The organism is Arsenicibacter rosenii (assembly GCF_001870735.1).
Classification (GTDB): domain Bacteria; phylum Bacteroidota; class Bacteroidia; order Cytophagales; family Spirosomataceae; genus Arsenicibacter; species Arsenicibacter rosenii.
Genome location: NZ_MORL01000001.1, coordinates 1 through 461,373 on the forward strand (window position 1 = coordinate 1; position 461,373 = coordinate 461,373).

A 461,373-nucleotide genomic window follows, 5' to 3' on the forward strand; every position below is an offset into this window, starting at 1 on the left:
AAAACTCTATATCACGCAACTTGAATTAAACATATAGAACCAGAACAGCCTCCGCCAACTGTGTTGTCAGGGCTTAAATAAAAAATATTGTTAAGTAGGAGAGGAACCGACTCATTATTGACTCGGTGGTTTGGAAAAGAAAAATTAGGTGAAATAGTGAGTTCCGGTATGTAAAAAGGCGGCTTCAGATGAAAGCCGCCTTTTTTGATGTGGATATAAAAAGGTAATCCGGTCAGATACCCGACATACCTCCCAGCGTAGCATCCTGACTGCGACGATACGTCGGGTCGAGCATACCACCATCGGTTGTTATGTCGTCATCATTGTCGTTTCGGTATGGTGTGGTCCGGTCGCTTTCACCGGCGGCCCGCTGGTTAATAAATGATTCAGCCAGTTGAGTCAGCTTTTTATCCGCGTTCTTTTCTTCCTGTAACGTCTGGTCGAGCAACTGCGTTGCTTCTGTATAGCCAAGTACACGGGCCAGCGTTACGAGTGATCCATAGACCGCAATTTCGTGATGTTCGGTTTTTTGTCCGCAGATGATCAATGCCGCATCGCGGGTTAGCGAGCCTGATTCCGTATCTGAAATAATGGTACGCGCATCGGAGATCAGTCCGTCAACGGCGTCGCAGGTCATGTCATCAACATGCAGGTTCAGGCTACGGAACACGCGCTCAAGCCGTTCCACCTGACCACGGGTTTCCTGCTGGTGTTGCAGAAAGCCGTTTCTGACTTCATCCGTGGTAGATGCGTCGGCTAATTCAGCCAGTGCATCCACTAATTGTGTTTCCGTATAATAAATTCCGCGTAGTTCATGAATGAATAAACCATGCAGACCTTCTGTATCGGTATCGTTACCACTGAAGAAGTTTGAAATTTTGTCCATTAGAGAAGCCATAGCATTGAGTATTTAAAAGATGTAACAAGTTCATTTACAGTCAATAACTGTGCCATGTGCTGATGGTCAGCATCCTAACGAAGGGGTAGGGAGGGAGATTGAGGCAAGAAGTCTACAGTCACTGTAGCGTAAAATTCCGGTTGGGAAGCCAGCCTGTAACGGAAGGCCGCTGAAACGCTTTGGTTGGTTTACCCGTATCAGAGAAAAAATGGTCACTTGGTGTACAAAACCCGTTTTTTATGATGTTTCAGGCTATTTATGCCTGGCAGCACCGAACGATAAAGCCTTGAAAAATGTTTAAAAAGTATAGCCAACTCCCAAACAATCGCACCGAAAAACGATTATTTGAAGACCCCATCTTCCTGCTTTCTGGCTGGCAACTTCGTTCATATTTTGTTTGCAATACTAATTTTGCTCCTATCTTTGGCGCAAAAGATAGGTTTTTGGGAAGAAAGCGACCCGGACTATGCGTATGTAAATGGTAGATTGGTCGTGGTGAAAACAACCTGCAACCTGTATTATGACAAAAAACTTAGTCATTGTTGAATCGCCGGCGAAGGCGAAGACGATTGAAGGATATTTAGGAAAAGACTTTACGGTTAAATCGAGCTTCGGGCACGTCCGTGACCTGCCGAAAGACGGTATGGCTGTAGATGTACAGAATGGCTTCCGGCCTTCCTATGAAATTTCACCGGATAAACGGCAGTTGGTAAGTGAGCTGAAAAAACTGGCTAAAGATGCCGAGGAGGTCTGGCTTGCTACGGACGACGACCGCGAAGGAGAGGCCATTTCCTGGCACCTGAAAGAAGCACTGGGGCTGCGCGACAACACCAAGCGGATCGTTTTCCGCGAGATCACAAAAAACGCTATCCTGAATTCGATCCAGGCGCCGCGCACCATTGATCTGGATCTGGTAAATGCCCAGCAGGCCCGCCGTGTGCTTGACCGCCTGGTTGGCTATGAGCTTTCTCCGGTGTTATGGCGCAAAATTAAAGGAGGCAGTACCGGCCTGTCGGCGGGCCGTGTGCAGTCGGTAGCTCTGCGGCTGGTGGTTGAGCGGGAACGCGAAATTGAAAAGCACCAGTCTAAATCCAGCTTTAAGGTTACCGCCCGGTTTATCGTCGACGGTAATAAGGTGCTGAATGCTGAACTGCCGAAAAACTTTGCAACGCAGGCCGAAGCCCGTACCTTCCTGGAACGCTGTGTGGCTGCCGTGTTCAGCATTAAAAATCTGGAAACAAAACCGGCGAAAAAATCACCGGCTCCTCCGTTTACCACCTCGACCCTGCAACAGGAAGCCTCCCGGAAACTGAGCTTCTCGGTTGACCGGACCATGCGCCTTGCCCAGGCACTCTACGAGGCCGGTAAGATCTCGTATATGCGTACCGACTCAACCAATCTGTCACAGGAAGCGATTGATAAGGCTAAGGCAGAGATCGAAACCGAGTTTGGTGACCGCTACGTGCATACCCGGCAGTACCGGACGAAAAATGAATCGGCGCAGGAAGCCCACGAAGCCATCCGGCCGACTAATTTCAGCGACCGCTCGGCCGGTGCCAATAAAGATGAAAAGCGCCTTTACGAACTGATCTGGAAACGGTCGATTGCCTCGCAGATGGCCGATGCCCAGCTGGAACGGACAACGGCAACCATTTCCATTTCGACTACGCCTGAAGAGCTGATTGCTCAGGGGGAGGTGATCAAATTCGACGGCTTCCTGAAAGTTTATCTGGAATCGAAAGACGACGAGGACGAAGAAGCCAAAGGCATGCTGCCTCCGTTGCTGATCGGTCAGAACCTGAATCTGGGCGAGATGAAGGCGACCGAAAAATTTACCCGTCCTCAGCCGCGCTACGCGGAAGCCAGCCTTGTCAAGAAACTTGAAGAAATGGGCATCGGCCGTCCGTCGACCTATGCACCGACCATTTCAACGATCATAAACCGGGGGTATGTCATTAAGGAAGATCGTCCGGGACAGCAGCGCGAGTTTAAGGAAATGACCCTGCAACGCGGGCAAATTCAGGAAACCGTAGGCAAGGAGACTTTCGGCTCCGAAAAATCCAAACTCTTCCCGACCAATACGGGCGTTGTGGTAAATGATTTTCTGGTAGAATATTTCCCCGACATCGTCGACTTTAAATTTACGGCATCCGTCGAGAAGGAGTTTGACGAAATTGCGGAAGGCAAGCTCGACTGGCAGAAAATGCTTGAATCGTTCTACGGGGATTTCCACCAGAACGTTGAAACGATTCAGGGCACATCCGTGGCTTCGTTTAAAACCGGTGCCCGAGAGTTGGGTCTTGATCCGCGTACGGGCAAAAAAGTCTCGGCTCGCCTGGGTCGGTACGGGGCGTATGTGCAGATCGGAGAAGCGACGGATGACGAAAAACCACAGTTTGCCAACCTGCGCAAGGATCAGCTGATTGAGACCATTTCGTTGCAGGAAGCGCTTGAACTCTTTGCCCTGCCCCGCGAAGTCGGATTTTTTGAAGATAAACCGATGGTGATCGGTGTCGGTAAATTCGGCCCCTATGTCAAACACGACGATAAATATGTGTCGCTGGCCAAAGACGACGACCCGTATACGGTTTCGGCGGAGCGGGCGATTGAACTGATTCAGCAGAAACGCGCCGAGTCGGCGAGTGATACGCTGGGTGAATACGAGGGTAAGCCTGTGTCGACCGGGAAAGGCCGATTTGGCCCGTATGTGAAATTCGAAGATAAATACATCTCGCTGCCTAAAGGGGATACACTTGCCGGCATCACACTGGATCGCGCCATTGAACTGATTCTGCAGAAACGGCAGGCCGAGAGCAATAAATACATCAAGGAGTTTGCCGGGAACCCATCAGTAAAAGTCGTGAACGGGATGTATGGACCGTATATCGCGGTGGGGAAGCGGAACATAAAAATTCCGAAAGATACAGACCCTGCCTCTCTGACGCTTGACGATTGTCTGGCGCTGGCCGGCGAACCGGCAGCTGCGGAAAAAGGGAAGGCCAAAGCCGATAAATCAGCTGATGCTCCGAAAAAAGCAGCCGCAAAGTCAACCACGAAGGTTGGTACGGCAGCAAAGAAGACGAAAAAGTGACCTTCAGGGTCAACTTACAAATCTATCAGTTAAGAATTTACGTTATTAATTCAGCTATGGGTCTTCCATAGTGTGGATTAGGGACAAATCCCGGCGGGCGTTTGCTTGCCGGGATTTTCTGTTGGTAAAGACCCCGGTTTTAGCCCCTTCCCGGATTTCGTTTTTGGCCAAATTGCAGAATCCGTCGTACTTTCGTGCTGATTTTTGACACTTAGCGGTTCCGATCGATTATTCAGAGATAGTATGCAGTTATTAGACGGGAAGTTTCTTTCAGCACAGATCAAGCAGGAAATTGCGGCAGAGGTCGCAGCAATCAGAGAGGCCGGCGGTAAAATCCCGCATTTAGTGGCCATTCTGGTGGGTACACTGGGTCGGAGCGAGACCTACGTAGCCAGTAAAATGAAGAGTTGCGAAGAGGTTGGCATGAAGTCAACGCTGATTCGCTTCGATGATTCCGTGACGGAAGACGAGCTTCTGGATGCTGTGCGGAAAGTAAACGACGATCCGGATATGGATGGCCTGATCGTTCAACTGCCGCTTCCTGATCATATTTCGGCCGATAAGGTCATGGAAACCATTGCGCCTGCCAAAGACGTGGACGGGTTCCATCCGATCAATATCGGGCGGATGGCAAAGGGCCTGCCGGCGTATATCTCAGCGACGCCGCAGGGTATTCTGGAAATGCTGAAGCGGTATAATATCGAAACCGCCGGCAAGCATTGTGTGGTCGTAGGCCGTAGCCAGATTGTGGGCCTGCCGATGAGCATTCTGATGCAGCGCAACACCTATCCGGGCAACAGTACCGTAACCATTACCCACAGCCGGACGCAGAATCTGGCCGAAATCTGCCGGTCGGCCGACATTCTGGTGGCCGCGCTGGGGCGTCCGGAGTTTGTGACTGCCGATATGGTGAAAGAAGGCGCGGTTGTCATTGACGTGGGGCTGGAGCGCGTGCCGGATGCCACCAAAAAAAGTGGCTTTGCCCTGAAAGGCGACGTGAAGTTTGATGAAGTTGCCCCCAAAGCCAGCTTCATTACGCCGGTTCCGGGCGGGGTAGGGCTGATGACTATCTGCTCGCTGATGCAAAACACATTGAAATCCGCCAAGCGGGAGATTTATCCGTAAGATATTAACATAAACAGGTTTTGAAAAGCTGTGGAAACGCAGCTTTTTTACGTTCTACTCCGCATATAGATGAAGCACATAACGTTTATCACTCTTCTTTTCCTTACTGTTTTCCATACCTATGCCCAGCCCAAACGGGAGTTCCGGGGGGCCTGGATTGCGACCGTCGGCAACATTGACTGGCCCTCACGCAAAGGATTGCCGGCCGACCAGCAGCAGCAACAGTTTATCAATATCCTGAATCAGCACCAGCAGGCAGGAATCAACGCCGTAGTAGTCCAGATCCGCAGCGTTTGCGACGCCACCTACCCGAGTACGCTGGAGCCGTGGGCCGAAGTGCTGTCCGGAAAACAGGGACAGGCCCCGCAGCCCTATTACGACCCGCTTCAGTTCATGATTACCGAATGCCGGAAACGCGGCATTGAATTCCACGCCTGGATGAACCCCTACCGGGCCGTTTCCAACATCAACACGGCGCAGCTAGACCCTGCGCATGTGGTCAGAACGCATCCGGAATGGCTGCTGGCCCAGGGCAATCTGCGTATCCTGAACCCCGGCCTGCCGGACGTACGGAATTATGTGACAAAAGTGGTGATGGATGTGGTGCGGCGCTATGACATTGACGGTATCCACTTCGACGATTACTTTTACCCATACCCCCAGACCGGTCTGACTTTTTCCGACGATTCAACCTATGCCATACATAACCGTGGCATTACAAAACGCGACGACTGGCGGCGGGATAACATCGATCTGCTCGTAAAGCAGGTATCTGACAGCATCAAAGCCCTAAAGCCCTATGTTAAATTCGGCATTTCGCCGTTTGGGATCTGGCAAAACCGGTCAACGGCCCAGCCGCTCGGGTCAGCCACCAGCGGGTTGCAGGGATACAACGAGATTTATGCCGACTCACGGAAATGGATTCAGCAGGGCTGGCTCGACTACATTGCGCCGCAGGTCTACTGGCACATGGGCTTTGCGGCGGCCGATTACTCCGTGCTGGTCCCGTGGTGGGATAACGTGATGAAGGCCTCGCCGGGCCGCCACCTGTACATCGGGCAGGCGGCTTACCGGGTCAATAACGACAGCAACGTAAACTGGCTGACACCCACCCAGATTCCGAACCAGATTCAGTTTAACCGGCAGATGGCCAACGTGCAGGGCAATATTCTGTATAATACCACCTCCGTAATCAGCAATCCGCTGGGGTTGCGGGATTCCCTGCGGAACCGGTTGTTTGCCCGACCGGCCCTCATGCCTGCCATGACCTGGAAAGATGCGGTGGCGCCACCCGCCCCGACGCTGCTCGTAACGAGTAGTGAGGTGAGTGCCACCCTGCGCTGGAACCGGCCAGAGACCGGAACCGGCCCGATGGACAGAATCCGGCAGTTTGCCGTGTATCGTTTCCCGAAAAATGCAGCGGTGGATATTAGTCAGGCAGATGCGTTGCTGGCCGTAACGCCAATGGATACAACGCTTTTTGTGGATGCTACCCTGAAAAAAGGCGAGCCGTATACGTATGTTGTAACGGCGCTCGACCGGCTCCATAACGAAAGTGCACCCTCTAATCCGGTTTCTGTAGCGCTGATTCTGGGCGGCGAAGCCGGTTTGACGGCCGATGCCCTGGTAAACGCCCCAAACCCGTTCAGCGGAGAAACGATGATTTCGTATACCTTGCTGCGGGCGGGTGATGTGCGGCTGACAGTACAGGACCTGACGGGTCGTGAACTGGCTGAACTAATAAACGAACGGCAGGCTGCCGGTCCGCATCAGGTGATGTATCGGGCCGGCAACCTGCCGTCGGGCATGTATTTGCTCACCTTGTCGGTGAACCAGATCCGGTTAAGCCGCCGGATGATTGTGCAGCCTTAGAAACCGATATCGAGTACGAGTGGCTCGTACGTCATCAGGCCGGTGTTGACATTATAGATCGCCCGGGCACCCACACTGAACGGTTGCCGGAAGCGCAAGACGTTAAAGGTAAACAACAGGTCGGCTCCCACCGACTGGAATTGCTCCTGAAATGCCTGGCGCTGGCCTGATGCGGTCGGATACATGCTCTTGCCGCTACCGGCGTCTATAAACCCGGCCGCTACGACTCGCTGAATGTAAAGCAAGCGGCCGATTGTCCAGTGCGGACTGGCCAGGGGCAGGCGATACTCCGCACTGCCGACCAATAGCTGGTCGTGGCTGGTATAGGCGTGGCCGCGCGGGAAAAAGATCGTGCTGGAGAACCGGTACGTATTGGCTTCCAGCTGATTCTGTTGCTGGAAACCACCCCGCAGCCGGATCGAGTGGTGTTTGCCGATGCCGGGCAGGAATAAATTGCCCTGAACGCCGAACTGCTGCCCCGATAAGGAACCACCAAACGGCGTATGCCGCATAATACCTGAGAGCGTGATGCCGAGGCGGGGAGCAACGTCACGTTTGCTTTGTTTCAGCAGCAACGAATAACTGAGGCCGTAGGTCATGGCATAGAGACCACCCGCGTTGCCGACTTCGGAGTAGTACCGCCCCGGCAGAGTATACCCTTTAACGGTGAACAGATTGTAGTAGGCCGACAAGGTCAGGTTTTGGCGGAACTTTGACTGTGTCAGGACAAACGGCAGGCGTACCCCGGCCGATAGCTGGTTGTATTGCCACGAATCCGAGCGCAGACTGTCCAGCGGGGTCCGGCGGTCGATATAGATCGATGTTGTCCGGTTGCCGCTCTGGAACGTCAGGTCGAAAACCGGGAACAGGCCCTGATAACTAACGGCCCCGAAAACAGTACCCGTTTTTTCTGACTGGTTGAAGCTGTAGCCAACGGAAGCTTGCGTCGTAGCCAGCAAATCCTGCGATTCGAGAGAGGCGGTGAAGTTCTGCCCGTCTGAAGCGGCGGCGGGGCCGAAGCCAATCAGATTGAGGGCGTGTGGCAACCGGCGGTACCGCCTGACCGGAAACGTATCTTTCGGGTAAGGGTTGTCGAGGGCCGAGAGGGTTGCCTGAGTACCCGTCTCTTTATTGAGTGAAGGCCCGAAATAACGGATATGCTGGTCTTTGACCTGGCTGGCGGGCACCCATTCGGCCGGATTCAGCCCCATTTCGGCAATCCGGAAGCCGGTGCCTTTGCGGCGGTCGGCGGTAAAATCCTGAAATGCCATGCGCTTCTGATCCGGCGAAATAGCCGCCTGGTAAGCGCCAAAGGGCCGCGAGGTTACCTGAAACGTCTGACCATTCCGGGTATCAACCGCATAAATATTGTCGATGCCCGACTGCGGTGAGTTATACAGCACATAATCGCCCCAGGGCTGCGGGTGGCTGATGTTTTCCTGCGTAAGTGGCAGTACATCCGTTCTGGCCCCTGATTCAGCGTTTATTACCTGAATGGTTTTGCCGGCCGGAGCGGACTTGCCGCGGTGTTGCTGGGCAACCACCACAATACTTTTGTTGTCGGCTTTCCAGCGCGGATGCAGGTAAATATCGTTGGCCGGGTTCTCAATTACGGTAACGACCCCACCCGCTTCGGCCTCTATGACAACGAGTTTATTGATTCCTTCAGGGGTGTTTTCAACCGCAACAATTTTGGTGCCGTCGGGCGAGAGCGAGACGGCGGTATACCGGCTTTTGTCAGAAAAACGCTGGCCGAAGGGGCCGAATAATTTTCCGGTTTTCAGGTCGAGCACCCGGATTTCCGACCAGACCTTCATGTTCCAGCGGGGCTGATACCGGTACTCTACCCAGCAGGCTTTGTTGCCACCCACCGAAAAATACTCGGGATCATTGAACAGACCGGGCACAAACAGTTTATGTTCTTTGCCCGAGGGGGAGAGGGAGACCAGCTGCGTAATATCGCCCAAGCCGTTTTTAACGGCGATAACGGTGCTGTCGGAGGTATACTGCGGATATTGGTAGTTCGTATATACAACGTTGCCATCCAGCCCTTTTTCCGGTTGGGTTGCAAACGGACGGGCAGGGGTCAGGCGGAGGTTTTCCTGCTGTTTGCGCAGGGTTTCGTCAAGATCAGCCATCGTGCGCCGGTATAGTTCTTCGACGCGGTATTTGGTGACTGATTTCAGGCTGTTTGAAAACGAAAACGGATAGAGCGGAAACGCGTAATAGCGGTTCAGGACCTTGCTCCAGGCATTGATTCCGTAATTGTTCTTGAGGTTAGTGCTCAGGAAATAACCGAGTACATAATGGTCGGGTACGTTGTCGCGGTACGAGCCCGCAACGGCTTTGGCATAGTTGAAGTCTTGGCCAGACAGGCGGTTGGCGCGCATACCCAGATCAAAGTTCGGAATCCGGCCCCGGCCGCTCCGCGTCAGCAGGGTTTCTGTTCCGACCGCGTCGCCTTCGGCAAACCAGTCCGGTACGCCCAGCATCATCCCCGCCTGTGCATAATTGCCGAACAGGGTGTGGACCAGACCGGTAAGCCCCTGAAGAGCCTTTTCGTTCTGTACCACGTGGCGGTATTCATGAACGGCCAGCAGATCGAGCCATTCGTTGGTACCGGTCAGCGACGGTGCCTGCGGGGTGGCCGTGAAAAACTCAGATTTACGCGGGAAGAGGGTTACATACCCGTTATTGATCGTTGTCTGGTTTTGCAGCAGAATCGAAATGGGGCGGGGTTTGCGGTCCAGTGAGGCACTCACCGGCTCATAAACCTGTTCCAGACGTTGGGCGGTTTGCTGCGCCCGCTGTGCAAAGCCTTCGGGATACAGCACCCTGAAATGGGGCGTTTTCAGCTGGTACCAGGGCAAACTGCCGGGTGTTTGCTGCAGTACAGGAAAGGTTTGGGCCAGAGCACTCAGGGTAGTGAGCAGGCAGCCTGCCAGAGTAAGTCGTGTTCTCGTCGTCATCAGCTACGAAATAACGAAATATCCCTAATTACCCAAATTCCGGGCCGCCTGCAGTTAACCTTTCTTGACAAGGAATGAGATCAGCTTTTCGACAAAGCCGGTATAGGGCGGAAAAACAATGGACGAGGTCCCGTATTCGCGCCGGACAACGCCGCGCAGGTTCGAGAATTCCTGAAAGCCGTAAATCCCGTTCGACTTACCGATTCCGCTGTTGTTTACCCCGCCAAACGGGAGGGAGGTCTGGGCAATCTGACTCATCAGGTCATTGATGACCGTATCGCCGGCCGTTGTCCGGGCCATAATGTAGTCGATGTTGCGCTGGCTGCGGCTCTGAATGTAAAGTGCCAGCGGTTTTTCCCGATTCCGGATGCGGAGCAGTGCTTCGTCGAGGTGGGTAAAAGTCAGTACCGGCAGCACCGGCCCGAAAATTTCCTCCTGCATAATGGCCATGTCGTCGGTAAGGTTGTCGAGGACAGTGGGTTCCAGAAAGCGGTCGGCGGCATCGGTCTGCCCCCCGATCCGGATGCGGGCACCCCGCGTTACCGCCTCACTGATTAGCCCGGTCACCCGCTGAAAATGCCGGTGGTTAATGATCCGGTTATAGCTGCCGGACTCCTTAATTGGTTTGCCATCGGGCGAATACATGGCTCTGACGGCATCCTGAAAGGCACTCAGAAAAGCCTCTTTTTTCGACTCATGAATCAGCACATAATCCGGTGCGATGCAGGTTTGCCCGTTATTGAAGCATTTCGCCCAGGCAACCTGTCGGGCCGCTGTTTTCGGATTTACGGTATCATCGATAATCACGGGCGATTTGCCGCCGAGTTCGAGCGTAACCGACGTGAGGTGACGGGCTGCTGCCGCCATAACGATCTTGCCGATGGCCGGACTGCCGGTAAAGAAAATATGGTTAAACGGCAGGTCGAGTAATGCCTGAGAAACTTCAGCCCCTCCGTCGAACAGTGCTACCTCCTCGCGCGGAAAGAGCTCGCGGATCATGCGCTGCAGTAAGGTTGTGGTATGCGGCGTCATCTCAGACGGCTTCAGAATGGCCACATTGCCGGCCGCGATGGCCGAAACCAGGGGTTTAAGCACCAGACCGAACGGATAATTCCACGGAGCGATGATCAGCACGTTGCCTTTAGGTTCATGATGCACATGGCTGCGCGTACCGATGAGCGGCAGGGGGGTGGCTACGCGCTGCGGACGCATCCACTGACGGAGGTGTTTCCGGATATAGCTGATTTCGTGCAGCAGAATGCCCAGATCGCCAAGTAATACTTCTGCCGGTGGTTTCCGGAAGTCGTCGTACAGGGCTTTAAAAATAGCCTGCTCATGGTCATGTACCCAGGTTTCGATTCGGTTAAGGCGTTCAATCCGATCGGCAGCGGTGGTTAGTGCCATTTGCGGGGCATACTGGCGCTGTTTATCAAAAACGAGCTGGATCTCCTGGCTCAGATCAAATTCAATGGGAAGTGTATTCATGGCAGAAACATATTATGTTGTATAAAAGTACAAAAAAAGCGTCTGCCTCCTACTGAGTACAGACGCTTCGGTATAATTTATCGGTTTTGATCAGTGACTGAGTCCGTCAATCAGCACCCTCGCAAGCATGGCCGCCTGTTGCTTTTGTTTCGCCTGCGTTTCACCCGCCATGATCTGCACATTTATAATGTGATTATTATAGAGTACATGTATGGTGTTGCGGCCCGGTTCCCAGAGTGCTTTATCGCCGATTCCCTTCATGGCCACGAACGCACCCTGACTTTCTGCTTTTTCGGTAGGCATGCTGGCCCGGGGCGTAATGTGGGCAGGGGTACGGGACGTGTCATTTGCCATGGTAGAGTCCCGTTTGTTGCCCGGAATCTGAGCCGGCGTACCTACCGATCCTGCCGTACCTGCCGGATTCGGACCCGAGGCGGCTTCGGCCGGACCGTCGGCACCGCCTAACCCTGACGTTACACCGGCCTGTTTGGGCTGGTATCGCTTATCGAACGCATATTCAGCATGATAGACAGAGGCATACGGCTTATGACCGCCAAAGGCAATCCGTACTACGCGGCCGTCCCACTCAAAGGTGCAGCCGTTGGCCTGTGTGTTTTCAATAAGTTCGGCATCATGGTCTATACCGAATGTTTGCTTAATAAGTCCTTCTGTCACATAATGACAAGGCTCACGATAATCGGTATCGGCAGAAAGCATGTGTATACCAACCACTTCACGCGCCAGAACCGGACTGGCAGAGCCGGCCGCATTGCCCAGCGTATCCGTAAAGCCTCCCTGCTTGCCACAGGACAGTAACAGAAGGGGAAGCATACTGATCAAAATCATCCGTTGAGTCATGATTTTTTTGTTTACGTTTCCATAAATAGACTTCAGGTTAAAAAATCTTGTTTTGAAATATTAGCGTATGTATAAAATAGATATTAAAAGGGATTTTTAAGATATTTTCTTGATTTCTGCGTTACTTATTGACTTTGAGTGGTATTATCTTCTAAAAACGGAGATGTCATGTTGGCATAGTGTTTGTGTTAGTAACAGGAAGTATTTCAGGTAGAGGTACATTCTTATACAGCCCCAGCGTACCACAGTATGAAGTATGCAAAAACTATATGGTTCATTTTACTAGTTATTGCCGGTAGATGTGGTTTACATGCGGCCTACGCGCAAGTTGCCTGTGGTACATCATCGCCTTCCCGATTGCAGGAAAGCGAGTACCAGCAATGGATTGTGCGCCTTAAACAGGCGAAGACCAACAAAGCGGCATCATCTTTGCAATACATCCCGATCCGGTTTCATGTCCTGAGGCGTGATGACGGAACCGGCGGTCCTGATATTACCACTATTAATCAGGGGCTTGTGCTTCTGAATCAGTTGTATAAGCAGGCCGGCATTTCTTTTTACATGTGTGGTTCTGCGCCGAATTACATCAATAGTTCGCTTTGGTTCGACATGGATACCAGTGAAGAGGATGACCTGGTAGCGGCGCATTATGTGAACAACGCGGTAAACGTGTATCTGCTTAACAGCATCACTAATGGTGGGGCTGCGGTGGGGGGGTATGCCTATTTCCCTGATCCGAGTGCGATTACTAACCGGGTTTTTTCACTTGGTTCACGTCTTACTAACAATTATACACTCGCCCACGAACTCGGCCATTATTTTAACCTCTATCATACGTTTGAAAACAATAACAATACATTCGATCCGTCGCGGAAAGAGCTGGTGATCCGTCCGGGAGATCCGCAAAACGGCCGGCCATTTACAGCAAACTGTTCAACTGCAGGTGATTATGTCTGCGATACACCGGCTGATCCTTACGGGTTATCAGGTGCCACTACATCGGGTTGTACCTATACGGGTACTGCCAGAGATGCCAACAATGACCTGTTTGCCCCCGATATGACCAATATCATGTCGTATTATACGCTTTGCGTCAACAGGTTTTCGGCAGGGCAGTATACACGGATGGCAGACGGGCTTCTGTTGCGTACGGATTCCGGAAACGAGTATACCCTTGATTGTGCCACTCCCAATCTGGCCGCTCCCTCGAACCTGGTGGTGACTATGACAGCACAGGGGGCCTTGATTCAGTTTACCTTTACCGGCAATAATGCTGCCGGCTTTATCATTGAAAGGGCTACCAGCGCCACAGGAGATTTTACGCCCCTGGCCGGTATTGCGCCAACCTCACTGTCGTACGTCGACGCCACGTTAGCGCCGTATACTACTTACTATTACCGGGTCAAGGCATCCAACGCGTCAACTCAGTATTCAACGACCCAACAGGTAACGTCGACGCTGTTCTACTGCGCCCCGACCTACAGCCAGCCGGTAGCCAACTTTGTGCCGGAAATTTCGGATTTCATCATTCAGGGCACTACCCTGAGTAAGATTAATTCGGGAAACCCGAATCCGTCGCGCTACTCGGATTTTAGCCAGACACAGTATACGGTCAATGCGGGTCAAACCTATACGTTTATTGCACGGGCCGTAACGGGCGGGTTTGGTACGTATGTCAACCAGCATGCGACGATCTGGATCGACAAAAACCGTGACGGCGTGCTGGCCCCAACCGAAATTCTGTTTCAGAGTTCGGCCAGCCAGCTCATGAACCCAACCCTGACGGGGAGCATTACCATTCCGTCGGATATGACACCCGGCCCGGCCCGGCTCCGCATCCGAAGCCAGTATAGTACTGACGGGCTTGTAACGGATCCTTGTAACACGCTCCGGTTCGGGGAAGCAGAAGATTATACGCTGAACATTCAGGGAACGCCGTCGTGCTTTACGGCCAATTCATCCGTAACAAACATTGCCTGTTTCGGCGCGACAACCGGGCAGGTAACGCTTTCGGCTACGGGAGCTACCGGTACGCTGTCTTATACCCTGAACGGTTCGGTAAACAGTACCGGTGTTTTCAATGGCCTCGCCGCCGGGCAGTATACCAGTACGATCCGCGATGCCACAACGGGCTGCTCAGTGATCCGTTCGGTAACGATTACGCAGCCAACGCAGATTGTTTCTTCTCTGTCGGGCTCAACGGCGGTTTGTGGTGCGCAGGCCGTTAATCTGTCTGCCAGCGTTACGGGTGGTGTGCCGCCATACCGGATTACCATCAACGGCAATCAGACGGCAAATTACGTAAGCGGGAACGCTATCCCGGTTTCGCCCGGACAGACCACGATGTATACGTTGTCGTCTGTTCAGGATGCCAATAACTGCATCGTTAACCCGAATAGTACGGCGACCGTTACGATCAATACGCCTGCCCAGGCAAGCATCTCCCTCTCGAATCCACAGCTATGTGCGGGGCAAACGATGACGCTGTCATCGAGTCCGGGCGTGTCGTATGCCTGGAGTACCGGCGGCAACGGACAAACGATTGTGATCAACGCTACCGGTACCTACTCGGTAACGGTCACCGACGGTAATAGTTGCCGGAGTGTTGCATCGGCAACTATTACGCAGGCCCCGGCTGTTAACGCAAGCATTACCGGGAATCTGACGATCTGTAACGGCACCAACGCTACCCTGACGGCAAGCGGAGGGACGTCATTTTTGTGGAATACAGGGTCCAATACGCAAACAATTAATGTGGGAACGGCCAGTATTTATTCGGTAACGGTGACCAGTGCGGCCGGATGCCGGGCAACGGCCACCGTCACGGTCATACAGTGCTCAAATATTCCGACATTCACATTTAAGGCAAAGTTTTTGCTAGAGGGGTTTCTTAATACCCAAACAGGTTTACTTTCTACGGATTTAGCTACAAATAATATCCTGCCGAAGCAGCAACCGTTTAATACCTCCCCGTGGAATTATACAGGTAGTGAGCAAGTTAACACATATCCGGCCAATGTTTCTGACTGGGTTTTAATAGTTGCAAGAACGAATGATGGTACGGTTATTGATAGACGTGCAGGTATGGTACGCAACGATGGCACGTTGATAAACCTGGATGGTTCTGAAGGTATTGGCTTTACCAATCTTCCGGTTACGGTTTATTTCTCGATTCATCATAAAAGTCACCTGGCGGTCATGACTAATAATCCCGTAACGAGCGGAGTGGTGGTTGATTTTACAACGGCTGCGACCGTTGCGAGGGGTAATCAGCAAGAGAAGTTGATAGGAACCAAGTATGTCTTTTATGTAGGGGATTACGATGGAAGCGGAATTATAAATGCTGCCGATTTTAACAAATGGTCAGCCAACAGGGCCGCTGTCGGTATGTATTTGTCAATTGATGCAGATGGAAATACGATAGTAAATGCTGCAGATTTTAATAGGTGGGTATCAAATCGATCCATGATCGGTATAACCGAAATTCAACCTTAATGAAGTTTTGTTTGATAAGAATTTATACATACTGAATCATGAACATATTCTTTGAGTGGGCATATAAGTGTTTGTTTACAATACTTATAGTAATGTGTACCATAGTTGGTTCACAAGCACAGCAGGCAGACATCAGGCTTGTCGGAGATGTTAATTGCTCTTTAGGCACTTACACAGTACGACTACAGATTAAAGCGGCAGACTCAAATACCTTTGCTATCGGAACTTCCTCGATTCTGGTGGATTATAATCCACAGTCTCTCTCATTTGTGTCTTATCAGCAACAAAACTTTTCTCCTGTCAATCCATGTACTCCTGCTGGATTTCCAAGTGCATGGAGTGATCAGGCATTTAATGGCACAACAATACCCGGAAAGTTTAATGTTACCTTGCAGGCTGATATTCCAACTTTCAGCTGTCCGGTACTAACAAGTACGGGATGGGTTGATATAGGGATTATTACATATAAAGTTATAAACGGTGCTTTAAACCCGAATTTAGCTATAAACAATACTGCAAATTCAACTACTATTAATAAAGCGCCTGAAAATAACGGTACTTTAATACCACTAGGCACCCTCACCGGCATCAACCAACCCGCAGGCCTTTACAGTACGGTTGCTTTAACGGCGGGGGCGTCAGCCTGTAATCCGGCCACGAACAGTTATGTGCTGAGTGGTACAGCAACGGTGTCTAACCCCGGTGCGGCCGGTACGCTGACACTGGTGACCGGTGCATTGAGTCAGACGGTGGCAATTGGCAGCGGAAGCACAACCGTCCCGTATTCGATCTCGGGTCTGCCATCCGTAGGGGGAACGCAGACAGTGACCGTCTTTGCCCCGAATTGTGGTTCGGCCGTAACAAGCTATGCGGTCCCGACCAGCTGTACAGTGGCTGATCCGTTAAACTGCTCCGTTAGCCTGGCAGCAACGCCGGGGGCCTGTAATCCGGCGACCAATCAATATACATTAAGTGGTGTGCTTAGTCTGACCAACGCCACGCAGGCTCAGTCGATCACGATCACCAATGGCGTGCAGAGCGCCACGGCAGCTCTTGCGGCTAACACCAGTACCTACAGCTTCTCGCTGAACGGCCTGCCGTCGGACGGCGTCGCCCGTACGCTGACGGTCTTATTCGCAGGCACTGCCTGTAGTTCGGTCTCACAGCAGTATACTGCGCCTGCCTCGTGTTCAGTGGCTCCGCCGGCACCCTGTGCGGTTAGTGTGGCCGTAACGCCGGGTGCCTGTAATTCGGCGACCAATCAATATACACTGAGTGGCGTGCTGAGTTTAACAAACGCCACGCAGGCTCAGTCGGTAACGATCACTAACGGTGTGCAGAGCGTAACGGCAGCATTAGCGGCCAACACCAGTTCTTACAGCTTTACGATGAACGGCTTGCCGTCGGACGGGGCTACCCGTACTGTCACGGTATTGTTCTCGGGCACAGCCTGTAGTTCGGTTTCGCGGCAGTACACAGCCCCCGCTTCGTGTTCCTGCGCCCCGGCGGTACTCTCCAACGTGATTGTTACGCGGGCTACCTGTAGCGGCACCGCCGTCAATAACGACGCCGGCATCCAGATTTCGGCGGCCAACGCGTCGTCGTACCTGGTAACGGGCCCCGGTATTTCGATGACTAACCCGGCACCACTGATCAACGGTCAGGCAACGGTGTCGAACCTGCCGAACCCGTTGGCGACGGCTTCCTATACAGTAACGGTGTTTGCCACCAATGCAAACTGTGCGAGTGCGCAGCAGACGGTCAATCTACCGGTAACGAACTGTAACTGTCCGCCAGCGGTTTGTGTGCCGGTTGTTGCGGAGCGGATCCGGTAAAGAGAGAGCAAACAACATACAAAAAGCGGCGGATGGACATACTCATCCGCCGCTTCTGTTTTTAAGGTGCGTCATATTGCTGCAAGCCGTACCTTTGTGGCCGAGAACCTGTACAATGTCCCACGTAGAGACTATTGCGTTGCCTCCGGGCCGTAACGTTTATTTCGCTTCTGATTTTCATTTAGGCACGCCTTCCCACGAGCAAAGCCTCGCCCGCGAAAGGGCCGTCATTACCTGGCTCGATCAGATCAAGGGCGATGCCGCCGCCATCTTTCTGGTCGGCGATGTGTTTGATTTCTGGTTTGAGTATAAACATGCCATCCCCAAAGGATTTGCCCGGTTGCAGGGTAAACTGGCCGAACTTACAGACGCCGGTCTGCCCGTGATTCTGTTTACCGGCAACCATGACATGTGGATGGCCGATTATTTCACCAAAGAGCTGAACATCCCGGTCCATCGGGAGCCCCGCAGCTATCAGATCGGCGATAAGCGCCTGTATGTCGGGCATGGCGATGGCCTGGGCCCCGGTGATTATACCTATAAGCAACTCAAAAAAGTCTTTGAAAACCGCCTCGCGCGGCTGCTGTTCCGCTGGGTACACCCCGACGTCGGGATCGGGCTGGCGCATGCCTGGTCGCGCCATAGCCGGTTGACGAACAACGAAAAAGGGGAGGATAAATTCCTGGGCGAAGAGCGGGAGTGGCTGTATCAGTACTGCCTTGAAGTGGAGCGGGTGCAGCACCACGATGCCTATATTTTCGGCCACCGGCACTTGCCGCTTGACCTGGCCGTACCACCGTCGAGCCGCTACATCAATCTGGGCGAATGGGTGTTTGCCAAAACCTACGCCGTTTTCGACGGGCAGTCGGTGCAGCTCAGGACGTTTGGAAACCAGGGTTTGTAAGCGAGCGGTGGCACGACTCGCAGTCGTGCCACCGCTTGGCGGGCTGTAAGCAAGCAGAATTAGATTTAGCCAGCGAGCAAAGGGCTGTATGTCAATGGTTTATTTACTCAATCGCACATTCACTAATTCGCTCAATAACGTAGTGTGCTTACGGCAGCGGCTTAATCATAATGTCCTTATAGTAGACTTTGCTTTTCGGATCGTGGCCTTGAAGCGCAACGGTGCCGCTGCTTAATTTTTTCTGTGCATCACCGCCTTTCCGCTCCACATTATCGGGCTCGGTATATTCGTTGATGACTTTATCGTTGATTTTGACCGTTACTTTTTTGCCCTGTACAATGATGTGCTCGGTATACCACTCGTTGTCTTTCACAAAGACCTCTTTCACATCCTGAACGCCATAGACACTGCCGGTTTTCCGCCAGTCGGTGTGGGTCTGGTTTACCTGGATTTCGTAGCCTTTGGATGGCCATCCGTCTTCCTGATAAACCGTGTGGATGAACATGCCGGAGTTGGAGCCGGGTAAGGTCATCACTTTGGCCTTAAACTCAAAGTTTTTGAAATCGTGGTTCTGCAGCGGGCCTTCGTAGAACAGGTGGGCGCGCGGGCCGTTAACGACAATGGCACCATCCTCGATTTTAAACGTAGAGGCGTTAGCACCTACTTTCCAGCCGGTAAAGGTTTTGCCGTCGAAGACCGTTACCCAGCCTCCTTTTGAGTTAGTCGGTTTAGATCCCGCGCAGCCCATAAACAGCATGGCGCAGGCCGCATAAGTAAGTAGTTTTTTCATGAGTGAATTTTGTACCCGGTTTGTGTATACAAGTGCGGAATTGATCGGTTTCTACTCGTTTTGGGTTTAAACCCCTGGGGTGTTTTGGCTCATTTATACAACGAGGTCAGATAACTCCGGAACTCATCAGTATCGTAATTGGCCATACCTTCGATGCGCTGGGCTACCTGACCGTCCGGTTTCAGGATAATGGTCGTAGGGATTGAACTGGTTTCAAATGCCTGCGGCATCGGGCCGGCCAGTCCGAAAACCGGCATTGTATACTGCCTGGTTTTAGCAAAGTCGCGGGCGGTAGCAAATTCATCATCCAGCGACAACATCACGAAAGCTACCTTGTTTTTATCCAGTGATTGATACAGTCGTTCGATAGCCGGCATTTCGGCTTTGCAGGGCGGGCACCAGGTGGCCCACTGGTTCAGAAAAACAACTTTACCCTTAAATCGGGACAGCGAAATGGCATTGCCGCCAGCATCGACCAGGTTCAGGGCAGGGTATCCGTCTGTTGCGGTTTCGGCCGGAGCCGCATCGGTGGTCGGGGCATTTTTAACCCCGGTTTTCAGCACCAGCTGCTGCACGCCGGTCCGGATGCTGGATCCTAAATCAGTAAAAAATAAAATCAGTATGACACCGGCCATCAGGACATACTGCAGCCAGGTTGTTGGTTTTTTCGGGGAAGTCTCCATATGCAGGGTTTATTATATGGCTGGATAACAGGAAGTAATGATCATTGGTTGCAATACGGGATGCATTCACAAGAAAGTATGTAAACAGCCATCCGGGGGAAGGGGTACTACGCTTTTCGCCTGAAAGCGTAGTGTACTATCATCACCTGAGAGCATTATAAGGCTTCGGAGGAAACGCTATCCATCGCTCGGGGTGTATTGCTTAGTAAGCCGCGGGCGATGGAGGATGAGCGTCAGAGCATGGGCATCTGCTCGTTAAGGTTAATTAATTGCCAGGTCAGGCGCCAGTCGAGCTGCAGCGCTGTTTCCGGACAATAATAGCTGATCAGCCGTTCCAGTTCATTCAGCGAATATTTGGTCATACCCTTCGTTTCGGCCATAATCAACATGGCCTGGGAGGCTGGCGGAAACCAGGTCGATTTCTCGTCCAGAAAACGGATCGGAATAAAGCAGGACTTCAGGAGCTTGTGCGTCAGAATCGGTACTTCATACGCGTTGTATGCAACTTTCCAGGTGTCAACCGCCGGGTACTGAAGACAATCTATGTAGCGCTGCACGTTTGTCGGGTTTGTCATACACAATAAAATATTAAAAAACTAAATTAAGCAGCGAATCCCTGAAATTACTGAGAAAGACCCGGAAAGCATAATTTTCCTGAGGTCGCTTGTTCCTTTCCCGGTATAAAGCTGGATTCTACCTTGAAACAATTCAGTAAAACGTATACGTGTTCGTGTGCTTTATGGTGTCTAATTGAGAAAAAAGTATGTTTTAGCAGGGTGAGAGGAATGGAGGGAAAGAGTCTTTTTGTACAAAAATGGAGACAAAAGGAGAGAAAATCAAGGGGAATTACTCTTTTTTTCATGTGGATTAGTGTCTTTTACCGAACCGTCTGATAGGGTTAGAAACGCTCCGGACAATGCCGATAGTCGTATTGTCCGGAGTCGTTCCGGAATAAAAAGTTAACCGAGCATTTCGCGCGCGAGACGTACAACATGATCAACCGTAAAGCCAAAGTAAGCCATCACCTCATCGGCAGGCCCTGACAGCCCGAAGTGCGTCATGCCCAGTATCCGCCCTTCATCGGTTACGTATTTGTGCCAGCCGATGGGCGAGGCCATTTCGACCGCCAGCCGCTTCCGGCAGTCCGGTGGCAACACCTCATCCCGATACGCCTGCTCCTGTTTATCGAATAGCTCCCACGATGGCATACTGACTACCCGTGTCGGGATCCCGTTTTGCGCCAGATGCGTCTGTGCTTCCAGCACCAGCGAAACTTCCGAGCCGGTGGCAATCAGAATGAGCTGAGGGGTTGTGCCGGCTTCGCTCAGGATGTAGGCGCCTTTGTGTAATCCCCTGGCGGACGCGTATTTTTCCTGATCCAGAACCGGAAGCTTCTGCCGCGACAGCAGCAAGGCAACTGGCCCGCTTCGGTGCGTGATCGCAAACCGCCACGCCTCTACCGCTTCGTTGGCATCGGCCGGCCGGATGACAATTGAATTCGGGACTGCCCGCAGGCCAACGTATTGCTCAATAGGCTGATGGGTGGGTCCGTCTTCGCCGAGGCCGATGCTGTCGTGGGTAAAGACAAACGTAGCGGCCGACTCGGCCAGAGCGGTAAGCCGGAACGCCCCGCGCATATAGTCGGAAAAGTTCAGGAATGTGCCACCGTAGGGATGCACCCCGCCATGCCGGGCCATGCCGTTGAGGGCAGCCCCCATGGCATGTTCCCGTACGCCGAACCAGATGTTGCTGTTTTCGTAATGCCTCGGCTGAAAGCTGACATCGCCTTCGGTAGGCATGTCGTTGGATGAGGCGAGATCGGCCGAACCGCCGAAAACGAAAGGCACCCGTTTCTTAATGGCCATAAGGGCTTTGCCGGAAGCCTGCCGGGTAGCCAGCTTGCCGTCGGCAGGGGTGAAAACCGGCAGCTCTTCATCCCAGTTATCGGGTAGCTCATAGTGAAACGAGCGCGTGAAGAGGTCGGCCTGTTGCGGAAAATCAGCCTGCCAGGCGTCGAACCGCTTTTGCCACTCCTCCTGTAGCGAAGCGCCGCGATGGCCTATGGCAGCCATGTGTTTGCCCGCCTCTTCGGGTACAACAAACGACTGTTCCGGGTCGAAACCCAGAAACTCCTTTACCTTTTTCAGGCCTTCTTCGCCCAGCGGATTGCCATGGGCTTTGTTGGTTCCCTGCTGCGGACTGCCATAGCCGATAATGGTCCGGACCGCAATGATCGACGGGCGGTCCGTTTCGGCCTGAGCCGCCCGGATAGCCTGGTCAATGGCTTCCGGATCATTGCCGTCTCCGACCTGCTGCGTGTGCCAGCCGTATGCGGCAAAACGGGCCATGCGGTCTTCGGTAAAGGCCAGATTGGTGTCTCCGTCAAGCGAAATCAGGTTGTCGTCATACAGAAAGATCAGCTTGCCGAGTTTGAGGTGACCAGCCAGGGAGGCGGCTTCAGACGCAATACCTTCCATCAGATCCCCGTCGGAGACAATAGAATAGGTATAATGATCCATGACGGTATGGCCGTCGTGGTTGTAGGTGGCCGCCAGAAAGGCTTCGGTCATGGCCATGCCGACGGCATTGGCAAAGCCTTGCCCGAGTGGCCCCGTCGTTACCTCGACACCGGGCGTCAGGTTGGACTCCGGGTGACCGGGGGTTTTGGAATGCAGTTGCCGGAACTGTTTCAGGTCATCAAGCGACAGGTCATAGCCGAAGAGGTGGAGCAGGCTATACAGCAGGGCCGAACCGTGGCCGGCTGACAAGACAAACCGGTCACGGTCGGGCCAGTTCGGGTCTTTCGGATTGAACCGCAGGAAACGCGACCATAACACATACGCCATAGGAGCCGCGCCGAGCGGGAGGCCGGGGTGACCGGAATTTGCTTTCTGGACAGCATCGACAGACAGGAGCCGGATGGTGTCAATACAAAGCTGATCGAGGTCAGTCTGAGTGTTTTTCATACGTTTTAAAAGCATTAACGCCGGTAATCAGACAGGATTTCGGGAAATAAATCCTGAGTAGCCCGCAAGCCTGCCGGAAAACCAGTTAAGCATGTGCTTATAAAACGTAACAACTCAGCGGGTAAGTTGATTACTAAAAATGAGGGATTACGCCAGAATATCGCGGATTACCTGCCCGTGAACATCCGTCAGCCGGAAGTTCCGGCCCTGAAACGGAAACACCAGCTTTTCGTGGTCAAAGCCCAGTACATGCAGGATCGTTGCCTGTAAGTCATGAATGTGGGTACGCCCTTTGACGCCATAATAACCGATTTCGTCGGTCTCGCCGTGGCTGTACCCTGCCTTCAGGCCCCCGCCTGCCATCCACATGGTAAAGGCATCAATGTGGTGGTCGCGGCCTTTAAACGGCGAATCGTTATCACCGGCGCGGTTTTCCATCATCGGGGTCCGGCCAAACTCGCCGCCCCAGACCACCAGCGTGTCTTCGAGTAACCCGCGCTGCTTGAGGTCTTCCAGCAGGGCTGCAATCGGCTTGTCAATGGTACGGACATTATTCCGGAGTCCTTCCCCGACACCGCTGCCTGCATCCGTACCGTGGGAGTCCCAGCGGCGGTCGAACAGCTGTACAAACCGTACCCCTTTTTCGAGCAGCTTGCGGGCCAGCAGGCAGTTATTGGCAAACGACGATTTGCCGGGCTTCGCTCCGTACCAGTCCTGCACCCACTGTGGTTCATCGGCAATGTCCATTGTTTCGGGCACTTCCGACTGCATGCGATAAGCCAGTTCGTATTGCGAAATGCGGCTCAGAATCTCCGGATCGCCGATTTCTTCGTGTTCCAGTTCGTTGATCCGGTTGATGACATCGATGGATTTTTTGCGGAGGCTGTCGCTGACACCCGACGGATTTTTGATATAAAGCACCGGCTCGCCCATGGAGCGGCACTGCACGCCCTGATAGACCGTTGGCAGGAAACCACTGCCCCACACCGACTTACCGGCGCTCGGATCGGAGCCGGAAACGAGCACGACATAACCCGGCAGGTTCTGGTTTTCGGAACCAAGCCCGTAGGTGACCCACGCCCCCAGACTTGGGCGTCCGAGCCGGGGGCTGCCCGTATGCATAAACAACTGGGCAGGTGCGTGATTGAACTCATCGGTATGCATGGCCTTCAGAAACGTCAGGTCATCGACTACTTTGGGCAGGTACTCAAAATAGTCAGACAGGTAGGTGCCCGACTGCCCGTATTGGCAGAATTGGGCCTGTGGTCCCAGCATTTTCGGAACCCCTTTGATGAACGCGAACCGTTTCCCTTCCAGCAGCGAGGGCGGGCAGAGCTGACCGTCGAGTTTGGCCAGTTCGGGTTTGTAGTCGAACAGTTCCAGCTGCGACGGAGCGCCTTCCATGTGCATAAACAGCACCCGTTTGGCTTTCGGCGCAAAAGGCGGACTGACCGGCTTCAGCGGGTTCCCGGCGAGCTCCGCTTTGGGTTGCCCTAACCCGCAACTGTCCAGCAGCGACAGCAGGGCGAGCGATCCCAGCCCCGACGTACATTGCTTCAGGAAATGGCGTCTTGTATTAAACGTGGCTTCCGAAAACAGGGCTTCGTCAGCGTGGGAGATCCGTTTCATTTGGTCAGGGTTTCATCGAGGTTTAACAGGGCATTGGCTACCAGTGCCAGGGCATTGGGGTCGGGTGCGGGCGATGGTTTCCGTCGTGGGGGCAACGCATCGGCATACAGTTTTTCGAGCAGCACAAGCTTGGCCGGGGCCGGTTGCCGGAACATGATCCGGCGGTAACCGGCGGCGATTTTATCAGGGATCGTCCGGCCGGATTTGTTCATCAGCTGCGCCAGGTGCCGGGCTGCTTCCGTGTAAACCGTATCGTTGAGCGTCGTCAGGGCCTGCAGCGGGGTGTTTGTCCGGACGCGGCGCGAGACACAGACGTTTCGCTGCGGACTGTCGAAGGTCACCATCGACGGGAACGGATTGGTCCGTTGCCAGAACGTGTACAGGGCGCGCCGGTGCCGGTTCTCAGGTTTCTCGTTTTCCCAGCCCCGATCCGCCGGGTTAAACGGGCGGACACTCGGGCCGTAGAGTTCGGTGTTTAGTAAGCCGCTGACAGCCAGCGCCTGATCACGGATTTGCTCGGCACTCAGCCGGACCCGTGGCCCACGGGCCAACAGCAGGTTACGCGGATCTTTTTCCAGCAGCTCCGGCGTTGTTTTGGCCGACTGCCGGTAGGTCTCCGACAACACCATCGACCGCAGTAGTTTCTTCACACTCCATTTGTACTCATCCTGAAACTGAACCGCCAGCCAGTCGAGGAGTTCGGGGTGGCTGGGTTTGGCCCCCATCGTCCCGAAGTCTTCAAGTGTTTCAACCAGGCCGATGCCGAACAGCTGCTCCCAGAACCGGTTGACCATCACGCGGGCGGTCAGCGGGTTCTGTGGACTCACCAGCCAGCGGGCCATGTCGAGGCGGTTGGTCTGGCCGGTACTGTTTTGAACCAGAAACCCCGGGATTGCCGGCGTAACCACAGAGCCCTTGGTGAGCCAGTTGCCGCGGATGAAGACATGCGCCGTACGTTTCCGGCTGGCAGGGCGTTCCAGCATAACGGGTGTCGAAATGGCCGGAATCTGTGCCAGTTGCAGGACCGAATCCCGCAGGGCCTTGTCGCGCTGAATCGGGGCATTGGCCACCCCAAGTTCGATCCAGTCGAGGTGTACGAGGTCGCTGCGGAACTCCTTGTCTTTCCGGAACACGACCACAATCGTGTGCAGACCGGTTGCCGGTTTGACAGGCGTCGTCATGGTCCGGAACGTTTTCCAGCTGCCCCACGATGCCGGATCGCCCTCCTGAGCGGGCAGGATTTTCAGGCGGCTGAGCAGCGGGCCATCGGGCCGGTCGAGATGCAGTTCCAGAAATGAGGTAAAAGAGGTGGTATAGTTGTACGAAATCTGCGTAACGCCGGTCATGTCCACGTTTTCGTAGGCGACAAAAGCACCTTCGGTGGTTTGCATGATGGTGGTCTGGTTGTTGAACAACTCAATGTGGCGGCTGGTGCTGTCGAAATCTTCGGCTTCAATCCGCCGGTAGCCCAGGGCCGACAGCAGGGCCTGACGCTGTTGCCCCAATCCGCCTTGTTGAGAATGGCTCAGATACGGTTTTGTGGCCGGTTGTGCCTTAATCCAGGCCATCAGCTTGTTTACGCGCTGCTCATGCTCCGGCCTGAATGTATACAGTTTAGGCTTTTCATTGTACAGGTCTTTGTCGCGCGTGTTGTTGAAATATGCCATAAACCTGTAGAAGTCGGCATGGCGGATGGGATCGTAGGGGTGGCTGTGGCACTGCACACAGGCCATGGTTGTCCCTTGCCAGACCTCCCAGGTCGTGCTGACGCGGTCGATCAGAGCCATGTTCCGGAATTCTTCGTCGTTGGTGCCGCCCTCGTCGTTCGACATGGTATTGCGGTGAAAGGCGGTAGCAATCAGCAGCTCATCGGCGGTTTTCGGGTCGGGGGCGGGCAGCAGGTCACCGGCCAGCTGTTTCACCGTAAATTCGTCAAAGGGCATGTCGCGGTTCAGGGCCTTAATTACCCAGTCGCGGTAGAGCCAGATGCTGCGTTCGAGGTCTTTTTCATACCCTTTCGAGTCGGCATAACGGGCCAGATCGAGCCAGAGTGAGGCCCAGCGTTCCCCAAACTGCGGCGACCGCATCAGCTGATCAACCAGTTTCGGATAGGCATCCGGCGAATTGTCGGCCAGAAAACCGGCGGCTTGTTCCGGGGTTGGCGGCAGGCCGGTCAGGTCGAGGCTGACCCGCCGGAGCAGGGTGGCTTTGTCGGCTTCGGGCGAAGGGTTCAGCCCTTCCTTGTTCAGCCGGTCACGGACGAAAGCGTCAATTCCCGCCGCATCGTCAACGTCGGGCGGTTGCAGGTGGCGGTCGGGGCGGATATAGGCCCAGTGGTCTTCCCAGTCGGCCCCCTGATTGATCCACGTTTTAATCAGCTTGATTTCATCGGCCGACAACGGCGGGTGTTCCTGCGGCATCCGGAGCTCAGGATCATCGGTCAGCAACCGTTTGACCAGCCCGGAGTTATCGGCATCGCCCGGAATGATGGCATACTTACCGGATTTGGCCTTTGCCAGCGCTTCTTCCCGGAAGAGCAGACTAAACTTCCCGCTTTGTTTGATGCCGCCGTGGCAGGTAATGCATTTCGTGTTAAAAATAGGCCGTATGTGCTGATTATAGCTGATTTTCTCATCGGTAAACAAAGAGCTGAGCGTGCAGGCCGTCACTGTACACAGCAAAAGCAAACCGCTAAACCAGTAAATTCTCATACGCGGGCCGGGAGTTTAGGCATTCAGAAAACGAACATGTCAAGCTGTGAATAAAACGTAGAAATCCTGGCATTCTACCGTTTAGCAGGCCTATTTTCCGGTAAAAAAAGTAGGTGGTTCCGTTTCGCCGCTTATGCCCATAAAAACATTCCTGACCTTATGTTCCGTTATGTGCTGCTGGCCGCAGGCTGTTTGCTGACGGCCGCTTTTTACGCTCCGTCGTCCGACGAAAAAGACACTGACTGGCCGGAGTACCTTGGCGGGCCCGACCGGAATCACTACTCGCCGCTTACCGGAATTAATCCGGAGAATGTGGGCCGGCTAACGGTCGCCTGGACGTATGCCGCGCCGGACTCAGGGCAGATGCAGACCAGTCCGATTATGGTCGACGGGCTGGTTTATGGCGTGACCAGTACCGTGCAGGCGTTTGCGCTTGATGCGAAAACCGGCAAAGAAGTGTGGCGTTTCGGTGACCCGCTGAAGAGCTGGGCCAGTACGAGCCGCGGGGTTACCTACTGGCAGGACGGCACTGACCGGCGCATTCTCTATACCGTCGGACCAAACCTGTGGGCCCTCGACGCAAAAACGGGTAAGCCGGTCCAAAACTTCGGCGACGGCGGCAAGGTGGACCTGCATACGGGGCTGCCGGCCATTGCCAAAGACAAATTCATTATCTCAAATACGCCGGGTACGCTGTTCGGCGATCTGATCATCATGCCGCTGCGGTTATCGGAAGAAGCAGATGCCGCCCCCGGCGATATCCGGGCGTTCAACGTCCGGACCGGCAAACTCGCCTGGTCGTTTCATACCATCCCGTATCCGGGCGAACCCGGTTATGAAACCTGGCCGAAAGAAGCGTACAAAAATACCGATGTCGGCGCGGCCAATAACTGGTCGGGCATGGCCGTTGACCGCAAACGGGGGATTGTTTTTGTACCGACCGGCTCGGCTTCGTATGATTTCTACGGCGGCAACCGGAGGGGGCAGAACCTGTATGCAAACTGTTTGCTGGCGCTGGACGCCCAAACGGGTAAACGACTCTGGCATTATCAGTTTATCCACCACGATGTCTGGGACCGTGATATACCGGCTCCGCCGAATCTGGTGACGCTGAACCACAACGGTCAGCTGGTCGATGCGGTGGCGCAGGTCACCAAGCAGGGGTATGTGTTTGTCTTTGACCGTGTAACCGGCAAACCGTTGTTCCCGATCAACGAAGTGCCTGCTCCGAAATCGGCCATTCCGGGTGAAGTAACGTGGCCAACCCAGCCTGTACCGTCGAAACCGGCTCCGTATGCGCGGCAGGTGAATACCCTGACCGAAAAAGACATCAGCCCCTATGCCGAAAACCGTGACTCCCTGGTAGCCCGTTTCCGGAAATACCGCAAAGAGCTGTTTGCCGCCCCGAGCCGCGAAGGAACCATTATTTACCCTGGCTTCGACGGAGGGGCGGAGTGGGGCGGAGCAGCGGCCGACCCTGAGGGAATTCTGTATGTCAACAGCAACGAAATGGCCTGGATTCTGACCATGGTCGATACGCCGAAGCAGGACGCCCTGGCCCATCTGCCGACCGGAGAACGGATCTATACCACCACCTGTACGCCTTGCCACGGAGCCGACCGGAAGGGCAACGCCAAAAGCGGTTACCCGTCGCTGGTCGATATTGGCCGTCGCCGCGACCGCGCTGCCGTGACGCAGGTGATCAGCAACGGCAAAGGCATGATGCCGGGTTTTACGACCCTGACCGCCGACGAAAAACAGGCGCTGGTAGCGTTCCTGTTCGGCGAGGAAAAAAAAGAAGTGGCTTCGTCAACGGCCTCAAAAAAGCCGTGGTTGCCGTACCGGAGCACGGGGTACAACAAGTTTCTGGACAGTCAGGGGTTGCCGGCCATTGCCCCGCCCTGGGGGACGCTGAACGCCATTAACCTGAATACGGGCGACTATGTCTGGAAAATTCCGTTTGGCGAGGTGCAGGCGCTGAAAGACAAGGGCATCCCGACGACCGGTACCGAAAACTACGGCGGGCCGGTCATTACGGCGAGCGGGCTGCTGTTTATCGGCGCTACCAAAGACGGCAAGTTCCGGGCATTTGACAAAAAGACGGGGCGGCTGCTTTGGGAAACCAAACTGCCGGCGGCCGCTTTTGCCACGCCGATAACCTATCAGATTGGCGGGAAACAATACGTCGTGATTGCCTGCGGGGGCCAGAAACTGGGCACCCCCAAAGGCAATCAGTATGTCGCATTTGCCTTACCGTAAGGGTTAGCCCGGCGGAATCCGGATGGTGACGCGGGTGCCTGCCGCGCTGCCATCCGGAAACACCAGGTCTTCGAACTGAACCATCGGCTGGCCGGTGTTGGTCTGGTCCAGCAGTTTCAGCCGTTCTTCGGTGGCTGATACCGAAAATGAAACATGCCGCGATGGTCCCTGCTGCTGATTTATTTCGGCCGAACGGGCCCGCCCGATGCCGTTATCTTCCACCGTGCAGAGAATAAACGCTTCATCTTCTGACAGGGAAAAGGCGATGCTGAGCTCCTTCGGCCCCTGCTTGTGCAGCAGACCGTGCTTCATGCTGTTTTCAACAAACGGCTGTACCAGCATCGGGGGGAGCTGGTGGTAATCTTCGTCGAGGTCATCGCTTAGGGTAATGCGGTAGGCAAAATCCTGCGGGAACCGCATTTTTTCGAGTTCCAGGTATTTCGTCAGGATGTCGGTTTCGGTGGACAGACTGATTTTTTTCTTGCCCGACACCTGTAAAATCTGGCGGGTAAGCGCGGTGAAGTTCCCCATCTGCTCGTTGGCTACCTGCTTATCCCCGTACATAAACTGTTCCTGAATGCTGTTGAGTGCATTAAACATAAAATGCGGGTTCATCTGGCTTTTCAGCGCTTTCAGTTCACTGTCCCGGGCTTGCTGCTCAATGGTAATGCGGCGCTCGGCCTCCTGCAACTGTGTCGTCAGCAGTTCGCGCTGCTTGCGGTTCCGGAAGCGGGCAAAAAGGCCATAGGCAACTACCGACAGCGCAACGGCAAGGGCCAGAATAGTGTAAATCAACCCCGTTTTCCGCCCCGATTCCAGTTCAGTAATTTGCTTCTGCTGGGCCAGTGTCCGGATCGCGTGGTCTTTCTTTTCGGTCTCGTATTTGGTGTTGAGCTCCTGAATGGTTTTGTCTTTCTGAATTGTAAACAGGCTGTCTTTGAGGGATATGTATTGGTTAAGGGCGAGGTAGGCTGCCTTGAAATCATTACTCTTCCGGTAACTCTGCTGTAATTCAAAATAAATATCCATCAGCCCTTCATTATCACCGGTTTGTTGGGCAATGGTCTCTGCCTGCCGGAAATAGCGCAGGCTTTGCGGAATGTCTCCCAGGCGGGCATACGTCTGACCAAGGTTTCTCAGATTTTTGGTCCGTACAAAATCTACGTGATGCCGTTCAATTTCGGCTTTGGCTTCCTGCAGGTAAGGCAGCGCTTTGTTTGGCTGGCCGGCATTGAAATAGGTCTTGCCGATGTTGTCGAGCGTCAGCGCGATACCGAAGCCGATCTGCTGGCTACGGCAGATGTGCAGTACCTGCTCGTATACCTGGATGGTTTTGACGTATGCTTTCTGTTGGGCGTAGGCATTGGCCAGGTTGGTCAGAATGGCCGCACGGTTCTGGCTTACTGTGTCATGGTGCTGTACCAGCAATTGGTCCGCTTCGGTCAGCAGGCGGATGGAGCGGGCATTGTCGCTGTTGTGGTAAAAGACATTAGCCAGATTACTTTTGCCGATCACGATGTTGCGGTAATCACCGCGTTTTTCGGCCAGCCGCAGCGCCTGTACGTAGTATTGGGTGGCCTTGTCGTTGAGGGAGCGGCTGAAATAATAATTGCCCAGGCAGTTTAGTGACCGGATCTGCCCGAGCTCGTAGCCAAGTGTATTGGCAATGCGGTTGGCTTCGGTGGCCATGTTCAGCACCGCCGTATCGGACCGGAACGTGGCAGCTACACAGGCATCAATCAGGAGCTCAGCGCGCACCGTATCGGCCTTCGGGTGTTTTTTCAGCTGTTGTAACAGTGTTTCGTACGATTGTTGGGCCAGGGCAGGTCGGACCACGCCAGGCCATGCAAACAGCATAACCGCCAGCCAGATGAGCTGTTTCATAATCAGGGTTTAGTCGGGTGGGTTGGAAATTGGTTACACGCGGATACCGGCAATGAACTCGTCGAAGTCCTTTACTTTTTCACGGGCAATGGGAGTGCTGAGGCCATTGTCAAACTCGACCGTGGCGCCATCCTTTTTGTTGTACCGCCGGATCTGATGCGTGTTGATCAGATAGGAGCGGTGAATGCGGTAGAAACGCTCGTCATCGGCCAGAAGCTCGTCAAACTCCTTGATTTTTTTGCTGACCAGTGTTTTTCCCTGACGGGTAATGACATTGGTATACGAGCCGTCGGCTTCAAAGAAAAAAATATCGTCCAGCTGCACGAACAGCAGGCTGTCGGCCATCGGCAGGGCAATCTTCTGTAGTTTGGTCACGTTCAGATTTTCCCGCAGCACGGAGGCCCGCTGGCTGATCTGGCCCTGTCCGATGAGTTTACGGGCCTTTTCTACGCCGGCGATCAGTTTGGAAATACTAACCGGCTTCAGCAGGTAATCAACCGCCGAAACCTCAAAGGCCCTGAGCGCATATTCGGAATAAGCCGTACAAAAGATTACCTCAAACGAGGGTTGCCGGAAATAGTCAAACAAGGCAAAACCATTCTCTTCCGGCATCTCAATGTCCAGAAAAACCAGATCGACCGGTTGGTTATTGATCATTTTAACCGCACTGCGGATGTCTCCCGCTTCGCTGATGCTCCGGATAGCCGGACAATGGTCGGCAAGGAGCTGGCGCAGCAGCGACCGGGCGGCGGGCTCGTCATCAACAATAAGTACACGTATAGGCATAGGTTGAACCAGGTGGCGGTCAGACAATTGATAACTGTTCCGAATAATACGATAAAAATACGTACCGGGATTTATGGAATCAAAGATGCACTTCGTGAACGGCAGGCTGCATTTCGTGAAACCGGGCAGATACAAACTGACGTGTTGTACTAGTTTCGGGGCATCAACGGTTGGTAAACAACAGGTTACTGCCGGCCGGAGAATCTAACCTTTCTGATAAGTCAGATTTACACTATGAAAAAAGTATTTACGACAATTGTTGGGATGCTGCTGGCCTGGAACGCACAGGGGCAGTCGGCTATTGACCTTTCGGAGGACAAGCCTACGGTAAGCAACGGAATAGAGTTCAGCTACATGGTCAGAAACGAGCGCAATGAGGAGTCGTATTCGCGCTACGAAGTGTCGGTGACGGCCCAGAATAAGAGCGGCTGTATGCTGATCTATTTCAAAAAGGCAGGCGAAGAACTCAACAGCATTTTTGAAGGCGATCCGTCGGCCATTGCCCGGTTCGAATGCGTGAATGCCACCGGCAAACGGCTGACCTCCAAAGGGGCAAACGTAAAGGCAAAACCGTTTTTTGTGCCCTATACCAACAACGGCACCACGACGAAAGTAGAGGGTGGCTATCTCCTGAAAAATGGCTCCCGTGTCTCGGCTGACCTGATTGTCATTGTGCCGAAGGGCGAACGACCGAAGTTTAAAGTACGCCCGCAGGACTTTGTTGATGTTGTTGAATAACCCCTTAAATCGTCTCTGAAATGATGAAAACACTGCTTTTTATTGCTCTCTTCTCCGGTTCACTGTTTCCGGTAGCTCAATCTGAAACAGCCACAAAGCAGGTACAGGAAAAGTACGTAACCGTAACGCTGCTGCGCCCGAAAGACCGCTCAACGGCCGCGCACGTGACCAAAGCCCTCGTCAGCTACTTCGGCATACATCAGCGGCAGGCAATGGAAATTGTCGCGGCGGCTCCTGTTATAATTGCCAAAGAAGTAGTCAAGGAAGAAGCAGCATCGATAAAAAGTGCGCTTGAAGCGGCCGGTGCTGAAGTTGAAGTGAAATAAACGGTTCTGAAAAACACTCAGGTATGAAAACGTATTCTCCTGTTCAATTTATTGCCGGTACGCTGCTGATCATCAGTGCTCTGGTGCAGCCTGCGGGGGCACAGACCTGTCCGGGCGTTACCGTTGCCGGAACAACCAGCACCATCGGCACAACTCCCGCCTTACTGAATTTGCCGGTCGGGGTTGCCGTGGATGCGGCCGGCTTTATCTATGTCGCCGATTCGGAGAATCACCGGATCGTGAAATTTGCCCCGAATGCAACGTCCGGGAGCGCCGGTACGGTTGTCGCCGGCACAGGATCGGCCGGCAGCGGACCGCAGGAACTGAATAAACCGACCGGTGTTGCCCTGGATGGGAGTAACAATATCTATATTGCTGACTATGAGAATCACCGCATTCAGAAGTTTGCCCCTAACTCGGTAGGTGGCGATAACGGAATCACGGTGGCCGGTACCGGTACGAGCGGGTATAGTCCTGAAAAGTTAAATAGACCATATGGACTTACCGTTGATGGCGGCGGTTATCTCTACATTGCCGATGCGCAGAACCACCGCATCCAGAAATTTAACCCGAACTCGGTTGGCGGCGACAACGGGGTCACGATTGCCGGCATGACAATTAGCGGCTTACCCAGCTTTGGCTCAGCGCCCGACCGGCTTTATTATCCGCTCGGCGTGGCTGTAGATGGCTCAGGAAACGTTTACATTGCTGACGCCAACAACTACCGGATTCAGAAATTTCCGCCGAATTCGGTTGGGGGCGACAATGGGGCAACCGTAGCCGGCATAACGATAAGTGCCGGACCGGCCAGTAATCAGTTGGATACGCCCCTGGGTGTGTTCGTTGACGGAGCGGGTTTCATTTATGTATCAGACTGGTATAATCACCGGATACAGAAATTTCCCCCGAATTCAACGGAGGGGACTCCCGGCATAACCGTAGGCGGGACATCCGGTGTATCGGGGTCATCAGCAAACCAGCTGGACAGGCCATCCGGCCTTGCCGTCGATGCGATGGGCTCGGTTTATGTGGCCGATCAGAATAATCACCGCGTCCAGAAGTTTGTTCCGGGCGGGCAAACCGCAACGGTAAGCGGGCTGACGGCCGATGAGTCGGCGTGTCCGGTCCGGTTACGGGGTACTGGCAATGGCCAAACGTTTGTCTTCTCCGGACCCAACGGCTATGTATTCAGCGAAGTGCACCGGACCGCCGGTACCTATCAGCCGGTAGCGTTTGATGTCCGTGTGCCAGGCACGTACACCCTTCAGGCCGGTACTGCCGGTGGGTGCGGATCGTCCGTTCCGGCGCAGATGACCGTGACGGTAGCCCGCAGCTGTCCGTAGGTTATTGGCTGGTAAACGTGTATTGAACAATAAGCAATAATACAGAAGGTTAGTGATATTGGGCCGGGCTATTGCCTGGCCCAATGCCGTTTTACAAACTGTATCCAGTCTTTTTCGGCTGCCGGTATCCGGACATCCGGCGCAAAGCCAATGTTGTCGATCCGGTATTGGCGGGTCCAGCCGTTACGGCCCCAGGGCAGCGCAAGGCTAAAACTCCCGTCGCAGAGGTTAAAGTTCTGGTCGAGGCCATAGTCCATCACCCCGTGGGTATTAGTACCGAACAGCGTCACTTTTTTACTTTGTTTACACTCAAAAACAAAAAACTCAGTGCTGCTGCCGCAACCTTTATCAATCAGCAAGGCGATGCGTTTCGGGTTGGCGTCGGGACTGACATCGGCGGGGCGGGTGAGGTCTTCGCCGTCACTGACCATACCGCCCGGATTAGCCAGTAAGCCGGTAAGCAGAAAACGTTGCCGCTTGATGAAAAAGGCATTGTTGACCGAATCCTTCATCATCGAAGCAATATTGTCGCGGGTCGATTCGATGAGCTCCGGGCTGGAGCGGTAATCCCATGACGGATACTGGATCGGGTTGGTATAAATCAGCTTAACCATCTCGTCGGAGGTCGACGTATTGCCACCCCCGTTCCCGCGTACATCGAAAATCAGGTCCGGCGTCCGGCTGATAAGTTGGGCATTGGCCCGCAGCAGGCTGTCGAGCCGGTCAACCTCCCGCTGGTTAAAGACGGCGAGCCGGATATACAGCGTTTTCGGATCGAGCTGCCGGAACTGAACCAGGTCGGTGCGGTCTTTGATCACGTCTGCATAAAGCACCGGCGCGGCTCCGGCCTGTTGCCGGATAACAAACACATGGCTGTCTTTGAAAAACGACGTGTATGTTTTGAGTACAGCATGGCAGTCATCAGCGGTCTTTGCGCTGCGGGCGAGTTGTTTTGTTTTAGTAACCAGCTGATTATAGCTTTTTTGTGTGGCCGGCGTAACCTTGTCGGTAAATCCGGCGTAAATGCGGGTTGTTTTATCAATGGCCTCGTTGAGCGCGGCCGGACATCTACAGCCGGTAGCCGGTCGGGAAGATTGTCCGAATGCAGTTACGCTAAAAAAGAACAGGCAGAACAGCAGAATGTGGATTGTTTTCATACGTTTTCAGATGTGCTTACCCTGAAAATACAAACCGGCCGCTGATCTACCTGCCTGATCAGCGCGGCCGGAAATGCTTGTCGGCAAACCGGAGATACTGCTCCCAGTCATAATCGGTTACGTCGTGGCCGCCGGGCCGGATGTGGTAACTGATCTGCCCCTGTACGGATTGATTCAGCGGGGGCAGAGTGGAAACCGGCAAGCCATTGGTTTTAAACAGCCGGTAAACCGGTGTTGCGGCCACCGCCGACGCAAACTCACCCGCCGGATCAGCGCCCTTGTCGTCCTGTGCACTGCCGATGTAGACCGGCCGTGGCGCAATCAGCCCGATGACCATGTGCTGGTCGAAAGGGAGCAGTGTGTCTTTATCCATGTATTGCCGGAAGCTTTTGGCGTACCAGTGCGGGAACACCGTACACAGACGACGGATGTTTTCCCCAACGCCCCGATGAAACAGTTTGGCACCGCCCGCGCCGGATTCGTGGCTGATCACCAGCGCAAACCGCGGGTCTGAAGCCCCCGCCCAGAGTGCGGCCTTACCGAGTCTCGACCATCCGAAAACGGCTACCTGTTTCCGGTCAATGGCCTTATCGGTTTCCAGGTAGTCCATGATCCGGCTGAGGGCCCATGCCCATGCACCGATGGTGCCGAAATTATCGGGCCGCTGCTGGTAAGCCGGAAACAACTGATGTACCCCCGTCGTCAACGTTGATCCGGCCTCGTCCGACGCTACATCTTCGCGGTAGGCGGTTACGAGGGCATAACCCGCTTTCAGGATTTTTTCGACGGGCCACTGCCGCGCATTGGTGCCCCGACAGGCTTCCGTCGCGCGGTTATGCTGTACGCAGCTCAGGTCGATATACGGATTGTTTTTACCAGACTCGACAAACGATTTTGCCAGCCGGATGCCCGGATCGGGGTGGATGGTGTGATTCCCCCAGAAATTCAGCCCGACAATCGCCGGTGCGGGGCCTTTCATCTGATTGGGAATATAGAGCAGCACGTCGGTTTTGGGCCCCTGCGGTGTGCCGTCGTAGTAGATCACCACCTGCTTCCGTGTGGCCAGACCGCCGAGGGCCTGCCGGTCTTCGTCAACCACGGCAAACCGCATGCGTTCGGGGCGCGGAGGGGCCTGCCCGTACATCTCCGACGCAAATAGCTTCAGCAACTCAGGGCGGCGTTCTTCCGTCCACTGGCGGGCGGTCTGCACGCGCTTGCCAGTGGTCAGTACCAGCGGATTCGGAAGCGTCTGCGCTACTGAACCGGTTGTACAGACCAAAAGAAAACAAAGGAAAAGGTTGGATAATGAAAACAGTAACGGTCTCATGAGCGATCAGCGATTAGGTTCAATCACGACGGCCTGCCCGCCCCTGGCCGCCAGCTGAACAGGGAACGCATCGCCCTTTTTAACGGTGACAGTACGTTTGCGGATGCTATCGGCCCCGTCATCTTCGTAAACCGTGGCGGTATAGGTTTTGCCTTTGTCCAGAAAGTTCAGGGTAAGCGTTCCGGACCAGTCGTTGAGGCCCGCGGCGGTCCCAAGATACCATAATTTACCTTGCCGCCGTGCAACGGCAATGTGCTGACCAATTTCGCCGGAGAGGTAGTGTGATTCGTTCCAGACGGTCGGCACACGGCTGAAAAACTCAATTTCGCCCTCGTTTGTATAGTCATTCGGGTTACCGTACCAGAACATGGCCTGTAACGGACTGAAATAAACCACCGTCAGCGCCAGTTGCTGCCCTTTGCTGACCTGTAATTTGGTTTTGCGCAGGTTGTCGCTGAAGGCTTTGTTGGCGTTCGGATAGCAGAATGTATAATCGGCCGCACCGGCCAGAAACCGCGTAAAGGGCAGCACCGTGTTATGAAACGCATCCGGATTGTTTTCGTTGCCGCGAATGCCTTCCTGCGTCAGCAGGTTGGGATAGGTGCGGCTCAGCCCCGTAGGCTTGTAGTTGTCGTGAATGTCAAGGATGAAGCCGTGTGCCTGCACCTTTGGCAATGCCTGCGCCAGCCACTGAATACCTTCCTGACTCAGGCCGTCGACAAATCCGAACTTCAATCCGGCCACTCCCCATTTCTGATACAGGGGCAGAATGGTATCCAGTTTAGCCCGTAATGCCACGCGGTTGACGTACAGAATTACCCCGATGCCTTTTTGCTTGCCATATTGAATCACCTTCGGCATGTCGATAGCCTCAATCACGTTGGTGGGGTCGGAAGAACCACGGAATTCGGCCCCGTACCAGCCCGCGTCGAACATGATGTATTGCAGATTGTGTTTGTGCGCAAAATCAATGCAGTCGAGGCCGTTTTGGGTCGTGAGGTACGAGCGGATCAGCTTGCCGGGCTTCACCCATGCCGGTATACCGCTGGCCGGGGGCGGCGACAACCGGAAGGCTAAGTCGCTGAAGGCATGGAGGCCAATGGCTGAGGCGCTGACGCTGATCGTACGCCACGGACTGCTAAACGGCTGGCCGATGCGGACAGAGTCGTGTTTGGCCGGATCGCGGTAGTCTTTTTTGAAGCTGACCGCCAGCGTGTTGGGGGTAGTGCCTTTTTCCAGTACGGCTTTGGTATAGCCCGCATTGGCCGCTTCACCAACCGAAATAAACAGTTTACCGTTGGTCAGGGTAGTCGGGAAATCGCTGGTTTTGGTAAAGCTGTCAACGGCAGTGGGCGCAAATACGCTTTCCTCGTTGTATTGATAAAGCGTAAACGGGCTTGCAAACCGGAAGGTGGTCAGCTCGCGGGTAATGACGCCTGCCCGAATGGCCGCTTTGTCTGTCAGGGTATAGCGGAACGCCAGACTCTGGTTATAAAGCCGGAATGTTACCTGAAAGGGGGTTGACCCCGACCGGCAGCTAACGGTTGTTTCGTTGAACCGGTTGGGTATCCGGTCGTTTTCGCCCAGCGGCCAGGTAATGGTTTCGTTTACGGTTCGGGTGGCCGATGAGACAATGGCCGCATCAGCGCCGATGGTTCCGGAGCGAAGCTCAAGGCCCAGTACCGACCAGTCGACAACCACGCTTTGGTTGACCAACATCCGGTAAACCAAAGCGTGGTCAGGGTTTACCATAACGTCGATACGGGTTTTGCCATCGGGGGAGACCAGTTTAACGGCCTGAGCGTGTAGCCTGCTCAGGCTGAAAAGAAAAAGCAGGACAACCGGAAAAACATGGCGATTGAGCATGTGCATCAGGTAGGGTTACGTTGAAAAACGGGTTACAGGAAAGCCTGCTGCGCAAACAGCAGGCCTGTCTTTCAGAAATAGCAAAAGAGGGAACGTAAATACCTGTCTGGTGCGAAAAAAATTAAAAACCGCCGCCCTGCCGTTGCCGGAAACCCCCGCCGCCCTGACCGCCTTCGCCGCCATTCCGGCGGAAGTTGCCGCCCTCGCCCTGTTGCCGGTTGCCGTTGGGGTTACCCTGCCGGTTGCCGTTTCCGCCCCGGTTACCGCCGTTAAACTGGCGCAGCGTATAGGTAAAGGTGCAGAGGAAATACCGCTGTAGCACCTGCGACTGCGTATCCTGCAGGTAGGTGTCCGACACCGAGCGGCTGATGCTGGCATTTTGTTTCAGCAGGTCAAATACAACGATTTTGAGCTCGCCGCGCTGGTTTTTCAGGAACTTCTTGCCCAGGGCTGCATTCCAGAGCGTGTAATGCTGGTTGAGTCCGCCCGCGAGACCACGGTACTGCTGATTGGTCAGATCACTTTGGAAGACCATACCTTTCCAGAAAATCCAGTTGACGCGCGCGTTCAGGGTACGGTAGAAATAGCTGTTGTCGAGTTTCGACTGAATGGTGTTTTGTACCTGATTGTAATTCAGGGCATATGAAATGGTAAAGTCGATCTTCTCGCTGATGTTGCTGCTGATGGTAGCGCCCTGCGAATAGGTCGAACTGCGCGAATAGTTGGTCTGGCGGTTAATCAGACTCGGGGAGTTGTTGTAGGTATACCCCGCATTGAGGTTAAAATTGGTTTTAAGCGGCTTCACCAGAAAACCGTACGTGACCGACGAGCGCAGGCTCCACAACCCGTCGAGGTTAACCGGCTGGGTGAGCTGTACGCCCTGGCCAACGAGTTGTCCGTTGGGCAGGCGGATGGTTCCGTCGCTGATTTGGGTCGAGTTGGCAATGTAATCTTTCGTCATATCGGCCCCCATCGAGATAAAGAAGCTTTTTGAGGTAGCCGGTTTGTTGAGCGTATACCGGCCTGAGAACGAGTGGTTATACGATTGCTTCAGGTTCGGATTACCGGCGGTCAGAAACAGCGGGTTGGTGTTGTTGATCACGTTCTGTAACTGCGAAATCGACGGTGCATTGGTGTTGGTGTTATACACGAACCGGATGCGGTTTTCGCGGTTAGGCCGCAGGTCGACGGTTACGGCTGGCAGCAGGTTATCAAATGTAGCCCGGACGTGGTTCAGACGCGGGAAACTCTGCTGACTGATCAGGTCGGCCCGCTGGTACGACAGTTCCGTAATGATTCCCACCTTTTCGGTGTGGTAGTTGTAATTGGCCGCTGCCTGATTGGTCAGGTAATCATTGGCAAACGAGTTCGACAGCAGCGAGTCGATGAGGGTGTATCGCTGGGTCAGCGTATCCAGCTTACGGGTGCGGCGGTCAGAGTCGGTATTGCGGTAGGAGCCCCGATAGCTGATCTGCAGCAAACTTTTCGGCGTAATGGGTTCGGTATAGCTGATGTTGGCCGACAACTGGTAATTCGGCGAATTATTGGTTGTCTGCTGGTCGATGCGCTGTAAATGATAGCCTTTGTTGAAATATTCGTTCCGGGACTGCTGGTTGTTGACCGATTCCGACGTCGACACATCGGTCCCCAGGTTAAACGAAACCGACCGGCCTTTCTTCCCGAATTTGTGGCGATAGACCAGATTCTGGCCAAAGGAAAGGCTCTGGCTGGTGGTGTAATACTTGCTGCCCGTCTGGTTCAGCAGCGTACTGTCGGCAATTGATGTCACACCGGCCACCGTCCGGTTGGAGGTGTTGTTTTGGGTGCGGAAGCGCGGGGTGAAAATAAACGAGTTGTTGTCGTTCATGTTGTATTCCAGCCGCAGGTCTACCCGGTGGTTTCCGTTGTTGGTACGGCTCATCGAGTTTTCGCGGTAAAACTGGTTGGCATTTTCGGTAAGGAAATACTGCCGCACAATCGACCGGTCGTTGTGGTTCTGTGTGTTGTTGTAAAAATAGCTGCCCCGGATAGCCAGTTTTTTATTAATCTGATCGGTGAAGTTCAGGCCGATCGAGTTGGTTGTGTTAATACCGGCCTGCTGCCCGACGCTCGGTTGCCCGCCTCGTCCGCCACCACCGCTGGCCAGATCCTGTCCCGAAAAATTCTGTTGGTTGACATTGTTGGACAGCCCCAGAATCGTAATCCGGCGTTCGCCGTTAAAGATGTTGACGTTGGCCCCTGCCGAGTAGTTATCGTTGGTGCCATAGCCGGCCGATAGTCTGCCGAAAACCCCTTTCCGCCGGTTTTTCCGTGTAACAATGTTGATGGTTTTTGTGGTCCGGCCGTCATTGAAGCCCGTTAGCTGTGCCTGATCGCTGAGCCGGTCGAGTACCTCAATCTTGTCGACGACCTCAGCCGGCAGGTTCCGGATGGCAATCGACGGATCATCGCCGAAGAAAGGCTTACCGTCCACCAGAATCTGCTGCACATTTTCGCCCTGTGCTTTTACCTGTCCGTTCTCCACGGTGATCCCCGGCATTTTTTTCATCAGGTCTTCGGTGGTGGCGTCGGGGTTTACTTTAAAGGCATCCGCGTTGTATTGCAGCGTATCGCCCTTCATCTGCGACGGCGGAATCTGTCCTTTCACTACCACCTCCTGCAGGCTTTTGGCGTTTTCGTTCATGATGAGCGTCCCGAGCGGCAAGGTCTCGCCGGTCAGGTCGATTACCTGTTCCACGTTATCAAATCCGATATACGAAGCCTGTAGGCGGTAAGGCTGCTGATTCAGGCCCGAAAACCGGAACGCTCCTGTGGTGTCGGTGGTTATAAACTTTTTCTGCGTTGTGTCTTTCTGCGCCGTCAGGATAACGGCGACACCAACAAGCGGGCTGTTTTTCTGATCGGTAAAGCGGCCGGTAAGGGTGCCGGTTTGAGCCGTGGCGTGCAGTGAGAAAAACGTAGCCGTAAAAAGAAAAAGCAGCGTCAGGTATCGTTGGCGCATAGAGATAGGGAACCAGCAACCAGGGATTTCAAGGCCGCAGTTGTGCTGATGCAGGATGTTAAGTGAATGAAAAACTGTTTTATGTAACGTAATATGTATAAAAGTAGTCAAAAGCCTGAATTTTAATGTACGGTCTGAAAAAAAGGTGAGTGTAACTAGCCGATTTACAGCTGGTTTAAGGGTGCGTATTATATTTGTAGCTTGAAAATATATAATATTGTAAAAACTGGCACACTTTTGGGTGTAGCGTAGGTAAGTAAGACCTTATACCCATGAATACGCCTAATACGTTTATGCAGAAAAGCCATATGAGCAGGCTCATAATGAGGGGATTATTATTGTTTTGGCTTGTGTCTGTAAGCATGACAGTACGGGCACAGGCGACAAATCCGCCGGATTGTGTTACATCCTGTATGCCGATCACCGTAAAAAGATTATCGAACAAATCTGCAAATAATCCTAATTCGGATAATCCGGCCCAGGCAACGTTACCAGCCCCTGCTTTTAATCGGCAAAGTGGTAATGTACCTTATGCTGCCACCGTACAGTTTTCGGCACTTGATGTACCGGCAGGAGCAGTTGTTGAGTATTCAGCGGATGGCGGAACAAATTGGGCAACGGGGCAAGCGGTAACCGTACTGAGTGAAACAACGATATTAGCCAGGACGCGCCTGAACAACCAGGTTTCAGCCACGGCTAGTGCGCAGTATGCTCCCTATTTCCGCCGTGTGTTTATTCTGGGGAATAGTATTACCGGTATTAGTCCGGTTCCGGAAATCGGCTGGACGGGGAATTGGGGAATGGCTGCTTCATCGGCGGATAAGGATTACGTGCATCTGCTCACGGCTCAGCTCAAAAACCGGTATGCCGACATACAGGTGAAGCCGATTGCCGGCAGCAGTTTTGAACGGACATGGTGGACCTATGATATGTCCTCATCACTGGATGAACACCTGCCTTTTGACGGAAACGGGCCTGATCTGGTTATTGTCAGAATAGGCGAAAATATGGATGATACGCAGGTAGAACCGCAGAATCTGGAACGTTATTACCGGCAGTTGCTTGACTACCTGATTAAATATTCCAAAGGGCCGGTAAAGGTTGTCTGTACGACAACGTTTTATGCCGGACAGGAAAAAGCCAACGCGGTTATCCGGAAAGTAGCTGCCGAAAAAGGGTATCCGGTAGCCGATATTCAATCACTTGCGGGTGATGCAACCTTGCGGGCTACACAATATTCGAATGCCGGGCTGGCACAACACCCGAATGATGCCGGGATGCAGAAAATTGCTGACCTGATCTGGCAAGTTGTAAAGTGAAGCATGGTGTGTTAACTGATCATAAAAAAAAGCCCCTGTGACATACATTGTCACAGGGGCTTTTTTTTATGATTCGGTCACGAGTAAGCCTGTACGTATGTTTTGTATTCTGCGCCGGGAAACACTGAGTTCCAGGCCGTTGCTAAGCTGAACAGTAAACGGCTTGTACTTTTCATTAAAGTTTGCCAGATGATTAGGGTTAATCAGCATCGATTTATGAATCCGGATAAAGGGAATCAATCGATCCTCAAACCATTTCAGGGTTTGCGAAACTAAAAATGATTTACCGTCTGTATAGTGAATGCGTGAGTAGTTACCGTCTCCCTGAATCCAGATTATACCGTCAGTCTGTAGGGGCTTATCGTAGCCCGGAACTTTAAATGTTGCCATGAGAATAGCTTGTCTGTTTGCCTAAAGACGGACAAAGACGGGAGAGGTCACGTCATTTTTTTATAAATTCAGAAATGTTACTTGAAATGGTAAATTATATGATCATAATTAAACTTTTGAATGTTAACTTATAAACATCATTTTTTCATTGATTAGGAAATAGAAATAAAAATTTAAATAAATGGCGTATTTGAAGACTTGTACACTATTGATCAGTTTATCTAGGGAATTAGAGACCAAAAGGTTAAAATTGTATTAATTAAACGGAAATGATGCTTTACTTAAATATTATTTAGATTTTCGCTTAAAAACATTTAGTGACTTTAAAGAGATGATACGTCTAACTCTAAATAACTGAGTGTTCGGGTAAGTAGCCTGGGCTACTGTTGATGATTAAACCAAACCTATGCGACTACAATCTCTGGCGTTTGCTATCCACTCAACCTATTCAGCGTCGAGCTATAATGAGCATTTGAAGGCATATTACGAATTGCAGAAGCGAATCGAAAAGCTTACGGATGACGATTATAACCGGTTATATGCCGAGGCGGAACACTTTATGCCACTTTCTGAATTCAAAAAAGTTGAATGGGCTGTCGAAATTCAGAATCCATACCGGCGGGGGCAGGTCGAGGAAAAAGTATGGGAAAATGCGTATATAACCATTGTCGGCTTAGAAACGGATTTGTTTGATCTGAGAGCATTAGGGATGGTATACAATACGACCCACCGCTACGTTTCGCTGACCGAAACCAGCATACGTGACCGCTTTAAAAACGGGAAGAACCAGCTGATCAGCGAACGGATTACCCGGTTTTATTCCGGAAACGTACGGCTTCAGACGGAGAATATTAAAGCTTACTTTACCGAAGTCCGCCGGAAACTGATTTCAGTACAGGCCGTTGAAACCCTGGCTGTTGTTCCGCCGAATACATTGCTGTCAATCATTCAGGGGGATTGCTGTCTGCCGGAAGATTATCTGATCAAAATAATTGATGTGCTCCAGATTGTCGGGTACGATCCCGCCTTTGATTATGCCCTGCAACGTGCTGCCTAGCCGGTTAATACCACAAAGGTAAATAGTGCACCTGTTGGCTTATTCTTCAGGAGGCTATCTTCCTTTGTGGTCCGATGGGGTTCATTGCCGTATTCAGTCAGCCGGCCTTATAAGCCGCCGGCCGCCAATCAGGCCACGCCTATGGTAAAGCCAGCCTCGAAAGTGCCGCCGGCTTCTACGTGCTGAATACCTTCTTTTTCGTCAATGGACACGGGCGTTCCTTCGCTGTCGGCGCAGCCCAGCCATGGCTCAATACACACAAAATCGGCGCCGGGTTTTGCCCAGATGCCTAACATCGGGAAGGCGGTAAAAGAAACAACCACCTTGTGGTTGTGACGGGTGCTGGAAATGGTCACCGCCCGGCTTTCGAGCGTTTTAAACACCAGCGCGTCCTGGTTGAATAACTCTTTGGTCAGGGGTAACTGATTGCCAACCGTCAGTACCGGTTCGGTTTGTCCGGTGAAGTAGCCCTTCGGCGACAGCAGGTGGCGGGTGAGGGGTTCTTCTTTCTGAAAATCAAGTAGATAGTCTTCATACTGCTCGCCCGGCAGGAACGGCACAGTAAAGGCCGGATGAGCGCCCACGGAGAAAAACATAGTCTTGTTATCCTTGTTTTCTACGCGGTAAACAATACTCAGAACCGCCTCATCCAGACTATAAATGATCTGAAAAACAAACTGATAGGGATATACGGCCAGTGTTTGTTCATTCGCTGCGAGTTCAAACGTAGCGCTGGTTGGGGATTCATCGACCAGGGCAAATCCGGACTGGCGGGCGAATCCGTGACGACCCATCGGAAAGTGCTGTTCGCCAACGCGTAACTGATCATCCTGTAACCCGCCGACTACCGGAAACAGGTTGGGAGCATGCCAGCCCCAGACCGCCGGATCGGCCTGCCAGAGGTGTTCAATATTGGTTTGTTTATTGAAAATAGATGTCAGTTCGGCGCCTTGTGGCCGGATTGAGACGCGTAGAATGCTGTTTTCAATGGTTGCCATGAGAGTGTTTATGAAAATGAATGTTATAGGCTGAAAAATGAATAACAAAACCGCCGGGCCGATCGCCCGTTGTCACCTTAAACATCAGGGAGCGGGTCGGTTGTTTGGTTTATGTTGGCTGCGTTTCCGGTCAAGCTGTTTGTAAACCACGCCGAATGATTCGCCGGCGTCCAGGTTCGCCATCAGGGTTGGCAGTCCGTCGGGACCGGAAAAGGCCAGCCAGCGGGCCACTTCCGTTGCAGAGGTCAGATAGGCCAGCAACACCCGGTACGGACTGCCGCTGAAAAATTGTTCCATAGTCTCAATTTCCTGCAAATCAGTTGATTCCTGACTACTTTGGCCCCGGAATAACCACTCGTCATGCAGTTTTTCGTAGCGCAGGCGCGGGTTATGGGTGGCGGGTGAAAAGCGATAATCGACCATAAGCGCCAGCCCTTCGTTGAACCATTGCGGGATTTGTCGCTGTACCGTCCACCAGCCTAAACGCGCCAGCAGTTCGTCGTGGCACCGTTCGTGCGCAATCACATCTACATTATTACCATCCGGTCCCAGGATCAGGTAGGCTTCCCCCCACGGAGCACCAAGGCTACACCCTGCGGATGACTCTGCTTTTTGGCCACAATACCGGTTGTAGGTTTCCGGATCAGCACAGAAAATAATTGTCGCGTTTCCGGCGAGGCGGGATCCTTTTTTTACGTTCCAGAACGCATGTAGCCTTGTGGTTGAGGCTGTAATATGCTGAATAAGTTTTTTCTGAAGGGAATCAGGGGTGTTTCGCTGGATATAAACCGGCATGGGCGTTTGGGCCAATGGCCGGAAATCGGCCGAGAAACGCACGGTCTGGCAACGAAACAGTTCCGGAAAAAGAAACAGATAACTGATTGGTAAGGCAATTAACAGGCCTGATAACCAGTTACGTAGTGAAATTGCACGCATGAAAAGTCAACAAAGCAGCGGCTTTGATGGTTGTCAATAAAAGTTTAAATGTAACAACTCACCTTCACTTTACGAACGAATGCCTTCAACGATTATCATCGGGGCCGGTATGGCTGGCCTGACTGCGGCACACGAACTCATCAAAAATAACCACGAGGTAACCGTACTGGACAAAGGCCGCGGCGTTGGCGGGCGGCTGGCCACACGTCGTCTGGGCGATGGCCGGGCCGATCACGGGGCGCAGTTTTTCTCGGCGCGGACCCCCGATTTTCAGGCGCACGTGCAGCAGCTCATGGAGGCGGGCGTGGTTAACGAATGGAATCTGCAGGAAGCCGAGATCGTAGACACAACGTTTCGTCACCCCCGTTACATCGGCGCAGAGGGAATGAATGCCATTGCCAAGTACATGGCGAAGTCGGTTCCGGTGCAGACCGGCGAGCGGGCTGTGCGGATCAATCCCATAGCCGGTGGCTGCCAGGTGGTGACGGAATCGGGCCATACCTACGAAGCCGCACAATTATTGATTACCATTCCGGTGCCACAGGCAGAAGCCTTACTGAAAGACAGTGGCCTGGAACCCGGTTCGCTTGAAATCCGTGCGTTTTCCAACATCAGCTATCAGCCTTGTATTGCCGTTATGGCCGTTCTGAACGGCACGGCTACCATCCCGACCCCCGGCATCCTCCGATTCGATGAAAACGCCGACCACGGGGTGGCCTGGGTGGCCGATAACCGGCAGAAGGGTATTTCGCCGAACCAGACAACGATCACGGTCCATGCAACCCATGCATTCAGTCAGCTGCATCTGGAAGATGATCTGAATGCGGTCGGCAAAAAACTGCTCGATCAACTGACCGAATGGATTCCTGCCTGCTCCGTAGCCAGCTATCAGGTTCACCGGTGGCGGTATAGTCTGGCCAATCAACGGCATGACGAAGCCTTTGTGGTGGGTAAAGCACCGTTTATGCTCTTGTTCGGCGGCGATGGCTTCGGTATGGGGAACGTCGAAGGCGCTTTCCAGTCGGGGCTGCAAATGGCCCGCTTCCTGCTGGGAACGGGTAGGGCGTAGAGCAGAGGGCGTAGAGCTGAGAGTATAGGCGTAGGGGAGGGGTGTAGGGCAAAACCCTGTGCTCCCCGCCCTCTGTGCTACGCTCTCCTTACAAATACTCTTTCGAAATCTGTTCGGCTACTACCCGGCCTGACCGTATGGCGGCGTTCAGCGATGGATAGGCTGTCTGATCGCCGCATTGGTACAGGCTACGGCTGATTTTGAGCGGTTCGTGGGTCGCATCCGGTCCGTAGGCAGGCAGGGCATGCGGGATATGATAGGTCCGCAGATGACGCCACTCTTTCACCGGCTCGCCAAACCAGCCGGTTAGTTCACGCTGAATCTGAGCGGCCAGGGCGGGTTTATCCACGTGCGTAAGCCCCTGCGTACTGACCGAAATCAACGCTTGTCCGTCCGGGGCCGTTGTCGGGTCGATATCTGAAACAACGGCCAGGTTATGGACCGCCGACGACCGGCGGGTGTTCAGCAGCAACAGTTTTTCGCCGGGGCGCGGTGAGGCCGGCGCGGCAAAATACGTACAGGTTGTATGCGTAAAGGCCGTTTCGGCCGGAGCGGGCTTACCCAGCAGCGCAGCGGCCCGGGCGCGGTCAACCGCCAGCACAATGTGGGATGAGGTCAGTATTTCGCCGTTTTCCAGATGTACCTGCCCGCCGGAAATGGCTTTGACCGGGGTATTGAGCCGGATCTGCTCCGGTAATAACCGGCCCGCCACCTGCGCCGGAATCTGCTCCATGCCGCTGGCCGGAATGGCCGCTTCACCCGAATAAAACATGCTGAAACAGAACTCAAAGAAGTTGCTGGAGGTGTGCAGCGCATCTTCCAGAAAAATACCACCGAAAAATGGCCGGAAAAAACGCGCAATCATCTGATCGGAAAAGCCGAAACCAGTCAGAAAGTCGTAGGTTGTTGTCGCTTCCTGGCAGAAAAAGTCCTCAGACTGCATGCCCTGCACACGGCGTACAAGTTCCAGAATCCGGAGTTTATCGCCGAAGGTACCGACTGATGAAAACAACGTTTGAAAAAGAGACGCCGGCTCATTGAGCGGATTCAGCAACGTAAGCCACGGATTGGTGTTGCCCGGCTCATCGCAGCGAATCAGCGCCCCCGACCGGAAGGTTTTCAGGTTAAGGGCTGCATAATCGAGTAAACGCTGCGCTTCAGGATAGGCTGTTAAAAGAATCTGAAAACCGCGGTCGAGCCGGAAACCGTCGACTACATCCGTACGGATCCGGCCGCCCACTCCGTCAGAGGCTTCCAGAATCAGGGCATTGATCCCCGCTTTTTTTAGATAGGCGGCACAAGTCAGGCCAGCCATGCCGGCGCCAACAATGATTACGGAGGCTTGGGTTGTCATTCGCTGGGTAGTTTGGAACAAAAAGATAGTGATGCAAAAATAAAATTGATCTTTGTGGTTAATATGCAATAAGTAACACAACGACCATATTGTTTCAACGTTCGTTCATGAATTACGAAAATAGCCTGGATTTTGCCCGCAAACTGGATCAGGAGGATCCGTTACGCGCCTACCGGACACGGTTTTACATACCTGAACACAACGGGAAGCCTATTATTTATTTCTGCGGCAATTCGCTGGGGTTGCAGCCAAAGGCCGCTAAGGCGGTATTGGAGCATGATTTATCGGTCTGGCAGCAAATGGGTGTGGAAGGGTGGTTTGCCGTCAACCCGTTACACGATGAGGCCTGGATCGGGTACCATCGGGCCTGCAAGGAGCCGCTGGCAAAGGTGGTTGGGGCTATGCCCGCAGAGGTGTGTCCGATGAATTCGCTGACGGTAAATCTGCACCTGCTGCTCTCCACCTTTTATCAGCCGACGGCCGGTAAGCCAAAGATTCTGACCATTGCCGGTGATTTTCCGTCGGACCAGTACGCCCTCGAAACCCACATCAAGTCCCGTGGGTTTGATCCCGACGAGGTACTGATTGAAATCAGACCGGAAGCCGACGGCCTGATCCGGCTGGAAGCGATTCAGGACGGCATTGCCGCCCATGCCGGAACCCTTGCTCTGGTACTGATGAGCGGGCTGAACTACTACACGGGGCAGGTATACGACATGAAAGCCATTGCCCAAACTGCTCGGGAGCACGGGATTACGGTTGGCTTTGACCTGGCCCATGCCATCGGCAACGTACCGGTTTATCTGCACGACTGGGGAGTTGATTTTGCTACGTGGTGTTCATACAAGTACCTGAATTCGGGGCCTGGGGGCATTTCAGGGATTTTTGTGCATGAAAAACACCATGCCGCCGGATTGCCAAGGCTGGCCGGCTGGTGGGGGTACGACGAACCGCGCCGGTTTGAGATGACCAAAGGGTTTGTGCCGATGCCGGGGGCGGATGGCTGGCAGGTCAGTACGCCGAATATTCCGGCTATGTCGCTCCACAAAACCGCGCTCGACATTACGGCCGAAGCAGGCATGGAAAAACTCCGGCAAAAAAGCGGGCAGCTGACCGGTTACCTGTACTACCTGCTCCGTGAAGCCGGTATCCACGTGCTGACGCCTGACGACCCGGCGCAGCGTGGGGCCCAGCTGTCACTGCTGGTGCCGGACGGAGGGAAAGCCTTATTTAACCGGCTTGTGGAAGCCGGTATCATCGGCGACTGGCGCGAACCGGATTGCATTCGCCTGGCACCTGCCCCGCTTTACAACACCTTTGAAGAGGTTTGGCGGGTTGCCGATGTCATCAGCAGGTTCTGATTGTTGGCGTGCGTTTCGTTGGCCGCCAGTGCCAGCCCGTAAAAGATCCGGCGAACGGCTTGCTCAATCTGGGCCCAGCCTTCGTCGGTTCCTAAATCAATGCCCATCAGGGTGCGTTTATCCTGACTCATGAACGTCAGCAACCGGAGGGCCGAGATCATGATTGCCGATACCGAACGCCCGTATTCACTGCTGACCATACCTGACATGGTTTCGACAATGTCATGCGTTTCCTGTTCCAGCTTATCGGCCATTGGGTTAGTATGCTTTTCTGAATGGGCCAGCAAATCAGCCCGCAGGTACTCCAGTGTCTGTATGTTCTGGCGCAATAGCCTGAAATCCAGAAGCATGTATTCGCAGGAGGCTTCCATGATTTCTTCAATGGTCGCACCTTTGAATTGCTCCGGATCAATCCGGGGCAGTTGAACGACCGGCGGATTTTGCTTATAATAAGCCTTCATTAAGCCGTCTAATCCGCCGAAATAGCGGTAAATCAATATCTTGTTAATGCCTGATGCGGCCGATATCCGGTTAATGCCTAGCTGGTCAAACCCCTCCTCTGCTATTATTTTACCGACGGCATCAATAAGCCGTTGCTCAGTATGTGCTCTTCCTCTTGGCATGTCTACTAGTACGTTGTTGTCAACTTAAATCGATGTATGAACGATTTTGCACCTAAACTAAATGTATAGTTCTATGGTTTGCAACTTTGTTCCGTTATTTATGGCAATTTAATCTAAATCAAGATTAGCCGCCTGACTTGTTTGCTGAACAAAGGCAATATTCCGCTGAAGTCCTTCGAGTTTGGTGCGTTTCACGGCCGACCGCCTGAAAACCTCGCGGAAGACGTCTTCCGTAATATCCTGCCAGTCGGTTTTGGTCAGCTGGCGCAGCGTCGGGTGCGGATCGAAGGCGGGCGTTTGATGTGGTTTCGCGAAGCGGTTCCACGGACAGACATCCTGACAGATGTCACAGCCGAAAATCCAGTTGTCGAACTGTCCGCTGACGGTGGCCGGAATGGCTTCCTTGAGTTCGATGGTAAAATAGGAGATGCAGCGGCTCCCGTCGACCACATAGGGCTCAACGATTGCGCCCGTCGGGCAGGCGTCGATACAGCGGGTGCAGGTGCCGCAATAGTCACCGATGGGGCCGTCGGGCGTCAGTTCCAGGTCAAGGATCAGCTCTCCGATAAAGAAAAAGCTGCCCATTTTCCGGTTGATGATGTTCGTATGTTTGCCCATCCAGCCCGCCCCGCTCCGTTGGGCCCAGGCCTTGTCCATAACCGGTGCTGAATCGACAAAGGCGCGGCCGCCAACCTCACCAACGTTTTCCTGAATGAACGTCAGTAACGACTTCAGTTTGTCTTTCAGCACAAAGTGATAGTCTTCGCCATAGGCATATTTCGAGATTTTCAGGTCATCGGCACCCTCGGCAAGCGGTGCTTCGGGAAAGTAATTCAGCAAAACCGTAATGACCGATTTTGCCCCGTCGACCAGCAGGCGCGGGTCAAGGCGTTTGTCAAAATGATTGGCCATGTAGCCCATCTGCCCGTGGCGTTCCTGCTTCAGCCAGTTTTCCAGACGCGGCGCCTCGTCGTCCAGAAAACCGGCTGCTGAAATGCCGCAGAAATCAAAGCCAAGGGCAACTGCCTGTTGTTTGATCAGGGCTGTGTGGCGGGCGGTTGCGTTAAGGTGTTGTTGCATAATCCGATGTCAGAGAAACAGCATATCCGGCCGAAAAAATTCAGATTCAGGCTAAAAGTATGGCCGGTCGCTAATCTTTTCGGGCGGTTTTGTGTTAGCAGATGAGTGACCGGACCAGAGCGGCAGATGTGTGTCAAGTTGTCAGATTGAATGGATTTGGCCTTGTTATTGTGCATATTTGCAGAAAGAATTCAGGTAGAGAAAGCGATAGTTAGCATGGAAAATAAAGACATTATTGACGAAGAAGCGCCATCTGTAAACGAGAATACTGACAATCAGTCTGCCGAAGCGGCAGAGCAGCCTGCTGCCGAAACGTCATCGGCGTCGCAGGAAGTTGCCGAGCTGAAAGACAAATACCTTCGGTTATACGCCGATTTTGAGAACTTCCGCCGCCGTACGGCTAAGGAAAAATTAGACCTGATCAGCACCGCCAATGAAGGCCTGCTGGTATCGCTGCTGCCGGTTGTTGACGACTTTGAGCGGGCGATGCAATCCATCGAAAATGCCAGTGACATTGCGGCCCTGAAAGAAGGCGTGTCGCTGATTTATCATAAATTGTTCCGGACCTTAGAAGCCAAAGGCGTGAAGCCGATGATGTCGAAAGGGGAGGTATTTAACGCCGATATCCACGAATCCGTCACCCAGTTCCCTGCCCCGAGCGACGACCTGAAAGGCAAGGTCATCGACGAGGTAGAAAAAGGGTATTTCCTGAACGACAAAGTAATCCGGTTTGCAAAGGTTATTGTAGGAAGCTAATTTATTGAGTGAATGAGTGATTGAGTGAATTAGCGGGACTACTCACTCAATCACTCATTCACCCACTCACTCATTGATTTCATGGCAACGAAGCGAGATTATTACGAGGTACTGGGTATCGACAAAAACGCCTCTGCGGACGATATTAAAAAAGCCTATCGGAAGATGGCGATTAAGTATCACCCGGACAAAAATCCGGATGATCCATCGGCAGAAGAAAAGTTTAAGGAGGCGGCTGAAGCCTATGATGTGCTGAGCGATGCGCAGAAAAAAGCGCGGTATGACCAGTTTGGTCATCAGGGTCTTGGCGGCAACGGCGGTTTTGGCGGTTATGGCGGTGGCCCGTCGATGGAAGATATTTTCAGCCAATTCGGCGATATTTTCGGCGACGAATCGCCGTTTGGCAGTTTCTTTGGCCGGAGCACGGGCGGTCAGCGGCAGCGCGTACGCCGTGGCTCTGACCTGCGGATTAAGCTGAAGCTGAACCTGCAGGAGGTGGCCAACGGGGTAGAGAAAAAAATCAAGGTAAAACGTCACGTCACCTGTACGACCTGCGGCGGAAACGGATCGAAAAACGGCACTGCTGTCACGACCTGCCAAACCTGTAACGGAACCGGTCAGGTGCGCAAGGTGGTGAATACGATGCTTGGGCAGATGGTGTCGACCAACACCTGTCCGACCTGTAACGGCGAAGGCAAGCAGGTAACGGATCGTTGCGATACCTGCTTTGGCGAAGGCCGTTTGTTGCAGGAAGACGTGATTCCGATCAAGATTCCGGCGGGGGTAGCCGAGGGCGTGCAGCTGTCGGTATCGGGTAAAGGAAACGTGCCGCCGCGCGGAGGCGTGGCCGGTGATCTGCTGATCCTGATCGAAGAGGAGGAAGACGAAGAACTGAAACGCGATGGTACCAACATTGTATTCGACCTGTACGTTAACTTCGCCGACGCCGCTTTGGGGACGAGTGTAGAAGTGCCAACCATCGATGGCCGGGCACGGATTACGCTGGAGCCGGGCACGCAGAGCGGCAAAATCCTGCGCCTGAAGGGCAAAGGTATCAAAGAACTGAACGGCTACGGTCGCGGCGATCAGCTGGTACACGTCAACGTCTGGACACCGCGTACGCTCTCGTCCGACGAGCGCGCCCTGCTGGAGCGGTTACGCAGCGCCCCGAATTTCCTGCCGAAACCGAATAAAAACGAAAAGGGCTTTTTCGAGAAGATGAAAGACTTTTTTCACGGTTGAGCCTTCCTGAGCATACCAAAGCCCCGTTCGAGAGAGCGGGGCTTTTTTTGTGCGATATGGAACTGATTGATCTATAATAAATTATGATAGAAATGGCATTTATATGAAAATTTGTTTATTACAATCAATAATCATAAAATTGCTGTCAATCATCTTAATGTTTTATTCTGTACAGTAATTATTACATATACAGTTGACTGTAAAGAAGAACTAAACCAGACCCTTAATGAATCAATAACGTTTACCTGACACCTTTATGGACTTTAAAGACCACCTCAAACAACTTGTTGACAGGGTTGCCCGCCTTAAAGATTCTATCCATACTGAGGAAGCGACAAAGACGGCCTTTATCCTTCCGTTCCTGCAATGCCTTGGCTACGATGTATTTAACCCCCTTGAGGTGGTGCCTGAATTTATCAGCGATATAGGCACGAAAAAGGGCGAAAAGGTTGATTACGCCATCATGCGGGATAGCGGAGAGCCGTGTATGCTGATTGAATGCAAGCATTGGGCGCAAAGCCTGACTTTACACGACAACCAGCTATTACGCTACTTCCATGTTACCAAGGCCCGCTTTGGTGTCTTGACCAATGGGATCATTTACCGGTTTTATACTGACCTGGAGGAGCCGAACAAGATGGACCAAAAGCCGTTTCTTGAAATCAACATGCTCGATTTGAGGGACAATCAGGTAGAGGAGCTAAAGAAGTTCCACAAATCCTATTTCGACGTAAACGCTATCATTACCTCTGCCAGCGAACTGAAATATACCGGTGAGCTGAAATTGCTGATACAGCAGGAGATGAATAGCCCAAGTGACCCGTTAGTCAGGCATTTGGCAAAGCAGGTTTATCCCGGCCAGTTAAACGCCAAAATGATGGATTACTTTACCGGACTGGTTAAGAAATCCTTTCAGCATAGCTTTTCAGACCAGATCACGGACAGGCTGAAAACGGCGTTGGTTCAGGAAGAAAAGACCATTGTGGTAACTGAACCCGTAGCAGCGCCAGCGGCTGAAGAAAAGGAAAAACCAACGATTGTCACCACACAGGAGGAGTTAGAGGCTTTCTACATTGTGCGTTCTATCCTTCGGGGAACGGTTGAGCTAAAACGGATTGCTTACCGTGATGCACAAACGTACTTTGCTATTTTATTGGATGACAACAACCGAAAGACGATTTGCCGCCTGTATTTCAATGGCTCTAAAAAATACTTAGCGTTGCTTGATGAAGCCAAGAAAGAAACTAAGTATGAGATTGCGGGAATAGACGATTTATACGAATACTCGCAACAGCTTGTTGAGGGAGCGGAGCGGTTGATTAGTAATAAAAACTCTATATAATGTAAAATATTACTTGATTGATAAATTACATATACGGACTATAACATGATAAAAGTTAAAATAGATAATTGTAAAAAAAACAGAATGATATCATCATTTTATGCATCATAAGCGATGTCAATAATGAAAAATATAAAATTGTTTAAATATTTAGGCTTGTAATGATAAATCGTGTTTGACCATATAAATGCCATTAACAAATATGAATACAAATGAATTGGAAGAGTACTGTAAAGAGAAAGAACACCAACTGTCTATTGTGAAAAATACTCGGGTTGATGCCATGTATACAGGTGTTATAAACTATTTCCGTGATGACGCTGATATAGATTATTCCAGAGTCTTATACTCATCTTCATGCCGGAGGTTGCAAGGGAAGATGCAACTATTAGTGCCTAAAAGCCAAGTGTTTTATAGAAACCGCCTAACTCATAGCTTGGAAGTTGCTCAGTTTGCCAAAACAATAGCCAAAAGACTTAAATTAGATGATATTATTACAGTTCAAACATGTTCATTGGCTCATGATATAGGTAATCCTCCATTTGGGCATGCGGGCGAAATATTTTTAAGCAATGTGAGTAAAAATAGCCTTTATGAGGGTAATGCACAGACATTTAGAATTCTCAATAGGCTCGAGAAAAGGCACTATGATTTTAATGGGTTAAATCTGACAATACGTTCAATGCTTGGAGTTGTTAAATACTTTAAGCCTGAGTTTGAAAATGATATTGAGAGTAATTCACTGAAAAAAAATAAGAAGTTTTTGTATGATGAGGATTATAGTTTAGTGAAAGAATGGCTTGAGACGTATAATATATCACACAAAACAATTGATTGTGAAATAATGGATTTGTGTGATGAAATAGCTTATGCTATTCATGACTTAGAAGATACATTAAGGCTGAACTATTTTACTATCGACGAATTGCTATATGAATTCTCTATACGTAAAGAATATAAATCTGTCCTAGGTATTTTTAAGAAATACGTTGTACGAGCTCGCCAGTTTGCAGAAAAAGCTCATGAGTACAAAACCTCAGAAGAATATGCAATATTATTTAGAAAAGAATTAACTTCAGTTCTTGCAAATGAATTTGTTCTTGATATTCATTTAGTTGATGGAAGACTAGGATATAAAACATTAGGCTCATTAGTAGCGGGACTTAAAATGATGACTTTTGAATGTATAAAAAGACAGCCTGAAATAATTGAATATGAGCAGTTAGGTAGTCATGTTTTAACAAGGCTCTATGAGCTATATACAGATAAAGACTATAATAAAGATATGGTACTATTGCCCGCAAACTACCGTATACAACATTTGTGGGAGAGAAAAGTTCAAGATTATATTGGTGGTATGATGGATATATACGCAATCCAGCAATATGAAAAATACTTTGGCAAGTTAGATGGGAAGGGTATATATTTAAAGTAAATAAAATGCATGAAAATATAGCTTAATATTATTTAAGTCTTTAGTTATAGTTAAATGTAATTGTAGTATAATTTCTTTTTTGAGTAAAAAAAACTTTTGAAATGAGATTAAATAATGACGTATTATACGAATTTCTAAAAAGAAAAGAGATTCACTATTTATATCATGCAAATACAGTTTCGACCTCAATAACATATTTAGAACAATATGGCTTATTGTCCCGAGGGGCGGTCGAGGAGCTGGGATTATTTCAGACTGAGCAGTCTTCTGATAAAATCGACAGAGATTTTGATATATGGTACGATATATTCTTAGATACAATAGATTTACATGGCTATTTCCCAAGACAAAATTTATATGGTCCTATTGTATTTAAGTTTTCTGTGGATCTAGTATTAAATCCTGATTATGAGATTTGGATAACGAAAGATAATCCAATATATTGGACTTCAAGAAATTCTAACGATGAAAAGTATTTTATTGATGTTGAAGAGCTATCTCAGAAATGGGATGTTATTCAACGCCAGCGTATGATGATAACAATAAGAAATAATAAAACAGCTATATTATTTGATTATCTAAATAAGATTATAGTTGATAATCCAAAAGTTGAAATAACAGATGGTAATATTAATTTATTTAATGAGGCTATAAGTGCTATTAGAAAATCAATTAAGAATAATCCGCATTTGCATGATAAGCTAACTGTTAGAGAATGCAACAACTGTTATTGCCATGATAATTATTTAAATGGCGTCGGGGTCGCTGATTTGAAACGCTTATTTTTGCCTAAATATTTAATAGATAATTAAGCAGATTGTTTGCCAATCTTGCAAAAATGATTCGGGTATTATTAAGAAAAACCTTTTTTTATAGTGAGAAGAAAATTGAGAATACTTATTTATTGGTAATAATTTACGAGAGCTTAACTGATAGGTAGTTTTTATTAAAACTCTTCAGAGATATAAATTGAACAAAAAAATAAAAAAAGAATGTACTTATCCTATGCCTTAAGTATGTGCAAGGTTGAAGGCATCTTGTGTAGACAGGATACAGGATATATGTCCTCAAGTAAAACATGCGAAAGTGTCGAAAGTGCTAAATATGATACTCCAAAAACAATCTTTTTCCTTGGCTATCGACATTAAGAGACGTTAGCAGTATGTTCGCAGACGCATCTTAAAAGCATCTGATAATTAATAGCTTTTATGTGATTTTTTCTTAGCTATGGAAGAATCAAAATGGATTGACAAAGTTTTGACAGATGCACGGCAGGGAGTTGTTGTGCGTATCAGAGCAAATACAAGAGAATACGAAGCGGCTATTGACAAAGCTATTGCCTTTAATCTGATTTCAGGCACTAATTACCGCTTAACTGAAAAAGGCTACAAAGCTATAGAAGTAGGCGGATTTGATAATTGGATACAATATATGGAGCAGAGAGAAGTCGAACGGAGAGGTATTTTAGTTAACGGCAACGCTGTTATCGGCAATAACAATTTTGGTGTGTTACAAGGACAGGATGGCACATTAATTAACACAGGTAACAACGCACACATTGACAGCTCCATAGAATTTAATAGAGGAAACTTTGAAGAGTTAGCGCAAAAACTTAGAGCTAATCATGTTGGGCAACAGGATATTGAAGAGTTAAAAAGTATCCTGGAATCTGATAGTCTAAACAAGGAAAAGGGAGTTTTTGGCGATAAAACGAATGGCTGGATATCAAAAATGATTTCAAAAAGCCTTGATGGTACGTGGCAAATCGGTGTTGGAGCAGCGGGCGGGTTGTTAGTAGAAGTGATAAAAAAATATTACGGCTGGCATTAATATGCTCAGTTCTCGCTCGCATATTGCGAATGAGGATTATCCGTAAGGGCTACGGCCCGTAAGTTGGCTTATACCAAAACTGTTTACGGGCCGGAGGCCCTTCCGAATAATGCTTACTCGTTATAAACGAGCAACAACGGGGGCGACAATCAAGCTATACGAAAAATGCACGACCAACCGCTTCAGCCCATCCCTCGGACTTGATGGGTGAAAGCGGACAGTCAAGACGAACGCCGAGCCGGTCAACCATCGTTAGATGATTCGCCAAGCAGAAAAGGCGTGTTTGTCAACGTTAGGGACAGGGGTCACGGCTCAACAGGCCAGATCGTTGGCGTGCAATTCGGGCTTACCTGCGACACGAAAAATGCTCCGTTTATGTATGTTTAGGCTTCCATTTCCAAGTTTTGGCTGACAAGGGAAACGCTTGAGTTAGTATTATTTTGATTGAGAGAAGTAGATCATCTGCTATGCCCGCCGTTTATATCTATCTGGACTGGAATGTGTTTGATGGGCTGCAAAAGATTCAGCAGTTAAATGATTCTGATAAAGAAGCATTCACATTCATTAATAATTTAATAGCGCAGCAAAATGTCTTTGTACCTTATTCAAACGCTCACATCAATGATCTTATAAGGGGCTACAAGAAAAATCCAACCTACACACAGGGAGATTTAAGTTTCATTGCTCAAATTACTGGTAATTTGGCCGTTGTTCAGTATTGGGGTCACGATCAAGTCACTTGGCATCAACGAGATGTGTTTCAATTTTTTGAGGATGCTCTTGAAGAAAAAAGTAACGATTTTGATTCACTTGAAAAACTATGTGAAGGTGATGAGTTTGGTATGATGAAGACTATGATGGACTTATTTAAAAGCGTGCCTTTACCTGATAACTTTTCTAAATTGTTTGAGCTTGACCCAGTGTTTGATAAAATTTTTGCTACATCGAGAGAAAAACTGACCATATATTCTTTGATGGATGATCTGATGAAGATGTCAAGTCTACTCAAAACGGATTATTCGATATACAAGTCTCTGAGAGGGTTTACAAGTAAAATCATAAAGAAATATAAAAATGACCCGAGCCTCAAGGCCCAACTTCAAATACTTGATAATCAGGAGGCGCCTAATTTTCTGAAAGCGTCTTCGGACGAAATGTATGAATGGGCAAAAAATAAGTCATCTTCAAAAACATCTGGTAACAGTGATTATAGCAAGGTAATTGATACTTATCTTAAGATTGACTGGAGAGGATACAAATCTGATGAAAGATTCGACAATATGATTGACGACGCTTTACACACGTTTTATGCTGCTCACTGCCATTTTTTCGTGACTGAGGACGATAGATGTCATTACAAAGCAACAGAGACATTCAAAGAGCTTGGTATTTTGACGCGAGTGTTCAAACCCAAAGAATTTCTAAGTTTCGTCAAACAAACTCTCAAAGATGGCGATTCTGGGCAGATTTTAAGAGAAGGCTAACTTTCATTTCACAGTTCTAGCTCGCATATTGCGAATGAAGATTATCCGTAAGAGCCTCTGGTCCGTAGACTGCATGGCACAAGCCAGCTTACGTGCCAGACGGGGCTGCTATCGCAGAATCTTCCGGATATTGGGTACTTGTTATAAACGAGCAACAACGGAAAACACAAACCCATGATACTATTCTGCCACCTGTTATCGCTGTTGGTACTGAGTCAGCCTGTTAGGAAGCCTGTATACGTTGTCGTAACGAATGAGATTGCCGTATCTAATCGTATTGTGCCGTCAACGATAGATCGGGATAATAAAACGGTCGTGGCGTATGATACGATGACGGTTTATACGCTGCCATGCAAAAACGACAGGAGTGCTATCCGGCTTGTTCGTGTAGGGAAGAAAAAAATAATAAAGTCAGCATCATTCTTTGAGGGTATCAAACCCACGGACTGTACCTGGATAAGTCGTCACATCGGCTTGATCGCTTCTACGGCCGAACGTTCGCCATTGATCGGACCTGTTTACATGGTTGAAAAAAAAGAAAAACAAATCATTCTTACACAAGTCGTCTTCGATATTGCACAAGAGGAAAGAATAAAGGATTGGTAAACCGGTCGTCCTCCTCACCAGGCTGTTCATACACCGGCCGACCATCACCCCCATAGGTAACAAAACCGGCTGTCAACGGGTTAGGTTTTCACGCATCAACACAACGAAACGGTATGAGAAAGGTTATTTATTACGTCGCCAGCTCCATTGACGGGTATATTTCAGGGCCGGATGATGACGTAAGCGGCTACGTACAGACCGGAAACGGCGTGGAAAAATACCTCGGCGACCTGGCGGGATTTGATACCGTCATTATGGGCAGAAAGACCTACGAATATGGCTATGCGTTCGGCATTGAACCTGGTCAGCCGGCATACCCGAACATGACCCACTATATCTTTTCCGACACCCTTACGTTTGATCATCCGCACGAAAGCGTACACGTAAAGCCGCTGAACCTCGACGCAATCGACGCCATCAAACAGCAGCCCGGCACGGACATTTATCTGTGTGGCGGCGGGCAGCTGGCCGGATGGCTGCTCGACCATCAGCGGATTGATCTATTGCGCATCAAACTGAGTCCGGTAGTGTTAGGGCAGGGCATACGCCTCTTCGGCGACTCAACAAAAGCGTACAAGGCCGGATTAATTGATACTGAAGCGTATGAACACGGGTTACAGATGATGACGTTTGCCATTACCTATTGACCGGTTCCGTTGTCGTATTACCTTTACGGGTAAAAAACTGCCCCATGTTCCTTATCCTTGCCATTCTCTTCTTCGTGCTTACGTGGCTGTTTCGTGGCCTTGTCTTTGATATTCAGCTGGCCGATACGTATTATGTGATACCCACGTTTCAGATTTTTCTCGCTCTCGGTATTAGCTGCTGCCTGATTGAAGCCGCGTATTTTGTACGCCGCAAACAGGTCAGCAGACTTCGCCCTAAACGGGATTATCAGTGGCATGTGGTGGCAACAACGCTCTGCGGGCTCGTGTTTGTCTACAGCCAAATGCAGAACCTGGTGTTGTCGGGTATCGACCGGCGCTATGTGTCCATTCCGGATATAGAGGCCATGAGGACCGCTTCGTATCTGGGCGGACTGGCGCTGCTGGCCTTTCTGGTGGTACAGGCTGCGTACCTGATCCGGTTTTCAGTGGTGGCCGTTATGCGGAGAGGCTGAGAAGCCGGCAGACTGATTGAGCAGTAAGTCGCTCATCGGCTGAAAGATAGCAATTTGTCTATGTTTTTGTCTACGCTGCTTTTTTGCCTTTGAAGACCCGTTACGGTTATTTTCGTTCGTGTTGTATACTAAAACGAATGAAAATATGGCCCGAATTTTACAAAAAAACGTCCTATGGCTGGTAATAATGCTGCTGGCAGCTGGCAATGTAATGGCATCAGATAAGCATAAGGCTCCGGGAAACAGCCGGAAACCAGCGCCACCGACAGTTATCATCACGGCGTATCCGGGTACCAGTGTTACCTGGCCGGAGTTAGTGACGCTGGTTGCCAGCGGGGCCGACAGCTACCTTTGGTCAGAAAACGCGGGTAGTTCAACCTCCGCAACGGTAGTAGTTAACTTTACCGGTGATTACTCGGTAACCGGAACGACCAATGGTGAAAGCGCTTCGGCGGATATACATATAGACGTTAATACAGGTCAGGTCTATAGTTCAGCTGGTTTTGACCAGAATAACCCTTGTGTGGGCACGTCATTGACGTTAGCTGGTGGTGCGACGGGTGGTTTGGTTTCTTATACGGTAAGCTTCAGGGGGCCTGTTCCTATTCCTAACCCTGATGTAAATGCGCCGGGTATAATGCAGTTTACAGCCACTAAACCCGGATACTACAGTGCCGGTACTATAGGGACTTATGTAATGAGTGCAACCGAAACGGCAGCTACTGCTACCGGTGTCTTGTCAGCGATGAGTACTGTAGAGATCCGGCCTGTCTTATCATTGACCGCTACGGAGCTGATTGTAGACAAGGGAACATCGGTAACACTGAATGCGGACAGCGATAATCGGGACAATGACTTTACAAATTACAGATGGGATGGCGGACAGATCGGGAAAACAATTGTGATTACTCCCACAGAATCGATGATTTATTCCGTAACAGCTGTTGATATATACAATGGCTGTACGTATGCCGAATCAATCCGGATTCTGGCCTGTGATCCATTGCTGGCGGCTCAGATAGGATCGGTTAGCTTTGCTCCGCCAATCGGTAATGAGCGGAGTTTACAGATTACAGGGGTGGGAACGACCTATGTTGTGACGGGGCCGGGGGGATATGTGTTTAGCCAGGTATTCCGCGGGCAAGCCAGCCGTACGGTAACCATTCCCGCGGGTAATCTTGCCGGTAGGTATACGGTTACAGTAAGCAACCGGGATGCCTGTGGCCGGTCTGACACCATAACCCGAACGATTGAATTACCTGGTATTTAAATAAGCAAGTGGAAAGTTAATTCTCAAAAGGTGAGTCTGCCCCGACAGACTCACCTTTTTTGTTGACGCCCCGGCTGCTTAGGACCGTGCCGGAGCCGGTTCTAGAAAAATACGCGGGTCGCGCAGGAACGCCGCTATCCAGATCAGCGCCATCGGCAGAACAGCGTTGAACGGCGTACCGTGCGATAACTCCGTGGCCAGGGCACCGGCAAAGTAACAGCAGAGCAGGATAAAACCGATGCGCATCGTTTTCGGGTAGAGAAACAGCAGCGCAAAGCCGATTTCCATCAGCCCCAGCATCGGCAGGTATGCGCCTACGCCGACTTTGCTCAGTGTACTGACAATTTCCGGCGAGCCGATCAGCTTCATCACGCCGCTCATGATAGACATACCGGCGGCCAGGACCGTAAACGTAATGGTCAGAATGCGTTTGATTTTCGGATTCATAGTTCGGGAGTTTCAGATGATTAATATTGGTGCAAACCTACGCGTTCCGGTGATGCATGATGGGGCACTATCCTGAAGTATACTGCTATCCTTCAGGATACGGGGTTATGAATCAGATACTGTCTTGTATCTTTATAAGCAGAACAACGTGCACACAATATGGACGTACTATTGGATGAACCGGAAATCAGCATACGGCGGCAGAGGCGCCTGTCGGAGAAGGAATGTACACAGCACCTGATGCCGATACAGGATGCGTTGTATGTGCTGAGCGGGAAATGGAAACTGCCGATTATCATTGCCCTGCGGGATAACAACCGCCGGTTTGGGGAGATTCAGCGGGCCGTTACCGGCATTACGGCGCGGGTATTGAGCAAGGAGCTGAAAGAGCTGGAAATGAATGAGTTTGTGGTCAGGAAGGTATACCCGACCACACCCGTCACCATCGAATATGCACTGACCGGCTACAGCGATACGCTGGATGCGGTAATAATCGCCCTGCACGATTGGGGTGTTCAGCACCGCGACCGCATCCTGAAGCGCACGGAAAGGGCATGAGGGGGATGCTGGATGAATCAGAAACGAAAAATGGACAACGGCCTGAAGCCATTGTCCATTTTTCATGATCCGTTATTCCTTCTTACAAAGCAGGTTTAGTCGATTTTCAACAGGCGGATGGCCCGTGCACGGCTGTTGGAAACGGCCCGCAACAAGAGCGTACCACCCGGCTGACGGCTGACGTCGAAGCGGAAGCGCTCTTCGGCTTGTGCCCGTTCACGGCGCTGTACGCTGATGACTTCACCATTCATATTCGTCACCTGTACCTGAATCGGTTCGCCTTCGGCTCCGCGGATGGCTACTTCGATGATACCGTTCTGAATCGGGTTACCACCAATCGCTACCACATCAATCGGAGGCAGTGACTCGGCGGCGGCAATCCGTCCGCTACCGGTCGCTGAGGCGCTGATGGTAATGCTCATCACCGCACTGGCCGATAACCCGCCGGTGTTCGTAGCCCGTAGGGTAACGGTGCTGCTGCCTGCCGTGGTCGGTGTGCCCGAAATAGCACCGGTTGTCGTATTAATGCTCAAGCCGGCCGGCAAACCGGTAGCCGCATACGTCAGTGTCTGGCTGTTCGGATCCGTGAAGGAACCGGTTGGCAGCGTATAGCTGAAGGCCCGGCCTACTACACCCGTTGCCGACACCAGCGTACCGCTGAAGACCGGCGCTGTGCCGACTGTTCCGGTGCCGCTGGTGGCCGATGCGCTGATCGTAATCCCAACCGATGCACTGGCCGATTGACCGGCTGCGTTGGTCGCCCGTAGGGTTACGGTGGTGCTGCCCGCCGTGGTCGGTGTTCCGGAGATCGTACCGGTTGCGGTATTGATCGTCAGACCGGCCGGCAAATTAACGGTTGTATACGTCAGCGTTTGTGAGGCACCGCCTGTAAATGCTCCGGCTGGCAGGGTATAGCTGAAGGCCTGACCTACCACACCCGTTGCCGAGGCTAAGGTGCCGCTGAAGACCGGTGCCGTACCGGTGCCGCTGGTCGCCGATGTGCTGATCGTGATGCCGACTGTTCCGCTGGCCGACTGCCCGCTGGTGTTAGTCGCCCGCAGAGTAACCGTATTGCTGCCCGCCGCTGTCGGTGTGCCCGAAATCGTACCGGTTGTTGTGTTGATCGTCAGACCGGCTGGTAATCCGGTAGCGGCATACGTCAGCGTCTGATTGGTACCGCCCGTAAACGTGCCGGTCGGCAGGGTATAGCTGAATGCCTGCCCAACCACACCCGTCGCCGAGGCTAAGGTGCCGCTGAAGACCGGTGCTGTGCCGGTACCGCTGGTGGCCGATGTGCTGATGGTGATGCCAAACGTTGTGCTGGCCGACATGCCGCCGGTATTGGTAGCCCGCAGGGTAACGGTGTTGCTGCCCGCTGCTGTCGGTGTTCCCGAGATGGCCCCGGTTGTTGTGTTGATCGTCAGACCGGCTGGCAGCCCCGTAGCGGCATAAGCCAGCGTTTGTCCGGAAGGATCCGTAAACGATCCGGTCGGCAGGGTATAGCTGAACGCCTGACCTACCGTACCGGTTGCCGACACCAGCGTACCGGTGAAGGTTGGCGAAGGCATCGGGCTGATGGTAATCCCAACTGTACCGCTGGCCGACTGAGCGCCCGTGTTGGTAGCCCGCAGGGTAACGGTGCTGCTGCCCGCTGTGGTTGGCGTTCCTGAGATCGTACCGGTAGTTGTATTCAGGGTCAGACCAGCGGGTAAACCGGTGGCTGCATACGACAGCGACTGGCCACCGGCCGTGGTAAAGGTGCCGGTTGGCAGGGTATAGCTGAACGCCTGGCCTACGGTGCCGGTCGCCGAAGCCAGCGAGCCGCTGAAGACCGGAGTCGGCGCGGAGCCGATGCTGATGCTGAGTACGCCGCTTGCCGTAGCACGGGCAGGGTCGGTGGCCGTAATGGTTACCGAACTAACCCCCGATACCGACGGTGCTCCCGTGATGGCGCCCGATCCGCTGTTGATGCTGAATCCTGACGGCAGCCCGGTAGCCGCATACGTCAGGGACTGTCCCGGATTCGGATCGGTGAAGGCACCCGTTGGCAGGGTATAGCTGAACGCAGAGCCGACCAGACCGGTTGCCGAAGCCAGCGTACCGCTGAAGACAGGGGCCTGATTTGGCGCAACGGAGATGCTTACCGTACCGGATGCCGAAGCACCCGCCGGATCGGTAGCCGTAATCGTTACCGATGAAACCCCCGTTGCCGATGGCATCCCTGTAATCGCGCCTGATCCGCTGTTAACACTCAGGCCGGCCGGTAGTCCGGTAACGGTATAGGTCAGCGTCTGTCCGGCGTTAGGGTCGGTAAACGTACCGGTTGGCAACGTATAGCTAAGCATCGAACCAACAGTACCGGTGGCCGAAAGCGCCGAGCCACTGAAGACCGGGGCCTGATTCGGGGCTACATTCACCGAAACCACGCCCGATGTGGATAAGCCGCCCGTATCCCGTGCCGTCAGCGTAACCGAGCTGGTGCCGGTGGCAGAAGGCGTACCGGTGATTGCGCCCGTGCCTGCATTGATGCTTAGTCCGGCCGGTAGTCCGGTTGCCGAATAGGCTAACGCCTGACCGGTGTTGGCATCGGTAAAGGTACCGGTTGGCAGCGTAACGTTCAGGGGCGTGCCTACCGTAGCCGAAACAGAGGCAAGCGAGCCACTGAATACCGGAGCCACATTGGGCACTACTGTGATACCCAGCGTTGAACTGGCCGATAGCCCGCCGGTATCGGTGGCCGTAAACACAACGGAGTTAGAACCGGTAGTGGAGGCCGTGCCGGTCAGTGCGCCCGTACCTGAATTGATGCTTAGTCCGGCCGGTAGTCCGGTTGCCGTATACGTCAGTGTCTGACCGGTATTCGGGTCCGTAAACGAGCCGGTTGGCAGCGTGTAGCTGAACGGTGCCCCTGCAATGGCGGTTACGGATGTCAGCGTACCACTGAAAACCGGTGTCAGGTTTGCATTGAATGTAATACCAACTGTTGTTGAGGCCGATAGTCCGCCCGGGTCAGTTGCCCGGATGGTGATGTTGTTCGCACCCGTTGCCGATGTTGTACCGGTAATGGCACCCGTCCCGGCATTGATGCTCAGGCCGGTTGGCAACCCTACGGCCGTATAGGTCAGCGTTTGTCCGGCGTCCGGGTCGGTAAACGATCCGGTTGGCAGGGTATAGCTGAACGGAACACCGGCAATACCCGAAACGGCCGTTAGTGTGCCGCTGAAGACAGGCGCCTGATTGGTTGGCGTCGGATTGTTGCCGCAGAAGGCTGCCAGATCAAACGTATAGCTGACCATGACACCGTTTTGCATCGCAGTAATGACGATTGGTTTCGGATCGGCCCGTAAGCCTGGTTCAACGGTACCGCTGGCACTCCCTGCATTGGCGCGGGTGATCCCCGGGGCCGTAAAGGTAACAGGAGAGCCATCGCCACCGGTTGTGTTGAACGTAATGGCACCGGTTGAGCAATTATACGTTGGCTGGGTAACGGCAAAGTTGCCCGGGCAAGCGGTAGCTAAATTAAATGTATAGGTAGTTGATACGCCATCCTGAGTTGCTGTGATAACAATTGGTTTGGGGTCAGCCCGCAAACCGGCTTCCAGGGTTCCGCTGCTGCTGGATGCGCCGGCGCGCGTAATACCGGCCGCCGAATAGGTAATGGCCGAACCATTACCGCCTGTTGTATTAAAGGTGATCGCTCCCGTAGAACAGTTATAGGTCGGTTGCGTAAGGGTAAGGGCTGATTGGGCAAAGGCCTGGTGTTGATAGGAGCACGTGATACACAATGCCCAGACAAACAACCACAGTGACGTGGTCGCCGGCTTAAAATTTGTATGCATACTGGTTGAGTAAAAAGTTGGAAATACGATTTATGGATTAAGTGTGTACATTCGGCCGGAACCGATCATGCGGCAAGTACCGCATCGTAACGTGTCAGACAACGTCCGGTGCGAAGGATTTCGTCACCGGGGCAAGGTTCATTTTCATACATGTAGAATCCCCTGGGGTGAGGATGCAGTAGCGCGGCCAATCATATGCTCAGACTAAATTATATTGGTTTAGCCTATAGGATTACAAGGTATAAACAGGAAGCCTTAAGAGGAGCAGAATGTTATAAAGAAGCAGGGAAACTGTGTGAGCGGGCCTGAAAACGAGGCAGGATCATAGGAGAGCTGATAAACCTGCGGCTTTCAGGTGGCTGAAAACCAGCCGCCAGGCGTGTTAACAAAAAATAAATATGCCGAAATAGTCTTTTGCCCGGCAAGTGCAGTATCATTAGCAGATTTTAAACCAATCGAACCATGTTACGGTCCCGCGCCGAATACCTCGTTAATCGTCTCATCGAAAACCAGCTGACTTCCTCCGAACTGGATGAGTTGCTGCGGAGCATGGGGAACGAGCGGGCACTTGACGATTTTTCGGACGTACTGGAAGCTTACTTTAATTCACTCGTTGAGGAAAGCGAAACCACAGATTTACCCCGGCAGGAGCCCCCTGCGACGGATTCGGTACCTTCCGGATCGCAGCGGCCGGCCTTGTTCGGAATTTCGCGGGGAAGCTACACACGGATGGCCGCTTTACTTGCCCTTGCCCTCGGGTTTCTGGGCATTCTATATCTGATTCCTTACCGTGCTCAACAGCAGAAATTAAGTGATTCCGGAAAGCAGACTCCTTTGGCGGCTCACCATGAGGAGGTAGTTCCGAGAGGCAGCCGGAAGAGCTTACGGCTGGCCGACGGAACCTATGTAAAGCTCAATGCAGAAAGCAAAATGACATTTCCGGTTGCTTTCGACAACAAAAACCGGCCGGTCAGTTTGCAGGGGGAAGCCTACTTTGATGTGGCCAAAGACAAAAACCGGCCCTTTTCCATCAGTCTTGATGAGTTGAAGGTATGTGTGCTTGGCACGTCATTCAACATTAAATCGTACGATGCCGACGAGGAAGTGGCTGTTTCCGTCCGTTCGGGACGCGTCAGTGTGTCGATCAATTCCACCTCGTTACCGGCTGTTATTCTGACGCGTAACGAAAAGCTGATTTTCAATAAACGAACAGAGAAGTACCGGATTGTCCGGCAGGATGTAACGCCTGATTATGCCTGGGCAGACGGCGTGCTGCTGTTTGATCATACGCCCTTCAGTACGGTGGTTCAGACCCTGGAACGATGCTATGACGTTGAGATTCAGGTAAAAGATAAATCGCTGCTGGAAACTTCGCTGACCGGCAGACACATCAATGAAAACCTGGTATCCGCCCTTGAATCCATCTGCTTCGCGATCAGCGCTAAATATGAAATAAAAGGCCGGATTGTCGTGATCCGTAAGTAAGTACCTTCTAAATACCTGAAAACTATGAAACACAGATCTACCTTTCAATGGCTTCTGCGTCCGCTGCTGATGGCAGTAATCGTGCTTGCGGCCGGGTGCCTGACGACCGCCATGGCACAAGTCCGTACTGTCACGGGAAAAATTACATCGAAGGATGATGGCCTTGCGATGCCGGGGGTAAACGTGCTGATTAAAGAGACCCAGCGTGGGACGAGCACCAATGCCGACGGGAAGTTTACAATCGATGTCAGCGGAAGTAATGCCGTACTGGTATTCTCATTCGTCGGCTATTCAAAAATTGAAGTGCCGGTGGGCAACCGGAGCGTGGTGGATGTGGTCATGACCTCAGACGCCAGCCAGTTACAGGAGGTTGTCGTGACGGCCCTCGGGATCAGCCGCGAAAAGAAATCACTGGCCTACTCGGTCAGCGAAGTAAAATCCGAAGACCTGGTAAAAGCGGCCAACCCGAACGTGCTGAAAGCACTGGACGGTAAGGTGAGCGGGGTTAACCTGACCAACCTGAGCAGCGACCCGACATCGTCGGTACTGGTAAACATCCGTGGTACAACGGCCATGCCGACAACCAGCGCCGGCGGTTCCGATGTATCCATCAAAGGGCAGCCCCTGTATGTAATTGACGGTGTGCCGGTTGGTACACAGACGTTTACGTCAAAAGACGGGGTCGACTTCGGAAACATTCTCTCGCAGCTTAACCCGAACGATATCGCTAACATTACCATCCTGAAAGGGGGGAGTGCCGGTGCGCTCTACGGTGCCGAAGGGGGGAACGGGGTGGTTATGATCACAACAAAATCCGGCAAAGGTGCCAAAAAAGGCCTTGGCGTTTCGTTCTCGACGGCCTATACGGCGGATAAACCATATATGTTCTTCCCCGAACAAACGCTTTACGGCCAGGGCGAACGCGCGTATGAATGGCAGTACGACAACACCGATACCTGGGGGCCGCGGCTCGATGGTACATTCAAATCGGACTACTGGGACGTTAAACTGAAGAAGTGGAACAACGGCCCGATGGTGTCGGCCAACGAAGACCGCGTGAAAGCATACCTGCAAACGGGGGGGACGTTCACCAACAACATCGGTGTAACCGGCAATTATGACAAAGGGGCTTTCCGGTTGTCGATGTCGAACATGGACAACAAGGGGGTAATGCCGAACACCAAAACGCAGCAGAAATCCATCTCCCTCAATACCGAATACAACATTACGAATAAGCTGAAAGTATCGGTCAGCTCCAGCTATATCCATACCTATTCGCCGAACAAGGCCAACAGCGTCGGGTCGAACAGTGTATTGAATGACCTGTTGTTCAATATCCCGACCAACCTGCAGCCACTGGCCGACATGCGCGACTACTGGATGCCGGGTTTTGCAGGCATCCGTCAGAACGGTGCAATCATGAAAGACAACGGCATTGATGTTGCCCAGAATAACCCGTGGTGGATTACCTATGAAAAACTGCACCGCTTCACCCGTGACAACTTCTTCGGCAAGCTCCAGCTCAACTGGCAACTGAATGATAATTTCTCGGTGTTGCTGCGTACGGGTATGGAAAATGTGAAGGAGAATTACGAACTGCGTCAGTCATGGGGAGCCAAAGGCGATGCGTACGGTCAGTATGTATCGGGTAACAACAGTTCGCTGGAAGCCAACTCGGATGCGATCCTGACGTATAACAAGACGTTCGGCAAATTGTCGGTGAGTGTGTCGGGTGGCGGTAACTACCGGTTCAATAACCTGAACAGCATGGAAATCACGGGCGGTGACCTGAACTCGCCGTCGCTCTTTACGCTGGCAAACATCAAGGCCGGTACCATGACCGTAAACGGTATTCCGTTCCAGAACACCAAATCGCTGAGCGCCTATGCATACGCTAACCTTGGCTATGACAATAAGCTGTTTCTTGACCTGACCGGCCGCAACGACTGGAAAGGTATTCTGCCTGAAGAAAAAATCAGCTACTTCTACCCCTCAGCCTCTCTGAGCTGGGTGGCTACCGAAACAATGAAACTGCCGGCGATCTTTGACCTCGTGAAAACACGGCTGGCCCTCGCCGACGTGGGGAACGGACTGACCCGCCGCCGGTCAATCGATACGTATACGTATGACGCCAGCCCGTGGGGAGCGATCAATACCGTCAGCCTGAACGCAACGATCGTTGATCCGAACATCAAGGCACAGCACTCCCTGACGAAAGAAGCCGGCGTTGATATCTGGATGTTCCGGAACCGGTTGAAATTCGACTTTACTTACTTTATTAAAGACCAGAAAAATCAGATCGACAACATTCCGCTGGTTAAGGGAACGGGTTACTCCGGCCTGTTGACCAACATCGGTGATGTCCGGAATAAGGGCTTCGAGTGGGGCCTGAACTTTACCCCGGTGAAAACGGGCGATTTCGCCTGGGATGTGTCGGCCAGCTTTACCCATTACAAAGCAACCATCACCCGTTTGTCTGATAAATTTGCCCCTAACGGGTATGTGTTTGCCAGCTACGATGGTAAAACAAAAGTGAAAATCGCTCAGGGTGAGACCATTGGCAATATTTACGAAGAAAACCCGATTCTGCGCGTAAAAACCGGAAAATATGCCGGTATGCCGCTGCTGACATCCGACGAAGGTAAAATCCAGAAGTCGAGCGATGAGCGTGACCGCGGACGGCTGGGTAACTTCAACCCGGATTATATCCTTGGCCTGAATACGGGTGTCCGTTATAAAAATTTCTCGCTGAACGTTGTGGGTAGCCTGCGCATGGGTGGCAAGTATGTGTCGGTAAACCAGCAGTATGCCGAGTCGAACGGCCGTGCCTTAACAACACTAGGTTCGGGCGATAACAACCCATGGTGGGTGGGTGGCCGCGATGCCGCTAACGGTGGTCTGGTATGGCCGGCCGCCGGGTCGAGCGAGTACGCTGCCATTAATGCCAACAACGACGGCAAACGGTCGGATTTCCAGGACGCCAGCTATGTAAAAGGCGTGTTCCTGAATCCGAATTACAAGGGTGATCCTTCGCAGGCAACAGACGCCGATTACATCGTAAACGGGGCCAATCCGAAAAATACGTTCTATGATTTCCCGTATAACGGGTACGGTGATATCATCTGGAACTTTACCGCCACCCGGACCTACGATGCGACCAACTTCAAGCTGCGCGAAATTTCTCTTTCATATGCTGTACCAAGAGCATTAACGACCAGATACAACCTGAACAACGTAACCTTCTCGCTGATCGGTCGTAACCTGTTCCAGTGGAATAAGTCGGGGCGTAACGAAGATCCGGAATCGGCGTTCACAGGGGTGGGAACCAACCAGGGGATTCTCCGGGCAACACTGCCAAGCATCCGTTCCTATGGCTTTAAGCTGTCACTTGACTTTTAACGGCATTCTCCTAAAACAGAAAAGACATGAAATCATTGATAAAAATTGCGTCTATTGCGGCTGTGATCACCGGCCTGGCTTCGTGTAGTCAGGATGAACTCCGCAGCTTCGACGCCCTGCAGCAGAAAAATGCGATTGAATCCGTAAACGATCCGTATCTGCTGGCTTCGATCATTAAACAAACGTCGCTTTTCTACCAGAAAATGGGGTATGACAACCGTCGTTTGCCGGGCGCCGTACAGCACATCGAAAGTAATTACCAGAGTGGCGATAACTTCTATAACGGATTCAAATCGCCGGTTGATGACATGTATACGGCAATGGATATCCTGAAACTGGTAGACGGATCCATTGGGCTGGCCGATCAGCGCGGATCGAAGGTGCACAAGGGTATTTTTACGACCTTCCGGGTGCTGCTGTTTTCGTACATGACTGATTTTTACGGAGACGTATACTACACAGAGGCACTGAAAGCCCGTCAGGGAATTCTGTATCCGAAGTACGACCACCAGGCCGATATCTATACGGGTCTGCTGAAGGAACTGGATGAGGCGACGACATTGATCAATGCCGGTTCGGAACCGATCTCGAATACCTATGACCTGATGTTTGCCGGTGATAAAACAAAATGGCTCAAGTTTGCCAACTCGCTGAAACTGCGTCTGTTGCTGCGGGCATCGGGTAAACTGGCCGATGCCGGTGCCCGGATGACAGCCCTGCTGACCCAGCCGATGCTGACCGAAGCGACCGAGAATGCGTCGATTGCCTATGTGGGTACAACCGCTGACAACTCCTGGACCGGCGGCCCGCTGAACTGGGGAACCATCGACAACTTCGATACCCGCCGGCCATGTAAGACACTGGTCGACAAGCTGATTGACCTGAAAGACCCGCGCCTGCCGGTATGGTTTGCGCCGGTAGAACGGCCGTGGACCAGTGATAAGACTAAACATGGCGTGACGTTCACCACAACCGATCCGAATGGCTACAGCTATTCGTCAACCTGGGAATACATCGACCGGACAAACAAGGAAATTGCCGCCTATGCTACGCCCGACGTCCTGCTTGATTCCAATAAAGTATATGTTGGTTTTGTGGCCGGGATGCAGAGTGACTGGAAAAACGGTAACGGCCATTACAACACCGCAGCCGGTGGGGTGGTGGGTAACTTCAAAGTATCGAAATTTTCGAAACTGTTCCGTGAAAATAAGCACAACCTGCTGAAAGCCATGATTATGAACAGCGATGAAGTGCAGTTTATTCTGGCTGAAGCCGCGGCCAAAGGGCTCATTACCGGCAATGCCGATACCTATTACCGGAAGGGAATTGCCAACTCGCTGCTGCGCTGGGGAGTAAAACAGGCGGATGTAGATACCTATCTGGCCCAGGCATCCATTGCGCTGCCATCGGATAAAGCCGGTCAGCTGGCAAAAATCGCGGATCAGAAATGGATTTCCCTGTTCCTTGTCGGGTCAGAAGGCTATCTGGATCTGCGCCGGACAAAACTGCCGAATATCTTCAGCAATGGCCGTCTGAGCGGTTATGCCTTCCCGCTTCGTTACCGCTATCCGGGCAACGAACTGGGTCAGAACAAAACGGCCTACGATCTGGGTGTTGGTGCCCTGAGTCCGACCGTAGATGATCAGCAATCAAAAGTCTGGCTGCTTCAGTAATTCATTTTAAGGCTGTTTCCCGCAATCTCTCACTCCTGCGCTTATACGGGAGTGGGAGATTTGTTTACAAAAAAATAAAGTACCGTTGATCAGAGTTTTGTCTACTTTATTGATTTTAGTGCATCCGTTACGAAACAATGACCAGCCGAGCGTGTCGATATGTCCTCTGTATCTGGATAATGGCTTTTACGGTCCTTATCCCGGGCTGTACATGGGCAGCGGTGTTGTCGGTTGAGTCGGATCTCGAAAAGGTAAAGCTGGCCCTGGCCCATGAGGAGGGGCGCGTGCTGGATATCATCAATAAAATTACAAAGCAGTCGGGTTACGTTTTTTTGTTTGAAGACAACCTGAAGCCTGAGCTGAATAAACTGATCCGGATTGAGAACGGCCGGAACCTGCGGGATGTACTGGTCATGATTTCCCGGCAAACGTCGCTCGAATTTAAGGCGGTGAACAAAAACATCATCATCCGTAAAAAGGTAAGCGAGGCAGCCGTCCATTCTATCGGTGAGCAACGGTTTAAGCTTTCGGGCAGGGTAGTGGCCAGGCAGGATGGCATCGGTATTCCGGGGGTTACGATCCGGATTAAGGATACGAATCTGGGAACAACAACGGATGCATCGGGTACCTACAAACTCGATGTTGTCAATCCGGATGATGTACTGGTGTTCTCATCGGTTGGTTTTCTGACGGAAGAGGTATTGGTTGACCAGAAAAACGTCATTGAAGTAACGCTTTCCGAAAACGTTGAGGTCCTTTCCGAAGCCGTGGTGACGGCCTTGGGCATTCAGCGGGGCAAACGGTCACTGGGGTATTCCGTTGCTGATCTGAAGGGAGAGGTGCTGACCCAGGTGCCGCAGGAAAATGTCGTGAATTCACTGGCTGGCCGCGTGGCCGGGCTGACCCTGAATCAAACCAGCGGAATCGGTTCGTCAGTGAGTATCATCATTCGGGGTGCCCGGTCGCTGACCGGCGATAACCAGCCGCTGTTTGTGATTGATGGGGTGCCGGTGGCCAATACCCTCAATAACCTGAAGACCATGGGCGACCGGAATAACGTTGATTACGGTAATACGATTTCGGATCTCAACCCGGAAGATATTGACCAGATTACGGTACTCAAAGGCCCCGGAGCCGCGGCTCTTTACGGCTCCCGCGCAGGCAACGGGGTGATCCTGATTACAACCAAAAAAGGGAAAAAAGGCAAAGGACTCGGTATTACCTTTTCGACCAGCAATGTGTTCGAAAAACCATACCGATATCTGGATTTGCACTACCGGTACGCATCCGGCGACCGGAGTAACCGCTTAGACGAAAGTTCAATGTATTGGGGCGGACCGGCCCTGGATGCCGGTAACCTGGCCGTTCAGTGGAACAGTCCGGTTGGTGCCGACGGGCAACCCGTTCCAACGCCCCTGGTGTCATACCGTGACAACATGAAGCACTTTCTTGAAACCGGGATTACCTCAACCAATACGGTAGCCCTGTCGGGGTCGGGGGATAAAATGTCGTACCGGATTTCGTACAGCAACATGATCAATAAAGGCATGATCCCGAATTCGGATCTGTTGCGGAATTCCCTTAACTCCAGTGTAAGCTATACGCTAAACCGGCAATTTACGCTGAATTCGGCCTTTACACTGGTCCGGACGAATTCGGATAACCGGCCGGTGACCGCAAACCGGGGCGCAAACCCGCTTGAAGCCGTGTATATGTGGCCCCATGTGGATGTCCGTCAGTTAACGGATTACTGGGTGAAAGGCAGTGAAAACATCCAGCAGCTCACCCCTTCGGCAACGGCCGATAATCCCTATTTTCTGGCCTATGGTATCAACAACGGCTTTAACCGTGACCGGATTTTCGGAAACATAAAACTGGACTGGAAACCATCGTCATGGCTGACTGGCTTTGTCCGGCTGGCACTGGACCAGTACGGTGAAAACCGCGAAACCAAAATTCCCTGGAGCTATTCGCGGGCGAAAAAAGGAGGGTATTACCTACAGGATCTGTCGCGGCGCGAACTGAATGCCGATTTTCTGGTCACGCGCCACGAAAAACGGGGAGATCTGGATATCAGTGCATCCGTCGGGGGAAACTACATGACGCAGCGGTATCTGGATAATTTTATGGGCGGTGCGCAGTTGACCGTGCCGGGGCTGTACCGGATTACGAACGTGCCGGTTTCGGCCCTGACCGTTACGAATTCGACAACCCGAAAGGCGATTTACAGCCTGTATGCCATGGCATCGGTAGGCTATAAGGATCAGGTGTATGTTGATCTGACCGCCCGCAGCGACTGGTCGAGTACGTTGCCGGTGCATAAGCGGTCGTATTTCTATCCGTCGGTATCGGGCAGCTGGCTGCTGAATTATACGGTTACCCTGCCGCATTATGTGTCCCTGCTGAAAGCCAGGGCAAGCTGGGCTCAGGTGGGGAACGACGCCGCACCCTATCAGCTGGAACAGGCGCTGGCTACCGGTACATGGGGTAATCTGGTAACTACCAATGTGCCGGGCACCCTGTATAATGCCCGGCTGAAGCCCGAAATCGCCACGTCGACGGAGGGAGGGATTGATCTGAAGCTCTTTAAAGACCGGCTCCGGTTTGAGGCAACCTATTACTATTCAGAAAATAAAAACCAGATCCTGAATGTAACAACGCCCAATTCATCCGGCTACGGCAATAAACTGATCAATGCCGGTTTGCTGGCCAGCCGTGGCTGGGAAATCAACCTCGGAGGCACACCGGTTCAGCAGAAAGATGGCTGGCAGGTAGATGCCAGCGTAAATTTCAGCCGGAACCGGACCTATATCAAGGCACTGGCGCCGGGGGTAGACTACTACCAGCTATGGGACGACAACAACGGCGGGGCGTTTACCTATGTCGGGGAAGAAATCGGGAACCTCTACAGCCGGGGCTATGCCTACGTAACGGACCCGAAATCACCCTATTACCGGTGGCCGGTTCTGGATAACAACGGCGACTGGATTCCGGTCAATGACCGCAACGCACGGGTGAAGGTCGGGAATTTTAATCCACGGTTTATCATGGGTGGCCAACTGGCGATCCGGTATAAGCGATTCAGCCTGAACGCGAGCTTTGACTGGCGCAGCGGAGGCAATTTTCAATCGTATACCTACCGCTACTTTGAGTCAGACTGGCGGTCGGCACGGCAGCTGGATCAGCTGATTCCGGGAGGATTGTACACGCCCGATCAGCTGATTGCTCTCCTGAAGTCGGACCCTGCCCGCTACATCATCCCGCAAAACGGGAATTTTCCGCGGATCGGGGGGCATACCAAAGAAACCGGCGGTATGCCGCTGGACTCCGACGGCGACGGTATCCCGGAATATGACGGGGCGTTTGCGCCGGGCGTTATTCAGAATCCGGACGGCACATACCGCGAAAATCTGGGCGGTCCCGGCACGAAGGTCTATCCGATTACCGATACATACCCCTGGGGCTATAATCAGCAGATTACGTTTGATGCCTCGTTTGTCAAGCTTCGGGAGATTTCGGTGGGTGTTGACCTGCCGCAGCGCCGGGGCTTCCGGAATATAAACGTGTCGGTCTTCAGCCGGAATATCATGCTGTGGACAGCCGCCAGGGTGGGCATTGATCCCGAGCGTGCTTTTCTGGCCGATAACGGTAAGTTCCGGCAGGGGGTAGAGTTGCAGAATGTCTTGCCGTGGACAATCCCGGTCGGATTCAAAATTGGTTTTTCACTTTAATCAGAACCATCATGTACAGACTCGTTGCTGCCAAATGGATGATCCTGGTGATGCTGCTGCTCATGATCAGCGGCTGTGGTGACCAATTGTCAAAAATCAACGAAAATCCGAATGTGGTCAGCCCGTCGACGGCCAACCCCAACCTGATGCTGCCGACGGTAATGACTGGGCTGGCAATGAACTACGTAACGCTGGGGTACGGCGATGTAGCCGGTGTGGTGCAGCATACGCAGAAAGATGGCTGGTTCAGTGAACACAATCACTACGACTGGAGTCCCAAAGACTGGAGTACCTATTATGACCTGCTCCGTAACAACGATTTCCTGCTACAGCGGTCAAAAGAGCTGGGCTATACGTTTCATCAGGGGGTGGCATTGACGCTGAAGGCCTTCCTCTTCGGGCTGATCACCGATTTGTGGGGCGATGCACCGTATACAGATGCCCTGAAGGGCGCCAGTTCAGCAGACCTGCTGTTACCCGGCTTTGATCGGCAACAAACCATTTACCTCGGTATCATCGACGATCTGAAACAGGCTTCGGCTTTATTTGCGATCGGTAAAACGACCGGATACCTCACCGGCTACGATGTATATTACAACGGCGATACCGTGAAGTGGCAAAAATTTGCGAACTCACTGCTGCTACGGTATTACATGCGGATTTCGGCCAAACTGCCTCAGGTAGCCAAAGCCGGTATCGAAGGCGTGTATCAGACGGGTATCTACATGAACGATGCGACGGATGATGCAACGATGGAGTACATCGGTGCGACGGCCGCCAATTCATGGCCCGGGGCGATTGCTTTCGAGACAGACCCTTCCGAGTTTCGCCGCCGCAAACCCTGCCAGACCCTGCTGGATAAATTAACAACGTATAAGGACCCACGTTTGAAAGTCTGGTTTGCCCCGGTATATGTCCGGTGGGTCGCCGACTCAACGCTGACGCAGCCGGTCGATGCCTTTATCCGGAAAAACGGGGTGATACAACAAGGGGTTGCTGCCCTGACGGATGCCCGGTTTCTGGCTGAGGTCAAGGCCGGTGCCCGGTATACCCGCCGGTTTAACCCGAAAACGTTTAAAGTGGCTCTGGATACAAACTCCTATGTCGGGTTGCCGCCGGGGCTGATTGACCCGAGTGCCTATAATTACAACCCGACAACAGGTCAGGTGGTGCAGAATCAGCATGTTTCACAGCTGGCCGAGGTATACCGGAACAGCAATGGCGGGATTCTGAAAGCACGGTTGTGTTCGTCGGCCGAGGTGTCGTTTATCCTGGCCGAAGCGGCGCTGAAAGGCTGGGCAGCGGGCAACGCCGGCATGCACTACCGGCAGGGTATCCGTAACTCGCTCACTGTGTGGGGTGTTGACGGAGCACTTACGGAGTATATGCAGCAGCCGGGGGTGGTGTTCAATAATACCCTTGAACAGGTTATGCTTCAGAAATGGATTGCAGGCTGGACAGCTGCCACCGAAGCCTGGTTCGATTACCGCCGGACGGGGTTGCCGGTGCTCAAAGCGGGGCCTGCGGCGGCCGAAAATGTGTTGCCGGTCCGGTTTATATACGGAGATAACGAAACAAACTATAATTACTCAAACGCGATGAACGCCCTGCAAAGCCTTGAAGAAAACACCCATACCAAGGTGCGGGGGAAAAACAGTCAATGGTCTAAACCCTGGCTAATTCAAGGAACAAGCCTGCCCTGGTAAAGCCTCAGTAACGTGATCAGTCAGTCAGGCAGATGCGGCCTGTCTAATGGTGTTCTGTATACGCACTTAACGTAAAGTCAATTCATTCCTAAACTTAATACTGCACTTATGGAGTGTATGTTTACCGCCCAACAAAAACAGATTGGGATGCTGGTGGTGGCTCTGCTTACCGGTACCCTGTCCATTGAACCCGCTTTTGCTGCCAGAAACAAAGCGCATCCGGACATAAGCATCCGGGCCGCCGTTGCCCGGAAAATTACCGGAAAAGTGACTACAGGAGCCGATGGCACACCGATGCCCGGCGTAAACGTGGTGATCAAAGGGACCCAGACCGGTACGACTACGGATGGCAACGGCCGGTTTTCACTCGACGTCAACGGAGAAAATACCGTGCTGATTTTCTCGTATATCGGCTACAAAACCGAGGAAATCGCCGTGGGCAACCGTTCGGTGATTGAACTGACGATGACCGAAAGCGCCGAGACCTTACAGGAGGCGGTCGTGACAGCTCTTGGGATTAAGCGGGAAGAACGCTCCCTTGGCTATTCCGTCGGCAAGGTTGACGGCAAGGAGTTCTCCCGCGTTGTTCAGGAAAACGTCCTGAACGGCATGGCCGGTAAAGTGGCCGGTGTGCAGATCAGCCAGACCGGGGGGACCGGTTCGTCGGTAAGTATGGTGATCCGCGGGGCCACGTCGCTGAGCAGCGATAACCAGCCGTTGTTTGTGATCGACGGTGTCCCGATTGCCAATACCCTGAATAACATCAGCCAGGTCGGGACCGACAACCGCGCCGATTTCGGAAACGCGATCTCTAACCTGAACCCGGACGACATCGAGAATGTGTCCATTCTGAAGGGGCCGAGCGCGGCGGCGCTCTATGGCTCGCGGGCCGGTAACGGGGTGGTACTGATCACCACCAAGAGCGGGGCCAAGGCCAAAAAGCCGACCGTTACCATTACGTCAAGTACCGTATTTGACCAGCCGTACCGGTTCCTGAAGTGGCAGACCAAATTCGGGCCGGGGCAATTCTCCGGAATCCCGCCGGCGATCAGCGGCACGCCGCTGTCGAACCCGTTTGGTAAACTCATCGACGAAAGTGTAGGCGCAACCTATGGGGCCGAACTCGATAAAGGCTATTCCGAAGTACAGTGGAACAGCCCGCTCGACGCCAACGGAAAAGCCGTTGCGATGCCGCTTGTTTCGCATAAGGACAACGTGAAAAACTTTGTGCAGACCGGCGTAACCACCACCAACGGGGTGTCGGTGGCCAATAATACCGACCTGTTTACGTACCGCCTGTCGTACTCGAACATGCGGAACAAAGGGATTATTCCGAACTCCGATCTGTTCCGGAATACGTTCAATGTGAATGCCAGCTTCAAAGCCAGCAACAAGCTGCGGCTGAGCACGAATCTGGACGTGAGCCGCAATAATTCGAACAACCGGCCGGCCAGCAACCGGGGCACCAACCCGCTGCAATGGGCGTATGCTGTTTCTCCCCACATCGATATCCTGAACATGCAGAATTACTGGCAACCGGGGCAGGAGGGGATTCAGCAGCGGTCGCAGTCGAAGGGCATTTATAACAACCCGTATTTTCTGGCCTATGAGGTGAATAACAGCTTCGTGCGTGACCGGATTTTCGGTAACCTGAAAGCCGACTGGCAGATATCGCCGGCGTTCAGTTTTATGGCCCGCTACGCACTCGATACCTACAAGGAGCAGCGTGAAATGAAAATCGCCAACAGCTATACCGGCGATCCGCGCGGTGCATACGGGATTATCAACCTCGATAACTTCGAAAGCAATGCCGACTTCCTGGCCACCTACAAGAAAAGTATCAGGCAGTTTAACGTCTCGGTTTCGGCCGGCGGAAATGCCCGTTATCAGAATGGGGGCAACGTATCAACGGCAACTAAGGCAGGGACCGGTCTGATTGTCCCGGGTGTTTTCACGATCCAGAATATTCTGCCCGAAAACCTCGATTACGCCAGTACCAAGTTCCAGCGGGCCATTTATAGCCTGTATGGGCTGGCCAACATCGGGTATAAAGACATGATTTACCTCGACCTGACGGCCCGTAACGACTGGTCGAGTACCTTGCCGGCGGCCAACCGGTCGTATTTCTACCCGTCGGCTTCCCTGAGCCTGCTGATGAATGAAATGCTGTTCCCGACCTCCACCCAGGTTAGTTTGCTGAAACTACGCGGTGGGGTGGCGCAGGTGGGGAATGATGCCAATCCGTACATGCTCCTCAGTACGTTGACCAATGCGGGTACATGGGCAGGGGTGCCTCGGCTGTCGGTGCCGGGTAACCTGCTGATTTCGAATCTGAAACCGGAGATTGCAACGTCGTATGAGGCTGGTCTTGACCTGAACCTGTTCCGCGACCGCCTGCGCTTTACCGGTACCTATTACCGCGTCGAAAAGGAAAATCAGATCCTGAGCACCAAACTGCCGCCATCGTCGGGGTATACCACGAAAAACATCAATGCCGGTCTGCTGGCCAGCCGCGGCTTTGAACTGACCTTGGGCGGCACCCCGATCCAGTCGGCTTCGGGCTGGCGCGTCGACCTGAATGCCAACCTGACCCGGAACCGGACGCGCATCCTGAAACTATCGGACGACCTGCCGTATTACACACTCTGGACCGACGCTAAAGGCGGGGCATGGACGTATGTGGGCGAAGACATCGGCGATATTTACGACGCCCAGCTGGTAACCGTGAAAGATAAATCGTCACCGTATTATGGCTACCCGATTCTGGATCAGACCGGCAAATGGCAGTCCATAGATGCGATTAATACCAAAAATAAGATCGGAAACTTCAACGCGAAGTTTATCATGGGGGTACAGGCGTCGGTTTCCTACAAGCGTTTCAGTGTGAACATGACGTTCGACTGGCGTAACGGCGGGGACTTTGTATCGCAGACCTACCGGTATGGCGAAGAAAACGGACAGTCGCAGCTCTTCCTTGACAAGCTCATTAATCCAAACGGCCTGACAGGGGACGCCCTGCGGAACTACCTGGTTGCCAATCAGGATGAGCTGATCCGGCAGCATGGCAACTATTTCCCGCTGGTGGGTGGCCCGACGCCGGAATACGGTAGTTTTCCGTTCAAATACGGCCCGTACACACTGCCTTATGGCGGTACCTTCATTCCGGGGGTAATCGCTACCGGGTATGATACCAACGGCAACCCGACCGGGTACAAGGAAAACCTGGGCAACACCGGTACGTTGTATTTGCCGTTTGCGGGCAGTACGGCCTGGGGTTTTACGAAAGCCTTCCTCTACGATGCGTCGTACCTGAAACTGCGTGAAATCTCCTTCTCGTACGATCTGCCACAGAACATCATCAAAAAGGTTGGTCTGCAGAACGCGTCCTTGTCGGTTTACAGCCGGAACATCATTCTCTGGACAGCGGCTAAAATCAACATTGATCCCGAAATGGCGTTCCAGCAGGAAGCCGGTCTGCAAGGGTCCGGTATCCAGTTCAAGCAGGGGATTGAACGCTACAACGTAATGCCGTGGGTGATTCCGGTTGGCTTCAAAGTAAACCTGACGTTTTAATGAATAATGTACAATGGAGCATGTATAATGGCCCGACTGTGAGGAACAGTGGCGCATTATGCCTTATTCATTATCCATTTTACCTGTAATTAAAAGCCATGAAAATCGTAAACTACAAACATATACTGACTACGGTTCTGCTGTCGCTGTCTGTCTTTTCGTGTAAGGACCTGACCGAGCTGAACCAAAACCCGAACGGGGTTGATCCGACAAAGGCAAACCCGAACCTCGTGCTGTCGACCGTGCTGACGGAGACCGGTAAAGCCTTCGTCAACCTTGGTTACCAGGATATGGCGGGGGTCATGCAGCACACCCAGAAAGACGGCTGGTCGGGCGGCCACAACGAATACGACTGGGGCGGGAGCCAGAGCTGGAGCCCGTATTACGACATCCTGCGGAATAACCAGTATGTCTATGACCGGTCGGTACAGCTGGGCTTCGAGCTCCAGCAGGGCGTGGCGCTGGTCATGAAATCGATGGTATTCGGCCTGATTACGGACCTGTGGGGAGATGCTCCCTACTCAAGTGCGCTGAAAGGGGAACTGGGTGGTGCCGAAAATACCTTTCCGGCCTACGATACGCAGGAGGCCATTTATACCGGCATCCTGGCCGATCTGGAAAAGGCCAATACCCTGCTGTCGAAAACCAAAGCCGAATACACCAGTACGATGGATGCGGCCGATGTCTATTACGCCGGTGATCCGGCCAAATGGCGGAAACTGGCCAATTCGCTGGCTCTCCGGTATTTCATGCGTATTTCCGGCAAAAAACCGGACGTAGCCAAGGCTGGTATCGAAAAAATCGTGGCCAACCCGACACAGTACCCGATCATTCTGGCGGCGACCGATGATGCGGCCATGCCTTTTGCCGGAAACAGCGACAGCGATTCATGGCCGGCCAACACGGTCTATGATGCCAGTGCGAGCAACTACCGGCGCCTGAAAATGTGCGATACCTTTGTAAAGGCGTTGCTGGCGCTGAATGACCCGCGTATCGGTGTATGGGCCAACAAAGTGCAGATTCCGCTGGTAGTAGATGCCAGTCTGCCCGCAGGGACCGATAAAATTGAAAACGGCAAACGCTACCTGTCGCCCGACAAAGTGGCTGGTAAGGAGTATAATACCGATCCGAACTATGTGGGTTTACCGGTCGCCATCGTAGGCGGTGCCTCGTATAATTTGAGTCCGACCGCCGAGCAGGCCGCCAATAACCCGCACGTTTCGTGGCTGAACGACATTTATAAGCAAGCGAAGGGCCCGCTGCTGAAAGCACGGCTGGTATCGGCGGCTGAAGTCCGGTTTATTCTGGCCGAGGCCGCGCTGAAAGGCTGGGCGGCCGGTGATGCCAAAACGCACTACGACGCCGGCGTCAAAGCCTCGCTCGATGCGTGGGGGCTGACCAGTTCGTATGCGGCTTACATCGCGCAGAAAACCGTTGCCTATAACGCCACGCAAAAGCAAATCATCGAGCAGAAGTGGATTGCCAGCTGGACCGCCGCTACCGAAGCCTGGTTCGATTACCGCCGGACGGGCTATCCGGAGCTGAAAGCCGGTCCGCAAGCCAAACGCAAGGTGCTGCCGGTCCGTTTCTACTACATGCTCGACGAACGGAATCTGAACAAAACCAATACCGAAGCCGCTATGGGCAAGCTGGAGCAGACAACCTACTCCGAAGCCGACGGCCGGAATAGTCCGTGGTCGAAACCGTGGGTTGTTCAGGGAACCGGTAAGCCGTGGTAAAACGCATGTAACGATTTTACGCTGCTGCGACGGATTTTTAAATCCGTCGCAGCCTAACCGCGGATTTGTCATCCGCCTGCACTGATTCGGATGACAAATCCGATATTAATTCGTTCCGGATTTTCAAATCCGGAACAGCAAACAAGTACTCAAAACAGACCCCGTAGGGGTCAAACGTCTCTATGAGGTTGCTCTTTTTTCTGATGTGTCTGCATGGACTGAGCCTACAGGCCCAGTCGTTTAAGGCAGGGGCTGCCTTGCGGAAAATCACGCCCGATCCGCTGTTGCCGGTGTCCGGTGGTATCGGAACGCCTAAGCCGGCGCAACAAAAACAAGGCGATCTGTATATCCGGGCGCTGGTGCTCGAACGCGGCAACACGCGGGTGGCTATCGTCAGCGTGGATAACCTTGGGTGGCCATCGGTGCTGGGGAATAAGTCGCGGGCACTGATCAAGGGAATACCGCCCGAAAACGTGCTGATCGGTGCCACACACACGCATAGCGGACCTGATGCGTACGGATTTCCGGATGCCTCCGGCAAGGCCTATGCCGATCTGGCCTATCTCGACCGCTGTGTAAAAGACATGGCCGATGCGGTCAATGAAGCCGTCCGGAACCTGAAACCGGCCACGCTGAAAATTGCCGTGGGCGAAGCGAAGGGGAAAATTGCCTATAACTACTATGCCGATCAGTTGTATGATCCCCGTTGCGGGGTCATTCAGGCCATCGGGCAGGACGGCAAGCCGATTGCGACGCTGGTAAATTATGCCATCCATCCCGAAATCATCGGGTCGGGCAGGGGCATTCTGAGTCCTGATCTGTGCGGGCCGCTCTACGACCGGATCGAGGCCAAAGCCGGTGGCATGGCCATCTTTATCAACAGCGCCCAGGGCGGGATGGTCACGGCCGACAACCGGCGCGAGGGCGGCAAGGAAGCCAATGACTGGGCCGAATGTGCCCGGATCGGTGAGCTGCTGGCCGACGAAGCGCTCCGGATAGTGGCGGATGCTCCCGTGCAGACGAGCCCTGCGTTATACTGTGCCATGCGGAAAGTCAGCTTCCCCGTTGAGTCGGAGATCATGCAGTACATCATCAGGAACTCGCCGCTGGGGTATGAAATGACGAATAAGCAGGTATCCGCCCAGGTCAATCTGCTGAACATCGGTTCTGCGCAGGTGCTGACGATTCCCGGCGAGGCGCTGCCCAATATCGGTTTTTACCTCAAACGCAACATGCGGACCCGGCATCCGTTTTTATTCGGTCTGACCAACGATGCCTTCGGGTACATGCTCACGAAAGTTGACTTTAGTAGTTTTAAACGGTACGAATACATCAGCCGGACGAGTCTGGGCGAGCAAACGGCCGAAATTTACATGAACGAAGTCCTTAAATGGATATCGGAAAGTCCTGAACCAATTAGCTTAAAGTAAATTAACCTCATTATGAAGAATCGTTTTGTTGTCCTGACCGCCCTGATGCTCGCGCTGACGATGGCGGGATTTATCACCACAAAAAAAGCGATCACCCCGGAAAATGCGCTGGAGAGTTACCTCCATAACGGCGATAAGACCTACCAGTGGGAGCTTAAGGATACCATGAACCTCGGCGAGGTAACGGCCTATAACCTGTTACTGACATCACAGAAGTGGCGGGAGTTTACCTGGCGTCACCAACTGACCATACTGGTGCCGAAAGCCAATCAACACGACGGGGCTCTGCTCTTTATTACGGGTGGGTCCAACAAAAATGAGCAGCCGAACTGGGGTAAAAACCAGGGAGATGCCCTGGCGTTCGGGGCCATTGCGCAGAAGAACAACGCCATTGTGGCCGTCTTGCGTCAGACACCGAACCAGCCGTTTTTCGGCAATCTGACCGAAGATGCCCTGATCTCGCATACGCTTCATAACTTTCAGAAAGATGGCGACTATTCGTGGCCGCTGCTGTTTCCGATGACCAAGAGCGCCATCAGAGGGATGGACGCCGTGCAGGAATTTGCCCGCAAAAACCTCAGACATGAGGTTAAACGGTTTGTGGTGTCGGGGGCTTCGAAACGGGGCTGGACAACCTGGCTGACAGGCGCGATGGATAGCCGCGCGGTAGCCATTGCACCGATGGTGATCGACATCCTGAACATGCCTAAAAACCTGCAGTACCAGATCGACTCGTGGAATAAGTACAGCGAGCAGATCAACGATTATGTGAAGCTGGGCCTGACCAACACCATGACCTCTCCGGAAGGCCGCGCCATTAACCAGATGATCGACCCGTATTCGTACCGCAAAAAACTGACCCAGCCGAAAATGATTTTTATGGGTACCAACGACGAGTACTGGACTGTCGACGCTATCAAAAACTACTACGACGATATTCCCGGCCAGAACCTGATCAGCTATGTACCGAATGCGGGTCACGGGCTGGGCGACAAGCGGCAGGCCCTCGAAAGTCTGAGCGCGTTCTTTGGCGAGACCTTGCTGAAACAAAAGTATCCGCTCTGCAAATGGGAGGTATCGACCACCAGAGAGGGCGTAAACGTGACGGTGAAAACCACACCGGAGCTGCTCGAAGATGCCATTGTCTGGTCAGCCGATTCGGACGACAAGATTTTTCAGGATGAAAAGTGGGAAAGCCGCAGCCTGGGCATCAGCAATCAGGCAAAGGTCAACGTAACGGAGGCCTATCCGAAAACCGGCTACAAGGCGTTTTACGTTTCCCTCAAGTATAAAAGCCCGGGCGGAGGGTCCTATATCCAGAGTACCCGTATGTTCCTGACAGATAACGATGAGGTGTTTTTGAAATAATGATTAATGAACAATGGATAATGAAGCGATCGGCTCCGTATTATTTATTGTTCATCAGCCAGTATCCGGATAGCCCTGCCGGGTAGTTAATGCGTACTTATAATGGACAGTGGATGTGGCTTCAGCGGCCATGATTCATTGTCCATTATTCATTTTAGATTCATGTGATGACGTATTTTCAGAAGTTCTCCTGTGGTTTATTGCTTCTGACAGCGGGTACGGCAACCGCGTTCGGGCAGGTCAGTAGCGGGCCGCAGACGGTTAAGTCCGTAACAGACAGGGCGGTAACGCGTCTCTATGAGCAGCTTTCTCCCCAACAGCTGGATACCATCCGGGAATCCTTTATCCTGAACATGCTGAGTCCTGCTGATAAAAACGTGCTGGCAACCCGCTACCTGACATTTGACGTAAACGTACCGGCGGTGGTTTCGGTCATGCGCGACCAGGCGCAGAAAACGGTGCCGTTCTGGCTGCTCCCCGGCGGGTTTGTTAAAACCGGTATGGTGGTCAAAAATGAAGAATACACTTACGAAGTCTGGCAGAAGCGGGTAAACGCCGGCCGGGTTGAGCTGGGCATCAATGGGTTCGACAAGCACCGGCCCGTGTATTTTGTCAGTGTCGGACCGCAGAAGGCAGGGAGCAGGCTGCAGGTGACCAACTGCCTGCCCGCGCAGACGCAAACCGTCATGCAGAAAGGGGCTTTTACCTATCACGACTGGGATGATCTGGTGCTCGACGAAGTACCCGAAGCGCTGAGAGGGCAGCTATTGCTGCAAACGATCCGTGGCCGGGCGCGGGAAGCCCATCTGGTCGGGGCCTTCCGGAAAACCACCACCCCATCAACGGCAACGCCCGACCAGCTGCTGCTGACGTGGCGTGGTGACCCCGCTACGACGATGAATATCCAGTGGCGGACCAGCCCGGCGGTGAACGAAGGACTGGTTCAGTACTGGGTGGCTGGCCGGCACGATACCCTGACGCAGCCCGCCAGCCGGTTTGTGATGGAGGACCGGCTCCTGCAGAATGACCGGTACGTCCATCGGTTTACGGGCACGTTAAGCGGGTTGGCGCCCGGCACAACCTATACCTGTCGGGTAGGCAGCCGGGGCGGAAGCTGGTCGCCGCCAACAACCTTTTCCACAAGCGCTGCCGCCCCGGACGGATTTTCCTACATCTGGTTCGGCGACACGCACAAATCGCCTGAATGGGGGCAGATAGCGCAGAAAGCCGCCGCCCGTCACCCCGAAGTGGCTTTTTACAGCATTGCCGGTGATCTGGTAAGTACCGGCCTCCACCGCGACGAATGGGATGAACTCTGGCAGCATTCGGGAGGCATCTTTGCCCGCAAACCGCTGATGCCGATTCCGGGCAATCACGATAGTCAGGATGGGCTCGGGGCATGGATGTATCAGGCCATGTTCAGCCTGCCCGAAAATGGTCCGGCAGCCGCCCCGGCAGAGCAGACTTATGCCTTTACGTATCAGAACGCACTCTTTCTGATGATCGACGGCACCTCGCCGGTAGAGCAGCAGACGGCGTGGATCAAAGATCAGCTGGCCTCCTCAAAAGCCGACTGGAAATTTGCCTTTTTCCACTTCCCGCCCTATAACTACGAAGAAGATTATGCCCTGATCCGGAGAGAATGGTGCTCGCTGTTTGACCAGTACCATGTCGATATGGTGATGAGCGGGCACGTCCACTATTACATGCGTTCGAAACCGATGTATGCCGGAAAACCGGTTGACTCCCCGGCCAAAGGGACGATTTATACGATTTCGGTGGGTATCCCGGGCAATCACAACAACATGCCCGCCGAAGACTATGCCGTCAGCCGGTACCCGAAAGGGAATTACTACCAGCACATTACCATCAAAGGCAAAAAAATGATATACACCTGCTACGACCCCGACGGGCAGGTGAAAGACCAGCTAAGCATCCGGAAAGAATGAACCTGAAATACACTACATGGGCATCTGCTGCTCTGATGGCCTTAGAGATACTCTTGATGACTGGCCGGCAAATGCAGGCACAACCCATGGCAACACGACAGGTTCCCGGCGTGTCGGCTCATCGCGGGGCCATGCCCGGGCTGCCTGAGAATACACTAGCCTCTTTTAAGGCTGCTCTGGCAATGGGCGTCGACTATATCGAGATCGATGTCCGGACGAGTCAGGACGGTAAGCTGTTTATCCTGCATGACGGGAATCTGGACCGGACAACCACCGGCAGCGGCCCGTTAAAGGCAAAAACGGCGGCTGAACTGCGTCTGCTTTCGGCCGGCAAAGGGGCTGATGAAGCCTATAGACAGGAAAAAATTCCGACCCTTGATGAGGTATGCCGACTGCTTAGCGACTGGAATAAAACGCACCGGAAGAAAGCGTCCCTGTATGTCGATTGCAAAGAAGTGGCTCCGGCACCGCTTCTGGCAACGTTAGAAAAATATGCATTAGCCGGCACATCCGTTTTTTACGGATCGGATGATTACCTGGCGGCCCTCAGAGAGCAGAGGCCGGTTGCCCGGATTATGCCCGGCTTGACGAGTGAAGCCGACATTGAGGCAAAGGTAGCCCGCTTGAAGCCATATGCTTTTGATGTAAAATGGCAGGCGCTTACGCCCTCCTTAATCAAACGCTTGCATGACCAGCACATCCGCGTCTTTTCGGATGCGCTTGACTACTTTGAAACCGGCGAACAGTACCGGTCGGCGGCCCGCAATGGCATCGATGTCATTCAGACCGACTATGTCCAACGGGTAAAGGAGGCACTGAAGGAGCAGTAGGCCGGACTATCTTAGCGAAATTAACGGACTGAAACGGACTCCCGTTTTGCGCTTTGCTTTTTACCAAACCATTTGCTGAAGGTAAGCACGTAGTACTTTTTGTGGCAGGACCAGCATTCGAAGCGGCTCAGCGGAAGAAAGAATAAGAGCTGCCGGACCAGAAGCGGCCTTCTTATCCGGTCGGAAGACTCTTTCCCGCAGCTCGGACAAACCGGTTTTAAACGTACATTCAGGGCTAGAAAAAGGATCAGAAGAACTACAGGAACAATCCAGACATAGGGGAGCAGGGGAGTCATAGCGTAGTTGAGTTGATTGTATACCTAAATGTAACCCTATAAAAAATACCAATCAATTAATTTACATAATTATACAAGTTAATCATTAAATATTTAAAAAGTTAATTTAATTTAATGAAATGGTTGACAGAACTTTGATATAGTTTTTTAATTTACAAATTAGTAACATTTGTTGAGCAATAGCTACAACAAATAAATAAGATTTTAGTTATTGAGTAGATAAAGGATGATAGGCGACGGTAAGTTCTAAAAATGCATTATCTTTACTTATCTTATAGAGTATAGGCTTCGCTAATGAGTTATCCATTTTGATACGAAGTCAATCGTTATTTTAAAGCACTTGTATCATGGATGCGATGGTCGGTCAACAGGCAACATTTCCTATTTTATTGATTGACGACGATGCTGACGTACTTGAAATTGTAAAAAGAGCATCGCGGAAAACCTTTCCACAGGCAGCGTTTCTGGGATTTCAGAATCCATATGACGCATTGGCCTATCTGGAAAAGGATGAAGAAGATTTACCGAAGCTGGTTTTGCTGGATATCGATCTGGGCCCGGGAGTGATGGACGGATTATCCTTTCTGCCACAACTGAGAAAGCATCCTAAAGGAAGCCAGATGCCCACGGTCATTTTATCGTCCCTGGCAGATGAGGAGCGGATTCAACGCGCCTACGAAACCGGAGCCACTTCTTTTCTGGAAAAACCAATGAATTTCGGGGGCTGGAAACAACATATGAATGCACTGCGCCAGTATTGGAGTGAAGTCGTTAGTCTGCCACAAAAGCCAACAGATGGGTCAACCCCGTCTCCTTTTAACCAGCTTGATGCCTGACGGTTTATTCGAATCGTTTATTAACGCCGGCCAGTTCTTCATGGGAATTGATCGCAATCAGAGCAATTAAAGCGATAAAGACCAGCACCACCACAAACGCCATAGCCCAGCGGCTCCATTGAAAAAGCGACTCCGAAAAAATCGGTTTTGTTCGCTTTATAAAGAAACCAATCAGGATCAGATTTCCGATATAAAGAAACTGCTCAGGCCGGTAGGTACTGATGACAGAACCGGTAATCAGAAAACTCAGCAGGATATACAGGGAAAGGTGTACCAGAAAAAACTGCTGTACATCCGTAAAGCTTAGCCGCAGGTAACTGCCTGATGCGTCCGGCTGAAAACGGTAAAGCCAGTAGGTGGCTGTCCCTAAAATCATTACCAGAGCGGTAATCTGTGTAAGGCGCGTCGGTGTAAAGGTGTCTCCGCTGATTAAATTCCGGTACATGCCCTGTAGCCTTTCCGTTTCAAAGGACTGCTCCCAGACTACAAACGGAATAAAAGCGACCACGATAAAAAGCGGCAGGAAAACCGGATGGGCTCCCTGCCGTTCGACCACGGTATCCCATTGCGAGGTAAAGGCACCATAAGCCATACCAACACCACCGAAGAAGCCGATGGAGTATTCCATGACATTCCAGAAGTTGAACGAAAGATCCGTTGAACTGCCCATTACCTGCAGGAAATTGCCGAACGCAAAACCGAAACCGGCACCCAGGCTGCTGAAAACACCTACCCGCAGGGCTGCCCGCTGCTGATGCCGGCTAACAAAGGCCAGCAGGGCCAGGGCCATGCCCAGACAGGCTGCCCAGAGTTCGGACCGTGGAGGGGTCATAAGCCAGCCCCATTGCTCGATCAGAAAAAAATAGGTTAGCAAGGCCCCGACAGTCATCTCAATCATCAGCAAATGCCATTTTACCGGTTTGATCGATGAATCGGATAACGCAAGTCCGAACAAGCCGCCGCCCAGGAAACCCTGAATGCCACCGATTACCAGCAGCATCACCAGGCCGTAATATACGTTGCCGAAATCGACTCCCCGGCCGAACCCAACCACTTTCCCGTAGCTCATGATGCCGCCGATACCCCAGCCAAGGCCGGCCGCCAGAGCGGCTTTTAAGGCTTTGTTGTACCAATCCGTACGTTTGGCGATCAGAATAACCGCCAGGGCGCCGATGGTACCGGCCCAGGCCGCGCCTTGCTCATGTCCGAATTGACCGCGAATTGCCCAGGCTGTGCCGAGCGACATACCCGCCAGTAATAAGGCGGTGATAAACTGCTTGTTGGTTAGCATGATGTGAGTAGCCGTGGAGTATGCTTGAGAACGAACTGTTTATAGTACGCTGCCGGATAAAAAACAGACTACCGGCAGAGAAAAAAGCGGTAAAAAGTAGTACGTCAATCAGGCTTTCACGTATTACACCCAGAAAACTCTCCGGAACATGAATCCATCTATAACCGAACGGCTGGCCTTCGACGGTGGTCAGCCGACTGTGACCAAAACGTTTCCGTGGCCGGTATTTGACGAGCGGGAAGTGCAGGCCGTTGCCGGGGTCGTACGGTCGGGCAAGTGGGGTAATCCTGACTGCCTGGATGAGGTCGAAGCGTTCGAAAACGCCTTTGCCCGCTACTGTGGCAGCAAATACGCCATCACCTGCGTCAACGGTTCGGTATCGCTGCGGCTCGCCCTGATCGCCTGCGGTGTCAGGCCCGGCGATGAGGTGATTGTGCCCCCCTATACGTTTATCGCAACGGCATCGACGGTGGTCGAAGCCAACTGCGTACCGGTTTTTGCGGACATCGATCCGGATACCTACAACATCGACCCCAAAGCCATTGAAGCCGCCATAACCGACCGGACCAAAGCCATCATTCCGGTACATTTTGCCGGTCAGGCCTGCGACATGGATGCGATCATGGACATTGCCCGGCGGCATAACCTGCGTGTGATCGAGGATGCGGCTCATGCGCACGGGGCTGCCTATAAGGGACGGAAACTCGGCTCCATCGGGGATGTGGGCAGCTTTAGCTTTCAGTCGTCCAAAAACCTGACCAGCGGTGAAGGCGGCATTGTGGTGACAGACGATGACGAACTTTACCACCTGATGCATTCCCTGCGGAACGTCGGTCGTATCGAAGGCGGGCAATGGTATGATCATTACAATCCGGGCTGTAATTACCGCATTACACAGATGCAGGCCGTTCTGCTGACCGAACAACTGAAACGCCTGGAGGAACAGACGCAGACCCGTAACGAAAATGGCCTGTACCTGAATGAGTTGTTGGCCGATGTTGACGGGATTACACCACTGACTCGCGGCCACGGCGAAACGCTGCACTGCTATCACCTCTATATTTTCCGGTATGATGCGGCAGCTTTCGGCGGCAACCTGTCCAAAGCCGGCTTTGTGGAGCGGCTGGCGGCCGAAGGCGTGCCCTGTTTCCGGGGCTATCCGCATCCGCTTTACCGGCAACCGCTGTTTCAGAACAAGACCTTTATGTGCTATGCCTTGCCGGATACGGTAGACTATAGCCAGGTCTATTGTGAGGTTGCCGAACGGGCCTGTAAAGAAGAAGGCGTCTGGATTCTGCAGCATGCCATGCTGGGTACCAAAGCCGATATGGACCTGTTTGCCGAAGCCATCCGGAAAATTCAACGGGCTGTCCGCGCGGCCTGATCAACGTAGCAAAACAACGATGAAGAAAGTATTGATTAGTGCGTTTGGGGTGGTTCTGTGCGCCCTTCAGTCGCTGGTAGCGCAACCGGTTAACCTCCGTAAGGCAGTGCTGCTTGTGTCACCGTCCATCCCGATGCCAATGCGGGAAACGGCTCCGCGCATGCTCCGTGAAGAAATCGCGAAACGCACCGCAATTACCCTTAAACAGGCTGAAGACCGGACCAGGGCGGGCGGGGTTTCTATCGCTCTGGCTTTGTCGGGCGACGCCAGTCTGTTCGGTGTCAGTGTACCGGCCCGGACAGGCGACGATGTGGCCGAACGAAAGCCGGAGGGGTTCCGGGTTGTAACGGAACAGCAGGGCAGCAACACCACTGTCTGGATTATCGGTGACGATGCACGGGGCATTTTGTTTGGTACAGGCTGGTTATTGCGCCATCTGCAGATGGATGCCACACAGCTACAGCTGCCCGGTGCCGTGGATGTGGCACGTTCACCGGCCTATCCGATACGCGGACACCAGCTCGGCTACCGGACAACGGCGAACTCCTACGATGCCTGGACGGTTGCACAGTTCGAGCAGTATACCCGTGAGCTGGCAATCTTCGGATCCAATTCCGTGGAAGGGATACCGTTTCATGAGGACGAAACCCCGAGCGTGCACTTTAAGCTACCGGCGGCAGAAATGCGTATCAGAATGAGCGCCATCTGTCAGCAGTACGACATGGACTACTGGCTCTGGACACCAGTGACCTTTGAATTGCACGATGCGGCCAAACGAAAGGCTGAACTGGAGATGCACGAGGCCTTTTACCGGCAGTGTCCGCGTCTTGACCATATTTTTGTGCCGGGCGGTGATCCCGGCGATAACCATCCGCGGGAAGTCATGCCGTTCCTGAAAGACCTGCATGACCGGCTGGTCAAATACCATCCGAAAGCCAAAGTCTGGCTGTCGCTGCAAGGATTCAGTGTGGAGCAGGTCGACTATTTTTACCGTTATCTTGACCAGAACAAGCCAGACTGGTTCGCCGGGGTTGTATCAGGCCCCGGAAGCCCCCCTACGGCCGAAACACGGTACCGGTTACCCAAACAGTATGGGCACCGGCAGTATCCGGACATTACCCATACCGTTCGCTGTGAATTTCCGGTCGAACACTGGGACCAGGCCTATGCGCTGACCTTAGGGCGTGAACCGGCCAATCCGCGTCCGTTTGCATCGGCACGGATTCAGGGGACATTTGCCCCGTTTACCGATGGCTTTGTCGCGTACTCGGATGGTTGCCACGACGATGTGAACAAGGTGATCTGGAGCATGCGGGCCTTTGAACCAGCCAAAGACATTACCGGAATTCTGACCGAATACAGCCGCTTTTTCTTTAATCCGGCGGTGGCCGATCAGGCGGCGGGCGGAATTGCCGCCCTGGAGCAGAACTGGAAGGGGCCGCTGGCTGAAAACGGCGGGGTCGAGGCGACGTATCAGTTCTGGAAAACACTCGAAGCCAGTCAGCCGAAGCTGGCGGGTAACTGGCGGTGGCAGTTATGTTTGTTGCGGGCCAATTACGATGTCTATATCCGGCGGCGGCAACTCTACGAACAGGGACTGGAGCGGGACGCCAATACGATTCTTGCCCGGGCGACGGAATCAACGATGGATGAGGCGGTAACGAAAGCGCTGGATGTGATCAACCGGGCGGATAAAGCGCCGGTTTCGGCCGATGTGCGGGCGAAAATAGAAGCCCTCTGCGCGGACTTGTATGCCTCTATCGGTCTCCAGACGAGTGTGCCGAAGTATAAGGCCAAAGGTTATGAGCGGGGCGCGCTGCTCGATTTTGTCGACTACCCGCTGAATAACCGCTGGTGGCTGACTGACGAGTGCGCTAAGCTGAAAAGTCTGCCCGCCAAAGCGGCTCAGCTGGAACGCATTAAGGTACTGGCAGCCTGGGAAACCCCTGGTCCCGGTAGTTATTACGATGATGTGTCAAACGTCAGCAAGGGGCCCCGCGTGACGACGGTATCGGATGATGCGACCGACGTAGCCTGGTGGGACAATGGCAGCAGCCGGGCGCGGTTGTCGTCGCAGCTATTTCAGCGGGCACCGGCGCTGACCTACACGAATCTGGAGCCGGGGGCGCGCTACGTCATCCGTGTGGCCGGATACGGCGAGGCCCTGTTGCGGGTCGACGGTAAGCGGCTGGAGCCTGTTGTGTACAACCGCGAAGACGGGACGTTCAAGGAGTGGATTGTCCCGCTCAGCCTGACGATGGACGGCCAGTTATCGGTCACGTTCGATGAACCGGAAGAATCGCATCTCAACTGGCGGAAGCAATCCCGCATATCAGATGTCTGGCTGCTGAAACGATAAAGGAAAAGCCTCGGAAATCAACGCGGTTTTCGGGGCAGACCAGCAGCTATGTACCTGAAACGCTATCCGCTTTTCTGAAAACGGGCGGCCAGCTTCTCCCAATTCATCATGGCCAGCACAATCACTGGTTCATCTGTAGTGAAATTTCCTGAATTCAAAAAAGGCTCCTGCACTCACTCCCGTTTTTCTCCGGTTGGTCAGGCAAAGTCTGCAACTGACGCTGAATGGCTGGTGTTGCGCGGCAATACGGCTTAGTTTTGAGGCATAGCGTATCCTTAACTAAACGTAATGATGTGTTCAATGACAGCTATTCTGTTGCCTTTGTTTGTGTTGAATCTGGCGATGGCTTTCGGGGCCGGCCTCTACGAAACCCGGATTGTGTTGCCAAGGTGGTTTCCTGAATCCGGTGGCCGGTACGCGGTAGACCGGGAGGCAATGATGGATCTGGAATCAGGCCGGCACTTCTGGGGATTCGTCACAACGGGGCCGCTAACGATGCTGACGCTGGCTAACCTTGCCCTTGCCTGGCAGTCGCTGCCACCGGTACATGACTGGTGGATGGCGGCCAGCCTCGCGGCCCTGGCCGAACGGGTGGGCACATTCACCTTTTTTATACCGGCCGCCATGCGCCTGCAACGCGGAAACAAGCTGAAAAACGAAGTGTTACATCCCGTCATCCGTCGCTGGATACAGGCCAATTACCTGCGTAATCTGCTGACCCTGGCCGCCTGTCTGCTGGCTCTGAAAGCCCTGATGCTTGTCTGAAAACCGGTCAGTAAAGGCAGGGGAATGAGGTTGATAAACAGCTGGTTGGTTAAGTGAGGTCTGTTACTGCATAAAACGCTTGATTTTACCGGACGAATGGTCGAGAATGTACAATTCGCCGGCTGCATCCTCGCCGAAAGCGGAGATCGACCCGCCGTCACCGGAAATAAGAGCATGGCTGGTTTTCCGGTTATTGTCAAAGCTGAGTGCCCAGAGTTTTCCGTTGCTGTAATCACCGAAAATGTACTTGCCGCGCAACGACGGTAGTTGCGAACCCCGGTAAACAAAGCCACCCGTCACCGAGACGCCATCGGTGCGCGGGTAGGTATGAACCGGATCAATCAATTGCCCGTTATCACAATCGTGGCGGGGATTGTAGCAACGGCCTCCTTCTTTCAGCCGCCAGCCGTAATTGCCACCTTTGGTGATAAGGTCGATTTCTTCAAATTCATTCTGTCCTACATCACCCGCCCAGAGCTGCCCCGTCTGGCGGTCGAAGCTAAACCGCCACGGATTACGAAGCCCGTAGGCATAAATTTCCTCACGAAAGCCTTCCTGATTGCCGGCATACGGATTATCTGCCGGGATACCGTACAGACCTTTTGTTGTATTATCGACATCAATGCGCAGGATTTTGCCCAGCAGTGAGCTCCGGTTCTGGGCATAGTTATGCTGGTCGCCCCAGGCCCCGCCATCGCCGGTAGCGATATAAAGGTAGCCGTCCGGACCAAAGGCAAGTTTACCGCCGTTGTGATTATCATAGGGCTGCGGGAAGCGTAGCATTACCGTTTCTGTCGAAGGATCGATCCGGTTGGGATCTGAAGCGGAGACTTTGAAGCGGGCGATGATGGTTTCCAGCGGCTTACGTTTGGTGTAATTGACATACAGATAGCCGTTCTGCCTGAAATCCGGATGAAAAGCCAGTCCCAGCAACCCCATTTCGCCTTCTGAGGACACCCGGTCTGTGATATCGAGATAGACACCAGCCGACTGCACCGACGGATCGTTGCGGAAAACCCGGATCCGGCCCGGCTGTTCGTTGACAAATACCCGGTTGCTGCCATCGCCGGCATGCGTAAACTCCACAGGACGCTCAAAGGTCAGTCCGGGAAAGGCGTTTTCCAGCCGGACCGCCTGTGCTGCCGGACTGGATGTGCTGCTTTTGGATCCTGACATCATGATGGTCAGCAACATACCGATTGCCGGCAAAAACAGGGAAGACGTATTCCGTTTCATGCGCATGGTTATTGGGGAAAGCACGTGCCTGAAAAAGGCACTTAGCCAAAAATGCTACTAAAATCTGCGGTAAGGTTTGCGACTTTTCGTCTTTTGCGGTAAATAGGCGAGCAACGCAAAATTCTTCCGTACATGAAAGCAAAATACATCCTGATGGCGATGCTATGCCTCCTGGCAGGTCAGCAGGCCTGGTCGCAGTCGGGCAAAAAGGGAAAAATGCTGAAGGCATTGATTATCGACGGGCAAAATAACCATACGCAATGGCCCAAAATCACGTATATGATGAAGAAGTACCTGGAGGAAACCGGGAAATTCAGCGTCGATGTACAGCGTACGTACTTTACCTGGAACGGTGATGATATTGATAAATACAAAATTGAGGGAGTGCCGGCCACAAAGGCTTTGCCGAAAGCCCGCATGGATTCAAGCTTTCACCCTAAGTTTTCGGACTATGATGTAGTCATCAGCAATTTCGGCTGGAATGCCGCGCCCTGGTCAGACGAAACCCAGGCCGATTTTGAGAAGTTTATCAAAGGAGGCGGTGGTCTGGTGGTTGTTCACGCGGCTGATAACTCGTTCCCGACCTGGCCGGCTTACAATAAAATGATCGGCCTTGGCGGCTGGGGCGACCGCACCGAAAAAGACGGGCCTTATGTCTATTACAATCAGGAGGGTAAGCTCGTACGCGACATGCAGCCGGGCAACGCTGGTTCGCATGGGGCGCAAAAAGAATTTCTGATTACCGTCCGTGAACCGAATCACCCGATTACGAAGGGAATGCCGCTGAACTGGATGCATACCAAGGACGAGATGTATGACCGCCTGCGCGGACCGGCCGAAAAAATGACGGTGCTGGCCACGGCTTTCTCGCCGAAAGACAATCGGGGGACGGATCGTAACGAGCCGATGCTGATGGTGATTGATTATGGCAAGGGTCGTATTTTTCATACGCCGCTGGGCCACGTCGATTATTCGGTAGAATGCGTTGGCTTCATCACCAGCCTGCAACGGGGGGCACAGTGGGCTGCCACCGGCAAAGTTGATATCCCGATTCCTGCCGACTTCCCGACCGAAAAAGCGGTCAGCGCCCGGCCGTTTAAATAGTTGTTACTGTATATTTTTGTCATCCCGACGGAGGAGGGATCTCTGGCCTCTGAGCGTTAAGAGATCCCTCCTCCGTCGGGATGACAAAAAATGAAAAAAAGTCATTTCCCCGCCAGGTGTTTCTGCCGGTATTCGAGCGGCGTGCAGCCTTTGACCTGACGGAACTGGCGGGCAATGTTTTTGGTGTCATTCAGGCCCATGTCGAGGGCAATTTCGAAGACGGTCATGTCGGTTTCGAGCAGCTTCTTCGAAAACTTTTCGATGCGCAGGTTCGCGATGTATTTGTAAATCGGGTAGCCGGTAATCTCCAGAAACCGTTTTTCGAGCGCGCGGCGTGACAACGGCACCTGTTTTACCACATCATCGACCTGCAGGTTTTTGTCGATGTTCTGGTGGATAAACTTCAGCGATGAGGCAATGTAATCGTCATGGGTTGCGTAAATGTCCGTCGACTGCCGGGTAACCACCTGCATGGGCTTAATGACAATGTCGTAATAGTGCTTTGTGCCGTGCTGAATCATCTGCTCAAGGAGGCGGGCGGCGTCGTAGCCGCCTTTTTCGGCATCAAGGGCAATGCTCGACAGGGGCGGGTCTGACAGGTCGCAGATCATCTCGTCATTATCAACGCCGATTACGGCAACTTCTTCCGGGATCCGGATGCCGGCATGGCGGCAGGCTTCGGTGATGTGCTGACCCTGCCGGTCGTCGCAGGCCATGATTGCAATGGGCTTGGGCAGCGACATGAGCCACTCACTCAGCGAACTCGGCAGGTAATACCATAAATCGCTGGCTCGTTTCTGGTTTTGCTTAAACGTATGGACCGTAAACCCCGATTCCTGAACCCGTTCCTCAAATCCTTCAAGCCGTTCCCGCGACCAGACAATTTCCTTAAAGCCATAAAACGCAAAGTTTTTAAAGCCCTTCGCCAGAAAATAGTCGGCCGCCAGCCTGCCGGTTTCGTGGTAAGCGCCCGTAATATTCGGAATGTCGGTAAAGCGTTCGTCAAAATCCTGGGCAATCACCGGTAGCCCCGATTCGATCAGTTTACTGACGTTTTTATCTTTCTCCTTATACAACTGACCGATGATGCCGTCGGCACCCCATTCACGGGCCCAGTTCAGAATGCCCTCAATACCGATGGTTTCACGGTAATAAAGCGGCATGCGGCAGAAAACCCACGGCCCGTGCTCGCGGGAATATTTCACAATCCCCTGCAACAACCGCTTGCTGAAGTCCTCCGAAAAGTCGATAAGCAGAATAATCTTATACATGGGTGAAAGAGCGAAAGAGCGGAAGAGCGAACGAGTGAAAGCATGAGTCGCTCTTTCACTCTCTCACTCTTTCGCTCTTTAAACGGATCCTGGCGTTGGTGACCAGCGGGCGGGCCCAGATGCCAATGCTGAAAATATAACCTAAGGTAAGGAATAAAAACAGCATGGCGGTGCGCAGTTCGGTTAGTTCGGCGAGCCCGCCGATGACGAGCGGCACAATAGCGCCTCCGGCAATGCCGGTGCAGAGAATGCCCGAAAAGGTGCCGTGGTGATGCGGAACCGAATTAAGCCCCAGCGATACCACAATCGACCACATCACCGACGCAAAGAACCCAACCGCCGGAAAGGCATACAGCGCTACCTCCCGCGACCCGAACAGACCGGCCCCCAGAGAGAGGATAGCGCCCACAGTGAAGAGACTCAGCACCAGCCGGCTGTCGAGGAATTTGAGCAGCAGCAGCCCGAGCAGACAGCCTACGGTCAATAACCCCCAGAAATACGAAATTACGGTTGCCCCCGTGGTCGCCGGGTCGACGTTATGGTAGGTCTGCAAAAATTTGGAAATCCAGTTAGCAACGCCCTGCTCGGTGCCGACGTAGGCAAAGATGCCGAAAAAAAACAGCCAGACGGTGCGGTTGCCCAGGAGGTCGCTGAAGGCTTTGCCGGTATCGATGCGCTCATCGTCGTTCAGCGCCACTTCAGGGAAACGGACCAGCCAGATTATCACCACCATCAGCAGAGCCGTTACGGCAAAGACCCAGTACAGCGACACCCATTTCAGGTCGGCCGGTACGAGTTGGTTAAACAGCGCAATGAGGCCGGAATCAGTAGTGCCGCTGTGCACGTGCTGTACCAGATAACTGTATAACAACGGGCTTAGAAAAGACGCCCCGCCGAAAAAAAGCTGGGCCAGTACCGAATTAAAGGCAAAATTGGCTTCCCCGCCCGCTACGCGCAGAAGCGGGTTGATCACGACCTGCAACATGGCCATGCCAATCCCGATCAGAAAAAGCGACAACAGAGACACACGGAAGCCGGGCACCAGTGCAAACAGCAGTGCCCCCGCAAAAGCGAGCAGAAACGCCCAGATCAGCACGCGCTTTTCGCGGTATTTTTCCACCAGAATCCCCGACGGGATCGACATCACCCCGTAGGCAACAAAAAACGCAAACGGCAGAAAACCCGCCAGCCCGATGCTCAGGTGAAAGCTCTGGATAATATCCGGAATAATTGGCCCCAGAATATTCGTCAGAAACGAAATGACAAAGAAAATAAGCAGAATCAGGACAACAATCAGGGTATTGGACTTCATGTCAAAGAGTGAAAGGGCGAAAGAGTGAACGAGCGGCGGTGGCTTAGTTGACTTCGGCGGTACGGCTGGAACGGTTGGCGAGATCGAAGCTTTTGAGCTTAACCGTACCCGATACCTTTACCGGACCGGTATAGGCCGTTGCCTGCGGAGTCGGCTCCGAACCGTCGGTGGTATACCGGATCGTCAGGCCCGGATACTCAACGTTGGCTTTGAGCAGGCCGTTTTCGATCACCGCGCCTGGTAAGGGCAGCCGGTAGGTGTAGCCGCCGTTGAGGCGGGACAGCCGGGGCAGATCCTTCCGGGCAATGGTATTGGCAAACACATTCCAGCCCTCTGCCATCGAGCGTTCACGGGCCGTTGGATTGTCGATGGTTTCCCACGGGCGGGCAGGGGCCCAGGCGCTTTCGGCAAAACCCAGCAGCTTCGGCAACGAGTAGTATTCAATCATGTCGCGGCCTTTGATGGTTTCGCTCCAGAGCTGGGCTTCCACGCCGATAATATTTTTCCGGGCTTCGGGCTTGAGCCGCACCTTGCCGGTAAACTCTTTGTCCAGTTTTTTGCCCATGCTGTTTTTAAACGTCGTCTTAAACATATCGTAAGGAGCAAACGTCCAGTTGCTGCGGGTATCGACAAAGCCGGCCCAGTACAGCCCCGGCTCTTTCGGATCGTTGTTGTAGGCAAGGTCAAAGTAGAAGTTCGAGACATTACACAGTACCACAGGATAACCGCCGTTGGCCAGCCGGTAGCCCAGATCATAGTCGAACAGGTTATTCCAGATGTAAGGAACCACACGACCGCCCGCAAATTCCGGATTAGCCATGTACTCGCCGTTCGGGGCTTTCAGCAGGGCAACTTCTTCCCAGCCATGAATCGTAAGGTTACGTTTTTTCAGCCGTTTTACCAATTCACGGAAAAAGTAAGCCTGTAAATTTTTGGGGTCGCCGATCTCCGGATGGTCGCGCAGGACCTTTGCCGCCTCGGGCGATTTAGTCCATGCGCCGCTGGCCACTTCGTCGCCGCCGGCATGCATGACGTCCATCGGTACACCGGCTTCCTTGTACATGTTCGTGATCTCATCCACCACTTTTTCGTAAAAGCGATAGGTCGATTCGCGGCCCACGCTGACCACATTGTCTTTATAGCCCTGGGCCGACTGATAGACCGATTTGTCGTCGGGGTCAATGAGGCGGTATTCGTTGGCTGCGGCGTCCTTCCCCTCCTTCATCAGCCGCTGGTACCGTGCTTCCATGGCTTTGATGGCCGCGCGGGCATGGCCGGGGAAGTTGAGTTCGGGAATGACTTTGATGTGCCGCGCTTTGGCATATTTCAGTATCTCAATAAAATCGGCTTTGGTGTAGAAACCACTGCCAAATTTGCCTTTGTCGTAGGCTTTCGGGCCCGAGCCATAGGCCGGATGCAGGGCCGCGGCCTCCATGCCCGACGTATGCTCCCGTTGCGCCCCCACCTGCGTCAGCTCGGGAAGCCCGTCGATTTCCAGCCGCCAGCCTTCGTCTTCGGTCGTGTAAAACAGGAAGTGATTCACCTTGTAAAAGGCCAGCAGGTCCAGAAAGCGCAGTATGGTTTCTTTGGTCTGAAAATTCCGGCTGACGTCCATGTGCAGTCCGCGGAAGCCAAACCGGGGCGCATCATCGACGCGGACAAAGCCGAGCGGAATCTGCCGGCTGTTGTTCAGATAGGCTTCTGCCGGCATCATCGCCAGCAGGCTCTGAACGCCGTAAAATGCACCCGCCGCATCGCCGCCGGTAATGGTGACGCCCCGTTGGTCGATGGTCAGGTTATAGGCCTCGTGCGTTTTGCCGTCGACGGTCACGGCACCGGTTTTAAGAAAAATTCCCGATGGTGCGTTGCCGGATGGTTGTATCGTGAAGTCTGCACCGGTAATGGCTTTTAATTTGTCGCGGAGGTAAGCGGCCTCGTTTTCAAGGCCCTTGGCTGCATAGATGGGCGTTTGCGGCGTAAGGGTAAACTGCCCGTTTTGTGGCGTAAGCCGGAAAGGGGAGGGAATAATCCGGAGCTGTTTGCCGGCCGGAATCAGGCTCGCCGACAGGTTATCGGCGTAGCGCGTCTGCGGTGTAATGATGGCCTCCAGTTCGTCGGTACCGCGCCGCAGCTGCTCATCGCGGACAAACGGTTTAACGGTGTAGTCGCCCACCTGCGCGATTTGCTTTTCCTTTCCGGTCTCATCATAAAAGACGACGTATAACCCCATTGGTGCATCCGTTTCCTTAATTACCGCTTCGGTCCCCGAATAGTTGATGTCAATGCTGGCACCGGGCTTGAGTGAAAACCCTTTTTCAGGGACGAGCTTGTACCAGTCGCCGTTGATATGCTGCACCGTTGCGGGTTGCGGGGTTTTGTTTGCCAGAACCGGCCGGGGCGCCATGTTAAAGAACAGCTTCCAGTTGGTATCGGTAAGGGTTTCGCCGGTGTTGTTGGTCAGCGTGAACCGGGCATTAAAGCCGGTGGGTACGTCGGTGAAATTCGTAAGCAGTTCCCACGAAACGGCGATCTTTGCCTCACCTTCTGAATTTTTCTGGTCTGATTGACAGCTTATTACGAAAAAGCTGGTTAACAGGAGCAACGCAGCAAAAAAAGTCCTCATCGATACGACGGTTAAGTAGTCCTAATAATACGGGAATGCGTACTAAAAATACCATTGTTGGCCAGGACTTTTCACCGTTTGCCATGCTTGCTAAACCCGCTGCCGGAACCGGCGAACTGCTTTCTTCATCAACCGCGCCGCACCGGCTGATCTCGCTCGATGCGATGCGCGGGTTTACCATAGCGGCCATGCTGCTGGTTAATTTTCCCGGCGACGGCGAGCAAGTGTACCATACGCTGCACCACACCATCTGGAACGGCCTGTCGTTTACCGATCTGGTCGCGCCGTTTTTCCTGTTTATCATTGGCGTGTCTATTGTGTTGGCCTACGCCGGACGGCTGGAATCCGGGGCGCCGAAAGGAGAAATGTACCGGAAGATCATTATCCGGTCGCTGAAGATTTTTGCGGTAGGAATGTTTCTGAACCTGCAACCCGACTTTGATTTCAGCACCATCCGCTGGACGGGGACGCTGCACCGGATTGCCATTGTCTTTATGCTGTGTGCGTTCATCTTCCTGAATACCAGCTGGAAACAGCAAGCCGGGCTGGCTGCCATCTTGCTGGTGGGATACTGGCTGGCGCTCACCCGGATCCCGACGCCGGGTGTCGGGAAAGTAATGCTGGAACCCGGCGTCAATCTGGTGGCGTGGTTCGACCGGCTGTATTTGCCCGGTAAAATGTGGCAGGGTACGTGGGACCCCGAGAGTATATTGAGTACGATCCCGTCGGTTGTTTCGGGGCTTACCGGTATGCTGGCCGGCCGGTTGATGCTAACCCCACTGAATCCGCACGTAAAGGTGAATTACCTCATGACGGCCGGGCTGCTGTCTGCCGCCACCGGCTATTTCTGGGGACTGATTTTTCCGGTCAATGAAAACCTGTGGACGAGTTCCTTTGTGATGGTGACGTCGGGATTTGCGGCCCTGGTGCTGGGGGCTACCTATTTCAGCGTCGACCTCATGGGGTATGTACGTGGTACAAAGCCCGGCATTATTTTCGGGGCCAATGCCATTGCCGTTTATGTGACCGGCGATTTGCTGGGCGTGATTTTTTACCGGCTGCCGGTGGGCGGTCTGGCCCTGAATCAGCAGTTTCAGCTAACCATGACCACGGCCGGTCTGGAACCAAAGTTTGTCAGTATGCTTTATGCCCTGCTCTTTGTGTGCCTCAATTTTATACCGGCCTGGTGGCTGTATAAGAAGAAGATTTTTGTTAAGCTGTAGAGGCTCATGCCAAAAGAGAACCTATGCTGTATGGATTGGATTTTGAGGCGAATGCCGCGTTGTTCAGTCATGAAGCATGACTTTTTTTTAAATAAGTTAACTGTTGATAGACTTATTTAGATCGTTTAATTAGCTTATTACTAGTTTATTATATCTGTAAGTATTAAAAAACCTATCTGATGTATATATTAATATAGTGTAATGTCTGGCATGATTTTGGTAACTATTTGGTTCAAAAAATCCATTATAGTTATCTTATGAGGATATTTTATTTAAATTCTCTCTCAAAAGGAGAAAACTTGCTTATTCAAAACAAAGGATCAAGGGGAATTTACATTAATAAGTTACTTATTCCGCTTGTGGTATTACTGGTCTTTGGTGCGGAGCAGGCGTTTTCTCAGGTATCGGGCCGTGTTTACCGTGAATTTAACATGAACGGGAAAGCAGATGCTGCAGTTTCGAATACGTTTTCAGACAAGGCAGGCAACAACGCCACGTCGATTCAGACACGGTATGCCGAAGTCGGGATACCCGGAGTAACCATTACCGTTTACGGGGACAATGAACAAATCCTTGGTACGGCTACCACAAACGCAACAGGTAGCTGGACGGTTACGGTCCCCGGATCGTATACGGCAACCAATGTGATTGTGGAATGTCAGCCACCGGCCAGTCTTGCTTTTTTGCAGACAGGGCCATTTGGTAATGATAACTCTACGACAGTCGCCAGGGTTGCTAAAACGGCAACGAATGTAAACTTTACGTTCGGACTTGGATCCGAACATGCACAGGACAATCCGGATCTGGCTATGGCCTGTTTTGCTTTACCAAACCCATCTGTTGCATCAGGAAGTCCGGGCACGGCCGAACCCATGGTCATCCGGTTCCCGTATAACAGTGGCGGCCCGCTAACGAACGGCACACGGGCGTCAACGACAGCAGGAAGTACCGGGCTGAATTATTATTCTGCCACAGAATACCCGGGGTCACCGTCAAAACAAGTGTTAACAACATTCGGGCAGACGGGAACGGTATATGGTGTTACGTATGATAAGCGGCGCAACCGCTTGTTTACCAGTGCCTTTGAGCGGGCTTATACGGGTATTGGGGCGGCCGGAGCCGGTGGTGAGGGCAGAATTTATGTGACGACCCTGGCTGCCAGCGGGTCGGCCGTATCAACGACTACCTGGCTGGATCTGGAAAGTGCCCTGTCGGCAAATGTCGCCGGCATTGATCCGGCCATTACAGGGGGGCTAAACTTTGTGTCCTCAAACGTTACGGTATCGTATTTTGAACACAATAAAATAGGTCATATCAGTCTCGGAGACCTTGAAATGTCGCCGGACGGGAAAACGGTTTATGTTGTCAATCTCTATTCTAAAGAGATTTATGGTATCCCGCTCAATGCCGACGGGACACCTAATACGGCGGGAATCAAAACATTTACCCCACCGAGTCCGTGTGCGTCGGGGAGTTTTAGTACTGATCCGGCCAGCCCGGCCGGTACACGGCCGTATAATGCCCTGCTCGGACTGGGCGTTCATCCGGAAACGGGCAGGGTATACTGTACAGTAACCTGTACAGGCCCAAGTTCGGCCAGTATGTCCGGAACTGTGTATTCATTTGATCCGGGGGCGGCAACACCTGCCTTTACGAACGAGCTACAGATTCCGCTGAATTTTACCTTTCAGACGGGTGACGACGGAACGGAGGGCAGTTACGCGAATGCGACAAATGACGCATGGACCACAATGGGGAACAACACCGTTGTGACAAATAACTATTCAGACCATACCTGGATGGCCGATATTGCGTTCGATATTGAACCCGACGGCACCACTTTTATGATTGTCGGTGGCCGGAACCGGTTTATGGATGCTACATCCGGAAGCCGCATTACGCATGGGCAAGGTCTCTGGCTGGCGGCACAGGACGGCAGCAGCTGGGTATTGGAAAATAATGGTGTTGCCGGTGACCGGACAACGGCAAATACCTTAACGCTTCCGTGGTTTTCTGTTCGAAACGGAAACGGCGTATTTTTTAACACAAATGGTTCGGAAGGTGCTGATGGCACAGGAAATATAGCGGCCATTCCCGGATTTACGGAAGTAGCGCTTGCCGGGGTAGATAATATAAAATCAGCCGGGAACAGTGGTATTACCTTTATGAAGCGGAGCGATGGTACCCGTACGCGTGATATCCTGCTCTTAGGAAGCCTCACGAACGGTGGTACAGCGCCAAGAGGCGAGGTGTACAAAGCAAACCTTTGGGGCGAAGTAGAAGCCCTGCTGGAACCGGCACCGCTTGAAATCGGAAATTACGTATTTGAAGACGTAAACAAAAACGGCATTCAGGATCCATCCGATCTGCCATTGGCCGGCGTAACCGTGAGCCTGATCAAAGATACCAATAACGATGGTTTGCCGAATGAGACCGCCATTGCGTCGACCACTACCAATGCCAGCGGGCAGTATTATTTTGACCGGACAGATGGCCTTGATTTCGAGACACAATACATTGTTGTTGTTAACAAAACAACTGACTTTTCGACGGGGGTTCTGAAAAACAAGCAGGCAACAACGGCCGATGTAAGCAGTAATTCGAAAGACTCACGAGACTCTGATGGCAAGGTAATCAGCGGAGGAACGGGGGTTTATGCCGTTGTGGTCACCGGTATTCCGGGCGAAAACAACCACAAGATCGACTTTGGCTTTATTACCGATATTGCGGCCATCACCGTAACGTCGACAAATGTATGTTCCGGTGGAACCGCGTTGCTGAATGCCACGGGTTGTTCCGGAACCGTAACCTGGTCTGACGGTACCACGGGCAATACCCTGACGACACCGGCCCTGACGCAACTGACAACCTATACCGCGACCTGTACAACCGCAGGCGGTTCAACAACGTATGCTGTCGGAGCCGTCAGCGTTTCGCCGTTACCGGTTATTACCATTCAGGCGAGCGCTACCAACGTAAACGTAAACACACCGGTAAGCCTGACCGCTTCGGGATGCGCCGGCGGTACGCTGCAATGGTCGACCGGCTCTTCGTTATCCGTTATCAGTGTAACACCCACAAATCCGTCCAATGTGTATTCGGCAACCTGTATTACGGGTCAGGGATGTAAGGGGTCTGTATCTGTCACTATCACTACCGGTCCTCCGGCAGTGATTGGGGTTAACGCGGCTACAATTTGCTACGGTACTACGGCTACGTTGAGCAGTACCGGTTGTTTAGGGGCGATAATATGGTCAACGGGCGCAACAACGTCATCCATAACGACACCGGCGCTGACGCAGACGACCAGTTATACCGCTACGTGTACAACCTCAACCTCGTCAACCTCGGTAGTGGCGACCGTAACGGTGATGCCGCAGCCGGTGCTGAGCCTGCAGGCGAGTTCAACGAATGTGACGGTGGGTACGCCGGTGAGCCTGTCGGCGATTGGTTGTGTGGGCACGGTGGCCTGGTCAACGGGTGGCAGCGGTAGCACAATCAGTGTGACGCCGACGCAGCCGATGCAGACGTATTCGGCGACCTGTACGACAGGGCCGGGCTGTACGACCACGGCGTCAATCATCGTGAATTCTATGACACCGGACGTTGTTCCTGACCTATTGACGGTGTGCTCCGGCAGCAGTGCGACGCTGACGGCTTCGGGCTGCAACAACGGGACGGTAACGTGGTCGAACGGTACGACGGGTAACAGCCTGATCACGCCGAACCTGACGCAGACAACGAGCTACACGGCGACCTGTACGACTCAGGCGGGTTCGGCTACGTTGTCGGTCAGCACGGTAGCGGTGTTGCCGCCGGTGAGTTTAACCGTTAGCCGTACGTCCTTATCAGGCGCAACATCCGTTACGGTGTCAGCGCGTGGATGTTCAAACGGAACATTAACGTGGTCAACCGGATCGGCAGATAATGGAAAAACAAGTATTATCGTTCCGGCCAACGTAAATAGCCCATACACCGTTACCTGTGTCAGCGGTCCCGGGTGTGTGGCAACCGGACGGATTTTTGTCGGTAGCGGCAGTGGCGGGACAAACGAATTTACCGTAAACGATGCCTTGATTTGTTCCGGTCAGAGTGCCACTCTGATTACCACGGCATGCGCCGGTACCGTCAGCTGGTTAGGAAGTGGCATCGCCGGGCAGACTACAAGCAGTGTGATCGTAAATCCAGCGCAGACAACAGCCTATACGGCCATTTGTACGAATGGCAGTACTGCACTCGAAGCCGAAGCGCTGGTTACTGTAACATCGGCGCCAGGCCTGACCTTAGCGGCATCCTCATTAACCGTACTAACAGGCCAGTCCGTTACGCTGACTGTAGCAGGCTGTCAGAGCGGAACCCTGAACTGGTCGACCGGTTCAGTTGATGACGGTAAAACCAGTATTGTTATCAGTCCGACAGCGACAACCGCTTATTCCGTAACCTGTATTGCCGGGCCACAGTGTGTGGGCACCGCACCGATTACGATAACAGTAGGTCAGCAACTGGTACCGCAGCTGAACCTGAAAAAGCTGGTGAGTAAGAGCAAAGGGCAAATCGGTGATGTGGTGAGCTATACCGTAATTCTGTACAATACCGGTAGTGGTCAGGCAACAAATACGGTTGTACGTGACTCAATATCAACGGGAGCAGTGATTATACCATCATCCGTTAGTGCCACTGTCGGAACGTTCGGATTGGGCACACCGGTGAGCAGCTGGTCAGTTGCCACTTTACCGGCGAATGCTACGGCAACACTGACATTCTCGGCCAGTCTGACAACGGAAGGAATTGCCTACAATACGGCTAAGATTCCGGGCATCACGGAAACGGTCTGTACCAGCGTTCCGTATAAAGTCTGCAAAGGCAGTACTTTTTCATTCGAGCTGGAAGCTCCGGCGGGCTTTACGAGCTATCAATGGCTGAAAAACGGTATTCAGGTGTATTCGGGTCCGCTGAACAGCTTTACGGCTACCGAAACCGGGGAATATGCCGTTACGGTCGACAATGTTCCGGGGTTATGTCCGGGTGGTTCATGCTGCCCGGTGATTATCGAAGCCGATAGCATTCCGGTATATACGGCTCAGGCAAAAGCACCAACCTGTATCGCCAATCAGCCGAATAGCGATGGCACGATTACGTTGTTTGGGCTTGGCTCAAATCCGGCCTCATACAGTTTTGCCATTTCGCAAGGTACGAGTTTTACCGCAACGAACCCGGTGGTTCAGGCTGTACCGGCCAATGGTGTCATTGCCACGAATCTGGCCGGTGACCGGCCATATGTCGTACGGGTATATAATGCACCTGGTTGTTTCAGGGATGTACGGGTAGACCTGGTGAATAATTGCCAGTGTCCGGCAGAGATTTGTGTACCGGTAACCATCCGGAAAACAAAGAGCCGGTTATAAGGAAAATAAGATAGCAAGTATACGTTTACACCCCGGATTAAATTAGTCCGGGGTGTTTTTGTTGGTCTGATTTCACTTTTCCAGAAACTCCTTCAGCAAATCCAGCTGGTCGGTGTTCAGTAAATCCACACCGGCCTCGCGCAGCTTAACCCACACGGCAGGGTTTTCCGGAGTGGCCCAGAGCCGGAGTTTTTTGCCTTCCTTGTGGGTTTGGTCTGCCAGTTGTTTCAGCTTCATGAACTCGTCGGCAGGCATATCGCCCTGGCCCCGCCACCGGACCTGATTCGGGTACGAGTCACTGATCACCGGCATCAGCGCCGGTTTAAATCCTTTGCCCAGATCACCGGGACGGCCGTCGATGGTCAGAAACTGATTCCGCGCCTTTTTCATGGTCTCAACCGGCCGGTTGCCCGACAGGATTACCGTGGTATGACTTTGCTGCAACAGCGTTTTATAGGGTTTCAGCGCTTTTTCGATTGCCTGGTACGTGGCTTCTGCTTCGGTTTTTGCATCGATCCATAGGTAGAAAGGGCCGCTGTAGCCCGCGAAAACCTGGCCCTGTACTTGCTTAATCCGGTCGGAGAGGGGTTTTAGATACAGGTTGTCCAGCGTTCTGGCCGGGTTGGTAAATGCGGGGCGGTCGTGGGCTACATAGAGCGTATCATGGATCAGATATACATCGGCTTCAACGCTGGTAAAGCCGTGCTCCAGCGCATCAAACAACGGCCGGTATTGCTCATAATCGTTATGCGAATGTGCTTGCGGCAGTGGTTTCACACCGGCAACCGGCTTCGGATAAACGGGCCGGAATACCGGTTGGGTCCAGGCCGTTTCGACGTCACCCGGGGCATACGGGTTAAACTTCGGCGTATCGGAGCTGATTTTGGCCCGGACAAACCAGACATCATCGGGCAGGGTATAGGCCGCCGTTGTGTCGGTCACTTCCCGCAGGATTTCCACCTGCTCTTTGCCTTTCCGGAGGCCAATAAACTGAATGGTATAGCTGGTTTTCGGGTTTGCCTTCACCCGTACGAACAGCGCTTGCCCTTGCTGCGGCAGTTGCTTTAGTTCGACGCCGGTTGTAGCATAAAACCGGCCGGCCTCCATGGCTTCGATCAGGGCTTTGGGCGATAAATCCGGCGCGTTGACCATCACCCAGCCACGGCCGGAATTACTGTACGCCGGACCAAACAGCGAATAATTATGGCTGTCGTCGGTGGCCAGACCAAACATGGGCGGCTGGCCGTTCAGGAGGAACCGCGCGTTGATTTTGTCCCACATCGTTTCGGTTCCTTCGCGGGTAGCATCGCCGTAATTGTTGACCAGCGGATGCCCGTTGAACACCTCAAAAAAGCGTTCGTGTTTGAGCTGCATCAGGTCATTGGCCGTAATGGCATAGTAAAAATTCGGGTGGTTGATGTGGGTAAACATCGGCTGACCGGTGAGGCGGCGCTGGGCCACAACGAGGTCAATGTTGTTCTGCATCACCTCCGCCACACTGTTGCCCGGCAGTGGCCGGATCAGGTTCTGTATGTTGGTTACGTTGATATGAATCGGTTTGCCCTGATAGCCCGTCGACATCTCCTCACTTTTCAGGATCAGAAATTTGCCGGATTCCTCGAAGTGCCCCCGATAGTCGCTGAGGTTTTTGAGGCGGACTTTCAGCGTATCGTTCGCGCCTTTGCGGTAGGTAACCCAATCGGGGCCGAATGTCTGTAGGTAGCGCTCAAACACCAGCCGGCGGTCTTTCTGGTGCGGGACGGTAACCCACTTTTCACCTTCCTGAATGGTGTTATGATCCGACAGCCCGACAAACTGATAGCCGTTGGCTTTGTACCAGTTCATGATCATTTCGGGGTATTCGTCGCCGTCGCTCCAGAGCGAGTGCGTGTGCAAATTTCCTTTGTACCAGTGTTGGGCCAGCAGGGCGGGGGAGGCGCCAAGCAGGCACAGTAAAGTCAGGATCTGTTTCATATGCGTCTGTTCATGGTCAAAAGCGGGGGGCTTCCCCTCTTTACTGACCATACGACGGCCATAAAAAAAGGGACCTCTTTCGAAGTCCCTTTTAACTATTTGATAAAACCGGCAGCTTACTGCGGGTTTTGTGTAACTAACCCGTTTGTATTCCGGATTTCGTCGTTCGGCAGCAGGAATTGCCAGCGCTTATCACCGGCAGGTACATCCATGACGCCGTTAGTAAACGTAGCGCTGTGGTTACCGCCATTCCGGTTCAGGGCGCTGTTGGTACGCTTCAGGTCATAGAACCGGAAGCCTTCACCCCAAAGTTCTACCCGGCGCTGGATCATGATCTCGTCGATCAGGGCCTGACCTGTGTTGGCCGACTTTTTGTACTGCGGATCGCGGTTAGCAGCCAACGTGTACAGAGCATCCTGCGCACCGGCGTTATTGCCTGAACGCGCTAAGGCTTCCGCTTCGATCAGGTACATTTCAGCTGCACGCATGTACGGTACATCCCCGATTGACAGGTTCACGTCGGCCACCCGGAATTTCTTCGGATGGTACGGATAACGCTGGAACGTTGAGGCCGGCAGCGGGAATTCAGCGGTATTCTTTCCGGTCGGATCCCACAGTTTCTTACGGACGTCAGTCGTTGAAATCTGGTTGTATAGCACCGAGTACATCACCTTCGGCGTCGAACGGATCGCTGTTGAGCTATAGTTGTTCGACATGTAGGCGAAGAACGAATAGAAGTAGTTGGTCTGATCGGCCACAATGCGCGACGACCACATCCATTCCTTATTCGTGTAGTTGTTGAAACCGCCGAGGTATTCATCATTGGTCATCAGGGTATAGCCGGTACGGGCTTCTTTCGCCAGTGTTGCTGCCGTTGCGTAATCCTGTTGGGTCAGGGCTACACGAGCCTTGATGCCTTTGGCAACGCTGATATCAAAGTGCGATTTGTCCAGACGGGTATAACCTGTAAAGAAAGAAATCGCGTCTGTCAGGTCTTTGTTGATCTGCGTATAGACTTCAGCAACCGTGTTCCGTGCTTTGGCATTGGTTGTCGGTTCCAGAATAAGCGGAACGGCTAAACCGCTGTTAGCAGCTCCGGCCGCAAAACGCTCTCCGTATAACTGAACCATCTGGAAGTACGCCCAGCCACGGTACGTCAACGCTTCGGCCTTGATGGCTTTTTTGTCAGCCTCCGGACCGGCAGCGTTATCGATGTTCGCAAGGATCATGTTGGCATTGCCAATGATCATGTAATAGAACGTGTAATTATAGTACGCGCTGGAACTGTTCGGGTCGCGGTGAGCAATCCACTGGTAATCATTGCGTAGCCATGTGTTCGATACGTTCGGGAAAACAAGGTCTTCACCGAGTATATCCATGTACAGCATGTTCCCTGACTGGCCACCCTGTGCCTGTACCGAGAAAATCTGTGAGTACATGATCCGGTGGATACCGTTCAGGGCTGCCCAGGCATTCTTCGTAGTACTGAAGGCATCCGCTGTCGCAACCTGATCCGTTGGTTTTGTTTCCAGGTAATCCTTTTCACAGGCGGTCAGGGACATGACAGCCAACAGGCCGACAACCCCTTTCTTTAATATATTTTTCATTGTGATTTTCTTACCGTTCAGTTTGTTTGATTAGAAACGAATACGTGCACCTAATGAAAGGACACGGTTAAAGTTGTACGTGTTATCGGTTGTACCGTTAAACGTACCGCTTACGTTCATACCGCGACGTGCCGAGAACAGCGCCAGGTTATCGCCGGTAAAGAATACACTGGCTTCTTTAGCGTTGATTGCCCCCAGAACAGAAGCCGGTAATTTATACGTCAGGCTTACGTTGGTGAACTGCAGGTATGACGCATCGGTCAGCCAGCGGGTGCTGCCACCAGCCAGGTTCGCCACGTTACCGGCGTCAAGACGAGGTACGGTTACGTCATCACCTTGTTTCTGCCAGCGGTTCTGAGCATCTACGTGCAGGGCGGTGCCGTATGAGCCACCGTGCATCAGCGACGCATACACACCGTCGTATACTTTACCACCTACCTGGTACGTAAACTGGAAGCCCAGCGTTACGTTCTTATACGTCAGGTTGTGGTTCATTGAGCCGTAGAATTTCGGAATCGATGAGAAGCCGGTGTACCGGTAGTTTGCTTCTGATACAACCGTAGTAACGGTATCCGAACCGATTACTTTAGCGTTTGTTGTCATTGCGTTTGTCCGATACAGCGCCGCACCTGTTTCTTTATCTACGCCATAAAACTCGCGCAGGTAGAAGTCATAGATAGAGTGGCCAACGCTATAGGCTTTTGTGCCTGATTGAATCAGTTGCTGGCTGTCCGGCATTTTCGTGATCTGGTTTTTGAACGATGTCCAGTTCAGGGTTGCCGAGTACGTGAAATCACCGCGGCGAACGATATCACCGGTAATCTGCAGCTCGATACCACGGTTGTAGAGGTTACCGATGTTTTTGTTCACCGAGAAACCACCAGAGAGTGTTCCTCCGCTTGACAGCGGTAGCGGCACGCTGAAGATCAGACCGGTTGTGGCGCGGTTGAAGTATTCTAAGCTACCATTGATACGGCCTTTGTACAGGCTGAAATCGATGCCGAGATCAAAGTTTTTCGATGTTTCCCAGGTCAGACCATCGTTGGCAATTGTTGCCTGTGTGAAACCCGGCTCCGCATTATTGTTACGACCTAAGTTGTACAGGGCCTGATAAGGATAGTAGTTCTGACCACCACCGCTGTTCAGAATACCGTCGCTACCTACGACACCGTAAGAGGCGCGTACTTTCAGAAGGTCTACCGCAGGCACGTTGAAGAAATCTTCGCGCTCGATGTTATACGCCCCACCAATTGACCAGAAGTTAGCCCAGCGAACGCCCGGCGCGAAACGTGAGTTACCGTCGCGGCGCAAAGAGGCATTCAGGATATATTTCTTGTCGTAGTCATAGCTGGCACGGCTGAAGAAGCTTTCGATCCGGTAGTTATCTTCGTACGAAGACACGTTCAGCACGGTAGCGAAGTTGGGCAGTTCGGTGATCCCGTCAACGATAATGCCTGAACGGGCACCTACTTCGTAGTTATACGTATAATAGTAGTTCTCGTGGCCACCCAGCACATTGAAGTGGTGCTTGTTGATGGTTTTGTCGTACTCTAACAACTGGTTGAATGTCGAGCTGGTTGTGCGGTACAGATAATGGTATGCACGGCCGGCCGGCGCACCGTCACCGATTGTCGGGTTGTCGTATGTCCGGTAGTGCGTATCCTGTAAGTCAAAGCTCAGGTTCGTCGTAGCTTTCAGACCAGGCAGGATGTTTACGGTTGCATACGTACGGGCACCTACTGTACCACGGATTTGCTTACGGGCATTCAGCTCGTTTTCCCACACTGCATGACGGCCGCTTGAGTAAGGGCGTGTATCCCCCTGATCGTAAATCTTGTTGCCATTGGCATCCAGAACATACGCACCGGTTGTCGGATCATGCTTGTAAATCGGGTAAATCGGGCCGGCGTAACGCGAGAAATAGAACGGGTTGATGAATGATGTACCACCATCAGAACCGGCATCTACATTCGCACGGCTATAGCTACCACTCAGGTTGATACCTGCTTTCAGCCACTTTGTCGCCTGCTGATCGATGCTCACACGGCCGGTAAAACGCTCCAGATCCGATTTCAACAGGTAACCCTGCTCTTTCGTATAGCCAAATGAAGCAAAGTGAGCTGTTTTAGACGTACCGCCATCATAGTTGATCGAGTAGTTCTGACGGTTCTGACCACCGCGCTGAATAGCTTTTGCCCAGTTCAGGTCGTCTGCATATAATAGTTGTGCGTTCGGGTTCAGAACACCATTCGCATCAACGATCTGGTTTTTAGCCACGTTAAACGGATTGTAGATCAGCAGATCCGCAATGCCTGTATACGTTTTGCCACCGTATGACGTAGTCAGACCCGAAGCAATGCCACCCGCATCCGCCAGTGGAATTTTAGACGCACCGTATACCAGGTTATTCCGGTAAGCTTCCCACATCAATGGGTAGTACTGCTGTGCATTTACCGTTTCGTATTCCGGCAAGCCGCGTGAAATAGCACCGGCTGATGCGTTTACGGTAAAGTTGCTGCGACCTTCTTTGCCTTTTTTAGTCGTGATCATAACCACACCGTTGGCACCACGTGAACCGTAGATAGCCGTTGTAGACGCATCCTTCAGCACTGAAATAGTCTCAATATCATCCGGGTTAAGCGTAACAGTTGAGGCATCAAACGGAACGCCGTCTACTACGTACAACGCACTGTTTGACGAAGAGATCGATCCGAAACCGCGGATACGGATTGCCGGCGCAGAGCCCGGCGCACCACCGGCCATCGTTGTCTGAACGCCCGGAGCCGCACCTACCAGCGCGTTGAGCGGGTTGGCCTGTGCGCGTTTCGAGATATCCAGTGACGTAATCTGTGCTGACGAGCCCACGTGCGTGGCCTTGTTGACAGTACCGTAACCAACAACCATTACTTCACCCAGTAACTGGGCGTCTGATTCGAGGGTGATGTTTACCGTTGATTTGCCGTTGACAGGTACTTCTGTTTTGACAAAACCAATTGAGCTGATCACCAGAACCGCCGAATTGTTGTTTACTGAAATTGAGTATTTACCGTCCTTGTCCGTAACCGTACCGACAGTAGTTCCTTTCACCAGAATGCTGACGCCTGGCAACGTTGTCCCATCTTCTTTTGACGTGATGGTCCCTTTGACAACACTCTGACCAAAAACCAGGTTGCTGGTCCAGAGTAGCGCAAACAGTACGATAAAACTTCGTAAAAACTTAGACATAAGTTTGCTTTTAGCTAATCGACAAAGTTTGATTAAACAATTATTAACGAACGAAGTTCTTAAAAATCTACCATTTTTCACAATAAATACATTAGAAAAAAATTAGAGTATACTTTTTCGGGCTTATTTGGCGATTCTGGCTATTTGGCCAGATTTGATCCATGATATTGGAATAGCGTCAAAATAATATATGGTAAGTATTAGCTAGACAAAAGCGGAAAATATATAAGTATCCCGTTTAGGTATATTTATATGCCATTCAATAAATATTAAAGGAACGGTAAAAGGCCTATAAATATTGTTTTTGTCCAAAAAACCAATAGCCGGTGTCCCCCAATTTGGGGGAGAAGACGGGTAGTACATTAAGGGATAGTTAACGAAAGAGAGGCTTAAGAAGGGGTAGTATTATTGTAACCTAAAGAGGGAAAGCATTGATTATTAATAAATCTGTAACGGCGGTAAGCCATTAAAAAGGCGACCATACACAGGTCGCCTTTTTAATTATGCCGGCCAGTACCGGGCTATTTTTTTCCGGAGAAAGGCGACGCTTCGTGCCAGCTGCTCCATGCCGTCGACTCCGTCTTCGATGCTGATCCAACTGTCGAAGCCTACCCGTTTGAGTTCGGTAAAGATGGCGTCATAGTCATTCAGCCCCTTGCCGATTTCGCCGTGGCTGAGCCGTTTGGCATAACCGGCTACGCCGCCTTCTTCGCGCCGCAGGTCTTCGATCGTGCCCTCAAGCAGGTAGCGGTCACTGGCGTGCATGGTTACCACACGGTCTGATACCCGTTTGAGTAGTTCGAGGGGCTCTTCACCCGCCAGAAAGGTGTTGCTCGGGTCATAATTCACGCCGAAGTTCGGATGATGAATCCGGTCGACGAGCTGACAGAATACATCCATTTTCTGGGCAAATTCCGGATATTCCCAGAAATCATCCTTGTAATGGTTTTCAATGATCAGGGTGATCCCGCGCTCCTGTGCGTAAGGCAGGCAGGCTTCGATGCATTCTGCTGCCAGCCGGATTCCTTCTTCGATTGACAGTTCGGGCCGCCGCTGTCCCGACAGAACGCGGCAATACGAACCGCCCAGCACCTGTGTCATGTCGATCCACCGCTTTTGCTTAGCGATCTCATTCGCACGGAAAGCTGGGTCGGGATGCGTAAAATCGGGCGAGCAGCAAAGCATCGGAATGACCTTACCGTGCGCTTCGACCTGCTGACGGAATTTGGGCCAGTTGGCTTCGTCGGCCATTTCGAGGAAGCCGGCGTACCACTCAAGTCCGTCAATATCCAGTTGTACGGCGAGGTCAATCCATTCGGAAACGGTCATGGTCCCGTCTTTACACAAGGCGTGCATAAAGGCTTTGGGGAAGGCGGCTAGTTTAGGCATTTGTTTTTTGGGGTTACTGGATGTTTGATGCTGGATGTTTGCTGCTGGATACTGGATGTTTGAATACCGGATACTGGATGTTTGCTGCTGGATGTTGGATGTTCTGGGTTGTTTTGATAGTTGCCGTATCACTCTTTCGCTCTTTTGCCGCAAAGCGGCCGCTCTTTCACTCTTTAAGCGCCGGCAGGGCGTCGGCATCTTTGGGTGGGTTGCGGCCGATGAGCGGGTATTGCTCCAGGTCGACTACCTGACCGCTGATGGGCCCGCTTTCGTCGGCAAGCCAGTAGATGGCGGCGGCGGCAATCTCTTCGGGTCGCAGAATCCGGCCGGCGGGGGCGAGTGTACGCGGAAGCTCCTGGTGCCAGCCATCGGCCAGACCCTGTCCGCGTTTCTGAGCCAGTTCTTTCTCAGTTAGCACCCACCCCGGATTTACCTGATTGACGCGTACGCGGTTCTCGCGGTGCAGGGTGTCACCCAGATTACGGGTCAGGGTCATCAATGCCCCTTTTGAGGCACTATACGGCACCAGATCGGGTTCGCCGCACCAGGCATTGGCTGAGCCGATGTTCAGCACTGCTCCCCGCGTCTGTGTCAGATGGGGAAGGGCGGCCTGAATCAACGCAAACGGCGCCAGCGTATTCACTTCCAGAACCGTTCTGAAAAACGCCAGAGAGGTCGTATGAATGTTGCTCGTTGCAATCATCGCCGCGTTGTTGACGATACCGTCGAGCTGACCGAACGCATTCAGGGCCTGGTTGACCAGCCGTTGCGGCGCCCCGTCGGCAGTGATATCCTCCAGATGCAGTACCGCCTTGTCGGCTCCCAGTTCGGTAACCAGTGCTTCTCCGGCCTCCTGCTGATCGAGCCCGTGAATGACTACGCGTGCTCCTTCGGCCACACACCGGCGGGCAATAGCCTTTCCGATTCCCGTACAGCTGCCGGTAACGATAATGACTTTATTGATTAAACGCATGTTTTGCTGGATGCTATTTTTTGTCATCCCGACGGCGGCCCGGTCCTTTGCCGGGATGACAAAAGCAAAAAAAATTAAACCCCCGGCCGGAGAACACTTTTAACAACTTCCCCGTGGTGCATTTTGTCGAACGCTTCGTGCCAGTCGGTGGTTGACCAGACGCCGCCGATGATGGGTTTGACATTGAGCTGGCCGCTTGCCAGCAGCGCAATTACCCGCTCCCAGATCGGCCAGTTATGGCTGAAACTACCTTGCAGGGTTACGTTTTTCTGCACCAGCGGATCAAGTGAAAAGTTAAGGGGTTGCGGGCCCCAGCCGACTTTGGTGATGTGGCCGTTCGGGCGAACCAGCTGCATGGCAATACGCAAAGTTGCACTGGCACCGGCTGCGTCGATGATGCAGTCGGCTCCGAGGCCGTCGCGGGCAAGTGCCCAGGCTGTTGCATCGCCGATGATACCGGTACAGCCGTACTGTTTTTCCGCAATGGCAAGCCGCTGCCGGTCGTTTTCAAGACCGACAATCGCCACTTCGGCCCCGCAAAGGCGTGCGACGGCCGCGCAGAGGATGCCGATTGTTCCCGGACCGAGCACAATCACACGGTCGCCCGGGCGGATGCGGCTGTTGCCGACCACGGCATTATACGCCACGCAGCAAGGTTCGGTCAGGCAGGCTTCCTCAAAGGGGAGTTGCGCCGGAACGGCATGGAGGCAGCGGGCCGGGACGCGGACAAACTCAGTCATGGCTCCGTTGACTCCGTAGCCGAAGCCTTTACGGGTGGGGTCAAGGTTGTACATGCCCTGGCGGGTCATGGGGTTGTTGAGGTCAACAATCGCTGCGGTTTCACTCACGACACGGTCGCCTTCCTGCCAGCCCGTTACGCGGCTGCCGATTTCGACAATGTGGCCGCCGAACTCATGACCCAGCACCACCGGATAGTTAACCGGCCAGCTATGATCGGCTGTCCACTGGTGCAGGTCACTGCCGCAGACACCGACGTTAGCTACCTGTAACAATACGTCATCGTCGCCGATGGTTGGTTTCGGAATATCCCGGATCTCAACACTGCCGCGCTCCGGCGCATAATTTACAACTGCAAGCATATATGTTAAAGGGTGAAAGAGTGGCCGCTGTGCGGCAAAGAGTGAAAGAGCGAAAGAATGAAAGAGTGACCGCTATGCGGCAAAGAGTGAAAGAGCGAAAGAATGAAAGAGTGACCGCTGTGCGGCAAAGAGCGAAAGAGTGAAAGCGAAATCGCTCTTTCACTCTTTATCACTTTCGCTCTTTAATTCCCGTAGGCATGAACGGCATCGCAGATCAGGCGGAGGGAGTGTTCGAGGTCGCCGTCGGCGGTCTTAAAGGCATCGGCATCGATGGTCAGGGGAGCACCCAGTACCACCAGCGGGGCACCGTATTCCGGGCAGCGGATTGCCTGTTCGAGCGACAGACCACCCACGGCCTGTACCGGAATGCTGACCGCTTCCACTACTTCCCGGAGCTGATCCATCGGGCTGGGCATCCGGAGGCCCTGTGCGGCAATGCCGCGGCGTTCGTCGTAGCCGATGTGGTGTACAATGTAGTCGCAGCCAAGGTCTTCGAGCCACCTGGCCCCGGCTACCATATCCGGGCATACCATGTTGTCGCCCATGACCTTTACCCCGAAATCACGGCCGGCCTGTACGACACATTTAACGGTTTCGGCGTGGGCGCGGGCCATGACCACCACATGGGTAGCGCCGGCTTTGGCCATCATTTCGGCTTCCAGATAACCGCCATCCATCGTTTTCAGGTCGGCGACAATCGGAATACCCGGAAAGGCTTCCCGCAGTTTCCGGACGCCATGCAGGCCTTCCGCCAGAATCAGCGGGGTACCGGCTTCGAGCCAGTCGACCCCGGCCCGCAGAGCCATGGCGGCGGTTTCCAGGGCTTCATCAATGTTGGTTAAATCAAGCGAGATCTGAACAATCGGACGCATGTATATAAAGAGCGAATGAGTGATAGAGCAATAAAGTGAATGAGCGGCCGCCGCGCGGTAAATGAGCGCGCCGCGTAGTCTGGCCCCGTAGGACCTTTGGTTATGATGAATGTTTCGTGATCGGTTCAGCCAAATCCCCTTCCCTGCACGGAGTAGGGTAGGATCAGTGCACTTCTTCGACGGCACCGGCCGTTTTTCCGGCTTTCAGTCTGGTCAACAGAATACCCGCCAGAAAAATGGTCAGTGTACCGACCACCATGATCATGTTCTGGTGCAGCGGATTCCGCAGGGCTGCATACTCGTCGGGAAGCTGTGTCGAGAACGTCATCCAGATAATCACCAGAATGCCAATGAGCGTAGCCGTCAGGGCTTCGGTATTACGGGTGTTTTTCGAGATCATTCCCAGCAGGAATAAGCCAAGCATCCCCCCCGCAAAAATGCCCGACAGCATCCACCAGACGTCGAGTACGCTTTTAACGCCGATCATGGCGATGCCGGTAACCATTCCCAGTAGCCCGAAGCCGGTGGTAGCGATATACAGCAACCGGAGCGATTTTTTCTCCGACATGGCCGGGTCAATATACCGCTGATAGATATCGAGCGAAAAGACGGTGGCCGATGCATTCATTCCCGAGCTGATGGTACTCATGGCTGCCGACATAATGGCTGCTACAATCAGCCCGACCATGCCCGCCGGTACTTTGTTGACCATAAAATGCGGCATTACCTTATCGCCGTAGTCGCCTGGTTTCAGCGTGGCTGCCAGCTGGCGGATAGCGTCGGGTGTACCGTTCGGCAGTTTTTCGCCCGCCACCTGCATCCGGACCGCATCCATCAGCTCCGGATTGCTCTGGTAGTAGGCATACAGCGCGGAGCCAATCACGAAAAACATCAGCGAGGCCGGAATATAGAGGTAGACACACAGCCAGACCGAACCGGCGGCTTCTTGCCGCGATGTGGTCGTATGGTAGCGCTGGATGTAGTTCTGGTCCATCCCGAAGTTGTTGAGGTTCATGAAGAAACCATACAACAGCACCACCCAGAAGGTGGCCTGCGTGAAATCAGGGGAGAAGCTGCCGAGGCTGAATTTGTCTTCTGCCTTGCCAATGGCAATGATTTTGCTGACGCCGCCATCCAGTCCGTCGACGACCAGCCAGAGAATCAGCAGGGCACCGGCGGTTTTAATGACACCCTGGACAACTTCCGTCCAGATGACGGCTTCCATGCCGCCCATGACCGTGTAGAGGATGATACAAAGCCCGACTACGACCATGATGGTGGCCATCGGATAGCCCGTCAGTGCCTGTAAACTCAGGGCAATGCCGAAAAAAATCGACCCCATCCGCGCCAGCTGGGTCAGCAGAAAGCAAACCACGGCATAGGTACGCGCCCAGGCCCCGAAGCGGTGTTCGAGGTGGGTATAGGCCGATACTTCGCCTGTGCTGCGGTAAAACGGAATAAAATACCGCGTGGCTACCCAGGCTGCCAGAGGCATCGACAGACTGAATACAAACGAGTTCCAGTTGCCGCCAAAGGCCTTGCCAGGGACACCCAGAAAGGTGTTGCTGCTCAGAAACGTAGCATAAATCGACAGGCCAATTGCCCAGCCCGGAATTTTTCCCGATGCCGTCGTAAACTGATCGGCATTTTTATTCTTACGGGAAAAATACGCGCCAACGGCAACCATGGCAACCAGATAGACAAGAATTACCAGCAGGTCTATGATCGGAAGGGTTTTCAAGGATCCAGGGGGTTAATGTGTATGTTATATTCCTAAAAGGCCGTTGACCGGTCTGACTTAACCAATGGTTTACCAAAAAGGCACTAAGAACCCGGGAAACACAAAGACGTTCACTACAGGATCAACTAACAGTCTTTGTGGGTCTTCGTCTCTTCCCGTCTTCGTGGTTTGAAACAGAAATGCCTTCGTGGTATTACGATATACGCCGCAAATCTTTTTTCAGACTATTAAAATCCACCGATAATTCACTTTTCACAGTAGCCTATCGCAAACGGCCTGCCGTACTATTAGCGAAATTAAAAACGGCAGTCCGGTAGCGGCCGGCTGATACTCAACCACGTTAAACGAGGTATACACATGAAAAATGACCATAACATGTCGTTACTGGAAAAAATAAAATCGGGGCGGCCAGTGTATGGAACCTGTATTACCTCACCGGCACCCATGTGGCCGGCTGTGGCCCGGCGGGCAGGACTGGATTTTGTCTTTCTGGACACAGAACACATCCCGTTAGGACGGGTGGAGCTGACTCAGTTAAGTCAGGCGTTTAAAGCGATGGGGATCACGCCCATTGTGCGCATTCCCGAGCCAAACCCCTTTCTGGCGTGTCAGGCCATTGACGGAGGAGCGGTGGGAGTCGTTGCCCCATACCTCGAAACGGTTGATCAGGTGATGGAACTGGTGGGGGCCACCAAATACCGGCCGCTCAAAGGGGAGCTGCTGACGCGGTACCTGTATAATCAGGAACCCATGCCTGCCGGACTGGCAGACTATGTCGCTGCTTACAACGCCGGTCAGCTGTGCATCGCCAATATCGAAAGTGTACCGGCTCTCGAACGCCTTGATGACCTGTTAAGCGTGAACGGCCTGGACGGGGTGTTTATCGGACCCCATGATTTGTCGATCAGCCTTGGCTTGCCGGAACAATACGATCACCCGGTTTTTGAGGACGCCGTCCGGCTCATCATTCAGAAATCGAAGCAGTACGGGCTTGCCGTGGGAATCCATTTCTCCCTGGCCCCCGAACGGCAGATCCGGTGGATGGAGGAAGGAGTCAATCTGGTGATACACAGCTCCGATATAGCCTTGTTAGGTCAGCGTTTACAGAATGATATGCGGATCATCAAGGCCGCACAGGGTGAGTCTGTCATGGCAGACAACCCGTCGTTCCCGGTGGTCTGACGGGTAATACGGACTACCATTTACTTCCTCTTTTCTATAACGTTTAGGTCATGAATGTATCGGAGTTTACTGCCCGGGTCTCGCCGGCTACGTCGCGACAGCCTGCCTGGCGGTGGAGTACCCTGCTGCTGGTGGGGGTATCTTTATCCGTTGGCTGGGGAATCCGCGGGGATTTCGGTCATGAATACGGGGCCATGTTTGCCGGCTGCCTCGCCGCATTGACCGTTTGTCTGGCATCCGGCCGGCCCGATTGGCGGGAACGGGTCTTGTTCTTTGGTTTTTTCGGGGCCATTGGCTGGGGGTTCGGCGGGTCGATCTCCTACATGCAGGTCATCTCCTTTACCGAAAGCGGGCACCTGGCCTCGCAGTGGTACGGGTATCTGGCTTTGTTTTACATTGGATTCCTGTGGGCGGCATTGGGGGGCGCCGGTACGGCTATACCGGCCGTACTGCGTCGCGACGACCTGACCCGCCTGATTAAACCGGTCCTGTTTGTGTTTGCCGCCTGGTTTGTCCAGGACCGGATCGAAGACCCGGTTGCCGCCGCTATGCAGGAACATATAGCGTTCGACCATACCTGGGGGCGGCACAAAAGCCCGCTATACTGGTTCGATGCCGATTATCTGGCTGCGTTCTTTGCTTTGCTGGGTGTGGGCCTGTATGATCTGTGGGAACGCCGGGAGCGAAACCGCCTGTATCTGCCGGTGATGATGGCCTGTGGAGCGGTGTCGGGTTATGGTGCACAGAGGTTGTTGGAGCAGGCCGGGTTGATGGATGCCCTTACTTCGTCGCTGACGTATTCATTAGGCGATCCGGCTTACATTGATCCGGAGACGGGTGGTCTGAAATTCACGCCCGATAACTTTCTGAATAACTGGCCGCAGTGGTTCGGCGATTACCCGCAGCATGTCGGCTGGGTAATCGGTATGGTTGCCGGCATAACGGCCTATTTCGTCTGGTTTGGCCGGTTCCGCAACGGAGCCTCCCTCATTGTGTGCATGGCTTCAGGCTGGCTGGTCAGCTTTCTGCTGTTGCCGGTGCTGGGCAGTATCTTTTTCACAGAGATCGGCGGATTGCGGATGACACCACCCCGCGGCGATGACTGGGCCGGGATCACGGGCGTATTCGGCGGGTTGCTGGTCTGGATGTACCGGCACAACTATCCGGCTGTTAGTAAGGCAGCCCTGCTCAGCGGAACAATCGGCGGTCTTGGTTTTTCGGGTGTACAGTGGGTAAAACAACTGATGATGGCGCCCGGCAACCCACGGATTCTGGCGGCTCAGGGCCTGATGCCGGAAAGTAAGGTCTATCAGGAGTCGGTCGCTTACTGGGCACACTGGCAGGACCAGAACTGGCATAGCTTTCTGGAACAAACCTACGGCTTTGTGAACGGCCTTGCCATTGCCGTTGCGCTTGGCGTACTGGCGGTGAAATTGCCTGTCTGGCCAGACAACGAAGCGGCGGGAAGCCGCAACCGGACCTGGACACTGGCGGTGGCCGCTTTTTTTGTGCTGTTTACCGTACCATACCTGAATGTGGTGAAAAACGTAAAAGAGTGGGGAGATCAGCTGAAGTCCGGAGTCTGGACCGAAACGATTACCCGCGCAGACGGGTCGGCCGAAACGGTCCCGGCCCATTGGGACATGCCGTATGCGGGCCGTTTACCGGGTGTTACGGGGTTATCGTTCACGCCCGAAACCTGGTACAATATAAGCTGGATGATCCTGGCAGCTGTGTTTGTGCTGGTTGTCCGGCGGCACCGCCAAGAACCGGTCGCCCTGATACCGGCGACCTGGCTCGGCAGGGGGCAGCTTGTTTTTCTGATCCTGCTCTGGGTGATGGTCATCGGCGATTTTGAACGGTCGCTGGTGGGCTGGCATCCCTCCCGGTTACTGACTGAGTGGGTCATTTTTGTGAACGCGGCCTTCGCTACGGCCCTTGTGCTGATTGCTCCGCGGGAGAACGATAACAATTTATTAATCAGTACGGGGAGCCGCATAGAGGCTTTGTATCGTATAAACTGGAAAGTGATTGTTGGCATAGCGGGGCTGGCAGGGACACTGTTTATGGTCACTAACCGGCTGATATACCGGTACCCGCCTTACGAACAGTTAGATACTAAACACGATCATACCCGCTTCGGGCCGGAGGCCAGCTGGCGGGCCAAACCAAACCTGAAGAATGCGCCGCACAAATAGCGGGCCTCAGGATTAAATTACATACTATGTCAGTTAAAGGTATTTTTACTCAGCTTATTGCCGCTTTTCTTCTTCCGGCGGGCGTGTGGGCGCAGACACACAAACCGTATGTGCCTACCGCTTACCCGGACCGGCTGATCCTCGGCTGGCAGGATAATCCGGCCACTACACAGTCGGTCAACTGGCGTACCGATTCTACCGTTACGAAAGCCGTCGGGGCCATTGCCGAAGCGGATCCGTCGCCGGACTTTGTGGGTAAGGCAACGCTGGTGCCCGGCACTACCGAACGGGTGACAATCGACGGGAAAACGGTGCTGTATCATTCCGTACATTTCCGGAATCTGAAACCGCTGACGCAATACACCTACCGCGTCGGCGACGGCACGATCTGGAGCGAGTGGTTTCCGTTCACGACGGCGGCCGACGGGCAGGCTCCGTTTTCATTCTACTATTTCGGGGATGCCCAGAACGACATTCGTTCGCTGTGGTCACGGGCGATCCGGGGGGCGTATTCGACCCTGCCTAAGGCAAACCTCATGGTGCATGCCGGTGACCTGATTACTACCTCCAACGCCGACTGGCAGTGGGGCGAGTGGTTCGAAGCCGGTGGCTGGATCAACGGCATGGTGCCGACGCTGGCCACGCCCGGCAACCACGAGTATTTTCAGGCTCCTGACGGCAAGCGGCGGGTATCGTATCACTGGCGGCCATCGTTTGTGCTGCCCCAAAACGGCCCCGAACGCCTGAAAGAAACGGCGTATTTCTTCGATTATCAGGGTACGCGCTTTATTTCACTCGACTCACAGGGCGCACTGCTCGACTCAACGGTGCTGGATGAACAGGCAAAATGGGTAACCAATGTCCTGACCAATAATCCGAACCGCTGGACAATCGTGGTTCATCACCATCCGGTTTATTCGACAAAAAGCGGCCGCGACAACGATGAATGGCGGGCACGCATGGAACCGCTTTATAAGCAGTTTCATGTCGATCTGGTGTTGCAGGGGCATGATCATACCTATGGCCGCGGGCTGAATATGCCGCTGGGCACGAGCCGCAAACATCCCGACGGACCGATCTATGTCGTTTCGGTCAGCGGGCCGAAAATGTATGATATTGGCTTGCAGGACTGGATGGACCGCGCGGCTTCGAACACGCAGCTGTACCAGATTATCTCGGTCGATGCCGGAACGCTGGCCTATCGCTCGTATACGGTTACCGGTCAGCTGTATGACTCGTTTGACCTGAAGAAAAATGCTAAAGGGCAGAACACGCTGGTCGATCAGGCACCGTCCCTGGCTCCCGAGCGCCTGGAACTGCCCGCCGACTACAAAAAGCGGTTCAATGAGCAGCAGATGGACGAATACAACCGCCGGTTTAAGGAATATAAAGCCCGGAAAAAGTAATTATTACGGTTGTATTTACTTTGTTTACCACATAGCCACATAAGTAAACATAGTTTTTTTCTCATGTGTACTATGAGGCTATGTGGTGAATAAATACTCTTTTATTGATATGCAGCGGTTTATATACGCAATCTGTTTTCTTGTTCAAAGTAGCACCTTGTTACTGGCGCAGCCGTTGCCGAAGCGGGCCAATGGCGTTAATGCAACCCTCCAGCGGCCTAAACTCGTCGTTGGGATCGTGGTCGATCAGATGCGGTACGACTACTTTTACCGTTTTTACGACAAATACAGCGTCGGGGGCTTCAAGCGCATGCTGAATGAGGGCTTCAACTGCCGCAATAACCATTATCCCTATGCCCTGACGGTGACCGCTGCCGGGCACGCTGCCGTGTATACCGGATCGATTCCGGCCATCAACGGCATTGTCGGCAACGAGTGGTATGACCCGATTGCCCGGAAAGGCGTTTATTGCGTCGAAGACAGTACGGTTAAAACCGTGGGGAGCACCAACGGCGGCGTGGGTAAAATGTCGCCCAAAAACCTGCTGACCAGCACCATCACTGACCAGCTACAGATTGCGAACAGCTTCCGGTCGAAGACAGTCGGCGTCGCCATTAAAGACCGTGGCTCAATCCTGCCGGCCGGTCATACGGCAACCGGCGCCTACTGGTTTGATTCTAAAACCGGAAACTGGGTAACGAGTACCTTTTACATGAACGACCTGCCGCAATGGGCCAAAGACCTGAATGCGCAGAAACTGCCGTCGACCTACGCCAAGCGGGGCTGGCAAACCCTGCTGCCGGTTGACCAGTATACCGAAAGTACGCCCGATGACCAGCCCTACGAAAGCAAACTGCCCGGCGCGACCAAACCCGTATTCCCGTACGACCTGGCCGGGATTGCGGGAGATGCCTATGGTACCGTGTTGTCGACGCCCTGGGGTAACACCATGACCAAAGACATGGCCATTGCCGCCATCAAAGGCGAGAATATGGGTAAAGGACCGTTTACCGATTTTATGGCCATCAGCTTTTCGACGCCCGACCGCATCGGGCATGCCTTCGGGCCGAACTCGGTAGAACAGGAAGATATTTACCTGCGGCTGGACCTCGAATTTGCCGATCTGCTGAGCTTCCTCGACGGTTGGGTGGGCAAAGGCAACTATACCGTTTTCCTGACCGCCGACCATGGGGTGATGGATGTGCCGGGGTTCTGGCAACAGCATAAGCTGCCCGCCGGTCTGCTCAACGAACGGCAGATTGCTGCCACCGTTAAAAAAGCCATGACGGATGCATTCGGACCAAACGATTTTATGCTCGCAAGTGAAAACTTTCAAATATATTTAGATCAGAAAGCCTTGCGGGCAAAGAATGTATCGGTAGACGCCGTACATACCGTAGTTCGTGAAGCGCTGCTGCCGTTGCCGGGCATTGCCGATGTGATCAACCTGCGGAGTATGGCTACGTCGACCTTGCCGGATTATTTACAGTCGCTGTACAAAAATAATCTGAACCCCAAACGCAGCGGCGATCTCCAGCTGGTGACGCAACCGGGCTGGTTTCCGGGCAGTGCGACCGGTACAAACCATGGTTCGCCCTATAACTACGATACACAGGTACCATTTCTGCTGTATGGCTGGGGCGTAAACAAGGGAGAAACCCTGCGGCGGACTACCATTTCGGACATTGCGCCGACGATTGCGGCCCTGCTTCACCTGCTGCCACCAAGCGGTAACGTAGGAAATGCGGTGGAAGAAGCCTTGAAAAAGTAAACTTAACCTACATATGCACTCAACAACTACCGTACAGGCCCCGGAAGCATCCGTGGCTCAGCCGGCACCGGTCAAACGGCTATTATCACTCGATACCCTGCGCGGATTCGACATGTTCTGGATTATGGGGGGCGAGGAAATTTTCCATGTGCTGGCCAAAACAACCGGCGCTGCCTGGGCTATTTTTCTGGCCGAACAATTCCATCATCCCGACTGGAACGGCTTTGCGCCTTACGACCTGATTTTCCCGCTGTTCATCTTTATGGCCGGGGTGTCGACGCCTTTTTCAATCGGTAGCCGCCTGGAAAAAGGCGCGTCCAGGGGTGAACTGGCGCGCAAGGTTATCACACGGGGCCTGTTACTGGTGTTGTTAGGCATTATTTACAACAACGGCATCCTGGCCAAATCACTGGCCGACACCCGTTTTCCGAGCGTACTGGGGCGGATTGGTCTGGCAGGCATGTTTGCCCAGCTGATTTACATTTATTCAGGCCAAAAGGCGCAGTATGGCTGGTTTGGCGGTCTGCTGGTCGGTTACTGGCTCCTGATGTCGTTTGTGCCGGTGCCGGGCTGCGGGGCGGGTGTGCTGACGATGGAGTGCAGCTTTGCCGGGTATGTCGACCGCTTGCTGGTGCCCGGACATCTCTACAAAGACGTACATGATCCGGAAGGGTTAATGTCGACGATGCCGGCCATCTGCAATGCCTTGCTGGGCATTTTTGCCGGTAACCTGCTGCGCACCGACGGCCGGACGCTGAGTCAGCAGCAAAAGACCGTACAACTGATTTTTGCGGGGTTTATCTGTCTGCTCATCGGAATGATCTGGGGCGTGTTTTTCCCGATCAACAAAAACCTCTGGACCAGCTCATTCATGCTCGTTACCGGTGGACTGAGCCTGCTGCTGCTGGCCATTTTCTACTGGATTATCGACGTAAAAGGCGTTACCGGCTGGACATTTTTCTTTACCGTCATCGGCATGAACTCGATCATGATCTACATGTCGGAGAGCTTTATCGATTTTGGGTACACCGCCCGTGAGTTGTTCGGCGGCATTCTCGGGTTTATCAGCAACGAGCCGGTGAAGGCGGTGGCCGGTGTGTTTGCATTCCTGGCCGTAAAATGGGCCTTCCTGTATTTTATGTTTAAGAAAAAGGTGTTCCTGCGGGTGTAGGGATTTACGAATTACAATTTTGTTAAAAGGGGTGGCACGATTACAATTCGTACCACCCCTTTTTGGCTACTTAACCGGCTTGAACCGCAGGGTCCGTTCCGAGATTTCGGGTTTGATATAGGCCTTGTCGGTTTCGGGGTAGTGGAGGTCCCAGGGCGAGGGCCCGACCCATTCGGTCTTTTTGCCCGCAATATGAATGGTTCCTGCCGTCGAAATCTCTACGACGGTGAAGAGCGGTTCCTTGTACGGCGCCGTGTACTTAATCCACTTGTATTCCTTATCGACCTCAGGGCTGTAGCGGACATGCCCGTATGCCTCACCCATCCATTTATACGACATAGAGTTGATGCAGACATACCAGATGCCGTTGATGTTGTCGGCGCGGTCGTAATGAATGTGGCCGTAGAAATTCACCAGAATCTTCGCCCGTTTGGCTTGCTTGTTGTGCGCTTCCAGGATCGCGCGGATGTCGTCCGCATTGTCAACGCCGTCCTTGCCCAGTCCCTGATGGGAGAAAATAACGATGGGGTCGACTGCTTTGGCGAGTTCGGCTTTCAGCCAGTCGAGTTGCGGCGTGCCGATGTGTTCCTGATAGCCTTTTAGTTCCGGCGATTTTTTGTCGTTGCCATCCAGAACGATAAACTGGAAGCCGTTACGCCGGAACGAGTAATAGGACGACGGCATGTTGCGGTAGGCCAGGGCTTGTTGCAGACTGAATCCACCGTCCATTTCGTGATTGCCGATGACGTGGTATTTCGGACCGGGATAGCTGTTCCAGATGGCAAAGTAAGGTGCATATTTCGGGGCCGGGGTACCAAAATCGCCCAGATCAAGCAGGAAATCGGGTTTCGCTACCTGCATGCTGTCGATAAACGTCCGGATGCGGTATTCGGCATCGTGCATCGTCGGCAGGTGAACGTCCGCGCATAGGCCGATCCGTACGGTACTGCCGTTTTTCTGTGCCGGAGCCGTAAACGGAGCCAGACAAAGGGCCAGGAGGTAAAGGGCTTTTTTCATTTTTAAAAGTCTGCGTATTTGATATTAATTCGCTGGTTATCCTGCATCGGCAGTCAGATCCGGAGGGATAGGGAAGGCGCTCATGTTGCCTCTGAGAAATGCAGAAAGAGTATTTAGCCGACAAAGGTGTTGCTCCTGAAACACTTGCTTTCTCTTGCGGCAATGCGGTATAAAAATGCCTCATTGTTCACGGATAAGCCAGAGTTCGGTGACCTGCGCCCCGCGTTCGCCTTCACCACACGTCCACGTAAACCGGATTTTACCGTCTGTATGAATCGCTTTCGGTAACCGGAATTCGTAGACGGGTTGATCACCGGTCTGAATAAAGTCGTGGATAAGCTGGTTATCGGCCATAAGCTTCATTTTTGACCGGAAGGCCCCCGTATAGGCCACCCTGAGCCGGTACGTTGCCGCAGGGTCCAGATCGCTGTAATCGATCCGGAGCGGCTGATCGTACAGCGTATTCACCTGACTCATCCAAGCCATGGGCGTAGCCTGTCCTTCGAAGCCGGTCGCCCGGATTTCGTGTACCCATTCGTCGCCATGCAGCCCCACCCCAAACCCGAGCCCTGGCGTTATCAGGCCGCCCGGGTCATCGGCCCACCGTTTAGCGGATACCACCCGTTTCCGGCCTTCAACAGACCCGAAATGATCATAAAAGCCGCCCGGCCCGGGATCGGTCCGGTGAATAACCGCCTGAATTGCCGCCAGCCGTTCCGGTTCGATGTTCAGTTTATCGATACGGGAGAGCTGATCAAGTAGCCAGGGGGCGTCGTTCAGGGGTATGTCGATGTTGTCCAGAAAATTACCCCGTCCGTCGGAGGCGTGGTGTTTTTTCATGGTCAGCTGGGCCCCGATGCTGGAAAACAGCGAGTCGGCCAGTGCAAGGCAACGGGTGCGCAGATCGGGGCTTGTGAACTCTTTTTGCGGGGTCAGCAACCACTGCCGGGCGGCCCGGACCGCTTCCGCAGCCTGTCCCCCGGTAGCGGCTTCCAGCAACCGGTACGCCTGTGCTTCGGCCTCCGTTTCCCGGATCAGCCGCCGCCGGACATAGGCGTCGTAACAGGCACGCAGCAGCGGCATCTGAAACCGGAAGTTTTGCCTTACCGAAACCGGCGCACCAGTTTCAAGCGCCTGCCACTGCAACAGCGTGCGTTCGACATGCGGATTGACCGCCAGCGGGCCCTGCCAGTTGCGTTCGAGGGCCATCAGCCCCTGCGCAACGCCTTCGGTATAGTCGGGGCCGATAAACAGCCGGGCATAATCGCGCAGGGTTTCGATGACGGGCGTGTCGGGATTCCAGTCCTGATCACTCCAGATAAATTTATTCACATCGTCGTTGGTCCCTTCGGAGTAACTGATGCTGCCCGCGCCAAACTGGTCAAACGCATTGTGAATCAGTTTCTGGTCGGTTGGTCGCGGGTTTATGCATTCGCGGCCGAGGGTCATGGCGTAGGCAAGATCCCAGTCCGGTACGGGATACTGGCTGCTGAGACTATGGGTAATGTCGGGGTAATGCCGGATCGGGATGCCGGGTTTGACGCGCTTCCGGACTTCCTCAACGGGCGTTTTTACCCAGGGGCCGAAGACCACACCACCCAGCCACGGGTAGCCCTTGTTGATGTGCGCATAAAAGGCGTCGAACCACTGCTGACGGGGCTTAAAGACCTGGGGTGAGACCCAGATCTTAGCCTTCGGATGGTGTTTGCGTAACACCGCCGCTACCTGCCCCAGCCAGCGGAACAATACGTCGGGCTCCAGATCGCCGGGATCACCGCCAGGCACGAACAGGGCGTCGAGTTTTGGCACGGCGGCAAATACTTTGTCGCGCTCGGCCAGTTCGCGGCGGACGGAGTCGGGGTGCGTATAGTTGAGGCCCATGTTGGGGTACCACATCCAGACATCCAGCCCGTACTCCTGACAAATCCGGGATTGTTCACCAATCATCCGGATAGCCGGCAGCTGCATGTGCACACTATGGGCATCGTCGTCGGTGCGGGGCGGAACGATCTCAACACTGTTGGCGCCGAAAAGGGCCATGTCGCGGATGTACTGGTCGAACCGGGCAACCGAAAAGGCGTCGTAGGCATTGGTTTTGGGGCGATACCCCAGCTGGTGTCCGCGAATGGGGTATCGCGGCGAACCGGCCAGCGCAAGGGGTTCGGTTAACTGAATCCGGCCGGGGCGCATCTCCAGTTTGCGCAGGAGGCGGCCAACACCATACAGCAGTCCACGGGCATCATGTCCGGCAATCAGCACCAGGCGCTGATCCGGCAGGCTAATCAGCCGGAAGCCTTCTGCCCGGGTGGCCGGTAGTTTCCGGATGGCAGCCCGCACCGGTTCGGGGAGTTGCGGTAGCACCGCGTCTGTTGCTAAAACGATTGCCGGTTGCCGGTTGGGGGTGTACCGGCTGGTGACTGGCAACCGGATGCCGCTTCGCTTGTCGATTTCTTCCTGCAAAACGACCAGGGTGCGGCGAAGTACGGCCTTGTCTTCCACCAGACAGGTAAGCTGCGCCTGACTCAGGTCCAGTATCTGGCTTTTGGCTATGATTGGCAGCAGCAGGAAGCCAATCAGGATCAGCTTTGACAACGAATGTACGGTCTGCATAGACGGCTATTTTTTGGGTCCGCTGATGACGCCCAGAAACCGGCCCATCCAGTAGGGCAGCAAAAACGAATCCCCCGCGCTGAGCTCACTAACGCCGTTTTCGTTCCGGTCGAGTTTGAACTGGTTGCGGTTGTGTTTCAGTTCCGGCCGCTCGTCGGGGGGAAGCACCACGGTGGTGGTCTGTCCCCGGAAGTTGGGCGGGATAAGGGTGATGTCTTTCCGGTGACTGTTTTTAACCTGCCATTCGACCATATCCAGCGGGAATTCTTTCAGGTACCACACCGTTTCGGGCAGGTCAAAAGCCCTGGCACCGGTCGCGGCATAGCACAGGTTCCAGAGCCCGTCGCGTTCCGGCCGCTCAATGTTCCAGTGATCTCTGATTGCCTCGATGAATGTAGCCTTCAGTTTGGCGTCGAATGCATACTGGTACAGGCTGTTGTAAGCCAGAAAGTACATTTCGTCGTCGGAGTGGTTCCATTCTTCGGAAAGCGATCTGGCCAGTTCTCCGGCATTGGCCGGTGCCTGTCCGATGGTGTTCATCGGCCGCATCAGGTTGTCGAGATAGCCGTATTGCTGCATCATCTCCAGCGCTTTTTCTTTGTATACGGGTTTCTTCGTGAAATGATACGCCGCCTGCAGGAACGCAATCAGGTTCGACGACATAATCTTCCGGTCACCCACAATGATGTCGAAGCTATTGACGTACGCAGGATTCCACTTGCCCCAGAGCGTAGGTTTGCCGTCGAAATCAAGGAGATACCAGTCGTTGTTGATGATGTTAGTCATCAGTTTGTCTATCAGGGTAATGGCCCGTTGCCGCACCGCACCGTCCATGTGTTCGGCGAGCTGGGTGAGGGCAAAAAACTGACCGACGGTCTGGTCGCTGCTGGTGGTGCCGCGCCAGTTCCATTCGGGGTCTCCGGCCATTGTCCAGCCGTTGGTGAGGCCACCGTCCCATGCCTGCGCCTTAAATTTGTGATAGCCTTTCCGTTCAAATCCACGGGCAAAATAACCCGGCATGCCGGTGATGGTAAAGAGGCGCTCCATGGCGTCGAACGATTCCATGCAGTTTTGCAGGGCATCGGCATCCCCCGTGACTTTGTAGCGGTAGAGCTGGCTGACCAGGTACATGGCCGTCCAGAGGTTATCGCTGTCGCGCTGTCCCATTTCGGCGGTTGACAGGTCGCCGTGTTTCAGGGTAACCACATCACAGTTAAACCCGTACCGGATGTGACGCTGGCGCACCTGTTGTTCGTAGACCAGCGCCTTATCCTGTAGGGTCATGGCCTTGAACTGAATGTCGCCCAGCCCCTTCGTGGTCAGAACCAGCACATTGCGTCCTTCGCCCGCAGAGAGGTGTACCACCTGATTGCCCGGCAGCCATCGCTCCCCGAAATAATAGTTAAACGTACCGTCGGAACGGCGCATGAACGCACCCATCGGGGAGCCAAACCACAGGTTGCCATGCACAACCGCAATGGCCGTAAGATCGGGGCAGGGGAGTTTTTCATTGAGGATGCCGGTTTGTTTCCCCTGAACCGCATCAACGGTCAGGTAGCCGTTGCGGGTGCCCAGGTAAAGGGTATTATCGGCCAGATCGAAGCAGGTCAGGTCCGGCATCCGCAGTACGGTTTTCAGTTGCTTGTCTGCCAGCGACAGGTAGCTCAGCGTTTGGGTGCCCAGCAGCCAGAACCGGTTGCGGACAGGGTCGTAGCGGATGGCTTTGACCTCGTCCTGCGGTAGCCTGCCCGTCCATTCCGTTTGGGTCTCTTTCAGCACTTTGATCGTGTTGCCGTCGGAAACCAGCCATGTACCGGCCGGTCCGCCGGCAAACAGGTGCGCCCGGGGCAGGTCATGTGGCAGGTACAGTTTACCGGCCCACGCGTTGCTCAGCACGGCCTGGTTATCCAGGTAAACGAACTGGTTGTGCGCGACCGTCATCGCTGATAGCTGACGGTCGCGCATCGGAAGATAACCCAGGTCAGGCCGGAGCGTGCCGGGGTACTGAAATTGTCCGCCCACGGGGCGCAGCAACCCTTTTTCTGACAATACCTGTATGACGCCGTTCCGGTCTCTGTAAACCGCCCGCAGGCGGTTGGTTGTGTCGGGCAGATAGTGCTTTACACTAAAATCCTGCCAGTACGGCACATCCTGGTAAACCGGTTGCTGCGCGGACAGGGGCAGGGCGGAAAGGAGGAGGAAGAGGCAAAGAAGTTGTTTCATACAAGCCTGAGAAAAAGCAATAATATCCGTTGTCCCGTCGGGACAACACAGCACAGCGTCGGTAGTAAAAACGATTGACATCCATCCATTCTGCCCTGTATGGGCAATACAAGCCAACGCTTGTTTCGTACCTACGGCACGATGAATAATATGGTTTATCCTACCGACGCTGCGCTGTTGTGTCCCTGACACAAAATCATTTGCCGTTATTTCTTGCTGATCGGGCTGGGGGGGCCGGAAACCGGCGCACTGATCACCCCCAGATAACGACCCATCCAGTAGGGCAGCAGCCAGATATCGCCCGCACTGTGCTCTGAGTTGCCGTTGCGGGTGCGGTCAAGGCTGAACATGTTGGCGTTGTGGCGTTGCACAGGACGCTCGTCGGGCGGCAGAACTTCTTTGGTGCTTTGGTCACGGAAATTTTCCGGCAGCCGGTCAATGTCTTTCCGGTGGCTGTTGGTAATCGCCCAGTCAATCAGGTCGAGCGGGTGCTCTTTCAGGTACCAGACCGCTTCCGGCAAATCAAAATCTTTGGTGCCGGTCAGGGCGGTGAAAATATTCCAGGCGCCTTCCTTTTCCGGCCGTTCGGCCTGCCAGTGATCCAGAATCGCCTGTTTGTATTTTGCCTTCAGCTCGTCGGTAAACGCATAGCGATACAGGCCCCAGTAGCCCACGAAATACATCTCATCATCCGAGTGATTCCAGCTCTCCGACATGTTTTTGGCGTGTGCATCGGCATTGTCCGGAGCCTGGCCAATCGCGCGCATCGGCCGCATCAGGTTTTCGAGGTAGCCATATTTAGTCATCAACTCAAGGGCTTTTTGCTTGTATTTCTCCTTCTTCGTGAAGTGATAGGCCGTTTGCAGCATGGCCACAATGTTCGATGAATTCAGCTTACGGTCACCCACATTGGTCGGGAAATTATTCACGTAAGCCGGGTTCCATTTACCCCACATCGTTGGTTTTCCGTCGAAGTCGATGAGGTACATGTCGTTCTTTACAATGTGGCTCATCAGGGTATCAATCAGGGCGATAGATTGCTTTTTCAGGGCTTTGTCGTCGACAATGTCGGCAATGACCCCGAACGCAAAAATATGGCCGATAACCTCGTCGCTGCTGGTGGTTGATTTCCAGTCCCATTCCGGATCGGGGGCGTGTTGCCAGCGTTCCGGGTCCGACAGGTGTTTACCGAAGCCGCTCCGTTCGAAGGAGCGTGAGGGGAAGCCCGGTACGGGATTGATGGTATACAGCCGGTCCATGGCGTCGAGCGATTCGCGGACGTTTTGCAGGGCTTCCTTGTCTTTGGTGGCGGCATAGCGGAACGCTTCACCGGCCAGATACATGGATGTCCATAGCCCGTCGTTGTCCGAATCGCTCATGTAGCCGGTGCTGATGTTTCCCTTTTCCATGCCGTCGAGGGAGGCGTTGAAGCCGTTGCGGATGTGGCGGCTGCGTACCTGTTCTTCGTAAAAATCAGCTTTGTCCTGCAAGGTCATCGGCTTAAAGCAAATCTGTCCCAGACCGGCCTTTGTGAGCACCAACACCGAGTGTTTCGGGCCATGGGCGAGGGAAATAACATGGTCACCCGGCAGCCAGCGTTCGCCGTTGTAGTAATCGTACCTGCCGTCGGGGCGCAGGGCGAAGGCGCCTTTGGTACTACCGAACCACAGTCGTCCGTCAACCTCTTCGACGGCCGTAATCTGCGTCACCGGTACGCGGCGCTGGATAGTGCCAACCTGTTTTCCGGTAGCAAGATCGACGGTCAGGTACCCGTCCGTGGTGCCGATAATGGCCTGGTTTCCCTTACTGGTCAGCGCGAAGGCAGTGAAGTCGGTACCGGAAACGGCTTTTGCCAGGGAATTGCCGGCCGGATTGAACGAATACAGCCCGCTTTTGCCCAGAATCCAGAAGCTGTTTGCTGACTCCTGAAAACGGATGGCTACCACCTCGTCGCCGGGGAGTTGTCCTTTCCAAAGCGTTTTCGAGTCCCTGACCAGATGCAGGGCCTTTCCGTCAGTAATTAAAAAAGCAAAGTCACGGCCCCCAACGGCTTTGTTGGCGCCCGGCAATTCATGTTTGCAGTAAAGACTACCGGCCCAGGCATTACTCAGCACGGCTTTATCATCGAGGTAAACGATCTGCTGGTCGTACAGGGACAGCGCGCTGATTTTTTTGTTTTTCAGTGTCCGGTATGACGCGTCAGCCGATAATTTGCCGGGATACAGAAACTGCCCGTCATAGGGGTGCAGCATGCCATCGGCCGACATGATTTTGATGTTGCCGTTGCGGTCTGTAAAAACCTGCTCAAGCCCCTGTTTGTCACTGTAATATTTTACACTAAAATCCTGTAAATAAGGTTTGTCCTGATAAACCGGTTGTTGAGCAAAAGCGGCCATGTGCGTACTCAGAAAAAGCAGTGAGCCGGCTACCAGCGCTGGATAATGGGTTGTATGCATCGTATGAGAGGGTATTATTTAATCAGTTTTGCCGGATCGACGACCACGTAATTAATTGACTTTTGCTGGTCGCCTTCGTGGTGTGAGTAGGTCATGTGTAGCAGGCCGTCGGCGGTCTGGATGAGGCAGGGGTAGGAGTACCCGCCTTTGCCGGGCGGCGTATCTTCCAGTCTGGTCTTCCATTTCCAGGTCCGGCCTTCGTCGTCGGAGAGGAACAGGCTGAGCCGGTACCGGCCATCCTCAAGGTCATTGCCCAGAAAAGCCCATTTGCCGTCGTTCAGCGCGAGCAGCTCCACACTGGCCGTATTCGGGATGTCCGTTTTCCGGGTTGCCGTCCAGCTCTCTCCGTTATCCGTTGACTCACTGATATGTACGCGTGGCGGCTCATCGCCGCTGTCGCGCATCAGGGCCACCAGCGTTCCGTCTTTGCGGCGGGCCAGCGCAGGTTGAATGGGGCCACGGCCAACGACCGGCAGCCCGGGTCGCCAGGTCGTGCCGTCGTCATCCGAAATGGCCATCAGCGAGAAATTATAGCCGTCGGAATAGAGCGGCAGCACCAGGCGGTTGCCGGGGAGCAGCAGCGGTTTGATGCGGGTCATCCAGCCGATGCTGCGTTTATTCGGATCCTTACTGGCGTCAATAATCATGTCGTCGTATTTGGGGGCGTAGCCTGCCCAGCCATGATGCTGTTCCGGAAGCTCCCTGAACCGTTTTTCAACCTCCTGCGCAAACCGCTTATCGGGTTTCAGCAGTATGTTGTCCTGCCAGTTCCAGACCGGAGCTCCCGGATTACTGAAGTCAGTGGAAGTGCGTACGCGCAGAATGGATTGCTCCCACTGATTGGCCTGTACCGCAATCCAGACCAGAAACAGTTTGCCCTGATGATTCAGAAACAGCACCGGATTGCAGTCGGGCAGGTGGGGCGTATCGGCCATCAGAAACGGCGTACTCCAGCTTGTTGAGCCCTTCCGCAGCCGGGCACCCATGATCCTGACATCGTCGGCGGTGCGTTCGCCGCTGCCCTGAAACCAGCAGGCCAGCATATCGCCGTTCGGCAGCGCCACCAGGCTGCTGCCGTGTACATGCTGCGATTGCCCCGGGAAAATAAGCTGCTCCCTGACAACGGATTGTGCCTGCAACCGGGTAAGTACAATGAAGAAGAGAAATGTAATTTTTTTCATATCATGTAGGGGCGACCCCACGTGGTCGCCCAGAATTACAGCCATTCAGACCCATGTTCCACCGCCACGTGGTCGCCCAGAATTACAGCCATTCAGACCCATGTTCCACCGCCACGTGGTCGCCCGGAATTACAGCCATTCAGACCCATGTTCCACCGCCACGTGGTCGCCCGGAATTACAGCCATTTGGGCCATCATTTCACCTTTGACCGGCGTTCCATCAGCTCGCGCCAGGTTGTGAGGATAATGCCTTCCTTTTTGATATACGCCTTGAGTTCGGGATCCATCATCGACAGCATATCGGCGTAACGGGTACCGCCCGACGAACTGATGTATGTAAAGGTGTCGTTCTGGTCGTTGCAGTGAACAATGAACATGGTGACGCCGGGTTCCATGCGCCTGAACGCGTCTTTGAACTGCTGTACCTTGTATTTGCTCCATGCCTCGGGCGTGACTTCACCACCGGTTTCGGGTTTCCAGTCGCCGCTGATCGTGTGCAGATCGTCGAGAACCGGCAGACCGGCTTGCCAGATCGTTTCGCCGACCGATTTTGCCTGCTGTACAATGGCTGGTGTCGGCAGGGTCATGCCGTCCTTCCATTTTCCTTCGGCTTTGAGTTTTTTGATGATCGGGTAATTCTGGCATTCAATAAGCAGTTTGTTGTTGCCGCCGGGAAACATGACCGGAATCCGGTACCCGGCACCCACCTTGATGTAGCGCTCCAGAAAGCCCGGGCTGGCAAACAAGGTACCCATGTGCGAATCCATGTGGGTAGGTTTGAGGCCCATCCGGATTGCCCGGTCCAGCTGGGCTCTGATCTCGCGCTCTACTTCATCCGGGCTGGCGTGTTTGACCACATCGGCTACTTCCGGCCACATCGCCCCCTCGGGGTCGGTGAGGCCGGGCACCTGCTTCGCCCCTGATAACGGCGACCAGCGGTAGTCTTTCCACTCCGAGGTCAGGGTCAGGTGGATCCCCACATCCAGCGCCGGGTGGTTGATGGCGTATTTGGTAAAGCTGGCTGCCCACGCGCAGGGCATCATGATGCTGCACGACGAGGCAGTACCCTGCTCCATGGCCTTCAGCGTGCCCTGGTTGGCAGAGAAAAACATACCGGCATCGTCAACATGGAGGATAATGACTTTTGCCCCTTTGGGCCAGCCGAGTTTTTCGGCATACGTCGGTGCCGGTTGAGCCAGTACCGGAGCCATCAGCCCCATCCAAAGGGAGAAAAGAAGAAGCAAGGGTTTCATACTAAGGAATGAATAATGTGTAATGAACAATGAGTAATGTGTAATGTATAATGAGCAATGAGCAATGAGCAATAGCTAGTAGGAGCAGGGAATGGCTGTTAGCAGATGGATAGTTTTAATATCCATTATCCATTATCCATTATCCATTAATGCTGCCCAGATACCGTCCCATCCAGTAGGGCAGGAGCCAGAACACCGGTTCCCGCTCGCGGTGCGGGTCGCCGCCGGTGGCTGTCCACGGGTTTTTATCCCAGCGGATGGCCAGACGCACGGCCGGAGGCTGCAGCTCGCTTACCTGGCTGTCGTCGAGCACGGGTTTACGGACAATCCGGATGTCTTCGCGCTTTGTATGATCAATCGGCCAGTCGACCAGGTCGAGGGGGGTATTTTCGAAAAAACGTACCGAGTTTTCCAGTTCGCCCGGCTGATCACTGGCATAGCTGTACAGAAAGTTAATGAGCGGGTTGTGGTCATTGCGGCGACGGTCGAACCAGGCGCTCATGTGATTCCGGTAGAAAGCGAGCAGGGTCGGGTCTTTTTCACATTTCAGCAGGATCGGGTAGCAATACGCCTGTAACATCACATCGAAGTAGATAAACCACGCCGGGTTCTGATTCGGTATGTTGGCCATGTTGTCGAGATAGCCTTCTTCCCGGATCAGGCGGAGGTACTGCTGCTGGTACTTTGCGTCGTTGGTGACGTAGTAGGCCAGCTTCAGAAATGTCAGCAGTTCCATGGAGTTCTGGCTGCGGTCGGGTGCCCATTCCGGATCGTGATTCAGTTGTTGGGGCGACCAGACACCCCAGCGGGTGGGTTTTCCGTCGATATCGGTCAGGTTGAAGTTGTGTTTGATCAGGTGGTCGACAAGGTGGCGGATGTGCGTGCGGACCAGTTGTTTTTCCGGTTCATCGGCCACCAGTTCGTAGTAGAAAAAGTACCCGAACATATGGCCGCACATTTCGTCACTGCTGGTATCTCCTTTCCACAGCCATTTGCCGTCTTCCGAGCGGTGCCAGCGTACGTGAACCGGTTTGAAACGCGGCTCCTTAGCCAGTTCACCGGCCAGCTCCCGGGCGGTATAGGTCCGGTTCCCGTCATGAAGGCGGGCGGTATCCCAGCCGGCAGGCACAATCGTACGGGCGAAAAAACCGTCGGTGCCCGTTACCTCCTGCAATAACCGCAGAAACCGGAAGGCTTTGGCCGCTTTGGCTTTGGCATCGGGGCTTTTGGTGGCGGCGTAGCGAAACGCTTCCATAGCCAGGTAGTTGCCGGTGTATTCGCCGTCATTGTCGTCATCTTCGGGTTCCCAGACCGAGACATTGCCCGCTACCGGCAGCCGGCACTGACCGGCAATCCAGGGTGCGCGGATGTGCCGTTTCATCAGCATGTCGTAGAAGTAACCGGCTTTCTGCGCCAGCGTCATCGACCGCTTCCGGATCGCGCTGACGCCTTTCGGCGTAGCGATCCATGCGGTTCCGGCCTGATCGAAGGCAATCGCCACAATACGGTCGTCGAGCAGCCAGCGCTGACTGAACAGCAGGGACCGGCTGCCGTCGGGGCGGTAACGGACCACCCCCTGTTCGGTGCCTACCCACATGGTACTGTCGGGCGCCCGTTCGACGCAGGTTGCGTAGATGGCAGGCAGTCCTTCTTCCGGTGTCAGCACTCCGGTTTTCCGGTGGTTAGCCAACTGCGAGACGCCCCCCAGACCCGCCGCCCAGAGTTGCTGCCGGCTGTCATAGGCCAACCCCTTCACGTAGGCGCTCAGCAAATGTTTTGTCGACTGGTATACATCAACCCCTTTGGGCGTGCAGTGATACAGGCCCACGTCACTGGCAATCCAGAGGCCACCCTGACCGTCGGAAAGGGAGTGGCGGACAGAACGCGGAAGGGTATATCCTTTTTTCACAACCTGCCCGTTGCTGACCAGCCAGATGCCCTGAGGCCCGATAGCGTACGTGCCTTCAGCGGCGGGGCAGACCGAAGTGATCGGCCCGTTGGTACCGGCAATGGTTTCCAGACGGTTTTGCTGATACCGGAACAACCCTTGCCACGTGCCCAGCCATACTGTACCCGCCTTGTCGATGCCTACCGAGAAGGCGGGGCCTTTGTGGTCAGCAGGTAGTACCGGCTCCCAGACGGAAGTACTCTGCGGTTTGCGGAAAATGCCGGTAGCCGTAGCAATCCAGACCGTTTGGTCGGGCGCAACCGCAATGCTCCGGACATCATTGTCGGCAGGGTCGGTACTGACCGGATAAGGTTTATGGTCTTCCTGCCAGAACGCCTTATCGACATAAGGTTGTTCCTGCGGTTTCTGAGAGTGGCATCCCTGTAAAAGCAGGATTGCGCAAAAGGCTGTTAGCCAGTTGCCGGAATTGCGCCATATATTATAAGGTATAACCATGCCGTAGCCAATCATCAAAAATCAACTAGTATACGGCATTCGTTTACCGGAAGGCTATCGGGTTGGTCAGGAACCCCCGGAATTTTCGGCTGCCGGTAATGAGTTCTCATGACACAATCCTGCATTTTAACCATTGAACGTTAATGTTTTGATAAAATCAGACAGGTAAACATGACCAGATTATGAACTTTTGCGTGTTTGCGTAAATTGAGGGTATAATTACGCAATTTGCGGCATTCTAATTGACCATTTTACCGTAGTTTAGCTACACAAGTTCACATCAGGCGGGGATAATTTCTACGGAAAGGATTGTTTAGGGAATCCCGCTTCTATTCTTCAATATCCGGAATTAAGTAATCATTTTCAGTAACCAATTAACAAACTAATTGATCATAACCAGATTGCGGATTAAAGACAGGGTTTATTAAATAGCATTTTGACGGTAATTTTTTATATATAATCGAGCGTTACATAACTTTCTTTGCAATGGCCTTACTACATGAACAAATTTTACGCGACGTTATCCAGGGAGATCAGGTAGCCTTCGCCAGGTTATACAATCACTACCGGACACCGGCCCTGAAGTTTTGCACATCCATTCTGAAAGACGAAGAAGAAGCGGAAAATATGGTGCATGAAGTGTTCATTAAATTATGGGAACGACGGGCTCAGATCAATCCGGAGCTGAACTTTAATTCGTACCTGTTTACCTGCATGCGGAACATGGCCTTCGACTATCTCAAAAAGATGGAGAAAAACGAATGGCTGAAGCAGCAGTATATGGAGCGCATGGCCAATGCCCGTGAGGAAGATGCTGAAGTGCTTGAAACACAGCTGCAGCAATTACAGACCGCGGTCGGGTCTCTGTCTGTGAAGCGCCGGCAGATCCTGAAGATGACGGTAGAAGAAGGGATGTCGTACCAGGAAATTGCTGAAATGCTCAACATTTCGAAAAACACGGTAAAAAACCAGCTCGTTAAAGCCAAACAGTTTCTGCGGGAGAAGATGGATGTGGCTACGGTTGCCTCTATGATGATTGCCTGGCTGATCGGCTGACAACATGTCTGTGTGGTAAACTTTACTATAAAAAAAGTTAAGCCGCCAACATAGAAGCAGCATCCGGCGTTTTTGGGTTAACTTTGCGCCGATGAAGATTCTGATTAGTACCAATACACTACGCTCACTCATACCCACGATCCGTACGTCTGTAAGGCCGCGTACGCTGTCGTGGGTATTCCTATATCTTCTGATTGCTGTATATAGCCATACCCACGCCCAGATAACGGGAGGGCGGATCGGCAACGGCAACGGGTTTCCCGGGTTCACCGGAACACAGTCACAAACCGGCGTGTCCGGCTCAGGGTCCGGCGGCCGCGGTGGCATCGATGATTCTACCAAAGTGATTTACGGGCCTAAAACGACCCGCTACTTTCTGGAGACCGACATCTTCAACAACCGGAAAACGCTCTACCTGATCGATACGTCGCTGGCCGGTCATCATCAGTATAATTTTGTAAACCGCAACCAGAATCTGTATCAGGATTTAGGGAACCTCGGCACGGCCATGCGTCCGGTTTTTTATGAAGAACCGCAGCAGATCGGCGCCCAGAACGGTTTTTATGCGTATGCACCCTATGCGTTTCAGACGATGCAGGTAAAGTATTACGACACCAAATCGCCGTTTACGCGGATGTACTTTGTGTTAGGGGGCCGCAACCAGAACGTCCTGAATTTCGATTTCAGTCAGAACATTAATCCGCGCTGGAATGCCGGGTTTCAGGTCCAGCGGGTTACGTCCCGCAAACAGTTCGGGGTGAACCAGACCGTCGATCCGTCGAGCTTTCTGGCCCAGGGCTGGGCCTTTATCGGGCAGACGAGCTACCGGTCGAAAAACGACAAATACACCCTGCTGGCCCATTTCAACCACCTGAATCACGAGATTGAAGAACAGGGCGGCGTCCTGCCGCTCCGGAGCAGCGGGGGCGAATTGCTGGGATATACGTTCGACGGAGCCGCCAAACTCAAAAGCGCCAAGGGGTTTGATCGCCGGAATATGTGGCATATATACCAACAGTATATCATGGCACCGGGATTTCAGGTATATCACCGGCTGGATTACCAGCGCCATATCAACACGTTTTACGACACGGCACTGGCGAGCGATTCGACCCTGACTTCGTATTATCCGGCGGTGGTCCCTGCCTTATTCCCGGCGGCCCGCCGCGCGCAGCTCGACAGCGCCACGACGCATCAGGACATATTCTACCGGTTGCTGGAAAATAATTTTGGCCTGAAAGGCATTTATCAGGTTGGCAAATCGGCCTTTAATTACCGTGCCTACATGCGCCACCGGATTTACTCGCAGACGGGTGAATACAATCGCCTGGCCGTAAAAGGCGATTCGGTGTTTACCGGTACGTACCGCAACCCCACCCGCCTGATCGACCGGAATGAACTGTTTCTGGGTCTTTGGCTGGGTTATTATTTTCCGGACAGCCTGTCGCGTCTGACCGTCGAAGGCGAGTACCTGATTGGCCGCGACATCCGGTTGGAGGGGCAACTGGAAACCAAACTCTTTACGGCCGGCTACCGGAGCGTGTTTGCGTCGCCGACGTTATTGCAGCAACGCTTCGAAAGCAACAACCTGACCTGGTCGAATAATTTTGGTCTGCGCGGTACCCAGCACGCCTACGGGAAACTCAACCTGGCCTACCGGAAAATCCGCTTTCAGCCGGGGCTGGATTATTACCTGCTGAACAATTACATCTATTTCGACGAAAATGCCTTACCACGGCAGTTGAGCAGTGCGTTCAGTATCCTGCGCGCCGGTGTGGGGGCACAGGTCAGCGTCGGGAAATTCCAGGCATCGACGCAGGGGTATTACACCCTGGTTTCGCGAAACGATATTCTGCGCGCACCAAAACTGTTTGTTAACCTGCGGGCTAGTTATGACCTGCTGTTTGCCAAGGTGTTATATATTCAGACGGGCGTAGAGCTGCACTATAAATCAGGGTATTTCGCCGATACCTATATGCCGCTCACCCAGCAGTTTTACCTGCAGAACAAACGGCGGGTGGAGGGCTACGTCCTGGCCGATGTGTTTGCCAACTTCCGGATCAACCGGACACGGTTATTCGTGAAAATGTCGCACGTGAATCAGGACTTGCTGCAACCGGCCTATTTTGTCGGTGCCGACTACCTGGGCATGCGCCGCACTTTCGCCTTCGGCGTCGACTGGTATTTGTTTGATTAACAGGAGTGAATAATGTAAAATGAATAATGTAAAATGAATAATGTAAAATGAATAATGTAAAATGAATAATAATTAATGAAGTAGTTGCAGAACTGAACGATTAAAAATTAAGCATCGTCTGCTATTCATTCCATCAGACAGTACAGGATGTCATGGTGTGGTAGCCATTATACATTTTCCATTACTCATTATACATTAAAAAGAATGACAACGCTGGGCTTAGAACTGCCGACTGACCCGCGCTGGGTTAACATTGCCGGAATGAATATCGGCGAAATCCTGATTGATCATGCCTATTGTGAGCAGAAAGCTGCCTCGTCCTGTATTTCGCTCATCGTGCAGTATCCCGAAAAGGTGGAACTGGTAGAAGTGCTGACACCGGTAGTTGCCGAAGAATGGGGGCACTTCCAGCGGGTACTGAAGGAACTCAAAAAGCGGAATATTCCGTTAGGTCGTCAGCGGAAAGACCTGTACGTAAATGCTTTGCAGGCGCAGATGCGGTCGTCGAGCAACTACGACGAAAACCTGATGGAAAAGCTGCTGCTCAATGCGCTGATCGAAGCGCGGAGCTGCGAACGCTTTAAATTGCTGTCGGAGCAGATTGCCGATGACAGCCTGCGCAAATTTTACTATGACCTGATGGTGTCGGAAGCCGGTCATTATCGTAACTTTATTGAACTGGCCGAGGCGTATATGCCCGCCGGGGTAGTACGAAAGCGCTGGAAAGAAATCCTCGAACTCGAAGCCGGCATTATGGCAACGCTGGAGGTTCGGGGCGACCGGATGCACTAACCTTATTGCATGAATTTTCTTGAACAAACTGCCCGCACGATCTACGCGAACCACGGGCCGCGGCTGGATGACGTGTGGGTTATATTGCCGACCCGACGGGCGGTTACGGTTTTTTTAGAGTACCTGGCCACGCAAAGTGAACGCCCGTTTCTGGCGCCCCATACCCTGGCCATCGACGATTTTATTATGCAGGCGGCCGGCGTGCAGCTTATCGACCCGGTCAGTCTTTTGTTTGAACTGTACGAGGTGTTCCGCGAGATTGATGAACACCTCGATTTTGAACCTTTCATTGGCTGGGCGTCAGTACTGCTCGCCGACTTTGACCGGATCGATCAGTATCTGGTAAAACCGTCTTACCTGTTTGATTACCTGACGGCGGCCAAAGCGCTCGAACGCTGGCAGGCCAGTATTCCGGAAGGAGCCACCATTACCGAAACAACCGGAACGGCCCGCTACTTTCAGCTTTTTGAAAACCTGCATGCGGCCTACCAATCCCTGCACGCCCGGCTGGATACACAGGGGCTGGTGTATCGGGGCATGGGCTACCGGCGGCTGGCCGAACAGGTTGAAACGCTGGTGCGTGACAATATGGCTTATGAGAAGCTGTATTTCGTCGGGTTCAATGCCCTGAGCCGTGCGGAGGAACAGATAATAAAAGTACTCCTCGAAGCCAAAAAAGCGGAGTTGTTCTGGGATGCCGATGTGTATTACATGAACGACTGGGGGCAGGAAGCCGGTGAGTTTCTGCGACGCTACCGCGAAAGCGGCTGGCTCTTTAACCGCGACAACCGCGAGCAGATCGGGAATGACCTGCTCGGAACCCCCAAAAACATACAGATTATCGGCGTCCCGACGGCCAGTATGCAGGCTAAGGTAGCCGGTGAGCTGTGTAAGGGCGGAGGGCAGGGGGGAGACGATGTCGCTCCGGACTCTGTGCTCTCCGCTCCGGGCTCTCCGCCTTCCCGCGCCAAAACTGCCATTGTACTGGCTGACGAGACCTTGCTGGTACCGGTGTTGTATGCGCTCGACGAGTCTGTGACGGACCTGAACGTGACCATGGGATTGTCGCTCCGGAATTCTCTGTTATTTACGCTCATCGACGGATTGTTTGAGATGCAGCGGACGGTGCATGAGTTCCGGACGCGCGACGGGCGTGACCTGCGTATTCCGAAATTTCACCACAAGCATGTCATCAAGATTCTGAATCACCCGTTTGTACGGCAATATGAACGCATTCGGGGGCTGATGTCGCCCGACGAGGTGAATGAACTGCCTAAGCCCTTGTTTTCGTGGCTCGTTGAGAAAATCGTGAACGAACAGCGGGCGTATCTGACCGAAGCCGAAATGCGCGAGCTCGGGCAGCACGATCCGTTGGTCAGTGTGTTGTTTACGCGCTGGCCAAACGAACATCCCCGTCGGGTCATTGAACTGCTCTACGACCTGATCGATCAGTTGCGGGCAGTTTACCGCGAAACGCAGGACGCTATTGAGATTGAATACCTGTATCTGTTCTACACCCTGTTGAAACAGCTGGAAACCACGCTGGAGCGCGAGCAGGGGAAAGAAGGCGCCATGCAGGTAACCTTGCGCAGTTTCCGGCAATTCCTCTACGAGCTGATCCGGCAGACGACCATTCCGTTTACGAGTGAGGGAAACAGCCATATTCAGGTCATGGGTATGCTTGAGACACGGGGCCTTGATTTCGACCGGGTAATTATTCTGTCGGCCAACGAAGGGATTCTGCCGCAGACACGTAAACTGAACTCGTTGATTCCGTTTGATATCAGTACGGCACCGGATATCAGGCTGCCGACCTATCGGGAGCAGGAAGCCGTGATGGCCTACCACTTTTACCGGTTGCTGCAGCGGGCCAAAGACATTACCCTGCTCTACACTACCTCGCCCGACGCCTACGGTATGGGCAAAGGGGAGAAAAGCCGTTACATCCGGCAGCTGGAATATGAGCTGATTCCGAAGTCGGGTCAGATCAACTTGAGTTATCCGGTTGTCCGGATCGGGAAGTCTTACGACCGGCCGCCGATCAATACAGACTGGCAGATTGCTAAAACCGGCAAGGTGATGGAGTCACTGCTCCGGAATCTGACCGAAAAAGGACTTTATCCAACGGCCCTGAACCAGTTTGTCGACTGTACGCTGAAATACTATTTTGCCCGGGTGGTGGGCGTCGGTGAAGAAGACGATCTGGAGGAAAAAATGGGGGTAGCCGAATTTGGCAGCTGGCTGCACCTTGCCCTCGAAACCCTGGATAAGGATTTCCGGATGCTGAACAAGCCGGTCAACGAAGACATTGTGCAGGAGGTGCTCGAAACAACCTTTAAAGAGGTGATGCAGGGGCGGGTGATGGAATCGGGCCTGAACCTGCTGATGTACCAGACAGCGCAGGAACTGATGCTGAATTTCCAACGCCGGCAGGCCGGGCTGACCGGACTGGAGGTCTTGGGTACTGAACAGAAACTGGAGACCACGATTGAGGTGCCGCTACCGGCCGGTCCGATCCGGGTGAAAATTGCCGGTAAGATTGACCGGATCGAAAAGTATAACGGCCAGATCCGGATTGTGGATTACAAGACGGGGACCGTTAAGCTGCCGGGAGACCGGGCAATGGATCAGGCGGCCGAAAAACTACCCGTTGAGACCGGCTCTGACTGGGGCAAGGCGAGGCAGCTCTGGCTGTACAAATACCTGTATCTGAAGAGCGACCTGAACCGGGACAATTTACCGGTAACCGCCGGTTTTTATTCGTTCCGGGACAAAGACGGGGCCTTAAAAACCAACACCGTCCGGTTTTCGGAGGAAGATACACCGGAAGCCTACGTACAGGCATCGGAAGCCGTACTGGCTGGTCTGATTCAGAAAATCCTGGATCCGGAACAACCTTTTGTCCGGACCAGCGACCTGAAGACCTGCGCTTTCTGTTCATACAAACGCATTTGCGGCCGTGAATAAAAGCTGTTCCGGATGTTATCATCCGGAACAACCTGACTGCGGATTTGTAATCCGCAACCCTCATCGCAAACTTTTAATAAACCCTGCAATCGCCGGGACTAATCCCGTTGTCAGCGGCAAAGACGGGTCTTTATAGGTTTTCATGTTTGCCGCCTGATCGTCGCTTTCCGTGTCTTTGAGCATATGAGTCATGCGGTCGAAATAAGCGGTAGCGGCATTCGGGCGTGCTGTAGTAAGGGTTTCTGCGTCAAGCATCTGCACCTGTAAATCCCGTTTACCCAGGATAACCAGTACCGGAGCCTTGATTTTATTAATTTCAACGGCAGGGTCATATTTCATCCACGACATCATGTAAGGCTGCACACTCGGGCGGAACAAACTCATCAGCATAATGGGTGGTTTTTTAACAAACTGCCCGTTCCGGAGCGAGTCTAAGTCTTTGTACGCCGTTTGCCGCATCTCATCGGGCAATGTTTTCAACTGCTCCTTCAGTGTCTCGGCAATATTGCGGCCCAGACCCGCAATCGAAATAAACCCGTCGGCATTGGTCTGATGAGCTGCTATCATACCTACCAGGGAACCTTCGCTGTGTCCGGCAATGATGATCTTCGAAAAGCGGTTGTCGGCTTTCAACTGCTTCACCCACCCTTCGGCATCATGGATCGCATCGTCAAACGTCCAGTTTTCTTCCTTAAACTTGCTCATATCGGCGGGGAAACTTTTACCAGCCCCCCGCTTGTCGTAGCGAAGAACGGCCACGCCACGGTTATTCAGGCTGTCGGCCAGCAGTTTATAGGTGTCGCCGCTAACGCCGAGTTTGCTGTTTCCGTCACGGTCAGTCGGGCCCGAACCGGCAATAATCAGGACAACCGGTACTTTCTGCGTTACGTTGGCGGGGAGGCTCAGGGTGCCTTCCATCGTTACATCGGCCCGGGTTTGCTGTACGGTTTGGCTAATAGCAGTCTGTGCGAAAACACGGCTGACAGACAGTACGATAGCAAGGGCGGTAATGGCGAGTGAGTTCATGTTATTGCTGGTTAGTTGATTGCTGACGATAAAGAACGAACGAGTACAGGGCTGAACCAAACGCAAGGCCCAACGTGATTGTGAGCAGAACGGCTGTTTTCCATACGGTTGGTACCAGAAAGACCAGAAGCACACAAAGCAACCCGCCCGCAACCCAGTAAGGAGCTGATTTCTGATGCGTTTTGCGCCAGACAAATTCGCTGTTGAGCGTCCACGGCGTACGGATACCGACAAAGTAATTTGGCCGGACACTGTACATGAAGTTGCCGATGCTGGCAATCATCAGCCCAACCGAAGCCAGTAAGAAGCTCAGAAACGTATCCGACTGAGCACCGTGTGCGGTATTGTACCACAGCAGAAACAGAAGTAAGCTCCAGCAAGCGGCAATGGCCACCCGCAGTTTCCGGTAGTTAGAGGTGTTGAGCTGCTGTTTCGGGTCAATGTCGGGGATATACCGGAACAGGAAATACAGGAAGGCGGTGATGCCGCCGAAAAGCAGAACGAGGCCGTATTTCGGGCCGTAATCATCGGGGATTCCTTCGGCATTGTAATGGAACGGCACGCGCTCCGGCAGGTTGTTGTAGAGCGTACCGAGATAAATAAACGGGGCGACCATGAGAATCAGGATCAGCCATTCGTGTGAGCGGGTAATTGTTTTCATGGTATTGTTGGTTACTTGTTTGGCGTTGACTTAAAACCGATGAGCCAGCCGAGCAGCTCATCCAGCACGGTTGTGTTGAGGGTATAGCGAATGAACTGTCCTTCTTTGGTGGCTTCCACCAGACCTGCCTGTTTGAGCAGATCGAGGTGATGGGAGATGCTGGGTTTCGTCATGTCGAACCGGTCAGCAATGTCGCCCGCCGTCAGATCCCCTTCGCGCAACAGGTCGAGAATCTGCCTGCGGGTCGGGTCGTTAAGGGCTTTGAAGAGCGCATTCATATAGATTTGTTAGATATTTAGACAAATGTCTAAATGATTAAGGGCTTCTCCAAACTCCCTGCCGTAAAACGTGATGAATGGATGATCGGCAGGATGAGGGGAAATTTTGGTTCTGGTGGTTGCTGTGTTACAGCCAGCCATCCGGAATCCAGCAACCCGGAACTCAGAACCCGGAATCCAGATAAAAAACTAAAGCCGGTCCATCAGCGCCTGTTGCTGTTGTTTCATTTCTTCGAGCAGCTGGCTCATGGCTTCCAGTTTTTCGTTCAGGGTACGCACTTCAATCTCGGCTTTGAGGTTGACTAAGTAGTCGTTCTGGGCGCGTTGCCGGTCTTTGGTTTCCTGCCGGTTCTGGCTCATCATAATGACGGGAGCTTGCAGCGCGGCCAGGCAGGAAAGCATCAGATTCAGTAAAATATACGGATACGGGTCAAAGGCCTGTTTGTATAAAATGAAGGAATTCAGGGCAATCCACCCGAAAATGATGAGGGCAAACGTGATAATAAAGGTCCAGCTGCCGCCAAAGTCGGCCACTTTGTCGGCTAATCGCTCACCAAAGGTCAACGGGGTGTTATCGTCTTCAATCGAAACAGATATGAGGGTTGACTCTTCAATAGAGGCCCGGACTTTGGGGTGTATGGACTGTTGATGCTTTTTCATTGGCTATGCTTAAAATCGGCTACAAATTAGAATTTTGTCGGATGTTTTCGGCGGGAGAACCGGATGAACGAGGCAATTTGCGAATTTTACAGCCTAATTCGGAATGATTGTATGCGTAACAGGATAGAAAACCCGCAGCTATTGGCGTGGGTACATCAGCAATTGAAAAACCGGAAGGGGCAGGCCGGCTGGATTGATGAACTGGTATCGGCTTTAACTGATCTGACCCGCCAAAAGGAGTTGATGGCCGGGCCGGTCGCTAATGCCCATGTGCTCGTGTTTGCCGGGGACCATGGCTGGAAACAGGAAACGGACCCGACAACAAGCTATCGGTTGATTCAACAACTGATAGGTGACGACAACCATGTTTTTGACCAGTATCGCCGGAACGGCCTGACATTGCTGCTGTGTGATGTGGGCGTGCAGGGGACATTTGCCGAAAATACGCCCGTATTTGTGAAATTTAAAGTCCGGCCGGCTACAAACGACATCCGCGAGGCGGCGGCAATGGAATTATTCGAGTGCGAGGCCGCCATGGATGCAGGCCGGACGCTGGTAAACGGAGTCGCCTACCGCGACTGCAATACCGTTGGCTTCGGCACCCTCGGGGCCGGTAGCGGGTTGCCCGCGGGTTTATTGATCCATCAGCTGACCGGAATTCCATTGGCTGCGTGTTTGCCGGAGGAGATCACGCCTGCCGAAGCGGAGGCAATTCTGTCGCGGGCTGAAGCCGGCACGGCCGACGAACTACTGGCCCAAACCGGTGGTCTGGAAATTGCCGCTGTAGCGGGTGGTTTGTTACAGGCCGCTGAAAACGAAATGCACGTACTCCTGACCGGAAATACGTGCATCGTGGCAGCCTTTCTGCTGGCCTGTGCTACCAACCCTGCGGTTGCAGAGCGGTATCTTTTATGAGCTAAAAAGGCAGTTTGCCAAGATCGACGTTACCGCCGGTCAGGATAATGCCTACTTTCTGTCCGGTAAACTGGTCTGCGTGCTTCATCACGGCCGCAAACGGAACGGCGCATGACGGTTCAATCACAATCTTCATGCGCTCCCAGATCAGCCGCATTGCCCCGATGATTTCAGGATCCGAAACCGTCAGGATATCGGATACGTGCTGGCGGATGATGGCCAAAGTCCGTGGGCTGAGCGTGGTCATTAACCCGTCGGCAATGGTATTGATGTAGGGTGCTTTTTCAACCACCCCCGACCGGAACGACAGGATGGCATCGGCCGCACCTTCGGGCTCTCCGGCCATAACGCGGGTTTGGGGCGAAAAATAATGAGCCGACAGGGCTGTACCACTCAGTAACCCCCCGCCACCGACCGGCGCCAGAATCACGTCAAAGGGCTTATCCTGGCCATAATCTTCCATCAGTTCTTTAGCAGACGTAGCCTGGCCGGCAATAACCCGGTCATCGTCGAACGGATGAATCATGGCCGCGCCGGTACGTTCGATGACCTCCTGCACGCCGGCCTCCCGGGCGTCGAGCGTTGGCTCACATTCGATCACATCGGCACCGTATCCGCGAACGGCGTCCTTTTTGACCTGCGGTGCTGTGCGGGGCATCACAATGTAGGCTTTCGTACCGACCTGACGTGCGGCATAGGCAATGGCCTGGGCGTGGTTGCCTGAGGAGTGGGTCGTAACACCGTTCGCCAGTTCGTCCGGCGAGAGTTGCAGCACCGCATTCAGGCCACCGCGTGCCTTGAAGGCCCCGATTTTCTGGAAGTTCTCACACTTGAAATACAGCGCTGCCCCGATCCGCTGATTAATCGTCTGATTGGTCAGTACCGGTGTCCGGTGAATATGCGGCCGGATCCGGTCGTGTGCTTCCTCAATGGTCGACTGGAAAATCATAGGCTAAAAATTATAGCGAAGCCCAACCCCCGACTGCACGTTCAGAAAAAGCGGTGCGGGCAGCACCTCGACGTACAGGCCGGTTTCGATAAAGACCGAATAAGGTTTGTTGGGCACAAAATACTCAGCACCGGCAACGGCAGAACCGCCGAGCGAGAAGCCGCTTTCGTATTCGTTAATGGCTTGTAAGCGTTGCGGGTAATAGCGCCGTGAATTGATCTGACCCCCGATGCCGTAGTAGCCGCGTAATTCGTCCTTGCCAAACAGGCGGTTATGCCATATGTAGTTACCCTGAACGGTCAGGCCGACGCTCCGGTACACGCCACGGCGATAGTCGCGCTTGTTGCCGTACAGGCCGCCATAGGTACCGATGTTCAGGTCAAATGCCTTATTATCACCAAAGTATTTGCGGATATTTACGCCCGCCGGTTCTCCGATCCGGAAGCCTGCTGCCCAGTTGTTGTATTGGGCTTGTGCCCGCTGCGAAAAGGCGGTGCCGAGGATCACGAGGGCACCCAAAGCCAATTTTCTAAACATATGTGTAGTTGCTGACGGTAATTAACGTTTAAAACGTAGTGGCCATTGAGACACGGTACTGTTTCAACGTATCAATTAATCGGTTATTTTCCTCCGCCGTACCAACGGTGATGCGCAGACAGTCATCGCACAGGATGACGCGGGACCGGTCACGGACAATTACCTGATGATCAATCAGATAATCGAACACGGCCTTTGCCTCATCAAACCTTACCAGCAGAAAGTTAGCATCGGATGGATAAATCCGGCGGACGATTGGCAAAGTAAGAAGTTTTTCGTGTAAGTCCGTCCGTTCGTGCAGAATCTTCGCCACCATCCGGTCCTTGGCGGGTTCCAGCTGCAGGGCGTCGAGGGCCAGCTGCTGGGTCGGGGCGGCAATGTTGTACGGTGGCTTAATCTTGTTCAGCACACGGATAATTTCTTCGGACGCAAAGCACATGCCCAGCCGGAGCGCTGCCAGTCCCCAGGCCTTCGAAAAGGTTTGCAGTACGACCAGATTCGGGTACTGATCCAGGCGAGATACCCATGAGGTGCCGGCTTCAGCAAAGTCAATATAAGCTTCATCGACCACCACCAGGCAATCCGCTGCCGTCTCCAGCACGGTCCGGATCGCCTCCTGACTCAGCAAATTACCCGACGGATTGTTCGGCGAGCAGAACCAGATAATTTTCGGCTTTTTGGCTGCAATAGCGGCCAGAACCGCCGGTGTGTCTACCTGGAAATCCGGCGTAAGCGGGACTTTGGTTAAGGCAATATCATTGATGGCGGCAGATACTTCGTACATGCCGTAGGTGGGCGGCATCGTCAGCATGGTGTCAACACCGGGGCGGCAGGTGGCGCGGACCAGCAGATCAATAGGTTCATCGGAGCCATTGCCCAGAAAAATCTGTGTGGGCCGGACCTGTTTAATCGGAGCCAGCCGCTCTTTAATCGCCGATTGATAGGGATCGGGGTAGCGGTTGAACGTAGTGAGGGCGTTGTTGCCGCTCAGGACCGGCCCGAACGGGTTTTCGTTGGCATCCAGAAATACGCCTTCCTTTCCCGTATATTCGTCACGGGCTGAGGAGTAGGGTGTTATGTTCAGGATGTGTGGACGAAGAATATCAGCAAGATTAAAAGGACGCATATTGTTACTGGTTAATCATTCAGTTATTGGAAAGGATCGGCCGGCTCAGGACCAGCATACCCCGTAATTCAGGTTTCATGACAGCAAAGGTCAGTCGTTCAGCACCGACGACGGTGAAGCCATTCTGCCGGTAAAAGTGCAGGGCGGCTTCGCTGCTATCCATGGCTTTGAGCCAGACACAGGCTTTGTTCAGTTCCTGCGCCAGCCGTACCACAAAATCAACGGCAAAGCGGCCGAGACCCTTGCCGGTAGCCGAGGCCAGAAAATAAATCCGTTCGAGTTCCAGCGCCGACAAATCCGGGGCGGTTGGCAGGGTTTTGTCAAGGTTGATTTTCAGGAATCCGACCGGCTGACCGGCATCCCTGATAAAGTAGAAGCGGCTGTTTGGATCGGCAAGCTCAGCCGCCAGCTGACCCGTGTTAAAACAACGGTTCATATACCACTCACCGCCGTCCAGCCACAGATGCAGGTAATGATCCTGATAGGCCCGCAGCGCCAGGCCGGCCAGTGCTTCGGTGTCTGCCAGACCGAGCAGATCGATGGTCAGTTCATTTTTCAAAAGATTGGTAGCGCTCATAATCGAATGCCAGGTCTTTTTCTGCAATTGGTTTATTACGTATGGGCCGGAAAAACATGGTAAACCTGCTGCATCCGCTCGATAATCTGCCGGGCTTTTCCGGTTGCCTGCCGGGCATCGGTCGTCAGGCAAACGTGCGCGAGCAACGCAATCAATAATCGTTTTTTCATGTCTGTATCGGAGTGGGAAAATGAAAACGCCCCGCCTGAGAATTTAGACGGGGCGTTGGCAATTATAGCTCGTCTAAGGCTTTTAATCGGATGCTGACGGCCCGTTTATGGGCATCCAGCGACTCGGCTTCGGCCATCGCTTCGACCACCGGCCCCAGCCTGCGCAGGCCTTCCGGGGTAATTGACTGAACGGTGATTTTCTTCACAAAACTATCCAGCGATACGCCGCTGTAAGCGCGGGCAAAGCCGTTGGTTGGCAGGGTATGGTTGGTGCCCGATGCATAATCACCGGCTGATTCCGGTGTATAGTTCCCAAGGAAAATAGAACCCGCATTGATGATTTTTTCAGCAATAGCTTCAGCATCGGCCACGCTCAGAATCAGGTGTTCTGCCGCATACTGGTTCAGCAGGTCAATGGCTTCGTCCTGCGTCTCTACCAGAATGGCCTTGCTGTTCTGGATTGCCTGAGCGGCCAGGTCACGGCGTGGCAACCGGTCGAGTTGAGTCGACAGTGCCAGGTTGACGCTGCTCAGCAGTTTTTTCGAGGTGGTCACCAGCAGCACCTGGCTGTCGGCGCCGTGTTCGGCCTGCGACAGTAAGTCGGCGACGACAAAAGCCGGGATGGCGGTGTCGTCGGCGTAAACGGCTACTTCCGACGGGCCCGCCGGCATATCGATGGCCATGCCCTCTTTGGCTACCAGCATTTTGGCCGCCGTCACGTATTGGTTACCCGGTCCGAAAATCTTATATACCTGCGGGATCGTTTTCGTGCCGTAGGCCATGGCTGCAATTGCCTGAGCGCCTCCGACGCGGAAGACTTTGGTAATGCCAACCAGTTGGGCGGCAAAATAGATTGCCGGGTGATTACCGGGCGTACACAGGACCACTTCGCGGCAACCCGCCAGCTGCGCCGGTACCCCCAGCATCAGTACGGTGCTGAACAGGGGCGCTGTGCCGCCGGGGATATATAACCCGACTTTTTCGATACCGACGCTCCGGCGCCAGCACGTTACGCCCGGCATCGTTTCAATTTTTTCGACGGATTGTTTCTGGGCCGCGTGAAAGGTCCGGATGTTGGCATAGGCCTGCCGGATCGCTGCTTTCAGTTCATCGCTCAGCTGCGCTTCGGCCGCTGCCAGTTCTTCGGCCGTGACCTGAATACCGGTTGCGGTCAGATCGACCCGATCAAACCGTTTGGCGAGCTCAATCAGGGCTGCATCGCCTCCGGCTTTCACCTGCGCCAGAATCGGAGCCACGGCGGTTTCGATCTGCGCCGACGACTGCACCGGACGCGCCAGTAAAGCAGGCCATTCGCTCCGGTCCGGAAAAGGAATAAGTTGCATAACGGCTGCGTTTAGTAAATCATTTTTTCAATCGGGATCACGAGAATGCCCTGTGCACCGGCTGCCCGGATGGCCTCGATGTTTTCCCAGAAATCATTTTCGTTCAGGACCGAGTGCACCGAACTCCAGCCTTCGGTCGCCAGAGGGGTCACCGTCGGACTTTTCATACCCGGCAGGAGCGAGGTGATTTTATCGAGTGAATCATTCGGCGCATTCAGCACAATGTACTTGTTGTTCTTGGCCGCCTGAACAGCCTTGATCCGGAACAACAGCTTGTCGATCAGTGCCTGTTTTTCGTCGCTGATGGTTTGCGCGCCGACCAGAATGGCTTCTGACCGGAAAATGACTTCGACTTCTTTCAGGCCGTTGCTCAGTAGCGTACTGCCCGAACTGACAATGTCGCAAACCGCTTCGGCGAGGCCGATACTTGGGGCAATTTCAACCGAGCCGCTGATTTCGTGGATATTCGCCTGAACACCTTCACCGGCCAGGTAATTACCCAGCAGGCGGGGATACGAGGTGGCGATATTTTTGTGTTGCAGTTGCTGAATACCCGACCAGGTTTCGCCGCGCGGGATGGCAATCGACAACCGGCACTTCGAGAAACCCATTTTATGGATTGTCCGTACATTGCGGGCGGTTTCAACCGCGACGTTTTCACCGACGATGCCGAGGTCAGCCACACCATCTTCTACATAACCAGGAATATCGTCGTCGCGGAGAAAGAGAAACTCAGCCGGAAAATTCGAGGAAACAGATTTGAGTTTGCCCGTACCATAATCGAAGCGGATACCGCATTCTTTAAATAGCTGGTACGAGTCTTCGCTTAGCCTGCCAGATTTTTGCAGAGCAATTCGAATCACGGAGTTCATTAAAATTGAGATTTTAAGACAATTGAATGGTCCGGTTACGAGCGCCCGGACAGTTGAAAACAGGCAGAGGGGCGGCCATTATTGACCGTTAATATGTCGATGGAGATGAAGAATAAGCGCCTGTTCCGTTTTCATGGCGCAAAGGTAGGGGGAGGCATCAAGAAAACAAAGCGTTTTCAGGAGCTATGCCGGATTTAACGCACAGCATAGCTCCTGCATGCCTGTTTACAGGGTCGCATAATAGGCAAATACGCTGGCTAAGCCCGAATCCGACTTCAGATCCGGTTTTTTCTCTTTCAGGAAGGCTTCAACCTGCGGCTGTTTATCGGCCATGAGATCCAGAATGGCTTTTTTACCGGGAGCGAATTTTCCGGCCTTTTTCTCTTTTACTACGTACCAGGCTGCTTTTTTGATCAGCTCATCGTCTTTTGAGCCGACATTCAGCGCGGGATTGTAGTTGCCTTTTTTGACGGTAATAAAATGATGCCGCAGCAACTGAACCGGACCGTTGGCAATGACTTCGAAAAAGCCGGGCAGGTTATCCGCCTCACCCCTGAACTCCCGGACATTGATGAATTCGCTGACGCCGCCCGCGTTGTTATTGACCAGAAAATAGCGGATCATGGGAGCCTTCGCTACTTTCACCGACCTGTCATTAGAGCGTACTTCCACCTCCTGCTGCTGTAAATTGAGGCGGATGGGCACGCCGGCCAGGGAGTCTGTTTTCGGAGCAATTTTACCATAGAACCGGACAAAACCGGCCTGCCAGACCGAGTCGAGATAGACGGTGCCGAGCAGTTTGCCGGGATTGCCGTCAAACCCGTACAGAACACTGCCACCATTAGTCGGGACACTTAATCCGCTGAAATTGATGCGGTCACGCGTACTTTGGTACATAGCGGTTTGCCCGAAAGTGAATGAAAAAGAGCCCAGGCTCAGCAAGGTTACGGCAAAGTGTTTTTTCATGATAAGCCGATGGTTAGTTGACGCGGCAATACAGACTACATAGATACGGCGGGGTATGTTGAATGTCAATGGGTTGATGAAAAAAACAGCAGTGGCCCATTGTCCTGTCGGGAACATAAACGCACCGCGTTGGCAGCTATCTACAGCCCAATTCGTGGCGTAGTATAAAACCAGAAAAAAAAGAGCTGTTGGTTTTACCAACAGCTCCGGATAAATCCTGTGTTTAACTACTAGCCGCCGTTAACACCTGTTTCGCGGATGATCTCCACCCAGCCCCGGATAATAACCGGTGGTGAGTTCGGATCGAGGGTCGCAAACCGGACCGTCACGATGTAATAGTAGATGCCCGACGGCAGTTGCTGGCCGGCATTGGTGTTGCCATCCCAGTTGATATTCGGGTCCCTGGTCTCGTATACTTTGGCGCCCCAGCGATTGTAGGCCTGGAAGTCAACGGTCGACACGAAGGCCGGGCATGGCATCGGTGTCAGCAGGTCGTTTTTCCCGTCGTTGTTCGGCGTAAAGACGTTTGGCATCTGGAACGCCGGACACACGTCCTTGCAGACCTTGTTGCTTGGCGTGCTCTCAAAACCAGCGCGGTTAACGGCGGTCACGTAATAGCAGCCTGCCACCGTCGTCAGGTTCATGTGCTGGTAAGTCGTCGTCGGAGCAATGACATTGGCAATCTTCTGCAGCGGCTGACTATCGTTGAACCGGCTGTAATAAATGTTGTACGACGCAATACGCGGATCACAAGTGCCCCGGCTATCCCGCTCCGGATTGGTCCAGGAGAGGTTGTTGGTAAACGTAGTCTGATTACAGAACGCTTTCGCATCGAGTGTGGCACAATCGAGCAGATCCAGCGTCAGGTTCGGGGCACACGGACGGGTGGTATCGCCGGCACTGGCACAGACGCCTTGCGAAAAGTTATTGAGTAAGCCAACCTTGATTGACGTCGTGGCCGCATAGGTACCGACTGTTTCCACACGGTAGCAATAACTGCTATCGGGGCTCAACGCCGACAGGCTGGTATTGCCATCGGCCAGAATATTGTCGGCGCCACGGTCGATGTAGGTATACGTCGAAGCACCCTGCACCGGCACATCGGCAATCCGGTTGAATGGACCGTTCGGGCCGGTCCGGCTGCGGTAAACGCGGTGCGTCTGGTTGTCGTTGGTCCACGGCGTAGCGGCCTGCCAGGTCAATGTCATCTGGCGGTTGCCGGGGGTTGCCGTCAGGCGAACACTGCTGGCCGGATCCGAAATGTCGGAGCGAACCAGCTGGCCCGATGCATCCGTGAAATAAAACTCCAGCTGATACCGGTACGTATTCTGCACCGTATTCAGGTTCCGATCCCGGAAAACCGTATCGGCTGCCGTTGGCGACAGATTAGTTGTGATGGCGGCCACCTGCGAGAAGCTGCTGCCGTTCTGTCCGGTTGCCCGGAACAAGCGATACTGGAACGGAGCCCCGCCATCGGCCGGATTCAGGCCCAGCGGCCGTGTCCAGCGAACGGTAATGACGCCTTTTGTGTCGTAGGTAGAATCGACCGTTACGTTGGTCAGGACCGGCGACAGGAGGGGTAGATCCAGACAGAATTCGTTAGAAGCCACACTATATCCACCCGTCGGCAGCGGATACTGGGCTACCACGCGGTAGCTGTATTTTACCCCGCGCTGAATGCTGGTCGTGTCTGTAAAGGTTGAGATCGTTGACGGCACCCGGCCGATTTCAACATACCCTTCATTGGCCGGAATACCGGTCGTACAGGCCGGAATCGGGCCTGACGGACATCCCACTTTGCGGTAAACAATGATTTTGGTATCAGTCTGAACGCTACCCGACGGGAAGCAGACATAGGGGTTCCAGGTCAGCTGGATAGCACGTCTGGAGCCGAATGTCGTTGGCCGGCCGGTCAGGTTTTGCGGGCGCGGACCGATTACCTGAATGTTGAAAGTTGCCAGCGTAGCTAACTGGGTTGCGTTTCGGCCCGGAAAATCGATTACCCGAACCAACACCTGATAAGGTTCATCACGGATATGCGCGCAGGCCGGTGTCCAGGAAAGGGTGCCGGTGGCCGTGCCGCTCTGCGGTTGTGTCGGTGTAGTAAATCTGGCGTATGGCGTTGCAATAATCGGCGGATTGTACTGAGAACCGTCCGGTTGCCGGTTGAACATACCACCGAAAACAGAGATCTCAACACGGTTGTTGTCCGGATCCCAGGCACGGATAACCTGATTAACCGCCTGACCGGCTTCGACGCAGAGGTCATTGGGTGTGATGAGCTGAGGCCGCTTATTCGGGTTATCGACTACAATAATCTGCATATCCCTGACAATTTCCCCTATCTGAACACCATCGCGCCATTCCTCAATAATAAAAGCAATGTTATACTGACCGGCGACAGCCGGAGCATCCCAGCACAAACTACCGGTATACGGGTCAATAGATAAGGTAGCCGGACCGTTTTTCAGCTCATTCTGCGCGTTCGGATCAATTCCCCGGGCAGGATCACGATAGGCCGTAACGTCGATACCACGGCAGTGGTTGTTGCGCGGGCCTTGCTGCGGAATGGCCATTTTGTACGCCAGGCTATCACCATCCTGATCAAAGGCTGCCGGGTTATGGCAGAATTTCTGACCGACACGGGCAGAGTCAAGCGGTGGGTTCAGCAACACAGGCGAACTATTCAGGCCGAGGCCGGCAATGATATTCAGAGACGTTCTGATCCAGAACGTAATGTTATCAGAATTTCCGTTATTAATATTGATAGTCTGGGCATTCCGGTTTTCGATATAGGCAGAAATCTGATATAAACCCGGACCGGAGTAGGTATAGGTTGTCCGGTAAATATTGATGGATGAGGTACCGCCGTTGATCTTTACCTGAGAGATACGTCCCACCATCCGGGAGTTACCGTCTCCGAAACAGATTTCCACCTCGGTGGTCTGACGGCTGGCTTCGGCGCCCCGGACTTCGTCAAAGTAGGTGATCAGGGTGATTTCGTACGTAAGGGGGTTGGTGCCGACACGCCGGGTTGTAATTTCACCGGCCCGTACGTGGGTAGCGTGGGATAGCGTCGGCCACAAGGCACCCAGCAGAAGCAGGGTAACGACCAACCATGAGGTATATTTCGATTTCATATAAATGTACGTCAGTAACCTATCAACGTGGAACAGGCAGAAAACTGTATTTCAATCTCTCTCAAACTTTATAAAATCCCTTTCGGTTTAATAAAGTTTCGGGCAGGAACCGCAGAAAGACACCCACCTGGCTGGCAAATTCTTTCTGGTTGTCCAGCCCCGACAATAAGGAATCCCTATTTCGCAGATTTACGGTGATTTTCCAAATAAAAACCACCGGTACCATCAACATGTAGTGCAGAATCAGGAAAAGATAGGCACCGATACCGTACTGTTTGCGTATCCAGAGCAGATTTGATACCTGAGCCTGTGTTTTGAAGCGGTTGATATGCGTGACTAAGTGCTGCCGGTACTCCTCGCTGCTGCCAAACTCAAGGTGAACCACGAAGGCATCGCGTAACATCAGTAAACGGCCTTGCTTGCCCAGCCGGTATCCCCATTCGACATCTTCGCCGTACATGAAAAAGCTCTCATCCAGTTTGCCGGCTTTAGCAACCGTCGACGGGCGGGTCATGATGCAGGCACCAGACAGCCAGTCGACCTGATTGGGGTCGGCATAAACCGTATCGGGGACAAATTTATAGAGCAGCTTCTGGAAAAACGGATGCTGCGGGATGATGTAGAAGTACCGGCGGATTTTTCCGAACGTGTCAAAAATATCGTAGTGAACCTGTCCGTCCCGGTTGATTTGCATGGCTCCGACGGCGGCTACGTCGGCTTGCTGATCCAGCACATTAACAAAGCGGGCCAGCAGATTTTCGACCATCAGCGTATCTGAATTTAACAGCATCAGATAACGGCCTTTGGCGTGATCCATGCCCAGATTATTGGCTCGGGAGAAACCTGCATTATAGCCCATGTCAATCCAGTTAACATCCGGAAAATGAGCGCATACCATCTCACGGCTTTGGTCCTGTGAGTTATTGTCGACAATAATAACCTCAAAGGTAACACCTTTGGTGTAGGTGTAGACAGACTGTAAGCAGTTGTTAATTAGTTGAGGTGTTTTGTAGTTGACAATAATAATGCTGACGTCGATCAAAATGCAATCAATTTTGTAAGAATAGGAGGCAAAGATAGGAAGAAGGCTTTACAGGATAGCAGAATACGGCCCCAAGTCCGGCCACTTTTATCCTGTGTTACGGATTTCAGAAAAAAGCCGACCCTCTCTTTTCAGGAAAAGAGAGGGTCGGCGAATGGTAACAATTAAGGTAGCAGATAGGTATAAGGGTAACAGAAAATCCGGTTTTTAGTAAAGGACCCACGTATCTTTGCCGCCGCCGCCCTGCGAGGAGTTCACCACCAGGGATCCCTTGCGGAGCGCCACACGGGTCAGCCCGCCGGGAATCACGTTGATGTCATCGCCATACAGGATGTACGGGCGCAAATCAACGTGGCGGCCTTCGGCATGTTCACCCACCAGGCACGGCACACGCGACAGGGAGATGGTGGGCTGGGCAATATAGTTGCGCGGGTTTTCCTTTATTTTCTGGCGGAACAGCTCATGATCTTCCTTCGACGCTTTCGGGCCAATCAGCATGCCGTAGCCACCGGCTTCGTTGGCTTCCTTAACCACGAGCTGCTCGATGTTGTCGAGCACATACTGGCAGTCTTCCTCTTCTCCGCAGATGTAGGTTCTGACGTTCTGGATGATGGGTTCTTCGCCCAGGTAATATTTAATAATCCGTGGCACATAGGCATAGATTACCTTATCGTCGGCTACACCGGTACCCGGGGCGTTGGCAAGTGCCACACGTCCTTTCCTGAATACATCAAAGATGCCTGGGACGCCCAGGAGCGAATCCGGATTGAAAACCTGCGGATCGAGGAACGTATCATCAAGGCGGCGGTAAATAACGTCGACGATCTGAAAGCCTTTCGTCGTCCGCATTCTTACGTAGCCACCCGACACCACCAGGTCGCGGGCGTCGACCAGTTCGACACCCATTTGCTGGGCCAGATAGGAGTGCTCGAAATAAGCCGAGTTATAGATCCCCGGCGTAAGGACCACCACCGTCGGGTTGGGCCGGTCGGCAATGTGGGTGAGCATCTGCAGCAGCCGCGTCGGGTAATCGGATACCGGCCGCACACCTGTCCGGGCCAGTGACTCGGGGAAGGTTTGCTTGCTTAATTCTCTGTTTTCCAGCATATACGATACGCCGGACGGACAGCGAAGGTTATCTTCGAGTACCATCCACTGCCCGTCGTCGCCCCGGATAAGGTCCGTTCCGGTAATGTGGCACCAGATATCTTTGGGTGGTTTGAGGCCAATACAAGGTTTCAGGAAACACTTACTCGACTCGATCAGATCGCGGGGAACAACGCCGTCGTTCAGGATATTCTGCGCGTTATAAACATCGTGGATAAACAGGTTCAGCGCCTTAATGCGCTGAATAAGCCCACGCTCCAGCTGATTCCATTCCATGGCATCGACAATGCGGGGAATGATATCAATCGGCATAATGCGTTCGGTGCCTTCGCCTTCCGAGTAAACATTGAACGTAATCCCCATGGCCATCAGTGCCCGTTCGGCGGCTTGCTGCCGGCGGAGCAGTTCTTCAGGCGTTAACGTTTCACACCGCTGACGGAATACTTCATACCCTGCACGAACTTGCCCGTTTGCGTCAAACATCTCGTCATAGAAGCCTTCTGTTAAATAGTCCGAGAAGGAAAAGTTCTTGTTGGTCTGGCCCTGGTTTTGCATGGTAAAACCGCTGCCCTGCGATTGAAACTGTATCATACGGTCGGTTTTTTCGGAACAATATATGGAGAAAAATGAATTTTGTGAAATTTTCTTTAAAACGATTTTTCCGCCGCAGCTCCGTCGGCTACCTTACCCGCTGGCAATGAAGCAGTAAAAGCTGTTGAAAATTTTCGGCTACCCGGGGCATGTAGCACTATTTCAGGATACAACCTACAGCTTTATACCAAACCGGTCGCCCAGTTCTTCCAGACTTCTGATAACCGGATCGAGTACGGGAATTCCGTTGGCAAGACGCTCTGCTTCCATTTCACGCTCCGGATCGCCGGGAATCAGTACCCGATGCCCGTCAACGGCTTTGGCGCTGCGGAACCGCTGAATCCAGGTATCCATGTGCTGTTTGAAGGCATCGGCCGGCCGGAAGGCATCAATACGCATGGCACCAAAAAAATGACCGGTGCCAATGCCGACTCCTTCGCTGGCCGACATAAAACCGGCAGTGGCAAACGGCGGCACCCACGGCCCGTAATTGGCTCCCGACAGCACACCGGAGAAAATGTCTACAATCGCCCCGAGTCCGTATCCCTTGTGACTGCCGTGTTCGCGGTCGGAGCCGAGGGGCAGCAGCGCACCGCCGTTACGGACCGCGTTGGCATCGGTGGTCGGCTGCCCTTCGGCATCCTGGGCCCAGCCCGACGGGGCCGATTGCCCTTTGCGCTGTAAAATCTCCAGCTTACCATAAGCAACGGCCGTTGAGGCGAAATCGGCCAGGAACGGCGGTTCGGTCATGGCCGGAATGGCCACGGCGATAGGATTCGTCCCCAGCAGTTTATCGAGTGAAAACGTAGGCGCCACCAGCGGGGCTGCATGGGTCATGGCCTGCCCGATCATATCGTGCTCAACGGCCAGCATGGCATGGTAGCCCGCAATGCCGAAGTGATTGGAGTTGCGGACCGCCACCCAGCCGGTACCGGCCACACGGGCTTTTTCAATGGCCACCTGCATGGCCCACGGCCCAACCACAAGGCCCAGCCCGCGGTCGCCGTCGATAACGGCCGTTGACGGAGATTCGTGCACGATGCGGATGTCCGGTGTCGGATTTAAGCGGCCGTGGTCGTATAACCGCACATAACCCGGTAGCCGGGCTACGCCGTGGGAATCCACCCCACGGAGGTCGGCACTGACCAGTACATCGGCTGCCAGCCGTGCATCGGCATCCGGACAGCCAATCGACAGGAAAACCTGTTCGGTAAAATTTCGGAGTGTATTTGCCTGAATCATGGCGGCAAAATACCACAAAAATGAATTTTAGTTGTCAGTTTGAGGTTATGTTTACTGCTGATCATTCATTCACTTGCCGCCATTATGAGTCGGTTTCTTACCTATTTTGGCCGGGGCCTCCTGGCTGTTGCCCCCATTGGCCTGACCATCTGGGTTCTCTACAGTATTTTTATCTGGGTTGACGGATTAGTGCCCACACAGATTCCAGGCATTGGCTTACTGATTGTTTTCGGGATTATTCTGGGGGTGGGCGTGCTGGTATCAACCGTTATCCCCAACTCTGTACTGACCCTGTTCGAGGGGTCTATCAAGCATCTGCCCCTGGTCCGGCTGATTTATTTTTCGCTGAAAGACCTGATCTCAGCCTTTGTCGGGGATAAAAAGAAATTTAATCAGCCGGTGCTGGTGGTTGTAAACCGGCAGTCGGAGCTGAAAAAGCTGGGATTTATTACGCAGGCTGACCTGAACCACCTCGGCATTAAAGGGCACGTTGCGGTTTATTTCCCGCACTCCTACGCTTTTTCAGGCGAATTGTTTATCGTGCCCGCCGAAAACGTTTCCCTGTTATCGATGTCGAGCGCTGATGCCATGAAGCTGATTGTATCGGGCGGGGTCGCAGCGTAAAAAAAGGACGTCAGCCAGGATGGCTGACGTCCGGGGTATTTTCCGGCACCTATCCGAAATACCGGATAGTCAGTGCCGTAATGTCGTCAAACTGAGCGGCTTCACCGATAAAGGTTTGCAGACTCTCAAGAACCATGGTATTGATTTGCTGCGGCGAGGCGGTATCTGCAACCGGCCTGAGCAGTTCGCGGACCCGCTGAATACCGTAACGCTCACCGGTGAGGTTGTTGGCGTCAGGTACGCCGTCGGTATAGAGGAAGAGGGCATCCCCCGGCTCCAGCCTAAACGTGCCTGAAACGTAGGAAAAGCTGCCATCAATACAGAGTGCCAGGCCCCCTTTCTTTTTGAGGATCTCACTGTCTTTCCCCTTGCGGAGAATGAGCGGTGGCTCATGACCGGCATCGATGTATTCGACTTCGCCCGTGGTCAGGTTCAGAATCCCGACAAAAGCGGTGACAAACATCATGGCGTCATTTTCGCGGCTCAGGAACGCATTAATCCGGTTTACCTCGTCGCAGATCGTTCCGCAGTTCGGATTGGTAAAGTGACTGTTAAACAGGGCTTTGGTAATGGCCATAAACAGCGATGCCGGGACACCTTTATCCGATACATCGCCGATGATGAAAAACAGCTGGTTTTCGTCGATCAGGAAGTAATCGAACAAATCCCCGCCGACGAGTTTGGCCGCTTTCAGGAAGCCATGCAGATCGAAATCCGTGCGATGGGGGAAGGGCGGGAAAATCTTCGGCAGCATCGACTGTTGTATGTCCTGGGCAATGGTCAGGTCATTCTGAATTGAAACCAGCTGATCGTGTTCCTTCTGGGTCCGGATCAGCATCTCGATATGGTCGACGGTCTTGTTGATGGTAATTTCGAGGTCTTTAAAATTGATCGGCTTGGTCACAAAGTCGAACGCACCGCGGTTCATGGCCGTCCGGATATTGTCCATGTCGCCGTGGGCCGATACCATCACCGTTTTCAGGCTCGGGACGGTGCGGGTATTCAGTTCGCTCAGAAACGTAAGTCCGTCCATTTCCGGCATGTTAATATCCGACAGCACCAGTTGAATGTCTTTGTGCGAATCGAGCATGTCGAGTGCTTCCAGTCCGTTGCGGGCATAAATGAACTGAAATTTCTTGTCACGGATCTGTTTCCAGAATCGCTGCTCAATCAGCATTTCCATATCCTCTTCATCATCTACACTAAGGATCTTGATAGCCATGATGGTTAATTATTTTTTTGTTAGAGACTGATCAGTTCAGGTAAGTTTCTGTTTATTTCGGTTGGCAGGGAAGTTGAATAACAAATTCAGTATACTCCCCGGGTACGGTTTCGAGGGTCAGATCGCCGTGGTGAATCTGCCGGATAATATCACGGCTGAGGGTCAGCCCGAGTCCCGTTCCCTTACCGACTGGTTTGGTAGTGAAAAAGGGCGTAAACAGTTTGGCTTTAACCTCTTCCGGAATGCCATCGCCGTTATCGCGTATCGTCACAGACACGGAGTCAGACTGGCGTGCGGTGGAGATGGTCAGCGTTGGTTTATACGCTTTCCCTTCACGCTTCCGGCGCTCATTCAGGGCGTAGCAGGCGTTTAAAACCAGATTCAGGATAACGCGGTTGAACTCATACGGGGCAATATGGACCATGCCTACCTCCGGATCGAGCCGGAAGACAAAGGACAGGTTAAAGTCTGTATCACCCGCGCGGACACCCTGATAGGCTAGCTTGGAAAACTCTTCGACCAGCGTGTTCAGATTCGTGGCTTCAAAGTGAATCTCATCAACGCGGACCTGTGCCAGCATTCCCTGAATAATCCGCTGGGCCCGTGCTCCGTTTTCTTCGATCCGTGAGACGTTGGAATGCAGCCGGCCAACGAGCATCGTAAGCTCATCCTTTTCATCGGGGTTCGGGCTTTCCGGCAGTCCGTTGACAATCCGTTCGGCTTCCTCGGCGAGTTCAACAGAAATCTGAGCGTAATTATTGATAAAATTCAGGGGGTTTTTAATCTCATGCAGAATCCCGGCCGTCAGCTGGCCGATAGACGCCAGCCGGTCGAGTTCACGCACCCGATCCTGCAACATGTCAATTTCCGATTGGGACGCGGTCAGGATGGGTGTGGAAACAGCGGCACCGTCGTTTCCGGTATTTGTGTTTTGTTTAGGGGGTTCCATAGCGATAACGTTAAAAGTCCGGATATTGCTTTACCAGCCTGTTGTCAGGAAACGATGGGCAATGCCATATAAATTTCCGTGAACTCACCTTCTTTAGATTGGATATTGATTTTGCCTTTGTGAATCTGAATGATATCTTTTGTCATAAACAGGCCGAGCCCCGTGCCTTTCGACGTTGGTTTTGTGGTGAAAAACGGGCTGAATAAACGTTCTAAATCGCGCGGTGGAATGCCTTTCCCATTATCCCGGATCGATACAAAAACAAACTGATCCTCTACGCGGGTTGAGATAGTTATTTCAGGCGCAAAGCCTTTTGCTGTCTTGTTTTTTTCGGAAAGTGTATAAAATGCATTATTAATTACATTGCTGATTGCCTGCGAAAGTTCAAACGGCAGAATATGGACTTTGGTCTGTTTCTGTACTGTATTTAAGACAAGGTTAACCGGTAGTCCGGCGTATTCGCTTTTGAGTTCTGTATAGGTAGTTTTTATCCGGTTTTCGATAAAACTGTTAAACTCGGCCTCGATAAAATCATTTGACTTTTCTTTCAGCAGTTTCTGCATGTCTTTCAGGATCCGCGTAGTACTGTTCCCGTGCTCAATAATTTTCTTTGAATTGTTTTTAAGCATATTCAATTCAAAGAGTAAATCTTCAAGTTGTTCTTCAGATAAACCGGTTGAATTGGTTTCTACATTACTGATCATTTCATCCAGAACGGCGTCGGATGATTCAGAAAAGTTGGTAACGTAATTGATCGGATTCAGGATGCGGTCGACAATGCCTTTGGTGAGTTGGCCGACGGAAGCGAGTTTCTCTTGTCTGATTAATTCGTCCTGGGTGTTTTTCAGATTTTTCAGCGTGATCTCAAGGTTCTCCAGCAGGCGGGTCTTGATATAAGCCGCAATTAAGTGCTCCTTCAGGTGTCTGATCATCGAAAGATCGCGCTGATCAAAGGCATTAGGCCGGATGTTGTTTTCGAGAGTAATATATCCTTCAATCCGGTCTTCGTTGACAATGGCAATGACTAACAGTGATTTAGGCGTAAAGAGGTCGTCGATGGCATTGCCCAGCGGTTCAAATTCGGGGTTGTTTTTGACGTAAATGTCTTCGAAAACTTCTTCGGCCCCGTCAATGTAGCGTTTGCGGGCCTGCTCCGGTGTCAGTTGTACCGATGCCACATAGGCGAGTTCACGGCTGCCCCGTAACGCCTTGAAACGAAACGCTTCGGATTCCTGATCGAAAACCAGGACGGTGGCACTATCCATGTTCCGGATCACGGTGAACCGGCTGAGAATGGTCTGGAACAGGTTGGCCGAATCCAGTTCGGTATTGATCGCCTGAACAATCACATCAATCTTTTCTAGCTGATCGTTTTTATTGGCAAGTTCTTCCGATTGCCGCTCCAGTACTTCTTTTTGCTCAACAACTTCTTCGGTCCGCTCATTTACGATATTTTCCAGTAACCGCCGTTCTTTTTCGGCCCGTTTCAGCCGCCGACGGATTAGAAATGAAAGTAAAAATAAGGCGGCAATAATGTAGATTAAATAAGCCCACCATGTTAAATAAAACGGTGTTTTTATGGTAAATGTAAAGGTGCTTTCCTGCCCTTCGTTGCCATAAATGTCTCTGGCTTTTACATGAAAAACATACGAGCCATACGGCAGTTTGCTGTAATCTTTGCTCGTCTGAGATGTCCAGTCCGACGGCCGGTCGTCCAGGCCTTCGAGAAAATACTGGTACTGAATTTCGCCAAACGGCGAATATACCGGCGCAGAAAACCGGATTGTCAGCCCGTTGAAATTTGACTTAAATGTCGCTGCATTAACGGACGCCGCCGTACTGTCCGGTCTTCCGTTATAGATACTCTTTGTACTGTCTTCAGTGACCGAAATACCCCGGATAAGTGTCGTAAATAACAGGGTGTCATGTTGCGTCCGGGTTTTGTCAAAATGAACGAGCCCGCCAATCCCGCCAAACCAGACAGAGGCCTGCCCGTCGGGATAAACGGACCGGATATTCAGATCATTTAACGGGGAGAATGGCTTTCGGAGAACGGTGTAGGTATTGCCCGTTTTTTTGAATAAACTAATCTGCTTTTCATCACCGCTGACTGTCCACAGATCACCGTTTGTCTGTTCGTCAATGTGGCTAAACCATTTTTCGTCTGCCGAACCAAACAAACCGACAGAAAATGGCCCGAAGCTATCGGTTTTGGCGTCATACCGGAAAATTCCTTTGGCATTATACACCAGTAATCCGAACCGGCTTTGCCAGAGTTGATTGCCGATATCGGTCTGTAAGCCTTTGCTGATTCCATAACTGGTTAGTGCCCGCGTGGCAGGCGAATAACTATAAAGGCCATGACGGAGGGTCTGTATCCATAAACGGCCGGAAGCTTCTTCCAGCAGCGATACTACATTATCGGGAACCGGTACCTTTACTGATGTAGCTGGTTTGGAGCGAATGAGCTGCAGGCTGTTTTCTGCGCCCACATACAGCAGTCCCGGTGTAACGGCAGAGGCTCTTACCGCGAATGAATAATCGGTACTAAGCCGGCTGACCGCCGTTCCGTTGATGCTGTATACACCGGTGGCTGTTGCGACATAGAGCATATTGCCGGAGGCCTGCAAAGACCAGCATCCGCTCAGCAATACCGGTTTTAACGCCGCGTTTCCGGCTACATAAAGTCCTTTTGTGGTGGCAACAAAAAGCCGTCCGTTAAACCGGAGCATATCATTGACAATACCTTTCTGAGAAACATCGATAACGCTCAGGGGCGACGCGGTGTTGACCAGCGCAAGACCATTATCCATGGCCAGCCACATATTGCCTGCACGGTCGCGGAAAAAGTCATTTACAGACTCATTCTGTAATTGCGGGCCGGTTTCTGCCTGTGCTATGATGCTGCCGAACCGGTTTATGGTTAGCATACCGTTGTCCGTTGACCAGAGCATGAACTCGTTATTACCGGCGTCGGCAGCTTTGCTTAATCCGGTAAATAGCTTCTGCTGAATGTAAGGAATAACAGACGCCCCCGTGATCTTATACAACCCTGAATTCCGCGTAATCAGCAAGTGTTCCTGCTGGCCTGAGGGAAACATGGCTATAACCTTGTCCGGAATTTTACTGCTGCCTGACAACGGTATAGTCAAACCGTTGTCATACTGTAACAGAATATTGTCGGTAGTTTGTACAAAAATATGGCGGTTCGACAGAAAGGCATTCTGAATGGTAAACGCGATAGACCGGCGGCTGAGTTTTTTGTTTTTTAGATTATAACTGTAAATGGTGTTTTCTGTAAAAAAATAAACACTACCGTTCAATTCCAGAAATTTGCTTAACCGTTGTGTCGTTGACGCAGGTAATTCAGTTAGGCTATTGAAAAAAAGCTCACCTTGCTTGTTCATATCAAGATAGCCGAATTCAGAACTGGTACCGACAAATATTTTTCCGGTGCTATCTGTATGCAAGGCCGTAACCCGTGAATTTGTCGGGATAAGCTGCCAGTTTTGGCCGTCATATTCCAGTACACCGGCAAAATTTCCGAAATACATTAAGCCCCGTTTATCCTGTGTGATGGCAAAGTTCTGCGTATGTGCTTTGTAATCAAGAGACGAATATATTTTGATAAAAGGTAATCCCCGCTCCGTTTGACTGAATGAGGTAAGAGGAAAAGATACTATACTCAAAAACAGGATAACCGTGTCTAGCCAGCCATGAATATACACGGTTGTAAACGGCTCCTTTTTATGTATAATTCGGTTAATCATGGCTAACACTATCAGGTTAAACAGCATCTTCTGTTTCACTTACTGAATCATATATTGTGGCCGGACTTTGCCTGTCCGAACGGCTGATATAATATAATGCACAATCTTCGATTGCTTTCATTTCTTTCAGGCCGTTACTATAGAAATAATAATTCGGGGCGTCCATAAAAAACAAGTCATCGTTGGGTGGCGTAATGACTAGTTTTCCGCTGGTGAGAATAATACCGGAAAAGCCAGATACAGTACTGATTATATCAGAAAAATTTAAATGCCCTCCGGCTTTTAAGGTGCCTGGGTGCAGGTCCGCTGAGATTCGATGAATGTCATCAAGGTCTTTAAATGGTAGCAGTTCTGTTCTGAACAACGACTCGATTTTACATATTTCCAGTTTATTGGTTTGAGTATCTGCCAAAATTTCATGACAAATATTTATGTAAAATGTCTCGTTATGTTCAATAAAATAGGTAAAATATAAATTAAAATGTTCATTATAAAAAGTATATAAACTATACAGGCATAACTGCGCAATTAGTTTGTGTTTTGATCGGGCATAGGTAGCATATAGCAAAAGTGATTTGTCGCTATCGAAATGATTCAATAATTTAATGGCTAATGCTTTTGTGATAATGTGTATATCCTGTTCGCTTCTGTTGATCAGGTCAAACAGGCAATCCGTTAAAGTCTGGTCTCGTTGCGGGAAATATTTGTTTGTTTTGATCAGTATTTCTTCGTTAGAAATGTCCTCAAAAACGGGAAGTAATTTTAGTTTCAACTCCTGTGCTATAAGGGTATTCAGGATTTCATTTAAATAGCCACGGCTTTGTTTATTTTTGTTTTTTATTAAATCTTTCAGGTATAAAAATTTGTCGTTGTTGTGGTATAACGAGAGCAGAACAAGCAGCGTATCTATGGCACTTTCCTGTTCATATCGGAGCGATTTAATTAACAGATCAATACCGTATGCTTGCTCCTTCTTTAAATTTACGTCAACGGCAAGTGACCATAGATAGCGATTCGCCGTATGGTCAATATCGGTAGATAATAAGGATTTTTCGCGGATATTGACCTCGTAACCCAGCTGTAATAACGCTCGGAAGATATAAAACCGAATTGCCGGATTCTGTCCGTCTATGTGTTTTCTTAAGCTATGTACAGCCTGTGGTCCCCCGATGGCGGTGATCACATCGATAAGTTTTTTCAGGTCGTTGAGCCCGAGGTTTTTATCGTAAAAGTATCGGTTGAGTAAAGGCAAAACCGGTTCGTCTAACCGGCATAATGCTTTGTAGGTAATCTGATAAAAGGTATCAATGAAAAGATTTTGACTAATGTGTTCCCAGACTTCAGGATTTGAACTGGCCGAGCCCGCCCAAATAGCTGCACTTCTGACAGTTATTGACTTGTCGTTGAGGAGCTTAATTATGAGTTTGTCTGTTTTGAGCAACCGGCTATACTGGAGTATGTTTATGGCTTTAAGCCGATCGTTCTCATCCGCAGCGTCTGCGAGTTTTTCCAGGGTACGAAGATCTGCCTGTGTACCGGAGGGCTTTACGGGTCTGACCATGTTGGCAACCGGGAGGGTGGCCGGTGTGCTCAACAGAAGCGGGGTCCGGTTGGCAAGAAAATCAATGAGTTTCGTTTTGTATTCTTCCCGCATCAGGTAAGCAATTGCCGCCCAGATAACCAGATAAATCAGCAGCAGCGAATAGACATCAGTGCTGTTGGTAAAGCCCGAAGACGTCAGAAAAATAAGGCTGCCCCCGGCAATGATATAGCCGAGTGGTTTTACATAAATTTCTACCAGATTTTGCAGGTGGATACTTTCTGATGCCGGTAAAGGCTGGTATAATAGCTGAAACGATGTGTCGCTGAAGGACCGCCTGATCGAGGTAATAAAAAAGCGGCTCATCAGAACCAGAAAGAAAATATTGACATCAATAGTGTAGAGGAGCAGAATTGCGACCGAGATAAAAAGTAAGGCGGCCGGCAAGAGAATAAGACTGGAAGATAGTCCGAATGTATCAGTAACAAACCGGTATAAAAAAGATTTGATAACCAGTTCGATAAGCGAACATGTAAACAGAAATTGCCCGATAAAGGCGGCTAGCTGTTCTTTGTCACGGTATTGTGCTTTGGTATCAACAGAAAATATATATTCAATCAGATACAGGCAGATAATGGGTAATGATGCCAGCAAATAAACAAATAATTCATATTGATCTTTTTTGTAGAAAAAAAACGGTTTACGGGTCGTTTCTGTACTAATCGGGGGGGCTTTCCGGAATGACAGGGTACTTTTGTATTCGCGCTGTATCAACGAATAGAAAAATATAGATGCAGCAATACAGCCAACCGCTATGATAAGGAACCCGTCGACCGATACAAGTTTATTGCTAACCAGAAAACTAACCAGAAAATTGGCTACAATAGATGCAATTACTTCTCCGGTGCCGAGCAAGCCAAATAACCGCTTGGCTTGCTCGAGATTAAAGATTTTTGAAGCAGTAATCCAGAAGGTAAAACTAAAGACAAAAAGGTTAGCACGGATTAATAAAAATAATAGAAAAACAATCCAGGTATAATGCGTCAAAAAATAAAGATATAGCAGGATACCTGATACAATAGTAAGCCCAATAAGAAGCCACCTGGATAGTGTAGCATATAATACCTTTGATTGGATAAACAGGTTGCCTTTCCCGATCAAAAAAACAAACACCCCGCCGGCAATATACGCAACCGGTAAGTCCTTGTTCTTGAAGTTGCTGAGAAATAACGTTGTTGCGGCCGTATAATACATGTAAAGTCCCAGACTGATAACGAAAGAATAACCAACCAGAAGCCGCACGCTTCCTGCTTCTTCCGGTTTTATACTTAATATGCCCTGTATGTACTTTCTGGTTATCATCAAGCCGGTGTTTAGTTTTAATAAATTAAATGCTGTTCTAAAAAAACAACTGTAAGGTATATAGTAAATATACGATGAAAAACTATGCCTTACTGTATATACTTGTGTTACTGTCGCTATTAAATATTATATTTATCGTATTGATAATTTGCATAAACTATCTAAAGCAGTATGGAAATCATGACTGATGTTTACTTAACATTTGACTTCTGTCAGGATGAAACCTTTCAGACGAATGCCGAACTGAAAAACCGGTTATACGATCTGATTAGTCAGAGTTATATAAACGTGAAAGAACTGATCGACCGGATTTATATTGTAAATGATATTGCGTTTGTGGCGCGTCATCAGGAAACCATTGTCGGTATCTTATTTTATAGTTTCGGACATCGGAATACGTTTTACATTAATGATGAAAAAATCACGGCAATTTATAATGGGTATGCCGTTACAGATCTGTCATATCGTAATAATGGGGTGTTACAGAAACTGATACAGTTTTCGACCACCTATTTCTGTGACCGGATCAAAACCGATCATGCCCGGTTGTTGCTTTATGCGATCACATCAAATCCGTTTGCGCTGCGGGCCTATCGTAAAGTATGCCCGTATCTGGAACCCTTTGAAAACGGATCGTTTACGGATAACGGTCGTCAGATTGCCCGACAGCTTAAGCAGGTGCTGGGTATCAACCGGCAGGATGGCAAGCATCCGTTTACCTTTAATACCACACTGCCACAACGCTATAGCGATTTCGAACAACAGAATCTGCGACAGGCCCCCGAAAAAGAACGGTCGTTTCTACAGGCACTCGGGGTTGATGAGCAGGCCGGTGACCGGATTATCTTTTTCTGGCTGACAAATCCGTTGCCGGCCGGGTTATAAACTGACCATCAGTCTAAGCATCGCATTCCGTGTTTTTTGCGGAGTGCGGTAAGCTTGTGTGGTGCCGTTTGCCGACCGTGTTCCCGGATCGGCATAAACTTCGTTCAGGGCATTGTTCAGAATCAGCTGTAGCTGCGCAAATGAAAAAATCCGGTACGTAATGGCGGCATTCACCAGCGTATAGGCCGGAAAATAACCACCTGGCTGCTTTGTGTTTCCCGGAACGGACGTGCCCGGGCCAACCGGCCGGTTTCCCACATAGTTGAACCGCAGGTTTATATTCAGCTTATTGCTGAAAAACTTTCCGTTTGCGCCCGCATTAACATGGTGTCGGGCAATATCACCAACCTGAAGCTGCGTCTTTACAAATTCCCCCGCTGCGTTGGTTGTCGTAACTCCCCTGAACGCATTGGTGTAGCTGTAATTCGCATAAAACTGAAACCGCTCAGAATACTGATAATCTGCAACTGCCTGAATACCATAAATATCGGCGGTTCCGGTATTCTGTTTTTGCAGCGTCCGTCCGGTCAGATAGGGGACAGACACTTCTTCAACGATATTCCGGCAGTTGGCATAATACGCCGTAACGCCTAGCTGATAGCGGTTAGGTGAGTTGTAATTGACTGCCAGTTCAAGGTTGTCAATGCGGTCGGGGCGCAGGGTCGGGTTGTTTTTCAGACGGGTAGAACTGATCGCATACCGGTCACGACTGGAGGCATCCTGAAACGCTTTGGAATAAATTGCCTTGAACGCAAACCGGCCGGGCGTGTAGGTCAGCGCCAGACGCGGGTTTAGTTCTTTCCCGTATCCGCCGCTTGCCCGGATGCGGGCAAAATCGTAGCGGCCTCCCAGCGTAAACTGCCATTGCGGGTTGATGGTATAGGTTCCCTGGAAAAAAGCGCCGAGGTTAAAATATTCGAACGAGTTGCCGCCCGCGGTATTATCCAGCGTACTCCGGCCGTAGTCTTTGGCGCTGGTATCAATCGGGGTCGTCAGCGTGTAGTTGATCGTAATCTGCTTATAATCACCCTGAATCATGCTGCTCCGTGTCTCCAGACCAGCCACCAGGTCCAGCTGACGGACCGGTGACGCAATGAGCCGTAACTCGTTTCGGAACTGGTTTGAGTGCTGATAGAAATACTGGGTTTCCCAGTAAGGGTCTGTTTTGCGGGCCAGATTGTAGCCGAGACGGACAAGCACCGGAACCGTATCCGCGTTGATTCCCGGATTGGCCTGGGCAAACGGATACAGCAAACTGCCGTTACTGTAATTTTTCAGCGTGACCGCCCTGGACTGTTCGTTTATTTCATCCACCCGGTATTGCGCCGTGTTAATCAGCGTAAGCTTGTCCTTGATAATTTCCTTGTTATACACGGCATAGACCAGACTCTGCATGGGTTTCCAGACATTGCCGTTTTTGGCACCGGCCCTTGAATTATCGTTGGCCGAGTTCAGGGTCCCTTCTTCCAGGTTCCAAAGCTGAAAGCCCAGTGTCACATCGTTGAATGTCAGGCTTGAACGGATGTAGAATGCTTTCAGCCGGTTCGAATACGCAATCGGGTTGCCGCCGACAGTCTGTTGAAGGGCTTTCTTATCGAGCTCCTGTGCCGCTGCTACGCCTGCGGGCGTTAATTCAAGCGCATTACCATTCAGAAAATAGTAAGGGGCGTGGGTGGTACCGTCGGTAAGTCCGTACTTATTCGCGTAATAGGCTCCTTTCGAGGCAATGCGGAGCTGTCCGGCGTAATTTACCAGATCGTAGTCGGATGGATTGTAGTCGTATTCCGGATAGTTTGACAGGTCCTGAAGGTTCGAAAAATAGCCGCGGCCGGTGATGGTAAACGCGGCACTGCCAATCCTGGTGGCGGCCGTTATATCGGCATAGCGGGTGTTGTAGGAACCATAACCCAGATCTGCCAGGACAGCCACTTTCTTCGTACCCGACAACAAGTCTTTGGGCCCTTTTGTAATGACGTTGATCACCCCGAGAAAGGCGTTGGCACCGTAAATCGTCGACGACGGGCCGTAGACGATTTCAACCCGCTTGACGTTCGACACCGGAATCTGCATTGACCAGTAGACAATGTTGCTCCAGAAGTCGTTTTCCTCGATGCCATTAATCATAAACAGGGTACGCTCCGTATTATCGGAGCGATAGCCACGCTGGTAGATGTTTGAATAGGTCAGGCCGTAGCTGCGCGAGACATCAAAACCCGGCAGATCACTGAACAGGGCTTCGAGGTCGGTATAGCCGCGCTGGCGGATATCGTCTTCACTAATGACCAATGCTGTTGCCGGGGCCTTGTAAAGGTCTTCCGGTTTTTTGGACACCGACGTTACCTGAACCACCCTTGCCTGATTTTGCCGGATACCATTGACAAGGCTAATGAAGCGATAGGGCAGCAACAGCTCATTTTCCGGCTCGTAGGACGGGTTATAGACCAGCATTTGCTCAATAGCCTGGCTTGCCCGCATGGTTGAGTCCATGGCCAGCCAGGTAAGCGATAGTAATTTATACGCCAGTGCTTTCTGCGAATTATCAAAGCCGTTAATCTCCAGACAAGGGTTTAGCTGGGCAAACACGCGGTTAAAATTGCCTTTGTTGTAATAATCCTGCGCTTCCTTGATTTTGTATTCTCCGCAACCCTGCCCCATGGCCTGTATTGCCGGAAAAATCATTGATCCGATCAGGATTAAACGTAGTATTTGTATCGTTCGCCACATACGTTTCGCTCCTTTTAATTTGAATTGGCCGGTAAAGCCGGTACCGTTGGCCGGATGCCGTCGCTGCCTACATACTTGGCCCGTTCATCGGGCGTAAGCTGCCGCTTGACGGACTTAGATACCGTGTCGACCAGCTGATTAATATTGGTATTCAGACCCCAGATCGTTTTGTCGGCTCCCGCAAACAAAACCGTGTTGCCGTCGCCTGCGTAGCCCAGGTTCATGATCCAGTTGCCGTAATCGGTGATATTAATAGGCTGCGGAGCCTGCCGGCGCTGTGCATCCTGCATGTTCCACATCTTGAGCGACCCATCATAACTGGTCGTTACAATCAGTTTATTATCAGGTGAAAAGGCGGCGCCGGTTACCGTTGAGGCATGGCTGCCCGGCAAGCGATAACCGGATGAAGCGGGTTTATTGCCGGCGTAGCCCAGCAGGAGTACCGTTCCGTCGCTGTTGCCAAGGACCAGGTTTTTGCCGTCCGGACTAAAGGCCATAGCCGTAATCCGGCCTGGTAGATCGGGTTGTTTGATATAGACAGTTTCCTCTTTCAGGTCTGCCATATTGATCAGTGCCAGGGTGCCGTTCGCCGATCCGCAAAGCAGGTGCCGGCCGTCGGGCGTCAGGCGTACAGACAGAATCGGTATCCCTGCCGAGATGCTGCTCAGGGAGTCAAGTCCGGCCGGCGTCTGTTTCCAGAGCCGGATCAGGCCGTTTGTACTGACCGAAAGTAATTCGGTGTTGTTCCGGAAGGGGATAAGCGATAAAACCGGCGCCGTATGGGCCTTGTAGACGGTTACCCCCTTGGGTTTACTCAGGTCCCACGCATAGAGTTGCCCTTCCTGGCTACCGGCAAACACAAATTTGTCGTCTTTCGAAAAGACCACTGCCCGGAAACCACCGGTTGTCCGGCGGGCAGGTTGCAGCATCCGGGTTGTTTTGCGGGTTGCCAGATCCCAGATGCGTACCGTACCATCATCGCTTCCCGACGCAATGACCGGTTTGGCCGGATCAATGGCGACAGCACGGATATTGTCTTTATGTCCTTCCAGCACAAACCGCTCTTCGGCGGCTTTCAGCAGGGCTGAAAAAATACCGGGCGAGTTGTTCGGGCCATGATTCTCCTGATTCAGCCGGTAGGCCTCCAGGGCCAGCAGCTTAGGCAGATCGTCCTGCGTAGACTCGGGCAATTGCAGCGACTGGATCGCCAGCGACTGGGCGACGGTCAGCATGCGGAGCCGGTTGGCTTCTTTGGCGTTGGAGAGGGCCGACTGCTCCGAGGTTTTAGCCTGCTGTTCGGCGCTGCGGGCAAGTGCCGCCGCTTTTTTAGCCGCATCCGCATTGTCCCGGGCGAGCTTTTCGGCATTCTGGGCAATCTCCCGCAGACGGTCAGACGCATTGCGGGCTCTTTCCGCGTCTAGTTGGGCCAGAACGGCCTTTTGGCTTTGCCGTTTTGCCAGCTCTGACTGTGCGTTTGCCCGCCGGGTCTGCTGATCTTTCAGGTCTTTTTCCTGATTGGCGATTTCCCAGAGCTGCTGCGCAATCCGGCTCTGGGTCGTGGCTTCTTTCCGCTGGTCATCAGCGAGTTGTTTCTGCTCCAAGGCAAGGGCGCGCTGATCATTAGCTTGCTTTTCGGCACTTTTTGCGGTGGCCGTAATCATAATGAGATAGATCGAAGCAATAATGGCGATAAAAGCCAGTCCGATCCCGAGGGCGGCCAGAATGCGGCTGCGGGTAATCTCCTGCCGCTGCCGCTTTTCTCGGTTTTCTACTTCAAAATCGTATTTCTGGCGGCTGAACTCCAGATAATTCAGGGCGCGCTCAAAGAAGAAATCATGCCGGCGTGCCCATTCTTCCGTTGGCTTTTGTTCGCGTAGCCATTTCAGGGCCAGCTGCAACTCCGGATTCACCAGCGGGCCGGTCAGCCCGGCTTCATACTGGGCAGCAGACCGCGAGAGTTCCTTGTAGAGCTTGGCCGAATCAATTTCCTGCTGACACCATTCCCGTAACCGGTCCCACAGCCGCGTAATCCGCTCCATGGACATGCCGATGGTGGTCTGCATGTCAACAGAAAGGCCGGATAAAGGCGTCAAAAAAGCCACATCGCGGGCACGGAACCGATCGACAACGTCGAAGAGCAGAAAGTCGGGCAAACCGGTAATGATTTTAATGGTGGCCAGCGATGTCGGGTTCACCACAATCCGGTCGTCGGTGCCGACCGAAATCAGGGATTTAAAAAACGCTTCGGTGGCCAGCTTGCTTTTATCGGTAGGCAGGCTGCCGTAGATTTCTTCCGCGTGGAGGGAAATCGCCTGATTCATCGTACCAATCGCCTCGTAATGGCTGATATCAATGGCCTGACTGGCGGTGGCGGTCCGGTGCCAGTAGGCCCAGGTCCGCATCAGAGCATGTTGCAGTACCGGCAGCAGATCGGGATTGTTGCCCGTGTCGTTAAGCAGCCGTTCGGTTAGCTGTTCGGTAATGGCAGACCGTTGTGCCTCAATGGGTTTGGTGATGACCTGCCGGATTTCGTCCTGATTCATTTTCGGCAGCACATAATACCCGTGATTAATGGCTTCGGTCAGCCCTTCGTAGTTGGTACAGTGATCGACATAGTCAGACCGCATCGTAATGACCACGTAGGCTGAGCAGACAGACTGCCGGCTGAAGGCCAGAATCATGTCGATGAAACCGGCTGTTTTCTGATGGGCCTCGCTGGTGTTGGCCTGATAGCGGAACAGTTCTTCAAACTGATCGATGACAATCAGCAGGCTGTGATCGCGACACAGGGAAATAATGACGTCCAGATCGGTTTCCAGCAGGTGTTCGATGGTCTCCGGCGACGAACCGGCAACAAAGGGGTGGTTTCGCCGGCTGAATGACTGGAACAAGGCAATCGCCAGGCTCCGGATCGGGTTTGCTTCAGGATTAAAGAAAACAATCTGCCAGTCGCCGGTATGGCTGCCGGCCTGGTGACCGGCGATGAGCCCGGGGAGAAGACCCGCTTTGACAAGGGAGGATTTGCCACTGCCGGAAGAACCGATAATAGCCAGAAAACGGGAACCGGTGAGTTTATCACGCAATTCCCGAATCTGATTATCCCGGCCATAGAACAAGTGGGCGTCTTCGAATTCGAAGCTCCTGAGTCCGGGAAACGGATTAGAGACCGCACTTGTATTACTGACTTGTACCATCGTTCACTTTACAGCTGCTTGTTCAGTACGCGAGCGACTGGTCATGTGCATTAACTCATGTACTGACTGGCGAATCATGCCTCTGTGGCCGGCACGTTCATAATAAAAATGTTCCGGTTCCGGTTATGGGTATATTCATACCGGAATTCATCAACACCATTGATCGTCAGAAAAATACCCATGCCACCGATGGGGCGCTCTTCAAGCGGTTTACTGAAATCGTCTTCGTCGGGGAGGTCCCGCTGAAGCGGGTCAAACGGCGCGGCATCGTCTTCAACAACGATGGTCAGTTGCCGGTCCGACAGGTCAGTTATAACATCCAGTACCCCTTCTTTACCGGCCTGTTCATAACCATACAGGATGATGTTGGTCGCAATTTCGTCGAGGGCCAGCATCAGGTTGTAGGTCTTTTTCTTATCGAGATGCGCGAGCAGCGCTTTTTCCCGAACCAGGTCCCTGAGGTCGTCAAGGGAGTCGAGTGTCGCCGGAAAGGTTTTGTTTTCCATAAAGCATAAATGAAAACGGTGAGGCACTACGACCGGAAAGGCCCGACACAGCGGTTACATGTATTTGTCGACAATGTTAACGCTGTGTTGCAGGCCGGTTTTTTCCAGTGTATCCACAATGTTTTCCTGCGGCTGGACGATGTAAATAGCTAAGTTGGTACCAATTTTTTGCTTGGCGAAGATCAGGACACGTAACCCTGCTGATGAGATAAAGGTCAGGTTCTCAACAAAGAGTACGAGTTCATCGGGGCCTTCGGCAGCCACTTTTTCGATTTCACGCTGAAACTCTCTGGCCGACAGCGAATCCAGTTCTCCGGCAAGGGTAATTTTGGCAATTTTTTTGGCTTCAGCTAGTATGTGAAAACTCATTGTGTTACACAGTTTATTGGTTAATGGAATTGATCTCAGATAGCGTCGGGATAGTACCTGGTGCATGACTTAATGCGGTTTTCAGGTGGTATCACGGTCAATGCGTGCGCTAAACGGGCTTGCCGACAAGGACAACCACACTGCGGGCCCCCACCAGAAAATTCTGCTGATCTTCGAGCTGCGGTTCGCGGCCCGGGTCGAAAATGTCTTCCGGAGTTGGCATGTCCGTGTTGGCAAACAGGTGCCATTTCAGGTTGTCGGGTAGTTCCGGCAGCTGAAAGTGCAGTGTTTCCCAGTACATATTCATGGCGACATACACCATGTTGTCGGTGACGGCGCCCTGCTTGGCATGATAGCCGCAGAGCATAAAGGCAAACGCACGGCTGGATGTCGACCAGTCGCAGCGCCAGGCTTTGGTGCCGTGGAAGCTGATATCCGGGAATCCGCTGCCCACATAGTCCCAGTGCTGGAAGTGCTTCGGACTACGCAGTACCGGATGCAGGTGCCGGAAGCGGATAATCCGCTGCGAATAGGTGTACAGGTCTGCATTCTTGTCGAGCAATGACCAGTCGAGCCAGTTCAGTTCGTTATCCTGACAATAGGTGTTGTTGTTGCCTTTCTGCGTACGGCCGACTTCATCACCCATTAAAATCATCGGAATTCCCTGACTTACCATCAGGATTGTGAGCGCATTTTTTACCTGTTTGTGCCGCAGCCAGTTTATGTTAGGGTCGTCGGTTTCGCCCTCCCAGCCACAGTTCCAGGAGTTGTTATCGTTGGCACCGTCGTTGTTATTTTCCCCGTTGGCTTCGTTGTGTTTTTCATTGTAGGCGAACATATCATATAGCGTAAACCCGTCGTGGCAGCAGATAAAGTTGATGCTGGCGGCCGGTCCCCGGTGATAGTAGAGGTCCGGTGAGCCCATGATCCGCTGAGCCATGGGCCCTACTTCACCGGCATCACTTTTAAGGAATTTTCGTACGTTATCCCGGTATTTCCCGTTCCATTCTGCCCAACGCCCATACGCCGGAAATGACCCTACCTGATACAAACCACCCGCGTCCCAGGCTTCGGCAATGAGCTTACACTTGGCCAGAATCGGGTCAAACGCCAGCGATTCGAGCAGGGGCGGGTTGCTCAGCGGCCTGCCGTCCATGTCCCGTCCCAGAATCGCGGCTAAGTCGAAGCGGAAGCCGTCGATATGGTATTCTGAAGCCCAGTACCGCAGACAGTCAAGCACCATGTTCCGGACAACAGGGTGGTTACAGTTCAGGGTGTTGCCCGTACCCGAGAAGTTAAAATAATACCCCTCCGGCGTGAGCATGTAATACGTTTTGTTGTCGATCCCCCGGAAGGAGATCGTATGGCCCCGGTGATCGCCCTCGGCCGTGTGGTTGAAGACCACGTCGAGGATCACTTCGATGCCGTTTTTGTGTAATTCCTTAATCAGCGTTTTCAGCTCATCGACCTGCATCCCGAATTTACCCGTGGCGGCATAACCGGCTTTGGGCGAGAAGAAGTTGACGGTACTGTACCCCCAGTAGTTGACTAGCGTTTCGCCCGTGACGGGGCTTTCGCGGCTGTGTTCCCACTCGTCGAACTCGTAAACCGGCAGCAGTTCAATGCAGTTGATGCCCAGCCCTTTCAGGTACGAAATTTTGCTCTTGATGGCACTGAACGTTCCCGGGTTCTTGACACCCGACGACGGGTGCCGGGTGAAGCCGCGCACGTGCATTTCGTAGATGATCAGGTCTTCGGCCGGGGTTTCGAGCGGATGGTCGCCTTCCCAGTCAAAGTCTTCGAAGGCCAGCCGGGAGCGGTAGGGATAAATGTCATCCCAGTTGGGTTTGGCCAGCCACGTATCCCGGCCGCCGATCACTTTGGCATAGGGATCGCTGAGGATTTTGGTTTTGTCGAAGCGGTAACCGGCTGCGGGGTTAAACGGCCCATCCATACGGTAGCCATACTCCAGCCGTTCATAGTCCAGATCAAAAACAATCATGGCATACACGTTACCGATCCGGAATTCGTCGGGAAACGGAATTTCGGCAAACGGCCTGGCTTCGCCCCGGTCAAATAAAACCAGTGTACACGAGGTGGCTGCGCTGGAGTACACACTGAAATTAACGCCGTTTGATACCATCGACGCCCCGAACGGCAGTACGTGTCCTCGTCTGAACTTAATCCCGTTCAGCTCATGGGTGGGGTAATAATCTATCCGGCTATCTTCCATGCGTATTACGGTTTAAGGGCGGCGATGCCTTCGTCCAGGGTGTCGACTAAAATGAAAAAGGAAAGGAAACCCGTGTTGGCCATGATGTCCTGAATTTCTTCGGACGCTCCCAGAAGGACGACTTTCCCGTTACGTGACTTGATTTGCCGGTAGATCATCAGCAGTACCCGCAGGCCCGCGCTCGACAGGAAATCTACCTTGGAAATATCCAGAATAACAGCGGTCTGCCCCTGAATGGGGCCCATGGCCCCGCGTTCAAACTCGCCGGCCGTTTTGCTGTCGATACTGCCCTCTGCTTCAATAACCGTGATATTACCGACCGTTTTGGATGTAACGTTCATACTCGTTTGGTTTTGGTGTATTGCGCAACAGCATGGTGCCCGGAAACCTCCGGACACCATCGCGACGTAACGCAGTACTTGTTTTTTCTCGTGTTAGACCGGAGTGATCAACACCTTCACTCTTACTTGCTTGTCGGTTTCCGGTAAATTGACGGTCAGCGCATCGGCATCAAAGTCGGTATAAGGCGCATCGTCGATGAATACTTCTCCGATCTTAATACTGCCTTTAGGCAGAATATCCGGCGACACGTGCAGGACATTGTTCTTAAACGAGTTCGGATAAGGCTTGAAGTAGAAATAGGTTGGCTGCTTGGTAATGAGCAGGTTGATGTAAACGGCCGACAGGTAGCAAAGCTCGGTTGAGTGATAGGCACTCATGGAGTGGCTGCCCTTGAAGCGTTCGTGACCCAGAAGATAAGGCATCCCGTTGGCAAAGACGTTGAAGTAAACACCGCCATCGTCGGTATCGAGGAAGAAGGCGTTGTAGAACGAGGCCGCTTCGCGGGCCTGTTTCTGATAGTCTTCTTCGCCGAGGATGCCGTACAGGATCAGGTAGGCCAGAATGGCCTGTTCCTGCTGCCACCACGCCTTGCGGTCGTGCCATACATACTGATGGTGCTTACCGCCGATGAGCGTTTCGCGTTCAACCACGTCATACCAGCCGCCGCGCTGCTGATCAGAACCGGCCGCCGGCATCAGTTCGGCGATCTTTTTCGCAAAATCGAGGTATTCGTCCTTGCTCTTAAGCGACTGCATCCGCATGAGGTTCCAGGCAATTTTGAGGTTGTGGCCTACTACCGCGCGGTTTTGCTGCCAGCCCCAGGTCTGGTCTTTGCTCCAGTCTTCGAAGAATTTCTCCTGCACAAACGGGCTCTTGTCGTAGTCAGGAAAATATTTGGTAATGGTATCGAAGGTATATTCCAGGAAATCAGCGTATTTCTGTTCGCCGGTTGCCAGATAGAGGTTAATCAGGTAGGCCGGGGCATGGTCACCGACCGAGTTCCAGTTTTTGCGGGCGCGGTTGTGGGCCAGCGACTGGTCGCGCGGGTCGAGCCCGATCGGGTCGATGTGGGAGAAATACCCTTCCTGCTCGTTGTCTTTGAAGTACTTCTCGAACAGGTCGATGGTTTTTTCAATATCCGCCATGATGCGGGTATCGCCGGTGATGCGGTACGTCTGGGTCGGACCGGCAAGGGCATAAATCTGCTCATACATCGGGATAGAGTAGTAGTCATCCCCGAATTCAGACGTGAGCAGCTTGGTTTCTTTGGCGCCGTCTACCTTGATACCATGGTACCAGTAGATGAGGTCGGCGTCCTGGTCGTAGAACCGCATGTGGTCGCGGAGGTAGTTGGTGCCCAGCTCGGCTCCTTCCAGAAAGGCATCATTCCCCGTCAGCATGTAGGCTGAGGCAAAGCCGTAAATCATCCGCGAGATCGTATCGGTTTCCTGAAGGTAATCGCCTCGTTTTGAGCCGGCCAGGTTCAGCACCGTACGGTAGTTATGGTAGTCGATCGGTGATTCAGGATAGTTAAACTGCCATTTGAGGTAACTTTTGGCAATCGATTCGATTTGTTTAATCCACCAGTCCTGGCCTTCGTGGCGGTATTCTTCGGGCGTTTTACCGGGGAAGATCAGTTGCTGGGCCTCAAAAATCATGTCGCCCTCGTCGGCGCCGGGGTAGAACGTACCGTAGGCAAACACATACTGTCCCTGCTTCGACAGAAACTCGAACATGAGGCCGGTAGCATCCTGGTAGCCTTCGTCGAGGTTGCGTACGCTGCGGGCGTAGGTCGATGGAATCAGGTTTAATTTAAACTGCCGTTTGTCGGAGGTTTCGACAACAAACGAACGCTCGGCGGGCGTAAAGCTGACGATATAACCAGCAATGGTATCGGAAAATGTAAAGTTGAGTTTCATGGGAGATTAATTGACTACCGCAGGCAGTACTCCGATAGAAGTTTGGTCTAAATGAGGATTTACGAAAACAGGGTAAGCCGGTGCAATGATGAAAGCGATCAGCCTTGCCGCTCCGCCAGCATATCGATGATCCGGCGGGCAAACAGGTGCGCATGGCCGCCGGACCGTCCGGTGACCAGCGTACCATCAACAACCACATCCTCGTTGGTATAAATGGCGCCGTACGCTTTGGCGTCGCCGATCAGGTTGTTATGGCAGACAAGTTTCTTTCCGCTGACAAGCTCAGTAGCGGGCGCCACCAGCCACAGGCCATGACAGATAATACCTTTCAGGATGCTGTCTTCTGCAAATACGCGTTTCAGAAATTCAGTGGCAGGCGGTATTTTCTCAACGTCTTCGGTATACCGTAACCGATCTGAAACCATACCGGAAGGGACAATAATGGCAGAATAACTGCGGAGTTCTTCATCACTCATGCCTTCGAACGTTTCCCAACAATCCATAGGAGCGCGGTGTTCGTGGCCGTAGAACGTGATTTTGGGCTGGCCCCACAAGCGGGTCAGAAAGTGCACCTCGGCACCTTCTTCCGGAAACCGGTACTTGTAGTAAAAAATTTCGTTTTCGAAATAATCGCTCTCAAACAGTATGCCGATTTTCGCGCCTTTTAATTTCATGGGGTTTACACAGATACAAGGTTAATGAGAGGAAGGTTAATCAGACCGGCGAAAACCACTGACTGCCGAGAGTCAGGGGCCCCGCCGGCCTGGTTGCGGATTAGCGGATCAGACGGTCGAGAAGGCTCTGATCAAGGCCTACGTTCTGGTAATGCTTACGGGCCAGCTCCAGCAGGGTGAAACCATCGTCATACGCTACGATCTTGCCGTTATCAACGGTGTCGAGGTAGATCAGACCACCGGATACGTGGAAAAACGTAATCATCGGTTCTTTGGCATCCGCCGGTACGACCAGTGTGTGGGCTTCTCCCGGTGGCTCGTAGATAAACGTGCCCGGTGTGGCCACCCAGTCATGCTCCAGATAATGCCATGAGCCGCGAAGCGTATACCCATATACCGTACTGATGTGGTAATGCGGGTTCAGCATGGCGCCCGGCGCGATTTTCAGGACATTGGTAAAACCACCGGTGCTTACGTTAAAGCTACAGGCCTGAAACCAGGCTCCCTCAACGTAAGGAATCCACAGCCGGTCATCATCCAGGTTTGTGTCGGTTGTGTATTCGGTGTGCGTACGCTGCTCGGCTAACAGGCCGTCGTTGAACGTGCGAAACGTGTTAATTGGCATTTTTTTACCCTCCGAATTTTAGTTTTAAGATTTGTTTAACCGGTAAAGTAACAAGTATTGATCTGCTTGATTGAGTCGTAATTAAGCCGATTCCCTGAGGCGCTCGCGGAGCTTGTCGGCCATGTGGTGATAGCCGAAGGCAACGGCCAGATCAAGCGGCGTACGGCCATCCTGACCTTTCAGATCAAGGCGGACGTTGGCACCTGGGTCGGCGTTCATCAGCACCTCAAACGCCTCAGTGTGGCCGTGCCAGATCGAATCGTGCAGGGCGGTATAGCCGTTATAGGGCCCCTGGGCATTTACTTCAACCAGCCCTTGTTCGAGGAGCAGCTTCAGCGGACCCGGATGGCCTGAGAAGGCTGCCTTGTGCAAAGGCGTAGCTTTCAGGAGATAATCGACGATTTTCGGGTTGGCACCTGCGTTGATGAGCTCGGCCGCGATATCGGTAAGGCCACTGAAACAAGCCACCAGCAATGGCGTTTGCCCATCGTTGCCGCTGCCGATTACCGGCGATTTTTCGTTTACATCGACCCCTTCGGCGATGAGTTTCCGCACGGCGTCAATATCATTGCGTAATACGGCCTGCATCAGCGGCTGTTGCTGGTTTGCCTCGTCGGCGGCCTGTTTGGCCTCCAGCAGCTCGCGGATGGTTTTACCCCAGCTTTCTTCTTCGGGGGTAGTACCACCGGCCGTCCAGCGGGGTTCCTTGCCGATAAAGTCGAAAACCGAAGCACCGTGGTGACCACGAATGGTGATCGAAGCCCCCTGATCGAGCAGGAATTTAACCATGGCCGGTTTTTTTGACCAGACGGCATCAATCAGCGGCGTATGGCCTACCGTTGCCGATTGCAGGTTGATAAAGGCACCGGCATTCAGTAAGAGCTGTGCAATGTCTACGACACCGCTCTGGGCGGCTTTGTGCAGGGGTGAAGCGCCAAGGCTGCTGTCAACGGCATGGACATCGGCACCGGCTGCCAGCAGTTTATCGGTCATCTGAACGTAGCCTAAGCCGGCAGCAACCATCAAAACGGTGTAGGGAGTAGGGCCGCGGCGGTTTACATCGGCACCAGCCTTGATGAGTTCGGTGGCCGCAGTAAGGTCGTTGGCTTCAACGGCTGCCAGCAGGGCAAGTTCGAGAGAACCGGTTTTGTCGATCGTCTTCATTCGTCAATGGGTATGTATTGTAAGCAGTTAAAGGCAGTTTGGTTGTGGGGCCGGTCAATACGGTTTGGCGCATTTCCAACGGTTTTTCCGGCTACCAGTCGTCAATAGTGTGTTGTTGCGGTTTTTGGATTTAACCAGGTTTGTAAACCGGGTAATAAAAAAAAAGAGAACCTTTTCCGTGGTCAGCTTTTTGGCGCTAAACCGTGGAAAACGTTCTCTAAACTAACTAAAGTGGCCGTGAGCCGTGGGTATTTGGCCGTAAACGACAGGGGTTGGGGCGTCAACGACTACCTTTTGGGCGTGAACCGAAACGGACCGGCTCAGCGGAAGCGGAAATGCTGTAAGAACTCTTCTTTATACGCCCTGCCTAATGGTAAAACCTGACTTTTGATCTGTACTTCGTAGTCATTAAAGGATTCGATCTGGGTCAGGTTTACCGCATAAGATCGATGTACCCGTACAAGTGCCTGATCCGAAAGCCGTTGCAGCAAGACACCCATCGAGAGCCGTAACACAAACTTCCGGTCGGAGGTAACAAGCGTTGTGTATTTATCGTCGGCTTCCACATAAAGCACATCACTCTGCCGCACGCGGACAAACTGGTAATTTTGCTTGATAAAGATATGATCGCCCACCTGCAGAATCATTTCGCTGTCCTTGGCCGGAGCAATCGAAATCGCCGGGCGAGGTTTGGGCGGCACCGCCTGTTCGTTGCCCGGCGGTACCAGATAGGCAAAATTGCTCATGGCAATTTCGATGGCAATCCGGAGGCAGTCGGTCGTAATGGGTTTGGTCAGGTAAGCCGCCGGCTTCGTCGACTTTGCCATTTCGACGGTTTCACGATCCGTCAGGGCCGACAGATAGATAATCGGGAGGGGTTTAACCGCCAGTAGCTGCTGCACTGTTTCGACACCGTTCCAGTCGCCTGAAAGGTTTATGTCACAAATAACAATGTCGGTCTGATGTTGCTGATAGAGATGAAGTGCCTGGCGGCCGGTGGCAGCGGTTCCCGTAACCTGATATCCTTCGGCTTCGAGCCGGGCACACAGGTCCATAGCCAGAATGGCCTCGTCTTCAACAATTAAAATGGATACTGGCAAAGAGGAATTCATGGAAAAGAGGTTATGTGATAATAGTCGTTAGGCTGCTTTCGGGATACTGAGACGGAAACAGGTTCCGTTGTCGGTATTGATGTTCAGATTGGCGCCAATCTGATTTCCCAGTGCTTTGACAAGCTGCTTGCCGAATGAACCGGCTGGTTTCTGCCATTGATTGATGTCAAAGCCGGTACCGTTATCGGCAATCTCCAGCACCAGTGCCGGATCGGTATGCAGGGCGATCCGCAGGGATGGGCGTTGTGTTTGCTGGTATGCGTATTTCAGCGAATTCGTGATGAGCTCGTTGGCAATCAAGCCCAGCGGAATCATAAGGTCAACGTCAAGCCATTCGTCCGAAATATCAATTTGCAGATCAAAATCATTGGGCGAATACCCGTGTACCCGTAATAAACTTTCAATGAGATTCAGTAAATAGTCACGAACATTAATCTGTGTTAGCTTATCGGTTTGGTAGAGTTTTTGGTGAATTAAAGACATCGCTTCTATACGTTGCTGTCCGCGGCGAATAGCTTCGACCGCTTCTTTGTCCTGCATCTGATACGACTGAAGGTTCAACAGTCCCGACACAATGGCCAGGTTATTCTTTACGCGGTGGTGAAGCTCCTTCATCAGCAGTTCGAGCTGGACGGATTGCTGTTGCAGCTTTGCTTTCGTCCGCCGGATCCGCTGGTACTGCCAGCCGAGTCCGCCCAGGGCCATAATCAGTAAAAAAGCCCCGCCGCCCAGATAAGCCAGCTGCCGGGTCCGCGAGTCATTTTCCTGATCCAGTTTCTGAATCTGTTCTTCTTTCTGCCGGGTCTCATACTGCACCTGTAATTCGGCGAGCTGCCGGGCTCTGTCGGCCGAGAAAATCGAATCCTGTAGATGGGTGTACCGTTTATGATAAGCCAGCGCTTTCGGGAGTTCGCCCGCCTTTTCATAGCTTTCACTCATTGTACTGTAAATCTCCTGAATCCGGTTCATGGCTTTTTGCTGATAAGCCAGTGTCAGTGCCAGATCAAACGAAGCGGCGGCTTCTGTCAGCTTGTGCTGGTAGGCATAAATCCGTCCGGCATTTTCATAACTGTAGGTGAGTGACCGCTTGTTGTCGTATTTTTTGTTGAGAGCAATGGCTTTCTGTACCCACATCAGCGCTTCGGCCGGTTTACTTTGATCGAGCGCGATTTTAGACAGGTTATTGTAAAAAGCTGTCAGCTCGTACTCTTTCGCTTTATAGCGTTGTTTTCCCAGCTCAACGGCCTTCAGGAAATGATATCTGGCGACATCGAGCTTACCGAGCCGCTTATAAACCAGCCCGATTTGATTGTGGCTGTCGGGCAGGTAATCCAGCATACCGGCTTTGATGGCAATATCGCGGGCTTTTTCGTAATACTTCAGAGCCAGTGGTAAATTCGACTCACCTTCGAAGATGATATACCCCAGGTTGTTATAGCCCTGATACAAACCTTTCGGTAGGCCAATCTGCTCCCTGATCTTTAGTGATTTAAGGGTATATTCCTTCGCCTTAATAAAATTGCCTTCCTGTCGGTAGGTGACCCCGATCAGGTTGTATGCGTCACTTTCTGCCTTCACCATATGCAACTCCCTGGCTAACTCCAGGGCCTGCTGTGCGTAACTTCTCGAAATCTGGAAGTTGGTCAGTTTGTGTGCATTCCCTAACTCATACAGGTACTCAAACCGCAATGAGTCGGGTGACGAATGAGCAAGGCGATCCTTCAGACTGTCGATCTTTGCCGCCGGAATTTGTGCCGGAAGCACCGATACAGTCCATCCATACATGACCCCAATAGCCAGTACTATTTTCAGGGAAGCGTGCATGTTTTTATTTATGGGGTAGGGATTACGGTCTAATAATCGTTGAGTAAGTTAGCGATGCATTCAGTTATGTACAACTGTCAGTTCAGGTAGTTTCGCCGCCGTAAGTTATTGTGAAATAAGCTATTTAATAAATCAATAAAGAAAAGAGGCGTCATTCTTAAAGTGTAAACGACTGACTATTAGCTATTTTTATTTGTAACTAATTATGTATATTGGTAAGTTGTAATATTTTATTGGATACGTTCAATGTTAGCTTGTTTGTATTAAACTTATTTAATAGCTAAAAAATCATGAATAATGTTGGAATGGTACCAGGAAAAAAGACCGGCAATTTATTGTGAACAAAAAAGTTAGTATATATATAGTAATCAAAAATGTAGACTTAGTAGTTAACTAAGCTTTAGGGTGCGCCTGATCATAGGCTTTTTTTAATTGTTCGAGGCTGTTATGCGTATATACCTGTGTAGCGGCCAGGCTGCTATGGCCCAGCAGATCTTTAATGGCATTGAGGTCGGCTCCGCGATTGAGCAAGTGGGTAGCGAAGGTATGCCGTAACACGTGCGGGCTTTTTTTCTCCAGAGTTGTTACAATTTCCAGATGCCGTTTCACGATCCGCTGGATCAGCATGGGGTAGGCCGGATTCCCCTGCTCGCTGACAATAAAGGCTTCCTGATCGGCTTTGTCGCCCAGCTCGCTTTTTTTGAGCTGCAGATACTTGTCGATTACGGCGGCGAGATTAGGCGTAAGGGGCACAATGCGGTGTTTGTTTCGTTTCCCGAGCACGATAATGGTTTTTTCGTACAGATTGACGTCGGTGTGCTTCAGCCCGATCAGTTCACTGAGGCGGATGCCGGTGCCATAGAGTAGTTCGAGCACCAGTTTGTCGCGTGTACCGTCAAAGTCATCGGTAAACGAAAATTCATCCAGCAGGGTCTCCATTGGTTTTTCTTCAACGTAGACCGGCAGTTTCTTGCTGGTTTTGAGCGCCTGGATTTTCAGCATAGGATCGCTTGTAATCACCTTGCGCCGGATCAGGAAACCATAGTAACTCCGGAGCGTCGCGATTTTCCGGTTGATGGAGGTCTTATCCAGACCGGCATCAACCAGCGTAACAATCCAGGCCCGGATCTGGCGGAAATCGGCCTGCTCAGGGTGTGCCAGCGAGAACTCACCGGCCAGAAATACCTGAAACTGTTCCAGATCTTTGCCATAGGCGGTCAGGGTATGATGGCTGAGCCGTTTTTCAAACCGGATATAATCCAGGAAGTCGTCGATACTGATCTGCGGAGCTGTTGACATAAGGGCGAAAATAGGGGATTAAGCACAACGGATTGCTTATCCATATAACAAAAAAAAGCAGCGAACTTCACAGCTCACTGCTTCTTTTAAGATCTGCACCTGACGATAACAAACGGTCGGAATTGCGCGCTAATTCGTGGGTTTGTCAGTGCATCAGTAATCAGAGACTATTGCTCTGTGTGCTTGCCGTACATTCTTTCTTTGTACGTAGCTTTGATGACCTGAGTCCGACGTTTTACTGAAGGCTTCGTGAAAGCTGTCCGTGAACGCAGTTCACGCAATACGCCCGTCTTCTCAAATTTCTTCTTGAAGCGTTTCAGGGCTTTGTCAATTGATTCGTTTTCTTTTACGTTTACAATAAGCATATCCGGATATTAAAATTTCGCTAAAAAACGGACAGCAAAGATAGTATGTTTGCAGGAATGAAGCAAGCAGTGATTGATTTAGGCACAAACACCTTCCATTTAATGGTCGTTGAGAGGGCGGCCGATGGAACGGAAAAGGTCCTGTTCCGGGAAAGCCGACCGGCAAAAATCGGGAAAGCAGGCATTAATCAGGGCATGATTACCGAAGAAGCGATCGGGCGGGCCCTCGGGGTACTCGGTTATTTCCGTGAGCAGCTTGACCGGCTGGAGGTACCGGTAGCGCAGGTGGTGGCCATCGGTACGAGCGCTATCCGTGTGGCGAAAAATCAGGCTGAGTTTATTGAGCGCGTCCGGGAGGCAACCGGAATCCGGATTCAGGTGATTTCGGGCGATCAGGAGGCCGGCTATATTTATCATGGTGTGAAGGCATCCGGCGCCCTGAACTATCCGGACGAAACCTGCCTGATTGTTGACATCGGCGGGGGGAGTGTTGAGTTCATCATCAGTGCCCGGGACCGGATTCTGTGGAAGCAAAGTTTTGAAATCGGCGGACAGCGGCTGATGGAGCGGTTTATGCCGGATCCGCAACAGGCAATCAGTGGTGTGGCCGTCCGCCGCCTGCGGGATTATCTGCAGGAGCAGCTGCTGCCGCTCGTGAATGCACTCCATCAGTATAGCCCGCGTTCAGGCGCACCGCTCCGGCTGGTGGGTTCATCGGGTACGTTCGATACACTGGTCGATATGTGGTTTATGCACAGCCAGGGCATCTGGCCCCCTGCCAGTCAGGCGGCCTTTGAACTACCCGTCGAGGAGTTTTACCGGTCATTTGAGCAGTTAATGACCCGCAATCATGATGAACGCATGCAACTGCCGGGGATGATTGAGCTCCGCGTTGATATGATTGTGGTCGCTGTCTGTCTGATCGATTACCTGATCCGGACGTTTGGTATCCGGCAAATCAGCACCTCTACCTACTCATTGAAGGAAGGCGTTCTGGCAACCATGCAAACGTCCCCGAATGGATGGGTGTAAACCGGTAAAAGTCTGCTGGTAATGTCTTTACTGAGCAGCTCCTAACAAAACCCTTATGAAATCGGAAACCAACGAAAAATCATCGCTCAGCAATCTGCTGTATACCCTGCTTATTTTAATTGCGGTCATTCTGGCCTTGTCTTTTCCGGGCCTGTTCACGAGTGTAGGCGGGTTTCCGCTGAAAAAGCTGATCATTCCGTTGCTGCAGATTATTATGCTGGGGATGGGCACAACCATGGCCCTGAAAGACTTTGAAGGTGTTATAAAGCAGCCCCGGGCGGTCCTGATCGGCGTTGTGTTTCATTTTATTATCATGCCGGCACTGGGTTTTTCGCTGGCGAATATCTTTAATTTCCCGCCTGAGATTGCGGCAGGGGTGATTCTGATCGGTTGTTCACCCAGCGGGCTGGCCTCCAACGTGATGTGTTTCATTGCCAAAGCCAACGTGCCGCTGTCGATCACCGTAACCTCAATCTCAACCCTGCTGGCCCCGCTGATGACCCCGTTGCTGATGAAGTTGCTGGCGGGTCAGTTTGTATCTATTGACTTCTGGAAAATGGTGGTCGAGATTATGCAAATCATTATTCTGCCGGTGATTCTGGGCCTTATCCTGAACCGGATTTTCCATAAATCGGCCGTGATCCTGAATAAGATCATGCCGCTGATCTCGATGGGCGGGATCGTGCTGATTGTGGCCATTATCACGGCGGCGGGCCGGGATAGTCTGCTGACCGTTGGCTGGACACTGGCCCTTTGTGTGCTGATTCATAACCTGAGCGGCTTTATATTCGGATACTGGACAGCGCGCCTCTTCAGGCTCGATGAGCAAAGCAGCCGCACTGTAGCCATCGAAGTGGGTCTGCAAAACGGCGGGCTGGCATCAGGGATCGCCCTGCAGATGGGTAAGGTCGCTACGGTAGGTCTGGCGCCTGCCTTGTTCGGGCCAATCATGAACATGACCGGTTCGCTACTGGCTACCTACTGGAGCCAGCGGCCACCCAAAAATCAACCCGTTGAGTTGACCCCCGAAGTCGCATAAATCATCGGATAATACAATAATTCCGGAACCGGTTGGGTAAAGCTTTCGTCAAAGTTTTACCCAACCGGTTTTTAATTGCAGGATTTTAAGAAGTTACAAACTTTATATTTTATTATTTGGTTGATATATCAACAGTATTTACTTTTGCCTCATGTCAACAACAACAGCACAGGATATAAAGGAACGGGTTGCATCAAGATTGGGCCGGCTGGTTGGTTTTAATATCAATCATGTGGCTCATCTGATGGCTAAACACGTAAACCGTGAGCTTTTGAAGACAGGCTACACCCTGCAAATGGAGCAGCTGCCTGTTCTGTTTATGATTTATTTTTCAACAGAACTGATGTCACAGCAGGAAATAGCTAATCTGTTACAGAAAGATAAATCAGGCGTGCAGCGGACCATCAAGACCCTGGAACGGGACGGCTACCTGCGGGTTCAGCAGGACGATGTGGACCGGCGTAAAAACAACGTGCAACTGACGGCAGCAGGCCGGAACATTATTGACCGGGTGGTTCAGTCGGCCCATACCTTTGATCAGGAATTAACCAGTAAGCTGACAACCGAGGAGGTAGATACATTGCTTGGTATCCTGAACAAGATTGCGCGTAATCTGGAGAATTAAACTTTTTTTTAGTCTTATTGTTGATATGTCAACTGTAGACATGTCAACGGAGTTTGTACCTACAAATCATGAAAACCAGGATCATACTTAGCGGACTATTTGCCCTGGGCATCTCGCTGAGTGCAAAAAGCCAGTCGACCACATCAGGGCAGCCGACTGCACAGGTTCAGCCGGCTGGATGGTCGCTGAAAGATTGTATTAACTACGGTTTAAAGAATTACGGTACCGTTCGCGTGGCCCAGTATCAGACACAGATTGCTGATCAGCAGGCGCGGGAAGCCATTGCAGGCTATCTGCCCCAGGTGAACGCATCCGGTAACGTCACCGACAACATTAAGCTGCAGACAACGGTCCTGCCGGCCGGTATTTTTGGTCCGGAGCCAACGCGGGTTGCCTTCGGGCAGAAGTACCAGACCACCGCCAGCGCATCGGTCGATCAGGTGATTTACGATAAATCGCTGCTGGTCGGTATCAAAGCGGCTAAGCCAAATACCGAAAAAGCACAGCTGAATGCCCGTCAGACGCAGGAAGATGTGGTCTATGCCATTGCCAGTAACTACTATCAGGTGTTTGTCGTACAGCAGCAGATTGCGCTCCTGAAAGACAACCTGAAACGGACGGAGCAGGTGCTGAACATCCTGAAGCTGCAACGCGATAACGGGGTTATCCAGCCGGTCGACTATACCCGCACAGAGGTTACGTATAACAGTACCAAGTCACAGCTGACGCTGGCAGAAAGCAACCTGAAACTGGCCCTCAACCGGTTAAAATTCCAGATGGGTATGTCGCAGCAGCAGGACCTGACGCTGTCGGATTCGACCTTGACCACGAAAATGCCGGTTGTTGAAAACACGGGTTTTGATGCCCGCAACCTGACCAACTTCCGGATTCTCGAAGCCAACCTGGCCCTGCAGAACCTGGACCGTGAGCGGATCAAAGCCGGCTACCTGCCCAAGCTAAGCGCGAATGCGCAGTATGGAACACTGGCGCTGGGGAACAAATACTGGGAGTCGGTGCAGAAATTCAGCGGCTTCGGGAGCATTGGTCTGCGGGTAAGCATTCCGCTTTTTGATGGCTTCCGCCGCGATGCGCAGATTAAGCAGTCGACCCTGAATATCAATATTCTGCAGGAGCAGCAGCGCCTGAATGTGGCCTCGTATGAGTTACAGTTCAACAACGCGCAGACACAGTTGCAGCGGGCGCAGATTTCGTTGCAGAACGACGAGCGCAATATCCGGCTGGCGCAGGAAGTTTACGAGGTAACGACGCTCCAGTACAGACAGGGGACAAAGCCACTGACCGATCTGGTCAATGCCGAAACATCGTATCGTCAGGCCCAGAGCGATTACATCAATTCACTACTCAATTATAATCAGGCACGGTTAGATCTTGAACAGTCTCAGGGTTCCCTGCTTTCGTTTTATAACCAACTCTAATATCCGGGATCGGGCTCGATGAATGGGTGAGCCCTTTACTGACCTCAATCATCATGAAAAAGACAACCATTATTATCCTTGTCGCGCTGGTAGCCGTTTCGGCCCTGATCGCTTTCCGGCTGGCATCCAATAAAAAGGTAATTGATGCGAAAAACCAGTTGCCGGCCAATACAAACGTAGCGATTCCGGTAACGGCTGCTACCGTGGCGGAAGGTTCCGTTGACCAGCAGTTAGTGAAAACCGGTAACCTGATTCCGTTTAAGGAGGCCGACGTGATGGCCACCGTTGCCGGCAAGGTAATCCGCGTCAATTTTGACCTGGGCTCGTCCGTACGGCAGGGAGCCACGCTGGTTCAGGTAGACAGCAAACTGAAAGAACTGTCGCTTGAAGCTACGGAATTACAGGTGGATAAGTTAAAGAAAGACGTGACCCGCTACAATACGTTGCTGGCCGGAAATGCCACCACTGAAATTCAGGTCAACGAAACTAATTATAACTATAAAAATGCCCTGAATCAGGCTGAGCAAATCAAGAAGCAGATTCAGGACGCCAATGTACAGGCACCGATCAGCGGCCGCATTGTGAAGAAAAACATTGAGCCGGGCGAGTTCGTCAATGTCGGTACGTCGCTGGGTACGATTCTGGATGTATCCCGCCTGAAAGTACAGGTGCTGGTCAACGAGAAAGACGTGTACTCGCTGCGCGAAGGCCAGTCGGTACGGGTGTCGGCCGATGTGTTTCCGAACCGCCTGTTTGAAGGCCGTATCTCGTATATCGCCCCGCAGGGAAATGAAGAACATAACTATCCGGTCGAAATTACGCTGAGTAACGGTAATCTGCTGAAAGCCGGTACGTTTGTCAACGTTGACTTCTCGCAGAAATCGAAGCAGCAGGCGTTGCAGATTCCGCGCTCGGCGCTGGTCGCCAGCATCAAAGCGCCGTATGTGTACGTAGTGGAAAACGGCAAGGCCCGTCAGCGGGTGATAACCATTGGCCGCGATTTCGGCGATACCGTCGAGGTAACCGGCGGATTAGCCGCAGGAGAGCAGGTCGTGACAACCGGTCAGCTCAACCTGAGCGATGGAAGTGCGGTACAAGTAACGAAATAATCACCGGTAAGGTAAAACCATGTCAATAACCGAAGTAGCCATAAAACGACCATTGCTGGTGACAACCATTTTCACCGTTATGGTCCTGTTCGGCTTCATGAGCTACAAGCAGCTGTCGTATAACCTGCTGCCAAAGTTCGAAGCGAACGTAATCAGCGTATCGACCATCTATCGCGGGGCGTCTGCCGATGAGGTGGAGACCAACGTGACAAAACGCATTGAAGACGCCCTGTCGTCGATTGAAGGGCTTGACCGGATCACCTCTACCTCGCAGGAAGGGGCTTCGATTGTGATCATGCAGCTCAAAAACGGGGTCAATACAACCCTGGCGCAGCAGGATGCCCAGCGTAAAGTCGATCAGATTCTGAACCTGTTGCCGGATGGCGTCGATAAGCCCACCATCAACAAGTTCTCGACCGATGAACTGCCGGTGCTGCGGATGGGGGTTACGGCAAAAATGTCGCCAACGCAGCTCTACGACCTCATCGATGATAAAATTAAACCGCAGCTGTCGAACGTACCGGGTGTGGGTCAGATCAGCATCATTGGCGGTAGCGAACGGGAAATTCAGGTCAACGTTGACCAGGAAAAACTGAAAGCCTACGGGCTCTCGATCGGTCAGGTAGCGCAGGCCATCAACGCGGCCAACACCAGTTACCCGGCAGGACAGATTGAAACGGATAAAAGTCAGTATTCCATCCGTTTCGACGCAACCGTTTCCACAACGCAGAAAATGCGTAGCCTGATTGTTGCACGGCGGCCGTCGGGTGGGGAGATTTTGCTGAGCGATGTCGCAGAGGTGGTAGACGGCACGGCTAAGGCAACGGCCATCAACCACATCAATGCGTTGCCATCGGTAGGGTTACAGGTGCAGAAACAGTCGGATGCCAATGCCGTCGATGTGAGCAAGCTGGTGCGCGAGCGGCTGACGAAGATTGAAGGGCAGTTTAAAAACGTGGGCCTGAAGTTTAACGTGGCGTCTGACCAGTCAATTTACACCCTGGCCTCAGCCAATGCGGTTGTAGACGACTTATTCCTGGCCGTCCTGATCGTATCGGTTGTGATGCTGATGTTCCTGCATAGTTTCCGGTCGTCGCTGTTCGTTCTGGTGGCGCTGCCATCGTCGATGTTGCCGACGTTTGCACTCATGTATCTGAGCGGCTTCTCGCTCAACCTCATGACGCTGATGGCCCTGTCGCTGGTTGTTGGTATCCTGGTCGATGACTCGATTGTGGTCCTGGAAAACATCAACCGTCACATGGAAATGGGGAAAGACAAGCGGACGGCTGCCCTTGATGGCCGGAATGAGATTGGCTTTACCGCCCTCGCCATTACGCTGGTCGACGTCGTGGTATTCGTGCCGCTGGCGATGACTTCCGGTCTGATCGGGAATATCCTGCGCGAATTTGCCCTGGTGGTCGTATTCTCTACCCTGATGAGTCTCGTGGTTTCGTTTACGCTGACGCCATTGCTGGTTTCGCGTTTCGGTAAACTGGAGGTGCTGAATCCGAAGTCATTATGGGGTAAGCTGAACATCGGTTTCGAACGGTTCCTGGATAACCTGAAAGAAGGCTACGGCCATGTACTGGCCTGGGCACTGGGCCACAAGCGCTATATCTTTCTGTTAACGATTGCCATCTTTGTCGGCGCGGTAGCGCTGGTGCCGGGTGGTTTTATCGGGGCCGCCTTTATGCAGCAAAGCGATCAGGGGGAGTTTAACGTCAGTGTTGAACTGGACCCGACAGCGTCGATTTACCAGACCAATCAGTTGTCGCAACGGGTGGAGCAGATCATCATGAAGCACCCTGAAGTGACGAATGTGTTCACCAACGTGGGGTATACCAACAATGGGGTAGCCACATCGTCGAACAGTAATATTGCGGATATCAACGTCAAGCTGGTTGATAAAAAAGAGCGTAAACTGTCGACGGAAGAGTTCGGCAGCATGGTGAAAGGGGAAATCGCGCAGATTCCGGGCGTACGTGTCACCGTGAGTCCGGTGTCTATTGCCGGTGGTACCCAGGCGCCGATCCAGATTGCGATCAAAGGGACAGACCTGCCGTCGATCCGTCAGGCAGCGGCGCAGGTAAAAGCGGTGGTGCAGTCGGTAGCGGGCACACAGGATGTTCAGTATTCGGTGAAAGATCCGAAACCGGAAGTAACCGTAAACCTGAACCGTGAGCGCATGGCGCAGCTGGGCATCAGCGCCGCCGATGTCGGACAGGCGCTGCAAATTGCTTACCGTGGCGATGACCGGTCAAAGTTTAAGCAAAACGGTAATGAGTACGACATCCTGATCAGCCTCGATAAGTTTGACCGGTCGAATCCGGGCGATATCCGCCACCTGACCTTTGTGAATAACCAGGGGCGTACGTTTGAGCTGTCGCAGTTTGCCAGCGTTCAGCAGAATACCGGCGAAAGCGTGCTGCAACGGATCGACCGGCTGTCGTCAATTTCGGTGAACTCGCAGGTAGTGGGTCGTCCGAGCGGTTCGGTCGGGGCCGATATTCAGGCGAAGATGGCGAAAGTGAAACTGCCGGACGGGATTTCTATTCAGTACCTCGGTCAGCTGGAACAACAGTCCGATGCGTTCGGAAGTCTGGGCCAGGCTCTGTTACTGGGTATCCTGCTGGTATACTTCATCATGGTGGCGTTGTACGAAAGCGTTGTTTATCCGTTTGTCGTCCTGTTCTCGATTCCGGTCGCGTTGGTGGGGGCTTTACTGGCCCTGGCGTTGTCGATGCAGAGCCTGACTGTGTTCTCGATTGTAGGGATGATTATGCTCCTCGGTCTGGTGGCGAAGAATGCGATTCTGATCGTTGACTTTACCAACCAGCTGAAAGCAGAAGGGATGGGCGTTGTGGAGGCACTGATCGAAGCCGGTAAAGAACGTCTTCGCCCGATCCTGATGACTACGCTGGCGATGATTGTCGGGATGTTGCCGATTGCGTTGGCCAGTGGTGCCGGTGCCGAGGTAAAAAACGGTATGGCATGGGTTATTATCGGTGGTTTGTCCAGCTCGTTAATTTTAACGCTGGTTGTCGTTCCATCGGTATATCTGGTCGTTGACCGGATTATTGCCCGGTTTTCGGGTAAAAAAACGACGCCGAAGAAGCCGGAAGAACTAACGGCGGCTAAGGCAATCAGTTAAGTCGATGCATACTTTATCAACAGCAGGGCGGGCCGGAGCAATCCGGTCCGCCCTGTATTTTTTCAGGCTGGATTAATTTTACCACATAGATACATAGTTCACAAAAAAGTTTCAATAAAACTATGTTTATCTAAGTAAGCAAGCAGAACCAGATTAGATTTAGCCAGAAAGCAAAGGATTGTATGTCAATAGTTTATTAACTAAATCGCTCAATAACTTATGTGGTAAAATGCGTGAAGTGAAAGTCAGCGTACACGACATTACATTGCTTTCCTGCTTACGATGTCGGCATGGTGCTGCGTATGGTAGCCGGTGAAATAAATCATTTCGCGTACCGTAAACGGACCCAATAGCGGATGCTTCCAGACAGTATAGGCGTCCAGATCTGTTTCCGGGATAGCGTCGACATGGGCCAGCAATTGTGCCGACATCGTCTGCCAGTTTTCCAGCCATTGCGCCGGCGTAAGGCTCTCCAGCTCAGGCTTCGGATTGGTGTTCGGGTTATTGGCGCCGGGAAAGCGGGCCAGCTGTTCGAGGTAACCGGCTTTGATAGCGTCAAAACTCCGTGATTCGCGGGCTTCCGGCCGCCACATGGCCCGGCCGGCATCGCTCAGCAGGCGGCTGGTGCTGGAGTCGGCCAGGTAAATATGAGCCAGTTCCTGCCCGATAGTCCATTTACCGTCCTGCGAACGGTGGAGTTGAGCGTCGGTTAAGGTGCCGATAAACCCGGCCATAGCCCGGAGGCTGGCAGCCAGAGCGGTTGAAACGGTTGTTACTGTCATGTTCAGGAAAATTAAGTTGACCGGTCAAAGCTGAAAAATAAAAGTTGCATATACAACTTTGCCGGTATAAATTTGTCCATGGACGCTGAGAACTACTGTATTGCCGGCCGGCTGCGGATGCTTTCCCGCATCATGACCAGCCTATACAATCAGGCTTTTGAGGACGAGGATGTTACCTTGCCACAGGCAGGGCTGCTGATGTACATTTTTGCCCAACCGGGTATCCGTCAGGTAGCCCTGGGGCAGATGCTGCATATCGAAAAGTCGGGCATGAACCGTGAACTCCAGCTCTTACAACGCAACGGCTGGCTGACCGACAACCTCAAGCAAGGCCTTTTTTTAACGGAAGAGGGCAGGATTAAAGCCAAACGATGCCATAAAATCTGGAAAGCCCTCAACCTGAACATGCGGGAGCAGCTGGGGACGGAAGCGTTATCTGGTCTGAACACACTCTCCGGACAGATTTTTGAACTGGCACAGACGACCCGAACGAACAATCAGCAAACGGATACAGAATGAAACCCCATTATTTGCAGACAACCCGGAAAGAATCTTTTCAGACGTGGCGATTCCGGACATTGATGAACTGGTATCCAATGTTTTTCGGAACAGGCGGCAAGATCCTGTTCTGGTCAGGTGATTCGAAAGAAGTACAGGTCAGGCTGCGCCGGAATGTCTGGACCTATAACTACGTCGGGACCATTTTCGGGGGCAGTATGTTCGCGGCTTCCGACCCGTTCTACATGCTGATGCTGTACCGGATTCTGGGGAATCAGTATGTGGTCTGGGATAAAGCGGCTAAGATCCGCTTCCGGAAACCGGGACGAACCACCCTTTACGCTCATTTTCTGCTGACAGACGCGGACCTTGACGAAATTCGTCAGGAGGTAGGCCAAAACGGACAGCTGGACCGGACCTTCGTCATTCAGTGGCGGGATAAGGACGGCGTCGTCTATGCCGAAATCGAACGCACATGTTACATCGCCGATAAAACCCATTATGAAGAACGAAAAAACGACCGGCAACAGTCGCGATTCCAGCGCCGCTGATCAGATTATGGCTACAGAACACCATCTCACAGTAACCCGAACGGCCCGTTTTCATACACTCGGCGGCGACGGTTCGGGCGAACGGCCCGATTCGGTTACCAACATCTGGTTTGTGCTGCATGGCTACGGACAGCTGGCCCGGTACTTTATCCGCAAATTCGACGTCATCGCCGATGAACATACCCTGGTCGTCGCACCGGAAGCCTTATCGCGCTTTTATCTGGATACGGAGTTTAACCGCATGGGGGCTTCCTGGCTGACCCGCGAAGACCGGGATCAGGAAGTGGCAGATTATGTGGCGTATCTCGACACCCTGTATACACGGATCATGCAGGACCGGGATCCGGCTTCGGTGAAGATTACGTTACTCGGGTTTTCGCAGGGAGGAGCAACGGCTTGCCGGTGGGTAACCCACGGTAAGGTCAGCTGCGATCGTCTGATCTTATGGGCAGGCTATTTCGCCAACGGGCTGACCGATGTGCTGCCCGCTTCAACCGCAGCGCAGCTGCCGGTCACCTATGTCTATGGCCGGCAGGATGAATATATTGAGCAAATGCCGGATCCGGATGCCTACATCATGCGGATCAAACAGGATATGCCGCATGTGCAGATCGATGCGTTTGAAGGCAAACACGTGATAGACCGGGACGTCCTGAAGCGCTATAAATAAATTTGTCCGGCTACCGGAAGGGTAGCCGGACAAACGGTTATTTCCGGTAAATGGTTGTTGCAGCGGCCTGGGCGCTGGCCAGAATGGTCATGTCGGCGATGGTCACATTGGCTGGTGCCGTTACCGCATAAACAATAGCATCGGCAATATCGCGGGCCGTCAGCGGGTCGAACCCTTCGTATACTTTTGCCGCCCGGCCGGCATCTCCTTTAAACCGCACCACCGAAAATTCAGTCTCTACCGCACCCGGCGCAATGTTGGTCACCTTAATGCCATGTTGGGTCAGGTCAAGGCGCATGCCTGTGCTGAGCGCTTCAACCGCCGCCTTGGAGGCACAGTAAACGGCCCCGTTGGCATAGGTCTGCTTGCCGGCGATAGAACTGATGTTAACGATATGGCCTTTCTGCCGCTCCACCATGCCGGGAATAACAGCTTTCGACACATAGAGCAATCCCTGCACGTTACCGTCAATCATAGCATCCCAGTCGTCCGGATCTCCGTCCTGAACAGCCGACAGGCCGTGGGCGTTGCCGGCATTATTGACCAGTACATCAATTGCCTGCCATCCGGCCGGGAGTGAGGCAATGGCTTCCGCTACGGCATTCCGGTCACGGACATCAAATGTTAAGGTGGTGACGGCGGTTTGCTGACTAAGCTCGCCGGCTACGTCTGCCAGACGATCGGTCCGTCGTCCGCATAAAATCAGGTTGTATCCACGTTGGGCCAGTGCTGCGGCGGTGGCTTTGCCAATGCCGGAGGTGGCCCCGGTTATCAGAGCATTCATACCTATAAAAAGACGGATTTGTAAACCGTTTAGTAAAATAAAAAACATTTAACCATAATATGTGAGTTATCTTGCTAATTATGGTTGCATAATGGACAATGTCCTTATAAACCTATCAGAAAAAAATGGATTGACCTTCTAATTTTTTGGTGTATTATTGGGGTCGCAAAATAATATTCCGGATTTGTTCACTAAATGGCACTGGTTATCGAAAAGTAATTTTACAGCACGTTATGAACCCTGAATTTTCGGTCGTCATCCCGACATACCTGCGACCGACACTACTGATGAAATGCCTGGATGCCTTAAGCCGCCAGCAGCTTCCGCATAATCAATTTGAAATTATTGTTGTGGATGATGGTGACGACCGGGCAACGGCCGAGATTGTACAGAGCTTTCGGGAAGTATTCGGGATTGAAGCTCGTTATCTGGCACAGGCCAAACGCCGTGGACCGGCTGCCGCCCGTAATCGGGGCTGGCGGGCGGCGCGTGGCCGCATCATTGCGTTTACCGAAGATGATTGTATGCCGCAGGCCGACTGGTTACCGGCTGTTCTGCCTTCGTTTAAGCGGGGGGCACAGGCAATTTCCGGCCAGGTACGGCTGACCAATGCCAGGCAGGCCTCCGTCAGCCGTAGCAACGGGTTTATGGACAAGGCCGAATTGTCGAGCGCTAATTTTTTCTGCCTGCCGGCTGTTTTACAGCGTGTCGGAGGCTTTACGGAAGACTTTGATATTGCCTGGCGGGAAGACAGTGATCTTCAGTTTAAACTGATCCGCGCGGGCATACGCATGGGCAAATGCCCGGAAGCTGTTGTGACACATCCCATCCGCAAATCGCACTGGAACAACCGGTTGCGGGAAGAACGGAAATACAGCTATGATGCCTTGCTCTACAAACGCCATCCTGAATTATACCGGCAGCGCATGGGTCACGAACGTAATCAGGTGCTGGAATACTACGGCGCCGTTTTTAGTTTCATCACCGGCCTGTTTGCGCTACTGAGCGGTCACAGTTTTGTGGGGGCCAGCGGGCTGGCAATCTGGTTATTGCTGACCGCCGATCTGTTAGCCCGTTTCTGGCCGAAAGAGCAACTGACCTGGGAGGGGGTGCAGCAAGCGTTTACAACCGCCATCATTACACCCTATCTATCCATCTTCTGGCGATTACACGGGGCGGTCAAATACAGGGTTTTGTATTGGTAACGTTGTTTTCTATAGCTCATAACGCAACAGGGCGTAACCACTGGTTACGCCCTGTTGCGTTATGAGCTATACCCGACGGATTATGCCTGTGCTTTGTCGCAGAATTCTTCGAATGCCATTACCAGGTGCTGGGCGATCATTTGTGCCGAGCGACCTTCGATATGGTGGCGTTCGATGAAATGAACCAGCTCACCATCTTTAATCAGGGCGATCGACGGAGATGATGGCGGGTAAGGCAACAGGTGCTCCCGCATGCGCGCAGTAGCTTCGAGATCACCACCGGCAAATACGGTTACTAACCGGTCAGGCTTCACATCGCTGGCTGCCAGGGCCGCTTTTACGCCCGGACGGGCTGCACCCGCAGCACAACCACATACTGAATTGACCATAATCAGCATAGTGCCTTCTGTTTGTGCCATAGCGGCATCAACTTCGGCGGGTGTTGTTAACTCCTGAAAACCGGCGCTTGTCAGGTCCTGACGCATCGGAATCAATAGATGAGGAGGATACATGATGTACTTATTTGTTAATGTTTGAGATACTTATTTAAAATGCCTTGCGGCAGGGAATTACATAAAGCCGAGTTCGAGTTTCGCCACCTCCGACATCATTTCCGTTGAGTAAGGCGGATCAAACGTAAGTTCGACACTGACATCATTCACGTCTTCGATTTCCCGGACTTTCTGTTCGATTTCGGCCGGAATAGAACCCGCCGACGGACACGAAGGGGAGGTCAGCGTCATCAGAATATAGACGTTGTTGACCGGAAAAATCTTGATTTCGTAAATAAGCCCGAGCTCATAGACATCAACCGGGATTTCGGGGTCATAAACGCCTTTGAGGGCCAGCACCACCTGCTCTTTAAGTTCTGTTTCGTTCATATTGTTTCGTACGGTTTGCTCGACTGGTTAGTCTGGCCGTTTTAAGCAATGATGTTGGAATAACACCAACCGTTTTTATGCGGGATTCGCAGCGTATATCTGTCCATAAGCCTTCATCTGCGCGAGCATAGCGGCCAGACCGCCGGCACGGCGGGAAGTGACCAGGTTACCCATTCCGACTTTGTCAATAAAATAGATGTCGGCTTTGGCGATGTCTTCCGCTTTTTCATCGGAAAGGACACGGATCAGCAGACTAATCAGGCCTTTTGAGATCTGGGCCGTTGGCTCGGCGTCGGCGTAAAAATGCACCGTGTCGCCCTGCTTTTCTGCTCCCAGCCACACTTTCGACTGACAGCCCATGATCCGGTTATCATCGGTCAGGTATTTTTCCGGCATCGGCGGTAGTTTTTTGCCCAGGTCAATGATGTATTGCGTTTTGTCGAGCGGATCGTCGAACAGATCAAACTCGTCAATGATTTCGTCCTGCTTTTCGTTAATGGTCATTGTTTAGAATTTTCCAGGTAGCCCACTCATAGGGCGAACCGCTAAAATACGAATACTTGAATCCTGATATTGATAGACAAGTCTATACTTGCGGACAAACACCGCCCGGATAAAACTAATTCCGAATTCAGGTACAAGACGACTCATTTCCGGAAAGCTTATAATGAGATTTAGCTTTTTATCCAGTTCATCAGACCAGTCATCAGCCAGACTACCAGAGATTTCAAAAAGATAGCCATAAATATCTTTGACCTCTTCTCTGGCGCTATCGTTCCAGATTACTGTCATATCACTGTTATCGGGATTCTTTAGATGCTTTTAGCTCCTCCATGTACGTTTTTAACTCATTCATGAACGTTGCATGGTCCTTTCCGGAAGTTGTGCGGGCTTCCTGAATACGCTCATTAATCGAACGGATAAAGAGAATAGGTTCGATCAACTGATCTGCAGTAACCTGATCCGGCAGCGTGCCGAAGCTTTCAATTACCTGGCTTTTGTCTGACAAGAATTCGGTTTCCATGATATGATTGCTTATTCAGTTACATCATCATTTTCTGAACGCGCAGGATGCCTTGTGCCAGACGGTCAATTTCTTCTCTGGTGTTATAAACCGCAAAAGAGGCCCGGCTGGTTCCGGCAACACCCAATCGCCGCATTAATGGCTGCGTACAGTGATGCCCCGTCCGGACAGCAATGCCCAGCTGATCGAGAATAACGCCCGTATCCTGATGGTGAATCCCGTCGAGTACAAACGAAATAACGCTCACCTTTTCTCTGGCCTGACCTATGATGCGGAGGCCTTCGATCTGGCTTAATTTTTCGGTAGCATACACGAGCAGTTCGTGTTCGTAGGCGGCAATGTTTTCCTTGCCCAGCCCTTCAATGTATTCGAGCGCCGTTCGGGCCGCAATCACATCGGCGATGTTCGGCGTTCCGGCTTCGAATTTATACGGCAGGTCGTTATAAGTCGTTTTCTCAAATGTAACTTCCTTGATCATCTCACCGCCACCACGATACGGCGGCATGGCCTCCAGCAGCGCCTTTTTGCCATATAACACACCCATACCAGTGGGGCCGTAAAGCTTGTGGGCCGAAAGGGAATAGAAATCACAGTCGAGCGCCTGTACGTCGAGGGTAATGTGTGAGCTGGCCTGTGCCCCGTCAATCAGTACCACCGCGCCAGCAGCATGAGCCTTGTCGATGATTGTTTTGACGGGATTGATGGTGCCCAGTGCGTTAGAGACGTGCACGACAGAAACCAGCTTTGTGCGCTCCGACAATAGTTTTTCATACTCGTCAATCAGCAGATCGCCGTTGTCGTCGATCGGAATGACTTTCAGGATACAGCCCTTCTCTTCGCAGAGCATTTGCCAGGGCACAATATTTGAGTGATGCTCAAGGGTAGAAATAATGATCTCGTCACCAGCGTTCAGGAAGCGGCGGCCATACGACTGGGCAACCAGGTTGATCCCGTCGGTTGTGCCATAGGTAAAAATAATTTCCTCCAGATGCCGGGCATTCAGAAATTCCTGAAATTTCTGACGGGTTGCTTCGAAGGCCGAGGTGGCTTTTTCCGCTAACTGGTGAATGCCACGGTGAATATTGGCGTTATAACCACCATAGTAACCACTAATAGCCTGTAAAACAGACAACGGTTTTTGGGTAGTGGCCGCGTTATCGAAATAGACAAGCTGCTTGCCGTTAACCAGCTGATCAAGAATAGGAAAGTCTGCGCGGATGCGCTGTATGTCCAGGATGTCCGTGGCTGTTTGCATAATCCGAATAACTCATCCGCCATGTACCAGTCGATAGCGGGTGAGTAGTTTTGAAAGATTCAAAATTACAACAAAAAACAGCCACAATTTGTGCGATCGGGGTGGGATAATTTCCGGAGGGATGGTTCCGGGTTCTGGATGGTACTAGATACCGGATAATATCGTAACCATCCAGCATCTAGTATCTACTATCAATCATCCGGCATCCAGCCCAATCAGGCAAAATAGCTTTTTGCTTTAATGACTTTCGGGCCGGTCTCGTCTTTGGTAACGGTATAACTGAAGCCTTTCTGAATGGCATAGCCACCCACATCACCGGCTTTATTGATGGCCACAAACGCCACCTGAAAATCTTTCGCCTTTTCGGGGTTGCGTTTCACCACGCGCTCAACGGCTTTGCGGCAGGCTTCTTCCGGCGACAGGCCCTGCCGCATAAATTCAACCACCAGGTGTGTCCCGGCCACGCGGATGACTTCTTCGCCCTGACCGGTGGCGACGGCAGCACCGGCTTCATTATCGACAAACAACCCTGAGCCAATGATGGGTGAGTCGCCGAGGCGACCGCGCATTTTAAAGGCCATGCCGCTCGTCGTACACATGCCCGACAACCGGCCATTGCTGTCAATGGCTACGGTGCCCATGGTATCGTGGTTTGGCGTACCATCATCGAAGTACGAAGGCGCAAATGGGCCATGCCCTTTTTTCTGAGCTGGTTTCGAGTTTTCGATGTTAATGACCGGTTTATATTCCGATTTTTTTAACCATTTCCGGTAGGTTTCGGCCGCATCCGGTGATAGTACATCCGGTTCCAGTTTAAAGCCGTTTTCGAGGGCAAACTGCTGGGCACCGGAACCGACCAGCATCACGTGCGGGGTTAGTTCCATGACCTTGCGCGCGACAGATACCGGATGCTTGATCCGCTCCAGGAAGGCTACCGAGCCGCAGTTGGCCTGTTCGTCCATGATGCAGGCATCAAGCGTTACATGGCCGTCCCGATCTGGGTTGGCCATCAGCCCTACGCAGCAGCCTCCGTCGTTTTCAATGGCAATGCCCGCCTGTTCTACGGCATCAAGGGCTTTCCCGCCTTTTTTGAGTACTTCCCACGCGGCATTATTGGCAGTAACCCCACTATCCCAGGTTGAGATAACTACAGGTTTGGTAGCTGCGGTTGAGGAAAGGGGGCTTTTTGAAAAAGCGGCTGAGACTTTGCCCAATAAAGGGAGCGATAAAGCACCCAACTGAATAAACTTGCGACGAGAAGCCATTAGGTTGATGATAAATAATCCTGAACTGTAAGGTTTATGGGGATTTGATATGCTAATTATTAAATTTTTTTAAAATATTCTATAGCTGTGTATTAATTTGTGTAATAACATGCATAGAAAGTATATATTCGCTTATGAATGATAAAAGCATACTATTTTGTCGGGGACACAAAGGTGTGTGGCGTAATCGTATAAACTTATGATTTAAACATATAGTATGCAAACAGTAAGATCCTGATTTCCATTACCAGAGAATTTTTTTGTCGTCGAGGCGGAGGAGGGATCTCTGGCCGCTTCGTGTAAAGAGAGCCCTACTCCGTCGGGATGACAAAAAACAGGACAGGAGACTTACGCCAGGTTCTCGAGGGCAGCGGCAACGGTCGTAACCGGCATTTGGCAGGCCCTGTTGTAGCAGACATAAATAGCCGTTTGCCCGTTAACAGTCGTCCGGCTTTGTAATAACGGTAGCTGGCTGCTGCTTTCGGTACCGCAGAAAATGACATTCGGCCGGAAATGTTTATCCAGTTCACACCGGAAAGCCTGCGCATCCGGCCCGACGATGGCAATTTCGGCCGTTGGTTTTACCCGCAGCGTATAGAGGGCTGCCCAGTTGGTCAGGTAATCCGCATTGGACTGGAGCAACGGCTGGATACGCCCGAGCATCTGATCGGCTTTTTGGCCGTACAGAGGGCGGTCGAGCAGTAAGCTGAGTGTATAGAAATTACCGGCCATAATCGAGTTGGATGCCGGCATGACGTTGTCGAACAGCTCTTTTCGGCGGGCAATGAGTTCTTCGCCGTTTTTATCCGTAAAAAACAGCAAATCATCATCCGGATCAGAGAAATTATCGAGCACGTATTTGGTCAGCCGGTCGGCTTCGGTCAGGAAACTTTCGGTAAAGGTTGCCTGATACAGGGCCAGCAGACCGTCGATCACCGCGGCGTAATCTTCCAGGAAACCGGGTTGTTTGGCACGGCCCTGCTTATAGCTGTGCCAGAGCCGTCCGTTCCGCTGGTCGCGCATTTTATGGAGCAGAAAATGCGCGAGCCGGATGGCCGTGGCCAGAAACTCAGGTTCGTCGAAAACGCGGTAGGCCGTAACCAGCCCTTTCAGCATCAGGCCGTTCCACGAACACAGAATTTTGTCGTCGAGGCCCGGGCGGATGCGCTCATCACGGCGCTTAAACAGGCGCGTATGGGCCGCCGCCAGTTGTACATCAAACTCTTCCGGTGTCCAGCCGGCACGCTCGGCAAACGTCTCGTCGGTGTCGATGCGGTGCAGGATGTTGCGGCCATGTTCAAAATTGCCCTCCTCCCGGATGTGGTACAGATCGGCAAACCAGTCGAAGTCGATGCCCAGTATCTGCCGGAGTTCGTCGGTTGTCCAGGTGTAAAACCGGCCTTCTTCGCCCTCACTGTCGGCATCGAGGGCCGAATAAAAGCCGCCGTCGGGGCTGAGCAGCTCACGCTGGGCAAAGTGAATTGTCTGGTAAACAACATGCTTATACAAAGGCCGTTTGGTCAGACTGTAAGCCTGGCTATAGAGCGTCAGCAACTGGCCGTTGTCGTACAGCATTTTCTCAAAATGGGGCGCAAACCAGTGATCATCGACCGAATACCGCGCAAACCCGCCCCCGAGCTGGTCGTAAATGCCCCCGAGCGCCATACGGTCGAGGGTTAACGCTACTTGCGATTGGGCGGTCGGGCGGCCGGGTGAATCGGTCAGATGAATGTAGTTGAGCAGGAACGAGTAAATGCCTGGCATCGGGAATTTAGGTGCCCGGTTCATGCCGCCTTTTTGCCGGTCGAAACTACCGGCCAGTTTCTGAAACATGGCCTCAACGGTTTCTTCCGAAAACAGCGGATTGGCGGCTGCCAGACTAAAGCGGCTGCTTTCCGAAATATTCAGTTCATTGGCAAAGCCCTCGGCCGATTCGAACAGCTGATCACGGTGTTCCTGAAAAGCGTTCTGCACGCTGTTGAGGAGGTTTACCCACTGCTGAGGCGGGAGGTAGGTAACCCCATAAAACGGTTTGGCATCGGGTACCAGAAAGACATTCAGCGGCCAGCCACCCCGAACGCCCATGGCCTGAACGGCATCCATGTAGATGGCATCCACATCAGGCCGCTCTTCACGGTCGACCTTGATGCAGACAAAGTGCTCGTTCATTACGCGGGCAATGCCTTCTTTCTCAAAGGATTCCCGCTCCATAACATGGCACCAGTGGCAGGCCGAATACCCGATGCTGACCAGGATCGGCTTGTTTTCGTCACGGGCTTTGGTCAGGGCTTCTTCACCCCACGGATACCAGTCGACCGGGTTGTGGGCGTGTTGCAGTAAATATGGGCTTGTTTCGTTTGCTAAGCGATTCATGGACAACTGGTGAAAGAGTGAAAGAGATAAAGAGCGAAAAGTACATAAGTGAACGAGTGAAAGAGATAAAGAGTGACGATACCGCTCTTTCATTCATTCGCTCTTTCACTCTTTAAAAATATGTTTGACTACTTGTTGGTTGCCGGCCTGGAAGCGGACCAGGTACAGTCCGGATGGCAGGTCGGCTACAGGGATAGTGGTTTGGTGGTTGCCGCCAACAGGGTTTTTGCTGACCACAGTACGCTGCTTAACCACCTGCCCCGCTACAGTTAATACGGATATGTCGGCGGAATTGTTCAGTTGGGCGGGCCACGTAAGGGTCACCTGGTCGGTGGCGGGGTTAGGATAGAGGGTGATAGCGGACGAAGCGTTGCCCGGCGCCGGATCTTCGGTGCCGGTAATGACCGACATATCGAACTGACATAAATAAACCTGCCGTCCGGTCAGCGTAATGTTGCGGCTCCAGTTTTTGTACGTCACTGTCAGGGTGGTAGCCTGGCCGTCGGCGGCGTATGGATTCTGGGCGGCAATCAGGATTTTATCGCCTTTGACAACGCCCCGCCACACCGGTTTTCGGCTGTCCATCAGGTCACGGGCAGGCGTTGCGATGACCAGCTCGTAGTTTCCCTGAAACATATCGGCAAAGCGGGAGAGGCGGTACAGGCCGTGAATGAAGTGTTCATAGGCGGCATAGGTATCCTGCCGGGTTTGCTCAAATGCCGGAATCTCCCAGAGCCAGAGCCCTTTGGCCCCTGAGAAAAACGGAAAAATGGCGGTAGCTTCGGCCATAAACGGCTGGATGAAGTTGGGGAAGTTGCCGCAGCAATCGTGGTAACGCATCCAGACAAACGGAATAACGGGCTTGGTGCTCCACGCGCGGTTTACCTCTACCTGAAAGAGCAGGTAGGCCAGATAATCGGGTGCCAGGGCGCTGGTATAGTCGTAATAGTAATAGCCGGACGGAGCCAGGTAGTCGAGTTGCTCATACAGCGGCCCGCCAACTTTGGCGGTATTGGTTGTGTCTTTCGTCAGAAAATGCACGCGGTTCGCGTTGGTGGTCCAGTCGGCCCAGGTATTGCCGACAACATTCAGGTAGGTATTCCGGACCGGCACGTCGCTGTAGGTACTCATAGGTATCTGGCTCAGGTCGGCGCGGTTGCGGATGTAGCGCAGGGACTCGCCGTAGAGAGCTGTCATGTCTTTTTTGTAGCGATCCAGGAAGGCCGCGTCCGACAGCTGGCGATAGGCTGCCGGGGTGGTGGCGTCGGTTTTGAGGGCCAGAATCCGGGCGTCGGTTTCCTGCACCCGTTCGACGTCGACCATCAGCAGGCTGCTCTGGAGGTTAAATTTGCCCTGGCTGTTGGTAAGGCCGCCCGACACAGCCGTCAGCCATTGATCCCATTTGGTCCGGTAGGCGGTCAGGTTGTTGTTCCAGGGACTTTCGGCCGTTTCCCAGGGCTGGTTAAGCCCGAAGGCAAAGCCCGACCATTCCAGGGCCCGCTGGGTGGGTTTCACGAAGGTGCCGAACTCGCTGTCGCGTACGTAGACGATATGGCTGAAGCCGTGTTTGAGCGGTTGCCCCTGAACCGCCGAAAAGCGGGGACCACCGTAGACAATGGTAAACGGCAGTGTAAAATCCGGAAACGACTCCCAGTTGATGCGGTTTGTCTGCGAAACAGGCGTAAACGAAAGCGGATCAGCGCACTGAATCTGGGCGATTGCCGTGGCCGGAAAGAGCAGATATAGGAGTGAAAGAAACCGATTCTTCATGCGAATGCTGGATACCTGATGGAGATGATCCTTCAAAATTATTAACTTAGGCCCGCCCATTGGCTCGAAAAAGGCCATAGCACTATATAATCAACCAAATATGGGGTGTTTTACAATAAACATCGCATAAAAAGCCATGAAACGGTTCATTCCTGTCCTAATACTTAGTGTAAGTACACTCTTCAGCCAATGCAAAAAAGGCAACGAGCCTGACACCTCAACGGCCAACCGCCTGGAGCTGATTACGTCGACCAACTGGCAGCTCAGTCAGCTGACGGATGCGAGCGGGAAGGTGATCAATCCGCAACAGACCAACCTGACCACTCAGGTGCTGTTCGGCCTCGATTTTCAGTTCCGCAACGACAACATCGTGCGTGCCCTCGACCGGACCACCAAACAGATCGTCAATGGCGGCGACTGGAAATTTACCAGCGATAACACCGGTGTCGACGTGAAAGTGACCGGCTTCAACGGCATTTTCCCGATCGGCGAACTGAGCCGTCAGAAACTGGTCCTGAAAAATAAAATCCCCGTCAACGGCATCGAGCAGGAAGCCAACCTGGAATTTAAACCGTCACTGTGACAGTGATTGAATGATTAAGTGATTGAATGATTGACTTTTTAATGCTGTACGGTATTCAGTCATTCAATAATTCAGTCATTCACTAATTCAATCATTCATCTTTATGAAAAATAACCCCCGTACGTTGAGTGCCTGGTGTATGTATGACTGGGCGAATTCGGTGCATTCGCTGGTGATTGTGTCGAGTATTTTTCCGGTTTACTTTTCGTCGACGGCGCTGAACGAAGCGGGCGGGCCGGTGATTGATTTTCTGGGCTATCCCATCAAAAACTCGGTGCTGTTTTCGTATACGGTGTCGGCGGCGTTTCTGCTGACGGCACTGCTGTCGCCGATCTGCACCGCCATTGCCGACTACAGCGGGCGTAAGAAAATCTTTATGCAGCTGTTTTGCTACCTCGGGGCTATTTCGTGCTCGTTGCTGTACTTCTTTACGCGGGAAACCACCACGTTTGCCATTTTCTGTTTCGGACTAAGCCTTGTGGGCTGGGCGGGCAGCATCGTGTTTTACAACTCTTACCTGCCCGACATCGCCACCGAGGACCAGTTCGACCGCGTCAGTGCGCGGGGCTACACCATGGGCTATATCGGCAGCGTGGCCCTGATGATTTTTAATCTGGTGATGATCATGAAGCCCGAATGGTTCGGTGGTATTTCGGCGGGGCTGGCGTCGCGGATTTCGTTCCTCACCGTCGGGTTGTGGTGGATTGGCTTTGCCCAGATTCCGTTCCGGGTTCTGCCCAACACCGGCTTTTCGAAAGGCAGTAGCGGGGGCGCACCGTCGAACTACCTGCTGAACGGTTTTAAAGAGCTGCAGAAAGTGTTTGTACAGGTTAAGAGTCAGTTACTGATCAAGCGGTTTCTGCTTTCCTTTTTTGTCTACAACATGGGTGTGCAGACGGTGATGTACATCGCAACCATTTTTGCCAGCGACGAGCTGAAGATGACCGGGTCGAGCCTGATCGTGACCATTCTGCTCATTCAGCTGGTAGCGATTCCGGGCGCATACGGGTTTGCGCGGCTGTCGGAGCGGTTCGGCAACACCTATGCCCTGATGGTGGCCGTATCGATCTGGATCGGCATCTGTACGGCGGCGTATTTTGTGCAGAACCAGAACCAGTTTTTTATCCTGGCGGCGGTGGTCGGGCTGGTGATGGGCGGCATTCAGTCCCTGTCGCGGTCGACGTATTCGAAGCTGATTCCGGAAGAGACCCCCGATACGGCTTCGTTTTTCAGCTTCTACGACGTCACCGAAAAGGTCTCTATTGTGCTGGGAACGGCTGTTTACGGGTTTATTGAGCAGATTACCGGCAGCATGCGCAACAGTGTGCTGGCGCTGTTGGTCTTGTTTATCATCGGGTTAGTGTTATTGACGCGGATTCCGTCACAAAAAATTTACCGGGTTCGTTTGCAAACTGAATAAGTTTTGTAGTTTTGCAACCCGATTGAGGCAGGAAACTGTCTGACGGCCTCGCAGGATGTTAGCTCAGTTGGTTCAGAGCGCTGCCTTGACAGGGCAGAGGTCAGCGGTTCGAGCCCGCTACATCCTACTACAAAAACAAAACCCCCGCCGAACAGCTGTTCGGCGGGGGTTTTGTTTTTGAGACCTCCGCAAAGCAGTGCCATTCCACCACAGAATGTTATAGTGAATCAACTTAGTGCCCGGGTATAAAATGGGATATTGTAGCTGAGCCGCTGTCTCCTTCTTGTCTGAAGCAAACAAATCCGTATAGAAAGGTAACTCCCGGACCCTGGCTTTTCATTTTGTAATAAACATTTGCATTTTACTGCTTTGATGGAATTTTTATTTGGACTGTTTATAAATAATGCTGTAGCTTTGTAACATTGTTCAGGCGATGCGTTACGTAGCTGCAACTGCGTTCCGGAAAAGAGAACAAGCCAATGCCTTGCCGTAAGGAAAAAGGGCAGTGGGATCTCCTGAACAAAAAAAGCCGGATGGCTGCAACCATCCGGCTCGGCCTGCCTGACGGCAGGTGCTCTACAACGGGGAAACATTATAAAGCAAATGCAAATTAATAAAATTCTGCATGCAGGACTGCTATGTCTGTTGACATATTGCAGCTGGGCACAACAATCAGGGGGCAACCTATTCGGAACTGTACAAAGTTCTGAGGGGGAACTACTGCCCGGAGCGTCAATTATCCTGTCTGACCATGGCAGGGGAACATTCACCGATCAACAGGGAAGGTATAGTCTCAGGCAAATTAAAACCGGAAAATACACGGTCGTTATTTCGTTCATTGGCTATCAGAAAATCAGCCGGCAGGTATATATCCCGGCGGGTACACCTGTACGCATGGACATCATTCTCAAACCGGAAGCCAACGAACTGAATGCCGTTTCGGTGATCGGGCGTACGGAGGTACAGGAGGTAAACCGGCAGTCGTTTAATGTTACAGCCATCGATGCTAAACAACTCTATAACTCCACACTTGACCTCAGCAGCGCTCTCGACCGGGTTTCGGGCGTCAGGGTGCGCGAGTCCGGAGGGGTAGGCTCCAGTTTTAATCTTTCCTTAAATGGTTTTTCGGGAAATCGTATCCGGTATTTTATCGACGGGGTACCGATGGATAATTTCGGATCGTCTTTCCAGATCAACAATATTCCGATCAACGTTGCGGAACGGCTTGAAGTCTATAAAGGCGTTGTTCCGATCTGGCTGGGGTCTGATGCGCTGGGCGGAGCGATTAACATTGTAACCGGCGACCGCTCACGGAATTTTGTAGATGCGTCGTATTCATACGGGTCTTTTTCTACTCACCGGGCCGTATTCAATGCGGCACTGACTTCAAAAAACGGGTTTACCCTACGGCTGAATGCCTTTAAAAACCACTCGGAGAACAATTACAAGGTAACGGTCGATGCTGCCGATATCTATACGGGAGCCTACAAACCCAATACCACTGTCAGACGTTTCCATGATACTTACCATAATGAAACGGTCATTGCCAGTGTTGGCGTAGTTGGTAAAAAGTTCGCTGATCAGCTGTTGCTGGGTGTTACACTCGGTAAGAACTATAAAGAACTACAGACGGGTGCCCGCATGGTTGCGGTGTTCGGAGGCTGGCACCGGCGGGGCACAATCGTGATGCCAACGCTGAAATACCGGAAAGCAGATCTCATCAAAGGACTGGATGTAACCGTAAATGCGAATTACAACCTCGGCAACGAACGGAACATCGATACGCTGTCGGCGCGGTTTGACTGGTACGGTAACTCAAAGCCGAATCCGAACGGTGAGGGACGTGGCCGGAGTCTGTCGAAATACGGAAATAATAACGGATTGGTAACGGCTACCGCAAATTATAAACTCTCTGACCGGCACGCTATTGCGTTGAGTAATGCCTTTAGTACGTTTTACCGGAAAGGAACAGATGCGTTCAATGAAAGCTTTACCCGGGGGCCGGTCCGGCCACGACTCAACAAAAACGTACTGGGTCTAGGGTATACCTACGATCTGAAAGACCAATGGAGCATGTCTGTGTTCGGGAAGTATTTACACCAGCATACGCCCGGACAGACGGCATTCGATAAGATTGGCTTCGGGGTGGCAGCGAGCTATTTTGTCAAGCCCGGATTGCAACTGAAAGCTTCGTTCGAGCGGGCTAACCGGTTGCCGGAAGCCAATGAACTGTTCGGCGATGTCGAACTCGTACAGGGAAATCCTGCCTTGAAGCCGGAACAAAGTCAGAACATAAATGCAGGCGTCAGTTATGGGTTTTCTGCGGCAAAGGATCACCGTTTTCTGATCAATGCGAATGCTATTTACCGCTACTCCGATAATTTTATCTATTCACGGTTTAATCAGAACCAATCGGCTCTCGTATTAGATAACCTCGACGGCGTTTTCACACTGGGTGGGGAAGGGGAAGTCCGTTATTCCTACAAAAAGCGTTTGTCGGCCGGGGCTACGCTTACCTGGCAGCATCTGCAAAACCGGCAGCAGTATGTCTTCGACAGTAATGGTAACCGCGTATTAAGCCCCGTTTACAAAGATCAGATGCCCAATATTCCGTATTTGTTCGGCAATGCCGATGCATCAGTTACCATCAAGGATCCCGGCCGGAAAGGGAGTGTGCTCAACATTGGCTATAACCTGCTCTATGTGCATGCGTTCTGGCTTTACTGGCCAAGCCGGGGGGGCGAAAAGCTGAGCATTCCCCAACAACTCAGCCACGACATCAATGCGGTCTATAGCCTGGCCGATGGGCGGTATAACATTGGTCTTGAAGTCCGGAACATTACCGACCGGCGGCTCTACGACAATTTCAGCCTGCAAAAGCCCGGTCGTGGCTTCTATCTGAACCTTCGCTATTTCTTTAATTCATTTACTATATAATCTTTATGAAAATCAAATCGACGCTTTTTGTAACGCTCGCTGCGGGACTTATCGCCTCATGCACGGATACATCGACTACACCTGAAAATCCTGGTAGTTATATCCTGACGGTTAGCCCGACAGCCTCTACCGGGGTAGCAGATTACCTGCTGACGGCCCAAAACCTGGATACCGGAACCATTTCGACCGCCGGAAACGGCATCGAACAGGATGGTACCTACCGCTATTATGTCACCCACAACGGGAAGTTTTTTAGTATGCTCTACGGGCAGGGCAATCCCGGCGCGGTTACTGCGTACAATATGCAGGCAGGAAAACTAACGAAACTGACCAATTTCCAGACCGAAACCGTGCAGGCTTTTGCACCGGTAAACGACGACCTGCTGCTGTTCAAAATCTCCAGAAGTCTTACCGCCCCAACGTCAAGCTGGTATAAAGTGAATACAAACACCCTCACGATTACGTCAGAAGGAACGGTTAATACCCTTGATGTTACCGGCCTTGGCGAACTCGCACATTTTACATGGCTGAAACAGGTAGGCACAAAAGTGTTTGCGCCTTATCAGACTATCAACGACCGAAGTTTTAACACGGCCTATCCCGACCAGGCGTCTATTGCGGTGTTTAACTACGCCGACATGAAGCTTGACAAGGTGATTACGGATAAACGGGCCAGTTTTATCGGTAAATACTTTACCGATGGGCTTTCGGTACAGGAAAACGGCGATATCTACGGTTTTTCACCGGCAGCGGCCACAACAGGCGGGAAATTATCCTCAACAAAACCATCGGCAATCCTGAGAATTAAGTCAGGTACCACCGAATTTGACCAAAGCTATTTCTTTGATGTGGAGGCGGCAAGCGGGGGGATGAGTATTACGTCGTGGCTATATGTCGGCAATAACACCTATATCGTCAATGCGGTGGCAAAGGCAGAGAAAACGTCCGGTTTTCCGGCCGGTAAACGCATCGGTATTGTAAACGTGGCAGACAAAACCTACAAGGCCGTTACGGGGTTGCCCGACGTGACTGCCATTGCTACCCTGACTACCAATAATTATACCCCGAAAGACGGTAAAACGGGGTATGTCGGGGTGAATTTAAGTGACGGAACCAGCTATATCTATAAAATTGATGCCAGCTCCCAAACCGCAACACGGGGCTTAAAGGTTGAAGGCGGAACCGTTACAGCGGTGCAACACCTGAACTAAAACCAACCGCTCAGTACCGGAAGTCTGTCCGGTACTGGCGTTACCTGACTACCGATGATTACGACTTTTTGCTTCATACAGTTTATCGCTTTTTACCTCTGGCAGGTTACCTCTCCACGGTACAAATCTGTAGCTATGACCGGTTTAACGGCAGCTGCTACCGGCCATACAACGCTGAGCCGGCTGACCGGAACTGTTCTCTGGCTAGGGGCCTGCACGGGGTTTATCGTGCAGTGGGGCGTTGGCGCAGGCTGCTGCGGCTTTATAACGGGCCTGATGGCTGTGGGGGGGCTGTCGGTGATGCTGGAGCCTTTTCAGTACCTGCGCGTGCCGGGTATTACGGCAATCTATATCTGTTGTGTGATCCTTGAAATTTTCGTCTAAGCATGCCTGCGAACAAGAAATACCTGACCAGATCACCCTGGATACGACTATCTAAACTACTCGCCGGTTCGCTCGGCGGCTATCTCGTAACCATTAGTTTTCACGCTGCCCTGACCCGTGTGTGCCCCAAAGAATATGTAATCGTGACCTCATTCATAACGGGTTACCTGCTTTGGGCTATCCTTTTACTGAATGCCTTTCTGATCCCGCAAGCCTGGAAAACCTGGGCGCTCTATATCGTACTGATGGGTGTCTTCTCTGGTATTTACCTCATTTAACCGGTCATGGATAACAGGAAATATAATATCTACTTCAACACGCATACCATCAGCGGGATCATTATCTGCGCCGTGCTGTATGTCATGTTTTTTGCCGGTTCGTTTTCATTCTTCAAAGACGATCTGGCCTCGTGGCAGAAAAACGAATCGTACCTGAGCAAAGGCAACACTGTCGGCCGGGATTTTAACTACATACTTGACTCGCTCGCCAGATACCATACGCTTAAGGGGCGCGATATCGACATTACGCTGCAACGGCATCAGGCCGGTGCCTATGTAGCCATGTCGGGCTCACACGATCCGGTGGTTCAGAAGCTGAAACCAAAAAAGAAACCGGAGCCGAAACGGGGCCGGGGCAGAGGCCGGGGGGGCGATGATGACTCGGTGTTCTTTACCTATGATTTCAGTAAACGGCAGGAGGCCGCTTATGCTGATTCGTATACCATCGGTGAGTTTTTGTACCGGCTGCACTTTCTGGCGCAACTTAATCAGGTGTTTCCGTTCCGGATCGGTGTCCCGTTTGGCTACCTGCTGGCGGGTGTCGTTTCGTTTATCTTCCTGTTTGCCCTCATCACCGGATTGTTGCTGCATTGGGATAAACTGGTCGCTAACTTCTTTACCTTCAGGCCATGGCATAAGCCCAAAACCGTATGGACTGACCTGCACACGGTCCTCGGGGTAATCGGATTTCCGTATCAGCTTGTGTTCGCCATCACAGGCATCGTCTTGATATTCAACTCTTTTCTGATCGTGCCTTACACAAAACTGTTTTACAAGGGCGATGATGATCAACTATACAAGGAGCTGGGCTTTGGGGTGAAAGCAGCATTTCCGTATGCCGGCAGCGCGCTTCGTGCTTCGTGTAATCTGAACCAGCTGGTGGCGCAGACTGCGCAGCAGTGGCCAGAGAGTGATATCAGTCTGGTGGCTATCCGTAATGCCGGAGATCAAAATATGCACGTGATCATCCAGGGAAAACCGCATACGGATGCACAGTTGAACGGCCTCGGCGAACGTATCTACCGAATGCGTGATCAGGCCATCGTAGCAGACCGGCCTCCGCTTTCTCCGCCTACGTATATACAGACCGTCAGAGGATTTATCTATCACCTGCATTTCGGCGACTTTGGTGGGAGACCGCTCAGGGTAATCTATTTCGTACTGGGATTGCTGGGCTGTGTGGTTATCAACTCGGGGGTACTGATCTGGCTCGTGGCCAGAGATAAAAAAACTATACCGGCCCGCCAACGGAAATTCAATTTCTGGACGGCCAACGTGTATCTCGCGTCGAGTCTGAGTATGCTGCCCGTCACGGCTTTCTGCATGACTGCGCTGTTGTTCCTGAAAAAAGCCGGACAAGCCGACATTTATCACTGGTACTTTTATCCCTGGCTGGCGCTGAGCGTTTATTTTCTGATCAGGAGAAACCTCGCCCTCATCAACCGTCAGGCCTTATGGCTCTCTGCCGTCAGCTGTTTTCTGCTGCCGTTGCTCGACGGTATGGTACGTGGAAACTGGTTCTGGAACACGTTCCGCCGTCAGGCGTTTGATATTCTGTTTATTGATGTGCTTTTTCTGTGTCTGTCGGCCCTGAGCGTGGTTGTTCTATGGAAAATGGCGCGGCCAAAACAACGACAGCCCGAAGTACCGTCAGCAGAAAAAATAGCTGTTGACTGATCTGAGCCGTTTCCCTGTGGTAGCCGGCCGCCGCTGGCGTATTGCTCTCTCGCCCTGATGAGCCGTATGGCCGATGGTAAAGGTCGTTCAGAGACGCAGGCTATTGCGTAGCAGAGTTGTAGAGACGCAACATCTTGCGTCTCTGGTTAGTAGTCGTGCCACCACTGTTTTAGTACTACTGCCAGCCAGCCTGCCGGTAGAGGAGACGCAGGCTATTGCGTAGCAGAGTTGTAGAGACGCAACATCTTGCGTCTCTGGTTAGTAGTCATGCCACCACTGTTTTGGGTACTACTGCCCGTCGTGAGGTCAGCAGTTTACGGTCGGCAGCGTCGAGGTCCTGTTGCAGCAAAGTTTTGAGGCCCTCGGGTGAGTACCATCCCCGGAGCGGTTTGGCGAGGTTGCGGTCGTGGAACAGGTATTCGGTCAGTTTTTCGCCGAATGCCCGGAGCCGTGACAGGCAGTAGGCCGGGGCATGGTGGTAGTAGCGTTCGGCGGTGCTGCCGAGGGTAAAGAGAATCGGAAATTCCTTTTCTAAAAAGAAAAAGCTGGATGGCATGGTAATCTGTTAGCAAACGGGTTAAAACCATTCTACTCTATATTTCGTAAGTGTGGTTTTGGGCAGCCCGCCGGAGAGGTACATATGAAACGTGTATGTACTTCGGCGCTGCTATTGTGTTAACCAAAACCATTCGTGTACATGCAGTTTGCTCTACGACTTGCAAAAACTTTAGTCATCTGTCTACTTATCTTACCTGGCCTGACCCAGGCCCAGATGACGAATCGCTATAATACGGCGCTTCGGGGAAATTTTATGATGATTGGCAATACCCTGGCGCAGGATGTCGGCCCGGGTGTGCCGGCTCCCATTGTCGGTACGGTTGGTGCGGCAGGTACAAACACCAGCGATACGGCTCCCGACGTTTTCTGGCGGGCTGATTCGCCTTCAGATGGGCAGGCCGAAGCGAACACTTCCATAACCGCTGCACAGGCCCGGACAACAGCCCGCCTGGATATACCGGCCGGCGCTACTGTCCGGAAGGCATATTTGTATGCAGCCGCCCGTGCACCCGGCGGGGTTGTACCGACGACCATCACGCTCGAAGTCCCGGGTGTTGCCTCTCAATCAATAACACCGGTTGATAACTCGACGGTCTCGCTGAACGGTACCTTTTACCAGACTGTATCGGATGTAACGGAGTTTGTGCAGCAACACGGAAGCGGGAATTACAGAGTCTCGGGTGTCAGCAGTGTTGCGTTAACCAACCTGAACGATGCGACTATAGCCGTGGGCTGGAGCATGGTTATTGTGTATGAGTCCTGCAGTGAACCCTACCGGCAGATACAGATTAAAGACGGTTTGAGACTTGTCGTTGATGGAGCTCCCGCTACAGTCACCTTTTCGGGACTCAACGTGGCCGGCGGACCGGCCTATTTGGGCGTCTTTGCCATGGATGGTGATGATGCGTCAGTAGGGGATGCCCTGACGGTTAAGGGTAATGCTGTGTCAAATACGCTAAACCCTGCGGATAACTTCTTTAACAGCACTCGTTCATTCAGTGGTACGGCGGTGAGTGTTTCAGGGGATTTACCCCGGCTGACGGGCACCGCAAGAAGTATGTCCGGCATCGATCTGGATGTCGCTGATATTACCGGTAGCCTGACTGCCGGTGATGTTTCTTTTGATGTAGCGGCAGAGACCACGGGGGATACTTATCTGGTTGGCCTGTTTGTCGCGGGGGTACCGGCTCAGGCTCCTGTCAGTGCACTGACAGTCAGTATTGCTGCTACCCCAAGCCTTACGGTGGGGCAGGGCCAAACCCTTACCCTGACCGCATCCGGCGCCGATAGTTACAGCTGGTCCGGCGGAGAAAGTACTACGGCTATCTCGGTTTCGGCCAGCGGTACGTATGCCGTAACCGGTATAACGGGTTGTAATTCAGGTACTGCCAAGGTAGAGGCTACCGTTCTGACGGCTCCTCCCTGTGATCCGGCAATAGTAGCCAACGCCTTTTCGGTGACCCAGACCGCTGTCCTGGGGGCCAATGCGTGTGACGTGGCGGTACAGGCCACCGGATTCGGAACGTCGTTGCGTCTGACCGGTCCGAACGATTATGTCTATAGTACGGTATACCGTCGTCCGGGCAATTACCGCCTGAATGCCCTTGCCATCCGGCAACCAGGTACCTACACCTTTACGGCTGCGTATCAGGATGCCTGCGGGCAGGTGAGCACGCAAACCATGACTTATATCGTCACCGGCACTGCCTGCCCGTAATCCTGCCCACGGGCCGCAGATAGTTGGGCTGATACTGACGCGCGGGAGACGCAAGATATTGCGTCTCTACTCGCCCTTCAGCACTTCTGTCGGATTACTGCTCGCGGCCCTGATCGTCTGAGAACCGATCATCGCGAAGGCAATCAGCAGGACCACCAGCAGCCCGGCAAACAGCTCGGGAAACCCGATGGGGGGGTGGTAGGGAAAACGCGTCAGAACAACCCTCTCAAAAAACAGGTACGTGGCCGGCAGGGCAATCAGTGCTGACACCGATAGCTGAACGATAAACCCACGGCTTAACAGGTAAATCAAACCGCCCGCCCCGGCTCCCAGTACTTTGCGGATGCTGACCTCTTTCAGGCGGGTTTCGGTCGTGTAGGCCACCATGCCGAACAGGCCCATCGAGGCAATCGAAATGGCAAAGAACGACAGCAGCCCGATAATCCGGATCAGCATTGAAAACTCGCTGTAGGCATCCTCAATCGCTTCGTCGTAGAACTGCGCCTTGAACGGATGCACCCGGTCGATGGTCTGCCAGGCGGCTTCGATCCGGGCGCGGGTCGCTGCCGGATCGGTGCTCCGGAGTTTGACATTGATCACGGCGCCGTCGCCGGGTGTCCAGGGCATAAACGCCACCGGCCCGATCAGGTTGTCGACCTTGCCGTAGTGAACGTCTTTCATCACCCCGACGATCGACAGCCGCCGGGTACCCCGGAAATTCCGGAACGTCACTTCTTTGCCGAGGGCCTGTTCGGGGTGGCTGACGCCCAGGTTAAACCGCTTAAGAAACTGCTGGTTGACGATAATTTCCGTGGCCGCATCGGCGGTGATGGGCCGCGACCGGAAGTTTTGGCCGGCAAGGAGTTTGTATTGGTGCAGGGCCAGGTAATTTTCGTCCACATGATTGGTCATGACCAGGGCGGAGTCGCGCGAATCGGTGTGCTTAACGTAGCCGCCCCACGCATTGCCAATGCTCGTCACGATCAGCGAGCGGGAAACGGCTGTCACTTCGGACATTTCGCCGAGCGTTTTCATCAGCACATCGGGTTTGTTGCCCTGCATGTCGATGTTCAGGATGTTTTCGGTCCGGAAGCCGAGGTCGAACGCCAGCATGTGTTTGTACTGCACGTAACCGATAGCGGTGGTGGTGATGAAGATCAGCGTAACGGTATATTGCAGCACCACCAGTCCCCGCCGCAGGGTCATGTGCCGGAACACCTTAACCGACGACACGTTCCGGAGCGCACGGATGGCGCTCACCCTGGCAAAAAACAGCGCAGGCATCAGACCGGCCAGTAGCCCCACCACACCGGCAAACAGCACAAAGGCGATGACCATCGGCAGCGTCAGGCTGAGCTGTACGGTGCGCTGCATCTCCGGTGCCAGGTTGATCAGCAGGGGGCGCAGGCCCAGAAACAGGAGAAATGACCACACCAGGGCGGCCAGCGCAATCAGGACGGATTCGGCCAGAAACTGTTGCCGTACCTGCGCCTTGCCCGCGCCGATGGCTTTGCGCAGACCAATTTCCTTGAAACGGCGCATGGCCCGGGCCATCGACAGGTTGGTGTAGTTGAAACAAGCCGACAGGATCACTACAAGCGCCAGTCCGCCAAGCAGCCAAAGCACACGTGGTGACAGGTGAGGGCCCGTTGTTCCGCCACTGCCTTCAGAACGGCGGAGCGTTTCGCCAACCACTATATTGTACAGCGGCATCAGTTCAAGCTGCACCTGCGTCTGCCCGCCGGCCTGGTTTTCGGCCCGCGCCACGGCGTCGAGCTGCGTCTGCACCGCCGTCAGGTCGGCGCTGGACGGGAGGCGGAGATACACAAAATCCGACGATGCCTTGCGTCGCGTATCGCCTTGCTGAACCGGCCCGAGGGTCGAAAGAGAAGCGAGCGCCTCAAAATAGATATGGGAGAAAAACGGCACGTCCTGCATGACGCCCGTTACCTGATACGCCACCGAATCAAACCGCACCGACCGGCCGAGTGCCTGCCTGTTGCCGAAGAGTTTCCGGGCGGTGCTTTGCGTAAGCACAACCGAATAGGGATCCCGCAGAGCGGTTTCGGGGTTGCCTTCGAGCAGCGGGAAGGTAAACACCCGGAACAGCGCGGGGTCTGCCCAATACCCCTTAACCGGCACAATGTCTGCACCGACGGCGGCGTCTTTGGCAAAATCCGGCCGGAGAACCGTCACGTCCTCCACGCCGGAAACCTTGTCGCGGATCAGGTGCCCGGTTGTCGGGGTGGTGGTGGCAAACTTGCCCCGGTCGCCGTTGGTCGTCACGACGCTGGTGATGCGGTAAATCCGGTCGCCGTGTTCGTGGAACCGGTCGCAGGTCCGCAGGTCGAGCAGAAACGCAATCATCAGCAGGCCGACCGACATGCTGATGGCGAGTCCGGCGATGTTGATGGCCGAAAACAGTTTGTTCCGCAGCAGGTTGCGCCCCGCTGTTTTGAGGTAGTTCCTGATCATGCGCTGGTTCACGGGTATGTTATGGCAGCAAGATACAGGGCAGGAACAGACTGCGGACAAAAATGGGACGAACCGGCCTGAAAATGGGATGAAGCCGCCCCGCTTACCGGGAATAGACCACCGGAAGTTCGGCCTTACCAACAACCGACGGATTGATCGCATCGAGGAGCACATCCATGGTCACTTTTGTCGTCGCCGGCATTGTCACCGACGGAACCGACAGGGCATAGACGGTCAGCACGTAGGTTTTAGGGCCCGGTCCCTGCGAGCAGGGCGGGGAGTAGCTGTTCCGGCCATTGACGGTATTGATGCCGAAGGTGCCGGTGGTGGTGTTGTTTTCCGGCAGCATAACGACCGAAGCCGGCAGGTTGTAGAGAATGTAATAAACGTGCTTTTCCCCGGTCGGTGGGATATGATGCATCGTGATGGCATACGATTTTGTGGATGCCGGTGCACCGGACCACGAGAGCGGCGGGGCAATGCTTTGCCCGTCACAGGTATAGCGCGTCGACAGGATGCCGTTGGTCACACCGGTACTTTGGAGGGTGAGGACGTTTCCGCTATCGGGCTGAGCCGGTTCGCTGCGGCGGCAGGCGGCCAGTAGGGTCAACAGAGTCAGTATCAGCAGACCGGCCGGGAGGCGTGTTTTATTTTTTAACATAACTGGCGGTTGTTGTTTTGCCGTCGGGACTGATAAACGTGAAGGTATAGACCCCCTTGTCGTCCCAGCGGTAGTTGACGAATCCTTTCTGGCCGGCAAGCGTATATTCAAGCGACCAGGCATTGACCGAAACCGACGTAAAACCGGTAATTGCGGCTCCTCTGAGTGGTTCCCCTGCCGGTCGTATAGCGGTTGTCCGGGCCTGTGGAATAATCTGGTTTTCGGGAGCGGCCGTTGCCGGATCGACCATTACTTTACCCCGCATAGCGGCCATAAAGTACGGGTAGGTCGTGGTGGCGTGATAATGGTAGGTGTTATTGAGCATATGGCCGTGGTATTCGTCGAGGGGTTGCATCGGGCGGCCATCCGGTTCTTTGCTGCCGTATATGGCAAACCCGTCGAGGGCCATGGCAATCGGATTGCTACCGGCCGTTTTCTCGAAATGCAGCGGCACAATGTGATAATGATAATCATCGGCCCTGCCACAGTGACCGCCCCACTGATCAAGTTCGCCGATAGCAAAGGCGTCTTCGCCGCGGTTATTGAGCGGATTAAACACCGGAATTCCGTTGGGGGCAATAGCCACGGCACCTTTCATGAAATTGGTTTTCAGGCTGAGCGGGCTGGTTGCCAGTTCGGGTTTAAGCGGAATAGACCACGCATTGGTGCCGGTGTAGTTCTGCGGAACCGGCACCTGTTGCTGCCAGCTGGTAATGCCGGTCATCATCGGATGATCGGGCATGCCGGTTGACTCCACATAGAAATACGTATTGTCGTACCGGGTGCTGACCTGCGGTTTAAACGGGGCAAAGACCTTGTCGATCACTGCCGGATCAGACCCCGTGACCGGCACCGGTGTCGGCGTGCCGGTATTGCTGGTCTTGCAGGCGTACAGAACCACCAGCGATCCACCAGTGAGCAGCAGCCGGTTTATGCCCGTCAACCGGAAATATCGCAGGCTGATGAGTACCAGGCAACACCAGCCCGTAAGCAGGCCGAAAGCGCGCGCGTTTGGGCTGTTCCTGAAAAAGCGGTCTGCCGTATGGGCCGACTGGTTCAGGCGGGCGAGGCGGGCTTTGGTTTCCCGCAGTGGCCGCTGACTGACTCCATCAAAGCGGGATAAGGGCCAGCCGGTTATGTGGCCGTCGGCCTGTTCCAGAAAAATGCTGTCGTTCCGGCACATGAGTACATGGCCGCTGACCGGCTTACCGTTCAGCAGGTAAATCTCGCTGCCGCTAACGGTATGGCCACCGGTATGCCCGTTGCCTGGTATGCTCAGGAAGCACAGAATTGAGGCGGCCGCTATTGACCGGAAAATGAACTCTTTCATAGAGGTAAAGAGGGCGGTTAATGACTGACCTGTATGCGTTTATTGAAGTCGAACCGGTCGGTCTGAATATTGAGGAGGTAAGTGCCTTCCGGCAACCGGCTGACATCGACGGGTGTCCGGGAGGTTTCGAACAGGACCTGTCCGGCCAGATTTGCCACCCGGATCGTGTAGTTGCTGACCGGCTCGCTGAACGCAACGTGAACCTGTGACGTAGCCGGGTTAGGATAAACCCGAACAAGGTCTTTTTCGGTAACCGTTGGCACGCCTGTAATCAGGTTACGGGTAACCGTATAACTGTGAGCAACCTGTCCGTTTTTCAGCCCGTTTTTTTCTTCGGCGGGCAAATACGTTTTGACGTATTCGACCTTGACATCGTTGTTCGTAACCGTAACCCGCAGATATCCCCGGTTCGGCATCAGTACGCCTTCCACATACCCGTAATCCAGTCCCGTGATGTTCGTAATGTTTTTAGCCGACGGCTGAGGAACTTCCTGGAAAATCAGGCCGAACTTTTCCTGCTTGCCGTAGAAATGGTCATGTCCGTGAAAAAAAATGGTGACGTTATTGTCTTTCATCAGTGTATTCAGCGGTTTTCCCCAGCCCGGACGGTTCGCATCAAAGCCATAGCTGCCATCGGCGTTGAGCCCGCCCTGTTCGTACAGGTGCCCGACTTCGGTACCGCCCCGTCCGTCGGCATCGCTGGTACCGACGAGCTGGTGGCAGAACACAAATTTAAACGTTGCCTTGCTGGTGGCCAGGGTTTTGGCAAGCCAGTCATACTGCGTTTTGCCGAGTGTCCAGCCCCAGTCGCCCTTTTTCTGCGTATACCAGTAAGGGTCAAGGACCACAAACAAGGCATTGCCCCACTCCCAGGCATAATAGTTTTCACGCAGTCCGACGAAGGTTTCGGTCGTTACGTTGCCGGTATAAAAGTCGTTCGGCAGCGGGTTCGGGTAGTAGATTTTCCGGGTATTCGTGGCCATCACAGGTACGCTGTTCGCCGTATTGTTGAGCATAAACCCGGCTTCGCCTTCATGATTGCCCAGCACCAGAAACAACGGCACCGAGTGACAGGCTTCGTTGAAGTATGACCGGTTAAGCAGCGTCCGTGCGGTGATCTCGGGTTGTGTTTTAACGGCGAGCTTGTCGGTCATAAAATCGTCGCCGAGGTCAACCAAAAAATCGGGTTTATCGGCCAGGATGTTTTTCAGCGTCAGCCGGTACGATTCGGGGAGGGTATTTTCGTCGAGGTGCGGGTCGGCTTCAATAGCGAAGGTAAAACTGGTACCGGCGGGCCGGGGCGTCTGAAACGTATGTTCAAGGCCGGTGTTGTAGCCGGTAGCACCGGCGCTTTTGTAGCGTACGCGGTAAACATAGGTCGTGTTGGCGGTTAAGCCGGTAATATCCGCTTCGAGCGGGGTATTGGCCGTTGCCTTAAACGTAGCCGTTTTCAGCGGATAGCTTCCCGACGTTGTCCCGTACTCCCAGTACAGGTCGGTGTCGGCATCAAACATAATACTGGCCGTGACGGATTTAGTCGTGGGACGACCCAGTAATTCGGTGAAATTCTGTGCACACACTGCCAGGCTGAAACATAAGGCCGACAGCAGCAGGAGTACGTTACGTAGCATACAAGTTAAGTTGGTTTGGTTAATGGATCCGGTCTAGTGGCGGATGAGGATTTTCCGGGTGATTTGCGTACGGCCGGTTTCGATCCGGAACAGGTAAAGGCCGTCGGGGTAGGTGTGCATATCAATATCGGTAGATGATGTCCGGAAAAGTTCTTTCCCGGCGGCATCCGAAACCGTGACCTGGCAGGTGGCGAGCGGTTGCCCCACCGTAATTTTCAGCCGGTCGGCGGTGGGGTTGGGAAAAATCCTGATCACATCTGATTCCAGCGCAGGGTCGGCCAGGATTGTCTGCGTTTGTCCGGACGTGGTAGTTGACGCCGGAGTGCCCGCTTTCAGCGTATACGAATAAGCGGTTTCGCCGTTTTTATGCTTTCCGTCCCGCGTGTCGGCCGGCAAATAAGCCCGGATAAAATCTACCCTGACCTCATCCGGTGACACCGTCACCTGCAAATGTCCGGAGCCGTCGAGGGTTACGTCAGTATACGCATCGGCATTGGCAAGCATCCCGATGGTATAGGTTGAATCACAGGCCATCGGCGAGGTCTGATACACCAGGCCGTCGAGGGCTTCGCGGGCATACAGGTGATCATGGCCCTGAAAGAAAATGTTGACCCCGTTTTTGACCATCAGCTGATGGATCGGCAAGCCCCAGCCCGGCCGCTGCTTGTCGAAGTCATAGCTGTTTTTGCCGTTATTACCACCCCATTCATAGTCTTTCGCTGTCAGAATGCCGCCGCGCCCCTGCCCGCGTGTATGATGCCCGAAGACGAATTTGTATTTCGCCCTGCTGGTCTCGAGGGTTTGCCGGAACCAGTCATACTGCGCTTTTCCGAGGGTCCAGTCCCAGTTCTGTGGCTTATCATTGACATCGCAATGCCGGTACACATCCAACACCACAAACAGGGCATCTCCCCACGTAAAGGCATAGTAGTTTTCGGGCAAATCCATGCCGTACGCCTCTTTGGTGGCATTACCGGTGTAGAAACCGTCGGGTCGTGGATTGGCAAAATAATACTTGCGCCAGTTGGTGGCATAAACAGCAATGTTGTTGGGGGGCGTTTGCCGGAGGTAGTAGCCCGATTCGCCTTCGTGGTTTCCCAGACAAAAAAAGAAGGGCATCGAATGGCAGGCATCTCCCAGGTACTGAAGCAGGTCACGGTGATAAAAATCCATATCCGCACTGGTGGTCTGTGTGGGGGTATGGTCATCGCCAAACATATCGCCCATCGAAATCATAAAATCCGGGGCGCCTTTCAGCTGGTTCTGGAGGCAGATCCTATACAGGCTGGCAACCCCTTTTTTATCGTGCAGGTGTTCATCGCCTTCCACGATAAACCGGAACGTTGACCCCGCAGCGCGCTGGGTCTGAAACAGATACTCGGGAGTAGCTGTAAACGTTGCCGCGTTAACCGCCCGCCACTGCATCCGGTAATAATACCGTGTATTCGGCGATAGGTTCGTCAGCTCCACCATGTCCGGCTTCCGTGCCTGGTTCCGGATGGCCGTTGTCCGGAACGGATAGTTGCCGGGACTAAGGCCATATTCAAGGTAAAATTCGGCAGATGCCTCGAAATAGACGCTGGCCGTTATAGACTTATCCGTCGGGCGTCCCAGGATAACCGACTTGTTCTGGGCCACCAGCGGGTAGTGCCACAAGAATAGAAAAAAAGAAAGATACAGGTTACGGGTAAAAACAGTCATACAGAAAACCGGAGTTGATACGCTATCTGCTGCGATACGGGTTGTAAAGGCCGGCTGTTTTCGTCAGCCTGGCTTTTACAACCCGGAATCAGAAGCATAAGACAGCTTACTTACCGGAAGGGTTGCGTCTATATGGTGTTTTTTGATTTATCCTTACCGGAACACCTTTCCGATAATCTTACCGATCTCCACAAAATCGCCGTGGTTACTCACCGAACGTTCCTCAATGTAGACTTCCTCATCGGCCGTTTGGGGGAAGACAAGCAGGTAATTCCGGTCGGTAAAATGGTTGTTGAGCATGTCGGGGATGACGCGCATCTGCGGCATATACGACACCATGTCGCGTTTGGCCATGAGCAGAATCAGTCCTTCGTCCTTGCCGATGGTGCTGATGGCCCGCTCCATCTCGCGCCAGTTACTGACCGCCGTAAAGGCCGCTTCGATGGTAACCTTCCGCAAAATGTTCTGCAGCATATCAATCGTATCCTGCTCGCCATAGAAGCTGAGAACCGCTCCCGAGTTGCGCGCAATGTTCCAGATGCGGAGCAGGGCGTAGAAAAAGCCGGGCTCGGTATGCGACCGGAAGGGTAATATGACAACATGGCGCTTTATGGTCGAAATCGGCTGTATGGCGTGGTAGACCAGCACATTCGTTTGTCCGCCAGGTAAATAGCCGTTGTACAGGTTATACACGAATGATGGCGAAAAGCCCTTGCTGCCGTCGAGGCCGATCAGCAGGTCGGTGATTTTCTTTTCCTTAATTACGTTGTTGATGCCGTTGATGACATCGTTGTCGTAGCGCGTCAGCGGCGTGAGCGTTACATCGGCAGCAGCAGCGATATGGACGGCTTCGTGCAGGATTTTCTCCGCGTTTTTGAGCGATGATTCCTGTTTCTCTTCGTTAATGATGTTGAGCGCAAACAGCTGATCGTGGTTGGCTTTGGCCTTGATGATCAAAGCCAGATTGACCATCCGCTCGACGGTTTCCGGGTAATTGACCGCCAGCAGAATATGTTCGGTCTCCTGATTGGCGTCAGCCGCCGGTAAGCCGGCTACCGGAATGCCGGCCATGGTATTTTCATGATCGGTTTCGGCAATTTTCCGGGCATTGGCCATCGACACAAACGAGGATACGGTACACGATACCAGAATCATCAGGATGCTGCCGTTCAGCACGTGTTCATTCAGCAACCGGACCGGTTCGCCGGTTTCGGTTTCCGAGATAATAATGTTGTAGCCAACCAGTACTGCCGCTAGTGTGGCCGCCGCCGAGGCCGAACTAAGCCCGAAAATCAGCCCGCCTTCTTCCTTCCGCAGCCGGAACGTTTTTTGCGTCGCAACGGCTGCCAGGTATTTAGCGCCAACCCCGACGAGGGTCATCAGGGCCGCTACCTTAAGCGTTTCCAGACTCTTGAAAAAGACGGAAAAGTCAATCAGCATGCCGACGCTGATCAGGAAAAACGGGATAAAAATGGCATTGCCGACAAACTCAACGCGGTTCATGAGCGAGGAGGTGTGCGGGATGAGCCGGTTCAGGGCCAGCCCCGCCAGAAACGCCCCGATAATGGCTTCCACCCCCGCCAGCTCGGCCAGCAGGGCCGCCAGGTAAATCATGACCAGCACAAAAATGTATTGCGAAATCTTGTCGCTCACCCGCTTGAAAAACCACCGCCCGATAATTGGAAAAATAAGCAGGACAATAAGTCCGAAGATCACCAGCGAAACCGATAGCCGGATCCAGAATGCACTGCCGACATCGCCCTGTGCCATGCCCACCGATACCGCCAGCACCAGCAGGGCCAGAATATCGGTGATCATGGTGCCCCCGACGGTGATGTTGACCGCCAGGTTTTTGGCAACCCCCATCTTGCTCACCAGTGGATAGGCAATCAGGGTGTGTGACGAAAACAGACTCGCAAACAGGATTGAGGTCAGCGGCGTGAAACCGAGCAGGTAATACGCGCCGAGGTAGCCCAGCACCAGCGGAATCGTGAACGTATACAGGCCGAAGGTCAGGCTTTTCCACTTGTTTCGTTTAAAATCGCCCATGTCGATCTCCAGCCCGGCCAGAAACATGATGTACAGCAAACCGGTAGTGCCGGTGACGACAATGCTGCTGTCGCGGGCCAGCATATTCAGGCCGTTGGGGCCAATAACGGCGCCGGCGATGATGAGGCCAAGCAGGTGGGGTACTTTGATTTTGTTCAGCAGCAGCGGGGCAAACAAAATAATGACCAGTACGACCAGAAATTTCAGTACAGGGTCCTCTAGCGGCAGTGTCAGGTTGTGTATATTCAGAAAAAGCATTGCGGTGGCGGGGTTAATTCGTGATACGGCTTAGTTCAACGGAGAATCGGGCCGCACATTTATTATCGACACTGATGTTGCGGGTACCTTTTATTTTGTCGCGGGAAATCTCATTCAGCAAGACACTCATCTCAACCTGTTTGGCGGATGCGGAGTCTGTTTTGAAACTAAGGTTGATCTGGTTGTCTGCGAAGGCCGCATTGTAGACCCTGACCAGCTTGTTATTATTAATGACCTTGGTGATAATCCGGGTCGAGTCACTGCTGAACTCCCAGACATCATTCCGCTGGTCGCCGATTACATAGTCGGGGCAGGTCGATTCGGTACAGATCAGTTTGCTGCTCCACTGCCCGGCAATATCGGCCGGCCATTCCCGCAGAAAGGCTATGGTATCATGGTTGGCGGTGAGGCTGTCGCGCATCCGGAGCAGCGACTGGTATTCGGCTTCTTTGAGTGCAAACCGGGCTTCTTTTTCGGTTAATGCCTGCTCGCGGGCGGCCAGCTGCTGCTCGCGTTCCTGATTGCGGCAACTGTTCAGCAACAGGGCCGGAACGAGGAAAAGGAGGGGAAGGTATCGTTTCATATCGTTGATCAGTTGGTGTCTGCTGTTGAGTAAAACAGGTTTTAAGGTATAAACTATTGGCGGAAAACCAAACCTGATCGGGAAGAAAGTGACCGTATGCGGGCGTTCGGGCGGGTTTTTCAACAGCTCAGGTGCTGATTCTGACCCTTCAGACAAGCCGTGGTTTTCGATGCTGTGCCGGCATTTAATTTTGCTCCGTAAACAACAACTACACGAACATCATGTACAGAAACAGTTTGCTGGTGTGGCTATGGCTGGCGGGTATGTCGCCCGTTGCGGTAGCACAACGAGCCGCATCGGGGCCGGCGGGCCGACCCCTCACGGTTTCCGTTTTTTCGCATGGCATCAGCCTGCCGACGGTTAAGCCTCAATTAACGGATCTGAATCCGGGCCTCCGGATCGGTACGGAAATCTATTACCGGAACCGGCGCAGGAGCCAGCTATTCCAGACGCTGAATGCAGGCGGCTACGGGCATAAACAACTCCAGACAGCGCTTTTTGTGACAACGGAGCTGGGTTACCGGAAATTTATCGGCGGATTATTTGTGGAGGGCCTGCTGGGGGTTGGCGCTCTGGGCGCATCGTACTGGCTAAAGCAGTACCAGCCCGACGGCAACGGCGGGTATCAGGCCGCATCAGCGTTTGTGGTGAAAGCGGTTCCCTCGGTCAGTCTTGGCGTCGGGTACCGGTTTACGGGGGCCAACCCGGTGAGTGTGTTTGTGCAGGAGCAGGCGTTTGGCGAGGTGCCGTTTGGTTTTCGCGGACAGCCGGTGCTACCGCATGCGGCCCTGCACGTGGGTATGCGGATGTCTCTCAACCAAAACCATCATTGATCACACACCATGAAACAGACGTATTTATTACTCTTTTGCCCGCTGGTTATTGCCTGTCAGACACAGGATGTGCCACAACAACAGGCCGGTACCTGCGCGCCGGACGCCTACGCGCAACATCCTGCGCACCAGACCTATCAGGCTGAGCTAGTCCAATACCGCCTGGCTACCCATGCGCCCGGCAGCGTCATGCGGATCGTCCGCCCCGGCGAGGCCATCTGGCAGGGCGTGGCCGGTCAGTCAAACCTGGAACACCAGACAGCGATGCGCAACTGTGATCAGTTCCGGGTGGGCAGCATCACCAAAATGTTTGTCGCCGTGGCGGTTATGAAGCTCAGGGAGCAGGGTAAACTCAGTCTGGATGAGAAACTGGCGCAGGCATTACCGGGTATGGCCGGGAAAATACCGCAGGCGACGCAGATAACCATCCGGCAGTTGCTGTCGCATACGAGCGGGATTATTGATCCGCCCAACGCCGGCATGACCTATCAGCTGAACATCGTCAGCCAGGCCGCAGCGCATTACAACAAAACAATCGATCAATTGCTGACGGAGTACGTATATGGAAAACCGTTGCAGTTTGCTCCCGGTACCGGCTTCAGCTACAGCAATGCGAACTACTGGATTTTACAGCAAATCATTGAAAGTAAAACCGGTAAGCCACTACAGAGCGTCCTGAGCGAGGTTATTTTCGGGCCGCTTCAACTGAACAATACCTACCTGGAACGGCGCGATGACCGGAATGTGGTGCGGGGCTATGCCGATCTGTATGGCAACGGCACGCTGTTCGATGTCAGTAGCTGGGACCGGGCCGAAGACGATGGCAAGGCTGCGGGCGGCATCATTTCAACGGCGGCCGACCTGACCACGTTCCTGAGCGGGTTGTTTGGCGGCAAACTCCTGTCGGCCGCGAGCGTCAGCGAAATGATTGATTCGGTCAAACTGCCCGCCTGTCCGAACGGCGACTGTGAGTATGGGCTGGGTATGGAAAAATGGTTTACGGGCGCAGGCATCGCCTACGGCCACAATGGCGGGTCGGTAGGCTTTGAAGCAAACCTGTTGTATTTTGTAGAGAACAAAGGCATTTTTATGTTGTACAAAAACAACGGAAACGGCTCTGATAAACGATTGATGGACCGGTTAATGAAATGATACAAACAGAGAGCCATACCGCACTCATACCCGGCCGGAACAGCCTGCTGATCTATGCGGGGTTTGTGGGCCTGGGTCTGCTGACCTGGCTGACCGGACTGTATCTGACGGGGCAGGGGGCGGCCGGCCTCCGGATTTTCGGGCCTGAAGAAATCGGGCTCATCGTGATAGGGGGCGCAGGGGTCTGGCTGGCCCCCCGTACCGGTTTCCCCGATCTGCTCGATGCCCGTGTACCGGATTCGCAGCGGTTTTTGTTCCCGTTCCTGATTGGTCTTGGTTTCGGCGCTGCCGATATAGCGGTGTTTACCCTCGTCATGCATCCCGCGCCTGTTACGGGGCTGATGCCCTTTATGCAGCCCTTCCCGTACTCGTTGCTCTTGTATGGGTCGGGCGCACTCTATACCGACACTCTGTACCGGCTGATCCCGATTCCGGTGCTGATGTGGGGGGCGGGTAATCTGTTGCTGAAAGATACCCGGAACGAGCACCTGTTCCGGGGGCTGGCCCTGCTGACGTCGCTCATTGAACCGATTGACCAGCTGATTACCGATACGCCCGAACTGGCTTTGTACAGTTTTATGACCGGCTATGCCATGAATCTGCTCCAGGCGCTTTATTTTCGTCAGTCGGGGTTTCTGGCCGGGCTGATGATACGGCTCGGGCACTATACACTCTGGCATATCCTGTTCGGCCTGTGGGTTGAACTGCTGAACTGACCGCGTATGAATCGCCTCAATGACCGGACATTACGGATTGCCGGCCCGCTGGTATTGTGGGTCATCGGAACGGTGTTTTTTAACATGGACGTGATTTTCCGGAATCAGGTCCGGCTGGAGCGATTCATCCCTTACGGCATCCTGACCCTGTATCTGAGCTGGTTTTCGATCCGGTGGCTGGTGCAGCAGGCGCAGCGGCGTTATCCGGAGATTGAACGGACACAACGACGGATCGTCTGGATCGGTCTGACCGGTGTGCCGATGACCATGCTGCTGGTCGGAGCGCGGTTGCTGCTGACGAAGTACTGGGTGTTTGCGGGTGAAAAGGCGTGGGAGTATGGCGATATTCCGTTTATGGCCGGCATCGGGTTGTTTTACCTGACCATCATCGGGGCGATTTATGAGGCACGGTATTTCTTCGGGGCGTGGCTGAAAGAGAAAATTATCTCCGAAGAACTGCGGCGGTCGAAACTCGAAATACAACTGCGGTCGCTGAAAGAGCAGATACAGCCGCATTTTCTGTTCAACAGCCTTAATTCGTTGCAGGCGCTGGTGAAAGCCAACGAGAACCCGAAAGCCGTTCAGTTTATCGGCGATCTGGCGCAGGTATACCGCTATCTGCTCCAGAGTAACGATGAGCCGCTGATCGGGCTTGAGAAAGAACTGGCCTTTACCCATGCGTATCTGAGCCTGCTGAAGACCCGCTTCGAAGACGGGCTAAACCTCGATATGGCGATTGATCCTGCGTTCAGGGCCTGCTACCTGCCGTCGCTGACGTTACAGTTGCTGGTCGAAAACGCGGTAAAGCACAACGTGGTATCCATCAGTAAGCCATTGACGATCAAAATCTATACACGCGGAGACGGATTCCTGGTAGTCGAAAACAAGTTGCAGCGCAGACCTCGTCCGGATGTGATGTCGGACCGGAAGGGGCTGCTGACCATCAGCCAGAAATACCGGTTGTTGGGACAGCCCCCGATTGATATTCAGGAGACAGAATCGGTTTTTATGGTGACCGTCCCGTTAATTCACGAAAACATCATCCGAAAGCAGTAACTAACAGCCCGTTATGAACGTGTTGATTATTGAAGATGAGCCCCTGGCCGCCCGGCAACTCCGGTCAATGGTGCTCCAGTGTGATCCGGCCATCACGATTGTGGCGGTGCTCGACAGCGTGGAAACGTCGGTCAACTGGTTGTCGGGCCATCCGCACCCCGATTTGTTACTGGCCGATGTAGAGCTGGTCGACGGGCAAAGCTTTGACATTTTCAATCAGGTGCCGGTCAGGTGTCCGGTTATTTTTACGACGGCCTACGACGAATATGCCCTGAAAGCCTTTCAGGTACACAGTGTGGATTATCTGCTGAAACCGATCAATGAAGCGGCCCTGCGCCGGAGTCTGGATAAGTTTCAGGAAATGCGCCGGTTATTCGGGACGGGTATTCCTGCCCTGGATGTGCAGCAACTGATGACCATGCTGCGGCCTGCACCCGCCCCGCAGCCTACCGACTACAGGGAACGGTTTCTGCTCCGGCAGGGCGCACGGCTCATCCCGGTTGAGGTAGCGGATATGGCCTATTTTTTCACCCGCGACCGCCTGACGTTTGTGCAGACGTGGGAGGGACGCACGCTGATGATCGATTACCATCTGGACGATTTAGGGCAAAAGCTGAATCCGCAGCATTTTTTCCGCGCCAACCGGCAGTTTATCCTGAGTGCCCGGTCCATCAGCGACGTACACCTGCATTTCAACGGTCGCCTGAAACTGGAGCTTACCCCGCCGGTTGAGGAAGAGGTTTTTATCAGCCGCGACCGTGCCGCTGATTTCAGGGCCTGGCTGGGGGAATAAACGATAGTGGACGGCCCGGTCGTGTTGTTCACAAACATACCGTGGATAAGAACAATTGTGTTTGACTTTTTCATGTTTTCCGTGTTGTTAAGATTTGAAACAAAAGTATAATGGTCTCATGATGAGAATTTTAGCCTGAGTTAAAATCGAACGGTAACTGCAAAAAAATAATTGCTGACCAGGCGGAAAGTAAGTTGGCGACCCGGTGCCTGATTTCATTCAACCTAAGGGCTGGTCCGGAAGGTTATAGAGAGGTACAACACGGTTGACGACCTATGAAAAAGAAACTCCTCCCTTTCCTGTTGCTGGTTCAGATGGCATACGGGCAAAAACAACCGAAAGAACCGTTTATCAGCCAGTTGATACAGCGCATGACGCTGGACGAAAAAATAGGACAGCTGAACCTGCTGACCGGCGGCGAAGCCACAACCGGTTCGGTCGTGAGTACGGCGAAGGATTTCTGACTACGTTGAAAAAGTCGGTGCAGGAGAAAAAAGTAACGGTCGCCGAAATTGATGCCGCCCGTTCGTTTGTGTTGCTGAAAAACGCCGGGCCGGTGCTGCCACTGGGCCGGAAAGGTACCCTGGCGCTGATTGGCCCATTAGCCAACAACAGAGAGAATATGGCGGGGACCTGGAGTGTGTCGGGCCTGTTCGACCAGTCGGTGTCGCTGATGGACGGGCTGAAAAACGTAGCGGGCAATGCCGTGCGGGTGGTATATGCCCGCGGGGCCAACATCGTCAGCGACCCCGGACTGGAGGAGCGGATCAGTATTTTCGGAAAACCCACCTACCGCGATAACCGCAGCAATACGGTCCTGATAGAGGAAGCTGTCATGTGCCGGCCATCCTGAATACCTGGTCGGCCGCCCGGCGATGACACGAAGTGGTTTTCCAAATTCCGGTTCAACTACCTCGACGTTCCGAATACCCCGCTGTATCCGTTCGGCTACGGCCTGAGTTATACCCGTTTTACGTATGGTGAGCCCAGGCTGAATAAAACGCAGATGACCCGTAATGAGACGCTGCAACTGACCGTTGAGGTCCGGAATACTGGTGAATACGACGGGGAAGAAGTCGTGCCGCTATGCATCCGCGACAAGGTCGGCAGCATTACCCGACCGGTGCAGGAACTGAAAGGGTTTCAGAAGATGATGCTGAAAAAAGGGGATGCTCGCACCGTCACATTCCCGATAACAGCTGACATGCTGACGTTCTATAACAGCGATTTGGCGTTTGTCGCCGGGCCCGGCGAGTTTGAGGTCATGGTTGGCCCCAACTCGGCGGCGGTTCAGCGAAAGGCGTTTGTGTTGCGGTAGGCCAGTAAATTCCCCAGTTGCCGGGCCGTTCGCGACAGGTTTTCTTCCGTATGGGCAAAGGCAGCAGCTAAGTCGGTCGGTTCGTGACCAATGGCCAGCAGGGTGTCAAACCAGGCTTCGAGTGCTTCGCTGGCCCTGGCCGGTACGCGGCCGGCGAGGCCGATCACCGGAAGTCCCCGACCTTTGGCGGCCTGAGCTACGCCAAACGGGCCTTTGCCGTGTAGGGTTTGCTCGTCCAGGCTGCCTTCGCCCGTGACAACCAGATCGGCGGTGGCCAGGTGCTGGCCGAAGCCGGTGAACGTCAGGAAAAAGTCGATGCCGTTGACCAGCTGAGCGCCGGACAGCGCGTGCAGACTGGCCGACACGCCACCGGCCGCACCACCGTGTTTCAGCCCGGCGATGTCGATCCCGGTGGTGGCTTGTACCGATTCTGCCAGCCGGGACAGCCCCGCATCCAGCTGACGGACCATGTCCGGGGTGGCACCCTTTTGCGGCCCGAAGACCGCTGCGGCCCCCGTCGGCCCGACCAGCGGATTGTCGACGTCGCAGAGGATGCGGATGTCCAGCCGGGTAAGGCGCGGGTCAAGGCCGGTCAGGTCAATGTGGGTCAGGTTGGTGAGCTGCTCAGGCGTTTCGATGGCCCTGTCGTCGCGGTCGAGGAAGCGGATGCCGAGCGCGCGCAGGATGCCCGTGCCGCCATCGACCGTTGCCGATCCGCCAATGGCCAGAATCAGCTGCTCAATGCCGTGGCCGAGTGCGGCGCGGATGAGCTGGCCGGTACCGTAGGATGTCGCCAGCAAAGGGTTAAGCTCCTGACTGCTCAGCAGGTGAAGCCCCGACGCAGCGGCCATCTCGACTACCGCCGATTTTCCTCCGTTGACCAGCCCGAACGATGCCTGAGCGGGCCGGCCAAGCGGGTCTTGTACATCCACCCGGATACGTTCGCCGTTCAGGTGGTGAACAATCAGGTCGCCGGTGCCATTGCCACCGTCGCCAATCGGGAAACAGGTGCATCGACAGTCCAGTTTGCTGGCCAGAAAGCCGGCTTCGATGGCACGGGCGGCGGTGGGGGCATCCAGACTGTGTTTAAACGCATTCGGGGCAATCAGAATATGCATTTTGTTTTTCTAGGTGGTAAAGAAGTGAATGAGCAGCACATAGTTCGGGATAATCCATTTGATCACGTAGGCCTGGGCGAGGGTGAGCAGGGAAATAAACCCGAGCATGATGAAACTGTGTTTGACGGTGAACCGAAACAACTGCGCTTCCTGCCCGACCAGATTACCGGCGGCGGCCGCCACGGCAATCGATTGGGGCGAAATCATTTTGCCCACAACGCCACCCGATACGTTGGCACCAACCGTCACGACCGGATCAACGCCGATGGTTTGGGCCGTTGCGAACTGGAGTTTGCTGAACAGGGCATTGGCCGACGTATCCGAACCGGTGATGAAAACGCCCAGCCACCCCAGCACCGGCGCAAAAAACGGAAACAGCAGGTCGGTGTTGGCCAGCACATCGGCCAGGGTAAGGGTCATGCCTGAATCGTTGAGGACGTAGGCAAACGCCAGTACCGAGGCGACGGTCAGGATCGGAAAACGGAGCTGTTTCAGCGTACCGGCAAACACCTGTATTCCCTCGCGGAAGGTCAGGCCGACGAGCGGAATGGAGAACAGACCGGCCAGAAAGATGGCCGTACCCGCTGCCGACAGGTAGTTGAATTTGAAAACCTTGGCGATGGGCGCTCCGGTCTGGTTCAGAATGGCATTGTGCAGGCCCGGAAATTCAAACTGAATCATACCGGTAGCATTCAGCATGTCTTTAACGGGTTGCAGGCCCCAGGCGATGATCAGGATCGTAAGGACCATAAACGGCGACCATGCCCGGATAATCTGTTTTGTGGAATACAGCCCGGCAGGTTGCACAACCGGCGCCGGTTCGTTGGCAAACCGCCAGACCTGCTTCGGTTTCCAGACACGCAGCAGCCCCATCAGGCAGACAATCGAACCGAGTCCGCCGATGACATCGGGCAGCGAAGGCCCCAGAAAGTTCGACGACAGGTATTGCAGCAGGGCAAACGATACGCCCGACACGACCAGCGCGGGCATGATCTCACGGGCTTTGCTGACTCCCGAGATAATGGACACGAGATAAAACGGCAGAAAAACGGAAAGCAGCGGCAACGTGCGCCCGACCATCTGCGAAATGGCCAGTTCGGGAATGCCCGATACCTGCGAGGCCACCGTAATCGGGATACCGATTGACCCGAAAGCCACCGGTGCGGTGTTGGCAATCAGACAGATCCCCGACGCGTAGAGCGGATTGAACCCGAGTCCTACGAGCATGGCTGCCGTAATCGCCACCGGAGCGCCGAACCCGGCTGTTCCTTCCAGAAACGAGCCAAACGAAAAAGCAATGAGCAGCGCCTGTAAACGCCGGTCGTCGGTGATGGTTCCCATCACATATTTAATGATTTCAAACTGCCCGCTTTTGACGGTGAGATTGAACAGGAAAACGGCCATGATCACGAGCCAGCAAATCGGGAAAAGGCCGTAGAGCACACCGTGACTTACCGAGAGCAGGGCTAGTTTTACCGGCATGCCGTAGATCGTTACGGCAATGACCAGGGCAATCGCCGTGGCGATGAGGCTGGCCTGATAGCCCTTCATCTTTCGGATAATCAGCGCCCAGAAAATAAACAGAATCGGGATAGAGGCCACGAGCAACGACAGCCCGATGGTATTGAGTGGGTTAATAGGTTGTTGCCAGGTCATAGGAGGTCAGGATCAGGAATCGGGCCAAAGCCCGTTTGACAGGAAAAAGGCAATCACCGCCCCGATTTACCGTTACCCGTATGGTCACCCCCACATTATGGGTACCCCGTAGGGGCAACCCCACGTGGTTGCCCATTTACCAATGTGGTTGCCCATTTACCCACGTGGTTGCCCATTTACCCACGTGGTTGCCCGGGCTTCAGTGTGGTTGGTAGCCCGTTTGGCCATGGTCGCCGTAATGCCGTGAAAGAACATTCCGTCTGCGCCGTGTAAAGAGGGGATAGAGCAAGGGGAATAAATCCGTAATTTTGCGGTTTACTCAACAAATTTGGGTTTATTGATGATAAAAAATGCCACAATTGCCGTACTGGTCACCGTTTTATGGGTATGTCAATGGCCGGTACAGGCCCAGACCGTAAAGCAGGTACGTGTGAATGGAAGCAGCTACAATGCCGGTTCCGGGGCCGATCTGCCGGTTAAAGTATCCTTTGCCGAAGGAAAAAAACGCACGAAACTCGGGGAAAGCAACGAAAAAGGCCGTTTCGATTTCAGAGTACCATCCAATGCAAATGCCCTGATTTTTGAAGCCAAAGGCTACCATACAATGACCATACCGGTGCATTTTGTCGGCGTCATCGACCCGGAATATGCCTTTAACATGATCATTCCGATGCGGTCGAAAGATACAACTGCCGTCAGGCCGACCAATCAGCTGTATATGGGTTTCCACCGGAAAGATACCACCAACATAACCTACGAACTCCAGTACGGTAAAGAACTGTCGCACGTGACGAAATTTACGTCGAAGCAGTTCAAGGGAGCGTCCAGCTTTCTGCTGCGCGACGCCCGTCCCGGTGAATATACCATTGCCGCCTGCACCGCCGACGGGTTCCTGCTCTTTCAGGAACGTTTTGTTATTCAACCGGGGGTGAACTTCAAGGCCCTGGGTGTGAAAGGCATGGTCTACCGAAAACCGGAAATTGACGAAAAAACGCCGCCGCCGACCGACGTTCAGGTGATTTATTTTGACCAGAGCAGTTACGACCTGCGGGGCGACAACAAGCCGCCGCTGGACGTAATCGCCGGTGTCCTGCAGAAGCATCCTGACTGGAAAATCCGGATCACGGGCTATACCGATAACGTGGGTCCCCGGCAGCCAAACATGGTGCTGTCGGAATACCGGGCTAAAATTGTGGCTGGTTACCTGCGCATGAAGGGTATCCCGGAACAGCAGATGGAGGTCATCTGGAAAGGCCCCGACAAGGCCGCCGCGCCGAACGACGACGAAAAAAACAAGGAAAAGAACCGGCGTGTCGAGGTGCAGTTGCTGAGTATGTAGCGTTACCTCACTTGTTTATTAATCAGTTGTATAGTCAGTTGGGTCAGAACACTGTCGCCTTTCGGGTATTGTTTCTCCAGCACCGTTGACCCATACCGGATAACCGACCCGCTGCGCCGGTCAAAAATAACGCTGGTGTTAATCAGATAACCCCTCTCATCAGGGCCTGTTGTACCCAGATGCACTAACCCGAAGGCGACATCTGCCTGTGCCTGTTCCATGAGTTTTTGCACCGTAGGAGGCGAGGCAATTTGACGGATGTTGCCTTGTTTGCCGATTTCGCCGAATACGCGGAAGAACTCCGACCATAGCGAATCGCGTGTGGCCGGATCGGGTTTGACCGCCCTTATCGTATACCGTGCCGAAATCGTTTTTTCGGCTAACTGGTTCAGTAAACGCTCTTTTTGTTTCGTCAGCGTGCTGTCGACAACCGTGTCAGCCTCCCGGAGATCGTATTGTTTCACCTGCGCATAGACGGGGAACAAAAGAATCGTTGTGGAAGAGTTCAACGGTTTTCCGGTTTTGAAAGCACGCTGACAGCCAGTAAGACAAATCACTAAAAAAAGGAGCAGGGTAGTTTTCGGCATATGGGTTTTACATTGACGATGCGTTGGTGAGCCGGATTCCATAACCCTTAAAAAAAGCCACAATACGGAACTGAGAAAAGACAGAATTGTTGACTAAACAACCCCTGAACGTTTCAGGAACCCTGTTTTATCTGCAATTTATCGCCGGATCTCCGGCCTCTCTGGAATGGCTGACCCCTACGCTGCATTACGAATACCCGATTTCCGCTTTTTTGTGGCCAACAGTTTTCTGATCACTGCTACCTTGTTGATGCAGGAAGTAATTCTGGGCTACGAACTCTATAAACTCACTCATGAACCGCTTGCTCTTGGTCTGGTTGGGCTGGCAGAGGCGATTCCGTTTATTTCGATTTCGCTCTTTGGCGGGCACCTTGCCGATAAACGCAACAAACGCCGGATTCTGCAGCAAAGCCTGCTGGTGATCATGCTGGGGTCGGTCATTCTGTACCTGGTGTTTCAGCCGTCGGTGGTCGGGCAGATGAGTCAGACGGCACAGCTGGGCATTATTTATGGCGTGCTGATGCTGATCGGAGCGGCCAAAGGCTTTTACTCCCCGGCCAGTTCGTCGCTGAAACCGTTTCTGGTACCGCGCGAACTCTACCCCAACTCGTCGACCTGGAGCAGTTCGTTCTGGCAGGCGGGTGCCATCATTGGCCCGGGCATTGCCGGATTTCTCTACAACTGGCTGGGCCTCGACCATACGCTGATTGTTATCATCGCCCTGTTTGTGGTCTGCTTCATCCTGCTGTCGATGATTAAATCAAAGCCCGTACCGACACCGGCAGACGGGGCCGCCGTTAGTCTGTGGGAGAGCCTCAGGGAAGGCTTTGACTTTGTGTTTAAGACCAAAATCGTATTCTATTCCATTTCGCTTGATCTGGCGGCAGTTCTGTTCGGCGGGGTTGTGGCCATTCTGCCGGTCTTTGCCGAAGACATTCTGAAGGTCGGAGCCGAAGGACTGGGTTTCCTGCGGGCCGCGCCGTCGGTGGGAGCCGTGCTGACGATGATCGTCATGACCCGTTTCCCACCCATTAACAACGCCTGGCGGAACATGCTGCTGGCGGTGCTGGGCTTCGGGATATCTACGCTGATTTTTGCGTGGTCGACCAACTTTTATCTGTCATTGCTGATGCTGGCCCTGACGGGCGCGTTCGACAGTGTGAGTGTGATTATCCGGCAGACCATTCTGCAAATCTTTCCGCCCGACCACCTGCGGGGGCGTGTGGCGGCGGTTAACGGTATTTTTGTGAGTTCGTCCAACGAGATTGGCGCCTTTGAGTCGGGGCTGCTGGCAAGTGCGGTGGGGGCGGTGCCGTCGGTGGTGTTGGGCGGTTGCCTGACGCTGGTGGTCGTTACTTACGTCTATCTGCGGTCGAAGGAATTGCTGACGGTGCGGTTGTAAGGTGCATACAAAAACTCCCCGAAGGTGTTGACCCCGGGGAGTTGACAGAGCAAAGGACAGCTCCTTTACGGACAGGCTGTTCCGGCCACCACGTAGGTTATGCTATCGGTACTCGTCTGCCCGCAGGCATTGGTTGCGCTGGCCGTGAAGGTGTAGGTGCCCGGCTGCCGGACGCCGGTTGCCGAGAGAGCATACGTACCCGTCCGGCGATAAACCGTACTGAAGACATACCCGTTTGGCCCGGTTATGACAAAGGAGCTTCCTGTTCCCTGCCCCTGAATGTTGACTGCGCAGTTGCCTGGCCCTAAAACGCTCACCACCGTTGCCGAGATAGCTTTTGAAATCGGGTCCGTACAGTTTATCGAAAGCGGTTGTACGGCTACGCCTACACAGCCGTTGCGGGTTCCGGTCACCGAATAAACCGTTGTCGACACGGGTGACACCGTGATCGGGTTCGACGTCGCACCGGTACTCCAGGTATAGCTGTCGGCCCCCGAAGCGGTTAGGGTAGCACTTTGTCCGCCGGACAGGCTGGTGGCCGATGCGCCAATACTGACGGTCGGCGATTCTTTGGCGGTGATGGTGGCGGCCGTTGTTCCGGTACAGGCTCCGTCACTGATGGTCAGGCTGATCACGGTGCTGCTGGTCGGGGTAAAAATTGCTGTGGCGTCGGTGCTGCCCGTCGACCACGTATACCATACGGTAGGGGCCGAAAACGTGCTGGCGATGCGCGGGGATAAGCCGCCCGGAAGCCCGGAAGCCGTTAAGGTAACGCTTTTACCAGGACAGACCGTCAGCGCAGGGAGGGCCGAAATGGTAGCGGTTGGCAGGCTGTGCACGTCAAAGTACACCGAGGTTACGGACTGACAGCCGGACGCCGTTGTTCCGGTTACGGAATAAGTATTGGTAACACTGACACTAATCGCCTGGGTTGTTTCGCTCGTATTCCATTTGTAGGTCCCCCCGGAACCCGCGCCGTTTGCGGTCAGGGTCAGACTGGAACCGGCACATACCGTCAGAATCGGAGCAGCGGTGGGGGTAATGGTAATTGTCGGGGTGGTGGAGTTACCGGTTACCGTTACGGAAGCAGTCGTTGAACACCCATTCCCCGTTGCCGACACCGAGTAAACCCCTGATACACTAACCGTACGGGTAGTGGCGGTCGAGTTGTCATCCCAGGTGTATCCGCTGCTACCCGAAGCGGTGAGCGTTACGCCTGGATTAGCACAGCTGATGATGGCTGACGGGGCTGCCGTGATGCTGACCGACGAGACCGGGTTAACGACAATGCTGGTATTGATGGGCAGCGACGTACAGACACCATCGTTGACCGTCAGGCTAACCACCGTGTTGCTGGTGGGGGTGAAAATTGTTGATGGTGTATTGCTGCCCGTCGACCAGCTGTAGGAAACCGGTGGTGGTGCTTTGGCCGACGCAATCCGTGCCGGTGTCCCGCCGACATTGGCATTCAGCGTAACACTCTGACCCTGGCAGACGGTCAGGCCGGGCAGCGCCGAAACTGTAGCCGTTGGCCGGTTGTAGCGGTATGGAGTCACGGTGGCAGATGCGGTACAGCCCGTGGGCGAAGTAATCGTTAAGGAGTAGGGCTTACTTATACTGACAACGATTGAGGCACTCGTATCACCTGTGCTCCATAAGTAGGTGATACCATTGCCGCCCGAACTGGTAAGCGTCAGGCTGCTGCCTTCGCAAAAGGTGAGGTTAGTGCTCGGCGAAATAATGGGCGTCGGATTATCGACATTGATGCTGATGGTGCTGCTGACCGGACTGCCGTCTGAGCCGGTAACGGTAACGGTGAAGGTTTTGAGACCTGATGTCAGGGCATTCACAGAGATAGCGCTGGTATTGTTAGCTCCGCTAATGGATGCGCCGGAGGGGGCATTCCAGGTATAAGTATATGGTGTTGACCCGCCCGTTGCCGTTACGGAAAGCGTGGCTACGGTATTACCGATACAGACAGATGCTATTGAAGCTTTCGTCACAAGGGCAAGGCTAGGGGGCGCCTGGATGGTGAAACGCGCTGTACTAACAACCACATTACCGCCTTGTAAGTAAACATTAATTTTTCTGTTGCTACCTACAGAGAATGCGTCAAATGTTCCGACAATTGTGCCACTGGTAACCCCGCTTCCCAGAGCTAACAGATTTCCCGAATTACCAAACAAACTGGAGTAGGTGATTATGTTATTTTCTTCGTCGTCAATATCAAAGCCATAGTTGTTATTTTCCGTCAAGTTTGTCACAGTAACGGTTACACTTTGCCCTACGGTGTAGGTAGCTGAGGCCGGACTAATCGTAATCGTTGGAGCTGGGTCAATCGTATGCTTAATTCGTTGGGGATGGCCTTTCTCGTTGTCAGGATAGAGTTTACCGGGAGAGGCAGATGCCATTGGCAGGGTAAACAGCCACATAAACACCATCCCTGCCACCACGAACAGTAAAAGAGGGCAGGGAGCTTTGAGTTGGGTTTTCATAAAAGTGAATCTGTAGAAGAATAAGATAAGTAGATATAGGTTTAGAAAAATTTAGTAATCCACATAGGGAGACATGGTTTACTTTTTAGTAAAATCTGATCAAAAATGTAACTAATACCTAATAAAAGCAAAACTTTATATGTAATTATGAGAAGAGTAGTAGAAGAGGATAGGCTATTCCAGATCGGATAAACGTCTGTCAAAACGCATGCTTGTTCGTCAAAGCTTTGAACGGCTGACAGTCTGAAGAATCAGGGGTTAAAAAAGAAACTCCCCTGGCGTTTAAACGTCAGGGGAGTTGAAAGGGATAGCGCTTTTTGCGTACCGGATTAAGCGTGACCATGCGGGGATGAATGTTGAAGTTCGCGGATGAAAGCATCGACATTCACGTCCTGATTCAGCAGGACGCGGGTGTTAAATACTTCCCAGAATAGTTCGTCAGATAATTGGTAATTGGTTTGGAGCCGGATCATGTCCCGAATACTTTGTTTAAGCTCCTGTGCGGCTGGCCGGGTAGAAAGCGTTGCATTGTGTTGAGAATTCATGAATTTACTATGTTTTTTATCAAGCACTGAACATTCTCATTATCAAATTGTTTGCCAGGTTTAAGTGCCTGTTTTGCTTTCTTTAAATAATTATAAACACAATAGCTGATACGGTCAGTTAGCTAACATTCGGACAGATAAGTTGCAAGCGGTTTTAATCTCTGCTTGTTTTGCAGAAAACTAAGCAGTACGAAAAAATGCAGACAAAATACCTCATCTTGTGGACTCTGATGGGCATGGCCTGTCTTATGGCCGAGGCTAAACCTAAGCCGAAAAAACTGGTAAAAGTCTGGGAAACAGACACCACACTGCGGGTCCCGGAATCGGTACTCTACGACAAGCGCAGCAAAATCCTGTATGTAGCCAACATCGATGGCAAAGCCGATGCGCTGGATGGCAGCGGATTCATCTCAAAGGTGTCGCTGGATGGCAAGATTCAGAACCTCCGCTGGACGTCGGGGCTCAACGCACCGAAAGGGATGGGCATCTATAAAAACACGCTGTATGTGACAGACATTTACCGGCTCGTGGCGATCAACCTGGAAACCGGTCAGGCCGAAAAAACGTGGGATGCCCCCGACCCCAAAAATGCGTTCCTGAACGATGTCACCGTAGCCAATGACGGAACCGTGTATGTCTCCGACAACCGGTTTGACAAAATCTACCGCCTGAAGGATAATAAGTGGGAGGTATGGATGGAGGGCGAACAGCTTAACCGCCCGAACGGCTTGCTGGCCGTGAAAAAGAACCGGCTGATGGTGGGTTCAACCAAAATCGGGGCGCTGCGGGCACTGGATACCGAAACCAAAACCTTTATGACCATTGCCGACGGTATGGCCAATACCGACGGTATCGTCACCGACGGAAAAGGTTATTTTGTCTCCGACTGGAGCGGGCAGATTTTCTACGTGAGTGCCGGAGGCAATAAGGAGCAGTTGCTGGATACCCGCGAGCAGAAAAGCAACTGTGCTGATATTGAGTACGTGGCTAAGGAAAAACTGATCATCGTACCGACGTTTCTGAAAAACAAACTGGTGGCATACCGTGTCGAATAGCGCAATCATACCAACGTATGAGGGTAATCATAAACGAGCCGCAACCGGCCCTGTACTTTTGTCACATCACAAGAAAACACAGTACGGCCATGGTTACCCAAACGACAACTTCATACGCACACGAAACCGGGACCGGTTTCATGGCGAGATATCATACATTTATTGAGAAGGCAGAATTCACACGTACAGGCTGGGCCGCAACCGCGATGATGATTCAGGGTTGCATTTTATCGCCGGCCCTCTTGCTGTCAATGGCTTACCTGGGCGGTGGCGACTGGCAGTTCCTGGCGTCGATGCTTGGTTTCCTGACGGTGCTGGTACCGATTCTGGGAGCTATGCCTGTGAAATACATCGTGCCGGCTTTTTTATTCAGCCTGACGATGCACCTGCTCATCATTCTCAGTAATCTGCTCTTATAGGTTGAGGCTTACATGGAGAATAAGATAAAGCCCGGTCGCTGACCGGGCTTTACTTTTTTGGCGTAACCCTCGGGGAAGCTTAAGCCAGCAACGCCGCCGTTGCCTGACGGATCTGGTCTATGCCGAAGCCGGCCATGGCAGCATCCATCTGCTGCACGATCAGCTCATTTCCGGGGTTGCCGATACTGCCTTCGTGCGAATGCTTCAGCTCGCGGGAGGCTTTATACGAACCCTCGTTGATTTCTTTACCAACAATCCGGTAGGCCTCGCGGAATGGTACGCCCTGCAACACCAGCTCATTTACCCGTTCCACGCTGAACAGCAGGTCATACTTTTCGTCGGCCAGGAGGTTGGGCTTTACCTGAATGTTTTCGAGCGTAAAGGCCAGAATCTGCAAACAGTCCAGTATTTCGTCGAAGGCCGGCATCAGTACTTCTTTCAGAATCTGCATGTCGCGGTGGTAGCCCGAGGGCAGGTTGCTCATCACCATCGTGATTTCCATCGGCAGGGCTTTAAGGCGGTTGCTCTTGGCCCGCAGCAATTCGGCCACATCCGGATTTTTCTTGTGCGGCATGATGCTCGATCCTGTTGTGAGGGCGTCGGGCAGGGTCAGGAATCCGAAATTCTGGCTGTTATACAGGCATATGTCCATGGCCAGACGGGAAACCGTGGCAGCAATGGCGGCAATGGCGTTCAGGGCGGTCTGTTCGGTTTTTCCACGGCTCATCTGCGCGTATACCACATTGACATGCATGCCTTCGAACCCAAGCAGCTGCGTGGTCAGGGTCCGGTTCAGCGGGAACGACGACCCGTAGCCGGCACCCGAACCCAGCGGGTTGCGGTTGGCCAGCCGGAACGCCGTTTGCAGCGTCAGCATATCGTCGGCCAGGGCTTCGGCATAGGCGCCGAACCAAAGGCCAAACGACGACGGCATGGCAATCTGAAGGTGCGTGTAGCCCGGCAACAGGTCATGTTTGTGCTGCTCCGACCGGGCAATCAGCTGGTCGAATACCATCCGGGTGGCTTCGGCAACCGTCCAGAGCTGCGCGCGGGTATAGAGTTTCAGGTCGACCAGCACCTGATCATTGCGGGAGCGGCCGCTGTGAATTTTCTTGCCTATATCCCCAAGTTTGCGGGTCAGCATCAGTTCAACCTGCGAGTGTACATCTTCGATGCCGTCTTCGATGGTGAAGTTACCCGCTTCGATGTCGGCGTAGATCGTTTTCAGTTCAGCCCGCAGCTGCGCGAGGTCATCGGCCGTCAGCAGGCCGATGGTTTCAAGCATGACCGCATGGGCCAGGTTGCCCAGTACATCGAATGGTGCCAGATATACATCCATTTCGCGGTCACGGCCAACGGTGAATCGCTCTATTTTGGCGGCTGCTTCAGAGGGTTCAGCCCCAAATCCTTCTTTTTGCCAGAGTTTCAAGGTAATGTATGTATGCTAAAAATGATCGGATGGCGGTTCCGGATTGCAAAATCCGGAAGAGCGGGATGTCTGTTATCAATCCGGCAGCAAAGGTAGGGATTCTGACAACGAAAAGGGCGAACCGACTCATCAGTTCGCCCTTTTCTTCGATGCGCCGGCCAGAATCAGCGGTCCAGCCGTACTTCCATTTCCTTCGGGTCTTCGGTATCACCGGTCGGCCGGCCGGCCGGTTGCGGGAGCGGCCGTTGGGCATCTGACGGATGGACTTCGTCTTTCCGGCGGGTCATGTACGTGTATATCGCCGGAACCACGTAGAGGGTCAGTACCAGTGAGAACAACAGACCGCCCACGATCACAATACCGAGCGGCATCCGGCTTTTGGAGGCCGCACCGAGCGCGAGAGCAAGCGGGAGCGCCCCAAAGGCGGCCACGAGGGTCGTCATCAGGATCGGGCGAAGACGCATGGCCGCCGATTCGACCGCAGCGTCGTACTTATTCTTGCCTTCCTTACGTTGCTCGTTGGCAAACTCCACAATCAGGATACCGTTTTTGGTTACCAGCCCCACCAGCATGATAATGCCGATCTGGCTGAAGATATTCAGCGTCTGACCAAACAGCCACAGCGACAATACTGCCCCGGCAATGGCCAGCGGCACCGTAATCATGATGATAAACGGATCGATGAAGCTGTCGAACTGAGCGGCCAGAATCAGGTAGACCAGAATCAGCGCAAGGCCAAAGGCAAACAACGTGTTCGATGAACTTTCGGCGTAATCGCGCGACGGACCCGAGAGCGCCGTCTGGAACGTATCGTCGAGGGTACGGGCAGCAATGGCCTGCATCGCGGCTACCCCGTCGCCGATGGTTTTGCCCGGTGCCAGACCGGCCGAAACCGTTGCCGATTTAAACCGGTTGTAGTGGTATACCTGCGGCGGCGAGCTTACCTCCTGGAACTTCACCAGGTTGTCGAGCTGAATCAGCTGTCCCTGGTTGTTCCGGACGTAGAACGAGGCCAGATCGACCGGTTCGTCGCGGTTAGCGCGGTCGACCTGCCCGACCACCTGATACTGCTTCCCGTTCATGAGGAAGTAGGCCAGACGGCGGTTACTGAGTGCTAATTGAAGTGTATTCGACACGTCGAGTACCGAGAGGCCCAGGCTGGTTGCCTTTTCCCGGTCGATGGTAATATTCAGCTCCGGTTTGTTGAATTTGAGGTCAACGTCGGGGTTCTGGAAAGTCGGGTCTTTCCGTACTTCATCCATAAACACCGGCAGTTTTTCCCGCAGTTTATCGAAATTCAGGTTCTGCAGAACGAACTGAACCGGCTGCCCGCCCCCGCGCCCTACCTGAATGGTTTGTTCCTGGGTAGGGAACATCCGCGCATCGCTGATTTTTTTCAGGTTTGCCGTGAGGAAGTCGGCAATCTGCTGCTGGGATCGTTTCCGCTCCGAAGGCTCCGCCATGTTGATGAAGATAAACCCGGAGTTAACGGCCCCGCCGCCCGAGAAGCCCGGCGCAACCACACTGAAGGTCAGCCGCGTTTCCGGAATGGAGTCGAGAACCAGCTGGGTAACGCGTTCGGTAATGTTGGCCATGGCGTCGAAACTGGTACCTTCCGGTGCCGTAATCGGAATCCGCAGACGGCCACGGTCTTCCAGCGGCGCCAGTTCGGATTTCAGCATGCCGCCGATGCCCACGATGATGGCGATACAAACCGCAATCATGGCCAGCGACCAGCCCCGTGATTTCATGAAGCGGCTCAGCGAGCTTCGGTAGCTGCTGTCGAGCCACTGGAAAAACGGCTCGGTTTTTTTGTAGAACCACGAATCTTTGCCGTGGTTTTTACTGGTCAGTTTCACACTGAGTACCGGCGTCAGCGTCAGCGACACAAACGCCGAAATCAGGACCGCACCGGCAACCACAATCCCGAATTCACGGAACAGACGACCAACGAATCCCTGCAGGAAGATAATCGGCAGGAACACCACCGCCAGGGTAATCGACGTGGCAATAACGGCAAAGAAAATCTCATCCGATCCTTCCTTAGCCGCCTGCTCGGTATCCATTCCCTGCTCAATTTTCTTAAAGATGTTTTCCGTTACAACGATACCGTCATCCACCACAAGTCCCGTTGCCAGAACGATACCTAACAGTGTTAACACGTTGATACTGAAGTCGGCAATGTACATGATGAAAAACGCGCCGATCAGCGAAACCGGAATGTCAATCAGCGGGCGGAACGCAATCAGCCAGTCGCGGAAGAAGAAGTAAATGACCAGTACGACCAGCACAAACGAGAGCAGCAGGGTTTCGCCTACTTCTTCGATGGCTTTCCGGATAAACGTACTGCGGTCGATCCCGATGCTGACCTGAATATCATCCGGCAGCTCTTTCTTCAGCTGTTCATACCGCTTGTAGAACTCGTTGGCGATATCGACGTAGTTGGCACCCGGTTGCGGAATCAAGACCAGAATAACCCCTTGAATCCCGTTTTGCTTTGATTGCGTTTCTTCGTTTTCAGGACCCAGAATGGCGTTACCAACATCCTTGAACCGGACAATCTGACCCGACGTCTGGCGGACAATCAGGTTGTTGAAGTCGTCTTCGGTTAGCAGACGGCCGACCGACTTAACGGTGAGTTCGGTGTTATTGCCGTAGATTTTACCGCTTGGCAACTCAACGTTCTGGCGGGAAAGCGCCTGCTCAATGTCCTGAACGGTCATGTTGTAGGCCGCCAGTTTCAGCGGGTCAATCCACAGACGCATCGCAAACCGTTTCTGGCCGTAGATGTTTACCTGGCTGACGCCGGGAATGGTCTGTAAGCGTTCCTGCAACACGTTTTCGGCGTAGTCGGACAGCTGCATGATGTTGCGGCTGGTACTCTGCACCGGCATAAAGACGATAGGGTCGGAGTTGGCATCGGCCTTGGTTACAACCGGCGGCGCATCAATGTCCTGGGGTAACTGCCGCTGGGCCTGCGACACCTTATCCCGTACGTCGTTGGCGGCCCGTTCGAGGTCGGCACCGAGTTCAAATTCGACCGTAATCGAACTGACCCCCAGTGAACTCTGCGACGAGATATTCCGGATCCCTTCAATACTGTTGAGCGATTTTTCGATAGGCTCGGTAATCTGGGATTCGATGATTTCGGGGTTTGCCCCGGTATAGCTTGTCCGGACGGAAATAATCGGCGGGTCAATGGCCGGATATTCCCGGACCCCCAGGAACGTAAAGCCAATGACGCCAAAAAGCACGATGACGATAGACATCACCATCGCAAATACCGGCCGGTTCAGACTTAGTGAGGAAAGACTCATAACTTGGTTGATCTACGTTTTCAATAGCAGACAGAAACCTGTCTGCTTACGGCCTAAAGCTTTGCCTGCCTCGGTTCGGCAGCCGGCGTACTGTCGGGTTGTGCGGGGCGGGCACTGCCCGGCTGCTCAATCGGTTTGATGCTTTGTAAGGTTACCATGCGGCTTACTTTCACATCCCCGTCCGGTTTCAGGAAGAGCAATCCGGTGGTGGCCACGGTATCCCCCACCTGTATCCCCGATAAAATCTGGATGGTACTGGCTGACCGGATGCCCGTTGTGACGTCTTTGAAAACCGCTTTTCCGTTTTTGACCAGAACGACCTGTTTGCTGCGGGTTTGCGGAATAACGGCCTGGGTCGGTACAATCATACCCCGTTCGTTCTGAATGGTAAGTGTGACCTTCGCAAACGAACCGGGGCGCAGCTGCGACTGCGTATTGTTTACGCGGGCACGGATACGGAGGTTACGGGTTGCTTCGTCGACGGCCGGTTCCAGGGCATAGACCTGACCGGTAAACGGTTTAGCGAAGGCATCCACCATAAACCGGACTTCGCTGCCCTGCTTAATGGAGGAACCGTATTTTTCCGGAATCGAGAAGTCGAGTTTCAGAGACGATGTTTGCTGCAGGCGGGCAATCAGCGTGTTGGGTGTTACATAAGCGCCTAAGCTGACGTTTCTGAGCCCGATGACCCCCGAAAACGGCGCCCGGATTTCCGTACGGCGCAGATTGGCTTTGACTACCTCAATATCGGCCGAAGCACTTTTGAGGTTCGTCACAACGATATCATATTCCTGCTGGCTGATACCGCCCCGGGCCAGCAGCTGTTTGTTCCGTTCTTCGATACGGCGGGCGTTTTCTTCCTGTACGATCAGGCGCTGAAGCTGTGCTTTCAGGTCGGCGTCATACAGTTTTATCAGCAATGTGCCGGCAGCAACGGGCTGGCCTTCGCGGATATTGAGCTGGGTAATGCGGCCTGAAACTTCCGGAAAAATGTCGACCTGTTCGTTGGCCAGCAATGAGCCTGTTGCCACGACTTCTTCTTTCAGCGCCTGCTGAATAACGATAAACCCGTTTACGGAAGTAGGGCCGCCGCCGCCGGGGCCGCCTTTGCCTTTGCCATCACCCCCTTTTCCGCCTTCTGCGGCCTTCCCGTCAGGGCCTTTTTCTGATCCTTTCTTAAAATACTTGTTGTACACAAAAAGCCCGCCGACGATCACAACGACAAGGCTTATAGCGGTCCATCTTTTCACGTTTATGCTGGAAACGATTCGTTAACTGAGTGCTAAACCGGAAAAACAACTGTTTGTTCAGGTCGGTAGCCGGCGCGTTTCAAATCCCGGAAAGCACTATTTCACCAATATTTAAACGGAAAGTTATCCTTTATTCCCCGACCAGGACAACCAATCTATAGTGAGAATATACTAACGGCTGGTTTTCATAGATGGAATAGAAACACAAATCGACCGGAAACAGCCCCCCAAAAGACCACAAACGGGGGAGTTATTGGCCGGTGACAAAAACGGATGAACGGGGGTTAATTGGCGGAATAATGCAGCAGATAGGCAATGAGCCGTTCAAACCGGAGTTGCTCGTGGGCGTTCTGAGTCTGCCGTTTTAATTCAAACCGGTATCGGTCAATCAGCCCGTCAAACTGAGGACTGTGGTTGAGGTGAGCGGCAATCAGTCCTTTGTAACAGCGGTGGGTCTGGTTATACAAAAACTTGCAGGGCTGATCGGGCTGACTGTTCAGCAGGGTATCAATAGCCTGTACGCTGCGGGTCTGGTCCAGAAAGGAAAAGCCCTGCTTCAGGAAAAACGATTCAACGTCCGCGCACAGCATTTCCGGCGATTCGCCCGGATTGAGTTTATACCGGAAATAAGGCATATCCCGGAATTTACCGATAGAAATAATCGTCGTATTGGCGTGGTCACGGTATTCGGGGGTATTCCGGAGAAACTGCTGGGCTATTTGCTCGACCTGCTGGTTACGGGTACCGAATAAAATATCAACCAGAATCTCGTTCTGGTAAAAAGAAGGAGAAAAAATGACGTTTTGAAAGCCTGTAGCCGTAATTTTGCGAAATTGTTTTTGATCAGCCAGTAACAAATAGTGGTGATCGGCAAAGAATTGCGACAAATGCCGGAAGAGGTTAGTTTCGAACGGGGAGTTCATGGTTGGCATAGGCGTAATTGTTTGCGAAGGCTGATGAAATGACAAAATAACTCATTAATAAAAAATAAGTTTGCTCAATCCCGCAATGCCTATCGTACGAAACCTTTACCTGTTATTGTTCTTTCTGGCTGGTCTCTCAACATCATCTCCGGCACAATTGGGCCCAACACACCCGACACAAACCATCCGTGGGCATGTCCTGGACGCCGACACAGAAAAACCGCTGGCGGGAGCCGGTCTGCAGCTCGAAGATGCCACCCAGGTCTATAACCTCACCTCCGAAGCCGATGGTAGTTTCCGGATGTCGAAACTGCCCGTTGGCCGCTACCAGCTGACCTGCCATTTTGTGGGCTATGAGACCCAGATCGTGCAGGAAATCCTGCTCGAATCGGGTAAGGAACAGATCATTGAGGTACGGCTGACGCCCGGCAACGAGACCCTGGCCGAAACGGTGGTGAAAGGCAACCGCCCCGATAATACCGTCAGCAGCATTCAATCCATTTCGACCGAGCAGATTCTGCGGTTTGCGGCTACCTATTTCGATCCGGCACGGCTGGCTACGTCTTTTCCGGGCGTTGTGAATACCAATGACCAGGCCAATAACCTGTCGGTACGGGGCAACTCACCGGCGGGTACCATCTGGCGTCTCGAAGGCGTTGACATCGTAAACCCGAACCACCTCAGCAATGCCGGTACCATCGGCGACCGGCCAACCTCCTCGGGTGGCGGGGTGAATATCCTGAGTGCCCAGCTCCTGGGCGCCACCCGCTTTTTGTCGGGCGCCTTTTCGCCCGAATACGGCAATACCATCGGCGGCATTCTCGACATGCGTTTCCGGACGGGCAACAACGAAAAACACGAATTTACGGCGCAGGCCGGGCTGATCGGGCTGGATCTGGCCGCCGAGGGTCCGCTCAGCAAAACCAAAGGCTCGTCGTATCTGGTCAACTACCGCTACTCGTTTACGGGCCTGCTCGGTCTGATGGGCGTATCGTTCGGCGGCGAAAATATCAAGTTTCAGGACCTGTCGTTTAACCTGACCCAGCCGCTGAAAAAAGGCGGAAAGCTTACTTTTTTCGGAATGGCCGGCAACAGCAGCAACGACTTTAAAGCCCCCGAAGACCCTGCCGTAAGGCTGGAAGACAAGGATCGCTACAACATTTATTTCAGCTCGCGGATGCTGGCTACCGGCCTGACCTATAGCCGGGCGCTGACCGACCGTTATTCGCTGAAGGTGTCGGCCGTGGCATCGGCAAATACCAACAACCGGTTTCAGTCGCCCGTAGAAACGATGCCGGCGAATATACCGGCTTATGTACGGGACCGCTCGACCAACGGCCGGGCCACCGTTCACGCCGCCCTGACCCGCCGTATTACGGACCTGCGCCGGTTGCAGACGGGTCTGTATGTAACGCGCTGGTACGGATCGGCCGGTTTGTGGCAGAGTCAGACGCCCTTTACCCCGCCGCCACGGCAGGGACGGGTGCAGGAAGGTGTCTTGCAGGCGTGGCTGATTCAGCCCTACGTCAATTACCAGTGGACGCCGAATGAGGCGGTGATGCTCAACGCCGGCTTTCACGGCAACGTATTTACGCTCAACAGCAAGAGCCTGTCGCTGGAGCCCCGGCTGTCGGCCCGCTATGCGGTCAACGCCATGAACACGCTGACGTTTGCCTACGGCCTGCACAGCCAGACACAGCAGCCCATGACCTACATTGCGGCCAAAGGGTTGCCGCTGGACGCGGTCAACGGCATCAGCAATACTGGTCTTGGGTTTACCAAAGCCCACCACGCCGTTGCGGGGTATACCCGCGCCCTGACCGAAACGTCGTCACTGAAAGCCGAGGTCTATTACCAGTACCTGTTTAAGGTGCCGGTGTCGGTGCATGCCGGTAGTGTGACGTCGGCGCTGAACCTGATCGACATCAATGAGTTTGCGGCCCGGCCGGAGCAGCTGGCCAATACCGGCAAAGGCCGGAACATGGGGCTGGAGCTGACCTATCAGCGTTTTCTGACCAAAAGCTACTACCTGTTACTGACCGGTTCGGTGTATGACTCGAAATATCAGGCCAACGACGGCGTCTGGCGGGATACCCGGTTTAACGGACGGCATACCCTGGCCCTGACCGGCGGCAAAGAGTTTACGCGGCTAAAATACGGCAGCACCCGTACATGGGGTGTCAATGCTAAGATCACGCAGCTGGGCGGCTACCTCGACCGCACGATTGATGAGCTTGCGTCAAAAAATGCAGGGCAGACCGTATACAAAGGCAACGATTTTGATGTCCGTCTGCCGGATTATTTCCGTGCCGATGTCCGCGTCTACTGGCGGAAGAGCAAGCCTAAATACAGCCGCACCTTATCGCTTGATCTGCTGAATGCTACGGGCACGAAGAATGCGGCATACAACTATTTTGATGCGTTGCAGGGCAAGGTGGTGCAGCAATACCAGCTTGGTCTGGTGCCGGTGCTGAACTACCGGTGGGAGTTTTAGGGCGGTACCGGATAGTGAAAAACCAAACTTTTTTCAGTAGGTTTGCGTTCATAAGATACACGCATACCTGGGGGCGACCGGAATTGACAGCTTGCTGAGGTCGCGTGTAAGCATGCCGGGAGTGGGCGACAGTTCCCGTCTAAACAAATCGTCGAACAATAACTGGCGAGTATAACTACGCCATGGCTGCTTAATCCCGAGCGGATAGCATAGCCATTGTCTCCCCGGCCTACGTGCTGCTGGCTGGATCAGGAGGCATCGACACGCAGCGCTGGCCCGGCTAATGGTCTTGACACCGGGTAAGATCCTAAGACCTAAGGTTTCTGGTCGGCCTGACGCGAGCCAGCCTTAATCCCGACAATCCAATCGCTTCTAAGCATGTAGAAAGCACGACGGGTTCCTTGACTGGACGAGGGTTCAACTCCCTCCGCTTCCACTCATCAATTAGCTGTAAGTCAACGACTTACAGCTAATTTTTTGCCACAAAGAAAAAATGGCAGAAAAAAATGGCAAAAAAAGTTGTACAAAACCATGATTGATGGGAAAAAGTACCCTTTCAGGCTTCCACGACTATCTAAACCAGACGATAACGACCTGACCAAACAATGGGTCGTAGAATACGGAGTCTGGTCCATCGCCAGGGAAAAAATCGTACGCAAACGGATTGTTTTAGCTGCTGAAACGGCTGGCCGATGCTCTCTATGGCATCAAGCCATATTACGGATTTCTCTGTTTACCTCCTTCTGGGCGTTTTTGAGTTCACGCCAGCTATCGGAGCCTTTTTCGCCGGCCGCCTCCATATCGCGGAGCTCGGCGTTGATCTGTTTTAAGGTCTTCGAGCGATTCTTTGGAGCTCGCGGCATCGATTTCGAGCCTTAGTCTGGCAATGTCTTCAAGCGTCATTCCTGTAGAAAAGAAAAGTCCGGCCGCAATGTGTGGCCGGACTTTGGAGCTTGGAAGGACAGGGATTTAGTGCGCTTCTGTTGATTTATATGTATTTACTCTGTCCGAAACCTTTCTCCAAATAAGACCATTTACTGAATTAGTATTAAGCAGATCAAGTTCATATTCGCCTTTGAAACGATACATGGTGTCGCCTAACGAGCTTTTTACTCTAGCAAAGACTATACGATTCAAATAGCCTTTTTTTAATACTTTTTCAATAGTCAACTGAATGTCTTCAGACTTGCTATATTCTGTTATTATCTTTTCATCATTTGAAATTAAATTGTTCCATTTTTCATTAGCATAAAGCTTAGGAAACCAAAGCGATTTATTTAATTCTGTAGGATGTTGAACCTCGCCATACTGAAGGCTATAGTTCTTAAATGACTTACCGAAACAGCTTGCTGCTTCATGTTTTCTAAAGAAAGAGCAATCATCAGAAATATCTATAAAGCCTTTACCAATAAACTTTTCAGGGCTATAGTCAAACTCAATATCCCAAGGAGAGAATGAAGTAGAGTCAACCTTTTTTTGTTTTATTCTCTGAATTACTTGATCAATTTCTGCATTGATAGCTTCAATTTTTTGTGTGACATCGATCCTTATGATTTCATGACCTGTTGCGTTGATAATATCAGCTTCTCTCAATCTATCTTCGTCTATCAGCTTTTTATGATATCCTTCATCGACTTCAATATGTATTTGCAACTGTGGGAAAAAGATATCCGTTAAGGCACGTCCATCAGGTCTGCTGACATATTGTTGTGTTACAAACTTTATAGAGAGGTCATTGAGGAGATGCCAGATTCTTGTGACAACATAATGTTCAAATCTCTTTTTTTGTGCTTTAGCAAGCTGGCGGGTAATATAATCAAGCTTGTTCATGGGGTGATTTAAAGAATGAATGATGGAAAGATTCTGGATGAGTAATCCCCAAGACCAAATGAATTTAGATTCAATTTATACTTATAAGCTCCGGAATTTATAAAGAAAGATTCTCCTGAATCGTTTTAAACGTCAAAAAGCTGACTTTGGCCTGAAAGTTCTTTTTGATGTCGCGCATGATCTTCGATTTGGTGTCGTTGTACCAGCCACGGCCACGGCAGTAAACGGTTCCCTTGCCCCAACGGCCAATGGCAATGCCCCACGTTAACCGCTTCAGGGCAATGTTGGCCGTTGGGATTTTTTACTGTTCTGATACCCCGGCACGTAGGCAAACCGCCCGATGCCGACCTTTTCAACATAGCTCTGAATGGCTTCGACATACTCACCGGCAGGGTTCGGCAGGGACGACGGCGGCATTCATATCCTTGACGCGGCCGAAGACAATCCTACCCTTTACCTCACTCCACCCTCCTCATCATCACCCGCGCCTGAGTAAACCGGCGGGCGCGGGCGGGCCGGTATCCGAGGTTGCAGGGAATGAAACACCCTTCATTGATGCTGACGGGATTGATCCGTATACAGGAATCAGGTGTTTGCTGAGCAGGTCCGGATGGCCGGGCGTTCATTCGGCCCATGGATTTCACCGTCAGGATTGGACGGTCAACATGGCATTACTGCCCGGGCCATGTCCCTACACTTTTGTTTGTCGCTTACATACACTCAATCGGTGCTTATGCCGATGCGTTTACCTTCGTCTTCCCGGTTCAGTAGCTTCCCGTCCGGATCCAGAACAACAGCTACAGGCCGGAAGCGGACCGGCAGGACAGCACTCAGCTTATTGGCCGTTGCCGGCCACAGGATAAACCGCTGTTGCTGTCCGTCGGCACCGGTAATCTGCACCTCTACCGGTGCCTGAAACGGAAGGGCGGTGCTGCGCCCATGCCCGTCTTCGCGGTATTTGATCACCTGCCCGCTGAGGCTGACGGTATACCACCCGCTTGCCCGGCGGCGGGCGGTAGCGGAGCGCAGGCGGAGGTCATACGTGACGATGTCGGTAAACAGCTCCCGGATTTTGGTTGAATCGGCGGGGGTAGCCTGCGCGTAGAGCGACCGTAACAAATCAAGGGCGGTCGGTGGATGGTTGGGGTAAGCATTGGCCGCATAAAACTGCCGCAGGGCCTTATTGATGCGGGTTTCGCCCATCTGTCTGTATAACTGATACATCGCTACGGCCCCCTTATCATACGACAGGTGGGTCTTGTCGGGATGCAGGCTGATGAGCGGGTCTTCCGGCACGGCATGCCGGTTTTGCCGGTAAATATCCTTGTGGACATGAACACGCTCCGGCAGACAAGCTTCGCTATAGAGGCGTTTGTAGACCATCAGTTCGGTATACATCGCGAGGGTTTCCGTCAGGAGCGTGCTGCCTGCCCGTTCGTCGGGGCTAATCCGGTCATTGCCCCACCACAGGTGCGACAGCTCGTGGCTGACCATTTCGGCCAGGATGTCGCGTTGGGGAGAATGAGTCAGTAGATTCTGATAGCCAAACTGTTCGCGGCAGAACAGACTGCCGGGGTAGGCTGTGCCCGCAAACCCCTGCGCCGCATCCGAAATCTCGGCAAACCGGATGGTTTTGTGCGGCGACGGGCCAAACTGCGCAGCGGCATAGGCCAGGCTTGTACCGGCCACCTGCAGGAGGTGCCCGATGTTCCGGTCGTGGTCCGGGTGAAAATACGCCTCAATGGTTGTGGTGCCGACTGTCTTTTTCCGGACGGCGTACCGGGCTGAGGCCACAGCAAACCGGAACGGAATCGGGGCCGCACTGCGGTAGTGAAAACAGGTACGGTTGCCGGTTGTTTGCCGGGAAAGCAGTTCGCCGGTACTGATCACGGTTTGCGGCGCTTCTGTCGAAATCAGGGCATCGAAGCGGATAAACCCATGGTCAGTCGCGGGTAGTGCCTTGAGTGGCTTCAGGGCAACGGGCGGTAAATGCCGTGCCTTCCGTTCGGCAGGATCCGTGATCTCGTTATCGGGCTCATACCCCAGTTGCGGGAAATACCGGCTGATGCGTATAAACGAACCGTTCGCAACGATGGCATTAAAACCCGCCGGTGTATTAAACACAGAACCGGGGTAGCTAAACCGGAATACGACCCGTACGGAGTCGTCAGGGCGCAGAGCTTTATGCAGCCGGAAAACGGTATAGCCAAAAGCCTTGTCCTGCCGGATCCGCCGGCCGCCGACCACACCAACGGCATGCAGGGTCACGTCCTGACTGGTGTGCAGATACAGGGTGTCGATTGGCGTACCTGTTTTGTTTTTCAGTTGATACGCGCCGCTGACCTGATACCGTCCTTCGCCCGGATACAGATCGATGGTTGTCTGAACCGCCACGGGGGTTGGCTGCGGGTAGTGTTTCAGAAACCCGTAGGTTTGTTCATACGCCAGCTGCCAGTCGAGCCGTTCGCGGCGGCTTTGGAGGTCGGTATGCCGGGCGATGAATCCGCCGGTGCTGAGGGCTGCCACCAACAGACAGGCCGGCCCGATCAGGTGCGGAAACGAAAGGGTTTGGCCCGGCCTGCGGATGATCCGGATGAGCGCAAACAGCAGCAGCGTAACCAACGTCCAGAACAGCAGGTGAAAACCGAAGCCGGTCAGGGTCCGGTCAAAGCCACTCATATCGCTGTAATGCCCGCGAAATGTATTGGCGAACCGAAGCAGCGGATGCCGCAGGCCGGTAAGTGGTCCGAGGGTGGTGTGTGAAACCATCAAAACCGCGCCCGACACGGCCATCGCCACATACCGCCGGTTAATCAGGACCTGCAAACAGACAACGAGCCCGGCGTTGAGCATCAGCGGGGCACCGATGAGGTAAAACAGGGATGCATACAGCGCAGGCCGGATCGGCGCATTCGCTTTCAGGAGCTGGATAGCGATACCAGTCAGCAGGCTGAGCAGAAGCAATAGTATGATAATCGTGCTGATAGACAGCCATTTGGCCGTTAGCCGGACGCTGCCGGAAAGGGGCGTGCTGTTCTCCAGGAAGGCAAAACGGGTAGCGTGACTGCGCCAGTACAATTCGCTGCCAAAAATCAGGATGGCAAACAGGCCCATCATCGGAAACGCCGACAGGATATTCCGGACCATGAGGCTGGTAGTGGCCAGTTTCTCCGGCATCCGGCTGCTGGCTGCTACATCGCTCAGGGTTTCAATCAGCAGAAAACCGACCCAGCCCAATGCAATGATCAGGAACGGAATACTCCTCAAAACACTGCGTAAATCAGTAACTAACAGCTGCCACAGACAACGCAGATCATAGGCAACACCCAGCCCCCCGGGCAAAACGGGACGATAGGTGGTAATCCCGGATAACCGTTTATCCGATTGGGGGCGACGGGCCGGTAACTGCTGCCCCGTCGTAAGCCGGAAGAGGCGGTACGCCACAACGAGCAACAACCCGGACAGGCCCAGGACTGCCACCCGGTTGATGAGCAGGTTTCCCGTCAGGCTCACCAGCTGATGATTTCGTTGCCAGGCTGTCCAGTGCTGCGTCTGGGCCAGAAATCCGGCTATTCCGAACGGATCCAGCAGGGCTGCGCGTTGGAGGGTCGCCTGCGAAACAGGGTCGCTGTTCGCAATCAGCGGAGAATTGGTGTAAAACGAAATGCCCCAGTACAGGAAATAGAGAAAAACGCCCGCTACGTAGACCAGCAGTTTTTGCCGTGTGAGCAACCCGATACAGCAGGCCAGGGCGGTGCAAAGGGCAATGTTGGGCAGCAGGAACAGCAGAAAGGGCGACAGGTAGTTAAGGGTCCGGAACGGACCGAGGGTATCGGCTCCGCCTGTTTTCAGCGCATGCCCTGCGCCAAGGCCTGCCAGCAATAAGGCGTATCCGGCGGTCGTCAGGCCGAAAATAACCGAAAACCGGCTCAGCACATAGGGGCCCTTGCGGATGGGTGTGGCAAACAGGATGGCGTCGAAGCGGGCATCCTGTTCACGGAAAAGGGTTTGGGCTCCCAGCAAGGTAGTAGAAAAAATGGCCGGCAGGGAGGTCAGACCAATAATATAGGTCAGTACATAGGGGCCGTTTACAAAGGTGTCCGGAAAGGGGAAACGGGCGCCGGTGCCCATAAAGGCACCAAGCAAAAGGTAGGCTGCCAGCAGGAGCAGGAGGCTTTTTTTCCGGGCAAAGAACTGCCATTCAAAGCGGAGGAGGTCAGCAAACATGGGAGGTGTTCTGGTGCAGGGTGATGAAATAAACGTCTTCTAAATCAGCGGATTTGGGCGTAAACGCCGCATCCGGTTGTGTATCGGCATACACGCTGATATACGGTTTGCCGCCGTGAAGCCGCGTCGAAACAACGCGGTTAGTTTGCTGGAGGGCAATCAGCTCATGGGCCTGTACGGCTTTCGACCATACTTTACCGGCAATGGCGTCAACAAAGGCATCCGGTTTACCGGCAGCGATCACCGACCCGTGCTGCATGATCGCCATGTGGGTGCAGAGGTTCCGGACATCCTCCACCAGATGCGTCGACAGGATAACGATGATCTGCTGCCCGATTTCGCAGAGCAGGGTATTGAAGCGGTTGCGTTCTTCGGGGTCCAGACCGGCGGTCGGCTCGTCGACGATGATGACCTGCGGGTCACCGAGCAATGCCTGGGCAATGCCGAACCGTTGGCGCATACCGCCCGAAAATGTACTGACGGCTTTGTTGCGGTGGGCATACAGATTGGTTTTGTCGAGCAGGGCCAGAATCTGTTCTTTGCGCAGGCTACGGTTGCGGATGCCCTTCAGAACCGCCAGATGGTCCATGAGCGTATAGGCCGATAGCCCCGGATAGACGCCGAAGTCCTGTGGCAGGTAACCAAGCTGCTGTTTCATAAAGGTCGGATTGGCTACCAGATCGACACCGTTGAGGGTTATACGTCCAGTATCCGGCAACTGGAGGCCGGCCAGCGTACGCATGAGCGTAGACTTACCGGCACCATTCGGGCCCAGCAGTCCGAACATGCCGTTCGGGATGGTTAGTGAGATGTCGTTGAGGGCTTTAACCGAATGGGCATACGTCTTCGAGACGTTCTGCAGGAGTAACGTGTTCATCGTTGTTCAGTAATTATTGGCAATAGCATTCCCCGCAGCCGTTCAGCTGTTAATTTTTTTAAAATAAACAGGGAGACAGGGTATAGAAGAAGGGCAGCAGAACCGCTCTTTCATTCTTTCACACTTTCGCTCTTTAATCCACTTCGTCCACAAACTCCAGAATATCGCCGGGCTGGCAGTTCAGGGCTTTGCAGATAGCGGCGAGCGAGTCGAAGCGGATGCCTTTGGCTTTTCCGGTTTTCAGAATAGATAGGTTGGCCGGCGTTACGTCCAGAATTTCAGCCAGTTCCTTTGACTGCATTTTGCGTTTGGCCAGCATGACATCCAGATTCACAACAATCGGCATAATTAAAAGATTAAGTCCTGTTCTTCCTGCAGGTGAAGGCCTCTGACAAAAATCACGGCCATGAAGTAGGCAAATATCCCCAAAACGGTATGTAAAACCGACAGGATAACGACAATTTCTACTTCGTACCGGGTCGCCACGTGATAAACCAGAAACGGCAGCGGCAACAGAAAGTTGAGCAGATAAAAGATTCGCAGCCGCCTGACACCGCGCTCCGTAAAGAGTTTCTGCGCCCGGAAAATCTGGAAAATATTGCCCAGCAGCCAGAAGAAAAGCCCGTATAGTGCAATAAAGGCAATCATTTCGAAGACATACATAAACCCTGAATCATCTCCGATCAGAAAGCGCTGATTCGTAAACGGGAAGTTGATCACAAACCGGCCTTCGCCAATCGGATGCACAAGGGTGTCGCGGAACGCGAAACAAAGCAGGCAGTAGGCTGCCGTTGCCAGGTAGGGGATGGCAGCCGCTCTGGACAGAAACAGTAAGGCCGAAGCCAGCATTCGTACTTGTTGCATTGTAGTTGTTGTTTTTACAAACGTACTAATTAATTATTGTAAAACAATAATTAATTATGTTTTTGCGGTAATTTTATGACACTTGGCGCCATAACTGCCTTGTTTGGTAGAACTGGAATTATTATAAATTATAAAAGCAGGATGCATTGTTACCGAAATATATTGTATGGTCCTATAAATAGTAATTAATTTACAATCAATTCTTTAATTTATACAAACGTTTAAGTGTGTGTCCCCTGACAGGCATAGGCATTTGTAACCGTAACAAGATAAGACTCCGTAATCTGCTACTATTGTATGCCACGTGATAAACGTGTATCCATAGCCGGCAAACCGGCTAACCCGGAAGCTATATCCGGTAAATTCTCATTTCAGAAAACAACGGCCGGTATTGCCGTACTCTGGCCGGCCGGCATTGGGTCAGAACGCATGTCAGACTTTATGATCTCTGATGCCAATCCGGCATTCCGGCAATTCCTGACATGCCCTCCCGATCCGGTTTCCGGCATAAGGCTTAGCGAATTACCGGCTGCCATCTCCGCAAACCTGATCAACGCCGCCTCCAACGTCATGCTCGACGGGGGCATACAACGGTGTCTCATCGGTAATCAGGTAGCATGTACACTGACAAAATCCGGCGAAGGGGTTGAGGTGATCTGTCTGCCGGCGCCGGCAGATCCTGCTCAGACCACCGGCGGCAGGCAGCTGCAACCACCACCGGATGCGGCACCTGATCAGATCTGGAAGCGGTTACGCTTATTGCAGATTCTGCACGAATGGTTGTTGGAACAGCATCAGGAAGAGATGCAGCTGAGCGGGAGTTTTCTGAACCAGATATATGCATTGATACCCTGTAACCGGATAACCCTTCTTCGCTTTGATCCGAAAACGGATACCGCTGAAATCGACCGGCGGTTGTTGAACGGAGTGCTGGAAGAAACACCGGAAAAGGGGTTATCGGCCGGTTTCTTCCGCGTTCCGCCGTTGATCAACGGAGACATTTTACTGGACAATAACCTGCTGCACGATACCTATAAAGAGCTGGGAGATTGGAACCCTTATGCGCGTGGATTCCGGTCTTTTATCATGGTGCCCCTTTTCAGAGATTATCATTACCTGGGCGTTTTTGCCCTTTTTTCGACGCAACAGTCCTTTTTTACGGAGGCACATATCAACCTGCTTAAGGAAATAGCCGGGCAGTTGTCGATTGTGTTGCTGCAGAAAAAGATACACAAGGAAATAAGGGAGCAGAATCAAAAACTAGAAATCAGAGATACGGCGCATATCGAAGAAATCAAGAAACTCTCTCTTGTACAAAAAAATATTCTTGAACTGACTGATGTCGGCATCATTGCTTTCAATGCCTTAGGGGAAGTAGACATTGCCAACCCTGCTTCCGAACGGATGCTGGGTAGCGTTGCCGGTGGGTTGTCGGCGAAAAAGAGTGAAGGAATTTTTTCAGACTTTTCATTTGATATCACAACCGCATCCGGCGAGAGCGGCGAAACATTATCCTACCGGGCCATTTTGTCGCAACTAATCCACATCGGCCATTTTCAGGCCAAGGGAACACTACAAAATAAGCAGGGGGATAAATTGCCAATATTGTTAACGGCCACTACACTTCTGGATGAACACCGGGAAAAATCCGGTTTTGTGGTGATGTTGTCTGATATGTCCAGGATTGTTGCGGTTGAAAATCAGCTGCATGAGCGGAATCGCTTACTGACTGCCTTCTTCGACAGTACGGCGGCCCTGCATTGTGTTACGAATAAAAAGGGCTATTTTGTTTTACTCAACCCGCTCTGGGAAAAAGTACTGGGTTATTCGCTGAGCGAGTTGATGGCAACGCCCTATATCGACTTCCTGCATCCGGATGATGTAAAAAAGACGTTAAGCGCTGTTGACGCGTTTCTGCAACATAAACTGTTACAGAATGATACCACGTTTGTCAATCGCTACCGGCACAAAAATGGCGGTTACCGGCTCATTGAGTGGACGAGCAGCCTTTCCGGAGAGGTAATGATCAGCTCAGCGCGTGATATCACAGATCAGCATATCATGCACCAAAGGCTGAAGGCCATCAACCGGCGCTTACAACTGGCTACTAAAGCGTCTCAGCAAGGAATATGGGAATATAATGCCCGGAAAGACCGGTTTATCTGGGATAAACGGACCTGCGAAATCTATGGTGTGTCGCCGGAGCGTATGACAAAAGGGTTTAGTTTCGGGGATTTCTATGCGCTGATTCATGAGGAGGACAAGCCTGTGTTGCTTAATGATTTTGTAACGCTGGGGGAAACAATAAACTACACCCGGATTCTGCGTATTCCGTTACCGGACGGGCGGATACGGTTTGTTGAAAATTATGGCTTGCTCCTGACCGATAAAGATGGCAAACCGGTGAAGGCAACCGGCGTTGTGGCTGATATAACGTCCCGTATGGAGGCAGAGGAAGCATTATTGGAAAGCGAACAGCGGTTCCGCGAGATTGCGGATAATGTGGATGAAGCCTTTTTTATTTTCACGACCAATCCGTTTCAGTTTCTGTATGTAAATGCTGCGTATGAACGGCTGTGGGGGGTGAATAAAAACCAGTTTTACAAAAATCCGGCGCTACTGGCCAACGCTATTGCTACCGATGATCTGCCCCTTGTCAGAACTTTTTATGAGCAAACCATGGCAGGAACCGAAGGGCAGGTTGAGTTTAGAATTAAAAGTAAAGCCCACGTCTGGCAGTGGGTGCTGATGCGGATATTCATAAAACGCGACGAACAAGGCAAACCATTACGGTATATTGGGTTAGCCAGTGATATCACCAGCCGTAAAGAAAAAGAACTCGTGCTGCATGAGGCGCTGGTCAGGGAACAGGATCTGAATAAACTCAAATCGCAGTTTGTCTCTACGGCTTCGCATGAGTTCAGAACGCCATTAATGACGATGCAGACCTGTATCGATCTCATTAAATGGTATGTTGAGCGCCCCGACGCTTCAGCCAAAGAGGCTATCTACAGGCAACTGCGCATCATGCAGGATGAAATAAAAAGCTTCAGCGAGCTGCTGAGCGACATTCTGACCGTGGGGCGGATTGATGCCGGCAAAGTGACGATGCACCTGGCGGATGCCGATATGGTAAACGTAGTGAATGGAGTAATTTCAACCCATTTTGCCCGCAGAAATGATAATCGTGAAGTCAGTTTGTTCGTAAAGGGAACCCCATATACCATACCCGTTGATGAAAACCTGATGACGCATGTTCTGGTAAACCTGCTGTCTAACGCCTTCAAATTTTCGGCTGAAAATCCTGAGCTGACACTGGATTTCTCATCGGCAAGCCAACTGGTTATCACGGTGCAGGACCGGGGAATCGGGATACCGGCCGCCGAGTTGCCGTCTCTTTTTCAGGCATTTTTCCGCGCCAGCAACACGGCGGCTATTCAGGGTACGGGGTTAGGTCTTGTCATTGCCCGTCAGTTTGTTGAATTGCATCAGGGCGTGCTGACTGTTGACAGTATAGAAAAGCAGGGAACTACATTCACCATCCGATTGCCCCGGAAAACAAAGATAAACCTGTCGTAACATAACGTACATGAAGCATGAATGAACGGATACTGATTATTGAGGATGAGCCACCTATCCGCGACAATATCGCTGAGCTGCTGACTATTTATGGGTTTGAGGTATACACCGCTCAAAATGGCCGTGAAGGCATAAGCCAGGCGCTGATCACGTCACCGGATCTGGTACTGTGCGACATCATGATGCCGGAAATGGATGGATATCAGGTATTAAATGCGCTCCGGGATACGCGCTCGCTGTCGGGCATACCCTTTATTTTTCTGACTGCCCGGGCCGAAGCGTCTGACTTTCGCAGCGGAATGAATGCCGGAGCGGATGATTACCTGACTAAACCGTTTACGATTAACGACTTACTACAGACTATAGACCGAAGACTGAAGCGGGATGCACAACGGAAAGCCGACATTCAGGCGCGCCTCAGTGCATATCGGGAGTCAATTACCTCCATCTCTTCGCATGAATACAATACGCCGCTCAGCGGAATTATCGGGTTTGCGGATTTATTGAGTACCAATTTTCGCGATTTTGACCCGGAGTCTTCGGTTTCTATGTTGCACATGATCAAGCAAAGTGCCCTGCGCCTGAAGCGTTCGCTGGATAATAACCGGCTGATGTCCATTCTGGAACACATGCATCCGGCGCATGAGCATTATGCCTGGTATTCGACCGGGCAGAGTTCGCTGACAGAAGAAAAGGTGGTTTGTCAGCTGGAGGATGCGATGGAGCGTCAGGATATACACCCGGAAAGTAAGGTAACGGTTCAGCCGGGGTGCCTGGCCATTGCCGGAGAACATCTGAAACTGATTATTGACGAACTGATTGATAATGCCGTCAAGTTTACCACCGGAAACAAGCCTGTACTGATTCAGGGAAGCATAACCGGAGAGCGGTATACCCTGTCATGTACCAATACGGGGCGGGTATTCAGGCAGCAGGATATTGACCGGATCGGGCCATATGTGCAGTTTGACCGGGATAAGTACGAGCAGCAGGGGTTAGGCCTGGGCCTGGCCCTAATAAAAAAAATACTTTCGTTTAACCGGGGCGAACTGGAAGTCAATGCCTCAGAAACCGGTGAAACACAGGTGGCTGTTTCGCTTCCGGTCTGCCAGACCGGATTGCCCCGGTAGGGGATAGGGGATACAACTTGTATCCCCTGATGTTTTTTTTAATAGCTGGCAGACAAAGGCACCAGTTTCGCCCCCAGATCGGGCGTTTTCATGTCTTTGTCGAACGGGAACATCGGGCGTTCGATGCGTTTGTAGGGAAGCCTGAACAGATCCTGATCGACCCCGCCGGGTGTCAGGGCCATAATCCAGTCTTTCTGCATCGCATACAGCTCCGGCTCAAGGTAGCCGATTTTAACGACCACAATGTCGGCTTTGCGGGGTTCCAGCCCCAGGCGTTTGAAATCGTTTTCCTTGTGGTAAGGCTTGCGCTTCTGCGTGACTATCACATGCACACTCCCGACCTTCACCACAACCTCAACCTCCGCATCGCGGTCGCCTTCGACAATGGCCTCGACCGTCCCTTTCAGGCGGACCGGTCCGGCAAAGCGGGCATCGACAGCGGCTCCGGCCAAGGCATCTACCTGACCGCCAACACCTGCGGCCTTTGCTTTCCGGATAAAGTCAGGACCGGGAATGGATGCATAAATCAGCGCCGGGCCATCGGGTTTCTGAAATTCGGGTCGTGCCAGGATCTGTGTCAGCGTCCAGGTCACATCACCCGCACCGCCTGCGGTCGGGTTATCGCCGGTATCGCTGATGAAAAACGGTTTTCTGGCGCTGACAACCGCCTTGGCCAGCACGTCTTCCAGCTTACCGACCGGCGCAACAAAGTCAAACTGACCGCGTACGTTCCACATGGCAGTGGCCAGTTTTTCGGCCGTTTGGGTTACTTTCGCCTGATCGTCGCCAACGACCATCACGGCCGCGTGGTTGCGTGGTTCGTCGGCCCAGGCATACCCAATCCAGATACCGCCGTCCACGATGCCGTCCTGCCCGTCGACGGCCGGAGCGACCTGTTGATACAGGCTTTTACCGGGTTCGATGCGGGTACTCGTTTTTTCGCCCGGGAGCAGAATCGGTACGTTGATCAGGGCCTTGTAGGCCGGTTTGCCTTTACCGCTGTTGAGCCGGTTAATGAGGTTGGTTACAGCCCGTTCTTTCGTCTGCATGGCATCTTCGTGCGGAGCCATGCGGTAGGTCGTCATCAGGTCCGTCTGCTGCGCCAGTCGCCATGAAACGTTGCCGTGCAGATCCATGGATGTCGACACAAGGGTATTATAACCAATCACCTTCCGGATGCGGGTAATGAGATCCCCTTCGGGGTCGTCGAGGCCCTGCACACTCATTGCTCCGTGAATGTCGAAGTACAATCCGTCGTAGGGTGCGTATTTTTTCAGGGAGTCCAGCATTTTGTGCACCAAAGATTCATAGGCTTCCCGCGAGACAATACCACCCGGCAGCGATTTCCCGACGATGGTCGGCACCCAGACGGCTTTTTTGCGCATGGGTGACATGGGCATCATAAACGGATAGGCGTTAAACACTTCACCGCTGTAACGGGCATGAAACGCCGGCTCGAGTGTAACGGCCGGCGAAAACGTGCTGGATTCAATACCAAGGCCGGCAATGGCAATGCGCGGCAGGCGGGCGTTTGTCGACTGAGCATAGCCGGTCTGTGCAAAAGCCAGGCATCCCAGTAGAGACGCAACATATTGCGTCTCCGCGCCGAATAGAAGGCGGCGTCCAAAGCCTAAGGGTGATTTCAGGGTACGTCCGAAAGTAAACCATAGCATTCGTTTCATAATGCAAATCCGGGTTTCATGTGAGCTATTTTGCAATATAGGCCGACTTTAGCTTAGAAATTGGTTAGCGGGCACAAAATGACGGCCGATACATGGATGGGTACGGAAAATTTTGGAAGATGAGACGCCACCAGGAGAAGATGAGACGGGGGGGATTGTGTTTATGGCATACTAATTGCTAAGTATTTTTTGCGTAAACTTGCCATAATAAAAGCAACAGGCATCGTTTAAAAATCAACGTTTCTTTTCTGTTCAATCAACGTGAAACTGCACAATTCCTGGATACGGCGAATCATCAGCTTAGGGTTACTGACCCTGCTGCTGTACCATGCCCTGGGTACTGTTCTGGTTTCGCTGGGGGTTTGGTGGCAGGAAGAACATGACCTTTCGAAACGGCTGACCGTTTATCGCTCCGTCGACAGTCTCGTTGAGTTTCAGATTGCCCTGACCGATCATGATACGGGAGAAGGGGTTCTGAAGGCTACCGAAGAAGGGTTTACCTACCGGGGCCATTATTTTGACGTTGTCAGCCTGGAGATCAAAAACAATGTATTGTATGTCTCCGGTTTAGAAAACAAGCATGCCTCCTTCTGGCAGCGGGATTTGTTGTCGTTTATGAAGGAAACGATTCATGCCCGGTCAGAGTCGGAACGCAAGGCCAGCAACTGGCTGAAATTACTCCTGAAAGAATACTCCCCGAATACCAGAAATATACTTTGTTTCTTCCTCTACGACTGGCGTGACCATGCGCGTATTCCCGTAGGGAACAGCCTGTTTACGACCCGGTCGCTTCCTGTTCATTCGCCCCCGCCACGGTTTGTCTAACCTTGTTTCAGGGTTTCTGTTGCTATGCTGCGTTCGTTACGTACGGCACAGCTATGTCTGTCTGTGTAAGACCGGCATAGGGTGATTGCTGCGTGCCGGAACCGATGCATGGACATACAAAAGTCGCTGTTGCAGAAGGGTATACCTACCCGCTGGCAGCCTGATTATACCCGTACAAACCGAATTCTTCACATGCCTCATATACCATTACCCGATCATTTACCAGGTATCACCGGACTGCTTGAATACCGGCTTGATACCGCTATGCCTATCCGCGAACTAACACAGATTCTGCTTCGCGGAGAATCTACCCTGACCCAGGGCGAACGCGAACTGATTGCGTCGCTTGTGTCGTCCCGGAACTGCACCCGCTTCTGTACGGCCGCTCACACGAAGGCTGCCGACATCCTGCTGGGCGAAGATCAAACCGCCCGGGCGGTACTGGCCGATCCGGAAACGGCTCCGGTCAGCGAAAAGATGAAAGCCCTGCTGCAGATTGCCGCGCAGACGCAGGCCCCGGGCAGTGCCGTGACGGAAGAGGCCGTTGAGCGTGCCAGAAAGGCCGGCGCTACCGACCGTGAAATCCACGATACGGTGCTGATTGCGGCGCTGTTCTGCCTGTACAACAAGTATGTCGACGGGCTGGCTACGGTAGCTCCGGCCGATCCCGCGTATTACGATATACTCGGCGACCGGATTGTGCACCGCGGCTATGTCCGGCCGCCGGGCGGGTATCCGGCACCGGCCAAAACGAACGGATAACATTCCGGAAACATGTTGCCCATTGCCTGCCACTGACCCGTAAAAACGGGTCGGAAGGGGGCGTATTAACCAAAAAAATCAGAGAAACCATTATGACATTCTATACATCTGCTGCGCGTGCTGCGTGGCTACTGCTTCTCCTTTGCCTGTTCTGCACAATAACCTATGCACAGAGCGTTCAGCTTACCGGTACGGTACTGGACCCGGCGGGAAATCAGCCGCTGACCGGGGCTGCCATTACGCTGAAAGGCACCAAATCCGGAACGACAACCGATGCCTCGGGTGCTTTTAAGCTAGCTGCCGACGGAAAAGGCCCATACACGCTGGTCATTTCAATGATCGGCTACGAAACGCAGGTTGTACCGGTAAAGGCGGCCGGTGAGGCGGTGAGTATCCGGCTGAAACAGGCAACCAGCACCCTGCAGGAAGTGGTGGTCGGCGCGTCGCGGGTCGAAGAAAAGCTGGTCCGCGCGCCGGTGACTATCGAGAAAATGGATGCCCGCAGCATTAAGGAAACGCCCTCGCCCTCGTTTTATGAGGGGATCAACAACCTGAAAGGCGTTGACATGGTAACCAGTGGCCTGACCTATCGCCAGATCAACACGCGCGGGTTTGCCAGTACGGGGAACAGCCGCTTCCTGCAACTGATCGACGGTGTTGACAACCAGCCCGCCGGTTTTGGCTTTTCGGTCGGAAACATGTTTGGCCTCAGCGACCTCGATGCCGAGCGTGTTGAACTGGTACCGGGTGCTGCGTCGGCGCTGTATGGTCCGGCAGCGTTTAACGGGGCATTGCTGATGACAAGTAAAGATCCGTTTAAATACCAGGGACTCAGTGTGCAGGCAAAAGCAGGGGTCAATCACCTCGGCGACCCGAATACCAACGCCGCCATGTATAACGACCACGCCATCCGCTATGCCAAAGCGTTTTCCGGCAAACTGGCTATCAAACTGAATGCGGCCTATATGTGGGGGCTCGACTGGTATGCCACCGACTACACAGACGTAAACCAGACGACGCCGGTAGAACAACGCGGTTCGAAGAATCCGGCAGCTAATGCCGTTAATAGTTACGGGGATGAAGTGGTCAGAACGCTGACCGGCGTCGGACAGGTGTCGCGGACGGGGTATAAGGAACTGGATCTGACCGATTACAATGTCTATAGCCTGAAACTGAACGGTGCCCTGCATTACCGGATTACCCCGAAGCTGGAAGCCATCTATGCGGCAAACTTTGCCAAGGGTACCGCTAACTACACGGGCTCAAACCGGTTCTCGGTCAACGGATTTTCGCTGATGCAGCACCGCGTAGAACTCAAGGGCAGCGACTTTTTTGTACGCTGGTACAGCAATGCCGAAGATTCACATGACTCCTTCAATACCCGCTCACTGGGTCAGCAGATTAACCGGACCTGGGTTCGGGATCTGAACGGCAGCGTGGTTACGCCGGACAAGGCCGATGATATGTGGTTTACCCGCTATTCGGCGGCCTATACCGGCACGGTTCCGAACGTGGCGGGCAATGACCACACGGTAGCCCGTGCCTTTGCCGATCAGGGGCGTTTGCTGCCGGGTACTGCTGAATTCAACGCCCAGAAACAGCGGCTGGAGGGAATTCAGGGGCTGAACGGGGCCGGGATTCTGAGCCAGACCAGTATGTGGCATACCGATGGGCAATATAACCTGACATCGGCCCTGAACAACAAGGCGGAAGTGCTCGTGGGCGGCAATTTCCGGCAATACAGCCTCTTCACCAACGGCACACTGTTTGATGATAAGGGCGGGCGGATTAAGTATTATGAGTTCGGGGCCTTTATGCAGGTGAGTAAATCCTTGCTGGCAGACCGCCTGAAACTGACCGTCTCGGGGCGTTTTGACAAGAACAAGAACTTTGCCGGTTACTTCACGCCGCGTGCCTCGGCCGTTTATTCGGTGACGGATCGTCATCACTTCCGGGCCAGTTACCAGACCGGTTTCCGGAACCCGACCCCGTCCGACCAGTTTATTAAACTCAACGTAGGCCCGATTACCATCCTGGGTGGTGCACCCGGCAACAGTGCCGGTATGAACGTGTACGAAAACTCCTTTACGTCGGCCAGTGTCAATCAGTTTGGTGCCGGTTTCGGGGCCGATGTGAACAAGGTCGGACCGCAGCAGGCCCTGTTGAACAATAAGGATAAACTACAGAAATCAAATGTCCCCTACATTGCGCCGGAGCGGGTAAACAGCATGGAGGTGGGCTATCGCGGCCTGTTGACCGGTAATCTGTCCGTCGATGCCAATTACTACTATGGGATGTATGATAACTTCATTCTGAATACGGTAGTGCTCCGGCCAAACAGTCCGGTACTGGGGGCAGATGGTAAACCAAACCCTGCCGCTGCCCAGGATCTGCTGAGCGGACGCGTTCAGGCCTTCCAGCTGTATACCAACGCACCCGACCGCGTATCGGCACAGGGCGCTACCCTTGGCCTGACCTACCGGACCAACAGCGGCTATCAGATCGGGGCAAACGGGACATGGTCATCGTTCGATATCCGGAATGCAAACCCCAATAACGTAGCGGCTTTCAATACGCCCCGCCTGAAAAGTAACGTAACCATCGGGCACCGGAACGTGCTGCCTAATGTCGGTTTCAATGTAGCCTGGCACTGGCAGGAAAGTTTCAGCTGGGTCGGGTCGTTCAATTCGCTGATTCCGGGTCAGGTTCCGGCCTATCACTTGCTGGATGCCCAGGTGAGTTACCGCATGCCGGCCACGAAAACGGTGCTGAAGCTGGGAGCGTCGAACCTGACGAACCGCTACGTGGTTCAGGCTTACGGGTCGCCGGCCGTGGGTGGGTTGTACTATCTCTCACTGGTATTTGACGCTGGTTTACAGAAATAAGCAACAAAAACGGGCACTGCCGGACCGCTGGCAGTGCCCTGCTACTACTATGGAAGCAATGACCTTATCGTCTGATCTTCAGACAAAAAAGTGGCTCGCCTTCGGTCTGTGTGCCGTATCGTATCTGCTGGGAGGTACCGCCTCGACGCTTATGGCTACCTTTCTGCCGGTGGTGGTACCGGAACTGCTGGAGCGTTCAGGCTCCGCCGCAGGCGTCGACGAAGTAAGTGCCTGGATCAGTGCGGCATTTCTCTATGGCTGGATGACCGGTGGCGTTGTATTTGGCTTTGTCAGCGACCGGCTGGGCCGTGCCAGGGCCGTGGCGTTTGTCACGGCGTTGTATGGGCTGAGTATGCTGATGACCGTTTTCGTCACCGACTGGCAGGTGCTGCTGCTGCTGCGTTTTCTGACGGGAGCCGGGGTTGGTGGCGTACTCCTGCTGACTACGGTGTATATCTCCGAAATCTGGCCGGCGCAACAGCGGGCGGTGGTTCTGGGGGTACTGGCCGTCATGTTTCCGGTCGGCATCGTTACGACTGGTATCTTAAATGCAGGGCTGGTCTACTGGCGGGAAGCCTTCTGGGTCGGACTGGTGCCGGTGCTGGTGTCGATGACCATGCTGGCAGGATTACCGGAGTCGGCCCATTGGACAGATCACCGGCAATCGGTAAAAACCGCCGTTACCTGGACCTCCCGCGATAAAGCCAATCTGCTGACCGGCGTGCTGGTGTTCGGCGCGGTGCTGATCGGGCTCTGGGGTACGTTTTCCTGGATACCAACGTGGGTACAATCGCTGTTGACCGATGGCCGGTCGGGTAGTCAGGAGCGCGGCTTTACCATGATGCTGCTGGGTACCGGAGGCATTATCGGCGGAATGTTATCCGGCATGCTGCTGAACCGGCTGGGCACCCGGCGAACCTTGCTGCTGACCTTTGCAGGTTGTACGGGAGGCTGCGCGCTGCTGTTTCTGACCAATCGGTCCTTTTCAGCGGTTATCTATGCCGAAACGGCTTTTCTGGCGCTTTTCTTCGGCATCAGTCAGGGGGCTTTATCGAGCATTATCCCGGCATTATTCCCGGTCCACATCCGGGCTTCGGCATCGGGCATCAGCTTTAATGTGGGGCGGTTCTTTACCGCGACTGCGGTCTTTTTTGTAGGCTCACTGGTTGCCTTGCTGGGCGGACTTGGCAATGCGCTGCTGGTTTTTTCGGGCGCCTTTCTGCTGGCTTTCCTGCTGGTCTATCTGAGAATCAAGGATAAATAAACAACCGCTTTACTAACATGGCTCACATTCAACTCAATAACGATGCACCGGGCATCCGAAGCCTGGTACTTTACCGGCCGGATACCGGCAAACCACTGTACGAACTGGCGCAGGCGCTGCTACGGGCGGGCTCACCGGACAGCACGCTGACCGATGCGGAACGGGAACTGATTGCGGCTTACGTCTCAGGACTGAACTGTACCAGCTTCTGCCGGAACAGCCATGCCGCAGCAGCGCGTTACCTCTACGGACAGGAACGCGATCTGGTTGATCAGGTATTGGCAGATCCGGAGACGGCAGCGGTTTCCGGCAAACTGAACGCCTTGCTGGTCATTGCCCGGCATGTGACCGAAGACGCCCGGACGGTATCGGAGGCAGTAGCCGGAGCTGCACGGGCGGCAGGTGCTACGGATGGTGATATTCATGATACGGTGCTGATTGCTGCCTCGTTCTGTATGTATAACCGCTACGTTGACGGGTTGGCTACCCTGACACCCACCGACCCGGCAGCCTACGAGGCGATGGGCGAGCGCATGGGCACCCTCGGCTATGTATTACCTAAGCCTCACTAAAAACCGATTCCCGTATGCCACATATTCCGTTACCGCCCGGTATTCCGGGCATCCGCGGGCCGATGAACTACAGCCCCGAAACCGCCAGACCCATGAATGACCTGGCCAATGTATTGCTCAGAACAAACGCTCACCATCCGGATTCAACGCTCAGTGAAGGAGAGCGCGAACTGATAGCCACATATGTTTCATCACAGAATGACTGTTATTTCTGTCAGACAATTCATGGCGCAGTGGCCAGCCATCATCTGGGCGATGAGGACTGGTCGCTTGTCAGCGCGGTGAAATGTGATTACCGGCAGGCACCGGTTTCGGAGAAGATGAAAGCGTTGCTGACGATTGCCGGCAGCGTTCAGAAGGGCGGGAAGCACGTGACTGCGCAACAAATTGATGCAGCCCGTTTGGCTGGTGCAACCGACCGCGACCTGCATGATACGGTCCTGATTGCGGCTGCTTTCTGCATGTTCAACCGCTATGTGGACGGGTTGGCCACAACCGCTCCGGTTGATGTTCCGGACTTTTATAGAATGCGGGCTGCCGGTGTCGTTGCCAACGGATATGCCGCCAGCGATCCCGGATAACCGGCCTGTATACTAACCAAAACGGGTAGCCCATTCAAAAGGCTACCCGTTTTTTATGGCCGAAAAGATAGTCGGAAAGCTGGATGATTTGGGTTCTGCCAGCGGAACCCGGCCGGGTTGCTGTTCGGGAAACACCTGTGCGTGAAACCACTGCGCGGCGAAATGAAATCCGAGAATGCCGATGACGAGTGCCGCCATAATCAGATACGTCTGAAAAGGATTGGGGGCTTTGGAGAGTTGAAACAGGATCGCAATGGCCGGTGGATGGATGCAGGGAACGGCCGCCAGCAGAGCGACCGCCAGCAGGGTCATCACAAACAGGCAAAACATGTTATTACCCCAGAACACACTGTTTAGCAAGCCAAGGTGACCAACCAGTACATAGGCGAGTAAAACGGTTTTAGGACGGGCAAAAATGCCCTGCGGGTTAGCGGCCAGCAGGACAATAGTAGCTGCTAACGGCGGCACTACAGCCAGTTGATCTGTCTGTAGTGCCGCGAGAAACAGCAGTTCGATACCCAGAATATATAAAGCCCAGCGAACAGCAGCTTGCATGTCTGTCAGAACGGATTATTGATTTATAGTTGCATACTTGACCGGCTGAGCCGCGCGCCCTGACCGGATAACCGACAGCCACCAGAAGAAAAGAAAGCCGCCCAGAACAATGGCAACGCTTGTCAGAATAACCGGAAGCGGGGGACGCAGCGCGATCAGGGCGCCAATATACTGTACTACAGTGGTGAAATACAGGAAATTAGCAATGGTTTCGCGGGTCAGGAAGTTGATGATATAGGCACCAAGCGGAGCCATGAAAATAACCACCGGTATGGCACACATCCAGTACCGGAACGTAACCGGCTGGAAGTCCTGTAAAACAAAAACGTGCAGCAGGAAACCAATAATGGTGTGAATGGTCATGATAATGATCGACGTAGGCGTTGCAATCTTCTCACTGGTTGAATAATAAAGCGTGAAGAGGCAGAACGTAAAAATATTGATGCCGTCGCCGAAAATAGCCGTAATGACACCGCCGATGAAGGCGAAGATGAGAATCCGTGCGTAATCGGCGGTAGTCAGATCTCCCAGACCACTTGTGGTGACGCGGCCGGTTTTCCAGTTGGCCAGATACAGGGCAAAGGCAAAACTCAGCCAGAGGGAAACAAAAAAGATTTTGGTCATGGGACCGCTGATGAGCGGAACGATAAAAAACGCTCCGAACAGTAAACCGGGTATGCCGCCGATTGTCACGGTCCGGATCGCTTTCCAGTCGACCTTTATTTTCAGGCTGATAATGAGCAGGCTGGCCGAAGTCATACCAATGCTCTGAATGGCAAACGAAAAGTTACGGGCAACCGGTGGCGGCAGTTTCAGCAGGAGGGTAAAGACCGGAAAGGCCACGGCACCACCGCCCTCCGACGTGGCTCCGGCTACAAACGAACCGAAAAACATGGTGACTGAGGCGGGCCAGTGTTCCTGATAAAAAGAAAAGCCATTTTGCGTGATCATGTAAAAAAGCCACGATGGCATGACAATCGCGAAAAAAAGCAGATAGGCGAGTGGGAGTTTTTTCATAAACGGTTCATGTATTCACGAAAAAAGAATCCATAATCGTGCCAGAATGGCTACCGGTTAGGCGGTAGCCTGGAATTAATTAGTCAAAAACAATAAGTTCATGGATGTATCTAATTAATTGCGTTGCCCATAGAAAAAGACAATTTTTTATTGAAAGCAATCAATTGCTGTGAAAAATAGACAAATGAATTATTTATTGAACGGTGATAAAATTTTTTATTCATGTAACAGTGAATGCAACTTATGCTTTTTAGTGAGTATGTTGCGATTAATGGCTTAATTATCAGTGATTTTGGTTATCTTTGTGTGCATTTTGAAAGAAATGTGCGTGATTAGGGAACATGCCCAGCCAGCTTGGTTGGGCTTTGTCTATTGTAGCCGTTCCTATTCAGATTTAACGGAATACGCAATAGAAATGACCCGTTTGGCACTCCCCGATTGCTTTTTGTTCGAGAACCCTTCGATGACAACCCCCTTTTGTCCTAATTTCCGCTTTGCTTTGCGGGCATTCCGGTAACGCTTCCCGTTAAGGTAATAGATGACCGAATCGGGCGGGTAGCTGAACGGATCAAACCGGATCGAATAGCCGGATTGCCGGCCGGCCGGATGGTCAACAATTTCGCCGTGACCGGGCCGGATATCTTTGTAATCCGGAAAAGCGTTCCGGTTGGTTTGGGCAAAAAGCAGGCTGCTTCCCGAAACGGAAAGAACCAGCAAGGCGGGAATACATAAGCGGAAACGCATAACGGTAAAGAGTTTATCCGCTAAGATACAGAAACGGCTTGTCGGGTTGTAATCAGTTCTGCTTTATCAGCCGGACGGCCTTTAGAAGGCGGTCGCCTTGCCTGAAAACAGCCACATAAGTACCGGCGGGCCACGTCTGCCCGAATACCGGATTGTTTTTTGTCTCAAACGAAGCAACCTCCCGACCTGCCATATCGAACACCGTACAATGGCCCGTAAACGGCTGCGTTAACTGAAAACCCGACGTCCCCGGGTTCGGGGCAACGACAAGGGCCGTGGCAGGATCGAAGCCAAGGATCGCGTTTGCCTGCCTGCCGGTTAGCTGCAGGGAGATGACCGACATTGCCGGTAAGTCAAGCGATATGGTATTGTTACTGACAGGGACTGTGCTCGTTTTCAGGGCGTTGTTGCTGTGTGAACTAAAGGTTTCGGTCGCGGGCAGATTCGATAATAACCGCAGCGACGCAAACTGCCCCGACGCGGTAAAGTGCTTGAGGGTAAGCTGCATGGGTCTGGCTTCGGCCGATCGGTTAACGAGGGCAATCGTTAGCGAGTCGTTGGTTTCATTGGCCGTTGCATACGCCGAGACCAGGGTTTCGGCGGTCGACAGAGCATCGACACGGACCGGCTGGTTGTACCGGCTGAACAGGTGCAGCACTTCCCACATACCCGGTTGCCAGGTCCACGGGGCAAAAAGCTCCACCTCATTGTTCATGAATTCGCCGAGGGTAGAGGCGTACCAGATGGCCTGAGTGTTAGCATTGTTGGCAGCGTTCAGGCCGGCTTCGGTCAGGCCAAGCCCCACGCCATGGCTGGTCCCCATGTATTTGGCCAGCCATTCCCGGCAACGGCCGAAGATGTATTCCTTATTGAGACTGGTATCATAGCCGCCATTGATGGTGCGCAGGCCGTTGGCTTCAGGAAAGGCATAGGTCCGGTCGAAAAAAATGCGGTGGTATTGTACCACCTCTTCGGGTTTGGTGCCGGAGGGGTAAAAATGCACGTCCAGCACATCGAGCAGCCGCACCCCCGTGCGCTTCTGCTCCTCAGCGATGCGTTTGATGAAAAACTCCAGCCACGGGTATTTTTGCCCGCCGGCATCGGTGACGGGTTTATTATCGTAGTTGTACCATTGCCACTCATTCGCCGTCACGGGTCCGACCAGTTTTATGTCCGGAAACCGGCTGCGGGCTTTCAGCGCCACCTCAACGTATTTCTGAATAAACGCTTCCGCTGCCAGCTGTGCGGGCATAATGTCATCGTGGGTACCCGACCAGATTTCGGGTTCGTTATCCATGTTCCAGTACCGGAAGCGGGTTTTATCAAAGCCTGAACCACCGGGCCCGAACCAGTGGGTCAAGAGCCCGACGGTAGAGTCGGCCGGCCAGTTTTCGAGGTACAGATCCGGATTGCCGTCTTTAAGGGCTTTGGTGGCAGTACTGGCGGGGTTGACCGTGCCGCCGCCCGCTAAATTCTGGTTGACACCCTGCCACCACTGCGACTGGTTATAGCTCCAGTCGTTGAAATTGGCGGTCTGCGTCCTGGCGGCCTTACCGATGAGCTGAAAGGCCCACATGCCCTGTGCCTGCGGGAAATAGGTTGTGAACTGTGAGGCAGCGAAATCCCAGTTGTTGGGATAGACGTTGTTGTACCAGTCGGGGTGGCTCGACAGTTTTCGCCGCCAGTTGTATTTGGTGGCGTTATTGCCCGTACATTCGCGGAAAAACCGGACGCCCGCATCCTGTAAACGTGTGAGGTCTGCCCTGGTCAGGGGCTTTTGCGGATCAACGGGCAAAGAATTGTTGCGCCCGTAGAGATAGGGAGATACCGGCTTACGGTTCGCCAGCACATCCACCTGAATCTGGACGGCTTGTGCCAGGGTAAGCTGAGAAAGTCCGGCTAAAGAAAAGGCAATAATGAGCGCGCGCATACGAATCGGGTTTACGGCTCAAAATTAAGCAGGAGCACCAAAGGCTGCTGTCGGGTAAACCCTAATCTTTCGCTGAATAGTACCAGAAAAATGACAAATGATCCCATAAAGACGTATGACGGCATATCGTTCCGCGAAAAATTCATTCAGAACAAGCCGAAACTGAACGAAATACTGCGGCCGGATTATGCCCGTTTTTTCGTGGTAAAAGTCGAGGATATGATCCGGCTGATGCGGTTGCCGGTACCCCCGACGCGCTCGCTCGGCAATACCATCATTTACCTGACCGAAGGCGAGGCCATTATGAACATTGGCAGTGAGCGGTACCGCATTGTGGCGGATGAATGCCTGATTGTACCCGCCGGTGAGGTTTTCTCATTCGATAATATTGACCTGAACCACGGCTATCTGTGCGCCTTTCAGGCCGACTTTCTGGTCGGGAAATTTGCCGGCCGCGAACTGATGCAGGAATTTGAGTTTCTGAGTCATTGGGGAAACCGGTGTATCCAGTTGCCGGCCGATGCATCGGGCTATGTCGGACAACTGTTCAACCGGCTGATGGCTGAGTATATGGCCAGCGGACTGGCCCATCCCGACATCATTCAGCCGTATTTTATTGCATTACTGTGTGAACTGAACCGTGCCTACAAACCGCTGACGGGCACCCGGCAGGGCAGTGCCGTCACGATCACGAACCGCTTCAAAGCCCTGCTGATGACTCAGTTCCGGACGCATCACCTTGTGACAGATTATGCGTCGATGCTGAGCATAACGCCCAATCACCTGAACAAAACCGTAAAGGCCATTACCGGCAAATCGCCGACGCGCTGGATTGACGAGGCCATTGTACTGGAAGCAAAAGTGCTGCTGGCCAACAGCCCGCTGACGGTCAGTCAGGTGGCGGCCGAAGTCGGGCTGTTTGATGCGTCGTACTTTACCCGCATGTTCCGGAAGTATGAAGGAACGACACCGCTTCAGTACCGGAAATGGATTGGAAAGTCCTGAAACTGTCGCTATCTGTCCTAGCTGGTCCGACAGATGGGGGAGATATTTGTAGTTCTGTTTTTATTACCTGATATGTATTCAACGGCCTTAGTTATTCATTCTTTTTTCCGCTGGCTGGTCCTCCTAAGCCTGTTATATGCCATATTCCGCGCTTTCCGGGGAATACAGGCCGGAGCTCGCTTTTCAAAAAATGACAATTCAATCCGGCACTGGACGGCCACGATCTCGCACATTCAGTTGCTGCTGGGGTTTGCGGTATACCTGAAAAGTCCGGTTGTCAACGCCTTCTGGGACAACCCGAAGGCTGCCTCGGGGCAGATGGGCCTTCTGTTTTTCAGTGTGATTCACTTTGCGCTTATGTTGCTGGCGATCATGGTCATTACCATCGGGTCGGCGAAGGCAAAACGGGCGGAAACCGACCGGGAAAAGTTTCGGACGATGGGGGTGTGGTTTGCCGCCGGTCTGTTTATTATTTTCCTGGCCATTCCGTGGCCTTTCTCCCCGCTCGCCAACCGGCCGCTGCTGAGAGGGTTTTAAACCACGGAGGACACAGAGGCAGGCACGGAGCAACACAACGTATACTAAACGCTGTGGATCTTCTGCCAACCTTCGTGTCCTCCGTGGTTATAAAAAACTTATTTCTTACGGTTTTTGGCGTATCTGAAAAAAAAGTCTCCAGTCAAATGTTGCAAGTTCAGTTCTGTAATCCGGTATCTATAATCGGAAGAAGGTGGTTTTGGGATATTACTGTTGTTGTCATTCATTCTTTCTGTCTCAGCGCTGGCATTCCTTACCTACAGGCAGATCCCGTTACGAGATAGGTCATTGTGTCGGACGTGCTCTGCCCGCAGGCATCGGAATAGGTTACCTTCAGGGTGTAGGTACCTGGCTGGGTTACATTCAGGCCGTTGATGGCATAGCTGCCCACTTGCCGGTACACCGCACTGAAGACATATCCGCCGGGTCCTGTGAAAGTGTAGCCCGTACCGTAGCCCGTACCCTTTAACGTTACCGAACAGTTATTGGGGCCCAGTGGGCTGGAAACCGTCATGGAAGTGGCCCTGGCTAATTGCGGCTGTCCGCAATCAATGCCCGGTGCCTGACATGCGCCTGTTGTGACGGTAATATCTGAGTTACAATCTAATGTATTCCAGTTACTTTCAGGAATTGTATTCACATCTTCTCCATCCTGATAGAAGTATTCGTTCTCCGTATCTCTGATTATCCAGGCGCTCAAATTACCTAAGCTACCATACACCATGTACACGCCCGTAGTGGTATTTTGCAGGGCTCGTTTAATAGTTTCAGGTATTGGGAGTGTCGGAAATGAAGTTGTCTCCACATAGGTGCCATTAGCCACAGAGCAATCACCCGTAGCTCCTGATATACAAACGGTTGCCGAAGGAGGGGCCGCCACCCAACTTAGCGTAATACTACCCGTACCCTCATTCACGCCCTGCTCATGCACCACACTGGTGACACCATTCAATGGCAGGTTGGCAGGGTCGGGGTAGCTACTGCCGCCGCCGCCACTAGAAGCATTAAATTCGCCACCACCCTGATAGTAGTACTGACCACCACCACCACCGTAGTACCCACCGCCACCACTACCGCCACCACTACTATTACCTTTACCACCAAGGCCAAGTTTTCCGTCTTCTGGTTGAGTAACACCTCCGTCTGAGTCTCCCCCCTTACCTCCTGCAGATTGGGTTCCCCCGCCACCACCACCACCACTATCGTTGTACCCACCGCCAACGCCACCGATTAGCCCACCACCAACGCCACCCTCCCTAACATTGCCAGCCCCCCCGCCCCCACCAGCGACTAATACCCGATTGCTGAGGTCAGAACCCCCAATCCGGATGTCGGTTGCTCCTCCACCCTTACTGAATGAACCATTCCCTCCACCGTTGAAGGGAATGCCCCCTACATACAGACTTAAATTTTGACCGGGCGTAACCGTCAGCGTAGCCGCTACCCGGCCACCCTTACCACCGGGATAAAATGTCGGAATAGGTATCGAAAGTTGAGAGTTTTGCACACCCTCCCCCTGTGCGCCATTGGCTACCACGCTGAGAGTGGTTACCCCCGCCGGGACAGTGAAAGTCTGTACATCCCCGGTGTAGGTAAAGGTTTGGGGACTGGTTTGAGCAAACAGTGCCGGCGAAAGGCCCAGGCAGATGAGCAGGATAACGAATAACCTTGTGTGGAGAGTCTGTTGCGCTGAGGGGTTTATCTCCCTTTTATGTACTTGTGTACGCATGTGAAAGAGGTTTGGTAAGTAAGTGAAAAAGTTAGCGGTGCAGGAGCCGGATCGCTTCTGCCGTCTGGGCCAAAGATAGACCCGACGGCAGGACCCGAATTGGCCAAAATAGACCCTGATTCGGCCTAAAGGCAGATTTTCAGACCCCGAATTGGCCAAAATAGACCCCGATTTGGCCAAAAGGCAGATTTTACGGTTACCAAACGGCGGGAGTAGTTATTTTTAAGTGTTTTCTGAACCATCCTGACTTGTTTTAGCGTACGTCAGTACACCGTTAAAAATGGATCGTTTACCCCGCTATTCGCCTTGCCTGTATCTGTGGGTGCTGCTACATCTGGTTTTGCCTCCCCTCCGGGCGCAATCGCCGGTCAGCCAGCCGCCCTACATCGTCAGTGCCCGACACCTGACCTTCGGGCAGCGGGTGCCCAGCCGAATCGTTACTACGTTTGGACAGGACGCTCAGGGGTTTATCTGGATAGGCACCCTCCAGAATGCCTATCGGTTCGATGGCCAACAGTTCGAACCGCTCATGCCTGCTACTGCCACTGCCAATACTGCTCCTGCCAACTTTGGATGCTACACGATCCGTACCGACCAGGCGGGGTATCTGTGGTTAATGGGGGGAGTAAATCGCAAGCTCCAGACTATTCAGATTGTCCCTCCCGGAAAAACAAAGGCCGTATCGTTTCAGGAAGCGTTTGGGCATGCAGACCCTTTCCGGGCCGACCCGCTGCTGTTCTTCCCCCCAAAAGACAGCCAGCCGTTTCGGTATCTGATCACCACAAGCGGGCGGGTAGTACGGCATCTGGGGCAGGGTAGTTTCCAAACTATCCGGCACTTGTTTCTCTCTGATGGTTTCAGTGATGTGTTGGGAACGCTGGAAACGCCGCAGGGATCATTACTGGTTACGTTGAAACGGGGCAAAACGGGGGCGGGCAGTACCCTGCTGGAAATCGACTCGTTGGGTCGGGTACTACGTCGGCAGGACTTTCCCCGGTTACTGGTTCCCATTGCGCATACAGCCAGTGGAGTGGTCTATTTGCAGGCCCGGGCTAAAGTTGATCCGCCCAAAAGTCTTCCCCGCTTAACCGACCATCAGCTTGATGATTTTCTGTACGAACTGTCGCCGACAAACCAACTCACCCCACTGTCGATCCATTTCGGCCGGAACCCGATTGGCGACCGGAGCGACGACATATTTCTTGCCATGACGGTCCGCTACGACTCGCTCCGAAATCTGTTCTGGATCGGTAGCGGGCAGGTCTGCTTTGCCTGGCACCCCACACACGGCGTCGTGTTCGATCTGATGACCACCCGCCTGCCCACACCGGGTATGCAGCAGTTTGCCCGGTCGTATGTAGACCGGACAGGAGCTGTTTGGCTTGGTACCGACGACGGGGTGGTGCTGCTCACCCTCGAACCCAATCAGTTCACCCGTTACCTGCATCAGGCCGATCAGGCTCCCCGGGCCATCCGCCATTCCATTCGCGGCATGGTGCAGCATGGAAACCGGCTTTGGGTGAATACCAATAAAAGCCAGTGGGTCGATTTGCAAACCGGCAGGAGCGAACCTGTTTTTGACCCCCACGACCCTAAAAAGTCAACTCTGTCCTACCTATGTCCGGTCATCAAGGATAAGTCGGGCCAACTCTGGACAATCCAGACCGGGCTTGTCAACATCAACCCGCAGACCGGGCATAGGACCACCTATCCCATTCCGGCTAAAGAACCTTATGATCTGGGTGTCAGCCTTTGGGACGATGGCAGGCACCACATCTGGATGAGCCACCGACAGGGTATAAGTATTTTTGATACCCGACAGGCGCAGTGCCGGTCTTTTACCCGATACAATCGTTTTCCCGAACTCGCCCAAAGCCAGGTCAATGGCTTCTTCCCCGACCCGAAAACCCGGGAAATCTGGGTAGCTGCTTCGTCGGGGCTGTATGTATTAGATACCCTGCGTGGCATCGTTGCCCGCTACAGCACGCAGAACAAGGCACTGCCTTTTGATCACATTGCATTTGTGCATCCCGATCCCGACAGTACCTCGGTGTATTGGCTGGCCACGCTTGGTGGCGGACTTATTCGCTGGAACCGGCAGACGGGCCAATACAGACAGTTTACCCGGAAGCAGGGTCTCGCCGACAATACCCTTTATGCGATTTATGAAGACCGGCATCACCGGCTTTGGTTGCCCGGCAATTACGGCCTGATGGCTTTTGACCGGCAGACGCATAAAATCCGGATTTTTCACACCGAAGACGGAATCGCCGATGAAGAATTTAACCTGATTGCCCACTACCGCGCTCCCGACGGGCGGCTGTTTCTGGGAGGGCTGAACGGGATTACGGCGTTCTACCCCGATCAGATACAGGCTACCAAACCCGGGCAGTCGCTGCTGTTGGTTACCCAATACCACAAATTAGATCCGGACACGGGCAAAATGGTAGATTACCTGCCTCAGTTCGAACAGCAGAAAGAGGTCCGTTTAACGGCTGCCGACCGGCTGGTTTCGCTTTCCTTTGCCCTGCCCGACTACCGCTATCTGGGCAAAACCCGGCTGTGGTTTCAGATTGGCGGCTGGCAGGAGAACTGGGTGGTACAAAACGGGTCAGAACTACGACTAAACGGACTGCCCGCCGGAGAATATAGCCTGAAAGTTCGTGCCCAAACAGACAATGGCGACTGGGTTTCTCCCATTCTGACCATTCCCATCCATATTGCAAAACCGTTCTATTGGCAAGCCTGGTTTATTGGTCTGGTGCTGGCGGGACTGGGTAGCCTTATTATGATTTACATCCATTGGCGAAACCGGCAGTTTGTCCGGGAGAAAGCCCATCTGGAAGCCGAAGTGGCCCGACGAACAGCCCGGATTGAGCAGGATAAAGCTACGATTGAACGCGACAAAGTGATTATTGAACAACAAGCCGCCGACTTACGGGAGAGTGCTGCCGTGAAGGCCCGTTTTTTTGCCAACGTCACCCACGAATTTCGTACCCCAATCACGCTGATATTGGGGCCCCTCAACTTGCTGGCCAAACGAAGCAACGATTTCACAACGAGCCAACTCATTGCCACCATGCAGCGGAATGCGCAGCACCTGCAATGGATTGTCAACAATCTGCTCGACCTGTCGCGGCTGGATGCCGGCCAACTGGAGCTGGCTCCTCATCCGGTCGATCTGGCAGACCTCACCAACCGAACAGTGGCAGCTTTTGCCACCGAGGCCCGATTTACCAACATCCGCCTCATGACAACGGGAACCGCAGCGCCGCAATGGCTGCTGCTCGATGCGCCGAAAGTAGAAACGGTGCTGCGAAACCTGATTGCCAACGCCCTGAAATTTACACCTCCCAACGGACAGATTACGGTGCAGCTTCAGACTCAGAATGATCCCGTATGCCTGCGCGTTACGGATACGGGCTGCGGGGTTCATCCGGACGACCTGCCCTATATTTTTGACCGCTATTACCAATCGCGCCGGCCGGATGCGTTGTTGCAGGGCGGCACCGGTATTGGCCTGGCTCTCTGCCGCGACTATTGCCGCTTGTGGCAGGGCGAACTCACCGTGCAAAGCCAATGGGGGAAGGGTAGTACATTTGCTGTCACCTATCCCCGTGTTTGGGTCGATGCCGTCAGTAAATTCCGGCCCGATGAGCTGGCCCGATCTACAGGATTGCCGTCTACGTCTACCACCACCACGCCCCGTGACTCCAGTCGTGATCTTGTGTTGCTGGTAGAAGATCACGTAGAGATGACGGCTTATCTGAAGACGTTGCTGGATCCGGTTTATGAACTTCATAGCTGCCGGAACGGTCGCGATGCGGAAGTATGGTTAGCCAGCCAGCCAGCCGATCAGTTACCGCAATTGATTATCACGGATATTATGATGCCCGAAATGGACGGTATTACATTTGTTGGCACGATTCGGCAACAAGCCCGCCTCCGCTCCATTCCGATTCTGATGCTGACGGCCCGCACCGATCAGGCCGTGCGGCTACAGGCCCTCCGGCTGGGTGTAGCCGATTACCTGACCAAACCGTTTGATGAGGAAGAGTTGCTGACGCGCCTGCATAACCTGCTTACCCGTGCTCAGGAGCGTAACCTGTGGGTCCAACAGACCCCGCCCGACGAATCGCCGGTTGGTGAGGACTGGCTTGAGAATGTCGAACAGTTTATTCAGGGCAAACTTGCCGATAGTAGTTTTCAGATCAGTGCGCTATCCTATGAGTTTAATATGAGCCAGCGCCGGTTTTACCGGGCGATAAAAGAGCGGACGGGTTTATCGCCTCTCCAGTTTGTCCAGGAAATCCGCCTGCAAACGGCCCGCGAATGGCTGGAAAGCGGGCAGTACGAGACTATCAAAGAAGTTGCCTTAAGTGTAGGTTTTCAGAAGCCTTCTTATTTCGCCCGGCTCTTTCGCCAGCGCTTTGGGATCAATCCGGCCAGTTTGCGCCCCGGCGAAGGAGCGTTGCTTTGATTAAACCCGGAGAAATTGACACCAATCCCGCATACATTTTTCTGTCCGGGACTTCGTAGAAAGTTTATTCTGCACACTCCGCCCGGATGACCGGCAATTTCTCCGTGTTTTGGTTTGATGTTTTCGTAATCCGGAAAGGATTCCTGACTGCTTCGTGCAAACCCTCGTGTCCTCTGTGGTTATAAAAACCTTATTTCTTACGGTTTTTGGCGTACCATTCCTGGAAGCTTTCGGGCGGTGCGGCCGGCATTTCACGCTGGGTATACCATGGATTCAGTTTGTTGTTCACTAAGAACGGCAGGTTTTTCACTGTCCAGCGTCCGATTTTTCCGCCAAGGCGATACACGGCCGGATGGCTGAACACCGTTGCCATGGCCTGCATGCTTACCTTTTTCGAGGCAGGGGCCAGCCCTTCAGCCATCAGTACCTGCCGCCATTTCCAGAGCTGATCGTGAATATCAATCTTCACCGGACACACGTTCGAGCAACTGCCACACAGGGTCGAGGCAAACGGCAGGTCGGCGTTTTTGCGCATGTCCAGATTCGGGGCCAGAATCGAGCCGATCGGACCCGCAACCGCGTTGTGATAACTGTGGCCGCCGCTGCGGCGATACACCGGGCAGGTGTTGAAACAGGCTGCACAGCGGATACACTTGAGCGAGTTCCGGAAATCCGGCCGCCCCAGCTGCGTACTGCGCCCGTTATCGACCAGCACAATGTGCATTTCCTGCCCCTGGCGGCGTGGCTTACGGAAATGGCTTGAATAGGTCGTTACCGGCTGACCGGTAGCACTGCGGGCCAGCAACCGCAGAAATACACCAAGGTGTTTTTGCTGCGGAATGATCTTCTCGATCCCCATGCAGGCAATGTGTACATCGGCGAGGTTCACACCAAGGTCGGCATTGCCTTCGTTGGTACAAACGACAAAGCCGCCCGTCTCTGCGACCGCAAAGTTTACGCCCGTGATGGCAATTGATGCCCCCACAAACTTCTCGCGCAGGTGCTGACGGGCTGCTTCGGTCAGGTATTGCGGGTCGTTATTGCCTTTTTCGGTGCCTAGGTGCTCGTGGAATGTGTCGCTGACATCCGCCTTTTTCAGGTGAATCGCCGGCATAACAATGTGGCTGGGCGGTTCCTGCCGCAGCTGCACAATGCGTTCCCCCAGATCGGTATCGATCACCTCAACCCCCTGACTGATCAGGTATTCGTTCATGTGGCACTCTTCGGTCAGCATCGACTTGCTTTTCACCATCTTCGCAATGCCCGTCGGGCTGTGTTTCCGGATGATGCCCAGCACTATTTCGTTATGCTCCTTTGCATTGGCCGCCCAGTGTACATGCACGCCGTTGGCTTTGGCATTGGCCTCAAATTGCGCCAGGTAGTGATCCAGCCGTGAGAGCGTATGGTTTTTGATCTGTGAGCCGAGTTCGCGCAGGTCCTCCCATTCCGGAATCGTATGCGCTATCTTGTCGCGTTTCTGGCGGACAAACCACAGCGTCTGGTCGTGCCAGTCGGTACGTTCTTCGTCCTTAATGAACTGATTGGCCGCTTCGGCGTGCGGGATAAGGTGCTGATCAGTCTGCATTTAAGATTTCGGCTATATGTTTAACCTGAACCGGCGACGACTGCCGCCGGAGAATACCTTCAAGATGCATCAGGCACGAAACGTCGCCGCCGATGATGTACTCCACATTATTGTTCAGTTGTTCGCGGATCCGGTCTTTTCCCATTTTTACCGACACCGCTTCTTCTGTGACGCAGAACGTACCCCCGAAACCGCAGCATTCGTCAGGGCGGTTAGGTACGGCTACTTCCAGTCCCGACACCATATTCAGCAACTGCTCAACCTTGGAGAACGGCTTTTCGTTGCGCTCCGACATCGACGCCAGCCGCAGCCCGCGGTGGCCGTGGCAGCTCTGGTGCAGCCCGACCTTGTGCGGAAAACGGGCATTGAGCGAGCTGACATGCAGCACGTCGGTCAGGAATTCGCAGAGTTCATAAATCTGCCCTTTCAGCAGGTGATTATGCTCTTTTACGTGCAGCACACAGGAGCCGGACGGGGAGACAATGTAGTCGAATTCCGCAAAGTTTCTGGCAAAGTTCTGGTCGCAGCCGCCGGTCAGGCTGGCAAAACCAGAGTTGGCCATCGGCTGTCCGCAACACGTCTGATTGCGCGGTACAACCACTTCGCAGCCCAGTTTTTCCAGCAGCTCAAGCGTCGCAATGGCTACCTGCGGATAAAACTGGTCGATATAACAGGGAACAAACAATCCAACACGCATCGGATGTACACATTAAGGGAATAAGCCAGCACTCCCACATAAAAGCAGAGCACCGGCTACGGCTTACTTACTATGACAAAAGAAGCAGTTTTCCGGATGGATTTCTTTCGTTAGATTGGCCATTTTTACCGTTATTTTGGCAAAAAAGCAGGAGTATTAGCCAATATTTCGTAAATTAATCGGTATGAAGCCCCAATTACTGCGTGTATCGCTTACGTCCGAAAATTCATTTAGTGTCCGCCGGGATGTAGTTCTTTACTTCTATGACCGCTGGCATTATCATCCTGAAATCGAACTGCTGCACATTGAGCAGGGGAGCGGTACGCAGTTTGTGGGCGATAATATCCAGAACTTTCAGGCGGGGGATGTCTTTCTGATCGGGTCTAACCTGCCACACTACTGGCGGTGTGATAATGCTTATTTTGAGAACCGGAAAGATTTGGTTGCCCAGGCCACGGTGGTACATTTTCTGGAAAATTTCTGGGGTGATCAGTTTCTGCAACTGCCTGAAAACCGGCCCGTTGCACGGTTTCTGGAAAAAGCACGGCAGGGAATCCGGCTTTTCGGTGAGCTGCGGGAAGGAGTAAAAGTGCTGATGCACGACATGCTGACCCAGACCGGCACCGACAAGGTGATCACACTCATGCGGATACTGGCACTGATGGCGCGGTCGGAGGAGTGGGAGACCCTGTCGTCCAGTGAATATCCCGGCCAGTTCAACGAGGCCGATACCGACCGGATTAACCGGATATATGCCTATGCCCTGGCCAACTTTCAGCAGAAGGTGACGCTGGACGAAATTGCCGCGGTGGCCAACATGAGTCCGCACTCCTTCTGCCGTTATTTTAAATCGAGAAGCCGTAAATCATTCTCCCAGTTTATGCTGGAACTGCGGGTACATCATGCCTGTAAGATGCTCATTGACGGGCAGTTGCCTGTCTCGCAGGTGTGTTTCGACAGTGGCTTCAATCAGTTCTCGACCTTCAACAAGTACTTTAAGGAAATCACCGGCAAAAGCCCCGGACAGTATCGGAAAGAGTTTAAGCAAGGGTAAAGCGGTAATTGATGGAAGTGGAGGCACGACTCTTGGGTTAAGCCAGGCTCCGGCCAGTCAGCTAATAGTCGTGCCACCACTAAGCAAACGTAAGTTACCGCACTAGTGGACGGGATTGAGACATATTCAGGGGGGGGGGAGATCGGGCGCTAAAGGTAACAAATGGTCCGGTAGTGCGGATTGCAAATCCGCGGTTATGGAGTTCCGGATACGGAGATCCGGAACAGCAGAAGAATAACAGACAGCAATCACCTGCTTTGCTCTACACGTTAACCGACTTCGCAAAATCTTCAATTGTAGTCTGTGGTTTGCCCAGGTCCGCCCAGGTTCGGGCGGCTTCAAACACTTCGGGATAGTTGTTCAGCGCCTCGCCGATGTGACGGCCATAATCGGCCTGTTGGGTGAACCGGCTGCCTGCTTTCAGCAAAACCGGCGGTACGGTCAGGGTCATCAACCGCGAGGCCGCATAGGCGCGCACAAACCGTTCGGCGGCTTCGTGCTGGGTAATGCCCTCCGGACCCTGAATCACATATTCCTGTGGCTGATCGCCCGCAAGCTGCAAGGCCGCAGCAACCTGCCGGGCATAGTCCTGTGCGGCGATGTAATACGGCTGAACCGGCGAGCGGCCAATCAGCAGGATAAAAGGCCCGAGACGCTGGGTGTGCAGGAGCGTTTCCATAAAACAGGAGGGATAAAAAATGCTGTAGTGCAGCCCTGCCGTTTTAATACGCCGGACAGCTTCCTGCTTGATCCGGAAAACCCACCAATCGAACTCATGCATACCTTGATACCGCATTACAATTGACGACAGATAGGCAATCCGTTTTACACCGGCCGCTTTCGCTGCCGTCAGCACATGCGTTAAGCCGTCTGATTCGGTATGAAAATCACCGGGTTTTTCCGTTTGTTTTACCGACAGGTTCAGGTAGACGATATCGGCGCCCTGAAACGCGGCAACAAGGCTGTCCGGCTGCCGGAGATCACCGGCGACTACTTCGGCTTTCTGAAAGAGCCGTTTTGCGTTCTCTGGCTTACGAGCCACAATGCGGACCGGAAAACCGGCTGCGAGCAGGCCCTCTGTTACCGGCCGGCCCAACATGCCGGTGGCGCCGATGACAGCCACAAGCGGACGGGATTGAGACATATTCAGGGAGGGAAAAGATCAGGCGCTAAAGGTAACAAATTGTCTGGTAGTTCGGATTGCAAATCCGCAGTTAGGGAGTTCCGGAACCGCAGGGTAACGAGTGCGGTTAGCGTTTGTTAACAGACTTTAAGCATTTTTAACGGAAGGCATAGTATGCTTTATCAGATATTTGCGGAGGTCGGAAAAGTGTCGTTCTGATCTTGTTTTCACTCCAAAACACACAAACAACCATGAAAGCACACGCCTTCGTAGTCAACCTCGCCTTTGTCGTTGCGGCATCCTTTTTTACGGTTTCCGTGGCCCGTGCGCAGAGCCCGTCACAGCCGGCTGTTCCGCTAAACAAGACGGTCTACACAGAAAAAACAGCTAAGCAGGAGATCAAACAGCTCTACAAACGGCTTAAGGCGGGAGAGTCCTTTGAGGGGCTGGCACAGCAGTATTCTCAGGATGTCGGGTCACGGGAGCACGGCGGTGATCTGGGCTGGGCGAAACCACGGGTATATGTACCGCCGGTTGACAAGGTACTGGCCAGGTTAAAGCCCGGTCAGTATTCAAAGCCGTTTAAAACGGTATTCGGCTACCACATTTTTCAGCTGGTCGACCGGCGCGAAAACGAGTCGTGGAGCAAACACATTGTCCTGTCGTTGAAGCGGGATACGAAGACGGCGCAGCTGTAACGGCAGGGGGCACTGTCACTGTAAAACGGCATGTCATCGACCGGTGGCGCAGCCGTTTTACAGCTGAATTTGTCAGGTTGGAAAACTTTAGCCATTATTGAACCGGCAATCGGCGAGTAGTTGCCCACCTGACCTTAATCATGAAAAGACGTTCCTTTATTAAGCAAAGCGGTGCCACCGGTTTAGTGGCGCTTGTCACTCCTGCCTCCATCGTTTATTCCGGTCGAAAACCGGCTGCGCCCTCTCCCTTACTAGAGTCGTTCAGAAACCCGCCCGATACGGCAAAGCCACAGACCTGGTGGCACTGGATGAACGGCAATGTAACCAGAGAAGGAATCACGCTCGATCTGGAAGCCATGCAGCGCATCGGCATCGGCGGGGTACAGAATTTTGACGCAGGAACGGGCATCCCGAAGGGGCCGCTCGAATACCTGAGCCCCGAATGGCTGGAGCTGAAAAAACACGCCATTCAGGAAGCGCAGCGGCTCGGCCTCGAATTTACGATCCACAACTGCCCGGGCTGGTCGTCGAGCGGCGGGCCGTGGATAACGCCCGAACAGTCGATGAAGCAACTGACCTGGAGCGAATTGTGCGTAGAGGGCGGCCGCCCCGTAAACCGTAAACTGCCTCAGCCGTATACCAAGCTACAGCATTACCGCGATGTGGCGGTATTGGCCTACCCGTCGTTGTTCGGCGAGATGGCTTTTGAGAATAGCATCGGTCGCGTAGAAACACCGGTTGGGGCGGTCGATATCAGCGGATTAAACGGTGAAGACAAAGAGGGCGTTACGGTTCAGGGCACAACGGCCGACCAGCCGTCGTATCTGCAGATCAACCTGAAAGCTACGGTTGAGGTGCAGGCACTGGGATTTGTCGGGCAGGTTGTGGATACCGGCGGGGGCGGATTTGGCGGTTCGTCGGTATCCATTGAGGTTTCAGAAGACGGCGTGTCGTTCCGGAAGCTGGCGACCGTGCCCGTAACCGATGTGATGTCAAGGGCCGAATTTCCGTCGGTTATGGTGAAGGCCTTTCGGTTTGTCTCGGCAAAAACCATTCAGTATACGGGTATCCATTTCTCGAACGCCCTGCGCCTGACCGACTGGCGCAAAAAGGCTAACTACGCCTTCAGCGGGGTGGCGGGGGCGGCCCCCCAAACGACACCGCCCGAAAAATCAGCCATTGTCCACCGGAATACCCTTGTTGACCTGACCGACAAGGTCGATGCTACCGGCCGCCTGCAATGGGATGCGCCGGCGGGTGACTGGACCATCCTTCGCTTCGGCTATACGTCGACGGCAACCATGAACCGGTCGGCGCCTGATACCGGCATCGGGCTGGAATGCGACAAGTTCAGCAAAGACGCCATAACGGCCCACTTTAATAAAATGATGGAACAACTGCTGCCTACCCTTGAGCCGCTGGCCCGACAGGGCAAGGCCGGTCTGCTCATCGACAGCTACGAAGTGGGTATGCAGAACTGGACGGATGGGTTTGAAACCCATTTCCGCCAGCAAAACGGCTATGACCTGCGGACGTATTTACCCGCCATGACCGGCCGGTTTCTGGATTCCGTTGACACAACCGAACGTTTTTTGTGGGACATCCGCCGTACCCAGGCCGACCTGATGGCCGATGCCTATTACGGTCAGTTCACGACGCTTTGTCACCAGCACGGCCTGATCGCCTATGCCGAACCGTATGACCGGGGCCCGATGGATGAGCTACAGACCGGTTCCCGGGTCGATGTCAATATGGGGGAATTCTGGAATGGTCTCTCTACGATATTCCAGAATAACCTGACCATGCACCGGACGGTTAAACTCGCGGCATCTATTGCCCATACGAACGGAAAAGGGGAGGACAAGCCGCAGGTGGTCGGGGCGGAGGCCTTTACCGGCGAACCCGAATCGGCCCGCTGGCAGGAATACCCGTTCGGCATGAAAGCCCTGGGCGACAAGCTGTTTAGTCAGGGGCTTACCCGTGTGATTTTCCATCGCTATGCCCATCAGCCGCACCCGACCGCCCAGCCGGGCATGACGATGGGACCGTGGGGCATTCATTTCGACCGGACCAATACGTGGTGGGAGCAGGCGCGGCCCTGGATGGCTTACCTGTCCCGCTGTCAGAGCCTGCTTCAGCAAGGGTTGTTTGTCGCCGATCTTGCCTATCTGGTTGGCGAAGAAGGCAATGCCTATGCAAAAGTGAGTCCGGATGAACTGAATCCGGCACCCCCCGAAGGCTATGACTATGATGTCATCAGTGCCGAAACCATTCTCCGCCATGCACGGATGGTAAATAATCGGCTCACCCTGCCGGATGGCATGAGTTATCGGGTATTGATCCTGCAACACCCGGAAGGCATATCGCTGCCGCTGTTACAGAAAATCAGGGAACTGGTGATGCAGGGCCTGGTCATTATAGGTCAGCGGCCTGCACGAACCCTTGGGTTGCGCGATGCCGGAAAAGACCTTGAGTTTAACCGGATCCTGGATCAGTTGTGGGGGCTTAAAAGTGCGGTACCGCCGGTGGAAAATGTCGTTGGTAAAGGCATGGTATATGCCGGAAAAACACTTCCGGATGTGTTGAAGGCTATAAAGCTGCTTCCGGATGTGGTGATTACGTCGCGATCCGGGGATGCTCCGGTTACCTGGATTCACCGCCGGATTGGCAGTGAGGATGTCTACTTCCTAACCAATCAGCGACGCACGGCTGAAGAAATAGCAGTGAGTTTCCGGATTGCCGGAAAACTGCCGGAGATCTGGGATGCGGATACCGGAACGGTGACCAGAATGAACCTGTATGAAACCGAAGACGGGCAGACGCGGATACCGCTCCGGCTCGAACCGGCAGCGTCGGTGTTTGTTGTGTTCCGGCAGGGAGCGCCTGAGAACCAATATGTCTCGGTGTCCAGAGATCAGCAGCTCCTGCGGGCTGCGCGTCCGTATCCGATCGTGTCACCGAAGCGGTTTACGGATGTCGTTAATACCTTCACGATCAGCGTGTGGGCAAAACCGGAGCTGAATATCATGCTCTCGACGCAGAATTTCATGGATGGGATTGCGGATCCCTGGACGGATTTCTATGCGATTTATCCTGCGTCGGGAAAGGAATTGTACGGCGCTAACCACGCGGCTTCCGGGCTGGCCATCGGGCGGAACGGCGTCGCCGTCTGGGAACGGGCGGGCGGTAAGCCGGTATTGGTTCTGGCCGCTCCCGCCGCTATCTCAGGGTGGAGCCATATTGCGGTGGTATACCGCGAAGGCGCACCGTCGGTTTACGTGAACGGCAAACTGATTCAGCGGGGAAAAGCGTCCGGTTATCAGATACATCCAACCCTCGATCAGGCCTTTCTGCGCGATGGCGCTTCCTGCTACAATGGGGATATGTCGGTGCCTCAACTGGTACGGGAGGGGTTGCCGGATGACCGCATCCGTCAGCTGGCCAGAGAGCGATATACCCCGGTAGAGACAACCCCCGTCATTTCCGTCACCGGCGAGGAGAGAGCTTCTTTCCTGTTCTGGGAAAACGGCAAATATGTGTTCCGCGACCGTGCGGGCAAAGAACGATCCATTCCGGTAGGCAGCCTGCCCGAACCACTGGTGTTATCGGGAAGCTGGCAGGTTTCGTTTCCGCCGGATCGGGGGGCACCGGCAACGATCGGGTTATCCGAACTGATCCCGCTTCAGAAACATCCGGAGCCTGGCGTCCGGTATTTTTCCGGTACGGCAACCTATACCCACGTCTTTGACCTGAACCCGGCAATGACCGGTCCGAACCGCCGGATTTATCTGGATCTGGGTAGGGTAGAGGTGATCGCCGAAGTACGGCTGAACGGAAAAAGCCTCTCCACACTGTGGAAACGGCCCTTCCGGCTGGATATTACCGATGCCGTTAAACCCGGAACCAACCAGCTGGAGGTGCTGGTCACCAATCAATGGCCCAACCGGCTGATCGGCGATGCGCAGACGCCCGATGTAGATGCCTATACGCCGGGGGCGGGCGGGAGCGGCTTCGCCAGCCTGAGCGGCGGGGCTATTCAGCAACTGCCGGCCTGGTACAAAAACGGAGCCCCTAAGCCTGACGACGGTAAGGTTACGTTTGCTACCTGGAAGCATTACACAAAGGAGTCGCCATTACTCGAAGCCGGTCTGATCGGCCCCGTCCGGCTACTGCCGGTCATGCAGGTGACGATTTGAGATAAAGAGTGAAAGGGTGAAAGAGCGAAAGAGTGGCTGTCAGCCAATTAAGTGATTTAGTGGCGGAGCATGTCGCTCTTTCACTCAATCGCTCATTCACTCTTTGAAAAACGTGTAGTGAAGGTAAAAAAACGGGTGAACGCCTGGCGCTCACCCGTTGCGCTCTCTGCGTTTAATCAACGCGCTGATCAGCCTTTTTAGTCTGATCTTTGGCTGTACTTTCATGTGATTTTCGTTGCTCTTCATGTTCGTTGAGTTGTTTAATGGAACGATCCGACCCGCCTGGCCGGCCTTCTAAGGAGTACAGAACGGGTGCGTTTTACCCTTTTTTGAAAAACGTAGGAAACGTTACCGGTTGTTAACTTTAGTAGCCGGAACCGAAAAATGTACGCGGATGAACAAGCTTTTTTTGTTCATTAATGGTGCCAACTGTATTCGGGCCGTTGGCTAAATGGTTTAGCCGAAAAAGCCGGGGTTATGTTTACGAATCAATGAAGAATAACTTATTATAAAACAACGCAACGTATGAAAACGCCGAATCATCAGTACATTTCCTCGAAAGCCCGACAGCGTAAGCTGTACGCAACCCCGGTTCTCCGCATCATCTTAACTGGTTTATTCATTGCCAGCTTAATGGTTGTTTATAAGCTTAGCCAGCCCGGTACCGGCACGCAGCTATATCAGACAATTTCATTTGCTTCATTAGCCCCCATACTGCGTGGCTCTGTTTTATTTTTTCTGGCCATATCGGTGTTCAGCCTCATTGGCTTAGCCTGTCTTCCTCCGGTGACAACAAGTGAAGAACATGCCCGCCAGCCCGACGACGTTACTGTCGACAAGGAACTTCCGGTTACCGGTACTTCCCGGGTACTGGTTTTCCGCCCCGATCTTACTACAGCCGCTGCCGATCAACATCCGGAGCTGGTCAGAAAATGAATGTTCCGGTTTTCGGTGCTATCCGGATGCTGAAGTTTTAGCCATAGAAGGGTTTGGTTTTTGTGTAGATGCGGTTATTCTGTAAGCCCGAATGGATATCGGGCGTCCAGTATCGGACATCCGTTATCCGGCATCTGATACATTCAGGGAAGGTACCGCTCTACGGCCGTTCAGTCAATGCCATCCGGATGAGTTCGGCCGTATTTTTAACCCCTGCCTTCTTAATCAGGCTGGCCCGCTGGTTGGCCACCGTATTGGGGCTGATATCAAACTGTCCGGCGATTTCGCGGCTGCTCATGCCTTGCGTCAGGCAGGTCAGAATCTGGGCTTCGCGGGTCGTAATTTTATGCCAGACGGTTTTGCTGCGGGGAATAGCCGGATCGTCTTCTTTTTTTACTTTCGGGATAATCAGATGGCGGATAATAACGGATGATGCATTCGGCGGATAATACAGTTCGCCGGTTACAACCGTCCGGATGGCGCGTAAGATTTCGTCCCGGTCCGTATCTTTCAGCAAATAGCCGGCGGCCCCGTTCTGAACAGCATTCAGGATGTAATCCGGATTGTTATGCATGCTGAAAATGAGTGATTTAACACGGGGGAACTGACGGGTAACCACTTTCGTTACTTCAATCCCTGACATACGCGGCATGGTGATGTCCAGGAGGAGAACATCCGGTTTGAGGGTTGGAATGAGCTCGATCGCATCGTCGCCGTCGGAGGCTTCACCAACGATCTCAATGTCTTTTTCGTCTTCCAGCAGGTTGAGAATTCCTTTTCTTACTACCGAATGATCATCGGCGATTAACACGCGGATAGGCATAACCATTAACTTTTTAGGGTCGTATTACCGGGCGATTTTTACATAGACTTTTGTCCCTTTTTTCAGTTTCGACGTCAGTACAAATTCACCGTTCAGCAACCGGGCCCTTGTTTTCATATTTTCTAAACCATTGACAATCGGATTCGCTTTCCGGACGTTCTTCAAGACGAATCCTTTTCCGTTATCTTCAACAGACAATGTAAGATACGTTTTTTCCTGCACTATCTTCATGAAAATATGTTCGGCATCAGCATATTTTATCGCATTGTTGAGCGCCTCCTGCGCAATCCGGTACAAGCCAATCTCAATGGCAGGGGGGAGCCGGTCTACCGGACTGCCTTCAAAGGTGATTGTGCGTCCGGCAATGTGGGCCGTTTGTTCGGCAAGCAGCTGCAGCGCGGCCGACAGGCCGAAATCACCCAGTACTGACGGCATCAGGTTATAGGAAACCTGACGGGTGGTCCGGATCGTTTCCTGAATAAGTTCACATAGTTCGTCGAATCGTTTCCGGAGTTTGTCATCGTCGATCTGCACGCGTTTCAGGCTTTCGGCGTGCAGCTTCAGTCCGGTCAGCATCTGCCCGATGCCGTCGTGGAGCTCGCGGGCAAACCGCCGCCGTTCTTCTTCCTGGCCTTCCAGCAGCGCCGCCGAACGAACACGGTCTTCCGTGCGCTGTAATTCATACTTTTCTTCCGTTGTCCGGATGAGTTCTGCCTGTGTATCAATAAGTTGCTGGTTAGTGTCCGCCAGTTCATTATTGGCAACGGCCAGCTGGTGGTTGCTGTACCGCAGGGCATCTTCTGACTCGGTCAGCTTGCGGATAATGGTCTGCGTATGGCTGACAACCGGACGGAAAATGAAAAGTCCTTCAATCAGCACGGTAATCAATGTGGCAATGCCCAGTACCCATTCAACCTGTTCGAGATAGCGGACCCGTTCAAACGTTTCGACATCAAACCGGAATACGATTTCGTTCATTTGGTCAAGATAAGCGGGCTCCTTCTGCAGAATAACCAACAGGGCTTTTCGCTTTATCTCATCCGAAGCCTGTGGATTGGTAAAGGAGGCAAAACCGGCCCGGATTGCCTGAAAAGCCGGTTCAATCCGGATAAACATGCTGTCGATGGCCGGACTTTTACGGACCGTAAAGCGCTGTTCCATGAGCAGGCTGCCGGTTTTCAGCTCCATATGCACGCGGCTCCAGACAGCGAGCAGGGAGTCAAAGGCTACGGTGTCGCTGGCCGGTATCTGTTCCAGATCGAGCAGGGCCAGTTTGGTCAGGCGCTGGCTCAGCATCCGCTGGCGACCGGCCACGTTCAGCACCCGGCCATCGTCGTTGTGGTCGTTGATCGTCTGCTTGATAAAAAATAAGCCGCTCATGGTCAGGACCGCAATAACGGTCAGCGCCATGACATAGAAACGGGTCAGTCGCCGGGCTACCAGCTGGTCAAGTTCCTGCACGGGGGTAAAGCTATTGAGTGATTGAGTGAATTGTGATTGAGTGATCTGCTCTAAGCCGGAGCTGAACGTATAGAGGCTTCAGTATAAACAGGCCATTCAACTAAATTTACCACATAGACACATAGGGCACATCAGTGATAAAAATCTTTTTTTCTATGTGGCTATGTGGTTAACGTCGATTTATAACGGATCGAAAATCCCTGCAAGGTTAGTGCTCAGAAGTACAGGAAAAGCAGGTAAACCATTTCCGGTCGGGTTGCTTACCCCTCAATGCCCACAAACACCTGATCGTTTTCAACCCGGACGGGGTAGGTGCGGATCTGGTATTCGTCGTCGGTGAGGCATTGACCGGTCCGGAGCGAAAACGTTTTTTTGTGGAACGGACAAGCGACTTTCGGCTCTCCCTGATGGCTGCCGGTCATGCCCCGCGACAAAGCCATCTGCTGACGGTGCGGGCATTGATTATCGGTGGCATACCACTCGCCGCGGCGGGCAAAATGGAAAATGGCTATCTGGTGGCCATCGATCAGGGCACACGCCCCGCCGTCGGCCGGAATATCGTCGATGTGGCAGGCCATGTGCCACGTGATTGATAAGGTTAACATATTGATTTTGATCGTAAACGTGTATTGCGGCATGATATTCCGCTACTTACCGGATGAATCGCATTCATTACGCGGCATGACATTCCGCGCTACCGACCTTATATCGTCCATTCCTGCGCCCGTTTCTGGGTGCGGAGCGGCGTAAAGGCAACCGATGGGTCTTTAAGGTCGGGCTGGTTCACAAAATGGGTAAAGCGCTTCCGGAGTTCAGGCGTTTCTACCACATCCTTCCACTCACAGCGGTAGTTGTTGACCAGTTCCTGCATACCCGCTTCCAGATCGGCCGCAATCCCCAGCACATCGTCGACGATCACCGCCTTGAGGTAGGTCATGCCGCCTTCCAGTTTGTTGAGCCAGGTGGCAGTACGGGTCAGCGGATCGGCGGTCTTGATGTAAAACATCAGGAACCGGTCGATCAGCCGGAGACAGGTCTCCTTGTCTACATCGGTGGCCAGCAGCTGGGCGTGTTGCGGTTTGGAGCCACCGTTGCCGCAGACATACAGGTTCCAGCCCTTGTCGGTGGCGATGATGCCGAAATCCTTGCTCTGCGCTTCAGCACATTCGCGGATACAGCCCGAAACCGCCGATTTCAGCTTGTGCGGCGCGCGGAGGCCCTTGTAACGCTCTTCGACCTCAATGGCAAACGTCACCGAATCCTGCACCCCAAACCGGCACCAGGTTGATCCCACACAGCTTTTTACCGTCCGCAGGGCTTTGCCGTAAGCATGACCGCTTTCAAAACCGGCCCGAATCAGTTCTTCCCAGATCGCCGGTAAATCACCGACGTGGGCGCCGAACAGGTCAATCCGCTGGCCGCCGGTAATCTTGGTATACAGCCCGTACTTTTGCGCTACCTGCCCGATCACGATCAGCTTTTCGGGTGTAATTTCGCCGCCCGGAATCCGCGGAACTACTGAATAGGTGCCCCCTTTCTGGATATTGGCCAGATAGCGGTCATTGGAGTCCTGCACCGGTGCACGATCCTGTTCCAGAATATTTTCGTTCCATAAACTGGCCAGTACCGATGCTACAAGCGGCTTACAGACTTCGCAGCCATCCCCGTGCCCGAACTGGTTCAGTACATCGCCATAGGTGCGCAGTTTGTTGATTTTCATCAGATCAAACAACTCCTGGCGCGAAAAATCGAAGTGTTCACAGATCGTATTCCGGACATACAGTCCTTGTTCTTTCATGACGCCCTGGATCAGGTCCTTCACCATGGGTGTACAGCCGCCGCAGCCCGTGCAAGCCTTGTTTGCTTTTTTCATGGCGTCGACCGTTGTACAGCCATGTTCCTTAACCTGTTGGCAGATCATCCCTTTCGTCACAGCCTCACAGGAACAGATCAGGGCATCGTCGGGCAGGCTCATGACTCCCGCACCGGTCGCCTCTTCGCCGCCGCGGGCCCCCAGAATCAGGTCTTCGGGGTCGGGCGGCAGTACCGTTTTGTTTTTACAGGTCTGGAGAAGCATGTTGTACTGCTCCGCATCGCCCACCAGAATACCGCCGAGCAGCTCCTTGCCGTCGGGCGACAGATTAACCCGCTTGTAGATGCCTTTGGCCTTATTGTCGTAGATAATGGTCCGGCAGGCGGGTTCTGCCACAAACGGATCGCCGAAACTGGCCACGTCAACCCCGATCAGTTTCAGTTTGGTCGACATGTCGAACGGCTTGAACTGTTTCGGCTCACCGGTAAGCTGTGAGGCCACCACATCGGCCATGTCGTAGCCCGGCGCAACCAGCCCGTAGATCATATTATGTACCAGGGCACATTCGCCGATGGCAAAAATGGCAGGGTCGGTGGTCTGGAGCTGATCGTTGACCAGAATACCGCCGCGCGGATGGGTATCAAGGCCCGCCCGTTTGGCCAGTTCGTCGCGCGGGCGGATACCGGCCGAAATAATCAGCATATCGACATCCAGCCGCGAACCGTCCGTAAACTCTATGCCATTCATCGTGTCGCCGCCGGAAATCTGTCGGGTGCTTTTGGACAGGTGAATGGCCAGGCCGAGCGATTCGAGTTTTTGCTGAAGCATGGCCGAGCCTGCATCGTCGATCTGCCGGGGCATCAGGCGTTGGGCAAATTCGACAACATGCGCTTCGTCGAGGCCCAGATCAAGCAGCGCCCTGGCCGCTTCGAGACCGAGCAGACCGCCACCGAGCACGGCTCCTTTGCGTGCGGTACGCGCGTACGATTGAATGAGTTCGAGATCTTCGATGGTGCGGTAAACAAACACGCCGTCTTTTTCAACACCCGGAATAGGCGGCACAAAAGCGGCCGAGCCGGTGGCCAGTATCAGGTAGTCGTAAGGAACGGCCAGACCATGATGCGAATAAACGGTTTTCGTCGTCCGGTCGATCTCTGTCACCGGATCGCCCAGGTACAGCTCAATGCCTTCGGCCGCATACCAGCCGGTACCGGCCAGTAGCAGTTCATCTGCCGTTTTTCCGGCGAAATAGGCGCTTAAATGCACGCGGTCATAGGCCGCGCGTGGCTCTTCCCCGAAAACGGTTATCCGGAAATCTGCTTTGTCCGGCGCTTTGGTCCGGAGCTTTTCACAGAACTTGTAGCCGACCATGCCGTTTCCAACGACCACAATTCGTGTATTCGTTTGTGTTTTCATAGTTAGTAGTAACTATAATTTTATGACAACCCGTAATTTTTATTGTGTTATTTCAAGAATCACCCCCATGACTGCCTGAAATTGCGTAGGTCAAAATTAAATGGTGTTTTTGGTAAATCCTAGTTTATTATTTGTTAAATGGTTAATTTTTAAACTTATTTTTTTGATAAACTATTGTTTTTCGAAATTTTAGGTATAGATTTGAAGCAGTTAATCATGTAGTTAAAAATAACTATTGATAGTACATTATTAATATTCATTACCTGACGCAAACGATCATGCAACCTAAACTGACATTAGTAGGCGCCGGACCGGGCGATGGCGAACTGATAACCCTGAAAGGGATCCGGGCGCTGCAAAAAGCCGATGTGGTGCTGTATGATGATCTGGCAAACGCGACGCTGCTGGACTTTGCGCCGGCGCATTGCCTGAAAATGTATGTCGGGAAGCGGGCCGGAAAACCGTCAAAGGCGCAGGACGAGATCAACACGCTGATTGTACGCCTGGCGACGCAGCACGGGCATGTGGTCCGGCTGAAGGGGGGCGATGCCTACGTGTTCGGCCGTGGTTTTGAAGAGCGTACGTATGCACTTGACCATGGTATTTCCTGCGAAGTAATACCGGGCGTATCGAGCAGCATTGCCGTACCGGCCGCTCAGGGCATCCCGGTAACCTGCCGTGGTGTCAGCGAAAGCTTTTGGGTCATTACCGGAACGACCCGCAGCGGAGGTATGTCGAAAGACATGGAACTGGCCGTACAGTCAGACGCGACGGTGGTCGTATTGATGGGGCTAAATAAGCTACAGGATATCTGCGCGTTATATGTCCGCAACGGCAAGGCAAACCTGCCGATGGCGGTCATACAAAACGGTACACGCACGGGTGAACAGTGTGTGGTAGGGCAAGTTTGGGAAATACCGTCACTGGTTGCTGCACAAGGCGTGGGGGCGCCCGCAGTGATCGTGCTCGGTGAGGTGGTTGCCTTGCACAAGGCGTATTTACCGGCTTATCTGCAAAGCCTGCAACTCGCTTGCATCTGATTAATAAAAAAGCCGATCCGGTGTGGGGGCACCTTGTGGATCGGCTATGTTCGGGTTGTCTATGTTAAACACAAACGTTTCAAAGAAAATGAAAAAAACTTCCTGAACCAAATCTGCCTCACCGGCCGAAATGGTGCGTCTCTTCCTGTCGCCTGAAAAAGGCATCTCCTTTGTCTTCTGATTCAAGACGTTACGTCTGACGTTTGCCCGTCCGGGGTATGGCCGCATATTTCCGTTACGACTATTGCTACCTGAACTATTCTCACGAATTACCATGAAATTATCTTTATTAGCTATAGGGGTTACCTTAGCCGGTTGTACGTTACCGGCAACCACAGCCCGGGCCCAGTTTTCGTTAACCGGTCAGGTCCGGACGCGGACTGAAGTCAGGGACGGACTGGGAAACCTGGCACCGAAAGACAGTAAAGCAGCCGTTTTCACGTCACAGCGTACCCGCCTGACATTTGGCTATAAATGGGACCGCGTACAGTTTCAGACGGCCGTACAGGATGTACGGGTCTGGGGCCAGGATGCGGCAACGATCAACCATGCAGACGGTAACCGCCTGATGGTTCACGAAGCCTGGGCCGAGATTACGCTGGCCAATAGTGCCGATACGACGATTAAGTTTAAGCCAATTCAGAATTTGTCGCTCAAAATCGGCCGGCAGGAGCTCGTTTATGATGATGTGCGGTTGCTCGGTAATCTGGACTGGCTGCAACAGGGCCGCCGGTTTGACGCGGCCCTGCTGAAAGCCCAGCACCTGGGATGGGCGCTGGATCTGGGAGCGGGGATGAACCAAAATACGGATGCGTTTGGCACTGTGGGTACGTATTATACAGCCGGCAATGCTCCGGCATCGGCCCTGTCGACCAAAAATGTCACCCTCGCGATACCGTCCGGTTTTCTGCCGACAAGCGGTAAAGGCGGTGCACCGGTGCTGGCAACACCCCTGAGCACCAACGGACAGAACCAGCAGTTTAAATCCTTTCAGATGGCGTATCTGACGCGGAAGTTTAACCAGACAAAGTTCTCGGCGCTCTTTTTTAAAGACGACTTCCAGAAGTATCGTATAGACTCTATCGGTAGCGCAGCGGCAGGCTACGTATATGGCCGCCGTTATGATGTCTCAGGCGTCAATTCACGGGTAACCTACGGGGCCATGCTGACAGGTCAGTTCGGTAATGCGTCATCAAAAATTGGTAAAGTGCAGTGGCAGGCGTTTGCCTACGGGCAGAGCGGTAAGGACCGCGATGGTCTGAAACTGAAGAAGGCGTATCACTATGGTGCTAATTTCATGGTCCAGAAAGGGTTATTCAGCGTAGGGCCAGGCTATGAGGTCTTGTCAGGAAATAACGCCGAAACGATCAAGGCCGGCGAAACGGGCCGGTTTGATCCGCTGTATGGCACGCCGCACAAGCACTGGGGCTACATGGACTATTTTTACGTGGGCACCGGTTCGCCGGCAGGAGGCCTGAAAGATGCCTTCCTGAAGTTTAAATACGCCGGAAACCGCCTGACCACCACCCTGGATGCGCATTACTTTGCCCTTGCCTCCCCGACCTATAACAAACTGCCGGATGCGGCTTCGGGGGCGAAGGTAGACCCGAAACTAGGCATGGAATACGATTTCACGGCCACCTACCTGCTGAACAAGTTCACGACCCTGGAATTCGGTTATTCGCTTATGCAGGGTACTAACAGCCTTGAGTATGTGAAGCAAGGCACTATGAATCAGCGCGATCATCTGGGCAAATGGGCTTATCTGATGATTAACATCCGTCCCGACTTTTTCTACACCAAACCGGTAGCCATCAAACAATAAGCAAACAAGCAAAATTAGATTTATCCGGAGAGCAAAGGGTTGTATGTCAATGGGTTATTCACTCAATCGCACATTCACTCAATCGCTCAATAACTTAAGACCATCGTAGTTGCCTGACCGGTGTCCCCCGGCCGGTCAGGCGCATTTGTCAAACCAGTTACTCCAGTACGAATACGACCATGAAAAAGACATATATACTGCTGTCAGCCTGTCTGCTGACCCTGGTTTCTATGGCCATTACGGCCTTTAAACCCGCCGCTGAGCCGATTAAACTGGGCTTTATTCCGTTGACCGACTGCGCGCCGCTGGTGGCCGCCAAAGAATTGGGTTTGTTTCAGAAATACGGCGTTGACGTGCAGCTGAGCAAGGAAGCGTCGTGGGCCAATGTACGGGATAAAATCCTGAACGGCGAGCTGGAAGGAGCGCACTGCCTGTTTTCGATGCCGATGTCGGTCTATACGGGTGTGGGAGGCAAAGCGGGCTCTGAGATGAAAATCGCCATGGTACTCAACAACAACGGGCAGGGCATTACCCTGTCGAAAGACTTCTGCGGGCTGGTTGGCTTTAAGGACCTGAAACATGTGAACGGGGCAATCGGTCAGCTAAAACAGCGGAAGGAAGTAACGTTTGCCATGACATTTCCGGGCGGCACCCACGACATCTGGCTGCGGAACTGGATGGCGGCGGCGGGCGTCAACCAGAAGTCGGTCGGCATTATCACCATCCCGCCGCCGCAAATGGTGGCCAACATGCGGGTGGATAACATGGAAGGCTATTGCGTCGGAGAGCCATGGAACGGTGTAGCTGCCACGCAGAATGTCGGTTTTACGCATATTGCTTCACAGGATATCTGGAAAAATCACCCCGAAAAGGCGCTGGTCGTCAATAAGGAATTTGCCGGCACGCGGAAGGAAGACCTCAAAAAAGTCATGAAAGCGATCATTGACGCCTGCCGGTGGCTCGACGATATGGGCAACCGGAAAAAGGCGGCAGCCTGGCTGTCGAAACCCTATTACGTCAATGCACCGGTGAGTGTGCTGGAAGCCCGCCTGCTGGGGTCGAATGATCTGGGCTGTGACCTGGGCGTACAGAAATACACCAGCGACAAGATGATGTTCTACAACAACGGCATCGTAAATACACCCCTGAAAGCACACGCCGCCTGGTTTTTAGCCCAGTATGTACGCTTCGGGCTCGTCAAATCGGCCCCTGATTACAAAGAGATTCCCGAAAAGCTGATTCTGGACGATCTGTTTGCCGAAGTCGCCAAAGACATGAACGTGCCGGTACAGGCCGATATGAAGCCCTTCAAAACGGCACTGGACATTGAGTTTAACCCTGCCAATCCGGCTGCTTATCTGGCTGGTACTAAACACTGATCTGACGATGAAAAAGGTATTCTCACTAGCCAATGTCCTGGCTGTGGCCTGGTTTGCCGGTAGTCTGGTACTGCTGATAGCCATCTGGTGGGTGGTCTCGCTGGTCACGGCGCATGAAATTCCGGACCCGGCAGCCACCTGGACAGTCTTCTCGGAGATGCTTCAGGATCCTTTCTACGATTACGGACCCAACGATAAGGGCATCGGCATTCAGCTCTGGGGGTCGATTAAACGGGTCGGTGCAGGTTTTTTGCTGGGGAGCCTGGTCGCCATTCCGATGGGGTTGCTGATGGGCGCTTCGCCGGTTGGCATGCGGCTCCTGAACCCGCTGGTTCAGATTCTGCGGCCGGTGTCGCCGCTGGCCTGGTTTCCGCTGGGATTGCTGGCCTTCAAAGCTGCCGAAGGCGCTACGGTGTTCATCATTGCCATCACCTCGCTGTGGCCAACCCTGATCAACACAGCGTTCGGGGTGTCGAGTATCCCGCAGGATTTCAAAAACGTAGGCAAGGCATTCGGCTTTTCACGCTGGAAATACGTCAGCAAAATCCTGATTCCCTATGCGTTGCCCCACATGATTACGGGCCTGCGCCTGTCCATCGGGGTGGCCTGGATGGTGATTGTCGCGGGCGAAATGCTGTCGGGCGGAATCGGTATCGGATTTTTTGTCTGGGATAGCTGGAACGGCCTGAGCCTCGAAAAAATCCTCTCGGCCATTCTCATCATCGGGTTTGTCGGCCTGCTGCTCGACAAGCTGTTCAACGGATTACAACAACTGGTGACGTACGACAAAAAGTAGCCGTCACGGATAAAAACCTGAGTCCTTATGCAACCAAAGCAGTTTGTAGATATGCCGGGTGCACCGGTATTAGGAAAAAATAAACGCCCCGTCAGCATCGACGTGAAGGATGTAACGATTGCGTTTCCGTCGCGGGGGAAAGGCGTGTTTACGGCGGTAAAAAACATTGACCTGTCAATTAGCAAGGGCGAAATCGTCAGCATCATCGGTCATTCAGGCTGCGGGAAATCGACACTCATGAACGCTGTCAGCGGGATGGTTAAACCCACATCGGGCGAAGTGATTGTCAACGGAAAGCGGGTTACGGGCCCGGGGCCCGACCGTGGCATTGTTTTTCAGAATTATTCGCTGTTGCCGTGGCTCACCGTATACCAGAATGTATATCAGGCGGTTGACGCCGTTATGCCTGCGAAAACGGCGGCCGAAAAGCGGGAGCTTGTGGAGCGGAACCTGACAATGGTGAATCTCTATCAGCACCGCGATAAACTGCCTTCGCAGCTCTCGGGCGGCATGAAACAACGGACGGCTATTGCCCGGGCGTTTGCCATCAATCCGTCGGTATTGCTGCTCGACGAGCCGTTCGGGGCGCTCGATGCCCTGACCAAAGGCAGTATGCACATCGAACTGCTGAAGCTGTGGAATCTGGATCACCGCGAAAAAACGATCATCATGGTTACCCACGACATTGAGGAGGCCATTTTCCTGTCCGACCGCGTGGTGGTGATGAACGACGGTCCGGCCGCCACCATCCGGGAGATTGTGGACATACCCCTGGCGCGGCCCCGTAACAAGAAGGCGATTATTCACCTGCCGGCGTACATGGCCGTTCACGACCGGCTGCTCAGTTTACTCACCCAATCCTTTTCCATTGAGGACGAAGGTGTCGAATACCAGGAGTAAGCAACTGATCAGTAGGGAGTACGAAGAGGATTTTACGATTATTTATGATTTGGGATATGAAAAACAGCACCAACAAGTCGTTAGAAAAACTAACCATTTTTAGTGTTAATAGTGTGCAGATGCGCACCTTCCACCTGACCTGGCTGGCCTTCTTTTTCTGCTTTTTCGGGTGGTTCGGGTTAGCTCCCTTAATGAAAGTGATCAAGGACGATTTGGGGTTAACCAAAGCGCAGATCGGCAACGCCATGATTGCCTCCGTGGCAGCAACGGTCGTTGCCCGCATGCTGATCGGTCGTTTGTGTGACAGCTGGGGACCACGCAAAACGTATTCGTTATTGCTGGCCCTGGCCTCTATTCCGATCATGGGTGTAGGCCTGGCAAACTCCTACGAAGGGTTTCTGCTGTTCCGGCTGGCCATCGGCGTCATCGGGGCGTCGTTTGTCATTACGCAATACCACACCTCGGTGATGTTCGACAAAAAGATTGTCGGCACGGCCAATGCGGTAGCCGGTGGCTGGGGCAACCTGGGCGGCGGGGTAACCAACATGGTGATGCCGCTGCTGTTTGCGGGTATTGTCGGCCTGGGCTATGTGCCGGGTACTGCCTGGCGCCTGGCCATGGTGATTCCGGGTGTGGTGCTGCTGTTGCTGTCGGTGGTTTATTATCGCTTCACGAAAGATACCCCCGCCGGTAACTTTGATGAGCTGGCCGAAAACCAGACTATACCGTCGCCGAAAGCAAAGGGTACCCTGGCAAAAGCGGCAAAAGACCCCCGGACGTGGGTGTTGTTTCTGGCCTACGGTGCCTGTTTTGGCATTGAGGTGACATTTGACAATGTGGCGGCCCTGTACTTTTCCGAACGGTTTGGTGCGACCCTGACTACCGCCGGGTTGCTGGCCGGTACCTTCGGTTTCATGAACCTGTTTGCGCGGGCCGTGGGCGGTATTGTTGCCGATAAGGTCGGGGCACGGAACGGTCTGCGCGGCAAGGGCCTGCTGCTGGCCGGGCTGCTCCTGCTGGAGGGTATCGGCATTGTTCTGTTTGCGCAGACCGGCAGCCTGACCATGGCCGTCATCGCCATGCTTGGGTTTGCGATGTTCCTTAAAATGGCCAACGGCGCGACGTATGCCATTGTTCCGTTCGTGAACCGCAAGGCCATGGGCGCCGTGAGTGGCATCGTCGGGGCGGGCGGGAACGTGGGAGCGGTGCTGGCCGGTTTCCTGTTCAAGTCCGAAACGATTTCCTATACCGAAGCCTTTCTGATGATCGGCGTAGCGGTGGCGGTTGTCGGGGCGGTGGTAGCGGTTACCCGCTTTGAACCGGTTCCGGTGGCCGAAAACGAATTAGTAGCGGTTTAAACGCCTGAAGCGTATGCAAGAACGCGGAAATCAGATAAAGACTACCTGCTGTTACTGCGGCGTCGGCTGCGGGGTGGTGGTCAGCAAACACCCTGGCGGGCGGCTCACGGTCGAAGGCGACAAAGACCATCCGTCTAATCGCGGACTGTTGTGCTCCAAGGGCATGAACCTGCACTACACGGTCATGGATGGGTCAGACCGGCTGTTGTATCCGCACATGCGGCTGAATCGGTCGATGCCCCTGCAACGGGTAAGCTGGGACCAGGCCCTTGACCGGACGGCGGCCGTATTCCGGTCGATTATTCAGAAACACGGGCCGGAAGCGGTCGGGTTCTACGTGTCGGGGCAGTGTCTGACCGAAGAATATTACCTGATCAATAAGCTCATCAAAGGGTTTATCGGGTCAAATAACATTGATACGAATTCGCGCCTTTGCATGAGTTCGGCCGTGGTCGGGTATAAGCTGACCCTCGGCGAAGATACCGTACCGGTCTGTTACGACGATATTGAATCGGCCGACGTATTTCTGGTCGAAGGCGCTAATCCGGCGTGGTGCCATCCGATTATCTGGCGCCGGATTGAGGCCCGCAAACAGGCGAATCCGGCGGTCAGAATCATCTGTGTGGACCCGCGCCGCACCGATACGGCCCGCTCGTCGGATCTGCACCTGCCCATCCGGCCGGGTACCGATGTGGTGCTGAACAACGCCATCGGGCGGCTGCTGACTGAGTTTAATTATCTCAACGAATCGTTCATTACGGCTCATACGGCCGGTTTTGCGGCCTTCCGTGAGCAGGTCATGCAGCGGACCGTGGCGGAGGCCGCTGAGCTGTGCGGCGTACCCGCTGCCGATATCGAAACCGCCGCGCACTGGATCGGTCAGTCGAAAGGGTTTCTGTCGTTGTGGACGATGGGCCTGAATCAGTCGGTGATCGGGGTGAACAAAAACCTGTCGCTCATTAACCTGCACCTCATAACGGGCCGGATCGGGAAACCGGGCAACGGACCATTCTCGCTCACGGGTCAGCCCAATGCCATGGGTGGCCGCGAAGTAGGGGGGCTGGCCAACATGCTGCCGGGCCACCGCGAGGTCATTAATCCGCAGCACCGGGCCGAGGTCGAAGCCTTCTGGCAAGGACCGGTAAAACTGGCCGCAACCCCTGGACTGACCGCTACCGAAATGTTTGACGCCCTGGCCGCCGACAGGTTAAAGGCGATCTGGATTGTGAACACCAACCCGATGGTGAGCCTGCCGGATGTAAACGCGGCGGAGGAAGCATTGCGCAAAAGCCGGTTTGTGGTGGTGCAGGATATATCGAACCGGGCCGATACTGTGCGGTTTGCCGACGTGGTGCTGCCGGCGGCGGGCTGGCTCGAAAAGGAAGGCACCATGACCAATGCCGAACGCCGCATTACCTACCTGCCCAAGGCGCTGGAGGCACCGGGGGAGGCGCTGCCCGATGTGGAAATCATCTGGCGGTTTGCCCGGAAAATGGGCTTCGGAGACGCTTTCCCCTACACAACGGCAGGGCAGGTGTATGACGAATACACGCAGCTGACGAAGGGTACCAACATCGACATTACCGGCGTAAACTACGGGGTGTTGCAACGGGCACGGAGCATTCAGTGGCCCTATCCGGCCGCGTCGTCCGTACCGGAGCGTGGCACGGCCCGTTTGTTTACCGACAACCGCTTTTATACGCCCACGCAACGGGCAACCATCCATGCCGTTCCGGATGGTAATGCGTCGGAGCCGACGGATGAGGATTTTCCGTTGATTCTGACCACCGGCCGTATCCGCGATCAGTGGCATACGATGACCAAAACCGGTCGGGTCACCAAACTGACGCAGCATATTCCGCAGCCGATGCTGCAGATCCATCCCGACGATGCCCGGTCGCGCGGCATCCGGGAAGGGCAGCTGGTAACGGTATCGGGGCGGCGGGGCGAGGTGCGGGTGAAAGCGCAGCTGACCGACGATGTGCGGCCGGGCCTTTGTTTCCTGCCCATGCACTGGGGCAAATTAGTGCAGGGCAACGGTGTTTCTGCCTTGCTCGAAAACCTGAACCGGGCCAATAACCTGACGAGTGCACTCATTGATCCGCGGTCCAAAGAACCGGACTTTAAGTTTGCGGCTATTCAGGTCACGCCTTACCGGAAAAAACGGGAGAAAATTGTCATTATCGGGGCTGGTTCGGCGGGGCTTGGGTTTATCAATACCTACCGCACGCTCAACACCGACGATGACATCCATGTGTTTTCCAAAGAAATTTATCCGTTCTATAACCGCGTGCTGTTGCCCGATTACATCAGCGGGGCACAATCGTGGGAGCAACTGGTCAAACTGCGGGAAGATCAGTTTGCCGAAGCCAACATCCATGTACATAAAGGGGTGAGTATTGTTCATCTGGACCGGAAAAACAAGGTGCTGGTGGATAGCAACGGGACAGAGCATACCTACGATAAACTGCTGTTAGGTACCGGCAGCAGTGCCTTTATGCCGAAAGGCGTGCCGCAACTGCCGGGGATTTTCAATATGCGGTCACGGCTGGATGCTGATTCGCTGATGCCGTTTCTGCAACCGCGTCCGGGGCAGACCGCCGGCGCTCATGCCGTGATCGTCGGCGGCGGGTTGCTGGGGCTTGAACTGGCGGCCTCCCTGCGGCAGATCAACGTCCGGGTAACGGTAATCCAGCGGATTAGCCGGTTTATGGAGCGTCAGCTCGACCCGCTGGCCAGCGAATTGCTGTACCAGGATCTGGTCGACCGCGGCATTGAGATCTACTTCAACGAAGAGGTGCAGACGTTCCGGGGCACCGACTGTCTGGAGGGAATTCAGTTGAAATCGGGCAAAAAAATTGATTGCCAGGTCGCCGTGATGGCCATTGGTACGGTTCCGAACGTTGACCTGGCCCGTCAGGCAGGACTCGACTGCAACCGGGGCGTAGTGGTTAATGATTACCTGCAAACGTCTGATCCGGACATTTTTGCCGCCGGTGAGATGGCCCAGTGGCGCGGACAGATGTGGGGCATTACGCTGGCAGCCGAGCAACAGGCGGGTATTGCCGCACAGTTTATTGCCGGCGATATTTCGCAGCCGTATACAGGGAGCGTGTCGATGAATATTCTGAAAATGGAAGGGCTGCACCTGTGTAGTATCGGTCTCCCCGAAGCCCCCGCCAACGACCCTGCTTACGAAGAAATTGTCTTTATCGACAAGGCGAAACGGTATTACAAAAAGTGCATTGTTCACCGCGACAAGCTCGTAGGGGCTATCCTGGTAGGCGACAAGAACGAGTTCGCCGAATTCCGCGACCTGATTGCCAACGGCGTTGAACTGTCCGAAAAGCGGCTTCAGCTCCTGCGGGCGAGTAAGCAGGTCGATCCGGTAGACGGTAAGCTGGTTTGTTCGTGCAACAACGTTGGTCAGGGGAATCTCGAACGGGCTATCCGGGGCGGTTGTACCGATTTTCAGCAATTGTGTCAGACCACCGGTGCCGGTACGGGTTGTGGTTCCTGCCGCCCCGAAGTCCGGAGCATCCTGCAAAAAGAAACAGAAAGGATAACAGGTATTGAGGTACCCGGGAGAGCAACATCGGTTAATTAAACGAACGGTGAAAATTGATTACGCTTGTACCGCCCCTACAGGGCGGGGGCGTAACGGGGGATTCAATGGCTGGCTACCGACGCTGCGCTGTGTGGCCCCTACAGGGCCGGCCTGCGGGAAGATGTTGGTCATCCCCGTCAGGGACCCACCAAGACCCCATCGGGGTCAAACGTCTATAACGAAGGGCAAAAACAAGACCCCATCGGGGTCAAACGTTTATAAAGATGCGTGATTATTACACCATAAAACTGAATGCACCGGCGGGGATCATTTCGCCGGGAGCTTTGCAGCAGGTACTGACGCTGGCCTATGCTGCCCACGTGCGTACGGTGCGCTTCGGCGCCCGGCAGCAACTGCTGATGACGGTACATTACGAAGACATGCGTGACCTGGAGAAAGCCCTGAAACGGCATGCCATCCGCTACGAAGTGAATACGGATCAGTTTCCGAACATCATCAGCTCCTACTGCGGCGAAGAGGTGTTCCGGACGGGGGCATGGCTTCAGGAAAGTGAATACCATACGGTGCTCGACGGCTTCGATCACCAGCCACGGCTGAAAGTCAACCTCTCGGATTCGAACCAGAGCTTTACACCGTTTTTTACCGGAAACCTCAACTTTATTGCCTCCCCCGAACCGCATTTCTGGTACCTCTACATTCGTCCGAAGCAGCAGAATACCCTTTTCCGGTGGCCGGATCTGGTGTATACGCAGGACATTGGCCGCCTGTCGAACGTCATAGAGGAGGTTATGCTGCGCGATACGGGTATGACGGAAGAACAACTGTACCGGGACGTGATGCAGGAACGGCGGTTTATTACCCAACCGGCCCTGCACGAAGTCGAACTCCCCGACTTTTCACTACCGTACTACGAAGGATTTAACCGCTACGGGCAGCGGTCGTGGCTCGGGCTGTATCGCCGCGACGAACAGTTCCCGGTTTCATTCCTGCTGGATGTCTGTGCGCTCTGCCTGCAGACACGGATTGGTGAGCTGTGCATAACGCCCTGGAAATCGTTGATCATCAAAGGCATTGAAGGGAAAGACCGGGCCGCATGGAGCTACGTGCTTGGCAAACACAACATCAATGTACGCCACGCCGCCAATGAACTGGCCTGGCAAACTGAAGATCACGACGAGGCAGGGGCAGCCATCAAACAATACATTATCCGGCAGTTTGCCCGCGATGATACCCGTACGTTCGGTCTTTGCTTCGGCATTCAGACACGCCCGAAATCGGAGGTTTTCGGGTCGGTCCTGATCCGGCGGCGGCCCCTGATCCGGATTGGTCAGCTGGCCCTCTTCAGCGTCTACGACCTGTATCATACCGACAATTTTAACCCCAATAACCGCAAATACATCCGCTTCGAAAAGGGCTTGCTGCGCATTCACCTGCCGGGGCAGATCGACCGCTTGTGCCGCAAGTACAATGCCCGCCGGATGCAGCAAACGGCAGAACCCCTCCGGCTGACGACCGAGGAGCCGGTTGTGGCCGATGTACCGCTTGTCTCCGTCCATCAGTGCCCGGCCTGTTTTACGGTCTATGATCCGCAGTTCGGGGATGTGCTGCGGGGCATTGCCCCCGGTATTGCCTTCGCCGACCTGCCCGTCAGCTACGCCTGCCCGACCTGCGACACGCCGAAAACAGCCATGGAAGCGGTGGAACTGACGAATGGGTAAATAATGCCCAAAACATATGCGAACATCCGGAGTTCATTAGTCATTATCCATGTTACATTGTCCATTAAAATTATGACGCCGACTGCCATTGCACCCGTATTTTTTGCCTTCGAAAACGATTTTGTCGATACCCTGCGCTGTATTCCGATGGTGGTACGCTATAAACTGGATACCTGTGGCATTAAGCTGAAACTGCCGGAATGGGTAAAGCTGACCGTGGACGATAAGGCGCGGCTGGCAGAACAGCCATGCTATACACCGGCGGAAATCGCCGCGTACCGGCAGGATTTGGTTGATCTGGTAGCGCGCCGGTGCCACCATCCGGTCAGTGAGCTGGGGCCGGTCGATGCGGCCTGGGAGCGTCTGGATGCTGTCCCTGACGAAATCCACGGCAAAGCGCTCGAATGGGAATGCCGTCCGCTGACGCTTGCGGAATGGCTGCAACTCGACGTATTGCAGCGGTTTGCCCTCGTCAAGCTTAGCCGTTCGGGGCATGAAGGCAAAAACTTCCCGAAAGCCATCCGCGAATTCTTTCCGGAAAGGATGTAGGGGATTACACCACATAGCCACATAGAAAAATAAAGATTTTTTATCGCTGATGTGCCCTGTGTGTCTATTTGGTATATCTCTTTGAGTATTATGTTAGCTGTCATTAACTGACTTCCTGCCACGTTACCTATATGATTTACCGCGACGGCAATTGTTCGGTGTCAACGCAGCGTTTATAACCGTCAGCCTCCGGTTTCGTATGAACTGCTTAACCTGTATTTATTCCGGCTCAGTCAGTGTTTATCGCACTTCGTCCTGAGCAGACCGGGCCGGACGAACCTTGCGTCATAAGTTTGCGGGGCTTAGGCCCCGTAAGCTGGTGACGCAAGAGCTTGCGTTGCTACGGATGTAACCCCGTCCGGGGCGCGGGAAGCAGTTTTATGAAACAACAAATTCTATGGGTACTGGTCTGGTTAACGACGCTGTACAACGCCTGGGCCGCTCCGCCGGTGACGAATGCCAACATTCGGGTGGACCAGTTCGGGTATCTGCAAAATGCCCGCAAGGTGGCGGTCATTATCAACCCGCAAGTGGGTGCCAACGCGGGACAAACCTTTACTGCCAGCACCGGCACCAATCAGTATCAGGTCCGGCGGTGGAGCGACGATGCGGTCGTTTTCAGCGGTACGCTGCAGGCCTGGAACAACGGCGCTACCCAGGCGTCGTCGGGCGATAAAGGCTGGTGGTTCGACTTTTCGATGGTCAACACCCCGGGTGCCTATTACATCTTCGACACGGGCAATAACGTGGGTTCCTACCGGTTTGATATCGGCGATCAGGTATACCGCGACGTGCTGAAAGCGGCCGTCCGGACGTATTATTACCAGCGGATCAACTTCGCGAAAGTAGCCCCCTACACGGATCCGAAATGGGCCGATGCGGCTACCCACGAATGGCCGGGACAGGATCGGGAAGCCAGAAGTGCAAAGGATAAAACCAACGCCCGTACGGCCAAAGATCTGCACGGCGGCTGGATGGATGCCGGCGACATGAACAAATACGTGACATTTGCCGAAGAGCCGGTAGCCCTGCTGCTGGAAGCCTACCGCCTCAATCCGGCTGTATTCGGGGATGATTTTAACATTCCGGAATCCGGAAACGGGGTGCCGGATATTCTGGACGAGGTGAAATACGAACTGGAGTTCATCAAACGGATGCAGGATGCTACCGGTACGGACGGCCTGTTGCTGAAAGTCGGGGTCGATACCTGGGATGAATTTGATCGTATCGGAGGCTTACCGCCGAGTGCCGATAAGCGGCCTCGATACTACCTGCCGGAATGTACGTCGTCGACGTTGTCGGGGGCAGCGATGTTTGCGGTGGGAGCGGCGGTGTACCGTCAGATTCCGTCGCAGGTAGCTTACGCCCAGGACCTGCTGGCCCGCGCTGAACGGGCGTTTGCCAGGGCACGGGCGACGACAAACTACTTCTCGACGTTCGACACAAATTGCGACGATCTGGATATTCGCGCCGGAGATGCCGATAAACCCATCGCCATTCAGAAACAATCGGCGGTGGTAGCGGCCGTTTATCTGTTTGAGGTAACGGGCAAGGCAGAATACAAGTCGTTTATCGACAACAACTACAACCAGATTCAGCCGATGGCGAATGAATGGTGGGGGCCTTACCTGATGCATGTGCATGCGGCTTTGCTGCGGTATGCGGCCAATCCGCAGGCTACGCCGGCCGTGGCCAATGCCATCCGCGCGATGAAGAGCCAGCAGAACGGGGTGCTGTCGATCAATGACTACACCGCCAAAGCGGATCTGTACCGCGCGTACATGAAAGACGATCAGTACCACTGGGGCAGTAACCAGGTGCGTGGCAACGTCGGAATGGCAAACCTCGACTTTGTAAACTTCGGGATCAACCCGCGCCAGAAAGCGTTGTACCGGGAGGTTGCCGGGGAATACCTGCACTGGTTCCACGGGGTGAATGCGCAGGGGAAAGTGATGCTCTCGAACATGGGGGCCTATGGCGCCGAAGACTCGATGGATGAGATTTACCATACGTGGTTTCAGGACGGCACCGATTGGGATAATGCAAAAACATCGCCGAAAGGACCGGCTCCGGGCTATGTGCCGGGCGGCCCGAACAAGCTCGACGAGTATAACGGCACGGAAGGTTACCTGCGTACCGAACCCTTGCAGAAACGGTACAAGGACTGGAACGGCGGATTTCCGGAAAATTCATGGTTTCTGACCGAAGTCGCGATTTACAACCAGGCACCGTATGTGAGTCTGCTGAGCCGGATGATGATTCCGACCTCCGATCCGAATGATACCGAACCACCAACCACACCGACTAATCTGGTGGCATCGGGCTTGTCGCCGTATTCGGTAAAGCTAACCTGGAACGGGTCGACCGATAACCGCGGCGTAACGGCCTATGAGGTGTATCAGAACGGGGTCCGCATTGACGAGACGCCGGACCTGTTCCTGAACCTGAACTCCCTGTCGCCGGGCAACAGCTATACGTTTGTGGTAAAGGCGGTTGACTTCTCGGCTAACCGGTCGGAAGCCAGCAACGTAGTGATTGTCAATACGCCGTCGCCGAGTCCGAACGATTTTGTGGTGTATGGCGATGCCTACAAGAGCACCATCGCTCCGTGGTCGTGGAATACGACCGACAACCCGAACAACACCAGTCCGGTCAAATCGGGGCAGAAATCGATCCGTGCCGACGTGACTCAGGCATGGGGCGCCCTGAGCCTCCGCAACAGTGAGATCATCAACACGGCCTACTATCCGGGCGGTCTCCAGTTCTGGTTCTACGGGTCGGAAAAGGGCGTTCGGGTATCCATCCATACTACCGAAACCGCACCGGCCTCAGACACGTACCGGATTCCGGCCGAACCGGAGATGTGGACACTGATCCGGATTCCATGGACCGAATTCGGCAACCCGACGCAGATTCAGCGGATTTCCATCGGCGATGCATCGGGGGGGGGCCAAACGTTCTACCTCGATGATATCCGGCTGGTAGCCGGTCCGGATACGCCGGATACGCAGGCCCCCACCGCTCCGGCCAATCTGACAGCCACCAACATTACCCAGACCAGCATGCGCCTGGCCTGGGATGCCGCGACCGATAATACCGGTGCCGTAACGTATACCGTACTCCGGAGCGGGGCGGTTATCCTGAGCGGCCTGACCAGTACGTCCGTCGACCTGACCGGTCTGACCTGCAACAGCCTGCACGAACTGGCTATTCAGGCTAAAGACCCGTCGGGCAACCTGTCGCCGAAGAGCAACACCATCTGGATCATGTCGGCGAGCTGCTACGACGGTCAGGCACCGACTGTGCCAACCAGTCTGGCGGTCAGCAACATCACCACCACCGGTCTGACCCTGACCTGGACGGCCTCGACGGATAACGTGGCGGTGACGGGCTATGAAGTGTACCGGAACGGTACGCTCATTGCCGATAATGTGTCGGGGACCACCCTGGGCGTCAATGGCCTGACCTGCAACACGGCCTATGCCTTTACCGTCCGGGCCAAAGACGGAGCGGGTAACCGTTCGGCGCTGAGCAATCCGGTGAGTGCCACCACAACAGCCTGTGCGCAGGCGGACACTCAGGCACCGACTGTGCCAACGAATCTGGTGGCTACTAACATCACAAGTACCGGTCTGACGCTGACCTGGAACGCATCGGCCGATAACATTGGGGTAGTGGCCTATGAGGTGTACCAGAACGGCGTCCTGCTGAACGGAAACGTAACAGGTACCTCGCTGGCGGTCAATAACCTGACCTGCGGAACAGCCTATCCGTTTACGGTACTGGCGAAGGATGCAGCGGGCAACAAGTCGGCCCAAAGCGCGGCGGTATCGGCGACAACGCCGGTTTGTCCGCCACTGCCGCCGACGGGCAGCGAAGTGATTTACGACGAAGTGCTGAACAGCAGCTGGCAGGAGTGGGGCTGGTCGGTAACGACCAACTATGCCAATGCCAGTCCGGTGAAGGTGGCGCAGAAATCGCTGGCTATTCAGTATGCCGAGGGTTGGGGCGGCTGGGCCATTACCCGCGCAACACCGTATGTGCCAACGCCGAATACCACCATCCGGTTCTGGGTGTATGCCACGACGAACAAGACGCTGGGCGTCTGTACAGCCTCCGAAAACGAAAGCGGATTCAGCCCGTATGTGTCGTTTAAACCAACGCCGAACACCTGGCAGGAAGTGGTTGTAACGATGCCGCAACTGGTTAATCCGGCCCGTATCAAGCGGTTGGTAATTCAGACACAGGAGTCGGGAGCGAACCTGATTTACGTGGACAATGTCCGTTTTGAAGGATCATTCAACGCGTCAGTGAGCAACGTGACGCCTGTCGGTCTTCGCCTGAACTGGGGCGCGGTCGAACAGGCAGCGACGTATGCCGTGTATCAGAACGAGGTGCCGGTGAATGCGAACGTGTCGGGTACGCAGCTCGACGTGACGGGCCTTACCTGCGGTACGGGCTATACCTACTCGGTCGTAGCGAAAAATGCCGCCGGTACCGTGCTGGCAACGAGTGTGCCGGTGAGCGCCACCACCGCGTTCTGCGCCGGTTCGTCGTCGGTTGAGATGATTTACGACGAGGCCTTTAATACGGCCGGTTGGGACGATTATTCGTGGGGGCTGACCAAAAATTACGCCAGCACAACGACCGTGAAAGCAGGCCAGAAATCGGCCGCGCTGACCTTTGAGGGATGGGGTGCCTGGTCGATTTTCCGCAAAACGGCCCTGCCGGTTACGTCGCAGACCACAATCCGGTTCTGGATCTACGCGACTACCAATAAAACGCTGGCACTGACCACCTACGCCGAAAATGACAGCCAGGCGAGCCGTACGCTGAACCTGACGCCAACGCCGAACATCTGGCAGGAGGTAGTCGTAACGATGCCACAACTGGGCAACCCGACGCGCATAAAGCGGCTGGTGATCAATCTGCCGACGTCCGGCCCGAATCCGGTGTTTCTGGATAATGTCCGGATCGAGACCCCGAACGGGTCCGCACGGGAGGCCGCATCGCCGGAAACCGGCCCGGCCGGTCGTCTGATGGTTTCGCCGAATCCGGCGGATGGTCCGGTGCGGGTGCAGGTAACGACAACGGCCGTTGAGGCGGGCGGCTTTACGCTGGTTTCGCAGAACGGTACGCCGGTGATGACCGAAAACCGGCCGGTGGCGGCCGCCGAACACGAGTGGATGCCGGATGTCAGCAAACTGGCACCGGGCCTGTACATCGTACAGTGGCAATCGGCCACCCAACGCCTGACGGGCCGGCTGATGGTGATCCGTTAACGGTAAGGCAGCACCGGCCCGGAAAACAGGCCGGTGCTGTATTTTTCAGGATTCAGATAGGGGTACTGTTCTGATTACCTGTCATTAAAAAACAACAACCTGATGAAAACAACAATGCCATGCATCGAATACAAATACTGATCCTGATGATGGCCTGCGGCGTACTGCCAGGGATGGGGCAGCCGCAGCCACAAGGAACCCTCAAAAACTGGCCTTTAACCATACAGGCGGGTTTTCACGTACTGGCTATGCCCCTGCAACAACTGGACGGCGCTTTTGCCAATCCGGGCCTGAGTCTGGGGACCGAATTAAAAATAGGCCGTAAAGGGACATTTGTCCAGTCTGTGCAGGCGGGGTTTTACCGGAACCTGTATGCGGGCGACGGGGCCTTTGTCTGGACCCAAACCGGCTGGCAGCCTCATGTCGGGCCCGTATATCTGGGGCTGAAAGCAGGCCTTGGCTGGCAGTACAGCTTTCATCCCAACAAAACACTTGCCTTTGAGGGCGGTGAGTGGCGTGGATCAAACAGCGCCGGAAAAGGGATGCTCTGTATTCCGCTGGGTGCTACGCTGGGGCTCAATTATACCAAAGCCATTGCGCCGTTTATCGGCTATCAGTTTATTGTTCTGACGAATTATAATCCATCCGTTCCGCTCGTACCGACACAACAGCTACAGGCCGGCCTCCGGATTCAGTTAAACGGGTTGTAAATAATTGCTATAAAGCGGACTGTGTGACTTATAGCCCCCGCTTCGCCAGTCTGCCTAAAGGAGGCAGGCCGGGGCTGAATCCCGCCTTTGGAGGTGGTTGGGCTAAGAACCGCGCGTATAGATTACTCAGGTAGAAAGGAACGCATGCCAAACGTTGAAACAACAGATACAGATGAAAAAAAGATATGTCATTTTCGCCGGATTGATGGCCCTGCACATGGCCTGTGAACCGGTTGATCAGCAGGTGGCGACGGCGGGCTGTCAGGAGACTACGCCCGTCAATCAGGCATACAGCAAGGGGGATGCCCTCCGGCAACTGCTCGACAAATATACCCGAAACGGATTGCCGGGTATTGCCGTTGCCGTGTACACCCCGGCCGAAGGCTACTGGACCGGGGCCTCGGGATATGCAAACCTTGAATCAAAAACGAAGATGCTGGGCTGTCACCTGCAATTCGGGCAGAGTGTAGCCAAGCTATACATGGCAACCACCGTTATGAAACTGGTTGATGAAGGTAAACTGGTACTGGATAGCCCGGTAAGCCGGTATTTGCCGGAAAACATAGCCAAAAAACTGACCAATCCGGAGAAGGTGACCGTACGGATGTTGTTAAACCATACGTCAGGTGTGCCGGATTATACCGAAAATACCGCCTATGTGGCGTCAGTTTTACAGAACCCGCTCAAACAATACACGACAGATGACTTGCTGAATTACATGACCGGGGTGTCCTCAACGGCCACGCCGGGGGCTTTTGTCCGCTATTCAAACAGCAATTACCTGTTGCTGGCACTGATGACCGACTATGTAGGGGGCAACCACGTCCGGCTATTGCAGGACCGTATTCTGACTCCGCTTGATGCACGCCAAACCTTTTACCACAACTCAGCCACCTATCTGGAACAGCCAACGCTGGTCGATAGCTACTTTGACCGGTTTGGGGACGGGAAACTGGAAAATATCACGCAGATGCAGCGGGCTAACGTCGCCTCTATGTATGGCGATGACGGTATCATTGCCTCCCCGACGGACTACCTTAAATTCCTGCGCGGCTTGCTGGAAGGGAAACTGGTCAGCACCGGAAGTCTGAAGGAAATGACAACCTGGTATAACGACAAGGAGGGTAAACCGGCGTACGGACTGGGCCTGGAAAAAACAACTGTGGCGGGGCAGGAAGCCTACGGCCATGGGGGCGCGGGCATCGGGGCGGGCTGTGCCCTGTATTATTTGCCGGAGAAAAAAACATATCTCTTTATTGGCATCAACCTCGGTGTGCTCACCGACGGACCCTACGTGCGCCTGGCCGATGAGCTGACTAAAGAACTGGTAACATTGCTGTAAAAACGGGAGATGACCCTTTTGTACGAATCAGCTCCCGACGGCCTGCCTACCGTTTCAGCAACCGGACACTTGCCTGTTGGCCGGGCGTTTGTACCTGGAGTAGATAAACGCCCGGCAAACTGCCGACCGGCATCGTTACCCGTTGCCGGAGCGTTGCCTGATTAAGCTGCTGCTGGCTGACCACCTGCCCCTGCATCGTTACGATCCGTATCTGAACAGGCTGACCGGTTGCACCGGTGATGTCGAAAACCGCCCGGGAATCTGCAACGGGGTTTTCCAGGACAGTCACCGTGAGGGAGGCTGACTCCGGCGAGGCTGCCCCCCGGCCGGTGCAATAATTCCGGAAAGGAAACGACCGGGAAACGAAAACGTCGTTTTGCCGGGCAAACAATGTGACCGGCTGGCTGTTTGGGTCGAGGCGGACGCCCGGGTCGAGGAACTGCACCGGATTGCCCGTCCAGGGGGTAACGCCGATGGCCATGAACTGGACCGGGGTCCCGTTGCCACCGCTTGTCCGGAACGTCAGCTGACCGGTCGTGCAGTCGTAGAGCGGGTCAAGCAGTTGCAGCGGTGCGGCACCGGCTTCCGGCAATACCTGAATTATAACCGGCAGCGTTGCCGAAGCACCTTGCGGATCCGTTGCGGTAAAGGTCCCGAAAAACCGGCCGGAGAGTGTCGGTGTGCCCGCAATGACCCAATCCGACAAGGTTAAGCCTTGTGGTAAACCGGCCGCTGTCAGCGATAACTGATTGCCTTCGGGATCCGTTACCAGACCTGGCTGAAGACGATAGGAAACCGGCTGACCCACCCGGGCGGTCAGTTCCGGGAGGCTGCCGGAAAAAAACGGTGCCTGATTGCCGCCATTGCACAGTGTTTTAAAGTCAAATACGTGCGAGACGATGCGGTCGTTTTGGCGGGCAAAGATAGTAACCGGCTGACTGTTGGGGTCAAGCCGTACGCCGGGCTCAACGGTAGCGGTTGTACTGGTCGTCCAGGGGGTAACGCCAATCGCCATAAACTGCACCGGGAACCCATTTCCGCCGGTTGTCCGGAAGGTCAGCTTGCCGGTCGTGCAATCGTAGGCGGGTGGCCGCAACCGGAGCGGAACGTCGCTGAGGCTAACAACCCAGTAGTCGCTTTGGCCGTGATTGCCCGTCACATCGCCATCGGTCGAATTGGAGTAGCCGGTCAGCAAATACTGTCCGTTCGGGTCCTGTGTCCCAGTCAGAAAACCATCATTACCGCTGCCGCCCAGCGTTTTTTGCCACAGGATTTCACCGCTCCCGTTTAGCTTGATCACCCACGCATCCGTCCCGCCGTGATTGCCCGTCCCGTCGCCATTGGCAGAGGCCGTTGTGCCGGCAATGAGCAGCTCACCACCCGGCGTACTGATGACCGACGACGCGATGTCATCGCCCGAACCGCCCAGTGTTTTCTGCCAGACCAGATTGCCGTCCTTGTTGACCTTAAAAACCCAGGCATCTTTGCCGCCGTGGTTGCCCGTTACGTCGCCGTTTGTTGAGGTCGTGTAACCCGCCACCACAAACCCGCCATCGCCGGTGGCCACGGCCGAATACGCAATGTCATCGCCGCTGCCGCCAACGGATTTCAGCCAGTAGAAGTCGCCCGTTCCAAGGCGTTTCAGCCAGACATCATAACCGCCCCGGTTATTGGCCGATGGGGTGGACGAATCCCACGAAAAGCCGGTTGAGTTTCCTTTGCCAACAGCCAGGTACCCGCCAGCCGGTGCCGCTGTAATACCATAGGCCTGATCATCTCCGCGCCCTCCCGGCCACGTACCGGTGCCGGTCCGCGTACCCGCTTCATTAAACGAGTTGGTATAAAAATCATTCCCGCTCTGGCATCCGCCACAGTAATACGACCCGGCAACGATATAGCCGCCGTTCGGGTCCTGCATGATTGCATAGGCGGCATTCCATCGGCCGCTGTCGATATATTGCTTCCAGATAAGGTCGCCCGTGCTGCTGAATTTCATCAGCCAGAGAAAGCTGTAATAGCCGCCGTACATCACGTTGAAGCCGACCATGTCGCCGTCAACGGAGTTGGTGGTACCGGTGATCACAAAGGTGCCGTCGGGCCCGGCGGTGATGGCATGAACGTGATCATATTTTGAGCCGCTGATGGTTTTTTTCCAGACCAGGGTTCCGGTTGTGGTTAGTTTCGCCAGCCAGACATCCAGGCTATTGTTGTTATTGCTGCCCATATCGCCGTCGCCCGACAGCGTATTGCCGGCGATGATATATCCGTCGGCAACGGCCAGTACGGCGGTCGCTGAATCGTTCTGGCTGCCGCCAAAGGATTGCTGCCAGTTTATCGTCTGGGCACCGGCAACGAAAACGGCACTACTCCAGAGCAGGATAAACGAAAAAAGTTTCTTTAAACGCTTCATGATTTTTTGGGATTAGAGAGTGGTTTGCCAAAGGTGATAGCGATCGCGATAGACCTGAATGCTCCCGTCTTCGTCGAGGTCGATCAGGTTATAGGTCATGACTACCGGGATTGTTTTCGGTAACGGAATCGTACGCGGCACGGCATTGGCCGGACAGGCCTTCATATACGATGCGGTAAACGCCGGTTTGCCAAGCAGCTGGTTGGCGAGTTCAACCGGCTTTTCGACACGGATGCAGCCATGGCTCAGAAAGCGGTTGGCGGTAGCAAACAGGTTTCGGGCGTTGGTATCGTGCAGGTAAATGTCATAAGGATCATTGACGTTGAATTTCATCAGACCCAGTGCGTTGTCGCAGCCTGTTGCCTGGCGTAACCGGTAAGGGAAGGCCGTCGCCGGAACGGACCAGTTCACCGTCGCCGGATCAACCGGCTTCCCCCGGGCGTCGATTACCTGTAGTTTCATCGCCTCCAGTTGCGCTAACGGGTTCTTGCGGACAGCAGGCAGAATTTCCCGGATCAGAATGGATTTCGGAATAGTCCAGTATGGGTACATAACAATGCCCGTCACAACCGCCGTAAACAGGGGTGTGGGCGTAGCGGGCTTTCCGACAATGACACGGCTGCTCAGGACGGGCTTACCCGATCGGTCGAACACCCGCAGCGTAGCAGACGGCAGATTGACAACAATACACTGACCGGTTGAGAACCGGTTCAGCCAGCGATACGTATTCAGGGTTTCGCGGATTTTAGCCATCGTCAGGGAGTCTGCCATGTAATCATCTGTGAGGCACTGCATGCAGTATTCTTTCAGCAGTTGATACGCCTGATTCTTTGATTCGAGTGAGTCGAGCAACGGACACCAGTCGCCGCCGCGCAGAAAGGATGCGGTTAGCCGGTTGATGCGAACGCTGTCGATGTGTTCAGGTGCGCCGGTAAATCCCACATTCCGCGGCTTACGGCCATAGACAATTTCCGTGAAAAGCAGCTTGAGGCACAGCGGGTCCGGCGAAACGCACACGCTGTCGGTTCCGATGACGGAGGCATAGTGGCGGAGCCGGTTCAGGTCATCGGCTGATTGGGCAACAGCCGGCAGCCGGAGCAGTAAAGCGACAAACAAGACGATGCAGTAACGCACAGGAAATGATTGGTTTATGTATACGCAAAGGTGTAGAGAGTTTATCAAATTGTGGGTGATATTGGTTACAGGATAACCTGACGGGTATCATATACAGCATGCCGGTGGTATGCTATACCGACATCCTGCTGTGCCGCGCAGAGGCTATGGTCATGCCCTGGGGAGGCTTTTACGGTGAATGGCATATGGTTAGGTTTCGGGGCAACCACGAAGCCGGAAAGCCGCACGAAATATTGATTCTGCCACGAAGTCAGGAGGGGGCACAACGGTATTTTTACCCTTTGTACCGCTTTAGTTTTTATTGACTTTGTGGTTAACCATATGAAGAACATAAAAACCGGTCTGGTCTTATGGTTGGTGGCGGTGAACCTGGCTGCTTTAGGGCAAGGGCCGGATAAGGTCGTGCCGCAGGCTGTTATGGAGCGCATCTATAACGAGGTCAGGACTCCCTACAAATACGGCATTGTGCTGCCACAACCCGATCAGGGGCGCATGGTCGATAGCCCGACGATCTACCGGAAAGAGGATACCTGGTTTATGTCGTACATCATTTTTGACGGCAAAGGCTATGAAACCTGGCTGGCCCGAAGCGACGATTTGCTGCACTGGCAAACGGCCGGGAAACTGATGTCATTTACGGACACCGGCTGGGATGCCACCCAGAAAGCCGGTTATGTCTCCCTGATCGATACGGATTGGGGCGGTTCGTATGCGCCCGGACGCTACAACGGCAACTACTGGCTATCGTATCTCGGCGGCTCCGAAAAAGGCTATGAAGCGGGGCGGCTGGGTGTTGGTATCGCCACAACCGCCGACCTGACGAAAGCCGTAGAGGCAGACCGGAAACCCGGGCCGGTGTTGTCGGCTATTGATCCGGATGCCCGGCCGTATGACAACAATACAATTTATAAAAGCCTTATTATCCGCGACAAAGAGCAGAAGACAGGCTACCCGTTTGTGATGTATTACAATGCCAAAGGCGACGAAAAGGATGTAAAGGGCAACCGGTTTGAAAGCATTGCCATGGCCGTTTCGACCGATATGGTAACCTGGAAACGCCTCGGACAGGAACCCCTGATTAGCCGGCGAACCGGTATTTGCGGCGATGCCCAGATCGCGAAAATCGGTAATGTGTATGTCATGTTCTACTTTGGCGCTTTCTGGAAGCCCGGCGCTTTTGACCGGTTCGCCTGTTCCTATGACCTGATGCACTGGACCGACTGGCAAGGGCCGGACCTGATTGCGCCTTCGGAACCTTTCGACAAAACCTATGCCCACAAGCCATGGGTAATCAAGTGGAACGGCGTGGTCTACCACTTCTACAATGCGGTGGGTAGCAACGGACGGGTCATTGCCGTGGCAACGTCAACAGATGTAGGTAAAAGCGATATCAGGGATAAATAGCCTTTTGTTGTCTTTTGGACAGCCCCTGAGGAAGATGAACTAATCTTGATTTCGTATGGATGTACGAACTTACGGATTGCCCGGTCTCCGGTTGTCCGCCAACGTTAACCCTGCCTGAACATGACAAATTTCCCGACAAAACAGCTCTTTACGGCCCTCACCGCATTTGGCCTGACGGCCCATGCACAACCCTTGCCGCTGGCGCAACGCTTCGAACCGGTCGGCTTTGCCCAAGTGTCTATCAAGGACCAGTTCTGGACCCCTAAGATGGAAAAGGTGGCCACGGCAACACTGAAAGCCTGCATTGTGCAGACCGAAGAAAAAACCGGCCGCATCCGTAATTTCGAAAAAGTAGCCCGCTGCCTGGCAACGCAGCAACCCGAAAAACACGAGGGCATTTACTACGACGACAGCGATGTCTATAAGGCGATTGAAGCCATGGCGTATTCGCTCAAAAACCGCCCTGACCCGTATGTACAGCAAAAAGCCGATGACTGGATTGATAAAATTGCGGCGGCTCAGCTGAAAGACGGTTACCTGAACACATACTACACGCTGACCGGCCTCAACAAACGGTGGACCGACATGGAGCGGCATGAGGATTACTGCGCCGGTCACCTGATCGAAGCGGCAGTGGCCTACTACAACACCACCGGCAAACGGAAGCTGCTGGATGTGGCCATTCGGTTTGCCGACCACATCGACCAGACGTTTCGTGTGCCGGACCGCCCATGGGTAAGCGGCCACCAGGAAATCGAACTGGCCCTGATGCGGTTATACCACCTGACCAACGAAGAGCGTTACCTGAAACTGGCCGACTGGTTTCTGGCGCAGCGCGGACGGGGGTACGGGAAAGGGAAAATCTGGGACGACTGGAAAAATCCGAAATACTGCCAGGACGATGTGCCGGTAAAAGACCAGAAAGAGATTACGGGGCATGCCGTACGGGCAATGTACCAGTACACGGGGGCGGCCGACGTGGCGGCGGCGACCAACGATCAGGGCTACCTGAAGGCCATGACTACGGTTTGGGAAGATGTGGTCCACCGCAATATGTACCTGACCGGCGGGATCGGTTCGTCGGGGCATAACGAAGGGTTCACCGAAGACTTTGACCTGCCCAATGAGTCGGCCTACTGCGAGACCTGCGCGTCGGTCGGAATGGTGTTCTGGAACCAGCGCATGAACCTGCTGACGGGCGAAAGCAAATACATCGACGTGCTGGAGCGGAGCCTCTACAACGGAGCGCTCGACGGCCTGAGCCTGAGCGGCGACCGCTTCTTTTACGGCAACCCGCTGGCATCGGCCGGCAATAACGAACGGCGCGAGTGGTTTGGTACCGCCTGCTGTCCGTCGAACATTGCCCGGCTGGTCGCATCGCTCGGCGATTATATTTACGGGCGTTCAGAAAACGGCATCTGGGTCAACCTGTTTGTGGCCAGCAGTACCACGCTGAACATCGGGAAGGTGGCGGTGCCATTCCGGATGGAGACCGGGTATCCGTGGACGGGGACGGTAAAACTGACGGCTGATCCGGCGAAAAAAGTGGCTTATGCGCTGCACGTGCGGCTGCCGGGCTGGGCGCAGAACACACCGGCACCGGGGAATCTGTATCAGTTTACGGCCCCACCGTCGTCCGGGGTTCAGGTGCTGCTCAACGGTAAGCCGGTGGCGTATCGCGAAGAGAAAGGCTACATCGTGCTGGACCGTACCTGGCAAAAAGGCGATGTGGTCGAGGTGAGCCTGCCGATGGAGGTTCGTCAGGTGGTGGCCCGCCGGGAGGTAAAAGCCGATGAGGGCCGGATAGCCTTGCAGCGGGGGCCGCTGGTGTATTGTGTCGAAGGCGTAGATAACGGCGGTCGTGCCTGGAACCTGCTCGTGCCGTCGAACGCGACCTTCGCGACGGCCCCGCATCAGGTGCTCGATGAGCCGGTAACGGCCATTCAGGCCAATATCGCCGTGCTCGAACCCGCTCCTGACGGCAAAAGCATTGTGAATACCCCGAAAACGATCACCGCCATTCCGTACTATGCGTGGGCCAACCGTGGCAAAAGCCAGATGCAGGTCTGGTTGCCGACGAAAATCAAGGAGGTTAAGGTAACGGAGTAAGGCCTGCGGCTTCTTTCCGGTTCAGGATGGGTATACCTTCCAGGATGTTCAGAACATCCTGGAAGGTATACCCATCCTGTTTTAATATGTTTTCAATTTCGTAATAAATCACCCTTTATTGTTAACGCATCCATAAAAAACGGTTAATACTGGGGTCACGTTTGGCCTGTCTCTTTGCAGCTGCAAAAAACACATAGTTCAGCTGCATGAAAAAAAGTCTATCACTTCTCTTTCTGGTAATGGCATTGGTTTGGAGCGCAGGGCATCGGGCCGTTGCGCAGACAACCCAGGCATCAATTGCCGGGATCATTTCAGAAACAAACAAGGGACCACTGCCGGGTGCTACGGTATTGGTCCGGAATGAATCAACCGGTTTCTCGACCGGAACCGTTACCAACGTTAAAGGCGAATACCTCTTTAAAGAACTGCCGCTGGGCGGACCGTATACTATTAAGGTCACGTTTATCGGTTACGGAGAACAAAAGCGGACGGGGTACATGCTCAACCAGGGCGACGCTATCCGGATTAACCTGAGCATGCAGGAAGACAACCAAACCCTCGAAGTGGTGGATGTGGTCGCGTCGGGTCTGCGGAATAAAGTAGAAAACTTCGGGGCGGCTACCGCCATCTCGGCCCGTTCGATTGCGGCGCTGCCGGTAAACGGCCGGAACTTTACTTCCCTCACAGATCTGTCGCCGCTGAGCCGGGGCGGCAACCTGTCGGGGCAACTGGGTTCGTCGACTAACTATACCATCGACGGCATGAATGCCAAGAACCCGACCTCGGCCGGGGCGACTACCAGCCGGAGCGGGGCACCCTATTCGATCTCGATTGAAGCCGTCCGCGAATTTAAGGTTGTGACGAATCAGTATGACGTTACCTTTGGCCGGGCGGGCGGCGGAACGGTGAGCGCCGTAACCCGTGCCGGTACCAACAAACTGTCCGGAAGCGCCTTTAATTACCTGCGGGCCAACTGGTTGTCGAGTCCGTACGACATTCGCGGCAACCGCCGGGTAAATGATTTCTCCACCAGTCAGTTCGGGTTTTCGCTGGGAGGGCCGATTGTGCGGGATAAACTGCACTTCTTTGTGGTATGGGATCACCAGCAGGATTCGCGCCCGCTCATCATCGCCGATATTCAGTCGGCCGCCGACGAAAACCGCTTTAACGTCACGCGTACCACCCTCGACCGCTTCGTGTCGATTGCCCGGAATCTGTACGGGGTTGCCAATACACCCCAGTATGGCACGTTCGACAAAGTACGTGGGTCTGATGCTGCCTTTGCCCGTATCGACTGGCAGATCAACCCGAAAAACCTGCTGACGGTCCGCAACAACTTTACCAGCGACCGGAACAAACTGGGCCTGCAGGACAATACGTCGATCAACATCTACGAGTCGTACGGGAATGACTATAACGTCGATAACAGCCTGTTGGCAACCCTGCGCACGTCGCTGAACCCGAAAGTTACCAATGAACTGAAGCTGCAACACCTCTATACCTACCAGAAAAGCAGCCCGAACGATCAGTTACCGTCGGCCAATATCCCGCGCGCAATCGTAGAAAACGTGGTGTCGGTCATCGACGGGGCAAACCGTTCGACCAACATTCAGATGGGCGGCCACCGGTTTGCGCAGGAGGGTTTTACGAATAACGTGCTTCAACTGGTTGATAACCTGTATTACAACACCGATAAGGTACAGTACACGTTTGGTCTCGACTTCATGTATACCAATGCCAAATCGCTCTATGGCAGTGAGGTGAACGGCCGTTTCCACTATACCGTCGACGGTAGCCTGTCGGCCCTGGATAAGTTTGAGCGTCTGCAGCCATACCGGTATTACCGTGAAGTGCCATTGGTGGCTGATCCGACCGTGCGGGGCGAGATCATCAACGCCGGTGTGTACGGGCAGCTGCACACCCGCCTGGCACCCGGCATGGATTTCACCGGTGGCCTGCGGCTGGATGCGGCCCGCTACCCGTCGGCGCCGCTGAATGACGTCGTACTGAGCGAGTTGGGTTTACGGACAGATAACAAAATCAAGTCGTTTGTCGTCCAGCCACGGGTGCAGCTGACCTGGGATGTGAATAACCTCGGCCGCGACGTGGTGCGTTTTGGTGCCGGTGTGTTTGCGTCGGATATCAATAACTACATGGTCATCAATAACCTGACGTTCGACGGGAAACACCTGGCGACGGTCGATGTCCGGAGCCCGAACCTGCCGACACCGGATTTTCTGGCATACCGCAGCAACTACAACGCCATTCCGTCGCTGCCCGCCTTCCAGCTGCCGACCATCAACCTGAACGGACCGGATGCGAAAGTACCAATCATGTACAAGGCCAATCTGTCGTACTCGCGCTTCCTGACCGATAAACTGAAGGTAGGTATAGCCGGCTTCATGACCCTGGGTCGCCAGAACTACATGTATGTCGACCGCAACATGGTCACTGATCCGTATTTCCGGCTGGCCAACGAGGCTAATCGCGGGGTGTATGTACCGGCGGCTACCATGCCGGCCAACGGGGCAGGGGACTGGTTGCAGGGCCGTATCAGCCAGAAACTGGGCCGCGTACTGGAGCTGAACAGCCAGGGGAAAGTCAATCAGTTTGCGGTGGTACTCGACGGTACGTACCGGTATTTCCGTGACGGCGAAGTGACGCTGAGCTACACCTGGAGCGATACGAAGGACAATACATCGTATAACGGAAACGTAGCCAATACGGCTACCCTGTCACTGCCCGTTAAGGACGATCCGCGCGATCTGAGCAAAATGACGTATTCCGATAACCATTTCCGGAGCAAGGTGGTGTTCTACGGTACCTCGCCAACCATTTGGGGATTCAGCCTCGGAGTGCGCTATAGCGGTATTGGCGGCACACGGTATACTCTGTTGTCGGGTGCCAACAGCAACGCTGACTTCGTGTCGGGCACCAACGACCTTGCCTATATTTTTGACCGCAATGCCGAAAGTACACCGGCCAACATCAAAACCGGTCTGACTGCCATTCTGCAAAACCCGAATGCCAGCCAGAGCATCAAGGATTATATCGTGAAATACGCGGGTCAGATGGCGGAGCGGAACGGAGGCATCAACGGCTTTTACGGCGTGTGGGATGTTCGTATCAGCAAGCGGTTTAACCTGTTTAAAACGCATGCACTGGAAATCACTGCCGACGCGTTCAACTTTGCCAACCTGCTGAACCGGAATTGGGGCGTTAACAAATCGCTGGGTACGCAGGCGTTGTATGCCCTGGGTATTCCGGCAACGTCAACGTCGGCGGCCGTGCCAGGTTTCGACAAGACAAAACAGCAGTTTGTGTACCGTGTGAATACGGCCGGTATTGTGTCGCCATCGGGCAACCCGTACCAGTTGCAGCTCGGCGCACGGTATAGTTTCTAAGGCCGGTCTATGAAGGTAATGAAAGCGGCCCCGGGCATATGCCCGGGGCCGCTTTTGTTCAGGCGATCAGCTCTTTAGCCGGATGAGACGTATTTTGAGGCGTCAGAACGTGGTCATCAAGTATTTCGGACAGATAGCGGGTCGCCAGTCCGGTCGAATTATACTGGCTGAATTCGGCACGGATCTTTGATAAATGCTGCGCGTAGCTGTGATCATTGCCTATCTTATGCACCGCTTTTCTGATCTGTACCGGTGTGGGGGATTCGGTGTTGAGGTTAATCCCAAGGTGGCAGAAATCAATACGGGAAGCGATTTCAGCCTTTCCCTCATGAATGCCGGCGGCCACAACCGGTAGTTCGTGCTGTAAGGCCAGCATAACGCCGCCATAGCCGCTGTTTGTTACATACACGTTGGCATAGGGCATCACCGACTCGAAAGGAATAAAATCGTCGATGATGATGTTGGACTGCGGAAACCGCTTTCGAAGTACGTCGGTTCCTGAACCGCCGGTAGTGGCAATCACCAGCGTATCCGGATCATCTTTGAAGGCTTCCAGGGTAGGCACCAGAATTTTTTCAATGTCACGCTCGAATGTGCCCTGGGTCGTCAACACGACCCGTTTATACCGGAGAGCACGGTCAACGTGAGCAAACCCCTTGGATTCAGAGGATTTATAGGGGAACATCGGGCCGACATAGCGTACATGCGGGCTGATGTTTTTGCGCGGAAACTCAAACCCGGGAACTCCGCTTTGTAAATAGACATCACACTGTTTTACGGCGGTATCAAAAATAAAGCTGCTTATGGGCTGAAGACCGTGATCGCGGCGAATGCTGTTGTAGAGCTCATTACAGGGTTTAAACATTACGTTGTTCACGGCGAACTGAAGTATCCGGATCAACTGACGACCGAAAAAGCCGGATTGTGGCTTAACGCCCATGCCGGTCGGGGGCACATACGGATCGGTCTCCGTCAGCGGCAACACGCCGACACAGGCCGTCTTTATCGGAAGCAGTTCGCGGAGAAAGGCACCCCCCAAAAAACCAATGTCATGAACCAGCATGTCAAACGGCCATTGTTTGTAGATGGCCTTCACATCGGCCACCTGCTCCGGTACCCGCAGTAAGAACACCTGATTGATATCGAACCGGAGTTTGGCAATCGGGTTTTTAAGCCGTATGCGTTCCGGGCAAAACGTGTCGATATTTTCCTGATTGATGGCCTGTGTGTTAACGTACGGGTAATGGTGTAAACCCAGTTCCGTGACTTTACGGCCATATTTGCCGCCTACCAGCCAGCGTACATCGTGGCCTTGTTCGTGGAGGTGTACGGCAAGGCTGGTCAGCGGGCTGAAATGTCCGTCAAAAGGGACGGTTGCGAAAAGGATACGTCGTTTGTTCATGGTATTGTTGTTTATGTTGTCCGGTGTAAAATTGGCGTAGCACCGCCCAAAAACCAGCTGTCTGCCGGGTGAAACGGAAAACAGACCGGTTGAAACAACATTCCGGTTATGTGTCGCGGAAAAGCCCGACGATCAAGCCGGCAATTACGGCCTGCCCACCCATATCAGTTGCCGGGCTGATTAGTTTAGCTACCTGTTAGCGCATGTAAGTGCAATTTTGAAAAATTGGTGACTTTTAGGTAAGTTTAGTGGTGAAATAGCAACACAACTATTCGTAAACCTTTTCCTGAAACCCAATGAAAAAACGTACTTGCCTGTTCAGTTATCTGGCGGGTTTTATGCTGCTGTTTGCCCTATCGGCGCATGCCCAGCTTATTTTTGTGCCTCAATCCGGAGCCCCTGCAACAGAGTCTTGCTTAAACGGTTTCCCAATGACGCGGGTTGGTATTACACCGCCTCCTGAGGGGTCAACCACGATTAATTATATCGTCAGTCCGATCAGCGGAACAATCAGCTCAAGTGTTAATATGGTTATATACGTGGATGCAGATGCAACAGACGATTTATATGACGGAGCTTTTTACCTTCCAAACATAAGCGGTCCTGATTTCGGTACGGTTACGCTGACGATGCCTGAAGGGACAAGAGCTTTTTCCTTTAAAGGGTTTAACCTTTTTAATGCAAGCAACGTCACGATTGAGGTAACCTCAACGGATGGAACGTCTTCTGTCGGGCCGATGCCTGTTTCCGCACCGGGAAGTGGAGCGAGAGGGTATTATGGGTTCTATACCGCAGACCCCTCAACAACGATCAGGCAGGTAAGTATTACTGCGAAAGGTTTACTGGGTATAGGTCAGCTCCGGATTTATCAGGGTGAATATATCAGCCCGAGCCAGGCCGCTTTTGCCGGCCCGCTTCAGGCAAGCATCCCCACTGTATGTGCCGGTCAGCCGGTTTCGCTGAATGCGACAGGTACCGGTAACTCCTTTGTCATTACGGGGCCGGATAACTATGTGTTTTCAACCGTTTACCGCTCAATCGGCACCCATTCTTTCCGCGCAACCGGAATCACCCAACCCGGCCAATATACCCTGAAAAGTTCGCTGGGCTGTACGCAGTCAGTCAATACAATCACATTGACGAATTGCCCATAGCAGCGTATAAGCAGACAAAATGAGTGTTTATAAAGGAATCAATGGTATAAATTTAAGCCCTTTGTGTGTACAATGTGGTTGGTAACCGGAAAACTTACGAACTTTAGGGTGACGCAATTTGACGAATACTCAACTATTCACTACGTATGTTCAATCGGGTACTTCTGCTGGGAGCCCTCGCAGGAATGAGCCACGTTTCTGTGGCGCAACAAGCTTCATCAGTAACGGACAGTTATCAGTTTACAAAGGGATTATTTGCCCTGACCGGCAGCCGCTACGGGCGCGAAGCCATTTACACAGATCCGCTGGCCTATCAGCTTTACACAAAAACGCTTAAACAGCCGCAGGACGGCACCGTTTTCGGTACCGATGAGCAGGGGCGCGAGATCAGATGGATGCCCGTGACGGCCGACTCGACCAAACGGCTGCGGCCGCAGCTGACTATGCGCGGCAACGGCGGCGCGCCGGCTGGCCCGGGCGTGGTGGCCGGTAGCCTGCGCGGTGGTCTGGGGGCGGCAGGGGGCTATACCTACCTGACGTATGCATCGCCCAAAGATCAGGTGGCCATCCTGAACATCAAAGGCAACAGTAACGTCTATGTCAACGGCGAGCTGCACATGGGCGATGCCTATAACATGGGTTATATGCACATCCCCGTAGCCCTGAAAAAAGGCCTGAACGAGCTGTATGCACGTGGTGTCATGATTACAGCGAGTCTTCAGTTTACGGCTAAAAAAGCATTGGTGATGACCGACGACCCGACCGTTCCGACGATCCGGGTCGGGGAGACCACACCGGCGCTCAATGCCGCCGTACTGGTGCTCAACACCACCGCCAAACCGCTGACCAATCTGGAACTGGTTGCCGTTATCGGCGGGAAACCGGTTAAAACCACGCTGGCAACAATTCCGGCGATGTCGGGCCGGAAAGTAGCCTTTGGGTTTGATCCGACCGGAGTGACGACCACCGGCAAACATGCCTGTACCCTGACGCTGATGCAGCAGGGGAAGCCGGTCGACCAGAATACGCTGACGATTGAAGCCGTGGCACCGGAAGCCTCGTACAGCCGGACCTTTATCAGTCAGATCGACGGGAGTTTGCAGTATTATGCCGTAACGCCACAGTCGGGGAAGGCAACGGGATCACCGGCGCTGTTTCTGTCCGTACACGGGGCCGGGGTTGAGGCCATCGGGCAGGCGAGGGCCTACAAGCCTAAAGACTGGGGAAATCTGGTAGCGGCGACCAACCGCCGGCCGCGCGGTTTTAACTGGGAAGACTGGGGGCGCCTCGATGCGCTGGAGGTTCTGACGATTGCCAAAGATCAGTTTAAACCGGATCCGCAACACATCTATCTGACCGGCCACTCCATGGGTGGCCACGGGACATGGTTTCTGGGAGCTACTTATCCCGATAAGTGGGCGGCCATTGCGCCGTGTGCAGGGTATCCGACGCTGAAAGAATATGGTTCGGCCGATGGCGTGATTCCAGCCAACAGCCAGGACCCCGTGGAACAGATGCTGCTGCGGGCCGGTAACCAGAGCGATGTACTGAAGCTGACGAACAACTATAAACCGCTGGGTGTCTACGTCTTCCATGGCGATGCCGACCGGACTGTGCCGGTAACCTATGCCCGCCAGATGCGGAAACTGCTGGGCGAAACACAGCCCGACCTGACGTATTACGAGTACCCGGGGGGCAGCCACTGGTTCGGCGACCACAGCGTTGACTGGAAACCCATCTTCGATTTCTTTAAATGGCACCAGATTAACCCGGATTCGACCATCCAGACGGTTGATTTTACGACCGCCAGTCCGGGCATTTCGGCAACCTACCGCTGGGCTACCATCGTGCAGCAGGAACAGCCGCTCAACTACAGCCGCCTGCAACTGACCCGCGACAAAAAATCAGTATCGGGCACGACAGCCAACGTGGCCGTGCTGCGGCTGGCCCTGGACGGGTTCGGGGGCAATGCACCGGTTAATGTAATTCTTGACGGCCAGGCAGCGATTGCCTATGCGACCAAAAGTGCGCATGATACACTGACGCTCCGGAAATCGGACGGAAAGTGGACTGTCGGGCCGTTGCCGTCGCTGGCGCAGAAAGGCCCGCACCGGTACGGCACGTTCAAAGATGCGTTTAACTACCGGATGGTATATGTATACGGCACCAAAGGAACCAAAGAAGAAAACGACTGGAACTACCAGAAAGCCCGTTTTGACGCCGAAACATGGTATTACCGTGGTAACGGGGCGGTCGACCTGATTCCGGATACGGAATACAATCTGACGGCTTATAAAGACCGTGGAGTGGTTCTGTTCGGTAATGCAACTAACAACGCTGCCTGGAAAGTGCTGCTCGCCGACTGTCCGATTCAGGTTGAACGGCAGCAGGTGCGGGCCGGTAACCAGCAGTGGTCGGGCGATGACCTGGCGGCCTGCTTTGTCTGGCCGATCCGTGGTTCTGCCAACGCATCGGTAGCGGTAATTGGCGGAACCGGACTGAAAGGGATGCAGGCGGCTAATGCCAACCAGTACTTTGCCGGAGCCAGCGGTTTCCCTGACTTTATGATCTTTGGCCTGGATATGGTGAAAAACGGCAGCAAAGGCGTCCGGATGGCCGGCTTCTTTGACAATGACTGGAAACTTTCGCCGGAAAATTACGTAATAAACAGCTCGCTGAGTGAAGGGAAATAATAAATCAGGCTGTAAATAAACGTTTACCACATAGACACATAAGACACAAAAGGTTTTGATAACTATGTTTTCTAGTGTGGCTATGTGGTAAAAAAGCCTATTCGTCCAGCACAATGGCCAGAAAACCATCCCGCACCGCAAGGCGGGATATTTTTTTGGCCGGTAAGTCAGCCGGAAGCGGTACCCGGGTCCAGACCTTTGTTTTCGGTGTAAAGGCCCACAATTGTGTCCCTCGGCTTTCGAGAAGCATACCGTCGGGTGTCCAGGCATTGTAATGCTCAGAGTCGGGGTCACTGTCGGTAAGGTCAGTGAGTTTTTTGGTTTTCGGGTCAAATTCGCGCACTATCCAGCGGTTGCCGGTCTGCTGTACAAAGCTGAATGTGTTGCGGCCCGGAATTTTGTGCAGCGAGCGGCCGATCTGCGGCGCAATGACGGCGTCTGTTCCCGCTTTCAGGTCGAAATAATGCAGTGCGTTTGGCTCCCCCAGCACGAAGGCAACGGCTTCGTTGTCGTTGATCCAGGCCTGATAGCCGATCTTGCCGGTTTTTTGGGAGGCAAAAATCAGCCGTGTGGTGTTGGGGTCCGCAAGCGAATAGGCCACCAGATCCTGGTCGCCCGAGGCTTTCCGCTGCACAATACAAGACAGGTCGCGCTGATTGGGCAGCACCGTTGGCGAGTACTCCGAATCAGGGGTTTTAGTCAGCTGCGTGCGGGTGCCGGTGCTGAGGTCATACACCATGATATCGGTCTGGTTGTCCGGCATCATCGATGTGTAATACAACAGCGGTTTTGACGGATGAAAAAACGGCTGATTGTCGTAACCGGTTTTGTTTGAGATGTTTGCCGGATCAGAAAGTGCCGGAATGCCGTTTGCTGACGTGACGCGCATCAGGTAAACGTCGGTGCCGTTTTGAGCACAGGCCAGGGCAGGCAGCAAGCCAAGGAGAACGAGTAGTGATTTCATCTCCATAAATATGCTAATAAAACTGATTAGCTTGCTAACATGATACAAGAAGTAGCTTCCGGAATGTGCGATCTTTGCAAACGAAATGGAACACGAATTTTACTGTAGAGAATAAATCCTCAAGTTTGTTTCATCATAGGTTAAGGAGATTGTAAGGTCTTTGGCATTGCCGGAGACCTTATTTTTTTAGATCAACAGCGAATCAACGCGGTGGGCGTGCACCATTTCTTCGCACGGAGACCAGGCAAAGATCGTAAACCGGCCATCCTGCGAAGCGACCAGGGCAATCGAATCCCGCTGATCATAGACGAACTGGGCCGCCGACAAATGCCGCGTGCCACCGGTCTGAGTCGGGTGCACCACCATGGGGACGTTGTCAACGATAGGTTCAGTCACAATAATCTGGCTGACACGCTCGCTGTTGAACGAACGCCCGGTTTTAGCCCCGAAGCCGATCAGTTCATACTGATCATTGATGATGGTGGCTCCGTCAACGGCCGTTAACCCCGCAATCCGGTCGACGGCCAGGTTCAGCGCTCCCATCCACCAGCTTTGCTTGCGCTCGCCGGCATCAGAACGCATCAGCTCCGACAGGCCCGAAAACGAGGGCTGTACCGGGTAACCGATATGCAGAATCGAATCCCGCCAGATGTCCTGTTGCGAAGGGACAACCAGTAAACTGCCGCCACGACCGTGGGCCCGCATTGCTACTGCCAGCTGCACCAGCACATTCATCGAATTATTCCAGGTCGACGGGGCCGTAAACCCCAGCATTGAGGTCAGAATAGCGGGGCAGTCGGGCAGGCCGGCTGTGCGCTCATCGACCACTTTGATCTGATCTCCTTTCAGGATCGCCACGTTGACAAACTTACCGAAGCCTTCGGTACGGCGGTGTTTGATCACCAGCAAGCCGGGTTCAACTACCTCCAGAATAAAGCAATTGCCCGGAACTTCGGACGTGGCCCCCCAGATGCAGAGCTCATCGCCTTCGGCGTAGAGGCCAAGGTGTATTCCGGGATGCTCGACCGCAGGGGCCAGTTTGGTAAGGATCGCCGGTGTCAGAGCCAGCTTATGTTCAAACAAAAGTGGATTTTTTGACTGCTCGGCGGGCAGGTAAGCAAGCGAAATTTTGGGCGAGTTGCCTTCTTCACGGCGCAGACTTGCCCAGAACGCTACATCAATCATTGCCTCAATGACCTGTGGCGGCGGAACCGGCGCCAGTTCACTGGACTCGACTTTACGTGCTGCTTTTCCGAAATGCCGGGCAAAATGCGCTTCAACCGCCCGTGCAACTGCCTGAGCGGCCTTATACGTTGTGGTTGGGGTAGTTTGTGAAATCATACGACGGTACTTACATTAAAAAATACCCCTAAAACCGCCGGATGGTTCCTTAGAAAAGGAAATAAATGACACCGATGCAGTAATTGAAAACGGTTAGGTGTGATGTTAAGGCCGCAATCGCTTTATACAGCATATTGGCGACGGATTGCCGGTTAATGGCCATTAAATCAGCGTTTTGCCCGCTATTAAGGCCCTGATAATACTTCAGAAAAACAGCCCCTGCTGTCGTTTCGGGAGGTGGTAAATGACCCGCTGAGGCCGTTTCCGGCTCGCTGATTCATGCTCTGACAACACAATTTCTTTTTCAACGGTATACCCGCCCGAAAGTTCAGTCACGCCATTTTCTTCAACAGGCGCATGCAGTGGTTTGTGGCGCCGGAATTCCTGAAAGAGCTGATTTCGCCGTGCTTTCAGGAAATAAATGGAGACATATACTGCATGGCGATTGAACGACGCTGCTCCCGGATATTGATGAACAGATCCTGAATGCTGTCCTTGATGAATTCGGGATTCGGCCAGCCGGCAAAAAGCAGATTGATCCCCATCCTGTGCTTTGGCCCAAAGCTCCGGCAGGTGCTGATTATCTGCAATAATTTGTTGCCGCCGATCCAGGATACTTGCCGTTTAGTAGTGATAAGACAAATAAAACACCTGAATCATAAAACAGTTTATTGCAAATAAACGATTGTTTTAAGGTGTAAAGGCAAAAATAAAATTTGGCAAAACGTAGAGACGCAATATTTTGCGTCTCGTCATCCGTCAGGCAGATTAGTAGGCAAGCCATGAAACGGGCATAAAACGTAGAGACGCAATATTTTGCGTCTCGTCATCCGTCAGGCAGATTAGTAGGCAAGCCATGAAACGGGCATAAAACGAGACGCAAAATATTGCGTCTCTACGAAGGGAACATGATAGATTGGTAGGAACGAATGGACTACTGTCGCCCGGGCACATCTGCCCGGAATACTTCCAGATTCCCCTGATCCTGAAGGGTCACGTAAACCAGGCGGTTATCCTTGCCGCCGAAGGTTACATTGGTTGGCTTTTTGCCGGTCAGGATAATTTCCTGCAGGACCTTGCCCTGTGGTGAAACCTTAACAACCGTGCCTTTGTCGTACCGGGCGATATACAGGTTACCGGCTTTGTCGCACCGCATGCCGTCCATACCGAAATCGGGGAATCGGATCAGCAAGCGTTTGTTGCTGACCATCCCTGACGGCGAAAGATCATACGCCCACACATTCCGCTGAACCGATTCGTTGACATACAGCGTTTTATTGTCCGGGCTAACCTCAATGCCGTTCGTGGTTCCCATGTTGGCCTCCAGCCGTGACACCTTCCCGTCGGGATCGATGCGCCAGATGTTGCCCGTATTCTCTTTCCAGTTCGGGTCACTGGCGTAGAGACGACCTTTGTCGTCAATGGCCACGTCGTTGGGCTGATTCATCCGGCTTTCGTGCGCAAAAACAGTTACTGTTTTAGTCCCCTTGCTGATGCGGAGAATATTATGCTTCGGGTAATCGGCAATGAACATATCACCGGCTTTATTGAAGCGGATACCATTGCCGACACTGCCGGCCGGTAATTCAACAAACAAACTGGCCTGACCACCCGGCGTAATCTGACCGATGGTGCCTTCCTTCGCAAAATTGACGGCATAAATGGTTCCCGCCTTATCGACTGCGGGGCCTTCGACGCCGTTCGTGAAGCCATTGGCCGGCGTAAATACCCGCGCTTTGAAAAGTTCAGGGTCAGGCACCGAGGCTGTCAGTAAAAAGCCGGTTGCTACAGCGGCAGTGCATACGGTTGTTATACGTGAAAAAAAGAGCATGTAGGTGAATGAGTAATTCGGTCTGTTGGCAAAGGTAATGGATCGTAAATTACCAGCGCGGCCGGCAATGGGTTTATGGTTGGGCATGGTCTGGGCCGGAGCAGTCCGGAAAGCCGGCAGACCGAGGGCAAGGCAGGTAAGGGAAGAAGAAATGGAACACATAGGTTTACGCAGATTTATTGAGAGAACGGTTTGGCTGACATTTACCGGCAGAATCGGCGGGTTAACCGCAAATACGGCTTCTGTTGCAACAAGGCAATGTATCTGACCGTAAAAGGCAATACAATCAGAAAGCTATTTCTTGCTGAATCTAACCTCAATCGCTCATCATAAAGCCGTCAGTCATTATGGAACGTAAAGAATTTTTAAAACGTGGTTTCGGGAGCCTGTTAGGCTTTGCCGCAATCGCTCCGTTGGCACAAGCCTGTAAAACCGACACAGACGTTACGCCGTCATCGACCGGCACCAGTACCTCAACCGGTTCGACGAACGGCAGCTCCACCGGCAATTGCTCCGTAACGCCTTCTGAAACTGAGGGACCTTTCCCAACTAAAACGCCCGGTAATCTGGTCCGCAAAGATATCCGCGACGACCGTACGGGGGTAGCCTTTACCATCAACATTACCATTAAGAATGCCAACAGCAGCTGCGCCGCTCTGTCGGGCGCCCTGGTCGACATCTGGCATTGCGACAAAGACGGTTACTACTCCGAATACGGCGGTACCAGTATGCAATCGGTCAACTATACGTCGGTCGACTTCCTGCGCGGCCGTCAGACTACCGACAGCAATGGCCTGGTGAGCTTCACCTCCATTTTTCCGGGATGGTATGCCAGCCGGGCACCGCATATTCACGTGCATATCTACAACGCATCCGGTAAGTCATTGCTCGTTACGCAGATTACGTTTCCTTACGATATTTCCAATCTGGTTTACACCACCGGCCAGTCATATGGCTATACCAAAGGCTCACAGGACACCAAAAACGAAACGGATAATGTATTCAGTGATGGCTTCACGAATGAATTGGCGACCGTTTCGGGCAGCCTGTCGGCAGGTTTCACGCTGACACACACGATTGTGGTAAGTGCCTAGAAACCGGTAACTTCCGGCCGGCGGCAGACGAGCCTGTCGCCGGCCGTTTTCAAATTGCTCCCTTTATTCTGTTGTTATGGCAAAAGGACTCATCCGGTTAAGCTACCGTAAACTAATTGACGCGTCGTCAGTAAAAACGTGGGACCAGTATGTGTTTGAGGACACCTGGAAGGAGTTTTACATGCAGTCGCAGTTCTACAACCAGGCCGGTAGCTGTCAGACATTTCAGGAACTACTCGATCAGGTACCGGGGGCCGACCGCCTGCATTACCTGACCAGCACGGCGGCAGCCGGATATATCCGTCAGCTGAACCAGGTTATTCCCGATATTGCCAATGTATCGGGTAAATTGTGCCTGCCGTTTAGCCAGTTCAGGTTCGAGATCGTTCATTCGCACGTCAGCCGGAAAGAAGCGCATAAAGTGGCCATTTCTTTTTACAGCGACCCGCTGACCTGGATAGATACCATCGGTAATAACCTGCTGATTGCCTACGGTGACCAGCGCGAAGCCCTCTCCGCCGGTCAGGAACTCGAAACCGATATGATTGCGCTCCAGCCATACCTCAGCGTTTCGTTTTTCACAAAACCGTGATCTCTGATTTTTTTGTCATCCCGACAAAGAGCAGGGCTGCCGGTTCCGGGAGCCGGTTTATGCAAAAGCCATGCATTCCGGAAAGCCGCATCGTCTGGTGTGCCGAACCGCAAAAGAACAGGGATGAGGAGGAAAGCAGTCGGCCGCGAAGGCTTTTTGTACCATCTGACTGTAACGGTAGATTAGTGCCTTTTTATACCACTGATTCCGGTAGCGCAGCCAAAGAAATATGAATCAAAACGGACATCTAACGGATAGCGTTGAAAGATTTCCTGCACAGCTGATGCATCGCCAAACTTCTCGGTGTAGGTCCAGAGCATCCTATAGTCATCCGGATTGCCGAGGAATAATTTGCCAAGTATCGGGATAGTGTGTTTCAGATACAATCTGTAAAAAAACAATAATAGTTTGTTGCGGGGCTTTGATACCTCAATAAACGTGAATCGCCCTCCCGGTTTTAAGATTCTGCAGACCTCACCGGCCAGTTTGCTGAGTTGTTCTTTATTAAAGGTTTTCAGTCCATAGGCGCAGGTGATGACATCGTATTGATTCGCTGACAGGTTGTTTTGCAGTACGTCCTGATGCAGTATCCTGAATGTAATGCCGGGCCTGTTCCCATATTTTTGCTGACTTATCTGGCACATGCGCGCTGAAAAATCTAAGGCGGTAAACCGGGCATTTGGGAACTGGTTTGTCAGCATTGTCCAGTTTTCACCCAGACCCGATAATAAGTCAATGACTTGTATGTCAGCTGAACTATCCCCCAGCGCACGTATGAATTGCTTCCGCCACCGGATTGAAAAACCAAACGAAGTGATGTAATTCATTCGTTCGTATGAGCCGGCCATGCTATCGAAAAGCCGTTTTACATAGTCTGATGCATAAATATCTTCCATGTTGTTTTTCTTTGGGTGTGGATTTTGCCTGCCGGGAACAGGGCCGTCCGGCGACCGTTCCCGGAAAGTTTCTGTCAGTTTAACGGATACTAAATGAATAACTGCCTGCCTGTAAGGTATACCTGGCCGTATTGCCTGAAGTCGTTTGTAGCGGTTTCACGACCTGGCCGTTTTCCCACAGTTGTTGTCCGGGGGACAGATGCAGGGTCAGGGTGGCTCCGGAATTGGCCGGAACAACAACAGAATAGGTAATGCCGTCACTCCCCCGCGACCAGGCCGATTTAATCAGGCCGTTGGGGCCTTCGTGGGCCGCCTCAAACTGGTTGAGCCCCTTTACAAAATGGGGTTCCAGCAAGATGTTCCGGAAACCGGGCTGCTCCGGATCGGGCTTGATGCCACCCGGAGCTTTGTACAGCCACGCCCCGATCTCGCCGAACATGATGTGGTTCATCGAAATATCACTTTTAGCATCAATCGGCCAGTTCTCGTACAGGGTTGTTGCGCCGTTTTTGATCCACCAGCCCCACGACGGATAGGTTTCCTGCGAGGCTACCTGATAGGCAATATCGGCATAGCCGTTCTCGCTCAGTGCGTTCAGGATGGATTTGGTTCCCAGCAACCCAACGTCCAGATGCGTATTGTCAGCCTGAACCCGTTTGGCCAGATTGGCGGCCACTTTTGACTTCTGATCGTCGGGCACAATACCCCAATGCAACGGAACACTCAGCTCGGTCTGCACCCCTTGCCCATACAACCCGGTCTCCGGATGGTAGTACTTCGCATTGACCGCGTTTTTGATCTTGTTGGCCAGAGCAGTATAGGCCACAAAATCAGCCTGTTTGCCAAGAATTTTAGCCGCTTTGGCAACGATGGAGGCATCCGTAAAATAATACACCGACGATGTAAACTCAACCGGCGTTTTAGATTTTACCGGCACCCAGTCGCCCAGACCCCAGGTCGTCAGACCGTTCGGGCTGATGGCCGTGATCCGGTCGACATACCGTTTCATGGCCTCGTAGTTGTCGGCCAGAATCTTGCTGTCGCCGTAGAACAGGTAGACATTCCACGGAATGAGGGTGATGGTGCTGGTCCAGTCGGGGCCGTTGCCCCATTCATAGCCCCAGCCACCGGTCGGGATAATCGACGGCAGTACGCCGTTGGGCTGCTGTTCGTCGCGGTGGTCGGCCAGCCATTTTTCGTAGATCGTAATGCCATCGAAGCCATAAAGTCCGGTTTCGACGGCAATGTGGGCATCACCGGTCCAGCCGTTTTTCTCCCGCTGCGGGCAGTCGGTCGGGTAGCCGAAGAGGTTCGAGAGGTACGAATTATTGGTCGCCCACCACAGTTTGTTGATCGTCTCGCTGGAAGAAGAAACCAGACCCGCCGGTGGCACATCGCTGTGCATAAAATAACCGGTCAGGTTTTTCTCGCTCAGTGTGAGCGGTTTATTGCTGGTGACCTCAACATACTGGAAGCCTTTGTAATTAAAATGCGGCATAAACTGCTCGTCTCCTTTGCCGTTCAGGATGAAAATGTCGGTCTGAAACGGATCCGACTTGTCGGTCGGGCGGTAGTGTACGTCAATGTTCGACATGTCCACCAGACCGGTCGGATAAACGCGTTCGCCATGTTTGAGCCGGATCACGGTGCCGGCCGGGCCGCTCACCCTGAACTGACTCACGCCGGAAATAGTGCGCCCGAGGTCAAAGACCACGGTTGTGTCGTTAATCCGGCGCATCTGCCGGGCGGGGATGGCTTCGACATTACGGACCGGATGCATGGCCTGGGCCACCACATTCGTCGACGGAGCCGCCCGCAGCAGCACGTTTTTCCAGGTCGCGTCATCAAAGGAGGCGGTATTCCAGCCGGGTTGTTCGAGGCGGGCGTCGTAGTGTTCGGCCGTATAAATGGAGTTGAAAATGACAGGGCTCAGGGCTGTTTTCCAGTCTTTGCCGGAGGCAATGGTTTCAGTGGTGCCATCGTCGTAGGTAATCCGCAGGTCGAGGCAGAAGGTTGGCCGCGCCCGCCACGGTGCCTGGTGAAAATACCAGACTGCCGTTGATTGGTGGTTATACCACCCGTTGCCCAGAAGCACGCCAATGGCATTTTTGCCCGTCTGAAGCTGTTTGGTTACGTCGTAGGTTACGTAAAGCGTACGCCGGTCGAAGCGGGTATACATGGGATCGAGCCGGTGGTTACCCGTTTTTTCGCCGTTGATATACAGCTCGTATAGCCCCCCTGCCGCTATATACGCCCGTGCTGACCTGATTTTTTTGGTAACTGTAAATCCCTTCCGGAAGTAAGGCGCGGGTTTCAGATCGACGTTGTTGACATCACTGATCCAGGCCCCGAGCCAGTTTTTCTGCTGCATCATGCCGGTTTCAAAGCGGGCAATGGCCGAAGATGCCGGTTTCCCGTCTTTGTCCCAAACCGTTAAGCGCCAGAAGTAGGTAGTAAAGGGTTTCAGCGAACTGCCCTGATACGTAACCAGCCCCTGATTGGTCGCTGTTTTAGCCGTTTGCCAGCTATCAGCTTTTCCCCCCGCCAGCGCCGCCGAATCGGTACCGACGGCCAGCTGCCAGGCAGTTTGCCGCGCCCCACGGCGGCTGTCGTCCAGTCGCCACGAAAACCGGGGTGCCGGCGTGTCGAGACCCAGCGGATTAACAAGGTGTTCACACTGTAAACCCGTTGGCACACAGGCCGGTTTCTGAGCCATTACCGCGCCCAGCTGAAGCGTCAGGAATATCGTTAATAAAGGTTTCATATCGGGTTTCATAACTGTAGGGGCAACCCCACGTGGTTGCCCAAATGGAGTTGCCCCATAAATCATATTAGTTCACCAGTACACCGACTTCCGCAGCCGAAGCCTGCGAATCCGCATCATTGGCAGGAGCGAGGGCCACCAGCTTAACAAAACGGGCCCCGTACGTTTTCGGAAAACGGATTTCCTGTTTGACCGGGTTGTTTTTAATGTTGGCAAACGCACTGTTTTCCTGCACCGGCTGCCAGTTCTGACCGTCCTGACTCACGTAAAAACTGTAGCGGTAGATGGTGCCGCTGTGGTTATTATCCTGACGGGGCGTATAGGTGAAGCCGGTGAGATTCAACGCTTCGCCGAGGTCGATGACCAGTTCATGCGGGTATTTTTTACCGGCATCCGGGCGGTTACTGACCCATACCGAATTCGGATTAGAGTCGATGGCGCGGTTATCCTTGCTGTTTACGACCGACCATTTGGCCGGAGCCAGGTCAAACGAAGCCCGAACCGTTTCCGTCGATTTTGACCCGTTCAGAATGAAGGCCTTCGCCTTAACCGTTCCCCCCTGGACCAGCTCAAACGGTTTCGCATATACCGGCGACGACACCGCAGGTTCTGATCCGTCGGTAGTATACCGGATAATCGGGTCGGCCAGTTCGGTGGTGATGCTGACAAGGCCCTGTTTGCTCCGGTTGATAGCCGGGGTAGAGAGTAGTTCCGGGGCTTTGTAAACGCTGCACTCCGAGATAACCGGACACGCCAGCGCATCCAGAATGGTTACGCGGATTTTAGCCGTTTTCCGGGTCGGGAAGGCCAGAATGCGCTTGTAGCCGATTGTCGTCTGCTGATCAATCGTTTCATAGGCCGATCCGTTCCAGGCTTCCAGTTTAAACGATTTCACCCGCTGTCCCAACGGAATGTACTCCTGTAACACCACACGGTTTACGTCAGTAGGTTTACCCAGATCGACGATGAATGACCCTTGGCGGGTGTTGTCGTTGGTGGTCCAGTAACTGTCGAAATTGCCGTCGGTCAGGTTGGTGGCCGCGTAGGCTTTGTCGTTGCCACGTACTTCCGATCCGGTAACGGCCTTCCGCAGGGCCAGGTTTGTTTTGAACGACTCGTCGATGGTCCGGCGGAACTCCATCAGGCGGGTTGAGTCATTCGGGTGAATAAGCCCTTTGCGGGATACCGGCACGTTCAGGAGCAGGTTGCCGTTGCGGCCCACCGACGCGTAATAAATTTTAAGCAGGTGGTTCAGCGACTTCACACGGTCATCGGTATCGGGGCTATAAAACCAGCCGGGCCGGATGGATACATCGACTTCGGCCGGAATCCAGCGTTCTCCGTTTTCGTTACCGGTGTTGAGGACATTCGTTGGCGGAGCCTCGCTGCCCATACCGAAGCCTTTGACGTTCAGCGTCGACCAGTTGGTTTCGCCGGCAATTCCTTCTTCATTTCCCATCCACCGGCAACCAGGGCCTATGTCGCTGAAAATAATCGCTTTGGGCTGGTTCTTGAACACCACACTATGGAAAAGCGGCCAGTCATAGACTTGCTTCTTCCCGTTCGGGCCTTCGCCGTTGGCCCCGTCGAACCACTGTTCATACACATCGCCGTAGTTGCCCAGTACCTCGTTCAGGGTGTTGGCAAAAATCTGGTTGTACTCGTCCGTGCCGTATTTCGGGTGGTTGCGGTCCCAGGGAGACAGGTAGACCCCGAATTTCAGTCCGTATTCCTTACAGGCGTTTGACAGTTCGCGCAGGACGTCGCCCTTGCCATCTTTCCAGGCACTTTCGCGGACGGTATGCGTACTGAATTTACTTGGCCACAGGCAAAACCCATCGTGGTGTTTGGCCGTAATGATGATGGCTTTCATGCCGGCCGCTTTGGCCGTACGGGCCCATTGGCGGGCATCGAGCTGGGTCGGGTTAAAGACCTTCGGATCTTCGTCGCCGTGGCCCCACTCTTTGTTGGTAAACGTATTAGGCCCGAAATGGATAAACATGTAGTACTCCATTTTCTGCCAGGCAATCTGCTGAGGAGTCGGCACGGCTCCGTAGGGTGCCGGTGGGGGTGTTTTTTGCGCCAGTAACGGGCTGGCACTAAGACCCAACAGGGTCATTAACGTGAGTTTGTTCATCTACTGATGAGAAATTATGCGTCGAATAGTTGAGAATTGACCTGCAAATTACACGTTTGAACAGATTTTGACAGGATTACAGGATGGACATGATTAAGTTTTAGCGCTGATTCTGGTAAAACGGGTAGTAAAAGAAAAAAAGAGTGCCGGTACTATGTTAAGTCCTGTTAATCCTGTCAGAAAAAATCAGTTCAGGGCGAAGGCAATGTACTGGTCTCCGGATTTGGTATTAAGCTTGCCGCCGCCACAGGCGATCACGATGTATTGTTTGCCATTGACGGTGTACGTGCTCGGCGAGGCATAGCCGGCTGCGGGCAGTTTCGCCTGCCACACCAATTTGCCGGTCCGTTTATCAAATGCCCTGAACATTTCGTCTTTTGTGGCAGCGATGAACACCAGCCCCCCGGCGGTGACGAGCGGACCGCCATAGTTATCCGTTCCGGTGGGAGCGATGCCCTGGCGGGTAAGTTCCGGATATTCGCCCAGCGGAATTTGCCAGCGATGTTCACCTGTGTTCAGGTCAATGGCGGTTAAGGTGCCCCACGGCGGATTGCTGACGGGATAGCCTTTGCTGTCGTACCAGCGGTTGTAGCCGGTATGCTGATAGGGAATTTCTGTTGATTTGGCAACCGCTCCCTGAACGGTAGCCGGATTGCCCGTATTCATCAAAAAAGCCAGAATCGCCTTTCGTTCGGCTTCGGGAATGTGAGAAAAGGAAGGCATCATGCCACGTCCTTTCAGCATAATCTGGTTTACCGCGTCGGGGGTATACCGTTTTTCCAGACCAAGCAACGACGGGTAAGAGCCATCATGGTTCCCCCGCCGGTCGGTGCCGTGGCAGGCCGAGCAGTTGCGGGTATAGAGCTGTGCGCCCGTGATGGAAGCCGTGGCGGCAGGGGCTTCACGGCGGACCAGGGACGTAAAGCATGGATTTTGCTTGGCCGGAATGTAGATCGTTCCTTCCGGATCGGTCGCCGAACCGCCCCATTGCGCTCCGCCATCGGTACCGGGAAAGAAAAGTGTCATGGCTTCAGTTAACGGCATATACGGACTACCGGTGCGTGCCTTACGCAGGGTGGCGATGATCTCGTCGCGGTTCGACGCCCACGCGTTAACGTCCTGTTCGGTAAACGTCTGTTTGGTAAACGGAGCCGGTTTTAGCGGAACGGGCTGAGTCGGAGCCGGTTGTTCGCCTGCGATGTGCGATTGCGGAAAGGCCTTTTCAATAATCGGGAAGAGGGGTTTGCCCGTTACGCGGTCAAAAACGAACACGTGCCCTTGTTTGGTTGTCTGCGCCACGGCATCGATGCGTTTGCCGTGGTGGGTAACGGTCAAAAGGTTTGGCGGTGAGGGTGGGTCACGGTCCCAGATGTCGTGGTGGACAAACTGAAAGTGCCAGAGCAGTTTGCCGGTATTGGCATCGAGGGCGAGCAGGCAGTTGGCATACAGATTGTCGCCCTTGCGGTTACCGCCGTAAAAGTCGAAGGCTGCCGAACCGGTTGGGGCATACACAATACCCCGCTCGCGGTCAATGGCCATACCGGCCCAGGCGTTGGCGCCCCCCAGACGTTCGCGGGGTTTGGCCGGGGCCCAGGTTGCGTAGGCGCGCGAACCTGGCTCCGGAATGGTTTTAAAGGTCCATAGCAGCGTGCCGGTTCGGGTATCAAACGACCGGATATCGCCCAAAAGAGCGGTTTCGCCCTCTGAAAGCCGCGCACCGACGATGAGGTTGTTCCGGTATACGGTAGCCGGCGTATTCATCCGGGCATAATCATCGCCGCCGGGCCGTTTGATGCCCGCTGTGAGATCGATGCGTCCGGCGTCCCCGAAGGTCCGGACCAGTTGACCGGTGTTGGCGTCGAGTGCATACAGCCACTTCCCTGCACCGAAAAAAATGCGGACATCCTGCCCGTCGCGCCAGTAGGTAACCCCGCGGCTGGTGGTTCCGCCGTTATCTGTCAGGTCGGTTTTCCAGCGAAGTTTACCGGTCCGGGCGTCAAGCGCAAAGGCCTGCGTAGCCGGCGAAACACCATAGAGTATACCGTCGATGATAATCGGATTGCACTGAATCTGGCTCCGGTTATGTACTGTATCGGCATCGGATGACCGGAATGACCAGGCCGGTTGTAGCTGCTGTACGTTTTCTGTCGTAATCTGGTTAAGCGGAGCGTAGTGGCTGCGGGTGCCGTCACCGTTGTATTCCGTCCAGTTGATGTCAGGGGGGGCGGTGCTTGCCCATACAATCGGGAGGAGCAGACAAAGGGAGAGGATGACACGTTTCATACGCCTGAACAGAGCCGGTTTAGTGGTATTGCGTTGCTACGTACAGGAGTGAAAACGAGGCCTTTTCTACTGTCAGCAAAAAGAAAAAACGTCCTGCTGACACGGGCAGGACGTTCGGGATTTAGTCAACCGTTTCGCCGGTGAATGTAACGCGGGCCAGTTCCTTGTCGAGCCGGAGGGTGTCATCGGCCGGGATGAGGTTAAACAGATCGAGACACCGGCGGGCGATGAACTCTTCTTCCATCTGCTCTTTCACATACCACCGCAGAAACTCCTCGGTGATGTAATCATTTTCGCGGCGGCAGGTAGCGATGATCCGGTTTATGGCGTTTGTTACCGAAATTTCCTGTTCAAGAGCCGCTTCGAAAACAGACCGCAGCGTATCAAATTCGATCTGAACGGCACCGATAGCCGGTGTCACGGCAACTACCCCCTGATCGCAGAGGTAATGGAAAATTTTGAGCCCATGCTGGCGTTCTTCATCCGACTGCTTGTAGAAAAAGCCGGCCGAAAACTCGAAACCGTTACGGTCACACCAGCTGGCCATAGCCAGGTATTTTGATGATGATTCGAACTCCATCAGAATCTGCTGATTCAGAATCTGCTCAATATCTTCCTTAATCGACGTACGAAGTCTGACAATGTCTTTCATGAGAAACGAATGGATAGTTGATAATCAGAAAAAGTAAAGTAATTGGTATATAACAACGGACAGAAGCAGCAACCGGCACCGAAACGTTAAGCAATGACCTCCTCCGGAAACGAACAGCCGCAGTCACTGAGCATGCGGTTGAGATCAAGCATGAAGCCGGCGCCGTTGAGCAGATCGCGTAAATGAACGACTTCACAGAGTGTCAGCACAAAGCACCGGTCGGTATGGGGAGGAGAAAGAATCGCTACGTCATGCGCATCATCGGTCCTGAGGGCCATTTGCCGCATATCGATGGCATTGACCATACGCCGGAATTGCCGGAAATCCAGTACAGAAAAACTCGTCTGCGTATGACTGAACTCCACAATGAACCGGTTTGTCAAAGTACATTGGAAGACAGATCCTTTGGTAGTCTGATAAACAACCTGCCAGTTAATTTGCATGGTATACGACGTTTCGGCTAATGGCCACGCAAAAATAAAACCAATATTTTTATTTAGAAAAAATCTAAATAAAAATATTTGCGGATAAAACAAAAATCCCGGCTTTCAAGCTGAAGCCGGGATTATCTGAGTACTTGCGGTACTCAACTTAACTATTTCATTAAGGCAAATATAACCTTTTACCATATATCGATAAGAAAAAAAGTTAAATAAATAAACAAAACGGTTGCACGAACGTTACCGGATTAAGTGCGCAAATACGTGCTTTCGATAATAACCATACGACATAGGCTGTAAAGAAAACGGAAGACATAAAACTTTTTCGTAGTTTGTATCAGCAATTACGGACGTAACAAGCCACCGAACAGGATGCCTTATAATCTTGCAGAATTGATTAATCAAGGAGAAGGAACCCGGTTAGAGTTTAAGAGTACGGTGTCGTCGGCACCCCGTATTGCCAAGACGCTTGTGGCGTTTGCGAATACATCCGGCGGACTCCTGATTGTTGGTGTAGATGACGACGGCGGGGTGTCGGGCATTGAATCGGAATACCATGAAATGCAGAAAATAGAGAAAGCGACCGATTTTTTTACTGAACCCCCCCTGTCAATCAGCTACGAAGTAATCACTTTTGAAGGTAAGGAGGTACTGCTTGTCAACGTACCCGAAAGCGAAGAGAAACCGGTAAAAGCCATTGACGAGCGTGGTCACAAAATTCTGTATGTCCGGTCGAAGGATAAATCCATTCCTACCAATAAGCTGATTTTGTCTGAAAATGCGGTCGATACCAAGCTGCTGCAAACGCCGAATGTGCGGATGTTGTTACAGTATTTCCGGAAAAATGACACCATAACCGCCGCCAAAATGGCTCAGTTAATTAACGTTTCTGATCAGCGGGCCGAAAAAATGCTTCGGGAGTACACGGAAAAAGGTCTGCTGCTGATGATTGACCGGCCCCGCCCGCCCCGTTATTCACTGAAAGTTTCGGACTAACCGGCTTTGATTCGGTTGAACCCGCTAATTTTGCGGCTCAAATTACGGCTACTCCTGCAACGGGCAGCCTTATGACGTATGGCAGAAATGAACGATAACGGGCTTCCCGACAGAACAACCATAACCCATTTTTTTACCGGTTTACAGGACCGCATTTGTCAGGCGCTGGAAGACGCAGATGGCATTGGCCGGTTTCAGGAGGATACCTGGGAGCGTACGGAAGGCGGCGGTGGCCGGACACGGATTATCCAGAACGGAGCCGTCATTGAGAAAGGAGGGGTCCTGTTCTCGGCGGTTCACGGGCCGGCCAATGAGGCCACCCTCCGGCAGCTCAACCAGACAGAACCGGCTGAGTTCTATGCCACCGGGGTGTCGATTGTGCTGCACCCTACCAATCCGATGGTGCCGATCATCCACATGAATGTCCGGTATTTCGAGCTGAGCAACGGTATTTTCTGGTTCGGCGGAGGCATTGACCTGACACCGCATTACGTGGTTGAGGAAGATGCCCGCTGGTTTCATGCGCACCTGAAAGGCGTTTGCGACCGTCACGATGCGGCCTGGTATCCGAAGTTTAAAGCCTGGGCCGACGACTATTTTTACATCCGGCACCGGCAGGAAACGCGCGGGATAGGGGGCATATTCTTTGATTACCTCAAGCCGTCAGAAACGGTGACGAAGCAGGACCTGTTTTCGTTTGTGCAGGATGTCGGAAACGCCTTTGCACCGGCCTATACGCATTTCATGCACAAAAACCGGGATCTTCCGTTTTCAGAGGCCGAAAAGCAGTGGCAATACCTGCGGCGCGGTCGCTACGTCGAATTTAATCTCGTCTGGGATCGCGGCACGAAATTCGGGCTGGAGTCGAACGGCCGGACCGAATCGATTCTGATGAGTCTGCCACCACAGGCTAACTGGGCCTATGACCACCAGCCCGGGACCGGTACGAAGGAACAGCATACGCTGTCGTTACTCAAAAAAGGAATTGACTGGGTGTAACCTAACCGGCAGGCGTATAAAAACGCAAAATGGGATGAACGTTCATCCCATTTTGCGTTTTTATGCCAGACTACTAAGGTTCCAGGCGTGTTCAGGGTGGTAGAAGAGATGACCTTGCTGAATGGTCAGCGGACTGTCAAAATTGTTGTGATACAGTTGTCCGGTGCCTAATCCTTGCGGCATGACCGGTTTAAACTGGGCCGTATACTGTGCAATGGCATTCAGGCCGATATTTGATTCCAGAGCCGATGTAATCCACCAGCCGATGTTCAGGCGGTTGGCCAGTTCAATCCACTCATCGGAGTGGCGCATACCACCCAGCAGGGAGGGCTTCAGAATAATAAACTGAGGCTGTATTTTTTTCAGCAGCTTGAATTTATCGACGTATTCCATGTGGCCGATCAGCTCTTCGTCAAGCGCAATCGGAATCGGCGTATGCCGGCATAGTTCGGCCATGAGATCGGTCTGACCCTGCCGGATGGGCTGTTCGATGGAATGAATGGCGTATTGTGCGAGCCGTTCGAGCCGGTTCATGGCCTGATCGGGTGCAAAAGCGCCGTTGGCATCAACGCGCAGGGTAATCTGGCCGGACGTGTATCGTTCGCGGATGGAAGCCAGTATGTCGCATTCCTGTTCAAAATCAATCGCACCGATTTTGAGTTTCAGGGTTGTATAACCGGCGGCCAGTTTTTCGTCGATCTGCTGACGCATCGTGTCAGGAGAACCCATCCATATCAGCCCGTTGATCGGGACACTGCGGTGCCCCTTCACAAAGTCTCCGTCACGAATGACGCGCTGTCCTCCCGTTAAAAAATCATGCATCGCCGTTTCAAAGCCAAACAATACGCTTGGCAGCTCCTGGCCGATGACCTGATTCAGAATGATTGGGATGTTCCAGGTAAAAAGCTGTAAATCCAGTTGATTGAAGTATTGGCAGACCTCCGCAAGACGTTCTTCGAAATCGGGCCGGTCATCATAACTAAGCCCTTTGAGGGGGCCACACTCGCCAAAGCCGACAACAGATGGGTCGTCGGTGTCGTAAATCCGGATAATATAGGATGTCTTCTCCGTCAGGATGCCCCGCGACGTACCGGCTTCAAATCGAAACCTGAGCGTGTATGTAAGGTAGTCGGATGTAAGGGCCATGAGACAATAAACAAATTCCGGTGAGGAAATTGCGGGCGGCAAAACTAACTTTGACTGCTAATAAAAACAACTTTCTTATGAAATGCACTGATAAAAGGTGCATTTTGATCAATTCTTTATTGTGTTGTCATTTTTTTTGCGTCCGCTGAGCGTCCTGTATGGTTTTGTTACTGATGTTCGTAATATTAGTTACGACAAAAACTGGCAAAGGTCACAGGTCCCCCAACAAAAAATAATCAGTGTCGGTAACCTGACAGTAGGGGGTACTGGCAAGACCCCTATGGTCGAATATTTGCTGGCGTATTTCGCGGGCCGGCGACCTGCCGGAACAATCGCAACCCTCAGCCGGGGCTATGGCCGGTTAACAAAGGGCTTCCGGATCGCTACGGAGGCCGATACGGCAGAAACCATAGGCGATGAGCCGTTGCAGGTATACCGGAAGTTTGGCAGGGAGGTGTGTATTACTGTGGGTGAAAAACGGGTTGCTGCCCTGGCGCGGCTGGCGGTTCTCCGGCCGGCTATCGACCTGGTTATACTGGACGATGCCTATCAGCACCGGCCCGTCAGACCCCATCTTTCGGTGCTGCTGATGGACTTTAACCGGCCGTTTTACCTCGACCACCCGTTTCCGGCCGGCCGGCTGCGGGAGCGGCGGCACGGGGCCAGGCGGGCCGATATGATTGTTGTCACAAAATGCCCGGATGATCTGCCCGTGACGAAACAGGAGGCCATTGTCCGGCATATCCGGCAATACAGCCGAGCCGGAACCCCCGTTTTTTTTGCGGGCCTGACGTATCAGACACCCAACGCGTTTTCAGAACAAAATACCGGACCAATGCCGCCAAGAGTCATTCTGGTGACCGGCATTGCGCAGGCCGGTCCGCTGGAGGCATATGTGAAGGCGCAGTATACCATGCTCCGGCATGAGCGGTTCGGCGACCATCACCGCTATTCGCGGGCTGACCTTGACCGGATCATCGCGGATTTATCCGGTGATGTTGCTTTGCTGACGACCGAGAAAGACCAGGTAAAACTGGCAGCATTGTTTACTGAGGAAGAGCAACAACGGCTACCGCTTTTTTACCTGCCGATCGGGGTGAAATTTTTGTCGGGAGACGATGAATTCGGGAAAATACTGGACCGGACGATGAACTGAATAATAATAAATCAAGCATCTTACCGGAAGAACCCGGATATTTGCACCGCCAATTAATAAAATTGAGCGGAAAACGACTCCGCCATACACGCTAATGTCTCAAAAAGTAGTACTTGCCTTTAGTGGAGGTCTGGATACCTCGTTTTGTGTCAAATATTTGTCTGAAGACCGGGGCATGGAAGTTTATTCTGTGCTGGTTGACACAGGTGGTTTCTCGGACGCCGAACTGAAAGCCATCGAAGAGCGGGCTTATTCGCTCGGCGTGAAAAAGCACGTAACTATGGCTAAAACGGACGACTATTACCAGCAATGTCTGAAATTTCTGGTTTACGGGAACGTCCTGAAAAATAATACCTATCCGTTGTCGGTAAGTGCCGAGCGGATTTTCCAGGCGATTGCGGCCGCTGAGTATGCCCGCGAAATCGGGGCGTCGGCCATTGCGCACGGCAGCACCGGTGCGGGTAACGACCAGGTACGCTTCGATATGGCGTTCCGGATCATTGCACCGGATGCCGAAATCATTACCCCGATCCGTGACCTGCGGTTGTCCCGTGAGGCTGAAATTGAATACCTGAAGGCCAAAGGCGTTGATCAGGAGTGGCATAAAGCGGCTTACTCGATCAACAAGGGATTGTGGGGAACATCGGTCGGTGGTCGGGAGACGCTTACGTCAAACGGATACTTGCCGGAAGCAGCCTGGCCAACCCAGGTAACGGAAACGGAGCCGAAAACCATTACCCTGGACTTTGAAAAAGGGGAGCTGGTTGGTGTTGCCGGCGAGACCTTCGGGAATCCGGTTGACGCGATCCGCAAACTGACGGCACTGGCCGGCCCGTATGGCATCGGCCGTGATATTCACGTCGGTGATACAATTATCGGGATTAAAGGTCGTGTGGGTTTCGAAGCACCGGCTCCGCTGATTATCATCAAAGCGCATCACACGCTGGAAAAACACGTGCTGACGAAGTGGCAGATGTACTGGAAAGATCAGATGGCAAACTGGTACGGTACCATGCTGCATGAAGGCCAGTTTATGGACCCTGTCATGCGCAACATCGAAACCTTCCTGTCGGATACGCAGAACCATGTGACGGGTAAGGTGCACGTACAACTGGCGCCGTACCGCTTCACCGTGCTGGGTATTGAGTCGGCATACGATCTGATGTCGTCTGTATTCGGCAGCTATGGCGAAATGAATAATGCATGGACGGGCGACGACGTTCGGGGCTTCTCGAAAGTAATGTCGAACCAGGTCATGATTTACGAAAAAATCAAAAATCAATAAGAGAGAAACAGCGGAAGAAAGGCAGAGAGGTAGCCGGGCAAAGGGGTAAATGAATACGAAACCGTTTGGTTCACCAGTTTTTCCTGCAGGCGCCTGTCTGCCTTTTCTCCCTGTTTCGCGTCTCCTTTATGCCGAATGTAGTGCTGGACATAAGCCCGCTGGGATTGAGTTTTTATCACCGGCATGCCCGCACAGGGGTCAGCAGAGTGTTAGAAGAGCTGTTTCTGGGATTATACCAACATCCGGAAGTCCGTTTATCCCTGGCTGCGCCGACGAATCTGAGTGAATCCATCCGATATGCGGAAAAGGCTATTCCAGGACAGCCGCTGCCATTTGTTAATCCGTCGCTGGAGCAACATTTGGCGGGTATAGAAAATACACTGCTCCGTCCGTTCAGCCCGCAAAGTGCCTTCTCTAAAGCCATCCGGCAAGCGGGTTTCCGGTTACGAAACATACTGAATCGTGAGCGTTCCCGGTTTGATGTGGCGGCCTTTCCGCCGGATCCGGTTTACCACTCGGTATTCTTTCCCCTGCCCGACGAAGTCCGGCAGGCCCCGACCGTGCACAAGGTCGTCACGATCCATGATATGATCCCGTTGCTGCATCCGGAGTGGTTTAAGCAATCCGAAAATACGGTCCGGCAGACCATCGCATCGATTCCGGCAGACGGACAGGTCATTACCGTTTCTCAGGCAACGAAAAATGATTTTTGTACCTATACCGGTTTTGATCCCGGTCGGGTAACGCCGATTCTGCTGGCGGCCTCCCCCGACTTGTTTTACCGGGAGCAGGACCAGCAAAAGATCGCAGCCGTCCGGAAGCAGTTTGATCTTGGAGACCAGCCTTATCTGTTAAGCGTGGCCACCCTGGAGCCCCGGAAAAACATCGATCACCTGATCCGTTGTTTTGTACGGCTGATCCGAAGCGGCGAACTTACCGACGGAACAAAACTGGTCCTTGTAGGAACGAAAGGCTGGCTGTTTGATACCATTTTGCGTGAACTCGGGCGTAATGAACAAATCCGCTCAAGGGTAATCGTGACCGGTTTTGTGCCCGACGAAAACATGGCTGCGTTGTACAGCGGTGCCCTGGTGTTCGTGTATCCGTCGTTATACGAAGGGTTTGGCCTGCCCCCGCTCGAAGCCATGCAGTGTGGCTTACCGGTCATTACCTCCAACGTATCGTCGTTGCCCGAAGTGGTCGGCGATGCCGCCATTCAGGTGGACCCAACTGATGCGGATGCGTTGTGCCAGGCGATACTGACGGTGGTCAATGAGGCAGATTTGCGGCAACAGATGTCTGCCAGGGCGGTCGCTCGGGCAAAATTGTTTTCCCGGAACCGGTTTGTTCAGGAACACATTGAGTTGTATAAACGTATTGCATAAGCAGTACTACCACTATGAAAATTAACATTGGCATTATTGGCGGAGCCGGATATACCGGAGGCGAATTACTCCGCATTCTGATTAATCACCCGCACGCCAACATCGCGTTTGTGCACAGCAAAAGCCAGGCCGGCAAACCAGTGTATGCTACCCATACCGACTTGCTGGGTGATACGGACCTTCGTTTTTCCGGCGATGATACCGCCGGACTACTGGCACAGGAAGGGCTGGATGTCATTTTTCTGTGCTCGGGCCACGGCGAATCGGCAAAGTTTCTGGCGGCGCATGAACTGTCGGAAAATCTGAATGTCATTGACCTCAGCACCGATTTCCGGGATGAATCAGATGACTTTATTTATGGCTTGCCGGAGTTACAGCGCGAACGGATTCAGGAAGCCTATAAAGTGGCTAATCCGGGGTGCTTTGCAACCTGTATTCAGCTGGCTCTGTTGCCGTTAGCCGCAGCCGGTAAACTGACGGACGACGTGCATGTCAGCGCCGTAACCGGTTCTACCGGGGCGGGTCAGGCGCTGAGTGCCACAACTCATTTTACGTGGCGGAACAACAACGTGTCGATTTATAAAGCCTTTACGCATCAGCACCTGAAGGAAATCGGACAAAGCCTGAAAAGCCTGCAGCCGGATTTCGGTCATGCCATTCAGTTTATTCCGTATCGTGGCGACTTCACGCGGGGAATCATGGCCAACGTGTATACACCCTTTGCCGGAACGCTGGAAGAGGCTCAGGCCATGTTTGACGCCTACTATGCCAGCCATCCGTTTACGCACCGCAGCGCGACACCGGTCGACGTGAAGCAGGTTGTCAATACGAACAAGTGCCTGATTCACCTGGAAAAGCACGACGATCAGCTATTGATTACGAGTGTGATCGACAACCTGACAAAAGGGGCATCGGGTCAGGCGGTTCAGAATATGAACCTGATCTTTGGATTACCGGAAGATACGGGACTCCGGCTGAAACCGGTAGCCTTCTAATACCCGTACCAGTCTCCCCACCACTTCTGCAGATTCCGCAGAATCTCGGCTTCGCGGGCATTGTGGCCGGGCTCATAGAGCTTATGGCCACGAAGCTCGTCGGGCATGAGGTTCTGTTCGGTAAAATTCCCTTCATAATTGTGGGCATACTGATAAGCCTGCCCGTAACCGATTTCCTTCATCAGCTTCGTCGGAGCATTGCGTAAGTGTAGCGGAACCGGTAGGTGGCTGGTTTTTTCGGCCAGTGCGAGTGCTTCATCGATGGCGAGGTAACTGGCGTTACTTTTCGGCGAGGTCGCCAGATAAACCACTACCTGGGAGAGAATAATTCTGGACTCCGGATACCCGATGACCCGAACGGCCTGCATGGCATTCTGGGCCATGATCAGCGCGGTCGGGTTGGCATTACCAATATCTTCAGAAGCCAGAATCAGCATACGGCGGGCAATAAAGACAGGGTCTTCGCCGGCCTGCAACATGCGGGCCATCCAGTAAAGGGCCGCATTCGGATCGGAGCCGCGCATGGATTTAATAAACGCTGAAATAATGTCGTAGTGCTGTTCGCCCGACTTATCATACCGGGCAATATTCTGCTGGGCAACAGATGTAACAAGGTCGTCGGAGATGACCAGTTCATCGGCGTTGACGTGATTGGTCACCACCAGCTCAAGCAGATTCAGCAACTTACGGCCATCACCGCCCGACAGGCGCAGCAATGCATCGTAAGACTCAACCCGAACCGGGCGCGACCGCAGATACTCGTCCTGATTCAGGGCACGATTTACCAGCAGAATCAGCTCGTCACGGCTTAACGGTTCCAGCACATAGACCTGGCAACGGGAGAGGAGAGCGGAGTTCACCTCAAAGGACGGGTTTTCGGTAGTAGCTCCGATCAGCGTGATTTGTCCCTTCTCCACGGCTCCCAGCAATGCATCCTGCTGGCTTTTGTTAAAGCGGTGAATCTCATCGATGAACACGACCGGCGGGAAAAAACCAAACGATTTGCCCAGGATCTCACGCACATCTTTTACCCCCGCGTTAATGGCGCTCAGCGAAACAAACGGGCGTTTTACGGCTTCGGCCAGTAGCAGCGCCAGGGTAGTTTTACCGACGCCCGGCGGTCCCCACAAAATCATCGACGGTAACCGGCCGGCATCAACGGCCCGCCGCAGCGCTCCTTTGGGTCCAATTAATTTTTGCTGACCGATGACGTCATCCAGGGTTCGGGGACGGACACGTTCGGGTAGGGGTGTTGTTTCACTATTCATACAGCGAAATTACCCCATCCGGCGGCACTGAGCAACCCGTAGCCTATTTTCGTCGTTGCAGGGCAGCTTCATAGGCGGCCAGCAACTGACGGGCTACAATATTAATGTCGTATTTTTCTTTGATCAGGCGATAGGCATTCCGGCGCAGTTCGTCCCGCCGTCCGGCAGACTGGAGCATGTTGATCAGCCCTTTGTGGACGCCCTCTACGTTGAGATCGACCAGCTCGGCCGCGTCATAGGCCCGCAGTGATTCGCCAAAACCAACGCGGTCCGACAGCAAGGAGGGTGTACCGGAGGCCAGGGCTTCCAGACAGGCCATCGAGAACCCTTCTGAATAGGAGGGAAGGGCAAAAATGTCGGCATCGGCAAGGGCGGCCCGCTTGGTTTCACCGGTGAGCATACCCACCAGTTTCATACTCCCCGACAGGTTGTTTTGCTCAATAAATGCGCGGGTCTCCTGTTCGTAGCCGTCGTCTGAACCGGCAATGGCCAGAAAGGCATCGTCGTGTTCCTGCGCGTAGGCTTTAAACGCCGGCAGCAGGATATCGAGGCCTTTTTTGAGGTTGAGGCGGCTCATAAACAAAACCAGTTTTTTCCCGTCAGGGATGTTGAACTGCCGGCGAAAGGTGCCTTTTGCCGGTGCGTTGGCAAAGTCGTCCACATTAATGCCGTTCGGAATGACCACGACGTTCGGGTGCTGAAAGCCAAGGTATTCTGCCAGGTTCGCTTTCTCGTCGGTATTATTGATCTGCACCACATCGGCGCGCCGGACGTATGCTTTCTGGGCCAGCGTATCCATGATCCGTTTTTTCCAGTAGCTGCGGGCATACACCCATTTATCGAGCAGGCCGTGGGTAGTGATGGCTTTGATCACCGTTTTGTCCACCATAAACGGGGCAATGCTGCCGAAGTGCCAGAGCCCGTGGCAGTGCACCACATCATATTCGTGAATATGCTGCTGCAGGTACTGGTAAAGCTCAACGGAAAACTCACGGAAAAAACGACTGATGACCGGGGTACGCTTACACAGAATCAGGCGTGCTCCCTCGGGGACCGGATAGGGTTTTTCATTGGGTGAGATCGGGCTGAGAATGTCAACCTGGTGGCCCAGGGCCAACGCTACTTTGGTGTGATCGTAGATGATTTTCGGCGGTCCGCCAATTTCCCAGGAATAAGCGCAAATATCCAGAATCCGCATGCGAATGGTTTATGTTTAGCGTCTTGTACGGTGAATGGTTAAAAAGCCTTCGAGCATCTCACGGGCCACGGCTCCGGCCGAATAGGGCCGGATCATCTCCTGTGCAACCGCGCCCATTGCCGCCTGATCGACCTCCCCGGTCATGAAACGATGCATGACGCCGGCCAGTTGCGGGGTTTGCCCGGGATCGATGACAAAACCATTCTGCTGATCCCTGACCAGATCCACGACGCAGCCGCAACGGTCGGAAACGATCACCGGCATGCCGCAGACCATGGCCTCGTTGACAACCAGCCCCCATGGTTCCGACAGACTGGGTAACACCAGCACATCCGCCAGCGCCAGTATATCCGGAACCTTGTACCAGGCACGACCGGGCAACGATGTGACCGCATCCGCCACGTTGAGTTCCCTGGCCCGTTGCTGAATAGCCCCGCTCATCGGCCCCTCGCCGAGCAGGATGAGTCCCCAGTCCGGGTTGGTTTGCCGGACAGAGGCGAAGGCCTCGACCAGCCGGATCAGGTTTTTTACCTCAATCAACCGGCCTACAAAAATGAAGTTATGCGGCTTTAAACCCAATGCCTGCTGTTGCCCGGTACGGGTTTGCCGGGCCCGTGTCCAGGCTTCCAGCAGGGCATCGTTATCGACAGCATTTTTTTTGAGTAATATCTGAGAGGGCTTTACCCCCGACGAAGTCAGGTAGTCAGCCGAAAGCGTTCCGAAGCAGAAAAAGCCGTCGCAAAGCCGGAAAATGGCTTTTTTAAGGCGTTCCTTCAGCCCCCCGCGTGTGTGGTCGGCGGCAGTGCTTTCGTTTTGCATGATCACCTTTATGCCGGTTAGCTTAGCATAGAGCAATAAGGCGAGCTGAGCCGGATCGTAATAGCCGGTCAGATTGAGCACATCCGGCTGGTAAGACCGGATGTGTTGCAGTAAGGCTTTCGTACGCTGCTTTACGGTTGTATCTTCGATAAAGGCGTCAAACAGTAATTCGTACCGGTAATGGTACACCGGCGTATCGGGGTCGCTGGTTTCGAGACCTTTGCGTGATTTCTCGTTCCGTGCAATCTGGAGTACCTTCACCTCGACATCCGGGTAGGTTCGGGCCAGCCGGTCGACCTCCTGAAAAACCTTTGCCTTGTAATGAGCCCAAAGCAGATTATGTACGATCAGTATCTTCATGAACGAAGGCTACGAGGCCGCGGTTTCATCATCGGTTGCAGAGAGAGCCGACGGCACGGCATAGCCATTGTAATCGACCGATGGCGGATTATTCCAGAGCCGGACAGGGAACAGCGATTCGATGCCGATAAAGCGGATCATGAGTCCTAACGGATACCAGAAAGATTGCTCATACGGCCTTCCGTTGGTAAATAACTGAACGAATATCAGGATATAAAAATAGGCCAGGAACGTCGACAGCGGGTTCGGATTGTTTTTCATAACCCTGAAACAGTAGTACAGAATCAGAATATTCATGCCACCGAACAAGACCAGTCCGGGAATACCGTGGTTTACCCAGGCTTCCATAACCGGCACATCGAGGTACAGAAATTTATAGCCGTTTCCGAAAATGAGCATTTCCATGTGCCCGACAACCACATTGGAAAAGAAATTGGCACTCACCGCACGGTTGGCTGCCGAGGCGTCGAGCGCCGCTTTGTAGGCAGCTCCTGATGACTGTAGCCCAAGCAGGGCATAGACATTCTCCAGGTTGCGCTCCATGAAGCTTACGGCATATCCGTACAGGATACCATAAACATCATTGTATTTGCGGACAAACATGGAAAAGGCAAAGAACATCAGGAAAATCGTAATCAGGGAGAACGGGTGCCGCAAGCCGCGGATGGCCGATTTAATCTGAGCGGGCCGCACGTTAAAGAACAGAAACAGGCCCACCACAATCGCCAGGGCGACAATGCTGGAGCGCGTCTGGGTCATGATCAGAATAGCGATACTGAATGCGCCGGTAAAGAGGGTGGCAATCCGCATCAGGGGACCGGTTTGGGAGCGGAAAGCCCAGACACCGCAGGCGACCACACACATGAGGGCATTCCGGGCAAAAATGTGTGGGTTCCCCATCCGTTCGCCGGTATCCGTTGTCCCGTAGTTGATCGCTGCCCGCTGCCCGATGCTCCAGGTCGGGTCGGTGACCATGGCATAAAGCAGCGCCAGGTTGGAAATAAACGTGAACAGGATGATTACCGGGATGGCTACTTCAATGATGTCGTTCGGGACATTGAGCAACAACAGGATGAATACCAGCGAAAAGGCGAAATAGGTCAGGTCGGTTGCATAGCCCTTAAACCCGGGTTCGCCGTTGAAGTAAAACATGTAAAATATGCAGAGTATGATAAACCAGATTGCCATCCAGAAGAGCAGAATATTTGGGGTATACAGCCTTCTGAGAAAGGTAAACGGAATCATCAGCACAAAGCCAAGCCCCTGAAAGGCAGCCGTAAACGCCTGGCTGTTTGGTGCCAGGTGTACAGTTTCTTTCAGGAACGTAATTAACGGCGGACCGTCGACAACCATGCAGATGCCGAGGACAATCCGCATAAGATCAAGTTTTTGTATGAGCCGGAACATGGGTAGTCATTTATATTATCCGTTAGTGATACGGTTGGCTTTTCGAATCTGCATCCGGTGACGGACATAGTCCAGATCACCGCGAAGGGCAAAATAAGCGAGCTGGCGGAAAGGCGCATACCGCCGCCAGAATGCTTCGGGTAACCAGCTGCGAAGGTACGGCTGATATTTCTCTTTTACCCGCTGGTGTTCCTGAACACCCACGGTTTGGGCAATGGTTGATGACTTGGCATCGGGCTGGACACGGAACCCGCCCCAAAAATCAGCTACGTGCTGAAACCGGATGCCGGGCAGCACGCCGAGGCGGGCGATGATCTCGTAGTCGATCACAAACCGCAGGCTTTCATCGAGTAACCCGTGGTTGGTTAAAACCTCCCGGCGGATAAACATCGACTGGTTGTAAACCTGCATGCCGCTGTAAATCTGGCAGGCTGGAATGAACGGAAGCGCCCGTTTTTCTTCGATAACGAAATCTGCTTCGTCGATGGTGTACATGTCGCCATAAAACACATCGGTTTCCGGGTTTTTCTGCCAGGCCTTTCCGACGTTAATGAGCGCATTCGGAGCAAAGATGTCGTCTGAGTTCTGAAACGCGACATAGTCGCCGGTAGCACGCCGGAAGCCTTTATTGATGGCATCTGTCTGGCCTTTATCTTTTTCACTGACCCAGCCGGCAAGCCAGGGTTCATATTTCCGGATAATGTCCAGACTCCCGTCCGTCGAGCCGCCATCAATGATAAAATACTCCAGGTTCGGGTATTGTTGATTCAGTACGCTCAGAATCGTCCGCTCGAGGTAGTGGGCCTGGTTATAAGAAGGCGTCACTACGGTGAGTTTAGGCCATTGTCCGTTTATCGTTTGCGGCTGAGCCACAAACGGTTTGGTTACGAACGTTTGCAGGAAGGGGTCAGTCGGTGAAATCACTTGGTTAGCTCCTTATACACATCAAATGTTTGCTGGGCGGTTTTCTCACAGGAAAACAGTTTAAGCCGCTCGGTTCCTTTACGGGTCAGTGTAGCCCGCAGTTCACTGTCTGAAAGGATGCGTTCAATGGCATAGGCCATCGACTCGTCATTTTCGGGGTCGAAATAAATGGCAGCATCCGCGCCGACTTCGGGCAGTGAACTCCGGTCGCTGAGTACATTCGGGCAGCCTCCGCTGAAGGCTTCCAGCACCGGAATACCAAACCCTTCGTTCAGCGACGGAAAGACAAACGCCGTTGCATGCTGATAGAGGCCGAACAGGGCCGTATCAGTAATCGGGCGATAATGGACACGGCTGCCCAGGCGTGCTGAATGAAACAGTTCGTTTTCCTGTTTGCTGAACGCGCCCCCGCCGGCACAAACCAGATGCATATCCGGATATTTCTGCAGCACCGGCTGAATCGCCCGGAAAAAACCGTCAAAGTTTTTGTACAGCCCGCGCTTACCCACGTAGAGCAGATACGAAAACGGCAGCGGATCAAACGGACGGGCAGGCTTGAAGTGACTGAACGAAGATCCTAGGTGAATGACTTTGATTTTTTCGGGTTTCACATCGAAAAACCGCAGGATTTCCTGTTTTGAGTACTCCGATACCGCAATGATGCAGTCGGCCCGTGGCAGGAGCACTTTTTTGACCTCAGTCATATGCTCCCCGACTTCAGGGTATTGTTTGGCATACCGTTCACTGGTAGCGTCATGAAACGTAATAACAAATGGCTTGCCGTCGAGGTGATTCAGGAAATATTTATGGTAGTAGGTCGGATGGAACACATCGAACCCGTTGGTTTTGAGCCGTTGCACACTGTATAACCGGTTGAGGGCCGATGCGACCTGATTAACCTGCTGTAAATGTGCCCACCGACGAAACCGGAAATGGCGGCTAAAGGCCGACTGATCGAGGTATTCGTTATTGGAAAACTTCAGTGAAAGTTCAAAATCTATGTCATTGCGCCGGGCAAATGACTTCATCAGTTCGTAAAAATAGCGGGTAACACCACCATAAGCCATACCCGTAAACGACTGATGGTCATATAATACCTTCATGCAGTGAAACGTCCTGTTTGTATTTTTCGTAGAAAACTACCGCAAAAGTAGCGTATTTACTAGCCATATTCAAGAAGGACTTACTTACTGGCGATCCTGCTCACCGGAGAACCGGAATCGGCATGGTGTCGATAAAGGCAGTTAGTTTCCGAAGGGAGTCAACGGCACCTTTCCGCCAGCCCCGCAGAATAAGCGGTTCCGGTTGCCGGCCATACACGGGAATGCCGGTCAGGGCCGGTTGTCTGTTTACCTGAAGCTGTTGGTTATAGGAGGTCATGAGCTGCTGAATATCAGGCCGTTTACCGACAAATAGCCGGTTCTGGTAAGGGAAGAAACCTTCATCCGGATTGGTAAGTCCTTTAAAGTTGGCAAAGAACAGCGGCCCTTGCCCGTTTACCTGCCATTGGCCCGAATGGAGCTGTAATTGCCGGTTGTGCAGATTCCATAGACCCGCGTGCCAGGTTGGTTGGTGTATGATCCGGACACCGTCAAAAAAAGCAGGAATGTGCATCAGCCAGATTTGATCCGTGCATAACCCCTCACAGAAATTAATATGAGCCCGCGTCCGGACACGGCTATCCCACCAGGTCAGAAACCGCGTTGCTTCATCGGACCGGCGAAGTGCCAGAAAATCACTGTTGTAGAGTCCGATGTTCTGCAGGTGTTTTTCGTCGGGAAACTTACTGTCGGCCGGTGGGTTGATCAGATAGGGCGTCAACAGCAGCGTGGCGTCAGTCAGTTGGTCGCTAATGGCATCCAGTGACTGGAAAAAACAAAGATTCGGATCGGCATACACAAAGGTCGGGCGATCCGGATAGCGTTCATAGCAGGTTTGAAGAAACAGCGGTTTCAGGGCTCCCGCCATTTCTGTCGGCGTATAAGCTGCTGACAGCCCCGCCAGTTCTGCCTCAGGGAGCAGGTCTGAAGCAGGAATAACGGTAAAAGGCAGGCTGTCTGCGGCAATGCCATCAGGGAGTTTATCGGCTAGCCCGATCAGAAACAACGCTCCCGGAGTGACCTTCTGAATAGACTTGCCAAGCGTAATGGCTTGTGGTAACTGACGTGTATGACAAACTGTAAGTACGGCAAACATAGAAAAATGAGCAAAGCGAGCAAACAAACGGACCGACGTTCAGGGCGTGACCGCGTGCAGACTCATTCCAGTAAATCACCGATGGCGGCAAGGTAGGGGCTATACCAGTCGGTGGCTGCATCGGCATACCGATGGTACAACCCACGTTGCAGATCCCGCAGAACAGGGTAAATTCGCTGCAGCCGATTGGTAGACAGCGTACTTCGCATGGTATAGTGTGCAAGTTTGCGGGTAAGCTGTTGCATGGCAGGAGAATTTTCCGGAACGCGGCCGGCCAGAAACTGCCGGATTTTCTCCATCTGCATCCGTTTGAAAACGAGCGGTTCCAGTTTCTCCGCACGTGGGCGGGTAAACCGGTCACGCAGGCGCGTCCGGGGGGGTACGGGCGCGGCCCGGACACCAATCTGCTGGCTATTGTGGGTACGATACAGCTGTAACGGCTTATCGACAAACCGGATGGCATCGTATGCAGCGCCAACCAGCGAGATACAGCCGTCATAGATATATTTCGGAATATCGGTCGGAATCGGTATCAGCTTCGGGATAAAGCCGTGCCGGATTACGGTCGCGCAGCCCATCATACGGGGCCCGTCGAGGAGCACTTCCATAGCTTCACCGTTTTTCCACTGTTGCTGAGCTTCTTCATCGAAGCGGACGCGTAGCCAGAACAGTTCGTGCAGATTATTTAGCTCATCATCAGCAACAAAGGCATTGTTGAAGGCAATCTGGGCATCAGGGTTTTCAGCCATAAAGGCGGCCATGACCTCCAGTTTCTCAGGCATCCAGTAATCGTCCTGATCACAAATAAAGACCAGGTCACGGGTACAGCGGCCAAGAACCTGTTCAAAGTTTTTATTGAAGCCAAGCTGAACCGGATTCCGGAAAATATGAACCTCGAAAGGAGCGGTAGCCTTGTACTGATACAGCAAGTCAATTGTGCCATCGGTTGATCCATCGTCACAAATGACAACTTCGTTGGGTAGAAGAGTTTGTTTTAAGATACTGTCCCACTGAGCGGGCAGAAAAGCTGCCCCGTTGTAGGTGCATAAAGCAATTGAAATACCTGGCGATTTACGCTGATTCATCAGTTACAAGTCAAATTACGTAGCCATAACGGGCAAAAATTGATTGCCAATAGCCAGTCCCATGAATATCCCAGGCATGACAGCCAAACGGCAAATCGCCCTGGTTGTAGTTAGTGATTGCCCGCTGCGGGTAAAATTCAACCGCGAACCGAAGGGCTGTACGAAAATCCGGGATCTTTAACCGGGGCCAGTATCGGTTTACCTCAATACCCCAGAAGGCATCTTCATTAAATTGATAAAGGGTACTACGTTCGTACTGCTTTATTTTTTTATTAAAGATACGTAAACACGCCAGAAAAGCAGAAATCCGCCGCAGGGAGAAGCCCCCGTTACCAACGCTGTTAAGACTCGTAATCTCACGCGGTGTAATACCGTCTTCTTTTTTTAAATCGAAAAGAACGGCAATACGTTTCTTCAGATTGAAGATAAACTCATCAGTAAAGCTGTAAAAGTCCCGGTCCCTGAGCCATGGAGCCCCAATGTAATCGAACCCCTGATTACACCAGTAAAGAAGTTCGTCCTTGAAGACAAAGGCATCCAACTGATGAATCAGCATATACTCAAAACCGGAAAAGGCACTGTAGAACTCCTCCGAAAGCATCAGGCGGTTGTAGGCCTGAATACCGGTAAAGAAATGAGCCGGAAACGGAACAGCGTCAAGAGTAGGAGCTATGGCCTCGTAGGCAGTCAGATCCAGAGATTCAGGATGTACCAGTTTAATCGGAAAGTGACCTAAAACCTTAATACATTGCGTTAACGAAATAGACTCATGCGGGGAAGGAACCGCTTTATAGACCGGAATGACGATACAAACTGTTTGTTTCCCGTTTTTTTTCATACTAGCTTGGGCTCAGCCAGTCGGTTAACGACGGCTTCCTGCACCCACTCAAATGGCATGTCCGCGCAGGGATGCCCTAGTTGGTTTAAAATTGTTACGCCATCTCCATGCTGGTAACGCCCTGAATATGGCATGTAATCAACAAAATCGAACAGCTGTCCCAACATGATGATACCATCGGTTCCACCGGCATTGGCCATGTGTGCCGGTCCGCTATCGATGCCAATGAACAAACGGGCCCGACGAATCACCTCGGCGGTTTCCAGTAAGCTCAGTTGACCGCACAAATTTATAAAACGCGGATCATTAAGTTGCACGATTGGCGTTAAACCTACTTCGATGACAGTATTAGGGTAGGTAGCCAGCATCCACCGCACCAGTTTATTCCAGTTGTCCGGTTGCCAGTCACGGGGCGCATGACTGGACTGGCAGTGAATCACAATCGCATCCTTGGGTATATTCAACCGGCTGATTTTGGCCTGCACGTTTGTTGGGATATGCATAACCGGCTGATCGTCAAGAGCAGGAAGTCCGGCTGCAAGCGAGAATGAGTGCAGCAGATTACCGTGGAAATAATAATTCGAATAGTTAATATGCAGCTTTTCGGCCACCGGATTTACGGGATCTTCGATGCAGTATTTGCACTTCCGGTGCGATAAATGCATGTTGAAAACATGGTCGAAAACGCCTGAATTAATGAGTTTGACGCGTTCGCCGGGACATTTTTCGATTAAATGGCCATTCAGATCAGGGTGGTATTTAACCAGATCCACGTATGCCTGCCGGACAAACCAGATCAGCCAGGCATCCGGATAGCGGCGGCGTACTTCACGGATTACTGGCTCGCAGGCAATAATATCACCCATTTGTTCGGAAAGAACAATAGCAATAATCGGGCGGCCCTGCAATGTTGCTTTTAAACTGCGGAGTTGGGTATACTTGCGCCAGAATGAAAAATACGTCCCGATAATATGGGTGTATTTATTGTATCGGTGAATCCAGAGTGCTTTGGTGCGTGGCCATGCAAACATAGCTAGTTCCTTTTTTCTAATAGAGTGATGAGTCTGTTCAGCGGTGCTTTCAGCGCCTTCCGCACACGTTTGTACCGTGGTACAGCCGGTGGTTTGATATAGACACATGGATAATGACTGTACGTGTCATTCGCATTGGCCAGTAACTGATCCCGGTAATAGAGAAAAAGCGGGAAGGCGTCGGGCCGGTTGCGCGGATCGGTACTGTCGAATGTATACCGTGTCTGATACTTAGAGACCTCATTGGGCTTGTAAGGGTTGTATCCGCTGTAATGAAAAAATAAGAGCGGATAGTTACCGTTTACCATCCACTGATCATCCTGTTTACTGAAAAAGCGTTCGTGTAAGTTCCAGTAGGCTACGTTATAGCCGGGATTTTTGTCAATGTAAACGGATTGGTAATAGGCAGGAGCAAAATTCACCCAGTGCTGGTCTACAAATAAACCGGCACAGAGATCAATCCGGCATTCGTACGTTAGCCGCTCTTTCCACCAGTTGACAAAGGCCTGCGATTCGGCATCTTTCCGCAACCCGACAAAACCAAGATTAAAAATGCCGGTATTCAGGTGGTGTAACTCATTAGGCCGTTCCCAATCGGGGGTAGGTGAGCAGGTGTGTGGGGTAACAACAATGCTGTAACTGGCCAGCCGTTCCTGTAGTTCGGTCAGAGGCTGGAAGACAATAATGTCCGGATCAAAATAAATGATCTCGGTCATCTCCGGTTTGCTGGCGTAGAAATAGTCGATGAAGAACGGTTTAACGGCGGTATTCAGCTCGGTAATGTCGTACCGGTCACACATGGCCTGAAAGTCAGGAATGTTGATCTTCGCCACTTCCAGCATCGGGTAGGGGGGGCGTAAGGCATCGGGCAGATTGGCTGCCGACAAATCATCAACCAGCCCGATAATATATTCCCAATCGGGATTGGTCGCAAGCAGGGAGTCACCAAGTGTCCGCGCCTGGGCCAGGTAATTCACCGAACATATCGTAAATGCAAGCGTCATGCCAATAAAAAAACAGTCCGGACGGCCAGTGGCAATCGTCTGTTTATGTGGTTTTGTATGAAAAATAGCGCTTCAACTCATTGATTGGTTTTTCAAAAAGAAACCAGGAAGCCGAAGCAAGAACAAACAGGACACTAAAACTGAAAAGCCGGTGCGTCCAGAATCCAAAAGGCGGCAAGGTAATGAACCGGTTCATGATACGGATGGCCAACGGTACCAGATAACCTGGAACGATCATATGGAATACATAGATACCGTAGCTGATTCTTCCGATATATTGCAGTGCAGCGTTGTTAAAGACAGCTCCTGTAAGTCCGCGAAAGCCGATACTAGCCTGTACTACCAGGAATAAAGATACAACTGAAATTACGAATCGTTGAAATAAAACGACTAAAAAATGATCATTGGGTAAAAACTGAAAACCTATAAACGCAAGAAAGGCAATGATAGTAAAAAATGTCAACTTGCCAAGAAAAAATGGTATCCATTGCGGTTTATCAACAATCAGCCAGGCCCATAAAGCGCCTAACCCGAACGAATCGACGTTGGCAGGGGTCAATACACCATCCAGATCGCCGGTCAGGTAGCCGAACCCCCGGAAGGCGATTCCCAGAACAACCATGCCTGTAATCACCCATTGCAGCGAAGCCCTTGGTGTCAGAAAAACAATCCACGGCCAAACCAGATACAACTGCTCTTCGACCCCAAGAGTCCAGAACGGGGAGAGGAGGTCTGACCAGTTGCCGGTTTTATGCAGCAGAATGTTATAGCCATAGAGATAATAATATAACGGATGTTGGTCTACGTCAGTCGCTTCCGGAATCAGGGCCCAGACGAGTGAAATGACCAGGTAGTATAACGGGAAAATCCGCAGCGCACGGCGAATGAAAAACTTGCGGTAGGTTTCGCCGAGGGAGACCCGCCCGTCGAGCCAGCGGTTCCGGTTATCGAGCAGAATTCTGGTAATCAGAAATCCGCTGATGACAAAAAAGATCATTACCCCGATGGTGCCGTTCGGGACATAGTAATTGAAGCCACGGTCGGTCGGAAACCAGTGGTAGATTACCACCAGCAGCACGGCGAAGGTTCGCAGGGCATCCAGCTGTGGCATATGTCCGGTAGGTAATCGCATAGCGGTGTAAAAAAACAGGGTATAGCGTTAGGCTAACTCCCCGATTAGGTGTAACAATACGGCGACACTCTGATTGGCAGGATGTCGTTGTAAAACTTTTACCCGGAGCTGTTTACCGAACTCCGTGCGCGTTTTGTCATCATCGGCCAGCCAGGCAACGGAATCGGCCATGGCTTCGATATCCAGATAAGGGACAACCACCCCGCCATCGCGCTCAACCAGTTCCGGCGATCCCCCGGCACCTTCGAAACAGAGTACCGGAACCTGGCTGAGTCCGGCTTCCAGGACAACCAGCGGGTAGGGGTCCTCGCGGGAAGTCAGGGCCAGCATATGAAACCCTGCCATGTAGCGGAGGACCTCCGGGGTTGGTTCGACAAAATGGACAATATCGGTCAGCCCCGCTTTTTGTACATCCAGCCAGAGATCATCCCGATAGCCGCCGGGTTTCATCCCGACCCAGACGAAATGAACCGGGCGTTTGACCGGGCGCCGGCTTACCAGCCGGGCCAGCGTTACAAACAGATCGTTCCCTTTGCGCCATTCGGCCAGCCCGCATCCGCCAACCACAATCGCGTCAGCAGGAATGCCCAGCGCTGGCAGCGGGGTTGGCTGGTGACGCGCCTGTTCGACCTGCTGCTGAAGCGATGGTGTATCGATCAGCGTAAAGAGGGTGATCCGTTTCGGGTCAACGTGAAGCCGGTCCACGTAATAGGACGCTGTTGCTTTTGAAACCGCCAGCAAATGATCCGTATGGTCCAGCAGATAAGTCAGCTCGCCGGGTTTGGTATACATGCTGACAGACATTGCCAGTTCATGGGCGAACGTAATGACAGGAATTTTTTTGGCCCTGCCAGGCAGTACGTCACCAAGACCTAACGCATAGAACCACCGGCTGCTGCTTACGGTATTAACCAGAATAAGGTCGGTCTTATCCAGATGCAGGGATTGCCGCAGATGAGCCTGTTGCCGCTGCTGCTGTTGCCGGAACATAGAGTCCCATAAACCGATTTTACCTAAAACTTTATCAACGAGCGGATTGACGACATGCTGATCGCTGTTGGCCGGCCAGACTGTCACGGAAGCGACCTGCTGGTACTCTTCCAGTAAAGGACCACCGGTACCGAGCAATAAATGCATCTGTATGCCTTCCTGTTTCAGCAAACGCATCAGTTGCAGTAAGACAAGCTGGGCACCAGCACGATTGGCATCGTGGCCAATGAGTAAAATCGTTTTCAGTGTACAGGTAGGTTATCCCGGTAAAAAATGCTGACATGCAGGACACAGTGTCCTGATTAATAGGTTTCGTAACTTGGTTTCGGGAGTTTTTTGGCTGGATTGCCAATGTAAACACCCCACTCATCCGTATTTTTATAAATCGCTGAGGCCATGCCTACCAGCGTACCCTGAGCAATATGTGTGTAGTCGCGGATGGTACTGTTGACGCCGAAAAAGGAATAGGACTCGACAACACAATGGCCCGAGAGAACGACCTGCGATGTAAAGAAAACGTGATCTTTGATCTGACCGTGGTGCCCGATGTGGTTACCACTCCAGAGGACCACATTGTTACCGATGGTCGTAAACGGCTGAATCGTGTTATCCTCCAGAATAAAGCAGTTGTCACCGATTTCATTCCCGAACATCGTTACTTTCGAACTAATGTAGGAGATGAATTCATACCCTTTGGCCTTGGCTTCGAGGTAAACTTTTTCGCGGTTCCGGTTCATGTTCCGGGCCGTCATGGGTGCAAAAAACTTGTATTCCCGGGGGGGGAACAGGTTTTCAACATCTTCAAAGGCAACAAGCGGAAGCCCCTTAAATGAGGTTACTTCGTTAAGGTACTCACGGTTTACGGTGAAGGCCGCTACCTCGTGCTCTGAATCGTGCGTCAGGTAAAAATGGGCTAATTCAGCCGTATCAAGTACACCAAAAATGACAACTTTAGCCATGATCTAATCGTGAATGGTACAGAACCGGGAATGCAGCCGGCCGTACCCGTTTGGTTATAGTAAATCGTACTCGCCGAGCATCCGCCGGATACTGTCAACATCGTTATTCATCAGAATATCGAGCATCGACAGCCATGGCATAAACTCTGTGCGGTTTAGCTGCGGATAGACCACCTTACGCGCCTGCATAAAGCTAAGCCGGATCGACTCCTGCGAAAAGCGGTCTTTATCATACAGCTCCATGCCTCCGATCGGGTTGATGTAGTGCGATGCTTTTTCCTGCAGGCAAATGTCCAGAATACGGTCCTGTGCTTTCAGGTGGTCGTTCTGATAGATGGCTGACGAAGGAACGAGTTCGGTCGTGATCCCGAGATACTGGTTCAGCTCCAGAAGCCCGGGATAAATCAGCTCAGCAATGGTACCGGCCGTAAAGTTGATGATTTTTTCGAGCATCGGGAATACCGTTCCGTAATAGGGGGCTTTCCGGTAGCTCTGTTCAATGGTTTTTAGCAGCTTTCCACGCCATTTCGGGTCACTGCTCAGGGCAATTTCGTTAATTTTTTTATTCTGACTGGCATCCTTCAGCGGAATGGTAAACATAAATTCCTGCCCATTGACCAGCATTCGGTTACGATTAATCCATCCCCGGTTGATAAAGGCAACATCGTCAAACAGGACAAACTTGTCGACTGCATGCATGAGTTGCATATACCCGATATACGGGAGGAAATAAGGCTGCATGATGGCTAGTTTCACCGGCGTATTACTTTAATTTTCGCAGATAATAGTCTTCCCCGGGAACAACGATGCCATTGGCTTCGGTCATGGTTGTGTCGGTACCGAGCCGGATATCACCCGGGCGGGGTTTGATCACACTTTTGGCAAAAAAGAGATAATCTGCCTCTTTCGGGATGGGTTGAACCCCACGCTCAAACGGGTTAATGGCAATCAGGCGGCGGGTAAGGTCCTTCCCGTATAGCGGATACTCGTAATCATCATTGATCGTACCGAGGGCCACCGTTGCCTGTTCAGGCACAAGTTCATCAAAGCGTTTATAGGGCCGGTAAATGTCAGGTCGCCCGAGGGTGAGCACCCGCATCCGGTCAGCATTGAAGACAGACGGGATATCGCGCCCGTCCGGGGTATGCCAGTCGAACGGCAGGGCACGGGTATTGAAAAAGACGCACAACAGCGCTGAAATACAGCCGCCCACCAACACCATACCGACATAACCTTTCCACAACCACCGGCCGGGACGATCAACGGACAGGCTGGTATTGCTGAAAAGCAGGGCCAGCATCGGAATGCCGAATAAGCCGGTTTCGATAAAATAACGGCCCTTGAAGGGGTCATACGGGGCCGAATAGGATAGAGCGGCGAAATGCAGCAGCAAGGCAATGCCGAGGTAAGCATGCGGCGTTGAACGTGCTACCGGAACGCCGATAATACCTGAAAGAACCAGAAGCAGGATCGGGAAAATAAGGCCGAAGCCGATGATGCCCCAATACGGATTCGCGTTGTAGAAAATAAAGCGGCGGTCAAAGGAAAACGGCTGGATCGAAAAATCGGTTTCTTCGTCGAGGCGCATGCGGAGTTTATCCTCCAGAAAAACCAGTGGTTTCCGCATCTCATGATTCAGCACTACGCCGGCTTCAACGTTCCGGATGCCATCCAGATTAATGTGATCATACCCATACCGGACAACGTTCCGTGATCCCTGTTCAAACAGATTGCGTAATGATCCTGCCCGTTCTACCGACTGGTGTTTCAGTGCCGTTGGCGGGCCAATCGGATGCCCGAACACTTCAATGTTTTTCAGATAGCCCGTCGGGAATGTCCAGAAACACATGGCAATAACAATGGCAATGCCGAGGCGAAATGTCCGGCCCAGGAAAATACGGAAACCCGGTGCCAGAAAAACCGTGTAAACCATAATGACAAACACAGAGGGCAGGAGCAGGGCAAAGGTAATTTTATGGCCGAAAGCGATAGCGAATGCCATAGCCGTCAGGTACAGATACCGGTTATCGCCCGTTTGCCTGAACGTAAACAGCATGTATAGTACCACGCTGAGGTAGGCTGTGAGCACAATATCGGTTTCGGTAGTAATGGCCTGCATCAGGAAATCAGGCAGTAGGGCATACCCGAGCGCACACAGGAGGCTGGCCGATAAACGGCCGTTGGTAATGCGCTGTACAATGCCGAATACCGAAACGATGGCGATCCAGTAAGACAGATGATGAATGAGTTTAAACCCGTTTTCAAAATGGCCGGTAATGAGATAGCCGTAAATCTGTAACGTACAGACGCTTTTTGGGTAAGTGTCTATATTCCAGTTTGTTCCGCCGAAGTGGCGCATCGATCCCCGCTGAATGTACTGCACTACCCGGTTCAGATGACCGGTCATGCTGTCCCATTCATTAGGGGCAGTGAACAGCACCAGAATGAGGTTCATGACGGCGATAATGCCGAGGGTGACAAACAGGATTCCGAAAATTACCTTCGCAAACGTGTTGAGCGCCCGGTACCAGCGGATGAGCTGCCGGCGTCGTTCTCTGATGAGTAAAGTCGGGGAGAAAGGCGTGTGTTTTTTATCGGGGCTGCTGTTGACAACCAGATAATGTAAACCGCGTCCGAAGAGGGTAGCGGTAATAAAGACCGCAATAGCCCATACCGGTGTATGCGCTGTCTGATAAAGGGCCGATAAAACAAAACCCGTGAAAATGACACTTCCTGCAAACAGCAGAAAGGAGGTAATGATCCATTCGCTCAGCGAACGGCGGGTAATGCGCGAGGCAAGATACCCGACATAGGCTACGAACAGAACAAAAGTCAGCAGATAGATAACTGTCATGAATGATGGCCAAAGGCAAAGGCAGTAATCGGGAGGCTAAACGAATGCTGGATCGCCGGCGACGCTGCCTATTGCTTACTGTCTAATGCCAGATTTGATTGCGTAACGGTATTGATGATACTACAGATCCGCTGAACGTCGGCTTCTTCCAGTCCCGGATACAGAGGCAGACATAGTGCCCGTAAGGCAATGTCTTCAGAAACGGGGCAGGATTGCTTGTCAACTATGTAAGGCAGCGTGTTCAGCGAAGGGTAGAAGTAACGGCGCGGGAAAATTTCTTCCTTGTTCAGCGCTTCCCGTACCTCCAGCAGCAAAGCTTCCGACTCCAGAACCACCGGATAGTAGGCATAGTTATACCCGACGGCCGGATGCAGGGCGGGCCGCGTCATGAGGCTAAAATCAAGGGTATCGCTATAGAGCTCCGATACCTGTTTGCGCGCAGCGATGAGCTCTGGTACTTTTGGCAGCACACAAAGCCCCATAGCTGCATGAATCTCTGAATTTTTGGCGTTGATACCGATGCTGTAATAGTCGTCGTAACGGTGGCCAAAGCTGCGGTACAGGTGCAGTTTCTCCGCCATTTCGTCGTTATCTGTAACAATACATCCGCCCTCGGCCGTATGAAAGACCTTGGTAGCATGAAAGCTACAGGTGGCCAGATCGCCATAGCTCATCAGCGCCTTGCCGTTGTAGGTAGCGCCGAAGGTATGGGCGGCATCGTAGATAACCTTCAGGTTATATTGTTCCGCAATTTCCTGAATGCGTTCAATCTGACAAGCGTTACCGTACACATGTGTTGCCAGAATAGCCTGGGTTTTCTCCGTAATCAGCGGAATGATTTTTTCCGGATCAATGGAGTAATCTTCTGGCCGGACATCCGCGAAAACAGGGGTACAGTTCTCCCACATGATAGCCGTTGTGGTAGCGCAATAAGAGAATGGCGTTGTGATTACCTCACCGGTTATGTTCAGCGCTTTGAGGGCCATCTGGAGCACAACGGTTCCGTTGGTGCAAAACTTCACGTGTTTTACACCAAGAAACTCGCTCAGCTTTGCTTCGAGCTCGCGGGCGAGCGGGCCATCATTGGTTAATTGCGTCCGTTCCCAGATACCCTTGAGGTACCCGGTAAACTCGTCTAAGTCGGGGAGATAAGACTTCGTAACGTTAATCATATTGCGTAAATGCGTCAATAGCGCAAAGGCTCAGCGGCCTTTGCTCACTTTATGGGTACACCTTGCTCCAGGGATTGCATAACAAACGGGAATTGAGGGCGTACATAGCCCGGCCATTTGCCATACCAGGCAATGCCTTCCCGATAATCTTCGATGTCAAAAGTAATTCCCTCCTCCATATTGAACAAGGGGGTTACGGTATCTTTTACGATCATGACGGAAATCGTATACGATCCGTCATTCAGGAAATAACCGGGGATTTCACACTCGCCGGCCAGCAATCCCTTGCTATAACTTTTCGACTGGGTTCCAACGTTGAAAATGCACTCGCCGGTCAGCGAGTTCAGGTGGAGGCTGAGGTTCAGGTTAGCCTGTTCCATCATGTTCCAGAACTCAAAACGAACGCGCATGGGTGTCCGGACGTCGATATGGGTTTGCCCCTCGCGCATGTCCGGTACCAGTTCAATCCGGCGGATCCGGACTTTATCGTTGCCTGGTGCTTCTTCGGGGGTATCCCACTGCCGCACCAGTTTGGTCTTCGACACTTTGCTGAGGTAGTTGCCGATTACCTGATTGGTTTCGCCGTCTTCCAGCAACCGCCCTTTTTCAAAATACAGGGCTTTGTTGCAAAGGGCCTGTACGGCGGTCAGGTTATGACTCACAAACAGAATTGTCCGGCCGCTGGCCGAGTTATCCCGCATTTTACCGAGACTCTTTTTCTGGAATTCGGCATCACCGACGGCCAGTACCTCATCCACAATCATAATCTCCGGATCGAGGTGGGCCGAGATGGCAAAACCGAGCCGGACATACATCCCCGACGAATAGCGTTTTACAGGGGTATCCAGAAACTTTTCGACACCGGCAAAATCAACAATGGCGTCGAATTGCTTTTTAATCTCAGAACGGCTCATGCCAAGCAGCGAACCATTGAGGAAAATATTTTCCCGCCCTGTCAGTTCCGGGTGAAAGCCGGTCCCGACTTCGAGGAGACTGGCAACACGCCCTTTAATCCGGACGGAGCCGCTGGTTGGTTCGATAATTTTACTCAGGATTTTCAGGAGTGTCGATTTGCCGGCGCCATTATGGCCGACGATACCTACCCGGTCGCCTTGCTGAATGCTGAAACTTACGTCTTGCAACGCCCAGAATTCTTCATGCTCCAGCCCGCTGTCAGTGGTTTCTTTTTTCCGGCCGAACAGGCTTTTTACATTCTCCGCCAGCATATCACGGAGGGTTGTGCCGCCTTTGCCTTTTTTATGGTCAATAATGTAGCGTTTACTAATATTGTCGACAGTGATTACAGACATGAGCTCCTAGATATCGTCTACAAACGTATTCTCTCGCTTCCGGAAGAAGGTCAGTGAGAATGACAAAAATAACACAATTGTAATGATTGAGGTGAGCAGGCTTTGCGGGTTGAAATACGCCTGTTCGCCCAGCAGCGCCCAGCGGAAGCCGTCGATGATCCCTACCATCGGGTTATACCAGTAAATGGGTGCCCACCAATCCTGTGAATCGGCTACCAGACGGCTGCTGTACGCAATCGGGCATACGTAAAAGCCGACCTGTACGATAAACGGAATCAACTGGGCTATATCCCGGAAACGCACGTTGACAACGGCAAAAAACAACCCGAACGCAAACGAAGCCAGCAGGGCCAGCAGGATAAAGGCCGGCAGCAGCAGAATGTGCCAGTCGGGGGTAAACTTATACCAGATGGCGATGACAATGTAAAGACCGAGCGAAACCAGAAAGTCAATGAAGCTCACGGCAATGGAGCTCATGGGCATAATCAGCCGCGGGAAATAGACTTTCGTGACCAGGTTTGAGTTCAGGGTGACGCTGTTGCTGATCTGTGTGAATGACGTGGAAAAGAAGGTCCAGACAGTAATGCCAGCCAGTACCATCAGCGGATAGGGTACACCCGGATCGGCCGGTAGCTTGGCGATTTTACTGAAGACAAACACCATGATCAGCATGGTGGTCAGCGGGCGGATGAGCCCCCAGGCAGTGCCCAAAGCCGTTTGTTTGTAACGAACCGACACATCGCGCATCGAGAGAATGTAAAGCAGCTCCCGGTTACGCCATAAGTCACGCCAGTAATGCCGTTCTGCCCGGCCTGGTTTTATAAGTACTTCCTCGGATTTCATGATTAGTGGTTGCCTGTTCGCAAAAGTTGGTCAGCAGTGAACAAACTGTTTACCACTGACCAACCTATGCAAACGTACGCTATTTTAAGCTTCCCGCATGACCGAAATGTAGGTCTCACGGAAGAAAACGATCAATAAACTAAGTATCAAACCTAACACTAAACCAGCCTGCATCGCAATAGACGTGCGCACTTCTTTATATAACGGTAAGTAAACCGGCGAAATCTCGGTGAACAAAGGAGCTTCCTTGATCATCGAAAGATGCATGTTTTCAGCTTGTTGAACCGCCGCATAATACTGTGTCGACAGGAAGGATGAGTTACGTGTCAGCCGGGTTTCTTCAATCTTTCCGGAAGCCACTACCATTTGCTGGTTTTGGTCTAACGTACGGGCCAGACGATTCTCGTTGCCGGTTAAGAGCCGGTAGAGTGAGTCGCGCCGTTCTTCTAATAACGCAAGTACTTCCAGACTCTTTTTGTTTTGTTTTTGGCGGTAGTCTTCCTCAATGGTTCCGAGGTGGGTTTCGATGAATACTTTGGTCAGCATTTCATCCTGCATCCCACCCCAAAGTTCCATAAACGACGATTTCCGTTCTGGCTGCGTTACGCTGATTTCACTTTTTACGCGGGTGTAGATCTGCGACATGGCATTAATCTCCTGCTTCGTATATTCAGTAACCTTCTTAGCCCGGTCGAAATAGAAACTGCGGAGGCTGTCATCATCTTCCCATTCCTTATCACGGATACCGCTATGGCGGATGTAGTAATTCACCAGCAGCGTATCTTTTCCGTTGATTTTAACGGTTTTCATCAGCGTTTTCTCCACTACCGGGCGCGACAGCGCATAGATCATGAAGTTGTCACCTACGAAAATACTGGCTTCCGGAGCGCTTCCGCCCAACCCAAAGGCACTGGCCAGAGCGCCTAGTTCGCCCATGCCGCCGCCGCTGTTCCCGCCACCGAGGTTGAACGTAATGGTCGCGTTGTAAATGGGTTTACGCTCCTCAGAGATGTCAATAAATTTACCGATGGCGGCCCCCATAATGGTAAAGGCCAGCATCAGCTTCCAGTAGCGTTTCAGTACATCTTTCAGACTGAAGATGCGCAGCAAAACGACTTTCGGCGATAATTGATCCGGCGGAAGCGGACGTTCAACTGATTTATAAGTGTTATTTTTATTTATGCTCTCCATATTAATTTCCTACACGGGTTAGCACCAGTACGGTGGTGATTAACGTCAGTAATGAGCCGGTAATACCAATGGCGGAGTTTAGAACTTGCTGTGGGGTAAGTGGTGTCGCTGTGCGTAATGGAACGGTGATGGTGGCTCCTGGTTCAACACGCGGATAGATGTTGAAGATTATAAACCGGCGGGTACGATCAGCCGAACCGTTGGAATAAACAATATAGGCACCGCGACGACGTGATTTTTCGGTGAAACCTCCCGCCTGTGCAATGTAATCCTGGAACGTCCGGCCCGGACGATATTTCGCATTGGTCGGCAGCAGTACCTCCCCCTGCACCCGTACGGTTTCCAGGTATTTCGGAACGAGCAGTACGTCACCTTCCTCCACAATCATGTCTTCGGCAGAACCCGGATTGGCAAGTGCTTTGGCCAGGTTGATGCCGATCGGTTCGAGCGTACCGGCCACCAGTTCTGTTTTCTGAACAACGGTATTGCGGGCTACATCGGCCAGTTCGTCGATGGCTTTCTGACGCTGTGCCAGTTGTTCAGCCGATTCCTTAACCGGGCGTTGCAGGGTCGCCCCTTCTTTGTATGCATATGGTGACAGGCCACCGGCCTGCCTTATCAGGTCGGAGATACGGATATCTTTGCGGTCAATCGGATATTGTCCCGGCATAATCACTTCGCCTTCCACACGGGCAAAGGTCTGCGCCGCATAGTTTGGTGAACGGCGAACGATAACCTGGTCGAACGGATACAGGAAGAAACGGCTGTCGTCGCTGTCAAGTGTTAAGTCGCGGTTCACCTGGAAGCGGAATACATCGGCGAGCTGAGCCGTCTTCGAGGTTATATCCACGTCTTTTTTCCGGCGCACCACCTCGATCTGAGCGGCAGCCGCTGCTTCTTTCAGGCCACCGGCTTTCAGGATCAGGTCTTCCAGCGTCATGTTCGATACGTAAAGTACATCGCCCGTTGGCTGGTTTACTTCGCCCTCAATGGAAATCGTTGCGCTCTCAGCCATGCTGAACCGCGAGGTAATGACGACCTGATCTTCGCGTTTCAGGACGATATCTTCTGCCTTTCCATTGATGATGTCGGCAAGGTTCAGCGAAATGTTCTCTACCGAAAGGTCCTCGCGGGTACGCAGGATCTGAATCCGGCCCGTGAAAGCATCGCCACGCAAGCCTTCGGCATTCTGAATCAGCGTGCGCAGTGTCGGGTTCTGATCCAGTGAATAGCGACCGGGACGGTAGACCGCTCCTTCAATATTTACCTGATTTTCGAACCGGTCAAGCAGTTGCTCAATCGTTACGACATCACCATCCTGAAGCCCAAAGTTAGCGAACTGATCTGCGGTTACGTCAATAACTTTACGTTCACGATCGGTCAGGCGGGTAACTTTAATGCGGTTTTTGTAAGCATTAGCGGCAAAACCACCTGCATAATACAGGACTTTATCCAGCGTTTCGCCTGGGAGCAGTTCAAACAGGTTGTTACGTTTAACTGTCCCCGTTACCTCCACCCGTGACTGATACGTGCCGAAACGGATGACATCACCGTCCTGTAAACGAACGTCATTCCGTTGCACACCGTTCAGCAGGTAATCATATAAGTCGAGGGTAGCCAGCACTCTGCCGCCACGAATCACGATCACTTTACGGTAAGAGCCCAGTTCGTTGGGACCACCTGCCTGATAAATGGCATTGGTAGCCGTCGCTAACGAGGATACCGGATACGTACCCGGCCGGATAGCTTCACCAAGGATTGATACCCTGATGCTGCGCAGATCGGCCACGGTCAGATCCAGATACGTATTCGGGCGGGCGCCGTTATAGCTTTTCAGGCCGACAAATTTCTGAGACAGCCGGTTGCGGATACGGATTTTAGCCTGTTCAACGGTTAAACCGGATACGGCAACGGGTCCCAATCCGGTCAGTTTACCGAGGAATACTGTTCCGTCGGGCGAGACTGACTGACTGAAGTCTGCTTCCGTATAGCCATACATGAGAATGTTCAGCTTATCGCCGGGGCCTAACACATAGTTTTGGGGCGTAGCGACATTAATGTTTGGCTGAAACGCAGACGCCAGATCCGGGTTGTTGAAAACGGAGCTACCGAACAGCTTCCGGCGGATTTCCAGTTTCTCGCGGGTACGGGCTGCTTCGTAGCCCTCTTCGATTACCTCTTCATTGGTTTTCTGAGCTTGTTTTTCATCAAGTTCATTCGCCTTGTCGTTGGTGGACTGTAGCGTACCGTTCTGATTCTGGCCCTGGCCCTGTCCCTGATTTGTCTGAGTGCTCTGTCCGGTTGTTGTCCGGCCTTGCTGGGTGTTTTGATTTACCCCTCCCGCGCGCCCTTGTTGCGACTGGGTAGTGCCTGGCTGAGCTTTACCTTGTTGGGATGTTCCTGGTTGTGCACTGCCGGGAATAGATGTACCGGCAGGCGTAGTACCCCCCGGCAAACCGCCCGGAATGGCTACCGGTCCGGGCGTAACCTGACCGTATGTGAATGTAGATGGAACCAGCGCACCCACTAACAGGATCGCACAGGCTGCTTTAAGGCTTCTTTTAAACAATTGTTTCGTACTTGTTTTTACCTCAGAGAAGTGAAGACACCGAAAATTTTGCATATTTTTTAGGTGTATGTCAAACATTAGGGGGCTTTATTGGACCTTTTAACTCTTACGTCGTAAGAATTGTTTTTATTACTTAAACGGGATTTGCTGACAAAGTAAGCGAACTTTTATCTTATTTTAAATAGATTTCTATTTGACGGCAGAATTTCGTATCTTGCCTCTTAGAGTAAACACATAAAATAAATTTTGGATTTATTAAGGAACGGTTACATTGGTATCCATTACCGGAGGGCTGTGCCTTTTAGTTGCAACCTTACATGGCAGATTTAACAAAGACGGTTCAGTACGATGAGGATAGTATCCGGTCACTGGATTGGCGGGAGCATATCCGCCTCCGGCCGGGGATGTACATTGGCAAACTGGGTGATGGATCAGCCGCTGACGATGGCATTTACGTGTTGTTAAAAGAAGTAGTCGATAACTGTATTGACGAACACGTAATGGGTTTTGGTAAAACCATTGACATTAGAGTGACGGATCACCGGGTCGAAATCCGGGACTATGGCCGGGGTATTCCGCTGGGTAAAGTCGTTGAAGTGGTTTCTAAAATCAATACCGGGGGTAAATACGATTCGGGCGCTTTTCAGAAGTCTGTCGGGCTGAACGGCGTCGGTACTAAGGCGGTCAACGCCCTGTCGGCCTATTTTAAGGTACAGTCGTTTCGTGACGGTAAAAGCGTCTGGGCCGAATTTGAACGGGGTATTCTGAAAAATCAGGGTGAGCTGGTAACCAGTGAGCGCAACGGTACACTGGTCTGTTTTGAGCCGGATGACACGGTATTTAAAAACTACCATTACATCCCGCAGTATCTGGAAAACATGATCTGGAATTACTGCTACCTGAATGCCGGCCTGATTGTTTCCTTTAACCGCCAGAAATACGTATCGCAGAACGGTCTGCTGGATCTGTTACAGAACAAGACCAATGCCGAAACACTACGTTATCCGATCATCCATCTCAAAGGACATGATCTGGAGATTGCCATGACCCACGGCAATCAGTATGGAGAAGAATATTACTCGTTTGTGAACGGACAGTATACCACACAGGGGGGAACTCACCTGCAGGCGCTGCGGGAAGCTGTGGTCGAAACCATCCGGAAGCACTTTGATAAAAATTATGAAGTAGCCGACATCCGGGCATCGATTATTGCAGCCATCAGTATCCGGGTGCAGGAGCCAGTCTTTGAATCGCAGACAAAAACCAAGCTCGGATCGGTGACTATGGCGCCGGAACCCAATGCGCCGACGGTAAACTCCTTTGTTAAGGATTTTGTCCGCGGTACCCTGGATAACTTCCTGCACATGAATCCTGCCGTACGGGACGCTTTGAAAAAACGGATTGAGCAGTCGGAGCGGGAGCGGAAAGAACTGGCCGGTATTAAGAAACTGGCTAATGACCGCGCAAAGAAAGCCAACCTGCATAACAAAAAACTGCGCGATTGCCGGATACACCTCCCCGACCCCAAAGCCGAAGACCGCTACCATACAACGCTGTTTATTACCGAAGGGGATTCGGCCAGCGGATCGATCACCAAATCACGGAATGTACAGACGCAGGCGGTGTTCAGCCTGCGGGGTAAACCCCTTAACTGTTTCGGGCTGACCAAAAAGGTGGTGTATGAAAACGAAGAGTTTAACCTGCTTCAGCACGCCCTCGATATTGAAGACGGCCTGGATTCGCTGCGGTACAACCGGATCGTGATCGCGACCGATGCCGACGTGGATGGCATGCACATCCGGTTGCTGATGCTGACCTTCTTCCTGCAGTTTTTCCCTGATCTGGTGCGTAACGGCCACCTGTATATTCTGGAAACGCCGCTCTTCCGTGTACGTAACCCGAAAAATCATAAGGAGACGACCTACTGCTATTCTGAAGAAGAAAAACAGATCGCTTCGTCAAAACTCTCGAAGGGGGGTAAAAAAATTGAGATTACCCGATTTAAAGGACTGGGAGAGATTTCGCCTGACGAGTTTGGCTTGTTCATCGGCGAGAACATGCGCCTTGAGCCCGTAATCATTGAAAAGGAAATCTCGATACCGAAGCTGTTAGGGTACTACATGGGTAAAAATACACCCGACCGGCAGCGGTTTATCATTGACAACCTGAGGGTCGAAAAAGACATTGAAGAAGCCGCCCTTGTATAGGCTGTCTGAAAACAAAAAAGACCTGAGAGATCAGGTCTTTTTTGTTTTCAGGCTACTTGCGGTTGGCCGGCGATCTGAATGCTAATCCAGTATCAGCTATCCGGAATCCAGCCTCAGGCAACCTGCCGGTTACGGCATCAGGACACGGTCGATAGTATGCACAACACCATTAGTTGTCACCTGATCTGCCGTTGTTACATTGGCTACGTTTGTTCCATTGCCTTTACCCAGGATGGTTACTTTACCACCGCTGACGTTGGTCCGGATACTGCTTCCCTGCGCGGTGACAAGGTCGGCACCATTCTGGAACGTACTGGAGAACGCGCGATAGTTCAGGACGTGGTAGGTCAGCAGATTTGCCAGTGTCTGGGCATTGGCGGCCCGTACGGCGGCTTCGTCTGCATAACCCGCTGCTTTAAAGGCGGCGTTGGTTGGCGCAAAGACGGTGATCCCGTTCTGCGCATTAGCGGCTAAACTGTTCTGTACGGTTGTACCGGCCCGTTCAACGGCAGCTGCAAAGAATGACAGATCGGCATTGCCTTTGGCAAAATCCAGCACGGTTACCGTTGGCGGCATCAGCACTTTGTCGATGATGTGAATTACCCCGTTGGTTGCGGCAATATTTACCTGAACAACTTTGGCGTTGTTGACACTAATGACATTGTCAGACGTTTTGTAAACCGACAGACGACCGTCAGACAAAGTCGTCTGGTAGGATGTGTTTACTGCCGTCGGGAAAGCCGCCTGGTCAATCTGAGAGCCAAGCACATGATACTGAAGAATACGTTTCAGGTCGGCAGCCGGGGCGGCGCTGACCGCAGCGGCACTGGCATAACCAGCCGCCTTGAAGGCATCATCAGAAGGCGCGAAAATAGTCAGTGAACCTGACCGTAAATCCTGTTCCAGACCAGCCCGTGAAATCGCAGCGGATAAGAACGTCAGGTTACCAGCATTTTTGATATAGTCGGTACCGGGCACAACGGTTGAGTTACCCGGTGTTGACGTGGTTGAGCCAGGCGGATTGGTTACCGTACCGGTGCCCGGAGGCGTTGTGGTAGAACCCGGAGGGGTTGTGCCGGTGCCCGGCGATTGCGGATCCGGATCATTTCCGTTACAGCCCACAAATGCAGGGGCTGAAAATAGCATTGTTGCGGTAACAAGGTACGACCAGCCGTACCGTTTCATGGTCTTATTCATACGTTGAGATTATAGATAAGTGAAATATAAACCCGTCCGGAGGATACCGTGTATGGCCCTGCATGGGGTAACATCGTAAATAAAACGGGGAGTGTTTAAAAGTTGTTTGCGTTTTTTTTCCTGCGGGAACGCATCAAGGGACCATAAACGGATTAAAAATCGGGTATGTACAAGGAAAAATGCCCCTTAAGTAATAGGATAAGGGCATAAGGTGTAAATTTGCAGCCATAGACTTACCGCTTACTGATTTGTTGACACTAGACTCTCTCCGAAACGCTATTGACGCCATTGACGATCAAATGCTGACCCTGCTGAACGACCGCATGGAACTGGTTCGTCATGTTGGTGAACTGAAGCGTTCAACCAATGCCGTGATCTACCGGCCGGAACGCGAAAAACAGATTATCGACCGGTTAGAACAGCAGAATAAAGGATTAATGACCCGGGCGGCCATCGAGGCAATTTTTCTGGAAATTTTTGCGGTTTCCCGGAATCTCGAATTACCTGAGCATGTCGCATTCCTGGGACCCGATGGGAGTTTTACACACCAGGCGGCCGAGAGCCGGTTTGGGGCGATGAGTGCTTACATGGCCTTGCCAACCATCCGGTCGGTGTTTGAAAGTGTAGAAACCGGCCGTGCCCGGTTCGGGGTCGTGCCCATTGAAAATAACCAGGAAGGCGTTGTTTTTGAAACGATTGACCTGCTAAACGAAAAAGACCTGACGATTGCAGCCGAAGCGGAGATTCCGGTGCATTTTACGTTTGCTACCCAGGCCGAAAATCTGGCCGATATCACCCATATTTATTCAAAAGACATTGCCTTCCGTCAATGCAGTAAGTTCCTGAATGATTCATTTGAAGGACTAAAGGCCGAGTTGGTTCCGGTGGAGTCAACCTCAAAGGCGGCTAAACTGGCAGCCCAGCAGCCCAATGCGGCGGCGATCTGTTCAACGATTGCGGCCAAGCTGTTCGGCGTGCCGGTCTTATTCGATAACATTGAAGACAGCGACCTGAACCGGACGCGCTTCCTGATTCTGGCGAAAGACTTTAAGAACCAGCCGAGCGGCCAGGATAAAACCACGTTGATTGCCCGGCTGCCAAATACCGAATCGCCGGGGGTACTGGCCGAGTTTCTGCAGGAATTTAATGCCCGCCGCATCAACCTGACTAAAATTGAAAGCCGTCCGATGCGGGGAGGGGCTTCGTTTGTGTACTGGTTTTTGCTGGAATGCGAAGGCCATGCCGATGAACCTCGCCTGCAGGAAATCCTGAACCACCATGCCGCCGACGTAAAATGGGTGGGCAGCTACGTGCGGGTGTCGTAAAAAAATGGCGTAGAGACAAGGCATGCCTTGTCTCTACTGACCGTCTTTGGTCAAATGATTCTCCAGAAACCGGCGGATTTCCTCGGGGCGCTTCGTCCCGATCAGAATGCGGGCACCGCTTTTTTTGACAAGCTGAAGCCCCCACGTCCCATCCATCGAATATACCCAGCCGCCGGGGCCTTGCCGGGTTCCGCCTACGCCCTGCGGATATTCCCCGATTAAAGCAAACTCCCTGACATAGGCATCCTGAATTTCCTCCCACGGATATACCATCCATTTGGCCCACGGAAAATACCGGAACCGTACATCTCTGTCGTCGATTCTGGTTTCGAATTTTTTGAATACTGTCAGGTAGATAAAGGCGCACTTTAATCCATAAAATGCAGACAAAACCGTGAGCAGAAACCAGTCGCCGTCTATCAACACACTGATATCAATGACATAACATAAAATCAGTGTATAAACCACTAAGAGAAGTACTGGTATCCACCTGTATTTGATCTGCTGAATTTCAATGAATGTATGATGTTTCATGGGCGAAAGGTAATTCGCCATGGATGCTTTACCCAAATGATTTTTTAGGAACGGCGTTCCAGTCAATCCGGCGGTCGGCTTCAGCCAGATCGATGAATTCAAAGTTTTTCAGCAACCGGTGTAGCTTCGGCCAGCATCCTTTCAGACCGTAGTAGGATTTAAACCGGCGCGCCATCCCCAGGTCTTCGATAACCGGTTGCGTATGGTCAAAGTCGCGCGGGTGAAAATAGGTCATTACATACGACGATTTCTGCGTAAACCGGTGGATAACAGGGTAGGGGAACAGCCGGAAATAGCCCCCGCCTGAAAAGATCACATCCTGTCCGGCAATGCTGACGGTATTGATCGGAAACTCCTTCAGGGGGGTGCCGTTGATATCAATCAGACTTGGCGCCGTGATCCCGAAGGCCGCATCACCGCCATGGGAGCGCCGCGCCGAGAATACCGAACAATCCACGTCGATACCGTTTTCGAGCAGGATCGGGAATACCCAGCGGTTCAGGAATTTGATGGAGAAACCCGGTGCCCGGTAGGCGCGGACGGCTTTGCCTGTCACATCCTGCAACGACTTAATCGACCGCTGAAGGTCCCCGGTAAATTCGGCCGGCGATTGTTCGTAGGCCAGTTGGTGGGCATAGGAGTGTGTCGCCACTTCATAGCCCGCCGCATCAATCCGTTTGATGACATCAGGGTATTTATCGGCCACCCAGCCCAGACAGAAAAACGTGGCCCGGGAGTTGGTTTCGTCCAGCAGCTGAAAAATCAGGTCCATGTTCCGGTGAATCCGCGATTCATACCGGCCCCACTCGGTTTCGGTCCGGGTAGAGGCATTGTCAAGAATATGGAACCACTCTTCTATATCAAACGTCAGGATATTCATGGATAGTGAGTTGTACCGGACAAGGTTGCGGGACTTACCCGGTGACGGAGCATTAATAGAATTTTTTACCGGCCGCTTTGAAGGCCTGAACATCTTCTTTGGTAGGGAAAGTAAAATAGGTCATCTGAGAGGCATCGTTTTTCTGTAACTGATAATTTCCTGAATGGATTTTATCAATTGCCTCCAGGATAGCGTCCATGCCCATCTTTTTGGTAACATGAATCAGCTCTTCCTGCGACATATTTCCGATCTCAACCGGATTCTGTACCAGAATCGGGCCGCTGTCAATGCCTTCATCCACAAAAAAGACCGATACACCGGTGCGTTTTTCGTTGTGGCGTAACACCCAGAACGAAGGCATCAGCCCACGGTATTTGGGCAGCAGGGCCGTATGGAGGTTGATGCACCCGTGTGTGGCCGTATCCAGCAGTTTCTGCCGGAAAATCTGATTGCCGGCAATAGACACCAGCAAGTCCGGCTGATAGGCTTTGATCTTCGCCAGATTTTCGTCCTTGTTGATATTCCCCTCAATCTGAATCAGCGGAATCTTAAACCCTTCCAGCACTTTACGGACATTGTTCCGCGGGTCGAGCTTCGACTTGACAAACTTGACGCCATAGCGGACGAAAAACGGCAATCCGAAGATGTCGAGCGTCTTTTTCATCTTATCCGTAAAACTTTCCCGTTTCCCGAAAGGCGATACATCGAAGACAACCGTCGCCACAACTTCTGCATAGGGAGGCAGGTGCTTGACGAGGTAATCAATGTTGCGGGCCAGGTAAAAAGGATCGTCCTGGGTCAGAAATACAAGGCGCATTTTTTTGTCGTTCATGCTATCAGGAAATATAGGTTAATGCTAATAAATCAGTATATGTCGCCGGATTAGTTGTCCGGATGTGGTATGAAGGTTAACAATGTATCGGCCGGCTGCGGCCTGATCCAGAGCAATTGAGAGATTACGGGCCGCTTTTTGCTGTCCGGTTAGCAGTACACGACCATCGATGGTATAGACCTCAAAGCCCGTAAAGATAGGCTGATCGTGTTCGACCTGCAAGAGCTGACCGGTCCGGACCGGATTCGGATATACCCGCAGGCTGCCGGTCAGGTCTTCGACGCCGAGAATGAGCGGCAGCGACCGGGCAATGTTGCTGTATGCCGACCCCCCGGCCGAGTTAACGGCGCGTACGCGGAAACTGTATAACGTAGCTTCGGTCAACCCGCTGCTGATATACGTGGTTGAATTCGGAGGTACGGTGGCTATTTTCTGAAATTCACCGGAGCCGCTGCTTAGTTCAATGTCGTAGCCGGTTTCGTTCACGGCATTATCCGTCCAGACCAGTGAAATGCTGGTTGGGGTAAACGCCCCGGCTGTCAGGCTGGTTGGTGGTGCAGGCAGCGTCGCAGGGGTCGTAACCGTAAGGGTATTGCTATAGGGAGATGTTCCTGCAACATTCACCGCCCGGACCCGGAACAGGTAGGTTGTGGTTTCGGTCAGGCCCGATAGGGTCAGGCTCGTCGTATTGGCCGGTAGTGAGGCGACCCGCGTAAAAGACTGTCCCGGAGAAGCCTGCTCCACCTCGTAGGCCGTTTCATTGAAGGCCGCGTCCTGCCAGGCAAGGGTCAGGCTTGAAGGGGCTGCCCCCACAGTGGTCAGGCTGCCGGGTTGCAGCGGCACTGAGACCGGAGTCGTTACGGAAAGGGTGTTGCTCCACGCGGATGCTCCTGCTGGGTTTACTGCCCGGACCCGGAAAAAATAAGTTGTATTTTCGGTTAGATTACCGGCAATATAGGCAGTTGCTCCGGCCGGCAGCGCGGCAACACGGGTAAAACTCTGGCCTGTGCTACTCTGCTCAATCTCATAACCGGTTTCATTGAAAGCGCGGTCTGCCCACGTTAAGTTAACACTGTTAGAAAATACAGTGGTGGCCATAAGGTTTTGAGGCTGAAGGGGAATAGAAGCGGGGGTGGCGGCCGTAGCCATGTTGGTATAGCCAGAGGCACCTGCACTGTTTACCGCCCGGATCCGGAATGAATAAACGGTTTGTTCGGCTAAGCCGGTCATCTGAAAGGACGTACTGTTGGCGGCGGCGGTAGCTACCTGGCGGAAAGAGCCGTCGGGCTGTTGTTGCTCAATCTCAAAACCAGCTTCATTGTCGGCGTTGTCCTGCCAGTTGAGGGTAATCCCGTTCGGAGAACCAGCCGAAGCAACGAGGTTAGCCGGTGCGGCCGGTGGTGTCACAATAACCGGTGCGGCATCAATCGCCACCTTCGAAAAGCTGAAGGCCCGCATCCCGCGGCTGTTTTTCAGGTAGGGGCCCTGATAGAACAGCAATTCGGCGGTACTGTAATACGGAGGCAGGTAGGTAACGGTTTTTGCAGACTGCGGCGAGGCCAGGGTCAGGATAATCCGGTTGCCTTCTGCCCGGCCGTTTCTGACCAGCCCGGGTTGTTCGTCGAGGTAGATAAAGTCGGTCATCCGGCGGTTGACCTGATTTCCCGTCAACGGATTGTAAATGGTTGTATCCTGTGGCCAGACCATTTGCATGTCATTGTCGAACGTCAGCGTCAGTTCATCCCGGCGTTCGTTGTAGGCGATTTTTTTAATGTCGGGTGAATTGATTTGCCGCGTGTCTGCCGATCCGTAAATGTCGCGGGCAATCAGCCGGAACTGTTCAAACGCCAGCTGCTTATTAGCACGGGGTTCGTAATGCAGCCCGTCGTAGCCGACCGCTCCGACGGTGGCAATGGCCGCCAGATTTGGAAACAACTGAGGGGCCCGGCGCTGGAAATCGCGCAGATCTCCCGCACCGGTAACTGCCGGGGTCATGATGTTAATCTGGCCGATATAAATTTTAGGGTTCTGCCCGAAGTCTTCGCGCAGTTGATTATAGAACGTCCGGAATTTTTCGGCATAACCGGCCGGTTCACCCCCTGCTTCGTTTTCGCCTTGTTTATAAATAATGGCTTTCACCTTATCGGCCACCCCGGCCCACTGTGCACGGTACAGTAAACTACCGTAGTAATTACTGTAATCGGCATGATTGGACGGTGTCCGGTTACCAAGTTCCAGAATACTGGCTCCACCGATGCCGCCATTGATCACCAGCGTCGGGATACCATACTGCTGTAAAATCTGCCGCTGAATTTCCATACCCAGCATGCCGACGCTGCCAAACGGTTCACGGGCGGTATACCAGCGCATTTCGGCCGGGATATTGGTTGAGCCATAGGGATAGGTAACGTTCCGGAGCAGCCGGTCGTCGAGCTGGTAGTCGTCGAGACCAGCGAGGCCAAGTGCATTAGACTGCCCGTACAGGATATAGACATCCCCGCAGACGATCCGTTTCCGTTCAGTGACCAGGACAGACTCATTCCCGCGACGGGCATAGACCTGAATCGTATATTCAACGGGTTCAGCCTGGATAACCACGGGAATGCGGAACTGACTGCCACCGCCGTCCGGGACTGACTGACTGGCTGATTTCCAGAAGACCCCTTCTTTCAGGACGGATACTTCGATTTGCTGGTAACCCGCCTCATTAAGCTGGCCGCTGATAATAACTTCTGCCTGATTTTGTTCATTGCGAGGATACAATTGCAGGTCTTTAGGCAACTGGGTGAAAGATACGGAAGGTTGGGCCAGCACCGAAAAAGTACTAAACGCCAGCCACAGAAAAAGTAAACGTGTACACATTTAACGGGTCAGATAGTTTTCAGGTTTACGGCAACTTTGGTGATTTAACAGGCCTTGCCGAAAAATCAATATTTTGGTGAATTCTGGCCGGAATCGAGACAACATTTCTTAATTCTTAAAAAAATGATAATTTTGCCCGTCTTCCGGCTTGAAAATCGAGGCAAAATAATGATTTTCCAGCCGTATTGACCAAAAATATTATTCTAGGTGTTGCGAAAATAATACAAAAACGCCCACCGGCATCTATGACCGACCTGTCCGTCATCATCCTCACCTTTAATGAGGAAAAACATATAGGCCGTTGCCTGAAAAGCCTGCTGCCGTTTACCGATAAAATCTTTATTGTCGATTCGTTCTCGACGGACCGGACAGTAGAGATTGCCCGTTCGTTAGGAGCGGTGGTTGTTCAGAATCCGTGGGTGACCTACGCCACGCAGTTCAATTTTGGTATTGATAACCTGCCGTTCCAGACAACCTGGATTCTGCGGATGGATGCCGACGAATACATTACTTCCGAACTGGCGCAGGAAATCCAGCAGAAACTACCGGGTTTACCCGACGACGTCAGCGGGATTTATATCAAACGCCGGGTACTCTTCATGGATCGCTGGATTAAGCATGGCGGTTATTACCCGATCTGGCTGATGCGGTTCTGGCGGCGCGGGCAGGGTATCTGCGAGCAGACCTGGATGGATGAACACATTAAGCTCACCCGGGGACGTCCTGTCCGGTTTGATCACGATGTTGTTGATCATAATCTCAATAACCTGACCTGGTGGACACAGAAGCATAATAACTACGCCATTCGGGAGGTCATTGACTTGCTCAATATAAAGTACAATTTCACGGATGCGGAGCGGGTAGAGCCGCGGCTGATCGGCGGTACCCGCGATGAGATGAAGCGTTACCTGAAGGTGAAGTATGCCTCCCTGCCCTTATTTACGCGACCCTTTATGTACTTCTTCTACCGCTATTTTATCGGGCTGGGATTTCTGGACGGACGGCGGGGGCTGGTCTGGCACTTTCTGCAGGGCTTGTGGTACCGTTTTCTGGTAGATGCAAAAATGCTGGAAGTATACCGCCACGCAGGGCATAATAAGGAAGCCATCATTGAATTCTTTTTAACCGAATATGGAAAAGACTTACGGGCAGGACCAAGATAGTTTTTCTGCTGGTAAACAAAGAGTTACGGATTTGTCCCGGTTCAATAACAGCTGGTATCAGCCAGGGCCGCGCTGGAAAGTGCTGCTCTGGTTTATGGCCAACTCGCTGGTATTAAAAAACTATTTACCCATTCCGGTATTTATAAAAATAAAGGTAATGCAACTGTTTGGCGCAAAAATAGGTCATCATGTAATGATTAAGCCAAACGTCAATGTAAAGTACCCGTGGTTTCTCGACATTGGTAATTACGTCTGGATCGGAGAGGGTGTCTGGATCGATAACTTTTCGATGGTCACCATTCAAGACAACGCGTGCCTTTCTCAGGGAGCCATGCTGTTGACCGGCAACCATAATTACCAGTTATCGACGTTCGATCTGATGCCAAAGCCAATCACCATTGAAGAAGGAGCATGGGTAGGTGCGCAGACCGTTGTTTGTCCGGGGGTTGTCTGTAAAAGTCACTCCGTACTGGCAGTAGGTTCTGTGGCGACCCGTTCGCTGGAACCGTATGGCGTATACCAGGGTAACCCCGCAAATTTTGTGCGAAAAAGAGAAATTAAGGCGTGAAAGTTAGCATAATCACAGTCGTATACAACGGTGTTCAAACCATAAAGGATACAATAGAGTCAATTTTGGCCCAAACGTACCCTGAAATCGAATATATCATTATCGACGGCGGATCGAAAGATGGTACCGTCGAACTGATCAAAAGTTACGGCACGCGGATTGCTCAATTTGTATCAGAACCGGACAAGGGGCTGTATGATGCCATGAACAAAGGCATACAGCGGGCTACCGGTGAGGTGATTGGGCTGCTGAATGCCGATGATTTTTACCGGCATCAGGATGTGATCAGCCACGTTGTTGAGACCTTTGAGCGGACCAAAAGCGATGCCGTTTACGGGGATATGCTTTATGTGGACCGGAATGATGTGTACAATGTCCGTCGTTATTTCCGGTCGGGCACGTATTCGTCGGGCGCTTTTCTGTGGGGATGGATGCCGGGACATCTTTCGTTTTTTGCGAAGAAGAAACTGTACGATCAGTACGGACTGTTCCGCCTTGACCTGAAAAGTGCAGCTGATTACGAACTGATGTTACGCTTTATTCACAAGCATAAAATAACGCTGAGCTATATGGACGAAACCACCATTGTAATGCGTGAAGGTGGGGTGAGTAACGGAAGTTTGAAAAACTGGTTACGGGGAAATATGGAGGACCGTAAGGCATGGGAACTGAATGGCTTGAAACCTTTTCCGTTTACCCTGTTTTTTAAGCCTTTGCGAAAGTTGCCGCAGCTGATACTGAAAGAAAAGAAAAATGCATTCACCTATCCGTTAAATAAATGAACCCGTCATTTGATCGGTATGTCATTGGTGTTTACCGGAATAATGTAAATTTTGATCACGTTTTCTAACCTGCCTGACTCTTATTAACTACTATTTCTATGAACCTGGAATTACTCATCGCCTTCATCAAAAATAAGTTCAACGAAGAACTGTTTACGATAGGCTTATACCAGTGTTTACTGTCTTTCCTGGTGGCCTGTTTTGTGTCAATAATTTCCATTCCGGTTGTGATTAAAATCTCGGAACTGAAATCTTTGATGGACAAGCCGGGAGAACGCCGTTCACATACAACGCCGACGCCGACATTCGGTGGTATTGCCATCTTCGCTGCGGTCTTAATCAGCTATTTCCTGTGGCCCAGCATAGATCAGACAGATATCTACCGTACGAACCTGTCAATCGTCGGCATGACCATTCTGTTTTTTGTTGGCATTAAGGATGACCTTGTTAATGTAGACCCGAATAAGAAAATCTTTTTTCAGGTACTATCGGCGATGATCCTGATTTTCTTCGGCGATCTGAAAGTCGATTATCTGTACGGAATTATGGGGTTTCATCATATTGAGCAGGTGATCAGTGTGTTATTAACCTGTTTTATTTTTATTGCACTGACAAATGCCATTAACCTCATTGACGGCATCGACGGACTGGCGGGAGGGATTGCTACAATTGCGAGTGCGACTTTCGGAGGCTGGTTTTTGTTGACAAATCACTTTGCGATGGCCTGTCTGGCGTTTTCGCTGTCAGGAGCTTTGATTGGTTTTCTGCGATTCAACTTCTCGAAAACCAGTAAAATCTTCATGGGCGATACCGGTTCGCTGATTCTCGGGTTCATGCTGTCGTTCTTTGCCGTACGCTTCATTAACCTGAACGCGTCGTACCGTTTCGAGCCAACTGCTTTTTTCAATGCACCGATCATTGCCATTGTGATTCTGATCGTACCGATTTTTGATACATTGCGCGTATTCCTGGTACGTATTCTGGCCGGGCGTTCACCGTTTGCGGCAGACCGGAATCACATGCACCATATTCTGCTGGACAATGGCCTGAACCATGCATCAGCTACGATGCTGCTTTGTGCGGTATCCTTGTTCAACACCATTATGTTTTTCATGTTGCACCGGAATATTACCAATACACAGTCATTGCTTGTACTGGCAGCGTTATTTATGCTATACATGATGGTCAGCTTTATGCTGAAAATGCGGGCTTTGTATATTTCAACCCATCCACGCCGTCGACGTGCTGTTCTGCGACGCGAATTCTTTAGTGCATTTACCGGCCGTGAGGGCAGTAAACGCCTGATTGACTGGTTATGATCTATAATCTGAATAAACTATTGCCTGAGGCAGCTTCTTAAAGAGCTGCCTTTTTTGTTGCCAGTATCCGGTTAGAATCCGATGATTTATTGATTAAACGCACACGGAAGAATAATAAATGGAGTAACGGTGGATAAATAATACCAATTTAACTCTATAATAATTTGGCTTCGGGAAGGATATAGGATAAATTTATTTGGTATAAAGCCTGAATGAATCGTACCTGTATCTTTTCACTTTATTTTATGATTTTACGTATAGAATTAAGTTTCAGAGTAATAACGAAGCTGTATACCGTCATAAGTTTAATTTTTTGCAGTTATTTTTCGTTTGCTCAACCGTCTACACCGGCCCTGACCTTAACTCCTGCGACTTTAACCGGATTCACAACCGAACAGGGAAGACCCTCTGCGCCCAAAGCCTATACCTTACAAGCCGCAAATCTACGGGACTCGCTTCGTTTGTTTGCCTCGGCCGGTTATGAGATAAGTCCCAATGGGTCGTTCTATGGCCCAACCCTAAGCCTGCCCCCATCGACCGAATCCGCAATTATTATTGTAAGGATGACTGGCTTGTTTACCGGTGTCAATAATGGAGCCATAACCCACACAAGTACGGGTTTACTGACAAGATCACTCGGTTTATCCGGTACCGTTACCGTCTATACGGGAATAGCCGGTATTGCAGAAGTAAGAATGGCGGGCTTAAATAAAGAGGCGTTGATTCAGGGAATCGTTACCGTTAGCCGACAGTTCGACAACGGGCAGATTCTATATGTACAGGACAAAACCGGGGGGATGGCCTTATTTGTGCCGGCCACGAATGCCGCTCTGTTTGCTCAGGTTCAGACCAGTATCCGGATCGGTAATGAAATTAAGACCCTCGGTGTGACAGGGTATCAGAAAGGAGTATTCGGGCTAACCGGCATCTCCAGCCTGTCTGTTATAAATGCAGCGGCTTCGGAGCCGGAGCCAAAGCTCATAACCATTTCGCAGATGGGAGATCCTGAAATCCTTGGCCAGTTAGTTCGGCTTGATAGCTGTTTAGTGACAGACACACGGCCGGCTTTTGTTCCTGAAACTGACTTTACCATCAGAGACACCACGAATAATACCGGAAAATTCAGAATCAGGACCGGGGTTAATGATGTCATAAATTCCCTCAAACCAACACGTAAATTTACGCTCACAGGAATTCTGGACGGATACGATCTGGATGATGAAACCGAAAACGGTTCGGCGGGCAACCGGCTTTATCCGCGGTTTCAGAAAGATATTCAGGGAACTACGGAATTGGCCCGGTCGGATGGCGGAATAACCAACCGTGATCAGACACTGGAACTGGCAACGTGGAATACAGACAGTCTTGGCGCTGTTTTACAGGGACCGGTTTTCAGTGGAGCAGATGATGTCCGGCAGCAGGCAAACGCGGGTAGCCTCATCCGGTATCTGAATGCGGATATTCTGGTACTGACCGGGGTGTCAGATCCGGTTATGCTGACCGCTATTGGGGCGCAGGTGAGTGATGCATTAAGCCAGACATATGCTGCGGTATGTGCCCAGAGCAGTTACTATACGGCTGAGAACCCACGGGTATGTTTTCTGTATAAAACAGCTCTGTTTACCACTCCGCCCGCTGTATCGGTAGTTTCTGCCAGTATGGTTACGACAGACTGGGATGGCGGACGTTTTCCGGTCGTTCTGACAGGAAATGCCAAACTAAACGGACTATCCCGCCGGATTAATGTTGTCGGCATTCATGCCCACGAAGGAGCAACGGTCACTGATTTTTCAGTCCGTCAGCGGGCCGCGACACAACTGAAAGCCTATCTGGACAGCCGGTCAACAGAGGCCATTTTCGTGGCCGGTGAGTTTGGCGATGATATGCTGACGTCCATTGCCTCCCCGAACCCTTCACCCTATGCGGGCCTGTTGAGTGGTACCGGCAGTTTTTCGGCCGCTACAAGGGGGCTGTCTGCCAACCGGCTGACAACGTCCTTATCCGCTGACCGTATGACCAGTCATATACTGATGTCTGATGAACTTTACGGGAACTATATTCCCGGGACCGCAGCAACCTTATCTCCGGATGCCATCGTGCCGGAATATCTGGCAAATGTGGCAGACTGGGGGATGAGTACATCCGGTTATCTGCCGGTTATGGCGCGTTTCAGTCTGGCAACGCCGGGTTCACTGACCGCAACCCTGGTCGGGACGTCAACAATTTGTGGGGAGAATACGGCCCCGCTACAGGTGAACATTGCGGGTGGTGTTGCCCCATATCAGCTGGTTATTCACAATGGCACCAGCACCACAACGATTACGAATTATACCAGCGGCGCAAAAATTCCGTTAAGTCTGACCAGTACCACAAGCTATACTCTGGTTTCGGTCAGTGATGCATTGAGTATAACGGCAGGAACCCTCTCCGGAACAGCTACCGTAACGGTAATTCCGAATGTACGTCCGGTAAGCGTTACCATCAGCCCGGCCAGTACATCCTACTGTCAGGGGAAAACGGTTTCCTTAAGTGCGGTGGTTAACAGCGGGCAGTTACCGCTCAGGTATCAGTGGAATTCAGGGGATATAACACCGGTTATTGCAGCCAGCGCGACGGGAACGTATCAGCTGACTGTTATTGACGGGCTAGGCTGTACAGGGATTGCATCGATGAGTACTACGGTAAACACAATACCGGATTTATCGACATTCGGGGCTTCCGTGTCAGCCTTGTGTACGGCGACCGGCCAGGTGACAACGTTTACGGCGAATATCGGCAATCTGGCCACAACCGCAAGCTATACACTGGGAAGTGTAACCGGGTCTGTTTCCGGAACGATCGCCGGCTCAGGGCAGTATGAGCAGTTTATGGCTATCACCAGAAGCGCAGCATACACATTAACCGTTGGTACCCCGCAAGGTTGTACGGCAACGGCTACACAGAGTATTTCGCTGAATGCGTCTCCCTCAATCTTTAATTTTGCGGCTACACCAAGCTGTTCCGGACGACCATCGACTTTTACCGCCCTGGTGAGCGGGCTGACAGGAGGTTATAGCTATACACTGACAGACGGAGTATCAAACGTTTTTGGCACAGGCTCGGCTGCTACACCTTTTAATGCCGTGCTGGTGCCGGCCGCTACGAGTACATACAGCTTAATTGTGGCTAATCAGAATTGTACGGCACAGTCAAGTACACTGGCGCAGGTGGGGACAACGGCTCCCGTTGCCACCCTGAGCACCTCAACCAGCGTGTTGACCTGTTCGTTACCTTCGGCCATCCTCTTTGCCAGTGGAGGGGTCAGTTACGCGTTCTCGCCAATCAACGGGAGTACACTGACCAATACAAGCGGAACCATTACGGTAAATCAGCCGGGAACCTATACCGTACGGGTAACCGATGTGTATGGCTGTACGGCTTCTGCCAGTACGTTTGTCATTGCCAACAACACAGTTCCTGCGGCTACACTCACGGCCACCAATTCGGTCTTTAACTGTACGAACCGAACAAGTACATTAATTGCTACGGGTGGTGATCTCTATTCATTTTACAACCCGGCTGGTATATTGCTGCAAACCAGTACACTAAATACGTTTGCTTTAAATACCGCATTTGGGTACACAGGTGGGACCTATCGTGTAGTTGTCACAACGGCCAGTGGCTGTACCGCAGCAGCCACTACGACAATTACCTCAAACAATGCTGTGCCAACGGTGGGATTGACCGTTAGCGGCCAGATAACATGCGCGCAACCCAAAGTGCAGCTTGCGGTAACGCATACAGAAACGGCAACCAGCTATAAGTTTACCAATTTTAACGTACCGGGTTACGTTGCCTTTGCAACGCCGCCGAACAATACAATTGATGTAACAACAGCAGGCTTGTATCAGGTTGAAGTAACGTTTACCAACGGTTGTGTCGGTGTGGCAACGGTTCAGGTGGGGGCAAGCTCATCTGTACCGGGCGTAACGTTAAGTGCAAGCGGACAGGTGTCCTGTTCAAATCCGACGGTAACCTTATCCGCGTTACATACTGATGCCGCAACACGTTATGAGTTCACTTCCCCTTCGGGCGTGACAACACTGGTGACGCCTCCGACGAATTCAATTACGGCGAACACGGCAGGTACTTATTCCGTAAGGGTGGTTTTCCAGAGTGGTTGTACAAACACCGCTACGGTGAATGTGTCCCAATCTTCCGAGAGCCCGAGAGTCGTGTTGCAATCGAACGGGCAGATATCCTGCTCGCAGGCAAAAGTGACGTTGAGTGCTGTTCATACCGGAAGCGCGTTGAGCTACGAGTTTTATGGACCGAATAATTTTTATTCGAAAACGACAAATAACTCGATTGATGTAAGTACCGCCGGTCAGTATTTTGTGGATGTACGATTCTCGTCGGGTTGTATAGCGAGCAGTCCGTTAATAACGGTTGCGGCTCAGTCCGGGGCAATCACGGCATTCATCACCGGCAATACGACTGTTTGTTCGGGGGGCAGTACAATTCTGACGGCAACAACATCAGATGGGGCCAGCTTCCGCTGGTCGACCGGAGAAACGGCCAAAAGCATAAATTACCGCCCGGGCGGCACTACTCCCGTATCGGTGACAGTAACCCTGGGTAGTTGTGTCGCGGTTGCCACCACGACGGTATTTGTGACAACATGCGCTCCATTGGTATTGGCCGCCCCGTCCTACAATTGTAGTACGGGACAATTTGTCTTTAACTCAACGGGAGGAGATGGCACACCTGTTGAGTATTTCGCGGTCGGCATAACAGGCTGGACGACTACGTCGGGGCCATATACGGTGAAACCGGCATCAGATGCGGGCTCGTTTACGTTATACGCCAGAACACAAGGCAATCCGAATACAGTTGTGACGTACACCTGGGACTGGAAGGCCGTCTGTAATGTTACGACTCCGCCTTCGTCAACGACGACGACCCCACCGTCCTCGACCACTACCACTCCGACGGCTACCGGCTGTGGTAGTGCTGCCAGTACGCTTGGCAGTCCACTGGCTCTCTTAACGCCAACGTATAATTGTCAGACAGGAGCGGTACAATTCCGAATCGCAGGCGGAAATGGTAAAACCATTGAGTATTTTGCCATCGGTATAACCGGCTGGACAACAAACTGCCAGTCTGCAATTGATGATCCTGCCATAGTGGCGCTAATCCGAAGCCAAAGTTCACAGATAAGTCCGTATACATTACGTGCCCGCCAGGATGGGAATACGGTGACGTTGAGCTGGGATCCCCGGACCGCCTGTACGGCAGGCGGTCGCGAAAGCGGAAAGAGCACGGATTATATAAACATAAACGTTCTGGGTAATCCGACGCTTGGCGAAGAAGTTGAGGTTGACATTGAAAGCAGGGGAGGCAGCGTTATGAGCCTGTACCTCACCGACGCGCAGGGCAATGTCCGTTTCGAGGAACAGATCGGAAAACCGGAACCGGTCGAACACAAGACAATTCGCTTAGGGCGTCAGGCGGGTCTGTACCTGCTTCAGGTGAAAGCCGGAACGGCTGTTAAAACGGTGAAGATTCTCCGGCAATAAAAAAGAAAGATGAGTCAGTACAAAACCGGACGGGCCCTAACCCGTCCGGTTTTGTTTTAAACCAGAGCCCCGGCTGCTTCGTCTACCCAAACGTGGGCATTCGGATGCCGCTGGATAATGGTAGCCGGGAAATCAGTTGACACCGGCGCCGTCATCGCCTGGTTGATGACGGGTGCCTTGCCATGCCCGTTGGCCATCAGAATTACTTCGCGGGCATCCATCAGGTGTTGTAACCCAATTGTAATTCCCCGGGTAAGCGGCGTTGGTTTGGTAAAATATTTCTGTCCGACCGTAATCGTGGTTTCGTGCAGATCAATCACATGGCAGTAATGGGTAAACGGCGTACCAGGTTCATTGAGCGCAATATGCCCGTTGAGACCTATACCAACCAACAGCAGATCAAGACCGCCATGCGCGGCAATTGCATCATCAATCCGGCGGCACTCGGCGGCTAAATCATCGGCTTTTGCATTAAAATAATGAATCCGTTCTGCCGGGATAGCCAGCGGTATAAACAGATCATGGTACAGGTGATAGGAGCAGCTGCCTTCGTCATCGGGCCCCATACCCACCCATTCATCAAGTCCGATAAACGAACATTGATTCAGGTTAGCGTGGCCGGTCTGGGCCAGCTCAACCAACTGATGGAATGTACCGATAGGCGTGGCTCCGGAAGCCAGACAAATAAGCGCATCGGGTTTACGCTTAAGCAGGGCGGCAATGTGCTCCGCTGCATGTTGCGAAAGTTCAGCGTACGTGGGGAAACGACGGAATGACATACTTTGTGGGTTGGAATGACTGGATGCTATTTCCTCAAAAAAACGAAAAAATGGTAAGCTTATACCCAAAAGCCCGTTAATATTGCGGAATGGAGTAAACAAAACGAGTTTATGCAATCGATCTTACCACTTCCGGTGCAGGGGATTAAACCCGGAACCAGCACCGGCCAGATTTTCTGGCACAACGAATCATCAGAACGAACCATTGAATCGTATTCACCGGCTGACGGACAGCTCATTGCGCGGGTTTATACCTCAACCCGCAGTGATTATGACAAAGTTATAGAGACCGCTCAGGCGGCCTTTCAGGACTGGCGGCGGTGGCCCGCACCGAAACGGGGAGAAATTGTGCGGCAGATGGGCGACCAGTTCCGGATTTACAAAAAAGAACTGGGTACCCTCGTCAGTTATGAAATGGGCAAATCGCTCCAGGAAGGCCTGGGCGAGGTGCAGGAAATTATTGATATCTGCGATTTTGCCGTTGGCTTGTCCCGACAGCTGTATGGCCTGACGATGCACTCCGAACGACCGTCGCACCGGATGTATGAGCAATGGCACCCGCTGGGGGTTGTCGGGATTATCTCGGCCTTTAACTTCCCCGTGGCTGTCTGGTCGTGGAATGCAATGATTGCCTGGGTTTGCGGTGATGTATGTGTCTGGAAACCGTCAGAGAAAACACCGCTGACAGCGCTTGCCTGCCAGCAGATCATTCAGGATGTGCTGCGGAATAATGAGGTACCGGAAGGGGTTTCCTGCCTGATCAGCGGAAGCCGCGAAACCGGCGAATGGCTGTCGCGTGATCCGCGGGTGGCGCTGGTGTCGGCTACGGGCAGTACGCGGATGGGCAAGGCCGTGGGGAGTGCCGTTGCCGAACGGATGGGCCGCAGCCTGCTGGAGCTGGGAGGCAATAACGCCATCATCGTCTCGCAGCATGCCGATATCGACATTGCCATTCCGGCGATCGTATTTGGTGCCGTCGGCACGGCGGGTCAGCGTTGTACCACCACCCGCCGGCTCATTATCCACGAAAGTATTTACGAGGAGGTGAAACAGCGCCTGGCACGGGCCTATCAGCAACTACGGATCGGCAACCCGCTCGATGAAGTCAACCACGTCGGTCCGTTGATTGACCAGCAAGCGGTGCAGAGTTATCTGGCGGCGGTTGATGAAATCCGGTCGCAGGGTGGTCGCTTTGTGGTGCAGCCGGGTGTGGTTGAGGGCGATGGCTTCGAGTCGGGCTGTTACGTAAAACCGTGCATTGCCGAAGCCGAAAACCACTGGCCGGTAGTGCAGCGCGAAACGTTTGCCCCGATTCTGTATGTGATGAAATACCGGACGCTGGAGGAGGCAATCGGGCTGCAAAACGGGGTGCCGCAGGGGCTGTCATCGTCGATCTTTACCCTGAATATGCGGGAAGCCGAGCAGTTTCTGTCGGTGGCCGGTTCAGACTGCGGTATTGCCAATGTCAATATCGGAACGTCAGGGGCAGAAATCGGAGGAGCATTCGGCGGTGAGAAAGAAACGGGTGGTGGCCGTGAGTCGGGGTCCGATGCCTGGAAAGCCTACATGCGCCGTCAGACCAATACCATCAACTACGGAACCACCCTGCCACTGGCTCAGGGAATAAAGTTTGACCTGTAGAGAACGTAAAACGGGCAATGTATAATTGACTAATGTAAAATGGATAACGGGCCTTGTGAAGGGCTGCGCTATCCATTTTACATTAGTCATTAACCATTCCTGTCAGGACAACCATACCTTTATATGCCCGGCCATGGATTGGCTGGGTTCCAGCACCTGCAGGCCTTCGCCGTTGTTGAAGGCGTTGACATTGGCCGTCAGCGGCTCGATAGCGATGCTGTCGCGGCGGTCAGGCGTATAAACGACCAGGTACGGGAAAGAAGAATCCTGCCAGACGTGGAGTGAGGTATTAATGTTCGGGGCATGGAGTACGGTCTCTGCGCCATGGTCATTCGGTAACACCAGAAAGGCATTGTCCAGCCCTTTCTGATAAAGCGATAGCTGACCCGTATAGGGGAACGGCTTACGGCCAACCGGCAACAAATCCTCATCGAGGGTTATGGCAGTATCGGTAGGCAGTTCAATGCTCATGCTGTCGATTGGCTCATTGTTGAGCGTAAAGTACGGATGCCAGCCGAAGGCCATCGGAGCCCGGGTGATGCCGGTATTGGTGGCCCGGAAATCCAGTGAAAGGACCAGATGACCGGCGTCAGCGAGTGTGAGCGTATAGGTCATCTCCAGCCGGAACGGAAAGGGATACCCGTTTACATCTCCGGTATACATATAAGCAATGGTCAGGGAGGCGGCTTGCTCTGTGCTATGCTGCCCCACAACTTCGAAAGGCTTCGGGTGAACAAGGCCATGAATGGCATTATCGTGGCCATAGTCATTAAACGGTAATGTATAGGCATTACCATCGAAGCGATAAATGCCGTGTTTAATCCGGCTCGGAAACGGAAACAGCATGGCACTCGAATAGGCTTCATCGGCCTTTAACGCCTCCGGACTATCGGCAACCCGAAGCAGTGAAATCAAACCTTCGGGATGGTCCGGGGTTGGCGTTGACCCTGACCGTTTCAAAATAAGTTTACGGATCACACCCCCATGGCCTGGCACAACGATCAGGCCCTCACCGGTTTCTGTGTACTGAATGACATACTCGGTATATGCACCGAATGCTTGTTGAGTAATTGAAAATGCCATAAAGCTGAATATTCTGCGTCGTTATATAGGACACTAAAGTAGAGGAAGTTGTTTAGAAAAACGCAGAAACGGGGCAACAAAGCCGATTAAAATTCGCCTTCAACACCGGCGCCAAAGAGCGCAAAATCAAATTTTACCGGATCGTCAGCATCAATCTGCCGCAAAACATCCGTTAGTTCCAGGGCCGCTTTCCAGTCAGATTGCTCCCGCGAAAGCAACCCCAATGTGCGGGCTACCCGCCCCACATGTACATCAATCGGCATCACCAGCTGCCGGGGCTGAATGCGGGTCCAGATCCCGAAATCAACCCCGGCATTGTCCTGTCTGACCATCCAGCGGAGAAACATCAGCAGTCGTTTGCAGGTGGAATTTCGGGCAGGCGTAGCGATATGTTTGCGCGTACGGTCGGGGAAGTAGCTGTTGTCCAGGTCATAGCCGCCGCAGAAGCGGTCATGAAAAAGGATCAGATGCGGCTCAACGGTAGCTGTATTGACTGCATCCGGCAGAAAGGCTTCCTCGAGCGAGTCGTGCTGCTGGTAGTACTGCCGGAAGAAATGCAGGAAATAGAGCGCATCGGTCGCATTGAAGGTGCGGTGTTTAAAATCGAGAAAACGCTTCAGATCACGTTCCTGATGATTCCGGATGAAGTCATACGGAGCCCCGTCCATGCGCGAAATGAGTTCCTGCGATTTTTTCAGAATAACCGGCCGTTGTCCCCACGCTAAAATAGCCGCCCAGAATCCCATGATCTCAATATCCTGCTTCAACGTAAACTGATGCGGGATACTGACCGGGTCCTTGTCGATAAAGGCAGGCTGGTTGTACTGACTGACTTTCTGAAGCAGCAGCTCAACAATCTGTTCGGGAATAAAAGACATTACTAGTGGGACCGGCCGCCGCTGATGACCCAGGCAAGGCCGCGCGAAATCGTTGAAAAAACGGCAACAATGGCAGAAAAGACAGCGGTGAAAAGGGCGATGAACGGATAAGCGATCGTAAACATAACGCTGAACACCTTGTACCCGGGCGTGGCCATGTACTTGGCATCACGTTCTTTACGGCGCCGGGCAATTCGTTCTTCTTTGGTTTCCATAAATTACTTTATCTGAGCGGACATTAGGGGGCCATGTAAGACACCTCTGCCCGAAAACGTTGTTGGTTAGGGGAAAGTTTCTCAAACGCCTTTGCCGACAGTTTGATGAGAATGCGGTCGTTGAGGCCGGTATCCGGAAGCTTACCGATTACTTTAACCCAAAGCGAAGCGTTATTGATATCATTTCTGACCTGAACCAGGGTACCGGTTGGCGCAGTGCGGTGCAGGGCCAGGTATTTCGGCGACGTATCCGTCGGGTCGATTACATCGGCCATCCCGATTTCGGAAATACGGCGGCCGTTTGCCGGCAGGGCCGGAACCGGTGTTTTTTCGGCCGAAATGGTCGGCTCAACCGGCGACGGTTTACCAAGGGCCGGTTTGGCTGATTCCGGCCTGGTCGTTACGGGTTTAGCCGGTTCTGCTTTTGGGGTCTCATGTTTTACCGCTTCCGGCTTGGGAGCCTCGGGCTTCGTTATTGCGGGTTTTAGCGCTACTTCCGGCGACGGGGCAGAACCATGTCGGGCCGCAAAGGCTTTCTCTGACACAATCAACTCCTGGCCGGCTTTCAGGTTGTCGTTGGTCAGATTATTCCAGATCCGGATTTCTGACTGAAGCACGCCATACCGTACCGCTAAACTATAAAGGGTCTGCCCGGCCTCAACGATATGAATGCCGGGTGTTTTCGGGAATGATTTTTCGATACGCTGGGCCGCTTTGGCGTCGAGTTCCGCCTGTTCTTTGGCGTTTTTGGGCTTAGGTTCAGGCTTGTAAAGCGCCGCTTCGTCAATTTTGTCCGCATTGGCCCCGGCCTTCGGTTCTTTTCTGGCCGTGATCGATGCAGGAATCCGGATTACCTGATTGAATTGCAGGGAAGCACCAAGTGCCGGATTTGCCCCCTGAATGGTTTCTACGGAGCTGTTATACCGGCGGGCAATGCCATACAAGGTCTGCCCGTCTTCAACACGGTGCAGGATAAATACCTTACCGTCTTTTTTCTCAATACCGATCGAATCAACAGGAATATGGGCTGCCTGACTTTGATACCAGGTCAGCAAAAGAAGACCTAATGACCGGAAAGTTGATTTTTTATTCATGGGTAGCGGGTAAACAAAGTGTAAAAATAGGGATAAAACCGTTTTTTTGCCCTAAAATCAGTGCGAGTTCCGGAAAGATACTCGCCTCTACAACGAAATAACCAGGATGAACTATATTGGCATTATACCCGCCCGGTACGGATCTACCCGATTTCCGGGCAAAGCTTTAGTTGATATAAACGGTAAGACAATGGTGCAGCGCGTTTATGAGCAGGCGCTGAAAACAGCCTCCCTGAGTAAAGTGGTGGTGGCTACCGACGACGACCGTATCTTTTCGCACGTGCAGGGCTTTGGGGGTGAGGTGGTTATGACCTCTACCGAACACCAGAGTGGTACAGACCGCTGTCAGGAAGCCATGGAAATTCTGGCGGATGAAGCCCGTGAGGTCGATTATGTGGTGAACATTCAGGGCGATGAGCCGTTTATTCTGCCCCAGCAAATTAACCTGCTGACTTCCATCCTGGACGGATCGACGGAGCTGGCGACGCTTATCAAACGGATAAACGACGAACAGACGTTGTTCGATCCGAATTCGCCGAAGGTAGTGGTTAGCCAGTTCGGTGATCCGGTCATGCGGGAAGCCCTGTATTTCAGCCGGCAGCCGATTCCGTATCAGCGGAACCATGAACCGGCGCAATGGCTGGAGCATCATGTGTATTACAAGCACATCGGATTGTATGCTTACCGGAAGGATGTACTCGCGGGCATTACGCGGCTGACACCCTCGTCGCTTGAACGGGCCGAAGCCCTGGAACAACTGCGCTGGATCGAAAACGGGTATCGTATCCGGATCATCGAGACCGACCTGGAGAGCCATGGCATCGACACGCCGATGGATTTGAAACGTGTTGTGGGGTAAACCTGCGCAGAGACAGTGGTTGACGTTTATGGCTAACCAGCACCTGTTATTCCGCTACGCGCCGACGCCCTCAGGCTATCTGCATGTGGGCAACGGCATCAATTTTGTTCTCAATTATGTGCTGGCCAGACAACTGAACGCCCGGATTCTGCTCCGGATCGACGATCTGGACGCCGACCGGAAGCGGCCGGAATATGTCCGGGATGTATTCGACTGCATCGACTATCTGGGGCTTACTTATGACCTTGGGCCGGCCGGGCCGGATGATTTTGAGGCCCGATGGTCGCAGATACACCGGCGGGATTTGTATGAACAGCAGTTGCAGCAGTTGCGTACCACTGGAAAAATTTTTGCCTCCTTACTATCCAGAAAGCAATTACAGGCCCATGGAAACCGTTATCCAACCGATTGTCGGCTAATGGGGGCGGCGCTGGATAGACCGGAAACGGCCTGGCGGATTAGTGTGGATGAGGCTCCGTTGTGGCGTCTGGACGAGGAGACAGATTTTGTGGTACGACGACGCGACGGAGTCCCGGCCTATCAGGTAGCCTCCCTCACCGACGATATTTTTTTCGGGGTAACGCACCTGATCAGGGGCGAGGATCTGCAACTTTCTACCCGTATGCAAGCCTATCTGGCTAATCTGCTTTTGCCGGCTAACGAAAAAATGGGGGCGTTTCTGGGGGCGCAGGTGTGGCACCATCCGCTTATCCAGGATGCCGGTGGCCGGAAATTATCCAAATCTGCAGGCAGTACCGCCCTGACATCATGGCGGCAGGCGGGCATTCCGCCGGTCATGGTTTACCGGGAAGCGGCTCGTGTGTCAGGCATCTCACCCGCTGGTATTCAGTCGTTAACAGATCTGGAACAGGCAATCAGCGTTGTTTTTCAGACTGTTAAAGAATCTTAAAAATAAACCATTCAAACACTGTGGCGCGTTAGAGGTTTAACAAGAACGTACTCAACTGACGACGACAAATCCAATTTTTAATAAATTGATTATGCAAAATTACTCGATCCTTTGGGCAGACGACGAAATCGACCTGCTTAAGCCCCATATCCTTTTCCTCAAAAATAAAGGCTACCAGGTAACACCTGTAAATAGCGGTGCTGACGCCCTTGAACAGGTCGAACAGGAGAAATATGACTTAGTACTACTGGATGAAATGATGCCGGGTATGACAGGACTTGAGACGCTGGCGCAGATCAAGCAGATGCGCCCGAACATGCCCGTGGTCATGATTACCAAGAGCGAAGAAGAACACATCATGGAAGAAGCGATTGGCTCTAAAATCGCCGATTACCTGATTAAACCCATAAATCCAAACCAGCTGTTGCTGTCGCTGAAGAAAAATCTCGATAACAAACGACTGGTTACCGAACGGACCAATATCAGCTACCAGCAGGATTTCCGGAATATTGCCATGCAATATAATGACCGGATTGACTTCAATGAGTGGGCTGAAATCTATAAAAAGCTGATTTACTGGGAGCTTGAACTCGATGGCGCCCAGGACCGCAGCATGGTCGAGGTCCTGAACATGCAGAAGAGTGAAGCCAACTCAAACTTCTGTAAATTTCTGGAAGACAATTACGAAGACTGGCTCAACGATCCGAAAGCCGATAAGCCGGTATTGTCGAACCAGCTGATGCGGAAAAAAGTATTCCCGCTGCTGGAGCAGAACTCGCCGCTTTTCTTTATCCTGATTGATAACCTGCGGTACGATCAGTGGAAAGTGATTGAGCCGATTCTGTCAGACTTTTTCACCGTGGAGGAAGAATCATCGTACTACTCCATTTTGCCGACCACAACGGGCTTTGCGCGGAACGCCATCTTCTCGGGCATGATGCCAAGCGAAATGGAAAAACACCATTCCGATATCTGGGTAAATGACGAGAACGACGAAGAGGGCCTCAACAACCACGAAGATGAGTTCCTGCGTCGTCAGCTGGAGCGGTCACGCCTGAATATCAAGTTTTCCTACAACAAGATTCTGAATACGAATCAGGGCAAATCGCTGGTCGATAATTTTAACAACCTGATGCAGAATCAGTTGAATGTGGTCGTGTATAACTTCGTGGATATGCTTTCGCATGCCCGTACTGATATGGCGATGATTAAAGAACTGGCCCCTGATGAAGCAGCTTACCGCAGCATTACCCGCTCCTGGTTCCTGCACTCACCGCTGTATGAACTGGTGCGGAAGATTTCGGATAAGGGCGGGCGTCTGATCGTGACAACCGACCACGGGATGATTCGTGTGCAGAAACCGGCCAAAATCGTTGGTTACCGCGAAACAAATACCAACCTGCGTTACAAACAAGGTAAAAATCTGGGCTTCGACGAAAGCCACGTATTGGTTTGCCGGAAGCCGGAACGTTTCTTCCTGCCGAAGCTGCACGTATCAACGGCCTATGTCTTTACGCTGGAAGATTACTTCTTTGCCTACCCGAATAACTACAACTATTACGTGAACTATTACCGCGATACTTTCCAGCACGGTGGGGTATCGCTCGAAGAGGTGATCATTCCGTTTGCCTATCTCAAGGCGAAATAATAAAAAGTGGTGGCACGCCCGGCGTGCCACCACTACATCTGATTAAAAGATCAGTTGCCTAAAAACTGCCCCCGATTACCTCACTGATTTTACCGTCGTTAACACGTAGTGTCCGGGCCGGGTATTTTTTCAGGAGATCATAGTTATGAGTAGCCATAAGCATGGCTGTACCCGCATTGTTAATCGCCTGAAACACCTGCATAATCTGATCCGACACCGCCGGATCGAGGTTACCGGTCGGTTCATCGGCAATCAGGATTTGCGGTTCGTTCAGCATCGCCCGTGCAATAACAACACGCTGCTGCTCTCCGCCCGACATCTGATGCGGCATTTTTTTCTGGGCCGTACCCAGACCTACCTGCATCAGCACATCCGCTACGCGGTTTTTCATTTTTGTTTTATCCGTCCAGCCCGTCGCCTTCAACACGAAAAGCAGGTTTTCTTCTACATTCCGGTCAAAAAACAACTGAAAGTCCTGAAATACGATGCCGATTTTGCGTCGCAGGAAAGGCACGTCTTTAGGCTTTAGTTTGTCCAGCGCAAAGCCGGCAACAAAGCCCTTGCCACCCTGCAGGTAAAGGTCAGCGTAGAGCGTTTTCAGAAGCGACGTTTTTCCACTGCCCGTTCGTCCGATCAGATAAACAAACTCGCCTTTGTGTATGGAGAAGCTGATATCCCCGAGGATCAGTTTAGGTCCCTGGTAAATATCGGCATGATCGAGGGTAAGAACGGGTTCCGTGTTAAACATAGCGAATGAGTGGGGGAAAGGCATACAGCCCCGATAACGATGCTGTATGCCGGCAAATTACTTAGCAGAAGCTTTTTTGTGGTCGGCCAGGAACTTAGCCAGACCGATATCCGTCAGCGGGTGGTTCAGCAACGCCGTAATGGCGCTCAACGGACCTGTCATTACGTCGGCCCCAACTTCAGCACACTGAATGATGTGCATCGGGTGACGGATCGAAGCCGCCAGGACTTCAGTGGTATAGCCGTAGTTGCGGTAGATCGTAACGATTTGTTCAATCAGGGCGACGCCATCTGTCGAGATATCGTCCAGACGACCCACAAACGGCGAAACATAGGTTGCACCGGCTTTGGCGGCCAGTAATGCCTGACCCGCTGAGAAAATCAGCGTACAGTTGGTCCGGATGCCTTTTTCTGAGAAATATTTAATGGCTTTTACACCATCTTTAATCATCGGAACTTTCACGACAATTTTCTCATCAAGCTCGGCCAGTTCTTCGCCTTCGCGGATCATTTCGTCGAACGTAGTACCGATCACCTCAGCACTTACATCGCCTTCAACGATGTCACAAATTTGTTTGTAATGGCGCATGACATTATCCTTGCCGGTAATGCCTTCTTTAGCCATGAGTGATGGGTTGGTTGTTACGCCATCAAGAACGCCCAGATCCTGCGCTTCGCGGATTTCGGCGAGATTAGCCGTGTCAATAAAAAATTTCATGGTCTGTATATCGGACCTCCACGTCCGAATGAGTTAAACCTGGATCCAAATACACGGGTATTCGGCTTGCAGGGGCAAAATTAAAGAATCAGTTCCTCAAACAAAATGCGGTCAGGCAATCACATGGGTACCATCTTCGATTTTGCAGATATAAATAAGCGGTAACTGACCGGTTTTGGCCTGGTATTGCTCCGTAATGGCTTCCTTAAACGCATCGAGCGCTTCTTCGCGTACGAGATTAATGGTGCAGCCGCCGAAGCCACCGCCCATCATGCGTGCACCCAGTACGCCACGTTGCGTCCGGGCAATGTCGACCAGAATGTCCAGTTCGTCACAACTGACCTCATACCACTGACTCAGGCCCTCGTGCGAGCCGTACATTTTCTGTCCGAACGCTTCGACGTCGCCCGCTTCCAGATCGTTGTAGCCGGTCAGCAGCCGTTCGTTTTCCTGAACGATATAAGCACAGCGGCGGTACAGCAGCGGATGCCGGTCTTTCAGCTGTGCATCGAGCATGTCCATCGTAGCATCGCGCAGACTTTTTACCGATTCGCCGTAAGCAGCCTGTAAAATCCGGACACCGGCCTCGCATTCTTCCCGCCGGGTATTATACTCCGATGAGGCCAGTGAATGCTTAACCTGCGTATCGCACAAAACGATCCGGAAACCGTCCATTTTTAAGGGAGCGTAGGCAAAATCCAGTGAACGGCAATCCAGCCGGATCACATGGCCCGCCTTCCCCATCATACTGGCAAACATATCCATGATGCCGCACTTCAGCCCGACAAAATTGTTTTCGGCACGCTGGCTCATTTTCAGCAAATCCAGCCGGTCGACGCCAAGGCTGAACAGCTCATTGATCGCAAAGCCAACGCCGTTTTCGAGCGCGGCAGATGAAGACAAACCGGCCCCGATCGGAATGGTCCCTCCGAATGCGCAATTGAAGCCGCCAACGGTCAGACCGGCCAGCTGAAATTGCTGAATAACGCCAAGGAGATAATCCGGCCAGGAGTCGGTATGGGTCAGGTTATCGGTATGACCGGCATATGATTCGTTGAGGTCAGCGGCAAAAAAGTGTAATTCCTGATCCTGCCGGGGGCTTACGGCCAGAAAAATGGCTTTATCGATCGCGGCGGGTAATACAAATCCTTCGTTGTAATCGGTATGTTCGCCGATGAGATTAACACGCCCCGGAGAGGCAATCTGTAACGTAGGGGATGTCCCGAATGCTTGCTGAAAGGTCTGGGAAAGAGTTTCGAGCATGAATGTATAGGGCTGGAAATGTTAGAATGCTGCTGTCAAGGCTGAGCTGTCTGCTTAAAACATTGTTAAAAAACAGAGTGAGCCGGCAAATTACGGAGAAGATGTGCGTTGTTTGTAAAAGCACATAAAAAAAGGCAAATCAAGTGTCTCACCGCTACAACTACCTACCCTTGCTTCGGTCAAGACCTGGGGGATTCAGTAGGAGCTGGTAGCACCGATTTGCCGGGTGCAAAATTAGGTATTTATTAAGAGAATCCAAATGTCGGATGTAGTTTTGTGCGGCAAATTATTGCTGAAAATGGTCGCTTTTACCGTATTTTATTGATTATAAGCGTAATGAAACAAGTAAATTTTTTTATTGCTGCCTGTCTTTTTCTGACATTTACAGGTTGTACATCGTCGGAGAAGGAGCTGGAGCAGGGACGTAGCCTGATGCGGGAAGGAAAATTCCGGGAAGCCATCGAACCGTTGAACCTGGCAATTAATGCTGATGCAGATAATGCCGAAGCATTTAATACCCGTGGTGTCGCTTATTTTGAACTAAAGGAATACAGCAACGCCTTGCTGGATTATGAGCAGGCCATTAAACTGGAACCTGGTTTTTACCGGCCCTACTACAACCGTGCCCTGTTGAAAATGGCGCAGAATGATCAGAATGCAGCGCTCAAAGATTATTCGGAAGCTATCCGGCTGGCACCTGATACTGCTAAAGTAGCCATATCGGATATTTACCTCAACCGGGGGCAGTTGTTTGCCCTCCAGAATCAGGAAACGGCGGCGGTCAATGATTTTTCGCAGGCTGTTGCCAAAAATGACCGGAACGCACTGGCCTATTATAACCGGGGCAATATCCTGTTTCAGCAGAAAAATCTGGCTGGTGCCATGAATGATTTTAAAAAGGCCGTAGAAGTAGATTCCCGGTTCGGAAAAGCTTTCTATGCATTGGGCGTGGCACAAATGATCAACAATGAAAAAGACGCCGGTTGCCTTAGCCTGAAACAGGCCCGGCAGCTTGGCTATGCCGATGCGGTTGAAGCCATTGCGCAATACTGTGAAAAATAACCCGAACGCAACGATGAGAAAATTGATTGCCGTATTTTTCGGCCTTGTATTCCTGCTTTTTGCCGCCTTTCAATACAATGATCCGGATCCGCAAGTGTGGATACCGATATACCTGATTGGGGTTGGCGCCTGCATCATGGCTTACTATAAAACCGGACCAATCTGGTTGTATGGTATCATCGGGCTGGTATATGCCGTAGCGGCCTGGCTCCAGTGGCCACCGGTTTTTGAAGGCTTCCTGCTCGATTCGATGGGTATGAAAACGATTAATATTGAACTGGCCAGAGAGTCCGGAGGCCTCGCCATCTGTGCGGTCGTGATGTGGTTGCTGGGGTGGCTGGTAAAGAATAAATAATAAAAAAAGGGCTGAATATCAGCCCTTTTTCATGATATATGTATGCATTGCTATACTGACCGGCGGCTGCCTTTGATCAGGGCCGCGATACCGAGGATAACGACTGCACCCACAAAAGCCGTCAGGACACGATCCAGAAAACCACTTGCCCCGGTAGCAAACGTGCTGCCGAAAATCCAGCCACCTACCAGACCACCGATAATACCCAACAGAATTTGGGTCAGTAATGAAAATGAAAAGCGTTTAAAGAGCAGGTCGGCCAGCCATCCGGCTATGGCACCTACTAAAATCCAGATCAAGAAGTTCATAACGTTGTTGAGTTAACCTGCCACGTAATTGCCGCAGTATCAACTAAACAGCATACTTCCGGAATTGTTCAGGATTTTATACCAATTAGCGCCATCATGCGGCCGGTTTGCCCTTTTTCGAGCCGGTGCGAATAATAATCGTCGTTGTTCAGCACGCTCGAAAACGATGAGATGCCAATCTGGGAAGGCGGAATGCCAAAGCTCGTCAGCTGGTGGGCATTGGCCGATTTAAGATTCACAAACCAGGTGTCGGTATAAGCGTCCAGGCGTTTAAACCCCGGCGCAAACTGCTCGGCGACTTCGGCACCGACTTCAAACGAAGTCTCATCTATACAGGTTCCGACATACGCATAGCAATCGGCAGGGCGGGTGTTGAAGCTGGTTTTCATGGCTTGCAGCGCCGCACTAACGACACCTCCCACCGTTCCCCGCCAACCGGCGTGTATGGCTGCCACGGCTTGATTATGAGCATCATAGACCAGTATCGGTGTGCAATCGGCAACACTAACCCCCACAAACACACCCGGTTTATTGGTAATCAAGGCATCATAACCGCTGTAACGTCCGGGGGCTTCGGCGAGCAGCACCTCAATGCCGTGAATCTGGTGCGAAGAAGCGACCTGATCGGGCCGGATCCCGAGCTCACTATAGAGCCGCAGCCGGTTTTCGGTAACGTTCTCTTCCGTGTCCGGGGTATTGTAGCCTACGTTCAGGGAGGTAAAAGGTGCCGGACTTACACCCCCGTGGCGCGTACTCTCAATAGCGATCAGGTTTTTAAACTCTGTCAGATTCGGTGCCGGCCGGAAAAGCGGATAAGGATTGGGCATCATGGCTGTTATGGGTTGTATTAGCTAATGCAAAAAAAGCCGGATACAAGTTTTCCCGATCAGGGCTAAACTCATATCCGGCAACGAAAATAACATTTGCCGGTTAAAATAACCGGTCAGGCGAAAGGGGAGAGGCGCTGAACGGGGTAAAACTTACTTCCCGCTATACATTTTGCGGAACGCTTTGGCACTTTCGGCGATTTCAGGACCGTTATTTTCCCAGTGGTATTCGTATTCGGCCGATAGCGGGCCTTTATATTTCTGCCGTTTCAACTCTGCCAATACGGCCGGAATGTTGCAGTCGCCGGTTCCCCAGATTACGTCATGGTATTTGCCATCGGGCGTATCTTTCTTCACATCCTTAAAATGAAGACCAATTAAATGGCCTTCGTATTTTTTCAGACATTCTACCGGATTGAGGCCCGAGCGTACCCAGTGGCCGATGTCAGCGCAGGCACCCACATATTTGCTGTTGCCGATTACGGCTAATACCGAGTCCGGATGCCAGTATTTCGTTGGTTTAGGGTGGTTGTGGATCGCCACGTTGATTTTATATTCGTCTGCCAGCCGGATGATATAAGGCATCTGGTTTTTATTCGGTTCGGTATTGATATTCGGGATTCCGAGGTCTTTGGCAAACTCGAATAACTGTTTCCAGTCGTCCTCTGTCGGGGCATTGACAACACCGTAGGCCGAGATAGTAAGGCCTTTATCCTTAATCATTTTCTTAACCGCATCCCGCGTGGCCGGACTCATCTTAAAGTCCATTTTACCATCGATACCTCCGCCAATGGTTTGTCCCGGAAAGGCTTCTACGTATTTTAATCCACAGCTGTCAATTTTGCGCAGGGCTTCAGAAAAAGGAAACAAACGAAAGGAATAAGCCTGGGCACCAAGCCGCCAGCCAGCTTTTTCTTCCGGATTTTTTTGAGCAAAGACATTCCCCAGTAAGAGCAATGCGGGAAGGATCAGGAGTTTTTTCATGGTAATTGACAAAATGAGAAAATGCCTGTAAGGGGGCAATACAGACTAAAGGCAATCACCGGAGAATTTTACCATGCAGAGAACAAAAAGGCGGAGTGCCGGAAAAATAAAAGCTCCAATACGTTCCGTACTGGAGCCCCGCCACAAAATGGCATAACCTTTAGCTCTCTGGTTATTATATGATTTAACGTATATGCCGGAGCTATTATTGCCCTGACATTGAAAAGAGTGAGCAAATGAGGCATTTAAGGGGAGTCTGTATATAAATCTGTAAAACTCGGTGATTTAGTAGATTTTACTGGTGACAAAGAACAATCCCTTATTTCATCAGTTGAACAACTTATCAATTAGTAAAATGGTAGTGTATCACAACATAGGGGGTAACTGAAGCGGGAGCATATGGAGAGACTTTTGCCTTTAATCTGGGTTGTTGATCAGATTGATAAGGATGCAATATTCATGCAGCAGGCCATGACGCGGATAGAGAATCCATGTCAGCTGCTCATTTTTCCGGATTGCCTGAGTATTCTGGAACATGTGAGCAGCCTGCACCGGCCACCGCAGTTTATTGTGATCGACTATCAGCTAGACGGAATGAATGGGTATGAACTAACACAAACATTACGTCTGATACCTTTTTTAAAACGGATTCCGATCGGGTGGTTAGGCGATGATATGGTGATGCCAACTCCCCGGGAACTGGAGGAGTTGGGCGTAAAATGGTGCTGGCCTAAGCCGGCAAATTATCCGGGCTGGCAGAACCTGATTGAGGAGTTCTGCCAGAAAGCCGCCGATACCATGTAATTACATCCACTCCCAGGCACTCTGATACCCGTTAATGGTTTCGGCATACGAAATAAAATCACTGTAGAACGGCAGCGCTGATAGCGTGGCGCTGTCGCCGATGATAATGAGTTTTTTCCGGGCACGGGTCATGGCAACGTTCATGCGCCGGATATCGGACAAAAAACCGATGTCGCTGCCGGCGTTGCTGCGTGTCATGGATATATAGACAATATCGCGTTCCTGCCCCTGAAAACTGTCGATGGTATTGACCGAAATCGCATGTCGGTAGGGCTGTAAATCAGCCGATTGGTCTAATAAATCATTCAGTATGCTAATCTGTTGCTTGTACGGTGAGATAACGGCAACGTTTGGGAACCGGGCAGGCGGATAGGTGGTTGCCAGCTCACCGGCGAGTTGGGTTAAATGCCGGAATAACAGGGCGGCTTCCTCGGGATTAGTAGAGCTGGTCCCCTCAGGTTTTTCGTCAAAGCCACAGCCGGCGGTGTCGATAAACTGAACAGCCCGGTCTCCTTCGGTGAGCAGATGCCCTGCCACGGAGGTATGTGCGGTTAAGGCATTGCCATAAAAAACCTGCGCCGAATACCGCATGATGTGTTCGTGCATCCGGTATTGGACGTTCAGCAGCGAAACCGCTTCGGGGTGGTTTGCCACGCATTTTTCGAGCAGTGTTGTCGCCAGTCCGTTTCTGGCCGCCTCCTGTGATTTAATGGTAGGCGGTAGCTGACAATGATCCCCGGCCAGAATAACCTTATTCGCTTTTAATATAGGCACCCAGCAGGCCGGTTCGAGTGCCTGACCTGCTTCATCGATTACGACCGTATCGTAGGTGCGCTGGCGGATGACGTAGTTATTGGCCCCGACGAGCGTTGCCGTAATGACCTGTGCTTTCGCCAGAATGTCGTCGATAATATACTGTTCCGTCTGCTCTACATCCTTCATAATCCGGTGAGCCTCGTCAAACAGGGCTTTCCGTTGCTCCCGTTCTGCCTTCCCGAACTGGCGCTTGTATTTATGGGCCATATTCTTAAACTCATTGGCCTGCTTTTTCGACTTCCGGATATCTTTCATATACGGATGCTCAGCCATTTTGTGGTCAAGGGTCAACGCCATAAGCCGGTCTGAGACCCGCGCGGGGTTACCGATCCGGACTACATTGAGCCCTTCGGCATGCAGCTTATCGCTGAGCAGGTCGACGGCGGTATTGCTGGGAGCCACAACCAGCAGCTGCGTATGATCCCGCTCGATGTGGGCCTTGATAACCTGTACCAGCGTCGTGGTTTTGCCGGTACCCGGCGGGCCGTGGATAATGGCCAGTTCGTTGGCCATCAGTGACATTCCGACCGCGTTGAGCTGACTGGGGTTTAGCTTTGGCAGATGCAGCGTTGGGGTTTGCTGCCGGAAGGTAGGGGCCTTCTGGCCGGTCAGGATGTTAACCAGCGAATCGTTACCGGAGTCCAGACGCGCTTTGGCCTGTTTAATGGCCTGCTGCATTTCGTCGTAACTGTTGTCATCGAACAGTATCTCAATGCCGAGCTTACCATCCCGCGCCCAGTCGGGCAGCTCATCGGTACGTAGTGTCAGGCGGACCCGGTTGCCGCTCTGGTGTGAGATAGTACCTTCGACCCGGTCTGCTTTCGGATTATAATTGCTGAACAGGACCGCCGGCATACCGAAGCGGAGCTGGTGCGAAATGTCCTGATGGGTCGTGCGCTCGGCTTCAATGGTCAGGTAATCGCCCCGGCTGAGTTCCGACCCGCGTATGGCGATCGGATACCAGGCCAGGCCACTGGCACGGCGTTCAATAATGGAGGTTGTTTCGGTTAGCTGCTGGTACTGCCGGCGATCCTCGGCCCGCTCCGTCTGCAGTAAGGCGAGTAACTGATCAAAATAATGCATGGACAAAGATACAGCAGACCGCGAATTTAATTTTCAATATTTTTTGAAAATACAGAAAGTTGCTTTTCATTTGCGTCATGACGTTTGACGAAGCAAAAGCAAAATTTGTCCAGACCTGGGGGACGCTGGCTACGCAGTGGGGAATCAACCGCACCATGGCACAGATTCATGCTTTGCTGATGATAGCGCCGGATCCGATCGACACCGATACGGTCATGGAACAGCTTCAGATATCGCGGGGGAATGCAAACATGAACCTGCGCGAGCTGATGGACTGGGGGCTGGTATACAAACAACTGAAACCCGGCGACCGCAGGGAATACTACATTGCGGAAAAGGATGTCTGGAAAATTGCCCGGCAGGTGGCCAAAGAACGCCGCCGAAGGGAGATAACGCCGGTGATCGAAGTGCTGGAAGAGCTCAAGAAAGTCAACACCGATACCCCCGAAGCGGAAGCCTTCCGGAAAATCGTGGGCGATTTGAGCCAGGTGGTCGGGTTTGCCGATAATACGCTGAATGCAGTGATTAAGGCCGAAGAAAACTGGTTGATGGGTCAGTTTCTGACGTTTTTCCGCAGTATCTGAGCGCAGTGCCGGGCCGTTGAGGCCTTCTTTTTGCTGAATAAGTTTCAAAAATTTCTGAAAATACAATAATTACGAAGATGAAAATGCTGTTTGGATTTCGGGGCATTGCGGTGTCGGAGCCAACGATTTATATGCGCTGGATTTTTTTACCGGTTATTGCCCACTGGCTGAGCTGGCTGACCGGTATGGCCGGGGTTGTGCTGTTTCCGGTGCTGCTGACCATTGCCCAGGTACTGATACTGAAGGTATATTCTGAAGCCGTGAAGCCCTGGTGGTGGCTGGCAACGCTTCCGGTGACATTTGGCTGCTGGATTTATTTCGGGCCGCACCGGTATGATTCAGCCGTTGATCCGGAGGGGTACTTTATCCGGGCTATCCTGATTTACTACATTGTGCAGTGTCTGAATTCCTTTTTTCTGCCGCTGGTTGTAAAGGAAAATCCCGTACCGGCCATGATACGCTGGTTTGGCAGTGTACTGATAGCGGGCGTTTGCTGGGTTATATTTTACTATATTCTGATCCGGATTGTTCCGCTGAAAACAATCCTTGGCTATCAGAACTGGTGGTTTGGAATGCTGCTCGTCTTCCCACTGATTAGTTTACTTGCCAATGCGTTGGGCGGATTGTACCTGATTCGTGTCAGGGAGCGGGCCCACGTCTGGTAAAGCCGATTCGCTTGTCAGCGTACAGACGCAGAAACCCGGCCTTGGCCGGGTTTCTGCGTCTGTACGCTAGTCATCAAGTTCTTTTTCGTGGAGGACAGCGCACCGGATGCCGGTCCCTTTAAGGGCGTTCAGCACATCGGCTGCCTGAAGTGTGCCCGACCGGATGGTCAGGTCATGTCGCTCTGTATGCAGATCAACACTTAACCGGCAATACTGTCCCTGTAAACAAGCCAGCCCGCACATGGCTTTGTGCAATTGGGAGGCACAGGTAATATTGGTCTGAAAATGAAGCTCGCGCATTAATTCTGGTTTGTGGGTAAAGTGGAGATGAACTGGTCAATATAGAGTTTGCCAACTGCAAAGTCCAGGAGCTCCCCAAGCCGCGACAGATCGTTTAATGACATGGTCAGACAACTGTATGAACTAAGTTGCCAGAACGGGATATTCCGGATTTTAGGGTTTTGTCCGGTTGCCGCATAGTGCTGATAGCAAGAATGAGTATCATGAACGAATTTGTAAAATTCGGGTAAAGTCCGGCTCACGGTAATGATGCCGAAACCAATGGTTATGCGCCCGCAATGTGTGCATTGAAGTACATAACCGTTCTTCGGGTCGATATGAAGTGTTTTGAAGTTACAGGATTCCATTGTATAAATTATTTAGAATTATTATAAATAATACACAAAGAAAGCACGACAAGCCGACCATGACTTACGCAATCGGGATTATTAAGGGAGAGTATTGGTGCAGGCGTCGGATACTAACTTTTTTTAACAGCAACACCTGATCCGGGTTAAGGAGGCAGACACAGAGACACCGGACCTTATGAAAAAGAAATATTTGACAGCCATTATCGGGTTACTGGTCGCTAAGGTAGCCTTTGCACAGCACCAGCATGATTCTATGCAGCCAATGTCGTCGGCAAGCAAGACGGATACGATGCGTGAGCACCAGCATGAGATGAGTGATATGCCTGCCATGAGTCACTCTTTTTCGCGGAATCTGCCCATGAACCGGAATGGTTCAGGTACGTCCTGGCATCCTGATCATACGCCTATGTACGCCTACATGACCCACCGTAACAAGTGGATGTACATGCTTCACTACAGCGTGTTCCTGCGGTATACCAGCCAGAATGCCAATAATGCGTCGATGCGTGGAAGTGACCGCCAGGTGGATGCCCCGAATTGGGTGATGGGAATGGCGCAGCGGCCGGTCGGCCGGCGGGGTTTACTGTTGCTACGGGCCATGCTGTCGCTCGATGCGCTGACGGTTGGCAGAGGCGGGTATCCGCTGCTGTTTCAGACAGGAGAGTCTTTTCAGGGCAAACCACTGATTGACCGCCAACACCCGCATGATTTGTTTTCTGAACTGTCGGTCGGGTATAGCTATGCCGTAAACCGGCAGGTAGATATATACGGATATGTCGGGTTGCCGGGAGAACCGGCCCTGGGACCGCCTGCGTTTATGCACCGGATTTCGTCTTTCAATAATCCGGATGCGACACTGGGCCATCACTGGCAGGACGCGACCCATATCTTATTCGGGGTGGCAACGGTCGGTATCCGCTACAAATGGACCAAGCTGGACGTATCGTCATTCACGGGTCGCGAGCCCGACGAACACCGGTTTAACATCGACCGGCCGCGTTTTGACAGCTATTCCTATCGCTTATCCATAAACCCCTCCCCGGCGCTGGCACTACAGTTTTCGCAGGGATTTATCAAAAGTCCCGAAGATTTACACCCTGAAGATGATGTAGTACGCACGACCGCTTCGCTGCTGCACAGTAAACCACTTGGTCCGGCCGATGTGTATGTCACGTCGGCGCTGGTGTGGGGGCAGAATCAGGCGCATGGAAAAACCGAAAATTCATGGCTTGCCGAGAGTAGCCTGCAATGGGGCTGGTTAGCGGCCTATGGTCGTCTGGAACGATTGACAAAATCTACCGAAGAACTTGGTCTGGAAATGGCTTTGGCCAACCGCTCGTTAGTAACCATCAATGCGCTGACACTGGGGGTAAACGGCCGTTTGGTTCGTTATGGGGGCTCCGATCTGGTGGCAGGCCTTCAGGTGACCGGTTATCAGATTGATCCGGCTTTGCGGGCATTTTATGGCAATATGCCGCTTTCGGGAGAGGTCTATATCCGGCTGACGCCATCCCTGATGGCTGGCAGTATGGGCATGGCAGCACGGAAACGATAACGGAGAAGCTACCGTCAGTAGCTTCTCCGGACCGGATTAATAAAGTACGGGTGGCGGATTGAGCGTCAGATTCTGGCGTTGATGCCAGTAAGGATAAACGGGCGGCGTTTCGCTGGCCTGATCGAGGCGTTTTACCTGATCGGTGGTCAGCTTCCAGCCTACTACCCCCAGATTTTGCGTCAGCTGCTCCTCATTGCGGGCACCGATAATGATGCTCGACACAGTTGGCCGCTGCAGTACCCAGTTCAGGGCGACCTGTGCCACGGTTTTGCCGGTTTCCTCCGCAATCGCATCCAGCACGTCCATAATCGCATAAAGCCGTTCGCTGTCAACCACTGCCGCCGGAATCGGGCTGCCGCCTTGGGCTACACGGCTGTCGGCCGGCATCGGTTGATTACGCCGGTATTTACCACCAAGCATTCCTGCCGCGAGCGGTGACCAGACAATAGCCCCCACTTTCTGATCGAGGCCCAGCGGCATCAGTTCCCATTCATATTCGCGGTTCAGCAGCGAGTAATAGACCTGATGGGCGATGTAGCGGTTCCAGCCGTATTTTTCGGAGATCCCCGTCGATTTCATCAGGTGCCAGCCCGAAAAATTCGAGGCGGCCAGATACCGGATTTTACCGCTCTGTACCAGATCATCCAGCGTCCGCAGCGTTTCTTCGACCGGCGTCACCCCGTCGAAGCCATGCATGTGAAAAAGGTCAATATAGTCGGTGCCAAGGCGTTTGAGGCTGCCTTCGACCTGGCGCAAGAGATGAAAACGCGAGGAGCCCTGATTATTCGGACCATTGCCGAACGTAAAGGTAGCTTTCGACGAAATCAGCAGCTGATCCCGTTTACCGGCAATGGCTTTGCCCAGAATTTCTTCCGATAAGCCCTGCGAGTAGACATCGGCCGTATCGAACAGATTGAGACCGGCATCCAGGCAGATATCCACTAACCGGGTGGCTTCTTCGACCTGTGTACTGCCCCATGCCTTGAAAAATGAGTTGCCGCCGCCGAACGTGGCCGTACCAAAACTAAGTACCGGTACCTGAAGGCCGGAGCCGCCTAAGTGTCTGTATTCCATGGTTCTATTGTTGAGTTTTTATAAAAGAAAAGTGGCACGAAAACCGTTCGTGCCACTCTGTTTTAAAACTATCGCATTTGCACCACCGTCACACCGGCCCCGCCACGGTCCACATGCTCGTCGGCCATTCGGGCCACTTCCTTGTAGGTCCGCAGATGATTCCGGACGAGCGTCCGCAGGATGCCGTCGCCTTTACCGTGAACAATCCGGAGTTCAGGATAGCCCAGCATCAGGGCATCGTTCATAAACTGATCCACCACGCCGAGGGCTTCTTCGCCGCGTTTGCCGCGAATATCGAGGTTGAAGCTGAAATTCATCATCTTCTCATTCATATCGATACCCTGCATCCGGGGCTTATTCTCTTCGCCGGTCGCCTCTTTATAGGCTTTTTTGCTGAGTTTTTCGAGTCGGTTCAGCTTGATGTTTGATTTCAGGTCGCCGATACCGATTTCGGCATCTTTCCCCCGGATGGCCAGCACCTGTCCAACGGCGGTCTGTCCCTTAATCCGGACATAATTTCCAGCCTCGATGGTGCCTTCTGCCAGTTCATATTCTTCTTTGGGCTTTGTTTCCGCAATCACTTCCGGCTTGAGTTCCTTCGTCTCAAACTGCTCCAGCTGCTGCCGGACGGCTTTGGTGGCTTCTTTTTCGGCCTTGTTTTCCTTAATCTCGCGGATTGTGTTTTCAATTCGCTGATTGGCTTCCTGCACCAGCGCCTTTGCCTTTTGCTTGGCGTCATTGATCAGCTGCTTCTGCTCGTTTTCCAGGCGGGTTTTCAGCGCCGTATATTCGGCCAGCTGTTGAGCGACCTTGCGCTGATTAATCCCGATCTCCATGTTTTTTTCGGCAAAAACACGCTTTTCAATATCAAGCTCTTTCAGCAGCTTTTCAAAGCTAACCTGCTGGGAACCCAGTTTGTCCTTGGCCCGATCGATGACGCCTTTCGGCAGGCCGATTTTACGGGCAATTTCAAAGGCAAACGAGCTGCCGGGCCGACCCATTTCGAGTTCGTAAAGCGGCTCAAGGTGCTCTCCGTCGAAACGCATGGCGCCGTTGATGAGCCCGTCGGTTTTGTCGGCAAACACCTTCAGGTTGGTATAGTGGGTGTTAATCACCCCATAGGCTCCCGACTTATTCAGATCCTCCAGAATGGCTTCGGCAATGGCGCCGCCCAGACCCGGTTCGGTGCCGGTACCAAATTCGTCGATCAGGAAGAGCGACCGCTTGTTGGCACCAATCAGAAACTGCTTCATCGCAGTCAGGTGGGAGCTGTAGGTACTCAGGTCATTTTCAAGGGATTGCTCGTCGCCGATGTCGATGAACAGATTCTGGAAAACGCCCATTTCCGAAAAATCATTCATCGGCACCAGCAGACCACACTGGAGCATGAACTGCACCAGACCGATGGTTTTCAGTGCCACGGATTTACCACCGGCGTTTGGTCCGGAAATAATCAGAATCCGCTGTTTTTCATCCAGCCGCACCTGAAGCGGAACCACCTTTTTACCCTGTTTCTGAAACGAAAGATGCAGCAGGGGGTGGCGGGCGGCCGACCAGCTGACAAACGGGCGGTTATGCACTTTCGGCATACCGGCTTCAAGCTGGGTGGCCAGCCGCGCTTTGGCCCGGATGAAGTCAATCATCGCCAGAAAGTTAATGGCTTTCTTGAGATCCTCCAGATGCGGGCGCAACTGATCCGTCAGGGCCTGCAGAATACGGAATACCTCACGGCGTTCTTCATATTCCAGTTCGCGGATTTCGTTGTTTGCATCGAATACTTCAGCCGGTTCGAGGTATACGGTCTGACCGGTCGAGGATTCGTCGTGTACAAAGCCCTTAATCTTCCGCTTATGTTCGGCTGCAATCGGAATCACCAGGCGCCCCCCGCGAACGGTCAGGCTCAGATCGTCGGGAATCCAGCCATTATTGCGGGCCATGCGCAGCATGCTGTCCAGCTGCTTCCGCAGGTTATGCTGTTCGGCAATGATCTGCCGGCGGATGCGTGCCAGTTCGGGGGAGGCCGAGTCGCGGACATGTCCGCGGTCGTCAATGACACGTTCGATGGCATCGTTAACGGCTTTATTGACCGTAACCGGCCCTGCCAGTTCCCGCAGAAACGGGTATTCATTGCGTTCCGTACGCTTTTCAAGAAAGCGCAGACAGTCCTGAATCGTACGTAAGGACAGTTTCAGGTCGAAAAACTCCTCTTCGGTAAGGGCAATGCCTTCTATGCGGGCTTTTTTCAGCTGCTCCCGTACATCGATATAGTTCGACGACGGAAAGTCAGGCTCAAACTGAACGATCTGTTTAAATTCAGCCGTTTGCCGGAGCAGTTTATCGATGAGTTGATGGTTATCCGTGAAGCGGATTTTATCCACATAGTCCTGTCCCAGCGGACTGACACAGGCTTGCTTCAAAAGTTCGCGTATTTTATCGAAACCTAGTTTTTGTTCGAGGGTATTCGGGTAAAGCATTCGAAATGAATGAACAATTAAAGTGGAATGGGGGTGTATACAGGCCACGCCCTATACTAAAACAGAATTAATCCGGATGTGGTTCGGTTCACGGCGACGCCGGCAGTTGCGTGGCGGTAAACTGAATCTGTCTTTAATGCGTTTTCTCAAAAAAGGTAACCCCTACGACTCATGAAACTCATTGAGTGCCCGCGCGACGCCATGCAGGGCCTTACACATATAGTGCCAACCGACCTGAAAACGGCGTACCTGAATGCCCTGCTGAAGGTTGGTTTTGATACGCTTGATGCGGGCAGTTTTGTCTCCCCGAAAGCGGTCCCGCAAATGGCCGATACGACGGCTGTGCTGGCTGGTCTTGACCTGTCATCAACCCGGACGAAGCTATTAGCCATCGTGGCCAACCTGCGTGGAGCCGAGCAGGCGCTGGACTCGAAAGGAGTTCACTACCTCGGTTTCCCGTTGTCTGTGTCTGAAACGTTTCAGCAGCGCAACACGAATAAATCCATTGCACAGGCGCTTACAGAGGTAGAAACAATGCAGAAACTGTGTGCCGGAGCACAGAAAGAACTGGTGATCTATCTGTCTATGGGGTTTGGGAATCCGTACGGAGACCCCTACAGCCCGGAAGTGGTCAGTACATTTACCCGGCAGCTGGCCGATCTTGGCATCCGCATCATCGCGCCGTCGGATACCGTTGGCAGTGCGACACCTGAGGCGATTGAACGCTTGTTTTCGCATCTGATCAATCAGCATCCGGAGGTGGAGTTCGGCGCCCATCTACATGCGGTTCCGGGTGAGGTGGAGGCAAAGGTTGACGCTGTGATCCGGTCGGGTGTCCGGCGGATCGACGGGGCCCTGCGTGGCTTTGGCGGTTGCCCGATGGCGGCCGATGACTTAACCGGAAATCTGCCGACGGAAGGTATCCTGCCGGTTTTAGAAAAACAGAACCTGCTCCCAACGCTCAACATGGCGGCTTTCGGGGAAGCAATGACAATCTCCCGCGAGGTTTTCGGGTACTGAAAAGGGACGGGAAACAGAAAAAAGGCAGGAATACGGGCTTAACAGACTACTACTGCCATAGCGCAGCAAGTCTGGTAAGCCCGTATTCCTGCCAGAAAGAACCTGCCAGGTCAACAATCAGATAAACTGTTCCTGTATTTCGGCTTTGACAAATTTCAGTGCCGTTGCCGTTGGTTGTTTATCCTGCTGAATGATGCGCTCAAAGAGTCTCTTGGCGAGTTCAATGGGTTGCGCATCGGGGGATGTATCGCCGGATGCCTGATTAATCAGGGTAACCACTTCGTTCATTGCCCCCTGAATATGTTCCCACGCCGCCTGACTCATGTAAATCTGCTGCGACAGATTGTGGTTGTATTCATCCCGGATTTCCTGCAACAGCAATTGCTGAAATTCGAGCACCGTCGTGGCATTACCGCTCAGGCGAACCAGCAGGTTGTTCGGACTAATGCGTTCCAGGAAGAGCACCATGCGCTCATAGGCCTGCAGGCGGATCGGAATAACCGATTTTACGTATTCTGTTTTTGTCTCATTTTTGTGCCGGTCGGCTTCCCGCTCCAGCAAAAGTTTCACGGTCAGATACATGCCGTAAAGAACCAGTGCCGCAGGGACAATCAACTTAAGCAAATCAGCAATCAGCTCCATTCTGTGTTTCGTTATGTGTGCGTAAAATTAGGTAACTTTGAAAAAAGGGCCTTGAGCCGGGGCGACTTAAAATCGCAGAAAACGCATGCCGAGGCCCGAAAACGTAACGGAAAAACCAGCCATGTTTGTACTAGATCAACCGGTGCAGCTTCATGAAGATGCCCGCAATCAGATAATCGATATTTTTCAAACCCAGAAAATTCCGGCCGAATACGGTCTCCGCATCGGCATAAAAGGAGGGGGCTGCGGGTCATCATGGCTGCTTGGTTTTGACTTGCCCGGGGCCTCTGACGAAGTCTATAACGTTGACGGGGTCCGGATCATTATCGATAAAAAACATCTTTTATATGTGCTGGGGGCTACCATCGGCTACGAAGCGGCTGAAGAGGCACGTGGATTCACGGTTGATAAGCCTTCTAATACAGCAAGTTGAAAAAATGAATATTATAAGTTACCGTTCTGGTAATATAAGGACTTGCTTCTGGCACGATTTTTACTGCAAATGAGGTAGTCTCTTTATCCTGAATCGTGAAAATAGTCGAAAAGCATATATTTCTGTTTCTGGCAATGCTGATGGTTTTACTGTCGGCACTCTGCTATGTTTTTTTAGAAAGGGATGCACCCGGGGCTACTGATGAGCAATATCTGGCCGCTATTCAGGAACGTGTCAAGACAGAGTTACGGACCAGTAGTGAAGAACTGCTTCAGGTGACGAACCGGGTAAAGGAAACCAAGGATTTTACGTTTTCGAACCTGAATTTTTCAACCCGGTATCCATATTTTATTTTTCAGGATGGTAAAATACTGTATTGGTCAGATCAGCTGTTTGTGCCTGATTATGAGCGTATCGCAACGGTACCGCATCCGAGGCTCGTCCATTTTGATCAGGGCAAATACATCGTAAGCCGGCAGAAAATCGTCAAAAACGGCCATCAGTATGATATTTATTCGCTGGTGATGGTTTACCGCCATTATAACAACACGAATACGTATTTACAGTCCGGATATAATCCTGCGCTGTTTCCGATTGAGCCCAGGGCCATTTCCATGCAAAAGGCGCGGTCGTATCAGAATATTTACGATAACTCGCCGGTCTTCCTGTTTTCGGTAACGCCGCCCCATATCCGGGCCTATCGCAATCACTCTACCCCTGTCAATACGGTTATTCTGGCGACAATCGGGGTATTATTTCTGGGGTTGTATGTGATCCGGCTGATGATCCGTTTCGGCCGGAAACGGCAATTTGAGTTTGGGTTCCTTGTTTTTTTTGCCTATCTCCTGATGTTGCGGGGGGTGATGCTCTATTTCGGAGTGCCGTTTTTGTTTATCGACACTGACCTGTTCAATCCTAAGTTTTACGCGTCGTCTGTCATTGCGCCATCGCTCAGTGACATGCTGCTGAATTCGCTGGCGGTAGTGATGCTGGGCCTATACATGATTGCCCACTATTACCGTACGCGCACGTTCCGCTTCCTGATCCGGCAGCACGACTGGATTAAATTACTGGTGTCTGTAAGTACCGTAATTGCCAGTTATGTAGTGTTTTATCTGTGCTACGCAGAACTGAATAATATCTACGAGAAGTCTCAGTATATGCTCGATATTTCGTTGAGCATTCACTTTACGCATCTGAAAATTGCGTGTTTACTGGTATTTGTCAGCATCTCACTGATTTATTTTCTGGCGCTTCATTTGCTGACCAGCCTGTTTATCCGCTTTAATAATGACATGCGTCAGGGGTGGCTGGCTTTTCTGGTCGGTACGGTGCTGTCAGCGGTTTTATATTATGCCGTCGGCGTTATTGCCGAACTGGTATGGGTATTGAACGGCATTTATTTCATTACCCTTTACCTGACCCGTTTCCCGCGGATACTGTACACGTTCCGTTATCAGACCTCGATTTACCTGTTTTTTGCTGCGTTTATCTGTGCATTGACGACCGCTTATGTGGTCTATCGGCAGGAAATCAAAAAGGACATTGCCCGGAAAAAGGATTTTGGCGCTCGGCTGCTGGCAGAAAATGATATATTGGGAGAGTTTTTGCTGGACAAAGCGCGTGGTGCCATTGCCGGTGATACTGAGATCCGGCGGTCTTTCCGGCGGGATTCAATACTGGGGAGCGCCCGCATACAGCATCGGGTGAAAAGTACCTATCTCGAAAAATACTTTGAGAAATACGACGTTGAAGTACTCTCTTTCGATGCCGACGGTAACCCGCTTGAGCACCGGCCAAATGCTATGGATTATCGTGCCTATGATGAACGATACCGGCATGACCGCTTCAAAACGCAGTACAACGGGCTTTATTTTAATAACGAAGTCGGCAACAATATCATAAAGCAGTATATCGGGTTTATCGATGTATACGGTCAGGATACTGATAGTACACTGATCGGGCGGCTGGTGCTTGATCTGAAGCTGCGCAACGAGACACCTAAAAACGTCTACCTGGAATTACTGGTCGACAAAAAACTGATCCAGTCACCGGAGAGCCAGGACTATAGCTACGTAATCTATGGCGGTACGCCAAAGTCCATTATGTACAGTACGGGTAGTTATAACTACGACCGGAAAATGCCGCAGTGGATGCTCGAACGGCCGGAACTGTTTGATGCCGGTATGACGCTGAATGGGTACAAGCACGTAGGGTTACAGGGCAAAAACGGCCGGACAATTGTGGTGTCTTCGCTGGAGTTCCCTCTCAGCAGCATTCTGTCTAACTTTTCCTTTCTGTTCCTGATTCTGGTGCTGACCGTGATTGTGGCCATCATGACCTATGCCATCCGGTATCAGATTTCGCATTTCAGCGTTAATTACTCGACCCGGATTCAGATTCTGCTGAATATCGCCTTTTTCCTGCCGTTGTTATTGGTAATGATCATTATTCTGGGAGTTATCACCTCGAACTATGTCTCAAACCAGGAAACGGCATTTATTAGCAATACCCGCAACATTGCATCGAACTTTCTCTCTTACCTGGACGAATACCAGCAGGGAAAACGAAGCCTGGAGTCGGCTCAGGAAGAATTGAAAAAAATTGCCCGTGACGTTGATACAGACATTAATGTGTTTGATACAACAGGTGTTCTTTTCACCTCCACCCGTCCGTTGATGTATGAAAGCGGTCATCTGTCGAAGCGTATTAATCCGCAGGCGTATATTCACCTGATTGAGAACAAGGAAAAACAGGTGCTGCTGAGTGAGTCGTTGGGTAGTAAGGAATACCGGACGGCCTATGCCGGGATCAAATCCTATAAAGGCCGGTTGCTGGGTGTGCTGAGTGTGCCGTATTTCTACGCTCAGCCGGAGCTGGATGAGCAGGTAAGCGAAGTGGTTGCTTCTACGCTGAACGTGTTCATGATCCTGTTCATCGTCTTCCTCATTCTTTCCTATATCGCGTCCAATTCGCTGACGGGACCCTTACGGCTGATCACGCAGAAAATCCGGCGGACAAACCTGGACAAGCTGAACGAACCCCTCGACTGGAAGTCGGATGACGAAATCGGGCTTTTAGTCGGAGAATATAACCGGATGCTGGTGAAGCTGGAAGAAAGTAAACAGGCCCTTTCGGTAAGCGAAAAACAGTCGGCCTGGCGGGAAATGGCCAAGCAGATTGCTCATGAAATTAAAAACCCGCTGACGCCGATGAAACTGACGTTGCAGCATTTGCAGCGGACAATGCCGGTAGGCGAGGAGGACAGCCGTGCCCGGCGGATTATTAAAAATGCCTTTGAATCATTGCTGGAGCAAATCGATAACATCAGCGAAATTGCCGCGTCGTTCTCGGAACTGGCCAAAATGCCGTTACCGAAAAACGAAATGTTTGAAATTACCGCTGTCCTGAATAAAGCGGCTGATTTATATGCCGACGATGAGCGCAACAGTGTTGTTAAAGACATTATGCAAGGGCCGATAATGGTTATCGGTGACCGGCAGATGACGGGTCGGATCATCACGAATCTGATCATTAACGGTATTCAGTCAGTGCCGCCGGGGCGCAAGCCACGCATCGAGCTAAAGTTATTTACGACAGAAGACGAGGTGCAGATCGAAATACATGACAACGGGTCGGGGATTCCGGAGTCGATCCGGGCGAAGGTATTTCTGCCCAATTTCAGCACGAAGAAAGACGGCTCCGGCTTAGGGCTGGCCATCGCCAAACGTGGTATAGAACACGTTGGCGGCAGCATCTGGTTTGAAACGACCGAGGATGTGGGGACCTCGTTTTTTGTGACGTTGCCATTGGCACATCGTGCCAACGGTTCGGGCGGAAGCATCTCAAAGCATCCGGAAGGCGTTATCAGGCGTTGATAAATACTCTCTGAAGGTACTACATAACACAAAAAAGGGAGTATCAGCCGATACCCCCTTTTTTGTGTGTTAATCGTCAATTGTGACGTGTTTCCAGTTCTCGCCGGACCGAATGCGGTTGAGCTGGGTATGCGTGATCCCAAACTGCTTGGCAATCATTTTGAGCCGGTTTTTGTCGTTCCGTAAAAGTTTTTTAATGATTTTGACCTTTGTCTCCGTCAGCTTGTAATTGCTGGTCTGACGTGGCTGCGGGCGGTTCTTGAGATTTGGATTGTTCCGGTTATGCTCAATCATTTCTTCCTTCGACACCCACTTCAGATTTAAATGATAATTATTCATCTTATCATGATCCAGGTGGATGACAAATGTGTGTTCCGGTTGCTGGCGTTTTACAAAAAACTCGGCGACCAGTTTGTGTACATAACGGTTGAGCGTTTTCCCTTGTGAACGAATGTTTAAGGAACGATACCCCTGAATAACCGACCCCTTAATGATAGTCCCCTGGGCTGTCCCGGACTGAAAACTCCGTATCCGGCCATAGTTGGACACCTCGTAATGGGGAGGGTTTTCAACAGTATCAAACGGAATGGTTACCCATTTCTCATTCCAGTAACTTTGATTCTTTTTGTCATTCATTTTTCACAAAAAAGTAGAAGTGAAATAGATTGAGTAGGATACCTGTTTGTTTATATAAACTTAAACAAAATACTGAGAAAAAGGTTAAGCTTGGCTGCTAATTTAATAGATGAACTGGTTTATGTCGCTTATACTAGCAAAAAAGTCTATTTAAAGTATACAGGTCAAGTATTAAACTAATTTGAAGAAAAGATAAACAAAAGGCACTGCATAAGAAAGTGAAAATCAAAAAAAGAATAAATCTGTTTCTTATAGAAGACGATATAAAATCATAAAGGTAACAGAGTATTTTCAAATAAATAGGAGACAAACAACTATGTTGACAGATAAAAAGACATTGATTCTGGGCGCTTCTGAGAATCCCGACCGGTATGCAAACCGTGCCGCGCTCAGTTTACTGAACCACGGGCATGCCATTGAGTTAGTGGGCTTACGGCAGGGGAATATACGCGGCCATATTATTCAGACCGGACAGCCTGAGTTGAAGGGAGTTGATACGGTGACGATGTACGTCGGGCCACGCAATCAGCCGCAGTACTATGAGTACATCAAGGCTTTAAAGCCACGGCGGGTGATTTTTAATCCGGGTGCCGAAAATCCGGAGTTTGAGCGTCAGCTGCGGGAAGAAGGGATCGAACCGGTTGACGCCTGTACGCTGGTCATGCTGTCAATCGGGAATTATTAAAGAAGAGTGAGCGAGCGAACGAGTGCAAGCGTGGTAACATAAAATGTATCAATCACGCTCACACTCGTTCATTCACCGCGTTTAGTCCGCTAAAACATTCAATCACTTAATATTTAGTTACTTGAAATTCAGTTACTTAATCATTCAATCACTTAATCATTCAATCACTTAATCATTCAATCACTTAATCATTCAATCACTTAACATTCAGTAACTAAATCATTCAATCACTTAATCATTCAATCATAGTCACCATTTAATCAGCGCCGAGGCCCAGGTAAATCCGCTGCCGAAAGCCGCCAGGCAAACCAGATCGCCTTGTTTCACGCGCCCCTGTTCCCAGGCTTCAGTCAGGGCAATCGGAATAGAGGCGGCGGTGGTATTGCCATAAAGGTGAATGTTACTCATCACTTTTTCTTCCGGCAGATTCATCTGCTGACGGACGTAATCTGAAATACGGATATTGGCCTGGTGCGGAACTAACAGGGAAATATCGCTGGCGGAGTAGCCGTTGGCCTGCAGGCTTTCATGGATCACTTCCGAAAAACGGACAACCGCATGTTTGAAGACGGCGTTTCCGTTCATGATTACATCAATGCCGCCTTCGTCGAGCATCTCTTTCGTCACGGCGCGGCCGGGACGGCTGCTGCCGGGGTCTTTGACATAAAGCTCTTCGGCATACCGGCCATCGGCATGCAGGTGGGTCGACAGCACGCGGTGCTCCGGATCATTAGTGGCCTGCACCACAGCCGCACCGGCACCATCGCCGAAAATGACCGCCACATTCCGGCCTTCGGTACTTTTATTGATCCAGGAAGACTGAATCTCTGAACCAACGATCAGTACGTTTTTATACATACCGGTCCGGATAAACTGATCCGCAATGGACAGGGCATATACAAAACCAGAACACTGATTCCGGATATCAATGACACCAATGCCATCCAGACCAAGCTCACGCTGCATCAGAAAGGCCGAGCCTGGAAAAAAGTAATCCGGGGTGATGGTCGCATACACGATCAGGTCAATCGAAGAGGCTTCGATACCGGCCCGTTCGATGGCCATCCGGGAGGCCGCCGTTGCCATACTGGCGTTTGTGTCTTTTCCGTAGGTGAAATACCGCCGTTGCTGAATACCGGTGCGCTCGCGAATCCAGGCATCCGAGGTATCCATGTACTGCGTCAGATCATTATTCGTAACAATATTGTCGGGGACATAAAAGCCTAGTCCCGTTATGGTCGAGTACGTCATAGTATTGCAATAAAGCAAAAAAAGCCCGGCTAAAATAGCACTTTATTCGGGGAGGATTGTCGTTTCCATGAATAAAGTCCTGACTTTGCCGGGATAATGCAAAAAAAGTATGCAATTTTAACTGCCTTGCTTACGCTGTATGTAACGTGAAGCTATATTCTTCCATGATCAGGTTTGCCAGAAGCTGGCGGCAGGCGTCGTCGACGGTTGATGTAGCAGCTTCTTCGCTTTCCGCTTCAACTTCTAACCGGATGTGTTTCCCGATACGAACGTCACCAACATTGTCGATGTGCAGGTTGTGGAGGCCAAGCCGAACCGCTTTACCTTGAGGATCCAGAATTTCTTTCCGGGGCATTACGTCGATTTCTGCGAAAAATTTCATGAATGATAAAGAGTGAAAGAGTGAAAGAGTAAAAGGGTGAAAAAGCAGGTTGGCTGACCGGGTTCAGTGTTGGCCGTAACCAGTGTAAGCGGTGCTCTTTCACTCTTTCACTCTTTCGCTCATTGACAATACCACATACAGCCCGATAATAAGAGGGAGGGCTGCGAAGCGCAAAATTAACAGAAGTAGGGCGGAAAGAATCAGAAAAACGTATTTTATTTTATTCGCCTGCCAGCTGAACGTTTTAAACTTCAGCGCCAGCAGCGGTAATTCGGCCACCAGCATAAAGGCGAACAGGGTGATGCCGGTCAGTACATACGGGTTGTACCAATAGGGCGTCAGGTCGGGCTGATAATGGCTCATGAACGGGAATGAGGCAATCATGAGGCTGTTGGCCGGAGTCGGTACCCCAATAAACCCGTCTGCCTGACGGGTGTCAATGTTGAAGTTAGCCAGCCGGATCGCCGATAAAACCGTAATCAGGAAAGCACCATACGACCACACACCCATGTCAAGCCCCTGCGCCAGCTTAAACACCAGAATGCCGGGTAATAAACCAAACGTAACCATATCGGCCAGTGAATCCAGCTCTTTGCCAAACGGGCCGGAAGCATGCACCAGCCTGGCCACGAAACCATCCCCGAAATCAAGCAGGGCCGCAACGACCATTAGCCAGGCAGCTGTTACCAGATCACCGTTCAGGGCCATGACGATGGCAATGCTGCCGCAGAGCAGGTTGCCGCACGTCATGGTATTCGGAATTTGTTTAACGATATTCGATAGCATATAGAATAGGTATCAGCAGCAACTGCGGCCATTAATCCATCCGGACAAACGGATTTGTTTTTTTCTCCCGCCCGATTGTTGTCGGGTCCATATGGCCGGCATACACTGTATAATCGTCCGGAAGCGTATACAGCTTGGTCCGGATACTGGTCAGCAGGGCCTGATGGTCGCAGTAGGGAAAGTCTGTACGGCCGATACTGCCCTTAAAAAGGACATCACCGCCAATCACATACCGGTCGTTGTGATTCACGAACACGACATGCCCGGGCGCGTGGCCGGGTGTATGAAGCACATCCAGCGTGGTGTTGCCAAACGTAATCTGATTGCCTTCGTGCAGGTAGGCGTCTACTTCCGTAGGGTCGTAGCCGCGTAGCCCGTACATCTCCATGCGTTTCGGCACATCGTTGAAAATAACCATGTCGAGTTCATGAAGATACATTTTAACCCCGAACTTACGCTTGACATACGCGCTGCCAAACACGTGATCGAGGTGGGCATGGGTCTGGAGCAGATGGGTAATCGTCAGCTGGTTTTTTTCGATAAATGCGGCGAGTGTTTCTTTCTCCGACTGATCGTAGCAGCCCGGGTCAATTACTACCGCCTTTTTGGTGGCATCGTCGCTAACGATGTAGGTGTTTTCCTGAAACGGGGAAAACGTAAAAGCCTTAACCATGTCAGAATAAAAGAAATACAGTTGGTTTTTTATGCAGGTCAGGAAGCTGGCCTTTCCAGTCTTTGATGGTTTTCGTTTTAATAAACGCATCAGGGGCTGTTACGTTGCAGGCAACACACAGGCGGCTGTCACCGGCACAGGCCGACAAGACATCGCCCATGAGCTGATTGTTCCGGTAAGGCGTTTCCATAAAAATCTGGGTTTGCTGCTTCAGGCGGGCCTCTTTTTCGAGTTGCTTCAGCGTTTTACTGCGTTCGCCGCGATCGATGGGCAGGTAGCCGTGAAAAACAAACGACTGCCCGCTCATGCCCGACGCCATCAGGGCCATCAGGATCGAAGAGGGCCCCACGAGCGGAACAACCGTCCAGCCCAGCTGATGCGCCACCCGGACAGCCGCCGCGCCCGGATCGGCTACCCCCGGGCAACCGGCTTCCGACAGCACACCGGCATCCTGTTTCCGGTCGGTCAGGGCCTGCATGTTGCGGCGTACGTCGATATCGGTCGTATCCTTATTCAGATCAAAAAACGATAGTTCGTCAATGACTTTACCGGTTTTGAGACTGCTGATAAAACGGCGCGCCGTCCGGACGTTTTCGACAAAGTAAGCATCCAGCTTGCTTATAACGTCCCGGATTTGCGGAGATAACACCTGGTCGGCGGTATTGTCGGCCAGAACGGTTGGTATTAAATATAAGGTAGGCATCAGGCGATAAAGGCTAAAACGGCTTCTACAAATTCTGCCGGCTTTTCAGCCTGCACCCAGTGACCGGCACCGGCAATGGTCTGTACTACCGCATTCGGGAAAATGCGTTTAATGGTTTTCTCATCTTCTTCGGTAATGTAAGGCGATTCACTCCCCCGCATAAACAGAGTCGGTTCGGTGACTTGCCGGGTCATTTTCAGTTCTTCGCCCACACCGTGGATTTCGCGCTCGATAACCGGCAGGTTAATGCGCCAGTCGAATTTCCCTTCCGTTGTCCGGTACAGGTTTTTCAATAAAAACTGACGTACCGAAGCCGAGCGCTCATAGTCACTGAAAATAGCATCGGCTTCATTCCGGTTCGTCAGCGTTTGCAGCGGTACGGCATTGAAACCGCGCAGGATTTCACCGTGATGTACGGGATAGAAACGCGGCGCAATGTCGACCACGATCAGCTTGCTGAATGTATCCGGATACGACATAGCGTACTGCATAACCGTTTTACCACCCATGGAGTGGCCGACCAGCACCGGCTTATCCAGCTGATGATCCTTAATAAATTCATGGAGGTCGGCCGCCATCGCCTCATAATCAAATTCATCACTGCGGGGCGATTGGCCATGGTTCCGCTGGTCGACCGAAAAAACGCGGTAGCCCTGAGCGGCAATAGCCTTGCTGATGGTCACGTAATTATCAGAGGATCCGAAAATGCCGTGCAGAAAAATCACGGCTGGTCCGGTATCACCCGATTGACGAAAATATAATTTCATATGGTCTGATTGGCCGCAAAGACGCAAATAACCGCAGGTGCACAAAGAAAGAACGTCTTCGGGCTGCCTGCTGTCTTTCTGCCTTAGTGGTTAAATAACGTAAATGGATTTCTCCCGGCGAGGGGTGAGCTCGCCAAACGACTGCAAAGTAAACCCATTTTGGGCAGCAACTTGTTCAAATGCCGCACAAGAATCCGGCTCAACGGCAATCAGCAGGCCGCCGGAGGTTTGCGGATCGGCCAGAATAAAGCGTTGCCGGTCGGTCAGATCGGCGATTTTATGGCCGTAGCTGTCCCAGTTGCGGTGTGTTCCGCCGGGAATGCTTTTTTGGGCAAGGTACGCATCCACGACCGGTAGTTTAGGTACTGCGTCGAAGGTTACGGTTGCGCTGAGTCCGCTGCCATCGGCCATTTCCACCAAATGGCCGAGCAGTCCGAAGCCGGTGACGTCGGTCAGCGCTTTCACGTAAGGGAGTTTCCCCGACACGGCCCCGAATTTATTCAGTTGTGCCATTTGAGCGGGCGCGAGCTGCGCATGCTCGGGCGCCAGGATGCCTTTTTTCTGCGCCGTGGTCAGAATACCGACGCCAAGGGGTTTGGTCAGGTAAAGCCGGCAACCGGCGGTGGCCGTATTGTTTTGCTTCAGGTGTTCGGTCCGCACCTTGCCCGTAACGGCCAGCCCGAAAATCGGTTCGGGTGAGTCGATGCTGTGTCCGCCGGCCAGCGGAATACCGGCTTCGGCACAAATTGCCCGGCTGCCGGCCAGCACCTCGCCCGCCACTTCCGGTGGCAGCTTGTCCAGCGGCCAGCCCAGGATCGCAATCGCCATGAGCGGTTCGCCGCCCATGGCATAGACGTCGCTGATGGCGTTGGCCGAGGCAATACGGCCGAAATCAAAGGCATCGTCAACGATGGGCATAAAAAAATCGGTGGTGCTGATGATGGCTTCTCCGTTGCCGAGGTCCATCACGGCCGCATCGTCGCGGGAGTCGTTGCCGACCAGCAACCGGTGGGCGAGGGGAGAGGGCGGTAACGGACTGGTTCCTGTCTGGTTGTGGTGGAGAATCCGGTCCAGAATTTTCGGGGCGATTTTGCAGCCGCAGCCGGCACCGTGGCTGTATTGGGTAAGTTTTATCGGTTCAGCAGATGTCATATCGATACGATTTATCGGTTAAGAAACACTAAAACGGCATGTTTTGATCGTAAAGCAATAAAAACCAGGGGAGAAAACAGAGCCATACGGCTATGCTTATTTTGTATAATTTTAAGTTTAGCCTTCTTTGGACGGCACTTTCCGGAAAAATCCGGGTAAAAAATCGCCCTAAAAACGGCAAAATGAGTATCAGATCGGGCGAAGGAAAAAATGACGGCTCCTTCCTTCATAATTATTTAATCGCTAAAGCTTGAACAATGTAAATATAAAAGTATACTTTTTTTACAAAAGCTCATTTTCAGCCTACTTAAACTGGATTTCTCAAAGAAGGGCGTTGCTCATTAGTAGATTTTATTGTTTTTTTGAGGAAGTTTTCGGGCAGCCCGCTGTTGCCTGATGTCTTTCATCATCTTAATCAAACAACCCAAGTTTATGCATTTTAAACTTGTACAAAAAACAAGGACGGCTTTTAAACTTTTCGGAGTTTTGGCCGTATTTTTTTTGGGGCTAATCAATGCACAGGCCCAGGTTACTACCTCTCAGATCAACGGTGCCGTTGTTGACGACAAAGGGGAGGCCCTGCCAGGTGCTACTGTATTAGCGATTCACTTACCGTCGGGTAGCCGGTATGGTACAACTACAAACGCCGCCGGCCGGTATACCATTCCAGGTGTTCGTATCGGTGGTCCTTACAAAGTATCAGTAACCTTCGTTGGTTATCAGGAGCAAACACGGGACGGCATCACGGCTAACCTGGGTTCTGCCGCTAACGTAGATTTCAAACTGGCAAATGCCAGCACACAGCTGTCAGAAGTAACGGTTTCGGGTACGCGCAGTGATGTGTTCAGCTCTGACCGTACGGGTGCTGCGGCAACGTTCGGTCGTGAAACGATCAATACCCTGCCGACCATCGGCCGTACCATCAACGACATCACGAAGTACAACGCCTACGGTAACGGCCGCTCATTTGCCGGTCAGGACAGCCGTTTCAACAACTTCACGATTGACGGTTCGGTATTCAACAACGGTTTCGGTCTGGGTTCTTCGGCGCAGGCTGGTGGCCGTACCGGTACTACAGCCGTTTCGCTTGACGCCATCGACGAAGTTCAGCTGAACGTAGCGCCTTACGACGTTCGTCAGTCAGGTTTTGCCGGTGCCGGTATCAACGCCGTAACCCGTTCAGGAACAAACGAATTCTCGGGTTCAGCATACCACCTGTTCCGTACGAGCAAAGACTCGTTCCGGATGGTGGGTAAAAAAGCAGACGGCCGCAATATTCCTCCGGTCAACATCAACGAAAAAACAACCGGTTTCCGCGTAGGTGGTCCGCTGATTAAAAACAAACTGTTCTTCTTCGTGAACTACGAGCAGTTTACCAGCAGCACGCCTGCTCTTGACTGGCAGGTTAACCGTGGTCAGACATCAGGTAACATCTCACGGGTAACGCAGGCGGATGTGGACGACATCACGAACTTCATGCGCACGAACTTCGGTCGTGAACTGGGCCCGTTCGACAACTTCAACAACGAAGTAACCAGCAAGAAAGGTCTTGTTCGTTTAGATTACAACATCAACGACAACCACAAGCTGACCGTACGGTACTCGCACCACAACTCACAGTCAGGCGTTCCGATCAGCAACAGTAACAGTAGCAACACAGCGGGTAACGGTAACCGTACCAACTCATCGCTGGCCCTGTCGCCACAAAGCACTGGCTACCTGATCGCTGATAATACACGGTCAATCGCTGCCGAATTAAACTCGAACTTCAAGGGTAAATGGGCGAACCAGTTAGTCGCTACATATAACAAGCAGATCGAAGATCGTCAGTACCTGAACGGTCTGTTCCCGTCAATCGATATCCTGCAAGGTGGTACTACGTATATGTCTATCGGTTTCGATCCGTTCACGCCTAGCAACAAGCTGAACTATTCGACACTGAACCTGACAAACAACCTGAGCTACTTCGCCGGTAAGCACACGCTGACCCTGGGTCTGGGCTACGAAAACTTTGTGTCGAATAACCTGTTCTTCCCTGCGTCAAACGGTGTGTATGTATATAACTCCCTGGCTGACTTCAAGACAGCAGCGTTAGCGTACAAAAACAACCCAACCGGCACAACATCGCCGGTAACAGTTAACCGCTACAACCTGCGTTACTCACTGTTACCAGGTGGTGCTGAACCATGGCAGAAACTGGAATCAAACACATACAGTGCGTATATCCAGGATGAATTCCAGGCTACGCCTAATTTGAAACTGACACTGGGTCTGCGTGGTGATATCTTTGCTTACGATCAGTCACTGGCCACTGCGTTTAATAACCCGGTTGTTGCGGCGACAACAGTATTCAAAGACGAAAACAAGCAAAACTACAGCGTAAATACAGGGGCGTTCCCTAAAAACCGTCTGTTGCTGTCACCACGTCTGGGCTTTAACTGGGACGTAACCGGTGATAAGAAAACACAGGTTCGTGGTGGTACGGGTATCTTCGTATCCCGTGTACCGCAGGTATTGGTGTCGAACCAGCTGGGTAACAACGGTGTAAACACAGCCGTTATCAACCTGACCGGTACAAACACGGTTCCGTTCGTACTGAATCCAAGCGAATTGCCAGCCGCACTGCGTCCAGACCCAACAAAGGTTGACATTACCAAACTGGCCCCTTACGCTGTAAACGCAACCGATCAGAATCTGAAATACCCGTCGATGTGGAAAACAAACATTGCGGTTGACCAGAAACTGCCGTTTGGCCTGATCGGTACCGTAGAATTCATCTATAACAAAACCATCAATGGTCTGCGTTATATCGATGCTAACCTGAAAGCGCCGGACCGCACATTCAGCGGTACAGATGCCCGTGATCGTTTCCCTGCTTCAGGTGTAGCGAGCTCAGGTTCAGGTGCGGCAAATACTGTGGCCGTAGCCCGTTTCTACAACCCGGCCGTATCGAACGTATTCGTGCTGAAAAATACAAACGTAGGATATGCATACACAGCCACGTTTAAACTGGAAAAACCAGCAACCAACGGTTTCGGCGGTATGTTAGCCTATACCTATGGTTACGCACGTGATATGCAGTCAGTAGGCAGCACCGTACAGGCGAACATGCCAACTGTATACGGTCAGAACTACCTGACAGAATCATACAGCGATAACGATCAGCGCAACCGGATCATTGGTTACCTGAACTACCGTCTGAACTACGGTGGCAAATTCGGTGGTTCAACGATGTTCACACTGGGTCTGACTTCACAAAGCGGTGGTAAAGTATCGTATACATATGGTAATGACCTGAACGGTGACGGTCAGATCAACGACCTGATCTTCG

General features: G+C 52.7%; 342 protein-coding genes, 1 tRNA gene and 1 other RNA gene (1 of these 344 only partly in view). 152 read left to right on the top strand and 192 right to left on the bottom strand.

Features of this window, described 5'->3' with window-relative positions:
* Positions 1–232: 232 nt before the first annotated feature.
* Entirely contained in the window at positions 233–898 is a 666-nt protein-coding gene (locus tag BLX24_RS00005; protein WP_071501051.1) for a YciE/YciF ferroxidase family protein, read from the bottom strand.
* A gap of 520 nt (positions 899–1,418) precedes the next feature.
* Here BLX24_RS00005 and topA point away from each other — a divergent pair.
* From topA to BLX24_RS00020, 3 genes are all read left to right on the top strand, one after another.
* The gene (topA, locus tag BLX24_RS00010; RefSeq protein ID WP_071501052.1) at positions 1,419–3,989 is read left to right on the top strand and encodes a type I DNA topoisomerase; all 2,571 of its coding nucleotides are present in this window, start codon (positions 1,419–1,421) and stop codon (positions 3,987–3,989) included.
* Positions 3,990–4,232: 243 nt separating this feature from the next.
* Positions 4,233–5,114 (top strand): bifunctional 5,10-methylenetetrahydrofolate dehydrogenase/5,10-methenyltetrahydrofolate cyclohydrolase, encoded by an 882-nt coding sequence (locus tag BLX24_RS00015; protein ID WP_071501053.1) that lies wholly within the window; start codon positions 4,233–4,235, stop codon positions 5,112–5,114.
* A gap of 69 nt (positions 5,115–5,183) precedes the next feature.
* Positions 5,184–6,986, top strand: a complete 1,803-nt coding sequence (locus BLX24_RS00020; RefSeq protein ID WP_071501054.1) for a family 10 glycosylhydrolase — start codon at positions 5,184–5,186, stop codon at positions 6,984–6,986.
* Here the strand turns inward: BLX24_RS00020 and BLX24_RS00025 are convergent.
* From BLX24_RS00025 to BLX24_RS00035, 3 genes are all read right to left on the bottom strand, one after another.
* Positions 6,983–9,955: a BamA/TamA family outer membrane protein gene (locus BLX24_RS00025; protein ID WP_071501055.1), complete on the bottom strand. Its 2,973-nt coding sequence runs from the start codon at positions 9,953–9,955 to the stop codon at positions 6,983–6,985. The genes BLX24_RS00020 and BLX24_RS00025 overlap by 4 nt on opposite strands.
* 54 nt (positions 9,956–10,009) lie before the next feature.
* Entirely contained in the window at positions 10,010–11,440 is a 1,431-nt protein-coding gene (locus tag BLX24_RS00030) for an aldehyde dehydrogenase family protein (protein WP_071501056.1), read from the bottom strand.
* Between the two features lie 90 nt (positions 11,441–11,530).
* Positions 11,531–12,271 carry a hypothetical protein gene (locus BLX24_RS00035; RefSeq protein ID WP_143092526.1) on the bottom strand — a complete coding sequence of 247 codons (741 nt, stop codon included), beginning with the start codon at positions 12,269–12,271 and terminating at the stop codon, positions 11,531–11,533.
* A gap of 384 nt (positions 12,272–12,655) precedes the next feature.
* Here BLX24_RS00035 and BLX24_RS00040 point away from each other — a divergent pair, with 384 nt between their 5' ends.
* From BLX24_RS00040 to BLX24_RS00050, 3 genes are all read left to right on the top strand, one after another.
* Positions 12,656–15,793: a GEVED domain-containing protein gene (locus BLX24_RS00040; protein WP_071501058.1), complete on the top strand. Its 3,138-nt coding sequence runs from the start codon at positions 12,656–12,658 to the stop codon at positions 15,791–15,793.
* A gap of 668 nt (positions 15,794–16,461) precedes the next feature.
* Positions 16,462–17,628 carry a hypothetical protein gene (locus BLX24_RS00045; RefSeq protein ID WP_143092527.1) on the top strand — a complete coding sequence of 389 codons (1,167 nt, stop codon included), beginning with the start codon at positions 16,462–16,464 and terminating at the stop codon, positions 17,626–17,628.
* 115 nt (positions 17,629–17,743) lie between these two features.
* Positions 17,744–18,532 carry a UDP-2,3-diacylglucosamine diphosphatase gene (locus BLX24_RS00050; protein WP_071501060.1) on the top strand — a complete coding sequence of 263 codons (789 nt, stop codon included), beginning with the start codon at positions 17,744–17,746 and terminating at the stop codon, positions 18,530–18,532.
* A gap of 148 nt (positions 18,533–18,680) precedes the next feature.
* Here BLX24_RS00050 and BLX24_RS00055 read toward each other — a convergent pair whose 3' ends face one another.
* The 6 genes from BLX24_RS00055 to BLX24_RS00080 form a co-directional block, all read right to left on the bottom strand.
* Positions 18,681–19,322, bottom strand: a complete 642-nt coding sequence (locus BLX24_RS00055) for a 3-keto-disaccharide hydrolase (protein WP_083421718.1) — start codon at positions 19,320–19,322, stop codon at positions 18,681–18,683.
* Positions 19,323–19,411: 89 nt separating this feature from the next.
* Positions 19,412–20,005 carry a TlpA family protein disulfide reductase gene (locus BLX24_RS00060; RefSeq protein WP_071501061.1) on the bottom strand — a complete coding sequence of 198 codons (594 nt, stop codon included), beginning with the start codon at positions 20,003–20,005 and terminating at the stop codon, positions 19,412–19,414.
* 233 nt (positions 20,006–20,238) lie between these two features.
* Positions 20,239–20,580 carry a hypothetical protein gene (locus tag BLX24_RS00065; RefSeq protein WP_071501062.1) on the bottom strand — a complete coding sequence of 114 codons (342 nt, stop codon included), beginning with the start codon at positions 20,578–20,580 and terminating at the stop codon, positions 20,239–20,241.
* 384 nt (positions 20,581–20,964) lie between these two features.
* The gene (gene tkt, locus BLX24_RS00070; protein ID WP_071501063.1) at positions 20,965–22,971 is read right to left on the bottom strand and encodes a transketolase; all 2,007 of its coding nucleotides are present in this window, start codon (positions 22,969–22,971) and stop codon (positions 20,965–20,967) included.
* A gap of 147 nt (positions 22,972–23,118) precedes the next feature.
* The gene (locus BLX24_RS00075) at positions 23,119–24,600 is read right to left on the bottom strand and encodes a DUF1501 domain-containing protein (RefSeq protein ID WP_071501064.1); all 1,482 of its coding nucleotides are present in this window, start codon (positions 24,598–24,600) and stop codon (positions 23,119–23,121) included.
* Positions 24,597–27,311 (bottom strand): DUF1553 domain-containing protein, encoded by a 2,715-nt coding sequence (locus tag BLX24_RS00080; RefSeq protein WP_071501065.1) that lies wholly within the window; start codon positions 27,309–27,311, stop codon positions 24,597–24,599. The genes BLX24_RS00075 and BLX24_RS00080 overlap by 4 nt, the downstream gene beginning before the upstream one ends.
* A gap of 159 nt (positions 27,312–27,470) precedes the next feature.
* Here BLX24_RS00080 and BLX24_RS00085 point away from each other — a divergent pair, with 159 nt between their 5' ends.
* On the top strand, positions 27,471–29,570 hold the full coding sequence (locus BLX24_RS00085) for an outer membrane protein assembly factor BamB family protein (RefSeq protein WP_071501066.1): 2,100 nt from the start codon (positions 27,471–27,473) through the stop codon (positions 29,568–29,570).
* A 3-nt stretch (positions 29,571–29,573) separates the two neighbouring features.
* On the opposite strand, the gene BLX24_RS00090 is transcribed toward BLX24_RS00085, so the two are convergent.
* Positions 29,574–31,454 (bottom strand): tetratricopeptide repeat-containing sensor histidine kinase, encoded by a 1,881-nt coding sequence (locus BLX24_RS00090; protein ID WP_071501067.1) that lies wholly within the window; start codon positions 31,452–31,454, stop codon positions 29,574–29,576.
* 33 nt (positions 31,455–31,487) lie between these two features.
* A complete protein-coding gene (locus BLX24_RS00095) occupies positions 31,488–32,240 on the bottom strand; it encodes a LytR/AlgR family response regulator transcription factor (RefSeq protein WP_143092528.1) in 753 nt (250 codons plus the stop codon).
* Between the two features lie 234 nt (positions 32,241–32,474).
* Between BLX24_RS00095 and BLX24_RS00100 the strand changes: the two genes are divergently transcribed.
* From BLX24_RS00100 to BLX24_RS00110, 3 genes are read left to right on the top strand one after another with little or no spacing between them, the layout of a single operon-like run.
* Positions 32,475–32,978, top strand: a complete 504-nt coding sequence (locus BLX24_RS00100; protein WP_083421720.1) for a hypothetical protein — start codon at positions 32,475–32,477, stop codon at positions 32,976–32,978.
* A 20-nt stretch (positions 32,979–32,998) separates the two neighbouring features.
* Positions 32,999–33,304 (top strand): ribosomal protein L7/L12, encoded by a 306-nt coding sequence (locus BLX24_RS00105; protein WP_071501068.1) that lies wholly within the window; start codon positions 32,999–33,001, stop codon positions 33,302–33,304.
* A 23-nt stretch (positions 33,305–33,327) separates the two neighbouring features.
* Positions 33,328–34,647: an NHL repeat-containing protein gene (locus BLX24_RS00110; protein ID WP_071501069.1), complete on the top strand. Its 1,320-nt coding sequence runs from the start codon at positions 33,328–33,330 to the stop codon at positions 34,645–34,647.
* Between the two features lie 68 nt (positions 34,648–34,715).
* Here the strand turns inward: BLX24_RS00110 and BLX24_RS00115 are convergent, their stop codons facing one another.
* The 4 genes from BLX24_RS00115 to BLX24_RS00130 all read right to left on the bottom strand — a co-directional run bounded on the left by BLX24_RS00115 (position 34,716) and on the right by BLX24_RS00130 (position 41,998).
* A complete protein-coding gene (locus BLX24_RS00115) occupies positions 34,716–35,804 on the bottom strand; it encodes a S41 family peptidase (protein ID WP_071501070.1) in 1,089 nt (362 codons plus the stop codon).
* Positions 35,805–35,862: 58 nt separating this feature from the next.
* Entirely contained in the window at positions 35,863–37,131 is a 1,269-nt protein-coding gene (locus tag BLX24_RS00120) for a glucuronyl esterase domain-containing protein (RefSeq protein WP_071501071.1), read from the bottom strand.
* A gap of 6 nt (positions 37,132–37,137) precedes the next feature.
* Positions 37,138–38,997 carry a glycoside hydrolase family 97 protein gene (locus BLX24_RS00125; protein WP_071501072.1) on the bottom strand — a complete coding sequence of 620 codons (1,860 nt, stop codon included), beginning with the start codon at positions 38,995–38,997 and terminating at the stop codon, positions 37,138–37,140.
* A 121-nt stretch (positions 38,998–39,118) separates the two neighbouring features.
* Positions 39,119–41,998: an outer membrane beta-barrel protein gene (locus BLX24_RS00130; RefSeq protein ID WP_071501073.1), complete on the bottom strand. Its 2,880-nt coding sequence runs from the start codon at positions 41,996–41,998 to the stop codon at positions 39,119–39,121.
* A gap of 413 nt (positions 41,999–42,411) precedes the next feature.
* Between BLX24_RS00130 and BLX24_RS00135 the strand changes: the two genes are divergently transcribed.
* Positions 42,412–43,317 carry an SGNH/GDSL hydrolase family protein gene (locus BLX24_RS00135; protein ID WP_071501074.1) on the top strand — a complete coding sequence of 302 codons (906 nt, stop codon included), beginning with the start codon at positions 42,412–42,414 and terminating at the stop codon, positions 43,315–43,317.
* Between the two features lie 66 nt (positions 43,318–43,383).
* Here BLX24_RS00135 and BLX24_RS00140 read toward each other — a convergent pair whose 3' ends face one another.
* On the bottom strand, positions 43,384–43,707 hold the full coding sequence (locus tag BLX24_RS00140; protein ID WP_071501075.1) for a LytR/AlgR family response regulator transcription factor: 324 nt from the start codon (positions 43,705–43,707) through the stop codon (positions 43,384–43,386).
* Between the two features lie 406 nt (positions 43,708–44,113).
* On the opposite strand from BLX24_RS00140, the gene BLX24_RS00145 reads away from it, so the two are divergent.
* On the top strand, positions 44,114–44,764 hold the full coding sequence (locus BLX24_RS00145) for a hypothetical protein (protein ID WP_143092530.1): 651 nt from the start codon (positions 44,114–44,116) through the stop codon (positions 44,762–44,764).
* A gap of 128 nt (positions 44,765–44,892) precedes the next feature.
* Here BLX24_RS00145 and BLX24_RS00150 read toward each other — a convergent pair whose 3' ends face one another.
* Together BLX24_RS00150 and BLX24_RS00155 are read right to left on the bottom strand one after the other, a co-directional pair.
* Positions 44,893–45,762 (bottom strand): aldose 1-epimerase family protein, encoded by an 870-nt coding sequence (locus BLX24_RS00150; RefSeq protein WP_071501077.1) that lies wholly within the window; start codon positions 45,760–45,762, stop codon positions 44,893–44,895.
* A gap of 84 nt (positions 45,763–45,846) precedes the next feature.
* Positions 45,847–46,698, bottom strand: a complete 852-nt coding sequence (locus tag BLX24_RS00155) for a gluzincin family metallopeptidase (RefSeq protein WP_071501078.1) — start codon at positions 46,696–46,698, stop codon at positions 45,847–45,849.
* Positions 46,699–46,777: 79 nt separating this feature from the next.
* Here BLX24_RS00155 and BLX24_RS00160 point away from each other — a divergent pair, with 79 nt between their 5' ends.
* Entirely contained in the window at positions 46,778–47,767 is a 990-nt protein-coding gene (locus BLX24_RS00160) for an NAD(P)/FAD-dependent oxidoreductase (protein WP_071501079.1), read from the top strand.
* An 88-nt stretch (positions 47,768–47,855) separates the two neighbouring features.
* Here BLX24_RS00160 and BLX24_RS00165 read toward each other — a convergent pair whose 3' ends face one another.
* The gene (locus tag BLX24_RS00165) at positions 47,856–49,121 is read right to left on the bottom strand and encodes an NAD(P)/FAD-dependent oxidoreductase (RefSeq protein ID WP_071501080.1); all 1,266 of its coding nucleotides are present in this window, start codon (positions 49,119–49,121) and stop codon (positions 47,856–47,858) included.
* 107 nt (positions 49,122–49,228) lie between these two features.
* Between BLX24_RS00165 and kynU the strand changes: the two genes are divergently transcribed.
* Entirely contained in the window at positions 49,229–50,482 is a 1,254-nt protein-coding gene (gene kynU, locus BLX24_RS00170; protein WP_071501081.1) for a kynureninase, read from the top strand.
* Here kynU and BLX24_RS00175 read toward each other — a convergent pair.
* Together BLX24_RS00175 and queG are read right to left on the bottom strand one after the other, a co-directional pair.
* On the bottom strand, positions 50,428–51,105 hold the full coding sequence (locus BLX24_RS00175; RefSeq protein ID WP_083421722.1) for a TetR/AcrR family transcriptional regulator: 678 nt from the start codon (positions 51,103–51,105) through the stop codon (positions 50,428–50,430). The two genes, kynU and BLX24_RS00175, sit on opposite strands and share 55 nt — an antisense overlap.
* 108 nt (positions 51,106–51,213) lie before the next feature.
* Positions 51,214–52,185: a tRNA epoxyqueuosine(34) reductase QueG gene (gene queG, locus BLX24_RS00180; protein WP_071501083.1), complete on the bottom strand. Its 972-nt coding sequence runs from the start codon at positions 52,183–52,185 to the stop codon at positions 51,214–51,216.
* Positions 52,186–52,401: 216 nt separating this feature from the next.
* Between queG and BLX24_RS00185 the strand changes: the two genes are divergently transcribed.
* From BLX24_RS00185 to BLX24_RS00235, 11 genes are all read left to right on the top strand, one after another.
* Positions 52,402–52,941 carry a nucleotide exchange factor GrpE gene (locus BLX24_RS00185; RefSeq protein ID WP_071501084.1) on the top strand — a complete coding sequence of 180 codons (540 nt, stop codon included), beginning with the start codon at positions 52,402–52,404 and terminating at the stop codon, positions 52,939–52,941.
* An 81-nt stretch (positions 52,942–53,022) separates the two neighbouring features.
* Positions 53,023–54,183: a molecular chaperone DnaJ gene (gene dnaJ / locus BLX24_RS00190; RefSeq protein ID WP_071501085.1), complete on the top strand. Its 1,161-nt coding sequence runs from the start codon at positions 53,023–53,025 to the stop codon at positions 54,181–54,183.
* Between the two features lie 256 nt (positions 54,184–54,439).
* A complete protein-coding gene (locus BLX24_RS00195; RefSeq protein WP_071501086.1) occupies positions 54,440–55,525 on the top strand; it encodes a type I restriction endonuclease in 1,086 nt (361 codons plus the stop codon).
* 202 nt (positions 55,526–55,727) lie between these two features.
* A complete protein-coding gene (locus BLX24_RS00200; protein ID WP_071501087.1) occupies positions 55,728–56,960 on the top strand; it encodes a deoxyguanosinetriphosphate triphosphohydrolase family protein in 1,233 nt (410 codons plus the stop codon).
* A gap of 101 nt (positions 56,961–57,061) precedes the next feature.
* Positions 57,062–57,772 (top strand): hypothetical protein, encoded by a 711-nt coding sequence (locus BLX24_RS00205; RefSeq protein WP_071501088.1) that lies wholly within the window; start codon positions 57,062–57,064, stop codon positions 57,770–57,772.
* Between the two features lie 415 nt (positions 57,773–58,187).
* A complete protein-coding gene (locus tag BLX24_RS00210) occupies positions 58,188–58,790 on the top strand; it encodes a hypothetical protein (RefSeq protein WP_071501089.1) in 603 nt (200 codons plus the stop codon).
* A gap of 467 nt (positions 58,791–59,257) precedes the next feature.
* Positions 59,258–60,274, top strand: coding sequence for a hypothetical protein (locus tag BLX24_RS00215; protein ID WP_071501090.1), 1,017 nt, complete (start codon positions 59,258–59,260; stop codon positions 60,272–60,274).
* Positions 60,275–60,448: 174 nt separating this feature from the next.
* Positions 60,449–60,880, top strand: coding sequence for a hypothetical protein (locus BLX24_RS00220; RefSeq protein ID WP_071501091.1), 432 nt, complete (start codon positions 60,449–60,451; stop codon positions 60,878–60,880).
* 113 nt (positions 60,881–60,993) lie between these two features.
* Positions 60,994–61,527 carry a dihydrofolate reductase family protein gene (locus BLX24_RS00225; RefSeq protein WP_071501092.1) on the top strand — a complete coding sequence of 178 codons (534 nt, stop codon included), beginning with the start codon at positions 60,994–60,996 and terminating at the stop codon, positions 61,525–61,527.
* A 44-nt stretch (positions 61,528–61,571) separates the two neighbouring features.
* Positions 61,572–62,000: a hypothetical protein gene (locus tag BLX24_RS00230; RefSeq protein WP_071501093.1), complete on the top strand. Its 429-nt coding sequence runs from the start codon at positions 61,572–61,574 to the stop codon at positions 61,998–62,000.
* 145 nt (positions 62,001–62,145) lie between these two features.
* Entirely contained in the window at positions 62,146–63,270 is a 1,125-nt protein-coding gene (locus tag BLX24_RS00235) for a hypothetical protein (protein ID WP_143092531.1), read from the top strand.
* Between the two features lie 78 nt (positions 63,271–63,348).
* Here the strand turns inward: BLX24_RS00235 and BLX24_RS00240 are convergent, their stop codons facing one another.
* Positions 63,349–63,717, bottom strand: coding sequence for a DoxX family protein (locus BLX24_RS00240; RefSeq protein WP_071501095.1), 369 nt, complete (start codon positions 63,715–63,717; stop codon positions 63,349–63,351).
* 159 nt (positions 63,718–63,876) lie between these two features.
* Between BLX24_RS00240 and BLX24_RS00245 the strand changes: the two genes are divergently transcribed.
* Positions 63,877–64,275, top strand: a complete 399-nt coding sequence (locus BLX24_RS00245; RefSeq protein WP_071501096.1) for a winged helix-turn-helix transcriptional regulator — start codon at positions 63,877–63,879, stop codon at positions 64,273–64,275.
* Positions 64,276–64,370: 95 nt separating this feature from the next.
* Here the strand turns inward: BLX24_RS00245 and BLX24_RS00250 are convergent, their stop codons facing one another.
* Complete coding sequence (locus tag BLX24_RS00250) at positions 64,371–68,114, bottom strand: beta strand repeat-containing protein (protein ID WP_071501097.1); 3,744 nt, start codon at positions 68,112–68,114, stop codon at positions 64,371–64,373.
* Between the two features lie 462 nt (positions 68,115–68,576).
* Here BLX24_RS00250 and BLX24_RS00255 point away from each other — a divergent pair, with 462 nt between their 5' ends.
* The 12 genes from BLX24_RS00255 (at position 68,577) to BLX24_RS00310 (ending at position 92,129) form a co-directional block, all read left to right on the top strand.
* Entirely contained in the window at positions 68,577–69,599 is a 1,023-nt protein-coding gene (locus BLX24_RS00255; RefSeq protein WP_071501098.1) for a FecR family protein, read from the top strand.
* A gap of 24 nt (positions 69,600–69,623) precedes the next feature.
* Positions 69,624–72,998: a SusC/RagA family TonB-linked outer membrane protein gene (locus BLX24_RS00260; RefSeq protein ID WP_071501099.1), complete on the top strand. Its 3,375-nt coding sequence runs from the start codon at positions 69,624–69,626 to the stop codon at positions 72,996–72,998.
* A 26-nt stretch (positions 72,999–73,024) separates the two neighbouring features.
* A complete protein-coding gene (locus tag BLX24_RS00265) occupies positions 73,025–74,671 on the top strand; it encodes a SusD/RagB family nutrient-binding outer membrane lipoprotein (protein ID WP_071501100.1) in 1,647 nt (548 codons plus the stop codon).
* Positions 74,672–74,850: 179 nt separating this feature from the next.
* Positions 74,851–78,402 carry a SusC/RagA family TonB-linked outer membrane protein gene (locus BLX24_RS00270; protein ID WP_229201661.1) on the top strand — a complete coding sequence of 1,184 codons (3,552 nt, stop codon included), beginning with the start codon at positions 74,851–74,853 and terminating at the stop codon, positions 78,400–78,402.
* Positions 78,403–78,413: 11 nt separating this feature from the next.
* A complete protein-coding gene (locus BLX24_RS00275; RefSeq protein WP_071501101.1) occupies positions 78,414–80,108 on the top strand; it encodes a SusD/RagB family nutrient-binding outer membrane lipoprotein in 1,695 nt (564 codons plus the stop codon).
* A 108-nt stretch (positions 80,109–80,216) separates the two neighbouring features.
* Entirely contained in the window at positions 80,217–83,681 is a 3,465-nt protein-coding gene (locus BLX24_RS00280; RefSeq protein ID WP_229201662.1) for a SusC/RagA family TonB-linked outer membrane protein, read from the top strand.
* A 98-nt stretch (positions 83,682–83,779) separates the two neighbouring features.
* On the top strand, positions 83,780–85,420 hold the full coding sequence (locus BLX24_RS00285; protein ID WP_071501102.1) for a SusD/RagB family nutrient-binding outer membrane lipoprotein: 1,641 nt from the start codon (positions 83,780–83,782) through the stop codon (positions 85,418–85,420).
* 182 nt (positions 85,421–85,602) lie between these two features.
* Entirely contained in the window at positions 85,603–86,850 is a 1,248-nt protein-coding gene (locus BLX24_RS00290; RefSeq protein ID WP_071501103.1) for a hypothetical protein, read from the top strand.
* Positions 86,851–86,862: 12 nt separating this feature from the next.
* Positions 86,863–88,218, top strand: a complete 1,356-nt coding sequence (locus BLX24_RS00295) for a PhoPQ-activated pathogenicity-related family protein (RefSeq protein WP_071501104.1) — start codon at positions 86,863–86,865, stop codon at positions 88,216–88,218.
* 167 nt (positions 88,219–88,385) lie between these two features.
* The gene (locus BLX24_RS00300; protein WP_083421723.1) at positions 88,386–90,167 is read left to right on the top strand and encodes a purple acid phosphatase family protein; all 1,782 of its coding nucleotides are present in this window, start codon (positions 88,386–88,388) and stop codon (positions 90,165–90,167) included.
* Between the two features lie 86 nt (positions 90,168–90,253).
* The gene (locus BLX24_RS00305) at positions 90,254–90,997 is read left to right on the top strand and encodes a glycerophosphodiester phosphodiesterase (protein WP_177225747.1); all 744 of its coding nucleotides are present in this window, start codon (positions 90,254–90,256) and stop codon (positions 90,995–90,997) included.
* A 643-nt stretch (positions 90,998–91,640) separates the two neighbouring features.
* Positions 91,641–92,129, top strand: coding sequence for a response regulator (locus BLX24_RS00310; protein ID WP_083421724.1), 489 nt, complete (start codon positions 91,641–91,643; stop codon positions 92,127–92,129).
* A gap of 4 nt (positions 92,130–92,133) precedes the next feature.
* On the opposite strand, the gene BLX24_RS00315 is transcribed toward BLX24_RS00310, so the two are convergent.
* A complete protein-coding gene (locus BLX24_RS00315; protein WP_071501107.1) occupies positions 92,134–93,420 on the bottom strand; it encodes a hypothetical protein in 1,287 nt (428 codons plus the stop codon).
* 148 nt (positions 93,421–93,568) lie between these two features.
* Here BLX24_RS00315 and BLX24_RS00320 point away from each other — a divergent pair, with 148 nt between their 5' ends.
* The 4 genes from BLX24_RS00320 to BLX24_RS00330 all read left to right on the top strand — a co-directional run bounded on the left by BLX24_RS00320 (position 93,569) and on the right by BLX24_RS00330 (position 97,928).
* Entirely contained in the window at positions 93,569–94,804 is a 1,236-nt protein-coding gene (locus BLX24_RS00320) for a DegT/DnrJ/EryC1/StrS family aminotransferase (RefSeq protein WP_071501108.1), read from the top strand.
* A 19-nt stretch (positions 94,805–94,823) separates the two neighbouring features.
* Complete coding sequence (locus BLX24_RS00325; protein WP_071501109.1) at positions 94,824–97,163, top strand: hypothetical protein; 2,340 nt, start codon at positions 94,824–94,826, stop codon at positions 97,161–97,163.
* Between the two features lie 108 nt (positions 97,164–97,271).
* Positions 97,272–97,418 (top strand): hypothetical protein, encoded by a 147-nt coding sequence (locus tag BLX24_RS32525; RefSeq protein ID WP_177225748.1) that lies wholly within the window; start codon positions 97,272–97,274, stop codon positions 97,416–97,418.
* Positions 97,419–97,463: 45 nt separating this feature from the next.
* Positions 97,464–97,928, top strand: coding sequence for a hypothetical protein (locus BLX24_RS00330; RefSeq protein ID WP_071501110.1), 465 nt, complete (start codon positions 97,464–97,466; stop codon positions 97,926–97,928).
* Positions 97,929–97,991: 63 nt separating this feature from the next.
* Here BLX24_RS00330 and BLX24_RS00335 read toward each other — a convergent pair whose 3' ends face one another.
* Positions 97,992–99,164 (bottom strand): PQQ-dependent sugar dehydrogenase, encoded by a 1,173-nt coding sequence (locus BLX24_RS00335; RefSeq protein WP_071501736.1) that lies wholly within the window; start codon positions 99,162–99,164, stop codon positions 97,992–97,994.
* 132 nt (positions 99,165–99,296) lie between these two features.
* On the opposite strand from BLX24_RS00335, the gene BLX24_RS00340 reads away from it, so the two are divergent.
* Entirely contained in the window at positions 99,297–100,268 is a 972-nt protein-coding gene (locus BLX24_RS00340; protein WP_071501111.1) for a ThuA domain-containing protein, read from the top strand.
* 101 nt (positions 100,269–100,369) lie between these two features.
* On the opposite strand, the gene BLX24_RS00345 is transcribed toward BLX24_RS00340, so the two are convergent.
* Genes BLX24_RS00345 through BLX24_RS00355 form a run of 3 tightly spaced genes read right to left on the bottom strand, consistent with a single transcriptional unit; the run spans position 100,370 to position 105,474 of the window.
* Positions 100,370–101,539 (bottom strand): AraC family transcriptional regulator, encoded by a 1,170-nt coding sequence (locus tag BLX24_RS00345; protein ID WP_071501112.1) that lies wholly within the window; start codon positions 101,537–101,539, stop codon positions 100,370–100,372.
* Positions 101,540–101,594: 55 nt separating this feature from the next.
* Positions 101,595–102,851 (bottom strand): MFS transporter, encoded by a 1,257-nt coding sequence (locus BLX24_RS00350; RefSeq protein ID WP_071501113.1) that lies wholly within the window; start codon positions 102,849–102,851, stop codon positions 101,595–101,597.
* 43 nt (positions 102,852–102,894) lie between these two features.
* A complete protein-coding gene (locus tag BLX24_RS00355) occupies positions 102,895–105,474 on the bottom strand; it encodes a family 20 glycosylhydrolase (RefSeq protein ID WP_071501114.1) in 2,580 nt (859 codons plus the stop codon).
* A gap of 83 nt (positions 105,475–105,557) precedes the next feature.
* Between BLX24_RS00355 and BLX24_RS00360 the strand changes: the two genes are divergently transcribed.
* Complete coding sequence (locus BLX24_RS00360) at positions 105,558–106,697, top strand: acyltransferase family protein (RefSeq protein WP_071501737.1); 1,140 nt, start codon at positions 105,558–105,560, stop codon at positions 106,695–106,697.
* Between the two features lie 299 nt (positions 106,698–106,996).
* On the top strand, positions 106,997–112,102 hold the full coding sequence (locus BLX24_RS00365) for an SdrD B-like domain-containing protein (RefSeq protein ID WP_071501115.1): 5,106 nt from the start codon (positions 106,997–106,999) through the stop codon (positions 112,100–112,102).
* Between the two features lie 72 nt (positions 112,103–112,174).
* On the opposite strand, the gene BLX24_RS00370 is transcribed toward BLX24_RS00365, so the two are convergent.
* From BLX24_RS00370 to BLX24_RS00405, 8 genes are all read right to left on the bottom strand, one after another.
* On the bottom strand, positions 112,175–114,076 hold the full coding sequence (locus tag BLX24_RS00370; protein ID WP_071501116.1) for a histidinol-phosphatase: 1,902 nt from the start codon (positions 114,074–114,076) through the stop codon (positions 112,175–112,177).
* A 116-nt stretch (positions 114,077–114,192) separates the two neighbouring features.
* On the bottom strand, positions 114,193–115,683 hold the full coding sequence (locus BLX24_RS00375) for a RagB/SusD family nutrient uptake outer membrane protein (RefSeq protein ID WP_071501117.1): 1,491 nt from the start codon (positions 115,681–115,683) through the stop codon (positions 114,193–114,195).
* Positions 115,684–115,713: 30 nt separating this feature from the next.
* Positions 115,714–118,908 (bottom strand): SusC/RagA family TonB-linked outer membrane protein, encoded by a 3,195-nt coding sequence (locus BLX24_RS00380; protein WP_071501118.1) that lies wholly within the window; start codon positions 118,906–118,908, stop codon positions 115,714–115,716.
* Between the two features lie 501 nt (positions 118,909–119,409).
* A complete protein-coding gene (locus BLX24_RS00385; protein ID WP_071501119.1) occupies positions 119,410–120,297 on the bottom strand; it encodes a sugar phosphate isomerase/epimerase family protein in 888 nt (295 codons plus the stop codon).
* Between the two features lie 166 nt (positions 120,298–120,463).
* On the bottom strand, positions 120,464–121,270 hold the full coding sequence (locus BLX24_RS00390) for an SDR family oxidoreductase (RefSeq protein ID WP_071501120.1): 807 nt from the start codon (positions 121,268–121,270) through the stop codon (positions 120,464–120,466).
* Between the two features lie 74 nt (positions 121,271–121,344).
* Positions 121,345–122,370 carry a zinc-binding dehydrogenase gene (locus tag BLX24_RS00395; RefSeq protein ID WP_071501121.1) on the bottom strand — a complete coding sequence of 342 codons (1,026 nt, stop codon included), beginning with the start codon at positions 122,368–122,370 and terminating at the stop codon, positions 121,345–121,347.
* A 182-nt stretch (positions 122,371–122,552) separates the two neighbouring features.
* Positions 122,553–123,242: an orotidine 5'-phosphate decarboxylase / HUMPS family protein gene (locus BLX24_RS00400; protein ID WP_071501122.1), complete on the bottom strand. Its 690-nt coding sequence runs from the start codon at positions 123,240–123,242 to the stop codon at positions 122,553–122,555.
* A gap of 163 nt (positions 123,243–123,405) precedes the next feature.
* The gene (locus tag BLX24_RS00405) at positions 123,406–124,983 is read right to left on the bottom strand and encodes a sodium:solute symporter family protein (protein WP_071501123.1); all 1,578 of its coding nucleotides are present in this window, start codon (positions 124,981–124,983) and stop codon (positions 123,406–123,408) included.
* Positions 124,984–125,340: 357 nt separating this feature from the next.
* On the opposite strand from BLX24_RS00405, the gene BLX24_RS00410 reads away from it, so the two are divergent.
* The 5 genes from BLX24_RS00410 (at position 125,341) to BLX24_RS00430 (ending at position 132,711) form a co-directional block, all read left to right on the top strand.
* Positions 125,341–126,165 (top strand): HpcH/HpaI aldolase family protein, encoded by an 825-nt coding sequence (locus tag BLX24_RS00410; protein WP_083421726.1) that lies wholly within the window; start codon positions 125,341–125,343, stop codon positions 126,163–126,165.
* 50 nt (positions 126,166–126,215) lie between these two features.
* Positions 126,216–128,363 (top strand): hypothetical protein, encoded by a 2,148-nt coding sequence (locus BLX24_RS00415; RefSeq protein WP_071501124.1) that lies wholly within the window; start codon positions 126,216–126,218, stop codon positions 128,361–128,363.
* A gap of 26 nt (positions 128,364–128,389) precedes the next feature.
* Complete coding sequence (locus BLX24_RS00420; RefSeq protein ID WP_071501125.1) at positions 128,390–129,769, top strand: purple acid phosphatase family protein; 1,380 nt, start codon at positions 128,390–128,392, stop codon at positions 129,767–129,769.
* Between the two features lie 109 nt (positions 129,770–129,878).
* Positions 129,879–131,540 carry an alkaline phosphatase PafA gene (gene pafA / locus BLX24_RS00425; RefSeq protein WP_071501739.1) on the top strand — a complete coding sequence of 554 codons (1,662 nt, stop codon included), beginning with the start codon at positions 129,879–129,881 and terminating at the stop codon, positions 131,538–131,540.
* Positions 131,541–131,553: 13 nt separating this feature from the next.
* Positions 131,554–132,711, top strand: a complete 1,158-nt coding sequence (locus BLX24_RS00430) for an acyltransferase family protein (protein WP_071501126.1) — start codon at positions 131,554–131,556, stop codon at positions 132,709–132,711.
* Between the two features lie 66 nt (positions 132,712–132,777).
* On the opposite strand, the gene BLX24_RS00435 is transcribed toward BLX24_RS00430, so the two are convergent.
* From BLX24_RS00435 to BLX24_RS00465, 7 genes are all read right to left on the bottom strand, one after another.
* Positions 132,778–133,728 carry a metallophosphoesterase family protein gene (locus BLX24_RS00435; protein WP_071501127.1) on the bottom strand — a complete coding sequence of 317 codons (951 nt, stop codon included), beginning with the start codon at positions 133,726–133,728 and terminating at the stop codon, positions 132,778–132,780.
* A gap of 180 nt (positions 133,729–133,908) precedes the next feature.
* Positions 133,909–136,338: a type 1 glutamine amidotransferase family protein gene (locus BLX24_RS00440; protein WP_071501128.1), complete on the bottom strand. Its 2,430-nt coding sequence runs from the start codon at positions 136,336–136,338 to the stop codon at positions 133,909–133,911.
* Between the two features lie 6 nt (positions 136,339–136,344).
* Positions 136,345–138,561, bottom strand: coding sequence for a ligand-binding sensor domain-containing protein (locus tag BLX24_RS00445; RefSeq protein ID WP_071501740.1), 2,217 nt, complete (start codon positions 138,559–138,561; stop codon positions 136,345–136,347).
* A 206-nt stretch (positions 138,562–138,767) separates the two neighbouring features.
* Positions 138,768–141,017, bottom strand: coding sequence for a ligand-binding sensor domain-containing protein (locus BLX24_RS00450; protein ID WP_071501129.1), 2,250 nt, complete (start codon positions 141,015–141,017; stop codon positions 138,768–138,770).
* 14 nt (positions 141,018–141,031) lie between these two features.
* On the bottom strand, positions 141,032–142,198 hold the full coding sequence (locus BLX24_RS00455) for a sialidase family protein (RefSeq protein ID WP_071501741.1): 1,167 nt from the start codon (positions 142,196–142,198) through the stop codon (positions 141,032–141,034).
* Positions 142,199–142,392: 194 nt separating this feature from the next.
* Complete coding sequence (locus BLX24_RS00460) at positions 142,393–143,451, bottom strand: polysaccharide deacetylase family protein (RefSeq protein ID WP_071501130.1); 1,059 nt, start codon at positions 143,449–143,451, stop codon at positions 142,393–142,395.
* Positions 143,452–143,590: 139 nt separating this feature from the next.
* Complete coding sequence (locus BLX24_RS00465; RefSeq protein ID WP_071501742.1) at positions 143,591–145,855, bottom strand: ligand-binding sensor domain-containing protein; 2,265 nt, start codon at positions 145,853–145,855, stop codon at positions 143,591–143,593.
* 486 nt (positions 145,856–146,341) lie between these two features.
* Here BLX24_RS00465 and BLX24_RS00470 point away from each other — a divergent pair, with 486 nt between their 5' ends.
* The 4 genes from BLX24_RS00470 (at position 146,342) to BLX24_RS00485 (ending at position 152,867) form a co-directional block, all read left to right on the top strand.
* A complete protein-coding gene (locus BLX24_RS00470; RefSeq protein ID WP_071501131.1) occupies positions 146,342–146,911 on the top strand; it encodes an RNA polymerase sigma factor in 570 nt (189 codons plus the stop codon).
* Between the two features lie 91 nt (positions 146,912–147,002).
* Entirely contained in the window at positions 147,003–149,108 is a 2,106-nt protein-coding gene (locus BLX24_RS00475) for a putative porin (RefSeq protein WP_083421727.1), read from the top strand.
* Between the two features lie 204 nt (positions 149,109–149,312).
* The gene (locus tag BLX24_RS00480) at positions 149,313–149,900 is read left to right on the top strand and encodes a MiaE family protein (protein ID WP_071501132.1); all 588 of its coding nucleotides are present in this window, start codon (positions 149,313–149,315) and stop codon (positions 149,898–149,900) included.
* A gap of 9 nt (positions 149,901–149,909) precedes the next feature.
* Entirely contained in the window at positions 149,910–152,867 is a 2,958-nt protein-coding gene (locus BLX24_RS00485; RefSeq protein ID WP_071501133.1) for a PD-(D/E)XK nuclease family protein, read from the top strand.
* Positions 152,868–152,927: 60 nt separating this feature from the next.
* On the opposite strand, the gene BLX24_RS00490 is transcribed toward BLX24_RS00485, so the two are convergent.
* The 4 genes from BLX24_RS00490 to BLX24_RS00505 form a co-directional block, all read right to left on the bottom strand.
* Positions 152,928–153,893, bottom strand: coding sequence for an alpha/beta hydrolase family protein (locus BLX24_RS00490; protein WP_071501134.1), 966 nt, complete (start codon positions 153,891–153,893; stop codon positions 152,928–152,930).
* A 1-nt stretch (position 153,894) separates the two neighbouring features.
* Positions 153,895–154,554 (bottom strand): SdpI family protein, encoded by a 660-nt coding sequence (locus tag BLX24_RS00495; protein WP_071501135.1) that lies wholly within the window; start codon positions 154,552–154,554, stop codon positions 153,895–153,897.
* Positions 154,555–154,565: 11 nt separating this feature from the next.
* Entirely contained in the window at positions 154,566–154,832 is a 267-nt protein-coding gene (locus BLX24_RS00500; RefSeq protein WP_071501136.1) for an autorepressor SdpR family transcription factor, read from the bottom strand.
* A 189-nt stretch (positions 154,833–155,021) separates the two neighbouring features.
* Complete coding sequence (locus BLX24_RS00505; RefSeq protein ID WP_071501137.1) at positions 155,022–155,492, bottom strand: DUF1003 domain-containing protein; 471 nt, start codon at positions 155,490–155,492, stop codon at positions 155,022–155,024.
* A 111-nt stretch (positions 155,493–155,603) separates the two neighbouring features.
* On the opposite strand from BLX24_RS00505, the gene BLX24_RS00510 reads away from it, so the two are divergent.
* Positions 155,604–156,407: a nicotinate-nucleotide--dimethylbenzimidazole phosphoribosyltransferase gene (locus BLX24_RS00510; protein ID WP_177225749.1), complete on the top strand. Its 804-nt coding sequence runs from the start codon at positions 155,604–155,606 to the stop codon at positions 156,405–156,407.
* A 1-nt stretch (position 156,408) separates the two neighbouring features.
* Here the strand turns inward: BLX24_RS00510 and BLX24_RS00515 are convergent, their stop codons facing one another.
* From BLX24_RS00515 to BLX24_RS00565, 12 genes are all read right to left on the bottom strand, one after another.
* The gene (locus BLX24_RS00515; protein ID WP_071501139.1) at positions 156,409–157,356 is read right to left on the bottom strand and encodes a threonine ammonia-lyase; all 948 of its coding nucleotides are present in this window, start codon (positions 157,354–157,356) and stop codon (positions 156,409–156,411) included.
* Between the two features lie 3 nt (positions 157,357–157,359).
* Positions 157,360–157,893, bottom strand: coding sequence for a hypothetical protein (locus tag BLX24_RS00520; protein ID WP_071501140.1), 534 nt, complete (start codon positions 157,891–157,893; stop codon positions 157,360–157,362).
* 28 nt (positions 157,894–157,921) lie between these two features.
* Positions 157,922–159,019: a histidinol-phosphate transaminase gene (gene hisC / locus BLX24_RS00525; RefSeq protein WP_071501141.1), complete on the bottom strand. Its 1,098-nt coding sequence runs from the start codon at positions 159,017–159,019 to the stop codon at positions 157,922–157,924.
* A gap of 19 nt (positions 159,020–159,038) precedes the next feature.
* Entirely contained in the window at positions 159,039–159,596 is a 558-nt protein-coding gene (locus tag BLX24_RS00530; RefSeq protein WP_071501744.1) for a GNAT family N-acetyltransferase, read from the bottom strand.
* Between the two features lie 35 nt (positions 159,597–159,631).
* Entirely contained in the window at positions 159,632–159,766 is a 135-nt protein-coding gene (locus BLX24_RS33805; protein ID WP_262482973.1) for a hypothetical protein, read from the bottom strand.
* A 62-nt stretch (positions 159,767–159,828) separates the two neighbouring features.
* Complete coding sequence (hisD, locus tag BLX24_RS00535) at positions 159,829–161,109, bottom strand: histidinol dehydrogenase (protein ID WP_071501142.1); 1,281 nt, start codon at positions 161,107–161,109, stop codon at positions 159,829–159,831.
* An 11-nt stretch (positions 161,110–161,120) separates the two neighbouring features.
* Positions 161,121–161,981, bottom strand: a complete 861-nt coding sequence (hisG, locus tag BLX24_RS00540; protein ID WP_071501143.1) for an ATP phosphoribosyltransferase — start codon at positions 161,979–161,981, stop codon at positions 161,121–161,123.
* A 225-nt stretch (positions 161,982–162,206) separates the two neighbouring features.
* On the bottom strand, positions 162,207–162,947 hold the full coding sequence (locus tag BLX24_RS00545) for a hypothetical protein (protein WP_071501144.1): 741 nt from the start codon (positions 162,945–162,947) through the stop codon (positions 162,207–162,209).
* Positions 162,948–163,177: 230 nt separating this feature from the next.
* Positions 163,178–166,087: a T9SS type B sorting domain-containing protein gene (locus BLX24_RS00550; protein ID WP_071501145.1), complete on the bottom strand. Its 2,910-nt coding sequence runs from the start codon at positions 166,085–166,087 to the stop codon at positions 163,178–163,180.
* 61 nt (positions 166,088–166,148) lie between these two features.
* Positions 166,149–167,129 (bottom strand): glycosyltransferase family 2 protein, encoded by a 981-nt coding sequence (locus BLX24_RS00555; protein ID WP_083421729.1) that lies wholly within the window; start codon positions 167,127–167,129, stop codon positions 166,149–166,151.
* A 207-nt stretch (positions 167,130–167,336) separates the two neighbouring features.
* Positions 167,337–168,791 (bottom strand): circularly permuted type 2 ATP-grasp protein, encoded by a 1,455-nt coding sequence (locus BLX24_RS00560; RefSeq protein ID WP_071501746.1) that lies wholly within the window; start codon positions 168,789–168,791, stop codon positions 167,337–167,339.
* A gap of 210 nt (positions 168,792–169,001) precedes the next feature.
* Positions 169,002–170,069 (bottom strand): Ldh family oxidoreductase, encoded by a 1,068-nt coding sequence (locus BLX24_RS00565; RefSeq protein ID WP_071501747.1) that lies wholly within the window; start codon positions 170,067–170,069, stop codon positions 169,002–169,004.
* Positions 170,070–170,153: 84 nt separating this feature from the next.
* On the opposite strand from BLX24_RS00565, the gene BLX24_RS00570 reads away from it, so the two are divergent.
* A complete protein-coding gene (locus BLX24_RS00570) occupies positions 170,154–170,693 on the top strand; it encodes a DUF502 domain-containing protein (protein WP_071501748.1) in 540 nt (179 codons plus the stop codon).
* A gap of 49 nt (positions 170,694–170,742) precedes the next feature.
* Here the strand turns inward: BLX24_RS00570 and BLX24_RS00575 are convergent, their stop codons facing one another.
* From BLX24_RS00575 to BLX24_RS00590, 4 genes are all read right to left on the bottom strand, one after another.
* Positions 170,743–171,915, bottom strand: coding sequence for a PP2C family protein-serine/threonine phosphatase (locus tag BLX24_RS00575; protein WP_071501146.1), 1,173 nt, complete (start codon positions 171,913–171,915; stop codon positions 170,743–170,745).
* A 52-nt stretch (positions 171,916–171,967) separates the two neighbouring features.
* The gene (locus tag BLX24_RS00580) at positions 171,968–172,864 is read right to left on the bottom strand and encodes a sensor histidine kinase (protein ID WP_071501147.1); all 897 of its coding nucleotides are present in this window, start codon (positions 172,862–172,864) and stop codon (positions 171,968–171,970) included.
* A 44-nt stretch (positions 172,865–172,908) separates the two neighbouring features.
* Positions 172,909–176,418 carry a sensor histidine kinase gene (locus BLX24_RS00585; protein ID WP_177225750.1) on the bottom strand — a complete coding sequence of 1,170 codons (3,510 nt, stop codon included), beginning with the start codon at positions 176,416–176,418 and terminating at the stop codon, positions 172,909–172,911.
* Positions 176,419–176,650: 232 nt separating this feature from the next.
* Complete coding sequence (locus BLX24_RS00590) at positions 176,651–179,536, bottom strand: hypothetical protein (protein WP_071501149.1); 2,886 nt, start codon at positions 179,534–179,536, stop codon at positions 176,651–176,653.
* 171 nt (positions 179,537–179,707) lie between these two features.
* Here BLX24_RS00590 and BLX24_RS00595 point away from each other — a divergent pair, with 171 nt between their 5' ends.
* Entirely contained in the window at positions 179,708–180,421 is a 714-nt protein-coding gene (locus tag BLX24_RS00595; protein WP_071501150.1) for a hypothetical protein, read from the top strand.
* Here BLX24_RS00595 and BLX24_RS00600 read toward each other — a convergent pair.
* From BLX24_RS00600 to rpsU, 14 genes are all read right to left on the bottom strand, one after another.
* Entirely contained in the window at positions 180,416–183,100 is a 2,685-nt protein-coding gene (locus tag BLX24_RS00600) for a TonB-dependent receptor plug domain-containing protein (protein WP_071501151.1), read from the bottom strand. The two genes, BLX24_RS00595 and BLX24_RS00600, sit on opposite strands and share 6 nt — an antisense overlap.
* Positions 183,101–183,159: 59 nt before the next feature.
* On the bottom strand, positions 183,160–186,339 hold the full coding sequence (locus BLX24_RS00605; protein WP_071501152.1) for an nSTAND1 domain-containing NTPase: 3,180 nt from the start codon (positions 186,337–186,339) through the stop codon (positions 183,160–183,162).
* Positions 186,340–186,413: 74 nt separating this feature from the next.
* The gene (locus BLX24_RS00610) at positions 186,414–186,845 is read right to left on the bottom strand and encodes an ATP-binding protein (RefSeq protein WP_071501153.1); all 432 of its coding nucleotides are present in this window, start codon (positions 186,843–186,845) and stop codon (positions 186,414–186,416) included.
* Positions 186,846–186,899: 54 nt separating this feature from the next.
* Entirely contained in the window at positions 186,900–187,214 is a 315-nt protein-coding gene (locus tag BLX24_RS00615; protein WP_071501154.1) for an STAS domain-containing protein, read from the bottom strand.
* A gap of 109 nt (positions 187,215–187,323) precedes the next feature.
* Positions 187,324–189,447, bottom strand: a complete 2,124-nt coding sequence (gene glgX / locus BLX24_RS00620; protein WP_071501155.1) for a glycogen debranching protein GlgX — start codon at positions 189,445–189,447, stop codon at positions 187,324–187,326.
* 5 nt (positions 189,448–189,452) lie between these two features.
* Entirely contained in the window at positions 189,453–189,788 is a 336-nt protein-coding gene (locus tag BLX24_RS00625) for an STAS domain-containing protein (protein WP_071501156.1), read from the bottom strand.
* 93 nt (positions 189,789–189,881) lie between these two features.
* Positions 189,882–191,708, bottom strand: a complete 1,827-nt coding sequence (locus BLX24_RS00630) for an AGE family epimerase/isomerase (protein ID WP_071501157.1) — start codon at positions 191,706–191,708, stop codon at positions 189,882–189,884.
* Between the two features lie 98 nt (positions 191,709–191,806).
* Positions 191,807–192,382 (bottom strand): DJ-1/PfpI family protein, encoded by a 576-nt coding sequence (locus BLX24_RS00635; RefSeq protein WP_071501158.1) that lies wholly within the window; start codon positions 192,380–192,382, stop codon positions 191,807–191,809.
* A gap of 100 nt (positions 192,383–192,482) precedes the next feature.
* A complete protein-coding gene (locus tag BLX24_RS00640; protein WP_083421733.1) occupies positions 192,483–193,007 on the bottom strand; it encodes a 2,4'-dihydroxyacetophenone dioxygenase family protein in 525 nt (174 codons plus the stop codon).
* A gap of 81 nt (positions 193,008–193,088) precedes the next feature.
* The gene (locus BLX24_RS00645; protein WP_071501159.1) at positions 193,089–194,171 is read right to left on the bottom strand and encodes an ankyrin repeat domain-containing protein; all 1,083 of its coding nucleotides are present in this window, start codon (positions 194,169–194,171) and stop codon (positions 193,089–193,091) included.
* Between the two features lie 320 nt (positions 194,172–194,491).
* A complete protein-coding gene (locus tag BLX24_RS00650; protein WP_071501160.1) occupies positions 194,492–195,283 on the bottom strand; it encodes a LytR/AlgR family response regulator transcription factor in 792 nt (263 codons plus the stop codon).
* A 27-nt stretch (positions 195,284–195,310) separates the two neighbouring features.
* The gene (locus tag BLX24_RS00655) at positions 195,311–197,107 is read right to left on the bottom strand and encodes a tetratricopeptide repeat-containing sensor histidine kinase (RefSeq protein WP_071501161.1); all 1,797 of its coding nucleotides are present in this window, start codon (positions 197,105–197,107) and stop codon (positions 195,311–195,313) included.
* Between the two features lie 393 nt (positions 197,108–197,500).
* Complete coding sequence (locus BLX24_RS00660) at positions 197,501–198,406, bottom strand: tyrosine-type recombinase/integrase (RefSeq protein WP_071501162.1); 906 nt, start codon at positions 198,404–198,406, stop codon at positions 197,501–197,503.
* A gap of 167 nt (positions 198,407–198,573) precedes the next feature.
* Positions 198,574–198,771, bottom strand: coding sequence for a 30S ribosomal protein S21 (gene rpsU, locus BLX24_RS00665; protein ID WP_071501163.1), 198 nt, complete (start codon positions 198,769–198,771; stop codon positions 198,574–198,576).
* Between the two features lie 57 nt (positions 198,772–198,828).
* Between rpsU and BLX24_RS00670 the strand changes: the two genes are divergently transcribed.
* The 6 genes from BLX24_RS00670 to BLX24_RS00695 all read left to right on the top strand — a co-directional run bounded on the left by BLX24_RS00670 (position 198,829) and on the right by BLX24_RS00695 (position 207,163).
* Complete coding sequence (locus BLX24_RS00670; RefSeq protein ID WP_071501750.1) at positions 198,829–199,803, top strand: Ppx/GppA phosphatase family protein; 975 nt, start codon at positions 198,829–198,831, stop codon at positions 199,801–199,803.
* A 55-nt stretch (positions 199,804–199,858) separates the two neighbouring features.
* On the top strand, positions 199,859–200,842 hold the full coding sequence (locus BLX24_RS00675; RefSeq protein ID WP_071501164.1) for a bile acid:sodium symporter family protein: 984 nt from the start codon (positions 199,859–199,861) through the stop codon (positions 200,840–200,842).
* 151 nt (positions 200,843–200,993) lie between these two features.
* A complete protein-coding gene (locus BLX24_RS00680) occupies positions 200,994–201,467 on the top strand; it encodes a MarR family winged helix-turn-helix transcriptional regulator (protein WP_071501165.1) in 474 nt (157 codons plus the stop codon).
* Between the two features lie 68 nt (positions 201,468–201,535).
* On the top strand, positions 201,536–202,903 hold the full coding sequence (locus BLX24_RS00685) for a TolC family protein (protein WP_071501166.1): 1,368 nt from the start codon (positions 201,536–201,538) through the stop codon (positions 202,901–202,903).
* 53 nt (positions 202,904–202,956) lie between these two features.
* Entirely contained in the window at positions 202,957–204,012 is a 1,056-nt protein-coding gene (locus tag BLX24_RS00690; protein ID WP_071501167.1) for an efflux RND transporter periplasmic adaptor subunit, read from the top strand.
* A 19-nt stretch (positions 204,013–204,031) separates the two neighbouring features.
* A complete protein-coding gene (locus tag BLX24_RS00695) occupies positions 204,032–207,163 on the top strand; it encodes an efflux RND transporter permease subunit (RefSeq protein WP_071501168.1) in 3,132 nt (1,043 codons plus the stop codon).
* Between the two features lie 260 nt (positions 207,164–207,423).
* On the opposite strand, the gene BLX24_RS00700 is transcribed toward BLX24_RS00695, so the two are convergent.
* Positions 207,424–207,945, bottom strand: a complete 522-nt coding sequence (locus BLX24_RS00700) for a DinB family protein (protein ID WP_071501169.1) — start codon at positions 207,943–207,945, stop codon at positions 207,424–207,426.
* A 78-nt stretch (positions 207,946–208,023) separates the two neighbouring features.
* Between BLX24_RS00700 and BLX24_RS00705 the strand changes: the two genes are divergently transcribed.
* Genes BLX24_RS00705 through BLX24_RS00715 form a run of 3 tightly spaced genes read left to right on the top strand, consistent with a single transcriptional unit; the run spans position 208,024 to position 209,664 of the window.
* Positions 208,024–208,464, top strand: coding sequence for a MarR family winged helix-turn-helix transcriptional regulator (locus tag BLX24_RS00705; protein WP_071501170.1), 441 nt, complete (start codon positions 208,024–208,026; stop codon positions 208,462–208,464).
* Positions 208,461–208,994, top strand: a complete 534-nt coding sequence (locus BLX24_RS00710; RefSeq protein WP_071501171.1) for a DUF4442 domain-containing protein — start codon at positions 208,461–208,463, stop codon at positions 208,992–208,994. The genes BLX24_RS00705 and BLX24_RS00710 overlap by 4 nt, the downstream gene beginning before the upstream one ends.
* On the top strand, positions 208,945–209,664 hold the full coding sequence (locus tag BLX24_RS00715; protein ID WP_229201663.1) for an alpha/beta hydrolase: 720 nt from the start codon (positions 208,945–208,947) through the stop codon (positions 209,662–209,664). The genes BLX24_RS00710 and BLX24_RS00715 overlap by 50 nt, the downstream gene beginning before the upstream one ends.
* Positions 209,665–209,701: 37 nt before the next feature.
* Here BLX24_RS00715 and BLX24_RS00720 read toward each other — a convergent pair whose 3' ends face one another.
* Complete coding sequence (locus tag BLX24_RS00720) at positions 209,702–210,454, bottom strand: SDR family NAD(P)-dependent oxidoreductase (protein WP_143092565.1); 753 nt, start codon at positions 210,452–210,454, stop codon at positions 209,702–209,704.
* 227 nt (positions 210,455–210,681) lie between these two features.
* On the opposite strand from BLX24_RS00720, the gene BLX24_RS00725 reads away from it, so the two are divergent.
* On the top strand, positions 210,682–211,653 hold the full coding sequence (locus BLX24_RS00725) for a glycosyltransferase family 2 protein (protein ID WP_071501172.1): 972 nt from the start codon (positions 210,682–210,684) through the stop codon (positions 211,651–211,653).
* An 80-nt stretch (positions 211,654–211,733) separates the two neighbouring features.
* On the opposite strand, the gene BLX24_RS00730 is transcribed toward BLX24_RS00725, so the two are convergent.
* The 9 genes from BLX24_RS00730 to BLX24_RS00770 form a co-directional block, all read right to left on the bottom strand.
* Complete coding sequence (locus BLX24_RS00730) at positions 211,734–212,165, bottom strand: BrxA/BrxB family bacilliredoxin (protein ID WP_071501173.1); 432 nt, start codon at positions 212,163–212,165, stop codon at positions 211,734–211,736.
* 57 nt (positions 212,166–212,222) lie between these two features.
* Entirely contained in the window at positions 212,223–212,534 is a 312-nt protein-coding gene (locus BLX24_RS00735; RefSeq protein ID WP_071501174.1) for a DUF59 domain-containing protein, read from the bottom strand.
* A gap of 75 nt (positions 212,535–212,609) precedes the next feature.
* Positions 212,610–213,038 carry a SufE family protein gene (locus BLX24_RS00740; protein ID WP_071501175.1) on the bottom strand — a complete coding sequence of 143 codons (429 nt, stop codon included), beginning with the start codon at positions 213,036–213,038 and terminating at the stop codon, positions 212,610–212,612.
* A gap of 3 nt (positions 213,039–213,041) precedes the next feature.
* Positions 213,042–213,326 (bottom strand): type II toxin-antitoxin system RelE/ParE family toxin, encoded by a 285-nt coding sequence (locus BLX24_RS00745; RefSeq protein ID WP_071501176.1) that lies wholly within the window; start codon positions 213,324–213,326, stop codon positions 213,042–213,044.
* 7 nt (positions 213,327–213,333) lie between these two features.
* Positions 213,334–213,558 carry a hypothetical protein gene (locus BLX24_RS00750; protein ID WP_071501177.1) on the bottom strand — a complete coding sequence of 75 codons (225 nt, stop codon included), beginning with the start codon at positions 213,556–213,558 and terminating at the stop codon, positions 213,334–213,336.
* Between the two features lie 19 nt (positions 213,559–213,577).
* The gene (locus BLX24_RS00755; RefSeq protein WP_071501178.1) at positions 213,578–214,813 is read right to left on the bottom strand and encodes a cysteine desulfurase; all 1,236 of its coding nucleotides are present in this window, start codon (positions 214,811–214,813) and stop codon (positions 213,578–213,580) included.
* Between the two features lie 215 nt (positions 214,814–215,028).
* The gene (locus BLX24_RS00760) at positions 215,029–216,078 is read right to left on the bottom strand and encodes a glycosylasparaginase (protein WP_071501179.1); all 1,050 of its coding nucleotides are present in this window, start codon (positions 216,076–216,078) and stop codon (positions 215,029–215,031) included.
* Positions 216,079–216,426: 348 nt separating this feature from the next.
* Positions 216,427–218,451: a thioredoxin domain-containing protein gene (locus BLX24_RS00765; RefSeq protein ID WP_071501180.1), complete on the bottom strand. Its 2,025-nt coding sequence runs from the start codon at positions 218,449–218,451 to the stop codon at positions 216,427–216,429.
* A gap of 105 nt (positions 218,452–218,556) precedes the next feature.
* Positions 218,557–220,221: a T9SS type A sorting domain-containing protein gene (locus BLX24_RS00770; protein WP_071501753.1), complete on the bottom strand. Its 1,665-nt coding sequence runs from the start codon at positions 220,219–220,221 to the stop codon at positions 218,557–218,559.
* Positions 220,222–220,357: 136 nt separating this feature from the next.
* On the opposite strand from BLX24_RS00770, the gene BLX24_RS00775 reads away from it, so the two are divergent.
* The 8 genes from BLX24_RS00775 to BLX24_RS00810 all read left to right on the top strand — a co-directional run bounded on the left by BLX24_RS00775 (position 220,358) and on the right by BLX24_RS00810 (position 228,711).
* Positions 220,358–220,804 carry a hypothetical protein gene (locus BLX24_RS00775; RefSeq protein WP_071501181.1) on the top strand — a complete coding sequence of 149 codons (447 nt, stop codon included), beginning with the start codon at positions 220,358–220,360 and terminating at the stop codon, positions 220,802–220,804.
* 103 nt (positions 220,805–220,907) lie between these two features.
* Positions 220,908–222,224 (top strand): MFS transporter, encoded by a 1,317-nt coding sequence (locus BLX24_RS00780; RefSeq protein ID WP_071501182.1) that lies wholly within the window; start codon positions 220,908–220,910, stop codon positions 222,222–222,224.
* A 52-nt stretch (positions 222,225–222,276) separates the two neighbouring features.
* Positions 222,277–222,351: transfer RNA gene (locus tag BLX24_RS00785), tRNA-Val, on the top strand.
* 476 nt (positions 222,352–222,827) lie between these two features.
* Entirely contained in the window at positions 222,828–225,161 is a 2,334-nt protein-coding gene (locus tag BLX24_RS00790) for a TonB-dependent receptor (RefSeq protein ID WP_071501183.1), read from the top strand.
* Positions 225,162–225,166: 5 nt separating this feature from the next.
* A complete protein-coding gene (locus tag BLX24_RS00795) occupies positions 225,167–226,372 on the top strand; it encodes a DUF4374 domain-containing protein (RefSeq protein WP_071501184.1) in 1,206 nt (401 codons plus the stop codon).
* A gap of 54 nt (positions 226,373–226,426) precedes the next feature.
* Entirely contained in the window at positions 226,427–226,756 is a 330-nt protein-coding gene (locus tag BLX24_RS00800) for a hypothetical protein (protein WP_071501185.1), read from the top strand.
* Between the two features lie 2 nt (positions 226,757–226,758).
* Positions 226,759–227,034 carry a hypothetical protein gene (locus tag BLX24_RS00805; RefSeq protein ID WP_071501186.1) on the top strand — a complete coding sequence of 92 codons (276 nt, stop codon included), beginning with the start codon at positions 226,759–226,761 and terminating at the stop codon, positions 227,032–227,034.
* Between the two features lie 6 nt (positions 227,035–227,040).
* Complete coding sequence (locus BLX24_RS00810) at positions 227,041–228,711, top strand: PepSY-associated TM helix domain-containing protein (protein ID WP_071501187.1); 1,671 nt, start codon at positions 227,041–227,043, stop codon at positions 228,709–228,711.
* 265 nt (positions 228,712–228,976) lie between these two features.
* On the opposite strand, the gene BLX24_RS00815 is transcribed toward BLX24_RS00810, so the two are convergent.
* Positions 228,977–229,267: a hypothetical protein gene (locus BLX24_RS00815; protein ID WP_071501188.1), complete on the bottom strand. Its 291-nt coding sequence runs from the start codon at positions 229,265–229,267 to the stop codon at positions 228,977–228,979.
* 216 nt (positions 229,268–229,483) lie between these two features.
* On the opposite strand from BLX24_RS00815, the gene BLX24_RS00820 reads away from it, so the two are divergent.
* Positions 229,484–230,986 carry a DUF3344 domain-containing protein gene (locus BLX24_RS00820; RefSeq protein WP_143092532.1) on the top strand — a complete coding sequence of 501 codons (1,503 nt, stop codon included), beginning with the start codon at positions 229,484–229,486 and terminating at the stop codon, positions 230,984–230,986.
* 66 nt (positions 230,987–231,052) lie between these two features.
* On the opposite strand, the gene BLX24_RS00825 is transcribed toward BLX24_RS00820, so the two are convergent.
* The 7 genes from BLX24_RS00825 to BLX24_RS00855 form a co-directional block, all read right to left on the bottom strand.
* Complete coding sequence (locus BLX24_RS00825) at positions 231,053–233,461, bottom strand: ABC transporter permease (RefSeq protein ID WP_071501190.1); 2,409 nt, start codon at positions 233,459–233,461, stop codon at positions 231,053–231,055.
* Positions 233,462–233,564: 103 nt separating this feature from the next.
* Positions 233,565–234,122 (bottom strand): YbhB/YbcL family Raf kinase inhibitor-like protein, encoded by a 558-nt coding sequence (locus BLX24_RS00830; RefSeq protein WP_071501191.1) that lies wholly within the window; start codon positions 234,120–234,122, stop codon positions 233,565–233,567.
* On the bottom strand, positions 234,109–235,452 hold the full coding sequence (locus tag BLX24_RS00835) for a YHYH protein (RefSeq protein WP_071501192.1): 1,344 nt from the start codon (positions 235,450–235,452) through the stop codon (positions 234,109–234,111). Before BLX24_RS00835 ends, BLX24_RS00830 begins: the two co-directional genes overlap by 14 nt.
* Before the next feature lie 17 nt (positions 235,453–235,469).
* A complete protein-coding gene (locus BLX24_RS00840; RefSeq protein ID WP_071501193.1) occupies positions 235,470–237,083 on the bottom strand; it encodes a T9SS type A sorting domain-containing protein in 1,614 nt (537 codons plus the stop codon).
* Positions 237,084–237,116: 33 nt separating this feature from the next.
* The gene (locus BLX24_RS00845) at positions 237,117–238,784 is read right to left on the bottom strand and encodes a T9SS type A sorting domain-containing protein (protein ID WP_071501194.1); all 1,668 of its coding nucleotides are present in this window, start codon (positions 238,782–238,784) and stop codon (positions 237,117–237,119) included.
* A 153-nt stretch (positions 238,785–238,937) separates the two neighbouring features.
* On the bottom strand, positions 238,938–241,091 hold the full coding sequence (locus tag BLX24_RS00850) for a cation:proton antiporter (RefSeq protein WP_071501195.1): 2,154 nt from the start codon (positions 241,089–241,091) through the stop codon (positions 238,938–238,940).
* 13 nt (positions 241,092–241,104) lie between these two features.
* Positions 241,105–241,674 (bottom strand): hypothetical protein, encoded by a 570-nt coding sequence (locus BLX24_RS00855; RefSeq protein ID WP_071501754.1) that lies wholly within the window; start codon positions 241,672–241,674, stop codon positions 241,105–241,107.
* 221 nt (positions 241,675–241,895) lie between these two features.
* Here BLX24_RS00855 and BLX24_RS00860 point away from each other — a divergent pair, with 221 nt between their 5' ends.
* The 8 genes from BLX24_RS00860 to BLX24_RS00895 all read left to right on the top strand — a co-directional run bounded on the left by BLX24_RS00860 (position 241,896) and on the right by BLX24_RS00895 (position 247,542).
* The gene (locus BLX24_RS00860; RefSeq protein ID WP_071501196.1) at positions 241,896–242,507 is read left to right on the top strand and encodes a hypothetical protein; all 612 of its coding nucleotides are present in this window, start codon (positions 241,896–241,898) and stop codon (positions 242,505–242,507) included.
* 9 nt (positions 242,508–242,516) lie between these two features.
* Positions 242,517–243,659, top strand: a complete 1,143-nt coding sequence (locus tag BLX24_RS00865) for a serine hydrolase domain-containing protein (RefSeq protein ID WP_071501197.1) — start codon at positions 242,517–242,519, stop codon at positions 243,657–243,659.
* The gene (locus tag BLX24_RS00870) at positions 243,656–244,375 is read left to right on the top strand and encodes a hypothetical protein (RefSeq protein WP_071501198.1); all 720 of its coding nucleotides are present in this window, start codon (positions 243,656–243,658) and stop codon (positions 244,373–244,375) included. Before BLX24_RS00865 ends, BLX24_RS00870 begins: the two co-directional genes overlap by 4 nt.
* 6 nt (positions 244,376–244,381) lie before the next feature.
* Entirely contained in the window at positions 244,382–245,431 is a 1,050-nt protein-coding gene (locus BLX24_RS00875) for a sensor histidine kinase (RefSeq protein WP_071501199.1), read from the top strand.
* Positions 245,432–245,444: 13 nt separating this feature from the next.
* The gene (locus tag BLX24_RS00880; RefSeq protein WP_071501200.1) at positions 245,445–246,224 is read left to right on the top strand and encodes a LytR/AlgR family response regulator transcription factor; all 780 of its coding nucleotides are present in this window, start codon (positions 245,445–245,447) and stop codon (positions 246,222–246,224) included.
* 275 nt (positions 246,225–246,499) lie between these two features.
* Positions 246,500–246,688, top strand: a complete 189-nt coding sequence (locus BLX24_RS32530) for a hypothetical protein (RefSeq protein WP_071501201.1) — start codon at positions 246,500–246,502, stop codon at positions 246,686–246,688.
* A gap of 5 nt (positions 246,689–246,693) precedes the next feature.
* Positions 246,694–247,077 carry a glycoside hydrolase family 3 C-terminal domain-containing protein gene (locus BLX24_RS00890; protein WP_071501202.1) on the top strand — a complete coding sequence of 128 codons (384 nt, stop codon included), beginning with the start codon at positions 246,694–246,696 and terminating at the stop codon, positions 247,075–247,077.
* A 153-nt stretch (positions 247,078–247,230) separates the two neighbouring features.
* Positions 247,231–247,542 (top strand): fibronectin type III-like domain-contianing protein, encoded by a 312-nt coding sequence (locus BLX24_RS00895; RefSeq protein ID WP_071501203.1) that lies wholly within the window; start codon positions 247,231–247,233, stop codon positions 247,540–247,542.
* Here BLX24_RS00895 and BLX24_RS00900 read toward each other — a convergent pair.
* Both BLX24_RS00900 and BLX24_RS00905 read right to left on the bottom strand, forming a co-directional pair.
* Positions 247,515–248,660 carry a glycerate kinase gene (locus BLX24_RS00900; RefSeq protein WP_071501204.1) on the bottom strand — a complete coding sequence of 382 codons (1,146 nt, stop codon included), beginning with the start codon at positions 248,658–248,660 and terminating at the stop codon, positions 247,515–247,517. The two genes, BLX24_RS00895 and BLX24_RS00900, sit on opposite strands and share 28 nt — an antisense overlap.
* A gap of 9 nt (positions 248,661–248,669) precedes the next feature.
* On the bottom strand, positions 248,670–250,316 hold the full coding sequence (locus BLX24_RS00905) for an L-lactate permease (RefSeq protein ID WP_083421735.1): 1,647 nt from the start codon (positions 250,314–250,316) through the stop codon (positions 248,670–248,672).
* 340 nt (positions 250,317–250,656) lie between these two features.
* On the opposite strand from BLX24_RS00905, the gene BLX24_RS00910 reads away from it, so the two are divergent.
* The gene (locus tag BLX24_RS00910) at positions 250,657–251,655 is read left to right on the top strand and encodes an OmpA family protein (RefSeq protein ID WP_071501205.1); all 999 of its coding nucleotides are present in this window, start codon (positions 250,657–250,659) and stop codon (positions 251,653–251,655) included.
* A gap of 2 nt (positions 251,656–251,657) precedes the next feature.
* Here BLX24_RS00910 and BLX24_RS00915 read toward each other — a convergent pair whose 3' ends face one another.
* The gene (locus BLX24_RS00915; protein WP_143092534.1) at positions 251,658–252,164 is read right to left on the bottom strand and encodes a hypothetical protein; all 507 of its coding nucleotides are present in this window, start codon (positions 252,162–252,164) and stop codon (positions 251,658–251,660) included.
* Between the two features lie 244 nt (positions 252,165–252,408).
* Between BLX24_RS00915 and BLX24_RS00920 the strand changes: the two genes are divergently transcribed.
* Entirely contained in the window at positions 252,409–253,644 is a 1,236-nt protein-coding gene (locus tag BLX24_RS00920; RefSeq protein WP_071501207.1) for an MFS transporter, read from the top strand.
* Positions 253,645–253,709: 65 nt separating this feature from the next.
* On the opposite strand, the gene BLX24_RS00925 is transcribed toward BLX24_RS00920, so the two are convergent.
* Together BLX24_RS00925 and BLX24_RS00930 are read right to left on the bottom strand one after the other, a co-directional pair.
* Complete coding sequence (locus BLX24_RS00925; protein WP_071501208.1) at positions 253,710–256,139, bottom strand: beta strand repeat-containing protein; 2,430 nt, start codon at positions 256,137–256,139, stop codon at positions 253,710–253,712.
* A gap of 329 nt (positions 256,140–256,468) precedes the next feature.
* Positions 256,469–256,684 (bottom strand): hypothetical protein, encoded by a 216-nt coding sequence (locus BLX24_RS00930; RefSeq protein WP_071501209.1) that lies wholly within the window; start codon positions 256,682–256,684, stop codon positions 256,469–256,471.
* A 197-nt stretch (positions 256,685–256,881) separates the two neighbouring features.
* Between BLX24_RS00930 and BLX24_RS00935 the strand changes: the two genes are divergently transcribed.
* Positions 256,882–257,739: an SMP-30/gluconolactonase/LRE family protein gene (locus tag BLX24_RS00935; protein ID WP_071501210.1), complete on the top strand. Its 858-nt coding sequence runs from the start codon at positions 256,882–256,884 to the stop codon at positions 257,737–257,739.
* Between the two features lie 140 nt (positions 257,740–257,879).
* Positions 257,880–258,158 carry a hypothetical protein gene (locus BLX24_RS00940; RefSeq protein ID WP_071501755.1) on the top strand — a complete coding sequence of 93 codons (279 nt, stop codon included), beginning with the start codon at positions 257,880–257,882 and terminating at the stop codon, positions 258,156–258,158.
* Between the two features lie 79 nt (positions 258,159–258,237).
* Here the strand turns inward: BLX24_RS00940 and argH are convergent, their stop codons facing one another.
* From argH to BLX24_RS00960, 4 genes are all read right to left on the bottom strand, one after another.
* The gene (argH, locus tag BLX24_RS00945) at positions 258,238–259,587 is read right to left on the bottom strand and encodes an argininosuccinate lyase (RefSeq protein ID WP_071501211.1); all 1,350 of its coding nucleotides are present in this window, start codon (positions 259,585–259,587) and stop codon (positions 258,238–258,240) included.
* Between the two features lie 164 nt (positions 259,588–259,751).
* Positions 259,752–262,904, bottom strand: coding sequence for an efflux RND transporter permease subunit (locus tag BLX24_RS00950; RefSeq protein ID WP_071501212.1), 3,153 nt, complete (start codon positions 262,902–262,904; stop codon positions 259,752–259,754).
* A 53-nt stretch (positions 262,905–262,957) separates the two neighbouring features.
* The gene (locus BLX24_RS00955) at positions 262,958–264,154 is read right to left on the bottom strand and encodes an efflux RND transporter periplasmic adaptor subunit (protein WP_083421736.1); all 1,197 of its coding nucleotides are present in this window, start codon (positions 264,152–264,154) and stop codon (positions 262,958–262,960) included.
* A gap of 284 nt (positions 264,155–264,438) precedes the next feature.
* Entirely contained in the window at positions 264,439–265,086 is a 648-nt protein-coding gene (locus tag BLX24_RS00960) for a hypothetical protein (RefSeq protein WP_071501213.1), read from the bottom strand.
* Between the two features lie 76 nt (positions 265,087–265,162).
* On the opposite strand from BLX24_RS00960, the gene BLX24_RS00965 reads away from it, so the two are divergent.
* Both BLX24_RS00965 and ssrA read left to right on the top strand, forming a co-directional pair.
* Positions 265,163–267,571, top strand: coding sequence for a TonB-dependent receptor (locus tag BLX24_RS00965; protein WP_083421737.1), 2,409 nt, complete (start codon positions 265,163–265,165; stop codon positions 267,569–267,571).
* A gap of 69 nt (positions 267,572–267,640) precedes the next feature.
* Positions 267,641–268,010: a transfer-messenger RNA gene (gene ssrA / locus BLX24_RS00970) on the top strand.
* Between the two features lie 268 nt (positions 268,011–268,278).
* Here the strand turns inward: ssrA and BLX24_RS32535 are convergent.
* The 7 genes from BLX24_RS32535 to BLX24_RS00995 all read right to left on the bottom strand — a co-directional run bounded on the left by BLX24_RS32535 (position 268,279) and on the right by BLX24_RS00995 (position 275,369).
* A complete protein-coding gene (locus BLX24_RS32535) occupies positions 268,279–268,434 on the bottom strand; it encodes a hypothetical protein (RefSeq protein ID WP_177225751.1) in 156 nt (51 codons plus the stop codon).
* A 106-nt stretch (positions 268,435–268,540) separates the two neighbouring features.
* Positions 268,541–269,401: an AbaSI family restriction endonuclease gene (locus tag BLX24_RS00975; protein ID WP_071501214.1), complete on the bottom strand. Its 861-nt coding sequence runs from the start codon at positions 269,399–269,401 to the stop codon at positions 268,541–268,543.
* 273 nt (positions 269,402–269,674) lie between these two features.
* Positions 269,675–269,818 (bottom strand): hypothetical protein, encoded by a 144-nt coding sequence (locus BLX24_RS33365; RefSeq protein WP_218160665.1) that lies wholly within the window; start codon positions 269,816–269,818, stop codon positions 269,675–269,677.
* A 303-nt stretch (positions 269,819–270,121) separates the two neighbouring features.
* Entirely contained in the window at positions 270,122–273,628 is a 3,507-nt protein-coding gene (locus BLX24_RS00980) for a M1 family aminopeptidase (protein WP_071501215.1), read from the bottom strand.
* Positions 273,618–274,505, bottom strand: a complete 888-nt coding sequence (locus BLX24_RS00985) for an ABC transporter ATP-binding protein (RefSeq protein ID WP_071501216.1) — start codon at positions 274,503–274,505, stop codon at positions 273,618–273,620. The genes BLX24_RS00980 and BLX24_RS00985 overlap by 11 nt, the downstream gene beginning before the upstream one ends.
* 133 nt (positions 274,506–274,638) lie before the next feature.
* Entirely contained in the window at positions 274,639–274,851 is a 213-nt protein-coding gene (locus BLX24_RS00990; RefSeq protein ID WP_071501217.1) for a helix-turn-helix domain-containing protein, read from the bottom strand.
* 2 nt (positions 274,852–274,853) lie between these two features.
* Positions 274,854–275,369 carry a DUF2975 domain-containing protein gene (locus BLX24_RS00995; RefSeq protein ID WP_071501218.1) on the bottom strand — a complete coding sequence of 172 codons (516 nt, stop codon included), beginning with the start codon at positions 275,367–275,369 and terminating at the stop codon, positions 274,854–274,856.
* Between the two features lie 297 nt (positions 275,370–275,666).
* Between BLX24_RS00995 and BLX24_RS01000 the strand changes: the two genes are divergently transcribed.
* Together BLX24_RS01000 and BLX24_RS01005 are read left to right on the top strand one after the other, a co-directional pair.
* Positions 275,667–278,948 (top strand): PAS domain-containing protein, encoded by a 3,282-nt coding sequence (locus BLX24_RS01000; RefSeq protein ID WP_071501219.1) that lies wholly within the window; start codon positions 275,667–275,669, stop codon positions 278,946–278,948.
* Between the two features lie 17 nt (positions 278,949–278,965).
* A complete protein-coding gene (locus tag BLX24_RS01005; protein WP_071501220.1) occupies positions 278,966–280,078 on the top strand; it encodes a hybrid sensor histidine kinase/response regulator in 1,113 nt (370 codons plus the stop codon).
* Between the two features lie 38 nt (positions 280,079–280,116).
* On the opposite strand, the gene BLX24_RS01010 is transcribed toward BLX24_RS01005, so the two are convergent.
* Complete coding sequence (locus BLX24_RS01010; protein WP_229201664.1) at positions 280,117–281,760, bottom strand: M81 family metallopeptidase; 1,644 nt, start codon at positions 281,758–281,760, stop codon at positions 280,117–280,119.
* A 261-nt stretch (positions 281,761–282,021) separates the two neighbouring features.
* Between BLX24_RS01010 and BLX24_RS01015 the strand changes: the two genes are divergently transcribed.
* The 6 genes from BLX24_RS01015 (at position 282,022) to BLX24_RS01040 (ending at position 288,649) form a co-directional block, all read left to right on the top strand.
* Positions 282,022–282,585, top strand: a complete 564-nt coding sequence (locus BLX24_RS01015; protein WP_229201665.1) for a hypothetical protein — start codon at positions 282,022–282,024, stop codon at positions 282,583–282,585.
* Between the two features lie 192 nt (positions 282,586–282,777).
* Positions 282,778–283,347, top strand: coding sequence for a carboxymuconolactone decarboxylase family protein (locus BLX24_RS01020; RefSeq protein ID WP_071501221.1), 570 nt, complete (start codon positions 282,778–282,780; stop codon positions 283,345–283,347).
* Positions 283,348–283,439: 92 nt separating this feature from the next.
* A complete protein-coding gene (locus BLX24_RS01025; RefSeq protein WP_071501222.1) occupies positions 283,440–286,232 on the top strand; it encodes a TonB-dependent receptor in 2,793 nt (930 codons plus the stop codon).
* A 49-nt stretch (positions 286,233–286,281) separates the two neighbouring features.
* On the top strand, positions 286,282–287,496 hold the full coding sequence (locus BLX24_RS01030; protein WP_071501223.1) for an MFS transporter: 1,215 nt from the start codon (positions 286,282–286,284) through the stop codon (positions 287,494–287,496).
* 17 nt (positions 287,497–287,513) lie between these two features.
* Positions 287,514–288,068 (top strand): carboxymuconolactone decarboxylase family protein, encoded by a 555-nt coding sequence (locus BLX24_RS01035; RefSeq protein WP_071501224.1) that lies wholly within the window; start codon positions 287,514–287,516, stop codon positions 288,066–288,068.
* Between the two features lie 14 nt (positions 288,069–288,082).
* Entirely contained in the window at positions 288,083–288,649 is a 567-nt protein-coding gene (locus BLX24_RS01040; protein WP_071501225.1) for a carboxymuconolactone decarboxylase family protein, read from the top strand.
* Positions 288,650–288,691: 42 nt separating this feature from the next.
* Here BLX24_RS01040 and BLX24_RS01045 read toward each other — a convergent pair whose 3' ends face one another.
* The 4 genes from BLX24_RS01045 to BLX24_RS01060 all read right to left on the bottom strand — a co-directional run bounded on the left by BLX24_RS01045 (position 288,692) and on the right by BLX24_RS01060 (position 292,895).
* Positions 288,692–289,204 carry an HPP family protein gene (locus BLX24_RS01045; protein ID WP_071501226.1) on the bottom strand — a complete coding sequence of 171 codons (513 nt, stop codon included), beginning with the start codon at positions 289,202–289,204 and terminating at the stop codon, positions 288,692–288,694.
* 15 nt (positions 289,205–289,219) lie between these two features.
* A complete protein-coding gene (locus tag BLX24_RS01050) occupies positions 289,220–290,221 on the bottom strand; it encodes a sulfite exporter TauE/SafE family protein (RefSeq protein ID WP_071501227.1) in 1,002 nt (333 codons plus the stop codon).
* Positions 290,222–290,605: 384 nt separating this feature from the next.
* Complete coding sequence (locus tag BLX24_RS01055) at positions 290,606–290,965, bottom strand: hypothetical protein (RefSeq protein ID WP_071501228.1); 360 nt, start codon at positions 290,963–290,965, stop codon at positions 290,606–290,608.
* Positions 290,966–291,017: 52 nt separating this feature from the next.
* Positions 291,018–292,895, bottom strand: a complete 1,878-nt coding sequence (locus BLX24_RS01060) for a glycoside hydrolase family 44 protein (protein WP_071501229.1) — start codon at positions 292,893–292,895, stop codon at positions 291,018–291,020.
* A gap of 90 nt (positions 292,896–292,985) precedes the next feature.
* Between BLX24_RS01060 and BLX24_RS01065 the strand changes: the two genes are divergently transcribed.
* On the top strand, positions 292,986–293,900 hold the full coding sequence (locus tag BLX24_RS01065) for a helix-turn-helix domain-containing protein (RefSeq protein WP_071501230.1): 915 nt from the start codon (positions 292,986–292,988) through the stop codon (positions 293,898–293,900).
* Between the two features lie 72 nt (positions 293,901–293,972).
* Entirely contained in the window at positions 293,973–294,437 is a 465-nt protein-coding gene (locus BLX24_RS01070; protein WP_071501231.1) for a hypothetical protein, read from the top strand.
* 253 nt (positions 294,438–294,690) lie between these two features.
* Here BLX24_RS01070 and BLX24_RS01075 read toward each other — a convergent pair whose 3' ends face one another.
* A complete protein-coding gene (locus tag BLX24_RS01075) occupies positions 294,691–296,166 on the bottom strand; it encodes a glycine rich domain-containing protein (RefSeq protein ID WP_071501232.1) in 1,476 nt (491 codons plus the stop codon).
* A gap of 280 nt (positions 296,167–296,446) precedes the next feature.
* Between BLX24_RS01075 and BLX24_RS01080 the strand changes: the two genes are divergently transcribed.
* Positions 296,447–300,646: a hybrid sensor histidine kinase/response regulator transcription factor gene (locus BLX24_RS01080; RefSeq protein ID WP_071501233.1), complete on the top strand. Its 4,200-nt coding sequence runs from the start codon at positions 296,447–296,449 to the stop codon at positions 300,644–300,646.
* A gap of 190 nt (positions 300,647–300,836) precedes the next feature.
* Here the strand turns inward: BLX24_RS01080 and BLX24_RS01085 are convergent, their stop codons facing one another.
* Both BLX24_RS01085 and BLX24_RS01090 read right to left on the bottom strand, forming a co-directional pair.
* Positions 300,837–302,231 carry a lactate utilization protein B gene (locus BLX24_RS01085; protein ID WP_071501234.1) on the bottom strand — a complete coding sequence of 465 codons (1,395 nt, stop codon included), beginning with the start codon at positions 302,229–302,231 and terminating at the stop codon, positions 300,837–300,839.
* The gene (locus BLX24_RS01090; protein WP_071501235.1) at positions 302,221–302,928 is read right to left on the bottom strand and encodes a (Fe-S)-binding protein; all 708 of its coding nucleotides are present in this window, start codon (positions 302,926–302,928) and stop codon (positions 302,221–302,223) included. The genes BLX24_RS01085 and BLX24_RS01090 overlap by 11 nt, the downstream gene beginning before the upstream one ends.
* Before the next feature lie 184 nt (positions 302,929–303,112).
* Here BLX24_RS01090 and BLX24_RS01095 point away from each other — a divergent pair, with 184 nt between their 5' ends.
* Entirely contained in the window at positions 303,113–303,982 is an 870-nt protein-coding gene (locus BLX24_RS01095) for an AraC family transcriptional regulator (RefSeq protein ID WP_071501236.1), read from the top strand.
* A gap of 262 nt (positions 303,983–304,244) precedes the next feature.
* On the opposite strand, the gene BLX24_RS01100 is transcribed toward BLX24_RS01095, so the two are convergent.
* On the bottom strand, positions 304,245–305,126 hold the full coding sequence (locus tag BLX24_RS01100; protein WP_083421741.1) for an SDR family oxidoreductase: 882 nt from the start codon (positions 305,124–305,126) through the stop codon (positions 304,245–304,247).
* Between the two features lie 230 nt (positions 305,127–305,356).
* Between BLX24_RS01100 and BLX24_RS01105 the strand changes: the two genes are divergently transcribed.
* From BLX24_RS01105 to BLX24_RS01115, 3 genes are all read left to right on the top strand, one after another.
* Positions 305,357–305,803 (top strand): peptidylprolyl isomerase, encoded by a 447-nt coding sequence (locus tag BLX24_RS01105; protein ID WP_071501237.1) that lies wholly within the window; start codon positions 305,357–305,359, stop codon positions 305,801–305,803.
* 140 nt (positions 305,804–305,943) lie between these two features.
* Positions 305,944–309,999, top strand: coding sequence for a glycosyl hydrolase (locus BLX24_RS01110; RefSeq protein WP_071501238.1), 4,056 nt, complete (start codon positions 305,944–305,946; stop codon positions 309,997–309,999).
* Positions 310,000–310,524: 525 nt separating this feature from the next.
* The gene (locus BLX24_RS01115) at positions 310,525–310,935 is read left to right on the top strand and encodes a hypothetical protein (RefSeq protein WP_071501239.1); all 411 of its coding nucleotides are present in this window, start codon (positions 310,525–310,527) and stop codon (positions 310,933–310,935) included.
* A 160-nt stretch (positions 310,936–311,095) separates the two neighbouring features.
* Here the strand turns inward: BLX24_RS01115 and BLX24_RS01120 are convergent, their stop codons facing one another.
* The 4 genes from BLX24_RS01120 to nirB all read right to left on the bottom strand — a co-directional run bounded on the left by BLX24_RS01120 (position 311,096) and on the right by nirB (position 316,448).
* Positions 311,096–311,758 carry a response regulator transcription factor gene (locus BLX24_RS01120; RefSeq protein WP_071501760.1) on the bottom strand — a complete coding sequence of 221 codons (663 nt, stop codon included), beginning with the start codon at positions 311,756–311,758 and terminating at the stop codon, positions 311,096–311,098.
* A gap of 24 nt (positions 311,759–311,782) precedes the next feature.
* Positions 311,783–313,219: an ATP-binding protein gene (locus BLX24_RS01125; protein ID WP_071501240.1), complete on the bottom strand. Its 1,437-nt coding sequence runs from the start codon at positions 313,217–313,219 to the stop codon at positions 311,783–311,785.
* 260 nt (positions 313,220–313,479) lie between these two features.
* A complete protein-coding gene (gene nirD, locus BLX24_RS01130) occupies positions 313,480–313,824 on the bottom strand; it encodes a nitrite reductase small subunit NirD (protein WP_071501761.1) in 345 nt (114 codons plus the stop codon).
* Positions 313,825–313,922: 98 nt separating this feature from the next.
* Positions 313,923–316,448, bottom strand: coding sequence for a nitrite reductase large subunit NirB (gene nirB, locus BLX24_RS01135; protein WP_071501241.1), 2,526 nt, complete (start codon positions 316,446–316,448; stop codon positions 313,923–313,925).
* Positions 316,449–316,726: 278 nt separating this feature from the next.
* On the opposite strand from nirB, the gene cobA reads away from it, so the two are divergent.
* The gene (gene cobA / locus BLX24_RS01140; RefSeq protein WP_071501242.1) at positions 316,727–317,488 is read left to right on the top strand and encodes a uroporphyrinogen-III C-methyltransferase; all 762 of its coding nucleotides are present in this window, start codon (positions 316,727–316,729) and stop codon (positions 317,486–317,488) included.
* Here the strand turns inward: cobA and BLX24_RS01145 are convergent, their stop codons facing one another.
* Positions 317,489–317,674 carry a hypothetical protein gene (locus BLX24_RS01145; protein WP_143092535.1) on the bottom strand — a complete coding sequence of 62 codons (186 nt, stop codon included), beginning with the start codon at positions 317,672–317,674 and terminating at the stop codon, positions 317,489–317,491.
* A gap of 88 nt (positions 317,675–317,762) precedes the next feature.
* On the opposite strand from BLX24_RS01145, the gene BLX24_RS01150 reads away from it, so the two are divergent.
* From BLX24_RS01150 to BLX24_RS01200, 11 genes are all read left to right on the top strand, one after another.
* Positions 317,763–319,313: an alginate export family protein gene (locus BLX24_RS01150; RefSeq protein ID WP_071501244.1), complete on the top strand. Its 1,551-nt coding sequence runs from the start codon at positions 317,763–317,765 to the stop codon at positions 319,311–319,313.
* Between the two features lie 179 nt (positions 319,314–319,492).
* Positions 319,493–320,692 carry a CmpA/NrtA family ABC transporter substrate-binding protein gene (locus BLX24_RS01155; protein WP_071501245.1) on the top strand — a complete coding sequence of 400 codons (1,200 nt, stop codon included), beginning with the start codon at positions 319,493–319,495 and terminating at the stop codon, positions 320,690–320,692.
* A gap of 7 nt (positions 320,693–320,699) precedes the next feature.
* Positions 320,700–321,488: a nitrate ABC transporter permease gene (gene ntrB, locus BLX24_RS01160; RefSeq protein ID WP_071501246.1), complete on the top strand. Its 789-nt coding sequence runs from the start codon at positions 320,700–320,702 to the stop codon at positions 321,486–321,488.
* Positions 321,489–321,515: 27 nt separating this feature from the next.
* The gene (locus BLX24_RS01165) at positions 321,516–322,388 is read left to right on the top strand and encodes an ABC transporter ATP-binding protein (RefSeq protein ID WP_071501247.1); all 873 of its coding nucleotides are present in this window, start codon (positions 321,516–321,518) and stop codon (positions 322,386–322,388) included.
* A gap of 56 nt (positions 322,389–322,444) precedes the next feature.
* Positions 322,445–323,746, top strand: coding sequence for a NarK family nitrate/nitrite MFS transporter (locus tag BLX24_RS01170; protein WP_071501762.1), 1,302 nt, complete (start codon positions 322,445–322,447; stop codon positions 323,744–323,746).
* Positions 323,747–323,759: 13 nt separating this feature from the next.
* The gene (locus tag BLX24_RS01175) at positions 323,760–327,353 is read left to right on the top strand and encodes a nitrate reductase (RefSeq protein ID WP_071501248.1); all 3,594 of its coding nucleotides are present in this window, start codon (positions 323,760–323,762) and stop codon (positions 327,351–327,353) included.
* Between the two features lie 224 nt (positions 327,354–327,577).
* Positions 327,578–329,032, top strand: a complete 1,455-nt coding sequence (locus BLX24_RS01180; RefSeq protein WP_071501249.1) for a rubredoxin domain-containing protein — start codon at positions 327,578–327,580, stop codon at positions 329,030–329,032.
* Between the two features lie 72 nt (positions 329,033–329,104).
* Entirely contained in the window at positions 329,105–329,581 is a 477-nt protein-coding gene (locus BLX24_RS01185; RefSeq protein ID WP_071501763.1) for a nitrate reductase associated protein, read from the top strand.
* A 380-nt stretch (positions 329,582–329,961) separates the two neighbouring features.
* Positions 329,962–334,863: a glycoside hydrolase family 9 protein gene (locus tag BLX24_RS33990; protein WP_071501250.1), complete on the top strand. Its 4,902-nt coding sequence runs from the start codon at positions 329,962–329,964 to the stop codon at positions 334,861–334,863.
* A gap of 119 nt (positions 334,864–334,982) precedes the next feature.
* Entirely contained in the window at positions 334,983–335,573 is a 591-nt protein-coding gene (locus BLX24_RS01195) for a hypothetical protein (RefSeq protein WP_143092536.1), read from the top strand.
* A 172-nt stretch (positions 335,574–335,745) separates the two neighbouring features.
* Complete coding sequence (locus BLX24_RS01200) at positions 335,746–336,915, top strand: serine hydrolase domain-containing protein (RefSeq protein ID WP_083421742.1); 1,170 nt, start codon at positions 335,746–335,748, stop codon at positions 336,913–336,915.
* A 46-nt stretch (positions 336,916–336,961) separates the two neighbouring features.
* Here BLX24_RS01200 and BLX24_RS01205 read toward each other — a convergent pair whose 3' ends face one another.
* Together BLX24_RS01205 and BLX24_RS01210 are read right to left on the bottom strand one after the other, a co-directional pair.
* Positions 336,962–339,325, bottom strand: a complete 2,364-nt coding sequence (locus tag BLX24_RS01205; RefSeq protein ID WP_071501252.1) for a T9SS type A sorting domain-containing protein — start codon at positions 339,323–339,325, stop codon at positions 336,962–336,964.
* 12 nt (positions 339,326–339,337) lie between these two features.
* Positions 339,338–340,459, bottom strand: a complete 1,122-nt coding sequence (locus BLX24_RS01210) for a L,D-transpeptidase family protein (protein ID WP_071501253.1) — start codon at positions 340,457–340,459, stop codon at positions 339,338–339,340.
* Positions 340,460–340,780: 321 nt separating this feature from the next.
* On the opposite strand from BLX24_RS01210, the gene BLX24_RS01220 reads away from it, so the two are divergent.
* The 3 genes from BLX24_RS01220 to BLX24_RS01230 all read left to right on the top strand — a co-directional run bounded on the left by BLX24_RS01220 (position 340,781) and on the right by BLX24_RS01230 (position 347,376).
* A complete protein-coding gene (locus BLX24_RS01220) occupies positions 340,781–341,863 on the top strand; it encodes a glycoside hydrolase family protein (protein WP_071501255.1) in 1,083 nt (360 codons plus the stop codon).
* Positions 341,864–341,983: 120 nt separating this feature from the next.
* Positions 341,984–343,972, top strand: coding sequence for a glycoside hydrolase family 127 protein (locus BLX24_RS01225; protein WP_071501256.1), 1,989 nt, complete (start codon positions 341,984–341,986; stop codon positions 343,970–343,972).
* Positions 343,973–344,178: 206 nt separating this feature from the next.
* Positions 344,179–347,376, top strand: a complete 3,198-nt coding sequence (locus BLX24_RS01230) for a TonB-dependent receptor (protein WP_071501257.1) — start codon at positions 344,179–344,181, stop codon at positions 347,374–347,376.
* A 58-nt stretch (positions 347,377–347,434) separates the two neighbouring features.
* Here BLX24_RS01230 and BLX24_RS01235 read toward each other — a convergent pair whose 3' ends face one another.
* Positions 347,435–348,778 carry a glycosyltransferase gene (locus tag BLX24_RS01235; protein WP_071501258.1) on the bottom strand — a complete coding sequence of 448 codons (1,344 nt, stop codon included), beginning with the start codon at positions 348,776–348,778 and terminating at the stop codon, positions 347,435–347,437.
* A gap of 296 nt (positions 348,779–349,074) precedes the next feature.
* On the opposite strand from BLX24_RS01235, the gene BLX24_RS01240 reads away from it, so the two are divergent.
* Together BLX24_RS01240 and BLX24_RS01245 are read left to right on the top strand one after the other, a co-directional pair.
* Complete coding sequence (locus BLX24_RS01240; RefSeq protein ID WP_071501259.1) at positions 349,075–349,932, top strand: hypothetical protein; 858 nt, start codon at positions 349,075–349,077, stop codon at positions 349,930–349,932.
* Positions 349,933–350,078: 146 nt separating this feature from the next.
* Positions 350,079–352,625, top strand: coding sequence for a carboxylesterase family protein (locus tag BLX24_RS01245; RefSeq protein ID WP_083421743.1), 2,547 nt, complete (start codon positions 350,079–350,081; stop codon positions 352,623–352,625).
* A 97-nt stretch (positions 352,626–352,722) separates the two neighbouring features.
* On the opposite strand, the gene BLX24_RS01250 is transcribed toward BLX24_RS01245, so the two are convergent.
* The 4 genes from BLX24_RS01250 to BLX24_RS01260 all read right to left on the bottom strand — a co-directional run bounded on the left by BLX24_RS01250 (position 352,723) and on the right by BLX24_RS01260 (position 356,923).
* Positions 352,723–353,589 (bottom strand): hypothetical protein, encoded by an 867-nt coding sequence (locus BLX24_RS01250; RefSeq protein WP_143092537.1) that lies wholly within the window; start codon positions 353,587–353,589, stop codon positions 352,723–352,725.
* A 186-nt stretch (positions 353,590–353,775) separates the two neighbouring features.
* Entirely contained in the window at positions 353,776–354,930 is a 1,155-nt protein-coding gene (locus BLX24_RS01255) for a putative sensor domain DACNV-containing protein (RefSeq protein WP_071501261.1), read from the bottom strand.
* A gap of 204 nt (positions 354,931–355,134) precedes the next feature.
* The gene (locus BLX24_RS33810) at positions 355,135–355,266 is read right to left on the bottom strand and encodes a hypothetical protein (protein WP_262482974.1); all 132 of its coding nucleotides are present in this window, start codon (positions 355,264–355,266) and stop codon (positions 355,135–355,137) included.
* A 598-nt stretch (positions 355,267–355,864) separates the two neighbouring features.
* On the bottom strand, positions 355,865–356,923 hold the full coding sequence (locus BLX24_RS01260) for an SMP-30/gluconolactonase/LRE family protein (RefSeq protein WP_229201666.1): 1,059 nt from the start codon (positions 356,921–356,923) through the stop codon (positions 355,865–355,867).
* A 185-nt stretch (positions 356,924–357,108) separates the two neighbouring features.
* On the opposite strand from BLX24_RS01260, the gene BLX24_RS01265 reads away from it, so the two are divergent.
* Positions 357,109–357,855, top strand: coding sequence for a dioxygenase family protein (locus BLX24_RS01265; protein ID WP_071501262.1), 747 nt, complete (start codon positions 357,109–357,111; stop codon positions 357,853–357,855).
* 76 nt (positions 357,856–357,931) lie between these two features.
* Entirely contained in the window at positions 357,932–358,447 is a 516-nt protein-coding gene (locus BLX24_RS01270; RefSeq protein ID WP_071501263.1) for a hypothetical protein, read from the top strand.
* Positions 358,448–358,629: 182 nt separating this feature from the next.
* Here BLX24_RS01270 and BLX24_RS01275 read toward each other — a convergent pair whose 3' ends face one another.
* The 6 genes from BLX24_RS01275 to BLX24_RS01300 form a co-directional block, all read right to left on the bottom strand.
* Positions 358,630–359,343, bottom strand: a complete 714-nt coding sequence (locus BLX24_RS01275; RefSeq protein ID WP_071501264.1) for a class I SAM-dependent methyltransferase — start codon at positions 359,341–359,343, stop codon at positions 358,630–358,632.
* Between the two features lie 79 nt (positions 359,344–359,422).
* Positions 359,423–362,107, bottom strand: a complete 2,685-nt coding sequence (locus BLX24_RS01280; protein WP_083421780.1) for an alpha-L-rhamnosidase — start codon at positions 362,105–362,107, stop codon at positions 359,423–359,425.
* Positions 362,108–362,174: 67 nt separating this feature from the next.
* Complete coding sequence (locus BLX24_RS01285) at positions 362,175–364,244, bottom strand: alpha-L-fucosidase (RefSeq protein WP_071501266.1); 2,070 nt, start codon at positions 364,242–364,244, stop codon at positions 362,175–362,177.
* A gap of 186 nt (positions 364,245–364,430) precedes the next feature.
* Positions 364,431–366,527, bottom strand: a complete 2,097-nt coding sequence (locus tag BLX24_RS01290; protein WP_071501267.1) for an outer membrane protein assembly factor BamB family protein — start codon at positions 366,525–366,527, stop codon at positions 364,431–364,433.
* 121 nt (positions 366,528–366,648) lie between these two features.
* Positions 366,649–367,179: a ferritin gene (locus BLX24_RS01295; RefSeq protein ID WP_071501268.1), complete on the bottom strand. Its 531-nt coding sequence runs from the start codon at positions 367,177–367,179 to the stop codon at positions 366,649–366,651.
* Between the two features lie 86 nt (positions 367,180–367,265).
* Positions 367,266–367,562, bottom strand: coding sequence for a hypothetical protein (locus BLX24_RS01300; protein ID WP_229201667.1), 297 nt, complete (start codon positions 367,560–367,562; stop codon positions 367,266–367,268).
* 429 nt (positions 367,563–367,991) lie between these two features.
* Between BLX24_RS01300 and BLX24_RS01305 the strand changes: the two genes are divergently transcribed.
* Both BLX24_RS01305 and hemF read left to right on the top strand, forming a co-directional pair.
* Entirely contained in the window at positions 367,992–368,615 is a 624-nt protein-coding gene (locus BLX24_RS01305) for an AlbA family DNA-binding domain-containing protein (protein ID WP_071501269.1), read from the top strand.
* Positions 368,616–368,702: 87 nt separating this feature from the next.
* Entirely contained in the window at positions 368,703–369,614 is a 912-nt protein-coding gene (hemF, locus tag BLX24_RS01310) for an oxygen-dependent coproporphyrinogen oxidase (protein WP_071501768.1), read from the top strand.
* Between the two features lie 60 nt (positions 369,615–369,674).
* Here the strand turns inward: hemF and BLX24_RS01315 are convergent, their stop codons facing one another.
* Entirely contained in the window at positions 369,675–370,760 is a 1,086-nt protein-coding gene (locus tag BLX24_RS01315; RefSeq protein WP_071501270.1) for an o-succinylbenzoate synthase, read from the bottom strand.
* A gap of 121 nt (positions 370,761–370,881) precedes the next feature.
* Here BLX24_RS01315 and lpxK point away from each other — a divergent pair, with 121 nt between their 5' ends.
* From lpxK to argC, 4 genes are all read left to right on the top strand, one after another.
* Positions 370,882–371,916 carry a tetraacyldisaccharide 4'-kinase gene (gene lpxK, locus BLX24_RS01320; RefSeq protein ID WP_229201668.1) on the top strand — a complete coding sequence of 345 codons (1,035 nt, stop codon included), beginning with the start codon at positions 370,882–370,884 and terminating at the stop codon, positions 371,914–371,916.
* A gap of 94 nt (positions 371,917–372,010) precedes the next feature.
* Positions 372,011–373,201: an argininosuccinate synthase gene (argG, locus tag BLX24_RS01325; protein ID WP_071501272.1), complete on the top strand. Its 1,191-nt coding sequence runs from the start codon at positions 372,011–372,013 to the stop codon at positions 373,199–373,201.
* Between the two features lie 65 nt (positions 373,202–373,266).
* Complete coding sequence (locus tag BLX24_RS01330; protein WP_229201669.1) at positions 373,267–374,586, top strand: glycosyltransferase family 4 protein; 1,320 nt, start codon at positions 373,267–373,269, stop codon at positions 374,584–374,586.
* Positions 374,587–374,600: 14 nt separating this feature from the next.
* Positions 374,601–375,581 (top strand): N-acetyl-gamma-glutamyl-phosphate reductase, encoded by a 981-nt coding sequence (gene argC, locus BLX24_RS01335; protein ID WP_071501274.1) that lies wholly within the window; start codon positions 374,601–374,603, stop codon positions 375,579–375,581.
* Here argC and BLX24_RS01340 read toward each other — a convergent pair.
* The 21 genes from BLX24_RS01340 to BLX24_RS01440 form a co-directional block, all read right to left on the bottom strand.
* Entirely contained in the window at positions 375,578–376,849 is a 1,272-nt protein-coding gene (locus tag BLX24_RS01340) for a replication-associated recombination protein A (RefSeq protein WP_071501275.1), read from the bottom strand. The two genes, argC and BLX24_RS01340, sit on opposite strands and share 4 nt — an antisense overlap.
* A 43-nt stretch (positions 376,850–376,892) precedes the next feature.
* Positions 376,893–378,047, bottom strand: coding sequence for a glycosyltransferase (locus BLX24_RS01345; protein ID WP_071501276.1), 1,155 nt, complete (start codon positions 378,045–378,047; stop codon positions 376,893–376,895).
* A 15-nt stretch (positions 378,048–378,062) separates the two neighbouring features.
* Complete coding sequence (locus BLX24_RS01350) at positions 378,063–379,226, bottom strand: glycosyltransferase family 4 protein (protein ID WP_071501277.1); 1,164 nt, start codon at positions 379,224–379,226, stop codon at positions 378,063–378,065.
* Between the two features lie 9 nt (positions 379,227–379,235).
* The gene (locus BLX24_RS01355; protein WP_177225752.1) at positions 379,236–380,603 is read right to left on the bottom strand and encodes an O-antigen ligase family protein; all 1,368 of its coding nucleotides are present in this window, start codon (positions 380,601–380,603) and stop codon (positions 379,236–379,238) included.
* Between the two features lie 45 nt (positions 380,604–380,648).
* Complete coding sequence (locus tag BLX24_RS01360; protein WP_229201670.1) at positions 380,649–381,557, bottom strand: glycosyltransferase family 2 protein; 909 nt, start codon at positions 381,555–381,557, stop codon at positions 380,649–380,651.
* On the bottom strand, positions 381,554–382,660 hold the full coding sequence (locus tag BLX24_RS01365; RefSeq protein ID WP_071501279.1) for a glycosyltransferase family 4 protein: 1,107 nt from the start codon (positions 382,658–382,660) through the stop codon (positions 381,554–381,556). The genes BLX24_RS01360 and BLX24_RS01365 overlap by 4 nt, the downstream gene beginning before the upstream one ends.
* A 100-nt stretch (positions 382,661–382,760) precedes the next feature.
* Positions 382,761–383,753, bottom strand: a complete 993-nt coding sequence (locus BLX24_RS01370; RefSeq protein ID WP_071501280.1) for a hypothetical protein — start codon at positions 383,751–383,753, stop codon at positions 382,761–382,763.
* Between the two features lie 62 nt (positions 383,754–383,815).
* Positions 383,816–384,838 carry a glycosyltransferase gene (locus BLX24_RS01375; protein ID WP_083421744.1) on the bottom strand — a complete coding sequence of 341 codons (1,023 nt, stop codon included), beginning with the start codon at positions 384,836–384,838 and terminating at the stop codon, positions 383,816–383,818.
* 10 nt (positions 384,839–384,848) lie between these two features.
* Positions 384,849–385,676 carry a DUF5672 family protein gene (locus tag BLX24_RS01380; RefSeq protein WP_071501281.1) on the bottom strand — a complete coding sequence of 276 codons (828 nt, stop codon included), beginning with the start codon at positions 385,674–385,676 and terminating at the stop codon, positions 384,849–384,851.
* Positions 385,673–386,707: a glycosyltransferase family 9 protein gene (locus BLX24_RS01385; protein WP_071501282.1), complete on the bottom strand. Its 1,035-nt coding sequence runs from the start codon at positions 386,705–386,707 to the stop codon at positions 385,673–385,675. The genes BLX24_RS01380 and BLX24_RS01385 overlap by 4 nt, the downstream gene beginning before the upstream one ends.
* A gap of 2 nt (positions 386,708–386,709) precedes the next feature.
* Positions 386,710–387,711, bottom strand: a complete 1,002-nt coding sequence (locus tag BLX24_RS01390) for a glycosyltransferase family protein (RefSeq protein WP_071501283.1) — start codon at positions 387,709–387,711, stop codon at positions 386,710–386,712.
* A 43-nt stretch (positions 387,712–387,754) separates the two neighbouring features.
* Entirely contained in the window at positions 387,755–388,843 is a 1,089-nt protein-coding gene (locus tag BLX24_RS01395; protein WP_229201671.1) for an acyltransferase family protein, read from the bottom strand.
* A gap of 27 nt (positions 388,844–388,870) precedes the next feature.
* On the bottom strand, positions 388,871–390,079 hold the full coding sequence (locus BLX24_RS01400) for a glycosyltransferase family 4 protein (protein WP_071501285.1): 1,209 nt from the start codon (positions 390,077–390,079) through the stop codon (positions 388,871–388,873).
* Positions 390,080–390,135: 56 nt separating this feature from the next.
* Positions 390,136–390,792: an acetyltransferase gene (locus tag BLX24_RS01405; protein WP_071501286.1), complete on the bottom strand. Its 657-nt coding sequence runs from the start codon at positions 390,790–390,792 to the stop codon at positions 390,136–390,138.
* A gap of 54 nt (positions 390,793–390,846) precedes the next feature.
* Positions 390,847–391,548 carry a WbqC family protein gene (locus BLX24_RS01410; protein ID WP_071501287.1) on the bottom strand — a complete coding sequence of 234 codons (702 nt, stop codon included), beginning with the start codon at positions 391,546–391,548 and terminating at the stop codon, positions 390,847–390,849.
* A 7-nt stretch (positions 391,549–391,555) separates the two neighbouring features.
* A complete protein-coding gene (locus BLX24_RS01415; RefSeq protein ID WP_071501288.1) occupies positions 391,556–393,646 on the bottom strand; it encodes an ArnT family glycosyltransferase in 2,091 nt (696 codons plus the stop codon).
* A 68-nt stretch (positions 393,647–393,714) separates the two neighbouring features.
* Positions 393,715–394,818 carry a DegT/DnrJ/EryC1/StrS family aminotransferase gene (locus BLX24_RS01420; protein ID WP_071501289.1) on the bottom strand — a complete coding sequence of 368 codons (1,104 nt, stop codon included), beginning with the start codon at positions 394,816–394,818 and terminating at the stop codon, positions 393,715–393,717.
* A gap of 44 nt (positions 394,819–394,862) precedes the next feature.
* Positions 394,863–396,128 (bottom strand): ABC transporter ATP-binding protein, encoded by a 1,266-nt coding sequence (locus BLX24_RS01425; RefSeq protein ID WP_071501290.1) that lies wholly within the window; start codon positions 396,126–396,128, stop codon positions 394,863–394,865.
* Positions 396,129–396,134: 6 nt separating this feature from the next.
* Entirely contained in the window at positions 396,135–396,971 is an 837-nt protein-coding gene (locus tag BLX24_RS01430) for an ABC transporter permease (RefSeq protein ID WP_071501291.1), read from the bottom strand.
* A gap of 84 nt (positions 396,972–397,055) precedes the next feature.
* Positions 397,056–398,162 carry a hypothetical protein gene (locus BLX24_RS01435; RefSeq protein ID WP_071501292.1) on the bottom strand — a complete coding sequence of 369 codons (1,107 nt, stop codon included), beginning with the start codon at positions 398,160–398,162 and terminating at the stop codon, positions 397,056–397,058.
* A gap of 1 nt (position 398,163) precedes the next feature.
* Positions 398,164–400,731 carry an SLBB domain-containing protein gene (locus tag BLX24_RS01440; RefSeq protein ID WP_229201672.1) on the bottom strand — a complete coding sequence of 856 codons (2,568 nt, stop codon included), beginning with the start codon at positions 400,729–400,731 and terminating at the stop codon, positions 398,164–398,166.
* A 317-nt stretch (positions 400,732–401,048) separates the two neighbouring features.
* Here BLX24_RS01440 and BLX24_RS01445 point away from each other — a divergent pair, with 317 nt between their 5' ends.
* Entirely contained in the window at positions 401,049–402,938 is a 1,890-nt protein-coding gene (locus tag BLX24_RS01445; RefSeq protein WP_071501293.1) for a DNA topoisomerase IV subunit B, read from the top strand.
* A 129-nt stretch (positions 402,939–403,067) separates the two neighbouring features.
* Here BLX24_RS01445 and BLX24_RS01450 read toward each other — a convergent pair whose 3' ends face one another.
* On the bottom strand, positions 403,068–404,135 hold the full coding sequence (locus BLX24_RS01450) for a fasciclin domain-containing protein (protein WP_083421746.1): 1,068 nt from the start codon (positions 404,133–404,135) through the stop codon (positions 403,068–403,070).
* A gap of 251 nt (positions 404,136–404,386) precedes the next feature.
* Here BLX24_RS01450 and pheA point away from each other — a divergent pair, with 251 nt between their 5' ends.
* Positions 404,387–405,460 (top strand): prephenate dehydratase, encoded by a 1,074-nt coding sequence (pheA, locus tag BLX24_RS01455; RefSeq protein WP_071501295.1) that lies wholly within the window; start codon positions 404,387–404,389, stop codon positions 405,458–405,460.
* Between the two features lie 33 nt (positions 405,461–405,493).
* Here pheA and BLX24_RS01460 read toward each other — a convergent pair whose 3' ends face one another.
* From BLX24_RS01460 to BLX24_RS01475, 4 genes are read right to left on the bottom strand one after another with little or no spacing between them, the layout of a single operon-like run.
* Positions 405,494–405,994: a hypothetical protein gene (locus BLX24_RS01460; RefSeq protein ID WP_071501772.1), complete on the bottom strand. Its 501-nt coding sequence runs from the start codon at positions 405,992–405,994 to the stop codon at positions 405,494–405,496.
* Positions 405,995–406,022: 28 nt separating this feature from the next.
* Entirely contained in the window at positions 406,023–406,874 is an 852-nt protein-coding gene (locus tag BLX24_RS01465) for a polysaccharide deacetylase family protein (RefSeq protein WP_071501296.1), read from the bottom strand.
* 52 nt (positions 406,875–406,926) lie between these two features.
* Positions 406,927–407,706, bottom strand: a complete 780-nt coding sequence (locus BLX24_RS01470) for a methionyl-tRNA formyltransferase (RefSeq protein ID WP_229201673.1) — start codon at positions 407,704–407,706, stop codon at positions 406,927–406,929.
* Positions 407,707–407,730: 24 nt separating this feature from the next.
* Positions 407,731–410,568 (bottom strand): fibronectin type III domain-containing protein, encoded by a 2,838-nt coding sequence (locus tag BLX24_RS01475; protein ID WP_071501297.1) that lies wholly within the window; start codon positions 410,566–410,568, stop codon positions 407,731–407,733.
* A gap of 245 nt (positions 410,569–410,813) precedes the next feature.
* On the opposite strand from BLX24_RS01475, the gene BLX24_RS01480 reads away from it, so the two are divergent.
* The 5 genes from BLX24_RS01480 (at position 410,814) to BLX24_RS01500 (ending at position 419,958) form a co-directional block, all read left to right on the top strand.
* Positions 410,814–411,731, top strand: coding sequence for a glycosyltransferase family 2 protein (locus tag BLX24_RS01480; protein ID WP_071501298.1), 918 nt, complete (start codon positions 410,814–410,816; stop codon positions 411,729–411,731).
* Positions 411,700–412,299, top strand: a complete 600-nt coding sequence (locus BLX24_RS01485; protein ID WP_071501299.1) for a WcaF family extracellular polysaccharide biosynthesis acetyltransferase — start codon at positions 411,700–411,702, stop codon at positions 412,297–412,299. The genes BLX24_RS01480 and BLX24_RS01485 overlap by 32 nt, the downstream gene beginning before the upstream one ends.
* Positions 412,296–413,081 (top strand): glycosyltransferase family 2 protein, encoded by a 786-nt coding sequence (locus BLX24_RS01490; RefSeq protein WP_071501300.1) that lies wholly within the window; start codon positions 412,296–412,298, stop codon positions 413,079–413,081. The genes BLX24_RS01485 and BLX24_RS01490 overlap by 4 nt, the downstream gene beginning before the upstream one ends.
* Positions 413,082–413,179: 98 nt before the next feature.
* Complete coding sequence (locus tag BLX24_RS01495) at positions 413,180–414,400, top strand: glycosyltransferase family 4 protein (protein ID WP_071501301.1); 1,221 nt, start codon at positions 413,180–413,182, stop codon at positions 414,398–414,400.
* A gap of 563 nt (positions 414,401–414,963) precedes the next feature.
* A complete protein-coding gene (locus BLX24_RS01500; RefSeq protein ID WP_143092539.1) occupies positions 414,964–419,958 on the top strand; it encodes a DUF5689 domain-containing protein in 4,995 nt (1,664 codons plus the stop codon).
* Positions 419,959–420,014: 56 nt separating this feature from the next.
* On the opposite strand, the gene BLX24_RS01505 is transcribed toward BLX24_RS01500, so the two are convergent.
* Positions 420,015–420,737: a glucosamine-6-phosphate deaminase gene (locus tag BLX24_RS01505; RefSeq protein WP_071501303.1), complete on the bottom strand. Its 723-nt coding sequence runs from the start codon at positions 420,735–420,737 to the stop codon at positions 420,015–420,017.
* Between the two features lie 111 nt (positions 420,738–420,848).
* Here BLX24_RS01505 and amaB point away from each other — a divergent pair, with 111 nt between their 5' ends.
* Positions 420,849–422,378 (top strand): L-piperidine-6-carboxylate dehydrogenase, encoded by a 1,530-nt coding sequence (amaB, locus tag BLX24_RS01510; protein WP_071501304.1) that lies wholly within the window; start codon positions 420,849–420,851, stop codon positions 422,376–422,378.
* Positions 422,379–422,480: 102 nt separating this feature from the next.
* On the opposite strand, the gene BLX24_RS01515 is transcribed toward amaB, so the two are convergent.
* The 4 genes from BLX24_RS01515 to BLX24_RS01530 all read right to left on the bottom strand — a co-directional run bounded on the left by BLX24_RS01515 (position 422,481) and on the right by BLX24_RS01530 (position 425,648).
* A complete protein-coding gene (locus tag BLX24_RS01515; protein WP_071501305.1) occupies positions 422,481–423,461 on the bottom strand; it encodes an aldose 1-epimerase in 981 nt (326 codons plus the stop codon).
* A gap of 86 nt (positions 423,462–423,547) precedes the next feature.
* The gene (locus tag BLX24_RS01520) at positions 423,548–424,339 is read right to left on the bottom strand and encodes a TIGR02757 family protein (protein WP_071501306.1); all 792 of its coding nucleotides are present in this window, start codon (positions 424,337–424,339) and stop codon (positions 423,548–423,550) included.
* A 2-nt stretch (positions 424,340–424,341) separates the two neighbouring features.
* On the bottom strand, positions 424,342–424,554 hold the full coding sequence (locus BLX24_RS01525; RefSeq protein ID WP_071501307.1) for a hypothetical protein: 213 nt from the start codon (positions 424,552–424,554) through the stop codon (positions 424,342–424,344).
* A 23-nt stretch (positions 424,555–424,577) separates the two neighbouring features.
* Positions 424,578–425,648: a LysM peptidoglycan-binding domain-containing protein gene (locus tag BLX24_RS01530; protein WP_071501308.1), complete on the bottom strand. Its 1,071-nt coding sequence runs from the start codon at positions 425,646–425,648 to the stop codon at positions 424,578–424,580.
* Between the two features lie 106 nt (positions 425,649–425,754).
* Here BLX24_RS01530 and kdsB point away from each other — a divergent pair, with 106 nt between their 5' ends.
* From kdsB to porX, 3 genes are all read left to right on the top strand, one after another.
* Positions 425,755–426,507, top strand: coding sequence for a 3-deoxy-manno-octulosonate cytidylyltransferase (gene kdsB / locus BLX24_RS01535; protein ID WP_071501309.1), 753 nt, complete (start codon positions 425,755–425,757; stop codon positions 426,505–426,507).
* Between the two features lie 28 nt (positions 426,508–426,535).
* Positions 426,536–427,417 carry a glutamate--tRNA ligase family protein gene (locus BLX24_RS01540; RefSeq protein ID WP_071501310.1) on the top strand — a complete coding sequence of 294 codons (882 nt, stop codon included), beginning with the start codon at positions 426,536–426,538 and terminating at the stop codon, positions 427,415–427,417.
* Positions 427,418–427,508: 91 nt separating this feature from the next.
* Entirely contained in the window at positions 427,509–429,065 is a 1,557-nt protein-coding gene (gene porX / locus BLX24_RS01545; RefSeq protein WP_071501311.1) for a T9SS response regulator signal transducer PorX, read from the top strand.
* A gap of 58 nt (positions 429,066–429,123) precedes the next feature.
* Here porX and BLX24_RS01550 read toward each other — a convergent pair whose 3' ends face one another.
* From BLX24_RS01550 to BLX24_RS01560, 3 genes are all read right to left on the bottom strand, one after another.
* On the bottom strand, positions 429,124–429,813 hold the full coding sequence (locus BLX24_RS01550) for a cell division ATP-binding protein FtsE (protein WP_071501312.1): 690 nt from the start codon (positions 429,811–429,813) through the stop codon (positions 429,124–429,126).
* Positions 429,814–429,870: 57 nt separating this feature from the next.
* Positions 429,871–430,530, bottom strand: a complete 660-nt coding sequence (gene fsa, locus BLX24_RS01555; protein ID WP_071501313.1) for a fructose-6-phosphate aldolase — start codon at positions 430,528–430,530, stop codon at positions 429,871–429,873.
* Between the two features lie 111 nt (positions 430,531–430,641).
* Entirely contained in the window at positions 430,642–431,793 is a 1,152-nt protein-coding gene (locus BLX24_RS01560; RefSeq protein ID WP_071501314.1) for a galactokinase, read from the bottom strand.
* Between the two features lie 336 nt (positions 431,794–432,129).
* Here BLX24_RS01560 and BLX24_RS01565 point away from each other — a divergent pair, with 336 nt between their 5' ends.
* Both BLX24_RS01565 and BLX24_RS01570 read left to right on the top strand, forming a co-directional pair.
* Positions 432,130–432,855, top strand: a complete 726-nt coding sequence (locus BLX24_RS01565; protein ID WP_071501315.1) for a tetratricopeptide repeat protein — start codon at positions 432,130–432,132, stop codon at positions 432,853–432,855.
* Positions 432,856–432,868: 13 nt separating this feature from the next.
* Positions 432,869–433,210: a transmembrane 220 family protein gene (locus tag BLX24_RS01570; protein ID WP_071501316.1), complete on the top strand. Its 342-nt coding sequence runs from the start codon at positions 432,869–432,871 to the stop codon at positions 433,208–433,210.
* 50 nt (positions 433,211–433,260) lie between these two features.
* On the opposite strand, the gene BLX24_RS01575 is transcribed toward BLX24_RS01570, so the two are convergent.
* From BLX24_RS01575 to BLX24_RS01585, 3 genes are all read right to left on the bottom strand, one after another.
* Positions 433,261–433,518: a GlsB/YeaQ/YmgE family stress response membrane protein gene (locus BLX24_RS01575; RefSeq protein ID WP_071501317.1), complete on the bottom strand. Its 258-nt coding sequence runs from the start codon at positions 433,516–433,518 to the stop codon at positions 433,261–433,263.
* Positions 433,519–433,586: 68 nt separating this feature from the next.
* A complete protein-coding gene (gene pgeF / locus BLX24_RS01580; RefSeq protein ID WP_143092540.1) occupies positions 433,587–434,348 on the bottom strand; it encodes a peptidoglycan editing factor PgeF in 762 nt (253 codons plus the stop codon).
* Positions 434,349–434,498: 150 nt separating this feature from the next.
* Positions 434,499–435,329 (bottom strand): sugar phosphate isomerase/epimerase family protein, encoded by an 831-nt coding sequence (locus tag BLX24_RS01585; protein ID WP_071501318.1) that lies wholly within the window; start codon positions 435,327–435,329, stop codon positions 434,499–434,501.
* A 399-nt stretch (positions 435,330–435,728) separates the two neighbouring features.
* Here BLX24_RS01585 and BLX24_RS01590 point away from each other — a divergent pair, with 399 nt between their 5' ends.
* Entirely contained in the window at positions 435,729–436,133 is a 405-nt protein-coding gene (locus BLX24_RS01590) for a response regulator (RefSeq protein WP_071501319.1), read from the top strand.
* On the opposite strand, the gene BLX24_RS01595 is transcribed toward BLX24_RS01590, so the two are convergent.
* Positions 436,134–438,032, bottom strand: a complete 1,899-nt coding sequence (locus tag BLX24_RS01595; protein ID WP_071501320.1) for an AAA domain-containing protein — start codon at positions 438,030–438,032, stop codon at positions 436,134–436,136.
* A 77-nt stretch (positions 438,033–438,109) separates the two neighbouring features.
* On the opposite strand from BLX24_RS01595, the gene BLX24_RS01600 reads away from it, so the two are divergent.
* Entirely contained in the window at positions 438,110–438,616 is a 507-nt protein-coding gene (locus BLX24_RS01600; protein ID WP_071501321.1) for a GbsR/MarR family transcriptional regulator, read from the top strand.
* A gap of 83 nt (positions 438,617–438,699) precedes the next feature.
* A complete protein-coding gene (locus BLX24_RS01605; protein WP_143092541.1) occupies positions 438,700–439,281 on the top strand; it encodes a hypothetical protein in 582 nt (193 codons plus the stop codon).
* Positions 439,282–439,347: 66 nt separating this feature from the next.
* On the opposite strand, the gene BLX24_RS01610 is transcribed toward BLX24_RS01605, so the two are convergent.
* Together BLX24_RS01610 and BLX24_RS01615 are read right to left on the bottom strand one after the other, a co-directional pair.
* On the bottom strand, positions 439,348–439,581 hold the full coding sequence (locus tag BLX24_RS01610; protein WP_071501323.1) for a hypothetical protein: 234 nt from the start codon (positions 439,579–439,581) through the stop codon (positions 439,348–439,350).
* Positions 439,581–439,928: a hypothetical protein gene (locus BLX24_RS01615; protein ID WP_071501324.1), complete on the bottom strand. Its 348-nt coding sequence runs from the start codon at positions 439,926–439,928 to the stop codon at positions 439,581–439,583. Before BLX24_RS01615 ends, BLX24_RS01610 begins: the two co-directional genes overlap by 1 nt.
* A gap of 178 nt (positions 439,929–440,106) precedes the next feature.
* Here BLX24_RS01615 and BLX24_RS01620 point away from each other — a divergent pair, with 178 nt between their 5' ends.
* A complete protein-coding gene (locus tag BLX24_RS01620) occupies positions 440,107–441,486 on the top strand; it encodes a hypothetical protein (protein WP_071501325.1) in 1,380 nt (459 codons plus the stop codon).
* Between the two features lie 36 nt (positions 441,487–441,522).
* Here the strand turns inward: BLX24_RS01620 and BLX24_RS01625 are convergent, their stop codons facing one another.
* Positions 441,523–442,560 carry an aldo/keto reductase gene (locus BLX24_RS01625; RefSeq protein ID WP_071501326.1) on the bottom strand — a complete coding sequence of 346 codons (1,038 nt, stop codon included), beginning with the start codon at positions 442,558–442,560 and terminating at the stop codon, positions 441,523–441,525.
* Positions 442,561–442,628: 68 nt separating this feature from the next.
* Positions 442,629–445,034 (bottom strand): endonuclease MutS2, encoded by a 2,406-nt coding sequence (locus BLX24_RS01630; RefSeq protein ID WP_071501327.1) that lies wholly within the window; start codon positions 445,032–445,034, stop codon positions 442,629–442,631.
* Positions 445,035–445,205: 171 nt separating this feature from the next.
* On the opposite strand from BLX24_RS01630, the gene BLX24_RS01635 reads away from it, so the two are divergent.
* Positions 445,206–446,054, top strand: a complete 849-nt coding sequence (locus tag BLX24_RS01635) for a hydroxymethylglutaryl-CoA lyase (RefSeq protein WP_071501328.1) — start codon at positions 445,206–445,208, stop codon at positions 446,052–446,054.
* A 117-nt stretch (positions 446,055–446,171) separates the two neighbouring features.
* Here BLX24_RS01635 and BLX24_RS01640 read toward each other — a convergent pair whose 3' ends face one another.
* Complete coding sequence (locus BLX24_RS01640) at positions 446,172–446,696, bottom strand: DUF7935 family protein (RefSeq protein ID WP_071501329.1); 525 nt, start codon at positions 446,694–446,696, stop codon at positions 446,172–446,174.
* Positions 446,697–446,817: 121 nt separating this feature from the next.
* Here BLX24_RS01640 and BLX24_RS01645 point away from each other — a divergent pair, with 121 nt between their 5' ends.
* Positions 446,818–447,129: a HesB/IscA family protein gene (locus BLX24_RS01645; protein WP_071501775.1), complete on the top strand. Its 312-nt coding sequence runs from the start codon at positions 446,818–446,820 to the stop codon at positions 447,127–447,129.
* Between the two features lie 95 nt (positions 447,130–447,224).
* Positions 447,225–451,007, top strand: coding sequence for a sensor histidine kinase (locus BLX24_RS01650; protein ID WP_071501330.1), 3,783 nt, complete (start codon positions 447,225–447,227; stop codon positions 451,005–451,007).
* A 69-nt stretch (positions 451,008–451,076) separates the two neighbouring features.
* Here the strand turns inward: BLX24_RS01650 and BLX24_RS01655 are convergent, their stop codons facing one another.
* A complete protein-coding gene (locus BLX24_RS01655) occupies positions 451,077–451,643 on the bottom strand; it encodes an NUMOD4 domain-containing protein (protein WP_071501331.1) in 567 nt (188 codons plus the stop codon).
* Positions 451,644–451,959: 316 nt separating this feature from the next.
* Between BLX24_RS01655 and BLX24_RS01660 the strand changes: the two genes are divergently transcribed.
* Positions 451,960–452,328 carry a CoA-binding protein gene (locus tag BLX24_RS01660; protein WP_071501332.1) on the top strand — a complete coding sequence of 123 codons (369 nt, stop codon included), beginning with the start codon at positions 451,960–451,962 and terminating at the stop codon, positions 452,326–452,328.
* A 249-nt stretch (positions 452,329–452,577) separates the two neighbouring features.
* Here the strand turns inward: BLX24_RS01660 and BLX24_RS01665 are convergent, their stop codons facing one another.
* The 7 genes from BLX24_RS01665 to selD all read right to left on the bottom strand — a co-directional run bounded on the left by BLX24_RS01665 (position 452,578) and on the right by selD (position 458,042).
* The gene (locus tag BLX24_RS01665) at positions 452,578–453,579 is read right to left on the bottom strand and encodes a 3-oxoacyl-ACP synthase III family protein (RefSeq protein ID WP_071501333.1); all 1,002 of its coding nucleotides are present in this window, start codon (positions 453,577–453,579) and stop codon (positions 452,578–452,580) included.
* Positions 453,580–453,709: 130 nt separating this feature from the next.
* On the bottom strand, positions 453,710–453,961 hold the full coding sequence (gene purS, locus BLX24_RS01670; RefSeq protein WP_071501334.1) for a phosphoribosylformylglycinamidine synthase subunit PurS: 252 nt from the start codon (positions 453,959–453,961) through the stop codon (positions 453,710–453,712).
* A 99-nt stretch (positions 453,962–454,060) separates the two neighbouring features.
* Entirely contained in the window at positions 454,061–454,747 is a 687-nt protein-coding gene (gene pssA, locus BLX24_RS01675) for a CDP-diacylglycerol--serine O-phosphatidyltransferase (RefSeq protein ID WP_229201674.1), read from the bottom strand.
* A 31-nt stretch (positions 454,748–454,778) separates the two neighbouring features.
* A complete protein-coding gene (locus tag BLX24_RS01680) occupies positions 454,779–455,420 on the bottom strand; it encodes an MBL fold metallo-hydrolase (RefSeq protein WP_071501335.1) in 642 nt (213 codons plus the stop codon).
* 1 nt (position 455,421) lies between these two features.
* On the bottom strand, positions 455,422–456,123 hold the full coding sequence (locus BLX24_RS01685; RefSeq protein ID WP_071501336.1) for an SAM-dependent methyltransferase: 702 nt from the start codon (positions 456,121–456,123) through the stop codon (positions 455,422–455,424).
* A complete protein-coding gene (locus BLX24_RS01690; protein ID WP_071501337.1) occupies positions 456,123–456,890 on the bottom strand; it encodes an alpha/beta fold hydrolase in 768 nt (255 codons plus the stop codon). Before BLX24_RS01690 ends, BLX24_RS01685 begins: the two co-directional genes overlap by 1 nt.
* A 90-nt stretch (positions 456,891–456,980) precedes the next feature.
* Positions 456,981–458,042, bottom strand: coding sequence for a selenide, water dikinase SelD (gene selD / locus BLX24_RS01695; protein ID WP_071501338.1), 1,062 nt, complete (start codon positions 458,040–458,042; stop codon positions 456,981–456,983).
* A 432-nt stretch (positions 458,043–458,474) separates the two neighbouring features.
* Here selD and BLX24_RS01700 point away from each other — a divergent pair, with 432 nt between their 5' ends.
* Positions 458,475–461,373 carry the 5' portion of a TonB-dependent receptor gene (locus BLX24_RS01700; protein ID WP_071501339.1) on the top strand. The gene runs 512 nt beyond the window's last position, so the window shows 2,899 of its 3,411 coding nt (coding positions 1–2,899); its start codon is at positions 458,475–458,477; its stop codon lies beyond the right edge, outside the window.

Bases quoted from the DNA above. Each gene is read 5' to 3' on its own strand.
- BLX24_RS00125 (WP_071501072.1), bottom strand. From the start codon at position 38,997: ATGCTCAATCGCCATGTTTTTCCGGTTGTCCTGCTTTTTCTTTTCAGC.
- BLX24_RS00265 (WP_071501100.1), top strand. From the start codon at position 73,025: ATGAAATCATTGATAAAAATTGCGTCTATTGCGGCTGTGATCACCGGC.
- BLX24_RS00345 (WP_071501112.1), bottom strand. From the start codon at position 101,539: ATGTATAAGATTATTCTGCTTATCGACTTTTCGGAGGACTTCAGCAAG.
- BLX24_RS01250 (WP_143092537.1), bottom strand. From the start codon at position 353,589: ATGAAATCACTACTCGTTCTCCTTGGCTTGCTGCCTGCCCTGGCCTGT.
- BLX24_RS01155 (WP_071501245.1), top strand. From the start codon at position 319,493: ATGAAAAAGACATATATACTGCTGTCAGCCTGTCTGCTGACCCTGGTT.
- BLX24_RS00630 (WP_071501157.1), bottom strand. From the start codon at position 191,708: ATGAAACTCAACTTTACATTTTCCGATACCATTGCTGGTTATATCGTC.
- BLX24_RS01465 (WP_071501296.1), bottom strand. From the start codon at position 406,874: ATGAATATCCTGACGTTTGATATAGAAGAGTGGTTCCATATTCTTGAC.
- hisC (WP_071501141.1), bottom strand. From the start codon at position 159,019: ATGCGTCCTTTTAATCTTGCTGATATTCTTCGTCCACACATCCTGAAC.
- BLX24_RS00595 (WP_071501150.1), top strand. From the start codon at position 179,708: ATGGAAATCATGACTGATGTTTACTTAACATTTGACTTCTGTCAGGAT.
- BLX24_RS33990 (WP_071501250.1), top strand. From the start codon at position 329,962: ATGAAACAACAAATTCTATGGGTACTGGTCTGGTTAACGACGCTGTAC.
- BLX24_RS01630 (WP_071501327.1), bottom strand. From the start codon at position 445,034: ATGCTTTACCCGAATACCCTCGAACAAAAACTAGGTTTCGATAAAATA.
- BLX24_RS01680 (WP_071501335.1), bottom strand. From the start codon at position 455,420: ATGGTTAAGGCTTTTACGTTTTCCCCGTTTCAGGAAAACACCTACATC.
- BLX24_RS01635 (WP_071501328.1), top strand. From the start codon at position 445,206: ATGAAACTCATTGAGTGCCCGCGCGACGCCATGCAGGGCCTTACACAT.
- BLX24_RS01495 (WP_071501301.1), top strand. From the start codon at position 413,180: ATGAACCTGGAATTACTCATCGCCTTCATCAAAAATAAGTTCAACGAA.
- BLX24_RS00560 (WP_071501746.1), bottom strand. From the start codon at position 168,791: ATGCAAAACCAGGGCCAGACCAACAAGAACTTTTCCTTCTCGGACTAT.
- BLX24_RS00330 (WP_071501110.1), top strand. From the start codon at position 97,464: ATGACAGCTATTCTGTTGCCTTTGTTTGTGTTGAATCTGGCGATGGCT.
- BLX24_RS01220 (WP_071501255.1), top strand. From the start codon at position 340,781: ATGAAGAACATAAAAACCGGTCTGGTCTTATGGTTGGTGGCGGTGAAC.
- BLX24_RS00280 (WP_229201662.1), top strand. From the start codon at position 80,217: ATGGAGTGTATGTTTACCGCCCAACAAAAACAGATTGGGATGCTGGTG.
- BLX24_RS00140 (WP_071501075.1), bottom strand. From the start codon at position 43,707: ATGGCAACATTTAAAGTTCCGGGCTACGATAAGCCCCTACAGACTGAC.
- BLX24_RS01625 (WP_071501326.1), bottom strand. From the start codon at position 442,560: ATGGAATACAGACACTTAGGCGGCTCCGGCCTTCAGGTACCGGTACTT.
- BLX24_RS01010 (WP_229201664.1), bottom strand. From the start codon at position 281,760: ATGAAACGAATGCTATGGTTTACTTTCGGACGTACCCTGAAATCACCC.
- BLX24_RS01620 (WP_071501325.1), top strand. From the start codon at position 440,107: ATGAAAAAGAAATATTTGACAGCCATTATCGGGTTACTGGTCGCTAAG.
- BLX24_RS01600 (WP_071501321.1), top strand. From the start codon at position 438,110: ATGACGTTTGACGAAGCAAAAGCAAAATTTGTCCAGACCTGGGGGACG.
- BLX24_RS32535 (WP_177225751.1), bottom strand. From the start codon at position 268,434: ATGCCGCGAGCTCCAAAGAATCGCTCGAAGACCTTAAAACAGATCAAC.
- BLX24_RS01295 (WP_071501268.1), bottom strand. From the start codon at position 367,179: ATGAAAGACATTGTCAGACTTCGTACGTCGATTAAGGAAGATATTGAG.
- BLX24_RS00430 (WP_071501126.1), top strand. From the start codon at position 131,554: ATGCACTCAACAACTACCGTACAGGCCCCGGAAGCATCCGTGGCTCAG.
- BLX24_RS00095 (WP_143092528.1), bottom strand. From the start codon at position 32,240: ATGCCTATACGTGTACTTATTGTTGATGACGAGCCCGCCGCCCGGTCG.
- BLX24_RS01475 (WP_071501297.1), bottom strand. From the start codon at position 410,568: ATGTGTACACGTTTACTTTTTCTGTGGCTGGCGTTTAGTACTTTTTCG.
- BLX24_RS00650 (WP_071501160.1), bottom strand. From the start codon at position 195,283: ATGAATTCCTCTTTGCCAGTATCCATTTTAATTGTTGAAGACGAGGCC.
- BLX24_RS00520 (WP_071501140.1), bottom strand. From the start codon at position 157,893: ATGTTTAGAAAATTGGCTTTGGGTGCCCTCGTGATCCTCGGCACCGCC.
- BLX24_RS33365 (WP_218160665.1), bottom strand. From the start codon at position 269,818: ATGCCGCCGTCGTCCCTGCCGAACCCTGCCGGTGAGTATGTCGAAGCC.
- BLX24_RS01245 (WP_083421743.1), top strand. From the start codon at position 350,079: ATGTTCAATCGGGTACTTCTGCTGGGAGCCCTCGCAGGAATGAGCCAC.
- BLX24_RS01570 (WP_071501316.1), top strand. From the start codon at position 432,869: ATGAGAAAATTGATTGCCGTATTTTTCGGCCTTGTATTCCTGCTTTTT.
- BLX24_RS01430 (WP_071501291.1), bottom strand. From the start codon at position 396,971: ATGAAATCCGAGGAAGTACTTATAAAACCAGGCCGGGCAGAACGGCAT.
- BLX24_RS00740 (WP_071501175.1), bottom strand. From the start codon at position 213,038: ATGACCATTAACGAAAAGCAGGACGAAATCATTGACGAGTTTGATCTG.
- BLX24_RS00340 (WP_071501111.1), top strand. From the start codon at position 99,297: ATGAAAGCAAAATACATCCTGATGGCGATGCTATGCCTCCTGGCAGGT.
- BLX24_RS00355 (WP_071501114.1), bottom strand. From the start codon at position 105,474: ATGAGGACTTTTTTTGCTGCGTTGCTCCTGTTAACCAGCTTTTTCGTA.
- BLX24_RS01425 (WP_071501290.1), bottom strand. From the start codon at position 396,128: ATGTCTGTAATCACTGTCGACAATATTAGTAAACGCTACATTATTGAC.
- queG (WP_071501083.1), bottom strand. From the start codon at position 52,185: ATGCAACAACACCTTAACGCAACCGCCCGCCACACAGCCCTGATCAAA.
- pgeF (WP_143092540.1), bottom strand. From the start codon at position 434,348: ATGATGCCCAATCCTTATCCGCTTTTCCGGCCGGCACCGAATCTGACA.
- BLX24_RS00105 (WP_071501068.1), top strand. From the start codon at position 32,999: ATGATGAAAACACTGCTTTTTATTGCTCTCTTCTCCGGTTCACTGTTT.
- purS (WP_071501334.1), bottom strand. From the start codon at position 453,961: ATGAAATTTTTCGCAGAAATCGACGTAATGCCCCGGAAAGAAATTCTG.
- BLX24_RS01525 (WP_071501307.1), bottom strand. From the start codon at position 424,554: ATGGAAACCAAAGAAGAACGAATTGCCCGGCGCCGTAAAGAACGTGAT.
- BLX24_RS00085 (WP_071501066.1), top strand. From the start codon at position 27,471: ATGTTCCGTTATGTGCTGCTGGCCGCAGGCTGTTTGCTGACGGCCGCT.
- BLX24_RS00670 (WP_071501750.1), top strand. From the start codon at position 198,829: ATGAAGCAAGCAGTGATTGATTTAGGCACAAACACCTTCCATTTAATG.
- argC (WP_071501274.1), top strand. From the start codon at position 374,601: ATGAAAATTAACATTGGCATTATTGGCGGAGCCGGATATACCGGAGGC.
- BLX24_RS00585 (WP_177225750.1), bottom strand. From the start codon at position 176,418: ATGTATTTCGGAAATTTTGCCGGTGTACTGGAATATGACGGCCAAAAC.
- BLX24_RS00455 (WP_071501741.1), bottom strand. From the start codon at position 142,198: ATGAAAAAAATTACATTTCTCTTCTTCATTGTACTTACCCGGTTGCAG.
- BLX24_RS00995 (WP_071501218.1), bottom strand. From the start codon at position 275,369: ATGCAACAAGTACGAATGCTGGCTTCGGCCTTACTGTTTCTGTCCAGA.
- BLX24_RS00290 (WP_071501103.1), top strand. From the start codon at position 85,603: ATGAGGTTGCTCTTTTTTCTGATGTGTCTGCATGGACTGAGCCTACAG.
- BLX24_RS01690 (WP_071501337.1), bottom strand. From the start codon at position 456,890: ATGAAATTATATTTTCGTCAATCGGGTGATACCGGACCAGCCGTGATT.
- BLX24_RS00135 (WP_071501074.1), top strand. From the start codon at position 42,412: ATGCCGATCACCGTAAAAAGATTATCGAACAAATCTGCAAATAATCCT.
- BLX24_RS00950 (WP_071501212.1), bottom strand. From the start codon at position 262,904: ATGAGTCTTTCCTCACTAAGTCTGAACCGGCCGGTATTTGCGATGGTG.
- BLX24_RS00075 (WP_071501064.1), bottom strand. From the start codon at position 24,600: ATGAAACGGATCTCCCACGCTGACGAAGCCCTGTTTTCGGAAGCCACG.
- BLX24_RS00160 (WP_071501079.1), top strand. From the start codon at position 46,778: ATGCCTTCAACGATTATCATCGGGGCCGGTATGGCTGGCCTGACTGCG.
- BLX24_RS01345 (WP_071501276.1), bottom strand. From the start codon at position 378,047: ATGCGGATTCTGGATATTTGCGCTTATTCCTGGGAAATTGGCGGACCG.
- BLX24_RS00255 (WP_071501098.1), top strand. From the start codon at position 68,577: ATGTTACGGTCCCGCGCCGAATACCTCGTTAATCGTCTCATCGAAAAC.
- BLX24_RS00575 (WP_071501146.1), bottom strand. From the start codon at position 171,915: ATGGCTATCAAGATCCTTAGTGTAGATGATGAAGAGGATATGGAAATG.
- BLX24_RS01645 (WP_071501775.1), top strand. From the start codon at position 446,818: ATGTTTGTACTAGATCAACCGGTGCAGCTTCATGAAGATGCCCGCAAT.
- BLX24_RS00795 (WP_071501184.1), top strand. From the start codon at position 225,167: ATGAAAATCAAATCGACGCTTTTTGTAACGCTCGCTGCGGGACTTATC.
- BLX24_RS00310 (WP_083421724.1), top strand. From the start codon at position 91,641: ATGGATGCGATGGTCGGTCAACAGGCAACATTTCCTATTTTATTGATT.
- BLX24_RS00130 (WP_071501073.1), bottom strand. From the start codon at position 41,998: ATGCGCCAACGATACCTGACGCTGCTTTTTCTTTTTACGGCTACGTTT.
- BLX24_RS00200 (WP_071501087.1), top strand. From the start codon at position 55,728: ATGAATACAAATGAATTGGAAGAGTACTGTAAAGAGAAAGAACACCAA.
- BLX24_RS00900 (WP_071501204.1), bottom strand. From the start codon at position 248,660: ATGCATATTCTGATTGCCCCGAATGCGTTTAAACACAGTCTGGATGCC.
- BLX24_RS01265 (WP_071501262.1), top strand. From the start codon at position 357,109: ATGGAACGTAAAGAATTTTTAAAACGTGGTTTCGGGAGCCTGTTAGGC.
- BLX24_RS01605 (WP_143092541.1), top strand. From the start codon at position 438,700: ATGCTGTTTGGATTTCGGGGCATTGCGGTGTCGGAGCCAACGATTTAT.
- BLX24_RS00880 (WP_071501200.1), top strand. From the start codon at position 245,445: ATGAACGTGTTGATTATTGAAGATGAGCCCCTGGCCGCCCGGCAACTC.
- kynU (WP_071501081.1), top strand. From the start codon at position 49,229: ATGAATTACGAAAATAGCCTGGATTTTGCCCGCAAACTGGATCAGGAG.
- BLX24_RS00870 (WP_071501198.1), top strand. From the start codon at position 243,656: ATGATACAAACAGAGAGCCATACCGCACTCATACCCGGCCGGAACAGC.
- BLX24_RS01685 (WP_071501336.1), bottom strand. From the start codon at position 456,123: ATGCCTACCTTATATTTAATACCAACCGTTCTGGCCGACAATACCGCC.
- pafA (WP_071501739.1), top strand. From the start codon at position 129,879: ATGCAGCGGTTTATATACGCAATCTGTTTTCTTGTTCAAAGTAGCACC.
- dnaJ (WP_071501085.1), top strand. From the start codon at position 53,023: ATGGCAACGAAGCGAGATTATTACGAGGTACTGGGTATCGACAAAAAC.
- BLX24_RS00120 (WP_071501071.1), bottom strand. From the start codon at position 37,131: ATGAGACCGTTACTGTTTTCATTATCCAACCTTTTCCTTTGTTTTCTT.
- BLX24_RS01100 (WP_083421741.1), bottom strand. From the start codon at position 305,126: ATGTCTCAATCCCGTCCGCTTGTGGCTGTCATCGGCGCCACCGGCATG.
- BLX24_RS00590 (WP_071501149.1), bottom strand. From the start codon at position 179,536: ATGATAACCAGAAAGTACATACAGGGCATATTAAGTATAAAACCGGAA.
- BLX24_RS01230 (WP_071501257.1), top strand. From the start codon at position 344,179: ATGAAAAAAAGTCTATCACTTCTCTTTCTGGTAATGGCATTGGTTTGG.
- BLX24_RS01170 (WP_071501762.1), top strand. From the start codon at position 322,445: ATGAAAAACAGCACCAACAAGTCGTTAGAAAAACTAACCATTTTTAGT.
- BLX24_RS00730 (WP_071501173.1), bottom strand. From the start codon at position 212,165: ATGTATCCTCCTCATCTATTGATTCCGATGCGTCAGGACCTGACAAGC.
- BLX24_RS00025 (WP_071501055.1), bottom strand. From the start codon at position 9,955: ATGACGACGAGAACACGACTTACTCTGGCAGGCTGCCTGCTCACTACC.
- BLX24_RS00845 (WP_071501194.1), bottom strand. From the start codon at position 238,784: ATGACTGTTTTTACCCGTAACCTGTATCTTTCTTTTTTTCTATTCTTG.
- BLX24_RS01370 (WP_071501280.1), bottom strand. From the start codon at position 383,753: ATGTTTGCCGTACTTACAGTTTGTCATACACGTCAGTTACCACAAGCC.
- BLX24_RS00985 (WP_071501216.1), bottom strand. From the start codon at position 274,505: ATGAACACGTTACTCCTGCAGAACGTCTCGAAGACGTATGCCCATTCG.
- BLX24_RS00080 (WP_071501065.1), bottom strand. From the start codon at position 27,311: ATGAGAATTTACTGGTTTAGCGGTTTGCTTTTGCTGTGTACAGTGACG.
- BLX24_RS00895 (WP_071501203.1), top strand. From the start codon at position 247,231: ATGACCCGTAATGAGACGCTGCAACTGACCGTTGAGGTCCGGAATACT.
- BLX24_RS00445 (WP_071501740.1), bottom strand. From the start codon at position 138,561: ATGAAACAACTTCTTTGCCTCTTCCTCCTCCTTTCCGCCCTGCCCCTG.
- BLX24_RS00850 (WP_071501195.1), bottom strand. From the start codon at position 241,091: ATGCTTTTTCTGAATATACACAACCTGACACTGCCGCTAGAGGACCCT.
- BLX24_RS01530 (WP_071501308.1), bottom strand. From the start codon at position 425,648: ATGAATAAAAAATCAACTTTCCGGTCATTAGGTCTTCTTTTGCTGACC.
- BLX24_RS01485 (WP_071501299.1), top strand. From the start codon at position 411,700: ATGGAAAAGACTTACGGGCAGGACCAAGATAGTTTTTCTGCTGGTAAA.
- BLX24_RS00700 (WP_071501169.1), bottom strand. From the start codon at position 207,945: ATGACAGTAACAACCGTTTCAACCGCTCTGGCTGCCAGCCTCCGGGCT.
- BLX24_RS01185 (WP_071501763.1), top strand. From the start codon at position 329,105: ATGACGCCGACTGCCATTGCACCCGTATTTTTTGCCTTCGAAAACGAT.
- BLX24_RS00305 (WP_177225747.1), top strand. From the start codon at position 90,254: ATGGCAACACGACAGGTTCCCGGCGTGTCGGCTCATCGCGGGGCCATG.
- BLX24_RS00100 (WP_083421720.1), top strand. From the start codon at position 32,475: ATGAAAAAAGTATTTACGACAATTGTTGGGATGCTGCTGGCCTGGAAC.
- BLX24_RS00055 (WP_083421718.1), bottom strand. From the start codon at position 19,322: ATGAAAAAACTACTTACTTATGCGGCCTGCGCCATGCTGTTTATGGGC.
- BLX24_RS00415 (WP_071501124.1), top strand. From the start codon at position 126,216: ATGAATGTATCGGAGTTTACTGCCCGGGTCTCGCCGGCTACGTCGCGA.
- BLX24_RS00420 (WP_071501125.1), top strand. From the start codon at position 128,390: ATGTCAGTTAAAGGTATTTTTACTCAGCTTATTGCCGCTTTTCTTCTT.
- BLX24_RS00875 (WP_071501199.1), top strand. From the start codon at position 244,382: ATGAATCGCCTCAATGACCGGACATTACGGATTGCCGGCCCGCTGGTA.
- BLX24_RS01270 (WP_071501263.1), top strand. From the start codon at position 357,932: ATGGCAAAAGGACTCATCCGGTTAAGCTACCGTAAACTAATTGACGCG.
- BLX24_RS00990 (WP_071501217.1), bottom strand. From the start codon at position 274,851: ATGCCGATTGTTGTGAATCTGGATGTCATGCTGGCCAAACGCAAAATG.
- BLX24_RS01050 (WP_071501227.1), bottom strand. From the start codon at position 290,221: ATGAAAAAACTCCCACTCGCCTATCTGCTTTTTTTCGCGATTGTCATG.
- BLX24_RS01595 (WP_071501320.1), bottom strand. From the start codon at position 438,032: ATGCATTATTTTGATCAGTTACTCGCCTTACTGCAGACGGAGCGGGCC.
- BLX24_RS01315 (WP_071501270.1), bottom strand. From the start codon at position 370,760: ATGGCCCTTACATCCGACTACCTTACATACACGCTCAGGTTTCGATTT.
- BLX24_RS32525 (WP_177225748.1), top strand. From the start codon at position 97,272: ATGGCCAGCACAATCACTGGTTCATCTGTAGTGAAATTTCCTGAATTC.
- BLX24_RS00790 (WP_071501183.1), top strand. From the start codon at position 222,828: ATGCAAATTAATAAAATTCTGCATGCAGGACTGCTATGTCTGTTGACA.
- BLX24_RS01040 (WP_071501225.1), top strand. From the start codon at position 288,083: ATGCCACATATTCCGTTACCGCCCGGTATTCCGGGCATCCGCGGGCCG.
- BLX24_RS01045 (WP_071501226.1), bottom strand. From the start codon at position 289,204: ATGCAAGCTGCTGTTCGCTGGGCTTTATATATTCTGGGTATCGAACTG.
- BLX24_RS01470 (WP_229201673.1), bottom strand. From the start codon at position 407,706: ATGAACGACAAAAAAATGCGCCTTGTATTTCTGACCCAGGACGATCCT.
- BLX24_RS00240 (WP_071501095.1), bottom strand. From the start codon at position 63,717: ATGAATCCGAAAATCAAACGCATTCTGACCATTACGTTTACGGTCCTG.
- BLX24_RS00380 (WP_071501118.1), bottom strand. From the start codon at position 118,908: ATGTCTAAGTTTTTACGAAGTTTTATCGTACTGTTTGCGCTACTCTGG.
- BLX24_RS01115 (WP_071501239.1), top strand. From the start codon at position 310,525: ATGAAAACGCCGAATCATCAGTACATTTCCTCGAAAGCCCGACAGCGT.
- hisG (WP_071501143.1), bottom strand. From the start codon at position 161,981: ATGAACTCCGTGATTCGAATTGCTCTGCAAAAATCTGGCAGGCTAAGC.
- BLX24_RS00980 (WP_071501215.1), bottom strand. From the start codon at position 273,628: ATGTTTGCTGACCTCCTCCGCTTTGAATGGCAGTTCTTTGCCCGGAAA.
- BLX24_RS01350 (WP_071501277.1), bottom strand. From the start codon at position 379,226: ATGAAGATACTGATCGTACATAATCTGCTTTGGGCTCATTACAAGGCA.
- BLX24_RS00480 (WP_071501132.1), top strand. From the start codon at position 149,313: ATGACAACGCTGGGCTTAGAACTGCCGACTGACCCGCGCTGGGTTAAC.
- BLX24_RS00515 (WP_071501139.1), bottom strand. From the start codon at position 157,356: ATGATTTTCCAGTCGACCATTGAGGAAGCACACGACCGGATCCGGCCG.
- BLX24_RS00855 (WP_071501754.1), bottom strand. From the start codon at position 241,674: ATGAAACGATACCTTCCCCTCCTTTTCCTCGTTCCGGCCCTGTTGCTG.
- glgX (WP_071501155.1), bottom strand. From the start codon at position 189,447: ATGGAAGATAGCCGGATAGATTATTACCCCACCCATGAGCTGAACGGG.
- BLX24_RS00385 (WP_071501119.1), bottom strand. From the start codon at position 120,297: ATGCCTAAACTAGCCGCCTTCCCCAAAGCCTTTATGCACGCCTTGTGT.
- BLX24_RS00185 (WP_071501084.1), top strand. From the start codon at position 52,402: ATGGAAAATAAAGACATTATTGACGAAGAAGCGCCATCTGTAAACGAG.
- BLX24_RS00745 (WP_071501176.1), bottom strand. From the start codon at position 213,326: ATGACAGTAATCTGGAACGATAGCGCCAGAGAAGAGGTCAAAGATATT.
- cobA (WP_071501242.1), top strand. From the start codon at position 316,727: ATGCAACCTAAACTGACATTAGTAGGCGCCGGACCGGGCGATGGCGAA.
- BLX24_RS00440 (WP_071501128.1), bottom strand. From the start codon at position 136,338: ATGCAGACCGTACATTCGTTGTCAAAGCTGATCCTGATTGGCTTCCTG.
- BLX24_RS01460 (WP_071501772.1), bottom strand. From the start codon at position 405,994: ATGAAACATCATACATTCATTGAAATTCAGCAGATCAAATACAGGTGG.
- BLX24_RS00645 (WP_071501159.1), bottom strand. From the start codon at position 194,171: ATGAAGACGATCGACAAAACCGGTTCTCTCGAACTTGCCCTGCTGGCA.
- BLX24_RS00765 (WP_071501180.1), bottom strand. From the start codon at position 218,451: ATGAATCGCTTAGCAAACGAAACAAGCCCATATTTACTGCAACACGCC.
- BLX24_RS00335 (WP_071501736.1), bottom strand. From the start codon at position 99,164: ATGAAACGGAATACGTCTTCCCTGTTTTTGCCGGCAATCGGTATGTTG.
- BLX24_RS00460 (WP_071501130.1), bottom strand. From the start codon at position 143,451: ATGAAACCCTTGCTTCTTCTTTTCTCCCTTTGGATGGGGCTGATGGCT.
- BLX24_RS00600 (WP_071501151.1), bottom strand. From the start codon at position 183,100: ATGATTTTTCCGGCAATACAGGCCATGGGGCAGGGTTGCGGAGAATAC.
- BLX24_RS00060 (WP_071501061.1), bottom strand. From the start codon at position 20,005: ATGGAGACTTCCCCGAAAAAACCAACAACCTGGCTGCAGTATGTCCTG.
- BLX24_RS01065 (WP_071501230.1), top strand. From the start codon at position 292,986: ATGACAAATGATCCCATAAAGACGTATGACGGCATATCGTTCCGCGAA.
- BLX24_RS00610 (WP_071501153.1), bottom strand. From the start codon at position 186,845: ATGGAAAACAAAACCTTTCCGGCGACACTCGACTCCCTTGACGACCTC.
- BLX24_RS01075 (WP_071501232.1), bottom strand. From the start codon at position 296,166: ATGCGTACACAAGTACATAAAAGGGAGATAAACCCCTCAGCGCAACAG.
- BLX24_RS01060 (WP_071501229.1), bottom strand. From the start codon at position 292,895: ATGCGCGCGCTCATTATTGCCTTTTCTTTAGCCGGACTTTCTCAGCTT.
- BLX24_RS00015 (WP_071501053.1), top strand. From the start codon at position 4,233: ATGCAGTTATTAGACGGGAAGTTTCTTTCAGCACAGATCAAGCAGGAA.
- BLX24_RS01095 (WP_071501236.1), top strand. From the start codon at position 303,113: ATGAAGCCCCAATTACTGCGTGTATCGCTTACGTCCGAAAATTCATTT.
- BLX24_RS00145 (WP_143092530.1), top strand. From the start codon at position 44,114: ATGCGACTACAATCTCTGGCGTTTGCTATCCACTCAACCTATTCAGCG.
- BLX24_RS00680 (WP_071501165.1), top strand. From the start codon at position 200,994: ATGTCAACAACAACAGCACAGGATATAAAGGAACGGGTTGCATCAAGA.
- BLX24_RS01540 (WP_071501310.1), top strand. From the start codon at position 426,536: ATGGCTAACCAGCACCTGTTATTCCGCTACGCGCCGACGCCCTCAGGC.
- BLX24_RS00195 (WP_071501086.1), top strand. From the start codon at position 54,440: ATGGACTTTAAAGACCACCTCAAACAACTTGTTGACAGGGTTGCCCGC.
- BLX24_RS00375 (WP_071501117.1), bottom strand. From the start codon at position 115,683: ATGAAAAATATATTAAAGAAAGGGGTTGTCGGCCTGTTGGCTGTCATG.
- BLX24_RS00320 (WP_071501108.1), top strand. From the start codon at position 93,569: ATGAATCCATCTATAACCGAACGGCTGGCCTTCGACGGTGGTCAGCCG.
- BLX24_RS00550 (WP_071501145.1), bottom strand. From the start codon at position 166,087: ATGAAATCGAAATATACCTCATGGTTGGTCGTTACCCTGCTTCTGCTG.
- BLX24_RS00935 (WP_071501210.1), top strand. From the start codon at position 256,882: ATGCAGACAAAATACCTCATCTTGTGGACTCTGATGGGCATGGCCTGT.
- BLX24_RS00775 (WP_071501181.1), top strand. From the start codon at position 220,358: ATGAAACGGTTCATTCCTGTCCTAATACTTAGTGTAAGTACACTCTTC.
- BLX24_RS01055 (WP_071501228.1), bottom strand. From the start codon at position 290,965: ATGCGTTTCCGCTTATGTATTCCCGCCTTGCTGGTTCTTTCCGTTTCG.
- BLX24_RS01655 (WP_071501331.1), bottom strand. From the start codon at position 451,643: ATGAATGACAAAAAGAATCAAAGTTACTGGAATGAGAAATGGGTAACC.
- BLX24_RS01025 (WP_071501222.1), top strand. From the start codon at position 283,440: ATGACATTCTATACATCTGCTGCGCGTGCTGCGTGGCTACTGCTTCTC.
- BLX24_RS00930 (WP_071501209.1), bottom strand. From the start codon at position 256,684: ATGAATTCTCAACACAATGCAACGCTTTCTACCCGGCCAGCCGCACAG.
- BLX24_RS00395 (WP_071501121.1), bottom strand. From the start codon at position 122,370: ATGCTTGCAGTTGTAAATTATGCGCCGGAGCGCGGCAGTGTTGAGATC.
- BLX24_RS00470 (WP_071501131.1), top strand. From the start codon at position 146,342: ATGGCCTTACTACATGAACAAATTTTACGCGACGTTATCCAGGGAGAT.
- BLX24_RS01030 (WP_071501223.1), top strand. From the start codon at position 286,282: ATGGAAGCAATGACCTTATCGTCTGATCTTCAGACAAAAAAGTGGCTC.
- BLX24_RS00175 (WP_083421722.1), bottom strand. From the start codon at position 51,105: ATGCCAAGAGGAAGAGCACATACTGAGCAACGGCTTATTGATGCCGTC.
- BLX24_RS00615 (WP_071501154.1), bottom strand. From the start codon at position 187,214: ATGAGTTTTCACATACTAGCTGAAGCCAAAAAAATTGCCAAAATTACC.
- ntrB (WP_071501246.1), top strand. From the start codon at position 320,700: ATGAAAAAGGTATTCTCACTAGCCAATGTCCTGGCTGTGGCCTGGTTT.
- BLX24_RS00675 (WP_071501164.1), top strand. From the start codon at position 199,859: ATGAAATCGGAAACCAACGAAAAATCATCGCTCAGCAATCTGCTGTAT.
- BLX24_RS01575 (WP_071501317.1), bottom strand. From the start codon at position 433,518: ATGAACTTCTTGATCTGGATTTTAGTAGGTGCCATAGCCGGATGGCTG.
- BLX24_RS01020 (WP_071501221.1), top strand. From the start codon at position 282,778: ATGCCTCATATACCATTACCCGATCATTTACCAGGTATCACCGGACTG.
- BLX24_RS00625 (WP_071501156.1), bottom strand. From the start codon at position 189,788: ATGAACGTTACATCCAAAACGGTCGGTAATATCACGGTTATTGAAGCA.
- BLX24_RS01450 (WP_083421746.1), bottom strand. From the start codon at position 404,135: ATGAATAAGACCATGAAACGGTACGGCTGGTCGTACCTTGTTACCGCA.
- BLX24_RS00350 (WP_071501113.1), bottom strand. From the start codon at position 102,851: ATGAAGTCCAATACCCTGATTGTTGTCCTGATTCTGCTTATTTTCTTT.
- BLX24_RS01420 (WP_071501289.1), bottom strand. From the start codon at position 394,818: ATGATTAACGTTACGAAGTCTTATCTCCCCGACTTAGACGAGTTTACC.
- BLX24_RS00910 (WP_071501205.1), top strand. From the start codon at position 250,657: ATGATAAAAAATGCCACAATTGCCGTACTGGTCACCGTTTTATGGGTA.
- BLX24_RS01090 (WP_071501235.1), bottom strand. From the start codon at position 302,928: ATGCGTGTTGGATTGTTTGTTCCCTGTTATATCGACCAGTTTTATCCG.
- BLX24_RS01000 (WP_071501219.1), top strand. From the start codon at position 275,667: ATGCCACGTGATAAACGTGTATCCATAGCCGGCAAACCGGCTAACCCG.
- BLX24_RS00660 (WP_071501162.1), bottom strand. From the start codon at position 198,406: ATGTCAACAGCTCCGCAGATCAGTATCGACGACTTCCTGGATTATATC.
- BLX24_RS00770 (WP_071501753.1), bottom strand. From the start codon at position 220,221: ATGAAGAATCGGTTTCTTTCACTCCTATATCTGCTCTTTCCGGCCACG.
- BLX24_RS00490 (WP_071501134.1), bottom strand. From the start codon at position 153,893: ATGAACTCACTCGCCATTACCGCCCTTGCTATCGTACTGTCTGTCAGC.
- BLX24_RS01640 (WP_071501329.1), bottom strand. From the start codon at position 446,696: ATGGAGCTGATTGCTGATTTGCTTAAGTTGATTGTCCCTGCGGCACTG.
- BLX24_RS00215 (WP_071501090.1), top strand. From the start codon at position 59,258: ATGCCCGCCGTTTATATCTATCTGGACTGGAATGTGTTTGATGGGCTG.
- BLX24_RS00705 (WP_071501170.1), top strand. From the start codon at position 208,024: ATGGACGCTGAGAACTACTGTATTGCCGGCCGGCTGCGGATGCTTTCC.
- BLX24_RS01380 (WP_071501281.1), bottom strand. From the start codon at position 385,676: ATGAAAAAAAACGGGAAACAAACAGTTTGTATCGTCATTCCGGTCTAT.
- BLX24_RS00235 (WP_143092531.1), top strand. From the start codon at position 62,146: ATGGCCCGAATTTTACAAAAAAACGTCCTATGGCTGGTAATAATGCTG.
- BLX24_RS00450 (WP_071501129.1), bottom strand. From the start codon at position 141,017: ATGCATACAACCCATTATCCAGCGCTGGTAGCCGGCTCACTGCTTTTT.
- BLX24_RS01480 (WP_071501298.1), top strand. From the start codon at position 410,814: ATGACCGACCTGTCCGTCATCATCCTCACCTTTAATGAGGAAAAACAT.
- BLX24_RS00865 (WP_071501197.1), top strand. From the start codon at position 242,517: ATGAAACAGACGTATTTATTACTCTTTTGCCCGCTGGTTATTGCCTGT.
- BLX24_RS00800 (WP_071501185.1), top strand. From the start codon at position 226,427: ATGATTACGACTTTTTGCTTCATACAGTTTATCGCTTTTTACCTCTGG.
- BLX24_RS01085 (WP_071501234.1), bottom strand. From the start codon at position 302,231: ATGCAGACTGATCAGCACCTTATCCCGCACGCCGAAGCGGCCAATCAG.
- BLX24_RS00155 (WP_071501078.1), bottom strand. From the start codon at position 46,698: ATGCGTGCAATTTCACTACGTAACTGGTTATCAGGCCTGTTAATTGCC.
- BLX24_RS00725 (WP_071501172.1), top strand. From the start codon at position 210,682: ATGAACCCTGAATTTTCGGTCGTCATCCCGACATACCTGCGACCGACA.
- BLX24_RS01175 (WP_071501248.1), top strand. From the start codon at position 323,760: ATGCAAGAACGCGGAAATCAGATAAAGACTACCTGCTGTTACTGCGGC.
- BLX24_RS00920 (WP_071501207.1), top strand. From the start codon at position 252,409: ATGGCTGACCCCTACGCTGCATTACGAATACCCGATTTCCGCTTTTTT.
- BLX24_RS00220 (WP_071501091.1), top strand. From the start codon at position 60,449: ATGATACTATTCTGCCACCTGTTATCGCTGTTGGTACTGAGTCAGCCT.
- BLX24_RS00710 (WP_071501171.1), top strand. From the start codon at position 208,461: ATGAAACCCCATTATTTGCAGACAACCCGGAAAGAATCTTTTCAGACG.
- BLX24_RS01235 (WP_071501258.1), bottom strand. From the start codon at position 348,778: ATGAACAAACGACGTATCCTTTTCGCAACCGTCCCTTTTGACGGACAT.
- BLX24_RS00530 (WP_071501744.1), bottom strand. From the start codon at position 159,596: ATGAGCGCTACCAATCTTTTGAAAAATGAACTGACCATCGATCTGCTC.
- hisD (WP_071501142.1), bottom strand. From the start codon at position 161,109: ATGCAACTTATTCCTTTTCCGGACCGGAGCGAATGGCCTGCTTTACTG.
- BLX24_RS01565 (WP_071501315.1), top strand. From the start codon at position 432,130: ATGAAACAAGTAAATTTTTTTATTGCTGCCTGTCTTTTTCTGACATTT.
- BLX24_RS01590 (WP_071501319.1), top strand. From the start codon at position 435,729: ATGGAGAGACTTTTGCCTTTAATCTGGGTTGTTGATCAGATTGATAAG.
- BLX24_RS00755 (WP_071501178.1), bottom strand. From the start codon at position 214,813: ATGCAAACAGCCACGGACATCCTGGACATACAGCGCATCCGCGCAGAC.
- BLX24_RS00115 (WP_071501070.1), bottom strand. From the start codon at position 35,804: ATGAAAACAATCCACATTCTGCTGTTCTGCCTGTTCTTTTTTAGCGTA.
- BLX24_RS00250 (WP_071501097.1), bottom strand. From the start codon at position 68,114: ATGCATACAAATTTTAAGCCGGCGACCACGTCACTGTGGTTGTTTGTC.
- BLX24_RS00835 (WP_071501192.1), bottom strand. From the start codon at position 235,452: ATGAAAGAGTTCATTTTCCGGTCAATAGCGGCCGCCTCAATTCTGTGC.
- BLX24_RS00810 (WP_071501187.1), top strand. From the start codon at position 227,041: ATGGATAACAGGAAATATAATATCTACTTCAACACGCATACCATCAGC.
- kdsB (WP_071501309.1), top strand. From the start codon at position 425,755: ATGAACTATATTGGCATTATACCCGCCCGGTACGGATCTACCCGATTT.
- BLX24_RS01390 (WP_071501283.1), bottom strand. From the start codon at position 387,711: ATGACGCTTGCATTTACGATATGTTCGGTGAATTACCTGGCCCAGGCG.
- BLX24_RS00465 (WP_071501742.1), bottom strand. From the start codon at position 145,855: ATGGTTATACCTTATAATATATGGCGCAATTCCGGCAACTGGCTAACA.
- rpsU (WP_071501163.1), bottom strand. From the start codon at position 198,771: ATGCTTATTGTAAACGTAAAAGAAAACGAATCAATTGACAAAGCCCTG.
- BLX24_RS00860 (WP_071501196.1), top strand. From the start codon at position 241,896: ATGTACAGAAACAGTTTGCTGGTGTGGCTATGGCTGGCGGGTATGTCG.
- BLX24_RS00840 (WP_071501193.1), bottom strand. From the start codon at position 237,083: ATGCTACGTAACGTACTCCTGCTGCTGTCGGCCTTATGTTTCAGCCTG.
- BLX24_RS00035 (WP_143092526.1), bottom strand. From the start codon at position 12,271: ATGCTTCCCCTTCTGTTACTGTCCTGTGGCAAGCAGGGAGGCTTTACG.
- BLX24_RS00805 (WP_071501186.1), top strand. From the start codon at position 226,759: ATGCCTGCGAACAAGAAATACCTGACCAGATCACCCTGGATACGACTA.
- BLX24_RS00815 (WP_071501188.1), bottom strand. From the start codon at position 229,267: ATGCCATCCAGCTTTTTCTTTTTAGAAAAGGAATTTCCGATTCTCTTT.
- BLX24_RS01665 (WP_071501333.1), bottom strand. From the start codon at position 453,579: ATGACGTACTCGACCATAACGGGACTAGGCTTTTATGTCCCCGACAAT.
- nirD (WP_071501761.1), bottom strand. From the start codon at position 313,824: ATGTTAACCTTATCAATCACGTGGCACATGGCCTGCCACATCGACGAT.
- BLX24_RS00410 (WP_083421726.1), top strand. From the start codon at position 125,341: ATGAAAAATGACCATAACATGTCGTTACTGGAAAAAATAAAATCGGGG.
- pssA (WP_229201674.1), bottom strand. From the start codon at position 454,747: ATGCTATCGAATATCGTTAAACAAATTCCGAATACCATGACGTGCGGC.
- BLX24_RS00005 (WP_071501051.1), bottom strand. From the start codon at position 898: ATGGCTTCTCTAATGGACAAAATTTCAAACTTCTTCAGTGGTAACGAT.
- BLX24_RS00360 (WP_071501737.1), top strand. From the start codon at position 105,558: ATGCTTGCTAAACCCGCTGCCGGAACCGGCGAACTGCTTTCTTCATCA.
- BLX24_RS00225 (WP_071501092.1), top strand. From the start codon at position 60,994: ATGAGAAAGGTTATTTATTACGTCGCCAGCTCCATTGACGGGTATATT.
- BLX24_RS01280 (WP_083421780.1), bottom strand. From the start codon at position 362,107: ATGAAACCTTTATTAACGATATTCCTGACGCTTCAGCTGGGCGCGGTA.
- BLX24_RS00435 (WP_071501127.1), bottom strand. From the start codon at position 133,728: ATGAAAAAAGCCCTTTACCTCCTGGCCCTTTGTCTGGCTCCGTTTACG.
- fsa (WP_071501313.1), bottom strand. From the start codon at position 430,530: ATGAAATTTTTTATTGACACGGCTAATCTCGCCGAAATCCGCGAAGCG.
- BLX24_RS00295 (WP_071501104.1), top strand. From the start codon at position 86,863: ATGAAGAATCGTTTTGTTGTCCTGACCGCCCTGATGCTCGCGCTGACG.
- BLX24_RS00825 (WP_071501190.1), bottom strand. From the start codon at position 233,461: ATGATCAGGAACTACCTCAAAACAGCGGGGCGCAACCTGCTGCGGAAC.
- BLX24_RS01150 (WP_071501244.1), top strand. From the start codon at position 317,763: ATGAAATTATCTTTATTAGCTATAGGGGTTACCTTAGCCGGTTGTACG.
- BLX24_RS00370 (WP_071501116.1), bottom strand. From the start codon at position 114,076: ATGAAACAGATCCTGACTTTACTGTGCCTGCTTGGCGCCTCCCCCGCC.
- BLX24_RS01415 (WP_071501288.1), bottom strand. From the start codon at position 393,646: ATGACAGTTATCTATCTGCTGACTTTTGTTCTGTTCGTAGCCTATGTC.
- BLX24_RS00960 (WP_071501213.1), bottom strand. From the start codon at position 265,086: ATGCCAACCATGAACTCCCCGTTCGAAACTAACCTCTTCCGGCATTTG.
- BLX24_RS32530 (WP_071501201.1), top strand. From the start codon at position 246,500: ATGAAAAAGAAACTCCTCCCTTTCCTGTTGCTGGTTCAGATGGCATAC.
- BLX24_RS01340 (WP_071501275.1), bottom strand. From the start codon at position 376,849: ATGAATAGTGAAACAACACCCCTACCCGAACGTGTCCGTCCCCGAACC.
- BLX24_RS00505 (WP_071501137.1), bottom strand. From the start codon at position 155,492: ATGAAAAAGCATCAACAGTCCATACACCCCAAAGTCCGGGCCTCTATT.
- BLX24_RS00400 (WP_071501122.1), bottom strand. From the start codon at position 123,242: ATGCGTCCGATTGTTCAGATCTCGCTTGATTTAACCAACATTGATGAA.
- BLX24_RS00475 (WP_083421727.1), top strand. From the start codon at position 147,003: ATGAAGATTCTGATTAGTACCAATACACTACGCTCACTCATACCCACG.
- BLX24_RS00580 (WP_071501147.1), bottom strand. From the start codon at position 172,864: ATGGAACCCCCTAAACAAAACACAAATACCGGAAACGACGGTGCCGCT.
- BLX24_RS01405 (WP_071501286.1), bottom strand. From the start codon at position 390,792: ATGGCTAAAGTTGTCATTTTTGGTGTACTTGATACGGCTGAATTAGCC.
- tkt (WP_071501063.1), bottom strand. From the start codon at position 22,971: ATGAAAAACACTCAGACTGACCTCGATCAGCTTTGTATTGACACCATC.
- BLX24_RS00245 (WP_071501096.1), top strand. From the start codon at position 63,877: ATGGACGTACTATTGGATGAACCGGAAATCAGCATACGGCGGCAGAGG.
- BLX24_RS00260 (WP_071501099.1), top strand. From the start codon at position 69,624: ATGAAACACAGATCTACCTTTCAATGGCTTCTGCGTCCGCTGCTGATG.
- BLX24_RS01615 (WP_071501324.1), bottom strand. From the start codon at position 439,928: ATGGAATCCTGTAACTTCAAAACACTTCATATCGACCCGAAGAACGGT.
- BLX24_RS00830 (WP_071501191.1), bottom strand. From the start codon at position 234,122: ATGTTAAAAAATAAAACACGCCTCCCGGCCGGTCTGCTGATACTGACT.
- BLX24_RS00315 (WP_071501107.1), bottom strand. From the start codon at position 93,420: ATGCTAACCAACAAGCAGTTTATCACCGCCTTATTACTGGCGGGTATG.
- BLX24_RS00065 (WP_071501062.1), bottom strand. From the start codon at position 20,580: ATGACAAACCCGACAAACGTGCAGCGCTACATAGATTGTCTTCAGTAC.
- BLX24_RS00655 (WP_071501161.1), bottom strand. From the start codon at position 197,107: ATGCACGCTTCCCTGAAAATAGTACTGGCTATTGGGGTCATGTATGGA.
- BLX24_RS00270 (WP_229201661.1), top strand. From the start codon at position 74,851: ATGGCTTTTACGGTCCTTATCCCGGGCTGTACATGGGCAGCGGTGTTG.
- BLX24_RS00780 (WP_071501182.1), top strand. From the start codon at position 220,908: ATGAAAAATAACCCCCGTACGTTGAGTGCCTGGTGTATGTATGACTGG.
- BLX24_RS00500 (WP_071501136.1), bottom strand. From the start codon at position 154,832: ATGAATGCGCTCTTCAAAGCCCTTAACGACCCGACCCGCAGGCAGATT.
- BLX24_RS01205 (WP_071501252.1), bottom strand. From the start codon at position 339,325: ATGAAGCGTTTAAAGAAACTTTTTTCGTTTATCCTGCTCTGGAGTAGT.
- BLX24_RS00750 (WP_071501177.1), bottom strand. From the start codon at position 213,558: ATGGAAACCGAATTCTTGTCAGACAAAAGCCAGGTAATTGAAAGCTTC.
- BLX24_RS01120 (WP_071501760.1), bottom strand. From the start codon at position 311,758: ATGCCTATCCGCGTGTTAATCGCCGATGATCATTCGGTAGTAAGAAAA.
- BLX24_RS00640 (WP_083421733.1), bottom strand. From the start codon at position 193,007: ATGCCAATTAACACGTTTCGCACGTTCAACGACGGCCTGTTAGCCGAG.
- BLX24_RS01165 (WP_071501247.1), top strand. From the start codon at position 321,516: ATGCAACCAAAGCAGTTTGTAGATATGCCGGGTGCACCGGTATTAGGA.
- BLX24_RS00150 (WP_071501077.1), bottom strand. From the start codon at position 45,762: ATGGCAACCATTGAAAACAGCATTCTACGCGTCTCAATCCGGCCACAA.
- BLX24_RS00285 (WP_071501102.1), top strand. From the start codon at position 83,780: ATGAAAATCGTAAACTACAAACATATACTGACTACGGTTCTGCTGTCG.
- BLX24_RS00965 (WP_083421737.1), top strand. From the start codon at position 265,163: ATGCCTATCGTACGAAACCTTTACCTGTTATTGTTCTTTCTGGCTGGT.
- BLX24_RS01385 (WP_071501282.1), bottom strand. From the start codon at position 386,707: ATGTTTGCATGGCCACGCACCAAAGCACTCTGGATTCACCGATACAAT.
- BLX24_RS00275 (WP_071501101.1), top strand. From the start codon at position 78,414: ATGTACAGACTCGTTGCTGCCAAATGGATGATCCTGGTGATGCTGCTG.
- BLX24_RS01240 (WP_071501259.1), top strand. From the start codon at position 349,075: ATGAAAAAACGTACTTGCCTGTTCAGTTATCTGGCGGGTTTTATGCTG.
- BLX24_RS01105 (WP_071501237.1), top strand. From the start codon at position 305,357: ATGAAAGCACACGCCTTCGTAGTCAACCTCGCCTTTGTCGTTGCGGCA.
- BLX24_RS01305 (WP_071501269.1), top strand. From the start codon at position 367,992: ATGCCTTATAATCTTGCAGAATTGATTAATCAAGGAGAAGGAACCCGG.
- BLX24_RS01035 (WP_071501224.1), top strand. From the start codon at position 287,514: ATGGCTCACATTCAACTCAATAACGATGCACCGGGCATCCGAAGCCTG.
- BLX24_RS01395 (WP_229201671.1), bottom strand. From the start codon at position 388,843: ATGCGATTACCTACCGGACATATGCCACAGCTGGATGCCCTGCGAACC.
- BLX24_RS00940 (WP_071501755.1), top strand. From the start codon at position 257,880: ATGGCGAGATATCATACATTTATTGAGAAGGCAGAATTCACACGTACA.
- BLX24_RS01365 (WP_071501279.1), bottom strand. From the start codon at position 382,660: ATGAAGGTATTATATGACCATCAGTCGTTTACGGGTATGGCTTATGGT.
- BLX24_RS00090 (WP_071501067.1), bottom strand. From the start codon at position 31,454: ATGAAACAGCTCATCTGGCTGGCGGTTATGCTGTTTGCATGGCCTGGC.
- BLX24_RS01225 (WP_071501256.1), top strand. From the start codon at position 341,984: ATGACAAATTTCCCGACAAAACAGCTCTTTACGGCCCTCACCGCATTT.
- BLX24_RS00050 (WP_071501060.1), top strand. From the start codon at position 17,744: ATGTCCCACGTAGAGACTATTGCGTTGCCTCCGGGCCGTAACGTTTAT.
- BLX24_RS01500 (WP_143092539.1), top strand. From the start codon at position 414,964: ATGACTGGCTTGTTTACCGGTGTCAATAATGGAGCCATAACCCACACA.
- topA (WP_071501052.1), top strand. From the start codon at position 1,419: ATGACAAAAAACTTAGTCATTGTTGAATCGCCGGCGAAGGCGAAGACG.
- BLX24_RS00820 (WP_143092532.1), top strand. From the start codon at position 229,484: ATGACGAATCGCTATAATACGGCGCTTCGGGGAAATTTTATGATGATT.
- BLX24_RS00510 (WP_177225749.1), top strand. From the start codon at position 155,604: ATGCGTAACAGGATAGAAAACCCGCAGCTATTGGCGTGGGTACATCAG.
- BLX24_RS01200 (WP_083421742.1), top strand. From the start codon at position 335,746: ATGAAAAAAAGATATGTCATTTTCGCCGGATTGATGGCCCTGCACATG.
- BLX24_RS01275 (WP_071501264.1), bottom strand. From the start codon at position 359,343: ATGGAAGATATTTATGCATCAGACTATGTAAAACGGCTTTTCGATAGC.
- BLX24_RS00205 (WP_071501088.1), top strand. From the start codon at position 57,062: ATGAGATTAAATAATGACGTATTATACGAATTTCTAAAAAGAAAAGAG.
- hemF (WP_071501768.1), top strand. From the start codon at position 368,703: ATGAACGATAACGGGCTTCCCGACAGAACAACCATAACCCATTTTTTT.
- BLX24_RS00300 (WP_083421723.1), top strand. From the start codon at position 88,386: ATGACGTATTTTCAGAAGTTCTCCTGTGGTTTATTGCTTCTGACAGCG.
- BLX24_RS00570 (WP_071501748.1), top strand. From the start codon at position 170,154: ATGAGTCGGTTTCTTACCTATTTTGGCCGGGGCCTCCTGGCTGTTGCC.
- BLX24_RS01285 (WP_071501266.1), bottom strand. From the start codon at position 364,244: ATGAACAAACTCACGTTAATGACCCTGTTGGGTCTTAGTGCCAGCCCG.
- nirB (WP_071501241.1), bottom strand. From the start codon at position 316,448: ATGAAAACACAAACGAATACACGAATTGTGGTCGTTGGAAACGGCATG.
- BLX24_RS00030 (WP_071501056.1), bottom strand. From the start codon at position 11,440: ATGAATACACTTCCCATTGAATTTGATCTGAGCCAGGAGATCCAGCTC.
- BLX24_RS00230 (WP_071501093.1), top strand. From the start codon at position 61,572: ATGTTCCTTATCCTTGCCATTCTCTTCTTCGTGCTTACGTGGCTGTTT.
- BLX24_RS01355 (WP_177225752.1), bottom strand. From the start codon at position 380,603: ATGCGGATTGTCCTCGGCATCTGCATGGTTGTCGACGGTCCGCCGTTA.
- BLX24_RS01260 (WP_229201666.1), bottom strand. From the start codon at position 356,923: ATGTGTTCCATTTCTTCTTCCCTTACCTGCCTTGCCCTCGGTCTGCCG.
- BLX24_RS00325 (WP_071501109.1), top strand. From the start codon at position 94,824: ATGAAGAAAGTATTGATTAGTGCGTTTGGGGTGGTTCTGTGCGCCCTT.
- BLX24_RS00390 (WP_071501120.1), bottom strand. From the start codon at position 121,270: ATGCGTTTAATCAATAAAGTCATTATCGTTACCGGCAGCTGTACGGGA.
- BLX24_RS00925 (WP_071501208.1), bottom strand. From the start codon at position 256,139: ATGAAAACCCAACTCAAAGCTCCCTGCCCTCTTTTACTGTTCGTGGTG.
- argG (WP_071501272.1), top strand. From the start codon at position 372,011: ATGTCTCAAAAAGTAGTACTTGCCTTTAGTGGAGGTCTGGATACCTCG.
- BLX24_RS00210 (WP_071501089.1), top strand. From the start codon at position 58,188: ATGGAAGAATCAAAATGGATTGACAAAGTTTTGACAGATGCACGGCAG.
- BLX24_RS01520 (WP_071501306.1), bottom strand. From the start codon at position 424,339: ATGTCTTTTATTCCCGAACAGATTGTTGAGCTGCTGCTTCAGAAAGTC.
- BLX24_RS00735 (WP_071501174.1), bottom strand. From the start codon at position 212,534: ATGAACGAAACAGAACTTAAAGAGCAGGTGGTGCTGGCCCTCAAAGGC.
- BLX24_RS00760 (WP_071501179.1), bottom strand. From the start codon at position 216,078: ATGGCTTCTCGTCGCAAGTTTATTCAGTTGGGTGCTTTATCGCTCCCT.
- BLX24_RS01080 (WP_071501233.1), top strand. From the start codon at position 296,447: ATGGATCGTTTACCCCGCTATTCGCCTTGCCTGTATCTGTGGGTGCTG.
- porX (WP_071501311.1), top strand. From the start codon at position 427,509: ATGCAAAATTACTCGATCCTTTGGGCAGACGACGAAATCGACCTGCTT.
- BLX24_RS01195 (WP_143092536.1), top strand. From the start codon at position 334,983: ATGCATCGAATACAAATACTGATCCTGATGATGGCCTGCGGCGTACTG.
- amaB (WP_071501304.1), top strand. From the start codon at position 420,849: ATGCAATCGATCTTACCACTTCCGGTGCAGGGGATTAAACCCGGAACC.
- BLX24_RS00690 (WP_071501167.1), top strand. From the start codon at position 202,957: ATGAAAAAGACAACCATTATTATCCTTGTCGCGCTGGTAGCCGTTTCG.
- BLX24_RS01610 (WP_071501323.1), bottom strand. From the start codon at position 439,581: ATGCGCGAGCTTCATTTTCAGACCAATATTACCTGTGCCTCCCAATTG.
- selD (WP_071501338.1), bottom strand. From the start codon at position 458,042: ATGACATCTGCTGAACCGATAAAACTTACCCAATACAGCCACGGTGCC.
- BLX24_RS00495 (WP_071501135.1), bottom strand. From the start codon at position 154,554: ATGAAAACAATTACCCGCTCACACGAATGGCTGATCCTGATTCTCATG.
- BLX24_RS00685 (WP_071501166.1), top strand. From the start codon at position 201,536: ATGAAAACCAGGATCATACTTAGCGGACTATTTGCCCTGGGCATCTCG.
- BLX24_RS01445 (WP_071501293.1), top strand. From the start codon at position 401,049: ATGGCAGATTTAACAAAGACGGTTCAGTACGATGAGGATAGTATCCGG.
- BLX24_RS00975 (WP_071501214.1), bottom strand. From the start codon at position 269,401: ATGAACAAGCTTGATTATATTACCCGCCAGCTTGCTAAAGCACAAAAA.
- BLX24_RS01550 (WP_071501312.1), bottom strand. From the start codon at position 429,813: ATGTTTAACACGGAACCCGTTCTTACCCTCGATCATGCCGATATTTAC.
- BLX24_RS00605 (WP_071501152.1), bottom strand. From the start codon at position 186,339: ATGGTACAAGTCAGTAATACAAGTGCGGTCTCTAATCCGTTTCCCGGA.
- BLX24_RS00020 (WP_071501054.1), top strand. From the start codon at position 5,184: ATGAAGCACATAACGTTTATCACTCTTCTTTTCCTTACTGTTTTCCAT.
- BLX24_RS01585 (WP_071501318.1), bottom strand. From the start codon at position 435,329: ATGAAAAAACTCCTGATCCTTCCCGCATTGCTCTTACTGGGGAATGTC.
- BLX24_RS00715 (WP_229201663.1), top strand. From the start codon at position 208,945: ATGAAGAACGAAAAAACGACCGGCAACAGTCGCGATTCCAGCGCCGCT.
- BLX24_RS00110 (WP_071501069.1), top strand. From the start codon at position 33,328: ATGAAAACGTATTCTCCTGTTCAATTTATTGCCGGTACGCTGCTGATC.
- BLX24_RS33805 (WP_262482973.1), bottom strand. From the start codon at position 159,766: ATGAAAAAACGATTATTGATTGCGTTGCTCGCGCACGTTTGCCTGACG.
- BLX24_RS00165 (WP_071501080.1), bottom strand. From the start codon at position 49,121: ATGACAACCCAAGCCTCCGTAATCATTGTTGGCGCCGGCATGGCTGGC.
- BLX24_RS00905 (WP_083421735.1), bottom strand. From the start codon at position 250,316: ATGACCTGGCAACAACCTATTAACCCACTCAATACCATCGGGCTGTCG.
- BLX24_RS01005 (WP_071501220.1), top strand. From the start codon at position 278,966: ATGAATGAACGGATACTGATTATTGAGGATGAGCCACCTATCCGCGAC.
- BLX24_RS00485 (WP_071501133.1), top strand. From the start codon at position 149,910: ATGAATTTTCTTGAACAAACTGCCCGCACGATCTACGCGAACCACGGG.
- BLX24_RS01660 (WP_071501332.1), top strand. From the start codon at position 451,960: ATGTTGACAGATAAAAAGACATTGATTCTGGGCGCTTCTGAGAATCCC.
- BLX24_RS00565 (WP_071501747.1), bottom strand. From the start codon at position 170,069: ATGATTCAGGCAAATACACTCCGAAATTTTACCGAACAGGTTTTCCTG.
- BLX24_RS01110 (WP_071501238.1), top strand. From the start codon at position 305,944: ATGAAAAGACGTTCCTTTATTAAGCAAAGCGGTGCCACCGGTTTAGTG.
- BLX24_RS01435 (WP_071501292.1), bottom strand. From the start codon at position 398,162: ATGGAGAGCATAAATAAAAATAACACTTATAAATCAGTTGAACGTCCG.
- BLX24_RS00545 (WP_071501144.1), bottom strand. From the start codon at position 162,947: ATGAAAAAACACTTTGCCGTAACCTTGCTGAGCCTGGGCTCTTTTTCA.
- BLX24_RS01560 (WP_071501314.1), bottom strand. From the start codon at position 431,793: ATGCTCGAAACTCTTTCCCAGACCTTTCAGCAAGCATTCGGGACATCC.
- BLX24_RS01505 (WP_071501303.1), bottom strand. From the start codon at position 420,737: ATGTCATTCCGTCGTTTCCCCACGTACGCTGAACTTTCGCAACATGCA.
- BLX24_RS00695 (WP_071501168.1), top strand. From the start codon at position 204,032: ATGTCAATAACCGAAGTAGCCATAAAACGACCATTGCTGGTGACAACC.
- BLX24_RS01255 (WP_071501261.1), bottom strand. From the start codon at position 354,930: ATGATTTCACAAACTACCCCAACCACAACGTATAAGGCCGCTCAGGCA.
- BLX24_RS01515 (WP_071501305.1), bottom strand. From the start codon at position 423,461: ATGGCATTTTCAATTACTCAACAAGCATTCGGTGCATATACCGAGTAT.
- BLX24_RS01180 (WP_071501249.1), top strand. From the start codon at position 327,578: ATGCGTGATTATTACACCATAAAACTGAATGCACCGGCGGGGATCATT.
- BLX24_RS00635 (WP_071501158.1), bottom strand. From the start codon at position 192,382: ATGAAATTAAAAGGCGCGAAAATCGGCATACTGTTTGAGAGCGATTAT.
- BLX24_RS01290 (WP_071501267.1), bottom strand. From the start codon at position 366,527: ATGAAACGTGTCATCCTCTCCCTTTGTCTGCTCCTCCCGATTGTATGG.
- BLX24_RS01070 (WP_071501231.1), top strand. From the start codon at position 293,973: ATGTATTCAACGGCCTTAGTTATTCATTCTTTTTTCCGCTGGCTGGTC.
- BLX24_RS01375 (WP_083421744.1), bottom strand. From the start codon at position 384,838: ATGAATCAGCGTAAATCGCCAGGTATTTCAATTGCTTTATGCACCTAC.